Genomic DNA, 447,571 nt, shown 5'->3' on the forward strand with positions numbered 1-447,571 from the left:
TCCGTAGGCATACACGCGGTCGACCCATCCCTTGAGGATCGCCGGCAGGGTGAACCACCAGAGCGGGAACTGCAGGATGAGCGCATCCGCCCAGCGCAGCTTGTCCTGCTCGGCGGCGATGTCCGGGCTCTGCCGGCCGTTGGCGAAGGCATGCCGGGAATCCTGCGAGGCATCGAAGCGCGCACCGGGTTCGTGGTCCAGGTTGTCGGCGGCGTCGAGGGTCGGCTTCCAGCCCATGGCGTACAGGTCGGACACCTGCACCGCATGGCCGGCGGCCTGCAGGTGCCGGACGCTGAAGTCCTTCAGCGCGCCGTTGAGGGAGCGGGGTTCAGGGTGGGCATGGACGATCAGGATATTCATGGGGCACCTCACGGGACGGGAGGTACGCAGGATGGGAGCCCGGCAGATATATTGGAAATGAATAGCTGATATCCCAGGTATACGCATGAATAATCTCAGACGACTGGACCTCAACCTGCTGGTGACCCTCGACACGCTGTTGACCGAACACAACGTCACCCGCACCGCCGAGCGCCTGAACTTCTCCCAACCCTCGGTGAGCGTGCACCTGGCCAAGCTGCGGGAGATCTTCAACGACCCGCTGCTGCTGCCCGGCCCCCGCGGCATGCGCCCCACCGCTCGCGCCGAGGCCCTGCGCGAACCCTTGCGCCAGGCGCTGGAGGCCCTGGAGCGCGCCGTGGCCCCGGCCAGCCCGTTCGACCCTGCCCAGGCCCAAGGCACCTGGCGGGTGGCCGCCACCGACTACGGCGAGTCGGCCATCCTGCTGCCCGCCCTGCCCCGCTTGCGGGCCGCCCCAGGCATGCGCGTGGCGGTGGTGGAGATGGTGCCCTCGCGCATCGCCCGGCAGGCGGAGCATGGGGAAATCGAGCTGGCCTTCCACACCGTGGAGGGCTCGCCCACCAGCCTGCATCGCCGCACCCTGTTCGCCGAACGCTACGTGCTCGCTGGCCGCGCCGGGCATCCCGGCCTCAAGCGGCGGCCGACGCGGGAGCAGTTCTGCGCGCTGGACCAGGCGATCGTCTCGCCCGATGGCGGCGGCTTCAGCGGCCCCACCGACGAGGCCCTGGCGAGCCTGGGCCTGGAACGGAAGGTGGTGCTCTCGGTGCCGCACTTCCTGTTCCTCCGGGCCGTGCTGGAGAGCACCGACCTGGTGGCCATGCTTCCCGAGCGCCTGCTGAAGGGCAGCACGCTGCAGGTGGTCGACGCCCCCGTGGACGTGCCCGGCTACGAGATGGCCATGCTCTGGCACGAGCGCGTGCACCGCGACCCGGCCCACCAGTGGCTGCGGGAGCAGATCGTCAGCGCCCTGTGAGCCCGCCGCTCAGCCCGCGCAGCTCATCCACCCCCAGGCCATACCCAGGGCCGCCAGGTACAGGCCCAGGCCGAACACCAGGTGCGTGCGCAGGCTGCGCAGCCGCGCCTTGAGCGGTTCCGGGGTGCGGGAAGCGGCGATGCCGAGCCCGAAGGCCGGCTGCATCACCAGGAACGGCGCCGCCACGCTCAGCAGCCCGAACGCCAGCGCCGGCCACGGGCTTGGCCGGCACAGCCAGGCCGGCCCGGCAACCGCCACCAGCAACGCGGCGAAGCCGATGCCGATCAGGTAGTGGCAGGTCCAGCCCAGCACCCGTTCACCGCGCACCGGCGCGGCACGGCCGATGCCCGCATGGCGGAAGCGGCCACGGGGCATGTGCCCGACCCAGCGCCCCACCAGGGCGTAGTCCAGCCCGGCGCTGCCGGTCAGGCGGCGCAACAGCCAGCCCCACAGGTCCATCACCAGGGTCGCCCCCACGCCGATCCCCACCACCGCTACCACCGTCTCACCGTTCATGCTTAGCTCCTCCACTGTCACGGAACGCCCGTGGAATCAGGCTGCCAGTTCAAGTCGACTTGAGGTCAAGCATGAAAGAGATGGACATCGCCCAGGTGGCGAGAAATTCCGGCCTGCCGGCCTCGACGCTGCGCTACTACGAGGAAAAGGGGCTGATCCGCTCCATCGGCCGCGCCGGCATGAAGCGGGTGTTCAACGCCAACGTGCTGGAGCGCCTGGCGCTGATCGCCATGGGGCGGGCGGCGGGGTTCTCGCTGGACGACATCGGCGCCCTGCTCGGCAGCGCACGGCAACCGACCCTGGACCGCCAGCGCCTGGCGGAACAGGCCGACGCGCTGGACGCGACCATCCGCCAGCTGTCGGCGATCCGCGACAGCCTGCGCCACGCGGTGGACTGCCCGGCGGAGGATCACCTGGCCTGCCCCACCTTCCAGCGCCTGATGAAAGTGGCGGCCCGCGCCGCTACGCGGGAGCCGGCGCGGCGGGCGGGTACGAAACGCCGGCCCTGAGGCCGGCGCGGGGTCACTGGCTGCCGAACAGCGCGGTCCAGTAGATGCCGGCGTCGCTCTTCGGGTCCACCGAGTAGGCGGCGCCCAGGTCGCGGAACTGCGGGTTCATCAGGTTGGCGCAGTGGCCGGGGCTGGCGAGCCAGCCGTCGAGCACCTTGCGCGAGGTGTCCTGGCCGGCGGCGATGTTCTCGCCGATCTGCCGGCCGATGTAGCCGGACAGCTCGGCGCGGTCACCCGGGGTGCGGCCGTCGCGGTCCTTGTGGTCGAAGAAATTGTTGTTGGCCATGGCGCGGGAGTGCCCCTCGGCCGCCGTGGCCAGGGAGGCGTTCCAGCTCAGCGGCGCAGCGGCGGCGAAGAACTGGGTGCCGCACTGGCGGGACTGGGCACGGGCGGTGTTGATCTGCTCCAGCAGCTTCTGGCCCTCGGCCTGCCAGTCGCCCAGGCGCCCGGTGAGCAGCGGCCGGGCCAGGACGATGCGCCACTCGCGGTCATCGCGGCTGACACCGATGTCGACGAACTGCGGGTCCAGCACCACCTGGCAGAAGCTCTCACGGATGGCCTTCATCGCCGACTGCGCATCGCGGGGGCCGGAGAGGCTGATGGCCTGGACGTTGACCATGGGGTAGCGCGACTGGGTCATCGCCTCCTGCAGATCGCCCATGGTGGTGGCGGAAATAACCAGGCGCGGGTCGGCGGTGAGCGGCGGCAGCTCCAGAGAAGCCTGGCCGGCACAGCTCTGCACCTGGCCGCGGTAGGCGTTGAGGGCTTCGATCAGCTGCGCTTCATCGCCGGCACGGGCGCCTTGGGCGAGCAACAGGCCCAGCGACAGGGCCGCAAGCCGCAGGACGGTAGAAGTGACGCGCATTGATGCCTCCTTGGACGGGTTGCGCCCGGGTGCGCGAGCCCGCTCGGGGCTGGGGTCGCGGCTTATCGGAAGGGCGTATGACCGGCAGACGGGCGATTGGTTGCCTGGCCGGACGGATAGGGGTGGATTCAACCACGGGGGCCGGGCAAATCCCAGGCCATTCGCACCGGAATAGCCCCGTTCAGGGCCGCCAGCCCTGCACCTGGCCCTTGGCATCGGCGCCGAGCAGCAGCAGCCGCTGGGGCCAGTCCACCAGCAACAGGCCGTGCTCGCGGTTGAGGGCGAGGAACGCGCCCATCAAGGCCTGGGAGTCCGCCCCCTCTTCCAGCACGGCGCCCAGCGCCAGCAGCCCGCGCGGGCCGGTGTAGCCGTAGAGCCAGGCGCCGCGCCCTACGGGCAGGCTGAACCCCTGGGCGAGCCGCCCCAACACCTGCCCCTCGGCCACCACCACCGGCGCCGGCCCGGGCGTGACGCCGAGCCGCGCGGCCAGGCGCTCCAGTGCATCGGGCAACGGCACCAGCGGCACACCACCCAGCGCGCCAGGGCCCGGCGCCCCGCTGGTCTTGAGCGCACTCAACGCCGCCTCGGCCGCTCCACGCTGGCCCGGCGCCAGGAACTGCACCCGCAACCAGTCCGCCTGGTGCAGCAGCCGCGCACCGCGCAGGTCCCCCTGCACCGGCTCCAGCGGCGGTAGCCCGAGCGAGGCCAGGGCGGGGGCCGCCACAACCGTGTCGACGGCGCGGGCATCAGCCACGGCAGGCACCAGGCCGAGGGCAACCAGCAGGACGATGGGCAACGGATTCATGGGGCAACGCCGGCAAACAAAGGGGCGCGCAGATTACCCACGCCCAGGCACACCGTCAGCGGCCCCAGCACAGGAGCGGCCGGGGATGACAGGGGAATCAGCCGGCGTTTGGGCTTACAGACAGACCGAGGTGGTCATGCAGCCGAACACGAACCAGGTCGGCAGCATGCTTGCCAGCAACATGACCGCACCGATCACCACCATTCCAACGGTTCGCCGCCCCTCGATCCGATAGCGCCACGCCCCCAACAGCAGCAATACCGTGCACACCGCCAGTGAAAGACTGAGCGGCCATTCCAGCGACGCTTGCTGCAATCCCTTGGCGACCAGGTTGCCGACAAAAAGCACGTAACCGCTCCCCACACCGAGGGCCGACACCCATAGCGAAGCCAGACCCGGCGCTCGACGGACGGTCAAGCCCAGCCATCCCAAAAGCATCAGAACCAGTACGACTGGAATGGCTAGGACAACGAGCTCATAGGTGGTCAGCGGGTACTGGACAGGCATGGTTTTCCTCCGTGAAAAGCGCACATGTTGACGCAAGGCAACGCTCGGCACCACGCAGCGAGCATCATCGGCGACCGCCCGGACGACCGTCCCAGAACGTGGCACCCGACACCCCACCACCCCATGGAAGGAACCCCATGAGCCCTGCCCTGCGAACCCCCGACCACGTCCGTTTCCCCCTGCGACAGCGGAGGGGCTGACATGGACCGGCTGGAACTGCTCGACGAACTGGACCGCCTGCTGCCCCCGGTGGACAAGCCCGTAGGTCCGGACCTGTCTTTTCACCCCAGCGGCTGCGACGCCTGCGACATGCTGCGCACGGAGCTGGCCATCTGGCCCGGGCGCAAGCTGCCGATGGAGGCCCTCTTCTGGCTGCACGACGACATGAGCAGCCTCTCCGCCGCCGGCTGGCGCTGGGCGCTGCCCTCCTACCTGCGGCTGGTGCTGGAGTCGCCGCCCGATGAGATCAACCTGCTGCTGGGCTTCCTCATCCTCAACCTCAACCCCTCCCCCGCCTACCGCGAGGACACCCGCACCCGCCTCGGCGCGCTGGATGCGCAGCAGCTCGGGCTGCTGCTGCGCTTCATGCAGTGGTGCGGCGAGCAGCCGTGGCTGCTGGCCTGGGGCGAGGACATCGACCAGGCCTGCAGCTTCCTCGACGACCTGCGCCGCCGGCGCTGAACCTCAGCCCGGCAAGCCGTGCCGCGCCCGGGCGGCCTGCACCACCCGCGCGGCCGGCACCCGCAACTGCACCAACAGGTACTCGGCGAAGTCCGCCGCGTAGCCCTGCCGGGCGATCGCCCGCTCCATGCACAGCAGCCACGCCTCGCTGAGGCCCTCGTCGATGGGCCAGCGGGCATGGAACGCCGGGATGGCGATGGCGCCGTACTTCTCGCTGAACAGGCGCGGGCCGCCCAGCCAACCACTGAGAAAGCAGGCCAGCTTGTCCCGCGAGGGCGCCAGGTCCTCGGGGTGCAGCCGGCGCAGCGCCGCCGCCTCGGGCAGGCTGTCCATCTGCTGGTAGAAGTCGTCGACCAGACGGCGCAAACCGTCGATGCCGCCGGCGGCCTGGTAAGAGGCATCGCCGACGCCGTAGGGCGCATGACTCATGGAGGGCTCCGGGCAAAGCGCGGATTGTAGCGACGGCCGGTCGCCAGCGGTGACAAGCCCGGCCGGCGCATACCAGAATGTCCCGCCCAGCCCGAGGAGAGCGACACCATGCAGATCGGCCAGCTCATCGCCCGCAGCAGCGCCAGCGCCAAGGCCATCCGCCTCTACGAGAGCCGTGGCCTGCTGGGCCCGGTACCACGTCGGGGCACCTATCGCTGCTACGACGTGTCGCACCTCGAACGCCTGCTGTTGATCCGCCAGGCGCAATCGGTGGGCTTCAGCCTCGCCGAACTGGAGCCCCTGCTGCGGGGCGTGGACACGCCCGACTGGGCGTTGCTGCGCCAGCACCTGCAGGCCAAGCGCCAGGCAGTACGCGCCGAATTGGCCCGCCTGCGCCGGCTGGACGCCCGACTGGGAGAGGTCGACGAAGAGATCGCCCGGTGCCTGGCCGACACCGCACGGGCCGACGACGTGCTCTGCAACACCTCCGCCCCCTCTGTGGCTTGACTCTGCCCTTAGGGGTAGACCGCAGACTGCCGCCTTGCTCAAGGAGGCGGTACATGAACACGAGAAAGGTACTGGTGGTGCTCGGCCATCCGGACGGTGACAGCTACTGCGCGGCCCTGGCCGAGGCCTACGGCGAAACGGCCCGGCAGGCCGGCCACGACGTGCGCACCCTGGCGCTGCATCACCTGCAGTTCGACCCGGTGCTGCGCAGCGGCTACCGCCACCCACAGCCCCTGGAGGCGGACCTGGTCGAGGCCTGCAACCTGCTTACCTGGGCCGACCACCTGTGCTTCGTCTACCCCATCTGGTGGGGTGGCGTACCGGCGCTGCTCAAGGGCTTTCTGGACCGCGTGCTGCTGCCCGGCTTCGCCTTCGCCTATCGCGACGGCAACCCATGGCCGGAGCAACTGCTGAAGGGACGCTCGGCCCACCAGTTGGTCACCCTCGACACGCCACCCTGGTACTTCCGCTGGGTGCAGGGCGCGCCGGGCCTGCGGCAGATGGAGTGCACCACCCTGCGTTTCTGCGGCATACGCCCGGTGAAAACGCTGACCCTGGGTCCTATCCGCAAGGCCGGTGCCCCACGCCTGGAAAACGGCCTGCACCGTGCCCGACGCCTGGCGAGGGCGCTGTGAACCTCCGCGCACCACTCGGCGCCCCGCTGGCAGGCGCCCCTGCTGGCCCGGTAGAATCGCCGCCCTGCCGGACGGTCACGTCCGCCCCATCAACCTGCGGGAGATACGCCATGGGCGCCCAGTGGAAAGCCAAACCCAAAGAAGCCGCCGCCAACGCCCGAGGGAAGATCTTCGGCAAGCTGGTGAAGGAAATCATGATCGCCGCGCGCAACGGCGCCGACCCGGACATGAACCCCAAGCTGCGCCTGGCCGTTCACCAGGCCAAGAAGGCCTCCATGCCCAAGGACACCCTGGAGCGCGCCATCAAGAAAGGCGCCGGGCTGTCCGGTGAGGTGGTCAACTACGAGCGCACCCTGTACGAAGGCTTCGCCCCGCACCGCGTGCCGGTGATCGTCGAGTGCCTGACCGACAACCTGAACCGCACCGTGGCGGAAATCCGCGTGCTGTTCCGCAAGGGCCAGCTGGGCACCTCCGGCTCCGTGTCCTGGGACTTCGACCACCTGGGCATCATCGAGGCCGAGCCGGCCAGCGCCGATGCCGACGTGGAACTGGCCGCCATCGAAGCCGGCGCCCAGGATTTCGAGCCCGGTGACGACAACACCAGCGTGTTCTATACCGAGCCCACCGACCTGGACGCCGTGTGCAAGGCCCTGCCGGACTTCGGCTTCACCGTGCATTCGGCCAACCTCGGCTACAAGGCCAAGAACCCGGTCACCCTCTCCGGCGCCGAGCTGGAGGAAGTGGAGGCCTTCCTCGAAGCCCTCGACGGCCACGATGACGTGCAGAACGTCTACGTGGGCCTCTCCGTGGCCTGATGAGCCGCCGGGACTTCCACGAGGAACACGCCGAGCGCGCCCGCGCCGACGCGTTGCGCCTGCTGGCCCAGCGCGTCGCCCTTGGCCCGCGCTGGCTGGCCTGGGTGACCACCGAGCTCTACCAGTTCAAGCCGCCGGAATACGCCAACATGGTGCGCCGCGAGCTGGAGCGGCTGACCTCGGCCCAGCGCCTGCTGGACGCGCCGGGCACCACGGTCCACTGACCCGCGCGTCACTGCGCGGGCACTCCTCACGCAGGCTTCAGCCGTGCGCCCAGCCTGGGCGCCCCCAGCAGCAAGCCCACCACTTCGATGATTTCCTCCAGCGCCGCCTCCAGGGTGATGGGCGAGGGCTCCAGCAGCAGGTCCGCCGCGTAGCTGTTGGCCAGGGCGGTGATCTGCCGGGTGGCCCGTGGCAGGTCATCGCAACTGAACACCCCACTGGCGCATCCCTCGGCGATCAGCCCCAGCAACAGCCCTTGCCATTGGCCGAGCGCCAGCCGGTAGGCCTCGGCCAGTTCCGGGTCGTGCAGGGATTCGTCCCAGGCATCCAGCCAGAGCGTCCAGGCCGCATCGTCCTTGCGCGCCGGCAGGCAATCGCGCATCAGCGCGATGAGCGCAGGCTCGGGGTCGAGCCCCTGGAGCAACGCCTGGGTGCCGGCCAATTGTTCCTCGGAGAAGCGCTCGAACGCCGCCCGGCGCAGGGTCTTCCAGTCACTGAAGTAGTGGTACAGGTGGCTGCGGGACAACCCCGTGTGCTCCGCCAGGTCACGGGTGGAGACGCTGGCCAGGCCGTTGCGCAGGAACAGCTCCAGGGCGGCGGTGATGATCTGATCCTTGCGTTCGGCAACGGGGGGACGGGCCATGGGGTCTCCGGGGGATGAGTGGCTCTTGAATTTTGAGCGACTGCTCAAGGAAAATTGAGCGGCCGCTCAAATCATAGCGCGGCCCTTCTTCACTCACTACGGTCTACCGACGATGCACCCCCTCGATACCGAGCAACTGGCCTCCACCGGCGCCCGCCTCGGCCAGCAATCCGCCGCCACCACCCTCAAGGCCATCGCCTGCGCCTACCCCGGCAAGCTGCTGGGCACCTTCTCCCTGGTCGCCCTGGAGAACCTGCTGATGCTGGCCTACCCGCTGTTCGCCGGGTTCGCCATCGACGCCATCGTGCGTGGCGAGGCGCGCCTGGCGGTGCTCTATGCGCTGGTGGTGCTGGGCTTCTGGGTGGTGGGCGCGGCGCGCCGTGCGGTGGACACCCGCACCTTCACTCGCATCTATGCCGAACTGGCAGTGCCGGTGGTGCTTTACCAGCGCCGGCAGCAGCATGGCACCTCGAAGGTGGCGGCACGGGTGGTGCTGGCACGGGAGTTCGTCGACTTCTTCGAGAAACAGATCCCGGTGATCGCTACCGCCCTGGTCTCCATCGTCGGCGCCGCGGCGATGCTGCTGGCCATCGAGCCCTGGGTGGGCGCGGCCTGCCTGCTGGCCCTCTCGCTGTGCCTGGCCTGCCTGCCGCGCTTCGCCACCCGCAACCAGGCCCTGCACGAGCGCCTGAACGACCGCCTGGAGCAGGAGGTGGCGTTGGTGGGTCGGGTCGGCCGGGGCAGCCTGCTGCGCCACTACCGGCACCTGTCGAGCCTGCGGGTGCGGCTCTCCGACCGCGAGGCGGTGGCCTACCTGCTGCTGGGGGTGATGGCCGCGCTGCTGTTCGTGGTCGCCATCACCTGCCTGGCCTCTGCCGAGCAGGTCAAGGCCGGGCACATCTACGCGGTGATGACCTACCTGTGGACCTTCGTCGGCAGCCTGGACGAAGCGCCCTCGGTGGTGGACCAACTGGCCCGCCTGCGGGACATCGGCAAGCGCGTCGACATCGGCCGGGACGACACCCTGGCCTGATCAGTGGGCCGGGCGCTGGGCCTGCTGCCGCAGCTCGCGGGCCACGTCGAACTGCTGGCGGTAGGCCGGCGACTCCACCGCGTCGTAATCGCGGGTGTAGCGCCGGGCGAATTCCAGGCTGCCCCACTGGCGGTACTGCTGGACGTGGAACAGCTCGTGGGCCCAGAGCGCGGCGTCCTGGGCCAGGGCCTCGTTGCGGAAGACGATCACGTCCACCAGCGTCACCGCCTTGATGTCGGGGTTCTGCAACATGGTGCGGGCGGCGGCCATGTCGTCGGCATCGCCCACCCGGTAGCGCACGTTGTCGAGCACCTCGGTGGGGTAGTACGGCAGCAGCATCTGGCGGATCGCCGGCGGGATCGGCGCGGTGCCCTGGCTCAGTGCCGAGGCGCGGGAGCGCAGGATCCAGCCCTCCAGGGAGGTGGCCGCCACTTCGCCGACCCGCTGCTGGGCCGGGCCGATCACCCCGTCCGGGTCGGGCACGCAGATGCAGCCCCCCAGGCAGACCTGCGTCTGCCCCGCCGGGCAGGACGCGGCAAAGGCGGGCGAGGCGGACAACAACAGCAACCCGAGGCAGCGGGTGGACAGGGCAAGGCGCATGGACGACTCCGGAACGAAACGCGCGGCGATACTTGGGCAGCCGCGCGCCGTTGTCCAGCCCCCACGGGCGTTTGACTGGCCGGCGCATTGCGGTAGGCTCTGCGCTTTTCCAGAGGAGTCCTCCCATGCCCCGCGCAACCGCCCGCCACATCCTGGTTTCCAGCGAAGCCAAGTGCAACGAACTGAAAGCCGCCATCGAAGGCGGTGCCGACTTCGCCCAGGTCGCCAAGGACAACTCCACCTGCCCCTCCAGCCGTGACGGCGGCAACCTCGGTTCCTTCGGCCCCGGCCAGATGGTCCGCGAGTTCGACACCGTGGTCTTCAGCGCGCCGGTCGGCGTGGTCCAGGGCCCGGTGAAGACCCAGTTCGGCTACCACCTGGTGGAAGTCACCAGCCGCCAGGACTGATCCGCCCCGAGGCCCGGCAGCGCCGGGCCTTTCCACGTTCCCTTCTCCCCTCCCCCTCTTCCCCCTGCGACGCCGTGCCGGATGGCACGCCCCGCGCCGCCGCTGCTAGGCTTGCCCGATCCACCCAGCAAGGAGGCGGGATGAGCGACTCCCTCGACACGGTCCCCGGCGTATTCACCTACCTGGACCTGCTGCACCAGCACCAGGGCTCCGACATGTTCTTCAGCGTCGGCTCGCCGCCCCACATCAAGATCGAAGGCCACGCCCGGCCCGTGGGTGAACGCGCCCTGCAGCCCGGCGAAGTGCGCCAGCTCGCCTACCAGCTGATGTCCCCCGCCCAGATCACCGAGTTCGAGCGCGAATGGGAGATGAACCTGGCCGTCAGCCTGCCCGGCAGCGGCCGCTTCCGCGCCAACATGTACCTGCAGCGGGGCGAGGTCTCGATGGTGGTGCGCCTGATCAAGACCAGCATCCCCAGCCTGGAGAGCCTCGGCCTGCCACCGGTGCTGGAGAAGCTGGCCCTGCAGGACCGCGGCCTGATCCTGGTGGTGGGCGCCGCCGGCTCCGGCAAGTCCACCACCCTGGCGGCCATGCTCGACCACCGCAACGCCCAGCGCAGCGGCCACATCATCTGTATCGAAGACCCCATCGAGTTCCTCCACCCGCACCGTCGCTCCATCGTCGACCAGCGCGAGGTGGGCCTGGACACCCACAGCTTCTCCGCCGCACTGCGCAACGTCCTGCGCGAGGCGCCGGATGTGATCATGCTCGGCGAGGTGCGCGACGCCGACACCATGCAGCACGCCCTGCACTACGCCGAGACCGGCCACCTGTGCGTGGCCACGCTGCACGGCACCAGCGCCCGCCATGCCATCGAGCGCGTCACCCGCTTCTTCCCCGACGAGGCGCGCAAGCAGGTGCTCGCCGACCTCTCGCAGAACCTCCTGGCCATGGTCGGCCAGCGCCTGGTGCCGGGCATCGACCACAAGCGCGTGGCCGCCGTGGAACTGATGCTGGGCACGCCCCATGTGCGTGACCTGGTGCTGCGCGACGAGCTGCACGAGCTCAAGGACGCCATCGAGAACGCCCTGGAGGCCGGCATGTGCAGCTTCGACCAGAGCCTGTTCCGCCTGGTCGAGGCCAACCGCGTCAGCCTGGCCGATGCGCTGCGCTTCGCCGACTCGCGCACCGACCTGGCGCTGAAGGTGAAGCTGGAGCACGGCTTCGACGGCCAGGACGCCGAGCGCAAGGTGCTGCGCGACGCCTGACCGCCCAACAGCGGTCGATGACCACCATCGACCGGCACGATTCGCACCCGCGCCAGCGCTGGAGTAAGGTCGCCCCTTCTCGACGACACAAGGCAGGTGGGCGATGGCAGCCCAGAACGAACAGACCCAGACCCCGCCGGCGGACGCCGGCAGCCCCCATGACGGCGCCACCCCGGTGGCGCGCCAGGCGAACGCCCGTGGCGATGCCGCGGTGATCGCCACCCTCCTCCCCTACCTGCGCCCCTACACCGGGCGCATCGCCGTGGCCCTGGGGCTGATCCTCGCGGCCAAGCTGGTCAACCTCTACGTGCCCATGGCGCTCAAGCAGATCGTCGACCAGCTCAACGTCGCCCCCAGCCTCGTGGTGCTGCCGGCCGGCCTGCTGCTGGCCTACGGTGCCGCACGCATCGGCGTGACCCTGTTCACCGAGCTGCGCCAGGTGGTGTTCGCCCGGGTCATGGCGCGGGCCTCGCGGCAGATCACTCTGCAGGTGTTCCAGCACCTGCACGGCCTCAGCCTCAAGTTCCACCTGGGCCGCCGCACCGGCGGCGTGGCACGGGACGTGGAGCGCGGCGGCAGCGCCATCTCCGACCTGCTGGACTGGACCCTCTACACCATCGTCCCGACCCTGGTGGAGATCGTCATGGTCACCGCCGTGCTGGTCTGGGCCTATGACTGGGGCTTCGCCCTCATCACCCTCGCCACCCTGGTGGCCTACGGCCTGTGGACGGTGGCGGTGACCGAGTGGCGCACCGCCTACTACCGCGCCTCGGTGGAGGCGGACACCCGCGCCAACGAGCGTGCGGTGGACTCGCTGCTCAACTACGAGACGGTGAAGTACTTCAACAACGAAGCTCACGAAGCGGCGCGCTACGACGAGAACCTGCGCCACCTGGAGAACGCCAAGGTCAAGGCGACCAAGTCCCTGGCGCTGCTCAACCTGGGCCAGACCGCCATCGTCGCCCTGGGCGTGACCGCGATGATGTGGCGCGCCGCCGCCGGCGTGGTGGCCGGCGAGCTGACCATCGGCGACCTGGTGCTGGTGAACACCTACCTGCTGCAGCTCTCCGCGCCGCTGTTCCTGCTCGGCATGATGTACCGCGAGGTGAAGCAGTCGCTGACCAACATGGAGCGGCTGTTCGGCCTGCTGGACGAGCGCCAGGACGTGCGCGACGCCGAGGGCGCCGTACCGCTGCAGGCCACCCGGCCCCGGGTGCGCTTCGAGAACGTGCACTTCGGCTACGACCCGCGCCGGGAGATCCTCCACGGCGTGGACTTCGAGATCCCGCCCGGCGGCACGGTGGCGGTGGTGGGGCACTCCGGCTCGGGCAAATCCACCCTCGCCCGCCTGCTCTACCGCTTCTACGACATCGACAGCGGCCACATCCGCATCGACGGCCACGACCTGCGGGAGCTGACCCAGTCGTCCCTGCGCGGGGCCATCGCCATCGTTCCCCAGGACACGGTGCTGTTCAACGACAGCATCTACTACAACATCCGCTACGGCCGCCCCGACGCCACCCGCGAAGAGGTGGAGGCCGCCGCCCGCGCCGCCCACATCCACGACTTCATCCAGCGCCTGCCCGACGGCTACGAAACCCCGGTGGGCGAGCGCGGCCTGAAGCTCTCCGGCGGCGAGAAGCAGCGCGTCGCCATCGCCCGGGCCTTGCTGAAGAACCCGGCGATCCTGATCTTCGACGAGGCCACCTCGGCGCTGGACTCCAAGTCCGAGAAGGCCATCCAGACCGCCCTCGACCGCATCCAGGAAGGCCGCACCACCCTGGTCATCGCCCACCGCCTGTCGACGGTGATGGACGCCGACCAGATCCTGGTGCTCGACGCCGGCCGGGTGATCGAAAAGGGCACCCACCGCGAACTGCTGGAGGCCGGAGGCACCTACGCGCAGATGTGGACCCTGCAGCAGCAGGAGCCGGACGAGCCCGCCGAAGCCTGAGCCGAGGGCCGGTCGCCCCGCGAGCGGCCCCTTGCCAAGCGCCGCGCTTCCTGCGAAAACGCGCGCCTTCCCCACCGGAGCGACTCCCATGAGCGATGAACTGAAGATCGAAGACCTGCTCGAAGGCGACGGCAAGGCCGTGGTCAAGGGCGCGCTGATCACCACCCAGTACAACGGCTGGCTGGAGGACGGCACCCTGTTCGACTCCTCCTACCAGAAGGGCCGCCCCTTCCAGTGCGTGATCGGCACCGGCCGCATGATCAAGGGCTGGGACCAGGGCCTGATGGGCATGAAGGTCGGCGGCAAGCGCAAGCTCCACGTCCCCGCCCACCTGGCCTACGGCGACCGCCAGGTCGGCGCCCACATCACCCCCGGCTCCAACCTCGTGTTCGAGATCGAACTGCTGGAAGTGCTGACCCGGGACGACTGAACCGGGAGCCTTTGCCCTTTGCAACGACCTGTATGAAGCGCACGCTGACCCCACCGTCTGGCTGAAAAGGTGAGGCAGGGAAGCTGCCCCTTCAGGAGGCCGAGCGCAGTCGTTGCGCAGGGGGACGAGCGGCATGGATGCCGCGAGAAGCGCGTCAGGCCATGGATGGCCCATCGCGCTGCCCCCCGGAGCAACGACGGAGCGAGGGAAGTCCCGCGAAGCGGGACCCGGATGGTGGGGCGAGCCCTTTTGGCCCCTTTTGGGTGGTTCGGCACCCCGACGACTGCCAAAAGGGGCTCGCCCGGCAAGGCGAAACAGAAGACATCCGCGGAACTCGGTAATCAACTTCGTCCTCTAGCAGCTGCCTCCTCACCCCAAAAGCACCGGGCCCCTCGCAGGCCCCGGCACCCTTTCTCTACACCCGCTCAGGGCTTCGCCACCCACGGCTTCGGCCGCTCATACGCCCCCAGGTCACAGCGCGCCACGCCATCACCATCCCCATCACGCGGGCGCTTGGAACCGCGCTGGTCACGGGCGGTGCAGGTGCCGATGCCGGCGTCCACCGCCGGGCTGCGCGGGCGCAGGGCGTGGGTCTGGGTGCGGCCGTTGTTGTCCGCCAGCGGGTAGAGGACCTTGGTCATCACATCGGCTTGCTCGACGTAGAGCTCGCCCGTGCAGTTGCCCGGACCAGTGCCGAGCAGCAGGCCGATGGCCTTGTACTGCGCCTGGGCGCCACGGTTGTCGCAGTTCATCGGGGTCGCCAGGTCCTCGTCGAGGTTGCCGGCGATGATGCTGTTGCGCAGGGTCACCTTGCCGAGGTTGATCAGCCCGTAGCCACCGCTGTTGTTGGCGATGGTCACGTTCACCAGCAGCGCTTCGGGTGGCGTGCCGCCCACCTGGTACTGGCCGTTGTTGAAGGTCGCCTGGCCGTAGTAGGGCTGGCGGTTGCCGCTGAGGGTGGCATTGGCCAGGGTCAGCACGCCGTCGTTGCCGATGGCCGAGCCGAAGCTGGCTTCGTTGCCGGTGAAGGTGGTGCGCGCCACGTCGGCGCGCCCCTTGTTGTAGAGCCCGCCGCCGAAGCCGGCGTCATCGTCGTCGCTGGCGCGGTTGCCGAGCAGGGTGCTGTCGCGCAGCAACAGGTCGCCGTCGTTGTACAGGCCGCCGCCGAGGCCGTAGTGCCCTTCGCCGGCCCCCGCCCAGTTGTTGGCGAACAGCGAGCGGTGCACCTCCAGCCGCCCGTGGTTGGCCACGCCGCCGCCATTGCCGGGCTGGAAGGCCGCCGTGGAGCGGTTGCCGCTCACTTCCACCTGGCGCAGCACCACCTCGCCGTGGTTCTCCAGGGCGCCGCCGTAGGTGGAGCTGTGTCCACCGGTGAGGCGCAGGCGCTCCAGCACCACGCGGGCCCCGGCGAACACTTCGATCAGCCGGTCGTTGGCCTCGGGGCTGCCGCTGATGATGGTGCGGCTGGGGCCCTGGCCGACGATGGTGAGGGAATCGCGGATGTCGAGGTCGCCATTGAGGTTGTCGTCCTCGTCCAGCACATCGCCCTCCTCGTCGCGCCCGGCGGGCAGGCTGAGGCGGTAGGTTTCGGCCTGGAGGATGATGCGGTCCGGCCCCGGCAGCGCATTGGCGGCGGAGACCGCATCGCGCAGGGAGCAGTGGGCATCGCAGACCCCGTCGTAGCGGTCGTCGGTCTGGTTGACGATGAAGTCGGCAGCGCCGGCCGGCAGGCCGAGGAAGGCGAGGGACAGTGCGGCGCAAGGGGCGCCGAGGCGAGAGGGGATACGTGGCATGTGCATGACCCGTCCTGAGTGTCGTGGACAGGGCGCGGCCGCCGTTCGAGGTGAGCGTCCAGGCCCTGCCGGTTCCAATGGGTGCGGATACGACCGGGCCTCCGCACGTGCCGCCCGAATGCGGCAGGGTGATCGACCGGCAGAGCGCGTCTAGGGTTCAACGAACCGGACGGAAGGTCATCCGCAGCCTGGACACCCCGTCGCAGAGCGGTCGGCTCCGGCAGGCAGCACGGGCAGTCGCCCACGCTGCCAGGGGCAAAACGCGACCTTAGGCGGGTTGAACCCCTTGGACGACTTGGTCAGAATCGCCGCCTTTCGAAAAACCGAGCCGCACCGAACATGAAGAACACGCTCAGCCTGATCGCCCTCTGCATCGCCGCCTCCACCTCGGCCCTGGCCGACGACCAGTCCACCGCCAAGGGCTTCGTGGAAGACAGCCACCTCGACGTGCTGCTGCGCAACGCGTACATGAACCGCGACTACAAGCACCACAACAAGGACAAGATGGAGTGGGGCCAGGGCGTCATCGGCACCTTCACCTCCGGCTTCACCCAGGGCACCGTGGGCGTGGGCGTCGACGCCTTCGGCCTCTACGGCCTGCGCCTGGACGGCGGCAAGGGCCGTGTCGGCGCGGCCGGCATCGACTTCTTCAAGCCCGGCGACAGCGGCCACGCCCAGGACGACATCGCCCGTGGCGGTGCGGCGGTCAAGGCGCGCTTCTCCAACACCGTGGTGAAGTTCGGCGACCAGATGCCCGCCCTGCCGGTGCTGAGCTACGACGATTCGCGCCTGCTGCCGGAGAGCTACACCGGCACCCTGATCACCTCCAAGGAGATCGAGGGCCTGGAGCTGAACGCCGGCCACTTCACCGCCGAGGCCCGCAAGAGCGCCGAAGGCCGTGACAGCGGCGGTCTCAAGCGCATCGACGTGCTGGGCGGCAGCTACCGCTTCAACGACCAGTTCAGCGCCTCGCTGTACGGCTCCGACGTGGAAGACGTGCTGAAGAAGCAGTACGTGAACCTGAACTACGTCTACCCGATCGCCAAGGACCGCTCCCTGACCCTGGACTTCAACGGTTACCGCACCCGCCTGGACAAGGACTTCGCCAAGGACGACAACCGCACCAACCGCATCTGGAGCCTGGCGGCCACCTACGCCATGGGCGCGCACTCCTTCACCCTCGCCCACCAGCGCAGCAGCGGTGACATCGGCTACCTCTACGGCGGCTACCAGAGTGCCGACTACATCGGCGACGGCGGCACCACCATCTGGCTGGCCAACTCCTACTGGTCGGACTTCAACGGCAAGGACGAGAACTCCTGGCAGGTGGCCTACGGCCTGGACTTCGCCGAGTACGGCATCCCCGGCCTGAGCTACCGCGTGGCCTACGTGCGCGGCGACAACATCGACGCCGGCCAGGCCGGCCGTGGCCAGGAGCGCGAGATCTTCAACCAGCTGCAGTACCTGGTGCAGGAAGGCCCGGCCAAGGACCTCAAGCTGAAGCTGCGCGGTTCGATGCTGCGGGCGTCCAACAACGTCAACAGCTATGTGGACGATGGCAACGAGGTGCGGGTGTTCGTGGAGTACCCGATCCGGGTGTTCTGATTCCCGTCCCGTTCCGAAAGGCCCCGTCGTGAAAGCGCCGGGGCTTTTGTTTGTCTCCACCTCAGCTCAGGTCGCGGCTGAGCAAGCTCGCGGTCAAGCCGGTAATCGAGCTTCGCGGATATTTTTTGTTTCGCCCCCTCGGGCGAATCCCTTTTCCAGTCGCTGGATCGCCAGCCCGGTGAAAAGGAATCAAAAAACTTGCCCCTGCATCCGAACTTGGCGTCCCCGCCCGGCTACGTCGGGTCCCCTCACTCCATCGTCGTTCCAGGGGCACGCGCTGACGGGCCATCCCTGGCCCGGCAGCGCTCTCGCGACATCCATGTCGCTCAGCCCCCTACACGACGATTCCGCTTGGCCTCCTGAAGGGGCTCTGTCCCCGCCTTACCCCACGATCCGGCCAATGCATTCCGAGTGCGCTTCATCTCTGGATGACCAAGCGAAGGATTTATCCCCCGAAAAGGCCCTTGAGCAAAAAGCCAGCAAGGCCTCAACTTTTCGAGCACGGCAAGTACACCGTCGAACGGTTCACATAAACACCCGGCGCTGCCCATCCGCTGACTAATGGCCTGGCGCCATCAAGCCGATCCGGGCACCATGCGCACCCGGCGGCGATACCGCCCTGGACAGTCGTACCGAAAAGGATTGGAAGTGAAGAAGTACACGCGCACGGCCGCCCTTCTGGCGGTGGCCCTGGTGGCGGGGGGTTGCTCCACCCGCACCTATTTCAAGCTCCCGGAGAACACCCGGGTTTCCGTCTACGAACGCGCCGAGCAGTACCCACAAGGCATGGTCACCACCCGGCCGTTCTTCTGGAGCGCCAGCGGTGGCATCCCCTACAAGCTCACCCGTATCGACGGGGCGCCGGTGCAGCAGGGCAAGCTGCGGGCGCGCTTCCGGGTGGCGTCGATCTTCTGGCCGCCGTTCGCGATCATCTACTGGCCCATGGGCTTCGGCCAGCGCTGCTATGACCTGACCTCCACCGAGCCGCAGCAGTGCACGCGGGGCGACATGGTCCAGCTGAAACGTGACGAGCGCCTGAAGGACTAAGGTAGAAACCCACACCCGTCGCCTGTGCGGCGGGTGTCTCAAGGAGGATTTCGTGATGAACCGACGCGGCATCCTGCCGCTGCTGGTGGGCCTGCTGTTCTGCGTCCTGACCCCGGCCCAGGCCGCTGGGGAGGCCCAGGCCATCGAGCAGGCCAAGGCCGCCGCCCGCGCCTGGCTGGCGGTGGCCGACCGTGAAGACTACATCCGCACCTGGCAGCAGGCGGCCAGTGTGCTGCGCCGCAGTACCAGCCAGTACGACTGGGTGACCCTGGCGGTGGACCTGCGTTCGCCCCTGGGGGCGCTCAAGCAACGTGAACTGCAGGGCGCCAGCTACGCCACGCAGTTGCCGGGGCTGCCGGATGGGGAATACGTGATCCTGCAGTACCACAGCGACTTCGAGCACCGGGACGGTGCGACCGAGACGGTGACGCCGATGCGCGACAGCGACGGCCGGTGGCGGGTGGTGAGCTACTTCGTGGATTGACCCCGCGCCCCACGGGCGCGAGGTCCTGGCGGGTCAGAGCACGAACGTGGCGACGGCGGCGCCGATGCCCAGCACGGCGATGACGATGCCGCCGATCAGCACCAGACGCCCCTTGGCGTCTTCATTGGCCGCCACCGAGGCTGCCGCTTCAGCGGGGGCCGGTGCCACGGCGCGCAGCGGGTTGGCCGCTGCCGGCTGGCTCGCCTCACGAGCGGCCGCCGGGGCCGGTTTGGGCAGGTCGACCACGCGCACGAACTGGGTGGCGTCCTCGTCGGCCGCCTGACGCACTTCAACCTTGGGCCCGATCACCAGCAGCGTCACCGAGGCCATGCGCACCTGGTCGCCCGGGGCGAGCACGGCGGTGCCGACCTTCTGCTGGTTGACGTAGACGCCATTGGCGGAGGCCAGGTCCTTGATCTCCAGCACGTCGTCCTTGAGGAAGAATTCGGCGTGCCGGCGGGACAGTTCCAGGTCGCTGAAGCACAGTTCGCACTTCACCGACCGGCCGAAGGTCATGGAGCCGGTGACGTGGTACTTGCGCCCTTCGTTCTCGCCCTTGATCACCTGCAGGAACCAGCGCGCGGTGGGTGCGGCCTTGGGTTTGACCTTGGCCGGATCGACCAGCACCAGTTCCACGGAGCCGACCTTCACACGGTCCTCGGAACGCAGCTGGTAGCGGGCGCCGATGCGCTCGCCGTTGACCAGGGTGCCGTTGCGGGTGCCGCAGTCGGAGAGGTAGTAGTGGCCGTGGTCCTGGCGGATCTCGGCGTGGAAGGGGCTGACGTCCGCTTCGTTCAGTACCAGGTGGTTGCGTTCGTCCTGGCCGATGGTGAAGCGCTCGTCCGCCAGCCAGATGGGTTCCTGGCGGTTGTCCGCGAAGTGAATCCTGAGCATGTCCGAAGTCCTTGATTTCCGTTGCGCCAAGCCGATTGCCCAGCTGACCTGTTACCGCGCATCAATCGAAGATGCGATTCCACAAACGCTTGACCGGGTTGCTGCTCTGCTGCTGCCGGGCCGCCTGGCTGCCGGAGGCACGGGCCTGTGCCCGGCGCACGCGCTGGGCATGGCCGGCCTGCAGGGCCAGCAGGGGTTCGTCCAGCGGGCGGACCTTGAGCCCGGCCTCGATGAACTGCTGGGCCAGGGCGAACTCGCGGTGACCGTAGGCCTCGTCGGCGAGCTGGGCGAAGCGCGCGGCGACGCGGTCGAGCCCCTGCTCGGCGCGGGCCTCGTCCGGCTTCAGGGCCAGGGCCTGGCGGTAGTGGTAGACCGCGCTGTCATCCTCGGGTTGCACCAGGCGGTCCTCGGCCAGGCGCGCATCTCCTTGGGCCAGGGCGGCCTCGATGCGGGCCTGGAGGACGCGGGCGAGGCCATCGCGGGCCTGGGCGTTGTCGGGTTCTCGGGCGAGCACGCGGTTGAAGAAGTCTTCGGCGCTGTCACCGGCCGGGCTGGCCAGTTGGCCGGCGGCCAGGCGCTGTTCGCCCTGGGCCAGGAGGTCGCGGATTTCCTTCTGCTTGACCAGGTGCAGGCCGACGGCGGAGCCGATCCCCAGCAGCAGTACGCCAAGCAGCGCCCAGCCCCATACGGGCAGGCGACGGGCCGGGGCAGCGGCCGGCACGGGCTGACGCGGGGACGTGCGCGCAGGGCCGGCTCCCTTGGTGAGGTCGGGGGTTCGGGTGACGCGGGTGTGGTCCTGCTCGTTCTCGTTCAGCTCGGCGAGGCTGGCCAGCAACACGCGGCAGTCGGCGAAGCGCTCTTCCGGGTCCTTGGCGAGCATGCGGTCCACCAGGAACTGGTAGGGCTCCAGGGCGCCGGCCAGGCGCGGCGGCTCCATCTGCACGTGGTTGAGCACGGTCTGGGTGTAGCTGGTGCCGCGGAACGGGTTGGTACCGATGAGCAGCTCGAGGAAGATCACGCCCAGGCTGTAGATGTCGCTGCGCGGGTCCAGGGGCAGGCACTGGGCCTGCTCCGGGCTGCTGTAGGCGGGGCTGCCGACGGCGACGTCATGCTGGGTGAGGTCGCTGTCCAGGGCCAGTTCCTTGGCGATGCCGAAGTCGCTGAGCACGGCGGTGCCGTCCTCTCGGAAGAGGATGTTGGCCGGCTTGATGTCGCGGTGGATCATGCCCTTGTCGTGCACCACCACCAGGGCGCTGGCGATCTGCCGGATGAGGGTCAGCGCCCGCTGGGGCTCGAAGCGCTCGCCCCGGTGCTGCGCCAGGTCGCCACCGGCGACGAACTCCATGGCGATGTAGGGGCGGCCATCGGCGAGCCGGCCGATGTCGTGGATGGTGATGATCGCGGGGTGGTGCAGCGAGGCCACCAGGTGCGCTTCCTTGATGAAGCGCTTGGCGAAGGCCTCATCATCCAGGCGTTGCAGGACCTTGATCGCCACTTGGCGGTGCAGGGATTCCTGGGTGGCGAGGTAGACCTCGGCCATGCCGCCACGGCCCAGCCGGCCTTGCACGCTGTAGCCGGGTATCTCCAACAAGCTGTCGTTCATAGGGAAGGAAGGTGCGCTTATCGCTGTTTTCGGGAGCCGAACCATCGGCTGAGGAAGCTGCGTGGCGGGGCCTCCGGTGGAACAGGCTCCGGCGCCGACAGGCCCAACACGATGCAGGAGATATTGTCCCTGCCGCCATGGCAATTGGCTAGCTCGACCAGCGTGCCAACCATCGCTTCGAGGGTGCTCGAGCGGCTGCAGACCTGGTGCAGGGTGGCGTCGTCCAGTTCGTTGCTGAGGCCGTCGCTGCACAGCAGCAGCAGCTCGCCCGGGGCGAGGCGACCGACCAGGCTGCCGACTTCCAGGGCCTGGTCGTCCCGGCCGAGGCACTGGGTGACGACGTTGCGACGCGGGTCCTGGCGGGCCTGCTCGGGGGTGAGCTGGCCGAGGTCCACCAGCATCTGCACCCAGCTGTGGTCGTGGCTGATCTGGCGGATGCCGCTGGCGTCGATGAGGTAGCAGCGGCTGTCACCGGCCCAGGCCAGCTGGTAGGCATCGCCCTGAAGGTGCAGGGCGACCAGGGTGGTGCCCATGCCGCGGCGCTCCTCGCCCCCTTCGGCTGCCACCGCGAGCACGGCTTCATTGGCGCCGTGTACGGCCGTGGGCAGGTCGGCGCCGGCCTCGATGTGCTGCTCCAGCGCGGCCAGGGCGGTGGCGCTGGCCACTTCGCCGCACTGGTGCCCGCCCATGCCATCGGCCACGGCCCAGAGCCCCAGGGTGCTGCTGCACAGCAGGGCGTCTTCGTTGTGTTCACGCACGCGGCCGGCCACGGACAGGGCGGCGTAGGCGGGAGCGGAGGGGGCGGGCGTGCTGGGCATGGGCGGCGGCGGGGGTCTCGGGTGGGTCGGGTCGACCCTGAATGATGGCGGCAGCCACGCTGGCTGTCGCGTTCCGTGCCCCACAAGTGTTAAACAGTCGAGGCTTTGTCGCACGCGTGGTGCGCAACCCGGGCGTCTATGCTTGCGCTTCGGGGCCGGCACGGGCCGAACCGGCCCCGCCACGTGCAGTCGAACGCTCAACCCTGGCACCCGGACCCGAGGACGCCCCATGCCCGTGACCCGCTTCAGCTTCCGCACCCTGTTGCTCGGCCTGCCCCTGCTGCTGGCCGGCTGCGCCGGCCAGTCCTGCGACGAGCCGCTTTCCGGCGAGACCTGCCGCGACGAGAAGCTGCTCTACCAGAACGACATGCTGCAGGCCAAGCTGCTGATCGCGGCGGGTGACCCGGAGAACTACGAGCTGGCCGGCGCGCTGCTCAAGCGGGCGGAGCCGGGGGATACGCGCGGCGAGGTACCCTTCTACCAGGCGGTGCTGCTGATCAACGAGGGCCCGCAGCTGGAGGAGGTGCTCGATCTGCTGGAGAAGGCAGCGGCGCGCAAGCACCCCCACGCCATCGCCCTGCTCTACAAGATCTGGTCCGAACCCTTCCTGGCCACCGAGGCCGACCCGTTGCGCGCGGAACTGTACCGGGCGCGCTATGCCGATCTGGACGTGGCCAAGAGCGGCTACCCCTCCTTCGAGAAGGCCCTGGCGGTGGTCAACACCCTGGTGGACCGCTCCAACCCGGCCGGGGCGCGGGTCAGCGGGCGCTGACGCCTGCGGCAATACGCCCAGCCCCACCTCGCCGACGCCTGCGGCACAATCCGCCCCCGGAGCCCGGCGCCAGACCGGCGCCCTTCGCCTGCGCGTGTAGACCCGATCCGGTCCTGCGGACCTTCCAGCGAGGTTTACCCATGAGCATCACTTCCAGCGGCATCTGCGCCGCCGCCGACCAGCTGCAGGGCTTCGTCGGCTTCAACCTGAAGACCGGGCACCACATCGTGCGCTTCAGCGAGGACTCCTTCGGCATGGACGTGGACAACGACAGCATCATGCCGGCCAGCGAATTCGTCTGGCAGCCCCACACCGACCACACCATGACCCTCAAGCGCGAGCTGATCCAGTTGCTGCTGGACCAGAACATCGACGAGCGCCTGAACATCAGCGAGCCGCTGCGGGTGTACATGCGCCGCCGCGACCTGCCCGAGATCACCGCCGAGCGCCGCCTGCGGGGCTGCCTGGAGGCCTGAGTCAGGCCTTCAGCACCGGCACCGGGCGCGGCTCGCCGGCCTCGTCCAGTTCGTAGCAGTAGGCTTCCTTGAGGTTGGCCTTGCCGCTGTCGGTGTAGACCAGCAGGCGCTGGCCGTCGGTGCGGGTCTTCACCAGGCCGTAGGCGGTCCGGCTGAAGGCATAGAAGTCGCCACGGCGCTCGGCCTTCTGGGCGTCGGTCAGGCGGGCCCAGCCTTCCATGCGGAAGAACGCCACCAGTTCGGTGACGAACACCAGCGGCTCCTCGACCCGGGAATGCCGCCCCAGGGCGCCCATGAGGGTGGCGCGGGGGTGGATGTATTCGTTCATCGGGTCGTCGCCGCTGGAGACGACGTTGACCACCGGGGACACCCGCTTGAACAGCGCCCCGGAGAAGTCCGCCGAACCGTGGTGCGGCACCTTGAACACTTCGGAACGCAGGTTGACCTGCCCGGCATCGTGCTGGCGGGCCAGGGTGCGTCCGGCTTCGTCGTTGAGGTCCCCGCAGAACAGGTAGCTGAAGCCGCCATAGGCCAGGCGGAACACCACGGAGTGGCCGTTGATGGTGTGGGAGGCGGAGTACCCGGAGAAGCCGGTGGGCGCCGTTTCCAGCGAGTCATGGCCGACACGGGGCCCGGCGGGTGGCGCACCGAGGAACGGCAGGCCGGCGTCGACGCCTTCGCCAACCGGCAACGGGCCGAGTACCTGGACGTCCACCCCCTCCTTGCGGAGGAAGTCGAAGGCATCGTGCTGGCCGAAGGACAGCCGGCGGAACTCGATGGGCTGGCGGGCCCGGTTCGACCAGGCCTCCAGCGCCTTGCGCCAGGCGCGGAAGTCGGTGTTCATCGCCTCGGCCGGTACGTCCAGGGGGTTGTCCAGCAGGGGCGAGACCAGCAGGGCGTCGCCGACCTGGCGGGTGGGGCCGAGCTGCTCGGTTTCCTTGAGGCCCTTGGCGGCACGCTTGACCAGGCCGTTGTGGTAGATCCGCCGGGGCTCGATGAACAACCGCTTGCGCGGTTCGGCGTTGGTTTCCGAGCGGTGGATCTGGGTCAGCCCGGAGAAGTGGTCGGCATCGCCGTGGGTGACGAGGATGCAGTCGATCACCTTGGGCGCCTCGGGCGAGGAGCCGCGGTAGCGAGCGGCCAGGTAGCGGGCGAACATCTGGTTGTCGCCACCGTCCACCAGCATCACCTGCCCGCCTGGGGTCTCGATCACCGCGCCATCGCCCTGCTGCACGTCGACGAAGTTGACCTTGAGCACCCGGCTTTCCGTGCGCGGCATGACCAGGTCGGCCGGTCGCAGGGGCTTGCCGTCGCGGCGCCTGGCCGAGCGCGGAGGCACCAGCCAGGCCTCGGTGGCGACGGGCAGGATGCTGCCGTCGGGGCGCTCCTCGTAGGTGTGGGTGGCGATGCGCACATGCCGCTCGGTCACCTCCAGTACCTCGACGAAATCCCCCCAGGCGAGGGTGTAGAGCAGCGTGTTGCGTTCCGGGCTGTCGTAGACGTTGGCGAGGTCGACGGCGATGGCGTGCTGGGCGGTCATGCTCGGGCTCCTTCCGGGCGTGTTGGGCGGGTCAGTCGTCGGCCGTGGGATCGAGGCCGGGGAACAGCACCTCGGTGAAGCCGAAGCGGGTGAAGTCTTCGATGCGCGAGGGGTAAAGCCGGCCGATCAGGTGGTCGCATTCATGCTGTACGACGCGGGCGTGGAAGCCGTCGACGGTGCGATCGATGGGCTGGCCGTCTGGATCGACGCCCTGGTAGCGGATGGCACGGTAGCGCGGCACCCAGCCACGCAGGCCGGGCACCGAGAGGCAACCTTCCCAGCCGCTTTCGCGGGCATCGTCCAGGGGAGTGATCACCGGGTTGAGGAGGATGGTGGGTGGCACGGCCGGCGCGTCGGGGTATCGCTCGCTGCGCTCGAACCCGAAGATCACCAGCTGCAGGTCGACGCCGATCTGCGGGGCGGCCAGGCCGACGCCGCCGACGTGGTGCATGGTTTCGAACATGTCGTCGATCAGCGTCTTGAGGGCGGCGCTGCCGATCATCTCGTCAGGCACGGGCGGGGCGATGCGCAGCAGGCGCGGGTCACCCATGCGGAGGATTTCGCGGATCATCTCGGGCATTCCGGAACGGTGGCTGGAGGGGCTCGATGAAGCCTGCAAACGCGCCCGCTGGCAAGGGTCGCAACGGCTTTGCAACGCACCTCGGCGGGGGGCGCAAACGGGTCTTTCAACGCAGCGCTAAAAAACGGTAGGCAATCCCCGAAATGACGGGTATGGTGTTGCCCACTGTGCTGCATGTGTGACGTAAATCGATCCATGTTCCAAGCTTCGATTTGTACTCTTTGCGCTCAGTCCGGCGTGGAAAGTCCTCGCCGTGTCAACTTTGTTCAAGGAGTTACTCCAAATGGCTGATCGTCAAACTGGCACCGTTAAGTGGTTCAACGATGAAAAAGGCTTCGGCTTCATCACCACTGACAACGGCCCGGACCTGTTCGTCCACTACCGCTCCATCCAGTCCAACGGCTTCAAAACTCTGAAGGAAGGCCAAAAGGTTTCCTTCGTAGCCGTTCAGGGCCAGAAGGGCATGCAGGCAGACGAAGTCCAAGTGATCTGATCACCGACCGTCTTCCGGAAAAACCGGCCCTCGGGCCGGTTTTTTCATGCCTGCGATTTGGCTTCGCTGATGTTCGTACTGGCGCGAGCCTCGGCCACCAGCCAGTCGATCAGCCGGCGTAGCCGCTCGCTGGGCTGCCCCTTCCGGCTCCAGGCCAGGCGGTATTCCCAGGGTGTCGGCAAGCGACACGCCTCACCGAACGGCAGCACCAGTCGCCCCTGCGCGATGTCGTCCCCCGCCAGCGCCGTCGACCCCAACGCAAAGCCCTGCCCATTCACCGCACCCTGGATCGCATGCCCGATCAGGCCGAAGCGGATGCCGGCCGAGGTATCGACGCGCGCGCCGACATAGCGCTCGAACCAGTCCCCCCAGTCGGGAATCCGCAGGTTGCTGGCGCTCTTCCAATGGGCGTGGACCAGCCGCGCGCCCACGAGATCACCCGGCTCGCGGACCGGATGGGCCTCCAGGTAGGCCGGGCTGCACACCGGGAAGAACACTTCGCGGAACAGCAGCTCGCTGGCGGGCAGTGCGGTGCCCTCGGTGACGAAGCGGATCGCCAGGCTGGCCTCGCCGCGCTCCAGGTCCACCAGCTCTTCGGTAGCCTCCAGGCTCAGGGCGATGTCCGGATGAGTGCCGGAGAACTGGTTGAGCCGGCGCATCAACCAGTGGGAGGCGATGGAGGGCGCACAGCTGACCTGCAGCGGCCCCTCGGGCATGCCCCGCAGCGCCGCCGCCCCCTCGGCCAGCAGGGCGAACGCCTGGGACACGGTAGCGGCCAGGCGCCGGCCGTTGTCGTTGAGGGTGACGGTGTTGCGGGTACGGTCGAACAGGCTGACCCCGAGCTCTTCCTCCAGCAGACGGATCTGCCGGCTGACGGCACCCGGAGTGACCGACAGCTCGTGGGCGGCATCGGTGAAGTTGCGGCTGCGGGCGGCGACCTCGAAGGCGCGCAGGGCGACAAGGGATGGTGTGCGCATGGGAATGCTTTGAGTTGAAGTCAAAGCATGATGACAAAACATCGTTTGAATGCAAGGCGCCCGCTCGCCATCCTGCCGCCCTTCCGGCCCACCTGTGCGGCCCCTGCCTTGCGAGTCATCGATGAGACCCACACGCCTGCCCCTGGACCCTTTCGCCTGCGGCCTGATGCTGCTGCTCTGCATCATCTGGGGCTTCCAGCAGGTCTCCATCAAGCTGGTGGAGCAGGACGTGGCGCCGGTCCTGCAACTGGCCATCCGCTCCGGCATCGCCGCGCTGGTGCTGGGCGCCATCACCCTGTGGCGGGAAGGCCGTGGTGCCTTCGGTGACGGCACCCTGCTGCCGGGGCTCGGGGTCGGCCTGCTGTTCACCCTGGAGTTCTTCTTCATCTCCGAAGGGCTGGTCCGCACCAGCGCATCCCACATCGCGGTGTTCCTCTACACCGCGCCGATCTTCGCCGCCCTGGGGCTGCACCTGATCCTCCCCGAGGAACGCCTGTCGCCGGTCCAGTGGCTGGGCGTGCTGGTGGCCTTCGGCGGCATCGCCCTGGCCTTTCTCGGCAAGCCGGGGAACGCCGCAGGCAGCCTGTTCGGTGATGCGCTGGGCATCTGCGCCGCCATCGCCTGGGGCGCCACCACCGTGCTCATCCGGGGCTCGAGCCTGTCGGAAGCCGCTCCGGTGAAGACGCTTTTCTACCAGCTCAGCGTTGCCGGCGTGGTCCTGCTGGCGGTGGCCGCCGCCACCGGCCGCCTGGGCCTGGTCCCCAGCGACCGCGCCCTGCTAAGCCTCGGCTTCCAGGTGGTGGTGGTGGCACTGATCAGCTACCTGGGATGGTTCTGGCTGCTGCGCCGCTACCTCGCCTCGCGCCTGTCGATGCTGTCGTTCATGACCCCGTTGTTCGGCGTCGGCTTCGGCGTGCTGGTGCTGGGCGAGCCGCTGGACCCCTCCTTCATCTTCGGCGGCCTGCTGGTACTGGGCGGCCTGCTGCTGGTTACCGGCGCCGAGCTGCTGCGCGACCACCTGGCGCGTCGGCGCGTGACACACAGCACCTGATTGCACCTATCGGTCAGGAAAAAGGGCTGATAGCCTGTCGGCCGTTTCAGACGAAGTGAGGGATGCACTTTGAGATCGGCCCTGCTCGGCCTCTGCCTGCTGCCCATGCTGGCGCAGGCGGCCGTTTACAAATGCGTCGGCAACGACGGCGCTGTCAGCTACTCCGCCGTGCCCTGCCCCGCCACCGAAGGGCAGGCGACGAAAATGCGCGAGGCACCGCCCCCCAGCGATGTGCCGCCGCCTCCGCCGCCCCTGGTGGTGTCCCCCCCTGTCAGCCATGAGGCCGCACCTGCCGCGCCCGCCGCCAGCACGCCCCCGCCCCAGCGCGGTGCTCGCGTCACCGTGGTCGGCGATAGCGCCGCCAGCGACCGCGATGTGCGGGTCAACGAGATGCGCGAAAGCGCCGAGCGCGAGAAGAAGGACAGCTACGACCGCGACTACGAACTGCGCCGCCAGCGCATGGAGCTGGAACTGCGCCAGCAACGCGAGCGCGAAGCCCGTCAGCGCCAGCAGAACCCTGCCCCCTCCCCCAACAGCAGTTCGTCGACCACCGGGGAACCATCGAGCACGGGCACGGGTCAGTGACAACGAGGCCGATGACCGGCGGCCTCAGGCCTCGGACCCCATAGAGTCGCCGCTGGGGGTCCGGGGTCGTTTCACCTGTCATCTCCGCTCACAGTTTCCCTGCGCCCGGGGCGTTCACGCCGGGGCCGGCGTGCCTGATCATGCCGGGCGACATCGGCCCGATCTGCGGCCAGCCCTACGGAGCCCAACCATGCCCACGCTTTCCCGCCTCCCCTCCCTGCTGTTCGGCAGCGGCTTGCTGCTGGCCCTTTCTGGCTGCGACATGGCCCAGGAGTCGGCCGGCCGCCTCGCCGAGAAGACCCGCGAAGCCGCCGAGGAACTGGCCCGTGAAGCCATCAACGACACCGTGGACCAGGTGAACAAGGAAGTGGACAAGGCGCAGCAGGCCACCCGCGAATGGCTCAAGGCACAACCCGGCGAACAGCCCGAACAACCACCCCGTGCCGAGGGCGAGCGCCCGAAGGAGGGCGACGCCATGATGCCGCCCGCTGGCGTGGAAACCTGATCCGCTTCGCCACCCAGCGCAGACGCGAGAACGCCGGCCCGGGTCGCCCCAGGCCGGCGTTCTGCCGTATGGAAATCAGGCGCCGAAGTAACGCGGCAGCGGCGTGCTGTGCAGGTTGCGCAACGACTCCACCGGCGGCACCTCGCCCAGCTCCAGGGCGATGTCGCGGCGCAGCGTGGCGATGATCAGCTCCAGCTGGGCCGGCTGCTTGAGCGCCGGCACCACGCGCTGGAAGCGGGTGTCGTCCTTCTCCAGCACCACCACGTAGCCACCGTCGGGGCGGCGCTGGGCGCTGAGCGCGTAGTCGGGAAAGGCCTTGGCCAACTGCTTGATGTCGAGACCCATAGCGTTTCACTCTCCAAGGGGCAAAATTTTTCCTGGCAGGGTGTCCTGCAGGCAGCGTGCCAGCCTTGAGACAAGCGAAAGCCCAATAAAATCAATGCGTTGATGAAATAAGCCCAACCCGCTTTCGTGCATTTCGCCCGATCAGCCGAAAATCACCGGGCAATATGCACGATGCGATTCAGCGGCGCGCCAGCTCGATGCCGTCCTCGTGGATGACGATCTCACCGCGCTTGTAGAGGCCGCCGATGGCCTTCTTGAAGTTGCCCTTGCTGACGTTGAACATCTGGGCGATCACCTCCGGCGGGCTCTTGTCGCTCAATGCCAGGCGGCCACCTTCGGCGCGCAGACGCTCGAGGATGCGCTCGGCGAGGTCGGACGATGCGGCTTGCCCCTGGGGCTGCAGGCTCAGGGCGATCTTGCCGTCGGGGCGGATCTCGCGGATGTAGCCCTTCTCGCGCATGCCGCTGCGCAGGAACTTGAACACCTCGTTGCGGTGGATCAGCCCCCAGTGGCGGTCCTCGATGATGGCCTTGAAGCCCATGTCGGTCTGCTCCACCACCAGCAGGTCCACTTCCTGGCCCACGCTGTAGCGGGCCGGAGTGGTGTCCAGGTAGCGGTCCAGCCGGGCCGTGGCGGTGATGCGGCGGGAGCGGTCGAGGTAGACGTGCACCACGCAGTAGTCGCCCACCTGCAGCGGGCGCTTCTCTTCCGAGTGCGGCAGCAGCAGGTCCTTCGGCAGGCCCCAGTCGAGGAACAGGCCGATGCGGTTGATCTCTACCACCTTCAGGCTGGCGAAACCGCCCACCTGGACCTTGGGTTTCTGAGTGGTAGCGATCAGGCGGTCCTCGCTGTCGAGGTAGACGAACACGTTGAGCCAGTCACCCACTTCGCAGGGCTGGTCCTTGGGCACATAACGCCGGGGCAGGAGGATCTCGCCTTCCGCACCACCGTCCAGATAGAGACCGAAATCGGTGTGCTTGGCCACCGGCAGGCTGTTGAATCGACCGATCAGGGCCATCTCGCGTACCTCGAATTGACAGGGCGCGCATTCTACAGCCCCCGCCGCAACGGGGCCACGCACACCGCTCGACGGCCTCACGACGCCGCCCGTCGCCGCTTCGCTGAAACACCTTGATGCGGAGAATTCCGCATTGCCGGCGTTGTCTACTGGCCGCTAGCACAATGATGTTTCAGAATCGTGTCCGCGTTGAAACACACGCCCGCTTTTCGGATTCTCGCTGCCCTATCTCAGGAGTTCCTGTGCGCACCATCGGCCGTTGGCTGTCTGCTCCCCTCCACCTGTTCCTGCTCATCGTCCTGTTCATTGGCATCCCGTTGGTCAGCCGTGCACTGCTCGGCTGGAGCGAAGGCTTCGGCTACGGTTCCGACCTGGCCTTCGGCAGCCTCCTGGTGGCCCTGCTGTATGGTCGCCCGCGCTGGGTAGCGCTGCCGGTGATGCTGTTCTGGGCGCTGATCATGCTGGGGACGGCCGAGCTGGTGGGCGCAGTCGGGCGCATGCCCGAGCCGAGCGACCTCAAGTACCTGCTGGACCCGCAGTTCGTCGGCCACTCCACCCAGGGCGGCGGGCTGACCTACCCCTGGCTGGCTGGCGCACTGGCCATCGGCATCCTCGCCGCCCTGCTGGCCTGGCATCGCCCGGCCAAACGCCCGGCCCGTGCCTGGCTGGCCGTGCCGCTGGCCCTGCTGGCCGGCCACGCCACCCTGCAGTACCTGCACCCCAGCGAAGCGGACCAGTGGCGCCAGTTCAACCTGCCCCACAAGCTGCTCGCCGGCGCCCTCAGCAGCGGCCAGATGGCCGTGGAAGACTGGCTCGCCGGGGACCAGCCGGAAAGCCCGCCGGACATCGCCGGCCTGGCCCGCCTGGACCTCGACGGCACCCCGCTGCTGGCCGGCCCCGGCCAGGCGCGCAACGTGCTGGTGATCACCCTGGAAGGCATCCCGGGGGCCTATATCGCCGCCAACCGCGCCGCCATCAACAGCCACTACGCCGAATCGCCCATGCCGCGCCTGAGCCAGTGGGCCGAACGCGCCATGACCACGCCGGACTACGTGCTCCACAGCCACCAGACCATCCGCGGCCTCTACGCCATGCTCTGCGGTGACTACAGCAAGCTCGACTCCGGCACCCCCAAGGGCCTGGAACTGCTGAACAACCCCACCCGCGCCCAGGACTGCCTGCCGGCCCAGCTGCACCAGCACGGCTTCAGCACCCACTTCCTGCAGGGTGCCGGGCTGCGCTTCATGGCCAAGGACAAGATCATGCCGCGCATGGGCTTCGACAAGACCCAGGGCCGTGACTGGTTCCGCAACACCCCCTACCTCGAATTCCCCTGGGGCATGGACGACAAGGCCTTCTTCGAGGGCGCGCAGACCTACGTGCAGCAACTGCGCAAGCAGAAGAAGCCGTGGATGCTCACCCTGCTCACCGTCGGCACCCACCAGCCCTACTCGGCGCCGGAGGACTACCTGGCCCGCTACCCGGACGCCAAGCGCGCCGCCATCGCCTACCTGGACGATGCCGTGGACGCCTTCCTCAGCGGCCTGGAGAAACAGGGCGTACTGAAGGACACCCTGGTCATCATCACCTCCGACGAATCCCACGGCATCGACCAGGTGCGCCTGGCCTCCGCCTGGGGCTTCAACCTGGTGCTGGCCCCCGAGCAGGCCGCCCTGCCGCCGATCAAGGGGGGCGTCTACGGCCACGTCGACCTGACCGCCTCGGTGCTCGACTACTTCGGCTACCGCGTCCCGCTGAGCCTGGCCGGCCGCTCGCTGTTCCGCGACTACGAGCAGGGCCGCGAGATGATCTCCTACACCAACGGCATGCTGCGCTACCACGACGGCAAGGAGCACTTCGTCGAGTGCGACTTCCAGCAGGTCTGCCGGCGCTACCGCAGTGAAGGCTTCATCGCCGACCAGGCCCGCTTCGAAGGCCGTTTCAGCGGCCGCGAAGCCCGTCAGGTGGCCACCCGTGGCACCCTGCTGGACCAGTCCCTGGTCGGCGGCCAGGTGGGCCAGGAATACCAGTTCGCCACTCGCGAGCGCATCCGCCTGAAGCAGCAGGTGAAGGACGACTGGGCCGACAACCTGATCGGCGCCCAGTACCTGGAGCTGCCGAAGAACACCCGCACCGAGGTGGAGCTGACCATCAAGGTCCACGCCATGGACGCCAAGGGCGCCCGCCTGCAGCTCAAGACCAAGGAGTTCGAGCGCGACGTGGCCCTGGCCCTTCCCGAGTTCCCGCTGCTCAAGCGCGGCAAGCCGGTAACCCTGCACTTCGCCTTCGACAACCCCGAGGCACGCAAGGCGTTCTCCTTCCACCTGCTGGCCGAAGGGCGCGGCACCATCGAGATCAGCAACTTCAAGGTGGTCACCCAGCCGCTGCCTAATCTCCCTGCCGCGCCGGAGGCTGCCAGCCAGGTGGCCGGGACCGCCCCCGAGCGCAAGGGCATCGCCCGGGTGCTCAACCTGTTCGCCCGCCATCCGGAGACGGTCGACAGCGACCTGGAGAGCACCGGGGAAGCCGAGTCCGAGGCCCTGCCCGAGCTGTTACCGGTCGACGCCGAGCCGGAAACCCTGGTGCGCTGACCGCGCACCGGGGACAATGCGGGCCCCGCCACAGGAGCCCGCACCATGACCGACCCCATCCGCCTCTCCAAGCGCCTCGCCGAGCTGCTGCCCTGCTCGCGCCGCGACGCCGAGCTGTACATCGAGAACGGCTGGGTCAGCGTCGCCGGCCAGGTGGTGGAAGAACCCCACGCGCGGGTGACCGACGAAGTCATCAACCTGCACCCCGACGCCAAGCCGACGCCGGTGCCGCCGGTCACCCTGCTGCTGCACAAACCCGCCGGCGTGGATGAGGACGGCGCCCGCGCCCTGCTGGTGCCGGCCAACCTGGCGGCGGAGCAGGCCGGCGAGCGCACCCTGCGCAAGCACTTCTCGCGGCTGACGCAGATGGCCCCGCTGGAACCCCGGGCCAGCGGCCTGGTGATCTTCACCCAGGCCCACGGCGTCACCCTGCGCTTCGAGCGCCCGCTGGAAGAGGAATACACCGTCGACGTGCGCGGCGAAGCCGATGCCGAACACCTGGCGCGGGTGGCACGCGGGGTCGAGCACAAGGGCCGCCCGCTGCCCCGGGCCAAGGTCAGCTGGCAGAGCGAGAACCGCCTGCGCATCGCCCTGAAGAGCCCGCGCCCCGGCCAGCTGCGGCAGATCTGCGAGCACCTCGGCCTGGAGCTGCTGGGCCTGCGGCGCCTGCGCCTGGGCGGCGTCTCGGCAGCACGGCTGCAGCCGGGGCAGTGGCGCTACCTGCTGCCCGGCGAGAAGTTCTGAAGCGGCGGGCCAATGGCCCGCCTTCCTATGGATTGTCCAGGGTGGTCTTCACCAGGTTGCGGGTGTGCCCGGCGAAATGCCGGATCAGCTTCACCAGCACCTCGTTCAGCGCCGGATCGGTCTCCGCCGGCTTGAGCTGGTTGCCCGCACTGAAGCCCTGACCCGGCTGGGCACCGGCCAGCCACAGGCCGATGCGCTCGTCGAACTCGTCCGCCGCCTCATAGGACTCCTGCGCCACCACGTCCTGCAGGTAGCCGGGGCCGAACGGCGGGTAGCGTTCGTCGTCCGACGTGTCCGCATAGGCCCTGAGCAGCGGGTCGTCATTGCGCCCCTCGCGCAGCAGCCGGCGCAACCAGTCGGCCTGGTACTTCTCCACTTCCGTATGGCGGGTCGCCACCCGCTCGATGGCCGCCTCCTTGCCCGAGGTATCGCCCAACGCCGCCTGGATGGCCGTCCACATCAGCGTGGCGGTGTTTTCACCGGGCAGCGCCTTGGCGTGGTAGGGCTGGGTCAGGTCCTGCACGTAGTGCAGCGCCCAGCCGAGGAAGCGATAGCCCCAGTACGAGTGGCCACTCTCGAACGCCAGCCGCGCCAGCGCCATGTACTGGCGCACGCGCAGCTCCGGGTAGGTGCGGGCGAGGAACGGCGCGGCCTGATAGATGACCGCCGACTCGTGGTAGTAGCCGATGTGGAACGGCGCCTGTGACGAGTATTCGAAACGCGCATCACCGAAGGGCTGGGGGCCGAAGCCGTAGAGCGCGCCAACCTCGCCGGGGTTGTCCGAGAAGAGGTTGATGTCGTGCCCGTAGTCCGGCTCGTCCGCCGCGCTGGCGAGCACCGCGCGGGGACTCACCCGCTCCCCCGGCTCCACGGCCAGGAAGCGCCATTCGTTCCACAGGCTCAGCTTGCGGAACACCAGCACGTCCTGGGCCGGCAGCACCTTGGCCGCCGGCAGCTCCAGCCCCGGCAGCGCCTGGACGAAATACGCCAGGCGGATTTCCGGGCTGACCCGCAGCGCCATGAGGAAGGCACGACGCCGGTCGCCGCTGCCATCGGCAGTCCAGCGCAGGCTGTCCGGCCGGGCCGGGTAGTCCGGCAGCTCCTCGCGGGCACGCGCCTCCTGCTCGTCCAGTACCTGCTGCAGGGCCACCGCCTCGGCTGCGAGAAAGTCCTCCAGGCGCTCCACCTGCACCGGCTCGGCCTGGCGCAGCTCGGGCAGGTCGGCCAGCGCCAGCCAGGTGCCGAGGGAATGGTTGGACCAGGCCAGCAGGGTGGCCGGCGAACAGGCGATCAGGCCGCAGAGGGCGAGCAGCAGGCGTTTCATTGCATCTCCGTGTCTGGGGCGCCCTCTTGCCGGGGCGCTCGTCACGCAAGGGTAACAATCGAAGGAACGCCGGGGCACTGTCCAGGCAGGACAGGCGACTCACCAAATCGGTCGCTGCCCCTCGTCGGGCCATGGGAACCCGTGCCACAGGGCCGGTGGTCCACCCTCTGCGACCCCATCCACGAGGAGCCCGCCATGACCACGCCGATCACCCGCGACACCGCCATGCGCCTGGCCACCCAGGCCTTCCTGCCCTATGGCTGCCAGGCCCGGGCCCATGACGAGGACGACAGCTTCAGCTTCACCGTGACCGACCTCCACGGCGGCAAGGTGCTGGAGATCAGCCACGTCCGCAGCACCCAGTACGCCGACCCGGTGCGCCTGGCCGGCGTGCTGGAACAGGTTCGGCTGGACCTGACCCACCAGGGGCGCAACCTCGACCCCTGGGCCATGCCCTACATCCCCGATCCCGAGGTGCTACCGGAGACCCCGCCGAACTACTGAGGCTCAGGCCCTGGCCGCCTGGTCGGCCAGGGTGTCGAACACCTCCGGCACCAGCGCCGCACTGCCGCGCTCGGTCAGTTGCTCGCGCACCTGCAGATGCGCCGGCAGGCTGCTGCCGAGGATCTCCAGCAGGCGCACGCCACGCGCGCCCAGCATGAAATTCTCGCCGTTGCCACCCTCCGCTTCCGGGCGGTGTTCCAGGTAGCCGCCCTCCAGCAGCAGAGCCTCGTAGTCCGCGGCGCGCATCTTCAGCGCATCCAGGTTGCCGCCAGGGTCGCGACCGCTGGCCAGGCGTTCCTCGGCCAGTTGCGCGGCGTACTCGCGCGGGGCGAAGGGTCGGTTGGCGCCGTTCTGCGCCTCGTGCAGCAGGCGTTCGATCAGTTCCCAGTCGTAGTGCTCGTTCATGGCGATGACTCCTGTGGTGGTCCTCTTCCTTGCGACCGGACGACGCCCGGGCGGTTCGACCGACGAGGCGGACGGTCACCTGAACGAAAGCCGCCCGGGGGCAGTCGGAACTGCACAAGGCCCGATCCAGGAGAACCGCCGATGCCCCTTCGTCCCGCCTGCCTCGCTCCCGTGCTGCTGGCCCTGTCCGGCCTGGCCGAAGCCGGCCCGGAGCCCTTGCGCATCGAGCGGCTGGCCCGCTGCGGGGACCTGCTGGAGCCGACCCGGCAGACCTGGTGCCTCGGCGTGCGCGGGCTGGGCAAGGCCGACCCCGTGCTGCACCTGGGCGGGCGCACCCTGGCCGTGGAGCGGGAGCCCGCCGAGGGCCGGCTGCGCCTGCAGGTGGACGCCCGCGAACACCGCAGCGGGCCGGTCTGGCTGGAGATCGATGGCCGGCGCAGCAACCCGGTATGGCTGTCGCTCAACCGCAGCCACGTGCTGGCCGCCGGGCCGGATGAGGTGGCGAAGAACATGGACGGGCTGACCACCTACGTCGACCTGGTGAGCCTGCTGATCGAAGAAGACCGCGACGGCGCCCAGGAGGCCCAGCGCCTGGCCGGCAAGTACGGTGCCCAGGTCGTCGGCGCGATCCCGCCGCTGAACGTCTACCAGCTGCGCCTGCCGGCCCGCGACCTGACCGAGCGCGATGCCCTGGTGCTGCGCCTGGGCAGCGAGACCAGCGTCGACGCCGTGGTGGTGGAGGAATCCGCCCCCGAGAAGGGCGAAGAATCCGAAGCCGGGCCGGCGCGCAGCAAACCGGCGCCCGACTCGGACGAATGGGCCGCCAACCGCTTCATGGACGCGGTGAACTACTACACCCGGCGCATTCCCGCACACCAGGCCCCGGTGCCGGCCACCCCGGTGCGCATCGGGGTGATTGAGCGCGAGGTGGACTTCGACGCCCCCGACTTCGCCGACTACCTCGGTCCCTGCGAAGGGCCGCGCACCTGCCTCTACGCTCGCGACGCACGGCGCCCGGACAACCACGGCTCCACCGTGGCCGGCATCCTCGCGGCGCATGCCGGGCGCGGTGGCAACAGCGGCTTCCTGCGGGCACTGGACGGCGCCAGCCAGGGCTTCGAGGTGATCGTCGAGCGCAATGCCGATGCCGGCATCACCGCCAACATCGCCGCCTCGGTGAACCTGGTGGAGGACGGCGTGCGGGTCCTCAACTGGAGCTGGGGCATCCACCGGGTCGGCGCACGCAACGTGGAAGGCGACGAGGTGGACTCGCTGGTGCGCTCCGGCATCGCCATGAGCGGCTACGAGGAACTGCTGGAAGAGTTCTTCCTCTGGCTGCGCAAGGCCCACCCGGATGTGGTGGTGATCAACTCGGCGGGCAACGGCGCCTCTTTCTCCGGCACCGACGAGTACCGCCTGCCCTCCTCCTTCGTCACCGACCAGTTGCTGGTGGTGGGCGGCCACCAGCGCAGCGAACGCGAAGGCCTGGCGGTGGACGACCCGGCCTATGCGGTCAAGCGCAGCACCTCGAACATCGACATGCGGGTGGACATCACCGCCGCCGCCTGCACCCACGCCTCCACCCTGCAGGACGGCCAGCGCGGCGACGTGCACTGCGGCACCTCCTACGCCACGCCCATGGTCACCGGGGTGGTGGCCGCCATGCTCTCGATCAACCCGCGCCTGCAGCCGGACCAGCTGCGCATGCTGCTGCGCCGCAGCGCCATGACCATCGGCGGCGACTATGACTTCGAGCCCATGGATGCCGAGGACCTGACGGCCCCCATCCTGCCCTCGGAACGTCGCTACCGGCTCGATGACCCGGATGTCGGCCGCTCGGCACGGCTGGACATGCAGAAGGCCCTGGACCTGGCGGTCCGGAGCCGCGACCGCGTGCGCTGACGCACGCCCCTCAGGTGCCGAAACAGGAGGTCACCATGAACCCTCGTACCCCGCTCTTCGCCCTGGCACTGGCGCTCGCCGCACCGCTGCCGGCCCTGGCCACCTGCGGCGTGGACGACGCCGTCGAGCAGCGTGGGCAACTGGCCCGCGAGGTGCACCAGGCCACCGACAGCGACCCGAAGCAGGCAGCCCAGGTGAACAAGGAACTGCGCCAGGACAAGCCCGAGACGTCCGCCCGGCCGGGCACCGATGAATGCGCCGCCGCCGAGCGACGGGCCCGCGAAGTGGAACGCGCCGGCAGCGAGGCCGAACGCAAGACACCGAATCAGTAGCGCCCGTACTTGCGCTCGATCACGCCGTACTCGCCGCTCTCGCGGATGCGCCGCAGGCCGATGTTGAAGCGGTCGCGCTGGTAGGCGTGGAGGAAGCCCACCTTGTAGTCGGTGGGCTCGAAGAGATCGAACCAGGCCAGCGGCTGGGCCACGTCCACCTGGTCCCTCACCTCCTGGTTGAGGTAGTTGATGATGCGCCGGTCACCGATGACCACATCGATGCGCCGCGCATACAGCAACCGGTTGCGGGCGATCTGGTGGGCCTCTTCGCGGTAGCGCGGGTTGTTCTCGGCCATGGCCTGGAAGCGCGGCCCGAGCAGGAAGCGCGCACGCTGGAAGGCGCTCACCGAGTACTGCCCCAAATCCTCGATGGAGGACAGGGTCAGGTTCGAGGCGGCCAGCGCGATGGCGTAGTTGTGGTACTGCAGGTAGACGTCGGAATAGAACGCCTGCACCTGGCTCAGCTCGCTGGTGGGGGCAATGCCGTCCAGCTCGCCGCGCGCCAGCATCAGGTGCAGGCGCTCCATGGGCAGGTAGTGGTACTCCAGCTCGAAGCCGGCTTCACGGGCGGCGGCAGCGATGATCTCCACCTCCAGGCCGCGTTGCTCCGCTTCGAATACATAAGGTGGCTTCTCGGTGCCGAAACCGAACCGCAGGGTTTCCCCCTGTGCCAGCAGGGTCACCCCTGCCAGCACGATGCTGATGAACCACTTTCCCATGCCACCCCCTGGTCACTGCCTCGCAGAATAGTCGCTGGCGCTGTGGCTGCGCAGGGGGCAAGACGGCCGGTTACTGGATCTCCTCCGGCGTCACCACCACCCAGTTGCGGTCGGCGGTGACCGGCAGGCCCAGCTTGGCCTGGGACTCGGCGTTCTTCTTCTGCATGGCGGTGATCTGGTCCATGTACTTGGCCTTGCGGTTCACCCACACCCGCAGCCCGCCCTTCTCCACGTCGGTGCCGTGGAACAGCATGTAGCCATCGCTCTCGGGGGTATCACCGCCCACCAGGATCGGCTTCTTCCACTGGTCGATGTAGGTGAGGATGGCCGCCTGCTTGCCCGCCATCCAGGTGGCCGGGGTCCACAGGTAGGGGGTGACTTCCAGGTCGAGGTTGGCCTTCTCGTCGTAGTGGCCGTCCTTGATCTGCTTGCGCGCGGTGGTCAGGGCGCCGGTCTTGCGGTCCTTGAGCAGGGTGGTGACGCCGATGACGTTCTCGGGCTTCACGTTGTAGCCGTACTTGGGATCGGCGGCGACCATGCGCACCAGCTCTTCCAGGGCGGCGGTCATGATGTACACCTCGATGCCGTTCTCCCGGAGCTTGTTCATCAGCTCCTTCTGCCCGGTGAAGGGCTTGGGCGGGTTGATCTCGATGGTCTTGACCTCATCCCCCTCGTAGTAGGTGCTGGGGATCGGCTTGCCGTAGGCCATCAGCTCATCCACGTAGCCCTTCAGCTCGCGCAGGGTGAAGCCGGAGAACACCTGGGCCACCCAGGGGTAGCAGACCAGGTCGTCCACTTCGCAGAGGCGGTAGTAGTAGCTGTTGAGGCTTTCCTTGTGGCCGTTGACGTCCTTGAACGGGATGAGCTTGAGCGACGGGTCGAGCTTCTCGCGGGTCAGCACGCCCTTCATTTCCAGGAAGGGCAGCAGGGACTCCTCCAGGTCGTAGCGGTAGCTGGTGTTGTCCATGTCGAACACCGCGTAGGCGCCCTTGTTGGCGTTGGCGGCGATCAGCGCGTCCAGCTGCTTGGCGGCGGGCGCCGGCCAGTGGGCGAGTTCGGTGGCGGCTGCGGCGGGGCCGGCCAGGCCAAGGCACAGGGCGGCGGCGAGAAGCGTCCGGGTCAATGTCATCGCGTAGGTTCCCTCGGGGTGGGCGAGGCGCATCAGGCGCCCCGGGCCCCTGGACCCTAGCAGAGGACCATGACACCGCCATGACCGTAACCGACACGCACCATCGCGCCTGCGTCCACTTCAGTGCCAGCGCCACGCGACCCAGGCGCCGAAAGCCCCGAGGTGCAGCAGGACGATGAACCAGAAGCGCAACTGGTAGGGCAGCTTGCGGTTCTTGTGGCGGATCAGCCGCTGGGCCAGCAGGCCGCCGGGCCAGCCGCCGAGAAGCTCGAAGAGGTGCAGGCGCGCCTCGGGGATGCGCCGCATGCCGGCCACGGCCTGGCGCTTGTCGTACCAGTAGGCGACGAAGCAGACCAGGCTCATGACCAGGTAGACGAGGGCCAGCAGCTGCCAGCCCGAAGGGAGGGTCACTCAGCCGCCGGCTTGCGGCGCTTGAGCGGTGCCAGGCCGTCGCTGCTCACCACCTGCGGCTGCTCGCGGCGCGGGCTGGACGGCTTGCGCTTGGCGGCGGGCTTGGCGGACGCCTTGCCGGTGCTCTTCTTGTCGGTCTTTTTCTTCTTGGTACCGACTGCCTTGCCCGAGGCCTTGACCTTCTTCGGCCCGTTGTAGGTGCCTTTCAGCTCCTTGATCACGCGGCGCTCGAAGCTCTGCTTGAGGTAGCGCTCGACGCTGGACATCAGGTTCCAGTCGTTGTGGCAGATCAGCGAGACGGCCAGGCCCTCGCCGCCGGCACGGCCGGTGCGGCCGACGCGGTGCACGTACTCGTCGCCGGAGCGCGGCATGTCGAAGTTGATCACCAGGTCCATGCCTTCGATGTCCAGACCACGGGCCGCCACGTCGGTGGCCACCAGCACCTTGGTACCGCCCTCGCGCACGCGGTCGATGGCCAGCTTGCGGTCCTTCTGGTCCTTGTCGCCGTGCAGCACGAAGGCCTTGTAGCCGGCCGCCACCAGGTGGCCGTAGAAACGGTCGGCCTGGGCACGGGTGTTGGTGAAGACGATGGCCTTCTGGTAGGTCTCGTTGGCCAGCAGCCAGCGCGCCAGGGCTTCCTTGTGGTCCACGTCGTCGGCGGTGATGACTTGCTGGCGGGTCGACTCGTTAAGCTGCTCGATGCCGTTCAGGCGCAGGTGCAGCGGGTCCTTCAGGACCTGGGCGGACACCTCGCGCAGGGCCGCGCCGCCGGTGGTGGCGGAGAACAGCAGGGTCTGCTGGCGGTTGGCGCATTCGGCGGTGATGCGCTGCATGTCCTCGGCGAAGCCCATGTCCAGCATGCGGTCGGCCTCGTCCAGCACCAGCACTTCCACCTCCTTGAGGCTCACGGTGCCGGAGTTGAGGTGCTCGATCAGGCGGCCGGGGGTGCTCACCAGCACGTCCGGCAGCTTGCGCAGCATGGCGGCCTGGACCTTGAAGTCCTCGCCGCCGGTCACCAGGCCGGACTTGATGAAGGTGAACTGCGAGAAGCGCTCCACTTCCTTCAGGGTCTGCTGGGCCAGCTCCCGGGTCGGCAGCAGGATCAGCGAACGGATGCGCTCGCGGGGCTTGGCTTCACCGATCAGGCGGTTCAGCAGGGGTAGCACGAAGGCCGCCGTCTTGCCGCTGCCGGTGCGCGCGGTGACGCGCAGGTCGCGCCCTTCCAGCGCCGGGGGAATCGCCGCCTGCTGCACGGGCGTCGGTTCGACGAATTTCAGTTCGGCGACAGCCTTGAGCAGACGTTCGTGCAGGGCGAATTGGGAGAACACGGGTACCACCTCGATCGGAAGCCTGGAAAACAGCTGCGTAGGTTACCTTGTGTCGCGCCCGAACGCCCGCGATCCCTTCGCCGGCCCCTGCGCACGACTGAACTCGCGCCCGACCGGCCCACTCCAAACCCTGACGCCCCCGATCCCCTCTGCGGAAAGCCCCCATGACTGCTTCGCTCATCTATTACGTCGCCACCAGCCTCGACGGCTACATCGCCCGCCCCGACGGCCGGGTGGACTGGCTCGAACCCATCGAGCGCTCCGGCGACGACCACGGCTACCACGCCTTCTACGAAAGCATCGACGGTCTGCTGATGGGCCGGGGGACCTACGAGACCGTGCTGGCGATGGGCGGCGACTGGCCCTACCCCGGCAAGCCCTGTACCGTGCTCACCCGCGCCGACCTGCAACCCGCCGGCCCCCAGGTGAAGATCCGCCACAGCACGCCCCAGGAGGCCCTGGCGGAGCTGGCCGAGGCCGGCTGCAAGCGGGTCTGGCTGGTAGGTGGCGGGTCCCTCGCGGGCACCTGCTACGCTGCCGGCCTGCTGGACGAGCTGATCGTCAGCGTGATCCCCCACCTGCTCGGTGCGGGTATCCCGATGTTCGCCACCGGCCTCGAACGGCGCCTGCAACTGCACGAACAACGCAGCTTCGCCACCGGCGTGGTGCAGCTGCATTACCGACTGCTACCGGAAGCCCCTGCCCCATGACCACCCTCGACATCGCCGCCGCCTGCCTGATCGACGCCGACAACCGCCTGCTGCTGGTGCGCAAGCGCAACACTCGGGCCTTCATGCTTCCCGGCGGCAAGCGCGAGCCCGGCGAGAGCGCGCACGAGGCGCTGCGCCGTGAACTGCAGGAAGAGCTGGAACTGAGCCTGCCGGCCGAGGCCCTGAGCCCGCTGGGGTCATTCCGCGCGGCAGCGGCCAACGAGCCGGACACCTGGGTCGAGGCCCAGGTCTTCGTCGCACGCCTGGAGCAGCCGGTGGCACCCGCCGCCGAGCTGGAGGAACTGGCCTGGCTGGCCCCCGGCCAACCGCTGCCGGACACCCTGGCCCCACTGCTGCGGGAACAGGTCCTGCCGGCCCTGGCCGCTCACCCCGCCTTCGCCTGAAGGCTGCGCCTCACACGCCCAGCTGGCGCGCCTGGCGCCGCAGCAGCTGGGCGCTGTCCCAGCCGATCAGCAGCACCGCCAGCCAGATGGGCAGGTAGGTCCACAGCTGCGCCGGGTCGAACGCCTCGCCGAGGAACACCACCGCCACCGCGAACAGCAGCACCGGCTCCACGTAGCTGAGGATGCCGAACAGCCCCAGCGGCAGCAGCCGGCTGGAAGCCATCATCGCCGCAAAGGCCAGGGTGCCCAGCACGCCCAGCCCGGGAATCAGCCACCACAGCGCCGGGGACTGGGCGAACGCGCCCTCGGGGCCGTGGGCGATGATCAGCCAGGCCGCCAGGGGGGCCAGCACCAGCATTTCGAGGATGAAACCGGACAGCGCATCCAGGCGCATCCAGCGGCGCAGCATGAAATACGGCGGGTAGCCCAACGCCGTGACCAGCGTCAGCCAGGAGAAGGCGCGGGTCATCCACAACTCGTGGAGCACCCCGGCCAGCGCGCAGATCACCGCCAGCAGTTGCAGCGGACGCAGGCGCTCGTTGTAGAACAGCCGGCCGCACACCACCATCGCCAGCGGCAGCAGGAAGTAGCCCAGCGACACCTCCAGCATCCGCCCCTGCAACGGCGCCCAGAGGAACAGCCCCCACTGCAGGCCGATCAGCAACGCCGCCAGCGGCAGCGCCGCCAGCAACAGCGGCTCGCGCCGCAACCGCACGAGCACCCCGCCAAGGGTGGCCCACTGGCGACTCAGCGCCACCAGCAGCAACACCGCCGGAATCGACCAGAGCACGCGCTGGGCGAACACCTGCACACCATCCAGCGGCGCCAGCTCGCGCACGTAGCCCGGCATCAGCGCAAACAGCACCGACGCCACCAGGGACAGGGCGACACCGCGCCCGGACAGCCTCACCGGCACACCGTGACGGCTGGGTAGAAGAACGAAGAAGACATGGCAGGCCTCTGATTGCAGCCGGCGAAAATACCCGCTCGTCACCAGCAGAGGAAGCTTACCCACGCACGTGCGGACCCGCTGGGACCAACCCGGCATCCACGGGCCTGAAAGCGGCACCTGCCTACCAAACTCCCGCTTCGGTAATCCAGTCGGCCGAAGCAGAGCGGTGGGCTGAAGCCCACCCTACGCCCACCGACTCTCACCTCACCGGCTTCGCGAGCAGAGCGCGCTCCAACGAGAAGCGAGCGCCCATAAAAAAGCCCGGCCATGGGCCGGGCGGAGTGTGTGCGTCGGGATCACGCACGGAGCAATCGGGTGAAGCCGGTCAGGCAACCTTGACCAGTTGCGCACGGGCCTGGGCGATGCCCTTCTCCTGGAACTCGGCGCCCATGTTCAGGCCCTCGGCATGGATGAAGGTGACGTCATGGATGCCGATGAACGCCAGCGCCTGACGCAGGTAGGGCTCCTGGTGGTCCAGCGGGCCACCGGCGTACACGCCGCCACGGGCGGTGAGGACGAAGGCGCGCTTGCCGCTGAGCAGGCCCTGGGGGCCGGTCTCGGTGTACTTGAAGGTCACCCCGGCGCGCAGCACGTGGTCCAGCCAGGCCTTGAGGGTGCTGGGGATGCCGAAGTTGTACATCGGCGCTGCCAGCACCAGCACATCGGCCGCCAGCAGTTCCTCGGTGAGTCGGTTGGAGCGGGCCAGGGCCGCGCGCTCGGCGTCGTTCTGCTGGTCAGCCGGCTTCATCCAGCCGCCCAGCAGGTCGCTGTCCAGGTGCGGCACGCTTTCCTGGGCCAGGTCGCGCACCACCACCTCGTCGGCCGGGTGGGCGGCCTTCCATTGGGCGATGAACTCGGCGGTCAGTTGGCGGGAGATGGAACCCTGTTGGCGGGCACTGCTTTCGACGATGAGGACACGGGACATGCTGGCTGCTCCATCAAGAACGGTTGCGATTCGATGGAGCGCAGCTTAGGAGGACACAATTCGATAAAAAAGCGAAAAAATCCGCTACTAAATATCGATGTTTTTAATTTATAAAGGCCTCCTGATCGACCAGGAGGCGGCGCAATCAAACCGGCTTGCAGGTCAGCCCGACGCGCAGGCGGATGATGCTGCGGTTGAACTTGGCGGTCAGCGAGACGCTCTCCCCCGGTGCGATCACCGAGCGGCGCACCCGAGGGGTTTCCGGGCCGTTGACGAAGCGCGCGGTGCATTCGGCGCGGGTCCCGCCCAGGTTGTAGACGGTGATGGCGCCCATGTTGTGGTCGATGTCATTGGTCTGGTAGGAAATCTCGGCACCGTTGTACTGCTTCTCCACCTCGATGGGGTAGGCCAGGGCGACGCCGGGCAGGCAGGCCAGCAGGGTACAGAGCATTGTTGTTTTCATCGGGGGTCTCCGCTGCGGTGGGCCGCCAGATTACAGGAGAGCGCCGATCCAGGTCATCGGCGCCGGTCAACGTGAGGAGCCAGCCATGAAAGCGCCCCGGGTCACCCTGGACCAATGGAGAACCCTGCAGGCCGTGGTGGACCACGGCGGCTTCGCCCAGGCGGCGGAGGCCACCCACCGCTCCCAGTCCTCGGTGAGCTACACCATCGCGCGCATGCAGGAACAGCTCGGCGTGCCGCTGCTGCGCATCGACGGGCGCAAGGCGGTGCTCACCGAAGCCGGCGAGGTGCTGCTGCGCCGCTCCCGCCACCTGGTCAAGGCCGCCAGCCAGCTGGAGGAACTGGCCCACCACATGGAACAGGGCTGGGAGGCCGAGGTGCGCCTGGTGGTCGACGCCGCCTACCCCACCGCCCGCCTGCTGCGCGCACTGGCCGCGTTCATGCCGCAGAGCCGAGGCTGCCGGGTGCGCCTGCGCGAGGAGGTGCTGTCCGGCGTGGAGGAGGTGCTGCTGGAGGGTACCGCCGACCTGGCCATCACCAGCCTCACCGTGGCCGGCTACCTGGGTACCGAACTGTGCAACGTGGAGTTCGTCGCCGTGGCCCACCCCGACCACCCGCTGCATCGGCTCAACCGCACCCTCAGCTTCCAGGACCTGGAAAGCCAGCTGCAGGTGGTGATCCGCGACTCCGGCCGCACCCAGCCCCGCGACGTCGGCTGGCTGGGCGCCGAACAGCGCTGGACGGTGGGCAGCCTGCCCACCGCCGCCAACTTCGTCAGCAACGGCCTGGGCTTCGCCTGGCTGCCGCGCCACATCATCGAACGGGAGCTGGCCGACGGCCTGCTCAAGCCGTTGCCGCTGGACCAGGGCGCCACCCGGCACCCGAACTTCTTCCTCTACGCGAGCAAGGAGAAGGCCCTGGGACCGGCCTCGCAGATCCTCGTCGAGCTGATCAAGACCTTCGACTCGACGCCCCTCAACGCCCCTTTCGCCGCGCCGATGCCCAGCGCCTGAGGAGCCCGCCATGCCCTGGTTCGACCATCACGGCTGTCGCCTGCACTACGAAATCCACGGCCAGGGCACCCCGGTGCTGCTGGTGCACGGCCTCGGCTCCAGCACCCTGGACTGGGAGTACCAGCTCCCCGCCCTCAGCGCCCGCCACCAGGTGGTGCTGATGGACGTGCGCGGCCACGGCCAGTCGGACAAGCCCCGCGAGCGCTACAGCATCGCCGGCTTCGCCGCCGACGCCGCCGCACTGATCGAGCACCTGGGCCTGGCCCCGGTGCACCTGGTAGGCATCAGCATGGGCGGGATGATCGGCTTCCAGCTCGGCGTCGACCGCCCCGAACTGCTGCGCAGCCTGACCATCGTCAACAGCGCACCGGAAGTGAAACCCCGCAGCCCGCGCGACTACCTGGAAGTGGCCAAGCGCTGGACCCTCTCGCGCCTGCTGGGGCTGGACACCATCGCCAAGGCCCTGGGCCGCCTGCTGTTCCCGCTGCCGGAGCAGGCCGAGCTGCGCGCCAAGGTGGAAGAACGCTGGCCGCGCAACGACAAGCGCGCCTACCTCGCCGCCCTCGACGCCATCATCGGCTGGGGCGTGCGGGAACGCCTGGCCCGCATCACCTGTCCTACGCTGGTGGTGACGGCCGACCGGGACTACACCCCGGTGGCGCAAAAGGAGGCCTACGTCCGCGAATTGCCCGATGCCCGCCTGGTGGTGATCGAGCAATCCCGCCATGCCACCCCGCTGGATCAACCGCAACGCTTCAACACCACCCTCCTCGGCTTCCTCCACGAGGTCGAGCACAACAAGGAACGCCCCACATGCTGAAGAAACTCGCCCTCGCGGCCTGCACCCTGCTGTTCGCCTCCCACCTGCTGGCCGCCGGCAACCCCCACGTCACCCTCAACACCTCCGCCGGGGAGATCGAGCTGGAGCTGGACGAAGCCAAGGCGCCGATCACCGTGAAGAACTTCCTCGCCTACGTGGACGCGGGCTTCTACAACGGCACCGTGTTCCACCGGGTCATCCCCGGCTTCATGATCCAGGGCGGCGGCATGACCGCCGACATGCAGGACAAGTCCACCAACCCGCCGATCAAGAACGAAGCCGACAACGGCCTGCACAACGTGCGCGGCACCATCGCCATGGCCCGCACCCAGGCCACCGACTCGGCCACCAGCCAGTTCTTCATCAACCACCGCGACAACGCCGCGCTGGACCACGGTGCCCGGGGCTTCGGCTACGCGGTGTTCGGCAAGGTGGTGCGCGGCATGGACGTGGTCGACCAGATCGCCAACGTCCCCACCGGTCGCCGTGGCATGCACCAGGACGTGCCTGTGCAGCCGGTGGTGATCCTCTCCGCCAAGCGCTCCTGACCCTCGCGGCCCGCCTCGGCGGGCCGCTGCACACGGGGCCGGCTCCCTGGAGCCGGCCCCGTTCCTCGTCGAGGTCCCGCCATGTTCCGCCGCTTCGAACGCCTGATCGACGTCTTCCGACCGGCCCCTGACGACACCCCGCCACGCAGCGTGCTGCGCTTCTACCTGCACTACCTGCGCCAGGTCTGGCCGGTGTTCGCCGCCCTGCTGGTGGTGGGGCTGATCGTGGCGCTGATCGAAGTGGCGATGTTCAGCTTCCTCGGACGCATCGTCGACCTGGCGCAGTCCACCCCGGCCGGCGAACTGTTCAGCGCCCACGGCCACGAGCTGCTGTGGATGGCGGTGGTGACGCTGCTGCTGCGCCCGCTGTTCAACGCCCTGCACGACCTGCTGGTGCACCAGAGCATCAACCCCAGCCTGACCAACCTGATCCGCTGGCAGAACCACCGCTACGTGCTCAAGCAGAGCCTCGGCTTCTTCCAGAACGACTTCGCCGGCCGCATCGCCCAGCGCATCATGCAGACTGGCAACTCCCTGCGGGACTCCGCCGTGCAGGCGGTGGATGCCCTCTGGCACGTGCTGATCTACGCCGTCAGCTCCCTGGTGCTGTTCGCCGAGGCCGACTGGCGGCTGATGCTGCCGCTGGTGGCCTGGATCATCGCCTACGTCATCGCCATCGCCTGGTTCGTGCCGCGGGTCAAGCAGCGCTCGGTGGAGTCCTCCGATGCCCGCTCGCGGCTGATGGGGCGCATCGTCGACGGCTACACCAACATCACCACCCTCAAGCTGTTCGCCCACACCCGTGACGAAGAGGGCTACGCCCGCGAAGCGCTGGACGAGCAGACCTGGCGCAGCCAGCTGGCCGCGCGGGTGGTCACCATCATGGACACCGTCGTCACCCTGCTCGGCGGCGCCCTGGTGGTCAGCACCTGCGGCCTCGCCCTGTGGCTGTGGAACCAGGGCCTGATCAGCGCCGGCGCCATCGCCCTGGCCACCGGGCTGGTGATCCGCATCATCAACATGTCCGGCTGGATCATGTGGGTGGTCAACGGCATCTTCGACAACATCGGCCAGGTGCAGGACGGCATCCAGACCATCGCCGTGCCGCGCCAGGTGGTGGACACCCCCGACGCCCAGCCCCTGCAGGTGCAACGTGGCGAGGTGCGCTTCGAGGCGGTGCGCTTCCACTACGGCAAGGGCAGCGGGGTGATCGAGCACCTGGACCTGCACGTGCGCCCCGGCGAGAAGATCGGCCTGGTGGGCCCTTCCGGCGCCGGCAAGTCGACCCTGGTGAACCTGCTGCTGCGCCTCTACGACCTGGAAGGCGGGCGCATCCTCATCGATGGCCAGGACATCGCCCAGGTGACCCAGGACAGCCTGCGCGCGCAGATCGGCATGGTCACCCAGGACACCTCGCTGCTGCACCGCTCCATCCGCGAGAACCTGCTCTACGGCCGCCCGGACGCGGACGATGCGGCGCTCTGGGACGCGGTGAGCAAGGCCCGCGCCGACGGCTTCATCCCCCAGCTCAGCGACGCCGAAGGCCGCCACGGCCTGGACGCCCACGTCGGCGAGCGCGGCGTGAAGCTCTCCGGCGGCCAGCGCCAGCGCATCGCCATCGCCCGCGTGCTGCTCAAGGACGCACCACTGCTGATCCTCGACGAGGCCACCTCGGCGCTGGATTCGGAAGTGGAAGCGGCTATCCAGGAAAGCCTGGAGAGCCTGATGCGCGGCAAGACGGTGATCGCCATCGCCCACCGCCTCTCCACCATCGCCCGCATGGACCGCCTGGTGGTCCTCGACCAGGGCCGCGTGGTGGAAAGCGGCAGCCACGCCGAGCTGCTCGCCCAGGGCGGCCTCTACGCTCGCCTGTGGCGCCACCAGACCGGTGGCTTCGTCGGCGTCGACTAGATCCTCAACCCTCCCAACACCATGGGCTTCGCACAGCTCAGCCCATCCTACGGCCACAGGTACGGCCCGTAGGATGCGCTGAGGCCACGAAGCGCATCAGGCCGCACCGCAACGGTCTGAGCCCACCGACACATCGGCCATGCTGCAACAGCCACAGGCTCAGCCCGTAGGATGTGCTGAGGCCACGAAGCGCATCGCGACGATCAATGCAACGGTTTTGAGGAACCCACCCGCCACATCGGCCACACCGCAACGGTGGATCGCGCTCTTTCCATCCACCATTACCGCGCACGGCGGTCACCCGGGAATCACGTCGGCTATCAATCCCGATGATCTCGACTAGAAGAACCATCAATTTCCGCGATGAAAGGGGCGGTGGTCATATAGACCCCGTTCCCGGCACCCACCGAAGCCGCGCCACAGGCCCCGGGCTCCGGTCGGAGCGCCACCCACTGATCGAGGAAAGACCGTCATGAAAATCGCAGCCGCCGTCACCGCCGTTCTCTCCAGCCTCGCCCCCACCGTGTTCGCCGCCGAAAGCCGCGACCCCGGCGCCGGCCTCCCCGTGGAGGAGTACCACTACGGGATGCAGGTCGACGTGAAGAAAGTGCTCTACCGCACCGACAACAGCAGCCGTGCCGGCGTGGTGCCGGTGGTGATGGTGTACGAGGACAGCCAGGGCGACGTGCACAAGATGCGCTACCTGGAATGGGGCGGCAGCACCCTCAGCAACGGCTGAGGCTCAGCCCCGGCGATAGGGCAACAGGCCCCGCGCCTCCTCGGCATAACGGAGGATCGCGGGGCGTTCCTGGGCCAGGAAGTCCGCCACTGCCGCGCGCAAGCCGGGGTGGCGCAGCAGGTGCCAGGAGCGAGTCACGACCGGCTCGAAGCCCCGGATCAGCTTGTGTTCGCCCTGGGCGCCGGCGTCGAAACGCGACAGCCCGGCGCGGATCGCCCACTCGATGCCCTGGTAGAAACAGGTCTCGAAATGCAGGCGGTCGAACTCCGCCAGGCAGCCCCAGTAACGCCCGTACAGGGCGCTGCCATCCACCAGCGAGAACGCCATGGCCACCGGCCGGCCTGCCTGCACCGCGAACACCACGCGAATGGCCTGGGGCATGCGCTCGGCCAGCAGGCTGAAGAAGGCGCGCGTCAGGTAGGGCGTCTGCCCGCGCACCGCATAGGTATTGGCGTAGCAGGCATAGACGAAGTCCCAGTCCGCCTCCAGCAGCTCGTGCCCCTCGCGCCACTGGAACTCGATCCCCTGCCCCGCCACCTGCTCACGCTCCTTGCGCACCTGCTTGCGCTTGCGCGAGGCGAAGGCATCGAGAAAGTCCTGGAAGTCCCGGTAGCCCCGGTTGTGCCAGTGGTACTGGCAGCCCAGGCGCTCCAGCCAGTGCTCGCGCCCGCGCAGCACCGCGTCGGCGAAGGCATCGGTGAAATTCACATGCAGGCTCGACAGGTCCTCCGCGTCGAGGGCTTCGGTCACCCCCTCCAGCAGCGCCGACGCCGCGCCGGCGTCCACCGCCAGCAACCGCGCGCCGCCCACCGGGGAGAACGGCACGGCCCCCAGCAGCTTGGGGTAGTAGCCGATCCCGGCACGCTGGCAGGCATCGGCCCAGGACCAGTCGAACACGTACTCACCGTAGGAGTGCACCTTCACATAGGCCGGCATCGCCGCGCGCAGGAGGCCCTGGTCGTCCAGCAGCAGCCGGTGCGCCGGGTACCAGCCGGACTGTCCCCCCACACTGCCGCTGTCCTCCAGGGTCGAGAGGAAGGCATGGCGCAGGAAGGGCTGGTCATCGGGCAGCAGGGCGTCCCAGTGCTCGGGCGCCAGGTCGGAGAGTCGGGTGAGGGTCTGGATAGGCATGGCGAGCAGTCTGGCGCGGGGCGCAGTCGAAAAAAAGTCCGCCGTGGAGAAATTGCCGACGCCCCTGGTGCAGAGCGGGTGAAGCCTCGCGGCTGAAGCCGCTCCCACAAGGCATCGCGCACGCGGGTCCGACCGCGAAAATCCGCGCCATAAAAAAGCCCCGCCGAAGCGGGGCCCAAGAAGGAGCGGATGAACGGAGTTGCTTAGAACACGTATTGCGCGCGGATGACGAAGCCGTCGCCGCTGTCGTCGCCATTGCGGTTGGTGAAGTGGTCAGTCTTGGCCTTGGTGTACATGCCGCTGATCTTCACCGCTTCGTTGGCGTACCAGTTCACACCGAGGTTGTGCACCTTGGCCTTGGTGTCCTGGGCATCACGCAGGTAGGTCTGGTTGGCGGCGGCAGCGACGGCGACATCGTTGTCAGCCGAGATGCTGTCGTAGCGGTAATAGACTTCCCAGGCGCCGGTCTGCTTGTTGGTCGGTTTGATGGAGTCGAACTTGCCCATCTTGTAGCCGCGAGCCTCGCCAGTGAGGGTGTAGGCAGCCTGGACGTAGAAGCCGGAGGCTTCGAGGTCGGACTGGGTGCCGGCGGATTTGGTCTCACGCTTCATCCATTCGCCCTGCAGGGAGAACGGGCCGGTTGCGTAGGCGGCTTCCAGGCCGTAGGCGGAGTCGTCATCCCAGAAGGAAGTGGCGGAGTTGGTACCGGCCAGCACAGCACGGTTGCCCAGGTTGCCGGAGGCGTTGCCGCCGTTGGTGTCTACACCGCGCATGCCCAGGCGGGAGCGGTAGCGAACGTCGGCACCGGCCACGTCGTCCAGGTTGCGGCGGGCGAAGTTGGCACCGAAGTGCAGCACGTTGCCGGCTTCGGCCATCGGCGCGAATACGGCGCGGGCGTTGAACTGCTTGACGCTGTCGCCTTCGTCGTCGTTGGCGTCCTTGCTGCTCAGGCTGGTGGACACGTAGGCGTAGTTGCTGATCAGCGCCTGCAACTGGATGCCCATGCCGTCCTGGTGGGTGTTGGCCCAGTCGATCACTTCGTTCATGGCGCTGCGCTCAAGCGCGGTCACCCACTTGGAGCTGGTGGCTTTCTCCAGGCCGAAGTCCGGGTCGAAGCGACCGAAGCGGATGGTGATCGGGTTGAAGCCGGTGTAGCTGATCGAGGCTTCGTCGAAGTTGCCGCTGCTGGGCGCGCCGCTGCTGTTGCCGGAGTTCTCGGAGAAGTCGTAGGCCACGGCATAGGCCCAGTCGGTGTAGGCCACGCCGGACAGTTCCAGGTAAGCACGACGGAAGTAGGCCGCGTCACCGGTGTCGCCGTTGCGGGTGTACAGGCCATCGAAGCGGCCGTAGTCGGCTTGCAGACGGCCGCCGAGCTTGAAGCTGAACGCCTTGTCGGTGGTGCCGACTTCCAGGCCGCCCTTGGTCTTGATAACGATGTCGGTGCCGTCGGTGGTCACGGTACCTGCGAAGGCCTGGGCGGAAATGGCCAGGGCGATGGCGCTGGCGGCAATACCGGCGAGGTGCTTACGGATCATCGAAGATTCCCCTAATTGGTCTTAGTGCTGGAAAAACACCCGAGCCCTCGGGGCTCGTTCGTGCTGGTGGGGAATGTTGGCGGGGGGTTATTTCAGCTCAGTTGCTTTTAGATAAATGTTTTATGACATCGGAACTTTTTAAGTCCGATGGGAAATAAGGCTCAAAGCCAGCACCCACGCGGGTTCCAGCCGGCCATCAAGCAGGGCGCACAGGTTCGTGGCGGCGGGAAAGATGACAGAACGGTGGCGAGGGTGCGTCAGCCCCGGGAGCGGCGCTCGTCGGCCAGGCGCTGGGCCAGTACGTCCACCTCCCCCGGGGAAGCATCAGGCAGATGCCGCACCACCTCACGGGTCACCGCCAGCTGGCGGATGAAGCACCGGCAGTCGGCGCAGAACATCAGGTGACGACGCGCATCGAGGCGCGCCAGCAGCCCGAGGCGGCCGTCGAGGTAGTCGCTGGAGCAGGCCACCAGCGCTCGGCAATTCAGCATTGGCCCGTCTCCTCGTAGTGCTCCAGGGTGGCGAAGACCTTCAGGCGCGCGCGGTGCAGCAGCACGCGCATATTGGAGAGCGAAACGTCCAGAAGATTACAGATGGCCTCCGGCGCCAGCCCTTCGCGCTCGTGCAGCAGCAACACGCTGCGCTGCAGGTCGGACAGGCTCAGCAGGGTCTGCTCCAGGCACTCGCGCAACTCGTCGGCCTGCAGCAGGGCTTCCGGCGAGTCCTCGTGCCAGGCGCTGGGCGGGCGCAGCCAATGCCCGTCAGGGGCGAAACGGGCGTCATCAATGCTGCCATGGGGCGCTGGCAGGTCATCCAGCAGCACCTCCCGCCGGGCCTGGCTGGCGCGGGTACGGGCGGTGTTGGCGGCGATGGTGAGCAGCCAGGTCTTGAGGCTGGAACGGCCTTCGAAACCGTCGAGCGCGCGCACGGCGGCCAGCCAGGCATCCTGGACCACTTCTTCCACATGGCGGGGGCCGGCGATGGCGTAGGCCACCGCGCGCATCGCGCCCTGGTGGGCGGCGATGAGCTGGCGGAACGCCGAAGGCTCCCCCGCACGCAGGCGGGGCAGCAGTTCAGCGTCCGCAGGGAGGGGCATCAGCGCTTGCGCAGGATCACGCTGCCGATGGAGTAACCGGCGCCGAAGGAGCTGAGCACGCCGAGGCTGCCGCTGGGCAGGTCGTCCTGGTGCTTGTGGAAGGCGATGACCGAACCGGCGGAGCTGGTGTTGGCGTAGGTGTCGAGGATCACCGGCGCTTCCTGGGGCTCGGCGTCACGGCCCAGCAGCTTGCGGGCGATCAGCAGGTTCATGTTCAGGTTGGCCTGGTGCAGCCAGAAGCGCTTCACCTGGGTGACGTCGATGTCGTTCTCCTGCAGGTGCGCGGCGATCAGCTCGGCCACCATCGGGCAGACGTCCTTGAACACCTTGCGGCCTTCCTGCACGAACAGCTTGTCGCGGGCACCGATGCCCTCTTCCGCCGCGCGGTTGAGGAAGCCGAAGTTGTTGCGGATGTTGTTGGAGAACTGGGTCAGCAGCTTGGTGCCGACGACTTCGAACTGGTGCTTGGAGGTGGCCTTGTCGGCGCGCTCCAGGATCACTGCGGTGGCGGCGTCGCCGAAGATGAAGTGGCTGTCGCGGTCGCGGAAGTTCAGGTGGCCGGTGCAGATCTCCGGGTTGACCATGAGGATGGCGCGGGCCTGGCCGGTCTGGATCGCGGTCACGGCCGCCTGGATGCCGAAGGTGGCGGAGGAGCAGGCGACGTTCATGTCGTAGCCGTAGCCCTGGATACCCAGTGCAGCCTGGACCTCGATGGCCACTGCCGGGTAGGCGCGCTGCAGGTTGGAGCAGGCGACGATCACGCCGTCGATGTCGGCAGCAGTACGGCCGGCACGCTCCAGGGCCTCGCGGGCCGCGCCCACGGCCATCTCGCAGAGGATGCCCCACTCGTCGTTGGAGCGTTCGGGGATGCGCGGCACCATGCGCTGCGGATCGAGGATGCCGGCCTTGTCCACCACGAAGCGGCTCTTGATGCCCGAGGCCTTCTCGATGAACGCCACGCTGGACTCGGCCAGCGCTTCCACCTCGCCGCGCTCGATGGCAGCGGCGTTCTCGGCGTTGAAGGCCTGCACGTAGGCGTTGAAGGACGCCACGAGTTCTTCGTTGGAGATGCTGTTGGACGGGGTGTAAAGGCCGGTGCCACTGATCACGACGTTGTGCACGGTCGATCCTCTCGTTGCGGGGCTGTGACGGGCACAGCCGGTTAGGCAGTTGGTTCGCCGGCCGACAGGGCGCGCCCGGCGTCTGAAATTGGGCCATCTCCGGGCAGCGGGATGGTGGGTGGAACGGGTTGGCAAGTCATCCGTGCCCCGGACTGGGCACGGCCCACGCAGGATAACGGGCGAGGCGCTTGCTGGCGGCGAAGTTTGCCACAGCACGGCCCCTTCTGGCGCCTGCCGGAGCGCAACGGCAGACCACCGGCGCAATCCTGCGGGAGGGCCAGCGGCCGTAGGAAAACAGGCAAGCGTCAATCAGAAGAGACTGACAAGCCACCTCTTTTGCGTAGAAGCTCGAGAGCACCTGGAAGACACAGCGATACGCTTCAACGTCGGCGTTCATGTGGCCAAAATGCATGGAATTTCGGCCAGGATGCCCTCGCAACGCGAGGGCGGCAGGCCTTACAGATGGCGGCTGATGCGCGCCTGGAGTGCTTCCAGCACGGCGGGGTCGGCCTTCTGGCTGGCGTGGATGCCCAGGCCTTCACCCTCGTAGCGGGGAATGATGTGGAAGTGCAGGTGGAACACGGTCTGCCCGGCCGGGGCGCCGTTGAACTGGGCCACCTGGACACCGGCCGGCTTCAGCTCCTCGGTGATCACGCGGGACAGCCGCTGCACCACGGCCATGACCTTGGCCAGCGCCTCCGGGTCCACGTCCAGCAGGTTGCGCGCCGCCGAGCGCTTGGGGATCACCAGGGCATGGCCGTAGGACTGTGGGAACAGGTCGAGGAAGGCGAGCACGTCGTCGTCTTCGTAGAGCCTGTAGCACGGGGCATCGCCCCGGATGATCTGGGCAAAGATGTTCTGCGGATCGTAGGTACCGTGAAGGCTCATCGTGGCGCTCCATATGCCGACTGGTCAGCCGCGCACCTTACCCGCTGCGGCGCCGGAGTTGAACCCCCGGCACCGTGCTGGCGTCACCCCGTGCGCTCCAGCACCACCACCCGGTTGCGCCCTTGGGACTTGGCCCGGTAGAGCGCCTGGTCCGCTGCGCGGATCCAGTCCTCCACCGACGCCATGCGCCCGTCGAAGGCGGCCAGGCCGATGCTCAGCCCCACATCGCCTTCCTCTCGGGCGATCTTCTCGCGCAGGCGCTCCAGCAGCACCCGGGCCCCCTCCTCCTGGGTCATCGGCAGCAGCACGCAGAACTCGTCGCCGCCATAGCGCCCGCACAGGTCGGTGTCCCGCAGGGTCTCGCGCAAGCCCCGCCCCAGGCGCTCCAGCAACTCGTCGCCGGCCAGGTGGCCACGGGTGTCGTTGACGGCCTTGAAGTGATCCAGGTCCACCAGCGCCAGGCAGGCGGGCTGGCCGCCCCGTTGGCAGCGGAGGAATTCCTGCTGGGCCTGCTCGGTCCAGTGGCGGCGGTTGTAGAGGCCAGTGAGGCTGTCGGTCTGGCTCAGGGTGCGCAGCGCCTTGCGGCTGCGCGCCACGCTCTGGGCCAGGTCATAGAGGGTGGCGCCGATCACCAGGGGGTGCAGCAGCATCATCGGCAGGCACAGCAACAGGTGCTGCAGGGTGATGGGGCTGTGGAAGGTGAAGCCGAACACCAGGATGCCCGCCCCCACGCCGGCCAGCTGTGCCAGCAGGCCTTGTGCCACGAAGCGGATGCCGCCGGCGGCGACGTTGTTCGCCTGCAGCATGGCGAAAGCCACGCAGGTGGCAAGCGGGCTGAAGCCGGCGGTGGCGATCCAGAAAGTGCCGGCGAAGGAGTCGAACAGGATGTGCCGACGCTCGTTGCGCACCGGGTCCTGGTAGCTCCGGCTCAACGCCAGGGCCACCCAGGGCCAGGCGAAGGAGAACAACGCAAGCAGCACCCAGACCCACGCCGGTCGGTGCAACTCCCACAGCGGCAGGGCAAGGCACAAGGCGCCAACGGGCAGCCCCAGGGCACGAGGCAACAGGGCCCGCCAGACGAAGCGGCTGTGCCCGTGCTTGCCGGAAGGCACTGCCGGGACGGTACTGCTGCCGTTCTGCCTGGCCATGGTCGTTCACTCTCGGGAGTCCTGCCGGGCTGTATAGCACGGCGCCACCACCCTCACCACGTAGCTCGCCGCCCCGTTGCCCGGGCTTCAGCCCGGGGAGCCACCGTGCAGGGCGTCCAGCACCTGCTCCACCCGCGCCTCCAGCGGACCGGTGAGTACCTGGAAGGGCCAGCCGCGGCGCTGCAGTTCGGCGCGGTACCAGGCCTGCTGGCGACGGCGGAAGGTTTCGTCCTGGCGGGTGCCATCCTGCACGAAGGGGAAGTCGTCGGCGCAGAGGAAGGTATGCGCGTAGGGACGTTCGGCCAGGGTGGCCAGCTCGGCTTCGGCGCGGCCGAACATCGCCTGGCTGTAGAACAGCGTGGTCAGCGCCGAGGTGTCGCAGACCAGGTAGCGCCCGGCCGTGAGTGCCGCCTGGTCTTCCCGCGCCACCTGGGTACGGCCGATGTGCAGCAGGTCGTCGTACTCCAGCTGGCCGTCCTTCGCCACCCAGTGCTCGCGGCCGAATTCGGCCACGCAAGGCGCGTCGAGCGCGGCGGCCAGGGCGATGGCGAGGCTGCTCTTGCCGGTGGATTCGCCGCCGAGCAGGACGATCCGTTCGACGAAGTCGGCGTGCACCTCGGGGGCGAGGAAGTCCCGCAACCCGTGGGGGTCGGCCCGCAGGCGGGTGCCGGAGACGGGCACGGCGAGGCGCTGCGGGTCGACGCAGACGTGCCGCACCGGGTGCCCGAAGACACCCGCCAGGTGCGCGGCGAACCCCTCGCCATAGCCCTCGCTGGTGAACACCGCATCCACCGTGGTGCCGAACACCGCCTGGCAGAACTCGGCGACGAACTGGCGCGGCTCGAACTCGGGGGCGTCGTTGTGGGGCAGGTCGGGTAGGCGCTTGCCCTGCTCCCGCCAGGCCCGGATGCGGGCCGGGGTGACCACCTCGGCCTGCAACTCCGGGAAGCGCAGGCGCAGCCAGCGCTCACGGCGCCCGGCATCGCACCCCGGCAGCTCGGGGAGGGACCAGCAGAGCAGCAACAGCCGCTCGCATTGCCCCTGGGCCGCGCGGATCAGCCGCTCATGGCCCAGGTGCAGCGGCGAGAACTTGCCTACCACCAGGCCGGTGCGGAAGGTCGTGTTCATCTCAGGCCGGTTCCTGCCCGGCCAGGGGTGCAGCGGCCTCGCGCAGCTCGCGGCGCCAGCGGTACAGGCCGTACCAGGCGTTGCACCAGAACAGCGTGTAGAGCCCGGCGGTGAGGTATAGCTCGCGGGAGGCGTAGAGCGGCACCGCCAGGGTGTTCACCAGCAGCCAGGCGTACCAGTTCTCCAGGCGCCGGCGCATCAGCAGCAGTTGCGCCAGCACGCTGAAGGTCAGCACCAGGGAATCCACCAGCGGTGCATAGGCGTCGGTGAAGTGGTGCAGCAGCGCCCCGTAGGCCAGCGCCACCACCACCGCCAGGGCCGCCATCCACGCCAGCGTGCCTGGCGCGGTGCGGCTCACCGGCAGCTGGGTGCCGGCGTTGCCACGCAACCAGGCCCACCAGCCCAGGACGCTGGTGACGATGAAGAAGCCCTGCAGGGTGACGTCGGCATACAGCTGGGATTCGAAGAACAACCAGCCGAACAGCACGCAGCCGAGGATGCCGCTGGACCAGGTGTGCACGCTATTGCGCGCCGCCAGCAGCACGGCGATCAGGTTCACCAGGTCGGCGACGAGTTCGAGGGTGGAAGGCATGGGGTCGTCCTTGTCCGATGCGGCCGGGTTCAGCCGAAGCGCTTGACCGCGTCCAGCCAGTCGCGCTCCAGGCGCCCCTGCTCCGGGTCGAGCCCCAGGGCCAGCATCGCCTCGCGGTGCGCATCGATCTCGCGGACCATCTGGCTGAGGTCGGAGGTGTTGCCGTCCAGCTGGTGCATCTGGGTCACGCCCAGGTGGTAGAAGCGCAGCAGCTTCATCGCCGCCGGGTCGTTCACGGCAACGCCGGCCTTGACCCGGTGCATCAGGTTGGTGACGCGCATCAGGCTGCGCTTGAGCCCCCAGCCATAGACCGCCGGCGCCATGAACGGGCGCGGCCAGAACTGCAGGCGCACCAGGGCCACGGTCACCGCCAGCCCGGCCAGCACGCCGGCCAGGTTCCAGCGGAAGTTGTCGCCACCGGGGGTGCCGAACAGCTGCACGCTGGCGGTGGCGAACAGCATGGCCAGGGCGATGAACAGCACGGCGATGCCGATGGCGATGCGCCGGGTCTTCTCGCGGTACAGCTCGGGGCTCATGGGGCGGATTTCGAACAGCACATCACTCACGGATCAACCCTCCACCTGGGTCCACTGCTTGTTGAGACGCTTGTCGGAGACCGGCATCTTCGTCCCCAGCTGCTGGGCGAAGAGGGACACGCGGTACTCCTCCAGCATCCAGCGGTACAGCACCAGCTCGGGGTCGCGCTTGCCTTCCTGGGCATGCTTGGCCAGGCGCGCCTGGTACTGCTCCCAGTAGCCGGCCAGCTCGCCGGACCAGACGCGGTCGCGCTGCAGCTGGGCGCCGATCTTGTCGAAGCGCTGCTCGATGGCCTTGAGGTAGCGCGGCACTTCCTTCAGCCACTCGGCCGGGGTCTCGCGGACGAAGCCCGGGTACACGAGATTGCCCAGCTGCGCCTTGATGTCGTTGAGCGCCACCGCCTGGGCCAGGTCGATGCGGCCCTTGAAGCGCTTCTGCAGGCCATGCCAGAGCTTGAGGATGTCCAGGGTCAGGCGGGCCAGGCGTTCGGCGTGCTCGGCCCAGGCGCCGCGCTTCTTCTCCGCCAGCGAGGCCAGGGCCGCGCCATCGCGGGGCAGGCTGGCTTCGCCGTCGAGGATGCAGCTGTCGAGGCTGGCCAGGAGGATGTCCTCCACCAGCGCGTCGACCCGGCCCATATCGCGGTACAGCAGGCCCAGCTCGGTCAGGCCCGGCAGCTTGCCGCGCAGGTACTTGGCCGGCTCGGCCAGTTGTTGCAGCAGCAGGCGCTGCAGGGCGCGGCGGTGCTGCCAGTCGGCCTCGGCCTGGGTAGGGAAACGGCTTTCCTTGACGCTACCGCCCTCCTCCACCAGCGCCGGGTAGACGGTCATGGACAGGCCGGCGACCTTCTGCTGGGTCTTCTCCGCCACCTGGGCGAAGCCCTTGGCTTCCACCGGGCGCTGCTCGCCCTGCTTCTGCGGGATGGCCAGGGCGGCCTGGCTGGCCTCGGCGAAGCGCGCGGTCAGCTCGGCCAGGTCGCGGCCTTCGCCGAGGAACTTGCCGCGCGCGTCCACCACCTCGATGTTCATCTTCAGGTGGTGCTCCAGCAGGCCGGCGGCTTCCGCCCAGGCCTCCTCGGGCACGCGAGCGCCGGTCATGCGCTGCAGTTCGCGGCCCAGCGCCTCGGGCAGCGAGCCCTGGGCGAAGGCCAGCTTGGCCAGCGCGGCCTTCACGAAATCCGGCACCGGCACGAAGTTCTTGCGGATGGCCTTGGGCAGGTTGCGCACCAGGGCCACGCACTTGGCTTCCAGCAGGCCGGGCACCAGCCAGTCGAGGCGCTCGGCGGGCAGCTGCGGCAGCAGGGGCGCGGGCACCCGCAGGGTCACGCCGTCACGCGGGTGGCCGGGTTCGAAGTGGTAGTCCAGCGGCAGCTGCAGCTCGCCGATGCGCAGGGTGTCCGGGTACTGCGCGGCGGTGACTTCGCTGGCTTCGCGGGCCAGCACGTCCTCCTCGCGCATGATCAGCAGCTCGGGGTTCTTCGCCCGCTCACGCTCGTACCACTTCTCGAAGCTGGCGGTCTGGTAGATGTCCTCGGGCAGGCGCGCGGCGTAGTAGCCGAAGAGGGTTTCCTCGTCGGCGAGGATGTCGCGGCGGCGGGCCTTGGCCTCCAGCTCGTCGAGCCGTTCCAGCAACTGGCGGTTGGCGGCCAGGCACTTGGCACGGCTGTGGATCTCGCCCCGCACCAGGCCCTCGCGGATGAACAGCTCGCGCGCCACCGGCGGGTCGATGGGGCCGTAGTGCACCGGGCGGCGGCCGACCACGATCAGCCCGTAGAGGGTGACCTGCTCGTAGGCCACGACCTGGCCACGGCGCTTCTCCCAGTGCGGCTCCAGGTGGTTCTTCTTCACCAGGTGGCCGGCCAGGGGTTCCAGCCAGTCGGGGTCGATCTTGGCGACCATGCGTGCGAACAGCTTGGTGGTCTCCACCAGCTCGGCGGCCATGATCCACTGCGGGCGCTTCTTGGCGATCACGGTGGAGGGGTGGATCCAGAAACGCCGCTGGCGGGCGCCGAGGTAGTCGCCGTCCTCGCTCTTCTGGCCGATCTGGCTGAGCAGGCCGGAGAGCAGCGCCTTGTGCACGCGCGGGTAGTCCGCCGGCTCCTTGTTGAGGGTCAGCTTGAGTTCGCGGCAGATCAGCGTCAGCTGGCGGTGGGCATCGCGCCACTCGCGCAGGCGCATGTAGTTGAGGAAGTTCTTCCGGCACCAGGTGCGCAGGGCGTTGGAGCCCAGTGCCTGGCGCTGCTCCTCGAAGCCGCGCCAGAGGTTGACCAGCGCGGCGAAGTCTGAATCGGCGTCCTTCCACTGCGCGTGGGCCTGGTCGGCGGCCTGCTGGCGATCCATCGGCCGTTCGCGCGGGTCCTGCACCGAGAGCGCGCTGGTGATCAGCAGCACCTCGTCGAGGCTGCCCTGGTGGGCGGCCTCCAGCAGCATGCGGCCCAGGCGCGGGTCCACCGGCAGGCGCGCCAGCTGGCGGCCCAGGGGCGTGAGCTGGCCCTCGCGGTTCACTGCCGAGAGTTCCTGCAACAGGGTGAAGCCGTCGCTCACCGCCTTGCCGTCCGGCGGTTCGATGAAGGGGAAGTCGGCGATGTCGCCGAGGCGCAGGTGGAGCATCTGCAGGATCACCGCCGCCAGGTTGGTGCGCAGGATCTCCGGGTCGGTGAACTCGGGGCGGCCGAGGAAGTCCTCCTCGCTGTAGAGGCGCACGCAGATGCCCGGTTCGACCCGCCCGCAGCGGCCCTTGCGCTGGTTGGCGCTGGCCTGGGACACGGCCTCGATGGGCAGGCGCTGGACCTTGGCGCGGTAGCTGTAGCGGCTGATGCGCGCGGTGCCGCTGTCGATCACGTAGCGGATGCCGGGCACCGTCAGCGAGGTTTCGGCGACGTTGGTGGCGAGCACGATCTTGCGGCCCGGCATGGGCGCGAAGATCTTCTGCTGCTCGGCCGGGGTCAGCCGTGCATACAGCGGCAGCACCTCGGTGTGGCGCAGGTTGGCCTTGCGCAGCACCTCGGCGGCATCGCGGATCTCGCGCTCGCCGGGGAGGAACACCAGCACGTCGCCCGGGCGCTTGCCTTCGGCGCGCTCGTGGTCGGCGATCTCGTCCAGGGCGCGGAGGATGCCCTGGTCCACCGACAGGTCGTCGAACAGCGGCTCGCCGTTCTCGTCCACCTCGGCGGCCAGGGGCCGGTACCAGGTCTCCACCGGGTAGGTGCGGCCGGAGACTTCGACGATGGGTGCGTCGCCGAAGTGCTTGGAAAAGCGCTCCAGGTCGATGGTCGCCGAGGTGATGATCAGCTTCAGGTCCGGGCGGCGCGGCAGCAGGGTCTTCAGGTAGCCCAGGAGGAAGTCGATGTTCAGGCTGCGCTCGTGGGCCTCGTCGACGATGATGGTGTCGTAGCGCTCGAGCAGGCGGTCGTGCTGGGTCTCGGCCAGCAGGATGCCGTCGGTCATCAGCTTGATCAGGCTGCGCTCGTTGGACTGGTCCTCGAAGCGCACCTGGTAGCCCACCAGTTCGCCCAGGGGCGTGCCGATCTCCTCGGCCACGCGGGTCGCCACACTACGCGCGGCCAGCCGGCGCGGCTGGGTGTGGCCGATCAGGCCGTGGGTGCCGCGGCCGATCTCCAGGCAGATCTTCGGCAGCTGGGTGGTCTTGCCCGAGCCGGTCTCGCCGGCGATCACCAGCACCTGGTGCTTCTCCAGGGCGGCCTTGATCTCGTCACGCTTGGCGGCGATGGGCAGGGCGTCGTCGTAGCGCATGCGCGGCACGCTGGCGCGACGGGCCTCGACCTTGGCGCAGGAAGCCTGGAAGCGTTCCAGCCACTGGGCGAGCTTCGCCTCGTCCGGCTTCTTGTGCAGCTCGTGGAGCTGGCGGCGCAGGCGATGGCGGTCGGCGATCAGGGCGTGGTCGAGGTTCTTGTGCAGGGAGGCGATGTCGGTCATCAGGCGCTGGGCAATCGTGGCAAAGGCGCGATTGTCGCAGATTCCGCCCCCGCACCGCATCGGGAAGCGCCCGCGCGCCGATGGCTCGGCCGCGCGGGGTGGAACGGGTCAGCGGGTGGCGGTGATCGGCAGGGTGCGCAGCTCGGCCGGTACGGTGCGCAGGGCCAGGTCCTGGGCCTGCAGGGAATTCCAGGCGAAGCCCTGCAGGGCGCTGCTGCTGTCGTGGTCCAGGCGCGCGGCCTGCTCGGACGACGGTGCCGGCGGCTGCACGCCGTAGATCAGCGAATAGAACACCGAGGCGGTCAGGTAGCTGCCGCTGTAGCTCGGGTGGCTGCCGTCCTCGATGAACAGGTGCGGTTGCGGGGTGGCCGCCAGGGCCTGCTTCCAGGCCTGCCCGACCGGGGCCAGCAGCGCGTGGGTCTCGTTGGCCAGACCGGTGTAGACGGCATCGAGCTGCGCCTGCATGGCCGGGTTCGCCTGGCGCGCCCAGGTCAGGTAGAGGATCGGCTGGGCGCCGGCCTTGCGAGCCTCGGCGGCCATCAGGCGCACGTACTTGCGGGTCTTCTCGGGGTTGTCCACCGGCATGGTGCTGAAGTCCTGGATCACCACGTAGTCCCAGTGCTGGCTGGCCAGCACCTGCTGCACCACGCCGCGGTTCCAGTGGGCTTCGAGGCTGGCGCCGCCGAAGGTGACGTCGCGCACGTACAGCGGGCGCGGCTGGGCGGCGTCGAGCGACATCTGCCGGACCATGGTCGGCAGGTCGTTGAAGAAGGTGTAGCTGTTGCCCACGAACAGCACGCTGAGCGGGCGGCCCATCACGGCCTGCGGCGAGGCGGAGCCGATCAGCGGTTTCGCGGACGGGCTTTCAGCGGCCACGGTCGGGCCGACGGCGACAACTCCCAGCATCCAGGCCAGGAGGATTCGACGCACGTTCATACGCATGGAGGTCCCCCAGGAAGCATAACGGTGCGGGCCACGGGCCCGCGGACCGGCGCAGGTTATGCGAATCCACCGCTGTCGCAATGCTGGCAACGGGCGGGGGGGACGGGAGGTCATACCGTTCGGTAGAGCTGGCGAAGCGGCTGGAGGCACGGGGCGCTCCCGGGCTGAAGCCCGGGCTACGCCTGCCGGGGGTGACTGCATCGGGCGAGGAAAAGAAAAAGCCCCGCAGGTGCGGGGCTCGTTCATGCCGGGACGGGTCAGCCCTTGAGCTTCTTCAGTTCCTGGTCACGCAGTTCACGGCGCAGGATCTTGCCGACGTTGGTGGTCGGCAGGCTGTCGCGGAACTCGACGGAGCGCGGGACCTTGTAGCCGGTGACGTTGGCGCGCATGTGCTGCATCACCTCGTCCTTGGTCAGGCTGGCACCCGGCTTGACCACCACGAAGACCTTGATCGCCTCGCCGGACTTCTCGTCCGGGATGCCGATGGCGGCGCATTGCAGGACGCCCGGCAGGGTGGCGAGCACGTCTTCCAGCTCGTTCGGGTACACGTTGAAGCCGGAGACCAGGATCATGTCCTTCTTGCGGTCGACGATGCGCATGTAGCCGTCTTCCTGGATCAGGCCAATGTCGCCGGTCTTCAGCCAGCCGTCCGCCGAGAGGATCTCGTCGGTGGCGTCCTGGCGCTGCCAGTAGCCCTTCATCACCTGCGGGCCCTTGACGCACAGCTCGCCGATGGCGCCGATGGCGAGGTCGTTGCCCTCGTCGTCCACCACCTTGCACTGGGTCGAGGGGACCGGGATGCCGATGGTTCCTATCTGGATGCTCTGGAACGGGTTCACCGACACCACGGGGCTGGTCTCGGTCATGCCGAAGCCTTCGCAGATGGCGCAGCCGGTGACCTCTTTCCAGCGCTCGGCCGCAGCGAGTTGCAGGGCCATGCCGCCGGACAGGGTGAGCTTGAGGGCGGAGAAGTCGAGCTTGCGGAAGTCCTCGTTGTTGCACAGGGCAACGAACAGGGTGTTGAGGCCGACGAAGCCGGTGAACTTCCAGTTGCCCAGTTCCTTGACCATCGCCGGCAGGTCGCGCGGGTTGCTAATCAGGATGTTGTGGTTGCCGGTCAGCATCATCGCCATGCAATGGAAGGTGAAGGCGTAGATGTGATAGAGCGGCAGCGGGGTGATGAGTACCTCGCAGCCTTCATTGAGGTTGGCGCCCATCAGCGCCTTGCACTGCAGCATGTTGGCGATGAGGTTGCGATGGGTGAGCATCGCGCCCTTGGCCACGCCGGTGGTGCCGCCGGTGTACTGCAGCACGGCAACGTCGTTGGCGGCCGGCGAGGCTTCGCGCACGGCCTTGCCCTGGCCCTTGGCCAGTGCGTGGTTGAGCTTGACGGCCTGGGGCAGGTGGAAGGCCGGCACCATCTTCTTCACATACTTGATGACGCTGTTCACCAGCAGGCGCTTGAGCGGCGGCAGCAGGTCGCCCACTTCGGTCACCACCACGTGGCGGATGCCGGTCTTGGGCAGCACGCTCTCGGCCAGGTGGGCCATGTTGGCCAGGCACACCAGGGCCTTGGCACCGGAGTCGTTGAACTGGTGCTCCATCTCCCGCGCGGTGTACAGCGGGTTGGTGTTCACCACCACCAGGCCGGCGCGCAGGGCGCCGAAGACCACGACGGGGTACTGCAGGACGTTGGGCAGTTGCACGGCGATGCGGTCGCCGGGCTGCAGGTCGGTGTGGTTCTGCAGGTAGGCGGCGAAGGCACCGGAGAGTGCGTAGAGCTCACCGTAGGTGAGGGTCTTGCCCAGGTTGCTGAATGCGGGCTTGTCGGCAAAGCGTTGGCAGGACTCTTTCAATACCGCCTGAATGTTGGGGTAAGCGTCGGCATTGATTTCCGCAGGAACGCCTGCTGGATACTTGTCCGTCCAGAAGTTATCGGTCATGGAAAGCCCACTCCTGAGCAACAGCTGATCTTCACTGCACGAGGCAGTTGTTTTTTGTGGTCTGTGCGGTTTCAGGCCCTTCCCAGGGCGAAAAGCGCGCCGAGATTATCAGCTTTGAAAAAAGGCGACCAGAGCCAAATAGACCCTTTCCAGTCAACAAAATGACCAGATAAAACCAATCAGTCACCTTTAGAGCAAACCACCTAACTGGCGTAGAAAGCGCGTCCCAGGGCGGTTTGTGAACCCTCGCACACTGCCGGGCGGCAGGTGCGAGGGTCGGAGGGGATGGATCAGGCGATGTCGCGCAGCTCGCGACGGAGGATCTTGCCGACCGGCGTCATGGGCAGGGCGTCCTTGAGGACGATGTGCTTGGGCACCTTGTAGCCGGTGAAGTTTTCCTTGCAGTAGGCCTTCAGCTCCTCGACGGAAACGCCGCCCTCGCGGGGGACGACAAACAGCTTCACCGCCTCGCCGGACTTCTCGTCGGGCACGCCGATGGCGGCGCAGCTGGCCACCTTCGGGTGGGCCATGACCACGTCCTCGATCTCGTTGGGGTAGACGTTGAAGCCGGAGACGATGATCAGGTCCTTCTTGCGGTCGACGATGCGCACGTAGCCGTCCGGGTCGATCACGGCGATGTCGCCGGTCTTCAGCCAGCCCTCGGCGTCCAGCACCTCGGCGGTGGCTTCGGGGCGGTTCCAGTAGCCCTTCATCACCTGCGGGCCCTGGATGCACAGCTCGCCGCGCTCGCCCAGGGGCAGCTCGTTACCGTCGTCGTCGATCACCTTGAAGGCGGTGCCGGGCACCGGGATGCCGACGGTGCCCAGGCGGGCTTGGGCGCCGTAGGGGTTGGCGCTGGCCACCGGGGAGGTTTCGGTGAGGCCGTAGCCCTCCACGACGGTGCAGCCGGTGACGGCCTGCCAGCGCTCGGCGGTGGCCTTGACCAGGGCGGTGCCGCCGGAGTTGGTGACCTTGAGGTTGGAGAAGTCCAGGTCCTTGAAGTCGGGGTTGTCCATCAACGCGACGAACAAGGTGTTGAGGCCCAGCAGCGCGGAGAAGCGCCACTTCTTCAGCTCCTTGACGAAGCCGGGGATATCGCGCGGGTTGGTGATCAGCACGTTGAGGTTGCCGTTGACCATCATGCACATGCAGTTCGCGGTGAAGGCGTAGATGTGGTAGAGCGGCAGCGGCGCGATCATGATCTCCTGGCCCTGCTTCATCAGCGGCTGGCCATCCGGGCCCAGCTGAGACAGGCAGGCGTTGACCTGCTGCATGTTGGCCACGAGGTTGCCGTGGGTGAGCATCGCGCCCTTGGCCACACCCGTGGTGCCGCCGGTGTACTGCAGCACGGCGAGGTCTTCCAGGCCGACGCTGACCGGCTTGAGGCCATGGCCCCGGCCCTGGCGCAGGGCGTCCTTGAAGGAGACGGCCTGGGGCAGGTGGTAGTCCGGCACCATCTTCTTGACCTTCTTCACCACGGTGTTGACCAGCCAGCCCTTGAGGCTGGGCAGCATGTCACCCATTCGCGCCTCGATCAGGTGCTCGATCTCGGTGTCGGGCAGCACTTCCTGCACCAGCTTGCCGAACAGGTTGATGTACACCAGGGCCCGCACGCCGGCGTCCTTGAACTGGTGGCGCATCTCGCGGGCGGTGTAGAGGGGGTTGGTGTTGACCACCACCAGGCCGGCGCGCAGGGCGCCGAACACGGCGATGGGGTACTGCAGGACGTTGGGCATCTGCACGGCGATGCGGTCGCCGGGCTTGAGGTCCGTGTGCTTCTGCAGGTAGGCGGCGAAGGCGGCGGAAAGGCGGTCCAGCTCGGCGTAGGTCAGGGTCACGCCCAGGTTGTGGAAGGCCGGGCGGTCGGCGAATTTCTTGCAGGAACGCTCGAACACCTCGACCACGGAACGGTAGGCCGCCAGGTCGATCTGGTCCGGTACGCCGGCAGGGCGTTTGTCGCTCCAGAAATCAGGTTGCATTGTTGTTGTCCTCATTTGCCCTGAATGTGTCTGGCCCGCGCTGCGGGACTGCCCGGAAAGTAGCAGGTCCACCCGCGTGCGCAAATACGCGAAGCGCCCTCATTGATCCCGTGAATCTCGCCGCAACAGCCCGTGCCTGAGCGGCTGAACAAAGGCTGTCGAAACGGTCCGCGCAGGACCGACTGGTCACGCAGCGCAGCCCCTTTGCGCCGCCCCGGCCCCCGTGCACAATGCGCCGATCACTCCACTCCCGCCAAAAGGATTGGCCATGCGCCACGACGCTTTCTGGCTCACCGCCAGCGATGCCGCCCCGCTCTACGTGAACCGCTGGAGCGGCGAGGAGCCACCCCGGGCGGTGGTGATGATCGCCCACGGCATGGCCGAGCACAGCGGCCGCTACGCGCGGCTGGCAGCGGCGCTGGTGGCGGCGGGCGTCGAGGTCTACGCCCACGACCAGCGCGGCCACGGGCGCACCGCCCAGCACGGCATCCTCGGCCTGTACGCCGAGCACGACGGCTGGAACAAGGTGATCGCCGACCTCGCGGCCCTCAACCACCACATCCGCCAGCAGCATCCGCAGACGCCGATCATCCTGCTCGGCCACAGCATGGGCAGCTACATCGCCCAGGGCTACCTGATGCGCCACAGCTGCAGCCTGCAGGGGGCCATCCTTTCCGGCTCCAACTACCAGCCGGTGGGGCTGTACCGCGCGGCTGCCGTGGTGGCACGGCTGGAACGCTGGCGCCAGGGCCCGAACGGCCGCAGCGCGCTGATCGAGTTCCTCTCCTTCGGCTCGTTCAACAAGGCCTTCAAGCCCAACCGCACGCCCTTCGACTGGCTCAGCCGCGACCCGGACGAGGTGGACAAGTACGTCAACGACAGCCTCTGCGGCTTCCGCTGCACCAACCAGTTGTGGCTCGACCTGCTCGGCGGGCTTCAGAACATCACGCCCATCGGCCACCTGGCGCAGATCGACCCGGACCTGCCCCTGCTGGTGATCGGCGGCGCGTGCGACCCGGTCAGCGACGGCAAGCGCCTGGAGGACCTGGCCAATGCCCTGCGCTCGGCCGGTGTGCGCGACGTGCAACTGAGGATCTACCCCGACGCCCGCCACGAGTTGTTCAACGAGACCAACCGCGACGAGGTGACGAATCATCTGCTCGACTGGCTGGGGCACGCCCTCGCCCAGGGTCGAGCCTGCCAACCGAACAAGGAGACGCCATGAGCCAGGTAACCAACTTCACCTACGACGCCCTCGAGGTCGGCCAGAAGGCCAGCTACGCGAAGCAGGTGGAGGAGCGTGACATCCAGTTGTTCGCCGCCCTGTCCGGCGACCGCAACCCGGTGCACCTGGATGCCGAGTACGCGGCCGGCACGCTCTTCAAGGAACGCATCGCCCACGGCATGTTCAGCGGCGCCCTGATCAGCGCGGCCATCGCCTGCGAGCTGCCCGGGCCGGGCACCATCTACCTGGGCCAGCAACTGAAGTTCACCCGCCCGGTGAAGCTGGGCGACAGCCTGACCGTGGAACTGGAGATCCTCGAGAAGCTGCCGAAGAACCGCGTGCGCATCGCCACCCGCGTGTTCAACCAGAACGCCGAGCAGGTGGTGGACGGCGAGGCCGAGGTACTGGCGCCCAAGCAATCGCTCGCCATCGAGCTGCCGGAGCTGCCGCCGATCACCATCGGCTGACCCCCGCAGCCCTGATGAAGGAAGCCCGGCAATCGCCGGGCTTTTTCGTTCTGGGGGAGCTTCCGGCTAGTCCTGCGCCTGCGGCTGATCCCCGACCGTGACGCTGGCCGTCATCCCCGCACTGAGCTGTATGTCATCCGGTATTTGGTCGAGCTTGATCCGCACCGGGATGCGCTGGGCCAGGCGTACCCAGTTGAACGTGGGCTCGACGTTGGCGAGCAGTTGCCCGTCCGGGCTGGCGTTGCGGTCGGTGATGCCGCGGCTGACGCTTTCCACCGTGCCCTTGAGCGGCTGGCCGGCGCTCATCAGCCAGATGTCCACCGGTGCGCCGACACGGATGCCGGGCAGCTTGGTCTCCTCGAAGTACGCCTGCACGTAGAAGGACTGGTCGTCCACCAGTGCCATCACCGGCTGCCCGGCGCTGGCGTAGTTGCCCTGGGCCAGGCGCAGGTTGGTGACCTGGCCGCTGCGCGGGGCACGGACTTCGCTGCGGGCCAGGTTCAACTCGGCGACCTTCACGTCGGCCTGGGCCTGGCGGTATTCGCCCCGGGCGATGTCGGCGGTGATCTGGGCGTTCTCCCGCAGCTCCGCACTGATGGCCTGGGGTCCGAGGTTGGCGCGGCGCGAGGCCTCGTGCTCACGCAGGCGCAGTTGCTGCTGGCGGGTTTCGGCGACGGCGCGGGCCTTTTCCAGGGCGGCCTCGTAGCGGTCGCGGTCGATGGTCATCAGCAGGTCCCCGGCCTTCACCTGCTGGTTGTCGCGGACCTTCAGGTCCACCACCCAGCCGGACACGTCCGGTGCTATCACCACCACGTCGGCGCGGATGCGCGCGTCCCGCGTCCAGGGCGCGAGCATGTAGTGCTGCCAGAGGCTGTAGCCCCCCACAACGGCTGCGGCGACCAGCGCCAGGGTGACAACGACACGCAAGGTGGAGCCCATGGTTTTCTCCTTCACCAGTGCCCGAAGACGGCGACCAGCACCGACAGTACACAGACATAGAGGGCGGTATCGAACAGCGCCTCGTGCCAGATCCAGCGCGCCAGGACCAGCCGCTGAAGCGCCAGGCGCAGCACGCCGGTCACCAGCAGCGCCGCCAGGGCGTAGATCAGCAGCGGGCTGAGCAATACGCCGCCCAGTGACCATTCACGCAAGCCCATGGCTCGCCTCCTGTTGTTCACACCATTGCCGCCAGCTCTGCCGCAACTGCAGCAAGGCCGCCAGGGCCAGCCGCCGGTCGATGCTGTTGCCGGCCTCACGCAGGGCCTGGATCAGTTGTTCGGACGGCGCGTCCATCGCATCCGCCCGCTCCGGCGCCGGCCCCTGCTCCAGCAGTGGCTCGATCCGTTCGAGAAAGCGCGCCTCGGAGGCGCCGAGGGAGCGTTCCCCCACCGCCAGACAACGGCGCAGGTGCAGCAGTTCGTCACCGATGTCGAGGCTGGTGATGCCGTCGTCCCAGCGGTTGCGGGACTGGCTGGGCAGCGCCGGGTAGTGGCGGGCCAGCTGCAGCAGGCGGTCGGCCATGCGCCCGCCGAACCAGTTCTCCGCCCCCGCCAGGGTGCGGTGGGTGAGCCGGCCCAGGTCGCTGAAGGTGGCCCGCAGCAGCCGCCGGCCATGCCAGCCGGGGTGGGTCAGCACGATGAGGCGGAACACCAGCACGGCGAAACCGACCCCCAGCAGGATGGACAGGGCTTCGTTGAGGAACACCGCAACGTCGAAGTGCATGGTGTTCTGCGGTGCGCACAGCACGATGAAGTGCAGGCAGAACGAGGTGGCCGTGCCGCTCAGGGCCGGTCGCGCCATGCCCAGGGTGCCGAAGAACAGCGGCACGCCGAGGGCCATGCAGAGCAGCGGGAAGCCACTGAACTGGGGCAGTACCACCTGGCCGATGAAGAAGGCCACCGGCAGCGCATAGAGGATGCCGCGCAGGAACATCAGGCCGATCTGCGCAGCGTTCTCGCGGCTGGCAAAGAGGCTGCAGACCACGCAGGTGAGGGTCAGCGCGCCGATGGAGGAGGTCCAGGCGGTGGCCATCCAGAAGGTCGCCAGCCCGAGGAAGGCCAGCCCGCTGCGAGAGCCGTAGAGCAAGGCCGTGGGCAGGTCGTGGTGCCAGGACAGGGGCGCCGAACTGTCCTCGGTGGGAGCGCCACGCTCCACGGCCTCCAGCGCTGCGGCGGCGGCCCGTACCTGGCGGAGGGTGACCGCCAGGCGCCCCAGGCAGTATTGCTGCACCACGCTCAGCTCGGGGGATTCGGCCGCCTCCAGCAGGCGCTGCCCCAGGGCTTCGAGGCGTGCCGGATCGGGTGACTCCAGCGCCTGTCGCACGGCCTCCAGCCAGGGGGCCAGGCGCTCGGCCTCGTCACCCGACAGCTGCCGCCACTGGCGTGCCACCCCACGCGCCAGCCGCAGCACGCTGAGCAGGTCGCGGCTGAGCACCCGCAAGGCAGCGGCACGACGCCGACCGCGCGCGCCTTCGAACCAGGCGTGCTCGCGCTGGGCATCCACGGCCACCAGGCGCCCCAGGACGCCCAGCAGCCCCTGGCGCTCGTAGGGCGCACCGTCCAGGGCCGAGCGGGCCGCACGGATGCCGCTCTCCCAGGCCTCGGTGGCCTGGCGCACCAGCTGGCGCTCCACACGCTGCGGCCAGATCAGCGCGCTGGTGGCGGTGGCACAGAGGATGCCGAGGCAGATCTCGGTGCAGCGGGCCACGGCCTGGTCGAAGACATTGAGCGGGTGGGCGATGGCCGGCAGGCCGATGATGGCCACCGTGTAGCCGGCCAGGACGAAGGCGTACGACCAGGCACTGCGCAGCATGGTGGAGGCCGCCGTGCACAGCGCCAGCCAGGTGGCCAGGACGAAGAGGAACAGCCAGGGCGTCTGGGCGAACAGCGCCATGATCACCACGGCCATGGTGGTCCCTACCAGGGTGCCGAGCAGCCGCGCCAGGCCCTTCTGCACCACCATCCCGGACAGCGGCTGGGCCACGATGAAGGCGGTCATCAGCGCCCATTGCGGCTGCTCCAGGCCGAAGCGCAGCGCGCACCAGAGCGCCAGGCCGCCCCCGAGCAATGTCTTGATGGCGAACTGCAGGGCCGGGAGGTCGGGGGCGAGGAAGGCCTTCAGGGTTTCACGCACGTCGGGAACCTTGGAAGAAGTGCGGCAAGCATAGGCGGCCGCCCGCCTGTACGGCACAGCCCTGGATTCGTCTGATCATCTCCCCCCTCTCCTTCCCTGTCGAAAGGCTCTGAAATGCCCCATCCGGCGCAGGGGACCCCCTGGAAAATTGACCTGGATCAGTTACCCGCAGACCTTGCGGGAAGGGCCCTGCGGCCATTGATCCAGATCAATTTCGGCCCCCTGGCCCGGGTCTACCTTTGACCCATCGAAACAAGACGCCAGACGCAGGAGGCCCTTATGTTCGTCGATGTTGTGGTTCTAGCCGGTATCGGCACTGTTGGCCTGATGCTCGCCTTCTTCGGTGGCGTCGGATACTTCATCTGGAAGGACTCTCACAAGCGCGACAAGAAAGCGTAAGTCGAGTTCTCCAGGTACACAGGCACGCAAGGCACCTCGGGCGACTTCGGTCGCCCTTTTTTTCGTCCGTCGAAAATACCCCAGCCGGCACCGGGCGACACTCTGACCGCAGCCCATGACGGGCCGTTCAGGTTGGCGTTCAGCGCTTCTTCGGTTTGCTGCGGTTCTTCTTCGCCTTGCCCAGCGGCAGTGCCTTTTCGAAGGCCTGGCGCATGTCCACCAGCCGTTTCTCGTGCAGGTCATGGATGCGCTTGTCGCGCTCGGCGCCGAAATCGATCAGCTTGTCGTCATTGCTCATGGGCGGATCCAGCGGAAGGTGAGGTTGAGGCGTGGCTGGCAGGCGGCCCGGGTCTTGGCCACCTGGTGTTGCCAATGATGCTGCGTCGGCCCGCTCATGACCAGCAGCGCACCGTGTGCCAGTTCCAGCGAATGCTCGATGCGCCCGCTGCCCTTGCGGCGCAGGTCGAAGCGGCGGGTGCCACCGAGGTTCACCGACGCCACGGTGGGATCGGGCCCCAGTTCCGGCTCGTCGTCGCTGTGCCAGCCCATGGAGTCCTGGCCGTCCCGGTAGAGGTTCAGCAGCACGCCGTTGAAGGGCTGCCCCACTTCTTCCTGCACGCGTTGGCGGATTTTCGCCAGCAGGGGCGTCCAGGGCAGCGGGCGGTGCACCAGGCCGGAATAGCGGTAGCTCGCTTCGGGGTCGCCGTACCAGGCCACCTGCCGGGGCACCCGGTAGTCCTGGCCGTGCAGGTGCACGACCGGCTGCTCCCAGGGCGTCTCCGCCAGCAGCCCGGCCAGCCATTCGTCGGCTTCCTCCACCGCCAGCCAGTGGCGCTCATGGCGCAGGCAGGCGTCCGGCAGCTCAAGGGGCAGGTCGTCGAACAGGCTCATGGGATGACCGATTGCGCAAACAGCGGGACGCATTCTCCCACGACGTCAGACCTCGACGTCCACCCAGAGGCCCTGGCGCGGAAGGGTGTCGATCACCTCCTCGTCCGCCGGCTTCACCTCGCCCTCGGCCAGTTGCTCGGGGGTGTAGCCCCGGCGCTGGCGGCGGCGCTGCTCCTCGCGGAGCATCTCCTCGGCCTCCTGCGGGTGACGGCGGTCCAGCCCGACTTCGCTTTCGTGCTGGCTTTCCTGGGCTGGCGCCACGGGGGGAATGTCGGGGCGTGGCTTGGCCACGTCCTGCTGGGCGGTCACGGGAACCAGGCTGTGGGGGATCGGCGGCAACATGGTCAGACCCTCTGTCATTCAACCTGTCGGCAACACAGGCCACACCTTTAGCGGCCTCGCTACACTTCTACCGCAAACGGGAACGCAAGTTCCGTCGCTCTTGGCCACGCGTTCCGCTAAACTAGCCGGCTTTTTTGCATGGCGGGAGACACGCATGGCGCAGCAGTATGAACCGGGGCAACGCTGGATCAGTGACAGCGAGGCTGAACTGGGCCTCGGAACCATCCTGACATCCGACGGGCGGCTGCTCACCGTGCTCTACCCGGCGACCGGCGAGACGCGCCAGTATGCCCTGCGCAACGCCCCGCTGACCCGCGTGCGCTTCGCTCCGGGTGACGAGATCACTCACTTCGAGGGCTGGAAGCTCACCGTGCAGGAAGTCGACGACGTCGACGGTCTGCTGGTCTACCACGGCATCACGGCCCAGAACGAAGCCCGCACCCTGCCGGAAACCCAGCTGTCCAACTTCATCCAGTTCCGCCTGGCCAGCGACCGCCTGTTCGCCGGGCAGATCGACCCGCTGAACTGGTTCGGCCTGCGCTACCACACCCTGCAACACCAGAGCCGCCTGCTGCAATCCTCGCTGTGGGGCCTGTCCGGCGCCCGCGCCCAGCCCATCGCCCACCAGCTGCACATCGCCCGTGAAGTGGCCGACCGCATCGCGCCTCGCGTCCTGCTGGCCGACGAAGTGGGCCTGGGCAAGACCATCGAGGCCGGCCTGGTGATCCACCGCCAGCTGCTCTCCGGGCGCGCCAGCCGGGTGCTGATCCTGGTCCCGGAGAACCTCCAGCACCAGTGGCTGGTGGAGATGCGCCGCCGCTTCAACCTGCAGGTCGCGCTGTTCGACGCCGAACGCTTCGCCGAGAGCGATGCCAGCAACCCCTTCGAGGATGCCCAGCTCGCCCTGGTGTCCCTGGAATGGCTGAAGGACAGCGAGCGCGCCCAGGATGCCGCCTTCGCCGCCGGCTGGGACCTGCTGGTGGTGGACGAAGCCCACCACCTGGTCTGGCACCCCGAGCACGCCAGCGACGAGTACCGCCTGGTGGAGCAACTGGCCGAGGTCATCCCCGGCGTCCTGCTGCTGACCGCAACCCCGGAGCAACTGGGCCAGGAAAGCCACTTCGCGCGCCTGCGCCTGCTGGACCGCAACCGCTTCCATGACCTGGAAGCCTTCCGTGCCGAGAGCGCCCACTATCGCCCCATCGCCGAAGCGGTGCAGGAGCTGCTGGACGAGGGCCGCCTGTCCGCCGAAGCGCAGGCCACCATCGCCAACTTCCTCGGCAGCGAAGGCGAAACCCTGCTGGCCGCCGTCGCCGAGGGCGACAGCGACGCCTCCGCGCGCCTGGTGCGCGAGCTGCTGGACCGCCACGGCACCGGCCGCCTGCTGTTCCGCAACACCCGCGCCGCCGTCCAGGGCTTCCCCGAGCGCCAGCTGCACCCCTACCCGCTGCCCAACCCCAGCGAATACATGGAGCTGCCGGTGGGCGACCACCCGGACCTGTACCCCGAGGTCAGCTTCCAGGCCCAGCAGGGCGAGGTCGACGACAGCGAGCGCTGGTGGCGCTTCGACCCCCGTGTCGAGTGGCTGATCGACACCCTGAAGATGCTGAAGAAGTTCAAGGTGCTGGTGATCTGCGCCCATGCCGAGACCGCACTCGACCTGGAAGACGCCCTGCGCGTGCGCTCCGGCATCCCCGCCACCGTGTTCCACGAAGGCATGAGCATCCTCGAGCGCGACCGCGCCGCAGCCTACTTCGCCGACGAGGAATTCGGCGCCCAGGTGCTGATCTGCTCCGAGATCGGCTCCGAAGGCCGCAACTTCCAGTTCGCCCACCACCTGGTGCTGTTCGACCTGCCGGCCCACCCGGACCTGCTGGAACAGCGCATCGGCCGCCTCGACCGGATCGGCCAGAAGCACACCATCCAGCTGCACGTGCCCTACCTGGAGAACAGCCCCCAGGAGCGCCTGTTCCAGTGGTACGACCGCGCGCTGAACGCCTTCCTCGCCACCTGCCCCACCGGCAACGCCCTGCAGCACCAGTTCGGCCCGCGCTTGCTGCCGCTGCTGGAAGACGCCGACGAAGACACCTGGGGTGCGCTGCTGAGCGAAGCCGAAGCCGAGCGCAAGCGCCTGGAAAGCGAAATGCACTCCGGCCGCGACCGCCTGCTGGAGCTGAACTCCAACGGCGGCGGTGAAGGCCGTGCGCTGGTCGAGGCCATCCTCGAGCAAGACGACGAGTTCGCCCTGCCGATCTACATGGAGTCCCTGCTCGACGCCTTCGGCATCGACAGTGAGGACCACTCCGAGAACGCCCTGGTGCTCAAGCCCGGCGAGAAGATGCTCGACGCCGGCTTCCCCCTGGGCGACGACGAAGGCGTGACCATCACCTACGACCGCAACCAGGCCCTCTCCCGCGAGGACATGCAGTTCCTCACCTGGGAGCACCCCATGGTCCAGGGCGGCATGGACCTGGTGCTGTCCGGTTCCATGGGCAACACCGCCGTCGCACTGATCAAGAACAAGGCCCTCAAACCCGGCACCGTGCTGCTGGAGCTGCTCTACGTGAGCGAGGTGGTGGCGCCGCGCAGCCTGCAGCTGAGTCGCTTCCTGCCCCCAGCCGCGCTGCGCTGCCTGCTGGACGCCAACGGCAACGACCTGGCCTCCAAGGTGGCCTTCGACACCCTCAATGACCAGCTGGAAAGCGTGCCGCGCGGCAGTGCCAACAAGTTCGTCCAGGCCCAGCGCGACGTGCTCGCGGCACAGATCCAGGTCGCCGAGACCAAGATCCGTCCGCGCCACGACGCCCGCGTGGCCGAGGCCACCAAGCGCCTCGCGGCCGAGCTGGAGGAAGAACTGGCGCGCCTGGAAGCGCTCAAGGCGGTCAACCCCAGCGTCCGCGACAGCGAGATCGAGGCCCTGCGCCGTCAGCGCGAAGAGGGCCTGGCGCTGATGGAGAAGGCCGCGCTGCGGCTGGAGTCCATCCGGGTACTGGTCGCCGGCTAAGCAAACCCCGCCCACGAAAAAGCGCGCCTCGGCGCGCTTTTTCGTTTCTGCGGCATCAGGCCAGCGCGGCCTGCGCCGCCGGCTGCTGCCCTGCGCGCATGCGCCGGGCGTCCTGCCCGAAGCAGCGCGCTGCCTGGAACAGGGCCAGGGTGGTCAGCCCCAGGGCCACCGGGATCAGGTACATGGCATCGTGCAGGCCCACGGCCTTGAAGGCCTCGGTCATCTCGCTGGCACCGGCGGCATACATCGCCGCATGGGCGAAGTGGTCCGACAGCAGCCCCACCACCACCGGCCCCAGGCCACCACCCAGCAGGTAGAGGCCGGCGAAGAACAGCGCCATGGCCGTGGCCCGCAGGCGCGGCTCCACCACGTCCTGGATGGCGGTGTAGACGCAGGTATAGAAGGTATAGGCGAACAGCCAGCCAATGCTGAACACGCCCACGAACACCCCCACCTCGATGCGCCCGGAGAACAGCGCGAAGCCGGTGGCCAGGGTCGCCACCAGCAGGCTGCCGGTGGCCAGCAGCAGGCGGCCGCGTTCGGACTTCTCGTGGGCCTTGTCGGCCAGCCAGCCGCCCAGGGTCAGGCCGACCAGCCCGGTGAGGCCGGCGATGATGCCAGTGGCGACGGCAGCCCCCTGCAGGGACATCAGGAAGTAGCGCTGCAGCATCGGCACCATGAACGAGTTGCAGGCGTAGGTGGCAAAGTTGAAGGTCAGCCCCGCCAGGGTCAGCCACCAGAAGGTGCGGATCGACAGCACCCGGCGCAGCGGGCGGTCCAGCGGCGTCTGGTCCTGGGTGCGGTTGTCGGCGGCGCCGCGCTGCGGCTCCTTGATGAAGAACATGAACACCGCGAGGATCAGCCCCGGAATCGCCGCGATGACGAAGGGCGCCCGCCAGCTGCCGAAGGCCTGCACCATCGCACCGATGGTGAAGAAGGCCAGCAGCAGCCCCAGCGGCAGGCCGAGCATGAACAGCCCCATGGCGCGGGCGCGCTTGTTCGGCGGGAACAGGTCGCCGATCAGCGAGTTGGCCGCCGGGGCGTAGCTGGCTTCGCCGATGCCGATCCCCATGCGGATCAGCAGGAAGCTCCAGAAATTCCACGCCAGGGCGTTCACCGCCGTCAGCCCGCTCCACACCGCCAGGCCCCAGCCCATGATCTTCTTCCGCGAGCCGGTGTCGGCCATGCGCCCGAGGGGCAGGCCGGCCACGGCGTAGACCAGGGTGAAGGCGGTGCCGATCAGCCCCAGCTGGAAATCACTCAGGCTCCACTCGTGGCGCACCGGCTCGATGATGATCGCGGGGATGGTGCGATCGAAGAAGTTGAACAGGTTGGCCAGGAACAACAGAAACAGCACGCGCCAGGCATTGGCCGCTTGCGGGGAAGGCTGCATGGGTCGGTCTCTTTGTTGTTGGTGACCCGGCAGACCGCCTGCCGGGCTTGTAAGGCCGAATCTAGAGACTCGCCTTGCGGCTGTCTGCGAACATTCGCGCTGGTTATGGCGAACGATGGCGCCCTCCCCGACCACTCGTCGTACGGCGCCGGGCAGCCGTGGCGGGTGGATGGGGCTGGCCGATACTCAAACGGATCGGCACGCCCCGTCGTGGAGGCAACAGGCAATGGAATGGCTCGGGTTGCGCATCAGCAACGAACTCCCCGAGGGGCAGGTGCGCCTGCTGGACTGCACACACAACGGCTGGCTGGTGCTGCTGGCCTTCCTGGTGGCCAGCGCCGCCGCCTACACCGCGCTGAGCATGGGCGAGCGCGTGGCCAACGTGGCCGACCCGGCAGCCCGACGACGCTGGTACTGGATCGGCGCGCTGTGCCTGGGCGGGGGCATCTGGTCCATGCACTTCATCGCCATGCTGGCCTTCGAAGCGCCGGTGGTGCTGCATTACGACGCCCTGGTGACCGCCCTCTCCCTGCTGGTGGTGATCGGCGTCTCCCTGGCGACGATGCGCACCCTGGGCCATCCGCAACTGGGGCCCCGGCACTACCTGGCCGGCTCGCTGACCCTGGGCCTGGGCATCGCCTGCATGCATTACACCGGCATGGCGGCGATCCGCTCGGAAGCCACCCAGACCTACCGCCCCGAGCTGTTCATGCTTTCCATCGACGTGGCCGTGGTCACCAGCCTGGTGGCGCTGATGCTGGCGGTGTTCTTCCGCGGCCGCGATGACAGCCTCAACCACCGCCTGCGCATCCCGGCCAGCCTGGTGATGGGCGGGGCCATCGTTTCCATGCATTTCACCGGCATGTGGGCGCTGGAGCTGACCGTGTCCCCCGGCACCGAACTGCACCTGCAGCCCCCCGCGCAGAACCTGGCGATGGCCGTGAGCGTCGGACTGATCGCCTTCCTCAGCCTGTTCTTCGGCCTCGGCGCCGCCTGGGCCGATCGCCAGTTGCAGCGCCGCGACCAGGACCTGGAGCGCGTCGGCAGCCTGCTCAAGCAACTGGACCAGGCCAAGGCGGTGTTGCAGAAAGTCGCCCATGTCGACCCGCTGACCAACCTGCCCAACCGCCGGGCCTTCAACGAGGTGTTCGCCGAGCGGCTGGCGATCCACGGCCGCACCCGGCAGTCGCTGGCGGTGATGTTCCTCGACATCGACCACTTCAAGCGGATCAACGACAGCCTCGGCCACGATGCCGGCGATGCCCTGCTCAAGGCCGTGGCCGAGCGCATCGCAGCGATGCTGCGGGACGAGGACCTGATCGCCCGGCTGGGCGGCGACGAGTTCTGCATCCTCGCCGGCCTGCACCGCCCGGAAGAGGCACGGGTGCTGGCCCAGCGGGTGATGCAGGCGCTCAAGGAGCCCATCGAGCTGGCCGGACGGAAGATGGTGATGACCACCAGCATCGGCATCAGCCTGTTCCCCGAGGACGGCGAGAGCTGCGAGGAACTGCTCAAGCACGCGGACCTGGCGCTGTACCAATCCAAGGGCAGCGGCCGCAACAACCTGCACTTCTTCAGCCGCCACCTGAAGCACAAGGCCACCGTCGAGTTGCAGCTGGAGGAAGAGCTGCGCCGCGCCCTGGCCGAAGACCGTGAGCTGGAGCTGCATTACCAGCCCATCCTCGCCCTGGCCGGCAACCGCCTGGGCAAGCTGGAGGCCCTGGTGCGCTGGCGTCATCCGCAGCATGGCCTGCTGACGCCGGACCGGTTCGTCGGCATTGCCGAGGCCAACGGTTTCATCACCGAGCTGGACGCCTGGGTGCTGCGCCGTGCCTGCCGCGAGCTGGCAGAGCTGGGGCACGACGGCCTGCGGGTGGCGGTCAACTGCTCGGCCCTGAACCTGTGCCAGGACGAACTCGCAGACCGCGTGGCCGAGGCCCTGGCCTTGTCGGGGCTGGCCGCCAACCGGCTGGAACTGGAGGTGACCGAGAACGCGCTGATGAGCAACATCAACCAGGCCCTGACCCTACTGCAGCGCATCCGCGACCAAGGCGTGGCCATCTCCATCGACGACTTCGGCACCGGCTACTCGTCCCTGGCCTACCTCAAGCGCCTGCCACTGGACACGCTGAAGATCGACCGCTGCTTCATCCAGGACCTGCCCCACGCCCACGCGGACATGGAGATCGTCCAGGCCATCATCGGCATGGCCCATACCCTGCGCCTGCAGGTGGTGGCCGAAGGGGTGGAAAGCGAGGCGCAGCTGGAGTTGCTGCGCGGGCTGGGCTGCGACTTCATCCAGGGCTACCTGCTGAGTCGCCCCCGATTGCTGGCGGACCTGCGTCCGCTGCTGGAGGAGTGGGGCGAGGGGCCGGCCCTCAACTTCGCCTGAGGCCGGCCCATTCGGTCACGCGGCCTTGAAGCGCGGCAACCAGTCGAGCCCGTCGCGGGTCGGCCCGCCGGGGCGATACTCGGCGCCAAGCCAGCCGGCGTATCCCACCTCGGCCAGGGCGGCGAGCGCCGGGGCGAAATCCAGCTCACCGCTGCCGGGGGTGCCGCGTCCGGGGTGGTCGGCGAACTGCACATGGCCGATGGCGTCGCCCAGCAGGCGGATTGCCGCGACCGGGTCCAGTTGTTGGCGGGCCAGGTGATAGAGATCCAGCTGGGCGGCGAAGTTGGGGCTTTCCACCGAGCGCACCAGCTCCAGCAACTGCTCGGGGGTGTTGATGAGGAAGCCCGGCATGTCGAAGGGGTTGATCGCCTCGGCCAGCACCTGGATGCCCAGCGGGTGGAAGGTGTCGGCGGCCTTGCGCAGGTTGGCCACCAGCGTGGCCAGCGCCTCGGGTCGCGACACGCCATTGGCCAGGCGCCCGGGCAGTACGTTGACGCACTGCGGCTGCACCAGCGCGGCGTAGGTGTAGGCATGGCGCAGGGCGGCGTCGAAGGCGTCCTGCTGGACCGGCACGGCGGCCAGCCCGGCGCCGCCCTGCATCAGGTCGCCGGCGGGCAGGTTGATGAGCACCAGCGGCAGGCCGGCCTGGTCCAGGGCGGCCTTCAGCTCGCCGGCAGGCAGCTCGTAGGGGAACTGGATCTCCACGCCGTCGAAACCCGCCTCGGCGGCAGCGCCGATGCGTTCGATCAGGGGCAGCTCGGTGAACAGCAGCGACAGGTTGGCGGAAACCTTCATGGGTGCTCCTCTCGGTAGAGTTCGATCAGGGTCGCGGGGTCGCGCTCCAGGTTGCCCTGGCTGCCATGCAGGCGCATGAGCTGCGCGGCGAGCCCGCTCATGGGGGTGGCACTGCCCTCCTCGCGGGACAGGCGGGTGGCGGTGTCCAGGTCCTTGAGCAAAGTGCGGACATGCCATTTGACCGGCTCGAAGCAGCTTTCGGCCATCTGCGGCGCCAGGATCTGCAAGGGCCGCGAGTCGGCGAAGCCGCCGGCCAGTGCCGGCGCCAGCAGACTGGCATCGACCCCGGCCTTCTCCGCCAGGGCCACCACCTCGGCAATCACCAGGGCATTGCAGGCGACGATCATCTGGTTGCAGACCTTGGTCACCTGGCCGGCACCGACCTCGCCCATACGCGTCAGACGCTGCCCCAGGTGCGCGAGCACGGGGCGCACCCGCTCCACATCCTCCTCGCGGCCACCGGCCATGATCGCCAGGGTGCCGGCCTCGGCACCCGGGGTGCCACCGGAAACCGGTGCATCGATCCAGTGCACGCCGGTGCGTCGCTCCAGTTCGGCGGCCATCTCGCGGGTCGCCGCCGGTTCGAGGCTGGAGAAGTCCACCAGCACCTGCCCGGCCCGCGCCCCTTCCACCACGCCCCCCAGCCCGAACACCACCTCACGCACCACGGCCGTGTCGGCCAGGCAGAGCATGAGGATGTCGGCATCGGCACACAGCTCGGCCGGGGTTTCGGCACAGCGTGCACCGAGTTCCAGCAGGGGTGTGCATTTGTCGGGAGTCCGGTTCCAGACCGTGAGGGGGAAGCCGGCGGCCAGCAGGCGGCGGGTCATCGGCAGGCCCATGAGGCCGATGCCGGCGAAGGCGATGCGGGGTAACGACATGCTGAGCTCCAGTCGGGCGGAAGCGCCTATCTTAACCGGCTGCCCAGGCCGTGCACCGCCCCGGAAATCGGTGTGTCACCCAGCAGGAAAAATGCACCTCAACGGTGCGAAAGGTAACGGTGCGCACCAGGAGTGCGCACCGATATGGGTCAGAGGCCGTCCTTCTGCAGGTGATCCAGGTTCACCGGCTCGCCGGGTTCCGCCCCCAGCTTCTGACGGATGTCCTCGAACATCGCATCGAACTCCTGGTGGTTGTGCACGATCGGCCCGACGCTGGTGTGCAGCCCGTGCTTGTTGGCAATGCGGGTGGCGACGCTGGCGAAGTTGAAGGCGGTATCCCGGTGCAACTCGAAGGTTTCCTCGAAGCTCACGCCATTGATCACGCCCACCATGCGGAAGTGCAGCATGGTGCCTTCCTCCGCATCACGCCGGACCTCGTAATAGAGGTCGATGGAGAACTCCGGCTGGTTGGGCAGCCCGGGAATGCTGGCACGGTGCAGGTGGCCGGGTTCGAACATGGTGAAGCTCCTTGAGAGACGATCGGGGTGGAAGGAGTCTAGACGGCCTTTGCCGGCAGGCCGCAGCCCTCAGTGACGGGCCGGTGCCTCCAGGCGCTCCTGCACCAGCACCCAGGGCGCCACCACCACGGCCCAGAGGGTGGGGTCACGCTCCAGCAGGTCGCGTGCCCGGGACTCTTCCACGCGCTCCAGCTTGCCGGCCTGCAGCAGCACCGCGACCTGGGGCTTGTCGTCCTCGGCCACGGCCAGGGCGACGCCGACCAGATCCTCCTGACCCTCGACCCAGAGCAGTTGCCCACGGGCGAAGAAGGGCTGCAGCTCCTCCCAGGTGATGGCGGCGGTTTCGCCGAGCAGCTTGGCATAGAGGGTGCTTGAGGATTCGTTCATGGCTTGCTCTGAGTGGGAAAGTAACGGTTGCAGGGCGGGCAATGATAACCAACGCCCGTCATCTTGTTCACAAGTGCAGCCAGACGCTTCCTGCGTCCTTCAGGGCACGCCGTATTTCTATACGTTTGTTGCGATTAGGCGACATAGGAACATTCCGCACCCTCCTGTCGGCTTTTCAAGCCGCAAATCGGCACTCTACACTGTACCGGTACAGTTGCCGCAGGACTCGGCGGGGTGACAAAAAGGACCCTGTCCTCTGCTTTCAGGCAACCAGGACAACAACAACGATAAACATACGAGTGGAGCACTATGAACAAGGCTACCAAGCAGCTTTCCAATCTGTTCGCCGCCATGGCCCTCGCCGGTGCCGCCAGCTACTCCGTAGCGGCCGACACCATCAAGATCGCCCTGGCCGGCCCGGTGACCGGTGCGGTCGCCCAGTACGGTGAAATGCAGTTCATCGGCGCCAAGATGGCGATCGAGCAGATCAACAAGGCCGGCGGGGTGAACGGCGCTCAACTCGAAGGCGTGGTCTACGACGACGCGTGCGATCCGAAGCAAGCGGTCGCCGTGGCCAACAAGATCGTCAACGATGGCGTGAAGTACGTCGTTGGCCACCTGTGCTCCAGCTCCACCCAGCCTGCGTCCGACATCTACGAAGACGAAGGCATCCTGATGATCACCGCGGCCTCCACCAGCCCCGAGATCACCGCCCGTGGCTACCAGCTGGTGTTCCGCACCATCGGCCTGGACAGCCTGCAAGGCCCGACCGCCGGCAACTTCATCGCTGACCACATCAAGCCGAAAAACGTCGCCGTCATCCACGACAAGCAGCAGTACGGCGAAGGCATCGCCACGGCCGTGAAGCAGACCCTGGAAGCCAAGGGCGGCAAGGTGGCCCTGTTCGAAGGCATCAACGCCGGCGACAAGGACTTCTCCGCCCTGATCGCCAAGCTGAAGCAGGCCAATGTCGACTTCGTCTACTACGGCGGCTACCACCCCGAGCTGGGCCTGCTGCTGCGCCAGGCTTCCGAAAAAGGCCTGAGCGCTCGCTTCATGGGCCCGGAAGGCGTCGGCAACAAGGAAATCTCCGCCATCGCCGGCCCGGCTTCCGAAGGCCTGCTGGTGACCCTGCCGAAGTCCTTCGACCAGGATCCGAAGAACCAGGCCCTGGTAGAGGCCTTCAAGGCCAAGAACGAAGACCCCACCGGTCCGTTCGTGTTCCCGGCCTACGCCGCCGTGCAAGTCATTGCCGAAGGCATCAAGAAGGCTGGCGACGACACCGCCAAGGTGGCTGAAGCCCTGCGCTCCAACACTTTCGAAACCCCGACCGGCACCCTCTCCTTCGACAAGAAGGGCGATCTGAAGGACTTCAGCTTCGTGGTGTACGAGTGGCACAAGGACGGCACCAAGACCGAAGCCAAATAAGCTTCCCGCCTTAAGCCCAGAGCCCACTGCATCCGCAGTGGGCTTTGTTTATCCGAGTTTTACGGGCTCCGCTGCGCCACAAGCGCCGCTTTACGTGATGCCCGAGGAGTTGGGGAATGCCTGATCTCTATCACTACCTGCAACAGCTGGTTAACGGCCTGACCGTTGGCAGCACCTATGCCCTGATCGCCATCGGCTACACCATGGTCTACGGCATCATCGGCATGATCAACTTCGCCCACGGCGAGGTTTACATGATCGGCTCGTACGTAGCCTTCATCGCCATCGCCGGGCTCACCATGCTCGGTCTCGACAGCCTGCCTCTCCTGATGGTGGCGGCCTTCAGCGCCAGCATCATCGTCGCCAGTGCCTACGGCTACAGCATCGAACGGGTGGCCTATCGGCCGCTGCGCGGCAGCAACCGCCTGATCCCGCTGATCTCCGCCATCGGCATGTCGATCTTCCTGCAGAACGAAGTCCTGCTCGCCCAGGATTCCAAGGACAAGGCGATCCCGAACCTGCTGCCGGGCAACTTCGTGTTCGGCGAAAGCACCATGAACGGGGTCACCATCTCGTACATGCAGGTGCTGATCTTCGTCGTCACCTTCCTGGTCATGTTCGGCCTCACCCAGTTCATCTCCCGTTCCCGCCTGGGCCGCGCCTGCCGCGCCTGCGCCGAGGACATCAAGATGGCCAACCTGCTGGGGATCAACACCAACAACATCATCGCCCTCACCTTCGTCATCGGCGCCACCCTGGCCGCCATCGCCGCGGTGCTGCTGGGCATGCAATACGGCGTGATCAACCCGCACCTGGGCTTCCTCGCCGGCATCAAGGCCTTCACCGCCGCGGTACTCGGCGGCATCGGCAGCATCCCCGGCGCCATGCTCGGCGGCCTGGTGCTCGGCGTGGCCGAAGCCTTCGGCGCCGATGTGTTCGGTGACCAGTACAAGGACGTGGTGTCCTTCAGCCTGCTGGTCCTGGTCCTGCTGTTCCGCCCCACCGGCATCCTCGGTCGTCCGGAGGTGGAGAAGGTATGAACACCGCCAAGAACCTCAAGACCGCTCTCTTCAGCGCCCTGCTGGTCATCGCGGTCGCCTACCCGGTGCTGGGCCTGAAGCTCACCACCGTGGGCATCAACCTGCAGGTGCAGGGCGCAAGCCCCGCCGTGCTCTGGACCATCGCCGGCTGTGCCATCGCCATGTTCTTCTGGCAGCTGTTCCGCAACCAGCTGACCGAAGCCTGGAGCAAGGCCCCGAGCCGGCCGAAGCTGTCGGACAAGGCCACCAACTTCCTCACCCTGCCCTCCACCCAGCGCTGGATCATCCTCGGCCTGATCGTGGTCGCCCTCGCCTGGCCGTTCTTCGGCTCGCGCGGTGCGGTGGACATCGCCACGCTGATCCTGATCTACGTGATGCTCGGCCTCGGCCTGAACATCGTGGTCGGCCTCGCCGGCCTGCTGGACCTGGGCTACGTCGGCTTCTACGCCGTGGGCGCCTACAGCTACGCGCTGCTGTCGCACTACTACGGCCTGGGCTTCTGGGTGTGCCTGCCGATCGCCGGCATGATGGCCGCGCTGTTCGGCTTCCTGCTGGGCTTCCCGGTGCTGCGCCTGCGCGGTGACTACCTGGCCATCGTGACCCTCGGCTTCGGCGAGATCATCCGCATCCTGCTGCGCAACCTCACCGAGATCACCGGCGGCCCCAACGGCATCAGCAACATCGAGAAGCCCAGCCTGTTCGGCCTCACCTTCGAGCGTCGCGCGGCCGAGGGCATGCAGACCTTCCACGAGTACTTCGGGATTGCCTACAACTCCCAGTACAAGGTGGTGTTCCTCTACCTGGTGGCGCTGCTGCTGGTGCTGCTGACCCTGTTCGTGATCAACCGCCTCCTGCGCATGCCCATCGGCCGTGCCTGGGAAGCGCTGCGCGAAGACGAGATCGCCTGCCGCGCGCTGGGGATGAACCCCACCGTGATCAAGCTCTCGGCCTTTACCCTGGGCGCCTGCTTCGCCGGTTTCGCCGGCAGCTTCTTCGCCGCGCGCCAGGGCCTGGTGACCCCTGAGTCCTTCACCTTCATCGAGTCGGCGATCATCCTCGCCATCGTGGTGCTGGGCGGCATGGGCTCGCAGCTGGGGGTGATCCTCGCTGCGGTGGTGATGATCCTGCTGCCGGAACTCGCCCGTGAATTCAACGAGTACCGCATGCTGATGTTCGGCGCCCTGATGGTGCTGATGATGATCTGGCGTCCGCAGGGCCTCCTGCCCATGCAGCGTCCCCACCTGGAGCTGAAGCAATGAGCCGCACCATCCTCGAAGTAAGCGGCCTCTCCATGCGCTTCGGCGGCCTGCTGGCCGTCAATGGTGTGGCCCTGAACGTCAAAGAAAAGCAGGTGGTCTCGATGATCGGCCCCAACGGCGCCGGCAAGACCACCGTGTTCAACTGCCTCACCGGCTTCTACCAGCCGACCGGGGGCAGCATCCTGCTGGACGGCGAGCAGATCGCCGGCCTGCCGGGCCACAAGATCGCCCGCAAGGGTGTGGTCCGCACCTTCCAGAACGTCCGCCTGTTCAAGGAAATGACGGCGGTGGAGAACCTGCTGGTCGCCCAGCACCGCCACCTCAACACCAATTTCCTGGCCGGCCTGTTCAAGACCCCGGGCTTCCGCAGGAGCGAACGCGAGGCCATGGACCTGGCGGCGCACTGGCTGGAGCAGGTCAACCTCACCGACGTGGCCAACCGCCCCGCCGGCACCCTCGCCTACGGCCAGCAGCGCCGGCTGGAGATCGCCCGCTGCATGATGACGCGCCCGCGCATCCTCATGCTCGACGAGCCCGCCGCCGGCCTGAACCCGCGCGAGACCGAGGACCTGAAGGCGCTGATCGCCCTGCTGCGCAACGAGCACAACGTCACCGTGCTACTGATCGAGCACGACATGCACCTGGTGATGAGCATTTCCGACCACATCTACGTGATCAACCAGGGCACGCCCCTGGCCGACGGTACGCCGGAGCAGATCCGCAGCAACCCGGATGTGATCAAAGCCTATCTGGGGGAGGCCTGAGTCATGCTGAGTTTCGACAAGGTTTCCACCTTCTACGGCAAGGTCCAGGCGCTGCACGACGTCAGCATGGAAGTCAGCCGTGGCGAGATCGTCACCCTGATCGGTGCCAACGGCGCCGGCAAGTCCACCCTGCTGATGACCCTCTGCGGCTCGCCGCGTGCGGCCAGCGGCAGCATCCGCTACCTCGGCGAGGAGCTGGTGGGCCAGGAGTCCAGCGACATCATGCGCAAGAGCATCGCGGTGGTGCCGGAAGGCCGCCGTGTGTTCGCCCGCCTGACCGTCGAGGAGAACCTGGCCATGGGCGGTTTCTTCACGCCCAAGGGTGACTACCAGGAGCAGCTGGACAAGATCCTGCACCTGTTCCCGCGCCTCAAGGAACGCTATGCCCAGCGCGCCGGCACCATGTCCGGCGGCGAACAGCAGATGCTCGCCATCGGCCGCGCGCTGATGAGCAAGCCCCAGCTGCTGCTGCTGGACGAGCCGTCCCTGGGCCTGGCGCCGATCATCATCCAGCAGATCTTCGACATCATCGAACAGCTGCGCCGTGATGGCGTGACCGTGTTCCTCGTCGAGCAGAACGCCAACCAGGCGCTCAAGCTGGCGGATCGCGGCTACGTACTGGAGAACGGACGGATCGTCATGCAGGGCACCGGTGAAGCCCTGCTGACCGACCCCAAGGTGCGCGACGCGTACCTGGGCGGCTGATCCCGCAGCGACACGACAACGGCCCCGGAAGGGGCCGTTTTCGTTTGTGTCGCCAGAGCCCCGGAGCCTGGCTGGGCGCACGATGGTGGACCGACGAAGCGCGGTCCACCCTGCGGCGTTTAGCCGGCAATCGCCTGGGAACGATGGGCTTCGCACAGCTCAGCCCATCCTACGGGTGACGTCGGCTCGTAGGATGCGCTGAGGCACGAGACGCATCACACCAGGGCACGGGGTTGCAGCTCTTCCCATCCACCATCGGTGCCTTGGCTGGACGCACGACGGTGGACCGATCACGCGCGGTCCGCCCTGCGGCATTTAGCCGGCAACCGCCTGGACACCATGGGCTTCGCACAGCTCAGCCCATCCTACGGGTGACGTCGGCTCGTAGGATGTGCTGAGGCACGAAGCGCATCACGGGGTTGTAGCGGGATGGCGCTCTTCCCATCCACCATCGATGCCTGGCTGGGCGCACAACGGTGGACCGATGAAGCGCGGCCCAGCCTGCGGCGTTTAGCCGGCAACCGCCTGGACACCATGGGCTTCGCACAGCTCAGCCCATCCTACGGGTGACGTCGGTTCGTAGGATGTGCTGAGGCACGAAGCGCATCACACCGGGGCAGCTCCCACCGAGCCTGCGCCCATGGCATTGCAGATGACTCCGCCCTATGCCCCGAGCTCCAGCCGGTCGAGGGCCTGGCGGCTGCGCTCGAACCAGTCCAGCAGGTAGTCCACCAGCACCTGGGTACGGCGGGGCAGGCCGCTCTGGTAGGGATGCACGAGGAACACCGGCGACTGCCGGGTGCGGTACCCACGCAGCAGCCACACCAGGCGGCCATCCGCCAGTTCGTCGTGCAGCATGTAGGACGGCAGCCGGGCGATGCCGGCGCCGGCCAGGGCGGCCTTCTTCAGCAGGCTGTAGTGGTTGCTGGCGAGGTTGCCCGCCACCTGCACCCGCTCCAGCTGGTGCTGGCGGTGGTAGAGCCACTCCTCGTAGCCGGCGTAGTGAGTGTTCAGCAGGCACTGATGACCGGCCAGCTCCGCCGGGGCGTGGGGCTCGCCGTGGCGGGCCAGGTAGGCCGGTGCGGCGCAGGTAATTTCCTCCAGGGAGAACAGCGGCCGGGCCACCAGCCGCTCGTCCTGGTGCGGGCCGCTGCGCACGCCCAGGTCGAAGCCCTCGGCAATCAGGTCGCGGTAGGCATTGCTCAGGTCCAGTTCCACCCGCACCGCCGGGTACTGGCGGGTGAAGTCCAGCAGTAGCGCATCGAAGAAGGTCTCCCCCAGGGAGACCGGCACGCTGATCCGCACCCGACCGGCCACCTCCTCCTGCAGGCGCTTCACCGCCTGCCGTGCCGCCTCCGCCTGGGCCACCAGAGCGCGGGCCTGGGGCAACAGCGCGGCGCCAGCCGCCGTCAGGTCCAGGCGCCGGGTGGTGCGGTGCAACAGCGTCGTGCCCAGCCCCTCCTCCAGATGACGGATGCGCTTGGACAACTGCCCCTTGCTGCACCCCAGCCGTTCGGCCGCGCGGGTAAAGCTGCCCGCTTCCAGCAAGACGGCGAACGCCGCCAGGTCGTCGAGCTCGCTCACGCGCCCCTCACTGTTTCCAAATGAAAACCCAAGGTTTCCGATTACCCTGCTTATCGGAAACAAAAGCGACTCTACACTGGATTCCGTCATCCCTCAGCCACAGGAATCCCTTCATGAAGATCCTTCTCATCGGCGCCAGCGGCACCATCGGCCAAGCCATCGACAACGAGCTCAAGGAGCGCCACGAGATCGTCCGCGTCGGCCACAGCAGCGGCGACTTCCTGGTGGACATCCGCGATGCCGCCTCGATCCGCCGCCTGTTCGAACAGACCGGGCGCTTCGACGCGCTGATCAGCGCCACCGGCAAGGTGCACTTCGGCGCCCTGGCGGAAATGGGCGAAGCGGAATTCGCCAAGGGCCTGGCGGACAAGCTGATGGGCCAGGTGAACCTGGTGCTGATCGGCCGCGAGTTCATCAACGACGGCGGCTCCTTCACCCTCACCTCCGGGGTGCTGAGCGACGACCCGATCCGCGCCGGCGCCTCGGCCAGCATGGTCAACGGCGCCATCGACAGCTTCGTGAAAAGCGCCGCCATCGAGCTACCCCGCGGCCTGCGCATCAACAGCGTCAGCCCCACGGTGATCGAAGAGGCCCTGCCGTCCTACGGCCCGTTCTTCCGCGGCTTCAAGGCCGTGCCGGCAGCCGTCGCAGCCCTGGCCTATGCCAAGAGCGCCGAAGGCGGCCAGACCGGCCAGGTGTACCGCGTCTGGTAAGCCGCTACACCTCGCCGCCGTAGCACACCGGGGAGCTGGACGGCCCTTCGCGGTCCAGCTCCTCCTCGAGGAACTCGGCCAGCACCCGGGCGTTGTTGGCCTGCTCGTCGCGGGCGGCGTAGAGCAGGGTCAGCGTCCCTTCCCGCGCCATCTGCAGCAGCCCCTGCCAGTGCTCCGGGTGCGCCGCCAGCTCGCCCCGGTAGCGCAGGCGGAATTCATCGAAGCGCTCGGGGTCGTGGCAGAAGTCGCGGCGCAACGCATCCGAAGGCGCCACCGCCTTCTGCCAGAGCGCCAGCCCCAGCGCCTCCTTGCGGCAACCGCGCGGCCACAGCCGGTCCACCAGCACCCGCTGGCCATCGCCTTCATCCCAGGGCTCATAAACCCGCTTGCACTGGATCATCCGTCCTCCTCGCCCTTGAGCTCGCCGAGGCACCCCGGTAACGTGGCCGCTTCCCAAGGAGGCCCCCATGCGCATCGTTCGTCCCCTGCTGTTCAGTCTGATCCCCCTGTTCGCCGGCTGCCAGGTGTTCACCGGCCCGGAGAAGGCGCCGCAACTCCCGCAGCAGCGGATGCAGGGCGAACTGGAGGCCAGCGATGGACGCCTGGTGTTCCGCCCCTGCCAGGAGCAGCGCCGCTTCGTGATTACCGACGTGGGGGCCACCGGCATCCTGCAGGAAGCCGCCACCCTCCTGGACGACGGGCCGGGCCCCCTGTTCGCCGACCTCGGCGGCCAGCTGGGTGCGAGCAAGGCCGGTGCCGATGGTCAGTTGGACGTGCGCCGCCTGTACCGCCTGCAGCGCGAAGGCCATGGCTGCGACGACCCGAACTTCCGCCGCCTGCTGCTGCGTGCCAGCGGCAACGAGCCGTCCTGGAACGTCAACGTCAGCAACGCCGGCCTGGTGCTGGAACAGCCGGAGCAGCCGCCGCTGGCCATTCCCTACATGGAAGAACAACTGCCCGACGGCCGCTTCAACCTCACCAGCGAAGCCAACGGCCGCCGGGTGGAGCTGTGGATCGCCCCGAAACGCTGCGTCGACAGCATGAGCGGCGCCGTCGAGCACCTCTCCGCCGAACTGCGCCTGGACGGCAAGACCCTGCGCGGCTGTGCCGCTTTCGGCGGCGCCCGCAACGACTGAACCGTTGTTTCCCTCCCCCGCCTCGGCCCGTTCCCAGGGCCGGAGCGGCCCCCGTTCGCCGATGACCTCCTAAGCTTGCAGGCAGGACACGCAAGAAGGAGAACGTCATGCTGCGCATCGCATTGAACGGGTATGGACGCATCGGCCGGGCCATTGTCCGCGCCGTGTTCGAACGGGGCCTCGACCAGCAGGTGCGGATCGAAGCCATCAACGACCTCGGCGATTTCGCCACCCTCGCCCACCTCACCCGCTTCGACTCCACCTTCGGCCGCTTCGCCGGCCCCCTCGAACTGCGCCAGGACCACCTGCACGTCGGCACCCAGGCGATCCGCCTGCTGGCCGAGCCGGAACCCGGCAACCTGCCCTGGGCGGACCTGGGGGTGGACCTGGTGCTGGAATGCTCGGGGCGGATGAAGAAGCGCGAACAGGTGGAACGGCACCTGGCCGCCGGGGCCTCCCATGTGCTGCTCTCCCACCCGCTGGACAGCGCCGACCTGACGGTGGTGTACGGGGTCAACCACGACCAGCTGGGCGACCAGCGCATCGTCTCCAACGCCTCCTGCACCACCAACTGCCTGGCGCCCCTGGCCAAGGTGCTGCATGCCGCCGTGGGCATCCGCAGCGGCCTGGTGACCACGGTGCACGCCTACACCAACGACCAGAACCTGCTGGACAAGACCCACGACGACCTCTACCGCGCGCGTGCCGCCGCCCTCTCGATGATTCCCACCAGCACCGGCGCGGCACGGGCCATCGGCCTGGTGCTGCCGGAGCTGGCCGGGCGCCTCGACGGCCTGGCGGTGAGGGTGCCGACCCCCAACGTCTCGCTGGTGGACCTGAGCTTCATCGCCGAGCGCCCCACCACCCGCGAGGCGGTCAACGCCGCGCTGCGCGAAGGCGCCTTCCGCCTGCCGGAGGGGGTGATGAGCTGCAACGAGCTGCCGCTGGTGTCGGTGGACTTCAACGGCTACCCGGTGTCCTGTGTCGCCGACCTGACCCAGACGCGGGTGCAGGACGAGCTGGTGAAGGTGCTCGCCTGGTACGACAACGAGTGGGCCTTCGCCCACCGCATGCTGGATGTGGCACTCGCCTGGCGAGGGGGGCGAGGCCCGGCACGCCGTTGAATGACGCACACGGCGCTGCGGCAGCGCCGTGAGCGTTTCAACAGCCTGTCAGAGCCCGGCCACCGCCAGCGAATCCGGCAGGGGTGCGCCCTGCTCGGCGCAGGCGGCGATCTGCGCGACCAGGGGTTCGAGGTCGAACCCCTGGCTCGCCAGCCAGGCCGGATCGTAGTAGGTGGTCGCGTAGCGCTCGCCGCCATCGCAGAGGATCGCCACCACCGAGCCCTGCTCGCCCTTGGCCGCCATGTCTGCGGCCACCCGCAAGGCGCCCACCAGGTTGGTCCCGCTGGAGCCACCGACCCGCCGCCCCAGGCGCTGCGCCAGATAGTGCATGGCCGCCAGGGACAACGCATCCGGCACCTTGGCCATCGCATCGATCACCTGGGGCAGGAAGGACGCCTCGACCCGAGGCCGGCCAATGCCCTCGATGCGCGAGCCGCAGCCCAGGGTCAGGTTGCGGTCGCCGCTCACGTAGGCATCGAAGAACACCGAGCGCTCGGCGTCGGCACACAGCACCCGGGTCGGGTGCTGGCGGTAGCGCACGTAGCGCCCGAGGGTGGCCAGGGTGCCGCCCGTGCCGGGGCTGGACACCAGCCAGCTCGGCTCCGGGTGCGGCTCGTGGCGCATCTGCTGGAAGATCGACTCGGCGATGTTGTTGTTCGCCCGCCAGTCGGTGGCGCGCTCGGCGTAGGTGAACTGGTCCATGAAGTGGCCGCCGCTCTCCCGCGCCAGTCGTTCGGACTCGGCATAGATCTGCGTCGGGTCGCTCACCAGGTGGCTGCGGCCGCCATAGAAGGCGATCTGGGCGATCTTCTCCGGGGAAGTGCTGGCCGGCATCACGGCGATGAACGGCAGCCCCAGCAGGCGCGCGAAGTAGGCCTCGGACACCGCCGTAGAGCCGCTGGAGGCCTCGATCACCGGCGCCCCCGGTTTCAGCCAGCCGTTGCACAGCGCATAGAGGAACAGCGAACGGGCCAGGCGGTGCTTGAGGCTGCCGGTGGGGTGGCTGGACTCGTCCTTGAAATACAGGTCGACACCCGGGAAGCCCGGCAGCGCGAGGGGGATCAGGTGGGTATCGGCGCTGCGCTGGAAGTCGGCCTCGATGAGGCGGATGGCGTCGCGGGTCCAACGGCGGAAATCAGCGGGCATGGTGTGTACTCAATCGAGGATGCCGGCCGGGGCCGGCGGGGCGCTGCGCCACTGGCTGAGGGCCACCCCGGCGAACACCAGGGCAGCGGCGCAGAACTGGGCAGGGCTGAGGCGTTCGTCCAGCAGCAGCATGGCGAAGATCAGGGTGAACACCGGGATCAGGTTGATGAAGCCGGTGGCCTGGCTGGCCGGCAGGCGCCCCACGCCGAAATTGTAGAGGCCATAGGCGCCGACGGTGACCACGATGCCGAGGTAGACCATCGACCCCAGCGCCAGCGGGCTGATGACGGCGGGCAAGGGCTCGCCCAGCAGCGCCACCGGCAGGAAGAACCCGGCCCCGATGAACGCCTGCAAGGCGGTCAGGTGGAAGGCCGAGTAGCGCGACGAAAGGTGCTTGAGCAACAGCGTGTAGCCGGTGGCGCAGAGCATCGCGAGGAATTCATAGAAATTGCCCAGCAGGGGCGCGCGGGCATGGGCATCCGACTCGCTGGCCAGGCTCAGCCACACTGCACCGAGCACCGCCAGCAGGAAGCCGGCCAGGGTGGTGCGGGTGATGCGCTCCTGGAGGAACAGGTAGGCCCCCACCGCCACCAGCAGCGGCAACAGCGCCGTGATCATCCCCGCCTGGGAGGCACTGGTGTGCTCCAGCGCCAGGGCTTCGAAGATGAAATACAGGCAGGGCTCGCAGGCGCCCAGGGCCAGGAAGTACTTCCAGTCGCCGGGCCGGGGTTCAGCCCTCCCCCGCCAGCGCCAGGCCAGCAGGAACACCAGGCTGCCGAGGGCCATGCGGGCGAAGATCACCCACATCGACGGCACCTCGCGGAAAGCGAACTTGAGGGCGATGAACGAGCTGCCCCACAGCGCCATAGCCAGCACCAGGCAGACCACTGCCACCCACCGAGCCTGCTGCGCCATGCCCCATCTCCGGAAAAATCGACAGTCTAGGGGGCGGCAGGCGCCCCCGACAGGCACAGCCGCCCGGCAAAACTGTTACTGCTGCCAGGGTTTGCCGCGGGTCCGCGACGTGAGCGGCAGCTGCTGCAGCACAGCGGCCTTGGCCAGCATGTAGGCACTGACCGGGGCGCTGATGAAGAGGAACAGGCTGATCAGCAGCTCGTGGAAGCTGAGCGTGCCGGACACCCAGGAGAAGTACACCAGCGACCCCATCACCAGGCTGCCCACACCCAGGGTGGTGGCCTTGGTCGGCCCGTGCAGGCGCATGAAGAAATCCGGCAGGCGATAGAGGCCGATGGCACCGATCAGCACGAACAGCGCCCCCAGCAGCAACAGCAGGGAAACCAGGATCTCGGCCCACAGGGGCAGGTCGGCGATGTTCATTCGATGATGTCTCCGCGCAGCATGTACTTGGCCACCGCTACCGTGCCGACGAACCCCAGCACGGCGATCAGCAGCGCCACCTCGAAATACAGGTTGGTGCCTTGCCAGATGCCCAGCAGGATCAGCATGGCGATGGCGTTGACGTAGAGGGTATCCAGCGCCAGCACCCGGTCGGGCAGGCAGGGTCCGCGCACCAGGCGGGCCAGGGTGAGCAGCATGGCCACTACCAGCAGCCCCAGGCAGACGGGAATCACGTACGCGAGCATGGGAACACCTCCTTGAGGGGCGCTTCGTAGCGCTGCTTGATCTCCGCCACCAGCGCGTCGGCATCGGGCACGTCCAGGGCGTGGACCAGCAGGATGCGGCGGTCGCCGCTGAGGTCGGCGGACACCGAGCCCGGGGTCAGGGACACCACGCACACCAGCAGGCTGATGGCCATTTCGTTGTCCAGGTCGATCGGCACCTCGACGAACCCCGGCTGCAGGCGCCGGATCGGGCCGAGGGTCTGGCGGGCCACCAGGAAGTTGGCCACCAGGATGTCCCACAGCACCAGCAGGATGAACCGGGCCAGGCGGGCCGGGCGCCAGGCGCGCGGATGCTCCAGCATCAGCGGGTTGCACAGCAGCGGGATGAGCACGGCCAGCGCGCCCCCCAGCAGCCATTGGCCGAAGGACAGGGAATCCACCAGCAGCAGCCAGGTGACCAGCAGCAGCAGGCTGGTGGCCGGATGGGGCAAGAGACGACGGATCATGCGCCCGCTCCTGGCAGGACGGCCTGCCGGTAGAGATCAACATCGTGCAGCTGGGTGGCCGTGGTCTCCAGGTAGCCCATCAGCGGGCCGGCCAGCACCACCAGCAGCACCGCCAGGCCCAGCAGCGCAAGGGTGACGGCCAGGCGCACGCCGTCGAGCCCCTCGCCGCCGGGCGCATCAGCCCCGGTGGTGCGCCAGAACAGGGTGCTGCCGGCCCGGCTCAGGGCCACCAGGCACAGCAGGCTGCCGCCCAGCAGCACGCCCCACAGCAAGGCCGTCGGCAGGCCCGGCGTCGCAGCCTTGAGCAGCAGCAGCTTGCCGATGAAGCCGGACAACGGCGGCAGGCCGGCCACCGAGATGGCCGCGAAGAAGAAGGCGCCGCCCAGCAGGGCCGGGTGCTCCAGCAGCGGCCCCTGCACCAGCGCGCCCCGGCGTTCGCCACGCTCGCGGCTGATGAGGTCGGCCAGCAGGAACAACCCGGCCGCCGCCCAGGTGCTGTGCACCAGGTAGTACAGCGCCGCGCCCAGGGAGGCCGGCGTGCCCAGGGCCACGGCCGCCAGCAGGGTGCCGGCGGAGAGCAGCACCAGGTAGGCCACCAGCGCCTGAAGGCTGGCAGCAGCCAGGGCGCCGAGTGCGGCCACCGCCATGGTCAGCAGCGCCAGCGGCCACAGCCAGTCGTTGCCCAGGTGGGCCAGCTCACCCGCCCCGGCACCGAACACCAGCAGGTAGACCCGCACGATGGAGTAGACGCCCACCTTGGTCATGATCGCGAACAGCGCCGCCACCGGCGCACTGGCCACGGTATAGGCACGCGGCAGCCAGAAGTGCAGCGGCAGCAACGCCGCCTTGAGGGCGAACACCACCAGCAGGAGCAGCCCGGCAGCCGCCAGCAACGGCGCATCGGCGGGTGCCACGGCGGCCACCTTCACCGACAGGTCGGCCATGTTGAGGGTGCCGGTGATGCCGTAGAACACGCCCAGGGCGATCAGGAAGAACGCCGAGCCCACCAGGTTCAGCACCACGTAGTGCAAACCGGCGCGGGTCCGTTCGGCACCGCCACCATGGAACAGCAGCGCATAGGAGGCGATCAGCATCACCTCGAAGAACACGAAGAGGTTGAACAGGTCGCCGGTGGTGAAGGCACCGTTCAGGCCCAGCAGCTGGAACTGCAGCAGCGCGTGGAAGCGCATGCCCCGGCGGTCGTCACCCCGGGCCGCATAGATCGCCACGGCGGTGCCGAGCACGGCGGTGACCAGCAGCATCAGCGCGCTGAGGCGGTCCAGCATCAGCACGATGCCGAACGGTGCCTGCCAGCCGCCCAGTGCGTACACCTGCAGGTCGCCTTCCGCCGCCTGCCGCATCAGCAACAGGGCCACGGGAATCAGCGCCAGGCAGGCAAGGATCGACAGGGTGCGCTTGATGCGCTCCAGCGAGGGCAGCATCAGCAGCGCCGCCCCGGCGAACAGGGGCAGGAGGATCGGCAGGATAAGCAGGTGGTTCATCGGCCCTCCCCGTCACGGCGGCCATCGACATGGTCGTTGCCCAGCTCGCCGACGCCCCGCAGGGCCAGGGCCACCACGAAGGCGGTCATGGCGAAGCCGATGACGATGGCGGTGAGCACAAGCGCCTGGGGCAGCGGGTCGGCCGGGGTGCCGCCCTGGCCGAGCACGGCGGCGTCGCCTGCCAGGCGCCCCATGGCGAAGAGGAACAGGTTGACCGCGTAGGACAACAGCGTCAGCCCGAGCACGACCGGGAAGGTGCGCGCCCGGAGCAGCAGGTACAGGCCGCTGGCGGTGAGCAGCCCTAGGGTGACGGCGAACAGGGCTTCCATCAGTGGACCTCCTCGGTCATGGGCGGGTGCAGGCTCAGCTTGCCGAGCCCGGAGAGGATCAGCATCACGGCGCCGACCACGGCGAGGTAGACGCCCAGGTCGAAGGCCAGTGCCGTGGCCAGTTCGAACTCACCCACCAGCGGCAGGTGGAAGTGGTCGAAGGCCGAGGTCAGGAACGGGGCGCCGAAGGCCCAGCTGCCCAGCCCGGTAAGGCCGGCCAGCAGTACGCCGCAGCCGGCCATGCGCTGGTAGCGCAGCGGCAGCCGCGACTCGACGTAGGTCGAACCGCTGGCGATGTACTGCAACACCAGGGCCACGGCAGTGATCAGGCCGGCGATGAAGCCGCCGCCCGGCAGGTTGTGCCCGCGCAGGAAGATGAAGGCCGACACCATCAGCGCCAAGGGCAGCAGCAGCCGCGACAGGGTTTCGAGGATCAGCGGGTGCTTGGCCCGTGCCCAGTTCCGGCCCTGGGGATCGCAGGTGGGGTTGCGCAGCAACAGCCCGGACAGCAGCGCATGCACGCCCACCGCAGCAATCGCCAGCACGGTGATCTCGCCCAGGGTGTCGAACCCGCGGAAGTCCACGAGGATGACGTTGACCACGTTGTGCCCGCCGCCGCCGGGGATGGCGTTGGCAATGAAGTAGTCGGCGATGGTGGTGTACGGGCGGGTCATCACCGCGTAGGTCAGCAGGCCCACCAGGGTGCCGCCGGCGCCGGCCAGGCCGAGGTCGCGGAGGATGCGCAGGCTGGAGCTTTCCGCCGGGGTACGCGAGGGCAGGTAGTACATGGCGAGGATCAGCAGCACCAGGGTCACCACCTCCACCGTCAGCTGGGTCAGTGCCAGGTCGGGCGCGGAGAAGCGGGCGAAGGCCAGGGCCACCAGCAGGCCGCCGACGCCCAGCACCAGCAGCGCCACCATGCGCTGGCGGTGCAGCAACGCCGTCAGCACACCGCTGGCGGCCAGCACCAGCATTCCCACCGCCGTCACGCCATCCAGCCCGGTGAGCGGCCGCGAGCCCGTCAGCGAGGTCAGCGGCGCCAGGGCCACGACCACCACGACGATGGCCGCCAGCAGCAGCACCGCCATGTAGCGCTGCAGGGAGCCGTTCTCCAGCGCGGCGATGAAGCGCGCAGCCACGCCGATCAGCCGCTGGACGGCTGCCTCGAAGATTTCCTTCGCGTCCGCGTCCGGCAGCCCTTCGTACCAGCGGAACAGCGGCTTGCGGCCGATGTAGATCAGCACGCCGCCGACCAGTGCCAGGGTGCTCATCAGCAGCGGCAGGTTGAGCCCGTGCCAGATCGCCAGGCTGTACTCCGGCAGCGTGCCACCCATGCTCACCGAGGATGCGGCCGCCAGCAGGGGCGCGACACTGAAGTTCGGCGCCATGCCCACCAGCAGGCACAGGGCGACGAGCACCTCCACCGGCACCTTCATGTAGCGCGGCGGCTCGTGGGGCGGGAACTTGGGCAACTGGCGCGGCTCGCCGTTGAAGAACACGTCGTGGACGAAACGCAGCGAGTAGGCCACCGAGAACACGCCCGCCAGGGTCGCCCCGGCCGGGATCAACCAGCTGAAGCTGCCCAGCAGGTCCTGGCCGAGGGTCTCGCTGAAGAACATCTCCTTGCTGAGGAAGCCGTTGAGCAACGGCACCCCGGCCATGGCCAGGGAGGCGACCATCGCCAGCACGGCGGTGTGCGGCAGGTAGCGCCACATGCCGTTGATCTGCCGCATGTCGCGGCTGCCGGTCTCGTGGTCGATGATGCCGGCCGCCATGAACAGCGACGCCTTGAAGGTGGCGTGGTTGATGATGTGGAACACCGCCGCGACGTTGGACAGCGGGGTATCCAGGCCGAACAGCAGGGTGATCAGGCCCAGGTGGCTGATGGTGGAATAGGCCAGCAGGCCCTTGAGGTCATGCTGGAACAGCGCCATCCCGGCGCCCAGCAGCAGGGTCGCCAGGCCGCTCAGCCCCACCAGGTAGAACCACAGGTCGGTGCCGGCCAGGGCCGGGTAGAGCCGCGCCAGGAGGAACACACCGGCCTTCACCATGGTCGCCGAGTGCAGGTAGGCGGACACCGGGGTCGGCGCGGCCATGGCGTGGGGCAGCCAGAAGTGGAAGGGGAACTGCGCCGACTTGGTCAGCGCCCCCAGCAGCACCAGGCACAGCATCACCGGATAGAGGCTGTGCTGGCGGATCAGCTCGCCCCGGGCCAGCACCTCGGTCAGCTCGAAGCTGCCGGCGATCTGCCCGAGCAGGAGGATGCCCGCCAGCAACGCCAGGCCGCCGCCACCGGTGACCGCCAGCGCCATGCGCGCGCCCTTGCGGGCGTCGGAGCGGTGCCCCCAGAAACCGATCAGCAGGAACGACGACAGGCTGGTGGCCTCCCAGAACACCAGCATCAGCAGCAGGTTCTCGGACAGCACCACGCCGAGCATGGCACCCATGAACAGCAGCAGGTAGGCGAAGAAGCGGCCACAGGGCTCGCGCTCGGAGAGGTAGTAGCGGGCGTAGAGGATCACCAGCAGGCCGATACCGAGGATCATCAGCGCGAAGAGGAAGCCCAGCCCATCCAGGCGCAGGCTGAAGTTCAGCCCCAGCTGCGGCAACCAGGGGATGGACAGTTTCAGGACCTCCCCACCCAGCACGGTGCCGGCCTGGGCGAGCAGCAGGCCAAGGCCGATGGCCGGCGCCACGGCGGCTGCCAGCGCGGCACGGGTGCGGCAATGGCGGCCGAACAGCAGCGGCAACAGGGTTCCCAGGAACGGCAGGGCGACGATCAGCGCCAGTAGCATCGAAATCCTCCTCTTTCGGCCTGCCAGCGCTGAGCACGGCAATGGCGATGCGGTGATCGATTATCCAGAACTATCGATCACCGCGCATGCATGAATTATTTCAAAACCTAGCAAGCCGGAACAGGCGACCCGCTCTACAGAGCCATGAATCGCCTGCCGGTTGGCTGGTGAGATGAAGCGTAGGGGACGAACCGGCGGAAAGCCCGCCGGTTGCGGGGGGATGGATCAGTGGGTCACGCGGCTGGTGCCATTGACGGTCATGATGCGAACACGTTCGCCGACACGGAAGATCTCGTTTTCCTGCACTTCCTGCACGTAGGCGCGCATGGAACCGTCATCCTCGCGCACGGTGATCTCCACGCCCTGGGTGCGGGTCAGGCCTTCTTCGGTCGCGGCGCCCAGCAGGCCACCGGCCACGGCGCCGATCACGGCGGCCACCACACTGCCACGGCCACCGCCGATGGCGCTGCCGCCGACACCGCCCACCACCGCACCGGCACCGGCGCCGATGGGGGTCTTGGTGCCCTCGATCTTCACCGGGCGCAGCGATTCGATGGTCCCCATGCGCACGGTCTGCACCTGGCGGGCCTCGGCGCGGGAGTAGGTGTCTCCGGTCAGGCTCGATTGACAGCCGCTCAGAACCATCGCCATCGAGGCGAACGAAGCGGCCAGCAGAACGGATTTACGCATGATTTTTCCTCCAGAGTGGATGCGCCTCCATTAGACTGCGCGGCACCTTCAACTGTCACTCGACGCTCGGCCAAAGTGCAGACTCGTTCAGTTTCCGTACAGCCACGGCCATCGGACAACGAAACGACGCCAGGGTGCCGAGCAGCAAGGTTAGTCCATGGATTACTTCATCATCGTCGTCACAACCGTCGCGGGCCTGTACTTCCACTGGTGGATCTACGTGCGCATCAAGCGCTGGGTGGACCGCGACCTGGCCCTGTCGATGGCGGGGGATGACCCGCAGCGCCGCGCCTACATGCTGGAGCAACTGGAGGCGGCGAAGGCTGCGGGGATCAAGCGCAAGGCGCTGCAGGCCTGGCTGGAGCAGGCGGCCAGCCGTTACCCGCAGCCGCCCCAGGCATCCTAGGCGTCCTAGGGCGCGAGGCGCTCGCGCTGCCAACGACCGTCTACCAGGCGGTAGTTGAGGCGGTCGTGCAGCCGGCTGGGGCGCCCCTGCCAGAACTCGACGCGCTCCGGCAGCAGCCGGTAGCCGCCCCAGTGCGGCGGGCAGGTGGGGGACTGGTTGAGGAAACGCCGCTCGGTGTCGGCCAGCAAGGCCTCCAGTTCGGCGCGATCGGCGATCACCCGGCTCTGCGGTGAGGCCCAGGCGCCGATGCGGCTGCCCAGCGGGCGGACCTGGAAGTAGGCGTCCGACTCCGCCGGAGTCACTCGCTCCACGCGCCCCTCTATGCGCACCTGGCGCTCCAGGCTGGGCCAGAAGAAGGTCATGGCCGCGAACGGCCGCGCCGCCAGTTGCTCGCCCTTGGCGCTGTCGTAGTTGCTGAAAAAGGTGAAGCCACGCTCATCCAGCCCCTTGAGCAGCAGCACCCGGCAATGGGGGCGCCCATCGGCGTCCACCGTGGCCAGGGTCATGGCGTTGGGTTCGACGGGCAATTGCTCGGTCTTCACCGCCTCGTCGAACCAGCGATGGAACAGCGCGAGCGGCTCCTGGGGGGCCTGCTCCTCGCTGAGTCCGTCGCGGGTGTAGTCGCGGCGCATATCGGCCAGGGTCTGGGTCATGGGGGCTCTCCGGAAAGGGAAAACGCTAGCCTATCCGAGGATTGCTCACTTGCCTTGATCTGCCGCAACCGCCTGCTGGGCGACCTTGGGCGGCTGGTTGTATCGCGCCAGCAGGGCCACCAGGGTGTCCTGCGGGGTGAGGACGATTTCCACACGGCGGTTCAGGGCACGGCCGTCCTTGCTGTCGTTGGCGGCACGCGGCATGTCGGAGCCCACACCCTTCAGCGACAGGCGGTCACGCTGCAGCCCGCTGAGGCGGAAGATGGCAGCCACGGCCTGGGCCCGCTCCTGGCTGAGCTGGCGGTTCTTGGCGTCGTCGCCGGACGGATCGGCATGACCGAGCACCAGCACGCCGGTCTTGGCATCGCCCTCCACCAGCTTGGCAACGCGGGACACTGGCCCGAGGGAAATCGGCAGCAGCATGCTCGGGCGGTCCGGGTTGAAGGAACCGTCCACCGGCGCGGTGACCACCAGCACGTTGTCGCGGCGCTCCACTTCCATGCGCGAGCCCTTCACCGCTTCACGCAGGCGCGGCTCGTACTGGTCCAGCCAGGCCTGGGTGGCCTGGGTGTCGATCTTGGCGACCTTGGCCGGCTCGGCCTTCTGCTCGCCCCCACCGAACGGCCACCACCAGTGGTGGGTGCCGCTGTTCTGCGCCTGGGCCTCCGCCGGCTGCTTGTCATGGCTGAAGGTGCTGCAACCAGCAACGGTCATGCAGAGGATCAAGGTGGAGTACTTGAACAGCTTCATGGAAAGGGCCCGTGACAGGAGAGGTGAAGAAAGCCGATGCGCCATCGCGTGATGGCGCATCAATCTCAGATTCAGGCTGAAATTCTGGACGCAACCCATTAATCCGAAAAGGGATATTCGTTCCAGCTGACGAGTGGCGCTACAGGCAGCTCGCCAGGGTGCGTGCCAGGTGCTGGGCGCGGGGGTCCATCAGCACATAGGGACCGAGGGTGTTGGTGACGAAGCCGAAGGCAACGTCGCGCTCCGGATCGGCAAAACCGATGGAACCGCCCGCGCCCGGATGGCCGAACGCCAGGCGCCCCATGCCGTAGGTGGCATTGGGCACATCGGGCTGCTCCAGCATGCAGCCCAGGCCGAAACGGGTCTGGGTCAGCAGGGTGCGGTCGTCACCCAGGCTGTGTTCGCGGGTCAGCTCGGCCAGCAGTGCCGAGTCCAGCAGGCTGCCATCCAGCAGGCCGGCATAGAAGCCGGACAGGCTGCGGGCATTGCCGTGGCCGTTGGCCGCCGGCTGTTGCATGCGCCGCCATTCGGGCTTGTTGGTGCTGGTCATGATCGACGGCGGATTGGTGAAGGCGCGGGTGCTGAGGGCGGTGGGCTCGCTCATCATGCACTTGAGCAGGCGCTGGGCCGCCGCATCCCCTAGGTTGCCCTTGCCCCGCGCGATGTGGGCGACACGGTGGAATTCGGCATCGTCCAGGCCGACGTGAAAGTCCAGCCCCAGGGGCCGGGCCACGCGGGCCACGATGGATTCACCCGGGCCACGGCCATCGGCACGGCGGATCAGTTCGCCCACCAGCCAGCCGTAGGTGATGGGCGCGTAGCCATGGCCCTCGCCCGGCGTCCACCAGGGCTGCTCGGCGGCCAGGGCGGTCGTCATGGCGTCCCAGTCGTAGAGCGCCTCGGCCGGCAACGGCTCGCGGATCGCCGGCAAGCCGGCACGATGGCTGAGCAGGTGGCGCAGGGTGATGCGCTCCTTGCCGGCGGCAGCGAACTCCGGCCACAGGCGGGCGACCGGTGCATCGAGGTCGAGCTTGCCCTCCCCCACCAATTGCAGGGCGGTGACGGCGGCATAGGTCTTGGTGCAGGAGAAGAGGTTCAGCAGGGTGTCGCTGTGCCAGGCCTGCTGGCCGTCCTTGTCGGCGGTGCCGGCCCACAGGTCGAGCACGGTCTCCCCGCCCACCTGCACGCACAGCGCGGCCCCGCGCTCCTGGGAGCCCTCGAACAGGGCGGCGAACTGGTCGCGCACCGCTTCGAAACGCAAGTCGAAGTAACCCTGGATCTGCACCATCACTCTCCTTCAAAAAAGACGACGGCGGCATTGTTGCGATGCCGCCGTCTGCTGTGAACCCCGCTGAAGTTCGGCGCGATTGGCCTCAGTTCGCGGCGGGTTGTGCCGGCGCTGCATCCTTGGCCTCGGGTGCAGGCTGGGCCGGCGCGGGGCTGGATGCCTCGGGCTTCGGCGCTTCGCTGGCCTCAGGCTCGGCCTTGGGTGCCTCGGTTTTCGGCGCCTCGGGCTTCGCCGGCTCGGTCTTCGGGGCTTCCGGTTTGGCGGCTTCAGGCTTGGGTGCCTGGGCCTTCGGCGTCTCGGGCTTGGCGGGCGCTGCCTTCGGTGCGCTGGACGGCTGCTTGGCCGACTCGTTCGCCGCCGGAGCGGGAGCGGCCAGTTGCGCGGCGATGTCGAGGTTGGTCTTGCGCACCGACTTGACGAAGCCCTCGTAGGGGCGGTCAGTGATGGCCACCAGGCCGAGGTGGCCGTTCTCGCCATCCAGCAGGCGACCGCTGGCGGGCTGGTCGAGGTACTGGAACCAGTGGGCACCGACGATCAGCGGCTCCTCCAGGGCCTTCTTCAGGAAGTTGGCGTAGGCCGGGCCACGCTCCTCTTCCTTGTAGACCTCGGAGACACCGCCCCAGAACGGGCCCCGGTCGCGGGAACCGAAGTGGAACTCGGTCACCAGCAGCGGCTTGTCCAGCTTGCGCAGGAACTCGAAGTCATGCCCCTGCTGCGGCTCGCGGGTGTAGAAGTTGAAGCTGAGCACGTCGCAATACTGGGCGCATGACTCCACGGCCTCCGGCACGGTGGCGGCGAAGCGTCCGCCCAGCAGCAGGTGGTTCGGTGCGTGCCACTTCATCGACTCGGCGATGGTCTTGAAGTAGGTGTCGGCGAAGAAGCGCTGGAAGCGCTTGAGGTCTTCCTCGATGGCCGGGTGCTCGGGATTGGGCAGCGGTGCCTCGAAGCCCGGGTCCTCCATCAGTTCCCAGGCCGGCAGCTCGATGCCCCAGGCCTGGGACAGACCCTGCTGGTTGCGGTACTTGTCGCGCAGCTGCTTGAGGAAGGCTCGCTTGGCCGGCACGTCGGTGGTCAGGCGCAGGGTGCCGTAGGCCAGGGCGTAGCGGGACTTGGGATCGCTGCCGGGGCCGGCCCAGGCCAGCTCGTTGTCGGCGAAGTAGCCGATCAGCCAGGGGTCGTCGCGGTGGTCACGGGCGGCAATGGCAATCGCCCGCTCGGCCGCCATGGCGAAGCGCGGGTCGAACGGGTCGGGCATGCCGCCCCACCAGTCGAGGCCGGTGCTGATGGTGGCGAAATCGCCATGGATCGACAGCGGCAGGGTGTAGGGCATGCGCTGGGCGGTGCCGAATTCGCCGGCGCTCCAGTTGCCCACGGTGTTGAAGCCCCAGGCTTTCAGGCGATCCAGGCTGTGTTCGACCCAGCGCGCAGGCTCCTGCGGGCCGTAGGTGCGCTCCAGGTTGGCCCGGTAGAAGTCGTACCAGCGGCCATGGTCGAAGGCCCGCCCCTTGTTGGAGCCGGTCTCGCGGCGGCTGTCGCCGTTGCCGTACCAGTTGGCGAGGGGTTCGCCGTCCTTGGGCAGCGCGGTGAACATGCCCTCGCGGCCTTCGACGTAGGTCTGGCTGTTGTCCGGGGTGACGGTGTTGACGCCCAGGGAGAAGAACGGGTGGCCTTCGGGAGAGACCAGGTACCAGCGACCGTCACGCTTCTCGGTGCGGAAGAACCCGCTGGCCTCGAAGCTCGGGCCACCGAGCCAACCGCCGTAGGCGTCCTGTTCGGGCAGCTTGGCCTTCCATTCCTCCAGCTGCTTGCGCTCCTTCTCGGCGGCCGCCTTGAGCTGCTCGTCGCTCTTGACCTTCTCCGGCCAGTCGGCGCGGGTGTACTGGCCGTAGGCATCGATCAGGCCGGCGTAGAAATCAGCCTGGGGGTTCTTGTCCTCGGTGCCGAAGCGGCCCAGCAGGATGTTCTGCGCCGCGTCCGGGTGCTCCAGGGAAAGGGTCACGGCGGTGACCTTGGACAGGTCCAGCTCGCCTTCCACCTCGGTGGCCAGCAGGTAGCGCTTGCCGTCCTTCACCCAGGGCTGGGGCGGCGCGGCGCGCATGCCCTGGGCACGGGGCGAGGTGGCGGCCAGGGGCAGCAGCAGGGTCTGGGCAGGGCCGGCCGGCAGGGCGATGCGACTGCGCAAGGTCTTGCCGTCGGCGCTTTCGACGGTGACGTCGAGGGTGATGGCCCAGTCCTGGGCGCTTTGCAGGCGCAGGCTCATGACGCCGGCCTGGCTCCAGTCCCAGGTGCCGTTCTGCGGCGCCAGGCGCAGGCTGGGCTTCTCGGCGGGGTTGAAGGTCAGGCGACGCAGCACCTCGCCCTCGGGCGTGGTTTCCGCGGTGACGCTGGGCAGGGCAGCGTCCTGAGTGGTGACGGTGACGGCGTCCAGCGGACGCACGAAATTGAACAGCGTGTCGGCCTGGACGGAGGCGCTCATGCCGGCCAGGGCCAGCACGATGGGCAGCAGGCGTGCCGATTTAGGTGTCGAGAACATCAAGCCGATCCCCAAGAAAAGTCAGTGCATAGACAACGGATCCGGCGAATGTTGCCGCTGGTCGAGCGATCCGTGTCCGCGCGAGCGGGCAATGATCGCAGAGGCAAGCACGGCGTCAAGCGCCGGGGACCGTCCGGTCATTCGATCTCGCGTCGGAAGGGGGGCAGCGCGTTGAGGATGGCCTTGCCATAGCGCTGGGTGACCACCCGGCGATCCAGCAGGGTGATGGTGCCGCGGTCGCTTTCGGTACGCAGCAGACGACCACAGGCCTGCACCAGGCGCAGGGAGGCATCGGGCACGGCGATCTCCATGAAGGGGTTGCCGCCACGGGCCTCGATCCACTCGGCCAGGGCCGCTTCCACCGGGTCATCCGGCACCGCGAAGGGGATCTTGGCGATCACCACGTGCTCGCAGTAGGCCCCCGGCAGGTCCACGCCCTCGGCGAAGGACGCCAGGCCGAACAGCACGCTGGGCTCGCCGTCGTCCACCCGGGCCTTGTGCTTGTTGAGGGTCTCCTGCTTGGACAGGTTGCCCTGGATCAGCACCCGCTTGCGCCAGTCGCGCTCCAGCCCGTCGAACACGTCCTGCATCTGCCGGCGCGAGGCGAACAGCACCAGGGTGCCCCGGGCGCCTTCCACCAGGCGTGGCAGCTCGCGGGTGATGGCGGCGGTGTGGGCGGCGGCGTCACGGGGGTCGGCCTTGAGGTCCGGCACTCGCAGCAGGCCGGCATCGGCATGGTGGAAGGGGCTGGGCACCACGGCCGTGACCGACTGCCGCGGCAGGCCGGCGCGCATGCGGTAGCGGTCGAAGGTGCCGAGCGCAGTGAGGGTCGCCGAGGTCACCAAGGCGCCGTGGGCGACGTTCCACAGGTTCCGCCGCAGGGTCTCGGCGGCGAGGATCGGGCTGGCGTTGACCTCGATGTCGTAGGCCGCGCCGAACTCGGCGAGGGTCAGCCAGCGCGCCATGGGCGGGCTTTCCTCCGGGTCCTCGGTGGTGAAGGCGGTCCACAGCTCCCAGTTGTTCTGGGCGCGGGTCTGCAGGCTGCCGAACAGCGGGTACCACTCCTCGGCCTGCTGGCTGGAGAGGCCGTTGGCGCCCTCCCCGTCCATGGCTTCCTTGAGCAGTTCGGCCAGGCGGGTGAACAGGTCGTTGAGCTTGGCGAAGCCTTTCTTCAGCTCGATGCCCATCTCCATCAGGTGCTCCGGCACCACGCCGCCCTCGAAGCGGTGGCGCGGGCGCTCGCGGCCTTCCATGTCTTCGCCGGCCCGGAAGTCGGCCAGCTCTTCGCAAGCGGTGAACATGAATTGCTGCTGGGCCCGGATCTCCCGCGCCAGCTCGGGCACGTTCTCGATCAGGCGGCCCATGTCCCCCGGCAGCGGGTGCTGGGCCAGCAGCTTGGTGAGGTTCTTGGCCACCGTCTCCAGCCAGTCGGCGGTGGAGCGCAGGCGGGTGTAGTGGGCGAAGTGGCCGATGGCCTTGTCCGGCAGGTGGTGGCCCTCGTCGAACACGTAGAGGGTTTCGCGCGGGTCGGGCAGCACAGCGCCACCGCCCAGGGCGAGGTCGGCCAGGACCATGTCGTGGTTGGTGACGATCACGTCCACCTTGGTCATACCCTCGCGCGCCTTGTAGAAGGCACATTGCTGGAAGTTGGGGCAATGGCGCTTGGTGCACTGGCTGTGGTCGGTGGTGACGCGGGCCCAGTCCTGGTCCTCGATGGCCTCGGGCCAGGAGTCACGGTCGCCGTCCCAGCGGTTGCCGGCCAGGCGCTCGATCATCTGGTTGAGCAGCTTCTGGCTGCTCTCGTCGACGTCGATGCGGAAGCCTTCCTCGGCGAACAGCTGCGCGGTGGCGCTCTGCGCCTGGCCGTCCTGCAGCAGCATGTCGAGCTTGGACAGGCACAGGTAGCGACCGCGCCCCTTGGCCAGGGCGAAGCTGAAATTCAGCCCGCTGTTGCGGATCAGGTCGGGCAGGTCCTTGTGGACGATCTGCTCCTGCAGGGCCACGGTGGCCGTGGCGATCACCAGCCGCTTGCCCGCTGCCTTGGCCGAAGGAATCGCCGCCAGGCTGTAGGCCACGGTCTTGCCGGTACCGGTGCCGGCCTCCACCGCCACCACCGCCGGCTCGCCCTGGCGGTGCCCTTCGTCATCCTGGGGGATGGCGCCGAGCACCTTGGCCACCTCGGCGATCATCAGGCGCTGCCCATAGCGGGCCTTGAGCCCCTTGGCTTCGAGGAAACGGGAGTAGGCCCCCTGGATCTGGGACTTGAGTTCGGTGCTGAGCATGGGGAGGTTGCGGACGCCGGAGAGCTGGATAAATTTTCAGTACTTTAACAGGGCGGCTATCATACCGCGCCCTGTTTCCGACTGGAGAAACCCGATGACGCCCTTCGCCGCGCTCTACGCTGCCCACGTCCTCGCCGCCCTGGTGTGGGTCGGCGGCATGTTCTTCGCCTGGATGGTGCTGCGCCCGGCAGCCGTGACCACGCTGCAACCGCCAGAGCGCCTGAAGCTGTGGATCGAGGTGTTCCGCCGGTTCTTCGTCTGGGTCTGGGTCGCCGTGCTGGCGCTGCCGCTGAGCGGCGTGGGGATGATGCACCTGCGCTTCGCCGGCTTCGACGGCTCGCCGCGCTACGTGCACATCATGGTGGGCCTGTACCTGGCGATGCTGGCACTGTTCCTGCGGGTCAGCCTGCTGCAGCTACCGGAACTGAAGCGCGCCGTGGCGGCGGAAGACTGGCCAGCCGGCGGCGCAGCCCTGGGGCGCATCCGTCGGCTGGTGGGGATCAACCTGCTGCTGGGGCTGCTGCTGGTGGCCATCGCCGCCGCCCGCCCCAGCTTCTGAGGTCAGTAGCGCACCACGTCCATGCGACCGTTCGTGCCGGCCGGGCCTGCCTGCCCCGGCTGGCCGGCGCGGCCTTTCTGACCACGGTCGGTGCTGTAGACCAGGCAGCCCTTGGCGGCACCACCCACACCGGGGGCACCGGCCTCACCGGCCGGCCCACCGGCACCGCCCTCGATCCGGGCCCGTACCTGCTCCAGCGGGAAGTCCTGGGCCACTTCCAGGCGAATGTGCCCGCCCTTGCCCCCTTCCCCGCCGTTGCCGCCGTTCTGGCCATCGTGGCCCCGGCTGGCCTGGCCCCAGAGGCAGCCACCGGGCTTGCCATCGGCACCGGCCAGGCCGCTGTAGCCCGGCGCACCGATGCCACCGCGTACATCCACGGTGAGTTCGTCGACGGCGACGGTGCCGAGGCGCAGGGTCAGGTCGCGGCCGTCGCTGGCCGGTTTCTTCATGCTGCCGGCTGCGCCGGAGGCGGTGATGTGGCCGCCGGTGGCGATCTCACCCTGGGTGACGTCCAGGCGGAAGGGCTGATCAGCCGAGGCAATGCCGATGCGCGCATCACGCCCCATGCGCAACTCGCCCACCTTGAGTTCGGTGATGCTGGCGGGCACCACGAGGGTGCCGTGGTCGGCAATCACCACGCGATCGAGGCTGAGTGTGCCGGTCAGTGCCGGCAGCTTGATGAAGCTGTTGGTGTCGACGGTCACGCTGGTTTCAGCGAGGGCCAGCGGGCTGATCAGCAGGGCGAGGAGGCAGAGTCTACGCATGACTGGCCTCCTGCTTCGGCAGTCCGGCCAGGTGGAACACGCCGAAGAGCATCAGTTGCAGGCGGTCCCGCCAGGGGTGCGGCCGTGCCCGGAGCTGGGCGTTGTAGAGCAGCGCTTCCAGCACGTGCAGCCCGAGCACCAGCAGGGCGAGGCCATTGAGCAGTGTGGAGAAGGGTCGAGCGAAGGGTTCGAACAGATTGGCCAGCACCGCCAGCCAGAACAGCAGGGCAACGGACTTGCCCACCCCCAGGAATAATTTCATGTCACCCCCTTTGTTTTTCTAGTGGGGCGACCTTACCCCTAACGTCGTCGCAGCCAAATACCCCCGCCGAAATAAAGTTGCAGCGACGGACCTCCTGTCCTGGCGACCTTTGCGCCTCCCTTCATAAGCCAGATGCCAGCGGTTGATAACAGGCAAAAAGAAGGGGCCTGCCGGCCCCTTCGATGGTCTGACATGTTTCAACGGTCGACGTGGATCTCCACCCGCCGGTTCTGCGCACGACCTGCGTCGGTGCCGTTGTCCGCCACCGGCTGGCTTTCGCCGAACCCTTCGGTGGTGACCTTGCCCGAGGGCACGCCCTGGCTGATCAGGTAGTCCGCCGCGCTGCGGGCCCGGCGCTCGGAAAGCCGCTGGTTGTAGCCGTCGGCCCCCACGCTGTCGGTATGCCCGACCACCTTCACCGACACCATCGGGGCGCCGTTCAGGCGGGTCGCGATGGTGGCCAGCTCCTGCTTGGCGGCCGCCGTGAGCTCGGCCGAGTCGAAGGCGAAAAGCACCTTGCCCTGGTCGCTCAGCACGATGACTTCGTCCTCGGCGGGCGGCGGGGGTGGTGGCGGCTCGTTGCGCACCGTGTCGGGGTAGCTCGGCTGCGGGCAACCGTTGTGGTTGACCTTCATGCCGGCCGGGGTGTTGGGGCAGGTATCGCGACGGTCGAAGACACCGTCACCGTCCGCGTCACCGTCCTGGGCATAGCAGATGAGGCCGCCGACCACCGCACCCGCGACGGCCCCGCCCCCAGCCCAGGCTGAACTCTCGATCGCCCCCAGCCCACCGCCGGCCAGGGCACCGATCGCACTGCAGATTGGCCAGTTCCCCTGGTTGAGCGGCGCGTCGCCCTTACTGGACGTCGAGGCACAACCGGAAAGAACACTGCCGACCAGAAGAAAGAGAGCCACCCGTGGAAAGGTACTCATGATGAAGTTCTCCTGTGTCACCGACCGAATGCCGGCAACACAGGAGTAAAGACCCCGGCGCTGCGCTTGCCAAGCCGCAGGCCACGCGGGCCGCGGCCTAGCGGTGGATGACGATCTCCACGCGGCGGTTCAGCGCGCGGCCTTCAGCGGTCTTGTTGTCGGCCACCGGCTGGCTCTCGCCCGCCCCGCCGACCGACTGCACGCTGTCCGCCGGAATCCCCGAGGCCACCAGGTAGTCCGCCACCGACTTGGCGCGTTTCTCCGACAGCTTGAGGTTGTACGCATCGCTGCCGACGCTGTCGGTGTGCCCGGTCACGCTCAGCCGAGCGCTGGGGGCCTCGTTGCGCAGCCGCGCGACGATGGTGTCCAGCTTGGCCTTGTCGGCCGGGTCGAGCTTGGCCGAATCGAAGGCGAACAGCAGGTCACGGACCACGATGGTTTCCTCCTTGACCACCACCACCTCTTCCACCTGCTCCACCACCGGGGCCGCCGGCGGGCAGCCGTTGGCGTCCACCACGGTACCGCGCGGCGTGCCGGGGCATTTGTCGCGGCTGTCCGGTACGCCGTCGCCATCCTCGTCGCCGTCGCCGTGCGACCAGCAGTAGCCGGCCGCCAGGCCGCCACCGAGCAACGCCCCCCAACCCGCCCAGGAACTGCTCTCGATCGCACCCAACGCCGCACCGCCTACACCGCCTACTGCTGCGCACTTGGGCCAGTCGGTCTTCTGCAGGCCGGCGCAGCCGGTCAGCAGAGTCGACACAAGTAGCAAGGGTATTGCTGTCCTTGTGATGCTCATATGCCTGTCTCCTCGTGGTTGTCGGCCCGGAAAGCCGATCCCTGGGGAGTAAAGACGCGGCCCCTGCAAACTGCCAGCCAGGCACCTGGCAGAACTAGGCCTGGCCCCACGGGCAAGCTAGTCTTCGCAAACCTGTCCGAGGAAACACGATGACCCAGAGCTTTTCCACCCGCACTCCGCAGCAGGCCGTCGCCGCCCTGCTCGACCGCTATGCCCCGGCCCGCCTGCTGCTGGTGGGCAATACCCCGCTGCCGGCGGCCGAAGCCTTTGCCGCCGCCCACCCCGACAGCCAGGTGGAACATGCCCCCGCCGCCCCGCTGCCCAGCGCCCAGGCAGCCCAGCGCTATGACCTGGCCCTGCTGGCCGACTGCCTGGAGCACCTGCCCAAGCGCACCGGCCTGGAACTGCTGGGCGGCATCCGCAACCTGAACGCCAGCCGCATCGCCGTGCTGGTGGACCTCGCGGCCTGCGGCTGGCAGGACACCGACTTCTTCGCCCTGGCCCTCCAGGCCACCGAAACCTTCCAGCGCGAAGGCCAGGTGCTGCACCTGTTCACCTACGACCTGCACGAATACAAGCAGGTGCCCGACTGGCTGAATGCCAAGTTCTGGGCCAACCCGGAAAATTTCGGGAAGTACTGGTGGTAAACCCATGAAAATCAAGGGCTTACCTAACAATGACCACCATCACAGCTATGCCCGAGCAGGGCCAAGTGTCACCAGCCAGTCACCAACACTGTCACCAGAAACGGCCTCAGCGGCTGTCTGTGTGGCACTATCGTCGTAACGGCATCTACTACCTCCGGGTTCGCCCGAGGGGCTGTTCGACCCGCAGCGTCACCGTTTCCCTTCGCACTACCGATAGGCCCACCGCAATGACACTCTCCCAGGACATTCTCAAAGCCCTGGCGCTTTTCCATCTTGACCGCTCAGATGCTGACTGGCCGATCCTCAAGGAACGTCTGCTGGAGATCGCACACGACAACCTGAGTGGAGCCAATGACGACGGCAGCCTGTCAGCCTACGACTTGATCTACGACGACTTTTCCAAGGCACTGGCAGAGGCTGCCGCCAAAGCACCACTAAGCGTCGATCAGCACAAAGCCTTGGGCATCGGTCGGGAAATCGTCAAAGCTGCGCAGGAACGACTGAGAGGCAACACCAAGCCACTCATTGAGATCATTGAGCGCCTTGAAAGCACGGACGTTATCGCGCCACCGCAGCGCCTGGACAACCAGCTCCTGCCTCTATCTGTAGGCGCGCGCGCTGAACCGGTTTCCTTCGAGTCTCTTGCGGAGCTGTTCATCAACGAACGCCGAGGGAACGTCGAAGAATCGACCTTGCGGGCCATTCAATCCAACTGTCGGACCCTGTCCAGCCTGCTGGGCGACCTCAACATCAGAGCGCATACGCGAGCTGACATGGTGGCTCTGAAGGACAAGCTTATTGACGGCCGGAAGCCGTTGACCGTTAACAAGTTGCTGACCCAGCTCTCGACCGTTTTGGATTGGGCCAAGAACAATGGGCACATTGAACGGGCCTTCGATAAAGGCCTGAAGATCGAGCGAGGTGCCGAGAGCGACCGCAAGCCCTTCTCGCAAGATCAGGTGGCGACCATCATGGCCTACGCTAACGGCCTACCAGCAGACGACTGGAAGCGCTGGGCACTATCTCTTGGTGTCCTGACAGGTGCGCGCATCGGCGAGATTTACCAACTCACTCAGTCGGACGTGAAGCAATTCGGCGAAATTACCGTCATCGACATCAACAAGGATGAGCAGGGTAAGACCCTGAAGAATGACTTCTCCGTACGGCAGGTTCCGCTTGTCGATGGCGTATACGGATTCTCCCTGTCTGGATTCCTCGAATGGGTCGCAGGGGAGCCGGGGAAACTGTTCAAGGCCAAGGCCCATTACTTCAACAAGCCTCTCAATGACGCGCTGCGGGAACCGCTGGGTCTTGCGGCGGGTAGCGACCAGTCGTTTCACTCGCTCAGACATTCGCTATCGGGCTTGCTGAAGGCAGCCGCTACACCTGAAGTCATAGCGCAGAGCATCACCGGCCATAGCTCGGGCAGCATTACCTACGATCTTTATGCGGGTTCTCAGCGGGTTCCAATCGAGACGCTTCACGCTGCGTTGCGTCGTGCTTTCGAGAATGCCATCGAATGAGTATCTGGGAGTTCGTCGGAATTCTTGCGCTTACAGTCGTGATCATGGCGTGCATGCTGGACACCGACTGGAAGCGAAGGTTGATGCGACCACGTGGGGGCAAGAGGCGATAGCCGCACTTGGGGCGGCAGCGTAAACGAGCTGTTGACACTGCTGTCCCGCATCACTACGATGCGCCGCCAAATGCCTCCGGGCAAAATGTAAGCAACACCCCTCCGCTTCACCCAACGTAACGCAACGCAATGTAAAGACCCCGGACCCTCGGACCTCAGCAAGAGGAGCTTTACTGTGTCTGCCCCATCGTTGGAACCCCATCTGCAGCCTCGCCCAAAACACCTGCCACTGCGCCTGATCCGTGGTGAGATTCGCCCTGGCCTTCGAGCGCTACACGCACGCGCCGTGACGCCACAGCAGTACCACAGCACCCCCGAAAAAAACCGTGCAGCCAAAACCAGGGAGCCAGGGTGCGCCTTCACCACCTACGACGAAGTACTTTCCCAAGCAACCGGCCTGCTCACTGAACTCCGCCAAAAGCTTGATCTGATTCGAGCGGTGGAGGAGCGCGAAGAACTGCTGTCTGCGGTGCAGAAATCGAAAGGGCACCTAACGGTTCTTCGCGAGGAACTGGAGGAAACCATGGCGTGTCGTGGTGGAAGGAAGCTGACGCAAATGGCCGAAGAGCTTGAGCGCGAACTCGGTTATGTAGACGAGGAAGAAGTCTTCTCGATTGGTGAGCTTCGCGAGTTGGCACAGGCTTCTCCCCGCGCTCTTGATAGCTCCTATCGCTCGCTCCAGCGGGCATGGGAGGCATCTGTCTACCCTGAGCAATTTGAACGTCACATGGAGTCGGCGGGCTGCAGGACCTCGCTTGAATTTCAAGTGAAAAACACACTGCTGGCCTATTTCTACGAAGCAAAGTCACGCTGATCCGCGCAAATCCCCTCACTGGGAGACGACACAACGTTTCCCAGGAGGTGGAGCATGCAATCTATTCCCGACGACCTTTCAACCAACAAGTCCCAGTACAAGCGGTGGGCAGCCCGGCGGCGCGCTTGCCCTCACCTACTCACCGATGCGGCTACGGCGGCGAGCTCGATGAGTCGAATGCCAAACGATGCTCCGAGTCTTCCAGAGCCAACCGGCCCCAGGAGAGGGCGCCCAGCACTGCGGACAGAAAACCCGCTGGTGAATCTCATACCGCTCCTATCTCTTGACCGGCCTCGATGGTTCGACGACATCGTTTACGGCTCGATAGCCACTTCAGCCAGCACAAGTCAGGGGAGATTGAACGTGCGACAAGGGCAAGTCATCGCTGCCCTTCACCTCAAGACAATTTCAGTGGCCGCACTTGGGCAGCAAGAAAATTCGAGCAGAGGACTACAGGCGGTTGCCCAGGCTGCGAGGCATTGCTTGAGGGGCATTGAGCACTATCTGCACCGGCACCCACAAGTACGAGCACGACTGGAAGCTGAAATCGCCCCTGCCAGCGCGACCGGGAATTAACGCAGGGTATAGAAGGTGAACCCTTAAGACACCACTGCGGCTGCCTGGACGGCCCCCGAGGATCAGCAGGGAACCGCCAGTTGCAGTGCAGCTAACACCATCGAGTCGGACGACGACACCAGAGATACGGCGCCACTGCCAAAAACCCTCACTTTTAGGGAAGGGGGACCCGAAGCTATCTACTTGAGATTCCCCGCCCCGCCTCTCTTCGTTGCACTTGGTGATCAGCAGTTCTTAGGAGCTGATCATCCTCACCGAATCAACATCCTCGCCCGTCGCTGGGCATCCATCAACACAGTTCTTCCGATTGCTCCTCGTGCCTACTGTCAGTCCCTCATGTCGTGGGTCTGTGTGCTGGCCGTGGGGAGCGAACGCGGGGAGCAATCGAAAGGGAAAACGACATCCATGGATATCAACTGCATGGACGCTGAGCAGTCCGAGCACCTGCCCATCGTGATCGAAGGAAAAACCTTCAAACCTAACTCGGAGGGCCTATGGTCTCTCACCGAGATCAACAAGGCGCTACCGGAGTTGACCAAGGCTCCTGCCCAATGGCGTGGCCGTGAACGCGACTACTTCGAGCGGTGTGCAAATCTGCATAGCGTTAATGGTGATCAGGGCGGCACCTGGGCAACTGAGCGCGCCACCATTGCTTATGCGATGGCCTGCTCTTTGGACTTCTATGTCATGGTCGTGGATGCTTTTGTCATCATGCGCAATGACGCCATCTTGTCCGCTCGAATGTCTTCTCTGGCTTTGGCCAAGAAAGACAAGCTCCTGGCCGACAACATGCCCAAGGCAAGCGCACTGATGCGAAAGGCTGCGGGTCATGGCATCTCTTGGACAGACGCCTGCCGGGCCGCAAAGATCAAACAGCCAGGGCTTGCCAAGCAGTACCTGCTGGCTATCAAGAAGTTCTGTAAGACGTTCGACCATGACCTGGGAGTCGACGTTATCCGCCCCAGTCCACGGGCGTTCAAGCTTGGTTACTTCAAACGCCATGTAGGACCTTACGGCAGCATCGAAGGTTGGAAAGTTTCTGATAGAGGCGTTAACTGGCTTGAAAAACGGGCCGACAAGATCAACGCAGCAATCCAAGAGCGAAACAGGCAGGTAGCCGGGTCTGGGCGTGAAAAGCTGAAGGTCTTAGCCAAGCTGACTGGTTAGTCCAGTACGGTAGATCATAACTGGGAGGCTCAGGCCTTTGAGACCCCCTTATGAAAACCGATAGAAACTTTCGAGCCCCCATACAATAAAACTCAGTACAGACACTTCCCCCGTGCCCGCCCAAGCCCCTACTGCCGCAAGAAGGTCGTGGATGACCAGGCGATAAACGAGGGCTGAGCGTCCGTAAGGTCGCTGGGCAGCTCGGGGTAGGTCTTAGTACTGTCCAGCGAGCGATGCAGAATAAGGTGCAGGCAGCAAGTTCATCGGAGTTACCACTACCGGACAGCGAAAAATCAAGGCGGTGTTGAGAGCACCTGAGCTTCTATAGGCTCGCTGGACGGCTTGGCATTGACAACTTAATCCAACGAGCCTCATTAGAGCACTTCAGAGGGTAATTAGGATTCAGGCGGAACAGTGTTTGAAGGCTTGTCTTGTAGCCTGCTCTTTCCTAAGAAAAGCTTGTCCGATTCAAGATAAGGTTTCAGCTTTTTTAGCCTACGATAGTAAGCCAGCAGTGCTCTAAGTTGATGCAGTGAGTCAAGTTGAAGCTCACCAAACTGGGCTCTGTAATCCTCCCACCGCATCAGCCTGAAGAAGAACGTGACAAGCTCATCGAGCCGCTGCAAGACTTGAGAGGGCAAATTTTGGCTAACGCTATCTCTCTCGTCATCAAATCCATTTATGTTGTTCTCTTTGAAGTACCTATAGGTGGAAGAATAGAAATCCTCCAGAGCCATATAGGCATCCTTATCAATTAGTTGCCGAGCAGATATCTCAATTTGTTTTGCAAGGGCTGGCAATAGGTCGAGCTTGATATGACCGGGCGAGTTATAACGCATTTCAACAACTTGCGCCCGGTGAATCGAAGGAGTCACTTGATTTAGCCCGGAAAAAAGGTGCACTGCACTAAAACCGCCAGTCCAATTACCTGCAAGCCTCCCAAGTGTGCTCTGGATTGCGGTACGGTGCAGATGTTCAAGACCATAATGGAACGAGTATAGTTGCTGATAAATACGAGGTATCGCGGCTATGTCGTCAATGTACATATCACCGTCTAAACCAAGAAAATACTCTTCGCTAACTTCCTCTGCGAGTTTGGATGCCGCCTCAGTAGCGATCTCCGACGTCAAAAAGGAATCTTCGTCAGGCAGATAGTCCTCGGGGAGGTCTTCACAGGTGGTCTTCTTGGCGGAGTTGCGACGCTTAGCTGAAACGCCTGTACTAAAAACAGCAATCCAGGGAGAGTCTATGAATATCTTTCGAAGAGTAACCCGGAGTTCAAGATAACCCCTTAGATTGCTTCTTGATACGGGAATTACACCCCATCGATTCGTGCTTTCTGTACAATCCAGCCACATATAAAGCAAGTCTTGACCTTGCTCATCTCGATAGAGACTAAGCAAAGGACCTTCGCAATCTATAAGGTCTGCGTTCCAAGTATGCTTTGAAAAAAACTTTGGCTCAAGTTTCTCTCCGGTGATGGATGGCAGCTTCATGGAATAGGTCTCACACTTGCAACGCTGGCTTGGAGATTTGCTGTAGCGTATGGGTGAAGATCGAAGTGACCGAACCTATCAGCAGGGGAGCAGACTCCATGTGCAGGGGTAACCAAGATACAAGCTACGTGATCTCCGAACCTCTTTCGCGCCTTCTTGAAATTTTTCTCTATCTGCGTAAACCGTTCAATACTCTGCTCATAAGTCAGGTACATCGAAAGCCCCCAACAGGAGCACACCTTGTACGGAGTGTCCTCCTTCAATAGCCGAGGAGGGTTCCTTACCGCAACTGGGTGAAAGCACTGAGTGGTTATGGGGTTTGCAACCCACCTCCACGCGGTCAAGGTGACCGCTGATGCATCGTGGGGTGGGCATTGAGTGCCACTCTCAGTTAGCTCGGCAAGCTCTGCGGTATATGCGTAAGACGTGGCGTGCATGAGGTACCTATACAATTCCCTGTGGCAGGTGTCATTCAGCCATCATTTCACAGTATTGCTCCTTTCGAAAGGGTGGGGCCCCTATGTTGGAAGGGTTCTTGATGGCGAGTATGCGGACACAGCGGTGTGTTTTCACGGGAGAGCATAGACACCCAATGGCAAGATGGTTGCTTCATAATCCTTCATCTCGATACCCCTCTTCAGAAACACGATAACCCGATGAAGCGCCCAACCGCCCCCAAACCCCGACAGCGGTTTTCTTCGCATCTAACTTGCCCTCAGCTCAATGCAATCAGGTACATCTGACCCATCGCGATTATTTACAGGTACCGGGAGCAGCTTCGGCACCAGGGTACCTATGCTGGTTTTACGTGACCATTGCTGTCACCAACCCTGCAACCATCGTGTCACCAGAACCACTTGAGGTCCCCTATGAAGCCCACTACGCTTGGCCTGCCGCCAGTCCCACCCCAGTTCTGGGCCAACCCGGAAAACTTCGGCAAGTACTGGTGGTGACCATGAGCGCAACCCCTTGTGCCTGCGGCAGCGGCAACCTGCTCGACCAATGCTGCGGCCGCTACCACGCCGGCCAGCCGGCCCCCAGCGCCGAGGCGCTGATGCGCTCGCGCTACTGCGCCTACGTACTGGGCCGGGTGGACTACCTGGTCGCCACCACCCTGCCGAGCCAGCAGGCGGGCCTGGACCAGGAGTCGATCAAGGCCTGGAGCCTGGGCAGTACCTGGCTGGGCCTGGAGGTGGAGGCCAGCGAAGTCCTCGGCGGCGCCCCCGAACACGCCCGCGTCACCTTCACCGCCCGCTGGCACGACAGCCAGGGCGAGCACGCCCATCGCGAGCGCTCGTCCTTCGTCCAACGTGACGGGCGCTGGTACTTCATCGACCCCACCGTGCCGGTGAAGGCGGGCCGCAACGACCCCTGCATCTGTGGCAGCGGGCAGAAATTCAAGAAATGCTGCGCGGGGTATCTCTAGACACGGCTGCGCAGCGAAAGGAATCCACGCCAACCCAAGAAGGAGACACCCATGGCCAAGCGCCATTTGCTCATCCCCCTGCTCGCCGCCATGGCCTGCGCCAGCCAGGCCGCCGAAGTCCACCTCGGACTCGGCAGCGCCGAGCGGGTCACCCGCCTGTTCGCCTACCCCAACAACTGCAACGTCATCTGCTACCGCGACTGGAGCCTGGAGCAGACGGTCGAGCACTACCTCAAGCAGAGCCTGGCCCGCGACGGCCTGGCCAAGGCCTCGGTGAAGGTCCACCGCGACAAGGACGGCGTCTACGCCAACTTCTCCGGCGTGCCGGCCGACTACGGCAAGCCGCTGATGAAGCTGCTGGATGCCGGCGACAGCGCCTACGAAGGCGCCAAGCGCCTGAACCATGACAAGCAGTGGCAGTACAACTGGTACTTCTTCCTGCCGCTGGGCATGGCCCTGGAAAACCGCCGCAGCGTCGAGCTGCTGCACTTCCCGCCGGACTACTCCCTGACCAAGGCGCAGGACTACCTCGAGTCCTCCACCACCAACCGCTGGGCCAGCCTGCTGGTGGTCAACGGCGTGGCCGCCGACGCGACCCCGGGCTACCAGACCATCATCGACATCGCCCCCATCGCCGCCCCGGCCGACGCGGGCAGCACCCTGGAAACCGTCTACGACTACTTCACCCCCTACCAGACGCGGATGGTCCAGGAGCTCACCGCCGGCAAGCCGGCCCTGCCCATGGTGGCGTTCGGCAAGCCGGTCCGGGACTGGGTGAAGAAGCAGTACAACGTCAGCATCGGCGTGCTCGGCCTCGGGCAGATCGATCTCGGCAAGGACCAGAAGGTCCCGGTGCTGGGCAGCAACCACCCGAGCTACATCTGGTACGCCGCCAACCCGGACAACTACGACGGCGACGAAGCCAAGGCGAACGCCGCCGGCCTCAAGGTGATGGGCCAGGACCTCAGCGCTGCCTGCTGGCAGGCCAAGCTGGGCAGCAACCCAAGTGCCGATCCGTCCACCACCCTTTCCAGCTGCAAGCAGGCCTGGCAGGTGACCAACAAGGTGCAGACCTGCGAGCTGTTCTACACCTCCATCCGCAAGTACGACGCCGACAAGGCCAAGCAGACCTGCACCGCCCCGCAAGGCTGAGGCAGGGCGCAACGGCCGGAACGAAAGAGCCCGCCAGGTCGGCGGGCTCTTTCGTTCATTCCTGCAGCTTCAGGTGCGAGATGTCCGGCGGCGGGCCTGCCGGCACCGCCTTGGCCTGGCCCATGTCACTGCCCACCGGCGCCAGGCTGAACTGGCTGAGGTCCACCTTCGGTGCCACCGGCTCGGCCTTGGCGTCCTGCAGGTCCGCCCCCACCGGCGCGATGCCGAAGTCCGGCGCGTCGACGTCCATGAAGGCCGCCATGTACTCGTCCCGCGGGGCCACCTTGAGGCGTCCGGCCGGTGCGGCTGCGGGGGCCGCAGCAGCGGGCACCGGTGCCACGGCAGGCGCCGCCGGTTCGGCGGGTGGCGGGGGCGCCAGCTCCACCTCCTCGATCTCCACGTCCATGTCGCGCACATCCACCCGCGCCCCGGCCCGCTCCAGCGTCACCCGGTATTTTTCCGCCCCGGCCGCATCAAGATTGTTCTTGATCACGATGCGCCGGCCGGAAAACAGCAAGGCTATGCGCTGTGCGTCGGCCTGGAACAGCCTGGCGAGGTTGGCCTTCACCTGGTCGGCATCCGCACCGGGAACCAGTTGGCCGGAGAAGGCGATCTCGTAGCGGCTCATCGGTCACACTCCTGTCCAAAACAGCCCGCAGTATGGCGCAGGTTTTTTTCTGCCAACAACAAGTTGCAGCCGAGCAGTTGCTTGTTACACTTGAGCGTCTTCGGAGTATCGCGATGTTTTATCAGGCGCAAACGATAAGAATTCTCAGCCTACTGGTTTTGCTGACCCTCTCTGCCTCAGGCCTTTCCGGTTGTTCCACCTGGCTGACCGGGGGCTTTCGCGATCCCGACGTGCAACTGGTCAAGGTCGACGTGATCAAGGCCCGCCTCCTCGAACAACAGTTCCTGCTGCGCTTTCGCGTGGACAACCCCAACGACGTCAGCCTGCCCATCCGTGGCCTGGCCTACACCGTCTACCTCAACGACGTGAAGCTCGCCACCGGCGAGTCCGACACCTGGTTCACCGTCCCCGCCCTGGGCCGCGAGACCTTCGAAGTGCCGGTGCGCACCAACCTGTGGCGCCACATGAAGTACATCGTCAAGCTGCTGGAGAAGCCCAACGAGGTCATCCGCTACCGCCTCGAAGGCGAAGTGAAGACCGGCCTCATGTTCGGCAAGAGCGTGCACCTCGCCCGCAATGGCGAGATAATCCCGGGCAACTACATCCCGGAGTGATCCACCCCATGAGCCAGCACGAACACGTCCATGGTCCCGACTGCAACCACGACCATGACCACGATCACCACCACGTCCACGGCCCGCACTGCAACCACGGCCACCAGGAGCCCGTGCGCAACCCGCTGAAGGAAGTGGGCCGCAACGACCCCTGCCCCTGCGGCAGCCAGAAGAAGTTCAAGAAGTGCCACGGTGCCTGATCCGCATCCGCACAACGAGGCCCGTCTAGTACGGGCCTTTTCGTATCTGCCGGGAATCCTTTAGGCTGACCGACCGCTTCAGAGGAGCCCTGCCATGATCGATTTGTATTACTGGACCACCCCCAACGGCCACAAGATCACCCTGTTCCTCGAGGAGACCGGCCTCCCCTACCGGATCCACCCCATCAACATCGGCAAGGACGAACAGTTCCAGCCGCATTTCCTCAAGATCGCCCCCAACAACCGCATCCCCGCCATCGTCGACAACGAGCCGGCGGACGGCGGCGAACCGCTCTCGCTGTTCGAGTCCGGGGCCATCCTGCTCTACCTCGCCGAGAAGACCGGGCGCTTCATCCCCCAGGACCTGCGCGGCCGCCAGGAAGCCCTGCAGTGGCTGTTCTGGCAGATGGGCGGCCTCGGCCCGATGGCCGGGCAGAACCACCACTTCAACCGCTTCGCCCCGGAGAAGGTGCCCTACGCCATCCAGCGCTACGTCAAGGAAACCGCCCGCCTCTACGGCGTGCTCGACCGCCGCCTGGCCGACCGCGCCTTCGTCGCCGGCGACGACTACAGCATCGCCGACATGGCCATCTACCCCTGGATCGTGCCCCACGCCTACCAGGAGCAGGACCTGGACGACTTCCCCCACGTCAAGCGCTGGTTCCAGGCCATCCAGGCCCGCCCGGCCACCGTCCGCGCCTACGACCTGGTGGAACGCATCAACCCCGCCGCTGCCGTCCGGAAGTAACCCCTGCACAGCGCCCGGCACCCGTGATGCAACGGGCGTAGGGCACTGCCCGGGCGCCCCCGTCGGAAGGCCGGTCATCCGGCCCTTGCGCAGTCCGAAGACGCTCTCTAACGTAGCGCGTTTCGAACCGCCGCCTTCCCCGGGAGACACCGCCCCATGGCTTCGCCTGCGCCCAAGCGCCTCATCTCCACCTTCTGCCTGGGCGCCGCCCTCAGCGCCATGGTCGGCCTCACCGGCTGCCAGTCCTGGCTGGACAGCCGCTACGCCGACAGCCTGCCGCCCACCTCCGGCTTCCAGCCGGTCAAGGGCCTGGCGCAGAGCGTCTCGATCCGCCGCAACCCGCTGGGCATGCCGCTGATCGAAACCACCACCTTCCACGACGCCCTCTTCGCCATGGGCTACGTGCATGCCTCCGACCGCCTCAGCCAGATGGTCGGCCTGCGCCTCATGGCCGAAGGCCGCCTGGCGGAGATGGCTGGCCCGGGCGTACTGGAGATCGACCGCTTCATGCGCGCGGCCAACCTGCGCAAGAGCGCCGACCTCCTTTACAAGAACGCCTCCCCGCGCCTGAAGTCCTTCTTCGAGGTCTACGCCCGCGGCGTCAACGCCTACCTCTACCGCTACCGCGACAAGCTGCCGATGGACCTGGCCGAATCCGGCTACCGGCCCGCCTACTGGAAGCCCGAGGACTCGGTGCTGGTCTTCACCCTGCTCAACTTCGGCCTGGCGGTGAACCTGCAGGAAGAGATCGCCTCCCTGGTCATGGCGCAGAAGGTCGGCGCCGACAAGGTGGCCTGGCTGCTGCCGGTCTACCCCGACGAGAACCTGCCCTTCGACGAAGCCGAAAAGCTCAAGGGCCTCAACCTCGGCGGGCAAATCCCCGGCCTGGCCAGCATCGACCAGGCCGCCGGCCAGGTGGCCGGCCTCGGCATGCTCGGCGTCGCCGCCTCCAACAACTGGGCCATCGCCCCGCAGCGCACGCGCAATGGCAAGAGCATCCTCGCCAACGACACCCACCTGCCGCTGTCCATGCCCTCCATCTGGAACTTCGTGCAGATCCGCTCGCCGAAATTCCAGGCCGCCGGCGTCTCGGTGGCGGGTGTCCCGGCCATCGTCGCCGGCTTCAACGGCAAGCTCGCCTGGGGCATGACCATGGTCATGGCCGACAACCAGGACCTCTACCTGGAGAAGGTCAAGCGCGAAGGCAACCGCCTCTACTACCTGGCCGACGGCAAATGGCAGCCGGCCATCGAGCGCAACGAGACCTTCTTCATCAAGGGCGAGCGCCCGATCCGCGAGACCCTCTACGAAACCCGCCACGGCCCGCTGCTCAACTCCGTGCTCGGCCAGCGCAAGCACCCGCTGCAACCGGTGGAGCTGAAGAGCGGCCTGGGCATCGCCCTGAAGACCGCCCAGTTCGAGCAGGACACCACCCTCGACGCTTTCTTCGACCTGTCCCGCGCCCAGTCCGTGGAGCAGGCCGCCGAAGCCACCCGCGCCATCCGCGCCATCGGCCTCAACCTGCTCACCGCCGACGCCCAGCACATCGCCTGGCAGGTCACCGGCCGCTACCCGAACCGCCGTGAAGGCCGGGGCCTGATGCCCTCTCCCGGCTGGGACAGCCGCTACGACTGGGACGGCTACGCCGACCCGATGCTCCACCCCTACGACCAGGACCCGCCCCAGGGCTGGCTCGGCACCGCCAACCAGCGCACCGTTCAGGGCGGCTATGGCGTGCAGCTGTCCAACTCCTGGTTCTACCCCGAGCGGGCCGAGCGCATCGCCCAGCTGGCCGGCAGCGGCAAGCACGACACCCGCAGCATGATCGCCATGCAGTACGACCAGACCACCCCCTTCGCTGCCAAGCTCAAGGCCATGTTCGAAGACCCGGCCATGGCCCAGCCGCTCAAGCAGGCCATCGACGCCCTGCCCGGCGCCGAGCGTGACCGTGCCCGCGAAGCCCTGAGCCGCCTGCTGGCCTTCGACGGCAACCTCGCCCCCACCTCGGCCGACGCCGTCTACTACGAAGCCTTCCTCCACGAGAGTGCGCGGCAGATCTTCCTCGACGAACTGGGCCCGGACACCAGCCCCGCCTGGCAGGCCCTGGTGGAGACCGCCAACCTCTCCTACTCCGCCCAGGCCGACCACCTCCTGGGCCGCGCCGACAGCCCCTTCTGGGACGACGTGCGCACCCCGCAGAAGGAAGACAAGCCCGCCATCCTCGCCCGCAGCCTCGCCGCCGCCGTCAGCTTCGCCGAAGGCAAGCTCGGCGCCGACCGCCGCAGCTGGCAGTGGGGCAAGCTGCACACCTACACCTGGGCCACCGACACCACCCGTCTCGCGCCCTACATGAGCGCCAGCCAGCGCACCAGCATCAACGCCATCAAGGGTTACCTGGACCGCGGCCCCTACCCCGCCGGCGGCGACATGAACACCCTCAACGTCTCCGGCTACAACTGGGGCAACGACTTCGACACCTGGCTGATCCCGGCCATGCGCATCATCGTCGACTTCGGCCAGCCGGAACCCATGATCGGCCTCAACAGCTCCGGCCAGTCCGGCAACCCCGCCAGCCCGCACTACGCCGACGGCATCGACGCCTGGCTCAAGGCCCGCTACCTGAGCTTCCCGTTCCAGTCGCAGAACCTCGACGGCGTCTACGGCACCAAGCGGCTGATGCTCACCCCGCAAAAATGATCACCACCACGCGGAACTCCCCGCGTGGTGGCTGTCTATGTAAACGGACTTACTCCATAGATCACATCTTCAGGGCGCCCTTACCGGCGCCCTTTCTTTTGCCCGTGAAAAGCCTCACGGCCGATCCAGACGCCCAACGTCGGGCATCGCGAGCTCGGCGCCAACCTGCGGAAAAATGCACGGACGTGGCCCGGGCTTCAGCCCGGGAAATCGGCAAGAAGGGAAAAGCCAGGGAAAGCGGCCCCTGCATTGCACAGGGGCCGCCCGGGTTCAGGACGCCTTGGGCTTCACCGGCGCCTTGGGCTCCGGCTTCAGGAAGGGATACAGGTGCTGGCGCAGGATGCCGTCCGGCAGCGGCTTGCCGAACACCCCGTAGCGGGTCGGCCACTCCTTCGGCGGCAACTTGAAGGTGCCGAACACCATGTCGACGATCGGCAGGTGGATCGCATAGTTCTTGTAGATGTAGTCCGGGTGCCGGGCGTGGTGCCAGTGGTGGTAGCGCGGCAGCACCAGCAGGTAGTTCAGCCAGCCGCCATCGATGCGCACGTTGGCGTGGGCCAGCACCGCCTGCACGCCCACCAGGATCACGTAGGCGTTCATCGCCTGGGGCGAGAAGCCCATCAGCATCAGCGGCACCAGCACCCCGGTACGGGTCAGCAGGATCTCCACGAAGTGGATGCGCGAGCCCGCCAGCCAGTCCATCGACGTGCTGGAGTGGTGCACCGCATGGAAGCGCCACAGCCAGGGCACCACGTGGTACAGGCGGTGCAGCCAGTACTGGCCGAGGTCGGCCACCAGCACCGCGAGGATGAACTGCAGCCAGATCGGCATGGATTGCACGCCGGCCTGGAAGGTCGCCGAGACCGCCCAGCCCCCCAGCAGGGTGGAGGACGCGGTGACGAAGATCAGGATGAACTGCACCAGCATGTGGCTGACGAAGAAGTACGCCAGGTCCGTGCGCCAGTGCGGCCGCAGGATGTTCTGCTCCGGGTCCTTCGCGTACAGCTTCTCCAGCGGGATGAAGACGATGGCCGACACCAGCAGCGCCAGCACGAACCAGTCCAGCCCCAGGGAATAGGGCGTCTCGCCGATGGTCTCGAACTGGATGTTGGTCCCCCCCAGGAACACCGCCAGCCCCGAGGCCGCGATGCCGGTGAAGCCCAGGCGCTTGCGCCGGTTAAGCAGGATGTTCAGCGTGCCCAGGCTGAACGACAGCACCAGGCCCACCAGCAGCACCGTACGGGCGAACTGCTCGCTGTAGACCTTGCGGAACTCCGCGAAGGTCAGCCACTCGGGAAACAGGAAACACAGCACCGCGCAGAGGCTCAACAGGCCCAGTGCCGCAGACAGGTAACCACTGATGCGCCCTTCCCCGACCCGGAACGGGGCGTGGCCATGGCGCTGGAAATAGGCTTTGAGAGCCTCCATCGGACATCCTCCTTGAAACCGGCCTTCTGGCCGTTCACGATCTTGACGCACCTGCCGCGCTCCAGGCCACCTCCGGCGACGAATGCCGCGTCCAACTGCGACGTCCATCGCGTTGAGGGCGAACCAACCGGCGCACTGCAGGGTCAGCAGACACGAACCCACAGCAAGGCATCCCATGGACCTGGTCGTCGCCCGGCCGGAGGGCCTCTACTGCCCGCCCGGCGATTTCTACATCGATCCCTGGAAACCCGTCGCCCGCGCCGTCATCACCCACGGCCACGGCGACCATGCCCGCAGCGGCAACGGCCACTACCTCACCGCCACCCCCGGTGCCGGCGTGTTGCGCGCCCGCCTCGGCGACGTGCCCCTGCAGACCCTGGACTACGGCGAAGCCCTGCTGCACAACGGCGTGCGCATCAGCCTGCACCCCGCCGGCCACGTGCTCGGCTCCGCCCAGGTGCGCCTGGAACACCAGGGCCAGATCTGGGTCGCCTCCGGTGACTACAAGACCGAAGCCGACGGCACCTGTGCCCCCTTCGAACCGGTGCGCTGCCACTGCTTCATCACCGAATCCACCTTCGGCCTGCCCATCTACCGCTGGCAGCCCCAGGCCCAGGTCATGGACCAGGTGCGCCAGTGGTGGCAGGCCAACCGGGCCGCCGGGCGCGCCAGCGTGTTGTTCAGCTATGCCTTCGGCAAGGCCCAGCGACTGCTCCACGGCCTGGCGGACGAACCCGGCCCGATCCTCGTCCACGGCGCCGTGGAGCCCCTCAACCGCGTCTACCGCGAAGCCGGCGTGCGCCTGGCCGCCACCCGCTACGCCGGCGAACTCAAGCGCAACGACCCGCTGCTGCGCGAAGCCCTGGTCATCGCCCCGCCCTCCGCCGCCGGCAGCACCTGGATGCGCCGCTTCGGCGACTACAGCGACGCCTTCGCCAGCGGCTGGATGCTCCTGCGCGGCGCCCGTCGCCGCCGGGGCGTGGACCGCGGCTTCGTGCTCTCCGACCACGCCGACTGGCCCGGCCTGCTCTGGGCCGTGCAGCAGAGCGGCGCGGAGCGGGTCTTCGTCACCCACGGCTCGGTCCCCGTGCTGGTGCGCTACCTGCGCGAACAGGGCCTCGACGCCCAGGGCTTCAGCACCGAATACGGCGACGAGGACGACACCCCCGACAGCGCCGACGCCACCCCGGAGGCCCCCGCATGAAAGCCTTCGCCGACCTCTACGTGCGCCTCGACGCCAGCACCTCCAGCAACGCCAAGCTCGCCGCCCTGGAGGACTACTTCCGCCAGGCCAGCGCCGAAGACGCCGCCTGGGCCGTGTACTTCCTCAGCGGCGGCAAACCGCGCCAACTGGTGCCGGTGCGCCAGCTCAAGGCCAGCACCCTGGCCGTCACCGGCCTGCCCGAATGGCTCTTCGAAGAGAGCTACCAGAGCGTCGGCGACCTCGCCGAAACCATCGCCCTGCTGTTGCCCCCCGCCGCCAGCGACAGCCAGGAGGGCCTCGCCCAGTGGCTGGAAGAGCACCTGCTGCCCCTGCGCGGCCTGCCGCCGGCCGAACTCACCGAGCGCCTGTCGCGGCTCTGGGCGCGGCTCGATCGCGACGGCCTGCTGGTGTTCAACAAACTCATCACCGGCGCCTTCCGCGTCGGCGTCTCGCGCCTGCTGGTGACCCGCGCCCTGGCCAGCCTCAGTGGCCTGGACCCCAAGCGCATCGCCCAGCGCATGGTCGGCTACACCGACATCAGCCGCGTCCCCAGCGCCGACGGCTACCGCCGGCTCATCGCCGCCGAAAGCCCCGACGAGCACCGCGAACGCGGCGGCCAGCCCTACCCCTTCTTCCTCGCCCACCCGCTGCAGCTGGAGCCCGAGGCCTTCGACGAACGCCTCGGCCCGCCCAGCGACTGGCTGGCGGAATGGAAGTGGGACGGCATCCGCGCGCAACTGGTACGCCGCGACGGCCAGCTGTGGATCTGGTCCCGGGGCGAAGAGCTGGTCACCGAGCGCTTCCCCGAGCTGCACGCCCTCTGCCGGCAGTTGCCCGACGGCTGCGTGATCGACGGCGAACTGCTGGTCTGGAAGGACGGCCGCGCCCAGCCCTTCGCCCTGCTGCAACAGCGCATCGGCCGCAAACGCCTGACCCGCCAGGTGCTGGAAGACGCCCCCGTGCGGGTGCTGGCCTACGACCTGCTGGAATGGCAGGGCGAGGACTGGCGCAGCCGCCCGCAACAGGCCCGCCGCACCCAGCTCGAACAGCTGCTGGCGGGGCTCGACACCCCGCTGCTGGGGCTGTCCCCGGAAGTCACCGGCGCCACCTGGGAGGCCCTGGCCGCCGAACGCCAGCTCGCCCGCGAACAGGGCGTGGAAGGCCTGATGCTCAAGGCCCGCGACGCCCGCTACGGCGTCGGCCGCACCCGCGAGGACGGCACCTGGTGGAAATGGAAGCTCGACCCCTACAGCGTCGACGCCGTGCTCATCTACGCCCAGCGCGGCCACGGCCGCCGCGCCAGCCTCTACACCGACTTCACCTTCGCCGTCTGGGCCGAGGGCGAAGGCGACGCCCCGCGCAGCCTGGTGCCCTTCGCCAAGGCCTACTCCGGGCTCACCGACGAGGAGATGCGCCAGGTGGACGCCATCATCCGCCGCACCACCGTGGAGAAGTTCGGCCCGGTGCGCAGCGTCACCCCCAGCCTGGTGTTCGAACTGGGCTTCGAAGGCATTGCCCGCTCGCGCCGGCACAAAAGCGGCGTCGCCGTGCGCTTCCCGCGCATGCTGCGCTGGCGCCGCGACAAACCCGTGGAGGACGCCGACACCCTGGCCAGCCTGCACGCCCTGCTGGGCGATGCCCCGGCAGAGGACGATGCATGAGCGGCCCCTCAGACGCCTGGTTCGACGCCCAGGGCTGGACGCCCTTCCCCTTCCAGCGCCAGCTCTGGGACGCGGCCCGCCAGCGCCGCTCCGGCCTGCTCCACGCCACCACCGGCTCCGGCAAGACCTACGCCGCCTGGTTCGCCGCCCTCGACGCCATCGCCCCCGGCACCGCCAGCCCGGCCAAGCCGCTGCCCCTCTCGGTGCTGTGGATCACCCCCATGCGCGCCCTGGCCGCCGACACCGCCCGTGCCCTGCAGGCGCCCCTGGACGCCCTCGGCCTGCCCTGGAGCCTCGGCCTGCGCACCGGCGACACCGGCAGCAGCGAGCGCGCCCGCCAGGCCCGGCGCCTGCCCAGCGCCCTGGTCACCACCCCGGAAAGCCTCACCCTGCTGCTGACCCGCGCCGACGCCGCCGAGGCATTCGCCCACCTGCAGATGGTGGTGGTGGACGAATGGCACGAACTGCTCGGCAGCAAGCGCGGCGTGCAACTGCAGCTGGCCCTCGCACGCCTGCGCCGCTGGCACCCGCAACTGGTGACCTGGGGCCTCTCCGCCACCCTCGGCAACCTCGACCACGCCCTGGAGGTGCTGATACCCGACGGCCAGGGCCTGCTGCTGGAAGGCCGCCAGGACAAAACCCTGGCGGTGGACACCCTGCTCCCCGACAGCGTCGAGCGCTTCCCCTGGGCCGGCCACATGGGCCTGCGCATGCTGCCCAAGGTGGTCGCCGAACTGGAGGCCAGCCCCAGCAGCCTGGTGTTCACCAACACCCGCTCCCAGGCCGAACTCTGGTACCAGGCCCTGCTGGAGGCGCGGCCCGACTGGGCCGGGCTGATCGCCCTGCACCACGCCTCGCTGTCCCGCGAGGTGCGCGAATGGGTCGAGGACGCCCTCAAGCACGGCCGGCTCAAGGCCGTGGTCTGCACCTCCAGCCTCGACCTGGGGGTGGACTTCCTGCCCGTCGAACGGGTCCTGCAGATCGGCACCGCCAAGGGCATCGCCCGTCTCATGCAGCGCGCCGGCCGCTCCGGGCACGCCCCCGGCCGCACCTCGCGGGTCACCCTGGTGCCCACCCACAGCCTCGAACTGGTAGAGGCCGTCGCCGCCCGCCAGGCCGTGGCCGAACGCCGCATCGAAGCCCGGCAGAGCCCGGAAAAGCCCCTCGACGTCCTGGTGCAGCACCTGGTCAGCATGGCCCTGGGGGGCGGCTTCCAACCTGACGCACTGCTGGCGGAAGTGCGCGGCGCCTGGGCCTATCGCCACCTCGACGCCGCCGACTGGGCCTGGTGCCTGGCCTTCGTCCGCGACGGCGGCAGCTCCCTCAGCGCCTACCCCGACTACCAGCGGGTGGAGCCCGACGAGCAGGGCCTCTGGCGCGTACCCAACCGCGCCCTGGCCCGGCGCCACCGGCAGAGCGTCGGCACCATCGTCGGCGACGCCAGCCTGCAGGTGCGCTTCTGGGGCAAGGGCGGAGCCGCCGGCCACCTCGGCAGCATCGAAGAGAGCTTCATCGCCCGCCTGCGCCCCGGCGAGGTGTTCCTCTTTTCCGGCCGCCACCTGGAACTGGTGCGGGTGGAAGGCATGACCGCCTACGTACGCCGCTCCAGCGCCCGCAAGGCCGCCATCCCGCGCTGGAACGGCGGGCGCATGCCGCTCTCCAGCGAACTGGCTGCCGCCCTGGTGCACCAGCTCGGCGAGGCCGCCCAGGGCCGCTACGACAGCCCGGAGCTGCAGCTCGTGCGCCCGTTGCTGAGCCTGCAGGCCGCCTGGTCCGCCCTGCCCGAGGACGACAACCTGCTGGTGGAGCGCCTGCACTCGCGGGAGGGCTGGCACCTGTTCCTCTACCCCTTCGCCGGCCGCCACGTGCACCTGGGCCTCGCCAGCCTCCTGGCCTGGCGACTGGCCCGCCAGCGCCCCGGCACCTTCTCCATCGCCGTCAACGACTACGGCCTGGAGCTGCTGGCCGCCGAAGCCCCCGACTGGGACGACGCCCGCCTACCCGCCCTGCTGGAGGACGGCGACCTGCTCAGCGAACTGCTGGACAGCCTCAACGCCAGCGAGCTGACCCGCCGCCGCTTCCGCGAGATCGCCCAGATCGCCGGCCTGCTCTACAGCGGCCCGCCCGGGGCGCACAAAAGCACCCGCCAGCTGCAGGCCTCCAGCAGCCTGTTCTTCGACGTGTTCCGCCAGTACGACCCGGACAACCGCCTGCTGCACCAGGCCCGCGACGAAGCCCTGCGCCAGGAGCTGGACCTGCCACGCCTGGCCGACGCCCTCGCCCGCCTGCGCCAGCGGCGCCTGGTGGTGAAGGACGTCGAACGCGCCACCCCGCTGGCCTTCCCCCTGCTGGTGGAGCGCCTGCGCGAGGGCCTGAGCACCGAGAAGCTCGCCGACCGCATCGCCCGCATGGTGGCGCAACTGGAAAAAGCCGCCGACGCCCCGCCCAGGCGGAGGCGCCGCCCGTGAACACACACCTCGACGTGGACCTGGCCGGCACCCGCCTGCGCCTGCTGGGGGACCGCGCCCTCTACTGGCCGGAACAGCACTGCCTGCTGATCGCCGACATCCACTTCGGCAAGGCCGCCAGCTTCCGCCGCCTCGGCCAACCGGTCCCCGCCGGCACCACCGCCGCCAACCTCGCGCGGCTGGACCGCCTGCTGCACAGCCACGACACCCGGCGCCTGGTCTTCCTCGGCGACTTCCTGCACGCCCGCCACGGGCGCCACGACGGCCTCTGGCAGGCCCTGGCCGACTGGCGCGAACGGCATCCCGCGCTGCACATCGACCTGGTGCGCGGCAACCACGACCGCCACGCCGGCGACCCGCCCGCCAGCCTCGGCTTCGACCTGCACGAGGCCGAACTGCTGCTCGGCCCCTTCGCCCTGCGCCACGAGCCCGAACCCCACCCCGAGCGCCACGTCCTGGCCGGCCACCTGCACCCCTGCCACCGCCTGCGCGGCCCCGGCCGGCAGAGCCTGCGCCTGCCCTGCTTCGCCCTCGGCCGCAGCGTCAGCCTGCTGCCGGCCTTCGGCGAATTCACCGGCGGGCTGGAACAACCGGCCACCCCGGGCACCCGCCTCTACCTCTGCGGCGACGGGGGCGTCTGGCCCGTGCCGACGGCCTGAAACCACCGATCCGGGCCAACGACTGAACGTGTCGGCCCCAAGGGGGTCAGAACAAGGGCATTGTTCATTGCTCCCTGTGGCGCCCTCGTGGCGCCTGCTTTTTTTGGGGTGCCTTGCTGGGGCGCTACAGCTTGGCTTCACCCTTCTTCCGTACATGCAGGCAACAAGCCCCACCCGACGACTGAGACATTCCCCCACATCCGTGACCCAGCGGTTTTTGATAGACTCCGCCCCCAGCGCCGGCCCAGCCGGCGCTGTCGTTTCTGTCACCCGGTCCGCCCTTTGCGTGGGCGACCACTGGAGGTTTTCATGTCCCGCATCGTTGTCGCGGCGCTCTACAAGTTCGTATCCCTGAAAGACTACGTCGCCCTGCGCGAGCCCCTGCTCAAGACCATGACCGAGCACGGCATCAAGGGCACCCTGCTGCTCGCCGAGGAAGGCATCAACGGCACCGTGTCCGGCACCCGCGAGGGCATCGACGCCCTGCTGGCCTGGCTCAAGGTCGACCCGCGCTTCGTCGACCTGGACCACAAGGAGTCCTACTGCGACGAGCAGCCCTTCTACCGCACCAAGGTCAAGCTGAAGAAAGAGATCGTCACCCTCGGCGTGCCGGGCGTGGACCCGAACCAGCAGGTGGGCACCTACGTCGAGCCGCAGGACTGGAACGCCCTGATCAGCGACCCCGAGGTGCTGCTGATCGACACCCGCAACGACTACGAAGTGGCCATCGGCACCTTCGAAGGCGCGGTGGACCCTAAGACCAAGTCCTTCCGCGAGTTCCCCGAGTACATCAAGGCCCACTACGACCCGGCGGTGCACAAGAAGGTGGCGATGTTCTGCACCGGCGGCATCCGTTGCGAGAAGGCCTCCAGCTACATGCTCAACCAGGGCTTCGAAGAGGTCTTCCACCTCAAGGGCGGCATCCTCAAGTACCTGGAGGACGTGCCCCAGGAGCAGAGCCTGTGGCGCGGCGACTGCTTCGTCTTCGACAACCGCGTGACCGTGCGCCACGACCTCAGCGAAGGCGACTACGACCAGTGCCACGCCTGCCGCAACCCGATCTCGGTGGAAGACCGCCAGTCCCCGCACTACGCCCCCGGCATCAGCTGCCCCCACTGCTGGGACAGCCTCTCGGAGAAGACCCGCGCCAGCGCCCGCGAACGGCAGAAGCAGATCGAGCTGGCCAAGCAGCGCAACCAGCCCCACCCCATCGGCCGCGACCCGCGGCAGAATCCGGAACACTGACCGACGACGAGGGATCGCCATGGCCAACGCACGCCTGCTCTACGTGATGGACCCCATGTGCTCCTGGTGCTGGGGGTTCGCCCCGGTGGCCGGAGCACTGATCGAGCAGGCGCGTGACGCCGGCGTGCCGCTGCGCCTGGTGGTCGGCGGCCTGCGCACCGGCCAGGGCGCGGCGCTGGAGCCGACCACGCGGCGCTACATCCTCGAACACTGGCACGCCGTCGAGCAGGCCACCGGCCAGCCGTTCCGCTTCGACGGCGCGCTGCCCGACGGCTTCGTCTACGACACCGAGCCGGCGTGCCGGGCCCTGGTGGCCGCGCGCGGGCTCGACGAGGACGCCACCTGGGCGCTGGCCCGCAGCATCCAGCACGCCTTCTATGCACAAGGCCAGGACGTGACCCAGGCCCAGCAACTGGTGGCCCTGGCCGAGACCGCCGGCATCCCGCGCATCGAGTTCGCCGAGGCCTTCGATGACCCGGCCACCCGCCAGGCCACCGCCGAGGACTTCACCTGGGTGCAGGACCTGGGCATCGCCGGCTTCCCCACCCTGCTGGCCGAACGCGATGGCCAGCTGGCCCTGCTGACCAACGGCTACCAGCCGCTGAGTGACCTGCAACCACTGCTGGGCCGCTGGCTGGAGCGCATCGCCCATGGTTGACCAGCTGAGCTGGGCGGAGATCCGCCGCCTCGCCCTGCGCCACCGCAAGGCCCTCTGGCTGGCCAACGGCGTGGCCATCCTCGCCGCGCTCTGCGCCGTGCCGATCCCGCTGCTGCTGCCGCTGCTGGTGGACGAAGTGCTGCTGGGCAAGGGCGACGCCGCCCTGCGCTTCATGGACGGCTTCCTGCCGGATGCCTGGCAGGGGCCGGTGGGCTACATCGGCCTGATGCTGGCCGTCACCCTGGTGCTGCGCAGCTGCGCCCTGGTGTTCAACGTGCTGCAGGCGCGCCTGTTCGCCCGCCTCTCCAAGGACGTGGTGTACCGCCTGCGGGTGCGCCTGATCGAACGCCTCAAGCGCATCTCCCTCGGCGAGTACGAAAGCCTCGGCGGCGGCACCGTCTCGGCCCACCTGGTGACCGACCTGGACACCCTGGACAAGTTCATCGGCGAGACCCTCAGCCGCTTCCTGGTGGCCATGCTCAGCCTGGTGGGCACCGCCGGCATCCTGATGTGGATGCACTGGAAGCTGGCGCTGCTGATCCTGCTGTTCAACCCGCTGGTGATCTACGCCACGGTGCAGCTGGGCAAGCGCGTGAAGCACCTGAAGAAGCTGGAGAACGACAGCACCGCCCGCTTCACCCAGGCCCTGACCGAGACCCTGGAGGCCATCCAGGAGATCCGCGCCGGCAACCGCCAGGGCTTCTTCCTCGGCCGCCTCGGCGAACGGGCGCGGGAGGTGCGCGACTACGCCGTGGCCTCGCAATGGAAGAGCGACGCCGCCGGGCGCACCAGCGGCCTGCTGTTCCAGTTCGGCATCGACGTGTTCCGTGGCGCGGCGATGCTCACCGTGCTGTTCTCCGACCTGTCCATCGGCCAGATGCTGGCGGTGTTCAGCTACCTCTGGTTCATGATCGGCCCGGTGGAGCAGTTGCTCGGCCTGCAGTACGCCTTCTACGCCGCCGGCGGCGCACTGAGCCGCCTCAACGAGCTGCTGGCACGGGCCGACGAGCCGCAGTACCCGCCGCGCATCGACCCCTTCGCCGAGCACCGCACCGTGGGCGTCGAGGTGCGCGGCCTGCGCTTCGCCTACGGCGAGGAGCCGGTGCTGGACGGCCTCGACCTGACCATCGCCCCCGGCGAGAAGGTCGCCATCGTCGGCGCCAGCGGTGGTGGCAAGAGCACCCTGGTGCAGCTGTTGCTGGGCCTCTACACGCCCCAGGCCGGCAGCATCCGCTTCGGCGGCGCCAGCCTGGAGGAGATCGGCCTGGAGCGGGTACGCGAACACGTCGCGGTGGTGCTGCAGCACCCGGCGCTGTTCAACGACAGCGTGCGCGCCAACCTGACCATGGGCCGCGAGCGCAGCGACGAGGCCTGCTGGCAGGCCCTGGAGATCGCCCAGCTGGCCGAGACCATCCGCGCCCTGCCCAAAGGCCTGGACAGCATCGTCGGGCGCTCCGGCGTGCGCCTGTCCGGCGGCCAGCGCCAGCGCCTGGCCATCGCCCGGATGGTGCTGGCCGAGCCGAAGGTGGTGATCCTCGACGAGGCCACCTCGGCCCTGGACGCGGCCACCGAGTACGCCCTGCACCAGGCCCTGGCGCGCTTCCTCGCCGGCCGTACCACCCTGGTCATCGCCCATCGCCTGTCGGCGGTGAAGCAGGCCGACCGGGTATTGGTGTTCGACGGCGGGCGCATCGCCGAGGACGGCGACCACCAGCGCCTGATCGACCACGGCGGCCTCTACGCCCGCCTCTACGGCCACCTGCAGCACTGAGCCGCCCCCTGCGTCACGTCGGCGCACCAGCCTGTCAAGCAAACGTTACGCCCGCACCCGGCATTGCCTGGGCGCAGGGCGGTGCTGTCAGGAAAAGCTGCCGCGCCCAGCGCCGGCCAGCACAGTTCCGGTGCGCGACTGTGCCTTGTTTCGCGCCGGTGCGGCGGGGTCAGATGGCCGCGCTCGACCGACAAGAACAACAACCGGAGGTCACCGTGACCCCAGCCTTGCTGCCCGGCGCCCGCGTGCGCCTCCCCGCCCTCGCCCTGCCCGCCTGTGACCCGGTGGTGCCGGCGCGCATCCTCCCACCTGCGCCTGTACAATCGCGGCCCCCACTCGGGGACGTGCCCATGCACGGCCACTAAAGGTCAACCGCCTTGCCCACGCCGCCGCGCCACAAGCGCAGCGGGTTCGATTTCCGTCACGACAACAAGAAAAGGTGACGCCATGCACGACGCGCAACACACCGGTACGCTCAAGCGCGGCCTGAAGAACCGCCACATCCAGCTCATCGCCCTCGGTGGCGCCATCGGCACCGGCCTGTTCCTCGGTTCCGCCGGGGTGCTCAAGTCCGCCGGGCCGTCGATGATCCTCGGCTACGCCATCTGCGGTTTCATCGCCTTCCTGATCATGCGCCAGCTCGGCGAGATGATCGTCGACGAGCCGGTCGCCGGCTCCTTCAGCCACTTCGCGCACCAGTACTGGGGCGGCTTCGCCGGCTTCCTCTCGGGCTGGAACTGCTGGGTGCTGTACATCCTGGTGGGCATGTCCGAACTCACGGCGGTGGGCAAGTACATCCACTTCTGGTGGCCCGACGTGCCCACCTGGGCCACGGCCGCAGCCTTCTTCGTGCTGGTCAACGCCATCAACCTGGCCAACGTGAAGCTGTTCGGCGAGGCCGAGTTCTGGTTCGCCATGATCAAGGTGGTGGCCATCGTCGGCATGATCATCCTCGGCTGCTGGCTGCTGTTCAGCGGCAATGGCGGCGAGCAGGCCAGCGTCACCAACCTCTGGGCCCACGGCGGCTTCTTCCCCAACGGCATCAGCGGGCTGGTGATGGCCATGGCCTTCATCATGTTCTCGTTCGGCGGGCTGGAGATGCTCGGCTTCACCGCCGCCGAGGCGGAGAAACCCAGCCAGGTGATCCCCAAGGCGATCAACCAGGTGATCTGGCGCATCCTGATCTTCTACGTCGGCGCCCTGGTGGTGCTGCTCGCCCTCAGCCCCTGGGATGCCCTGCTGGCCAGCATCAGCAGCGCCGGCGATCCGTACAGCGGCAGCCCCTTCGTGAAGATCTTCGCGCTGATCGGCAGCGACACCGCCGCCCACCTGCTGAACTTCGTGGTGCTGACCGCCGCACTGTCGGTCTACAACAGCGGCACCTACTGCAACGGCCGCATGCTGGTGGGCCTGGCCGAACAGGGCGACGCCCCCCGCGCTCTGGCCCGTGTGGACAAGCGCGGCGTGCCGGTGCCGGCACTGGTGGTGTCGGCCCTGGTAACCGGGCTGGCGGTGCTGGTGAACTACGTGCTGCCGCACAACGCCCTGGAACTGCTGATGTCCCTGGTGGTGGCCACCCTGGTGATCAACTGGGCGATGATCAGCTACGCCCACCTCAAGTTCCGCCAGCACAAGGACCGCGAGGGCGTACGCACCGCCTTCCGTGCCTTCTGGTCGCCCTTCGGCAACTGGCTGTGCCTGGCCTTCGTGGCGTTCATCCTCGGGGTGATGCTGCTGACCCCCGGCATCAACGTCTCGGTCTATGCCATCCCCGTGTGGCTGCTGGTGATGGGCGGCTGCTACCGCCTCAAGCTCAGCCGCGCCGCCCAGGCCCGCAACGCGCTGGCCGCCGGCTGACGCCACGCCCCCTGCCCGGCCGGGCAGGGGGCACATTCCTCAGGACAGAACGCTGCGGTCGAAGGTGAACAGCCCACCCGCGCCGGGTCGGTGCTCCAGCACCTTCTGCGGGCGGCCCATCCTCGGGTGATTCTGCTCGCCGGTGTCGACGATCCAGCCCTGCCCCTTCATCTTCTCCAGCCGCCCGCGCAGGGTGGTGTGCTGCACCGGCTGGCCGAGGCAGGCCTGGAAGGCGCCGAGGGCTTCGGTGACGGTGAAGCGCGGCGCCAGCAGGTGCAGCGGCAGCGAGGTGTAGACCGACTTGCTCGACAACCGCTCGCGGGCCTGGGTCACCAGCTGGTCGTGGTCGAAGGGCAGGCCCGCCAGCCCCGCCAGGGGGGCGAAGCGCAGGTCGTCGGCGGTCACTTCGGTGTCCGGCGCCAGGAGCGCCAGGTAGAAGGTGGACAGAGACCAGCCCCGGGGGTCGCGCCGGGAGTTGCCCACCGTGGCCACCTGTTCCAGGTGCTGCGGCTCGACCCGCGCCTTGCCGCCCAGGGCTCGCTTGGCGGCGGCGTCGAGGTCGTCGTCGGCGCAACGGCCGTTGACCAGCACACCGGGCAGCGCCCATTCCCCTTCGAAGGGCCCCTGGGCCCGGCGGATCAGCAGCACGTCAAGGCCTTGGGCCGGATCGAGGCGCAGTGCGACGATGTCGACGCTGGCCAGTACCTGTGCGGAACTCATTGCATCTCCCTATAGACAGCTAGATCACCGGCCACTTCCGGCAGGCACCAGGTGGCCGGCAGTGGTCGTCCTTCCCGCAGGTGCAGGCGAATGGCGGAACTGTGCAGCACCCGCGTCTCCTTCGCCACCAGCAGGCCGAAATCCCGGCGCAACTCGGCGCCGCGGTGGAAGCCCGGCAGGTGTTCGAGGTTGTCCTCGCCGATCACCAGCGCCATGGCCTCCGGCGCCACGCCATGGGCCTCGGCCAAGGCGTGCATGAGGTCGTAGCTGTACACCGCCCCCTGCCCCGGCGACAGGCAGGCCTCGATGGGCTCGCACAGCACCCGCTGCGGGTCGATGCGCTGGGCCAGGCGCTCCAGCCAGGCGCAGCGCAGGGCGAAGTCCACCATGCGCTTGCCGTGGGCGTGGCGGTGGCTGGGCACCAGCAGCACCCGGTCGGCCACCGCCAAGGCACGGCGGACCACCGTCTCGTGCCCCGGGTGCGGCGGGTCGAAGGCGCCGCCGTAGACCGCCAGGCGAAAACGCAGGGTGCCGGCCCGTTGGCTGCCGGCAGCGTAGGCGGCCAGGCTTGCCGAGGGATTCGAATGCGGATGGCTGCTCACTTTTCCACTCCTTCCTGAAAAACGCTTGACGACATATTACATGAGATGGAATATGTAGCCAGCCGTCACCGAGAAAGGAACGCAGCCATGAAGATCGCCAGCTTCGATGTCGACGCCCAGAAGGGCTTCACCCCGCTCTGCCCGGACGAACTGCCGGTGCCCGGCGGCGACGAGATCGCGGCGCACCTGAACCTGCTGGCCCGCCGCGCCACCCTGCGCATCGGCAGCAAGGACGCCCACAGCCCCAGCGCCCCCTGGGTGGTGGGCAGCCACGCGGAGATGCTCGCACCGCTGCCCCTGGCCAATGCCGACATCACCTGGGTCAGCCACTGCGTGCCCGGCACCGCCGGCTTCGAGCTGCTGGACGAACTGCCCCGCCCGCTGGAGTACGACTACTTCGTGTGGAAGGGCGTGGAGCCCGACCTGCACCCCTACGGCGCCTGCTACCACGACCTGGCGGAACGCCGCAGCACCGGGGTGATCGAATTCCTCCGGCAGAACGCGGTCAGCCATGTGCTGGTCGGCGGCCTGGCGCTGGACTACTGCGTGAAAACCACCGCCCTGCAACTGCGCCGCGCCGGCTTTGAGGTTATCGTCTACCTCCCCGCCTGCCGTGCCATTGCCGAGGCCACCGCCGAGACTGCTCGGCTCGAGATGAACGCAGCGGGCATCGTCCTGTGCGCCGGCGAAGCCGAGCTGGATGCCCTGCTCAACCGCACCACCTGGGAGTGCTGAAGATGGCCGAGAGCGTGTTTTCCGACCGCATCGTGCAGAACCTGCTGGACACCGATTTCTACAAGCTGACGATGATGCAGGCGGTCCTGCACAACTACCCCAACGCCGAGGTGGAATGGGAGTTCCGCTGCCGCAACGCCGAGGACCTGACGCCCTACCTGGCGGAGATCCGCTACCAGATCGAGCGCCTGGCCGAGATCAGCGTCACCGCTGACCAACTGGCCTTCCTCGAACGCATCCCCTTCATCAAGCCGGACTTCATCCGCTTCCTCAGCCTGTTCCGCTTCAACATGCGCTACGTCCAGGCCGGGGTCGAAGACGGCCAGCTGTGCATCCGCCTGCGCGGCCCCTGGCTGCACGTGATCCTCTTCGAGATCCCGCTGCTGGCCATCGTCAGCGAGGTGCGCAACCGCTACCGCTACCGCGAGGTGGTGATCGAGCAGGCCAGCGAGCGCCTCTACGAGAAGCTCGACTGGCTCAAGCGCGAGGCCAGCCCGAGCGAGCTGGAGGGCTTCCAGGTGGCCGACTTCGGCACCCGCCGGCGCTTCTCCTACCGGGTGCAGGAGGAGATGGTGCACATCCTCAAGCGCGACTTCCCCGGGCGCTTCGTCGGCACCAGCAACGTGCACCTGGCCCGCGAGTTCGGCATCAAGCCCATCGGCACCATGGCCCACGAGTGGCTGATGGCCCACCAGCAGCTCGGCCCGCGCCTGATCGACAGCCAGATCGCCGCGCTGGACTGCTGGGTCCGCGAGTACCGGGGCCTGCTCGGCATTGCGCTGACCGACTGCATCACCACCGATGCCTTCCTGCGGGACTTCGACCTGTACTTCGCCAAGCTCTTCGACGGCCTGCGGCACGACTCCGGGGACCCACTGGAGTGGGCCGAAAAATGCATCCGCCACTACGAGAAGCTCGGTATAGACCCGCTCTCCAAGACCCTCGTATTCTCCGACGGTCTCGACCTGCCCAAGGCGCTGGAGCTGTACCGCGCCCTGCATGAGCGCATCCATGTCAGCTTCGGCATCGGCACGCGGCTGACCTGCGACATCCCCGGGGTCGAACCGATGAACATCGTCATCAAGATGACCGCCTGCAACGGCCAGCCGGTGGCGAAGCTCTCCGACACGCCGGGCAAGACCCAGTGCCGCGACGAGAACTTCGTGACCTACCTGAAACATGTATTCCGCGTGGACGCACGCTGAGGAGACACCCCATGAGCAACCGCCAGCAAGAAATCGCCCAAGCCCTCGCCGTGGTCCCGCCCTTCGCCGACCAGGCCGCCCTGGTGGCGGAAGTCGAGCGGCGCAAGGCCTTCATCAAGGACTGCCTGCGCACCTCCGGTCTCAAGGTGCTGGTGCTGGGCATCAGCGGCGGCGTCGACTCCACCACCGCCGGCCGCCTGGCGCAGCTCTCGGTGGAAGAGCTGCGCGCCGAGACCGGCGATGACGGTTACCGCTTCATCGCGGTGCGCCTGCCCTACAACGTGCAGCACGACGAAGCCGACGCCCAGGTGGCGATGAACTTCATCCGCGCCGACGAGGAAGAAACCGTCAACATCGCCGACAGCGTGGTCGGCCTGGCCGAGCAGGTCACCCACCTCAACCACCTGACCGACGCCCGCCGCGACTTCGTCACCGGCAACATCAAGGCGCGCATCCGCATGGTGGCGCAGTTCGCCATCGCCAACGCCAACAACGGCCTGGTGATCGGCACCGACCACGCCGCCGAAGCGGTGATGGGCTTCTTCACCAAGTTCGGCGACGGCGCCTGCGACCTCGCCCCGCTCTCCGGCCTGGTGAAAGGCCAGGTGCGTGCCATCGCCGCCTACCTGGGGGCGCCGAACAGCGCCGTGAACAAGGTGCCGACCGCCGACCTGGAAGAGCTGCGTCCCGGCAAGCCGGACGAGGAAGCCCACGGCGTGAGCTACACCGAGATCGACGCCTTCCTGCACGGCCAGCCGGTCAGCCAGGCGGCCTATGACGCCATCGTCCGCACCTACGACAACACCCGTCACAAGCGCGAGTTGCCGCTGGCGCCCTGAAGCCCTGAAGCCCTGAAGCATCAGCGCTTAATGCAAAACGCCCGGCAATGCCGGGCGTTCTGCTGTCTGGGTTCAGCCGACTGAGTTCAGGCGACTGGGTCGGGCGGCGGTTCGTCCGGCAGGGTCGGCTCGCCCGGCTCGCGGGACGGGGTGGGTTCACCCGGCTCGCCGGGGTCGCCAGGCACGTGCTGGGCGAAGAAGGGCCAGGGCCGGGTGGCCGGGAGTTCGTGTACGGCGATGGGCATGGCGAGGTTCTCCACGGAGGGGCTGTCCTTGTGGGACGCCACGCAGCCCGTGGGATTCCGGGTCATTCGTCGCCGGGGGCGTCGTAGGTCACGGTGAGGGACGTGACCACCTGGCGATCCGGCCCTTCCAAGCCGTAGTTCCCGGACTGCCCATAGCCCAGCCAGAGGGTGCTGCCGCCACGCTGGCGCACGTCCGAATACTCGTCGCCATCACCTTCCAGCCCCTGCATCAGGGTGAGGGCCCGCTCCCGGTCCATGCCGAGGGCCAGTTGCTTGTCCACCACGAAGTCCCAGGTCGCCGCGCCGGGCGCCACCCGCTGCAGCCAGCCCAGGCCGAGCTCGTCGGTGAAGCGGTCGAGGCGCCAGCAGCGCACCTCGGCCAGGCGCCCGTCCTGGAACACCAGCAGCAGGCTGTTGCCGTAGAGCAGACCCTGGCTGTTGCCGCTCATGGGCAGCCGGACAGTGGGCTCGCCCAGGGCCTCGACGAAGCGCTCCGGCGAGGCATCCGCGGGCAGGCCGAACACCTCGCGATCACCGATTACCGAGAGGGTCCGGGCGTGGGCCAGGGGCAGGGACAGGCACAAGGCAAGGCCAAGGGCGAAGAGGCGTTTCATCGGTGAAGCTCCCGGGTCCGTGGGTTCAGGGGGTGGCCAGGCTGGCCTCGTCCTCGGCGGCCAGGCGGTAGCCCTTGCCGTAGACGGTCTGGATCAGTTGCGGGCGGTTGGCGTTGACCTCCAGCTTGCGGCGCAGGCGCACGATCAGGGCGTCCACGGTACGGGCGTCGACTTCCTCGTCGTCGTCCTGGCCCCGGCGCAGGCACTGCATGAGGTCGTGGCGGTTGACCGCGCTGCCCCGGCGCTCGATGAGGCCGATCAGCAGGGCGAACTCGCCAGGGGTGAGCACCACGTCCTGGCCGGCGGCGTCGCTGATACGGCGGCGCAGCAGGTCGACGCGGAAGCGCCCGAGGCGTACGGAGAAGTCGGCCTCGCGCTCACCCTGGCCACAGCGGCGCAGCAGGCTGCGCACCTGGGCGAGGAGGATGCGCAGGTTCAGCGGCTTGGTCAGGTAGCCGTCGGCACCGGCCTCCAGGCCCACCACGCGGTCGTAGTCTTCGTCCCGCACGGTGACCAGGATGATGCCGAGCTGCGGCTGGCTGCGGCGCAGCTGGGCGGTGATGGTCAGGCCGTCCAGGTCGGGCAGGCCGATGTCCAGCAGCACCAGGGCCGGGCGCAGTTGCTGGACCAGCTCCAGGCAGGCCCGCCCGGAGTCGGTGGCGTGCACCTCGAACCCGGCTTCGCGCAGGTACAGCACCAGCATCTCGCGGATTTCCGGCGCGTCTTCGACCACCAGCAGCTTGTCGACCATCCACAGCCCCTCTTCGTCAGGCGGCGGATTCTGGCGCAAACCCAAGGCGCGTTGCCACCACCTGGGTCAAGGGATTGCGCGACCCGCTTCACGCTGCAGGCGTTCCCTGAGCAGCAGCAGGTGGCGCTCCAGGATCGCCAGCAGCTCGGGCACCTGCTCCGGCCGTTCGGTGCGCTCGGCGGCCTGGGCCAGGCTGTCCAGCCCGAAGTTCAGGGTGCTGCCGCGCAGGCGGTGGCACAGGGCGCTCAGCTCCAGGCGGGCCGCCTCGGGGGCCTCGGGCAGGTGCGCCAGGGCGTCGCGCACCTCCTCCAGGGAGGCCACCAGGGTGGGCAGCAGGCGGTCGAACAGGGCGTGGCCGAGCCAACCGCGCAGTGCCTCCAGGCGCGCCTCGGAGAACTCCTCGGCCTGGGTGGTCGGGGCTTCGCCGGGGATGTCCCAGTCCTCCAGCACGGCCAGCAGGGCCTCGCGCCGCAGGGGCTTGCCGAGCACCGCGCGCAAGCCGGCCTCGCGCCACTGGCGCGGGTCCAGGTCCCGCGCGTTGGCGGTCAGGGCCGCCAGCAGGGGCGGTGTCGAGCGGGCCTGCTGGAGGATCAGCCGGCTGGCGGTGAGGCCGTCGATGTCCGGCAGGCGCAGGTCCATCAGCACCAGGTCGAAGGTGCCCGTGGCGCAGGCCTCGACGCCCTCGCGGCCATCCCGGGCGGTGCTCACCTGGCAGCCCCAGCGCTCCAGCAGTTCGGCGGTCACCAGGCGGTTCACCTCCACGTCTTCCACCAGCAGCACCCGCAGGCCCTGCAGCAGCGCGGCGGCTTCGTCTTCCTCCTCGGCTGCCGGGGCTTCGGCCGGCTGCCAGGGCAGCCAGAGGTCGATGCGCGTACCCTGGCCGGGGGCGCTGTCCAGCGCCAGGCGGGCGCCCATCAGCGCGGCCAGGCGGGCGCTGATGTAGAGCCCCAGGCCGATGCCGGGCTGGCCCGCTTCGGGGTCGCGGACGAAGGCCTCGAACAGGGTCGGCTGCAGTTCGTGGCGGATGCCGGGGCCGGTGTCGGCCACCCGCAGGGCCAGGCCCTGGCTGCTGCGTTCGAGGATCACCAGCACCTGGCCCTGGTCGGTGAACTTGAGGGCGTTGCCCAGCAGGTTGTAGAGCACCTGGCGCAACGGCTGGGGGTGCCCCAGCACGTAGGCGGGCAGGTCGTCGGCACAGCGGGTGAGCAGGCGCAGGCCGCGAGCCTCGGCCTGGGGTCGGAAGATGGCGGCGCACTCCTCCACCAGGCGCTCCGGGGAGAACACCTGGGCCGGCGGCAGTTCGAGCTTCTCGGCGCGGGATAGCAGCATCAGCCCATCGAGCACGTCGGTGAGGCTCTGGGCGGCGACGCGGACGGTGTCCAGGCGATGGCGCTGCTGCTCGTCCAGGCCGTCGCCCTGCAGCAGGTGCAGGTGCCCCTGGATGGCCACCAGCGGGGTGCGCAGCTCGTGGCTGAGCATGGCCTGGCGCTCCAGGGACTGCTGGGCCTCGTGCAGGGCCTGGTCGCGGGCCACCGCCAAGGCCTGGGTGCGTTCCTCCACGCGGGCTTCCAGGGAGGCGTTGAGGCGCTGCAGGTCCCGGCTCAGCTGCTTGCTGCGCTGCAGGGCGTCGATCACCCGGCTGCCCACCACCACGCCGTGGGAGAGCATGAAGAAGAGGATGCCCAGCGGGATCAGGTTCAGGGTCGGCACGCTGAGGGAATAGAGCAGCAGGTCGTTGACGATGGTGACGTCCATCACCAGCATCCCGCCCAGCGCCACCAGGGCCCCGGGCCGCCGACGCCGCACGGCCAGCACCAGGGCGCCGAGGAAGTACAGCTCGCAGAGCAGCAGCCAGATGGCGCAGGGGTCCCGCGTCAGGGTGAAGAAGGCCGGCGGTGTCCCCAGGGTGACCAGCGCACCCAGCACGCCCACCGCGACCAGCACGCGCTGCACCCGCCGCGACAGTTCGTCGGGGAACAGACGCAGCAGCAACACGCCGTAGACCGGGGAGAACAGGTGCCCGGAGAGGTATTCGATGCGGTAGATCCACACCGACGGCCATTGCAGGTAGTGGTCCAGCAGCTCGCCGCTGGACGCCGCGCGCAACCCGGCCAGCACCAGCAACACGGCGAACGGCAGGCCACCGAGCGCCCGCGCCGCGCTGCGGTCCATCAGGGCCATGAACAGCGCCATCATCAGCGCACCGCCCAGGGTCAGCAGGTACAGGGCGCGCTGGCGGCTGGCATCCAGCGCCAGGCCGGCCAGGGTGCCGGCGCGCACCTCCATGTCGATGCCGCCTTCATGGTGGAAGTGGTTGGACAGCTCGATCCGCACCGTCACCCGCCGGGCATCGTCGGGCAGCGGCACGATGGCCGACTGCAGGCGCTGCACCTCGTGCTCGGCATCCCCCGGCTGGCCGCGCTCGAAGGCCAGCTCGCCGTCGATCCAGACCCGCGCTGCGGACTTGAAGTCGTCGAAGTACAGCGCCAGGGGTTCCGGATAATCGGGCAGCAGCAGCTCGCTGGTCAGCTCGATGCGCCCGAAGCCCACCTCGCCCCAGGGCTTGCGGGTGCCGTCCTTCCAGGTGAAGGGCAGCGGCACCTCCTGCTCTGCCCGTGCCGGCTCCAGCCAGGTCAGCCGCCAGGTGCCGTCGAGCACGTGCAGGGCGCCCTGTGCCGGGTCCCAGGCCCGCAGGTCGTTCAGCGGTTCGGCCTGGGCGGCCCAGGCCGGCAGCCACAGCGACAGGCAGAGGAACAGGTACAGGCGCAATCGGGACACGGGAAACCCTCGGCGGGCGGCTGGCTTCAAGGAAAGGCGCTGGCGGGGCGCCACTCACGAAAAAGCCGGGCAATGCCCGGCTTTTCCGACAGAAGGTGTGGGTCAGGCTTTCGGCAATGTCACGCCGACCTGGCCCTGGTACTTGCCGCCCCGGTCCTTGTAGGACACCTCGCAGGCCTCGTCCGATTGCAGGAAGAGCATCTGCGCCACGCCTTCGTTGGCGTAGATCTTCGCCGGCAGGTTGGTGGTGTTGGAGAACTCCAGGGTCACGTGGCCCTCCCACTCCGGCTCCAGCGGGGTGACGTTGACGATGATGCCGCAGCGGGCATAGGTGCTCTTGCCCAGGCAGATGGTCAGCACGTCGCGGGGGATGCGGAAGTACTCGACGGTACGGGCCAGGGCGAAGGAGTTCGGCGGGATGATGCAGACGTCGCTGTTGATGTCGACGAAGCTCTTCTCGTCGAAGTTCTTCGGGTCCACCACGGCCGAGTGGATGTTGGTGAAGACCTTGAACTCGGCAGCGCAACGCACGTCGTAGCCGTAGCTGGACACCCCGTAGGAGATCACCCGGCTGTCGTCCGCGCCGCGCACCTGGCGCTCGACGAAGGGCTCGATCATGCCGTGTTCCAGTGCCATGCGGCGAATCCACTTGTCCGATTTGATGCTCATGGCGGGTGTTCCTGTGAGGCGAAATTTGACCGCGAATCTTACCGGTCGCGCACGTTCCGGGCAAAGGGCAGCGCCAGGTTCCGTGGCCTGCCGCCCAGCGGCAGCGCGAGGGGCTTGAAGCGTCCGGGCCGCCTGGGACACTGTGGACCGCCCTCGTGGAGAAAGGACCCACCATGACCATCTGGATCATCATCCCCGGCCTGTGCGCGGCCGCCTTCGGCTTCACCCTGTGGAAGCGTCGCCGTATCGCCGCCCGGGAACGCCTGATCCGAGCGTTCCGCCCGCCGCCGCGTCTGCTCGACGAGCTGCGCAAACGCCACCCGCAGCTGAGCCTGGAGGACTGCATGCTGGTCTGCGCCGGGCTGCGGCAGTTCTTCCTCTGCTACCTGAAGAGCGGCTTCGGCTACGTGTCCATGCCCTCCCAGGTGGTGGACGACCTGTGGCATGCGCTGATCCTCGACACCCGCGAATACCGGCGCTTCTGCCAGCGCGCCTTCGGCCGCTTCCTCCACCACCGCCCGGCCTGGGCGCTGTCCGGCAAGGCCCGGCAGGCCGACGCCGGCCTGCGGCGCTGCTGGTGGTACGCCTGCGAGCAGGAGCGCATCGATCCGCACACGCCAGGCCGCGTGCCGCTGCTGTTCGACCTGGACCGGCGCCTGGGCATCGCCGGCGGCTTCCTCTATGTGGCTGATTGCCGGGGCGTGCGCCGCGACGACCGGGGCGACTCGGGCAGCACCGTCATCTACTGCGGTGGCGACTTCGTCGGCAGCGACAGCAGCTACGACTCCAGCGACTTCGGCGATGGCCGTGGCGTGAGCGACATCTCATCGGGCAGCGGCGACAGCTGGGGCGGGGACTCCGGCGGTGGAGACAGCGGCGGCGACTCCGGCGGATGCGGTGGCGGGTGCGGCGGTGGCGGGGACTGAGCGCCGTGTGAGGCGGTCGACTGACCGCCGTTCACGCCCCCGCTGGAGCACCTGGACGGTAGGCCGGGAACTCACCCGCGAGGAACTGCTGGCCCGGCAGTTCCCCACGGAGGGCGGCACGCTGCTGGCGATCTAGCGGACCCGGAGGCCCTCAAGCGCGCAGCGGCGCCCTCGGTCAATCGTCGCTGATGGTGATGCTCGGCATCGCCGTGGCACCCAGGCCGGCCTGGGCGATGCGCGCGCCGACGGTGCGGGCCATCTGCTGGTAGATCATGGCGATCTGGCTTTCGGGGTCGGCCACGGTGGTGGGCTTTCCGCCGTCGGACTGCATGCGGATGGCCATGGACAGCGGCAGCGAGGCCAGCAGGTCGACGCCGTACTGGGCCGCCAGCTTCTCGCCACCGCCTTCGCCGAACAGGTGCTCGGCATGGCCACAGTTGGAGCAGATGTGCACGGCCATGTTCTCCACCACGCCCAGCACCGGGATGTTGACCTTGCGGAACATCTCCACGCCCTTCTTGGCGTCCAGCAGGGCCAGGTCCTGCGGGGTGGTGACGATCACGCTGCCGGCCACCGGCACCTTCTGCGCCAGGGTCAGCTGGATGTCGCCGGTGCCCGGGGGCATGTCCACCACCAGGTAGTCGAGGTCGTCCCAGGCGGTCTGGGTGATCAGCTGGATCAGCGCGCCGGAGACCATCGGCCCGCGCCACACCACCGGGGTGTTGTCGTCGGTGAGGAAGGCCATGGACATGACCTGCACGCCGTGGGCCTCCAGCGGCACGAAGAACTTCTGGTCGCGCACCTGCGGGCGGGTGCCCTCGGGGATGCCGAACATGATGCCCTGGCTGGGGCCGTAGATGTCCGCATCGAGGATGCCGACGCGGGCGCCTTCGCGGGCCAGGGCCAGGGCCAGGTTGGCGGCGGTGGTGGACTTGCCGACGCCGCCCTTGCCGGAGGCGACGGCGATGATGTTCTTCACGTTGGCCAGGGCCGGGACCTGCTCCTGGGCCTTGTGCGGCTGGATCACGCAGTCCACGCGGACCTCGGCGCGGTCGACGCCGTCGAGGTTCTCCAGGGCCATCTGCAGGGTCTGCGCCCAGCCACTCCTGAACAGCCCGGCCGCGTAGCCCAGCTCCAGGCGCACGCTGACCTTGCCGCCCTGGATGTCGACATCACGCAGGCAACCCGCGCTGACCGGGTCCTGGTTGAGGTGGGGATCGGTGAACTGGCGCAGGGTCGCTTCGACCTGGGCGCGGGAAACGGTGCTCATGGCGGGACTCCAGATAAAGACCGAGCAAAACTGGCGGGTATCCTACCCGAGCCCTCCCGCCACCGGGCCCTCCGGGCGTGAAAAAAAGCCGGCGACTCTTTATAGTTGCCGACTTCCCTTCGTTCCGTATCCGGTAGCCCAGCACCATGACCGAGCCCCGCAAGATCCTTGTGACAAGCGCCCTCCCCTATGCCAACGGTTCCATCCACCTGGGGCATATGGTCGAGTACATCCAGACCGACATCTGGGTGCGCTTCCAGAAGATGCGCGGCAACCAGGCCATCTACGTCTGCGCCGACGACGCCCACGGCTCGGCCATCATGCTGCGCGCCGAGAAGGAGGGCATCACCTCCGAGCAGCTGATCGACAACGTGCGCGCCGAGCACACCACCGACTTCGCCGACTTCCTGGTGGACTTCGACAACTACCACTCCACCCACTCGCCGGAGAACCAGGCGCTGTCGAGCCTGATCTACACCCGCCTGCGCGACGCCGGCCACATCGCCACCCGCCCGGTGACCCAGTACTTCGACCCGGACAAGCAGATGTTCCTGGCCGACCGCTTCATCAAGGGCACCTGCCCGAAATGCGCGGCCGAGGACCAGTACGGCGACAACTGCGAAGTGTGCGGCGCCACCTACGCCCCCACCGAGCTGAAGAACCCCAAGTCGGCCATCTCCGGCGCCACCCCGGTGCTCAAGGAGTCGCTGCACTACTTCTTCAAGCTGCCGGACTTCGACGCCATGCTGAAGCAGTGGACCCGCAGCGGCGCCCTGCAGGAGTCGGTGGCCAACAAGATCGCCGAATGGCTGGACGCCGGCCTGCAGCAGTGGGACATCAGCCGTGATGCGCCCTACTTCGGCTTCGAGATCCCCGACGCGCCGGGCAAGTACTTCTACGTCTGGCTGGATGCCCCCATCGGCTACATGGCCAGCTTCCAGAACCTCTGCGCGCGCCGTCCGGAGCTGGACTTCGACGCCTACTGGGCCAAGGACTCCAGCGCCGAGCTGTACCACTTCATCGGCAAGGACATCGTCAACTTCCACGCCCTGTTCTGGCCCGCCATGCTCGAAGGCGCCGGCTTCCGCAAGCCCACCGCGCTGAACGTGCACGGCTACCTGACCGTCAACGGCCAGAAGATGTCCAAGTCCCGCGGCACCTTCATCAAGGCCCGCACCTACCTGGACCACCTGGACCCGGAATACCTGCGCTACTACTACGCCTCCAAGCTCAGCCGCAGCGTCGACGACCTCGACCTGAACCTGGAGGACTTCGTGCAGAAGGTGAACTCCGACCTGGTGGGCAAGGTGGTCAACATCGCCAGCCGCTGCGCCGGTTTCATCCACAAGGGCAACGGCGGCCGCCTGGTGGCCGAGAATGCCGCGCCGGAGCTGTTCGCCGAGTTCGCCAGCGCCGCACCGAGCATCGCCGAGGCCTATGAGAACCGCGACTTCGCCCGTGCCATGCGCGAGATCATGGCGCTGGCCGACCGCGCCAACGCCTGGATCGCCGACAAGGCGCCCTGGGCCCTGAACAAGCAGGACGGCAAGCAGGCCGAGGTGCAGGCCATCTGCGCCGCCGGCGTGAACCTGTTCCGCCAGCTGGTGATCTTCCTCAAGCCGGTGCTGCCGAACCTGGCCGCCGCCGCCGAGCAGTTCCTCAACGTCGCCCCGCTGAGCTGGAACGACCACCAGGTGCTGCTGGCCGACCACGACCTGAACCCCTTCAACCCGCTGATGACCCGGATCGACCCCGTGAAGATCGACGCCATGATCGCTGCCTCCAAGGAAGACCTCGCTGCCCAGAACGCCGCCCCGGCCCCCGCCGGCAACGGCGAGCTGACCAAGGAGCCGCTGGCTCCGGAAATCGCCTTCGACGCCTTCGCCGCCGTGGACCTGCGCATCGCCCTGATCGAGAAGGCCGAGTTCGTCGAGGGTGCCGACAAGCTGCTGCGCCTGACCCTGGACATCGGCGACGCCAAGCGCAACGTGTTCTCCGGCATCAAGAGCGCCTACCCGGACCCGAGCAAGCTGGAAGGCCGCCTGACCCTGTACGTGGCCAACCTGGCTGCGCGCAAGATGAAGTTCGGCGTCTCCGAAGGCATGGTCCTGGCGGCCGGCCCCGGCGGCGAGGAGATCTACCTGCTCAGCCCCGACAGCGGCGCCAAGCCGGGCCAGCGCGTCAAGTAAGCCGCACCGCCCTCGCGAAGCGCCTGCCCGGACACCGGCCAGGCGCTTCGTCGTTTCAGCCCCACGAACACCCTGCAAGGAACGCCCATGATCAAGCACTGGACCCTCCCCTTCCTGCTGGCCCTCACCGCCCTGGCCGGTTGCTCCCCGTCGGACCGCGAGGCGAGCGGCGGTGCCGCCCTCCAGGGCGAAGCCTCCAAGCCCGGCGCCTTCCTCGCCTACGAGCACCAGGTCTCCATCCACCTCGCCGCCGAGGCCGTTGCCCCGCGCCTGGCCGCCACCCGCGAAGCCTGCAACGACGGCCGCTTCGGCACCTGCGAGCTGCTGGCCATCGAGCAGAACCAGGGCGGCTACCGCGCCGGCCAGCTGGTGCTGCGCATCGTGCCCGAGGGCGTAGAGAAGATCGTGGCCCTGGCCGCCGAGGGTGGCGAGCTGCAAAGCCGCACCACCCGCGCCGAAGACCTGGCCCAGGCGGTGGGCGACAACGCCCGCACCCACGAGCGCCTGGAGCGCCAGTACAAGACCCTGCAAGCCTTCCAGGAGCGCAAGGACCTGGCCGTCGCCGACCTGCTGGCCCTGGCCCGGGAAATGGCCGAGCTGGAGGTGCAACTGGCCGCCAATGCCCAGGAGTCCGCCCAGCAACAACGGCGCATCGCCACCAACCTGCTGACCCTGGACTTCACCACCGACCAGCAGCGCCCGAGCCGCCTGTCGCGCATCGGCGAGGCTGCCGCCGGCCTGCTGGACAACGCCACCGAAGGCACCGCCCAGGCCCTGGAGATGCTCGGCTACGGCATTCCCTTCGTGGTCATCCTCTTCCCCCTGGCGCTGCTGGTGCGCGGGCTGTGGCGCCGCGCCACAGGCCGCAACAAGGCCACCGCCCAAGCCTGAACAGGGCTGGGACCAGGGTCGCCCCGGGGCGGCCCTGTACCCGCCCGGCGCCATCCCGGATAATACGCGGCCCTTTGTGAACGATCCGGCCCGTCCCGAATCCATGACCGATCTCCTCATCGCGCTGTTGGGCGCCGCCCTGGTCAACAACCTGCTGCTGGCACAGGCAGCGGGTGGCGACGCCCAGCCCCGTCTGCAGGCCCTGGCCCGTGCCGGCGGCCTGATGCTGGCCCTGGGGCTTCCCCTGGCCTGGCTGCTCGACCGTCTTCTGCTGGCGCCCCTGGCCCTCGACCACCTGCGCCCGCTGGTGCTGCTGCCCCTGCTGGCGCCCCTGGCCTGGGCCGCGCTGGCGCTGCTCAAGCACCTGCCCGGCACCGCCGACGTACCGAACGGCCTGCTCCCGCTGCTGCTGGGCAATGGTGCGGTACTCGGTGGCCTGTACCTGGCCGCCAGCAGTGGTTTCGTCCACGCGCTGGGCCTCGGCCTGGCAGGTGGCCTCGGCTTCTGGCTGGCACTGGGGCTGTTCGCCGACCTGATGCAACGGGTCGACGGCGCCGATGTACCCGCGCCCCTGCGCGGCACGCCGATCACCCTGCTCTGCGCCGGCCTCATGGGCGTCGCGCTGATGGGCTTCAACGGCCTGGTGGCGCCATGAGCCAGGCCCTTGTCCAGCGCATCGACGCCCTGCTGCCGCAGACCCAGTGCGGCAAGTGCGGCCACCCCGGCTGCCGCCCCTACGCCGAAGGCATCGCCCGGGGCGAAGCCATCAACAAATGCCCGCCCGGCGGCCAGGTGACCATCATCGCCCTGGCCGACCTGCTGCAGGTGCCGGTCCTGCCGCTGGACGCGCCCAATGGCCCGGTCCCGCCGCAGGTTGCCTTCATCCGCGAGGCCGAGTGCATCGGCTGCACCAAGTGCATCCAGGCTTGCCCGACCGACGCCATCGTCGGGGCCGCGCGGCAGATGCACACGGTCATCCGCGACGAGTGCACCGGCTGCGAACTCTGCGTCGCGCCCTGCCCGGTGGACTGCATCGACATCCTGCCCCTGGCCGAGCCGGACGCCAGCGCCCAGCGCGAGCGGGCCGACCAGTTCCGCCAGCGCTTCGAGCAGCGCAATGCCCGCCTGGCCCGTGACGAAGCCCGCCGCCAGGCCGAGCGCGAGGCTCGCGCACAGCGCCAGGCCCACACCCAGGAAAAGGCCCGCAGCGAAGCCGCCGCCAGCACCGATCCGGTGCAGGCCGCCATCGAACGGGTCAAGGCCCAGAAGGCCGCCGCCGGCACCCTCAGCGACGAACAGAAGCGCCTCAAGGTTGAGGCGGCCATGGCCCGGGTGGCGCTGTCCCGCGCGGAGAAGCAGTACGCCACCTACGGCACCTCCGACCTCGCCGCCCAGGTGGCCGAGCTCAAGGCCGCCAGCGAGCGGGCGGAAGCCGCCCTGGCCCAAGCCAGCGCCGCCCCCGCGCCGGTCACGGACGAAGCGGCGCTGAAGAAGGCCAAGATCGAAGCCGCCATGAGCCGCGCCCAGTTGGCCAAGGCGCAGAAGGCCTATGGCGCCGAACCGGATGCCGGGCAGCAGGCCCAGCTGGCCGCCCTGCAACAGGCGGTGGATGCCGCCGAGGCCACCCTGGCGCGCCTGCAGGCAGCGCAGCCGGCCACGCCGCCCAGCCCGGGCGAGGCCGCGCTCAAGCAGGCCAAGGTCGCCCTGGTGACCCGTCGGGGCGCGTTACGCAGCGCCGAGACCCGCGGCGCGGACGAAGCCGAGCTGGCGCCGCTGCGCCAGGCCCTGGCCGACGCCGAGGCCGCCCTGCATGCCGCCGAGGATGCCTGCGGCAAGGCGCCGCCCGAGCTGCAGCGCATCGACAAGCGCCCGGTGGACCCGGCCCTACGCGCGCTGAAGACCGAGCAGGCCATGGCCCGTGCCGAGGTCAGCCGCCTGGAGCGCCGCCAACCCCGCGACGAGGCTGCCATCGGCCGCGCCCAGGCCCGCCTGGCCGAAGCCGAACGCCGCCTCGGCGAACACCCCGAGGCCTGAGCCGGCCATGGCCAGCGCTCCCGGTTTCGACCCGCGCCCGGCCATGAGCCTGGTGCTGCTGGCGTGCCTGCCGGGCCTGCTGGTCCAGCTCTGGCACTACGGGTTCGGCACCTTGCTGCAACTGGCCCTGGCGATCCCCTGCGCCCTGGCCTGCGAGGCGCTGGTGCGGCGCCTGCGCGGGCAGCACGTCGCCCCGGACGAGGCCCTGTTCGGCCGCCCATGGCTGGCCGAGGGCAGCGCCCTGGTGACGGCCACCCTGCTGGCCCTGGCCCTGCCGCCCTATAGCCCCGCCTGGCTGACCCTGCTGGCCTGTGCGGCGGCCATCCTGCTGGGCAAGTCGGTCTTCGGCGGGTTCGGCCGCAACCCCTTCAACCCCGCCATGCTCGGCTTCGCCCTGGCCCTGCTGGCCTTCCCGGCGCAGATGGCCCAATGGCCCGTTGCCGGCCAACCCCACGGCCTGCTGGCCGCGCTGCAGCAGGTGCTGGGCCTGGGCAGCGGCCTGGTGGACGGCTGGAGCCAGGCCACGGTGCTGGACAGCCTGCGCCACAACGACCGCCTGACCATCGACGAACTGTTCGCCCGCAATGCCGCCTTCGGCCACCTGGGCGGGCGCGGTGCGGAATGGGTCAACCTGGCCTTCCTCGCCGGCGGCCTGTGGCTGCTGCAGCGCCGGGTGATCCGCTGGCACGCCCCGGTGGGGCTGATCGCCGGGCTGTTCGCCGCCAGCCTGCTGGGCTGGAACGGCAGCGGCTCGGACTCCAACGGCTCGCCGCTGCTGCACCTGTTCTCCGGCGCCACCATGCTCGGCGCCTTCTTCATCGTCACCGAGCCGGTCTCCGGCCCCAGTGCCGACCGGGCGCGGCTGGCATTCGGCCTGGGCGTTGGCGTGCTGGTCTACGTGATCCGCACCTGGGGCGGCTATGCCGACGGCATGGCCTTCGCCGTGCTGCTGATGAACCTGGCGGTGCCGGCGCTGGAGCGCTGGGCCCAGCGCGCGAGGCCCTCTCCGTGAACGGGCGCAGCCTCGCGTGCCTGCTGGTGGCCGCCGCCCTGGCGATGGGCCTGCTCACGGCGCTGCACGGCGTACTCGCCCCTCGCCAGCAGGCGGCCGCCAAGGCCTCCGCCGAGCGTGCCCTGCTCGACCTGCTGCCCGCCGGCAGCTATGACAACCACCCCCTGCAGGACGCCGTGCCCCTGACCGGGGCTGACGACCTGGGCAGCCCCTCACCGGCCACCGCCTGGCGCGCGCGCCAGGGCGAGCGCCTGGTGGCCGTGCTGCTGCCGGTACGGGCGCGGGGCTATGAAGGGCCCATCGACCTGTTGCTGGCCATCGCGCCGGATGGCCGGCTGCTGCACAGCAAGGTCCTGGCGCACCGGGAAACACCGGGAATCGGCGATCGCATCGAAGCCTCCCGCAGCCCCTGGCTGGGCAGCCTGGCAGGCCGGAACCTGGCGGAGCAGCCGGGGGAATGGCGGGTCCGCGCGGATGGTGGCGATGTCGACCAGATCGCCGGCGCCACCATCACCTCCCGCGCGGTGGTGGCGGGCGTCCAGGCGGGCCTGCGCTACTTCGACGCCCACCGCGACGCCTTGCTGGGAGCCACGCCATGAGCACGCCTGCACGCACCGCTGCATTGCTCGGCCTGGCACCGCTGCTGGGGGCCAGCGACCTGCTGGTGAAAGCCCTGGGCCTGGCCCTGGTTGCCCTGCCCTTGCTGGCCGGAGTCGGGGCCCTGCTGCCTTGGCTGCATCGCCACCTGGCGGGCCGGGCCTTCTGGCTCGGGACGCTGGTGCTGGCTGGCTGCGGCGTGGCGCTGGCCGACCAGCTCCTGCGGGCCTTCGCCTACGACCTGCACCAGGCCCTGGGCCCCTGGCCGTGGCTGCTGGCCCTGCCGTGCCTGCACCTGGCGCTGGAAGCACCGGGCCGGGCCAGCGACGGCCTCAGGGCAGGCCTGGCGTTCAGCCTGCTGGCCCTGCTGCTCGGCGCGCTGCGCGAGGGCATCGGCCATGCCAGCCTGCTGGCCCACGGTGACTGGCTGGGCCTGGCCGCACTGAGCCTCACGTTCGCCGCCCATGGCGTCCCGCTCTTCGCCTCGACGCCGGGAGGGCTTATCCTGCTCGCCCTGCTGTGGGTGCCGCTGCGTCGCGCCTTGCCCTGAGCGCGGTTCGCGCCCCACCCCGAATCCACCGTGAAAAGCCGAATGCCATGAACGCTGCCAAACGCCTGGAAATCTTCCGTCGCCTGCACGAAGACAACCCCGATCCCAAGACCGAGCTGGCCTACACCACGCCCTTCGAACTGCTGATCGCGGTGATCCTCTCCGCCCAGGCCACCGACGTCAGCGTCAACAAGGCCACCGCCCGGCTGTACCCGGTGGCCAATACCCCCGAAGCCATCCACGCGCTGGGGGTGGAGGGCCTGTCGGAGTACATCAAGACCATCGGCCTGTACAACAGCAAGGCGAAGAACGTCATCGAGACCTGCCGCATCCTCATGGAGAAGCACGGCAGCCAGGTGCCAGACAACCGCGAGGACCTGGAGGCCCTGCCCGGCGTGGGCCGCAAGACGGCGAACGTGGTGCTCAACACCGCCTTCCGCCAGCCGGTGATGGCGGTGGACACCCACATCTTCCGCGTCAGCAACCGCACCGGCATCGCCCCGGGCAAGACCGTGCTGGAGGTGGAGAAGAAGCTGGTGAAGTTCGTGCCGAAGGACTACCTGCTCGACGCCCACCATTGGCTGATCCTCCATGGGCGCTATGTGTGCGTCGCCCGGAAGCCGCGCTGCGGAGCCTGCCGGATCGAGGACTTGTGCGAGTACAAGGCGAAGACTTCGGACGATTGATCGGACCCTGCAAAGTCCTGGTTTTCAATTGAAAAAATCTTTTTTACCGGCCGATTCTTTGTCGCTATAAGGTGCGCCATCACCGCCCCGCATCGTGGAGTGACCTGAATGAGCACTGTCAAAGAAGAGATCGAGATCGAGGAAGACTTCATCGCCGAGGAAGCGGAAGAAGCCGAGGCGCCTGCCGAAGTGGCCAAGACCAACCTGACCAAGCGGCGCATCATCGACAACTACCTCGAAGAGCGTCGCCTGCAGAAGCAGCTGAACGACTACGACTTCGACCTGTGATCGACAGCGCCTGAAAGAGCCCCGCACCTGCGGGGCTTTTTGTTGGCCGTGCACCGCCAGCGGCGCGTTGCAGAGCAGGACGGCTGCAAGGCGCTGAAGAGCAGCAAAAAGGTGCGCAGAGCATTCATGCCGTGCAGCCGGGCGCTGGAGCGGCAGCCCGCAAACGCCTTCGCCAGCGGTCAGCGAGCGGGCGAGAACGGCAGGTCACGAAGGGGCGCCGCAGGACAGCGGCAAGAAGGGGACAAACAAAAGGCCCGTCGCTTGGACGGGCCTTTCGCTTGGAGACTCAGACGCGGGCGACGTCTTCCGCCTGCAGGCCTTTCTGGCCCTGGATCACCGAGAACTCGACCTTCTGGCCTTCGACCAGGGAACGGTGACCTTCGCCGCGGATAGCGCGGTAGTGAACGAATACATCCGGACCGCTTTCACGCTGGATGAATCCATAGCCTTTAGCGTCATTGAACCACTTGACGGTTCCGACCTCACGATCAGCCATTACTACTCTCTCCAAACTCGCAATTTTGTTGTTGGCCCCAATCCTGGGACTTAGACGGGTTGGTAAAGACGTATTTTTCTCGATATCCGACCGCGGTCTGACAAGGCGTGGGCGGGTACTCCGAAAGGCGTTCTTTTAACCACCGCGCCCGGAGTATACGACAGGAAATGCTACAGAAAAGCACTTTTTTCCGGCATGCGGAAAACGCCGTGAGACTAGGTGTTCACGCCCTTTTCCGGGGCTTTCGCGTCACAAAATGGGGCATTTCGGCGAAGGCGCTCCGGGCCCCTGGGCAGGGCCCGGAAACGCCCTGAGGCTCACTTCGCCGAGAGCAGGTCCTCCAGCTTTCGGGCCAGTGCCTGGTACTGGAAGGGCTCGATCAGGTAGGCCCAATCGGTACGCCCCGGTACCTGGTCGTCGAGCTTCTCCTGGCCGGTCAGGCGCAGCCAGTACTGCTCACCCTGCCCCAGCAGTTCGCCGGTGAGGCGGCCGCCGGCGAAGGTCTGCAGTTCGAAGCTGAGCAGCGGCTTGTCCTTGAACTGGATCTGGTCCAGCGGCGCGGCGTCAGCGAACTGCAGGCCGGCGAACACCGCCGCCATGCCGTTGGCCGCCGCCTCGTAGGCCAGCTTGCGACCGGCCGGCAGCTGGCGGACCTTCATGTTCGGCTCGTTCTCGGCGTCACGGTACACCGTCAGTTCCTTGCCCTGGGGGTAGCGGACTTCGACCTGGCGCACGCTGGAGAAGGGAATGGCGGCGATGCGCCGGTCGAGCCAGGCCAGCTCGGTCTCGGGCAGCTCGATGCGCCGGTCGATCAGCCAGCTCTGGTTGTCGCCGGGCAGGCGCACCAGTTGCCCCTTGCCCTGCTGGCCGGGCTTGCCGATCAGCAGGTCCTGCTGCGGCAGGCCGTTCTGCCCGCGCACCACCAGGCGCAGGGCCTGGCCTTCCCCGGGTTTCTCGGCCAGGCCCAGCTGGGCGTGCAGCTCAGGCTTGGCAGTACGCGCCTCGACCCGGCGCGCCTCGCCCAGGGCCCGCAGCAGGTCGGCCACGGCGCGGGCATCGGCCGGGTAGCCGGCCTTGTCCGCCACCACCCAGGTGGAGTCGCGACGCGCCAGGTGCACCGGCGGTTGACCGGGCCGCTGCACCTCGATGGCGTCGATGTCGGCCAGCCGGCCCTGCAGGGCCGGCAGCCAGGCCTGGGCCTGCGCCCCCGGCGTCGGCCCCGCCTGGCGCTGCAGCGCCAGGTAGGTGCCGCCCAGTGCGACGGCCAGGATGAACAGGAAGATGAAAGCCTTGCGTCCCATGTCCTCTCCTCAGGCGCGGCGACGGCGCCAGGCCCACAGCAGCAGCACGCCCAGGGTCAGCACCAGCGGCACCAGGGCGATGTTGATGAACTTGAGCGTGCGGCCGAGCTTCTCGATGTCGGCGTTGAGCTGGTAGTTGACCTCGCGCAGTTCCTTGCGGATGCGCAGCTTCTCCTGCATGAACTGCTGCAGGGTGGCCTGCTGCTCGGGGGTCAGCTCCAGGGCCTTGGCCGGGTCCTGGTTCTGCAGGCTGGCCAGCTTCTCCTCGGTCTCCGACAGGCGCTGCTTGAGGGCCTGCTCCTGCTCGCGGAAACGCACTTCGGCCTGGCGCTGGAGGTCTTCCACCACGGTGAAGGGGCGGGTGAAGCGACCGCGGGAGCGCACGCTGATCAGTGCCTCGGAGCCGGAGAGGTTATCCAGGGCGTTGATGGCGAAGGCGGAGTTGTCCGCCCAGGGCTGCGGCACGCGCTGGCCGAAGAAGTCCTGCACCTGCACCCACATGCGGTCGCTGAGCATGTCGGTGTCGGCGACCACGATGACGTTGATGTTGTCGGCCGACTTCAGTCCGTCCTTGCGCCCTTCGATGCCGTCGGGGAAGGCGCTCTGCGCCGGCCCGCTGATACGGGCCGCGACGGTGTAGCGGTCACCGCTGGGGTTCAGCTCGCCCATCAGCTCCTGCGGGTTACGCAGCATGGCGAAGCGCTGGGCGTCGAACGGCATGGCGTACTCGGAGCTGTGGATCAGCGGCACGAAGTGGGTCTTGGCGCCCTCCAGCGGGCGCAGGATGCCGGCGGTGGCGACCGTCAGGGTCTCCAGGTTGGCGGTGGCCACGTCGCTCGGGTCCAGCGCCTGGCGCGGCAGGGTCAGCCAGGCCGGATGACGGGCCGGGCGCTCGCCCTGGCCCATGCTCACCGACATGGCGTAGGCACCGTCGCCCAGTACCTTGCCGGGCAGCATCTCGAAGCCCCAGGCCTTGAACAGCGCCGGCAGGTCGGAGCTCTTGCCCTCGCCGCCCATCTCACCGGGCATCGGCATGGCATGGTCGGCCTCGCTCCAGGGGTCGACGAAGGCCAGCAGCTTGCCGCCCCGCAGGACGAACTGGTCAATGGCGTACTGGGTCTGCTCGGACAGGTTCTTCGGGTGCACCAGCAGCAGCACCGAGACCTTGTCGGGGATCTGGTCGACGTCGGGCTTGAGGCTCTCGATCTGGAACAGCTGGCGGATTTCCTCCATCACCATCCACGGCGAGCTGGGCTGCTGGGTCTGCATGTCGAAGCCGCCGTTGAGCGGCAGCCCGGAGAGCACGCCGACCACCGGGCGCTGGGGATGCGCCAGGCTCTGCACCAGGCGGCTGACCTCGTATTCGAGGAACTCTTCCTGGTCCAGCGGGAAGAACGGGATCACCTGGTGGTCGTCGACGCTGTTGGTGCCGGCCAGGCCGAAGTAGATGGCGTCGCCGCCCTGCTGGGCGGGCACCGCCTGGAGGCCGAACTCGGCGGCCTTGTCCTCGTCCTCGGAGAAGGGCTCGGGGTCGACGATGTGCAGCTTGATCTTGCCGTCCGCCGCCTGGGCGTAGGCCTTGAGCATCTCCTCCACGCGGCGGGCGTAGTTGCGCAGCACCACCAGGTCCTTGGCGGACTTGTCGGAGTAGAAGAAGTACAGGTTGATGGGCTCGTCCAGCTCCCCGAGGATCTGCCGGGTGCCGTCGGAGATGGTGTAGAGCTTCTGCTCGGTGAGGTCGAGGCGGGCGTTGGTCAGCGCCAGGCCCGAGACCATGTTGAACGCCAGGAAGGCCAGGGCGATGAGCAGCAGGCCGGCGCTGGAATACATCAGTTTCTTCATGTCAGTCGGCCTTCTTCAGATCGACCACCACGGCGGTGGCGGCCAGCCACGCGGCGATCAGGGAGAGGAAGTAGAGCAGGTCGCGGAGGTCGATCACGCCCTTGCTGATGGCATCGAAGCGGGTCAGGAAGCTCAGCGAGGCGACCGCGTCCAGCAACCATTGCGGGGCCCAGGCGCTGAAGGCGTCGAGCACCAGCGGGAAGCCGCTGACGATGAACAGGAAGCACACCACCACGGCGAGGATGAAGGCGATCACCTGGTTCTTGGCCAGCGCCGACATGCACGAGCCCACCGCCAGGTAGGAGCCGGCCAGCAGCCAGCTGCCGATGTAGCCGGTGACGATGGCGCCGTTGTCCGGCTCGCCCAGGTAGTTGACGGTGATGACCATGGGGAAGGTCAGCAGCAGCGCCAGGCCGGCGAAGGCCCAGGCGGCGAGGAACTTGCCGGTGACCGCCTCGAAGCGGGTGACCGGCAGGGTCATCAGCAGTTCGATGGAGCCGGACTTGCGCTCCTCCGCCCACAGGCGCATGGCGATGGCCGGCACCAGGAACAGGTAGAGCCAGGGGTGGAAGTTGAAGAAGGGCGCCAGGCTCGCCTGGCCGCTCTCGAAGAAACCGCCCAGGTAGAAGGTGAAGACCCCGGACAGCACCAGGAAGATCACGATGAACACATAGGCCAGCGGGGTGGCGAAATAGCTCGCCAGCTCACGCTTGAAGATGACCGGCAACTGCTTCATGCCGCTTCCCCCCGGGTCAGGCTGCGGAAGACTTCATCGAGGCGGCCGCGCTCCACGTCCAGCTCCTTGACCCGCCAGCCACGCTGGTGGATGAGCTGGTTGACCTGCGGGAAGATCACCTCGCCCGGCTTGGCCAGCACCGTCAGGCCACCGCCAGCGGCGTTTTCCTCGACACCGGCAACGCCCGGCAACACGGCCAGCGCCAGCGGATCGAGGGGCTCGTCGGCCACCAGGGTCACCGCCTGGTGGTAGCGGGAGCGGCGCTCCAGCTCGTAGGGGGTGTCGTCGGCCACCAGCTTGCCGGCGGCGATCACCACCGCGCGGGTGCACACCGCCGTCACCTCTTCGAGGATGTGGGTGGAGATGATCACGATCTTGTCCCGGGCCAGGCTCTGGATGAGCTGGCGTACCTGGTGCTTCTGGTTCGGGTCGAGGCCGTCGGTGGGCTCGTCGAGGATCAGCACGCGGGGGTCATGGAGGATGGCCTGGGCCAGCCCGACGCGGCGCTTGAAGCCCTTGGACAGGGTCTCGATGCTCTGCCCGAGCACCTTGTCCAGCTCCACCTGGCCAGCGGCCTGGGCGACGCGGGCCTTCTTCTCGGCGCCACGGAAGCCACGGATCTCGGCGATGAATTCGAGGAAGCCGCGCACCGTCATGTCGCCGTAGCAGGGCGCGCCCTCGGGCAGGTAGCCGAGGCTGCGCTGGGCCTGCAGGGTCTGGGTCTGGATGTCGTGGCCGAAGATGCTGGCGGTGCCGGAGGTCGGCGCCAGGAAACCGGTGAGCATCTTCATGGTGGTGGACTTGCCGGCGCCATTCGGGCCGAGAAAGCCGAGCACTTCCCCCGGCTCGACCGCGAAGGACAGGTCGTCCACGGCGGTGTGCTGCGCGAATCGTCTGGTCAGTTTTCTTATGTCGATCATGGCCTCTACCCCAACGGGAAAAGCCCCCGGCCATGCTGGCCTCAGGGGCCCTGCAAAACGCCGGCGGACTATAAGGAGTCTCCCGGCGGCATAGCAAGACAGCGAAGCGTGCCGAAAGTTTCCTGCTGTAACGTGGGATTCAGCCCTGCAAAAGCGGGATTCGGCTTTTTGCGGCGGGTCAGCGAATACGGCACACTAGCCGCCCCGAGCACACGCTCGTTCCACACCACGACGCCCGTATGACCCGTTCCCCGTTCCGCCGCCTGGCCTTCGGCACCCTGCGCCGCCTCCTCTACCTGTGGGTGCGCTCGGAAACCATCAACCAGTCCGCCTTCACCCTCAAGCTCGACCGCAGCAAGCCCGTGCTCTACGTGCTGCAGCAACCCTCGGCCAGCGACCTGGCGGTGGTGGACCGGGAATGCACCAAGGCCGGCCTGCCGCGCCCGGTGCTGCCCGTGGCAGTGGGCGACAGCCTGGAGCCGGCCGCCTTCTTCTACCTGACCCCGGAGCCGGGCTGGTTCGGCGGGCAGGACAAGCGCGGCACCTCGCCGACCCTGGTGCGGGTGCTGGACGCCATCCAGCAGCACGCGGTGGATGACGCGCAGATCATCCCGGTGACGGTGTTCTGGGGCCAGTCCCCGGACCGCGAGACCAGCCCCTGGAAGCTGCTGTTCGCCGACAGCTGGGCCGTGACCGGGCGCCTGCGCAAGCTGGTCAGCATCCTCATCCTCGGGCGCAAGACCCGTGTGCAGTTCTCCGCCCCCATCCACCTGCGCGAGCTGATCGCCCAGGGCAAGGGGCCGGAGCGCACCCAGCGCATGGTGCAGCGCATCCTGCGGGTGCACTTCCGCAACCAGAAGACCGCCGTGATCGGCCCCGACCTCTCCCACCGCCGCAACCTGGTGAAAGGGCTGGTGCATGCGCCGCTGGTGCGCCAGGCCATCGCCGAGGAAGCCGAGCGCGAGAAGATCAGCCCGGCCAAGGCCGAGGCCCAGGCGCTGAAGTACGGCAACGAGATCGCCTCCGACTTCGCCTACACGGCGATCCGCTTCCTCGAAGTGGTGCTGAGCTGGTTCTGGAACAAGCTCTACGAGGGCATCAAGGTCAACCACATCGAGGGCGTGCAGGACATCGCCCAGGGTCACGAAGTGATCTACGTGCCCTGCCACCGCAGCCACATCGACTACCTGCTGCTGTCCTACCTGCTGTTCCGCAACGGCCTGACGCCGCCGCACATCGCCGCCGGCATCAACCTCAACATGCCGGTGATCGGCGGCCTGCTGCGCCGTGGCGGCGCCTTTTTCATGCGCCGTACCTTCAAGGGCAACCCGCTCTACACCTCGGTGTTCAACGAGTACCTGCACACCCTGTTCAGCCGTGGCTTCCCGGTGGAGTACTTCGTCGAGGGCGGGCGCTCGCGCACCGGGCGCATGCTGCACCCGAAGACCGGCATGCTCGCCATCACCCTGCGCAGCTTCCTGCGCTCCTCGCGCCTGCCCATCGTCTTCGTCCCGGTGTACATCGGCTACGAGCGCGTGCTGGAAGGCCGCACCTACCTGGGCGAGCTGCGCGGCGCGAGCAAGAAGAAGGAGTCGATCTTCGACATCTTCAAGGTCATCGGCGCCCTGAAGCTGCGTTTCGGCAGCGTCGCGGTGAACTTCGGCGAGCCGATCAAGCTGGCGGAGTTCCTCGACCAGCAGCAACCGGACTGGCGCGCCCAGGAACTGGGACCGCAGTTCCGCCCGGCCTGGCTCAACGACACCACCAACCGCCTGGCCGTGCGCATCGCCCGCCACCTCAACGACGCGGCGGCGATCAACCCGGTCAACCTGGTGGCCCTGGCGCTGCTGTCCACCAGCCGCCTGGCGCTGGACGAACGTGCGCTGACCCGCGTCCTGGACCTGTACCTGGCCCTGCTGCGCGCGGTGCCCTACTCGCCCCACGCCACCCTGCCGGAAGGCGACGGCCAGGCGCTGATCCAGTACGTGCAGAGCATGGACCTGCTGGCCGAGCAGAAGGACGCCCTGGGCAAGATCCTCTACCTGGACGAGCAGAACGCCGTCCTGATGACCTACTACCGCAACAACGTGCTGCACATCTTCGCCCTGCCGGGGCTGCTGGCCAGCTTCTTCCAGAGCAGCGGACGCAGCAGCCGCGAGCAGATCCTGCGCTACACCCGCGCCCTATACCCGTACCTGCAGGCCGAGCTGTTCATCCGCTGGAACCTGGACGAGCTGGACGCGGTGGTGGACCAGTGGCTGGCCGCCTTCGTCGAGCAGGGGCTGCTGAAGGTGGAGAACGACGTGTACGTGCGCCCGGCGCCCAGCTCGCGGCAGTTCGTGCTGCTGACGCTGATGTCCCGCGCCATCGCCCAGACGCTGCAGCGCTTCTACATGGCCATCGCCCTGCTGCTCAATGCCGGGCAGAACCAGCTCACCGCCGAGGAGCTGGAGAACCTGTGCACCGTCATGGCCCAGCGCCTGTCGATCCTCCATGGCCTCAACGCCCCGGAGTTCTTCGACAAGACGCTGTTCCGCCACTTCATCCAGACCCTGCTGGACCAGCGCGTGCTGCGCCAGGGCGAAGCCGGCAAGCTCAGCTACCACCCCGAGCTGGGCGACCTGGCCGAGGGCGCGGCCAAGCGCGTGCTCACCGCCGAGATCCGTCTCTCCATCCGCCAGGTGGCACTGGAGCGCCAGACGGACGAAGCCCCCCAGGACGAGCCGCAAGCCGAAGCCTCCTGATCCAGGCGGGCGGCTTCGGCCGCCCGCTTTCTGCTTCGCCCACTAGAAGAAATGCCCTACAAGCCGGACAGAATCCCCCGAGGGGCTGCCTGTCCGGCCCTCAGTACCATGGCGGCTGCGCATTCGCGCGTCCTTCTGCCCTCTTCACCCAGGGAACCCCCATGCTGCTGAGAACCATCACCGTCGAGAACGGCCAGCGGGAGGCGTTCAACGCCGCCGTGCTGTGCAGCCTCGCCATCCCCGAGATCGAAGCCAACGTCCTCGTCTACACCCTCAATGAAGCCGGGCCCCAGGGCACGTCCTGGGTCTACCTCGCCGCCCTGGCGCCCCTGGCCGAGGGGGGATACCAGTTGAGCAGCCTGGACGAGCGCGCCTGCCAGGTCGCCCGCCGGGCGTTGCGCCAGATCATCGAAGGCGCGCGCGGGAATCGCGATGCGGCCACCGCCTACCACTTCATCCGCATCGAACGCCTGGGCCCGCCCCTCACCCCGCACCCCACCTGCATGGAACAGCACCACCCGCTGACCCTCGGCCCCGGCGCCATCCAGACACTGCTGGCCTGCCGCAGCAGCGACAACATCGGCGCGCCCTTCTACTCGGCCCATCCGCTGCCCTACCAGCCCTACGAATCCCCCCTGCACGACTCGCCAGTGGCGACGGTGGAGCCCCGGCAGGCAGCAGACGCGCCCGAGCACCCAGCCCCGGTGCCCCACAACGCCAGCCGCAGCGAACAGATGCTCAGGGAGGTGCAGGCCACCCTCAACACCCTGGTGGAGATGGCCGGCGTGTTCACCCGCCGCCAGCCGGACAGCAGCCCCCTTCAGCCAGACCCGGGACTGGCCGAGCGCGAGCGCGAGCTGCAGGCACAGGAAGCCCGTCTGCAGGCACTGGAGGCCCAGCTCCAGGCGCGCCAGGACGAACAGGAGCAGCGCCGCACGCGTCTGGCCGAGCACGAAGCCGCCCTCGATCGTCGCGCTGCGGAGCTGGATGTGCAGATCGAGAAGCTGGTGGCCGCCAAGGAGCGCCTTCGCCGGCTGATGCGCACCGTCAACGAGAACGTCCACGTGAACAACACGCTGGGCGCCATCGGCAAGGCCCTGCCGGTGGTCGATGACTGAACCGGCGATGCCGCCAGCCCGGTCTGCCCCGACGCTCTATAGTGTGTGGGGTCCAATCACGGAATGTACTCATGAAAAGAACCTTGCCCCTGCTCTTCGCCAGCCTGCTGCTCGGCGCCTGCACCACCCCGCAAACGGCCTCGATGGCCCAGCTCGAAGGCGAGGTGTACTACCTGCAGCGCATGGCCCTGCCGCCGGATGCAACCCTGCGGGTCACCCTGGTGGACGTCTCTCTGGCGGATGCCCCCGCCCGCGAACTGGCTCACCAGCAGGGCCGCATCGAGGGCCAGGTGCCCCTGGCCTTCCAGCTCAGCTACGACCCGGCCAACCTGCAGAGCGGCCACCAGTACGCCGTGGCGGCGCGCATTGAGCTCGACGGCAAGCTGATGTTCATCAGCAGCGAACGCCACTCGGTTAAACTCGACGGCACCGACCCGCAGCCCCTGCGCATCCGGGTCGACCCGGTTCGCTGATCCGAACTCCACCAGCCCAAGGAAGCCCTCATGTTCCGACTCACTGCCCTGGTCGCCGGCCTGGCCCTCTCCGTCAACGCCTTCGCCCTCTCCCTCAGCGACCTCAGCCAGCAGGACGCCGCCGGCGGCCTGAAGGATGCCCTCACCCAAGGCGCCAAGGTCGCCGTGCAGCAGCTCGGCAAGCCGGGCGGCTTCAGCAACAACCCCGAGGTGCGCATCGAACTGCCCGGCAAGCTGGGCAAGGCCGCCAAGACCATGAAGATGATGGGCATGGGCGACCAGGTGGAGCAGCTGGAAACCAGCATGAACAAGGCCGCCGAGGCCGCGGTACCGCAGGCCCAGGCCCTGCTGGTGGACGCGGTGAAGAAGATGACCGTGCAGGACGCCAAGGGCATCCTCACCGGCCCGCAGGACTCCGCCACCCAGTACCTGAACAAGACCAGCCGCGAGCAACTGCGTGCCAAGTTCCTGCCCATCGTGAAGAAGGCCACCGACCAGGTCGGCCTGGCGCAGCAGTACAACAGCTTCGCCGGCCAGGCCGCGAGCTTCGGCGTGGTGGACGCCAAGAGCGCCAACATCGAGAGCTACGTGACCGAAGAGGCGCTGGATGGCCTGTTCAAGATGATCGCCGAGCAGGAAGCGAGCATCCGCCAGAACCCGGCCGGTGCCGCCACCAGCCTGGCGAAGAAGGTGTTCGGCGTGCTCTGAGCCCGTCCGCGCCAAAAAAAGCCCGGCATCTGCCGGGCTTTTTTGTCAGTCGTTGCGCGAAGGCGACAGCAACTCGATCTTGTAGCCGTCCGGGTCCTCGACGAAGGCCAGGATGCTGGTGCCGTGCTTCATCGGCCCCGGCTCGCGGGTGACCTTGCCGCCACGGGCGCGGATGTCCTCGCAGGCCTTGTAGACGTCCGCCACTTCCAGGGCGATGTGGCCGTAGCCGGTGCCCAGCTCGTACTTGTCCACGCCCCAGTTGTGGGTCAGCTCGATCACGCTGTTGTGGGCCTCGTCGCCGTAGCCGACGAACGCCAGGGTGAACTGGCCGTCCGGGTAGTCCTTGCGACGCAGCAGGGTCATGCCCAGGACTTCGGTGTAGAAGGCGATGGATTTGTCCAGATCGCCGACGCGCAGCATGGTATGCAGCAGTCTCATCAGGGATTCCTCTTGGTTGCCCGATCAGGGCTCATAAAAGCAGAACCCCGGCTCGTGGCCGGGGTTCCTTTTGGCACGGGGCGCTCAGCTTATCAGAACAGCTTGCGGCCCTTGCCGGCGGCGATGCGCATGCGCAGGGCGTTGAGCTTGATGAAGCCCGCCGCGTCCGCCTGGTTGTACGCGCCGCCATCTTCTTCGAAGGTGGCGATGTTGGCGTCGAACAGCGAGTCGTCGGACTTGCGGCCCACGACGATGACGTTGCCCTTGTACAGCTTCAGGCGTACCACGCCATTCACGTTGGCCTGGGAGGCGTCGATCATCTGCTGCAGCATCAGGCGCTCGGGGCTCCACCAGTAGCCGGTGTAGATGAGGCTGGCGTACTTGGGCATCAGCTCGTCTTTCAGGTGGGCCACTTCGCGGTCCAGGGTGATGGACTCGATGGCGCGGTGGGCCTTGAGCATGATGGTGCCGCCGGGGGTCTCGTAGCAGCCGCGGGACTTCATGCCGACGTAGCGGTTCTCGACGATGTCGAGGCGGCCGATGCCGTTCTCGCCACCGATGCGGTTCAGCTCGGTCAGCACCTGGGCCGGGGTCATGTCCTTGCCGTCGATGGCGACGATGTCACCGGCGCGGTAGGTCAGCTCGATGTAGGTCGGGGTGTTCGGTGCAGCTTCCGGGGACTTGGTCCAGCGCCACATGTCCTCTTCGTGCTCGGTCCAGGTGTCTTCCAGCACGCCGCCCTCATAGGAGATGTGCAGCAGGTTGGCGTCCATGGAGTACGGGGACTTCTTCTTGCCGTGGCGCTCGATCGGGATGCCATGCTTCTCGGCGTAGTCCATCAGCTTCTCGCGGGACAGCAGGTCCCACTCGCGCCAGGGGGCGATGACCTTGACGCCCGGCTTCAGCGCGTAGGCGCCCAGCTCGAAGCGGACCTGATCGTTGCCCTTGCCGGTGGCACCGTGGGAGATGGCGTCGGCGCCGGTCTCGTTGGCGATCTCGATCAGGCGCTTGGCGATCAGCGGGCGGGCGATGGAGGTGCCCAGCAGGTACTCGCCTTCGTAGATGGTGTTGGCGCGGAACATCGGGAACACGAAGTCGCGGACGAACTCTTCGCGCAGGTCATCGATGTAGATTTCCTTGACGCCCATGGCCTGGGCCTTGGCACGGGCCGGCTCGACCTCCTCGCCCTGGCCGAGGTCGGCGGTGAAGGTCACCACTTCGCAGTTATAGGTATCTTGCAGCCACTTCAGGATCACCGAGGTGTCCAGGCCACCGGAATAAGCCAGGACAACCTTCTTCACGTCCGCCATGCCATCAACTCCACGGGGTTGTACGAAAACCGGGGATTCTACTGACCCTGGCGGCCAAATTACAGTGGCGCGACAGGCAATGACGACCAGGCGACAGATTCTTTCGATCCGGCGCCGCTCAGGAGGCGGACGCCGGCTTGGCAGGCGCCGGGCTGGCGGTCGGGGGCACGGCAGGCGCCGTGGAGGGTGCGGCAGGGGCCGCCGCCGGTGCCGGCTCGGTGGCCGGTGCGGCGGCTGGGTTTTCCGCCGGGGGGGCCTCCGGCTCCTTGGACAGGGCCACGGCGACCCGGCGGTTCTTCGCCCGGTTGGCCTCGTTGGTGTTGGGCACCAGCGGATAGCGCTCGCCGTGGAAGCGCATCACCATCTGCGACTCCGGCACGCCATTGGCCTTGAAGTAGTCGAACACCGCCAGCGCCCGGCGCCGCGACAGGTCGCGGTTGGTCAGGCGGTTGCCGGCGTTGTCGGAGTGGCCGTCGATCTCGATATGGTTCACCGCCGGGTCGGCCTTCATGTAGTCGAGGACGATCTCCAGCTTGGCGCGGGCCATCGGGTCCAGCGCCACGCCGCCGCCGGGAAAGCCCAGCTCCAGCTTCTTCACCTGATCGAAGTTCACCGGCAGCAGCTTGGCGGTGCAGGCCAGGTAGTCGTTGTAGGCCTTGTTGAAATGCACCGGCAGCAAGCGCACCTCCAGGGCGTCCCCGCCCTGCTGGGTGCGGTGGCGCACCAGCGGGCTGCGCCCCTCCAGCAGGCCGGTGAGCAGGCGCCCGCCCTGCAACTGGTTGCTGTTGAACGGCACTTCGCCGTTGCCCACCGCCACGGCACCGAGGTTGATGTCGCCGCGCCCGGGCTGCCAGGGCGCCGCCGCCGCCAGCAAAGTCGCCTGGCCGCCGCCCATCCAGCGTTCGTTGGGCTTGAGGCGGAAGGTGACCTGCTCGCCGGCACGGCGGACGAACTCGCCGCTGCCGAAGTCGGTGATCGGCTGCGACAGGCGGCACTCGAACTTGTCCCCTTCCACCTTCCACTCCACCTTCTCCAGGCGGGTCTGGAAGGTGATGGCCATGGCCGGCAGGGCAATGAGGCTGAGCAGGGCGATGGGAAAAGCGCGCACGGCTGGCTCCGGGGAAAGACGTCAGGTTCACAAGGGCTATCGGTGCGAAGGCGGAAAACTTAAGCGCCGTTCGGCGCCCTCGGGCCTGAAGCGCCGCCCGTGCCCCGGCCGGGCTTTTCCGGTAGCATGCACGCCGAGTTTCACCCGCCTGGAATCCCCCCATGTCCGACCGCCTGACCCTGCTGCGTCCCGACGACTGGCACATCCACCTGCGTGATGGCGCCGTGCTGGCCCACACCGTGGCCGATGCCGCGCGCACCTTCGGCCGCGCCATCATCATGCCCAACCTGGTGCCCCCGGTGCGCAACGCCGTGGAAGCCGACGCTTACCGCCAGCGCATCCTCGCCGCCCGTCCGGCCGGCAGCGGGTTCGAACCGCTGATGGTGCTGTACCTCACCGACCGCACCCGCCCCGAGGACATCCGCGCCGCCAAGGCCAGCGGTTTCGTCCACGCCGCCAAGCTCTACCCGGCAGGCGCCACCACCAACTCCGATTCCGGGGTGACGCGCATCGACGCCATCTTCCCGGTGCTGGAAGCCATGGCCGAAGTCGGCATGCTGCTGCTGGTGCACGGCGAAGTGACCCGCAGCGAGATCGACGTGTTCGACCGCGAGAAGGCCTTCATCGACGAGCACCTGGTGCGCGTCGTCGAGCGCTTCCCCACCCTGAAGGTGGTGTTCGAGCACATCACCACCGGTGACGCCGTGCAGTTCGTGCGCTCGGCCTCCAGCAACGTGGGCGCCACCATCACCGCCCACCACCTGCTGTACAACCGCAACCACATGCTGGTGGGCGGCATCCGCCCGCACTTCTATTGCCTGCCGATCCTCAAGCGCAACGTGCACCAGGAAGCCCTGCTGGACGCCGCCACCAGCGGCAGCCCGCAATTCTTCCTCGGCACCGACTCCGCGCCCCACGCCCAGCACGCCAAGGAAGCCGCCTGCGGCTGCGCCGGCTGCTACACCGCGTACGCGGCCATCGAGCTGTACGCCGAGGCCTTCGAGCAGCGCAACGCCCTGGACAAGCTGGAAGCCTTTGCCAGCCACCACGGCCCCGATTTCTACGGCCTGCCGCGCAACACCGACACCATCACCCTGGTACGCGAGGACTGGACCGCTCCGGCCACCCTGCCCCTGGGCGACAACAGCGTGGTGCCCCTGCGCGCGGGTGAAACCCTGCGTTGGCGACTGCTGGAGGGCCAGGCGTGAGCGAGGAATTCTTCGACGACGAACTCGACGGCAGCCTGCCGTCCGGCCCGCGCCACCCGATGGCGGCACGCTTCCGTGGCTACCTGCCGGTGGTGGTGGACGTGGAGACCGGTGGTTTCAACTGCGCCACCGACGCCCTGCTGGAGATCGCCGCCACCACCATCTCGATGGATGAAGGCGGCTTCCTCTACCCGGACCACACGCACTTCTTCCGGGTCGAGCCCTTCGAGGGCGCCAACATCGAACAGGCCGCCCTGGAGTTCACCGGGATCAAGCTGGACCACCCGCTGCGCATGGCCGTGACCGAGGAACATGCCCTGGGCGAGATCTTCCGGGGCCTGCGCAAGTCCATCAAGGCACATGGCTGCAAGCGCGCCATCCTCGTGGGGCACAACAGCAGCTTCGACCTGGGCTTCCTGAATGCCGCCGTGAACCGCACCGGCATCAAGCGCAACCCCTTCCACCCCTTCTCCAGCTTCGACACCGCCACCCTGGCGGGCCTGGCCTACGGCCAGACGGTGCTGGCCAAGGCCTGCCAGGCCGCCGGCATCGAATTCGATGGCCGCGAGGCACACTCGGCACGCTACGACACCGAGAAGACGGCCGAGCTGTTCTGCGGCATCGTCAACCGCTGGAAGGAAATGGGCGGCTGGATCGACGACTGATCCCACCGCCACGAAAAAGGCCGCCCGTACCGGTACGCGCGGCCTTTTTCATGACGTTTCGACAACCAGGCGGGCGCCTGGCTGACCTGCCCAGGCTATTGCCCCGTGCCGGTATCACCAGGTGATTCGGCAGGTTCGCAATACAGGGTGTAAGCGTGGGGTCCAGTACGGACGTCTTCCTCTATCCAGCACCCCTGAACAGGGCGGTCGATTTTCTTCGTCAGGACCACATAGTCCCCTGAATAGCGGCAGACCAGCCACAACCCTAACTCGTTATCGATCAGGCCATTGAGTTCTCCCCAACCATCTCGCTCCTTGCCGCCCAGCAGGAAAGGCTCGAGCTTTAGATCCGCTAGCTCTTCCGGAGGCCCCAGAACGAGTCCCAGCCCCTCTACCCTGAGCTTGTTGCGCCTCGACTTCGCCACCCATCCTTCCGGCGCTGCTACGACGCCTGGTGACTCCACATCTACATAAGTCGGGCACTGCAGTTCATAAGCGGCGGCCCCCTGACTCCAGAACACGGCGGACAGCAGGCCTATCCAGAGAAAAAATCCCTTGTTCAAATCGAAAACCTCCTTCGACAGCAAGTGGAAAATCCACCCCGTCACTCGCAGCATTCAGCGGTTTGCAAAACGGGGGCCGAAGCCCCCGTTCTCATTTCCTGATCAGGCCCGCTCGGCCGACTTGACCCTGAACCAGGCCGCGTAGAGCGCCGGCAGGAACAGCAGCGTCAGCGCCGTGGCGACGATCAGGCCGCCCATGATAGCCACCGCCATGGGGCCGGTGCCTGCCCCAGGAGAACCAGCAATACGATGATCAGGGCCTCGGTGAGCCCCCGGGCGAACCCTCCCCGCCCAGCACATCGACGCGGGAATCCCCCAGCACCTCGTCCAGGCCTTGGTGAAACCAGCGCAATGCCTGCTCGTAGCGCCCATGCCAGAGGCGGTCGCTGGCGCCGGCGCGGATGCCTTCCTGTACCCGCGCGGCCAGGGCGAAGTCTTCCTCCAGGGCGGAATAGAGGATCTCGTTGTTCCTCTCGAAATAGCGCCGGGCCTTGTCCGTCGCCGGCTCCTCCAGCAGCAGGTTGTAGCCCAGCACACGGGTGGCCAGCGGGCCATCGGGGAATACGCTGGAGAAGTCGATGTGGTCCGGCTCAACCAGCATCAGGGTGTTGGGCCAGAGGAAGTACAGCAGGTTGCCGTGGCGGCGCAGGTCCCACTCGGACTCGGGCTGCGCCAGCACCTCGCGCAGGTTGCGCTTCACGTAGTAGTTGCGGATATGCCGGCCGAAGCGCTCGAACAGCCCGAGGTTGGGCCAGAACAGGTGGTCGATGGTGGCCTGGTGTGCCTTGGCGACGTGGTAGTTCTCCAGGAAGGTGTCGATGGTCAGCTTCCAGTTCACCGGCCGGCGGATGTCGCGCGGGTCGAAGATCACGTGGTCATCCAGGGCGAAGCTGTCGAAATCGGCGAGTATCTCCGGTCCGAAGAAGGCATCCATGTCCAGCGCAGGGCCCGGCGAGTGCCGCGCCCAGATGGCGCCGAAGCGTTCGGCCACCGGCACCTCGGTGAGGTTCAGGCAGCCCCGGTCGATCCCCTCGAAACCATAGCCGTGGGGAATGCCACGCAGTTGCCCATCGGGGTTGTAGGCCCAGGCGTGATAGGGGCAGACGAACACCCGGTTGGCCCCTTCCGGCTCGGCCACCAGTTGCGTGCCACGGTGCTTGCAGACGTTGAGGAAACCGCGCAACGCCCCCGCTTCGTCACGCACCAGCAGCAATGGCGCCAGCAGGTCGCGGGTGATGAAGCGACCCGCCGTCACCTCGCTGGAGCGCGCCACCAGCAGTGGCTCGCGGCGCAAGACCTCGTCCCGCTCACGCCGATGGCGCGCCTCGTCGAGGTAGCTGTCCACCGTGAGGGACGAGGGCATCTCCAGGCAATCGGAAACGCCCTGTTCGGCCAGCGCCAATGCCTTCCTCAGCAATTCAACCTGGGTCGCGTGCTGCATGCCTGCCTCTTCTTGTTGTTGGGGTCATGTCGGCTGGAGTGGCGCCAGGGCACCACGGATGAAATGCCAGAGCTGCCGCGACAGCTGGTCGGCCGGCGGACGCGGCGAGCGGCCAAGCGCCTCCAGCAGGGCCTGGTGCATGCCGCCGAGGATCATCGCCGAGACCAGCTCCGGGTCGAGGCTGGCGTTCAACTGCCCGGCGGCCTGGCCCCGGCGGATGTTGTCGGCGCCCTGGCGTACGTTCTCGGTGATGCGCCGGGCCTCCAGCGCCGCCACTTCGGGCTCACGCGCCAGGCTCACCAGCAGCAGCGGTGCCAGGGGCTCGGCGTAGACGAACTCCACCGCACGGCGCACCCGCTGCTCCTCACGGCTGCACCAGTCCTCGGCGCCGGGCAGCGGGTCGGCAGCCATCACCTCGGCCTGGTAGCGGTCATGGAAGTCCTCCGCCACCGCTGCCAGCAGCCCGGCGCGGGAGGCGAAATAGCGGTAGATCAGCCCCACCGAGACGCCGGCCCGCTCCGCCACCCGTCCCACTTCCAGGCCGCCGCCGAGCTCCAGCAATTCGTCGCGGGCGGCGTCCAGCAGGCTGGCACGGGTTCTCTGGGCCTTGGGGGAAAGATCGGTCATGGGGCTCTCGATAAAGCAGTGGACAGAAAAAGTGAATTCAGTTTACTTATTTATCCTGACACGCCAAGCCCCGATCCAACAAAAAACAACGGAGCGCTTCCATGACCGATTCCACCGTCCACTACGCGGTCGACGGCCGCATCGCCACCCTCACCCTGAACCGCCCCGAGCGGCTCAACGCCATCGACGACCGCCTGCCCGCCGACCTGGAAGCCGCCGTGCTGCGCGCCAATGCCGACGACGCGGTGCACGTCATCGTCCTCACCGGTGCCGGGCGCGGCTTCTGCAGCGGCTACGACCTGAAGTTCTTCGCCGAGAACCCGCGCGGCATCTACGGCAGCCAGGAAATGCCCTGGGACCCGATGGTCGACTACGCGCTGATGAAGAAGAACACCGAGCACTTCATGAGCCTGTTCCGCAGCTACAAGCCAGTGATCGCCAAGGTGCACGGCCCGGCGGTGGCCGGCGGCAGCGACATCGCCCTGTGCTGCGACCTGATCCTGATGGCCGACGAAGCGGTGATCGGCTACCCGCCGGCGCGGGTCTGGGGCTGCCCGACCACCGCCATGTGGGTCTACCGCCTGGGCCCGGAGAAGGCCAAGCGCATGCTCCTCACCGGTGACCTCATCGACGGCCGCGAGGCTCAGCGCCTGGGACTGGTCTACCAGAGCGTGCCCCTGACCGAGCTGGACGCGGCGGTGGAAGCGCTGACCGCACGCATGCAGGGCATCCCCAGGAACCAGCTGATGATGCAGAAGCTGATGATCAACCAGGCCTTTCACAACATGGGCCTGGAGACCACGCAGATGTTCGCCACACTCTTCGATGGCATCACCCGCCACAGCCCGGAAGGTGTGCGTTTCAAGGCGCGCTGCGAGGAGGTGGGCTTCGCCCAGGCGGTGAAGGAGCGCGACTCGGGCCAACCGATTCCCTGAGCCGTCCCCGCCCGTCCAGCCCGAGTACAGGAGGTGTTCGATGACGACGCAGCAACCGCCGACCGATCTCCCCAGCATCCCCGCCCTCCTCGCCTGGCGCGCCGAGCGCACGCCCGACTGGCCAGCCGCCCAGGTGCGTGCGGGCGGCACCTGGCGCAGCCTCGACTGGGGCGAAGTGGCCCGCCGCAGCGAGACCCTGGCCAGAGCCCTGGTCGCCGCAGGTGTCGAACCCGGCGACCGCGTGGCGATCTGGTGCCGCACCCGCCTGGAATGGAGCCTGCTGGACTTCGCCGTGCTGATGGTCGGCGCCGTCAGCGCCGGCCTCTACCCGAGCCTCACCCCGGCGCAGGCGGCCCAGCAGCTGCAGCGTGCGGATTGCCGGCTGCTGTTCGTCGAGCGCCTGGAGCAGGCCCATGGCGTCTCGCTGCCAGGCTTGCGCGTGGTGGCCATCGACACCGAGGAGGACGGCGCCGCGACGGGCCTGGACGCCTTCGCCGCCGAAGGTGACGGGGTGAGCGCCGAGCAGGTCAGCCCGCGCTGGCAGGCCCTCGACCGCCAGGCCCTGGCCAATCTGGTGTTCACCTCCGGCACCACCGGCGAGCCCAAGGCGGCCATGCTCAGCCACGGCAACCTGCTGGCCGCCATCGCCGCCTACCAGCTGCCGCCCCCTTGCTACACCGGTCTCGCCTTCCTGCCCATGGCCCATGTCGGCGAGCGGGTGATCGGTCACTACCAGCGCCTCTGGTGTGGCGCCCAGGCCGCCTACGTGCCGGACATCAACGACGTGCCCCGGGCCATCGCCGAGGTGCAACCGGACTTCTTCGGCAGCGTGCCTAGACTCTTCGAGAAGCTGCATGCCGCCGTCATGGCCCAACGTGAAGCCCTGCCAGCCAACAAGCGCCGCGTGCTCGACTGGGCCCTGCGCACCGGCATACGCCAGCGCGGCGGGCTGCGCCTGCAACTGGCCCGGCGCCTGGTGCTCGACGGCCTGCGTCAGCGCCTGTTCGGCTCGCGCGTCCGCGCGCTGGTCAGCGGTGGCGCACCGCTGGACGCCGAGCTGGTGAACTTCTTCGCCGCCCTCGGCCTGCCTCTGTACGAGGGCTGGGGGATGTCCGAATCCACCGCCTTTCTCACCAGCAACGAAGGCGGCCCGAGCAAAGCCGGCTCGGTGGGCCGGCCACTGCCCGGCGTGGAGGTGCGCATCGCCGACGACGGCGAGGTGCTGGTGCGCGGCCCCCAGGTGTTCCAGGGCTACTTCCAGCAACCGGAGAAGACCGCCGAAACCTTCACCCTCGATGGCTGGCTGCGCAGCGGCGACCTGGGGCGGATGGACGCCACCGGCTACCTCTGGCTGACCGGTCGCAAGAAGGAACTGATCATCACCGCCGGCGGCAAGAACATCGCCCCAGCGCCCATCGAGACGCGCCTCAAGCAACACCCGCTGGTGGAGCAGGCGCTGGTGCATGGCGACCGCCGCAAGCACCTCAGTGCCCTGCTCGCCCTGGAGCCGCAAAGCCTGGCCATCTGGGCGAAACGCCAGGGGCTGGCGGGCGATGCCGAAGCCTGGCGGCAGGCACCGGCGCTGCTGGCGGAGCTGCAAGGCCATATCGACACGATCAACGCCGAGCTGTCGCAAGTAGAGCGGATCAAGACCTGGGCCCTGCTGCCGCGCCTGCTCAGCCAGGAGCAGGGCGAACTGACGCCGACGCAGAAGCTCAAGCGCCCGGTGGTGGAGCGCAATTTCGCGTCGCTGCTGGATGGGATGTATCAGTAAGCAGGCTGGCGCCGAGCACCACGAGGCCCAACGCGCAGTGCCGAGGCGGGCATCGCAACGTTGGGCTTCATACCTCAGCCCAACCTACGGCCCGTCAGAACCGTAGGTTGGGTAGCCCATGCGGATGGCGTTGCCGTCAGGCCCGGGGCACTTCCTTGACCCTGAACCAGGCCGCGTAGAGCGCCGGCAGGAACAGCAGGGTCAGCGCCGTGGCGACGATCAGGCCGCCCATGATGGCCACCGCCATGGGGCCGAAGAACACGCTGCGCGACAGCGGGATCATTGCCAGCACCGCCGCCAGGGCGGTGAGCACGATGGGCCGGAAGCGCCGCACCGTGGCCTCGATGATGGCGTGCCAGCGGTCCAGGCCGGCGCTGATGTCCTGCTCGATCTGGTCCACGAGGATCACCGAGTTGCGCATGATCATCCCCGACAGGGCGATGGTGCCGAGCATCGCCACGAAGCCGAACGGCTGGCGGAACACCAGGAGGAACAGGGTCACGCCGATCAGCCCCAGGGGCGCGGTGAGGAACACCATGGCCGAGCGCGAGAAGCTCTTGAGCTGCAACATCAGCAGCGTCAACACCACCACGATGAACAGCGGCACACCGGCGTTGACCGACTTCTGCCCGCGCGCGGAGTCCTCCACCGTGCCGCCCACCTCCAGCAGGTAGCCGCTGGGCAGCTCGGCGCGGATCGGGTCGAGGGTCGGCTGGATCTGCGTCACCAGGCTGGCCGGCAGCGACTTGTCGTAGATGTCGGCGCGCACGGTGACCGTCGGCAGGCGGTTGCGGTGCCAGATGATGCCTTCCTCGAAGCCGTATTCCAGGGTCGCCACCTGGGACAGCGGCACGCTGCGGCCGCTGTCGGTGGGCACCGCCAGGCTCGGCAGCAGGGCCAGTTCCTCGCGCTCGCGCGGGGTGCCGCGCAGGAGGATGTCGATCAGCTCGTTGTCCTCGCGGTACTGGCTGACGGTGCTGCCGCTGAGGGAACTCTGCAGGAAGCGCGACAGGTCGGCGGTGCTCACGCCCAGGGCACGGGCGCGGTCCTGGTCGATGTTCAGCCGCACCACCTTGCTCGGCTCCTCCCAGTCCAGGTGCACGTTCACCACGTGGGGGTTCTCGCGCACCTTGTCGGCCACCTTACGGGCCAGGGCGCGGACCTCGTCGATGTGCTCGCCGGACACGCGGAACTGCACCGGGTACCCCACCGGCGGGCCGTTCTCCAGGCGGGACACGCGGGTGCGCACCGCCGGGAACTCGTCGTTGAGCACCTGGATCAGCCAGCTGCGTACCGCCTCGCGGTCCTCGATGGTCTTGGCCAGCACCACGAACTGGGCAAAGCTCGCCGCCGGCAACTGCTGGTCGAGGGGCAGGTAGAAGCGCGGCGATCCGGTGCCCACGTAGGCCACGTAGTTGTCGATGCCGGGGTGGTCCTTGAGCAGCGCCTCCAGGCGCGCGGCCTCGGCTTCGGTGTTGAGCAGGGACGCGCCCTCACCCAGCTTGAGGTCCACCATCAGCTCCAGGCGCCCGGAGGCGGGGAAGAACTGCTGGGGCACGAAACGGAACAAGGCGATGGAGGCGACGAACGCCACCAGGGTCAGCACGATGACCGTCTTGCGCCGGCGTACGCACCACTCCACCACCCGCCGCACGCGCTGGTAGAAGGGCGTGGCGTAGGGGTCGTGGGCGCCGTCGCCGCCGTGCTTCTCGGCGTGGCGCTTGGCCAGGTCGGGCAGCAGCCGATCCCCCAGGTAGGGCACGAACATCACGGCGGCGATCCAGGACACCAGCAGGGCGATGGTCACCACCTGGAAGATCGAGCGGGTGTACTCGCCGGTGCCGGACTGGGCGGTGGCGATGGGCAGGAAGCCGGCGGCGGTGATCAGGGTGCCGGTGAGCATGGGGAAGGCGGTGCTGGTCCAGGCGAAGCTGGCCGCCTTGAGGCGGTCGTAGCCCTGCTCCATCTTGATGGCCATCATCTCCACCGCGATGATCGCGTCGTCCACCAGCAGGCCCAGGGCCAGCACCAGCGCGCCGAGGGAAATCTTGTGCAGGCCGATGCCGAAGTAGTGCATCGCGGCGAAGGTCATCGCCAGCACCAGCGGGATGGACAGCGCCACCACCAGGCCGGTGCGCAGGCCGAGGGAGAAGAAGCTCACCAGCAGCACGATGATCAGCGCCTCGGTGAGCACGCGGACGAACTCGCCCACGCCGGTCTTCACCGCCGCCGGCTGGTCGGACACCTTGCGCAGCTGCATGCCGGCCGGGAGGGTTTCCTGCAGGCGGGCGAACTCGCCCTCCAGGGCCTGGCCGAGGACCAGGATGTCGCCCCCGGCTTTCATCGAGACCGCGAGGCCAATGGCGTTCTCGCCCATGAAGCGCATGCGCGGCGCCGGCGGGTCGTTGAAGCCCCGGCGCACTTCGGCCACGTCACCGATGCGGAAGGTGCGGTCCCCCACGCGGATGGGGAAGTCGCGGATCTCCTTCACCGAATCGAAGCGTCCGCTCACCCGCAGTTGCACGCGGTCGGTGGGTGTCTCGAAGAAGCCGGCGGCCGCCACGGCGTTCTGCTCTTCCAGCGCCTGCTGCACGGCGGCCAGCGGCAGGCCGAGGGTCGCGGCCTTGGTATTGGAGAGCTCGATCCAGATCTTCTCGTCCTGCAGGCCGATCAGCTCGACCTTGCCCACGTCCTTCACCCGCTGCAGTTGCAGCTGGATGCGGTCGGCGTAGTCCTTGAGCACGGCGTAGTCGAAACCCTCGCCAGTGAGGGCGTAGATGTTGCCGAAGGTGGTGCCGAACTCATCGTTGAAGAACGGACCCTGGATGCCCTGGGGCAGGGTGTAGCGGATGTCGTTGATCTTCTTGCGAACCTGGTACCAGAGCTCGGGAATCTCGTTGGAGTGCATCGAGTCCCGTGCCAGGAAGGTGACCTGGGATTCACCCGGCCGAGAGAACGACACGATGCGGTCGTACTCGCCGGTTTCCATGAGCTTCTTCTCGATGCGCTCGGTGACCTGGCGGGAGACCTCTTCGGCGCTGGCGCCGGGCCAATTGGTGCGGATCACCATGGCCTTGAAGGTGAAGGGCGGGTCTTCGCTCTGCCCCAGCTTGGAGTACGACAGGGCACCGACGATACCCAGGAGCAACATGACGTAGAGGACGATCTGGCGGTTCTTCAGCGCCCAGGCGGAAAGGTTGAAGTTCACCGTGCCTTACTCCTTGGCCACCAGCTTCACCGCGCGGTTGGCGCGGTCCACGGGGCGGACTTCCTGCCCCTCGCGCAGCACCTGGACGCCGGCTGCGACGACCCAGTCCTGGGCCTTCAGCCCGTCCAGCACCGGCACCCGGTCCTCGCCATAGGGACCGACCTGAACGGCGCGCCGCACCAGGGTGGAGGTGGCAGGATCGACCACCCAGACGAACGGGGTGCCGGCCTCGGCCGTCAGCGCCGACAGCGGCACCGAGAGGGTCTCCGCTCCCACGCCCTTGACGTAGACGCGCGCGCTCTGGCCCAGCTCCGCCGGCACCTGGCCGGCGGTGAAGGCGACCCGCGCGGCGAAGGTCCGCGACTGCTGGTCCGCAGCCGGCGCCAGTTCACGGATGCGCGCCGGCAGCTGCCGGCCCGGCTGGGACCACAGCTCCACGGCCACCGGCTGGTCCACCTTGAAGCGGTCGATGGCGTGCTCGGGCAGGCTGATCAGCACTTCGCGCTCGCCGTCGGCGGCCAGGCTGAAGACCGTCTGCCCGGCGGCCACCACCTGGCCCACCTCGGCACGGCGGGAGGCGATCACTCCATCCTGGGAGGCGCGCAGCACGGCGTAGTCCGCCTGGTTGCTGGCGACGTTGTACTCGGCCTTGATCTGCTTGAGGCGCGCCTCGCCGGCGCGGTACTGGTTCTCGACGTTGTCGAACTGCGACTGGCTGATGAGCTTGCGCTCCAGCAGGGTGCGGTAGCGGTCACGCTCGGCACGCACCAGTTGCAGGTTGGCTTCGGCGGCCGCGACCTGGGCACGGGTCGCCTCCAGTTGCAGGCGTACGTCCTGGGGGTCCAGCTCGGCCAGGGGCTGGTCCTTCTTCACCCGGTCCCCCACCTCCACCAGACGGCGGGTGATCTTGCCGCCGATGCGGAAGGCCAGGTCCGGCTCGTAGCGGGCGCGCACCTCGCCGGCGTAGGTGTCCACGGCGTCCGCCGCGGGTTGAGGTTGCACCACCATGGCCGGGCGGATGGTAGGCTGCGCGCTTTCACCATTGCCACAGGCACCAAGGAGAAGGGACAGCGACACGGGCAGAGCGAGGGACAGAGCATGGCGGTGCATGGTGAATGACCTTTCGCGACGTACGGTTTTTTGAATATTTATACTGCCCGGTATAGTAAAAATAGCGAACTCACCAGTCCAGTATTAACGAGAAAATGTCAGACAATTCTTTGCAGAGCAGCGGCCCGGGGCGCCCGAAGGATCCGGCGAAACGCGCAGCGATCCTTGAGGCGGCGAAATCGCTGTTCCTCAGCAAGGGCTACGACGGCAGCAGTATGGACGCTATCGCCGCGGAAGCCGGGGTCTCCAAGCTCACGGTCTACAGCCACTTCACCGACAAGGAGACGCTGTTCTCCGCCGCCGTGAAGGCCAAGTGCGAGGAGCAATTGCCGGAGCTGCTGTTCCAGCTGCCCCACGACGGCACCATCGAGAGCGTGCTGCTGAACATCGGCCGGGGCTTCCATGCGCTGATCAACAGCCGCGAATCCATCGAGCTGCACCGCCTGATGGTGGCGCTGGGCGCGCAGGACCCGAAGCTCTCGCGGCTGTTCTTCGACGCCGGCCCACAACGCATCCTCAACGAGATGGAGCGCCTGCTGGCCCGCGCCAACGACGCCGGCAAGCTGCGCATCGACAAGCCGTTGAACGCCGCCGAGCACTTCTTCTGCCTGATCAAGGGCGGGCACAACTTCCGTCTGCTGATTGGCTGCTGCACCGCGCTGGAAGGGCCAGGCGCCGAGCAGCACGTGCAGGAAGTGGTGGAGCTGTTCCTCAAGGCCTACCGGGCCGAGGCCTGAGGAGCGCGCCCGGCGCTCAGCGCCGGTGCAGGCGCACCCGTGCGCGGCGGGGCCTCAGGGAGAACCAGCCCTGGGGCTCGATCGCCCCGAGCGGCTCCACGTCCCAGTGGGTGACCCACCAGGCCAGGGATACCGCCACATCGAGCATCGCCATGGCCGTGCCGGGGCAGGCCCGGTCGCCCAGGCCGAAGGGGAAGTACGCGCCTTTCGGCCAGGTGGCCGGCTCCAGGAAACGTTGCGGCCGGAAGGCCAGCGGCTCGTCGAACCAGCGCGGATCGCGGTGGGTGATCCAGCTGGACAGCATGAGGATGTCGCCCTTCCGCAGCGTCTGCCCGAACACCTCGGTGTCGGCCGTCAATTGCCGCGGCACCAGGCCGTAGGCCGGCGGGTACAGGCGCAGGCTCTCCTGGATCACCGCCCGCAGCAGCGGGCAACCCCGCAGGTCCGCCACGCCCTCGATGCGTGACCAGTCGACGCCAGCCAGCTCCTGCCGCAATGCCGCCAGCACCTCGGGGTGCCGGGCCAGCATCAGCAGCGTCCAGGTCAGGGTCACCCCGGTGGACTGGTGACCGGCCATGAGCAGGGTCGCCAGTTCGTCGCGCTGTGCCGCCAGCGGGCGCGGCGACTGCTCGGCGATACCGGCGACCACCGCCTGCAGACGCCCCAGGGCCCAGCGCTTGCGCGGGCAGAGCTTGCTGGGGAACCAGTGCCCGAGGGGAATGCCCGTGCTGGTCTCCAGCAACGCCACCCGCGAGAGCAGGCGCACCGCCCGGGCGATGTCGAAGGCCTGGTCGCGCAGGTCCGTGCCGAACAGTGCGTGGCCGGTGAGCGTGGCGCTGTAGGCCGCCATCTGCAGGTCGAGATCGACTTCGCCACCGTCTTCCAGCCCCTGCCCCCAGCGCTCGGCCAGTTGCAGGATCTCCAGCGGCTGCGGCGCGGCAATGTGCGGGCGAACGGCCTTGCGCTGGGCCTGGGCGGGTGGCCCCTCGCGCATCATGAAGCTGCGCCCGTTCCACTGGCGCATCATGCACAGGCTCGGCTCCCAGCGCCGCAACAGGGCACGGTGCTCGACCAGCGCCTGGTGCACGGCCTCGGGGTGGAACAGGCACCACACCCGGTTCAGGCCCATGCGCGAGACGGCCATGTCGGGCTGCTCGGCGTGCACCTGCGCCAACCAGGCCAGCGGGTCACGCTGCAGCGCCAGCCAGTGCCGCGCACCGGCACGCTGGTCATCGACCCAGGGCAGGCGCGCCAGGGTGCGGCGGATGGGGCAACGCAGCGTGTCGTCCATGAGCACCTCGCACTCAGCCCTTGGCGAGGGCTTTCTTCGGGTAGATGTCGTAGCGGCTGGATTTGCCTTCCAGGGCGTAGCTCGGCTTCGGCCCGTCGATGATCGGCGCCTTGCGGGGGCGCTTCACCACCACCCGGTGGCTAGCCAGCTCCAGGGCGGCAGCCAGCAGGGCCGGGGCGTCCAGGTCATCCCCCACCAGGGGACGGAACAGGCGCATCTCCTTCTTCACCAGGGCGCTCTTGTCCCGGTGCGGGAACATCGGGTCGAGGTAGATCACCTGGGGCGGCTCGTCCGTCCACTCGGCCATGCGGGTGATCGCATTGCCGGTCAGCAGGTGCAGGCGGGCGGCGATGGGGGCCACGTCAAGATCGCGTGCAGCGCGAGCCAGGCCATCTTCCAGCAGGGCCGCCACCAGCGGCTGGCGCTCGATCAGGTGCACTTCGCAGCCCAGGCTGGCGAGCACGAAGCCATCGCGCCCGAGCCCCGCCGTGGCGTCCAGTACCCGAGGCCGAATACCGGGCTGGATGCCCACCGCCTTGGCGATCATCTGCCCTGCCCCGCCGCCGAACTGGCGCCGATGCGCCGCAGCCCCTTCGACGAAATCCACCCGTACCGGGCCGGGCGCGCCCGACCCCAGCTCCACCAGTTGCAGGCCGTCGTCGCCCAGCTGCAGGGCGAAGCCCGCTTCGCCGTCCAGGGGCAGGCCCAGGCGCTCGGCCCAAGCCCGAGCCTCGGCCTCCAGGTGAGGCACCAGGGCCTCGACCCTTACCCGGGCCGTTTGCTGCTCGTCGTTCATCAGGGGTTCCACCGAATCGAATGGGCGGCATTTTGCCAGAGCCGGCTGCCCGGGGTCAGCGGCACTGGCGGAACAGCCCCATGTCGAGGTGGAAGTGATCGCGGTGGGCCGCGTTGTAATCCGGCCCCAGGGTGACGTGGAAGGTGTCGCAGGCGGCCTGGTGCGCCCGGTGCAGGAAGCGTGCGGCATCGCCCTGGCCGCTCCAGTCGCGGGCTACGCTGATGCGCCGACCATCGGCCAGCTGGAAGCCGGCGATGTCCAGGGCATTGGCGTAGGCGTGCTGGCTGCGGCGCTGGCTGGTGCCGATGTTGCGGCAGGCGAAGCTGCCCAGGTGCTCCACCCGCGCCACCGGCTGGCCGAACACCTCGCGGGCCGCCGGCTGCAGGCCATGCCGCTCGAACAGCGCCCAGCCCACCGCCACTTCGCAGGTGGCCAGGAAGCTGCTGCTGAAGCGCACGCCGGATGCGCTCACACGCACCGCGTTGTCCACCGGGCAGCCCGGCGCCGGCACGCTGTCGGGCACCGCCTGGTAGCGTATCCCCGCGCTGTCCAGGGCCTGCTTGCAGAGCTGGGGGTCGGCCTGCAGGCGCATCAGCTTGAAGGAGGTCAGCAGGTTCGGCGGCTCACGCACGTCCAGCGGGGCCCAGGGGTTCCAGCGCGGGGGCACCTCGATCCAGCCCTGCCTCACCGCCAGCGGCAGCAGCACCAGCGCCAGGACGAGGCCCCCGCCCAGCACCCGCCCGCGTCGACTCATCGGGCAGGAAACAGCGCGTTGATCCGGTCGAACGGCATCGCTTGCTGGGCCGCGGACAGGTCATGCCCATGGAGCTGGCGCGCCGCCTCGAAGAACGCGCCGTAGGCCACCCGCGCCAGGTTGGACCCCAGGCTGACCCGACGCACGCCCAGTGCGGCCAGTTCGTCGAGGGTCAACGCCAGCGCCGGCGAGCCCACCAGGATATTGACCGGCTTGGGGGCGACGGCGGCCACCACCTCGGCGATCTGTTCGCGGGTGGTCAGGCCGGGGGCGTAGAGCACATCGGCGCCGGCCTCGGCATAGGCCACCAGGCGGCGCAGGGTGTCGTCCAGGTCCGGCCGGCCATGCAGGAAGTTCTCCGCCCGTGCAGCGAGGGTGAAGGGGAACGGCAGCGCCCGCGCGGCCTCGACGGCCGCCTGGATGCGCTCCAGGGCCAGCCCGGCATCGTAGATGGGCGCGTCCGGCCGGCCGCTGGCGTCTTCGATGGAGCCACCGACCAGGCCGGCTTCCGCTGCCAGTCGCAGGGTCTCGGCGCAGGCTTCGGGGCTGTCGCCGTAGCCGTTCTCCAGGTCGGCCGCCACCGGCAACGGCGTGGCCTCGACGATGGCGCGGGCATTGGCCAGGGCCTCTTCGCGGCTCACCGCCCCTTCCGCATCCCGCCGCCCAAGGGAAAACGCCAGGCCGGCGCTGGTGGTGGCCAGGGCCTTGAAGCCCAGGTGCGCCAGCATGCGGGCGGAACCGGCATCCCAGGGGTTGGGCAGGACCAGCAGGTCCGGCCCCTGGTGCAGGGCGGCGAAGTCTCGGGCGCGTTGGCTCTGGTCAGTCATGGGGGGTCGCTCCATCGAAGGCGGGGAGGCCCGACCTTACCCCAGGGGAACGGGAGCGGACAGATACAGTGCCCGGGGATCAGAGCAGCTCGAACTGTTCCGCTGCCGGGGCCACCTCGGGCTCGACCAGGGCGGGCAGGCCCGGCAGGCGTCCCATCAGGCCGTCGTGGAAGCGCCTGGCCTGGGCGGCGGCCAGGTGGTTGTCGGGGGTGTGCAGGAACACGTAGGGCGTGAAGCCCTCCTCGATCCAGCCGGCCACCTTGTCCAGCCAGGGCTCCAGCCACACCTGGTTGGCGTCGAGGTCAGGGCCGCCGATGAAGCGCACCTGCGGGGCGCGGCTGAACGCCGCCGGGCGCACCGGTACACGTGGCTTCTTCGATTGCGCGTGGCGAACGGCCGGGTCGTCGGACTCACAGGCGAACAAGGCCCGGGAATCCAGGCAGATGCGCTCCACACCACGCTCATGGAGCAGGCGGTTCAGGGCCTTCTCCTCCTCGCCCCGGGCGAAGAAAGCGTTGTTGCGCACCTCCACCGCCACGGCGCGGTGGGAGAAGGTATCGAGCCAGTCCGCCAGCTCGCCGAGTCGCTGTGGCCCGAAGCTGGCCGGCAGTTGCAGCCAGAGCGGCGCGACCCGCCCACCGAGCGGTTCGAGCAGGTGCAGGAAGGCCTGGGTGGCCTCGACCTTGTCCCGCAGGTCGCCTTCGTGGCTGATGTCCCGGGGCAGCTTGGCGCAGAAGCGGAAGCCCTCCGGCATCCGCTCGGCCCATTGCTGCAGGGTGGCGGGCGCGGGACGGGCATAGAAGGTGGTGTTGCCCTCGACGGCGTTGAACACCCGGGCGTAGTGCTCCAGGGTTTCCGCCGGGCGGACGTCGTCGGGGTAGAGGGAACCGCGCCAGGCTGGCTCGTTCCAGGACGGGCAGCCGAGGAAGTACGGCAGCATCAGGCGTAGAGGTCGAGTCCGAGGACTTCCGGCGCGTCGGCTTCGGAGGCGAAGCTGGCCGTGGAGCTGTAGCTGGCGATGGCCTGGTAGGCCCGGTTGCTGAGGTTGCGCGCGGCGGGTTGCTGCAGATCCTGGGGACGGGCCGGCAGGGAATTGCTGCTGGCATTGCCCGCCTCCACCTTGCGGGGCTGGGCGACCTGTTCGAAACCCTGGGTATTGCCGGGGCTGGACGGCGTATCACGGCGCGCTTCGACCTCGCGCTGCACCTCGCGGAAAGCATTGGTCGCGCTGCCCTGGCGAGGGCTGCGGTCCAGCGAGATGGAGGAGGTGAAACCGTCGATGCGCATTGCGAGCTTCTGCTGTCCCTAAAGGCGGGCGTGAACGGAGTGGAATCTAGCCGGGCGCCGGGTGATTTTCAATCGGCACGGACGTCCGGCCATACCGGCCGTCGCCTATGGCGACCGCCGATGTTTCCCCTCAGACCGGCGCCTTGGGGGTGGCCACGTTGTCACGCAGGTACACCGGCTGCGCCGCGTCGGCCGCGACGGCCTCGCCACGGGCCCAGGCAAAGCCGGCCAGGGCGAGCAGGTCCTGGGCGTGGGGCAGCAGGGCCGCGTCGCGCCCCTGGGTCGGCACCGCCAGGCGCTCGCCGTAGGTGCCCCAGCCGGTGCCGGCACCGAACCAGTCGCCCGCTGCATCGCGGGGCAGCGCCACCTGCTCCGGCGGCAGGACCGCCTCGACACCGGCCAGGCGCATCTCGCCGGCTTCCAGGCGGTAGCAGCCCCAGTAGACCTCGTCCATGCGCGCGTCGATGGCGGCGGCCACCTGGGTCACGCCCTGCTCCCGGTGGGCACGCTGGGCCAGCACCGCGAGGTTGGAAACCGGCAGTACCGGGCGCTCGAGGGCGAATGCCAGCCCCTGGACCACGCCGATGGCGATGCGCACCCCGGTGAAGGCACCCGGGCCACGGCCGAAGGCGATGGCGTCCACGGCGGACAGGGCGACCCCGGCCTCGCCCAGCAGGTCCTGGATCATGGGCAGCAGGCGCTGGGCGTGCTGCCGGGGAATCACCTCGTAATGGCTGAGCACGCGCCCTTCATGCAGGAGGGCGACGGAACAGGCTTCGGTGGCGGTATCCAGGGCCAGCAGGGTGGTCATCGGGGCATCCAGGTGAGCGAAAAAAGGCGCGCATTATAAACGCCAACGGCCCGCAAGCGGGCCGTTGGTCGGGATGATCGCGAGGGATCAGGACAGGGCGGCGAACACCTTGGCGGTGATCTCGTCGACGCTGCCCACGCCGGCGACGGCGCTGTACTTCGGCGTGCCTTCGGCGGCCGACAGCTTCTGGTAGAAGTCCACCAGCGGCTTGGTCTGGGAGTGGTACACGGAGAGGCGATGACGCACGGTCTCCTCGGTGTCGTCTTTGCGCTGCACCAGCTCTTCACCGGTGACGTCGTCCTTGCCCGCGACCTTAGGCGGGTTGTAGACGACGTGGTAGACGCGGCCACTGGCCTCGTGCACACGGCGACCGGCGATGCGCTGGACGATCTCCTCGTCATCGACGGCGATCTCGACCACGTGGTCGATGCTCACGCCTGCTTCCTTCATGGCCTCGGCCTGGGGAATGGTGCGCGGGAAGCCATCGAACAGGAAGCCGTTGGCGCAATCGGGCTGGGCAATGCGTTCCTTGACCAGGTTGATGATCAGGTCGTCGGACACCAGGCCACCTGCATCCATCACGCTCTTGGCCTTCAGGCCCAGCTCGGTACCGGCCTTCACGGCGGCACGCAGCATGTCGCCGGTGGAGATTTGCGGGATGGAGAATTTCTTGGTGATGAAACCAGCCTGGGTACCTTTGCCGGCACCGGGCGCCCCCAGCAGAATCACGCGCATCGATGTGCTCCTCAAGAATTGTTTTGAAGTCTTCGGATTCGCCTCGTGGGGCCAATCTCAGTATCGGTTTCGGCGTCTTCGAGCGGCCAAAAGGTTGCTCAAGATACACAGCACCCCTATAGCGCACAAGCCGTCGAAAGTCGGAGCAAAAGGCCCTCTAGCCGGTGTTCCGCAGGCCCGCCGCGATGCCCGCCACGCTCACCAGCAAGGCCAGCTGCAGGGGGTCTTCCACACGGCTCCCGGCCGCTCTGGAACGGGCCAGGAGCTCGGTCTGCAGCAGGTGAAGCGGGTCCAGGTAGATATTCCGCACGCCGATGGCCTCGCGGGTCTCCGGACTGAGGGCGAGCAGCTCGGAATGGCCGGTCACACGCAGTACCGATGTACAGGCCTGCGACAATAGGTCGCGTAAATGCGCACCCAGCGGACGCAGGCCATTTTCCACCAGACGTTCGTCGTAGAGCGCCGCGATCGGCGCGTCGGCTTTGGCCAGGACCATCTCCAGCATGTCGATGCGGGTGGCGAAGAACGGCCAGCCCTCGCGCATGTGCTGCAGCAACGGCCCCTCGCCCCGCGCCTCGGCGCCCTGCAATGCACGCTCCCAGCCCAGCCAGGCCGGCAGCATCAGCCGCGTCTGGGTCCAGGCGAAGATCCAGGGGATCGCCCGCAGGCTCTCGATACCGCCGGCCCGGCGCTTGGCCGGCCGACTGCCCAGGGGCAGCCGCCCCAGCTCCTGCTCGGGCGTGGCCTGGCGGAAGTACTCGACGAACAGCGGGTGCCCGCGCACCACGTCGCGATAGCCGGCCAGGCCATCAGCGGCCAGCCGGTCCATGGCCTCGCGCCAGGCTGGCTCGGGCTCCGGCGGCGGCAGCAGGGTCGCCTCCAGCACGGCGGCCAGGTAGAGGTTGAGGTTCTGCTCGGCGATGTCGGGCAGGCCGAACTTGAAGCGGATCATCTCGCCCTGCTCGGTGGTGCGGAAACGCCCCGCCACCGAACCCGGTGGCTGCGACAGGATGGCCGCGTGGGCCGGGCCGCCGCCGCGCCCCACCGTACCGCCCCGGCCATGGAACAGCAGCAGTTCGACGCCATGCCGGGCGCACACCTGCACCAGTGCTTCCTGGGCACGGTACTGGGCCCAGGCGGCGGCGGTGGTGCCGGCGTCCTTGGCCGAGTCGGAGTAGCCGATCATCACTTCCTGCGGGCCGCACAGGCGCGCGCGGTAGTCCGCCAGGCCCAGCAGCCGGTCGATGGTCGGCGCGGCGTTGTCCAGGTCCGCCAGGGTCTCGAACAGCGGGACCACGCGGATCGGTCGTTGCAGCCCGGCCTCCTTCAGCAGCAGTTGCACGGCGAGCACGTCCGAGGCCGCCCCCGCCATGGAGATCACGTAGGAGCCAAGGGACGCCGCCGGCGCCTGGGCCACCACGCGGCAGGTGGCGAGCACCTCGGCGGTGTCCTCGCCGGGCTGGTGATGGGGCGGCAGCAGCGGGCGCGGGTTGGCCAGCTCGCGCTGGAGGAAGGCCAGGCGCGTGTCCTCGTCCCATTGGCTGTAGTCGCCCAGCCCGAGGTAGTCGGTGATCTCCGCCAGGGCGGCGCGGTGGCGGGCCGAGTCCTGGCGCACGTCCAGGCGCACCAGGAACAGGCCGAAGGTGGCCGCGCGGCGCAGGCAATCCAGCAGCGCGCCATCGGCGATCACGCCCATGCCGCAGGCATGCAGCGAGCGGTGGCAGAGTTCCAGCGGTTGCAGCAGGTCTTCGTTGTCCTGCAGCACATCGGTGCCGGGCAGCCGCTCGCCGTCCAGCGCGGCCTGGGCCCAAGCACGGGTGGCGCGCAGGCGCTCGCGCAGTTGCTTGAGCAAGGCACGGTAGGGCTCGGCCTGTTCGCCGCCGACGCACGCCAGCAATTCATCGCTGGCGCGTTGCATGGACAGCTCGGCCGCCAGGTGATCGACGTCCCGCAGGTACAGGTCGGCCGCCATCCAGCGGGCCAGCAGCAGCACCTGGCGGGTCACCGCTGCGGTGACGTTGGGGTTGCCGTCGCGGTCGCCGCCCATCCACGAGGCGAAGCGCACGGGCGCGGCGCGCAGGGGCAGGTGTTCGCCAGTGGCGGCGAACAGCGCCTGGTCGGCCTTGCGCAGCACGTTGGGCAGCGCTTGCCAGAGGGAATGCTCGATCACCGCGAAGCCCCACTTGGCCTCGTCCACGGGGGTCGGCCGCTGGCGGCGGATCTCGTCGGTGTGCCAGGCCTCGGCGATCAGCCGGCGCAACGCCAGGTGCACGGACTCGCGTTCCGCGTCGGTGAGGTCGTCATGGTCCAGGCGGGCCAGCTGCGCCGCCATGGCGTCGTACTTCTGGATCAGCGTCCGCCGGGCCACCTCGGTGGGGTGGGCGGTGAGCACCAGTTCGATGTCCAGCGTCGCCACCTGGCGGGCCAGCGCATCGGGGGCGTGGCCGGCCTGGCGCAGGCGCTGCAGCAGTTCCGGCAGCACGCGCTGCTCGAACGCCAGCGGCTCACCCGGCGCCTGGCGGCGTACCCGGTGGTACTGCTCGGCGATGTTGGCCAGGTTGAGGAACTGGTTGAAGGCACGGGCCACCGGCAGCAGCTCGTCGGTGGTGAGGTCGGCGAAGGACGCCTCCAGCCGCTGGCGCCCTTCTGCCACCCCCTGGCGCGCGGCCTTGGCGCCCTTGCGGATGCGCTCGATCTTCTCCAGGAAGGCATCGCCCCACTGGTCACGGATGGTGTCACCCAGCAGTTCGCCGAGCAGGTGGACGTCTTCACGCAGGCGCGGGTCGATCTCCGCCATGGCAGGCCTCTCCGGTAAAGGGCAAGGGAGTTCCAGAGTGCCCACGGCAAGCAGCACTGGCAAGACCGCCGCTCTACCACGCGCCACCTGCGCTCCGGCTCGCTGCGGTCAAGGGCTGTGACCCTGCCTCGTAAATTTTCTTGAACATTTTCGACAGGCGGCCGGTCACACCCCATAAGCCAGGTCATTCGGCAAACGCCGCCTAAAAGCGGCTATCCGGCGCCAATAGGTATTCATTGGCGCGCATCTGGCAGGAAAGTAGCCATGAGGCCCCACCGGGCCGAGGTCACCAATGGAGCTGAACATGATGAAAAAGCGCGCTGCTGTAGCGAATCCGAGAACAGTGATGGCCGTGCTGGCCCTGGGCACTACCGCCCTGCTCGCCGGCTGCGCCGGCAACCCGCCGACCGAACAGTTCGCCGTCACCAACACCGTGGTCAAGAGCGCAGTCGATGCCGGCGCTCCGCAGTACGCCCCGGTTGAAATGAAGACCGCCCAGGACAAGCTCGACCAGGCCGAGCGCCTGATGCGCGACGAGCGCTACGACGAGGCCCGCCGCGTTGCCGAGCAGGCCGAGTGGGACGCCCGCGTGGCCGAGCGCAAGGCGCTGGCGGTGAAGGCCGAGAAGGTGCTGGACGATGCCCACCAGGGTGTCCAGCAGATCCGTGAAGAGGGCTCGCGCACCCCGATCCTGGTGCAGTGAACCCCGGCCTCCGAACCCAGTTAAGGATGATCCCCATGAACAAGCTGATCAGCGTTTCCGCCCTTTCCGTGCTGAGCCTGGCCCTGGTGGCCTGCGCCTCCAAGCCGAACCCGAACCTGGACCAGGCCCGTAGCAACTATTCCCAGCTGCAGGCCGAGCCCCAGGCCAACAGCCTGGCCGCCCTCGAGACCAAGGAAGCCGGCGACATGCTCAGCCGTGCCGAGCAGGCCTACGCCGACAAGCAGGAGCCGGTGCAGGTCGACCATCTGGCCTACCTGACCAACCAGCGCGTCGAACTGGCCCGCCAGACCATCAAGCAGAAGGCGGCCGAAGAGGCCCTGGCCAAGGCGCCGGCCCAGCGTACCCAGGCCCAGCTGGACGCCCGCAACCAGCAGGTGGACGTGCTGCTCAACCAGCTCAAGGCCAAGCAGACCGACCGTGGCCAGGTGGTGACCCTGGGTGACGTGTTGTTCGAGGTGGACCGCGCCGAGCTGACCCCCAACGGCATGCAGAGCGTGCACCAGCTGGGCACCTACCTGACCCAGAACCCGGACCGCCAAGTGGTGATCGAAGGCTTCACCGACAACACCGGCACCGTCGACCACAACCTGCGCCTGTCCCAGGCCCGCGCCGACTCCGTGCGCCGTGCCCTGGTGGCCATGGGTGTGAACCCGAGCCGCGTCACCACCCACGGCTTCGGCAAGGACTACCCGGTGGCCAGCAATGACTCGCCCTCCTCCCGCGCGCTGAATCGCCGGGTCGAGGTGACCATCGCCAACGGCCCCGGCCCGGTCGCCCCTCGCGCCCTCTGAAGCCGTCGCCCCCATGAAGAAGCCCGCCTGATGGCGGGCTTTTTCATGCAGCGATCTTCACTCAGTGCCGCCCGTGCACACCCGGCACATGCAGGTGCCCCGCCTCGGCGCAGGTTTCTGACACCACGCTGGGCGGTGCCGGCTGCTCCAGCTCCCGCAGGATGCCGCACGACTCGCTGCTGCCGGCGCCCTGGCACTGGGCGCGCAGGTCCCGCAGCTGGCCCTGCAGGGCACGCAGCTCGGCGATGCGCACCTCGACGTGGTGGATGTGCTCGTCGATCAGCCGGTTTGCCGCTGCGCAATCGGCCTCAGGGTTGTCCCGCAGGCGCAGCAGCTCGCGGATCTCCTGCTGGGTCATGTCCAGCGAGCGGCAATGGCGGATGAACGCCAGGCGCTCCACGTGGGCCTGGGTATAGAGGCGGTAGTTGCCCTCGCTGCGCGCGGGCTCGGGCAGCAGCCCCTCGCGCTCGTAATAGCGGATGGTTTCCACCGGGCATTCGGTCAGCCGGGCCAGTTCACCGATCTTCATGAGCAGCACTCCTTGACTCTGTAGTTGCTACAGGGTGTGCAATGACGCCCGTACCGTCAATGGAGTCCGCCATGAGCCAGGACAATTGCTGCAACCACAACCACGGACGTGCGGCCGCAACCGAGCCGAAGACACGCCACGAGCATCACGATCACGATCACGATCACGATCATCAGCCTGCGAGCCCCGCGCCGGAGTTGCACGCGCCGGACGCCACCCTTGGCGAGGCGCGCTGGAGCAGCCTGCGCATCGAGGCGATGGACTGCCCCACCGAGGAGCGCCTGCTGCGTGACGCCCTGGGCAAGGTCCCGGCCATCGAGGCCCTGGAATTCAACCTGATGCAGCGGGTGCTCAAGGTCCGCCACCGCTTCGTCGACCTGGCGCCGCTGCAGCAACTGGTGGCCCAGCTCGGCATGCAGGCCGAGCCCCTGGAAGCCGGCGCGCCGGCACCGACCGAGCGCCGCAAGCCCTGGTGGCCGCTGGCCCTGGCTGGCGTCGCCGCCCTGGCGGCCGAGGCCTGCGAGTGGTTCTCCATAGGCCCGGGCTGGCTGGAAGCCGGGCTGGCAGTGCTAGCCATCCTCACCGCCGGCCTGCCCACCTACCGCAAGGGCTGGATCGCGCTGAAGAACCTCAACCTCAACATCAACGCGCTGATGAGCATCGCCGTCACCGGCGCCATGCTGATCGGCCAGTGGCCGGAAGCGGCCATGGTCAGCGTGCTCTTCGCCATCGCCGAGCTGATCGAGGCGCGCTCCCTGGAACGGGCGCGCAACGCCATCCGCGGCCTGCTGGACCTGGCGCCGGAGCAGGCCACGGTGTGGCAGGACGGCAGCTGGCAGGCGCTGTCTTCGCGCGAGGTGCAGGTCGGCGCACGGGTGCGGGTACGCCCCGGTGAACGCATCGCCCTGGACGGCGAAGTGCTGCGCGGCCGCTCCAGCGTCAACCAGGCCCCCATCACCGGCGAGAGCCTGCCGGTGGAGAAGGAGCCGGGCGAGACCCTGTTCGCCGGCAGCATCAACGGCGAGGGCGAACTGGAATACAGCGTCACCCGCGCGGCGGACGACAGCACCCTGGCGCGCATCATCCACGCCGTGGAGGAAGCCCAGGGCGCGCGGGCGCCGACCCAGCGCTTCGTCGACGCCTTCTCCCGCGTCTACACCCCGGTGGTGTTCCTCATCGCCGTGGCCACTGCCGTGGTGCCGCCGCTGCTGCTGGGCGGGCTGTGGCTGGACTGGATCTACCGCGCCCTGGTGCTGCTGGTGATCGCCTGCCCCTGCGCCCTGGTGATCTCCACGCCGGTCACCCTGGTCAGCGGGCTCGCCGCAGCCGCGCGCAGCGGCGTGCTGGTCAAGGGGGGCGTATTCCTGGAGATGGGCCGCCAGCTCGCCTGGGTCGCCCTCGACAAGACCGGCACCCTGACCCACGGCCAGCCGACCCAGACCGACCACGTACGCCTGCGCGACCTGCCGGGCCTCGACCCACGCCAGCTGGCCGCCAGCCTGGCCGCTCGTTCGGACCACCCGGTGTCCCAGGCCATCGCCCGGGCGGCCGAGGCCGACGGCGTCGCCCTGCTGGAGGTGGACGAGCAGGCCGCCCTGCCCGGCCGTGGCGTACGGGGCACGGTGGCCGGGCGTGCCTGCCACCTGGGCAACCACCGCCTGGTGGAAGAGCTGGGGCTGTGCTCGCCCGAACTGGAGGCCCGTCTGGATGTGCTGGAGCGCCAGGGCAAGACGGTGATCGTGCTGCTCGACGAACAGGGCCCGCTGGCGCTCTTCGCTGTGGCCGACAGCGTCCGCGAAACCAGCCGTGAAGCAGTGGCCGAGCTGCACCAGCTGGGAGTGCGCACCCTGATGCTGACCGGCGACAACCCGCACACCGCTGCGGCCATCGCCGCCCAGGTGGGCATCGACGAAGCACGCGGCAACCTGCTGCCGGAAGACAAGCTGGCTGCGATCCGCGAGTGCCAGGCCGGCGGCAAGCGGGTCGGCATGGTCGGCGACGGCATCAACGACGCACCGGCATTGGCCCGCGCCGACATCGGCTTCGCCATGGGCGCGGCGGGCACCGACACCGCCATCGAGACCGCCGGCGTGGCGCTGATGGACGACGACCTGCGCAAGCTGCCGCAGTTCATCCGCCTGTCGCGCCGGACCTGGTCGGTGCTGGTGCAGAACATCGCCCTCGCCCTGGGCATCAAGGCGGTGTTCCTGGTGCTCACGCTGATGGGCGAAGGCACCCTGTGGATGGCGGTGTTCGCCGACATGGGCGCGAGCCTGCTGGTGGTGTTCAACGGCCTGCGGCTGTTGCGCGGCGTGAAGTAGAGGAGCGGCATCGCCCGGCTACGGAACAACCCACGTAGCCCGGGCTTCAGCCCGGGGCGGTTCCCCCCAAGGAAGCAGCGGGCCCGGAATATCGCCGGGTCATTCTGGTGCTTCAAGCCACTGAAAAGCGGTGGGCTGAAGCGGAACGCCGCCCGACCCACCCTACGTGGAGAGGGATCAGGCGAGGGCGTTGCGGTAGACGCGGGCCATGTCGTCGGCGAAGGCCACCAGCAGCACCTCTTCCAGGCTGCTGCCGGCGGGGCGCGCTTGGCGCAGTTCGTGGGCGGCCACGGCGGCAGCGGCCTCCAGCGGGTAGCCGTAGATGCCACAGCTGATGGCCGGGAAGGCGATGCGCGCCAGCCCTTGTGCCTCGGCCAGCGCCAGGCTGTTGCGGTAGCAGCGGGCGAGCAGCTCGGGCTCGCCCTGGTCACCGCCGCGCCAGACCGGCCCGACGGTATGGATCACGAAGCGCGCCGGCAGGCGGTAGCCCGGGGTGATGCGCGCCTCGCCCGTGGGGCAGCCGCCGATGATCCGGCAGCGGGCCACCAGCTCCGGCCCCGCCGCACGATGGATCGCGCCATCGACGCCGCCCCCGCCCAGCAGGGAGGAATTGGCGGCGTTGACGATGGCGTCCACATCGAGGGTGGTGATGTCGCCCTGCCAGACGGTGATCTTCATCAGCGATCTCAGCGGACTTCCTGCGGGGTTTCCTGGCCCATGCAGCGCACGGCCTGCTTCTTGTTGTCCACCAGCACGCCGGTCAGGCCCTTCTGCTGGGTGTCGAACAGCACCAGCACGCCATCGATGCACTGCGCGACCTGGTTGGCCGGCTGCAGCGAGACCTTGTAGTCCTCGCCGGGAATGGTCTTGAGCATGGTGAAGTCGGACAGCAGCAACGCGTCCTCGGGTTTGGCGAAGTGCAGGTAGCCGTAGTACCAGAGGACCATCACGGTGCCGATGATGGTGCCGACGCCGGTGAGGATCAGCGGAATGGGGTTGCGTTCGCTCATTGGGGACTCTCTGTATTCGGGACTTCAGCCAGCCGTCGCAACCCGACGAACCCCTTGGGATCATCGAGGTAACGCAGCATCACTTCGCGCCAGGTGGGGTCGGCAAAGGTCTGCACGTGCCCGCCCCGGGTCGGCTGGAACACCCGTGGCGGGGGCGCAGCTTGATACAAGCGCACGCCATTGGAAAGGGGCACCACCGGATCGTCGATGCTCTGGTAGATCAGCATCGGCAGCCCCTGCAGGCGGCCGATGGCGCCGATTGCACTGTCGCCATCCGGCACCAGCCAGGACAGCGGCACTTGCAGCGGCCAGGTTAACCAGGCGTTGCCGAGGGTGAATTGAGCCACGTCACGGTAGCTGGCCGGTACGCCGTCCAGCACCAGCGCCCGGACGCCGGCCCGGCGCTCGGGGTGCTCGGCCAGGTAGCGCACCGCCAGGGCGCCGCCCAGGCTCTGCCCGAGGATGATGCGCGGCTGGCCCTGGGCCTCGGGCGCACGGTCGAGCCAGTCGAAGGCGGCGTCCAGGTCGAGGAACACATCCGGCAGGGCCGGCCGGCCTTCGGAGTGGCCGTAGCCGCGATAGTCCAGCATCAGCACCTGGTAGCCCTGCTCGGGCAGCCACCAGCTGCCGCCGAGGTGGCTGGCGAGGTTGCCGCCGTTGCCGTGCAGGTGCAGCACGGTGCCCTTGACCGCCTTGCCCGGCGCCACCGGCAGCCACCAGCCGTGCAGGCGCAGGCCGTCGCGGGTCACCAGCTGCACGTCGCGGTAGGCCAGCCCGGCCCGCTCGGGGGTGAAGGGCAGCTCGCGCTCGGGGTAGAACAGCAGGCCGCTGCAGCCGCTCAGCAGCGCCGCCAGCAGCAGCGGGACGAGGCGCCTCACTGGCCGCCGGCGCGGGTTTCCTCGCGCGCCTTGTAGGTGGCTTCGTAGATGCGCTCGGCCAGGCGCGAGAAGGGCAGGCTCTGGATCCACACCGTCCCGGTGCCGCGCAGGGTGGCCAGGAGGATGCCCTCGCCGCCGAAGAGCATGCTCTTCAGCCCGCCGGCCAGGCCGATGTCGTAGTCGATGCCCTGGGTGAAGGCCACCAGGCAGCCGGTGTCCAGGCGCAGGGTCTCGTTATTCAGCTCCTTGCGGATCACCGTGCCGCCGGCATGCACGAAGGCCAGGCCATCGCCCTCCAGCTTCTGCAGGATGAAGCCTTCGCCGCCGAAGAACCCGGCGCCCAGGCGCTTGTTGAAGGCGATGCCGATGCGTGTGCCGTGGGCGGCGCAGAGGAAGGCATCCTTCTGGCAGACCAGTTGCCCGCCGACCTGGGCCAGGTCCACCGGCACCACGGTGCCCGGGTAGGGCGCGGCGAAACCGACGCGCTGCTTGCCCTGCCCTTCGTTGGTGAAGTGGGTCATGAACAGCGACTCGCCGGTAAGCATGCGCTTGCCGGCGCCCCACAGCTTGCCGAGCAGGCCATTGCTGCTGCCGTCGCCCATGCGGGCTTCGAAGCGGATGCCTTCGGTCATGTAGTTCATGGCCCCGGCCTCGGCGATCACCGTTTCACCGGGGTCGAGGATGATCTCCACGGTCTGCGCCGAGGCGCCGAGGATGTCGTATTCGAGCTGGTGGCTGGCCATGCAGGGCTCCCTTGGAGGTGGCTGGGGGATCAATCGCGGGCGCCGGCCAGGCCGCGGTTCGGCACTCCGGGGCCGAGCACCGCAGCGTCAGAGGATGTTGGCGTAGTCCGCCTCGATGCGGTCCAGGCTCAGGTGGTTGAGGAAGTTGGAGAAGCACATCCACGCGGACAGCGCGTTGAGGTCGCGGAACTGCGGCGGCAGGTACTTCGGCGGCACCACCAGGCCCTCGTCCACCAGCTGGCGCAGGGTGCGCATGTCTTCCAGGGTGGTCTTGCCGCAGAACAGCAGCGGGATCTGCTCCAGCTTGCCCTTGCGCACGGCGAGCTGGATGTAGTTGTAGATCATGATGAAACCCTTCAGGTAGGACAGGTCCTTGGTGAAGGGCAGCCCGTCCGGCGACGAGCCCCTGAACACGCGGCTGGCGCTGCCGTAGCTCTCGCCCATGCCGTAGCCCTGCTCGCGGTAGAACTGGTAGACCTCGAGGAAGTCCGCGCCCTCCTCTGCCATGTGGATGGCGCGGGTGCGGTTGGTGAGCTTGCGCAGGCGCGAGGGGTAGGAGGCGAAGGCGATCACTTCCATGAGGATCGCCAGGCCTTCCTGGGTCACGGTGGACGACGGCGGGCCCTTGGCGAGGAAGGTGCACACCGGCTGGTTCTGGCCATTGAGGGTGGTGCCGACGTGCACCAGCCCTTCGTGGACTTCCAGCGCACGCACGTCACGTTCGTTGAACAGCGCGTCGCTGCGGATCTTGATGTAGTCGGCGCCGGCCGCCGCGTCGGCGACGATGCCGTCGGACTCCAGCACGCGGATGGTCTCGTCGCCGAACACCGCCGAGAGGCGGCTCTGCAGCAGGCCGACGGCGTCCTTGGCGGTGAGGGTCTTGGGCTCGTCCTTCAGGTCGCCGCGGTCATCGATCTTGTTCAGGTAGTCCGAGAGCATCAGGCCCAGGTCGGACAGGGTCGGGTCACCGGCATGGAAGGCGTCGGAGGCCGCGCCGTAGAGCTCCTGGGAGATCAGCCCGAAGTCCGGCGTACCGCGTGCTTCGAGCATGCGGATGACCATCCGGTACTCCTTGCACATGCGCCGCATGATCTGCCCCACCGGGTTGAACTGGCCGAGCTGGCGGGTGATGTCGCGTTCGATGTTCTGGAATTCGAGCTTCTTGGCCACCGGGTCGAAGGCCAGCGGCCGGCTCTCGTAATAGGCACGGTCCACCTCGGGCATGGCCTTGCCCTTGTGCTTGAGGAAGCCCTGGCGAACGCTGTCGTCCCACTTGATGGCGTCCAGCACGCGGATCGGTGTCTGCGCCAGGACGATGCGGTCGGACAGGCTGCGGACGGTGTTCTGGTAGTCGTCGGGGACCTTGCGCCGGCTCATGCTCATTCCGCCCCGGCCCGCTGGTAGCGCGCCGCCTCAATGAACACGTCGGAGTTGGCCGGGTCGTCCAGCCAGGCCTGCAGGGTGCTCCAGGGCACGTCCAGCACCACGCCGTCGCCCTCGGGCATCTCCACCGCCTCGCCCTTGAAGGTACCGCGCTCCACTTCCTGGCGCAGGCGCTCCACGTCGAGGTTGTAGACCACCAGCTCGTTGTCGGCGGTCAGCTCGAAGCCGGCGATGGCGAAGTTGGCGCCCCACTGCTTCGGCAGCCCGGCGGAGAGGTACCAGCGGCGGCCGTGGTGGGCGACGGTGAAGCCGTACTCGCGCAGGCTCTCGAGGTTGTCCTTGCCGCCCTCGAAGGTGCGGGCGCGGTAGAGGTTGGAGCCGGAGCGGCTGATCTCCAGGTAGGCGCGCTCGCCCCACTCGTCCTTGCGCGACCAGTCCCCCAGCAGCGGCATGGGCGCCGGCTCGTTGGCGGGGATCGGCTCCCGCAGGGTGACCAGGCAGCCGCCCAGCAGCAGGAAGGACAGGGCAAGCAGCACGCGCCAGGGGTTCATCGTGTTCTCCTTGTTCATTAAAAACCCCGCGAGGCGGATGCCTGGAGCGGGGTTCGGCGCCACTGCGCTAGAGGTCCATCACCAGATGGAAGTAACGCCTCAGCACGGCTCGCATTTCGTTGATGTCGAGGTTATCCACACCGCCGACAAGGCCCTGATATTCCATCTGCAGAATGATGGCCGTCAACACCTTGGCGTCCTCGGCGGGCTCCTCGGTGCCCAGGACCTGGAAAAAGTGCTCCGCCCCCTGGGAGAGGATGCCCCGGTGGGCCTCGGCGAGCCCCCGCAACCCCTCGTTGATCAGCGCCTCCTGGCGGAACGCCTGTTCGGCGAGCAGCTGGGCGCGGTTCTCCAGCACCTGGCGGCGCACGTACTCGATGGCCAGCTCGACGATGCGGTCGGTCATCTCCCGGCGGGGCTCGCCGCCCTGCTCCATGGCCGCAGCCATGTCCTGCAGGTCCCCTTCGACGCTGCTCCAGAACGCGGCCATGGCCTCGGCACTGCGCTCGACGAACTGGGCGAAGGTGTCGGTGATGAGGTCGTTGATGTCCTTGAAGTAATAGGTGGTGGCCGACAGCGGCACATCCGCCTCGGCGGCCACGGCCCGGTGGCGCACGGCCCGCACGCCATCGCGGACGATGATGCGCATGGCGGCATCGAGGATGGCCTGGCGGCGCTGCTCGCTGCCGTGGCGGCTGGCCTTGCGGCCCTGGTACTGGACACTTTCGGCGAGGGCGCTGGCCGCCTGGGCGGCACTTTCACGACGGGACGGCTGGGGCAAGATGCGGGAACCTTCGGCTACGGGACGTGGATGTCAGACAGTTTCGACCAATCAGCGGTCGATTCAACTGCCACAAGGTAAGAACTTGCGTACTCGACGTGATGAGACCCGGCCGGGGCACACCGCCCGTCGTGCCGTGTGGAGCAGCGCGCAATCCAGAGCCATACACGGGAAAGTGGGCAGGCTGTGAAACGTTCCAGAAGGCATAGCGCTTCCATCCTCAGTTATGGACGGGGCCGCGCGACGCTGTAGCGGTGCTTGGAAAAGCGAATCGGGTGCGCACCTTGAAGCTGTTCCTGAGACGGATGCTGGCGCGGGGACAAAGGCCCCTTCAGGAGGCCGAGCGCAGTCGTCGTCAGCAGACGCTCGTCAATCAGCTTGCTTCCCGTTGATCCCATTCAGAACGCAGCCACAAAAAAGCCGCCCGAAGGCGGCTTTCTCATCCCACTCAGGCCTGGGGCCGCATGTGGGGGAACAGGATCACGTCGCGGATCGACGGGGAGTTGGTCAGCAGCATCACCAGGCGGTCGATGCCGATCCCTTCGCCGGCGGTGGGCGGCATGCCGTATTCCAGCGCGTTGACGAAGTCGGCGTCGTAGTGCATCGCCTCGTCGTCACCGGCGTCCTTCTCCTTCACCTGCAGCATGAAGCGCTCGGCCTGGTCTTCGGCGTCGTTCAGCTCGGAGTAGGCGTTGGCGATCTCGCGGCCACCGATGAACAGCTCGAAGCGGTCGGTGACGCTCGGGTCCTGGTCGTTGCGGCGGGCCAGCGGGGAGACCTCGAAGGGGTACTGGGTGATGAAGTGCGGCTGCTCCAGCTTGCTCTCCACCAGCTCCTCGAAAATCATCACCTGCAGCTTGCCCAGGCCTTCGTGGCCGAGGACCTTGGCGCCGGCCTTCTTGGCGATGGCGCGGGCCTTCTCGACGTCGTTGAGGTCGGCGGCGGTGATGTCCGGGTTGTACTTGAGGATGGCGTCGAACACCGACAGGCGGGCGAAGGGCTCGCCGAAGTGGAAGACCTTGTCGCCGTAGGGCACGTCGGTGCTGCCGAGCACGGCCTGGGCCAGCTCGCGGAACAGCTCCTCGGTCAGGTCCATGTTGTCTTCGTAGTCGGCGTAGGCCTGGTAGAACTCGAGCATGGTGAACTCGGGGTTGTGCCGGGTCGAGACGCCTTCGTTACGGAAGTTGCGGTTGATCTCGAAGACCTTCTCGAAGCCACCGACCACCAGGCGCTTGAGGTACAGCTCAGGCGCGATACGCAGGAACATCGGCATGTCCAGGGCGTTGTGGTGGGTCGCGAAGGGCTTGGCCGCCGCGCCGCCGGGGATGGTCTGCAGCATCGGGGTTTCCACTTCGAGGAAACCGCGCTCGCTGAGGAAGCGGCGGATGTGGGCGATGACCTGGGAGCGCACGCGGAAGGTGTGGCGGGTTTCCTCGTTGACGATCAGGTCGACGTAGCGCTGGCGGTAGCGCTGCTCGGTGTCGGTCAGGCCGTGGTGCTTGTCCGGCAGCGGGCGCAGGGACTTGGTCAGCAGGCGCACGCTGGTCATGTCGACGTACAGGTCGCCCTTGCCGGAACGGGCCAGGGTGCCTTCGGCGCCGATGATGTCGCCCAGGTCCCAGGTCTTGATCTCGGCCAGGGTCTCTTCCGGCAGGGTCTTGCGGTTCACGTAGACCTGCAGGCGAGCGCTGCTGTCCTGCAGGACGATGAAGGAGCCGCGGTTGAGCATGATGCGACCGGCGACCTTGACCGGGATGGCTGCAGCTTCCAGCTCTTCCTTGGTCTTGTCCGCGTACTGTTTCTGCAGGTCCGCGAAGTAGGCGTCGCGGCGGAAGTCGTTCGGGAAGGCGATGGCCTTGGCTTCACGCACGGCAGCAAGCTTTTCCTTGCGCTGGGCGATCAGCTTGTTCTCTTCCTGTTGCAGTTCGTGCTGGTCGGGTTGTTGGTCGCTCATGGTCTTCGGTGGTTCCTGATTAGGCGCTCTTGCCTGTGGAAACGGATTGCATAACAGCGGCAGCAAAGCCTGGCGGGCGCAGGCCAGCCGCTGCTTGAGGCGGGCTGGCCGGGCGCGGCGGCGTTACAGCCCTTGCTTGAGGCTGGCCTCGAGGTACTCGTTCAGATCCCCATCCAGCACCTTGTCGCAGTCGCTGCGCTCGACGCCGGTGCGCAGGTCCTTGATCCGCGACTGGTCGAGGACGTAGGAGCGGATCTGGTGCCCCCAGCCGATGTCGGACTTGGTGTCCTCCAGGGCCTGGGAGGCGGCGTTGCGCTTCTGCATCTCCAGCTCGTACAACTTGGCCCGCAGCATCTTCATGGCGGTGTCCTTGTTGGCGTGCTGGGAGCGTTCGTTCTGGCACGCCACCACGGTGTTGGTGGGCACGTGGGTGATCCGCACCGCGGAGTCGGTGGTGTTCACGTGCTGGCCACCGGCACCGGAGGAGCGGTAGGTGTCGATGCGCAGGTCGGACGGGTTGATCTCGATCTCGATGTTGTCGTCGATCTCCGGGGAGACGAACACCGCGGTGAACGAGGTGTGACGACGGTTGCCGGAGTCGAACGGGCTCTTGCGCACCAGGCGGTGCACGCCGATCTCGGTGCGCAGCCAACCGAAGGCGTATTCGCCCTTGATGTGCACGGTGGCGCCCTTGATGCCGGCGACTTCGCCTTCGGACAGTTCGACGATCTCGGCGGCGAAGCCGTTCTTGTCGGCCCAGCGCAGGTACATGCGCAGCAGCATGTTGGCCCAGTCCTGGGCCTCGGTGCCGCCGGAACCGGCCTGGATGTCGAGGTAGGCGTTGTTGGGGTCCATCTCGCCGCTGAACATGCGGCGGAACTCCAGCTTCTCGAGGATCTCGCGCAGGCGCTCGACTTCGGTGGCGACGTCATTCACGGCGCCTTCGTCGTTCTCCTCGACCGCCATGTCCAGCAGGTCGCTGGAGTCGGCCAGGCCGCTGGTGAGTTCGTCGAGGGTCTCGACCACCTGCGCCAGCATGGAGCGTTCGCGGCCCAGGTTCTGAGCGTATTCGGGGTTGTTCCAGACGTTGGGGTCTTCGAGTTCGCGGTTTACTTCGACGAGACGATCATGCTTCTGATCGTAGTCAAAGATACCCCCGAATGGCCTGGGTACGTTCGGAGAGGTCCTTGATGCTGTTCAGGATCGGGTTGATTTCCATGGCGGGAAGCTCTCACTGGCAAAACTTTCGGAAAAGCCGGCGAGTATACCCGAGTCGATTCGCCTCGGGCAGCCTGCGCCGATGACCGTTTACAGGCCCGCCGCCTCGGCCACGGTGACCGCCCGCCAGGGCCCCGGGGAGGTGCCGGCCAGGGCCGACCAGTACCAGGCGGAGGTGTCGCTGAAGCTCCGTCCGGCCGCGTCCTCGATGTATTCGCACACCCGCAGCCGACCGGAGGCGGCGCTGGCCAGGAAGCAGCGCTGCAGGCCCTCGCCGCTGGCCCGACGGTGCAAGGCGATGGCACTGATGCGAAAGCCCAGGGCGCGGTAGCAGTCCGCCGCCGGGTGCAGCTTGCGGGTCGGCACCTGCACCTGGCGCAGCACCAGGGTGCGCGGGCCGGCGGCGAAGCGCGCCAGGCGGCCGGGGAAGTCCTCGGCAAAGCGCCGCTCCACCGCCGTCAGCGCCAGCGGGCGCAATGCCTGCCCCTCGAAGGTGCTCGGCCACTCGACGAAACCGGCCGGGCGCGCACCCTCCCCGCCCGCGCCCGGCACCAGGCTGTACGCCGCCAGGCCGACGAAGAGCACGCCCCAGGGCCACGGGCGCCCTGCGCCGGGCAGGCCATCCGACCGGTTCGCCGGCTGGGCCGGCAACCCCACCACCAGGCGCAGCACCAGCCCGCAGAGCGCGGCGAACACCGCCAGCCCGATGCCCTCATGGAGCCAGGCCGGCCCCTGCCAATGCCCGGCCTCCTGCAGCACCAGCAGCGTATTGCGCAGCGCATTGGCCCCGAGGATCAGCAGGCTGAGCCAGGGCAGCCGGCGCAGCAGCCGGGCATCCGCCACCCGCAGCCAGGCGGCGGCGGTGAAGGCCACGAAGTAGGCGGCCCAGGCCATCTGCACGCCGGAACAGGGCGCGTCGACCATCACCAGCTGGCCGCCCACCTCCAGCGCACTGCCCTGGCGCGTGACGGCGAAGCCCAACCCGCGCAAGGCCCAGAGGCTGGCCTCGGCGGTGATCACCCGCAGCGGGTAGCCGATGAAGAACTGCAGCGACGCCAGGATCGGCAGCGCCAGCACCCCCAGCCCCAGCCAGGCCAGCAGCGGCTGGCCGGGCCGACGCAGGGCGAAGACCATCACCAGCACTGCCAGCACCGCCAGCAACCCGCGCCCCAGGGCCGGCACGCCCGGCACCAGCAGCGCGGCTGCCGTCAGCCCCAGGGAGGCGAGCAGCCCGGGCAGGCGCGGCGCCGCCAGCAGCACGTGGCGGTCACGCCACAGGCAGGCCAGCAGCACCACCAGCGCCACCGCGCCCCAGGGGTCGTCCGAGCCATCACCCATGCGGGCAACGGCCCAGCGCCACACCGGCCACAGCGCCAGGGCCGGCAGGGCCAGCCAGGCCCAGGTGGGCAGCGCGCGGGTCACGCCTGGCCCCGCTGACGGCGCAATGCCCATCCCAGGCCCAGCAGGCCCACCAGCAGCAGCGCCCAGGTCGCCGGCTCCGGCGTGCCCGGCACCATCGGCCCGCTGACGTTGCCGCCCACGGCCTGGGCGCTGACGCCCTGGGGCAGGGGCAGCGGCTGGTCGACTTCCGCCGCGTCCTGCGGCGCCGGGTTGCGCACCTGCTCATCCACCGCGACGAAGGAGGTGTAGGGCGTCAGCAGGCTGTACTTGAGGCCGAGGTCGAGGATCTGCTGGCTGTAGTTGTAGGCGTAGCCACCTTCGATGGCCTCCTGGTCCATCAGCGAGGCGATGCGCTGGCGGGCCCAGAGGTGCGCCAGGGCGCTGCCCTCCACGGCCTGCCCGGCCAGCAGCGGCGCCTCGGCATGCCAGGTGCCCCGGCTGGTCAGGCCCTGGGCGCGGAGGAAGCCCCGGCGCTCGCCGCGCCACTTGCCGAACACCACCAGCGGCCGCTCGGCGAACAGGTCCGGCAGCTCCAGGGGCTCCACGTCATAGGTGTCCAGCCCGTCGAAGGTCAGCTTGGGGCGCACCAGCACCGGCGACTCGATCATCCGCTGCAGGCGCTCGGCCTGGGCGTCGGCCTGCGCAGCGTCCAGCACCACGAAGGGTTCGCCCTGGCCGGCACGGGCCAGCCCCTCGATCAGCTCGCGGTTCACCGAGCTGCCGATGCCGAAGGCGAACAGGTTGGCCTTGCCCAGGTTGCCGCGCACCAGCGCGTAGGCCTCGCTTTCCACGTCCACGAAACCGTCGGTGACCACGATGAAGGAGCGCGAGCGCCCCGCCTCCGCCGGCATCGCCAGGGCCTGACGCAGGGCCGGCAGCAACTCGGTGCCGCCACTGCCCATCTCGGTGTCCAGCAGCCCCAGGGCCTGCTGGATGTGCTCGGCATCCGCAGGGATCGACTGCGGCGCCAGCAGGCTGGCACTGCCGGAGAACAGCAGCACGTTGAAGCGGTCCTGCGGGCGCAGGCCACCGATCAGCCGGCGCAGCAGGTGCTTGGCGGTGTCCAGGGGGAAGCCGTGCATGGAGCCGGAAATGTCCACCACGAACACGTATTCACGGGGCACCACCGCCTCGCTGGGCACGCGCCGGGGCGGCGCCACCATGGCCAGGAAGAAGTTTTCCTCGGCCCCTTCGCTGAGCAGCACCCCGCTCTGGAAGCCCTCGCCACCCAGGCGGTAGTCCAGCACGAAGTCACGGTTGGCCGCCGCGCCGCCGGCCGGGTCCAGGCTCACCCGCACATGCCGGGCATCCTGCCCCTGGCGCAGGATGCGGTGGCTGGGCGAGGCCAGCTCGGCGATGTCCGCCGGGGCCTGCAGGTCCACGTCCAGGCTGAACCCGGCGGTTCCCGGCTCGCCTTCCGGCAGGTGCGCGGTGGCCGTCCAGGGCTCGACGGCGCCCCCCGGCCGGCCGGTGTAGCGCGGGCCGACCACGGTAGGGAAGACGAAGGAATAGAGCCCATCGCGGGGGACCAGCAGCTCGGTGTAGCGCAGCTCCACATCCACCGCATCGCCGGGGAGGATGTTGGCGACATTCATCTCGAACACGTTGCTGCGCTGCTGCTCCAGCAAGGCCGCGGTCTGCCCAGCCACCTTGGCCGCCTCGTAGTCCTCGCGGGCCTTGCCCTTCTCCTCGATACGCGCCTCGATCACCCGCTGGCCGATGCGCACGGTCATGCCGTGCACCGCCGCCCGGGTCGAGCCGGGGAACACGTAGCGCGCCTCCAGCGCCCGGCTGCCTTCGTTGCGGTAATGCTGGGTGACGCTGACGTCGGCGATCACCCCCAGCACCCGCGCCTTCACCTCGGTGGCCTTGAGCGGCAGGCCGTCGACACCGGGCTCGGCGTTCTCCACCACGAAATAGGGCCCTTCCGGGGCGGGCTGCGGCGCGTCGGCCAGGACGGTCATCGGCACCAGCAACAACAACAGGCTCCACCAGCGGCGGCGCGGGAGGGGGACAGGGCGGGACATGGGACGTGGCTCCTTGCGTGTATCGGAAGCCCAGCCTCGCCCGCGCCCGTGGAGGCTTCGTGCAGGGTGTGTGGTGTTTCTGTGGTTTTATGCGGCCGAGCCAAAACGGAGCGGACTATGCTTTACCGGCCGGCTCGCCCGCAGTCATCGCCCGGAGATCCTCCCCATGCGTCGCCCCCACAGCCTGCGTAGCCGCATCGCCCTGTCCGTCGCCCTGCTGGTGTGTGCCCTGAGCTGGCTGCTCGGCACGCTGATCGGCCAGCGCTCCGGCGAGCGCATGGGCGAGGAATTCGGCCAGGGACTGGCGGAGCTGTCGTTCCAGATGGTCGACCGGCTGGACCGCGACATGGACAACCGCGCCCGCCTGCTGCAGGTCATCAGCGAGTTGCAGGCCCTCCGCCAGCCGGACGACATCCGCCAGGTCCGCGCCCTGCTGGACAGCCTGCAGCACGAGCTGCCGGACATCGCCTGGATCGGCTTCACCGACCCCGGCGGCCTGGTCCTGGCCTCCAGCAACGGCGTGCTGGAAGGGGTGAACATCGCCCAGCGGCCGGTCTACCAGCGCGGCATCCAGGGCCGCTTCATCGGTGACGTGCACGAGGCCGTGCTGCTGGCCAAGCTGCTGCCCAACCCCACCGGGGAGGCGATGAAGTTCGTCGACATCGCCCTGCCGGTGAAGGGGCAGGACGGACGCACCGTTGGCGTGCTCGCCTCGCACCTGTCCTGGTCCTGGGCCGACGAGGTGCGCCGCGCGCTGATCGAGCCCATGCAGGTCCACCGCCGGGTGGAGTTCTTCATCCTCAGCAGCGACCACAGCGTGCTGCTGGGCCCGGCGAGCAGCATCGGTCAGAAGCTGGAGCTGCCGGCCCTGGCCAGCATCAACGCGCGCAAGAGCTTCTGGAGCGTGCAGCGCTGGCCGGACGGCCGCCGCTACCTCACCGGCTTCGCCCCCAGCCACGGCTACCGCGACTACCCCGGCCTCGGCTGGATCGTGGTCACCCGCCAGGCGGAAGAAGAAGCCTTCGCCCCCGCCCATGCCCTGCAGCGGGAGATCTACCTCTGGGGCGGCGCGCTGGCGATCTTCTTCGCCGTTCTCGGCTGGGTGCTGGCGGCCCGGGTGACGCGCTCGCTGCAGCACATCGCCGACGCGGCGGACCGCCTCAGCGCCGGGGAAATCGCCGTCATCCCCTCCGGCACCGGCACCCGGGAGATCCGCACGCTGAGCAAATCCATCGCCCACCTGGTGGAAAGCCTCACCCAGCAGCAGCTCACCCTCGGCCTGCTGGAGAACAAGGCCCATCACGACCCGCTCACCGGCCTGCCGAACCGCGCCGCACTGGAGAAGCACCTGCCCCGGCTGCAGCAACGCTGCCACGTGGCCGGCGGCGCGCTGGGGCTGCTCTACCTGGACCTGGATGGGTTCAAACCGATCAACGACACCCACGGCCACGCCGTCGGCGACCTGGTGCTGCGCGAGGCCGCCCAGCGGATGCGCGGCTGCCTGCGGGACGGGGACCTGGTGGCGCGCCTGGGCGGGGATGAGTTCCTGATGGTGCTGCAGCTGCAGCAGGACGACGGCCTGAGCCACATCAGCCGGGTCGCCCAGCGGGCGCTGCAGGTGCTGGGTGAGCCGATGCTGCTGGAGGGGCGCACCCTGGGCATCGGCTGCAGCATCGGCGGGGCCCTGTGGCCCCGGGACGGGGATCGCCTGGAAGAGGTGATGGAACGCGCCGACCAGGCGCTCTACCGGGCCAAGCGGGAAGGCCGCAACCGGGCCTTCCTGCATGACGAAGACGAAGCGGTGCACATCGCCGCAGGCCCCGCCGTCAACTGACCTGGGCGTCCCGCACCTGGGCTTCCAGCTCCGCCTTGAGCCCCGGTTCCAGGCGCATCTGCCGCGCCAGTTCGTCCAGGTAGGCGCGCTCCATGAAGTGCTCCTCGTCCACCATCAGCACGCTGGCCAGGTACATCTCGGCCGCCATCTCCGGGGTGGTGGCCGCGCGGGCCACTTCGGACGGGTCCAGCGGCTTGTTCAGCTCCGTTTCCAGCCAGCCGCGCAGGCTGGGGTCGTCGGTCAGGCGGGCCAGTTCGCTCTCGATCAGTTGCCGCTCGCGGGCGTCCACATGGCCGTCGGCCTTGGCCGCCGCCACCAGGGCCTTGAGGATGGCCTGGCTGTGCTGCTCGGCCTGGGGCGCCGGCAGGCGATCGAGGGTGCGGGGCTCGCCCTGGGGCGCAGTGGGCTGGTTGGCCTGCCAGTTGCTGTAGGCCTTGTAGGCCAGCACACCCAGGGCGGCGAGCCCGCCGTAGGTCAGCGCCTTGCCGCCGAGCTTGCGCGCACTCTTGTTGCCCAGCAGCAGGCCCAGCGCACCGGCAGCCAGGGCACCACCGCCCGCGCCACCGAGCAGGCTGCCGAGCTGGCCGCCGCCGATGCCGGACGGTTTGCCGCCGGCCTTCTTCTGCAGCAGGTCCTGGCCGGACTTGAGCAATTGGTCGAGCAATCCACGGGTGTTCATGGTGGGCCTCCAAGGTCGCAATGGACGATGGGGCGCACTCTAACGCCAGTCCTCCGCGTGCCGCGCAGGCGGAGTGCTTCGAGATATTGCGTCCCGAAACCGCTATCACCGGTCCCCTGCCGCGTAGCCCTGCCGACGCCTACCGGCTAGGCTGTAGGCCGTTTCGTCAGGAGGCCGTCATGGAAGGGTTGTCGCTGGGCGGGTGGGGATGGGTGCTGCTGGCCGTGGGCCTGCACCTGGGTGTACGGCTGTACATTCGCTACGGCCTGAAGGAAGACCGTAGCGAAGAGGACTGGCGCGCCTGATTCAGTTGGGCGAGGCGACCATCTGCTGGCGACGGGCCGCGTCCTTCTGCTGGCGATAGGCCTTGGCCGCCTCGGGGATCGGGCCGCCCTTGCCGGTCTCGACCCAGCGACGCATGCGCGTGGCGTCGGCGAAGTGGGTGTACTTGCCGAAGGCGTCCAGCAGCACCATGGCGACCCGCTGGTTGCCCATGCGGGTGCGCATCACCAGGCAGTGGCCGGCCTCGTCGGTGAAGCCGGTCTTGGTCAGCTCGATGTCCCAGTCGCTCTTGCGGGTCAGGTGGTTGGTATTGCTGAAGCCCAGGCTGTAGCGCGGCTTGACGAAGGTGATGGTCTTTTCCTTGGTGGTGCTCATCTGGCTCAGCAGCGGGTACTTGCGGCTTTCCAGCAGCAGCTGGACCAGGTCGCGGGCGGTGGAGACGTTGTTCAGCGACAGCCCGGTGGGCTCCACATAACGGGTGTGCTTCATGCCCAGGGCGCGGGCCTTGGCGTTCATCGCCGCGATGAAGGCGCCGTAGCCGCCCGGGTAGTGGTGGGCGAGGCTCGCCGCCGCGCGGTTCTCGGAAGACATCAGCGCCATCAGCAGCATGTCGCGACGGCTCACCAGGCTGCCCACGCGCACCCGCGAATAGACGCCCTTCATTTCCTTGGTCTGGCTGATGTCGACGCTGATGATCTCGTCCAGCGGCTGCTTGGCTTCGAGCACCACCAGGGCGGTCATCAGCTTGGTCACCGAGGCGATGGGCACCACCAGGTCGGGGTTGTTGGCGTAGATCAGCTTGCCGGTGGCGAGGTCCACCAGCATGGCGCTGCCGGAGGCGAGCTGCAGCTGGGCGGGGTCGCGGAGCGGGGTGGCCGCCTGGGCTTCGAGGGGGGCGGCGATGGCCAGGCTGGTGCAGAAGAACAGGGCCTTGAGCAGAGCGGTTCGGATTTTCACGGGAGGCTACCGGATGAAGAGTGGGATGAAGATCGCCTGTGCGAACTGGCGCACATTATAGATCCCCGAAGGCCAATTCCTTCAGTCACTTTCATCGCTTTCTGAAAGAAAACTCTCAGCTCGCAAACGCCCCCGTCAGCGCTGCTGGTACTGGTAACTCCCCTGCCCCGGCGTCCGCTCGATGATCACCCCGTTGGGGTACTCCGTGCTCTGGCGAATCCCGCCCTGCTGCTGGATCACCTGGCTGCCGCTCCCGGTGCTGTAGCGCGTGGTGCCCTGGGGCACGGGCTGCCCGCCATAGACGTTGTAGCGCTCGCTGCGTTCGTAGGTGTCCACACTGCCGCTGGCGCCGGGGCTGACGTAGGTCTTGGGGATGACGCGGATGGTCTGCTGCCCGCTCGGTTCGGCGGCCAGCGCGGGGATCGCACCGCTCGCCACCAGGGCCAGCAGCGCACAACGAAAGAGCTTCATGGCCGTACCTCGCTGAGGGATGGATGCCGATGATACGTCCGTTGGGCAACCGCTCCAGGGCTTGGGTTCGGGCCAGGGGCGGTTTTCGGATCAGTGGTGGGGAATCGGGGGGTGGCTGGGGCGCTGTTGCTCATTAACGCGCTAGCCATGGCATCCGCCATACCCGCCTACGAAGTCGCTGGACGACATTGGCAATGATCCTTGGATGCTGGCTCAGACAAAAACGAACAGCGTGGTTGTTGGGGACTGAACAGAGAGAACGACCTAAGTGCCCTTGAGGCACCCTCGCTTACGCGATGACATTGGTTCGTCTGCTCGGTTACTTTTTGCAGCCTCGGTTCTAGAACCTATCAAGGGGAAGAACTCAGAAATGCAGCCTGCAATCCTTGCAACAAAGCTCTGGTCACGCCCTTTAACGTCAATCCCAGGCAGCCAATATGATCACTCGTATTCCCGCCCTTGAATTCATGCAGCGCTTGGTGGGGGCATACCAATCGCACGACGGTAAAGCATCACTGCAGGTTAGGCGCTTGGGTTATGGGCAAGTTATTGAGTTGCACATCGGAGACAAACTGCAGCTTTCAGGGGTTGTAGGGGCTTCGGGCGAATCTGTTGAGCTATATGCCCTATTGGGTCTTCCCAACGTAATACGTCTAGGCGGGAGCCTTCAGACTCCTACGGATATCTCATTCGAGGATCCGGAACTGCAACTAGGCCTGCAGCTTTCTCTATCTAAAGACACGCTCACACTGACGACCGCAAATGGAGGCTCAAAGAGCAGCAAGCATGTGCTTCAGCGCATTTAGGGGATGAAGGCACCGGGGCACCTTACGGCTCGATTCAAATAGCTGCTAGATCGGCAGGGACACACCAGAAGCCCCTCCCTCATCAATCAGCTGACTTTATGAAACAGCTCTCAGCGAAAGGTGAGGATAAGGGCGGTGTTCGAACCGCCCTTCCCGGGCTGAAGCCCGGGCTACGTCAGGTGGGGAGTACGCCGCGTTGGCGGGAGAGGGTCAGGGCCAGGTCCTCGATCATGTCTTCCTGCCCGCCCACGGTGCCGCGCCGGCCCAGCTCCACCAGCAGCTCGCGGGCCTGGATGCCGTACTTCTGCTCGGCGCGCTTGGCGAACAGCAGGAACGAGCTGTACACGCCGGCATAGCCCAGGGTCAGCGCATCGCGGTCGACACGGATGGGCTGGTCCATCATCGGCACCACCAGGTCCTCGGCCACGTCCATGATCCGGTAGAGGTCGATGCCGGTGTTCACACTCATGCGCTCCAGCACCGCGACGAACACCTCCAGCGGCGTGTTGCCCGCCCCCGCACCCAGCCCGGCCACCGAGCCGTCGATGCGCGCGGCACCGGCCTCGATGGCGGCCAGGGAGTTGGCGATGGCCATGCCCATGTTGTGGTGGCCGTGGAAGCCCACCTCCGTGCCCTTGTCCAACCCGTCGCGCAGCACGCCGATCTTCTCGCTCACCTCATCGGGCAGCATGTAGCCGGCCGAATCGGTGCAGTAGATGCAGTTGGCGCCGTAACCCTGCATCAGCCGCGCCTGCTCCAGCAGTTTTTCGGCGCTGACCATGTGCGCCATCATCAGGAAGCCCACGGTGTCCAGGCCCATCTTCGCCGCCATGCCGATGTGCTGGCCGGAGACATCCGCCTCGGTGCAATGGGTCGCCACGCGGATGGTGGAGACGCCGCAGCCGTGGGCCATCTTCAGGTGCTCCACCGTGCCGATGCCCGGCAGCAGCAGCGCGGAGACCTTGGCCTGCTTGAGTTTTGGGATCACCGCGTCGAAGTACGCCTCGTCCGAATGGGCCGGGAAGCCATAGTTCAGCGAGCTGCCGCCCAGGCCGTCGCCGTGGGTGATCTCGATCAGCGGCACGCCGGCGGCGTCGAGCCCGGTGGCCACCGCCACCATCTCGTCCAGGCTGATCTGGTGGCGCTTGGCGTGCATGCCGTCGCGCAGGCTCATGTCGTGCAGGCGCACGTGCTTACCTTGCAGGTTCATGGGGTTCTCCAATCAGCGAGCGGGTAGTTTCAGGGCGCCCTTGTGGGCCTCTTCGGCGAACATCTCGGCGGTGCGCAGGCCGGCGGCGGTCATGATGTCCAGGTTGCCGGCGGACTTTGGCAGGAAGTCGCCCAGCCCCTCCACCTCGATGAACACCGAGACCTGGCGACCATCGAACACCGGGCCGTTGACCAGCTTGTAGCCCGGCACGTAGCGCTGCACCTCGCGCACCATCTCCAGCACCGAGGCGCGGATCGCCGCCTGGTCAGGCTCGCCCTCGGTGAGGCAGTGGATGGTGTCGCGCATCATCAGCGGCGGCTCGGCCGGGTTGATGACGATGATCGCCTTGCCGCGCTTCGCCCCGCCGATCTTCTCCACCGCGCCGGCGGTGGTGCGGGTGAATTCGTCGATGTTCTGCCGGGTGCCCGGCCCCACCGAGCCGGACGACACGGTGGCGACGATCTCGCCGTACTCCACCGGCTGCACCCGCGACACCGCCGCCACCATGGGGATGGTGGCCTGGCCGCCGCAGGTGACCATGTTGACGTTCATCGCCAGCCTGGCCGCGTGCTCGCGCAGGTTCACCGGCGGCACGCAGTAGGGCCCGATGGCCGCCGGGGTGAGGTCGATCATGATCACCCCCAGCTCGTTGAGCTTGCGGCTGTTCTCCGCGTGCACATAGGCCGAGGTGGCATCGAAGGCGATGCGGATGTCGTCGTCCAGCACATGCGGCAGCAGGCCGTCGACGCCGTCGGCGGTGGTCTTCAGGCCGAATTCGGCGGCGCGCTTCAGGCCTTCGGAGGTCGGGTCGACGCCCACCATCCACACCGGCTCGATCCAGTCGGAGCGACGCATCTTGATCAGCAGGTCGGTGCCGATATTGCCCGGCCCGATGATGGCCGCCTTGAGTTTCCTGTTCATGTTCGTGCCCCGGTCAGTCGCAGAAGGACACCCGGGCGCTGCCCAGGCCGTCGATGGTCAGTGAGAAATCGTCACCGGCGTGGGCCGGTTCCAGCGGCACCAGCGAGCCGGAGAGGATGATCTCGCCCGCCTTGAAGGGAATGCCCAGCGCGCCGAGGGTGTTGGCCAGCCAGGCCACCGCCGTCAGCGGGTTGCCCTGCACCGCCGAGCCCAGGCCCTCGCTGATCTGCACACCGTTCTTGAACACCCGCATGTGCAGGTTGGGCAGGTCCAGCTCACGCGGGTCCACCTGCTCGCGGCCGAGCACGAACACGCCGCAGGAGGCGTTGTCGGCCACCGTGTCCTGGATGCGGATCTTCCAGTCGTGGATGCGCGAGTCGACGATCTCGAAGCACGGCATCACGTACTCGGTGGCGGCCAGCACGTCCTGCTCGGTAACGCCCGGGCCCTGCAGGTCATGCCGGAGGCGGAAGGCGATCTCGCCCTCGGCGCGCGGCTGGATCAGGCGGTTGGCGGAGAGGGAGATCTGCGCGCCGTCCTCGAAGGCCATGTCGCGGGTGATGAAGCCGAAGTCCGGCTGGTGCACGTCGAGCATGCGCTGCACCGCCTCGGAGGTGACGCCGATCTTCTTGCCCACCACCACATCACCGGCTGCCACGCGCCGCTCCATGCCGTAGAGGGACACGCGGTAGGCGTCGTCGAGGGTGATCTCCGGCCAGCGCTGGGTCAGCGGCTCCAGGGTGCGGCCGCCGACCAGCGCCTGGTACAGCGCCTCGCCGTGCAGCCGCTGCAGCACCTCGCTCATGGCCGGCCCTCCGCGAGGAAGTCCAGGCAGGTGCGGTTGAACAGCGCGCGGTGCTCCACCATCACCCAGTGCCCGCACTCGCTGAGCAGCACGAAGCGGATGGCGCGGCAGCGCTCCATCATCGTCTGCGCGCCGGATACCGGGCAGAACCTGTCGTTCATGCCCCAGAAGCCGAGGATCGGGCAGGCCAGCTCAGCCAGCCGCTCGGTGAGGTTCGGCACCTGCATCGTGCTGAGCACGCAGCGCGGTTGCTGCTGCACCACGGCCACGCGCTCCTCGACCGTCTCGTCGCTGATCAGCGCCGGGTCGAACAACTGCAGGCCGAGCAGGCGGCGCATGCCGGCGGCATCGTTCAGCTCGCCGTTGGCGAAGGCCGCGCCCATCTTCTGGATGCCTTCCATCTGCAGGTAGTACTGCTCCTTCTCCATCAGCCCGCCGGGTGCCATCAGCACCAGGCGGCTGACGCGCCGGGGCTCGTCCAGCGCCAGCTGGATGGCGATGGCACCGCCCAGGGAGTTGCCCACCAGCACGCAGCGCTGGATATCCAGGGCGTCCAGCAGGCCGCGCAGGGCAGCGACGAAGAAGTCCAGGCTGTAGACGGTCTCAGGCTTGTCCGAGGCGCCGTAGCCGGGCAGGTCCGGGACGATCACCCGGTAGCCGGCCTCGGCGAACACCGGGTAGTTCTGCTTGAAGTTGCTGTGGCCACTGGCCCCGGGGCCGCTGCCATGGATGAACACCACCGGCTCACCCTTGCCCACGTCCAGGTAGTGCAGTCGCAGGCCATCCGGCAGCGTGGCGAATCGCCCTTGCGGTAGCGCGCCCATGGGACTCTCCTCGGTTGGTTGTCGTCCCGGGATTATTCGGCGCACCCCGGCGGACAACATCGTCCGAGAGGACTAGCAGGACGGCGGCGCCACTGGGGTGGCTCCGCCCCCCTTGGGCGAATGAATTCGCCCCTACAGGCCCACATCGCGCTACCCCGCCCCCACTGTGGGAGAAGCGAATTCAGTCCCTCCGCCCCCGACAGGTCTCACCCTAGGACATACAAGCGAATTCATTCGCGATGCAGACCGCAGGTCTGCCCTTCGGGCTTCCCTGGGCCGCTTCGCGCCCCTCCCCCGATGATCAGTCGGGGACTATGCCCCTGGGGTGGGGCAGTAGTCGAGATACAAGGGTGGATGGCGCTTTTTCCATCCACCAATGGCGTTCGGCATGGCCACGAATGGTGGATCGGTGAAGCGTGATCCACCCTACGGCGCTCGCCGGCAATTGCGTGCCAGGGCGCGATGGGCTTCGCACAGCTCAGCCCATCCTACGGGTGCCACCGGTTCTACCGGCTCGGTCGTAGGATGCGCTGAGGCACGAAGCGCATCACACCGGGGTCAAGCACTTGCACGGCGTCATCCACAACGCATCGAAGGTGGTCACCGCGTAGGGGGGATGACGCTCTTCTCATCCACCATCGGATTACCGCACCGCGACTATCCACAGGCTCTGGCACATCCATGTAGGGGCGAATTCATTCGCCAAGCAGACCGCAGGTCTGCCCAACGGGCCTAGCCGGGGCGGCTCCGCCGCCCTTGGGCGAATGAATTCGCCCCTACAGGTTCATCACGCACCTAGTCCCCTCGGACGTGGGCGGCGGGGCGGGCAAGGCCTAGCCTGCGCGCACCTATAAATGAAGAGGACGCGGCAATGGGCGATGCACTGGACCTCACCGGCAAGGTGGTACTGGTCACGGGGGGTGGCAAGGGCGTGGGGCGGGGGATCAGCCTGCGCTTCCTGCAACAGGGGGCGGAGGTGGTGATCTGCGGGCGGCAGCAGCCGGAAAACCTGCCGACACACCAGGGGCGCAGCGCGCAGTTCATCCCCTGCGACGTACGTGACATCGAGCAGTTGCAGGCCCTGGTGACGGGCACGGTGGAGCGCTTCGGCCGGCTGGATGTGCTGGTGAACAACGCCGGCGGCGCGCCCCATGCGGAGGCGGCCACGGCCTCGCCGCGCTTCTCCGAATCCATCCTGCGCTTGAACCTGCTGGCCCCGCTGAACCTCTGCCAACTGGCCAACCAGGTGATGCAGGGCCAGGCCGAAGGCGGCGCCATCATCAACATCTGCAGCGTCAGCGCCACCCGCCCCTCCCCCGGCACCGCCGCCTATGGCGCGGCCAAGGCCGGGCTGCTCAACCTCACCCGCTCGCTGGCGGTGGAATGGGCGCCCAAGGTGCGGGTCAACGCGGTGACCGCCGGGTTGATCCTCACCGAACAGGCGGAGCTGCACTACGGCGATGCCGCAGGCGTGGCGCGGGTCGCGGCGGGCATTCCCCTGCAGCGCATGGCCACCCCGGAGGACATCGGCGACACCTGCCTGTACCTCGCATCGAGGCTGGCCAGCTACGTGAGCGGCGCGGATCTCTGCGTGCATGGCGGCGGGGAGCGGCCGGCGTTTCTCGATGCGGCGGGGGTGAATTGAGCCCCATCAACCCGGAGCCACGGACTCCACCATCGAATGCGCCCGGAACACCGTCTCGACGATCTTCCACGCCCCATCGATGCACCGGTAGCGGTCCTCATAAAGCCCACCCAGCTGCCGGGTGGCGCCGGTCTCGCCATCGAGGTTGAAGTAGTAGAGCGCCCAGCGCCCCACCGCTTCATCCTCGCCGAGCAGTTCGATCTCCGGGTTGGCGCCGTGGTGCAGGTCGATCACCCGCTCGTGGCAGGCCATCTCGCGGTACAGCGCGACGAAGCGGTCACGGTCGGTGAAGGTGCCCACCGGGCCGTAGTCGATGCTGATGGCGCCCTCGGCGAAGCAGTCGCGGATCACCTCCACCTGCTTCAGGTCGCAGGCGTTGAGGTAGCGGTGCTTGAGCAGGCGGATGGCCTCCAGCGCCTCCAGCCGGGCGAGGCGTGCCTCCAGGCTCATGACACATCCCTCGGCACGAAGTTGGCCTCGCCCCAGTAGGCCTTCATGGAGCGGATCAGCCCGTCGGCGTCGAACTCCATCACGTCGATCACCTGGATCGAGCAGGGCCCGCCGTTCCACTCCAGGTCCACGCAGAAGGGAATCGCCCCGCTGCCGACGTGGGTGGCGGCCACCGGCCCGGTCTGCCGCGCGCGGGCGTTGGCGCGGCCCAGGCCCTCGCGGTAGAAGCGCCCGATGGCCTCGCGCCCCTGGTGCAGCGGGCTGCCCACCGGGTCCTCCACCGTGGCATCGGCGGCGTAGAGCGCGACGATGCCGTCGATGTCGCAGGCGTCCACCAGTTCGATGTAACGCGCCAGGGTCTGTTGAATCTGCTGCGGGCTGATCATGGGTCGTTCCTCACAGGGTTTCGAAAAGGGCGGCGGCCCCCATGCCACCACCGATGCACATGCTCACCACCACGTAGCGCACGCCACGGCGCCGGCCCTCGATCAGCGCATGGCCCACCATGCGCGCGCCGGACATGCCGAACGGGTGGCCGATGGCGATGGCGCCGCCGTTGACGTTCAGGCGCTCGTCCGGGATGCCCAGGGCATCACGGCAATGCAGCACCTGGCAGGCGAAGGCCTCGTTCAGCTCCCACAGACCGATGTGGTCCACGCTCAGCCCGTGGCGCTTGAGCAGCTTGGGAATGGCGAACACCGGGCCGATGCCCATCTCGTCGGCGTCGCAGCCGGCCACCGCCAGGCCGCGATACAGGCCCAGAGGCTCCAGGCCACGGCGTGCCGCTTCCCGGGCGCTCATCAGCACCGAGGCCGAGGCGCCGTCGGAGAGCTGCGAGGCGTTGCCGGCGGTGATGCAGCGCCCAGGCCCCGTCCACTGCCCACCCATCCACACCGGCTCCAGTGCGGCGAGGCTCTCGCGGCGGGTGTCGGGGCGGTTGCATTCGTCGCGGGTCAGGGTCACCGGCTCGTGGCGGCTCTCGCCGCTGGCCTTGTCCAGCACCAGGCGCTGCGTGGCCAGGGGGGCCAGCTCGGCGTCGAACAGCCCGGCCGCTTGCGCCTGGGCAGTGCGCATCTGGCTCTGGTAGGCGTAGTCGTCCTGGGCCTCGCGGCTGATGCGGTAGCGCTCGGCGACGATCTCGGCGGTCTCGATCATCGGGATATAGGCACGCGGGTCGTGCGCCAGCACCGCCTCGGACTGGTTGCGGTAGCTGTTCTTGTGCTTGTTCTGCACCAGGGAGATGGACTCCAGGCCACCGGCGACGGCGATGTCCTGTTCGTCGCAGATGATGCTCTTGGCGGCCATGGCGATGCTCATCAACCCCGAGGAGCACTGCCGCTCCACCGCCATCCCCGCCACGCTCGACGGCAGCCCGGCGGCCATGGCACAGAGGCGCCCGAGGTTGTACGCCTGGGTGCCTTGCTGGGCGGCGGCGCCGATGATCACATCGTCCACCTCGCCCGGATCGACACCCGCACGGCGCAGCGCCTCGCGCACCACATGCCCGCCCAGCGCCGGCGCCTCGGTGTCGTTGAACGCCCCCCGGAAGGCCTTGCCGATGGGCGTGCGGGCGGTGGAGACGATGACGGCTTCTTTCATCCTGGTGTCCTCGAATTCATGGGGCTCATGGGGCTCTTTGTGGGAGCGAATTCATTCGCGAAAAGGGGCGCGAAGCGGCCCCAGCTCTTCAGGGCAGCCCTGCGGGCTGCATCGCGAATGAATTCGCTCCCACAGAAAACAGACGCGGCGTGTCAGGCCGCGTAATACCGGCTGATGGTGTCCACCACGCAGCCCGGGCGCTCTTCGCCTTCGATCTCGACGCTCACGCGCACGGTGGCCTGCACGCCGCCCTTCACTTCCTCGGCGGCCACCAGCTCGGCGCGGCCGCGCACGCGGCTGCCGACACGCACCACGTTGGGGAAGCGCACCCGGTCGCAGCCGTAGTTCACACCCATGGAAATGCCACGCACCTCCAGCAACTGGGGCAGGAACAGGTTCACCAGCGCCAGGGTCAGGTAGCCGTGGGCGATGCAGGCGCCGAAGGGGCCTTTGGCTGCACTCTGCGGGTCGACGTGGATCCACTGGTGGTCGCCCGTGGCCTCGGCGAACAGGTCGATGCGCGCCTGGTCGAGGGTGAGCCACGCGCTGTGGCCCAGGGGTTCGCCCACCCGCTGCAACAGCTCGGCGGGGGTAGTAAAAACGGTGGTCATGCTCAGGCCCTCTGGCTGGAGACCGACAGCACTTCGCCGGTCAGGTAGGAGCTGTAGTCGCTGGCCAGGAACATCATCACGTTGGCCACTTCCCACACCTCGGCAGCACGGCCGAAGGCCTCGCGGGCGGCGAGCTGGTCGAGCAGCTCCTTGGGCGCCGAGCGCTTGAGGAAGTCGTGCAGGGCGATGCTCGGGCTCACCGCGTTGATGCGGATGCCATGCTCGGCCGCCTCCACCGCCGCGCAGCGGGTCAGGGCCATCACCCCGGCCTTGGCGGCGGCGTAGTGGCTCTGCTCCTTCTGCGCGCGCCAGCCGAGCACCGAGGCGTTGTTGACGATCACCCCGCGCTGGCGCTCCATCATCTTCGGCAGCAGGGCGCGGGTCATGCGCATGGTGCCGGTGAGGGTCACATCCAGCACCCGCTGCCATTCCTCGTCGCTCATCTCCACCAGCAGGCGCGAACCGCCCAGGCCGGCGTTGTTGATCAGCACATCGACGCCTTCCAGCTCGCGCTCAGCGGCTTCCACCAGGGCGCGCACCTGGGCCTCGTCGGTCACGTTGCACACCTGCGCGTGCACCCGCTCCAGGCCCGTCGCCGCACGGATCTTCTCCCGCGCCTCGTGCAACCGGCCCTCGTGGATGTCGCTGATCATCAGCGCGCGGCAGCCTTCCTCGGCGGCGCGCAGGGCGGCGGAATAACCGATGCCGGCACCGGCGGCGGCGGTGATCAGCACCGAGCGGCCGCGCAGCAGGCCGTGGCCGGGGACGTAGTTCGGGACGTTCATGCAGGCACCTCTCAGGCACGCACGCGCGGCTCGCGGGGCATGCCCAGCGCGCGTTCGGCAATGATGTTGCGTTGGATTTCGTTGCTGCCGCCGTAGATGGAATCCGCGCGGCTGAACAGGAACATCGATTGCAGGCGGCCCAGTTGGTAGGGCGCGCCGTCGAGCAGTTCGGCGTCGGGGCCGAGCACGTCCATCGCCAGCTTGCCCAGCGCCACGTGCCACTCGGCCCAGCACAGCTTGTAGATCATCGCCTCGCGGCGCAGCGAGCCGTCCTGGGCGCCGGAGAGCATGCGCAGCGAGTTGTAGCGCAGGATGCGCAGCCCGCCCCAGGCCTCGGCGATGCGCTGGCGCAGCAGCGGGTCGCGCGCTGCCCCATTGGCGCGGGCGATGCGGATGATCTCCTCCAGCTCGTTGTGGAACAGCATCTGCTGGCCGAGGGTGGAGACACCGCGCTCAAAGCCCAGCAACGCCATGGCGATCTTCCAGCCATCGCCCGGCGCACCGAGGAGGTTGGCGGCGTCGGTCGCCGCCTCGTCGAAGAACACCTCGTTGAACTCCGAGGTGCCGGTGAGCTGCTCGATGGGCCGCACCGTCACACCCGCCTGGCGCATCGGCACCAGCAGGAACGACAGCCCGTGGTGGCCGACGCTGCCCGGCGTGGTGCGGGCGATCACGAAACACCAGTCGGATTCGTGGGCCAGCGAAGTCCAGACCTTCTGCCCGCTGATGCGCCACTGGCCGTCCTGCAGCACCGCGCGGGTCTTCACATTGGCCAGGTCCGAGCCCGCGCTAGGCTCCGAGTAACCCTGGCACCAGAACTCGGTGCCGCTGACGATGCCCGGCAGCAGGCGGCGCTTCTGCTCCTCGGTGCCGAACGCGGCGATGGTCGGCCCGGCCAGCCCTTCGCCGATGTGGCCCATGCGCCCCGGCCCGCCAGCGCGGGCGTATTCCTCGTGGAAGATCACCTGCTGGCTGATGGAAAGCCCCCGGCCGCCGTGCTCCGGCGCCCAGCCGACGCAGGTCCAGCGCCCTTCGGCGAGCTTGCGTTCCCAGGCTTTGCGTTCCTCGGGGAAGCTGTGCTCGTCCCCCGGCCCGCCGCGAAAACGCAGGGGCTCGAACGCGCCGCGCAGGTTGTCGGCCAACCAGTTGGCTACCTCCAGGCGGAAGGCTTCGTCCGCCTCGCTGAAACGGATCTTCATGCGATGTCTCCCAGGAGGGCGGCGGCGATGCGCTCGCGGTGCCAGGCCGGCGTGCCGAACAGCGCCTCGCTGGCGCGGGCGCGTTTGAAGTAGAGGTGCGGGTCGTATTCCCAGGTGAAGCCGACGCCACCGTGCAGCTGGATCGACTCCGCCGCGCAATGGAAGAAGGCTTCCGAGCAGCGCGACTTGGCCAAGGCAGAAGCCAGCGGCAACTCGGCGGCCACCGTCGCATCACCATTGGCCGCCAGCACCTCCTCGGCTACGCAGGCGGCGTAATAGGCGGCGGAACGCGCGCACTCCACCTCCAGCATCATGTCGGCGGCGCGGTGCTTGATGGCCTGGAAGCTGGCGATGGCGCGGCCGAACTGCTGGCGCTCGGCGGTGTAGGCCAGGGTCAGGTCCAGCGCCTGCTGGGCGCCACCGGTCTGCTCCGCCGCCAACGCCACGCAGGCCAGTTGCAGCACCTGCTCCAGCAGCGCCCCGCCCTGCCCCGCCGCGCCCAGGCGCGCGTCGGCCGGTAGATAGACGTGCTCGAAATCCACCTGGGCCAGCTTGCGGGTCTGGTCCAGGGTCGGCAGCAACCGTCGGCGGATGCCGGGCGTATCGCCGGGCACGGCGAACAGCTCGATGCCCTCGGCGCCCCGCGCGGCCACCACCAGCAGCCCGGCCTCGTGGCCATCCAGCACCTGGCGCAGGCGCCCCTCGATCACGAAGCCCCGCCCCTCGGCCCGCACGCTCGCCTGCACCGCCTCCAGCCCCTCGCGGTTATTGCCCGCGTAGGCCAGGGTCGCGGTCAGGCTGCCGTCCGCCAGTTGCGGCAACCAGCGCGCCTTCTGCGCCTCACTGCCGCCCAGCAACAACGCCGGCGTGGCCAGGCAGGCCGTGGCGAAAAAGGGCGAACAGAACAAGCGCCGGCCCATCTGCTCCAGCAGGATCGCCAGCTCCACGAACCCCAGCCCCAACCCGCCGTATTGCTCGGGAATATGAATGGCCGGCCATACCATCTCCGTGCACAGCCGCTGCCACAGCGCGGGGTCATAGCCCCGCTCGGACGCCATCGCCGCACGCACGGCGGCGGAGTCGGATACATCCGCGAGAAAGCTCTCGGCGGACGCGCGGATCATCTCCTGCTCATCGCTGAACGCGAATTCCATGGGACTGCCTTGTGGTGATTACTGGGCTGGGCGGCAGTCTGGCGGGTTGTGGGGAGGGGGGAATCGTCCGAGTGGACGACGGGGTGGTGGGTGAGGGATGGGCTATCACGAAGCTGGCAGATAGTCGTGAGATTCAAGGACCCTAAACCTAACTCGACTGAGAATCGAACTACCGAGAAAAGGTAGGTACATTGGAATTAGCGCCTACCAGATTTCAGTTACGAAAACCGAGGTATGCTGCTACTCCGTTGAATACCGAATATTCCAGAATATTCAGATAGATGACGTAGCCATGTCATTAGACTGAAGGACCTGCGGGCTATTGAAAGCAATTCTACCGATTATGAAGGAGTCTAAATTGCGAGCCTACATCCACACTACAAAACTGCATCCAATTTTCAAAAAACACGGCTGGGATGGAGTAACCCCAATTGGAGACTACTGGTTTACCAATTTTCAGGAGCTTGCACCAATAATAGAAAAAAAATACCCCAATCACTCGCAGATGGTATCTACCCAACTCAGATGGATGACTACCAAGGGACTTGAGTGCCACAAACAACTACTACAATTCATAGAAGAATTCAAGACTCAGACTCAAGCGCACATGAATCAGCAGTATTTATTACTACAACAAGTAAGAAACAACCCAACAATACTTAACTGGCCATCCTTGGACTTCGCAAATTTTAGATTCGAAATCGACGGAGAGCATTATTCACTGAGTGACTTTCAAGAAATGTACAATAACTCCAAAATATACCCCACACAGAATCTCAGCGGGATAGATCTGAAAGGCCTTTCTCTTCAACATGTCTCAATTAGAAATGTGAGCTTCTTCTATGCAAATTTAGAAGGAGCGAGTTTCCATCAAGTTATTTTTGAGGACGTGACATTTAACCAAGCCTACCTAGCATCCAGCAACATCCAGGCGGGTGAGTGGACAAGAACAAGTTTGTCATCAGCAGACCTTTCAGCAGCAAAATTGAACGCAGTAAGTCTAAAAGACGAAACAATAAATCTCGGCTTCAAATACTCAGAGGTCTCTCAATTTTATCTTTTAAAGACACTAGCCAGAGCCTTATTTAAGGAAGGAGCTACACATGATGATTATTTTGCGCCTCAAAAGCACACTGTATTTTTAGCGAACAACACAAATGAGATAACTAGCAACTCCGCAACAAACTGCAAGAATTATATTGACTGGTATCAATATGTTCTAGGAAATATTAGAAACATTAGAAATCTCACACCGAGCGAAAAAACCAGATTCATCCTATCAATGATTTTTACCAAGTGCTGGCACTCATATGCTGTCCTAGGACTAATGAGCGCCTTAGTTATGCTTATATACTCCCTAGCATATGCAGCACTACCAAGCACGGATTTTGGAGGAACTGGAATTAATGGATTATTTGATGCTTTGTATTTCAGCGTAGTGACTTTCACCACACTGGGGTATGGGGAAATTCACCCACTTGGATTATTGGCCAGACTGATTGTCATTCTAGAGGTTATCTCAGGATATGTGCTTTTGGGATCTTTTGTCTTTCTAATAGGCCATAAAGTCTCGTCTAGATACTGACTACCCATTAACCCTACAACTAGCAGATAGGGGGGAAGAAAATATCCCCCCACTTTCTAATATCAATCAAGCACCTCACTCGTGGGCAGTAACAATGTAGATGAAGGCTGGTTTGCATCACCTCACACTCAGTCCAGAGATCGTTGTACTCCACTTGCCCTCCCACGCCCTCCTCCCTATCCTCCCCCAGCCACGGTAAATCCCGTGGCCGGGTTTGACAGCTCGTAGTCCAGGCGCGATTGCGCCTCAAGGTGCATGCGAAAAACAGCGAATGTTTTTTGCAGGCCTTTGCTCGCATGCGGTTTTCAACCGCATCGCTCCATGGCAGATCGCGCGGGGAGATCCTCGCGATCTGCCGGTCTCTGGACCCGGTCTGTCAACCCCGCGCGGTCTGCCGCCCTTCGACTGACAGCGGATGGCGGTAGCTCCTTAACTCGTCCAGGAGTACCACCATGAAAAACGCCTTCACCCCCCTCGTTTTCTATCACCACCACCAACGCCTGCGCGCGGTGATGGTCGACAACCAGCCCTGGTTCGTCGCCCATGATTTCGCGCAGTTGATCGGCCTGGCCGATGCCCTCCCCTTGCTCCCTTCCTTACAACCTCACGAGCAGCAAACCCTCTCCCTCAGCTACACCGACGACTTCCATGAAGAAGTAGTGGTGATCAGCGATATCGGCGCCTACCGGGCGCTGTTCCAGTTCGGCAACCCCAAGCACGGCGATGTGGGCCGCTGGGTGAACGAAGTGCTGGTGCCGACGATACATGACTATCACCGCACACCCGATGCAGCCCCCAGCCGTGAAACGCTGACCTACGAGGGCCGCCGGCTGGGCGTGGTGCGTTGGCAGGGTGAGCTGTGGGTGGCCTGGCGAGACTTGCCGCTGTTCATGGCCAACGACAAGGAGGTGTCGGCATGAGCAGGGATGTGGAGCAGCAGCGCCTGCACGACCTGCTGGAGCGCCTGGATTCACGGCTGAACGCGGTGCATATGATCGCGGCGATCATCCAGGACAATGCGGGCCGGCGCGAAGGCATCCCCGGGCCCTTTCTGAACGAGGTTCGCGAGGGCGCGCTGATGGATGTGATGGTGGACCTGTGCCAGAGCAACCAGCAGGACTTCTGGCAGTTGATGAAGCTGGAGAAGCTGCCGCTCTTTAGAGACTGACCCGGGGCTGGCCCCTCTCGGAGCTGGGAGGGGCCTTTGGGGCAACTGCGCTGCCCTTGGGCGATTGAAATCGCTCCGCAGGGTATTCCGAAGCCAACACCTTGTCCGGCGCAAGGCTAGGGAGATAGCATCGAGTTACCACTTGCAAGGATGCTCAAAGTGCACACACTCATCTACGTCCCTCTCCTCAACTGGATGCCGACTACAGCGGCCCCCTTTCTCTGCAATAGCGGCTCAATCAGCGACTCGAAACGACGTTGTCTGTCTAAATTCAATACTCAAGTATTTCTCAGGCTCTCCCTCTCTTCCGTGACTCTCCAGTTCACTTAACGAGCACGCAAGCAGTAAAAATGCATCACGACTTAATCACACATAAGGGCCTCATAATTAGTCATGAGATAGCTTAAGCCCCATGCGAAGAACTTAAAATGTAACAATAATATTTCAACAAAGCTAAGAGCTCCTATAACAGCCTTGTCATGTACCTATAGAAAGACAATCACAGAAGCGCATGAATGAGCGAACAGCAAATCACACCAGAACCAGCACAAACATTTACAATGCGACACTCACTCAGAAGTGTACTTATTGCGCTTGCTGGGAATAATTGTAGATTCAGCTTTATCAACCCAAGGAAGCTTCATCTCACCTTTTATTGAAGGCTGTTCGTTAAAAATGCTCACAAGGATAATCGGCACAAAATTAAAGCTCTCACAATCGCAAGCAGCGAAGAGGACTAGATCTACATAAAGAGCCGGCGGCGGTGAAAGTGATAACATGTCAACTACATACTTCAGACAAAACTCCTTTCCCACCATATAGCCCCACACTTACGACGCATCAAAATATCTATTAGCAGAACCAAATCACAACACGGACGCACAGAAATGAGTGACAAAAAAATCATTAAAAAGATATCAGACCAACAAATCGAAGAAGGACTCAAGCAGGGATTATTTAGGGAGGACGGAGTCCAAATTCGAGAAATCTCTACCGGGCAAATCGTAAAAATACTTAAAACAAAAGGAGAAAGCACAAACAATATCCCCTCAACACTCATTCAAGTACATCATAGCTATGTGTATCAAGCAGATGTACCCGCAATAATTGATGCTATTTCCCACTCACGAGAGGCAAGCATATACGACGAACTAGAGGAGCAATACAACTTAGTTTTAGACTACTGGGACTCATATAACACCTACGAAAAAGGAATTGAAAAAGTTCATCAGATCTGTCTTGAAATCTCGGTATCTTTTGACAATAAAATCAGAAGAGAAATTGAAAAACTAGACATTGAAAAACTAGAAGAGATAGACATAGATAGATTTATCGGCTCATTGAAATCATATATAAAAATATTACTATCATACATTTTGAGCACATACATACTTCATGAAGAGAAATTTTCAAAAGACAAAGTAATCATATCCAAAATACTTAATTTCGAGAAAATGGCAAAATCACTATACGAACAAATTCTCGCCAAGTCGACGTCCCAAAAAGACAGAGACGGAAAACTAACAAACTACGTCACAATGGAAAACTCCCTATACAGCATGTACCTATTCAACGATAGCTATGACATCAAAATGCTTGATCGAATAGTTTCTCAAGACTCAAGATTCTCAACATCACTTGAAGTAATAGGCTTCTTCAAAACACACCACAAGAACAAACACTACAGAAATCATTACGACACCAATGAAACGCTAGAAATATCGATTAACGCCAAAATAATACCGCTCGACAGCAACAGAAACAGAGTGGCAAACACACTCCTTCAAATACTAGAGGACATTGACAAATTAAAATCAATTAGAGAAGAAATCTTAAACCTGAACAATATTTCAAACGTAGAAATAACGAACTACTCCAGCGCACTATCAGAAGGCAGCGCCAGCTACCCAAAGACATAGTGCACAATAAATATTTATATCAAACACCCCTAAGCAACCATTACTCATGGCGACTGAGAGACCTTATCGTACTTCACAATCAAATATCTAATGTAAGACACTCACACATATTTTTAATACCGATCATTTACCACAAGCTATTTGCGAATAGTAATAAACACATGTACCACATCAATAACTCGATATATAGATAACGCGCGATAGCAACTGCTGTGCATAATGTGACTACCCCTATAGAGATGCCTAACCCTTCAATAGCTGCCGTAGACCTTTTGTGGCGGCGTTGCTTCGGCCAGCAGGCGGTCGATGACGCCGCCCAGTTCTTCGGGGTTGAAGCGGGCGCCCTTGTCGAACTCGGGGCCTTTGCGCCAGCCGTCGGCGATGGAGACTTTGCCACCTTCCACTTCGAACATCCGCCCGGTGACGCCCTGGGAGGCTTCGGAGCCTAGCCACACCACCAGGGGCGCGACGTTCTCGGGGGCGAAGTGGTCGAAGCCGTCTTCCGGTTTCTTCATCACCTCGGCGAACACGGCTTCGGTCATGCCGGTGCGCGCGGCCGGGGCCAAGGCGTTGGCGGTGATGCCGTAGCGCGCCAGTTCGGCGGCCTGCACCAGGGTGAGGGAGGCGATGCCGCCCTTGGCGGCTGAGTAGTTGGCTTGGCCGATGGAGCCCTGCAGCCCGGCGCCGGAGCTGGTGTTGATGATGCGCGCCTGCAACCTTGCGCCGCCCTTGGCCTGTTCGCGCCAGTGCCTGACGGCGTGGCTGGCCAGGCAGAAGTGGCCCTTGAGGTGCACGGCCATCACCGCGTCCCAGTCGGCTTCGCTGAGGCTGGCGAACATGCGGTCGCGGCAGATGCCGGCGTTGTTCACCAGCACGTGGAGGTCGCCGTAGGTGTCCAGCACCTGGCGGACGATGGCCCCGGCGGCTGTGTAGTCGGTGATGTCGCCGGCGTTGGCGAAGGCCTCGCCACCCTCGGCGCGTATCTGCGCCACCACGGCTTCGGCGGCGGGCAGGTTGATGTCGTTGACCACCACCTTGGCGCCTTCGGCGGCGAAGGCCAGGGCATAGGCCCGGCCCAGCCCGCCACCGGCGCCGGTGATGAGGACGATGCGGTCTTGGCAGATTGGCATTGGAGTACTCCGTCGCTTGGTTCATGGGGTACAGCAGGTTTTCCGGGGCGCGTTCAACACGTCGCGAGCGAAGGTCAGGCAAGGCGGCGGGGTGGTCGAAAAGCAGAGTTTACGAAGGTAAATGAGCATGTTCGGCCGCCCCGCCAACGCTGCATCACCGAGCGCAGCAGCGTTGAAGCGGCCCGTCAGAGCCTTTCAAGAATGGTCACGTTGGCCTGGCCGCCGCCCTCGCACATGGTCTGCAGGCCGTAGCGCCCGCCGCTGCGTTCCAGCTCGTGCAGCAGGCTGCACATCAGCCGCGTGCCGGTGGCGCCCAGGGGGTGGCCGAGGGCGATGGCGCCGCCGTTGACGTTGGTGCGCTCGTGGGGATAGCCGGTTTCCTGCAGCCAGGCCATGGCGACGGAGGCGAAGGCTTCGTTGATTTCCACCCGGTCGATGTCCTCCAGCCGCATGCCGGCGCGCTTGAGCGCGTGCGCGGTGGCGGGGATGGGCGCGGTGAGCATCCAGATCGGGTCGTCGGCGCGCACGCTGATGTGGTGGATGCGTGCGCGGGGCGTGAGGCCGTAGCGCTTGAGCGCGGCCTCGGACACCACCAGCAGCGCGCTGGCGCCGTCGCAGGTCTGGCTAGCGACGCCGGCGGTGACGCGGTCGCAGCCGAACAGCGGGTCCAGCCCGGCCATCTGGTCGAGGCTGGTGTGGCGCGGGGTTTCGTCGTGCTCGACGCCGGCCAGGGGGACGATTTCGCGGGCGAAGCGGCCCTGCTCGATGGCGCGCAGGGCGCGGCGGTGGGACTCCAGGGCGTAAGCCTCCAGGGCCTGGCGCGAGAGGTTCCAGCGCTCGGCGATCATCTGCGCGGAGCGGAACTGGGTCGGCGGCTGCGGGCCGTAGCGCTTCACCCAGCCCTCGGAGCCGGAGAAGGGGTCGCTGAAGCCCAGGGGCTCGGCGGCGGTCATGGCCGAGGAGATGGGGATCTGCGTCATGGTCTGCACGCCACCGGCGATGACCACGTCCTGGGTGCCGCTCATCACCGCCTGGGCGGCGAAGTGCACGGCCTGCTGGGAGGAGCCGCACTGGCGGTCGACGGTGGTGCCGGGCACGGCCTGGTCGAGGCCGGCGGCCAGCCAGCAGGTGCGGGCGATGTCGCCGGCCAGCGGTCCGATGGTGTCGACGCAACCGAAGATCACATCGTCGTAGTCGGCGTCGGGGATGGGGTTGCGCGCCACCAGCTCGCGCAGCACATGGGCGCCGAGGTCGGCGGCGTGGATGTGGCTCAGGCCACCCTTGCGCCGCCCGGTGGGCGTGCGCAGGGCGTCGACTATGTAGGCGTCGGGCATGTCGGGTCTCGCTTGGGCTGTTGTAGGAGCGAGCTCTGCTCGCGATGGACCGAACAGAAGAGCTTCGCGAGCAGAGCTCGCTCCTACGGACGTAATCAGAAGGTGTGGCCGGCGCCGGGGGTGATGGCACCGGAGAACAGCGCCTCGCGCACCCGTGCCTTGTGCCAGCCACGGTCGCCCCAGACCTTGTCCAGGGCCCAGGCGCGCTTCATGAACAGTTGCAGGTCGACTTCCCAGGTGTACCCCATGGCGCCGTGGGTCTGGATGGCGTTCTTGGCCGCCAGCAGCGCGGCCTCGGCGCAGGCCAGGCGGGCGTGGGAAACCTGCGCGCCCTGCCCCGGCAGGTGGTGGGCAACGGCGTAGGCGGCGCGGTAGAGGGGTGCCTTGGCGAACTCGATCTGCACCGCAGCGTTGGCCATCAGGTGCTTCACCGCCTGGAAGGCGCCCACCGGCTTGCCGAACTGCTTGCGCTCGAAGCTGTAGTCCACGGCCAGGTCGACCATGCGCCGGGCCAGGCCCAGCAGCTGCGCGGCGGTGCCCAGGGCGCCCCGGTCGTGGGCGGCGGCCCAGAGTGCGCGGCCCTGCTCGCCCTCGGCCACGCGGGTGGCGACGCCAGGCTGCCAGTGCACACGGAACAGCTGGCGGCTGGGGTCGACGGATTTGTTGCGGGTGAGGTCCACCTGCTCGCGGCGCACGGCGTGCACCTCGTCGCCGTGGGGCAACAGCAGCAGGCCGGCGACATGGGCGTCGGCCACCAGCGGGTTGCCCGGCTGGCCCACGGCGAGGCGGGCCTGGCCTTCAGCGATGCGGGTGAGCCATTCGCCCTGCAGGTCACGCTGCTCGCTGCCCAGGCCGCAGAGCAGCGGCACGCCCACCAGCATGGTGTCCACCAGCGGTTCGGGCAGGGCGGCGTAGCCGCATTCCTGGGCCAGGAGGGTGAAGTCCAGTTCGTTCATGCCCAGGCCGCCGAAGCCTTCCGGCACGGTGACGGCGGTGAGGCCGAGCGCGGTGAGCTGGGCCCAGAGTTCGTCGCTGCGGCCGCCCTGCATTTGCCAGAGTTCGCGGATGCGCTCCGGCGTCACTTCGTTGGTGAGGAACGCGCGGACGTTTTCCTCGAACAGCTGCTGGTCGTCGCTGAATGTGAAGTCCATGGCGCCCCCGTTATGCGCGCGGCATGCCGAGCATGCGCTCGGCGATGATGTTGCGTTGGATCTCGTTGGTGCCGGCGTAGATGGGTCCGGCCTGGGCGAAGAGGAAGCCGTCCAGCCAGTGGCCGACCTCCCCCGCGTCCGGCGCCTCGGGCAGCAGCTCGCCGCGCAGGCCGAGGATCGACAGCGCCGTCTCGTGCATGCGCTGGTCGAGCTCGGACCAGAAGATCTTGTTGGTCGAGGACTCGGGGCCGATCCTGCCGCCCTTCACCAGCCGCGAGGCGGTCATGTAGGTGTTGAGGGTGTAGGCCTCGGTGTCGAGCCAGGCGCGCATCACCGCCTCGCCGATGGCCGGGTCCCGGTCGGCGGCCTCGCGGTTGGCCAGGTACAGCTGCACCAGGCGCCGTGCGGTTTCCTGGAAGCGCGCCGGCGAACGCAGCATCAGCCCGCGCTCGAACCCGGCGGTGGACATCGCCACGTGCCAGCCCATGCCCTCCCCGCCCAGGACGTTGTCCGCCGGCACCTTCACGTCGTCGAAGAAGATCTCGGCGAAGCCCGGCAGGCCGTTGAGCTGGCGGATCGGGCGGATGGTGATGCCCGGGCTGTCCAGCGGCAGGAGGATGAAGGTCAGCCCATGGTGGCGGCTGGACTGCGGGTCGCTGCGGAACAGGCCGAACAGCCAGTCGGCCCACACGGCACGGGTGGACCAGGTCTTCTGGCCGTTGATCACGTAGTGGTCGCCCCGGCGATCGGCGCGGCAGCGGATGGCGGCCATGTCGGAGCCGGCGTTGGGCTCGGACCAGCCCTGGGACCAGATTTCCTCGCCGGTGGCCATCTTCGGCAGGAAGCGCGCCTGCTGGGCGGCGGTGCCGAACTCCATCAGGGTCGGGCCGAGGAGGAAGATGCCGTTCTGGTTGACCCGCGCCGGGGCGCCGGCGCGGTAGTACTCCTCCTCGAAGATCAGCCACTCGATCAGGTCGCAGCCGCGCCCGCCCAGGGCCTTGGGCCAGGTGACCATGCCCCAGCGGCCCTCGTTGAGCCTGGCCTCCCAGGCGCGGTGCTGGCGGAAGCCCTCTTCGCAGTCGAAGGAGGGCAGCGGCCGGGCCGGCACGTTGGCCGCCAGCCAGGCGCGGGCCTCCTCGCGGAAGGCCTGTTGTGCCGGTGTGTAGGTCAGTTGCATAGGTCAGCCCTTGAAGTTGGCGGCGCGCTTGTCGACGAAGGCATCGCGGGACTCCTGCGAATCCAGCGAACGGTAGGCCTGCAGGGTGAAGCCCTGCTCCCAGCGGTACTTGTCTTCGAGGTTGCCGTCCTCGATGCCGGTGAGAGCCTCCTTGGCCAGGGCGATCATGGCCGGGCTCTTGGCGGCGATCTTGGCGGCGATGGCCAGGGCCGCGTCGCGCAGCCGCTCGCGCGGCACCACGCGCTCGACGGCGCCCAGGCGGTGGGCCTCGGCGGCGTCGATCATCTCGCCGGTGAAGTACATGTGGCGCACCTTCTGCACCGGGAACAGGCGCTGCAGGTGGGCACCGCCGCCCATGGCGCCCCGGTCCACCTCGGGCACGCCGAAGCGCGCGCACTCGGAGGCGACGAGGATGTCCGCCGCGCCGCAGAGGCCGATGCCGCCGCCGAGAACGAAGCCGTGCACGGCGATGACCACCGGCTTGGGGTTGCGGTGCACGGCGCGGAAGCTGTCGTAATTGCCCTTGTTCACGGCGACGATGCGGTCCGGGTCGGCGGCCAGTTCCTTGATGTCGACCCCGGCGCAGAAGCCCCGGCCCTCGGCGCGGATGACGATGACGCGCACCTCGGGCGCCTGGCCCAGGCGCTCCAGCTCGGCGGCGATGGCGGCCCAGCCGCGGCTGTCGAAGGCGTTCACCGGTGGATGGTCGAAAACCAGCTCGGCGATGCCGTTGTCCTGCGTGACGTGAAACGGTGTGGTCATGGCCCTCTCCCCCTCAGGATGCGCGGCGGCACAGCTCGGCGAGCCGCTGCTCGGCCTGCTGCACGATGGATTGGATGAGTTCGGCGCAGCCCGGCAGGCTGTCGATGGCGGCGGCGACCTGGCCGGCGGGCAGCACGCCCTCGGCGGGGCGGCCCTCGACCATGGCCTTCTGGATCACCATCGGTGCGTTGGCGGCCATCAGCGTCTGCGCGGCGCTGAGGCCGTCGCTGCCACGCAGCTTCAGGGCGCTGGCCAGCAGCCCGGCGAGGCTGGCGCCGCTGTGGCGGCGGTAGGCCAGGGCGCTGCGCAGGGCCAGCAGCAGGCGGCCGAGCCCGCCGGAGCGCTCCAAGGCGTCGAGCAGTTCGTTGCGGATCATCCGTTGCGGCATGCCGTCGATGGCGTGGCTGACGATGATCGCCGCCGGGTCGCGCACCTTCAGGTAGCGCTCCAGGGTGGCCGCCGGCACCGGGCTGTCGGCGCTCATGAGGAAGCGCGTGCCCATGGCGATGCCCTCGGCGCCCAGGGCCAGGGCCGAGACCAGGCCGTGCCCGTCCTTGAAGCCACCGGCGGCGACCACCGGCACCTGCACGGCATCGACCACCTGGCCGAGGAGGATGGCGGTGGGCACCGAACCGGTGTGGCCGCCGCCCTCCCCGCCCTGCACGGTCACCGCGTCGGCGCCCATCTCCACGGCCTTCACCGCGTGCTTGAGCGCGCCCACCGTGGGGATGCAGACCACGCCGGCATCCTTGAGCCGGCCGATCATCGCCCTGCCCGGCGAGCGGCTGTAGCTGACCGCGCGCACGCCGTGCCGGAGCACCAGCTCGACGATCTGGCCGGCGTTGGCCTGGTACATGTGGAAGTTGACGCCGAAGGGCCGGTCGCTGAGGCGCCGGGTTTCCAGGATGGCCGCTTCCATGCGCCCCGGCTCGATGGTCGCCCCGGCGAGGAAGCCGAAGCCGCCGGCGTTGCCGGTGGCGGCCACCAGCTTCGGATCGGCGACCCAGCCCATGGCGGTCTGGATGATCGGGTAGCGGCAGCCGAGCAGGCGGGTCAGGCGCGTTTCGAGGGAGATCGCCATCAGGCCTCCGACGGGTTGCGCTGGGACTGGGCCATGGCGCGGGCGTCGTAGCCGCCCAGTTTGTCGCCGCTGACCAGCTCGTTGTGGGCGTGGGCGAAGTGGTGCAGGCCGAACACCATGTCCATGGTGGCGCGCTTGCCCATCAGGTCTTCGGCGTTGTTCACCGCCTGCTTGGTCAGCTGCAGGCCCAGGCGCGGCATCTGCGCGATGCGCCGCGCCACGTCCAGGGTCACGTCCAGCAGCACGTCGCGCGGCACCACCTTGTTGACCATGCCCATCTGCCAGGCGCGCTCGGCGCCCATGCGCTCGCCGAGGAAGAGGAATTCCTTGGCGATGCGCGGGTTCAGCTCGTGGACGTGGGCGAAGTACTCGACGCCGGGGATGCCCATACGCACTACCGGGTCGGAGAAGAAGGCGTCCTCCGAGGCGATGATCAGGTCGCAGACCCAGGCCAGCATCAGGCCGCCGGCCACGCAGGCGCCCTGGACCATGGCGATGGTCGGCTTGGGCATGTCGCGCCAGCGCCGGCACATGCCCAGGTACACCTCCTGCTCGCGGGCATAGAGGAACTCGCCGCCCGGCTTGCCGACATGGTCGTACCAGAGGCTGGTGCGTTCGAAGCTCTGGTCGATGTCGCGCCCCGGGGTGCCAATGTCGTGCCCGGCGGAGAAGTGCTTGCCGGCGCCACGCAGCACGATGACCTTCACCGCGTCGTCGTCGCAGGCGCGGCGGAAGGCGGCGTCCAGCGCGTAGGTCATGCGCGAGTTCTGCGCGTTGTGGTACTCGGGGCGCTGCATGGTGACCAGGGCCACGGGCCCCTGCACTTCGTAGTGCACCACCGCTTCTTCGGTCTGCTCGTGCTTCATGGGGGGGCTCCGCCTCAGTGGACCGTGGCCCGGGCGCGCACGCCCGGCGGGTTGTCCTTGAGCTGGCTGGCGCGCAGGTTGTGCGGGTCCAGTTGCTGGATGAGGATCAGTTGTTCGAGGGTCGGCGCCGCCGTGGTGGGGATCTTCTTCGGCACGTGCAGCGGGAAGGCGGTGGCGTCCTGCACCTCGTCGACGCTGACGCCGGGGTGCAGCGAGCGGATGCGCATCTGCCGCTCGGGGCCGTGGAAATCCAGCACGCAGAGGTCGGTGACGATGCGGCGGATGTCGATCTCCTCCATCGACCAGCCGCGCGCCAGGCGCGCCGGGTTGTAGCCGACCGAGGCCACCACATCCACCTCGCCGTCGACGAACACGCGGCGGTTGTGGCTGGCCACCAGGAAGGAGTTGGCGTGGCTGATGGAGTTGCCGGGGAAGCCGCGCACGCCGAGCATCTGCGACTTCGGCCGGGCGTGGTCGCCGATGCAGGAGATGTTGGCCTGGCCGAAGCGGTCGATTTGCACCGGGCCCACCAGGGCGTGGCGCTTGCCGCTCCAGACGTTGTCGAAGATGCGCGAGAAGCCCATCCAGCTGTCGTAGCGCGGCTGGTAGCCGTCACGCGGGCCCAAGGGCACGGGCTCGGCGACCATGAAGGCTTCGGAGTCGGTCATCATCAGCCGCGTGTTGGTGCTGAGCATGGCCAGGGACGCGGCCAGGCGCTGCAGAACGCCGATGCCGGTGGCGAGCACCTCGCCGTCGTCGGCGAAGGCCTCTGCGGCGGCGCAGATCATCAGCTCGGCAAGGCTGTAGGGTTGTTTGGTGGCAGTCATCTCGGCCTCCTCGATGTGCGATTCAAAAAACCGGGAGTGGCAGTTGGCGGATGGCGTTGAGCCCGCCGACCCGGGCGAGGTATTCGTCCTCGCCGCAGTTCACGTAGCGCTCCACGTAGTCGAGCCAGCCGTCCGGCTCGGCGGCCGAGGCGTTGTAGGCCTTGAAGTGCGCGGTATCGAAGCCGTACAGCGGCGCGCAGGACGACGGGTGCGCCCCGCCGGGCAGGTGCACCACGGCCGTGGTGCAGTTGCGCTCCCAGAACACCTGGCGGGCGCGCATCGGGTCCTGGTGGAACCAGTCGCTGGCCACCAACTCGTCGCAGCTGACGTAGGCCCGCTCGGCGGCACGCACGAAGAGGTCGTCCATGTAGTGGTCCGGCCCGGCGATCTGGCACACACCACGGGCGTCGGCGCGGTCGACGTGGACCAGCGCGGCGTCCAGCTTCAGCGCCGGCATGGCGACCCAGTCGCGGCTGTCGTCGTAGGGCGAGGTCACCAGCTTGAGCTGCGGGTTGAGGCGCAGCACGTCGGTGCCCAGGCCCAGGGCGGTGGGGATGAAGGGCACGCCCATGGCGGCGGCCTTGAGGCCGAGCAGGAGCATGCCTTCGTCGATCTCCGTCACCTCCACGGCGCCCGCCTGGCGGGCCTTGCGGAAGTAGGGTTCGAGGGGGATGAAGTCCAGCGAGACAAAGGCGTACACCAGCCGGCGTACCTTGCCGGCGGCGCAGAGCATGCCCACGTCGGCGCCACCGTAGGCGACCACGGTGAGGTCCTTGAGGCTGGAGCGGAGGATCTCGCGCACCAGGGCCATGGGCTTGCGTCGCGGGCCCCAGCCACCGATGCCGATGGTCATGCCGTCGCGCAGCTGGGCGACCGCCTCGGCTGCCGTCATGCGTTTGTCCATGGGGGGCTCCTTAGCGCCGACCGATGCTGAAGTCGTGGCCCCAGTGGCTGACCACGGTGCTCTCGAAGGGGGTGTGGGCTGTCCAGTCCATGACCTTGCCGCCGCAGCCGTACTCCAGGTCGAAGCCGGCGGGGGTCTGCATGTAGAAGCTGGTCATCTCGTCGTTGACGTGGCGGCCGAGGGTGGCGGAGAGCTTCACCTCGTGGGCGAGCATGCGGTCCTGGGCGCGGCCGACGTCGTCCAGGGTGTTGACCTCCACCATCAGGTGCACGCAGCCGGAGGGGACCGGGCACTCGAACAGCGCCAGCGAGTGGTGCCGCGCGTTGTTGCAGTGGAGGAAGTGGATGCGCTTCTCCGGCTCGGCCGGGTCGGGGGTGAAGCGCACCTTCATCAGGTCCGACAGGCCGAAGCCCATGACCCGCTCGTAGAAGTCCAGGCAGCGGTCGAAGGACGGCGCCGGCAGCACCGCATGGCCCATGCCCAGCTCACTGGTGACGAAGCCGGAGACGCCGGCCGGGGAGACGAAGGGCGCGAAATCCTGCAGCGGCCCCCAGAAGAGTTCGTGGCGGTTGCCATCCGGATCGGCGAAACGTGCCAGCGCCTGCACCTGGCGGGCGGCGGCCTCGGCGCCGTTACCGCGCTGTACCTGCACATCGGCGGCCTGCAGCTCGGCGATGGCCTGCTCGAACTGCGCCTTGCCGGCCACTTCCCAGCCGCAGGCACCGAAGCCGTCGCGGTCCGCGCGCTCCACCAGGATGCGGTAGGCGCGCTCGTCCATCTTCAGGAGCAGCCGCTCGGCGCCGGCCTCCACCATCATGCCCAGCACGTCGGTGGCGTAGCGCTGCCAGCGTTGCAGGTCTGTCGAGGCTACGGTGACGTACCCCAGGCCACGGATGTCCATGCGCATCTCCTCATCGTCGTTGTCGCCGCACACGGGGCGCGGGCGCTATGAGGAAGGATTTAACCGGCTGCCCGAGAGGGGGGCATCGTCCGATGGGACTAGCGCGAAAGGCGCATCTAGCGGGGGTTGCAGAAGGGCTTGCATGACACTGCGTAGGGTGGGCTTCAGCCCACCAGATGCCGGGCACAAGACAAACAGGGGAAACCGGCCCAAGCACCAAGAAACGGTGGGCTGAAGCGGAGCGCCGCCCGGCCCTCCCGGACTGAAGTCCGGGCTACGCGCGTGCCTTGGCCATCACCCGCAGGGCGTCCTTGGTGACCTTGCCGGCGGCGTTGAGGGGCATGGCGGAGAGCACCTGGGCGCGCCGCGGGACCTTGTAGTTGGCCATGTGCTCGCGGCACCAGGCGAGGAAGGCGTCGGTGTCGAGGGCCTGCCCACCGGCGGGCAGGAGGAAGGCCATGGCCACCTCGCCCAGGCGCTCGTCGGGGATGCCGATCACCGCGGCCTGGGCCACGCCGGGATAGCGCAGGATCACCTGCTCGATCTCCGCCGGGTACACGTTGAAGCCGCCGGTGATGAACATGTCCTTGATGCGGTCGGTGATGCGCAGGTAGCCATGCTCGTCGAGCACGCCGATGTCCCCGGTGTGAAGCCAGCCCTCGGCGTCGATGGCTTCGCGCGTGGCCTCGGGGTTGTTGAAGTAGCCCTTCATCAGGTTGTAGCCGCGCACCGTCACCTCCCCCGGCTGGCCGGGTGGCACCGGCTCGCCGGCGGCGTCGACGCAGCGCACTTCCACGTCGGGGAAGGCGCGACCGCAGGTGGTGGCGACCACGTCCGGCGCATCGCCGGGGCGGCAGATGGTGACGAAGCCGCAGGCTTCGGTGAGCCCGTAGGCGGTGACGATGGTTTCGAACCCCAGATCGCGGGCCATGCGCCGGACCATCTCCACCGGCACCGAGGCGGCGCCGGTGACCGCCACCCGCAGGCTGGAAAGGTCGTAGCGGGCGCGGTCGGGGAAGCCGAGGATCGACTGGTACAGGGTCGGCGGCCCGGGCAGCACGCTGATGCGCTCGCGGGCGATGCGTTCGAGCATCGCCGGCACGTCGAACACCTGCTGCGGGAAGATACAGCAGCCGTGCATCAACGCCGCCAGCCAGCCGGCCTTGTAGCCGAAGCTGTGGAAGAACGGGTTGACGATCAGGTAGCGGTCGCCCGGGCGCAGGCCGACCATGGCGCTCCAGTCGCGGACGATGCGCAGGTTCTGCCCGTGGGCGCTCATCACCCCCTTGGGCTTGCCGGTGGTGCCGGAGGTGAACAGCAGGTCGGAGAGGCTGTCCGCCTCCACCTGCGCCTCGCGCGCCGCCAGCTGGGCGGGGGGCACCGCCTGCCCCAGGGCCAGGAAGGCCTCCCAACCCAGGCAGCCTTCGGCCGTACCGCGCAGGCAGATGCGCTGGCGCAGCGCCGGCAGCGCTTCGTCGACCAGCAAGGCCGGGTAGTCGGTGCCGAGGAATTCGCCGATGACGAACAGCAGGCTGGCGCCGCTCTCGCGCAGGATGTAGCCCGCCTCCGCCCCCTTCATCCGCGTGTTCAGCGGCACCAGCACCGCGCCCACGCTTTGCAGGCCAAGGGCGGCGACTATCCATTCGTGGACGTTGGGCGCCCAGATCGCCACCCGCTCGCCATGGCCCACTTCCAGCGCCAGCAAGGCCCGGGCGGCCTGCTGGCGCTGGCGGTCGAGTTCGCGGTAGCTGATGCGCAGGCCGTCATCGTCGACGGCGATGGACCCGCCGTGGCGGTTGGCGGCGGCGGCCATCATCTGCGGAATGGTCAGGGCAGGTTCCAGGTTGGGCATGGGCGTTTCTCGGGCGCGACGGGACAACGGCCGGGCGTTGGCCCGGCCGCGCGAACGGCCTGGAATCAGGCCTGCGGTGGTGCGAAGCGGCGACCGGCGGAGAAGCCGCCGTCGACGGCGATCATCTGCCCGCTGACGAAGGAGGCATCGTCGGAGGCGAGGAACAGCGCCACGGCAGCCACCTCTTCCGGCTGCCCGGCGCGACACAGCATGTGCTGCGAGGCGAAGTAGGCGTGGAAGGCTTCCTGCTCCTTGACCATCTGCGTCATGGGCGTGTCGATCAGCCCCGGGCAGAGGCCATTGACCCGCACGTTGGCGTGGCCGTAGTCGATGGCCATGGAGCGGGTGAGCTGGGTGATGCCGCCCTTGGCGGTGTTGTAGGCGGCGTTGCCGTCGCAACCCTGGAGCCCGAAGATCGAGCCGAAGTTGATGATCGAACCGCTGCGCTGGGCCAGCATCGCGGGCAACGCGTGCTTGCTGGTGAGCATGCTGCCGGTGAGGTGGATATCCAGCACCCGGCGCCATTCCTCGGTGCTGGTCTCGGTGATGCTGCCGCGGCTGGCGATGCCGGCGGCGTTGACCAGGGCGTCGATGCGGCCGAAGCGGCGGACCACCTCCTGCATCACCTCTTCGACCCGCGCCTCGTCGCGCACGTCCAGGCTCATGAACAGCGGCGCCGGGTGCGCGCCTTCGAGGCTCGCGGCGATATCCGCACGCGGCTCGCCGATATCCAGCCCGACCACCTGCGCGCCCTCGGCGGCGAAGCGGCGTACGCAGGCCAGGCCGATGCCCGATGCGGCACCAGTGATGACCGCGACCTTGTTCGACAGACGTGCCATGGGGAAACCTCCTTGCTTGTTCTTGGAATGGGGTTTGCGGCGCAGTCTACCCAAGGCGCGAGCCGGGATGATCGTCCGTTGGGACTAGCCGGCGTTCGTGGCAAGGAGTCGCAGGGTGGGCTTTAGCCCACCGCTTTTGCTGTGTCTGGTTGGTCGGTCGGTGCCGGGCCATTGGTGGGCTGAAGCCCACCCTACACAACCGGCAAACCAAGCCCGCTGTAGCCCGGACTTCAGTCCGGGAATGCCTGGCTCCGCTCCCCGGGCTGAAGCCCGGGCTACCTGATTCCCTGGCCCGATTACGGTCGTAGGGTGGGCTTTAGCCCACCGCTTTTGCTGTGCCTGGTTGGTCGGTCGGCGCCGGGCCTTTGGTGGGCTGAAGCCCACCCTACACAACCGGCAAACCAAGCACGCCGTAGCCCGGACTTCAGTCCGGGAATGCCTGGCTCCGCTCCCCGGGCTGAAGCCCGGGCTACGTGACTCCCTGGCCCGATTACGGTCGTAGGGTGGGCTTTAGCCCACCGCTTTTGCTGTGCCTGGTTGGTCGGTCGGCGCCGGGTCATTGGTGGGCTGAAGCCCACCCTACGCAACCGGCAAACCAAGCACGCCGTAGCCCGGACTTCGGTCCGGGAATGCCTGGCTCCGCTCCCCGGGCTAAAGCCCGGGCTACTTGATTCCCTGGCCCGATTACGGTCGTAGGGTGGGCTTTAGCCCACCGCTTTTGCTGTGCCTGGTTGGTCGGTCGGCTCCGGCCATTGGTGGGCTGAAGCCCACCCTACGCAACCGGGAAACCAAGCACGCCGTAGCCCGGACTTCAGTCCGGGAATGCCTGGCTCCGCTCCCGGGCTGAAGCCCGGGCTACGTGACTTCCGAGCCGGGTGCCGTAGGTAAACCCAGAAAAAATCCCGGCCGAAGCCGGGCGAGAAGTGGCACAGCACGACAGTCTCGACACCGCCCCGCAGGGCGGTGGTCCCCGGCTGTCAGTCCGGGAACTTCAGTTTCAGCCGCGCGCTGCCTGGGCGGCCCTGACATGCCAGGGTCCAGCCTTCGGCGAGTTCGGCGGGGCTGAGGATGTCGTTGCGGGCGAGCAGCACCTCGCCCTCCTCTACCTGGCACATGCAGGCGCCGCAGAAGCCTTCCTCGCAGGAGGAAGGCACGTCCAGGCCGGCGGCCCGACAGCTCTGCAGCAGGGTTTCACCGGGCTGCACCGGCACCTCGGCGAGCTGACCGTCCAGCTCGACCAGCAGGCACTCGACGGCGGCAGCGGCCGGCAATGCCACGGGCTCGTTCGCGTCCGGGTCGGGCGGCGAGACGAAGCGCTCCACATGGATGCGCGCGGCGTCCTCCCCCAGCCCCAGCAGCGCCCGCTCCACGGTGTCCATGAACGGCCCCGGCCCGCAGATGTAGAACTCCGCACCGGCATGGCCGCGCACCAGCTGGCGCACCTGGCTCTGGTCGAGGAAGCCCTGCACCGAGTCCAGCACGTGCACCACCTCCAGGCGCTCGATGTGCTCACGGGCGATGGCGCACAGCTCGTCCCGGAAGATCACCGAGGCCTCGTCGCGGTTGGCGTACACCAGCTTGATGCGCCGCACGCTGGTACGCAGGGCCGACTTGAGGATGGAGAACACCGGGGTGATGCCCGAGCCGCCGCCGAACAGCACCAGGTCGTGCTCGCCCGGACGCAGGTGGAAGTGCCCGGCCGGCGGCAGAACCTCCAGGCGGTCGCCGGGGCGCACCTGGTCGTTGAACCAGTTGGACACCCGCCCGCCGTCCACACGTTTGATGGTGACGGTGGGCTGCGCGTCGCAATGCGGCGAACTGGACAGGGAATAGCAGCGCGTCAGCCGCTTGCCGCCGAGCGCCACGCGAAAGCCGAGGTACTGCCCCGGCTTGTAGCGGAAGCGTTCCTGCAGCTCCGCCGGCACCCGCAGCACCAGGGAACAGCTGTCGTGGGTCTCGGCGATCACCTCGGCCACCTCCAGCTGGAAGGCGCCGGACGGCCGGGTTTCGATTTCGAGTGGCTGCGCACTGCCCATGGCCATCTCCGCTCAGAGCAGGCCGCTGATGGTCTGCGCGTTGTCGATGCGCAGTTCGCTGCCGTTGATGAAGCGCGACTCGTCCGAGGCGAGGAACAGCACCAGCTTGGCGATATCCCGCGGTGCGCACATACGGTTGAGCGGGTCCTGGTCCAGGGTTTCCTGGGGGATCGCCTGGCCACCGGTCAGCGCCTGGGTCATCGGGGTGTTGATGCCGTCCGGGTGCACGCTGTTGCAGCGGATGCGGTAGCCCTGGTGCTTGCAGTGCAGCGCCACGGAGCGGGTCAGCGCCGTCACCGCGCCCTTGGAGGCGGAGTAGGCGCAGAAGGCCGGCATGCCGCCCAGGGCCGCCACCGAGGACATGTTGACGATGGAGCCACAGCCGCTGTCCTTCATGGCACCGATGGCGTACTTGCAGCCGAGGAAGTAGCCGTCGCTGTTGATGCGCTGGACCTTCTGCCACTGCTCCAGGCTGGTGTCCTCGACGCTGCCGACGGCGAGGATGGCGGCGTTGTTCACCAGCACGTCGAGGCGGCCGAACCTTTCCAGGGTGAGTTTGATGACGTGCTGCCAGTCCGCCTCGCTGGCGATGTCCTGGCGGATGAACAGCGCATCGCCGCCGATCTCGGCGGCCACCTGGCGGCCGGCCTCCTCATTGAGGTCGGTGAGCACCACCCTGGCGCCTTCGCTGGCCAGCAGCAGCGCGTCCTCGCGACCGACGCCACTGGCGGCGCCGGTGACGATGCAGACCTTGCCTTCGACTCGTTTCATCGTTGTTCTCCTTGGGGGTTCAGCGGCACGAACCAGGCCCCGCCATGGGCGTCGACCGGGGTGTGGATAAAGGGGAAACCCCGGGCGACACGGGCAGCAGCGAGTCGCCCGGAAGGGTGTCGGGCGGCGTCAGCCCACCGCCGCCAGGGACGACGCCGTGGTGGTGTAGGCACCGTCGAGGTAGACCAGCGGGCTGATCTCGGCGCTGTTGCGGATCTGCACGATGCGGCCGATGAACACCGTGTGGGTGCCGTAGCTGAAGCGGCCGTCCTGCTGGCAGAGGATTGCCGACTGGGCATCGCCCAGGTACGGGATGCCGCCGGCGCTGGTGCGCCAGTCACCGCGCTGGAAGCGCGCCTCGCCCTTCACCGGGCCGCTGCACAGGTGCGACAGCTCCTCCTGCTCCAGGCCGAGGATGTTCACGCAGAAATCCGCCCCGGCCTCCAGCACCGCGTGCAGGGAGGCGGTCTTGTTCACGCAGATGAGCAGCGACGGCGGCTCGGTGGACAGCGAATCCACCGCCGTGGCCGACATGGCGAAGCGCTCGCGGCCGTTGCTGGTGGTGATGATGGTCACGGACTTGGCCAGGCGACGCATCGCCTGGAGCATCTCGCCCTTCAGTTCGGCCTGGCTCATGGCATTGCCCTCTCGTTGTTCTCAGGTGCCGCCGATTTTTCGCCAGCACCGGAGGCCGGGCATCGTCCGAGGGGACTAGTCAGTGCGACGGTCTGCCAGGCGACCTCCCTGCAGGGGCGAATTCATTCGCCAAGCAGGCCGAAGGTCTGCCCCGAGAGGCCTCATGGGGCAGCTGCGCCGCCCTTGGCGAATGAATTGGCTCTGTCTGCGTTAAGTGTTGCTAGAAGATTTGAACCCAGCTGATTGCCGAGCTCCGATGATGTTTCTGGTTTCGCCCCCCCCGGGCGAGTCCCTTTTTTCAATCGCCAAAAAAGGAACCAAAAACGCTTGCCCCATCATCCGGCCCGACTGCGTCGGGTTCCCTCACTCCATCGCCGCTCTGGGGGCCGGCGCGATGGGCCATCCATGGCCTGGCGCGCCTCTCGCGGCATCCATGCCGCTCGTCCCCCTGCGCAACGACTGCGCTCGGCCTCCTGGAGGGGCGTTGGCGGCTGCTCCAACTTCTTCGTCCAGCGCATCGCCATGTGGTGCGCACAGGCTTTCGTAGGATGGGTCGGGCGGCGTTCCGCGAGCGAAGCGAAACCCATGCGGTGTCGGTGGCACGAACCCTTGGGCGCCCGGAAAGGGCCATGCTTGAGCGCTTGCATTAAAGCCACAACAGCTAACGCAGACAGAGCCAATGAATTCGCCCCTACAAAGAGCAGCTTCAGCCCGGAACCGGAGTGCCCGGCAACCCCGGACTGAAGTCCGGGCTACGGGCCCCGACCGGGGCCGGCATATGGTCCGTTTGAGGGATGCCTGCCGTTCTGGCGGTTGTTTGAATGCCCGCGAGAGGCGGCAAGCCCACAACCGGAGAACAACAAGATGCTCGACCACGACCTGATCCGCCAACGCCTGAAGCAACGCGCCCGCGAGCTGGTGCCGGTACTGCGCGAGCGCGCGCCGCTGGCCGCGAAGAACGGCCTGTTGCCCGAGGAAACCCTGCGCGACTTCCAGGAGGCGGGCTTCTTCCGCATGCTGCAGCCCGCGCGCTGGGAGGGATACGAGCTGGAGCCGGGGGATTTCTTCGAGGTGCAGATGACCCTCGCCGAAGGCTGCATGTCCTCGGCCTGGGTGCTGGGGGTGGTCGCCATCCACAACTGGCAGCTGGCGCTGTTCGACGACCGCGCGGCACAGGATGTCTGGGGCACGGATTCCAGCGTGCTGATCTCCTCGTCCTATATGCCGGTGGGCAAGGTCACCCGGGTCGAGGGCGGCTTCCGCCTCAGCGGGCGCTGGGGCTTCTCCTCCGGCAGCAAGCATTGCCAGTGGGCCTTCCTCGGCGCCATGGTGCCGCCGGAGAAGGAAGGCGACGGGCCGGACTACCGCACCTTCCTGGTGCCGCGCAGCGACTACCAGGTGCTCGACAACTGGGACGTGATGGGCCTGGAGGCCACGGGCTCCCACGACGTGCAGGTGCAGGACGCCTTCGTACCGGAGTACCGCACCCACCGCTCCATCGACGGCTTCCTGCAGAACAGCCCGGGCAACGCGGTGAACACCGCGCCGCTGTTCCGCCTGCCGTTCGGACAGATCTTCGTGCGCGCGGTGTCGTCCTCCACCATCGGCGCGCTGCAGGGCGCCATCGACCTGTTCATCGAGGCCAACCGCAACCGCGTCGGTGTCAACGACGGCCGCAAGATCGTCCAGGACCCAGGCGCCCAGGGCGCCCTGGCCGCCGCCATGGTCACGGTGGACGAGTGCCGCAGCGTGCTGCTGCGCAACTTCGAGACGATGATGCAGCGCGCCCGCGCCGGCGAGCCGCTGACCATGGCCGAGCGGGTGAAGATGCGCTACGACTCGGCCATCGTCCCCGACAAGTGCGCCCAGGCGGTGGAGGCGCTGATGTACAACAGCGGCGCCTCCAGCATCTTCCGCCAGCACGGCCTCAACCGTGCCTTCCGCGATATCCACACCGGCCGTGCCCACGTCGCCAACTGCCCCGGCAAGTACGCCCTCAACCTCGGCGCGGTGAGCATGGGGCTGGAGAGCAGCGACTTCTTCCTCTGACGCGCTGCGTGCCCTGGTTCGGCCCGCACGGTGGGCCGGTGAAGCGTGGTCTCCCCCTACGCGACGGTCAGGCTCCGCGTTGGCTGGAAGGCGCTCGTGTAGGGGGGATGACGCTTTTTTCATCCACCGTCGGCGTCCGCTCCCGCAGCGCTGGTGGATGTGAATTACGGCGTTCTTTGGCTCGGCTCCGCACGGTGGACCGATGAAGCGCGGTCCCCCCTACGCAACGGTCGGGGAAGGCGCGGTTTGCGGGGCTTGCGGGTAGTCTGTTTGGGGGATTCAGCCCCGTTCTGCTTGCCACACCATGCGCCCAAGGCCCGGCGATCCGGGTCGATCCGACCCAGAACAACAAGGGCCAACGCGCATGAAATTTTCCCTGATCTACGAGGCACAGACGATCGACGCCAGCCGTGAGGGCGACCGTCGCATCTTCGACGAAACCGTCGAACAGGCCGTGCTCGCCGACAAGCTCGGCTTCGACACCTTCTGGTGCGTGGAGCACACCGCACTGACCAACTACTCCCACATGTCGGCACCGGAGACCATGCTCGCCTTCATCGCCGGCAAGACCGAGCGCATCGGCATCGGCCACGGCGTGGTCTGCCTGCCGCCGGCGATGAACCACCCGGTGAAGGTGGCCGAGCGCATCGCCACCCTCGACCTGCTGTCCAAGGGCCGCGTGCACTTCGGCGTCGGCAAGGGCGGCACCCAGCAGGAGGCCGGCACCTTCGGCTACGACCTGGCGACCCTGCAGCCGCAGATCGACGAAGCCATGTACCTGATCCCGAAGATGTTCGTGCAGGACGAGATCGAGCATCACGGCGACTTCGTGAAGATCCCCCGCCGCCCCATCCACCCCAAGCCCTACCAGGACCCGCACCCGCCGATGTACCTGGCCTGCACCAACACCGAGTCGCTGAAGAACGCCGGCGGCCGCGGCATGGGCGCCCTGGTGCTGGGCTTCGGCGGCCCCGAGGAGATCGCCAAGAAGGTGGCCGTGTACCACGAGGCCTGGGACACGCGCGATGCGAAGAACCAGGTGGGCTACCGCCCCAACCGCCATATCGCCGCGCTGTGCCCGGCCATCGTCCTGGATGACAACGAGAAGGCCCGCGCCATCGGCATCCGTGGCCAGCGCTACTTCATGGAGTCCCTGGCCTACTGGTACGCCGGCGGCGAGCGCCCCGACCCGGAGAAATGGAAGGACGACACCTACGTCGACGGCAGCGGCCAGGCGGTGATCAAGTCGCGCTTCGCCTCCGAGGAAGTCACCGTGGACTTCTCCGACCCGGCCCTGGCGATGATGAACCCCAACCACGCCTACGGCACCGTGGAGGACTGCATCGGCTACGTGCAGCGCCTGATCGACGCCGGGGCCGACGAGATCCTCTTCATCTGCCAGATGGGCACCGTGCCGCAATGGGCACAGCTCGAGACGCTGAAGAACATCGGCGAGAAGGTCATCCCCTACTTCCGCAACCGCCACTGAGCGCGGCCGGACACACCCGACGGGCCTCCATGAGGCCCGTTTTCGCAAGCGCGCCCGGTCACCCCTGGGGCACGGGGGCGCCCTGCCAACGAGGACCGCTCTCATGCAGAAAGTCATCTACCTGCTCTGGCGCGACGCGGGCACCCGCGCCGAAGAGTTCGCCGACCACCTCCGCCATGAGGCCGCCGGGCAACTGCGTGCCCTCGGTGCGCGCGAGTTGCAGGTGAACCTGGTGGACGCCGACGTGGCGCCCGCCGCCGGCCTGCGCCAGGAGAACCACCGCCCCCTGCCGGATGCCACCTTCGCCCTGTGGCTGGACAGCGCCAACCGCGAGTTCCGCGCGCCTTTCGATACCGTGCTGAACGCGTGCAGTGCGCGCCTGGCGGCCTACCTGGTGTGCGAGTCGGTGCCGATCCGCAACACCCGCTTCCCCGCCGAAGCCGGGCAACGCACCCACGGCTTCTCGCAGCTGGCCCTGCTCACACGCCCGCCGCGTCTCACCCACGAGGCCTGGCTGGATATCTGGCAGAACCACCACACGCGCATCGCCATCGAGACCCAGGACAACTTCCTCTACGTGCAGAACCGGGTGGTGCAGGTGCTCAGCCACGGCGCGGCGCCGCTGTCGGCCATCGTCGAGGAATGCTTCCCGCCGGCGGCCATGACCGACCCGCTAGCGTTCTTCGACGCGCCCGGGGACGAGGCGAAGTTCCAGCGCAACCTGGCCGCGATGATGGACAGCTGCAAGCGCTTCATCGACTTCGACCGCCTCGATGTCCTGCCCACCAGCCAATACCGGCTCTGAACCGGAGAACACCATGATGGACATGCTGAAAGACAGGACGGCCCTGGTCACCGGAGGCGGCCAGGGTGTCGGCCAGGGCATCGCCTGCGCCCTCGCGGCGCACGGGGCCAGGGTCGCCGTGGCCGGGCGCACCCGCGCCACGCTGGAGGCCACCTGTGCACGCATCCGCGAACGCGGCGGCCAGGCCCTGGCGGTGGAGTGCGACGTGATGGACCTGGCGCAGATCGAGCGCGCCGTCGCCGAGGTGGTGGAGACCTTCGGCGGCCTCGACATCCTCGTCAACAACGCCCACATCGTGCCGCTGGGGAGCATCCTCGAGGTCACCGACGAGGCCTTCATGCTGGGCATCGACTCGGGGCCGATGGCGACCCTGCGGCTGATGCGCACCTGCTACCCGCACCTCAAGGGCGGCGGCGCGGTGGTCAACCTCGCCTCCTCCGCCGCCGTGCGCTGGGACGCCTCGGGCTACGGCCACTACGCCGCGACCAAGGAAGCGATCCGCGCCCTCAGCCGGGCCGCGGCCTGCGAGTGGGGCGTGGACGGCATCCGCGTCAACGTCATCGCCCCCCATGCGCTGTCGCCCGGCCTGCAGGGCTGGATCGATGCCAACCCGCAGGAAGCGGCAGCCTTCTTCGCCAGCATTCCGCTGCGCCGCGTGGGCGACTGCGAGGACGACATCGGCCACGCCGTGGCCTTCCTCGTCAGCGACCACGCCCGTTACCTCACCGGCGCCACCATCCCCCTGGATGGCGGCCAGGCACGTTGGACCTGAAAGGAGAAACACCCATGCAACGCTTGCAGAACAAGATCGCCATCATCACCGGCGGCGCCCGTGGCATGGGCGCTCGCACCTCGCGCCTGTTCATCGAGGAGGGCGCCACCCTGGTCATCGCCGACGTGCTGGAGGAAGAAGGCCAGGCCCTGGCCGATGAGCTGGGCCCCCGGGCCAGCTTCCAGCGCCTGGACGTGAGTGACGAGGCGAACTGGCAGCGCCTGGTGGACGACACCCTGGCGCGCCACGGGCGCATCGACGTGCTGGTGAACAACGCCGCCGTGCTGACCTTCGGCGCCATCGGCGCGCTGCCCAGGGAGACCTTCGAGCGCGTCCTGGCGGTCAACCTCACGGGGACCTTCCTCGGCATCAGCGCGGTGACGCCGATCATGTGCCGGCAAGGCGCCGGTTCGATCGTCAACATCTCCTCGGTGGACGGGCTGCGCGGCGTGAATGCCCTGGCCGCATACGCCGCGAGCAAGTGGGGCATCCGCGGCCTGACCAAGGTCGCGGCGCTGGAACTGGGCCTGCATGGGGTGCGGGTCAACTCGGTCCACCCGGGCGGCGTCGACACCCTGATGTCCAACCCCGGCGGGGCACCCCGCGAATCGCTGGCCGAGCAGTACCGCATGGTGCCGCTGCAACGCATCGGTGCGCCGGAGGAGATCGCCCGCGCGACGCTGTTCCTCGCCAGCGACGAGGCCAGCTACTGCAACGGCAGCGAGCTGGCGGTGGATGGCGGCATGAGCGCCGGCTTCTACTACGAAGGGCTGCCCGGTTCGCCGACGGCACCGGTGTCCTGGGACGCCCACCATGAGCAGGGAGATCAGCGGCAAAGGTGACCTCCGCTGGCAACGCTCCCGGCGCGAGCTACTGCTGGACGATGCCCAGGAGCTGCCGCTGCAAGCCACGGCCCATCCAAGGCTGTGATGTGCGATGGGCACTGTTCGCAGTGCCCCTGCCACCCGCCATACCGCAATGCAGCACAGTCGGTCCCTCCCCGGCCTCGCCGACTGATCGCGGGTTGCACCGCACGGAAAAGCCCGATGACGGATGCATCGGGCTTTCCTCGTAGCGCTGTCCTTTGCATCAGCTGCGGTACTGCGCCACCACCTCCCCGACTGCCCGCCGGATGTCATTGCGTACATAGCCAAGCAGGGCCGTTTCGTCTGCCGCCGGCTCGTAGCGGACGGTGTTGCCGCGTCCGGTATAGAGCGCCAGGTCCGGCAGCAGGGGGTGCTCCTGGTCCAGGGCCGGCACCTCGGCATCGTTGCCCGCCGCGCGGAGGAAGGTCTCGAAGTACTCGGCGTAGCTGAGGTTCTGGTCCCCCACCAGGTACGCCTTGCCGGGCTCGCCGTGCATCAGGGCGCCGCAGATGGCCTGGGACAGCGAGCGGGTGGAAATGAAGTTGCTGCCGCCGGCAGGGCCGTAGAAGGGCAACGGCGCGAGCGCGCCTTCCGCGTAGCGGGTGTAGGCCTCGAACATCGGCACCACCAGCCCGGGCACGGTGCCGACGACGAAGGGGGCGTTGACGCTGCAGACCTTGAAGTCCGGGCCGGACAGGGCGCGCACCCGCTGGTCCGCCAGGTGCCGCGAACGGATGTAGGGCACCTGCTCGATCAGTTCGGGCGCCACCTGGGGATAGAAGCTGCCCACCAGCACCGCCCGGCCGATCCCGGCATCCCGCGCGCGCTCGAAGAAGCGCGGGATGGCCTCGGTGTTGGCGCGCTGCCAGTGCGCATCCTGATCCGGGCCTTGCGGCGCATGGCGGATGTCGTTGCCTGCGGCGAAGACCAGGGCGTCATGGCCGGCCAGTTGCTCCCGGGTGAAGCCGCCGGCGACGTAGTCCCCCTGGATCTGCTTCAGGGCTGCCAGGGCACTGCCGGGCGCCGCCGGCTTGCGGCCGGCGATGGTCACCTCATGGCCCTGCTCGCGGAGGTACAGGGCCGCGTGGCCACCCACCAGTCCGGTGCCGCCAATCACTAGAATCCTCATGCTCAATCACTCCTTGCGAGGCCCTTTGCGGGCCTGTCCTGGGATGCACCCGGCTCAGATCACCCGGGCCGGATGCTGCTTGCGCGGTTCGCCGAGCATCTCGCGGTAGGACGGCGGCTGCCGCCCTTCCGCCTCGCTGATGCCATAGCCCTGGGCCAGCTCGGCGGTGACCAGGGTCTGCCCGGAGAGGGCCGGCAACTGCGGGTCCTGCAGCAGCGCGTGGATCACCCGGCCGTTGAACTCCGGCGTTTCCGCCACGGCCAGGAAGGCTTCGTACTGGTCGGCCCGGGCGGCGCCGGCGATGGCGGTGCGCTCGGTGCGCTGGGGACCCAGCCAGAGCGACACCACGCTGACGCCCCGGCCTTCGAAGTCCACCGCCATGTCGGCGGCGAACTTGTCCACGCCGGCCTTCTGCGCGCCGTAGGCCGGGCCGTGCATGTAGCAGCCGGCGCCGTAGGAGGAGACGAAGGCGATCAGCCCGCGACCGCTCTTCAGCAGCAGCGGCGCCGCGTAGTGGCTGGCGACGTAGGCCGAGCGCAGCCCGACGTCGAGGATGTCCACCAGCTCCAGGGGCTTTTCCCAGAAGGGGCCGGGGTCGATCAGGTTCTCGTGGAGCAACGCCGCGTTGTTCACCAGCAGGTCGAGCCGCTCCTGCTCACGCTCGATGCGGGCGAAGAGTGCGCGCACCTGCTCGTCGTCGCGGTGGTCGCAGGGCACGGCGATGCCCCGGCCGCCGGCGCGGGTGACGGCTTCGGCGGTCTCCGCCAGGCTGCCGGGCAGCAGCTGGCCACGCAGCCGGCTGCTGCTTTCGGTGGCCGAGCGGCCGCTGAGGTAGACGGTCATGCCCGCTGCACCGAGGGCGATGGCGATGCCCTTGCCGACGCCACGGCTGGCGCCGGTGACCAGGGCGATGGGGTTGTCGTTGGCGTTCATCCGGGACTCCTGTGCGCGGTTCAGAAGTTGAAGCCGTTGCCGGCGATCACCGGGACGTTGGTCCAGGTGCCCTTCGGGTCGCGGTACCAGCCGGCAGCGGCGAGGGCGCCACCATCCACGTGCAGGGTGGTGCCGGTGACCCAGGCCGACAGGGGGCTGGCGAGGAACAGGGCGGCGCCGGCCATGTCCTGCGGCTGGCCGAAGCGGCCCAGCGGAATCCACTTGGGCAGGTGCTGGCGATGCTCGTCGGCGATCAGGCCGGAGAGGGGCAGCTGCGGGGTTTCGGTGGATTCCGGGGCGATCTGGTTGACCCGGATGCCCACCGGCCCCAGCTCCAGCGCCAGGCTCTTGGTGAACCCGCCGATGGCGGCCTTGAACGCGGCGTAGACGCTGCAGTTGGGGATGCCGCGAAAGCCCTCGATGGACGCCACGCTGATGATGCTGCCGCCGGCGCCATTGCGACGCAGCAGCGGCAGGACGGCGCGGGTGACGCGGAAGATGTGCTGCAGGTTGACCGCGTAGAGGCGCTCGATGTCTTCGTCGCTGTAGGCGTCGAACGGCTTGGCGATCATCAGCGAGTCGCCCACGTTGTTGATCAGCACGTCGAGCCCGCCGAAGCGCCCCTCGATCCCCTCGGCCAGGGCGGCGACCTGCGCGGCGTCGGTGACATCGGTCTCGCTCACCAGTGCCTCACGCTCCTGCCCGGCCAGCCACTGGCGCACCTGTGCGGCACGCTCGCGGTCCGCCTCGGCCACCACCAGGCGCGCGCCTGCCTGCGCAAACGCCTCGACCATGGCGCGGCCGATGCCCGCCCCGCCCCCGGTGACCAGCACCGTCTTGCCTGTGAAATCGATCATTGCTGCTTTCTCCCTGTTGGGCGCATGGCCCTTGAAACGCCGTGTCTCCGTGCTTCAGGAGCACAGGTCGGCAACCGTCTGGGTGAGTGCTGCGCCGCCCCGGCTGCCATGAGCAGGGCTGTGGATGTGGTTGGCCGCCAGGAACCCGAACACCATCGCCGGGCCGATGGTGGAGCCGGCCCCGGGGTAGGTGCGGCCCATCATCGAGGCGGCGCTGTTGCCGATGGCGTAGAGGCCGTCGATGGGCGTGCGGTCCTCGCGCAGTACGCGGGCGTGCACGTCGGTGAGCAGGCCGCCCTTGGTGCCGATGTCGCCGGCGTCCACCCGCACGGCGTAGAACGGCGGCGTGAGCAGGGGTGCCAGGCAGGGGTTGGGCTGCACGGTGGGGTCGCCGTAGTAACGGTCGAACAGCGATTCGCCCTTGTGGAAGTCCTCGTCCTTGCCGGCCTGCGCCATGGGGTTGAAGCGCTCGATGGTGCGCAGCAGGCCACCGGCATCGACGCCGATCTGCCGGGCCAGCTCACCGAAGCTGTCGGCCTTGTGGAAGTAGCTGCGCAGGTGACTGGGCAGGCGCTGGTCGGGCATGGCGTAGCCCGGCAGCAGCGCGCCACAGGGGTATTTGCGGCGGAACTCGGCGTCGAACACCAGCCAGCAGGGGACGCTGATGGCCCCTTCGCGGTCGTGGGCGTACATGGCGTAGACGATGTCGGTGTAGGGCGCGGCCTCGTTGACGAAACGCTGGCCCGCCGAGTCCACCAGGATGCAGCCCGGCAGGGTGCGTTCGACGAACAGCGCGCGCTGTTTCTCCTCGCCTTCGACGCGGGTGGTCGGTGCCCACCAGCTGTGTTCCATCAGCGCCGTGGCGGCCCCCAGGGCCTGGCCGGCACGGATGGCGTCGCCGGTGTTGAACGGCGGCGTGGCACTCCACTCCGCCCGCGACGGATGAGGGTGGTGCTGGCTGCGCATGGCCTGGTTGCGCTCGAAGCCGCCAGCGCCCAGTACCACGCCCCGCCGGGCTTCGATCAACAGGCGCTTGCCGTCGCGCACCACCTCGGCGCCGATTATGCGGCCGCCCTCCTCGATCAGCCGCTCCAGACGGCACTGCAGCCAGAGCGGCACGTTACGGTCCAGCAGCGAGCAGCGCAGCGCAGCGACCAGGGCGTTGCCCAGGGTGAGGAAACGGTCGCGCCTGGAACGCAGGCGCCCGGGCAGGTCGCACCAGTAACGCGCGAGGATCTTCAGGGTCAGGCCCAGCCAGCCGGGGCCACGGCAGAGCAGGACCTGGGCCTCCTTCATGGTCATGGCCACGCGCCCCATCATCAGGGTGCCGGGGGACGGCTCGCGCATGCGGGCGAATTCGTCGCCCAGCAGCCGCGCATCGAAGGGCATGGGGTCCATGGAGCGGTAGCCCGGCTTGCCGCCGGGTACTTCCGGGTAATAGTCGGCGTAGTGCGGCTGGGCCTCGAAGCGCACGTGGGAATGCGCTTCGAGGTAGCTGACCACCTGGTGGCCGTGCTCCACATAGGCCTCGATGCGCCCGTCATCGATCTCGCCGTTGGTGACGGCGCGGATGTAGGCGATGGCCTCGGCTGCCGAGTCCTCGCCACCGAGGGCAGCGATGCGGTGGTTGCAGGGTATCCAGATGCCGCCGCCGGAGACCGCCGAGGTGCCGCCGTAGCGGTCGCTCTTCTCGATCACCAGCACCCTGGAGCCCAGGTCCCGGGCACGCAGGGCTGCGGTCATCGCGCCGGCCCCCGAGCCCACCACCAGTACGTCGTAGCTGTCGTCCCATTGCTGGCCGTTCGCGCTCATCGGGTCGCTCCCTTTGTTGTTCTGTGTGGACCGTGCCGATGGATTCTCGGCAGCCGCCCACGGGGCAACATCGTCCGATGGGACTAGGCACGCACCGATGCTCCGGCGAGCGCGGATAGTCCCATCGGACGATGTTCCGTGCATTCGGTGACCACATAGTCGGCCCGCCACACCCACTCACCCTTGGGCCTGGCAGTCCGAGCCGTGCCCAGACACGCCGAGAGCGAAAACAATGACAAGAACAAGAAAACGCCTGCTGCTTGCACCGCTGCATCACGCCGTCCGGCTCGCCGGCCTGGGCCTCGCCCTGGGGTATGCCGGGCAGGGCCATGCGCTGGCCTTCCAGCCCAGCGATGAGCTGAAGATCTCCTGGGACACCACCCTCACCTACGCCCTGGCCTGGCGTACCGAGTCCCGCGATCGCGCGCTGTCCCGGGGCTACCCCAATGCCGCCATCGCCAACATCGACGATGGCAACAACGCCTTCGACAAGGGCAGCCTGATCACCAACCGCGCCAGCTTCCTCACCGAGGCCAACTTCAACTGGCGCAACGACTTCGGCCTGTTCATCCGCGCCAGCGGCTTCTACGACGACGTCTACAACCGCAGCAACGACAACGGCACCGGCACCTCCAACTGCTACGCCGGCGGCCAGTGCGCGAAGCCCAACCGCTTCTCCAGCGACACCCGCGACCAGCACGGCAAGGACGTGCGCCTGCTGGACAACTACGTCTATGGCGCCTGGGACCTGGGTGGCCACAACCTCAACCTGCGCGTGGGCGACCAGGTGGTGAGCTGGGGCGAGAGCCTGTTCATCAGCAACGGCATCTCCTCGGCCATGGCCCCGGCCGATGGCACCAAGGCCAATACCCCCGGCGTTGAGGTGAAGGAGATCTTCCTGCCGGTAGGCCAGGTGTTCGGCCAGATCAGCCTCACCGACAACCTCGGCCTGCAGGCGTACTACCAGTACGAATGGGCGAAGACCGAGATCGACGGCGTCGGCAGCTTCTTCTCGGTCACCGACCAGATGGACGAGGGCGGCTTCACCGACGCCTTCGGCATGACCCGGCGGATCAAGGACGACAAGCCCGGCGACAGCGGCCAGTACGGCGTGGCCATGACCTATGTGGCCGAGTCACTGAACAACACCGAGTTCGGCCTGTACTACATCCGCTTCCACGACAAGGCGCCGACCCTGGACCTCCTCAGCTACTGGAACAGCGGCGAGTACCAGGTGCGCTACTTCGACGACATCGACCTCTACGGCGCCAGCTTCTCCACGGTGCTCGGCGAGACCAACGTCAGCGGCGAGGTGAGCTACCGCGACGGCCAGCCGGTGCTGGTGGACACCGGCCTGGCCCCGCATGCCGTGCGGGCCAGGACGATGCAGGCGCAGGTGTCCTTCATCCACGCCTTCGGCAACCTGCCCATCGCCGACAACACCACCCTGACCGGCGAGCTCGGCTACAACGAGGTGCTCGACAACGACCGCGCGCCTGGCTTCAACGTCTTCGTCCCGGATGGCCAGGGCGGCGCCGTCCCGCTCACCACCGCCAATACCGACAAGCTCTACAACGACAAGCGCGCCTGGGGCTACACCCTGAGCCTGTCGCTGGAATATCTGAACCTCTTCGAAGGCTGGGACCTGACCATCCCGCTGGTCTTCAGCCAGTCCCTGGGCGGCGACTCGTCGCTGGCCGGCAGCTTCGGCATGGGCGAGGGCGACGACCGCCTGGGCATCGGCACCAGCTGGCGCTACCTCAACAACTTGACCCTCGAAGCCCGCTACAACGCCTTCCTCGGTGATGCGGGCGACACACCGCTGGCCGACCGCGACAACTTCGGCATCAGCGCCAAGTACAGCTTCTGAACCCCGACAGGAGAGTCGAGATGCACGCGTACACCTACAAACCGCTCCTGGCTGCCCTCGTCCTCGCCTGCCTGGCCAGCCCGCAGGCCATGGCGCAGGTCAGCCCCGAAGAAGCCGCCCGCCTGGATAAGGACCTGACGCCCATGGGCGCCGAGAGGGCCGGTAACGCCGACGGCAGCATCCCCGCCTGGAGCGGCAAATGGCTTGGCACGCCGCCCCACGTGAAGTTCGACGGCACCGGCCACAAGCGCCCCGATCCCTATGCCGGCGAGCAGCCGCTGTTCACCATCACCGCCGCCAACCTGGAGCAGTACAAGGACAAGCTCTCGGAAGGCCAGGTGGCACTGCTCAAGCGCTACCCGGACACCTACCGCATCCGCGTGTACCCCAGCCATCGCGACTTCCGCTACTCCCCGGTGGTGGAGGCCAACATCCGCCAGAACGCTCTTGGGGCCGAGCTGATCAACGATGGCTATGGGGTCGCCAACGCCTTCGGCGGCGCGCCTTTCCCCATTCCGAAGAACGGCTTCGAGCTGATGTGGAACCAGAACCTGTCAGCACGAGCCTGGAAGGAAGAGGCCACCTACAAGATGGCCCTGGTGCTGGCCAACAACAACCGCGTGGGGGAAACGGTCGGCTACCAGATCCTCTCGCTGTGGGACGACCCCAACGGCTCGCTGGCAACCTACGACGGGACCCAGGCCTGTGCCATGGTCAGCACCCAGGAACCGGCACGAAAAAAAGGCGAGATCATCCTCAGTTGCGACTTCAGCGACCCGATCGCCAAACCGCGCCAGGCCTGGCAGTACCTGCCCGGCAACCGCCGCGTGCGCCGCGCGCCCACCATCGGCTACGACACCCCCTACGGTGCCGGCGGCTTCCGCGTGATGGACGAGGACCGCCTGTTCAACGGCGCACCCGACCGCTACGACTGGAAACTGGTGGGCAAGCAGGAGATGTTCATCCCCTACAACAACTACGCCCTGGATGATCCGGACCTGCCCGCCAGCGAGCTGACCGCCGGCACCGGCCACATCAACCCCGACCATGTGCGCTTCGAGCTGCACCGGGTCTGGGTGCTGGAGGCCAACCTCAAGGAGGGCAAGCGCCACATCTACGGCAAGCGACGCTTCTATATCGACGAGGACAGCTGGGCAGCGGTCCTCGGCGACAACTACGACGGCAAGGGCCAGCTCTGGCGCACCAACATCCAGACCTCGGTCTACGCCTACGAGGTGGAAGCCTTTCACGCCCGGGTCGCCGTCTACCACGACCTGCTCGCCGGCTCCTACCTGGCCGACCGCCTGGTCAACGGCCTGGCCCCGGCGCGCCTGAACGACGCCGACTACGACGCCAGCTACTTCACCGCCGCGAACCTGCGCAAGCTCGGCAAGTAACCCACCCTGCCCCGCCCGTGCCGGCCTAATCGGCCGGGTCGGGGCGCGCCGCACTGGCAACTGTCCGCCACCTGAAGCGGTCACTCGATGCCCTGTAACAAATGGACCTTAAGGTCAGCTTCCACCGTGCCTACGCCACAAGGAAAACAACAATGACGACCCTGCTCCGCACTGCTGTCGGTATCACCGCACTCGGCCTGTCCCTGCAGGCCAATGCCCTGAACATCCTCCTGACCAACGACGACGGCTGCCGCGCCCCCGGCATCGAGGCCGTCTACCAGGCGCTGGTCGCTGCTGGCCACCAGGTGACCCTGGTGGGCCCGCAGAACGACAGCAGCGGCATCGGCGCCGCCAGCGTGGTGGTGCCCGGCCAGGCCATCGCCATCACCCAGCTGGCGCCGGGCAAGTACTGCGTCGGCGCGCCCGCCGGCTACCTGCCGCCGGCCGGCAAGACCTCGGCCATCGGCACCCCGGTGGACGCGGTGAACGTCGGCCTCGACCTGCTGCTGAAGGACAACCGCCCGGACCTGGTGGTCTCCGGCACCAACTTCGGCGACAACGTGGGCCCGCTCACGCAGATGTCCGGCACCGTCAACGCTGCCGTGCGCGCGATGTACAAGGGCGTGCCGGCGGTGGCCGTCTCCACGGCCATCGACCTCAAGCTGATCACCCAGGACCCGCAGGCCGGCTACAGGAAGACCCTCGACGCCATGGATGACACCGCGCGCTTCGCCACCCGCGTGATCGGCCGCGCAGCCGCCTTCGGCGCCGAAGCCCGCCGCCTGTGCGAGAAGAGCCGCGGCAAGTCCAGAACCTACTGCAACACCAACGTCCTCGGCCTGCCGGGCAATACCGGCCTGAACATCAACTACCCGGCCCTGGAAGCCGGCCAGGTGACCGGCGTCGCCTTCGCCCCGATCAGCGACTGGGGCAACGTGGTGTTCGCCCCGCAGCAGGGGCCGGACGGTGTGGTGCGGGTGAACCTCGTCGCCCCGCCCGCCCCCACCGCCGAACAGAAGCAGGGCGACGCCTGGCAGCTGTCGCTCGGCAAGGCGGTGATCACCCCCATCGACGGCAACATTACCGCCGGCAGCCTGGTGCAGGTGCAGACCCAGCTGATGCTGCGGGGCGTCAAGCCCTGACCGATGCCGTGAACGCGTGACAGGAAGCCCCCGTATGGGGGCTTTTTGTCGAGTCCGGACTGACGACGGGCCGTGCAGACCGGATGAAGACGGGTGCGGCCTGGTACATCGCTGGTGGATCGATGAAGCGCGGCCCCCCTACCTCCACAAGGCAGCCCACACCGGCACACCACACCCGTAGCCCGGACTTCAGTCCGGGGAATGGCACACGCGTCCAGGCCTGCCAACGGCTCCCGGGCTGAAGCCCGGGCTACATCGCAGTAAGCGGTGACGCCGTGGGGCGGGGGATGGCGTATTTTCCATCCACCCATGGCGTTCGCCGTGGCCCCGCATGGTGGACCGATGAAGCGCGGCCCCCTACCTCCACAAGGCAGCCCCCACCGGCACACCACGCCCGTAGCCCGGACTTCAGTCCGGGGAATGGCACACGCGTACAGGCCTGCCAACGGCTCCCGGGCTGAAGCCCGGGCTACATCGCAGTAAGCGGTGACGCCGTGGGGCGGGGGATGGCGTATTTTCCATCCACCCATGGCGTTCGCCGTGGCCCCGCATGGTGGACCGATGAAGCGCGGCCCCCTACCTCCACAAGGCAGCCCCCACCGGCACACCACACCCGTAGCCCGGACTTCAGTCCGGGAAATGGCACACGCACTCAGGCCTACCAACGGCTCCCGGGCTGAAGCCCGGGCTACATCGCTCGGCTCGCGCCTACGGCGTGGAGCCCAGGCGCAATGGTTACCTTGTGCATCCAGGGTCGATCGCGAAAGCAGGCCGGAGGGCTGCCGGTGAGGGTCAAGCGGGGCTTGGCCCTGGACTACGAATGGCTCAGTCCGACTCCGGCGGGCTGAAGGGGATGAACTCGGCGACTTCCAGTTCGAAGCCGGAGACCGCCTTGTAGCGGACCGGGAAGCTCAGCAGGCGCATGCGGCGCACGCCGACGTCCCGCAGGATCTGCGCGCCGATGCCCAGGGTGCGCTGTGGAAAACTCGGCGGGCGGGGCTTCTGCAGGCCCTGTTGCAACTGCTCGATCACCGCGTCGGGGCTTTCCTGCTGGGCCAGCAGGACCACCACGCCCGCGCCCTCTTCCGCCACCCGTGCCAGGGAGCGGTCGAGGTTCCAATGGTCGGGGTGGCTGTCCAGCAGGTCGCGCAGGGTTTCCACGGCCTGTACCCGCACCAGCGCCGGCTCGTCCCGGCGCACTTCACCGCGCACCAGGGCCAGGTGCAGCTGGCCCTGGTAGTCGTCGAGGTAGGTGAGCACACGGAATTCGCCGTGGCGGGTCTGCAGGGGGTATTCGCCGGAGCGGCGGATGGTGCCTTCGTGGAGGATGCGGTAGTGGATCAGGTCCGCCACGCTGCCGAGCGGCAGGCCATGGCGCTGGGCGAAGTCGCTCAGGGCCTGGCCACGGGCCGGTTCGCCCTGCTCGTCGAGGATGCCCACCAGCACGGCAGCCGGCATCAGCCCGGCCAGGCGTGCCAGGTCGCAGGCCGCTTCGGCATGCCCGGCGCGCTGCATCACGCCGCCCGGCTGGGCGCGCAGGGGGAACACGTGCCCGGGCTGCACCAGGTCGGCGGCGACGCTGGCCGGGTCCACCGCCACGGCGATGGTGCGCGCGCGGTCGGCGGCGGAGATGCCGGTGGAGACGCCGCTGCGCGCCTCGATCGACAGGGTGAAGCCCATGCCGTGGCGCGCCCGCGAGTGGGGCACCATCAGCTCCAGGCCGAGGGCCCGGCAGCGCTCCTCGGTGAGCGCCAGGCAGATCAGCCCGCGCGCGTCCCGGGCCATGAAGTTGATGGCCTCGGCGTTGGCGTGGCCGGCGGCGATCACCAGCGAGCCTTCGCCTTCGTCCTCGTCGTCGGTGATCACCAGCATGCTGCCGCTGGCCATGGCGTCGATGAGGCGCTGCGGGCTGTCCATCAGCTCAGCGCCTGGCGCAGGTCGGCGGCGGCGGACTCCAGCGCCGCCTGGGCGGCGGTGACGAAGGCGGCCATGCTGATGAAGCCGTGGATCATGCCGGCGCAGCGCTGCAGGCGGGTCGTCACCCCGGCGTCCTGCAGGCGCCGGGCAAAGGCTTCGCCCTCGTCACGCAGCGGGTCGTACTCGGCGCTGATCAGGGTGGTCGGCGGCAGCCCGGCGAGGCGCTCGGCGCGCAGGGGCGAGGCCAGGGGGTCGTCACCTTGCTGGGGTTGCGCCAGGTACTGGCTCCAGAACCAGTGCATCTGTTCGCGGGTGAGGAAGTAGCCGTCGGCGAATTCGCTATAGGAGGCGCTGTCGCAGCGGGCGTCGGTGACCGGGTAGAACAGGCACTGGTAGGCGATGCGCGGCCCCTGGCGCTGCTGTGCCAGGCGGGCGACGGCGATAGCCAGGTTGGCACCGGCACTGTCCCCGGCCACGGCCAGGCGGCGGGCGTCGAAGCCCAGCTCCGAGGCGCGGGCGGCCAGGTCGCAGGTGGCGGCGTAGCCATCCTCGGGGGCTGCCGGGAAGCGTGCCTCCGGCGCCAGGCGGTAGGCCACCGAGACCACCACGGCGCCACAAAGGCGAGCGAGGCTGCGACAGAGGTTGTCGTGGGTGTCGAGGTTGCCGATGACGAAGCCGCCGCCGTGGAAGAACACCACCAGCGGCAGGCTGTCGCTGTCCTCGGGCCGGTACAGGCGGGCATCCAGCGAACCGGCGGCCCCGGCGACCTCGAAGTTGCGTACCTCGAACAGGCGCTCGCCGGGCATCGGCGGCATGAGGTTGTCGCAGAACTGGCGGTACTGCCGGGGGTCGAGCTGGCTGTAGTCGGGCTGGGGCATGCCGGCGAACTGCTGGAGCACGGCGGCGATCTGGGGATCGAGGGACATGGGCGCTCCTTACAGCTCGGCCATCTGGAAGACCGGGTTGGTCTCGTCGAGGATGCTGGCCATGCGCCGTTCCAGCGCCGGCTTGAAGGTCTTGTGCGGCAGCAGCCAGAAGCGCCCGGCCTCGATGCCGGCGAACACCTCGCGGGCCAGCTCGCGCGGGGCCATGCCCTGGCGGATGCTGCTGTCGAGCAGCGTGTCGAGCTGTTGGGTGGCCGTGCCGAGGGGGGTGTTGGAGCGCATGATGTCGCTGCTCACCGAGCCCGGGCAGAGCACGGCGACGGCGACCTGCGCCTGCTGCTGGGCCAGTTCGTAGTGGAGGGTTTCCGACAGCGCGACCACGGCCTGCTTGCTGACGGTGTAGGGCCCGAGCAAGGGGCTACAGACCAGCCCGGCAAGGGAGGCGGTGTTGACCACCTGTGCCGGCCGGCCCTGGGCCAGCAGCAAGGGCACGAAGCTGCGGATGCCATTGATGACGCCGCCGAGGTTGATGTCCAGCAGGCGTCGCCATTGCGCGGCGTCGATCTCCCAGCAGAAGCCGGTCTGCATCACTCCGGCGTTGTTGAACAGCAGGTCGACGCCACCGAAGCGCTGCACCGCGAGGTCACGCAGCGCCTCCACCTGCATTGGGTCGCCAACGTCACCCACCTGCGTGGCGACCTCCACGCCCTGCCCTTGCAGCGCCTCGGCCAGGGCGGCCAGGCGCTTTCCATCCACATCGCTCAGCACCAGGCGCAGCCCGCGCGCGGCGGCTTCTTCCGCCAGCCCACGGCCGATGCCGCTGGCGGCTCCTGTGATCACGGCCACCTGGCCTCGTTCAATCCGCATGGCTGACCCCCTCTGCTGGTAATGCCGCGCAGTAAAGCCGGGAGCGACCACGCGGCCATCGTCCGATCAGACGATGCCGGGAATTGCAGGCACCGCAGAATCCGATCCAGCACGTCCGCTGCGGGGTTTGCCTGAGCCTGCGCAGCCCTCGAGAACCCCGACGGGAGAACAAGAAGATGAGTACGTTGCACCGCATCGAAACCAAGCCGCTGGCAGCGCGCTATGCACGCGGCTGGCACTGCCTGGGCCTGGCCTCCGCCTACCGCGACGGCAAGGCCCACCGCCTGGATGTGTTCGGCACCCGCCTGGTGGCCTTCGCCGGGGAGGACGGGCAGATCCGCATCCTCGATGGCTACTGCCCGCACATGGGCGCTGACCTCAGTGAAGGGTGCGTGGAGGGCGATGCCGTGCGCTGCCCGTTCCATGAATGGCGCTGGCGCGCCGATGGGGTATGTGACGACATTCCCTACGCCAAGCGCATCCCGCCCCGGGCGAAGATCAAGGCCTGGCCGGTCTGCGAGCAGAACAGGCTGCTGTTCGTGTGGAACGACCCGGAGGGCAATCCGCCCATCGCCGAGCAGGCCATCCCGCGCATCGATGCCTGCTTCGACGAGGCCTGGGCGGAGTGGGAAGTGGCGGAGCTGAAGATCGACACGAACTGCCGCGAGCTGATCGACAACGTCTCGGACATGGCCCACTTCGATTCGGTGCATGGCACCGACCTCACCCACTTCAGCAACACCTTCGAGCGGCACATGGCGGTGCAGGTGATGCGCGGCAGCAGCGCGCGGCTGTCGGGCGACAGCGAGCTGCGCACCATCGCCACCTACTACGGCCCGGCCTACCAGATCACCGAGATGACCGGGGCGATGGATGGGGTGCCGATCCATTCGATCCTGCTCAACTGCCACGTGCCCATCGACCTGAACAGCTTCACCCTGCGCTACGGGGTGCTGGTGAAGAAGGTGCCGGGCCTCACCGAGGAGCAGAACCGCGAAATGGCCAGGGCCTATGTGAAGCAGGCCCAGGACGCCTTCTACGAGGACGTGGCCATCTGGCACAGCAAGACCCGCGTGGACAACCCGCTGCTGTGCGACGGCGATGGTCCGGTCTACCAGCTGCGCAAGTGGTACGAGCAGTTCTACACCGACGTCGCCGAGCTACCCGAGTGCCTCGCCGAGGCCCGCTCCTTCATCGTTCTCGACGTCACCGAGACCGCCTGAGGTCTCCGCCGGCTGCTGCGTCGCCCTCTCTTTGGAGGGTGACGATATTGCCTTGCCGATGCTTCTCACCAGCCGGCAAATTGAATCCTACAAAAACAAAAAAATGGTTCAGACATGGCACAGACTCTTACGCTCGATGCATTCAGCGGGATGCTGGGCGACCTCTATCAGGGGCCGCTCGAAGACATTCCATGGGCCACCTTCCTCAACCAGTTGAACCGATACCTGCGCAGCAAACATGTCACCTTCATCCTGCGGCCTCCGAGCGAGCACACCGAGGGGTTGATCGTGAACACCACGGGCAGTTCCTCGGAGGTGACCGCCTCCTACAACAAGCACTTCTTCGCCCTCGACCCGTTCGTGGACCTGCCCAATCGCCAGGTGGTGACGACGAGCGAGTTCCTGTCACGCCAGGAATGGGAGGAGTCGGAGTTCTTCAAGCGCTTCCTGGAGCCGGTGGGGGTGCTCCACATCCTCGGTGCGGACATCCGCACCTGCGACGGGGCGCAATGCCGCATCCGCGTGAGCCGGGGGCGGGAAGACCCGGAGTTCAGCGAGGACGACAAGGCGCTGCTGACGCACTTCGTCCCGCACCTTGAGCGCTCGATCAAGCTGCACATGCAGCTCAACCGCATCGAGACGGAGCGCAACCTCTATGCCGGCGCGGTGGACCAGCTGGCGGTGGGCACCATCATCCTCGACGAGGACGGCAAGGTGCTGCAGACCAACCGGGTGGCCGAGCGCCTGCTACAGGAAAAAGACGGCCTGAAGCTGGTGAATGACGGCCTGCAGGTGGGCAACCCGCGTGATACCCAGGAGTTCCGCCGGCTGGTGAAGCAGGCCCTGCATTCGCAGCGCAGCAACATGCCCTCGGTGGTGGAGGCGTTACGGGTGCAGCGCGCCTCCGGCAAGGCGGACCTGGGCATCATCGTGCGCTCGGTGCCGCTCTCGGCCTGGAACGAGGGTACGCAGTGCCCGTCGGTGGTGATCTTCATCAGCGACCCGGAGCAGGAGTCCAGTGCGCCCCAGGAAATCGTCAAGGCGCTGTTCGACCTGACGCCAGCCGAGGCGCAGCTGGCCATGCTGCTGGCCAACGGCCTGACCCTCGATGAGGCGTCCGATGCACTGGGCATCAGCCGCAATACCGCGCGGGCGCACCTGCGCTCGACCTTCTCCAAGACGGGGGTGACACGGCAGACCATGCTGGTGCGCTTGATCCTGCGGAGCGTGGCGACGCTGGGGTGAGGCCACCTCAAGGGACGTTGCCCTGCGGGTGACGCCCCTGGAGGCGGGGGCGCCTTCACGAGCAGCCACAGGTTGCGCCGTGGCCGCTAGTCCATGCGGACGATGCCCTCGGCCCGGCGGGGGGCGACGCTGTGCCGGGTCCTCCCCAGGGGTTCCGCCATGCACCGTCCCCCCACCATCCTCAAGACCGAGTTGCTGGCCCGCAGCGAGTGGTTCCAGATCGAGGCCCTGCACCTGGAGTTCAGCAATGGCCAGCGCCGTGTCTACGAGCGGCTGCGCGGTTCCGGTTACCAGTCGGTGCTGGTGGTCGCCCTGCCCGACCCGCAGCACGTGCTGCTGGTGCGCGAGTACGCGGTGGGGCTGGAGCAGCGGGTGCTGGGATTGCCCAAGGGAGGCGTGGACCCGGGCGAGAGCAGCCTGGAGGCGGCCAACCGTGAATTGAAGGAGGAAGTCGGGCTGCATGCCGGGCGCCTGCGGGAGCTGGGCACCTTGAGCCTGGCCCCCGGGCACCTGTGCCACAGCTGCACGGTGGTGCTGGCCGAGGACCTGCAGCCGGGAACCGCCAAGGGTGACGAACCGGAGCCGCTGGAGGTGATCCAGGTGCCACTGACGCGAATCGCCGGGCTGGTGGCCGAAGGCGAACTGCACGAAGCCCGCGCCATCGCCGCGCTGTTCATGGCGCTCGGCAACCTCTAGTCCATCCGGACGAGGCGCGTTGCCACACGTGCCCCTAGGGTGGGACGACACAGGAATCCAGCGTCCATCCTTTGCGGGAAACGACCATGACAAGAACAAAGAAGCTGTGCCTCGCCCTGCTCGCCTGCGCCTTCGCTGCGGCCTACATCACCTTGCTGCAGAGCCCCTTCCTGAATCACCTGGCGGAAATGACCACGTGCCAGGGACCGCTCCACGCCTGCTATCGCCCGGCGGTACGGCTTTAGCACCGCGACCTGTTGCCAGGATCACCGGGCACCTGAGCCATTTGCAGGCTGCACTGGTCGCGCTTCTGGAATGCCGAAAAAGCCCCGGCTGAACAGCTGACTGAGGGATCACCCTGGGCTGGAGCGCTGTAACGCCGGTCAGCGCTTCAACTCCGGTCGCCGGTAGGCCATGCCCACCGAACGCGGCGCGGTCTGCACGAAACCGAACTGCGCGTAGAGGTCCTGCGCCTGGCCATCGGCGATGAGGCTGACGTAGCCGCTCTCCGGCACATGGGTTTCGATGTACTTCAGGATCTCGCCCATGATGCGCTTGCCCAGCCCCTTGCCCTGGTGCGCCTTGAGCACGGCAATGTCGACGACCTGGAAAAAGCACCCGCCATCGCCGATCACCCGCCCCATTCCCACGGGTTGCGATTGATGAAGAATCTGCACCGCGAAGAGCGTATTGGGCAGCCCGCGCACCGCTGCTTCATCGGTCTTGCCGCTGAGGCCGGAGCCCGTGCGCAGCGCTTGGTAGACCGGGACGGAAGGGGTTTCGAGCAGGCAGGAATAGGCAGTCAATGGCGTCACCGTGGTTGGGTGGGAAGGGGCAGAGGCAAGGGGGCTAGTAAGCCAGATGTTCGCTGGCGGCCGTGTAAATCGCCCCGGCTTTATCAAAATTGCAACCGAAACCCTTCTCACAAGAGCTGACGAAGCACTTGTATGAACGGCTCAAGTCGCAATGTTTCTTTATTTGCTCCTGCAAGCTACCGGTAGGAGTTACTCGGCAGGCCCAGCATTATTGCTCGCCATCTGATGCCAACTTCTACCATCGTCTGTTGACATCCAGAACTCGCCCTCTGCCGACCCGGCGTACGCCGTTTTGCCGTCTCGGCTGTAGAACAATTGGTTAAAGAATATCGGCGCCTCGGTGGTTTCGATCCAGTTTTTGCCGCCGTCGGCGGTGTAGGCCATGCGGTTGGGGGAGAAGAAACCGACTTCGAAAGCGATACCGTTTTTTTCGTCGCGAAAGGTGGGCATCAGCATAAAGCGCGAGTTAGTAGAGTCCTGCCAGGTTTTGCCCATGTCATGACTTTCGTATGGGTTAACCGCAATGCTCGCGGCGCAGCGACAGCGTAATACGCTTTCTTGCGATACAGAGAACATCTGGATGGCGCCGGGAAGTTCGCGGATATCAGACTTGCCACTGGGCAAATCCAACACGGCAATCTTGCGACCAGGCAGGGTGGTAACGAGCGTGTCGCGCACAAGGTGGGACTGCGCGCGTACGCCGGGAATGTCCCAAAATGAGATGTCCATCGTGTAATGAGCCAGCGGGGTCCACGTATCGCTGCCATCAGGTGCTGAGGACACTTGCACGTCATTGCCGTGCAGCGTGGTGGCAATCACCCGCTTGTTCCAATAACTGAGGTCCACTACAACACCGAATGGCAGATTGCCGCGGATAGAACGCCATGTGGCGCCCAGATCGTCGGATTGCCGAAGGATCCCCAGTTCACCACCTGCCAACCAGCTTCCTCCCGGCGTAACCAGGACCGACTCCACCGATACCTGACTGTTGATGTCATGAGCAACCGGCCTCAAGCCAGGGCGCCAACTGAATATCACGCCGTTTGCACTGCCATACACGAAGTCTCCTTGATCGGTATCCTTCACAGATACAAATCCGTAGCTCATTTCTTTGGCAAGTTTGAAGGCTGCGTCCATATGAGCTGGTACGCTGTCACTACTCCATGACAAGGCAGGCTCCGCGAGTAGCGGTTTAAGACTGGGCAATGCTTGGTCGATGAGTTCGGTAGAAATGCCTGCGTCCGGTTCACGCTTATGGGCAAAAAGAACCTTGTTGCCCAAGCCCAACTGAATAATTTCACCGAGGTCCGTTAGGCGCCTGCTCTTCACTTCAAAGCGACTGAAGTTCGGATTCACGGTCACCAGCGAACTGACGCACATGTACCCACATCGTTGCGCGGAGAACTCAACGAATCGATACATGCCTGGCGGTAGGGAGGCAGCGTAGATGGCTGTTCTGGAGGTTGAATCCAGTGTTGGCAAGAGGGCGAATTGTCTGCTCGACTCAGTTCCTCTAGGCAGGCGCTCAACAACTATGTTGTCCCAGTTCTTGAAGAACTGGCTGGCGCTGGCCATGTTGGGCAGCACCCGTACCAGTACGGCTCCGTCGGTTGGCGATTCGATTTCGGCGGTGCGCATTTCGACACTGGCGCAACCAGACAAGAACATCAGCAGAACAGTAGAAAGCAGCACCCCGACACGCATGGTATCCCTTCCATAAACGAACCTCTTGAGCGCGTGATGGTATCTGGGGAAGTTTGAAATGTCTGCGGATGAACTCGATGAGTTCACAGGACCGGGCAAGGCTCCGAGAACCGCACCAACGACCTCGATTTGCGGTTCGGTGTATGGCCAGACCTCAACGACACCGGCCCAGAGACGTTCCGAATGCTTCTGCAAGACGAGCCAGCTTCTCAGCGGCCTCTGCAGAAATAGCGAGAGGCGGCTCTTTGATCATGTAATACAGGTGATCAAGGGCGACTCCGGCCTCACCGTGAGCCAGGTAGTCCAAAACAATTTCTCTCCCATTCTCAAGACCTGCTTGAGCCAGAGAATGGTCATCAGGTATGGGGCCGAGCTGCGCATAAGCGTCTGACATCAATGCAGAGACCTCATCTAGAACTTCACACAGGTCTGCATGCAGTGTCGGGCTCAGTTGACTCATTTCGCTTTACTCACTACCCGCTCTCGGCCAACCGCAGCCGCTTTGAGGAGTTGTTATAGAACTGATGAGGGTATATCAGCATCAATTCCCCGATCGCCCTACCGAAGAACGAATAAGGCTGATGATCCGCTCATCTTGCACATCGTAGTTTCTGATTATTCCACCCTGACCCCGACTCAATGCCGACTGACCAATCGCGCGACCAATCCCTGCGCCCAGCGCCCCGCCCACCGCCGCTTCTGGCGAGGGCACTCCTGTTGTATTGCCAAGTTCTATGACCACAACATTCACAGGACCGCCGATGCGAGCGCCAGCCGGTGACTCATCGACGGGTGGGTTGATTTTCGAGAAGGGCCTGGGCGGTAGCTTCGAATCGGTTTCTCCAGTGATATTGCGAAAGTCTGCGTAATAGTAATACCAGGGCGTAGCGTCAGAGTCGTAAGGAACAAAAATGCCGCCTTCATCGTTAAATTTCACGGGGGTATTCCCCACTATGAAGTGCGTAGCACGCTGACCAGTACGCAAGTATTCCTGACCTTCCTTTTCCGGAAGGATCAGCACGCCGCCCTTGGGCCCTCGGTAATAAACTCCGTCGCTGTTATGCCCTACGGCAATGTACTCGCCCGGTGTCAATCCGATCAGTCGAGGCGGCCCTAGCAGGCCCTCCTCAAAGCGCACTAGATCTTGTGTCACTACAAAACTGCCACCGTCGGTGCTGGGGATGATTTCACTAGTGGGCACACAGCCGCCAACCAGAAGCAACAGGCCCAACAAGGCAAATACGCGAATTGAGGGATACATCATGACGTCCTTGTGTGCAGCGTTTTCGGTAGGTTTTCCCCTATGGAGGTGACGTCTACCACGCCTTGATGGTGCGCCGACGAACGCGACGCTATAAGCCAACCGGCCTGATCATACGGGTAACTGAGTAGTGGAAAAAGGAACGTAACAGCACTTCAAGACAGGCAGCTATTGGCCGATTTCTGCCAGTCACATGCAGCAGACTCATTAGTTAGACGTTGATGTGCTTTCCCCAGAATTCCTCAGGCGAACCACTGCCACACCCTTGCCCTCACAGTCCTGCCTCCCTATTCTCCCCGAGCCACGGTAAATCCCGTGGCCGGGTTTGACAGCCCGATGACAAGGCGCGGTGCGCCACACGGTGCATGCGAAAAACGGCGAATGTTTTTTGCAGGCACGAGCACGCATGCAGTTTTCAACTGCACAGCTTCATGGCGGATCGCGCGGGGAGACCCTCGTGGTCTGCCGGTCTCTTGTCCCGGTCTGTCAACCCCGCGCGATTCGCCACCCTTCGAATGACAGCGAGGGATGGCGAAGTGGTCCATCGACAAGGAACCCATGCCATGAACAAGGTTTTCACCCCCTTCGTTTTCTATCACCACCATCAACGCCTGCGCGCGGTGATGGTCGACAACCAGCCCTGGTTCGTCGCCCATGATTTCGCGCAGCTGATCGGCCTGGCCGATGCCGCGCCCCTGCTCCCGGCCCTGGAGCCTCACGAGCAGCGAACGCTAGCCCTGGGCTACAGCGACGACTTCCACGAAGAGGTGGTGGTGATCAGCGATATCGGCGCCTACCGGGCGCTGTTCCAGTTTGGTCAGCCGAAGCATGGCGAGGTGGGCCGCTGGCTGAACGAGGTGCTGGTACCAACGCTGCACGACCATCACCGCACGCCGGATGCGGCGCCCAGCCGTGAGGTGTTGAACTACGGCGGGCGTCGGCTGGGGGTGGTGCGCTGGCAAGGGGAGCTGTGGGTGGCCTGGCGGGATTTGCCGTCCTTCATGGCCGGCGAGCCGGAGGTGACGGCGTGACCGGTACCCCGGCTGGCGGTCGCTGACCTGGGCTTGGCCCCTCTCGGTGTCGGGAGGGGTCTTTTGGGGCAACGGGGTTGCCCTTGGGCGATTGAAATCGCCCCTACAGGTGTATGCCGGGTTGGTCGAGCGGGAGGTTTTTCGCGAATGAATTCGCTCCCACGGGGTGCCTGCGGTCAGGCGTAGGGGGGGATGGCGCTCTTTCCATCCACCAATGGCGCTTGCCGTGGCCCCGCAGGGTGGACCGATCAAGCGTGGTCCGTCCCATGCTTGGCACCTCTCGGTGTCGGGAGGGGCCTTTTTGGGGCAACGAGGTTGCCCTTGGGCGATTGAAATCGCCCCTACGGGTGTATGCCGGGTGGGGCGTGCGGGGGATTTCGCGAATGAATTCGCTCCCACGAGGTGCCAGCGGTCAGGCGTAGGGGGGATGGCGCTCTTTCCATCCACCAATGGCGTTTGCCGTGGCCCCGCACCTACGCCCCTCTCGGTGTCAGGAAGGGCCTTTGGGGCAACTGCGTTGCCCTAGGGCGATTGAAATCGCCCCTATAGGTGCATGCCGGGTGGGACGTGCGGGGGGCTTTCGCGAGTGAATTCGCTCCCATGGGGTGCCTGCGGTGGAGCGTCTGCCTGTGAGGCGCGTCGTCCGATCATCTGCACTGCGACCTATTGCCGCGATCCCGACAGGGCCTTCGCTCGCGCGGCCAGGAACCACGGGTTTCAAGGTCCAGGGGGTGCTGCGGGGTCATCTGATATGGTTTTTGACTGATTACCTGAATCTGTTTCCGGTATCAGCGCCTCCCTATAGTCCGCCTCGCCGTCATAGCCCAAAAGGCCTGAATCATGAGCGAGACCATCCCCGTCCGGCAGGTAGAGGTCGACCCAACGAGTCGCCCCGCTGCCACGTCCCTGTATGCCTCCAGTGCACCGATCCACACCCGCAGCTTCACCGGGCGTTTCCGCAACCTGCGCCGGTTGGGCGCGGGGCTGTTGTGCCTGTTGTTCTTCGGCACCCTCTGGCTCGACTGGGACGGCCGCCAGGCCGTGCTCTGGAGTCTGGAGGACAGCAAGTTCTACATCTTCGGTGCGACCTTCTGGCCGCAGGACTTCATCCTGCTGTCGGGGTTGCTGATCATCTGTGCCTTCGGGCTGTTCTTCATCACGGTGTTCGCCGGCCGGGTGTGGTGCGGCTACACCTGTCCGCAGAGCGTCTGGACCTGGATGTTCATGTGGGTGGAGCAACGCACCCAGGGTGACCGCAACCAGCGCATCAAGCTGGCCGCCGCGCCCTGGGGTGCAGAGAAGGTGGCGCGCAACGTGGCCAAGCACGGTCTGTGGCTGGCCATCAGCCTGGCCACGGCGGTGACCTTCGTCGGCTACTTCACGCCGGTGCGCGAACTGGCGATGAACCTGCTGACGCTGGAAGCCGGCGGGGTGGCGCTGTTCTGGGTGGTGTTCTTCACTGCGGCCACCTACATCAATGCCGGCTGGATGCGTGAGCAGGTGTGCATCCACATGTGCCCGTATTCGCGCTTCCAGAGTGTGATGTTCGACAAGGACACCCTGGTGATCTCCTACGACACCGCCCGGGGCGAGTCGCGCGGGGCGCGCAAGAAGGGGGTGGACCCGAAGAGCCAGGGCCTGGGCGATTGCATCGACTGCACGGTGTGCGTGCAGGTGTGCCCGACCGGCATCGACATCCGCGATGGCCTGCAGATCGCCTGCATCGGCTGTGCGGCCTGCGTGGACGCCTGCGATTCGGTGATGGAGAAGATGGGCTACGCCAAGGGCCTGGTGCGCTACAGCTCGGAACGCGAGCTGGAAGGCGGTACCACGCACCTGCTGCGTCCGCGCCTGGTGGGTTACGCCGCTGCGCTGGTGATCATGATCGGGGCCTTCGCCTGGTTGCTGGCGACGCGCTCGGAGGTGTCGCTGGATGTGATCAAGGACCGTGGCATGTTCCGCGAGAACGCCGCTGGGCAGATCGAGAACATCTACAACCTGAAGCTGATCAACAAGACCCAGCAGGACCTGCGCTACCGCCTGGAGCTGGCCGAGGGCGATGGCCTGGAGCTGGAAGCGCCGGCGCTGATCAAGGTGGAAGCCGGGGAGATCCTCGACCTGCCGGTGTCGGTGGCCCTGGTGGACGACGATGGCCGCAGCGGCCCCCGCGAGCTGGTGTTCCGCATCCGCGCGGTGGAGGGCGATGCCCAGGCCAGCGCCAGCAGCACCTTCGTCAGCCCGAGGCGCTGAGCCATGGAGCACGGCCGTGGCGGTAGCCGCACGCAGCGCTTAGAGTGGGCCTCCCCGGCCCACCTTCCCCAGGACAAGATGAAGCGCTACGAGAAATTCGCGGACGAGATCGCCGAACTGATCCGCACCGGCGTCCTGGCGCCGGGCCAGAAGGTGCCCTCGGTGCGGCATGCCAGCCGCACCTACGGGGTCAGTGCCTCCACGGTGTTCCAGGCGTACTACCTGCTGGAGAGCCGTGGGCTGATCATGGCCCGCGCGCGCTCCGGCTACTTCGTCTGCCAGCACGTCAAGCGTCCGCTGCAGGAGCCCCAGGTGAGCAGCCGCGAGGCGGCCACCACCGAGGTGGACGTGAGCGAGCTGGTGTTCTCGGTGCTCAGTTCGATCCGTGATCCGGATACGGTGCCCTTCGGCTCGGCCTTCCCCAGCCCGGACCTGTTCCCCCTGCAACGCCTGGCGCGCTCCATGGCCCATGCGGTGCGCGACATGGACCCGCGCTCCACCGTGGCCGACATGACGCCGGGCAACCACGGCCTGCGCCGGCAGATCGCGCTGCGCTACATGGTCGGCGGGCTGCCGCTGCCCATCGAGGAGTTGGTGATCACCAACGGCGCGCTGGAGGCGCTGAACCTCTGCCTGCAGGTGGTGACCCGGCCGGGCGACCTGGTGGCCATCGAGTCGCCGGCGTTCTACGCGAGCCTGCAGGTGCTGGAGCGGCTCAAGCTGAAGGCGGTGGAAATCCCCGTGCACCCGCGCGAGGGCATCGACCTGGAGGTGCTGGAGCGCAGCCTGGCCAGCCTGCCGATCAAGGCCTGCTGGTTCATGAGCAACTTCCACAACCCGCTCGGGGCGAGCCTGACCGAGGAACGCAAGAAGCACCTGGCGGGGCTGCTGGCCCGCTACCAGGTGCCGATGATCGAGGACGACGTGTACGCCGAGTTGTACTTCGGCCAGCACGCGCCCAAGCCGGTGAAGGCCTTCGACAGCGAAGGCCTGGTGATGCACTGCAGTTCGTTCTCCAAGAGCCTGGCGCCGGGCTACCGGGTCGGCTGGGTGGCGGGGGGGCGCTATGCCGGGGAGATCGAGCGGCTGAAGCTGATGACCAGCATCTCCGCCTCGGTGCCGGCCCAGGCGGCCATTGCCGACTACCTGCAGCACGGTGGCTACGACCGCCACCTGCGGCGCCTGCGCTATGCGCTGGAGAGCCAGCAGAACGCGATGCTGGCGGCGGTGGCCCGGCACCTGCCGGAGCAGACCGGGGTCAGCCGGCCCGACGGCGGTTACTTCCTCTGGCTGGAATTCCCCCGCCAGGTGGATGCGTTGCGGCTGTTCCAGCTGGCCCTGGCCCAGGGCATCAGCATCGCGCCGGGGCCGATCTTCTCCGCGACCCGCAGCTACGGGCATTGCGCCCGCCTCAACTACGGCCACCCCTGGACGCCCCGCAGCGAGCAGGCGGTGGAGACCCTCGGGCGCATCATCAAGTCCCTCTGAGCGCCCTTCCCCACGCCAATGGCCGGCTCATTCATTGACCTGAACTTTGCCGGCTTTTGTGTGTTCTATGCTTCAGGTTCGATACACAGTCGCTACGAAGTTGCCATGGCAGCGAAGTGCGGCGGTGTTTGAATCACGCGGGCGGCCCCATGTTCCGCCTGTGACGGTGTATGAACTTTTCACGCGAGCCTAGAGCTGGCGGCAAGTTTGCCTATATACTTCGCCCACCTCCCGATACGCATTGCGACCTCGCTGTAACACAGGCGCCATGCGGCCTGGGCGGATCACGAAGACAACCTCGAGGTTGCAACAGGATTGTGCAAGGCACGCACACTCCTCTTCCGGCGAAAGTTGCAAAGGGCATTCGACCCTTCATCACCGGAACTTGGATCAAGACCATTTCAACAGCACACAAGCGGATCATTACGTGACGAAAGACGAACTGCGCGCCGAACTCGAGCGCCAGGAGAAACGTTACAAGGATGTATATGGCGGGGAAGTCACCACCTACGCCGCCCAGCCGGACCCCGAACGCAAGCCCTGGCGCAAACGCCCCAACTACCTGGACCAGGCCTTCGAGCGCGAGCTCCAGAAGATGGAAAAAGAGCTCAAGCAATCGGACTGAAACGATTTTTAAACAAAGCCTGCGCAGCCCTCGCTTCTAGGGCTGCGCTGCCATGACGCACGGAACGATACGACCAATCGGCGGTCCGGAGCTGGGCGGGAAGCGGTTTTCTGGCATAATCCGCGCCCCCTAACCAGCCGTCATACAACCTTCATGTTCGATCTCTTCAGCGGGCTTGATGCCTGGCTGGTGCTGAGCCTGGTGCTCGCCCTGGCATTCGTCCTGACCTTCGAGTTCATCAACGGTTTCCATGACACCGCCAACGCGGTCGCCACGGTCATCTACACCAAGGCCATGTCGCCCTACCGGGCGGTGGTGCTCTCCGGCATCTTCAACTTCCTCGGCGTGCTGCTGGGTGGAGTCGGCGTGGCCTATGCCATCGTCCACCTGCTGCCGGTGGAGCTGCTCATCAACGTCAACACCGGCCACGGGCTGGCCATGGTGTTTTCGCTGCTGGCGGCGGCCATCACCTGGAACCTGGGCACCTGGTACTTCGGTATCCCGGCCTCCAGTTCCCACACCCTGATCGGTTCGATCCTCGGCGTCGGCCTGGCCAACGCGCTGATCTCCGACCTGCCCCTGGGCGAGGGCGTGAACTGGGGCAAGGCCATCGACATCGGCCTGTCGCTGATCTTCTCCCCGGCGGCCGGCTTCATGGTCGCAGCCCTGGTGCTGCTGAGCCTGAAGTGGCTGTATCCGCTGTCGAAGATGCACAAGACGCCGGAAACCCGCAAGGAACTGGACGACAAGAAGCACCCGCCGTTCTGGAACCGCCTGGTGCTGGTGCTCTCGGCCATGGCCGTGAGCTTCGTGCACGGCTCCAACGACGGCCAGAAGGGCATCGGCCTGATCATGCTGGTGCTGATCGGCATCGTTCCGGCCAAGTTCGTGCTGGACCTGAACAGCACCACTTACCAGATCGAGCGCACCCGCGACGCTGCCACTCACCTGAGCCAGTTCTACCAGCGCCACACCGACACCCTCGGTGAGATGCTGGCCCTCGGTAAAGCCAACGTGAGCGAGATGCCGCAGGCGTTCCGCTGCGAGCCGAAGCAGACCGAGGCGACCATCGCCGGCCTGCTGGGCAACCTGCAGGGCGTGCAGAGCTACGCCGACATGAGCGAGGAGAAGCGCGTCGAGACCCGCCGCTACCTGCTCTGCCTGGACGACACGGCTAAAAAGGTGGGCAAGCTGTCCGACCTGCCGGCCCGTGAGAAGGCCGACCTGGAGAAGCTGCGCAAGGACCTGACCGCCACCACCGAGTACGCCCCCTTCTGGGTGATCATCGCGGTGGCCCTGGCCCTGGGCATCGGCACCATGGTCGGCTGGAAGCGCGTGGTGCTCACCGTCGGCGAGAAGATCGGCAAGCAGGGCATGAGCTACGCCCAGGGCATGAGCGCGCAGATCACCGCCGCCATCGCCATCGGCATGGCCAACATCTACAGCCTGCCGGTCTCCACCACCCACGTGCTCTCCTCCGGCGTGGCCGGCACCATGGTCGCCAACAAGAGCGGCCTGCAGGGCGGCACCGTGCGCAACATCCTGATGGCCTGGGTGCTGACCCTGCCCACCTCGATGGCGCTCTCCGCCGGCCTATTCTGGCTGGCGACCACGCTGTTCGTCTGAGTCATCGGCTTCATCGAGAAAGGCGCCTGCGGGCGCCTTTTTCATGCCTGCTCGCCGGCCGGGGCGTCGCTGAATACCTGTGGAAAGTTCCGACATACAGGCATTTCGCCAGCCTCAAGCTTTAATGGGTAATGACCGACACAGTGGGGGACGCGACCACCAGAAGCCGCGCACTTGCCGCACTCGGCCCCCCGCCCCAACCGGACGCACGAAGCCATGACCAAGAATATGAAGTTCAGCCACAAGATCCTGCTCGCCGCCTCGCTGGTGGTGATCGCGGCCTTCTCGCTGTTCACCCTGTACAACGACTACCTGCAACGGAATGCGATCCGGGAAGACCTGGAGAGTTACCTGAAGGAAATGGGTAACGTCACCGCCGGCAACATCCAGAACTGGCTCTCCGGCCGGATCCTGATGGTGGAGAACCTGGCCCAGAACATTGCCCAGCACCCCGAGCCGGATGCAGTGGCCAAGCTGCTGGAGCAGAAGGCGCTGACCTCCACCTTCGCCTTCACCTACCTGGGCACCCAGGACGGTGCCTTCACCATGCGCCCGGACGAGGCGATGCCGGCCGGCTACGACCCCCGTCAGCGCCCCTGGTACAAGGACGCCATCGCCGCCGGTTCGACCACCCTGACCGAGCCCTACATCGATGCGGCGACCAAGGTGCTGATCATGACCATCGCCACGCCGGCGCCCGGCCAGGGCGTGGTGGGCGGCGACCTGAGCCTGGAAACCATGCAGCAGATCGTCAACTCGCTGGACTTCCAGGGCATGGGCTACGCCTTCCTGGTGAGCGAGGACGGCACCATCCTGGTCCACCCCAACAAGGACCTGGTGATGAAGAAGCTGGCGGAGGTCTACCCGACCAACACCCCGCGCATCAGCACCGACTTCACCGAGACGGAGCTGGACGGCAAGCCCAGCATCCTCACCTTCGCGCCCATCAAGGGGCTGCCGACGGTGAAGTGGTACATCGGCCTGTCCATCGACAAGGCCCAGGCCTTCTCGATGCTCAACGAGTTCCGCACCTCGGCCATCATCGTCATGGTGATCTCGGTGGTGATCATCATCCTCCTGCTGGGCATGCTGATCCGCTTCCTGATGCAGCCGCTGCTGCTGATGGGCCGCGCCATGAGCGACATCGCCCAGGGCGAAGGCGACCTGACCCGTCGGCTGGAGGTGCATTCCCAGGATGAGTTCGGCGAGCTGGCCCAGGCCTTCAACCGTTTCGTCGAGCGGATCCACGCCTCCATCCGCGAGGTCTCGGCCACCACGCGCCAGGTGAACGAGGTCGCCCAGCTGGTGCTGAACGCCTCGAACTCCTCCATGAGCAACTCCGACGAGCAGGCGCAGCGCACCAACAGCGTGGCAGCGGCGATCAACGAGCTGGGCGCAGCCGCCCAGGAGATCGCCCGCAACGCGGCGGATGCTTCCCACCAGGCCTCCGATGCCAAGGACCAGTCGGAAGACGGCCGCCAGGTGGTGGAGCAGACCATCAAGGCCATGAGCGACCTGTCGGCGAAGATCAGCACCTCCTGCGCCAACATCGAGGCCCTCAACGCCAAGACGGTGAACATCGGGCAGATCCTGGAGGTGATCAAGGGCATCTCCGAGCAGACCAACCTGCTGGCGCTGAACGCGGCCATCGAGGCCGCCCGCGCGGGCGAAGCCGGGCGCGGCTTCGCGGTGGTGGCGGACGAAGTGCGCAACCTGGCCCACCGTACCCAGGAGTCGGCGCAGGAGATCCAGAAAATGATCGAGGAGCTGCAGGTGGGCGCTCGCGAGGCGGTCAACACCATGACCGAGAGCCAGCGCTACAGCGAGGAGAGCGTGACCATCGCCAACCAGGCCGGCGAGCGCCTCTCCAGCGTGACCCTGCGCATCGGCGAGATCGACGGCATGAACCAGTCGGTGGCGACCGCAACGGAGGAGCAGACCTCGGTGGTGGAGTCCCTCAACGTGGACATCAACGAGATCAACATGCTCAACCAGGAAGGCGTGGAGAACCTGCAGGCGACCCTGCGTGCCTGTGCGGACCTGGAGCAGCAGGCCGCCCGCCTGAAGCACCTGGTGGACAGCTTCCGCATCTGAACCGTCCGGGCATGAAAAAGGCGCCTCAAGGCGCCTTTTTCGTGTCTTCCGCTTCGTCCTGGATCTGCTTCCAGAGGGCTTCGGCATCCGGGAAGTCGGTGCCGTCCTCCTCGTCCAGTGCCTCGGGGTCATAGCGCCGCACGCAGCCCTCGCCGAGGGTGGGCGGGGCTTTCGAGGTGGCGCGATCGAGCGGATCGGACATGGGGAGTCCCCTAGGCCAGGCGGCTGGCGTCGTGCTGGGCGAAGGCCTTGATCGCCCGCAGGGCATCACGGCGGCTGAGTACGCCCACCAGCACGCCCCGCTCCACCACCGGCAAGGCCTCACGCTGCTCACGCAGCAGGCGCTGGCAGACGTCGACCACGTCCTCGTCGGGGGAAACACTGTCCAGCTGCGCCTGCATGCACGCTCCCACCACACCGCCTACAGCATCGTAGTAGGCACCGGAGAGAATGCCGCGCAGGCAATCGGATTCGGACAGCATGCCCAGCAGGTGGCCCTGGGCGTCCACCACCGGGGCACCGCTCAGGCGGTGCTCCAGCAGGCGCTCGATGGCCAGGAACAGGTCGGTCTCCGGCCGGAAGGTCACCTGGTGGTGGGTCATGTAGTCACGAACCTGGACGGACTTGAGCATGGGATCGTTCCTTGTTCCGGCAGTGTGCGATCAGTCGAAGACGACGGTCTTGTTGTCGTGCACCAGCACGCGGTCTTCCAGGTGGTAGCGCAGGCCACGGGCCAGCACCAGCTTCTCCACGTCCTTGCCGAGACGGACCAGGTCTTCGATGTCGTCGCGGTGGCTGATGCGCACCACGTCCTGTTCGATGATCGGGCCGGCGTCCAGCTCTTCGGTGACGTAGTGGCAGGTGGCGCCGATCAGCTTCACGCCGCGCAGCGAAGCCTGGTGGTAAGGCTTGGCACCCACGAAGGAGGGCAGGAAGCTGTGGTGGATGTTGATCACCTGGTGGGCGTAGCGCTGGCACAGGTCCGGCGGGAGGATCTGCATGTAGCGCGCCAGCACCACGGTGTCGGCATCGTGTGCGTCGACCAGCCGGGACACCTCGGCGAAGGCCGGGGCCTTGTCCTTCGGGTCCACCGGTACGTGGAAGTAGGGGATGCCGTGCCATTCGACCATGCTGCGCAGGTCGTCATGGTTGGCGATGACGCAGGGAATCTCACAATCCAGCTCGCCGCTGTGCCAGCGGTGCAGCAGGTCGGCCAGGCAGTGGGACTCGCGGCTGGCCATCAGCACCACGCGCTTCTTCACCGCCGAATCGGTGATGCGCCAGGACATGGAGAACTCCCGGGCAATCGGCGCGAAGGCCTGGCGGAAACCGTCCAGGTCGAACGGCAGCGAGTCGGCGCGGATTTCATGCCGCATGAAGAACCAACCGCTCTGGTTGTCGGAGTGATGGCTTGCCTCGGTAATCCAACCGTTATAGGTGGCCAGGAAATTACTCACCTTGGCGACAATGCCGACGCCGTCCGGGCAGGCAATCACCAGACGAAATGTGCGCATGGGAAACTCCAGATACTTCGCAAAGGCGGCCATTCTAGCGGCACGCGGTGAAAACTTCAGCAGGCCCGAACACTTCATCCGACGTCCCGCGTGCCCCTGCCAGGGGCATGGGTATTAGCACGCGGGTCTTCAATTGGCGGGGAGTTGTTCATGCCAGTTACGTGCGAACAACTAACAGGCCCGCCTGCATTCATTGGTAAAAAATATTCGATTGATACTTTCCTGACATGTTTACTTGGTTTAGTGTCCTGACTATTATCCCTCCACATCATTCACACCTAATTCACCAAGGGACGCCGACATGTCGCTGATCAATGAATACCGCGCCACTGAAGAAGCCATCAAAGAACTCCAGGAGCGCCTGAAGAACCTGTCCCAGGACGACAAGCTGCAGAAAGAACTGGAATTCGAAGGCAAACTCCGCACCCTGATGGGCGAATACCAGAAGTCCCTGCGCGATATCATTGCCCTGCTCGACCCCGAGGCCAAAGCCGCCAAGCAACCGCGCGCTGCCAAGCCGGCCACTGGCACCAAGCGTGCCCGCAAGGTCAAGCAGTACAAGAACCCGAACACCGGCGAAGTCATCGAAACCAAAGGTGGCAACCACAAGACCCTGAAAGAGTGGAAAGCCAAGTGGGGCGCCGAAACCGTTGAAAGCTGGGCCACCCTGCTGGGCTGATTCAGTCGGTTTCAACAAAAACGCCAGCGGATGCTGGCGTTTTTTATTGCCTGTTCGAACAGGACTACAGCGAATAACGCTGACGCATTACTTCGGCATGGGCTTGCCAGGCATCAAGAATCGCCAACTGATCGGTTGACGCAGTTGCACGCAACTCCAGCACCGCTTCGGTGAATGCCGCCAAGGTATTGGGTGCTCCGTAATTGGGATGCATAAGCCGATTCCGACAGAACTCCTGCCAACGCGACTGCTCCTCCGCACTCAAAGTTTCCGGGAAGTTTCGCGCCCGGTAACGGAACAACAACTCCGGCAAGCGCGAATCATCGAATGGCCATACTTCCCGTGCCAGTCGCTGCGGATCGGCATTGCGCACCTGCTCGCACAGTCGACGATCACGATCCCCGAGGAAGCCGTCATAAAGTTGCTGCTCGGGATCTTCGCTGCCGGCAAAGGACTCTTCCGCATAAACCATTGCCAACTTGTCCTGCCAGTTCGCCTGTTGCCGTGCCAGTTCATCCGCCTTGGCCTGACAGGCGGCCAGATCGACGCCAATCCGCTCCCGATCCGCCGGCCTTAGTACGGAAAGCGGTGCCACCACAGGGCACTTGTTGATGTGCAGCAGTTTCAGCGGGACCGGTAGCTCGCCTTCGGCCAGGGCATCCCGTCGGGTATAGAGGCGCGCGCGCAAGGTCTCGGCGTCCAGATCCAGCAAGGGCGAAACCTCCACTTGCAGATCACAGACGATCAGGGCGTTGCGGTTGCGCGGGTGCCAGGCCAGCGGCAGCACCACGGCGAGGAAATGCCGCTCTGCCGAATAGCGGCCCGATACGTGGACCAGCGGCTGCATCAGGCGGATCTGCTCCATCACCTTGTGCTTGCTGCGCAACTGGAACAGGTAGTCGTACAGCTTGGGCTGGGCTTCGCGCACCCGGCGGGCCATGCCGATGGTGGCGCGCACGTCGGACAGCGCGTCGTGAGCCTGGCCATGGTCGATGCCGTTGGCAGCGGTCAGCCGCTCCAGGCGCAGGGTCACCCGCCCCTCCTCGGTGGGCCACTGCAGGCCTTCCGGCCGCAGGGCATAGGCCGTGCGCAGGGTATCGATCAGGTCCCAGCGGCTGTTGCCGCCCTGCCATTCCCGGGCATAGGGGTCGATGAAGTTGCGGTAGAAGCTGTAGCGGGTCACCTCGTCATCGAAGCGCAGGGTGTTGTAGCCCGCGCCGCAGGTGCCCGGGCGCGACAGCTCGGCATGCACCCGGTGGATGAAGGCCGCCTCGTCCAGCCCCTTGCCTTGCAGGGTCGACGGCAGGATGCCGGTCACCAGGCAGGCCGCCGGGTGGGGCAGGATGTCGTCGCTGACGCGGCAATACAGGTTCACCGGCTCGCCGACTTCGTTCAGGGCCTCGTCGGTGCGGATGCCGGCCACCTGGATGGCCCGGTCGCTACGCGGGTTGATGCCGGTGGTCTCGTAGTCGTACCAGAAGATGCTGGGGGTCACGCCGCCTCCTTGAATCCGGGCGCAGGGTCGCAGTGGGCCGGAAGTCTAACAGCCCCCTCCCAAGGCAAATCGCCAAATCGTGATGCAGCCGATTGCAATTGCCCGGACAACTCCAGAAACTCGCCCACCATTCATATCCAGGCCCAAGGCACAGGGAAGCGTCATGAGCGAACTCCAGCAGAACCCCTACTCCGCACCGCGCAGCGAGCTGGTAGAACGTCCGCCGGCCGACAACGTGCCCAGCATCGAAGACGCACTCGCCCGCGGCTATGACTTCCGCATCGGCGAACTCATCAGCGAAAGCTGGCAACGCATCCAGGGCCTGAAGGGCATGATGATCGGCGGCCTGCTGGTCTACTCGGTGGTCAGCCAGTTCGTCAGTTTCATCCTCGGCCTGGTGCTGGGGCTGTTCGTCGGCAGCGAGGGCATGCTGCTGGTGATCGGCCAGATGATCATCGGCATCATCGCCGGTGCCTGCGCCGCGCCGGTGATGGCCGGCCTGTACATGCTGGCCATGCGTCACGTGACCGGCCAACCGCTGAACTTCAACGAAGTCTTCGCCCACACCGGCAAGTTCGTCCCCCTGGCCATCCTCAGCCTGCTGATCCCGCTGATGGTCTATGCCGGCTTCCTGCTGCTGGTCATTCCCGGCATCTACCTTGGCATCGCCTATGCCCTGGCCATGCCGCTGGTGGTGGAGCGCGGCCTCTCGCCCTGGCAGGCGATGGAAGCTTCGCGGCGTGCCATCAGCCAGCGCTGGTTCAAGTGCTTCGGCCTGTTCACCCTGCTCGGCCTGATCGTCATGCTCAGCGCCCTGCCGCTGTTCATCGGCCTGGTCTGGACCCTGCCCATGTGCTTCGTGGTGGTGGCCCTGCTGTACCAGCGCATCTTCGGCATCCAGCAGTTCCCCCAGTAATTCGCGGAGCCTGGACCGATCCGCCGGCGCGGATCGGTTGCCTCGCCACCCCGTTGCTCGCTAGCATCGGCCACCCCCTCCACGCAGTCGGACCATGTCTTCTACGACCGGCAACAACAGCCCATACGGAAATGAGCAGGGTCTGACCGCTCCGCTGGACACCCGCTACCGCGTCGAGACGCCCGAAGGCATCGACCTGTTGCTGCGCCCCGCCAGCCTCCTGCCACGCGCCCTGGCGTTCTTCATCGACCTGCTGATCCGTGGCGGCATCCTGCTGGTGATGTTCGTGGTCCTCGCCCTGCTCGGCCAGTTCGGTATCGGCCTGGGGATGATCCTGCTGTTTCTGGTCAACTGGTGGTACATGGTGCTGTTCGAGGTGCTCAACCAGGGCCGTTCCCCCGGCAAGCAGGTCATGGGCCTGCGCGTGGTGCATGACGACGGCACCCCGGTGGGTTGGGCCTCCTCCCTGGTGCGCAACCTGCTGCGCTTCATCGACCTGCTGCCCTTCGGCTACACCCTCGGGCTGATCAGCAGCCTGCTCAACCCGGCCTTCAAGCGCCTGGGCGACATCGCCGCCGGGACCCTGGTGGTCTACCGCGAAGAGAAGGCCAGCCGCCCGAACCTGCCCGAGGCCACGCCCCTGCGCTCGCCGGTGCCCCTGAGCCTGGAGGAGCAGCGCGCCATCCTCGGCTTCGCCGAGCGCCAGGCCGGCCTCTCCAGCGGCCGCCGTGCCGAGCTGGCCGGCATCCTCGCCGCCCCCCTGGAAACACCGCCCGAACAGGCCGAAGCCACGCTCAACGGCATTGCCCGCGGCCTACTGGGAAGCCCATGAAACAGAGCCTCTTCGAACACCGCCACCAGGCCGGCTGGAACCGCTTCGCCGCCCAGCTCGACGCCCTGGAACGCGGCAAGGCCGACCCCGCCAGCTGCGAGACCTTCGCCGCGGAGTACCGCCACCTCTGCCAGCAGCTCTCCCTCGCCCAGGAGCGCGGCTACAGCAGCCACCTGATCGACCAGCTGCAGCACCTGGCCATGCGTGGCCACCAGCAGTTCTACCGCCACCGCAGCCACCTGGGTGCGCAGATCCTCGGCTTCATCCTCGGCGGCTTCCCGCGCCTGGTGCGCGAACAGTGGCGCAGCATCGCCGTGTCCAGCCTGCTGTTCTACGGCACCCTCATCCTCATGGGCGTGCTGGTGTATTGCTTCCCCGATCTGGTCTACAGCGTCGTCTCGCCGGAACAGGTCAGCGAGATGGATTCGATGTACGAGCCGGACGCCCACCGCATCGGCGCCAGCAAGCGCGACGCCAGCGACGACTGGATGATGTTCGGCCACTACATCATGAACAACATCGGCATCGGCTTTCAGACCTACGCCGGCGGCCTGCTGTTCGGGGTCGGCAGCCTGTTCTTCATCCTCTTCAACGGCCTGATGATCGGCGCCATCGCCGGCCACCTGACCCAGGCCGGCTACGGCGAGACCTTCTGGTCCTTCGTCATCGGCCACGGCGCCTTCGAACTCACCGCCATCACCTTCGCCGGCGCCGCCGGGCTGCAGCTCGGCTGGGCGCTGCTGGCACCCGGTCGCTACACCCGTGCCGAATCCCTTCGCCTGGCCGGTGCCCGCAGCGTGCGCCTGGTGGCCGGGGTGATCCTGATGCTGCTGATCGCCGCCTTCATCGAGGCCTACTGGTCCTCCATGACCTTCGCCACGCCCATGGTGAAGTACGTGGTCGGCAGCGGCCTGTGGATGCTGGTGGGCAGCTATTTCACCTTTGCCGGACGGGGTGGCCATGCGCCTGACTGACGCCTCCGTCGCCATCCGCCCACGCAGCGCCTGGGAGGCCATGGACCTGGGCGTCCTGCTGGCCCGCCGCCACGCCGGCCTGCTGATGGCCAGCTGGGCGCTGACCACCCTGCCGGTGTTCATCGTCATCAGCCTGCTGCTGTGGAAGTACTCCACCTGGGCCTTCATCGCCTTCTGGTGGCTCAAGCCGCTGTTCGAACGCCTGCCGCTGTACATCCTCTCCCGCGCCCTGTTCGGCGACACCCCGACCCTGCGCGAAGCGCTCAAGGCCTGGCCGACCCTGGCCAGGCGGCAGATCATCGCCAGCCTGACCTGGCGCCGCTTCAGCCCCACCCGCAGTTTCGACATGCCGGTCATGCAGCTCGAAGGCCTGTCCGGCATCCCACGCAGCCAGCGCCTGGCCGTGCTGGGCCAGCGCGACGCCGGCGGGGCCACCTGGCTGACCATCATCGGCATGCACCTGGAGTGGGCACTGTTCACCGGCTTCATCACCCTCCTCTACCTGATGCTGCCCCAGCAGCTGATCATCGACATGGACTGGCAGAAGCTGCTGCAAGCCCAGGAAGGTGACTGGGTCTGGATCGAGCACCTGTCCAACCTGTTCTACGCCTTCGTGCTGATCATCTGGGAGCCGGTCTACGTCGCCTGCGGCTTCACCCTCTACCTGAACCGCCGCACCCAGCTGGAAGCCTGGGACATCGAGCTGGTGTTCCGCCGCCTGCGCCAGCGCCTCACCGGTGTCGCCTACGCCCTGCTGCTGGGCCTGAGCGTCGGCCTGGCCTTCACCCTGCCTTCCGCCCCCGCTGTCGCAGAGGAGGCCACGGCCGAGTCGGTGCCCGACACGGCCACTGCCGGCGACAAGGCCGCCGCCAAGCCGGAAGAGAAGGTCGACCCGATGGGCCCCGATGCCGACCGCCTGCTCAACCAGCCCCTCACCAGCACCGCCTCCCGGGACAACATCAAGGCCATTCTCGACGCCCCGCCCTTCACCAACCGCGAGACGGTGACCCGCTGGCGCCTGCACGAGGACGAGAAGCCGGAGAAGAAGAAGGAAGAGCTGAGCCAGGAGGACAAGGACGCCTTCGAACGCTTCATCCGTGGCCTCATGGCCCTGGGGGACTTCTGGAAGTCCCTCGGTTTCCTCGCCAAGGTCATCGAGGTCCTGCTCTGGACCCTGGTCATCAGCCTGGTGTTGCTGCTGGTCTGGCGCTACCGCGAATGGCTCTCCACCTTCGTCGACCGGATCGGCCTGCCCGCCCGCATCCGCCGCGACACACCCACCCAGCTGTTCGGCCTGGAAGTGGCGCCCGAAAGCCTGCCCGACGATGTCGCCGCCGAAGCCGAACGCCTCTGGAGCGACCACCCCCGCGAAGCCCTCGGCCTGCTCTACCGCGCCCTGCTCAGCCGGCTGTTGCACGACTTCCGCCTACCCCTCAAGGGCTCCCACACCGAAGGCGAAGTACTGCAGCTGGTCCAGGCCCTGGAACGTGACGACCTCGGGCGCTTCGCCCAGGTGCTGACCCGCCACTGGCAGAACCTCGCCTACGGCCACCAGATGCCCCCGGAAACCCTCAAGCGCGGCCTCTGTGAAGGCTGGCGCCGACTGTTCGCCCAGGGGGCCAGCGCATGAGCCGTCGCGGCCAGTTCATCCTTGGCGCCCTTGCGTTCCTGATCATCGGGCTCATTGCCATCTACCTGCTCGGCCGCCTGGAGCCCTACGAGGAAACCCTCGAACTGGGCGCAGCCCCCGAGGCCCGCCAGGACGACTACCTGGCCGCCCAGTACTACCTCAAGCGCCAGGGCATCGAGGTCAGCCGGGCCGACAACCTCAGCGTGCTGGACACCCTGCCCGCCCCCGGCAACACCCTGCTGCTGATCGCCAGCCGCGAGAACATGACGCCTTCCCAGGCCGACCGCGTACTGGAATGGGCCAGCAAAGGCGGCCACCTGCTGTTCGTGGCCGAAGCCCTCTACGACGAGGAAACCGGCACCAGCGACGACCTGCTGCTCAACCGCCTCGGCATCCAGCAGTTCGACGCCGAGGAACTCGACGACGTCGACGAGGATGCGCCCGAGAGCGCAGCGGACGAGGAGCAGGCAACGGACAGCGAAGACGCTGACAGCGAGGCCGACAGCAACGAAGACGCCGACGCAGGCATCGACGAAGAGACCCAGCAGGCCGAAGCCCCCGCCGATGAACAGAACGCGGACGAGCAGCCGGAAGCGGATGGCGAGAACAGCAAGGAGCCCTACCCCGAGCTGACCAAGCTGTATCTGGAGAACGAAGACGCACCGGCCTACATCGACTTCGACACCCGCTTCCACCTGTACGACAGCGAAGACCGCGCCCACGCCTGGGCCAACAGCGACAAGGCCACCCACATGCTGCAGATGAACTACGGCAACGGCCTGGTCACCGTGCTCACCGACAGCTGGATCTGGCAGAACGACAACATTGCCGACCACGACAACGCCTGGCTGCTCTGGTACCTGACCCAGGACACCCACGCCACGCTGCTCTACAACGCCGACCGCGACGACCTGGCCAGCCTGCTCGGCCGCCACTTCCCCGAAGCCCTGGCCGCCCTCGCCCTGCTGGTGCTGCTCGGCCTGTGGCACGTCGGCCTGCGCCAGGGCCCGCAGATCGCCCCGGCGAACCGCGCGCGCCGGCAACTGGAAGAGCACCTGCGCGCCAGCGCCGACTTCCTCCTGCGCCGCAGCGGCAACCAGGTGCTGCTGCGCCACCTGCAGGGCGACATCCTGCGCCGCGCCCGTCGTCGTCACCCCGGTTTCGAACGCCTCGGCGTGGCCGAGCAGTGGCAGGTGCTCAGCCGCCTCAGCCGCCTGCCCCCCAGCGCCATCAGCCAGGCCATGCGGCCGCTGCCCAAGCAGCGCCTCAGCGCCTCCGAATTCACCCGCCAGGTCGCCCACCTGCAAAGCCTCAGGAATGCCCTATGAGCGAACAGAAGCCCGATCAGCCGATCACCGACGAAGCCGAAGGCCTCAACCTGGACCTCGCCGACGTGACCTCGGACGCCACCGCCACGCCCCAGCCCGCCCAACCGGCACCGGCTGCTGCCGCACCAGCGCCGACACCGGCCCCGCAGCCAGCGCCCGCACACACCACTGCCGCCAGCTCCCAGCGCCAGCGCGCCAGCCAGCTCGCCCAGGCCCTCCGCCAGGAACTGCAGAAAGCCGTGGTCGGCCAGCTGCAGGTCATCGACGACGTGCTCACCGCCCTGCTAGCCGGCGGCCACGTACTGGTGGAAGGCGTGCCCGGCCTCGGCAAGACCCTCCTGGTACGCGCCCTGGCGCGCTGCTTCGGCGGTGAGTTCTCGCGCATCCAGTTCACCCCCGACCTGATGCCCAGCGACGTCACCGGCCACGCCGTCTACGACATGCAGAGCGAGCAGTTCAAGCTGCGCAAGGGCCCGGTGTTCACCAACCTGCTGCTGGCGGACGAGATCAACCGCGCCCCCGCCAAGACCCAGGCCGCCCTGCTGGAAGTGATGCAGGAACGCCAGGTCACCCTGGAAGGCCGCGCCCTGGCCGTGCCCCAGCCGTTCCTGGTGATGGCCACCCAGAACCCCATCGAGCAGGAAGGCACCTACCCCCTGCCCGAGGCCGAGCTGGACCGCTTCATGCTCAAGCTGCGCATGGACTACCCCGAGGCCGGCGAAGAGCTTGCCCTGGTGCGCCAGGTCACCCGCTCCGCCCGTGCCGACATGCTGGAGGTGGCGCCCCTGCGCACCCTGCTGCAGGCCAAGGACGTCCAGGCCCTGCAACGCATCGCCAGCGAACTGCCGATCGACGACCAGGTGCTCGACTACGCCGTGCGCCTGGCCCGTGCCACCCGCAGTTGGCCGGGCCTGGCCATGGGTGCCGGCCCGCGCGCCTCCATCGCCCTGGTGCGTGGTGGCCGCGCCCGCGCCCTGCTGCGCGGCGGCGACTTCGTGCTCCCCGACGACATCAAGGCCTGCGCCCTGGCCGTGCTGCGCCACCGCGTGCGCCTGTCGCCCGAGCTGGACATCGAAGGCCGCTCCGTCGACGACGTCCTCCAGCAACTGCTCGACCAGGTGCCGGCACCCCGCCTATGAAGCCATCGCGCCTCCTGCTGGCCCTGCTGGGCGTCCTGCTGGCGCTCGGCATCGTGCTCGGCACCCTGGATGCCCTCAAGGTCGGTGCGCCGGCGCAGCTCCACCTCATCTGGTGGGGCCTGCTCGGCGCCCTGGGCTTCATCGCCGCGCTCGATGCCACCTGGCTCCGGCAACTGCCCTCGCCGCGCCTGGAGCGCCAGTTGCACGGCAACCTGTCCCTCGGCCGCTGGGGCGAAGTGCGCATGACCGTGCACCACCCCTACGCCCGCGAACTGGCACTGAAGGTGTTCGACCACGTGCCCGAAGGCATGGAGTTCGAGCACCTGCCCCAGGTGGTCGGCCTGCAGCCCGGCAACACCACCGAATTCGGCTACCGCGTCCGCCCGCTGGCCCGCGGCCGCTTCGTCTTCCCCCGCTGCGAGGTGGAGCTGCCCAGCCCGCTGGGGCTCTGGGGCCATCGCCGGCGCCTGGAGATGAGCGACGAAACCCGCGTCTACCCCGATTTCGCCCGCCTCTACGGCGCCCAGCTGATGGCGGTGGACGACTGGATCAGCCAGCTCGGCGTGCGCCAGCGCCCACGCCGTGGCCTGGGGCTGGAGTTCCACCAGCTGCGGGAATTCCGCGACGGCGACACCCTGCGGCAGATCGACTGGAAGGCCACCGCCCGCAAGCGCACGCCGATCGCCCGTGAGTACCAGGACGAGCGCGACCAGCAGATCGTCTTCATGCTCGACTGTGGCCGCCGCATGCGCAGCCAGGACGGCGACCTCTCGCACTTCGACCATGCCCTCAACGCCAGCCTGCTGCTCAGCTACGTGGCCCTGCGCCAGGGCGACGCGGTGGGTCTGTCGACCTTCGCCGGCACCGGCGCGGATCGCTACCTGGCACCGGTCAAGGGCCAGGCCCAGCTCTCGGTGCTGCTCAACGCGGTGTACGACCTGGAAAGCAGCCAGCGCCCCGCCGACTTCGCCACCGCCATCGACGCGCTGCTGGCCAAGCAACGCCGCCGCGCCCTGGTGGTGCTGGTGACCAACCTGCGTGACGAGGACGACGAGGAACTGCTGACGGCGGTGAAGCGCCTGGGCCGGCAACACCGTGTACTGGTGGCCAGCCTGCGCGAGGAAGTGCTCGACACCCTGCGTCACACGCCTGTGCAGCGCTACGAGGAAGCCCTCGGCTACTGCGGCACGGTGAGTTACCTCAACGCCCGCAACGGCCTGCACGAGCGGCTGGCCGCCCACGGTGTCCCGGTTCTGGATTGCCGCCCTTCCGAGCTCGGTCCCGAGCTGGTCAGCCGCTACCTGGCCTGGAAGAAGGCCGGCGTCTTCTGAGTCGCTCCGCCCCGATCAGGCGGAGGCGGCCAACGGGCGGAAGCTGAAGTAGTAGCGCAACGCCTCGACCAGCTCCGCGTACTCCGGCGGCGGCGCCACCAGCGAGAAGCCCGAGTCGTAGTTGCCGGGGTTCACATCCTCCCGGCTCCAGTGGCACGTGGCGTAGAAATCGATGAAGCGGATCTGCCCGTCATGCGCCGGGATCTTCAGGCGCATGTCGAAACGGGCCCCCACCAGCATGGGCAGCTGGCTGACGAGCATCAGGCCATCCAGGGACACATTGCCCAGATAACCCATGGGTTTGTCGGTGATGCGGTTGAACACCTTCAGGTAGTACGGCAGTTGATGGCGTTCGATATGGCGCTGGCTACGCATGATGGCGAATCGCTATTGATGGCCGTTCAGTATGGCCTCACTACTGCACCCAAACCAACTACCGCCCGCAACGCTCCTTGATTGCGTCGGTCAGTTTGCGACGAGCGGCGTCCACCTGCTCGGCGCTGTAGTACTGCCGTTCTCCCTTGGCATCGACGCTGAAATACTTGCCCTCGCGCTTGATCTGCGACAGCTGGGAACGCAGTTGCACGCACTGGCTCGCCCACTCGTTGCGGGCCTGGGCCTCCTTGCGGCGGGCCTCCTCCTTCTCCTGGCGACGCGCATCGAAGAATTGTTCAGTGCGCTGCAGACGCTCCCGGGTCGGCGCATCGTCATCCAGGGCCGGCGGGCGGACCTCGACTGGCTGCGCGCCCTCCTGCGGCTGCTCGCTAAAGTGCACCTGGCCGTTGGCATCCGTCCAGCGGTAGATCTCGGCCGACGCCAGGCTGGAGCAGGCCAGCAGGCAGAAAAGCAGGTGACGCATGGATTCTCCCTGTCCCGCCACGCCCGCCGTCAGAGGGGCGCCGCGCTCGGTTTGGCCGCGCTGCCCAGCTGGCCGATGCGCTCCAGGGTCTCGAGACGAGCCTTGGCGCGGAAGGCGTATTCACTGCTGGGGTAGCGGTTGATGATGAAATGGTAGGTCTGCGCCGCATCCACGAACAGGCTCTGGCGCTCCAGGCACTGGCCACGCAGCAGGGAAATCTCCGGCTGCATGTAGCTGCGCGAGCGGCTGCTGCGCTCGGCCATGGACAGCTCGAGCATCGCCTCCTCGCAATTGCCTTCGTCATAGGCCTGGTAGGCGTTGTTCAGGTGGCGGTCGAGGGACCAGCGGGTGCAGCCGGCAAGGCCGACCAGCAGGGCCAGGATGATGAACGTGCGCATTGGGGTGTCTCCTCCGTTGGCGAGTATATCGGCGCTCCCGGGGATTTCTGCAACGCCTTCCGGCGGCCGGGCACAACCTCCGATGGGACTTGCACGGCCCCGCAACGACGCCCCTGGCGGCGCTGCTAGACTCCCGCCGTCCGGCCCGAGAGCCCACCTGGAGCCCCCATGCGCCACCTCCGCCCTGCCCTGCTCGCCAGTTGCCTGCTCGCCTTATCCGCCTGCGCCCCCACCACCCCGTTGTTCATCGCCCAGATCACCACCAACGAAGTGGTGGAGCAGAAGGCCCTGAAGAACGCCCGCATGGCAGCGGCCGTGGAGGAAGAAGGCGACCTGCTCACCTACAGCGCCATGGCCATCCGCGACGGCACCAGCGCCAAGGCCGAAGCGCTGTACATGACTGGCTACCGCGACCGGCAGTTCACCCCCGAAGTCCGCGCCATCGCCCTCTACCAGATCGGCCTCATCTACATGAGCCGCTACAACGACCAGCGCGACGACACCCGGGCCCTCAACCTGTTCTACCAGGTCACCAACGAGTTCCCCGGCACCCACGCCGCCGAGCATGCCCAGGCGCGCATCCTGATGATCCAGAAACGCGCCGAAGCGCCCGTGCAGAAAACCGCCCGCGAGCTGCTGGCGGACTGGAAGCCCAGCCAGAACCTCGACCTCTACCAGCGCGACCTGGACCCCGACATGACGCTGCTGTCCCGCCGCGCCGTGCTCAAGGACCGGGTCGGCGAAGCCGAGCAGCTTTACGCCCTGGCCCTGATCGACGACCACGTGCAGCCGGACATCAAGGCCCGCGCCCTGTACCAGATGGCCCTGATGAACCTGGCGCCGGCCAATCCCCATGCCGACCGCCAGAAGGCCGTGGGCTACCTGCGCCGCCTGCTGGCCGAGTTCCCCGACGCCGAACAGGCTGAGCCTGCCGCCCGCCACCTGGACATGGCGCTGAACCCCGGCGTGAAGTGAAGCCGGGCACCCGCCGCGCGGGTAGTAGAAATGGAACGAGACTACAGCCGAAGGGCGGTGTAGCCTCGGGCTCTGCTTTGAAACTGGAGCCTTCGCATGTCCTTCCGCCGTACCAAGATAGTCGCCACCCTCGGCCCGGCCAGCAACTCACCCGAGGTGCTGGAGCAACTGATCATCGCCGGGATCGACGTCGCCCGCCTGAACTTCTCCCACGGCACCCCCGAAGAACACAAGGCACGCGCCCGCCTGGTGCGCGAGCTGGCGGCCAAGCACGGCCGCTTCGTCGCCCTGCTCGGCGACCTGCAAGGCCCGAAGATCCGCATCGCCAAGTTCGCCAACAAGCGCATCGAACTGGCCGAAGGCGACAAGTTCCGCTTCTCCGTCACCCACCCGCGTGACGCCGGCAGCCAGGACGTGGTCGGCATCGACTACCCGGACCTGATCAAGGACTGCGGCGTCGGTGACGAACTGCTGCTGGACGACGGCCGCGTGGTCATGCGCGTCGACGCCACCACCGCCGACGAACTGCACTGCACCGTACTGATCGGCGGCCCGCTGTCCGACCACAAGGGCATCAACCGTCGTGGCGGCGGCCTCACCGCCCCGGCCCTGACCGCCAAGGACAAGGCCGACATCAAGCTCGCCGCCGAAATGGAGCTGGACTACCTGGCCGTCTCCTTCCCCCGTGACGCCGCCGACATGGAACTGGCCCGCCGCCTGCGCGACGAAGCCGGTGGCAGCGCCTGGCTGGTGGCCAAGATCGAACGCGCCGAAGCCGTGGCCGACGACGAGGCACTCGACGGCCTGATCCGCGCCAGCGACGCCGTGATGGTGGCCCGTGGCGACCTCGGTGTGGAAATCGGCGACGCCGAGCTGGTGGGCATCCAGAAGAAGATCATCCTGCACGCCCGCCGCTACAACAAAGCCGTGATCACCGCGACCCAGATGATGGAGTCGATGATCCACAGCCCCATGCCGACCCGCGCGGAAGTCTCCGACGTAGCCAACGCCGTGCTCGACTACACGGACGCTGTGATGCTCTCCGCCGAGAGCGCCGCCGGCGAATACCCGGTGGAAGCGGTCAAGGCCATGGCCCGCGTCTGCGTCGGTGCCGAGAAGCACCCCACCAGCCAGAAATCCAGCCACCGCCTGGGCCACACCTTCAGCCGCTGCGACGAGAGCGTGGCCCTGGCGACCATGTACACCGCCAACCACTTCCCGGGCGTGAAGGCCATCATCTGCCTGACCGAAAGCGGCTACAGCCCGCTGATCATGTCGCGCATCCGCTCCTCGGTGCCGATCTTCGCCTTCTCCCCCCACCGCGCCACCCAGGCGCGCGTGGCGCTGTTCCGTGGCGTCTCCACCATCCCCTTCGACCCGGCCGCACTGCCGGCGGACAAGGTCAGCCAGGCTGCCGTGGACGAACTGCTCAAGCGCGGCGTCGTGCAGCAGGGCGACTGGGTCATCCTGACCAAGGGCGACAGCTACCACACCGTCGGCGGCACCAACACCATGAAGATCCTCCACGTCGGCGACCCGCTGGTGTAAGGCATCTGCAGCACGTGAAAAGGCCGCTCATCGAGCGGCCTTTTTTCATGCGCCGAAACGGGAGGGGTGGGCTGAAGCCCACCCTGCGGGACCACTCAGGCGAACTTGGAAAAATCGGGTTTGCGCCGCTGCATGAACGCCGACAGCGCCTCGATGGCCTCGGGCGTACGCAGGCGCTGACCGAACAGCTCGCCCTCTTCCATGATCACCCGGCGCAGTTCCTCACGGCCGGGTTCGCGCATCAGGCGCTTGCTCACCGCCACCGCCGAGGGCGCCAGTTGCTCGAAGCGCTGGGCCATCTCGCGGGCACGGGCCAGGGTCGCGGCGCCGTCCGCCAGGGCCTCGTTGGCGATGCCCCAGGCAGCCGCCTGCTCACCGGTGAAGGACTCGCCGAGCAACAGCAGCTCCGCCGCACGGGCGTGGCCGAGCAGGCGCGGCAGGATCAGGCTGGAGCCGTACTCCGGGCACAGCCCCAGGTTGACGAAGGGCATCTTCAGCTTGGCGTCGCGCGCCACGTAGACCAGGTCGCAATGCAGCAGCAGCGTGGTGCCGATGCCCACGGCCGGGCCACTCACGGCGGCCACCACCGGCTTGCTGAAATCGAACAGTGCCTTCATGAAGCGGAACACTTCGCTGTCCAGCCCGGACGGCGGCGCCTGGATGAAGTCGGCCACGTCGTTGCCGCTGGTGAAGCAGGTCTCGCTGCCGGTGATCAGCACCGCACGCACGCTGCGGTCCTCGTCGGCCGCGTCCAGCGCATCGGCCAGGGCGCCATACATGGCGCGGGTCAGGGCGTTCTTCTTGTCCTCGCGGTCCATGCGCAGGGTCAGCAGGCCCTGCTCGCGTTCCAGGTGGATGTGTTCGCTCATGGTGGGTCCTCGGCGGTGGCCGCCTCAGACGGAGCGGCTCAGGAATTCGTCGGCCAGCAGTTGGTTGCGGGGCAGGCCCGCGAGATAGAGCCGGCGGGCGAAGGCCTCGACCCGCTCCGGCCGCCCGCAGAGTAGGGCGACGGTTTGCCGGCTCACAAGCCGGATTTCGGCCAAAACAGCCTGCAGCTGCGCCACCGTCACCAGCTCGACCGTGACGTTGGCATGCTCGGCCGCCAGCGCGTGCAAGGGCTCCGCCAGGTAGTGGCCGGCCTCGTCATGGGCCACGTGAATGAGCCGGATGGGGCCGGCATGATGCTGGCGCAGCGCCTCCCGCAACACACCCCAGATCGGTGCCAACCCCGTGCCGGCGGCCAGCATCAGCAGCGGCCGGTCGTCCCAGGCCGGGTCGTAGTGCAGCGCACCGCCGCGAAGCTCGCCCAGGCGCAGCGCATCCCCGGGTACCAGGGCCCGGGCGGCATCGCAGAAGGCGCCCGGCGCACGGCAATCGATGTGGAACTCCAGCCAGGGCGTCTCCCCCGGCAGGCTGGCCAGCGAGTAGGGCCGGGCCACGCCCTCCCCCGTCCACAGCAGCAGGTGCTGGCCGGCGCTGTAGCGCAGCGGTCGTTGTGGTTCCAGGCGCAGGCGCAGCACCTCGCCCCCCAGCCAGTCACAGGCCGCGACCCGGGCCGGGATTCCATCGCGCTGGGGGTCGAACAGCTCCACCGCCAGGTCCTGCACCACCAGGCACTGGCAGGCCAGGCGCCATCCCAGTTCACGACGCTCGGCATCCAGCGCCTCCGGGCGCGCATCAGCCGGTTCGCCGGCGGTCACCCGCACCAGGCAGGCATGGCAGCTGCCGGCACGGCAACTGAACGGCACGCGGCAGCCACCGGCATTCAGGGCATCCAGCAGGTTGCTGGCGGGCGCCACGCTCCAGCGGCGCCCGGCGGCTTCGAGTTCAGGCACCCTGGATCTCCCATGCCGCATCGCAGCGGTTGCGGCCATTGCGCTTGGCCCGGTAGAGCGCCTGGTCGGCCCGCTGCAGGGCGTCGTCCAGGTCATCGTTGCAACCGATCAGGGTCATGCCGGCAGACAGGCTCAACGCCCCCACCTGCACCCCCACCGGCTCGGCGCTGGCGAAGGCCTCCCGCAGCCGCTCGCAGCAGCTGGTCAGGCGGTCGGCATCGCAGTCGGGCAACAGCAGCACGAACTCCTCGCCACCGTAGCGGGCCAGGAGATCGCCATCGCGCAGGCAGGCCCGCGCCACGGCCGCGAAAGTCTGCAGCACCCGGTCGCCGGCCGCGTGGCCATGCTGGTCATTGATGCGCTTGAAGTGGTCGAGGTCGATCAGCGCCAGGCCATGGAAGCGACCCGACAGCACGCCCTTCATCTCCCGCGCCGCCATGCGCAGGAAGTGCCGGCGGTTGAACAGCCCGGTGAGTTCGTCGGTGGCCACCAGGTCTTCCAGCTGGCGCATCATCCCGCGCAGCGTGTCCTGGTGGGCCTGCAGGGCGAAGCGCCGCTGACGCATGCGCTGGCGCATCGCCTGGACGTAGCTGGCGAACAGCCCCAGCCACACCAGCAGCACGAACAGCGCACACACCTGCAGCAGCGCCAAGGCCGGCGACTGCAGGCGCATCTGGTACGCCTCCAGCAGGTTCAGGCCGGCGAAGGCCGTCAGCCCGAAGCCCGCGCAGCGCAGGAATACCCGTGGCGGCAGCTGGAACACGCCGAACAGCAGGATCAGCACATACACCACCAGCAGTGCGCCCCGGGCCGGCCCCAGGTCGGCCATCAGCAGGGTGTGCCAGGTCATGGCCACGAGGATCTGCGCCTCGGTCAGGCTGGGGTCGGGGAAACGCAGGTTGCGGCCGCTGCGCAGGAGCGCGAAGAACACGAGTTGGGAAATGACGATGAGTCCGGTGAAGCCCAGCGCCACCCAGGGCGAGCGCTGGTAGAAACCGCCCAGCACCGCCAGCCAGAACAGCAGCAGCACGAGCGCATAGGTTGCCACTGCCATGCCGAAGCGCTTCAGCAGCAGGCTTTGCAGGCCCCGTTGGGTGGACCCTCGACTGGATGTGCTCATGGGCTCCGTCCCGTGCTGGCACGATGCCGCCACTCTACGCGCGTGAAAACGAAAAACCTAGGGGACGCAAGCGGTTCGCCGAGCGCCCGGGGTCGACTCTTGGCGGGTGTGCCCGGCCTTGAGCACGCGGTATACTTCCGCGCCATTTTCACCCCCAATCCAATGCGCGCCGGGTCGTGGTCCGGCGCTTCCTGATGTTCCCGAATTGAAGAGGAGCGCACCCATGACCGTGATCAAGCAGGACGACCTGATTCAGAGCGTCGCCGACGCCCTGCAGTTCATCTCCTATTACCACCCCGTCGATTTCATCCAGGCCATGCACGAGGCCTACCTGCGCGAAGAGTCGCCCGCCGCGCGCGACTCCATGGCGCAGATCCTGATCAACTCGCGCATGTGCGCCACCGGCCACCGCCCCATCTGCCAGGACACCGGCATCGTCACCGTGTTCGTCCGCGTGGGCATGGACGTGCGCTGGGACGGCGCCACCATGAGCGTCGACGACATGATCAACGAGGGCGTGCGCCGCGCCTACAACCTGCCGGAGAACGTCCTGCGCGCCTCCATCCTGGCCGACCCGGCGGGTGCCCGTAAGAACACCAAGGACAACACCCCGGCGGTGATCCACTACTCCATCGTCCCCGGCAACACCGTGGAAGTGGACGTGGCCGCCAAGGGCGGTGGCTCCGAGAACAAGTCGAAGATGGCCATGCTCAACCCGTCCGACTCCATCGTCGACTGGGTGCTCAAGACCGTCCCGACCATGGGTGCCGGCTGGTGCCCACCGGGCATGCTCGGCATCGGCATCGGCGGCACCGCCGAGAAGGCCGCGGTGATGGCGAAGGAAGTCCTGATGGACCCGATCGACATCCACGAACTGAAGGCCCGTGGCCCGCAGAACAAGATCGAGGAAATGCGCCTCGAACTGTTCGAGAAGGTCAACCAGCTGGGCATCGGCGCCCAGGGCCTGGGTGGCCTGACCACCGTCCTCGACGTGAAGATCATGGACTACCCGACCCACGCCGCCTCGCTGCCGGTGTGCATGATCCCCAACTGCGCCGCCACCCGCCACGCCCACTTCGTGCTCGACGGTTCCGGCCCGGCCGCCCTAGAAGCCCCGCCGCTGGACGCCTACCCGGAAATCGTCTGGGAAGCCGGCCCGAGCGCCCGCCGCGTCGACCTCGACAGCATCACCCCCGAGGACGTGCAGAGCTGGAAGCCGGGCGAGACCCTGCTGCTCAACGGCAAGATGCTCACCGGCCGCGACGCCGCCCACAAGCGCATGGTCGACATGCTCAACAAGGGCGAAGAACTGCCGGTGGACCTCAAGGGCCGCTTCATCTACTACGTCGGCCCGGTCGATCCGGTCGGTGACGAAGTGGTCGGCCCGGCAGGCCCCACCACCGCCACCCGCATGGACAAGTTCACCCGCCAGATCCTGGAAAGCACCGGCCTGCTGGGCATGATCGGCAAGTCCGAGCGTGGCCCCATCGCCATCGAAGCGATCAAGGACAACAAGGCCGTGTACCTGATGGCCGTCGGCGGCGCCGCCTACCTGGTGGCCCAGGCGATCAAGAAGTCCAAGGTCCTGGCCTTCGCCGAACTCGGGATGGAAGCCATCTACGAATTCGACGTGAAGGACATGCCGGTCACCGTCGCCGTCGACACCAACGGCGAGTCGGTGCACATCACCGGCCCGGCGATCTGGAACAAGAAGATCGCCGAAAGCCTCGCGGTGGAAGTGAAGTAAGCCACACCGCAATTGAAAAGCCCGGCCTCGCGCCGGGCTTTTTCTTGGCCATGCTCCAGTACCGTGTTGCGGTTACTGGCTGCTTATCGAGTGCTGTGGAGACTTTCCGCTCCCTGATCCAACTTTCAGAGTTTCATGGGCCCGGTTTAACGGGCTCCTTTCCGAGCGAGTCTTGAGCGCACACCAGACCGCTGCCTGGCCAGAAAGGTGGGGCAGGGACAATGCCCCTTCAGGAGGCTGAGCGCAGTCGTCGTGCAAGGGGTTGAGCGACATGGATGTCGCGAGAGCGCTGCCGGGCCAGGGATGGCCCGTCAGCGCGTACCCCTGGAACGACGATGGAGGGAGGGAACCCGGCGCAGCCGGGCCGGATGCAGGGGCGAGCCTTTTTGGTTTCTTTTTTGGCGACTGAAAAAAGAAACTCGCCTGGGAAGGCGAAACAGGTGACATCAACAGAACTCGATAATCAGCTTGGCTCTATAACCCAACAGCCCCACCAAATCCCCAAATCCCCAAAACGGGACCCATATCCTGATATGACCAACCGGTCAGTTTCAGGAGTGTGAGCCCATGCACAGTTGTACTCCGACCAGTCGAACGGACGTGCCGCTTTCCTTATTCTCTCGCCCGCTTGTCGGGTCTCCCCCAGGCAGGTCGCCATAGGAAACCAACACGTCGCATGGATGCGCAGCAGTCTGTCGAGCTTTCTCTATGCCCTGGACCCACCCCCTCTCCCTGCGCCTTCCGGCCGGCACGCGGCTGCCCGTAGCCGATTGCCCGAGCATCCGGGAGCCCCGCCGATGAGCCTGTGCCTGCCCCGTCGCCTGGCCCGCCTCGCCTGGGCCTGCCTGTTGCTGTGCCCGCTGCTGTGGGCGGAGCCGGCCAGCCAGGACGGCGAGGAGCGCTGGACCATCAACATGCGCGACGCCGACATCCGCGACTTCACCGAGCAGGTTGCCAGCATCAGTGGCCAGACCCTGGTGCTCGATCCCCGGGTCAAGGGCCAGGTCACCGTCATTTCCGAATCGCCACTGACCCTCAGCGAGGTCTACCAGCTGTTCCTCTCGGTGATGAGCACCCACGGCTACAGCGTGGTCACCCAGGGCAACCAGGCGCGCATCGTGCCCGATGTGGAGGGCCGCAGCGTGGCCAACAGCCCCGTCGGCAGCGGCCCGGAAACCCTCGAGACGCGCCTGCTGCAGGTGCAGCAGACACCGGTCAACGAACTGCTCCCGCTGATCCGCCCGCTGGTGCCGCAGAACGGTCACCTGGCGGCCATCCCCTCCAGCAACTCGCTGATCGTCAGTGACAAGCGCGCCAACATCGAACGGCTGATCGCCCTGATCGCCCAGGTGGACAGCGCCGGAGCCAACGACAGCGTGTTCTACGACCTCAAGCACGCCTGGGCCCGCGACGTCGCCGCGATGCTCCAGGAGAGCCTGCGGCGCGGGCAGCCGGCCGGCAACGGCAACGCCCAGGTGATCGCCGACCCGCGCACCAACCGCCTGCTGCTGCTCGGCCCGCCCGAGGCCCGCGAGCGCCTGCTGAAGATGGCCCGCCAGCTGGACACCCAGCCCGTGCGCTCGGCCAACACCCGGGTCGTGCGCCTGCGCCATGGCGACGCCAAGGACCTGGCCAAGACCCTCAGCGACCTCTCCGAGCAACTGCGCGGCACCGCCTCGCCCACCACCACCCAGGCCCCGGTGCTGATCCGCGCCGACGAGGGGATCAACGCCCTCATCCTGATGGCCGAGCCGGACATGGTGGCGCAGCTGGAAGACCTGGTGCACCAGCTCGACGTGCCCCGCGCCCAGGTACTTGTGGAGGCCGCCATCGTCGAGATGTCCGGCGACGTCAGCGAAGCCCTCGGCGTGCAGTGGGCCATCGACGGGCGCTCCGACAGCGGCCCCATCGGCGGCAGCAACTTCAGCAACACCGGGCTCTCGGTGGGCACCCTGCTCGGCGCCATCGACGCCAAGACCCCGGTCAGCCTGCCCGACGGCGCCATCGTCGGCATCGGCAACAAGAACTTCGGTGCGCTGATCACCGCCCTCTCCGCCAACGGCAACAGCAACCTGCTTTCCACCCCCAGCCTGCTGACCCTGGACAACCAGAAGGCCGAGATCCTCGTGGGGCAGAACGTGCCCTTCCAGACCGGCTCCTACACCACCGACGCCGCCGGGGCCAACAACCCCTTCACCACCATCGAGCGCAAGGATGTCGGCGTCACCCTCAAGGTCACCCCGCACATCAACGAAGGCGGCACCCTGCGCCTGGTGATCGAGCAGGAGATCTCCTCCATCGCCCCCAGCACCGGCGCCGCCTCCCGCGCGGTGGACCTGGTCACCAACAAACGCATGATCAAGAGCACCGTACTGGCCGACAACGGCCAGGTGATCGTGCTCGGCGGCCTGATCCAGGACGACGTCACCCGCAGCGAGAGCAAGGTACCGCTGCTGGGCGACATGCCCCTGGTGGGCGGCCTGTTCCGCTCCAGCAAGGACGTCAACGTCAAGCGCAACCTGATGGTCTTCCTGCGGCCCAGCGTGGTCCGCGACGGCAACCGCCTGGCCGACCTCAGCCAGGAGAAGTACCTCGACCTGCGGCAGCAGGCCGCCGGGCCAAACGCCCAGCGCAGCCTGCCCCAGGAGCCGGCGCAGCTGTTCAAATCCACCCGCGCGGCCGCCCCGGTCGCGACGGCACCCGCTCCGGCGCCCGCGCCCAAGCCAGCTCCGGCCCCGGCCCCGGCCCAACCCTACGCCGCCCCGGCTGAAACGCCCCTGCAGCGCAGCGCCCACCCCGTGGTGGCCGCTACCCCGCCAGCGACACAGCCCCCGGCGCCTGCGGCTCCGGCACAGCCTGCCGCCACTCAGGCACCAGCCCCGGCCGCCCCGCAGCGCTACAGCATCAACCTGATCGAAGGCAGCAGCGAGCAGTACATGCGCGCCCTGATGGCCCGCCACCCCGGCGCGCCCCTGCGCATCCAGCATTCGCAGCGCAACGGCCAGGACTGGTACCGCATGTTCTACGGCGAGTACTCCCAGGCCGACCTGGCCGAGCGCGCCCTGCGCGACCTGCCGGCCACGCTGCCCAGCCATCGGGGACGGGTCATGGCGCTCTAGCGCTCGCCCCGGCTCACAACAATCACAACAAAGCCGAACTGAAAGCGAGGGGACATGTTTCGCAAGCTCGTACTGATCTACGGACTGCTCAGCCTGGCCGGTTGCCTGGACCTGGGCGGCGGCGGGGGTGGCGGAGGCTCCAGCAACCCCGCCCCACCGGCCACCAGCACCCCGGAGACGCCATCCCAGCCGCCCGTCGGTGGTGGTGGCACCCGCCCCGATCCGGAAACGCCCGAGAACCCGCAGCCACCGGTCACGCCCCCGGTCACGCCGCCCACCGAGCCGCCGGTCACCCAACCAGAGAACCGCTTCCCCGAGCCCAGTGCCGCCGTGGTGGATGAGGTCGGAGCCCTCGGCTTCTACGACCAGACCGCCGACGGCCAGCCGCGCGCGGTGCGCAACGACCTCACCGGCACCCTCGCCGCCATGCTGCAGTTCGTGCAGAGCCACTCGGTGGACCCGCAAGGCAACGAAGCGAAGAACATGCCGCGCCTGACCAGCGAGCGCGAAGCCCTGCTGCTGGTCACCCCCGACCCGGACCAGCCCCTGCCCAGGTCCCTGCGCGTGCAGGTGCTGGTGGACGGCGCCCTCAAGGGCGACCTGACACTGCGCCACCCCGACGAGCTATTCCGCGCCGACCGCACCGGCAGCGACGCCCGCCCCGACGTGGTCTACTCGCGCCGCGCCTGGTCCGCCGTGCTGCCCTGGGACTGGGTGGTGCCGGGCATGAGCCTGCAGCTCAGCGACGACCAGGGCCGTAGCGGCCAGCGCGGCGCCGAGGCCTTCGACTTCGCCCCGCCCGCCGAACTGCTGGTCCAGGCCATCCGCATCGGCATGCTTACCCCCGAGGTTCCGGGCGGCCAGCACTGGTTCAACACCCAGCCGGCCCAGGCCGCCACCGACTACTTCCAGACCGTGCCCATCGCCCGCATGGTGGCCAGCCAGTACGAGGACGTGCTGCTGCGCAAGGTGATGGTGGCCAACGGCACGATCTACGACGCCGACCAGGGCCAGGCCAGCGCCACCACCGGCGACGTGTACAGCGGCGACATGCGCGAGAACACCGCCAAGTCCACCTTCAGCACCGGCATCAACCTGGCCAACTGGGGCATCACCAGCGCCGGCATGGCCAGCCAGGAGCAGCCGCAGCTGACCAACTCGGCGGTCATCCACCACGCCCGCGGCCTGTACAGCAACGGCACCGTCAACCACGGCCTCAGCGGCGGCAACGGCATCCTCACCCTGATCGACTCGGTAGGGAACGAATTCAGCCACGAGATCGGCCACCACTACGGCCTCGGCCACTACCCCGGGCAGAGCGGCGACAACTACTTCTGGTCCGGTCACCACCACGACAGCGGCTGGGGCTACATCGCCTACCGCAAGCGCATGCGCGCCAACCTGCACTGGACCCGCGCCAAGACCGGCGGCCTCAACGGCATGCCGATCTACGCCGATGCCTACAGCTTCGCCACCGACGCCATGGCCGGCGGCAACTTCGCCAGCGGCCTGTCGCGCTACACCCACTACACCGGCTACAGCACGCGGCAGAAGATCCAGCCGGCGCTGAACCGCGCCGTCTGGGCGCCCGACTCCCCCACCGGCTACCGCAAGTGGGACGTCACCAGCCGCAAGATGGAGGTGTTCCAACCGAAGACGCCGACCTCCCGCACCGTCTGGTACGACAGCGCCGACGGCAACTACCGCAAGCCGCGCCTGTTCGGTGTCCCGGTCATCACCCTGCTCGGCGGCTACGACCCGGAGACCGGCGCCGCCGTGCTCTACCCGGCCCTGCGTGGCAACTGGGGCCAGGTCTACGACCTGCCGCCGCCCGACGCCGCCGCCACCAGCCGGCAATGCTGGCTGGAGGTCAGCTTCGTCAACGACAGGACCCAGCGCATCGCCGTCGCCCCCACGCGCCTGGGCAGCAACGCCAACAAGCTGCACGTCAACCTGGCCCAGGTCGAACAGCCCGTCGCGGCGGCCCTGCAATGCCGCGACACGGCCGGCGCCGCCACCACCGAACTGGCCAGCGTGATCATTCCCCAGGGCCTGCCCGCCCTGCCGCCGCCGGTGATCGTCGGTCGCGAAGCCGGCTACCAGGCCCTGCGCCAGGAAGAACTGCCCCCGCTCGACGCCGCCCTCACGGCCCTCGCCGGCCAGCTCGTGCCCACCCTCAAGGGCAACGCACGGGTGCTCTTCGACAGCTACAGCGACCAGCCCGACGGTCTCTCGGCCACCGCCCAGCAGGTCCGCCAACGCCTGCTGGACCAACAGGCCCGCGCCCTGCGCCTGAACCGCTGGCTCGACGCCTACGGCGCCCAGCTGGCCGGCAGCGCCGACGCCGGCCAGGCCCTGGATGCCCTGCTGGCCACCCTGCAGTTCGACAGCCGCACCCTGCTGCCACCGCGCCAGGGCTTCGCCATGGGCAACGGCAACTGCGTGCGGGTGGAACAGGTGGACGGCGCCTGGCAGCCCTACGTGCTGGCCAAGGCCCAGTGCACCGGCTCGGCGGAGGAACAGTGGCGGGTGGACGCCAGCGGTCGCATCCGCAGCGTCGCCCAGCCCATCCAGTGCCTGACCGCCAGCAACGACGTGGGCCTGAGCGCCTGCGACAGCCAGCAGGACGCCCAGGCCTGGGACTTCTCCGCCCTGCCACAGCTGAAGGCCGGCAGCCGCTGCCTGGACCTCTCCGGCGGCTACCTCACCAACGGGCGCGGCAAGCTGATCCTCTATGGCTGCACCGGCGGCGCCAACCAGAAATGGTACGGCCCCACCCTCAGCGACAACGGCCTGCTGCCGCTGCTGCAAAGCCGCAACATCGCCGCCTTCACCGCCTATGCCGAGCAACGCGCCCAAGCCGTGGCCCCCTGAGGTCCACCGGCGCCGGGCCCCGTGGGGCCTGGCGCTGCTGCTGGCGCTGCTGCCCCTGCCGCTTGCCGCAGTGGAACTGCCCACCGCGCTGCTGACCCCACCCCGGCTGCACCTGCAGCCGCTGGGGGCACTGCCCGGCCTCAGCGCATGGCGCCTGCACGGGGTGTTCAGTCGGGGAGATGGCCAGGGCAGCGCCACCCTCAGCTTTGAAGACGGGCCGCCCTTCAGCGTCCGGACCGGCGACCGCCTGCCCGGCGGCGTCGAGGTGCTGGCGATCCAGCGCGACCGCCTGCTGCTGCGGCGCGGCCGAGAACTCGGCGAACTGGTGATCCTGGGCCGCGCGCCGGGCACGGGCGACAGCGCCGTCGCCTCCATGGCCAGCGAGGCCCCCGGCAACCTACCCAGCCTGCCGCCCGACTGCGAAGCCTTCGCCCTCGGAGGCGTCCCCCTGGACGAACTGCAGGCCCTGGGCGGATGCCCGTCGCTGGCGGACGAGAGCGGGGGTTAGCCCCTCACGCGCTCGAACTGCTCCGGCCAGTCCCGCCGGGTGAACACCTGCCCCTCCCGCCGTACCCGGCGCACCTCCTCCAGGTCCAGCTCGGCCAGCAGCCAGCGACTGCTGTCCGGACACAGCTCGGGGCTCTCGGCGATCACGCCGTTGCTCGGCATGCCGTAGTCCGGCGGCACATAGAGGCCGGCGCGGCCGATGTTCTCGTCCAGCGCCGGGGACCAGGGCGCCAGCCCCACGGTGGGCGACTGCAGCACGGCGATCTGGCTTTCCAGGGCACGGGCCTGGGCGCCGATGCGCACGCGGTGGTAGCCGGCCTCGGTGTCGGTGCAACTGGGAGCGAGGATCAGGTCGGCGCCGCCCTCGGCCAGGGTCCGCGCCAGCAGGGGGAACTCGTTGTCGTAGCAGATGAGGATGCCCAGGCGCCCGAACGCCGTGTCGAACACCCGCAGCCCCTGCCCCGCCGCGATGTGCCAGTGCTCGCGCTCGAAGCGGGTCATCATCAGCTTGTCCTGGTGCCCCAGCTCGCCGTCCGGGCCGTAGAACCAGGCGCGGTTGCGGTACTGGCCGTCGGCATCGCGCACCGCCACCGAACCGGGCTGCAGGTAGACGCCGAGGCGCCGCGCCAGGTCCGCGCACAGCGCCCGCCAGGCGGGCAGCAGCGGCTGGATGCCGTCGATGGAGGCCTGCAGGTCGCCGCGCTGGGCCGGCGGCAGTTGCCCGCTCAGCACCAGACCGGCGTACTCCGGCAGCAGCAACAGCTCCGCGCCCTCGCCGGCAGCGGCCTCGCACAGGGTGGTGAGGTGCTCGGCGTAGGCGTCCCAGGTGCCGAAGAGGTCGATGTGGTATTGGCAGGCGGCGATCTTCACGGGGTCAGCTCCTTCAGCCAGAACGACATGGGCTTGGCGCTTTCCTCGCGCTCGTCCAGGTCGCGCCAGTGGTACTCGGTGCGCAAGGCGGGGTGGTGGCGGTAACCGCGACGGGCCCAGAACCCGTGCAGCGGCTGGTAGTCGGGCGGGCGGCGCGGGTGGTCGTCCGGGCGCTCCACGGCGCAGAAGGCGCACCACTGGAAACGCCCCAGCGCGCGGGCATAGGCCTCGCGCTCGGCGAAGAAGCGCACGCCCAGGCCGCCGCCCCGGTACGCCGGCAACAGCACCGACTCCCCAAAGTAGAAGATCCGCGCCGGGTCCCAGCCCTGGTCAAGGAAGGGCCGCTGGAAGGCGTCGGTCTCGTCCGCCAGGGGCAACCCGGTGGAAGCCCCGACCACCCGGCCCTGGTCGAACACCAGCACGAACAGGCTCTCGGCCGACTCGGCGTAGGTGGCCAGGTAGCGCGCCTCGTAGTCCAGGGTGCCGTCGTAGAGATAGGGGTACTCGCGGAACACCGTCAGGCGCAGCCGTGCGAGGTCGTCGATGAAAGGCGCGATGGCCGCGCCCTGGTAGCGTCGGATGTCCATGGTCGTTTTGCCGGTCCCGATGACGCCCCTGGCTAAGAGCGGGGGCGGACAAGACCCTATCATGCAGCGCAACCCCGAACCGACCCATTTGCGACAGGACCTTGACCATGACCGCAGCCGAACTGGTGAAAGCCTATTACGACGCCTTCAACGCCGGGGACATGCCGGCCTTCCTCGCCCTGCTCAGCGAGGACGTGGTGCACGACATCAACCAGGGCGAGCGCCAGCAGGGCAAGGCGGTGTTCGCCGCCTTCATGGAGAAGATGAACCGCTGCTACAAGGAGCGCCTGACCGACATCGTCATCATGCCCAGCGCCGATGGCAGCCGCGTGGCCGCCGAGTTCGTGGTGCACGGGCAGTACCTGGTGGGTGACGAGGGCCTGCCGCCGGCACGCGGCCAGACCTACGTGCTGCCGGCCGGCGCCTTCTTCCACGTGCACGCCGGCAAGATCGCGCGGGTGACCAACTACTACAACCTGACCGACTGGATCGAGCAGGTCAGCTGAGGCCTCAGGCCAGCCAGAAGTACAGCAGCGTCAGGTTCGCCAGGGCGATCAGCCCGAACAGCGCCCAGGCCAGCAGCGCCACCGGCAGGCTGTTGGCGAACGGCCCCATCAACCGCCGGTCGCTGGTGAAGCGGATCAGCGGCCACAGCGCGAAGGGCAGTTGCAGGCTGAGCACCACCTGGCTCAACACCAGCAGCTTGCCCACCGCCCCTTCCCCCAGCCAGAGCACCCCGGCGATCGCCGGGGCCAGCGCCAGCGCACGGGTGATCAGGCGCCGCTGCCAGCAGGGGATCTTCGCCTGCAGGAAACCCTCCATCACCACCTGGCCGGCAATGGTGCCGGTGAAGGTGGAACTCTGCCCCGCCGCCAGCAGCGCGAAGCCGAACAGGAAGCTGGCCAGCGCACCGCCCACCAGCGGGTCCAGCAGGTGATAGGCGTCCTGGATCTCCACCACCTCGGTGTGGCCGTTGCCATGGAAGGCGGCGGCGGCCAGCACCAGGATGGCGCCATTGACCAGCAGCGCCAGGGACAGCGAGCCGATGGTGTCGAACCGGGCGAAGCGGATGGCGCTGCGCTTGCTGGCCTCGTCCTCGCCGCTGACCCGCGTCTGCACCACCGAGGAGTGCAGGTAGAGGTTGTGCGGCATCACCGTCGCCCCGAGGATGCCGATGGCCAGGTACAGCGGCTCCTGCCCGCTGAGCACCTCCCAGCTGGGCCGCAGCCCCGCCGCCACTTCCGGCCAGTGCGGCCGCACCAGCAGCAGCTCGATGAAGAAGCAGGCGCCGATGGTGGCGATCAGCCCCAGCACGATGGCCTCCAGCCGGCGGAAGTTTGCGCCCTGCAGCGCCAGCACGATCAGCGTGTCGAATGCCGTCAGCACCACCCCCACGGTCAGCGACACCCCCAGCAGCAGGTGGAAGGCCAGGGCCGCGCCGAGCACCTCGGCCAGGTCGGTGGCGATGATCGACAGTTCCGCCAGCAGCCATTGCCCCCGCGCCACGCCGGGGCGGTAGCGCTCGCGGCAGAGCTGCGCCAGGTCACGCCCGGTGGCGATGCCCAGCCGCGAGCAGAGGCTCTGCAGCACCATGCCCGACAGGCTTGCCAGCACCACCACGAACAGCAGCGCATAGCCGAAGCGCGCCCCGGCCTCGATGGCGGTGGCCCAGTTGCCGGGGTCCATGTAGCCGACCGAGACCAAGAGGCCCGGGCCGAGGAACAGCATCAGCCGGCGACCCAGGGAGGCGCCGGGGGGAATGGTCACGCTGTGGCTGACGGCGGAGGGGCAGAACGGCGCAGTGGCCGTGGTGGGCAGCTTGTACATCGCGGAACGCGCCAGGAAGGGAGATAGCGCAGCTTAGACCCCTCGCCGGCGCGGGCAAAGGCGTCGTGGCAACCGGCCGGGAGGCCGGTTGCCGGGTACGGATCAGAGCTTGGCTTCGAGGGCCTTGCGGATCGCGTCGGCGCGGGCGTCCACGTCGTCGACGTTGCTGAACGGGCGGAAGTTCAGGTTCAGCACGCCACCGTCGAAGGCCACGCCGTCCTGGTAGGCGCTGGAGGGTGCCGTGGCCTCGTCGTAGCGCACCACCACCTTGCTCAGCTTGGCTTTCAGGGCCTGCTTGCCCATGTCGTCCACGGCAATGGCGGACAGGGCCTTCTGCAGGGGCACGAAGTAGATCTGGGTCCAGAAACCGTCCTGGGCGTAGTTGGCGGACTGGTCGGGCAGCGCAATGGTGTTCCATTGCACGTCCAGCGGCAGCTCGTAGCCGGCAGCGGCCTGGATGGCCTTGACCTGGTCGACGTAGACGCCCTGCTCGTACGCGGTGATGGCGCGACGCTCGGCCAGGGACGGCTCGGCGAAGGCCGGTACACCGGCCAACAGGCAGGCAGCAAGGGCGGTGAGGGAGATGAAGCGTTTGGCAGCCATGAACAACTCCTGGGGCCATCGAACCCCGACAGCGAATGCAGCCGGTGGACGCGCGGCGGTGGCCTCCCTGCCACGCGCGGGGCAAGACTAACCGAGTCGGTCGGGGCGATCCGCCGACCGCCTCATGTTTCGGACCGATCGGTCACCCGGTGCGGCGCGGGACCAGGCTCAGCCCGGCCGCCGTGCTGCGCTGGGCCAGGTAGCGGGTGCAGCTCACCCGCAGGAAGGAGGCGAAGTTCACCACCTCGCCACGGTAGTCCATCACCTCGTCGTAGAGCTTGGTGATGAGCTGATTGGTGGTCATGCCGTCCACCTCGGCGATCTCCCGGAGAATGTCCCAGAACTGGTTCTCCAGGCGCAGGGTGGTGACCACGCCCCGGATGCGCAGGGAGCGCGAGCGGGATTCGTAGAGGATCGGGTCGGCCTTTACATAGAGCTCGCACATGGGGTGGGTCCTTTATCGGGGGTCCTGAATCGTGCAGGGGCGGCTTCGGTCGCCCAGCGGTGCGCCACGGCGCCAGCGTGATGGTCGCGCCCCTGGCGCCGCACCGCAGTATGCAGGACGGCGCAGGGATTCTGCGCCTCGTTACAGGCTGATCCGCGTCCCCAGCACCTCGAGGAACTTCGCCAGCCAGGCCGAATGGGCCGGCCAGGCGGGAGCGGTGACCAGGTGGCCGTCCACGTGGGCGTGGTCCACGGCGATGTCGACGAACTCGCCACCGGCCAGGGCGACTTCCGGAGCGCAGGCCGGGTAGGCGCTGCAGGAGCGGCCCTTGAGCACGCCGGCAGCGGCCAGCAGCTGCGGGCCGTGGCAGACGGCGGCGATGGGTTTCTTCGCGGCGTCGAAGGCCTTCACCAGCTCGATCACCCGGGCGTTCAGGCGCAGGTATTCGGGGGCACGGCCGCCGGGGATCAGCAGGGCGTCGTAGTCCTCGGCGCGGACGCGGTCGAAGTCGAAGTTGAGGGCGAAGTTGTGGCCGGGCTTCTCGCTGTAGGTCTGGTCGCCTTCGAAGTCATGGATGGCGGTGCGCACGGTCTGCCCGGCGACCTTGTCGGGGCACACGGCGTGTACGGTGTGGCCGACCATGCCGAGGGCCTGGAACGGCACCATGGTTTCGTAGTCTTCGGCGTAGTCGCCGACCAGCATCAGGATCTTCTTGGCTGCCATTGCGGGGTCCTCCCAGTCAGGGCTCAGGGTGACAAAGGTAGCCAATCATCCTCCCCCGCGTGGCCCCCTGGGTAACACCCGGCTACTACAGGGGCTGGCCGTTGGCGTCGATGCGCAGCAGCGGTTGCACCTGGCGCGTGGCGGCGATCTCCTGGCGGCCCAGCGCCTCGCCCACCAGCTGCAGCGGGCCGTCGCCCTGGGGCGGCAGCTCGGCGTTCTTCGGCGGCGGATTGAGCTCGTCGTAGCGCAGGTAGTAGGTGCCGCCGGCACCGGCCTCGAAGGCGAAGCTGGTGATCTGGGTGAAGTCGAAATAGCCGCCGGCCAGCAGCGTCCAGTAGGTGCCCATCAGCGGGCGGCGCATCTCCAGGCGGTAGTTGGCGACGTCGAACTCCAGGGCCAGGTAGCCGTTGCTCGGCAGGGTGCCGATCAGCCGGCCGTCGAGGAACAGCCCAGGCGCCTCCAGCTCCTGGTCGGCCCAGTCGCTGCGGGGGCGGTAGATGTAGACCAGGGCATGGTCGCCGTCCCGGGGCGCCAGCGCCTCGAAGGCCGGGCCGTCGGTGGCGCCGAAGAAGGCACCGGGGGTGGAACAGGCGGACAACAGCACGACCAGCAGGGGCAGCAGCAGCGGACGGCGCATGGGCACATCTCTCGTTATGGGGTGCAGGGAGCGTAGCCGGCGGCGGGCCACTGCCGACACCCGACAAAGGTTCGGCTCAGCGGCGGCGGTCCAGCAGGTTCACCGCCAGGCGGTCGAGCCAGCCCCACAGGCGCTGGTAGAAGCGCTTGAGCAGCGGCCGGGCGTGCCAGTCCTCCAGGGTGATCTCGCGGCTGTCGTCGAAGTCGCGACCGAGGGAGGCCGCCACCTGCTCGGTGAAGTGCCGGTCCAGGGCCTCGACGTTGGCTTCGAGGTTGAAGCGCAGGTTCCAGTGGTCGAAGTTGCACGAGCCGACGCTGACCCAGCCGTCCACCAGCACCATCTTCAGGTGCAGGAAGCGCGGCTGGTACTCGAAGATCCGCACGTTGGCCCGCAACAGGCGCGGGTAGTAGCGCTGCCCGGCGAAGCGCACCGGCGGGTGGTCGGTGTTGCGCCCGGTGAGCAGCAGGCGCACGTCCACGCCGCGCCGGGCGGCCTTGATCAGGGCGCGACGCACCTTCCAGCTGGGCAGGAAGTACGGCGTGGCCAGCCACACCCGCTCCTTGGCGTTGCGCAGGCTGCGCACCAGGGACTGGACGATGTCCAGGTGCTGGCGGGCGTCGGCGTAGGCCACCCGGCCCATGCCCACGCCGGCCGAGGGATAGGGTGGCAGGTGGCTGAGCCCCGGCGCCTCGTCCGGCAGCCAGGGACGGCGGCGCAGGTTGGCCAGCCACTGGAAGTCGAAGATCAGCTTCCAATGCACCACCAGCGGCCCGTGGATCGCCACCATGGCCTCGTGCCAATGGCTTTCGGCCTCGCCGGGCTGCCAGAAGTCATCGGTGGAGCCAGTGCCGCCCACGTAGGCGACGCGGTCGTCCACCACCAGGATCTTGCGGTGGTCGCGGTAGAAGTTGTTCGCCCCACGCCGCCAGCGGATGGGGTTGTAGAACTGCAGCAGCACACCAGCCTCGGCCAGCCGCCCGCGCAGGGCCTGGCCGAGCTTCTGGCTGCCGAAGCCGTCGAACAGGCAGCGCACCTTCACCCCCCGCCGCGCGGCCTGGCAGAGCACCTCCACCAGGGCCTCGCTGCAACGGCCGTCCTCCACCAGGTAGAGCTCCAGGCTGACGTGGTGCTCGGCCCGGTCGATGTCGGCCAGCATGGCGGGAAAGAAGCTCGGCCCGTCGATCAGCAGATCGAAGCGGTTGCCGGACTTCCAGGGGAAGATGTGGCCCATCAGCGCGCCGTGAAGATCAGCACGGCGCCCACTGGCACCGAGCTGCTGATGGAGGAAAGTCCCGCCAGCTGCTTGAGGGTGCCCAGGCCTTCCATCAGGCCGAAGTCCTCCGCCTGCAGCACCAGCGGGGCCAGGGTCACCACCTGGAAGCGGCGGTCATCCAGGCGGGTGGCCAGCAGCTCGGCCTGGTACTCGTGCTCGCGGCCGTGCAGCGTCACCTTCAGCGGCAGGCGCAGTTCCAGCTGGGCGCCGGGGGCCAGGTCGGTGATGGGGCGCAGGTCGATCTGGGCGTGCACCTCGGCCTCGGGGTTGCGTTCGATCTCGAAGAACAGGTCGCGCAGGCGCTGGTCCCGCAGGGGGATGCCGGTGCTCACCGACTCCAGCTCGACGCGCAGGTGAGCCTTGCCGGTTTCGCCGATGCTGCCGTGCAGGGTGAGGAAGCGGTGCACCTCGGAGAGGCTGCCGCCCTTGGTGGAGATGAAGGACAGCCGCGAGGACTCGTTGTCCAGGTACCAGCCCGCATGGGCCGGCAGCGCCAGGGCGCCCAGCAGGGCGAAGACGAGGGGAATGGACGTGCGCATGGGGACTCCTGTTGCAAATCGGCGCCACCTTAAACCGCCGGCCAGCGCACCTGCAAACCAGGGTCGCCGGCCCGTCGCCAGCAGGGCGAGGGCCGGCCTGTCCTTCGGATCAGAAGCTATAGACGTAGTTCAGGTACAAACGTTCGGCGTGGTGGGTGATGATGCCCGCCGGCCCGCGCGAGGCCTGCCGGCGGTCCACCCCGTCGGGCACGCCTTCGGTGTGAAAGCGGTTGTGCAGCCAGGCCAGGCTGAGCCCCTTGAGCGGCCCGTCGAAGCGGTACTGCAGCAGGCTCTGGAACTCCCGCCGGGAGAAGTCGCGGTAGCCGGCGGCGTGGTCGGAGAAGGCGTAGTGGCTGTCCAGCCGCAGCTGGGGCAGGCCGAAGGCGCTGAAGTCCATCCCGGCCATGAGCTTGACCATGGCCTCGTCCTCGGCGCCGAAGTAGTAGAACAGCTTGGCGCTGCTGTTCCAGGTGCCGTGGTCCTGGCGGAAGAACGGGCGGTCGAAGTCGCCACCCCGCACCCGGTTGTAGGCCGCACCCAGGGTATAGGTGGGCGTGCGGTACTTCAGCGACAGGTCGGTGTAGCGCGCCCGGTGCTGCCGCTCCGCCTCGAACAGGCCGCGCACGCCCTCGTGCTCGAACAGGCGCCCGGCGTCCTGCTGGGCGCCGAGGGTGCCCGCGAGGTCGATGAAGCGCTCATCCCCCAGGGCCAGGCTGTGCTCCAGCTTGATGGAGCCGACCTTGAGGTAGTTCTCGGCCAGGCTGTACTCGCCGGTCAGGCGGCTGGTGGTGGGCAGCGTCCACTCCACGGCCGCCAGGTGCAGCGCCTCGATGCGCTGGCCGCGGAAGTTGCGCAGGGTGTCGGACCAGCCCGACTCGTTGCGCGCACTGAAGCCGGTGAGCCGGCTGTAGCGCAGGGCGCGGCCCTCGGCGCGCCACTCCAGGTCCGCCCCCAGGGTGGAGGGCGGCAGGATGCGGCTGAAGGGGTCGTCGTAGTACTGCCCGTAGCGCCGGCTCTTCTTGCCGAGCCCCAGTTGCAGGTAGCCGTCGGCCACCGGGAGCCGCCCGCGCAGGTAGGCCTCCACCGGCTTGGCGATGCCGTGGGGCGACTGCACGCTGTGCCCGGCTTCCAGGTTGCTGATGCTGGTGGCCTCGTGGCCCACGTGCAGCGCATCGGCCAGGCCGTAGGCGTAGTCCACGCCGAACAGGTCGCGGTACCAGCCGGAGTTGAAGCTGAACAGGGCGGCCTGCACCCATTCGTCGCGGTTGGGGCCGACCTCGCCGCCGTCGTTCTCCTTCCAGTAGAACTGGCTGTAGCGCAGCGACGTGCGGCTGTCGTCGATGAAGGGTTCGGCATGGCACGCCCAGCCGGACGCCAGGCACAGCAGCCCGGCGAGGCCTTTCTCTCGCAGGTTCATCTCGTTGTCCTTCTTGTTGTTCTGGATGAAAGGTGAGGCTGTCCGGACAGGCAGGCCCATTGTGGGCGGCCGCCCCCGACGGGCAATCGAAATGGGTTCCACCGGGTGGAATGGCGGGCGGGCGATGGTGCAGGCGACAGGAAGCCGGGCAGGCCTGCCCGGCGGGAGGGTGGGCCGGCGGCCTAGGCCAGCCGGCCCTGCAACAGGTCGACGGTGCCGGCGAGGTCCTGCAGGTGCTGGCCGCTGACCCGCTCGACGCTGTCCTGGTCGCGGGGCCAGTGCAGGGCGACGCTGCCCACCACCCGCCCCTGGCGCCGCACCGGCAGGGCCACGGCGCGGATCAGGAAGGGCAGGCGCACGGCATATTCCCAGCTGCCCTCGGTGCGCTCGCCATAGCCCTGGCGGTGGGCCTGTTCGTGGACCCGCTGCAGCGCCTCGCCGGGCAGACCATGGCGTGCGGCCAGGCGCTCCAGGTCGGTGGGCTCCAGGGCAGCGACGCAGGCCTTGCCCATGGCCGACTGGTGCAGGCTGGCCTTGAGCCCCACCACCAGGCGGTTGTTCGGGTAGCGCCGACGCAGCACCTGGGGCACGGCGCTTTCCACCACCAGCAGGTCGTCGCCGTCGAAGAACGACAGGTCGGCCACCAGGCCGGTGCGCTCGGCCAGCTCGCAGAGCAGCGGCGAGGCCCGCTCCACCAGTTGCCGGAGGAAGCGCTGCTGCGGGTCGCCGAACAGCCGCTCGGCGGTGAGCCGGTAGCGCCGGTCGCACAACCCACGGTACAGCCAGCCCTGCTCCTGCAGGGTGTGCAACAGGCGCGACACCGTGGCCTTGGGCAGGCCGGTGAGGTAGTGCAGTTCCTCCAACCCCAGGGCGTCATGGGCGCCCAGCAGTTCGAGGATGCCCAGGGCGCGCTCCACCGAGCGCACCGTGCCGTTGTCTTCTCGTGTTTGCATACCCGCCTCCCCTCCCCCATGGCGATGACAGGCGCCAGCAAGATACGGGCCTTGGCCGGCCCGTGATCGCTCAGTTGGCGGATGGCCAGCCCAGCAAAGCGGGCGGGCGCCGCGCCACCCAGCGGGTCTGCTGCTCGTGGGCATGGGCCAGCTGCAGCACCGCCAGGTCGGCGCGCGCCGGGCCGATCAATTGCACACCCATGGGCAGCCCGGCCTCGCCGAAGCCCACCGGCACGCTCATGGCCGGCAGGCCCGCGAGGCTCACGCCGATGACCACCTCCATCCAGCGGTGGTAGCTGTCCATGGCGCGGCCGGCCACCTCGGTGGGCCAGGGCTGCGCCGAGTCGAAAGGGAACACCTGGGCGCTGGGCAGCAGCAGGAAGTCGTAACGCTCGAACAGCGCCGTCACCACGCGGTACCAATCGCTGCGGTCCACCGAGGCCTGGTGCACCGCCTCGGCGCTGAGGCCCAGGCCGCCCTCCACCTCCCAGCAGGCTTCCGGCTTGAGCCGCGCGCGCCGCGCCGGGTCGGCGTACAGCGGCCCCAGGCTGCCGGCCACCAGCCAGTGGCGGTGCACGCGCCAGCAGCGCCAGAGCCGCTCCGGGTCGTAGTCCGGCACCACCGGCTCCACCTCGCAGCCCAGGGCGCGGAAGTCCGCCAGCCCGGCCTCGCACAACGCCAGCAGGCCCGCCTCCATGGGCAGGTGGCCACCCAGGTCGCCAAGCCAGCCGATGCGGGTGCCGCTGAAGTCCCGCTCCAGCGGGCCCTCCAGGTCCTGGCTGGACAACTGCGCCAGGGGCACGCCCGCCGCCGGCCCGGCCTGGGTGCGCAGCAGCGCGGCGACGTCGGCCACGCTGCGGCCCATCGGCCCTTCAGTGGCCAGCTGCTGGACGAACAGCTCCGGCGTCGGGCCGAAGGGCACCCGCCCCAGGGACGGGCGCAGGCCGTAGACGTTGTTGAAGGCCGCCGGGTTGCGCAGCGAGCCCATCATGTCGCTGCCATCGGCCACCGGCAGCAGGCGCAGGGCCAGCGCCACCGCCGCCCCACCGCTGCTGCCGCCGGCGCTGCGGCTGGGGTCGTAGGCGTTGCCGGTGATGCCGTGTACCGGGTTGTAGGTGTGCGAGCCGAGGCCGAACTCGGGGGTGTTGCTGCGCCCGATGAACAGCGCGCCGGCCGCCCGGGCGCGGGCCACCACGTGGGCGTCGTGGCGGGTCACCTGGTCGGCGAACAGCGGCGAGCCAAGGCTGGTGCGCAGACCGGCGGTGGCGGCCAGGTCCTTCGGCGCCTGGGGCATCCCATGCATCCAGCCCAGCCATTGCCCATTGGCCAGTTGCCGGTCGCGCTGCTCCGCCTCGGCCAGCAGGCGCTCCTCGGGCTGCAGGTCCACCAGGGCGTTGACCACCGGGTTGAGGGCGTGGATGTGCTCCAGGTAGGCCTGCATCACCTCGCGGCAGGCCACCTGACGGGTGCGGATGGCCTCGGACAGCGGCAGGGCGTCCAGGGCGACGATCTCCTCGCGCAGGGAACGGGCGGGTGCGGGGGTTCGGATCAGGCTCATTCGGCAAGGCTCCGGGTGGGCTGGGACAGGGAACGCCGGCGGGCACGGCGCGCCAGGGCGGCAGGGGCGCCTTCGCGCAGGTGCCAGTTGGCGACCAGGCCGAGGCTGGCGGCGAAGACCACATAGTAGGCGGGTGCCACCGGGTCGCCGGTGCTCTGGGTGAGCCAGGTGACGATGAAGGGGGCGAACCCGCCGAACAGCATCACCCCGAGGTTGTTCGACAGCGCCAGCCCGGTGGAGCGCACCGCCGCCGGGAACTGCTCGGCGCTGGCGGTTGGCCCGGGGCCGTAGATGCTGCCGATGGCGCTGCACAGCAGCAGCTGCATCACCAGCAGGCGGCCGAGGCCGGGCGCGGCCGCCACCCAGCTGAACAGCGGGTAGACCATCACCAGGAAGGCGAAGGTGCCCACCAGCAGCACCGGGCGCCGCCCGACCTGGTCGGACAGGTGCCCCGCCAGGGGGATCACCAGGGTCATCCAGGCCACGGCGGCCATCTGCACCATGAACACCTGGTCCAGCGGCAGCCCCAGCTGCTTGTGGGCGAAGGTGGGCATGTTCACCAGCACCACGTAGAAGGCCACGGTGCCGCTGATGGTGCAGCCGAGGGTGACCAGCACGGCCCGGCCGTTCTCCCGCAGCATGCGACCGAAGCCGATGTGCTCGCCGCGCTGGGTGTCACGGGCCTCCAGGAAGGCTTCGGTCTCGGCCATGTGCCGGCGCATCCACAGCCCCACCGGGCCGATCAGCAGCCCCACCAGGAAGGGCACCCGCCACCCCCAGGCATCCAGCGCTTCGGGCGAGAGCCCGTGGGTGACCAGGGCGCCCATGCCGGAGCCGGCGAACACCGCCAGGCACTGGCCGAACAGCTGCCAGGCGCCATACAGCCCGCGCCGATGGGCCGGGGCGCTCTCCACCAGGAAGGCCGTGGCGCTGCCGTATTCGCCGCCGGTGGCGAAGCCCTGGAGCATCCGCGCCACCACGATCAGCAGCGGCGCGCCGAGGCCGATGGCGGCGTAGTCGGGGGCCAGGGCGATCATGGCGATGGAGACAGTCATCAGCAGGATGATCAGCTGCATGGCCGCCTTGCGCCCCCGGCGGTCGGCGTAGAGGCCCAGGAGGATGCCGCCCACCGGGCGCATGAAGAAGCCGACGCCGAAGGTGGCCAGGGCCATCAGCAGCGAGGCGTACTCGTCGTCCGAGGGGAAGAACAGCCGGGCAATGATGCTGGAAAGGAAGCCGTAGACGATGAAGTCGTACCACTCCAGTGCGTTTCCGATGACGGCAGCCGTCACCTGGCGGCCGCGCGAGGCGCCGCTGGCGGATGGTTTCATGGCGGTCTCCGGGTCAGGCGTGGGCGGCGGGTTCGGCGAGGCGCACGGGCGTCACCTGCAGCCAGGATTCGGCCAGGGCAGCCCAGTAGGCGGCGCCCCTCGGGAGGATGGCGTCGTTGAAGTCGTAGGCGGGGTTGTGGACCATCGGCCCGTCGCCGTTGCCGATCATCAGGTAGCTGCCGGGGCAGCGCTGCAGCATCCAGCCGAAGTCCTCGCTGCCCATGAGGGTGGGCGCGTCCTGCACGGCGTCGGCACCGGCCAGGTCGAGGGCGACACGCCGGGCGAAGGCGGTCTCGGCCGGGTGGTTGACGGTGACCGGGTAGGCCGGCCGGTGCTCGATCTGCACCTGGCAGCCATGGCTGGCGGCGTGGCCGCGGATGATCGCCATCACCCGCTGCAGCTGGCGCTCGCGCACCGCCGGGTCCAGCGCACGCAGGCTCAGGCGCAGGCGGGCCGTCTGCGGGATGACGTTGGCCGCCTCGCCGGCCTGGAAGGCACCGATGCTGACCACCGCCGCCTGCTGCGCATCGATGTGGCGGGCCACCACCGTCTGCAGGGCCATGACGATGTCGGCACCGGCCACCAGCGGGTCGACGCACAGGTGCGGCATGGAGCCGTGCCCGCCGACACCTTCGAGGGTGACCTCCAGCAGGTCCTGGGAGGCCATCACCGGCCCGGCGCGGAAGGCCAGTTGCCCGGCCGGCAGGCCCGGCATGTTGTGCATGCCGAACAGCGCATCGCAGGGAAAGCGCTCCAGCAGGCCGTCCTCCAGCATGGCCAGGGCGCCGCCCTGCCCTTCCTCGGCGGGCTGGAAGATCAGGTTGAGGGTGCCGTCGAAGCGCCCGGCCTGGGCCAGGTAGCGGGCGGCGCCCAGCAGCATCACGGTGTGGCCGTCGTGCCCGCAGGCGTGCATGCAGCCGGCATGGCGGCTGATGTGGGCAGCCGCGCCGGCCTCGTGGATGGGCAGCGCGTCCATGTCGGCCCGCAGGCCGAGCCGCGCCGTACCCCGGCCACGGCGCAGCACGCCGACCACGCCGGTACGGCCGATGCCGGTGTGCACCTCGTAGCCCCAGTCGCCCAGCAGGCGCGCCACCAGCTCGGCGGTGCGGTGCTCCTCGAAGCCGAGCTCGGGGTGGGCGTGGATGTCGTGTCGCAAGGCACGCAGCTCGTCGGCGATGTCGTCGAGCCAGGCCTGGATGGGAGCGAAGCGGGTCATTGTTGTTGTTCTCCTCGTCCGGTGGAGACCGCCCGGAGCGGTCGGTCTCCAGCTAACCGCGCGGGGCGGAGGAGAACAATCGAAGGTGGTTCCACAGGGTGGAACCCGAGCGAGCGGCCTCAGAGCAGCGGGTCGGGCTCCGCCAGCAACTGGCAGCCCTGGCGCTCGCCGAGCCAGGCAGCGGTGTTGCTGCGCCCCAGGCCACGGGCGGTCACGCGCTTGCCGGCGGCATCGTCAAGGAAGCCGCTGATGGGCACGTACTGCTTCACGTAGCCCTGGCAGTAGTCCGCCGCGTTGTGCATCACGTAGCGGCAGGAGCAGTACTCCTTGGCGGTGTAGGCGCTGATGATGCCGGGGAAGGCCTGCAGGTGGACGCGGTTGTGCCAGGCCAGGCCGGCGAGCAGGAGCAGCAGCAGGACGAGGACGCTGAGCACGGGACGACGGCGGATCATGGCTTCACCTCCGGGGCGAAGGCGGCCAGGGCCAGTTCGAGGAAGCGGTCGTGCTGGTAGGTGCCGTCGCGGTCGTCGGCGTAGCGCACGATCACCAGCTTCTCGGTGGGCAGCACGTAGAGCGCCTGGCCCCAGTGGCCAAGGGCGGCAAAGGCGTCTTCCGGGGCATGCGGCCAGGGCTTCGGCGCGCCCTCCACCACGCGGTTGAGCCACCAGTGCCCGCCGGGGACGGCTTCGCCGGGCTGTTCCGGGTCCGGCCGGTAGTCGGCGAAGGGCGTGCGGTTGAAGGCCACCCACTCGGCGGGCAGCAGTTGCCGCTCGCCCCAGCGACCGTTGCGCTGCATGAGCAGGCCCACACGGGCCAGGTCACGGGCGCTGAGGTAGGCGTAGGAGGAGCCGACGAAGGTACCGGCGGCGTCCCGCTCCCATACGGCGGAGCGGATGCCGAGGGGCTCGAACAGCGCGGTCCAGGGGTAGTCCGGGTAGGCGGCCTCGCCCACCATGCCGCGCAGGGCGGCGGAGAGCACGTTGCTGTCGCCGCTGGAGTAGCGGAAGCGCTTGCCGGGCACGGCGTCCAGCGGGTGCTCGGCGGCGAAGGCAGCCATGTCGCCACGGCCTCGGGTGTAGAGCATGGCCACCACGGAGGACTTGAGCGGGGCGTATTCGTAGTCCTCCTGCCAGGCCAGGCCGGAGGCCCAGTGCAGCAGGTGCTGCACCTGCACGCCGGGGTGGCTGGCGAAGGCGGGGTAGTGGCGGGCGACCGGGTCGTCCAACTTGAAGCGCCCCTCGCCAAAGGCCACACCCAGGGTGGCGGCCAGCAGGCTCTTGCTCACCGACCAAGTGAGGTGCGGCGTCTGCGCCTGGGTGGGGCCGGCATAGCGTTCGTAGACCAGCTCGCCATCACGGATCACCACCACCGCGTCGCTGCGCACGCCCTGGCGCTGGGCATCGTCACGGGCGGGAAAGGCGTAGCGCTCGAAGGCGTCGAGGGCGGGGCTGCTGGCAGCGGGGGTGGTCGTCCAGTCGGGATCGGGCCAGCGTTCCGCCTGGGCGGGCAGCACGGCGGCAAGGCCAAGGGCCAGGCACAGGGCGCGGAGCAGGAGCATGGGCATCGGCAGGCCTCTTGTTGTAGGAAGAGGCCGACCCTAGCACGGGTTGATGACAGCCAAAAGCGCCGAACGCGCCGCGAAAGGTGGCCATTCCAGACAACTTCGGGGTGGCACCACGGCGTGGGCGATCCCGTAAAAAAACCGGCGGGAGGCGCAGGCTTCCGGCCGGTTTCTATGTGCGCGCCTGGCGAACGCGAGCCTGCTGCAGGTGCGTTCGCCTCGGACTGTCAGCGAGGCAGCTGGTAGTCCTCGGGGCCCATCAGGTCGAGGCCGCAGTCGAGATTCTCAATCCAGTAGAGAAAGGCGCTGATCATTTCCTTGCCGACGAAGGGACGGCCGTGCTGCGGCACGATCATCTCCAGGTCCATGCCACGGACCATCGCGGCCCACAGGCGGCAGGCCTTGTTGCCGGCCATGTAGCGCCGGTGGAAGCCCTCCATCTCCGGCACGTGGTTGGTGAAGTCGCGCACCGGGGAGGCGTCTTCGGTCATGGACGCGCCCATGTCGCCGGAGAAGAGGATCTTGCTCACCGGGTCGTACAGCTGGAAGTTGCCCACCGAGTGCAGGAAGTGCGCCGGCACCGCCTTGAGGTTGCAACGGCCGAGCGGGATCGACTGGCCACGGTCGGGCAGCGCGATGATGCGGTCGTAGGTGGAGATGCCATGGCTGATGGCCAGGTAGTTGGCGGTCAGGTGCGGCAGGAAGCGCGCCCAGAGCTTGGAGCAGACCACCTTGGCGCGGGTGTGCAGCAGCCACTTGTCCAGGGACGCGATGATGTCCGGGTCCTGGTGGGAGGCGAAGATGTAGGTCAGGTCCTGCACCGGGATGTGCTTGGACAGCTCCAGCGACAGCGGGGTGTAGGTCAGATCGCCGCCCGGATCGAGCAGCAGGTACTGGTCATGGTCGGTGATCAGGAACTGGTTGGACTGGATGCCGTCCCCACTGACCAGATCGTCGAACAGCATGCATTGGTGGGTGCCGTTGTCGAACAGCACGATGGGTTCACGGCGCATGGACACCTCGGATTCGGTTGCGGCGCACAGCATGCGGAGCCCCTTGTCCGGGCGTACTGATCTGCGTCAAGCGCCCCCTTCGTCAAGGGCGCAAAGGTCGCAGGGAGGCGCGCTGCGTCGCAATCCGCGACAGCCGAGGAGGCTTAGGGGTGCTGTTCCAGATCCACCAGCCGGCTGGTGGGGCCATCGGCCCGCAGGCGCTCGCGGACCAGGGCCGGCCATTGGCTGCGAGCACGGCGTTTGGCGATGGCGTAGGTGAAGTTTTGCAGCGCATTAACAGGGGAAAGCAAGGCACTTAGCAGGATCAGCATCACGTCGTCATAGCCCAGGAAGTTCCGCCCCTGCTTGGCCTTGTACTCGCGCTTCAGGATGCCCCAGTGCAGGCGGGTCCACTGCCCGCGCGTCTTGCGTACCTCCAACAGACTCTGGTTGAACTCGGGCGACTTGCTGTGTCTGCCGTGTTCATCGAACCAGGGGCCGTTATCCATATAGGCCCGCAGGTACTCCCAAAAGCCCAACTGCATCTCCAGGCTCTTGCCGATGGGCGAGCCCAGGTTGATCACCACCTGCTCCTCCGGGTGGCCGTAGCGGTGCAGCAGCACTTCCCGCGCGGCATGGCGCATGCCGCCGGTGTACAGCCCCACGGTGTCAAAGGGGTAAGCCGCAGCGGCGATCCCATCCCAGGGTGTGTGATACAGCTCGCCGTCCTGCTCGAAGTACAGCTCGCGGGTGCGACGGTTGAGCAGGATCGGCAGGGGCATCGGCTGGAGCACTTCGCAGATGAAGGGGATCAGAAAACAAGGCAGTGCAAACAGCAGAATTTTGAGGGCCGACTCAAAGTCACCATCTACGAAAACGGCTAGCGCAAGCCCTAGTAAAGCAACCCCTCCCACGCCCCCCAACGCTCCGGTCCACATCCCCCGATCTGCACTCTCGCCGTGCTCAAGGCTCAGGTAGTGCTCAGTCTGTTCTTCCACATCAGGCATGCACATAAGCGGTGCCTCTGTGGATTTGTCAGCCTGAAGCAGGCAACTGTCAGGCACCAGAGTGAAGCGCCGAGTAAACGCGCGGGCGGCCTCCGCCGTCATGCCTGCTGCTCCAGATCCACCAGCCGACTGGTGGGGCCATCGGCCCGCAGGCGCTCGCGGACCAGGGCCTGCCATTGGGTACGGGCCCGGCGTTTGGCGATGGCGTAGGTGAGGTTTTGTAGGGCGTTGATTGGGGCATGCAGTGCTCCCCCCAGCAACAGCGCAACATCCGAGGCACTGAGGTAATTGCGCCCACCATTGGCAGCGTACTGCTCCTTGATATCTCGCCATTGCAGGCGCGTCCACTGGCCTCGCCGTTTGCGTACATCCAACAGACTCTGGTTGAACGCGGGCGATTCGCTGTGCCTGCCGTGTTCATCGAACCAGGGGCCGTTATCCATGTAAGCCCGCAGGTACTCCCAGAAGCCCAGCTGCATCTCCAGGCTCTTGCTGATGGGCGAGCCCAGGTTGATCACCACCTGCTCCTCCGGGTGGCCATAGCGGTGCAGCAGCACTTCCAGCGCGGCATGGCGCATGCCGCCGGTGTACAGCCCCACGGTGTCGAAAGGGTAGGCCGCGGCGGCAATGCCGTCCCAAGGCGTGTGATACAGCTCGCCGTCCTGCTCGAAGTACAGCTCGCGGGTGCGGCGGTTAAGCAGGATCGGCAAGGGCATGGGCTGGAGGATTTCCCACAGAAACACCGCGAACACTGGCGGGTACGTAAACAACGCCAGTCGGCTGGCCCATTGCATGTCGCCGTCTAGCAGCAATGGCAGAATCGCGATCAGCCCAAAAAATACTGCTCCTCCACCCAGCGCCCCGGTCCACATCCCTCTGTCCGCACTCTCCCCGTGCTCAATGCTCAGGTAGTACTCGGTCTGCTCCTCCACTTCGGGCATACACATAAGCGGTGCTTGCGTGGACTGGTCGGACTGGAGCAGGCAACTGTCCGGTACTTGGGTAAAGCGCTGGGCGAAGGCGCGGGAAGCCTCCGTCGTCACGCCTGCTGCTCCAGATCCACCAGCCGGCTGGTGGGGCCATCGGCCCGCAGGCGCTCGCGGACCAGGGCCGGCCATTGGGTGCGGGCCCGGCGCTTGGCGATGGCATAGGTGAGGTTTTGCAAGGTGCGCATCGGCAGCAACAGGATGCTGCCCAGCAGTAGAACAGCGTCGGCGTAACTGAGGAAATTGCGTCCATTGTTGGCGTGGTACTCCGCCTTGATCAGGCCCCAGTACAAGCGAACCGATTGGCCTTTGCTGCTGCGCACCTCTCGCAGCTCGTCCACACGCTCTGGCGTATCACTGCGCTGCCCCTGCTCATCGAACCAGGGACCGTGCTCCATGTAAGCCCGCAGGTACTCCCAAAAGCCCAACTGCATCTCCAGGCTCTTGCTGATGGGCGAACCCAGGTTGATCACCACCTGCTCCTCCGGGTGGCCGTAGCGGTGCAGCAGCACCTCCAGCGCGGCATGGCGCATGCCGCCGGTGTACAGCCCGAAGGTGTCGAAGGGATAGGCCGCAGCGGCGATGCCGTCCCAGGGGGTGTGGTACAGCTCGCCGTCCTGCTCGAAGTACAGCTCGCGGGTGCGCCGGTTGAGCAGGATCGGCAGGGGCATTGGACGGAAGATTTCCAGTAGGAAGGGCACTAGCAGGGCCACACTAATCAAGGCTAAACACGCCCACCCTGGCCCAGTTCTGCCATCCAAGAAAAAAGCTATTGAGAAGCCTCCGAATATCAGTAGCACGCCTCCCCCCAAGGCCCCCGTCCACATTCCTCTGTCCGCACTCTCCCCGTGCTCGATGCTCAGGTAGAACTCGGTCTGCTCCTCCACTTCGGGCATGCACATAAGCGGTGCTTGCGTGGACTGGTCGGACTGGAGCAGGCAACTGTCAGGCACTTGGGCGAAGCGTCGGGCAGACGTGCGGGCAGCCTCCGCCGTCATGCCTGCTGCTCCAGATCCACCAGCCGACTGGTGGGGCCATCGGCCCGCAGGCGCTCGCGGACCAGGGCCGGCCATTGGCTGCGAGCACGGCGTTTGGCGATGGCGTAGGTGAAGTTCTGCAGGGCGTTGAATGGCGCAAACATCATGCCCCCCAGCAAAAGCGCCACGTCTGAGAGATTGAGATAGCTGAGCGCACCATGAGCAACATACTGCTCCTTGATGTCTCGCCACTGAAGGCGAGTCCAATGCCCTCGCCGCTTGCGCACCTCCAACAGGCTCTGGTTGAACGCGGGCGATTCGCTGGGCCTGCCGTGTTCATCGAACCAGGGGCCGTTATCCATATAGGCCCGCAGGTACTCCCAAAAGCCCAACTGCATCTCCAGGCTCTTGCCAATGGGCGACCCCAGGTTGATCACCACCTGCTCCTCCGGGTGGCCGTAGCGGTGTAGCAGCACTTCCAGTGCGGCATGGCGCATGCCACCGGTATAGAGCCCCACAGTTTCGAAGGGATAGGCTGCAGCAGCAATGCCGTCCCAGGGGGTGTGGTACAGCTCGCCGTCCTGCTCGAAGTACAGCTCTCGGGTGCGGCGGTTGAGCAGGATAGGCAGGGGCATGGGCTGGCGCACTTCAAAGATGAAAGGGACCAGAACACACGCAAGCGCAACCAAGAAGAGGTTGAGAGCGATTTCGGTGCGGCCATCTATCAAAATAGACAGCGCAAAGAAGAACAAAAAAGCGCCCCCCACCCCACCCAACGCCCCGGTCCAGCCCCCCCGATCCACACTTTCCCCGTGCTCAAGGCTCAGGTAGCGCTCGGTCTGTTCCTCCACTTCGGGCATGCACATAAGCTGTGCCTCGGTGGACTTATCAGCCTGGAGCAGTCGACTGTCCGGCACTTGGGTAAAGCGCCGGACGAAGGTGATCGGTGTCGTGTCAGGCATGGTCATTTCACTTCAATGTCGATGGCCGGCAGGCTCAGCCCTTCAGCGGGGTAGTAGGTGAGGCTGCCGCGGATGGCGACGATTCTGTCGAGGCGATTGTGGTAGGCACGGCGCAGCCAGACGCCGCCGGCATCCTGCCTGTCGTAGGGCGTGCAGATCTGTGTATCGAAGGGAATGGGATCGTCCCGCTCCCATACCAGCGGGACACACCAACGCCTGTTGATGCTCAGGTCCTCCCATTCTTCATAGCCATCGAAGGTGACCATGCCCGGTTGGTACTCGCTCTGGCCGGGCAGGTGCAGCACCAGGGCCATTTCATTCACCCATTGGCCCCGCGTGTTGAGGCCCTGCCTGCGTTCCAGAATCAGGCTGACAGGCAAGATGATGCGCCAGAAGGCCTCGAGGGTACCGGTGAGGCTGCCTGACCAGTCCGCAGGGCGGATACCGAAACGGGTCTGCTTGAGCCAGCTTTCCAGCGGGGTGTCTTTTGTGTAGAGCAGGGAGACCATGCCGATCAGGATGGTGCCAACCAGCCCCACCAGACTCAGGCGCAGGGGCAGGGACAACACGCGGATACCGGTAGACAGGGCCGCCGACTCACCGGCGAGTACTGCTGTGCGAGCCAGGCGCAAGGCGCGCATGGCTCGCAACGAGACGTGGGCGTAAGCAAGGTTGGCTCCAACCAGCCCCAGGCTGACTGCCGCAGTATCCAGGTCGCCAGCCTGGTAAGCATCCAGCGCTTGCCAGCCGTAGATGAACACATCCAAGCCTGCGGTGATGGCTTGCAGCCGCATAGCTCCGGCTCCCAGGCCCAATGCGCGTGCCAAGTACTCCTGAGCCTTGACGTCGAGCTTACTGGCACTACCTACATGCTGCTCCCAACGAACGTCAGCAAGTTGCTGCAGAACTGCCGCAGATGCAGTTGCCGTAGCCGTCACAGCACCAACAGCCGAAATAACGCTCTTCGTGGATGTCTCATTCCAGGCCTGCGTTGCCACCGCCGCCAAATTCCAAACCGACACAAACGCAATCAATGTCTTCAAGGGCGCCTCGTTCAGCAGTTCGCTGATATTTCGAGGCACCCCCAGTGAGAGGCGCGCGGCTTTTCCGCTCAGGGGCGGCAGCGTTGTGCCGGGCTTGCCGGGCGCGCGCGGGGCGTCGCTGCCATAGCCGGGTGAGGGATGGGGCGGGGCCGCTTCTGGGGCCGGTACGACACGGAGATGCGGAATGGCCTCCTCGACCTGGGTCGCTGTGGGGGTTTTGGCGGGGGTTGAAAGGCCGACGGCCTCGCGGGCGGCACGCGCCTGGTTGCGGATCTCCTTCTCCAGTTGCTTCTTGAGGCGGCGCAGTTGGCCCTTGTTGTGGGCCTGGTCGATCTGCTCGTTGAGCCAGCCGATCGCATCCACTCGGCTCAGACTGTCCACCTCCAGGCGCTGGGCGCTGCGTACCAGCATGGCGGTCATGAGGTTGTAGGCCAGGGGGTGGATCTGTTCACTCAGGCTGCGCAAGCGCCCGCCGAGGCTGGGTGAGAGCACGGCGAACAGGGGGTCACCACCGCGCGCCGGATTCAACACCTGCACCTGATCGGCGGCGAGGTTGACGGCCGTGGCGAAGGCGGTCGCCCTGGCGAGGCGGGCGGCGGCGCCAGGGGCGTCGGTCACGTCGGCGAGGGCTTCCGGCAGGTGCAAGGCTTGCTTCAGGGTGCCGGGGTCGATCTTGCGGGTGGCCCCCAGCAACGACCACAGCAACCAGGGCTGCTCCCTCGGTTGGGCAGCGTCCAGCTCCCGCTCCAGGGTCGTCACCCCCAGGGGGGTGGCGGAGGGCCCCAGGCAACTGCAGGCGAAGTGGATTTCCAGCAGGTCGCGCTGATCGGGCTGGGTCAGGTCGAACATGGCGCAGGCGGAGTCCAGGTGCGACGGCATGCCGCCTTCCAGGGTCTCGAACCAGCGGGCCCAGCACTCCGTCAGGCGCCGCAGGTCGGCATCGAGGGCGTCCAGCGCCATGGCCGGCTGCTTCAGAACCTTCTGCAGCTGGGGCACGTCGATCATGGAGGCGAGGTTGCTGCGGATGACTTCGTCGCTGTCGGCCACGGATTGGATCAGTTCGGCCGTGGCCCACTCGTCGTTGCGGTGCTTGTTGAGCTTGGTGAAGGCGATGCGGCGCTCGCGCACCAGGGCGGCCAGGTCACCCAGTACGCCCCAGGGGTCGTCGACGAGGGCGAAGTGCTGCTGCTCGCAGCGCTGCATGGGTTTGAGGGGCGGGTCTTGCAGCAGCCAGTAGCTGGCCTTTCTGGCGGCGATGCTCCAGGTGTAGTGCTCGGTCTTCAGGTCGCCGATCTGCCCGTGCACGGCCTGGACGCTGCCACTGAAGGGCGCCACGCCGGGGGTCAGGCTGCGCATCATGCGTTGGCGCTTGGCAGGCTGACTCTCCAGCTCCGCGAAGACGTCGGCACTCCAGCGGATGGGGGACCAGGCCATCAGCACCGGTGCACCCGCCTCCAGCATCAGGTAGGCGCGGGTGGTGGTGTCCGGTGCGGGGGCGCCGCGTGCGGTCGGTTTCAGCATGGCGGCGTCCACCCGGTATTCGCTGAGTGCCTTGAGGCTGTCTTCCCAGACGTACAACCAGCCATCGCGCAGCGCACGGGGGACATAGCCCAGGGGGCGATCCTTGAGCGAGGCATGCTCGGGGCCCATCTCCGGGAAGTTGCCGTTGAGGGCGGGCAGCCCCAGGGTGGCGGCGTCCAGGGTGGAGGGGTTGCGCGTCTCGATGGGGCCGATGGCATAACGCAGCGGCAATACGGCGGCCAGCAAGGGGCAGGTGGCGGGCTGGAGGCGGCGGGATTGGGTGGCGGGGGCGTTCATGCGGGTGCGTCCTGCGGGTGGGGTTCGGGTTGAGCCAGTGCGTCGAGCAGTGGCCAATCCAGCGTGATCTGGGCTTCGAGCGGTGGGCCGGGCTGGGTCGCATCCCGTTGGGGATGAGGGTTGTGCCAGGCCAGGACCGGGGCCTCCCCGTCGCGCAGCCAGACCTCGCTCACGCCATGCCAGAACCCCGTCGGCCACTGGACCTGGCTGCGCCATGCCTGGCGCAGCGGGCGTGCATCGGCCAGCCGCAGCCAGAACACGCGGCCATCCGGCGCCAGGATGCGCAAACGCCGACGCAGGCTCTCTCGCAAGGCGACCAGGGGCAGCTCGCTCCTGAGCCAGACGGCCTGTTCAAGCTCGGGCTGACCGGCCTGCCAGGCGTCATTCAGCGGAGTGCCGGCATCGGCCTGCAGCAGGATGGGGCCGATTGCCGCCAGCGGTTCGTAAGGGGTGCCTTGCAACAGGGGGCGCGGGCTGTGTTCGGGAAAGCGCTGGCACAGCCAGACCAGCGCCTGCCGGTGGGAGGCGCCGTCGAAGAGCAGGAATCCGCTGTCCATCATTTGGCCTCCTTGGCGCGCTTGGCCGCTTCGCAGACCTCACAGATGCCCGTGCTGGCCTGGAGGAACACCCGGCGTTGCTTGGCCAGGGCCTCCAGGGTGATGCCGGCCTTGTCCTTGTCCGCCGGCTTCACCGCGCCCGGCAGGATGGGCCGGGCCCCTGAGCCCTCCCCTGCCGCGCCCCCTGAGTTCAGGTTGATGGTGGCGCCGCTGAAGGTGACGCCGCCCGGGTCGAGCTTGAGGAAACTGCCGCCGCCGCTGGCGGTGAGCTCCATGCCGGCGTCGATGACGACCTTGTCGCCGGCGTAGTAGTGGATCTCCTGCCCTGCTTCGACGAACTGCCCAGCACCGAGCTTGATGTGCTGCTCGTTGCCCACGGTGAGGTGGTCATCCAGCTTCAGCTCGGTCTTGCGGTCCTTGTGCAGGGTGTGGTGCTGCTCGCCGAGGAATTCGCTGTAGACGCTGCCTTCCACCCGGTCGTGGCGCTGGTTACCGACGCGGATCTTCTGGTCGTGTTCGATGTTTTCGTCCCAGTCGCGCTGGGCGTGGATGTAGATCTGCTCCTGGCCCTTGCGGTCTTCGATGCGCAGTTCGTTGTAGCCCCCGCCGCCGGGGCTGCTGTCGGTCTTGAGCAGGGTGCGGGTCTTGTTCGCGGGCAGTTCGTAGGGCGGTTGGTGGACGCCGTGGTAGAGGCAGCCGGTGACCAAAGGTTGGTCGGGGTCGCCTTCGAGGAAGGTGACCAGTACTTCCATGCCGATGCGGGGGATGGCGATGGCGCCGTAGGCGTTGCCGGCCCAGCTGCTGGCGACGCGCAGCCAGCAGCTGGTGTGTTCGTCGGCCTGGCCTTCGCGGTCCCAGTGGAACTGGACCTTGATGCGGCCGTGGCGGTCGCAGTGGATTTCTTCGCCCTGGGGGCCGGTGGCGACGGCGGTCTGGCTGCCGAGGATGCGCGGTTTGGGGTGCTTGAGGTCTGGCCGGGCAGGGACATCCCAGGGGATGGCCTGGAAGCGGTTGCGGTAGCCCTGTTTGAAGTCGCTGTCGGGGGTTGCGGGTTCACTGGCGGTGGGCAGTGAGACGCCGAGGGCTTTGCTGGCCAGGTTGCTCAAGGCACTTTTGGCGCTTTTCGCCATGCCGTCGATGGAGGCGAACTCTTCCAGCACCTGGGGCTGCTTGCCTTCGTGGTGCAGGGCGGTGATCAGCCAGAGGTCGTTCCATTCCGGTTTGGGGTGGTCGGAGAGGTTGAGGAGGTGGCCGCTGACCAGGCGCGGTTCGTCGCTGTCGCCGTCGGCGAGGCGGTAGTCGCGGCGGTGGCGTTCCTGGGCCTGGCGGGCAAGGCGGCGACCACGGTCGCGCTCGGTGAAGCGGCCGGGGTAGTCGTAGTCTTCGAGGTCGGGTTGAGGGAGGTCGTCCTGGGGTGTGTGGGCGGCTTCCATCAGCAGCCTGGGCTTTTCGAAGAAGTAGTCGCGGCGGGTGACGCGCAGGGTGCGGGCTTCCATCCGCAGGCCGAAGCGTTTGATGACGGGTTCGTCGGCGACCTGGCCGGTGTTGGCGAGGTAGGCGACGGGGCGGCCGAGTTTGGGGAAGGCGCTGGCGTCTTCGCCGAAGACCAGCAGGTGGCTGTCGCTCTGGTGTTCGAAGTGGAAGTGCAGGCCCTCTTCTTCGCAGAGGCGGCTGATGAAGTGCAGGTCGCTTTCGTCGTACTGGGTGCAGTAGTCGCGCGGTGGCGGTGCCTTGGGGCCGAGGCGGAAGCGGTAGGCGTCGGCGAGGATGCCGTGGTCTTCGAGGACCTGGCCGATGATCTGCGGGACGCTGAGGTGCTGGAAGATGCGCTGGTTGTGGCGCAGGGCGAGGTAGGCGAGGCGCGGGACGAGGGTCAGGTGGTAGTGGGTGAGGCGGTTGCCGATCTCGCCGACGGCGATGCCGAAGACCTGCCCGTGGACACCGCGACCGTCGGGGGTGAAGGCGAGGAAGGCGGGTTTGTGCAGGAGGCTTTCGAGGTCGAGGCGGCTGCGCTCGCTGACCAGTTCGATGTCGAAACGGAAGGGCTGGTTGAGGGCTTCGTGGCCGGTGAAGGCGAGGACCTTGAAGTCAGGGTTGGCGCCTTCGATGTCGAGGCTGAAGTGCGCCTGGTTGGCGGGGTTGAACATGCGGGGCTCCGTCCATTGGAACTGGGAGGACGGAGCCTGCCGGGTTGGGCAAGGGCGATTCCATCAGGCGCTTCCGATAGCCGTGTACGGCCGCGCCACTGGACGGTGTCAACCGCCCGGGTTCAATCCACCCACCCCAGTGCCTCCCGCGCCTTGGCCAAGCGCGTGGCGCGTGCGGCGCCGGCGATGGCCAGCAGGCCCTGGTCGCGCGTCCAGAGTGTTGCCCACGGCGCGGGGCCGCTGGCGAAGGCGGCGTCCAGTTCGCTGCGCAGGCCGTCGAACTCGGCGAAGAGGCCGGCCAGCATGACGTGCATCACCGGGCTGGTGGCGCACAGCCGGGCCACTTCGGCGGCGCCGGCCAGCAGCCCCAGCAGGCGCATGCGCAGGGCCGGCGGCCAGCCGCTGTCCTGGCCGACACCCAGCAGCCAGGCGCTGAGGGCGGCGAGGACGTGGAGGTCTTCAAGGCTGCGGAAGGGTTTGACGTAGGCATCCCAGCCGTCCCCGGCGAGGCGCTCGCAATGGGCGCCGTCCAGGTGCAGGCGGGCGTGGGGGATGTCGGGCATCAGCGGCAGCGCCGGCAGGGGTTCGATGCGCACGCCGGGGGCGCCGTTGCGCACCACGGTGAGGGCCAGGCGCGGGGCTTCGCCGTCGGCTTCCTCGCGGGCGGCCACCAGCAGCCAGTCGGCGGCGTCGGCGGCGGTGACGAAGTCCTTGCGGCCATTGAGGCTGAGCCCGTCGAGGCGGACCTGCATGTCCGCCGGGCGCACGCTGCGCGCTTCGGTCACGCAGAGGGCGCCGAGGCTGCGCGGGGCGGAGGGCCAGAGCAGGCGCAGCGCGCCCTGGTAGCCCGCGAGGAAGGCCAGCCCCGGGGTGGCGGCGAGGCGCCCGCCGAGGATGGCGAGTTCGAAGGGCGTGGCCTCGCCCAGGCGCTCCAGCAGGCTGCCGTACCACTCTTCGAGAGGCTGCGCGGGCAGGCGGTCACGGGTCTCGAGCAGGCGTTGCCAGGTCATGGGCGGTCTCCTTGGGGGCTGTCATTCAAGCATCACGGAAACGTCACGGAGGTGACACCGGGTCTGCCTAGCCTGAGCTTGCACAACAAGATCGTCCGGCTGCAACCGGGATCTAGCCGGCCCAAATGGAGGCTTACTCATGACTCAGATCGCTATCACCCGCGACAACGCCGCACGCGGCGACAAGAGCCCACGCCGCCTGCAGGCCGAGCGCCTCAGCGGGGTGGCTGCCCTGCGTGAAGCCCAGGCCCTGCGCTACCGGGTGTTCAGCGCGGAGTTCGATGCCAAGCTCAAGGGCGCCGAATTCGGCCTCGACATGGATGACTTCGACCCGCACTGCCAGCACATCGGTGTGCGCGACCTGGACAGCGGTGAGCTGGTGGCCACCACCCGCCTGCTGGACCACCAGGCCGCCCACGACATCGGCCGCTTCTACAGCGAGGAGGAGTTCCGTCTCGAAGGCCTGGGCGAGCTGCAGGGCCCGGTGCTGGAGATCGGCCGCACCTGCGTCGATGCGGCCTACCGCAACGGCGGCACCATCGCGGTGCTCTGGAGCGAGCTGGCGGAGGTGCTCAACGAGGGCGGCTACCGCTACCTGATGGGCTGCGCGAGCATCCCCATGCAGGACGGCGGCATCCAGGCCCAGGCCATCATGCAGCGCCTGCGCGAACGCTACCTGTGCACCGAGCACCTGCGTGCCGAGCCGCGCACCCCGCTGCCGGCGCTGGAGCTGCCGGGCAACGTGATCGCAGAGATGCCGCCGCTGCTGAAGGCCTACATGCGCCTGGGAGCGAAGATCTGCGGCGAGCCGTGCTGGGACCCGGACTTCCAGGTCGCCGACGTGTTCATCCTGCTCAAGCGCGACGAGCTGTGCCCGCGCTACGCCCGCCACTTCAAGGCGGCGGTCTGACGCCGTGGCCGGGCTGCGCTTCTACCTGCGGGTGCTACGCCTGCTGGCGGTGATCGGCCTCGGCCTGCTGCTGGCGAGCGGGGTGGTGATGCTGGAACGGCTGGCCCGGGGACGGGACCTGATGCCGCGCCGGCAGCGCCTGACCCGCTGGTTCCTGGCGCGCCTGGCCGGCGCCCTGCCCTTCCGGGTGCGGGTGGAGGGCGAGGTGCCGACGGTGCCGATGCTGTGGGTCAGCAACCATGTGTCGTGGACCGACATCCCCCTGCTGGGCATGCTCGCGCCGCTGTCCTTCCTGTCCAAGGCGGAGGTGCGCGCCTGGCCGGTGGCCGGCTGGCTGGCGCACAAGGCCGGGACGCTGTTCATCCGCCGGGGTTCGGGGGAGAGCAACCTGGTGGGGCAGCAACTGGGCCGGCACCTGGGGCTGGGTCGCAACCTCCTGATCTTCCCGGAAGGCACCACCACCGACGGCAGCCTGGTGCGCACCTTCCATGGCCGCCTGCTGACCAGCGCCTGCGAGACCGGGGTGGCGGTGCAGCCGGTGGCGATCCGCTACCTGCGCGATGGCGAGCGGGACAGCGTGGCGCCGTTCATTGGCGAGGATGACCTGGTGTCCCACCTGGTGCGCCTGCTGCGCAGCCCGTGCAGCGAGGTGGAGATCCGCCTGCTGACGCCCATCCCCAGCAGCGGTCGCCACCGCAACGCCCTGGCCCGCGAGGCCCAGCAGGCGGTGCAGGTGGCGCTGTTCGGTGAAGCCCCGTCCGACGAGCTGGCGGCCTGAGCCGCTGCCTCAGCGGGCGGGCGGCACCACCAGCATGTCGCAATCGAACTCCCGCAGGGCGGCGTCCGCCACGCTGCCGATCAATGCCCGCTTGACCCCGCTCATGCCCCGCGTGCCCAGCACCAGCAGGTCCGGTTCGGCCTGCTGCAGTGCATGGCGCAGCACGGTGATGGGCAACCCCTCCTCCGCCGAATGCTGGCTGAACACGCCCAGCAGCCCCTGCTCGCCAAGGAACTGCGCCAGGGCCGAACGGGCCGCCACGGCTTCGCGTTGTTCATGGTCCTCCAGGGCGCTGTCGGACAGCCCGGCACCCAGCAGGGTGAGCCGGGCGAAGGGCTCGAAGGCGTAGAGCGCACGGCTGCGGGCCAGCTCCAGAATCCCCAGTTCACGAGCCGCCTGGGCCGCGCGGGCCGAACAGGGCGAGAGGTCGAGGCCGACGAGGATGTCGTGGTAGTGCCCGTCGGTCTCGCGGTTGACCACCAGCACCGGTGTGTCCCCGGTGCGCAGCACGCGCTCCAGGGTGGTGCCGACGAACACGTCGCGCAGGGCGTTGCGCCGGTGGCAGCCCATCACCAGCAGGTCGAAGCCCTGGCTACGGGCGAAGTCGACGATGCGCTCGGCCGGGTCGCCTACTTCGACGCGCAGCGCCGGGGCGGCGCCCGCCAGTTCGGCGATCTCGCCCAGGTGCGAGGCGAGGGCCTCGTGGACCTGGGCGCTCCAGGCGCTGGCCAGGGCCTGGGGCTGGTCGGCATCCACCACGTGCAGCACCGTCCAGGGGCAACGGAACTGCCGCACCAGTTGGGCGGCACGATGCAGGGCACGTTCGGAGCGGTTGGACAGGTCGGTCGCCAGGAGCAGCGCTTTCATCGGAGCACCTCCACTGTTCTCGTCAGGCCGGACCGGGGTGGTCCGGGGTCCACGCATTGCACGCCCCGATGCGCTACCGGGGCTTGATGCAGGTCAAGCCATGCCGGCCTGGGCGGCGAAGCGCTGCAGCTCGGGGTAGAAGCGCCGGAAGTGATCGCTCAGGGGCTGGTAGCGCTCGGCCAGTTCATCGAAGCCGCCGGCCAGCAGCTCGGGGCGGGACAGGCGGCGGCTCATGCCACCCACCACGGCTGCCAGGGTGTCGAACTCGCGGTAGCTGCCGAGCCAGTCCTGCTCGGCCATGCGCGGGGCGATGCGGGCCAGGGCACCGGGCAGCGCCGCTTGGTCGGCCAGCACCCGGTAGACCTGCCCGGTGAAGGCGGGCAGCGGCACCTCGGCGTAGTCGGCCCAGTCGCGGGCCAGGCAGTGGTCGAAGAACAGGTCCAGCAGGATGCCGGACACCCGCCGCCGAGCCGCCGGGAACAGGGCGCGGGCGGCCCGCACCAGCGGGTGGGTGTCGGTGAACAGGTCGATGCGCCGGTGCAGGCGAATGCCGGCCTCGATGGCGTGGGGCCAACGGCCGTCCAGCGGCCCTTTGACGAAGTCGCCGTAGAGGCTGCCGAGCAGTTGGTGGGGCGCGGGGCCGCCGAGGTGGAGGTGGGCGAGGTAATTCATCGCGCCAGCTTAGCAGGCGGCTGAAAAACTCCGTTGTGTCGGTGCATGCCCATCAGCCGGGCTGATGATGACTATCGCGGGAAACGATCCCGTATCGTTTTTGCCCGATATATAGTTCGCTCCATTCCGATATGACTGGTGGAGACGGCCATGACCGACACCCCCGACAGCCTCGACATCGACCTGGGCGAGATCCTCAAGGCTCTCGCCCACCCGGTACGGCGCGACATGCTGCTGTGGCTCAAGGAGCCGGAACGCTACTTCGTCGAGCAGGATCACCCGTTCGAGATCGGCGTGTGCGCCGGCAAGTTCGACCAGCGCACCGGGCTCTCCCAGTCCACCGTATCGGCCCACCTGACCACGTTGCAGAAGGCTGGCCTGGTGACCAGCCGACGCATCGGCCAGTGGAACTTCTTCAAGCGCAACGAGGCCGTAATCGAGGCGTTCCTGCAGCGGATGAGCACCGAACTCTGACCGCAGTGCCCGATCAAGAGTCCCGCCCGGCGGGCTCACCTCGGCCCCTTTGCCACCTGCCCCCATTCACTCAGGAGCTGGCCCATGCCAACCGCGCTTCTCGTCCTGGCTTTGTCCGCATTCGCCATCGGCACCACTGAATTCGTGATCATGGGCCTGCTGCCCGATGTCGCCACGGACCTGTCCGTGAGCATCCCCGTCGCCGGCTGGCTGGTGACCGGCTACGCCCTGGGCGTGGCGGTCGGCGCGCCGTTCATGGCCATGGCCACGGCGCGCTTTCCTCGCAAGGCGGCACTGCTGGCGCTGATGGCGATCTTCATCCTCGGCAACCTGCTGTGTGCCACGGCACTGAACTACGACCTGCTGATGCTGGCACGGGTGGTGACGGCGCTCTGCCACGGGGCCTTCTTCGGCATCGGCTCGGTGGTGGCCGCCAGCCTGGTGCCGCCGAACCGCAAGGCGTCGGCGGTGGCGCTGATGTTCACCGGGCTGACCCTGGCCAACGTGCTGGGCGTGCCCCTGGGCACCGCGCTGGGCCAGGTGGCGGGCTGGCGCTCGACCTTCTGGGCGGTGACGCTGATCGGCGTGGCGGCCTTCATAGGGCTGTGGCGCGTGCTGCCGCGCCAGGATGACGAAGAGGCCGCCGACATGCGCGCCGAGCTGGCCGCCCTGCGCGGGGCCGGGCTGTGGCTGGCGCTGTCGACCACGGTGCTGTTCTCGGCGGCGGTGTTCTGCATCTTCACCTACGTGGCGCCGCTGCTGGGCGAGATCACCGGGGTGTCGCCGCGCGGCGTGACCGGCACGCTGCTGCTGATCGGCCTGGGCCTGACCCTGGGCAACTTCATCGGCGGCCGCCTGGCCGACTGGAAGCTGGCGCAGACGCTGATGGGCGTGTTCATCGCCCTGGCCGTCACCTCCACCGTGGTGCACCTGGCCAGCCCGTACCTGATTCCCATGGAGATCACCCTGTTCCTCTGGGCCACCGCTGCCTTCGCGGCCGTACCGGCCCTGCAGGTGAACGTGGTGGCGTTCGGCGCCGGTGCGCCGAACCTGGTCTCCACCCTCAATATCGGCGCCTTCAACGTGGGCAATGCCCTCGGCGCCTGGGTCGGTGGCGTGGTGATCGAGCAGGGCCTGGGTCTGACCCGCGTGCCGCTCGCCGCTGCCGTACTCGCCATCCTGGCGCTGGTCGCCACCCTGCTGACCTTCAGCCAACGCAAACCCGAGCTGGAAACCGCTCTCGACTAAGACGAGGTGTTCAAAATGGCAACATTGTTCGATCCGATCAAAGTGGGCGACCTGGAACTGGCCAACCGCATCATCATGGCCCCCCTGACCCGCTGCCGCGCCGACGAAGGCCGCGTGCCCAACGCGCTGATGGCCGAGTACTACAGCCAGCGCGCGTCCGCCGGCCTGATCATCAGCGAGGCCACCGCCGTGACCCCGATGGGCGTCGGCTACCCCGACACCCCCGGCATCTGGAACGACGACCAGGTCAAGGGCTGGAGCAACGTGACCAAGGCCGTGCACGCCAACGGCGGCAAGATCGTCCTGCAGCTGTGGCACGTGGGCCGCATCTCCGACCCGAGCTACCTGGACGGCGAGGCTCCGGTGGCCCCCAGCGCCATCGCCGCCAAGGGACACGTCAGCCTGCTGCGCCCGCTGCGTGACTACCCGGTGCCCCGCGCGCTGGAGACCGAGGAGATCGCCGACGTCATCGAGGCCTACCGCCTCGGCGCGGAGAATGCCCTGGCTGCCGGCTTCGACGGTGTCGAGCTGCACGCCGCCAACGGCTACCTGGTGGACCAGTTCCTGCAGGACAGCACCAACACCCGCACCGACCGCTACGGCGGCTCCCTGGAGAACCGCGCGCGCCTGCTGCTGGAGATCACCGACGAGCTGATCAAGGTCTGGGGCGCCGGCCGTGTCGGCGTGCACCTGGCACCGCGTGCCGACGCCCACGACATGGGCGACTCCAACCGTGCCGAGACCTTCGGCTACGTGGCCCATGAACTGGGCAAGCGCGGCATCGCCTTCATCTGCGCCCGCGAGAAGGAAGCCGACGACAGCCTGGCCCCGCAACTGAAGGAAGCCTTCGGCGGCGTGTTCATCGCCAACGAGCGCTTCACCAAGGACCAGGCCAATGCCTGGATCGCCGAAGGCAAGGCCGACGCCGTGGCCTGGGGCATCCCCTTCATCGCCAACCCGGACCTGCCAGCCCGCCTGGAGAAGGATGCGCCCTGGAACGAGCCGCACCCGGAAACCTTCTACGGCAAGGGCCCGGTCGGCTATATCGACTACCCGCGCCTGTAAGCGGCAACGCTGCGATGAACGAAGCCCCGGCCTTGCAGGCCGGGGCTTCGTTCACTGCGGTGATGGATCAGCGCGCGTTGATCTGCTGCTGCAGGTTCTGCACCTGGCTCTGCAGGGTGCTGATGTTGCGGGTCATCTGCGCGCGGAAGGCATCGAACTCGGCCTGGTTGGCACCACCGCCCGCAGCTGCCGGGGCCTGGGCCGGGCGGCTGTCCAGCTGGCTGCGCAGGACCAGCAGGTCCTGTTCGAGGCTCTTGATGGCCTGGCTGGGGTTGCCCTGCTTCTTCAGGGCCTCCACTTCACCGGCCAGCGCCTTGATGCGCTCGTCCAGCTTGGCGGCGTCGCCTTGTGCGGCCTTCAGGCGGGCCTGTTCTTCGGCCAGGCTCTGCAGGCGGCTGTCCAGTTGGCCGGCGGAGCCGCTCTGGGTCTTGAAGTCGCCGGAAAGCTGCTCGACGCGCTTGTCCTGGCTGCCCAGCTGGGCGCTGAGGGCCTGCTGCTGCTTGGCCACCTCGGCCAGGCGGGATTGCAGCTGGCGGATGTCCAGCTTGATGGACTCGCTGCCGCTGGTGACGTTGGACTCGGTGGCGACCACCTTGCCGCTGATGTCCTTGATGCGCCCGGCGGCCTCTTCGCTGATGCGGGCGAAGCTTTCCTGGGTGGCCACCAGTTGCTGCTCCATCATCGAGATCTGCTGGAAGCTCCACCAGCCGAGGCCACAGAAGGCGATGACGGTGGCGCCCAGCAGGGCCCACAGCGGACCGGTGCTGGCGCCGCCTCGGGCTTCGGGCTCGTACCCCGTGCGACCGCCCCGGGCCGGCGTGGAGGCGACACGGCGTGGGTGGTGGCCGAACTCGTCGCGGTCCTGCGCGTCGGTTGACAGGCTGGGAACATCGTCCAGTTCATCGAGAGCATCGTTACGCATGATTGACCTTCGGCAGGAGGAGCAAGGAATCGGGGTCGGCACCCAGGGCCGAGGGGCGCCAGTATACCGGTTCGCTTGGCCGGCATCAGCGCCGCGCCATGCTGGTGCGGGCGCCCTTCGTCGGTGCGCATCCAGGCTGATGGACCGGCTGCAGGCCCCATGGTTCCTGGGATTGTGAACTGGTACGCGGCTTGCTTCGGTCGTTGCGGGGCGTCCGGGGGCGCTCCATGCGCGGCCCGTGCCGCGCCGGACGGACCCACCGCTGAACGGGTCCGACGCGCTCCGTCCGGGCAGGACGACAGGCCGGAGCTCTCTTCACACCTTGGGGGGAATACGCGTGGAACTGACCAAAGCCGTGCTGGATTGCATGCAGAGCCTTCGTCGCCAGATTCGCGAGGAACAGGCCCTGGACATCCGTCTCAGCCAACCCGATGCCATCCAGCAGATGCTCAAGGCCTGTGCCGAATCCCGGCGCGAAGCGGTGATCAGCCTGGGCGAGCGCCTCAGCGAACTGACCGGCGTGCGCGTGCCGAAGGTGCTGACCGAGGAAGAGCTGGTGCGCAAGTACACCCAGTACGCCGGCCCGCTGCGCGGCTGAATCAGGCGCCCTGCTGCGCCTTCCACCAGGTGCAGAACTCGTCGAGGGCCGTCCACAGGCTCACCTGGGGGTCGTACTCCAGGTAGTGCCGGGCGCGGCTGATGTCGAGGCTGAAGTCCCGCGCCATCACCGCCACGCCCAGCCGGAACAGCGAGGGCTCGGGGCGCCCCGGCAACAGCCGGCAGACCGTTTCGTTGAGGGTCGCCGCTGCGTAGGCCACACCGAAGGGCACGTGCCGGGTGACCGGCGGCAGGTCGAGGCGGCGCAGCACGTAGTTGACCACGTCCCACAGCGGCACCGGCTCGCCGTTGCTGATGTTGTAGACCTTGCCCAGCGCCGGCCCGGCGGCCAGCAGGCCGCTGAACAGCACGTCGTTGAGGTTGTGCACGCTGGTGAAGTCGACCTTGTTCAGGCCGTTGCCGATGATCGACAGGCGACCCTTGCGCTGCATGGCGATCAGCCGCGGGAAGATGCTGGTGTCGCCGGCCCCGGTGACGAAGCGTGGGCGGAAGGCGATGACCTCCAGGCCGAATTCCTCGGCGGCGAAGACCTTCTGCTCGGCCAGGTACTTGGTGGCGCCGTAGTGGTCGGAGAAGCGCTTGGGCACCTGATCCTCGGTGATGCCGACGTGGGAGCGCCCATCGAAGTAGATCGACGGCGAGGACAGGTGCACCAGGCGCTTGACCCGCTGCTTGAGGCAGGCTTCCACCAGGTTCTCGGTGACCTCGACGTTGGCCCGGTGGAAGTCTTCGTAGCGGCCCCAGACGCCCACGGCGCCGGCGCAATGCACCACGGCCTCCACGTCCCGGCACAGGGCCTGGGCCAGTTGCGGGTCCCCCAGGTCACCGGCGACGAACTCCGCGCCCCGCCGCACCAGGTGTTCCACGGCCTCGGGCCGACGGCCGGTGACCCGCACCGTCAGCCCCTGCTCCAGGGCAAAGCGGGCGAAGCGCCCACCGATGAAGCCACTCGCTCCGGTCACCAGAATCTTCATTGCCGTCCCCCACCTGTCGTGTGTTGCGCACTCTAGCAGCGCCCCGACATGCCGTCGTGGCGCGGCGAGCCAGCACGCGCCCATTGCCGGCCACCTGGGTCAGTCACGTACCAGCCAACGCCCGCCGGCCCGGGCCAGGTGGTCGGTGAGGCTGGCCAGCAACTCGCCGCCGTGGCGCCAGTGGTGCCAGTAGAGCGGCACGTCGATGGGCCGTTGGGGAATCAGCTCCACCAGTTCCCCTCGGGCCCGTTCACCCTCCACCTGGTGCTCGGGCACCAGCCCCCAGCCGAGGCCCGCCTGGGTCAGGCGGACGAAGCCTTCGGACGAGGGGCAGAGGTGATGGGGAAAGGCGCCCTGGATACCCAGCGCGGCCAGGTAGCGGTGCTGCAATTGGTCGTCGGGGCCATAGACGATGGAGGGCGCATTCAGCAGCGCCTCCGCCGTGACGCCCCGGGAGAAGTGCCGGGCCACGAACCCCGGGCTGGCCAGGGCGCGGTAGCGCATGGCGCCCAACGCCAGGCTGCGGGCGCCGGCCACCGGGCGCTCGGCAGCGCAGATGCAGCCGGCCACTTCACCGGCACGCATGCGCTTGAGGCCGACCTCCTGGTCTTCCACCACCAGGTCCATCAGCACCCGGTGGCTGGTGCAGTAGCCCGCCACCGCCGGGGCCCACCAGGTGGCCAGGCTGTCGGCATTGATGGCGATGCGCAGTCGCTCCGGCAGGCCGCCTTCGTCCAGCGCCGGCACCTGGGCCTGGAGGTCGCGCTCCAGCAGGCGCACCTGCTGCACATGGTTGAGCAGGCGGGTGCCGATCTCCGTCGGTGCCGGTGGCGCGGCGCGCACCAGCACGGGCTGCCCGACCCGCGCCTCCAGCAGCTTGACCCGCTGGGATACCGCCGACTGGGACAACCCCAGCACCTGGGCGGCCCGCTCGAAACCACCCTGCTCCACCACGGCGGCGAGGGCAGCCAGGAGCTTGTAGTCGAACATATCGATTTTCCTTATGCGAGATCAGCAGGATTCGTTTTCCTTATACAACCGCCCTCGGCAGACTCGCCAGCATTCCCTTCCGCCTTTCAAGGAACCGACCGTGGCCGGAGAAACCGCCCTGTCCGTGCTGCTGCGCAGCCTGGAACCCCGTCTCGACGACGGTGACTACGTCTTCTGCACCCTGGCGTCTGACGCCCCGACCGGTTGCACGCCCGTGGCCAGCATCCGCGAGGCCGAGGGGTTGAGCCTGATCCTCCCGCGTGAACAGGCCGATGCCCTGGACCTGCCCTACGACTACGTCGCCGCCTGGATCACCCTGCAGGTGCACTCCTCCCTGGCGGCGGTGGGGCTGACAGCCGCCGTGGCGGCAGCACTGGCCCAGGCCGACATCAGCTGCAACGTGGTGGCGGGCTACCATCACGACCACCTGTTCGTCCCCCGCGAACGCGCCGAGTGCGCGGTGTCGATCCTGCGGGCGCTGGCTGCCAGCGCGATGGAGGGCTGAGGCATGTGGCAGAGCTACTTCAACGGCATGCTGGTGGCGGCCGGGCTGATCATCGCCATCGGCGCGCAGAATGCCTTCGTCCTCGCCCAGAGCCTGCGCCGCGAGCACCACCTGCCGGTGGCGGCGCTCTGCGTGCTGTGCGACGCGCTGCTGGTGAGCGCCGGGGTGTTCGGCCTGGCCAGCGTGCTGGCACAGAACCCGATGCTGCTGGCCATCGCCCGCTGGGGTGGGGTGGCCTTCCTCGCCTGGTACGGCAGCCTGGCCCTGCGCCGTGCACTGAGCCCGGGCACCCTGGCGATGCAGGCCGACGCCGGGCCACGCTCGCGCAAGGCGGTGCTGCTGGCGGCGCTGGCAGTGACGCTGCTCAACCCCCATGTCTACCTGGATACGGTGCTGCTGATCGGCTCCCTCGGCGCCCAGCAGCCGGTGCCCGGTGCCTACGCCCTGGGCGCGGCCAGTGCCTCGCTGATCTGGTTCTTCGCCCTGGCCCTGGGCGCTGCCTGGCTCGCCCCCTGGCTGGCCCGTCCCGCTACCTGGCGGCTGCTGGACTTCACCGTGGCGCTGATGATGTTCGCCATGGCGGCACAATTGGTGAACGGGATCTGAACCCGGGCGGTCCAAGCAGCACGGGCCGCGGAGGGGCTATTCCACACGGATACTGCGTGGTTAAGCCTCTGGTCGGGTGCTATGATCCGGCCCTCGCGGCATATAAAGAGTACGAACTCAAAGCCGCTCACCGGCCGCCCGTGAACGGCCCCGCGCCTTGCGCACATATCCAGACCTGATGAAGGAGACAGACATGGCTTTCGAATTGCCGCCGCTGCCGTACGAGAAGAACGCTCTCGAGCCGCACATTTCCGCCGAGACCCTGGAATTCCACCACGACAAGCACCACAACACCTATGTCGTGAACCTGAACAACCTGGTTCCGGGCACCGAGTTCGAAGGCAAGAGCCTGGAAGAGATCGTCAAGACCTCCTCGGGCGGCATCTTCAACAACGCCGCTCAGGTGTGGAACCACACCTTCTACTGGAACTGCCTGAGCCCGAACGGCGGTGGCCAGCCCACCGGCGCCCTGGCTGACGCCATCAACGCCGCATTCGGTTCCTTCGACAAGTTCAAGGAAGAGTTCACCAAGACCTCCGTCGGCACCTTCGGCTCCGGCTGGGGCTGGCTGGTGAAGAAGGCTGACGGCTCCCTGGCCCTGGCCAGCACCATCGGCGCCGGCTGCCCGCTGACCAGCGGCGACACCCCGCTGCTGACCTGCGACGTCTGGGAACACGCCTACTACATCGACTACCGCAACCTGCGTCCGAAGTACGTCGAGGCGTTCTGGAACCTGGTGAACTGGGACTTCGTGGCCAAGAACTTCGCCGCCTGAGTCACCCGCAGCACCTGAAAGGACCCGGCCTTGCGCCGGGTCTTTTCGTTCATGCCGGCGCTCGCGTCGTCCTCACCCCCTGCCCTCCTAAACCGCAGAATCGATCGGGTCGCCCGTTGAACTCAGCGGCGCTGTCCATTCGTCGTCTGGCATTCAAGTCAGCCGATGCCGCACCGACACAGGGGCGTGTTCGCTTAATCCACCAGCCTGGCGAACGTCCCATTCGGGGACCGGGTTCCGCTTTTTGCGTACTGGCCCTTTGACGGCTACCCCGTGTTTGCCAATACTCAAGCGGTCTGGCACCTGGCACTTACCGGCATCGAACAAGGAATTCCTACTTGAAGCTGGATCTGAAAAACAGCTTGTCACTGAAGTTGCTCCGCGTGGTGCTGCTGTCCGCACTGGTGGTGGGCGTGGTGCTCAGCTGCGCGCAGATCGTGTTCGACGTCTACAAGACCCGCCAGGCGGTGGCCAACGACGCCCACCGCATCCTCGGCATGTTCCGCGATCCATCGACCCAGGCCGTCTACAGCCTGGACCGCGAAATGGGCATGCAGGTCATCGAAGGCCTGTTCCAGCACGAGTCGGTGCGCTTCGCCAGCATCGGACACCCCAACGAACCCATGCTGGCGGAGAAGACCCGCCCGCTCAGTGAGCTGCCCACCCGCTGGCTCACCGACCCGATCCTCGGCAAGGAACAGAACTTCACCACCCAGCTGGTGGGACGCGGACCGTACAGCGAGTACTACGGCGACCTGACCATCACCCTCGACACCGCGCCCTATGGCGAGGACTTCGTCATCAGCTCGGTGATCATCTTCGTCTCCGGCGTGCTGCGCGCCCTGGCCATGGGCCTGGTGCTCTACTCCGTCTACCACTGGCTGCTGACCAAGCCGCTGTCGAAGATCATCGAGCACCTGACCAACATCAACCCCGACCGCCCCAGCGAGCACAAGCTGCCCATGCTCAAGGGCAACGAGAAGAACGAGCTGGGGTTGTGGATCAACACCGCCAACGAGCTGCTGGCGTCCATCGAACGCAATACGCACCTGCGCCGGGAGGCCGAGAACAGCCTGCTGCGCATGGCTCAGTACGACTTCCTCACCGGCCTGCCCAACCGCCAGCAGCTGCAGCAGCAGCTGGATCAGATCCTCGAGGACGCCGGCCGCCTGCAGCGCCGGGTCGCCGTGCTGTGCGTGGGCCTGGACGACTTCAAGGGCGTCAACGAGCAGTACAGCTACCAGACCGGCGACCAGTTGCTGATCGCCCTGGCCGATCGCCTGCGTGGCCACAGCGGCCGCCTCGGCGCGCTGGCCCGCCTGGGTGGCGACCAGTTCGCCCTGGTCCAGGCGGATATCGAGCAGCCCTATGAAGCCGCCGAGCTGGCCCAGAGCGTGCTGGACGACCTGGAGGCCCCCTTCGCGCTGGAACAGCAGGAAGTCCGCCTGCGCGCCACCATCGGCATCACCCTCTTCCCGGAAGACGGCGACAGCACCGAGAAGCTGCTGCAGAAAGCCGAACAGACCATGACCCTGGCCAAGAGCCGCTCGCGCAACCGCTACCAGTTCTACATCGCCAGCGTGGACAGCGAGATGCGCCGCCGCCGCGAGCTGGAGAAGGACCTGCGCGAAGCCCTCAAGCGCAACGAGCTGCAACTGGTCTACCAACCCCAGGTGGACTACCGCGACCACCGCGTGGTGGGCGTGGAGGCGCTGCTGCGCTGGCAGCACCCGCAACACGGTTTCGTGCCGCCGGACCTGTTCATCCCCCTGGCCGAGCAGAACGGCAGCATCATCCCCATCGGCGAGTGGGTGCTGGACCAGGCCTGTCACCAGCTGCGGGACTGGCACGACCAGGGCTTCAACGAACTGCGCATGGCCGTGAACCTCTCCACCGTGCAGCTGCACCACACCGAGTTGCCGCGCGTGGTCAACAACCTGCTGCAGGTCTACCGCCTGCCGCCGCGTAGCCTGGAGCTGGAAGTCACCGAGACCGGCCTGATGGAGGACATCTCCACCGCCGCCCAGCACCTGCTCAGCCTGCGCCGCTCCGGCGCACTGATCGCCATCGACGACTTCGGGACCGGCTATTCCTCGCTGAGCTACCTGAAGAGCCTGCCGCTGGACAAGATCAAGATCGACAAGAGCTTCGTCCAGGACGTGCTGGAGGACGAGGACGACGCCACCATCGTCCGCGCCATCATCCAGCTGGCCCGCAGCCTCGGCATGCAGGTGATCGCCGAAGGGGTGGAGACCCCTGAGCAGGAGAGCTACATCATTGCCCAGGGCTGCAACGAGGGTCAGGGCTACCTCTACAGCAAGCCGCTACCGGCCCGCGAGCTGACCGGCTACCTCAAGCAATCCCGCCGCCTGAGCGCCGCTGCCTCCAACCCCGCTGCACTCTGATACGCCGCATGCACCGCCTGAGGATGGCCGCCAGACGCTAGAGCCACCCGGTGGTGCGCAGCAGATAGACCGTTGCCACCGCCCCTGCGATGCACACCAGCCCCGCGCCCAGCGCCTGCCAGAAGAAGGCCCGGGTCAGCACGTCCTCGCCATGGCTGGACAGCAGGAAAGGCCGCGCCTCCCCCGGGCGACGCATGCGGTTCACCGCCGGTGCCGCACTGGTGGCGCGATGGCGATCCTCCGCCTCCAGCTGCGCCGCCAGACGCACCCGCCCCCACTCCGCCTCGTCCAGCTGGCCGTCGCCGTTGCTGTCGAAGCGCTTCAGCAGGCCGGCGAAATCACTTTTCCATTCGCGGATCACCGCCCCCTCGGCGCGGCTGGCATCGAAACCCTGCTGGCTCGCGCCGGTGGTGACGAATTCGCCGATGGCGTAGAGCGGGCCGCCCAGTTCCAGGCGCTCCTCGGTGTAGCGGTAGTCGCCGCCACCGAACAGCGAGCCGAAGAAGCCGGTAGACTCCACCCGTAGCGGGTGCCGCTGGCTGCCATGCCAGACGTCGCGGGAGGCGGGTCGGACCTCGGCACCCCGCGGGTCGATCAGGCACTCGCCGGTACCGTCCCCCAGCGCCAGCCACTGGTCACTGGCGCCGCTTTCCACCACTTTCCAGCGCTTGTCCTTGCCGCTTCCGCTGCGCTCCTCGATCCGGAAGCGCCACCACACGCAGGGCTTGCCGGTGAGCGGCGCGCTCAACAGGCCATGCTGCGGCTCGTGCAGCACGCCGTAGAGTTCCACGTAACCCTGGGCTGCCGAGCGGATCTTTGAAGTGGGCGTATCCAGCAGCAGGCGCCCCTCGTAGAAGCGCTTCAGGCACCACCAGCCGCCACCGAGAAAGGCCCCCAGGCTGAAGGCCAGGCTCATCGCCAGGCCGCCGGCGTCACCACCATCCATCAGTTGAACAGGCTCTTGATGTCCACATCGACCTTCTCGGCCTCGCTGAACACCAGCAGCTCCGCCGGGCGGAAGCCGAACATGCGGGCGATCAGCACATCAGGGAACTGCTCGATGCGCACGTTGTTCAGGTTGACCGCCTCGTTGTACAGCTCGCGGCGGTCGGCGATGCCGTTCTCCAGCCCGCTGATGCGCTGCTGGAGGAACTGGAAGTTCTCGTTGGCCTTGAGCTGCGGGTAGTTCTCCGCCAGCGCGAACAGCTGCCCGAGGCCGGCCCGCAGCCCGCTCTCGGCCTGGCCCAGGGCGCCCAGGTCACCGCGCTCGCGGGCACCGGCCACGGCGTTGCGCGCGGCAATCACGCGCTCCAGGGTGCTGCGCTCGTGCTGCATGTACTGCTTGCAGGTTTCCACCAGCTTGGGCAGCTCGTCGTGGCGCTGCTTGAGCAGCACCTCGATGTTCGACCAGGCCTTGCCCACGCCGTGCTTCAGGCGCACCAGGGCGTTGTAGAGGATCACGCCATAGGCGCCCGCCAGCAGCAGGGCGACGAGGATGGCAACGGTGCTCAGGGACATGCGAACGACTCCTTGTCTTCGGTTCCGGCGGATTCTAGCGCCCACCGCCCTCCGGCACAGCGCCCCGGGGCACACCCAACGCGACAGCGAGACAAAGTGCCACTTTTCAAAAATGCAAATCTTTCGCATTATGTTCGCCGTTTTCGCGCAGCAGCGCTTCCCAACACCACCGAAGGAATCCGCCATGAGTCGTATGCCCCTGGCCACCGCCAGCCTGCTTGCCATCGCCATCACTCTCGCCGGTTGCGGCGACGACAAGGACAAGGCCGCCGCGCCCCAGGCCGCAGCCCCGGCAGCCGCCAGCAGCACTGCTGCACCGGCCGCCGCCAAGGTGGACGAGGCAGCGACCAAGGCAGTGGTCAAGCACTACGCCGACCTGGCCCTGGCCGTGTTCACCGACGCCCACACCACCGGCGTCGCCCTGCAGAAGGCCGTGGACGCCTTCCTCGCCAACCCGAATGACGACACCCTGAAAGCCGCCCGCGAAGCCTGGCTGGCCGCACGCGTGCCCTACATGCAGACCGAGGTGTTCCGCTTCGGCAACCCGGTGGTGGACGACTGGGAAGGCCAGTTGAACGCCTGGCCGCTGGACGAGGGCCTGATCGACTACGTCGCCAAGGACTACCAGCACGCGCTGGGCAACCCGGGCGCCACCGCCAACATCATCGCCAACAAGGAAATCCAGGTCGGCGAAGACAAGATCGACGTCACCGAGATCACCGGCGAGAAGCTCTCCAGCCTCAACGAGCTGGGCGGCTCCGAAGCCAACGTCGCCACCGGCTACCACGCCATCGAATTCCTCCTCTGGGGCCAGGACCTGAACGGCACCGGCCCGGGCGCCGGCAACCGCCCGGCCACCGACTACGCCCAGGGCAAGGACTGCACCGGCGGCAACTGCGACCGCCGTGCCACCTACCTGAAGGCCGTCACCGACCTGCTGGTGAGCGACCTGGAATACATGGTCGGCCAGTGGAAAGCCGGCGTGGCCGACAACTACCGCGCCAAGCTGGAAGCCGAACCGGCCGAGTCCGGCCTGCGCAAGATGCTGTTCGGCATGGGCAGCCTGTCCCTCGGCGAACTGGCCGGCGAGCGCATGAAGGTCGCCCTGGAAGCCAACTCCCCTGAAGACGAACACGACTGCTTCAGCGACAACACCCACAACTCGCACTTCTACAACGGCAAGGGCATCCGCAACGTCTACCTGGGCGAGTACAAGAAGGTCGACGGCACCACCCTGACCGGCCCGAGCCTGTCCTCCCTGGTCGCCAAGGCCGATGCCCAGGCCGACGCCACCCTGAAGGCCGACCTGGAGGCCACCGAGGCCAAGCTGCAGGTCCTGGTGGACCGCGCCAACAAGGGCGAGCACTTCGACCAGCTGATCGCCCCGGACAACGCCGAAGGCAACCAGGTGGTGCGTGACGCCATCGCCGCCCTGGTCAAGCAGACCGGCGCCATCGAGCAGGCCGCCAGCAAGCTGGGCATCAGCGACCTGAAGCCGGACAACGCCGACCACGAGTTCTGATCGACTCGTCCGCGCGTCCCGTAAAGCGGATGCGGCCCATCGCCGCATCCGCTTTTTTCATGCCCGGAAATCCGCCTCTCGTCTCGCTGGAAGGCACGTCACGCCTGGGTTCCACCCGCTCCGCAGCGGCCAGCCGGACCCGCTATCACGAACGCAAATCCCTCTTATTTAATAGCCGTTCGCCTGCTAACATTGCCCGCCTGTTTTCCCCAGCCGGACCCGCCAATGCCCGTATCGTCGGCCCTCCGCCACCTGTCGCCGCTGTTGCTGGCCGTTGCCCTGGCCGGTTGCGACAAGCCCCCCCGCTTCACCCAGGCCGAACCCGGCGAGCAGCTTTCAGGCGGTGCCGCGACCATCAACCTGCATGACCGCAACGCCTTCTCCCAGGCCTCCGGCAACCTCACGCCGAGCCGCCGGCTGGACTTCAACGTCGGCAACAGCTTCTTCCGCAACCCCTGGGTGATCGCCCCATCCTCCACCACTGCGAGGGATGGTCTGGGCCCGCTGTTCAACACCAACGCCTGCCAGAACTGCCACGTGAAGGACGGCCGCGGTCATCCGCCGGGCGTTCGCGGCGACAACGCCGTGTCGATGCTGGTGCGCCTGTCCATCCCCGCCGAAGCCAAGGCCGAGCACCGGCAGATGCTGGAGCGCCTGGGCGTGGTGCCCGAGCCGGTGTACGGCGGACAGCTGCAGGACGTCGCCATCCCCGGCGTCGCGCCGGAAGGCAAGGTGCGCATGCGCTACGAGCCGCTCAACGTCACCCTGGGCGACGGCACCGTGGTGGAACTGCAGAGGCCGACCCTGGAGATCACCCAGCTGGGCTACGGCCCCATGCACCCGCAGACGATGTTCTCCGCGCGGGTCGCTCCGCCGATGATCGGCCTGGGCCTGCTGGAGGCCATTCCCGAGGAGGCCATCCTGGCCAATGCCGGCCCGTCCGAGGCCAAGGGCCCTGGCATCGTCGGCCGCCCCAACCAGGTCTGGGACGACGCCGCCGGCAAGACCGTGCTCGGCCGCTTCGGCTGGAAGGCCGGCCAGCCCAGCCTGAACCAGCAGAACGCCCACGCCTTCTCCGGCGACATGGGCCTGACCACCAGCCTGCTGCCCCACGACGACTGCACGCCCACCCAGGTGGACTGCCTGAATGCCGTGAACGGCGGCGAGCCCGAGGTCAGCGACAACATCCTGCGCCTGGTGCTGTTCTACAGCCGCAACCTCGCCGTGCCCTCGCGGCGTGGGGTCAACGACCCGCAGGTGCTGGACGGCAAGGGCCTGTTCCACCAGGCCGGCTGCCAGGGCTGCCACACCCCGAGCTTCACCACCCGGGCCGATGCCGCCGAACCGGAGCTGGCCAACCAGTTGATCCGCCCCTATACCGACCTGCTGCTGCACGACATGGGCGAGGGCCTGGCCGACGGCCGCCCCGAGTTCCAGGCCAGCGGCCGCGACTGGCGCACACCGCCGCTGTGGGGCATCGGCCTCACCGAGGTGGTCAATGGCCACACCCGCTTCCTTCACGATGGGCGCGCCCGTAACCTGCTGGAGGCCATCCTCTGGCACGGTGGCGAGGCCGAGGCGGCGAAACAGACCGTCATGCGCTACGACGCCGGGCAGCGAGCCGCGCTGCTGGCATTCCTGAATTCCTTGTAAGGAGCCCTGCATGTTCCGCCCCAAACTGCTCTTCACCAGCCTCGCCGCCCTTGCCCTCGGCGCCTGCGCCCCCCAGGACCCGCAAGCCCAGGCTACGTCCGCGCTGGCCAAGCAGGTGATCCTGCCCACCTACAGCCGCTGGGTGGAAGCCGACCGTGCCCTGGCCGCCAGCGCCCTGGCGTTCTGCTCCGGCAAGGAGGACCTGGCCAAGGCCCGTGCCGACTTCCTCGTCGCCCAGAAGGCCTGGGCCGAGCTGCAGCCGCTGATGGTCGGCCCGCTGGCCGAAGGCAACCGTGCCTGGCAGGTGCAGTTCTGGCCGGACAAGAAGAACCTGGTGGGCCGCCAGGTGGAGCAACTGGTCAACGCCAAGCCGCAGATCGACGCCGAAGGGCTGGGCAAGTCCAGCGTGGTGGTGCAGGGCCTGTCCGCCTACGAATACATCCTCTTCGACAGCGGCCTGGACCTGGCCGATGCCGAGCAGAAAGCCCGCTACTGCCCGCTGCTGGAAGCCATCGGCGAACGCCAGAAGGCCCTGGCCGAGGAAATCCTTGCGAGCTGGAACAAGAAGGACGGCATGCTGGAACAGCTGACCAAGTTCCCCAACACCCGCTACGCCGACTCCCACGAGGCCATCTCGGAGCTGCTGCGCGTGCAGGTGACTGCCCTCGACACCCTGAAGAAGAAGCTTGGCACCCCCATGGGCCGCATGAGCAAGGGCGTGCCCCAGCCCTACCAGGCCGACGGTTGGCGCAGCGACACCTCCCTGGCCAGCCTTGGTGCCAGCCTGCTCAGCGCCGAGCAACTGTGGAAGGGCGTCGACGGCCAGGGCCTGCGCAGCCTGCTGGGCAGCGACCAGAAGGCACTGGCCGAGCAGATCGACGCCGCCTATGCCGACGCCCGCAGCAAGCTCGACGCACTGCAGCCGCCACTGAGCAAGCTGCTGGAGAGCGAAGAGGGCCTCAAGCAATTGGGCGTCTTCTACGCCAGCCTGGACGTGGTGCACCGCCTGCATTCCAACGAGCTGGCCCGCGTCCTCAACGTACAACTGGGCTTCAACGCCAACGATGGTGACTGACATGCTGCGCCGCCAGGTGGTCGCACTCGGCAGCCTGCTGCTCGGCGCGGTGACGCTGGGCGGCTGGTCGCTCAATCGCAAGGGGCGCGAGCCCCTGCTGCTCTCTGCCCGTGACGATGCCGACGGCGGCCATTACGCCGTGGGCTACCGCCTGGACGGCACCCAGGTGTTCGCCACCCGGGTCGCCCAGCGCTGCCACGACATCGTCCAGCACCCCAGCGAAGCGGTGGCCCTGTTCGTCGCCCGTCGCCCGGGCACCGAGAGCTACCTGATCGACCTGGAGGACGGCCGCCTGCTGCAGACCCTGCGCTCGCAGCCGGACCGGCACTTCTATGGCCACGGCGTGTTCCACAAGAGCGGCGAGTGGCTGTACGTCACCGACAACGACACCCGCGACCCTGGCCGCGGCGTGCTGGGCGTCTACGCCTACGCCGACCGCCAGCTGAGCTTCCAGGGCGAGCTGTCCACCCACGGCCTCGGCCCGCACCAGGTGTCCTGGATGCCGGATGGCGAGACCTTCGTGGTGGCCAACGGCGGTATCCGCACCGAAGCGGAAAGCCGCAAGGAAATGAACCTCGACGCCATGGAGCCGAGCCTGGTGCTGATGCGCCGCGACGGCAGCCTGATCAGCCGCGAGACCCTGCCGCAGCAGATGAACAGCATCCGCCACCTGGCCGTCGCCGCCGACGGCACCGTGGTGGCAGGCCAGCAGTACATGGGCGATGGCGGGGACCACGCCGACCTGCTGGCCATCAAGCGCCCTGGCCAGCCGTTCGTCGCATTCCCCGTGGCGGACGAACAGCGCCTGGCCATGGCCCAGTACACCGCCAGCGTGGCGGTGCACGACGAACTGCGCCTGGTGGCCCTGACCGCCCCACGCGGCAATCGCTTCTTCATCTGGGACCTGGACAGCGGCGCCCTGCGCCTGGACGCCCCGCTGCCCGACTGCGCCGGCGTGGGCGCGGTGAAGGACGGCTTCGTCGTCACCTCCGGCCAGGGGCGCTGCCGCCTCTACGACTGCCGCCAGGCCACCCCCACCGCCACACCGCTGCAATTGCCCGCCGGGCTCTGGGACAACCACCTGCACCTGGCGTGAAACCCGAGCATTTCGTCGCCATGATTCAACAGGCCGTTGAAAAACGTGGACGAGGCAGCCGATGCAAGGCGAAAACGCCCGAAAAAGCGCAGTTTACGTACGGTAAATGAGCATTTTGAGGGCGTTTTCAACGCCGCAGCGGCAACGCAGTTAGTTTTTCAACAGCCTGCTAACGCCTCGGTCATGGCGGCCGACCTATACTTTGTCTGCACTTCCCTTCCTCCTCCCTGAGGCGTTCTTCCATGTCCCTGCAAAACTCCCTGCGAGGCCAGCTCCTCGCGCTGTTGGGTGGCAGCCTGCTGCTGATCCTGGTGGTCGCGCTTGCCTGCTTCAATTCACTGTCTGGTGGTATCCAGTCCTATCGCAATCTCGTAGGTGGCACGCTGGAAGCGTCCGGCCTCGTCGACAGCGCCAACGTCGAATTCAAAGGCCAGGTCCAGGAATGGAAGAACGTGCTGCTGCGCGGCAAGGACCCGGCCGCCCTGGCCAAGTACTGGGGCCAGTTCGAGGACCAGGAACGCAAGGTCCAGGACATCCTCGGCAAGCTGGTCAATGAAGCCCGCGACATGGGCGACCGCGACCTGCAGACCCAGGTGGAGCGCCTGCGCACCGAGCACCAGAGCCTGGGCGCGGCCTACCGCAAGGGCCGCGAGGCCTTCCTTGCCGCCGGGGCCGACCCGACCGCCGGCGACAAGGCGGTGCAGGGCATCGACCGCGCCGCCAGCGACCAGATGACCGCCCTGGTCACCCAGCTGCATGAACGCGGCATTCAGCAATCGGCCGAGATCAGCGCCAGTGCCGGCGCTACCGTGACTGGCGGCCTGGTGACCATGCTGCTGTCCAGCCTGGTGATCGGCGTGCTGGCCCTGTGGCTGATCAACCGCCGCCTGATCGCGCCGATCCGAACCCTCATCGAGCACATCGCCCGCCTGAGCCAGGGCAACTTCGGCGAGCGCGTCGACAGCAGCCGCAAGGATGAGCTGGGTAGCCTGGCCAATTCGGCGAACGTGCTGCGGGACTTCCTCGCCGACACCTTCAACCGGCTGAAGCACAGCACCAGCGAGCTGGACAACGCCAGCGGCGAGCTCAACGCCATCGCCGTGCTGATGGCCCAGGGCGTGCGCGAGCAGTTCTCCCGCACCGACCAGGTGGCCACGGCGATGCACGAGATGTCCGCCACCGCCCAGGAGGTGGCGCGCCATGCCGCCGAGGCCGCCGGCGCTGCCGACCAGGCCGACACCTCCGCCCAGCAGGGCGAGCGGGTGATGCAGGCAACCATCCAGAGCATCACCGGCATGCGCGGCGAGATCGCCTCCACCGCCGAGGTGATCCGTCGCCTGGAAAGCGACAGCGGGCGCATCAGCAAGGTGCTGGAAGTGATCCGTGGCATCGCCGAGCAGACCAACCTGCTGGCCCTCAATGCCGCCATCGAGGCTGCCCGCGCCGGCGAGCAGGGCCGTGGCTTCGCGGTGGTGGCCGATGAGGTCCGCACCCTGGCCCAGCGCACCGCCGAATCCACCGCCGAGATCCACCAGATCATCGACACGGTGCAGACCGGCGCGGTGAACGCGGTGCGCGCCATCGAGAACGGCCAGAACCGCAGCGAGCAGAGCGTCACCCAGGTCACCGAGGCCGGTGCGATGCTGCAGCGCATCACCGAAGCCGTGGAGGCGATCCGCGACATGAACCGGCAGATCGCCACCGCAGCCGAGGAGCAGACCTCGGTGGCCGAGGACATCTCCCGCAACCTCACCGAGATCACCGCCATCGCCAACACCAACAACGAGAACGTGCAACGCACCGAAGGCGCCAGCCAGCGGCTGCATGGCCTCTCGGGCGAACTGAACGACGTCACCCGCCGCTTCAGCGCCTGATTCTCCCGGCACAGGGATGTGCCTTCCCCTCCCCCTCGCCTGTTCGGCGCCGGCCGACCGGCCAAAATAAAATCCGCGATATTCGGCGATCCTCGCCGATCATGAACAGCAGCCAGCAAACCGCCCGCCAAGCGCAATCTTTTGCAATTCCGGGGCTTTGACTTGCCCCCGCCGGTAGGAATAAGGTGCACGCCTCGCCTATTCCCAGGCCCGACTCTGCCTTGCCAAGGAACCGGAATATGTTGCTCCGCCGCATGCTCATCATGCTCGGCGCGGTCATCCTCGTGGTGCTCGCCCTTGCCGCCTACAAAGCCTTCTCCATCAAGCAACAGATCGCGATGTTCACCGCGCCCAAACCGGCCATCAGCGTGTCGGCCGCCCTGGCCGAACAGCGTCCGTGGCAGGAGCGCCTGCCGGCGATTGGCTCGCTCAAGGCCTTCCAGGGCGTCGACCTGACCGTCGAGGTCTCCGGCACCGTGCAGGACGTGCTGTTCCGCTCCGGCGAGAAGGTGCGCCAGGGCCAACCGCTGATCCAGATGGACAGCGACGTGGAGAAGGCCAGCCTGGCCACCGCCGAGGCGACCCTGTCCCTGGCCCGCGTCGAATTCGAGCGCGGCCGCAGCCTGGTCAACCGGCAGAACATCTCCAAGAGCGAGTTCGACCGCCTGTCCTCCGAACTGCAGAAGGCCAACGCCTCGGTGGCCCAGTTGAAGGCGACGCTGGACAAGAAGCGCATCCTCGCGCCGTTCGGCGGCACCATCGGCATCCGCAAGGTGGACGTGGGTGACTTCCTCTCCTCCGGCACCACCATCGCCACCCTGCAGGACCTGGACAACCTCTATGTGGACTTCTTCCTGCCCGAGCAGGCCGTGCCCAAGCTGGCCCTGGAACAGCGCGTGCGGGTGAGCGTGGCGGCGTACCCGGGCGAGGTGTTCGAAGGCACCATCTCGGCGATCAACCCGAAGGTCGAGGACACCACCCGCAACCTGCAGGTCCGCGCCGTGTTGAAGAACCCCGACAACAAGCTGCTGCCGGGCATGTTCGCCAACCTCGACGTGCTGCTGCCGGGTGAAGAGCAACGCGTGGTGGTCCCGGAGACCGCCATCACCTACACCCTGTACGGCAACTCCGTGTACGTCATTGCGCCGAAGAAGGGCGAGGATGGCCAGGAGCAGAAGGACGACAAGGGCGAACCCTACCTGGTGGTCGAGCGCCGCTTCGTCGAGACCGGCGAGCGCCGCGACAGCCAGGTGGTGGTGCTAAAGGGCCTCAAGACCGGTGAGCAGGTGGTCACCTCCGGCCAGCTGAAGCTGGACAACGGCTCCCACGTCGCGGTGGTGGACGACCCGGTCCTCGCCCCCAAAACGGAAGATCAAGCCAGCGCTGCCCAATAAGGCGGCGCCAAGGAATCGCATATGGCTTTCACAGATCCCTTCATCCGTCGACCGGTCCTGGCGACCGTGGTCAGCCTGCTCATCGTCCTGCTCGGTTTCCAGGCGTTCAGCAAGCTGGTCATCCGCCAGTACCCGCAGATGGAGAACGCCCTGATCACGGTGACCACCGCCTACCCGGGGGCCAACGCCGAGACCATCCAGGGCTACATCACCCAGCCGCTGCAGCAGAGCCTGGCGAGTGCCGAAGGCATCGACTACATGACGTCGTCGAGCCAGCAGAACATGTCGGTCATCTCGATCTACGCGCGCATCGGCGCCAACTCGGACCGGTTGTTCACCGAGCTGCTGGCCAAGGCCAACGAGGTGAAGAACCAGCTGCCTCAGGACGCCGAAGACCCCGTGCTGTCCAAGGAGTCGGCCGACGCCTCGGCGCTGATGTACATCAGCTTCTACAGCGACGAGCTGTCCAACCCGCAGATCACCGACTACCTGTCGCGGGTCATCCAGCCCAAGCTGGCGACCCTGCCGGGTATGGCGGAGGCGGAGATCCTCGGCAACCAGGTCTTCGCCATGCGCCTGTGGCTGGACCCGGTGAAGATGGCCGCCTACGGGGTCACCGCCACCGACGTGAGCGATGCGGTGCGCAAGTACAACTTCCTCTCGGCCGCCGGCCAGGTGAAGGGCGAGTACGTGGTGACCAGCATCAACGCCACCACCGACCTGAAGTCTCCCGAGGCCTTCGCCGCCATCCCGGTGAAGACCGTGGGTGACAGCCGCGTGCTGGTACGTGACATCGCCCGTGTCGAGATGGGTGCAGAGAACTACGATTCCATCAGTTCCTTCGACGGCATCCCCTCGGTGTACATCGGCATCAAGGGCACCCCCAGCGCCAACCCGCTGGACGTGATCAAGCACGTGCGCGCGATCATGCCCGAGCTGGAAGCGCAGCTGCCGCCGAACCTGAAGGTGTCCATCGCCTACGACGCCACCCGCTTCATCCAGGCCTCCATCGACGAGGTGGTGAAGACCCTCGGCGAGGCGGTGCTGATCGTCATCGTGGTCGTGTTCCTGTTCCTCGGCGCCTTCCGCTCGGTGCTGATCCCGGTGATCACCATCCCGCTGTCGATGATCGGCGTGCTGTTCTTCATGCAGCTGATGGGCTACTCCATCAACCTGCTGACCCTGCTGGCCATGGTGCTCGCCATCGGCCTGGTGGTGGACGACGCCATCGTGGTGGTGGAGAACATCCACCGGCACATCGAGGAGGGCAAGACGCCCTTCGATGCCGCCATCGAGGGTGCCCGCGAGATCGCCGTGCCGGTCATCTCCATGACCATCACCCTGGCGGCGGTGTACGCCCCCATCGGCTTCCTCGAAGGCCTGACCGGTGCGCTGTTCCGCGAGTTCGCCCTGACCCTGGCGGGCGCGGTGATCATCTCCGGCATCGTCGCCCTGACGCTGTCGCCGATGATGTGCTCCAAGCTGCTGCGCCACGAGGAGAACCCGAGCGGCCTGGCCCACCGGCTGGACCTGATCTTCGAGCGCCTCAAGCACCGCTACCAGCGCGCCCTGCACGGCACCCTCAACACCCGCCCAGTGGTGGTGGTGTTCGCCGTGCTGGTGTTCTGCCTGATCCCGGTGCTGATGATGTTCACCAAGAGCGAACTGGCCCCCGACGAGGACCAGGGCATCGTGTTCCTCATGGCCAAGGCACCGCAGCCGACCAACCTGGACTACCTGAACGCCTACTCGGCGCAGTTCGTGGACCTGTTCAAGTCCTTCCCCGAGTACTACTCGTCGTTCCAGATCAACGGTTTCGACGGCGTACAGGCGGGTATCGGCGGCTTCCTGCTCAAACCCTGGGACGAGCGCGAGCGTACCCAGATGGAGCTGCTGCCGCAGGTCCAGGCCAAGCTGGACAAGATCCCCGGCCTGCAGATCTTCGGCTTCAACCTGCCGTCCCTGCCGGGTACCGGCGAGGGCCTGCCGTTCCAGTTCGTGGTCAACACCCCCAACGACTACGAGTCGCTGCTGCAGGTGACCGAGCGCATCAAGAAGCGCGCCGAGGAGTCCGGGAAGTTCGCTTTCCTGAACATCGACCTGGCGTTCGACAAACCCGAGGTGGTGGTGGACATCGACCGGCAGAAGGCCGCGCAGATGGGCGTCTCCATGCAGGACCTGGGTTCGACCCTGGCCCTGCTGCTGGGCGAAGGCGAGATCAACCGCTTCACCATCGACGGCCGCAGCTACAAGGTGATCGCCCAGGTGGAGCGGGCCTACCGCGACAACCCGGGCTGGCTGAACAATTACTACGTGAAGAGCGAGAGCGGCACCATGGTGCCCCTGTCGACGCTGATCAGCGTGCATGACACCGCCCGCCCGACCAAGCTCAAGCAGTTCCAGCAGCTGAACTCGGCGATCATCGAGGGCTTCCCGGTGGTGAGCATGGGCGATGCGGTGGAGACAGTGACCCAGATCGCCCGCGAGGAGGCCCCGCGCGGCTTCGCCTTCGACTACGCCGGCGCCTCGCGCCAGTACGTCCAGGAAGGCAGCGCGCTGTACGTCACCTTCGGCCTGGCACTGGCGATCATCTTCCTGGTGCTGGCTGCGCAGTTCGAGAGCTTCCGCGACCCGCTGGTGATCCTGGTGACGGTGCCGCTGTCCATCTGCGGGGCGCTGATCCCGCTGTTCCTCGGCATCTCCAGCATGAACATCTACACCCAGGTGGGCCTGGTGACGCTGATCGGCCTGATCAGCAAGCACGGCATCCTGATCGTGGAGTTCGCCAACCAGCTGCGTCGCGAGAAGGGCCTGTCCCCGCGCGAAGCCGTGGAGGAAGCGGCGTCGATCCGCCTGCGTCCGGTGCTGATGACCACGGCGGCGATGGTGTTCGGCATGGTGCCGCTGATCCTCGCCACGGGTGCGGGCGCGGTGAGCCGCTTCGACATCGGCCTGGTGATCGCCACCGGCATGTCCATCGGCACGCTGTTCACCCTGTTCGTCCTGCCGTGCGTCTACACGCTGCTGACGCGCAAGGATCCGCAGCACCAGCCCCAGGCCGAGCCCGTCTCGAGCCACTGAGGCACGTAGAACGAGAAGGCCCCGCAGATGCGGGGCCTTTTTCGTTCGGGGCTGCTCAAAGCCGGTGCAGGGCCTCTACGCGGTGGCCGAAGGCGCGTTCGTAGGCAGTCAGCAGGTGGGCCCAGTCCGCCTCGCTGATGACGGAGTGGCGCTTGATCTTGCCGACGTCATTGAATGCCGCGCGCGCCTGGGCGAAGCGGCGACGGCTCTTCTCCAGGTCGAGCAGGGCAATTTCCGGCGTGGCGCCCTGCCCTTCCCCGAGACGGATGAAGATGTGCTTGGGGTACAGGCAGCCATGTTGCCAGCCACCCCGGTGCAACCGGGCCAGGACCGTGGCGATCTGGTCCAGCACCCGGGCACTTTCATCCTCGGTATCCGGCCGCCCCGCCAGGGAGGCGTACCAGCATTCGAAATCGATGAAGCCATCCAGTGCCTCGGTCACCAGCAGGGCCTGCCAACCAGCGTCCCCGCCACGCCGGGCACCGCAGTAGACGAGCCGTGGCACGCGCACGCCCAGGCGCTCGAAGGCACGGATGGCATCCCGCTCGCGCAGCACCGTCGGACGCCCGAAGGGGTGCAACAGGCTGCGGTAGAGGTGGCCGCACTGGCGCTTGCAGTAGAGCAGCACACCGTCGTCGCGGCGCACCCGCTCCACCCCGCTCTCGCCGCCGCGCCTCAGGTTCGGCGGCTCGACCCATTCGCCTCGCCAGTCCCAGAACTGTTCGAACCGGTCATCCATGGCCCTCGTCAACGTCATCACGCCTGCCGCCATCAGGTACCCCTCCGTTCGTCGCCTGGTGAATTCCAGGTCATCGTTCTGATCGAGACCGTCCGAGTGGGCGAATGATTCCTGCCCTTTTTGTGTCGCCTGCGGTAACAGGACCGTGCACGGGGTAACCCCTTTCACGACGACAAGCCCCGAATCGCATCGCCTGGATGGGCGGCAGCGTCTCTAGTCCGGGAGTTGCACAGAGGCATCCCTGCGCTCGTCGGCTCGTAGCGGACGATGCTGCAAAGGCCGTACCGCTAGCAGGGTATTGAAGCAGGGAATCGAGGAATGGCGATGGGAGCAGAAGGAGGGAGGGTGTTGACGGGCTCCTCCCCGTGGTGAGGGAGGAGCGGTGTGGCGACGATCAGGACTGGCCGCGCAGCCCTTGGGTCAGGCCGTACATCAGCAGCAGGAGGTTATCGTCGGGCCTGGCCAGGGGCTTGTGGCGGGCGTTGGGCGGTACCGGGCAGTAGCCGAGACCGTTGGAACTGACTACCGAGGGCGATGGCTCGTGCCAGGCCGCTGCCGCCGCAGAGGCGACTCCCAGGGCACCGGCGAGGAACAAAGCTCGCGTGATTTCTAATTTCATGATCGCAACCCCTTGATAGCGCTGCCAAACGCTGTGACTTAAACGTAGAACACCTGGCGGTGGCCGTGACCTGGAGTGACGAACGGTCCTTCGGGTCCGGGGTGCTCGGCACACCGCCGCAGAAAATCAACGGCAGAGGCTGGCAGACAATTGTTTCAGTTAGAGGTTCCCTGCCACCCCCATCCGCGCGTCAGTACGCTACGCGGATGGGGGTCAAGGGGAGATCAAGCGAAGGTGAAAAAAGCGTCAATTCAGGTCGGGCGCTTGCCGAGCACGACCTCGAAGCGGCAGCCATTGGGCTCCACGGCGGTGAGAGCGATGCTCCAGCCCTGGTTGTCGCAGATCCGCTGCACCAGCGAGAGGCCGAGCCCCAGGCCGTCGCCCCGCTTGGCGCCGCCGCGGACGAAGGGCTGGAACATCGCTTCGCGGTCTTCCTCGGGGATGCCGACGCCGGTGTCCTGCACCACGAAGGCGGCACCGGAGAGCTCGAGGCGGATGCTGCCGCTGTCGGTGTAGTGCAGCGCGTTGCGCAGCAGGTTGCCCATGACCGAGCGCAGGAAGGCGGCGTTATAGCGCACCTCGCTGGCCGCCTCGCCGGGCAGGTAGGTGAAGGCCAGGCCCTTGTCCTCGATGGCGGGCCGCCACAGGGCATCCAGCTCATCGGCCACTTCCCGCAGGCTGGCCTGGGGCCCGAGGCTGACCTCCTCCTGGCGCGCGCGGGCGAGCATCAGGAAGGTCTGCACCAGGTCGCGCATCTCCTCGCTGGCACGGGCGATACGCTCCACCTGGGCCTGGGCACGACCGTCGAGGCTGCGGTTCTCCTCCAGCAACTCGCAGGAGGAGGCCATCACCATCAGCGGGGTACGCAGTTCGTGGCTGACGTCGCTGGTGAATAGGCGCTCGCGGGTCAGCACCTGGTGCAGACGGCCCAGGGTGTCGTCGAACGCCTGGGCGAGTTGACCCACCTCGTCGGTGGCGTAGTCCGGCGCCAGTGGCGGCGCGAGCCCGAGCAACTGGTCGCGGTGGCGGACCTGGCGGGCCAGGCGCACCACGGGCTCGATGACCTTGCGCGCCAGCAGCCAGCCGAGCACGGCGGAGAGCAGCACGCTGAGCACGAAGCCCACCAGCACCACGCCGTAGAGCACGCGCTCGCGGTCTTCGAAGTCGCTCTGGTCCTGCAGCAGCATGTAGCGGCGCCCGTGCACATCCCGCACCAGGGCGTGGTAGGACAGCGCCCCCTCGAAGATCTCGTGGAAACCGTCCCTCAGCTCACGGTAGGACTCGGGCATGGAGTAGCGGTTGTGGCCGCCATCATCCATGTAGAAACGGGTGTCGCTGTCCAGGATCGGCGGGCGCCCCTGGTAGATGTTCTGCTCCAGCACGCGATCCAGTTCGTTGCTCAGGTCGCGGGAGATCAGCTGCTCCTCGATCACGTGCACCACTTCGATGATGCCCAGGGAGAAGGTGCCGCCCACCAACACGGTCATCAGGGTGAAGGCGATGACGATGCGGCGGGCGAGGCTCTGCCTAAACTCCATCGATCGACTCCGAGAGCCGGTAGCCGAGGCCGTGCAGGGTGTGCAGCAGGGGCTTGCCGAAGGGCTTGTCGATCACCTGGCGCAGTTGGTGGATGTGGCTGCGCAGGGCATCGCTGTCGGGGCAGTCGTCGCCCCACAGGGCCTCTTCCAGCACTTCGCGGCGCACCAGGTGCGGGCTCTTCTGCATCAGCACCGCCAGCAGCTTGAGGCCGATGGGGTTGAGCTTGAGCGGCTTGCCACCCCGGCTGACCTCCAGGGTGTCGAGGTCGTAGTGCAGGTCGCCCACCTGCAGGGCACGCTTGCCGCCGCCCCGGCTGCGCCGCAGGACGGCCTCGATGCGGGCCGCCAGCTCGGACAGGGCGAAGGGCTTGACCAGGTAGTCGTCGGCACCGGAGCGGAAGCCCTGCAGGCGGTCGTCCAGGGCATCACGGGCGGTGAGCATGATCACCGGGGTGTCCAGGCGGGCCTCTTCCCGCAGGCGCTGGCACAGGCTGTTGCCGTCGAGGCCGGGGAGCATCACGTCCAGCACGATCAGGTCGAAATGCCCGTTGGCCGCCAGGTGCAGGCCGGACAGGCCATCCTGGGCACAGTCCACCGTGTAGCCCTTGAGCTCCAGGTAATCGGCCATGTTGGCCAGGATGTCCTTGTTGTCTTCTACCAGCAGGATGCGCATTGCCCCCTCCTCGAACAGGTTGCCCGCACGTCGCGGCGCCGGCCTTTGACCACGGCCGGGACGCAGGTTCCGGGAATGGCGCTCATTCTGGCGAGAGCAGCCTGGGTTGGGAAGCGCAGAGCCACGTTGCGGGGCATCTCGGTCGGCGCAGGGGCCTGGTTGGGCGCCCCGAAAAGAAAAGCCCCGCACAAGGCGGGGCTTTTCGATCAGCGTGAGCTGGGGTGGCTTACATCATGCCGCCCATGCCGCCCATGCCGCCCATGTCGGGCATGGCCGGAGCCGGCTTGTCTTCCGGCAGGTCAGCCACGATGGCTTCGGTGGTGATCATCAGGCCGGCGATGGAGGCAGCAGCCTGCAGCGCGGTACGGGTGACCTTGGCCGGGTCGATGATGCCGAACTCGATCATGTCGCCGTACTGGCCGGTGGCAGCGTCGTAGCCGTAGTTGCCGGAACCCTGCTTGACCTTGTCCAGAACCACGGAAGCCTCGTCACCGGCGTTGGTGACGATCTGGCGCAGCGGAGCCTCGACAGCGCGACGCAGGATGTTGATACCCGCGGTCTGCTCTTCGTTGGCACCGGTCAGGTCCTTGATGGAGGACAGGGCACGAACCAGTGCCACGCCACCGCCAGGAACCACGCCTTCTTCCACTGCAGCACGGGTGGCGTGCAGGGCGTCTTCCACGCGGGCCTTCTTCTCTTTCATCTCGACTTCGGTAGCCGCACCGACCTTGATCACGGCAACACCGCCGGCCAGCTTGGCCAGACGCTCTTGCAGCTTCTCCTTGTCGTAGTCGGAGGAGGTTTCCTCGACTTGCTTGCGGATCTGGGCAACGCGGGCTTCGATGTCAGCCTGGGCGCCAGCGCCGTCGATGATGGTGGTGTTTTCCTTGCTCAGGACGACGCGCTTGGCGTTGCCCAGGTGCTCCAGGGTGGCGCTTTCCAGGGACAGGCCGACTTCTTCGGAGATGACGGTACCGCCGGTCAGGATGGCGATGTCCTGCAGCATGGCCTTGCGGCGGTCGCCGAAGCCCGGGGCCTTGACGGCAGCAACCTTGACGATGCCGCGCATGTTGTTGACGACCAGGGTAGCCAGGGCTTCGCCTTCGACGTCTTCAGCCACGATCAGCAGCGGACGGCCGGACTTGGCAACGGCTTCCAGAACCGGCAGCAGTTCGCGGATGTTGGAGATCTTCTTGTCGACCAGCAGCAGCAACGGGCCGTCGAGCTCGGCCACCATGGTGTCCGGCTTGTTGATGAAGTAGGGGGACAGGTAGCCACGGTCGAACTGCATGCCTTCCACGACGGACAGTTCGTTTTCCAGGCCCGAGCCTTCTTCAACGGTGATCACGCCTTCCTTGCCTACTTTCTCCATGGCTTCGGCAATGATGTTGCCGATGGAGTCGTCGGAGTTGGCGGAGATGGTGCCGACCTGGGCGATGGCCTTGGTGTCGGTGCACGGCTTGGACAGGTTCTTCAGCTCGGCAACGATGGCGGTGGTGGCCTTGTCGATACCGCGCTTCAGGTCCATCGGGTTCAGGCCGGCAGCGACGGCTTTCAGGCCTTCGGTGACGATGGCCTGGGCCAGAACGGTGGCGGTGGTGGTGCCGTCACCGGCAGCGTCGTTGGCCTTGGAGGCCACGTCTTTCACCAGCTGGGCGCCGATGTTCTCGATGCGGTCCTTCAGCTCGATTTCCTTGGCGACGGAAACGCCGTCCTTGGTGATCAGCGGAGCACCGAAGCTGCGCTCCAGGACCACGTTGCGGCCTTTCGGGCCGAGGGTGGCTTTAACGGCATCAGCCAGGGTGTTAACGCCTACGAGCAGTTTCTTGCGAGCGGCATCGCCGAATTTGACGTCTTTAGCAGCCATGTTGTCTTCCTCGAATCTCTAAGTGGGAAAGGGGTCGGGTTCAGGCTTCGATGACAGCGAGGATTTCGTTCTCGCCCATGACCAGCAGGTCTTCACCATCGACTTTCACGGTGTTGCTGCCGGAGTAAGGGCCGAACACAACCTGGTCACCGACCTTCACAGCCAGGGGACGGACTTCGCCGTTGTCCAGCACGCGACCGGTACCGACAGCAACCACTTCGCCGCGGTTCGGCTTCTCGGCAGCCGAGCCCGGCAGCACGATGCCGCCAGCGGTCTTGGTTTCTTCTTCGCTGCGACGGATCACGACGCGGTCATGCAGGGGACGAAGCTTCATGGTCTAACTCTCCCAATCAGTGTTTTCCGGCGCCGGTGAAAATCACCGGCGGGTTAGCAAAAGCCGGCGGTGCCGGCAGCAGCGTGCCAGGCACGCTGCGGAAGTCTGAACTGCCCCTGGGGGCAGTAACCTTGCGGTGTCGGATAGATAGGGTCGCCTGGCGGCATTTCAAGGGGCACCCGAAAAAAATTCCTCGGGCCGCCCGATAACGGGGCGGAATCAGTCGTCGCGACGCTCGTATTCGCCTTCGATGACGTTATGGCGCGGCTGATTGCGCGCCAGCGGGTCGTCGGAGAAGGCCCGCTGGCGTTCGGCTTGTCGAGCGGCACGCTGCAGGACACGACGGATGATCAGGCGACGTGTGAAGGGGATGATGCAGACCAGCCCGAAGAGGTCGCTGATGAAGCCGGGGAGCAGCAGCAGGCCGCCGCCGACCGCGATCATCAATCCCTCGAGCATCTCCTGCTCCGGCAGTTCGCCCCGGGCCAGCCGCTCACGGGCGCGCCAGGCGGTGGCGACGCCGGCGATGCGCAGCATGAAGCTGCCCAGCAAGGCGGTGGCCACCAGCAGCAGCAGGGTCGGGAAGACGCCGATGACGCTGCCGACCTTGATCAGGACGGCCAGCTCGATGAGCGGGAACAGCAGGAAGAGGAACGCAAAGACACGCATGAAAGTTTCCTTCGCGGAAGAACGGCTTCCGGTAAGACAGCTACATGAAGCCGGCCTCCGGCGAATTCAAGCGTCGGGGGCCTCGGCATCCGGCCAGCGGTCGGCCCGGGCCAGCGCCACCAGGGCCTGACGGACTGCACCCGGTGTGTTGCAGGATGTTGGGAAGGGCAGCCAGTGAATGCTCTGACCCAGCCGGACATGGAAGCCTTCGCTGTCGATGCCCACCAGTTCGGCCGCCGGATCGGCCGGCAGGCCGCGCAGGGCCAGGTAGTGGTCGATGGCGCTGCGATGGTCGGCGTTCATGTGCTCCACCATCCCGGTCTCGCTTTCCCCGGCGAAGGGGTTGGCCAGGGCCACCTCGTCGATCCAGTGGATGGCGCCGAAGCCGCCGATGAAACGGGCACGCACCGGTTCCAGTACCCAGAAATCGAAATCATGGGTCAGGTGGTAGTCACGGGATTGGGGGAAGTAGCGGTAGTAGCGCGCACCCGCGGCGGCGATGGCCTCGGGCTCCGTCAACTGGCGCGCCTCCGCCAGCAGGGTCAGGCGGCCGACGGCCTGGATGTCATCGGCGCCACGCTCACCCACCAGCAGCGAGCACTTCGGGTCCTTCTGCAGGTTGTGGGTGTGCTGGGCGATGCGGCTGATGAGAATGAGCGGCCGCCCCTCGGCGTCCAGGCAATAGGGGGCCACCGATCCGAAGGGGTAGCCGGGCATGGCCTTGGACTGGGTCGAGAGCACGCCCCGGTATTCCTTGAGCAGCAATTCTCGGGCATTCTTTGCGGCTTTCACGCTCACCTTCTGACTCCTCGCAGAGAATCCGTCGTAAACGGACGGGCGCTCAGGATAACGGTTCCGGGCTGCCAGCGGGGCACAGCGATCCATAATTCCCAGTTCGAGGGGCTACACCATGCAGCTGAAAGACAAGGTCATCATCATCACCGGCGGCGGCCAGGGCCTGGGCCGGGCCATGGGCGAATACCTGGCGGCCAAGGGCGCACGCCTGGCGCTGGTCGACCTCAACCAGGAGCGCCTGGACGAGGCCGTGGCGGCCTGCAAGGCAGCCGGTGGCGACGCCCGCGCCTACCTGTGCAACGTGGCCAACGAAGAGCAGGTGACCCACCTGGTCAGCCAGGTGGCGGATGACTTCGGCGCGATCAACGGCCTGGTGAACAACGCCGGTATCCTGCGCGACGGCCTGACCATCAAGGTCAAGGACGGCGAGCTGACCAAGATGAGCCTGGCCCAGTGGCAGGCGGTGATCGACGTGAACCTGACCGGCGTGTTCCTCTGCACCCGCGAAGTGGCCGCGAAGATGATCGAGCTGAAGAACGAAGGCGCCATCGTCAACATTTCCTCCATTTCCCGCGCCGGCAACATGGGCCAGGCCAACTACTCCGCGGCCAAGGCCGGGGTGGCGGCCGATACCGTGGTGTGGGCCAAGGAGCTGGCACGCTACGGCATCCGCGTCGGCGCCGTGGCCCCCGGCTTCATCGAGACCGAGATGGTCGCCAGCATGAAGCCCGAGGCCCTGGAGAAGATGACCGCCGGCATTCCGCTCAAGCGCCTGGGCAAGCCGATGGAGATCGCCCACTCGGTGGCCTACATCCTGGAGAACGACTACTTCACCGGCCGCGTGCTGGAACTGGACGGTGGCCTGCGCCTGTAAGGCACGCCCCGCTCCACGAAAAAGCCCCGCCGAAGCGGGGCTTTTTCATGCCGGTCGGCGTTACCAGCCGATACCGAAGCCAACGGTGTAGCGGGTTCGGTCGGTGTCCCCTTCGGCACCGCTGACCAGGTCGCGCTCGGCCTTCATGTTGAGCGACGCCCAGTCGGTGACCTTGTAGCGCAGGCCCACCTCGGCATCCAGGGAGTAATCGGCGGCGTTGCCCAGCGGGCGGCCCACTTCGCCGGTGGTGAAGAACTCGACGGTCTTGCCCACCAGGTAGCGGTTGTAGTCCCACTTCACGCCGAGGGCATAGAAGTTGTCCTTCTCGCCGGTGTCGTACTGGTAGTCGGTGCGGTTGATCAGGGAGGCCAGGGAGAAGGCGCCCAGCTCGTCGTCCCAGAACTGGTAGCCGGGGCCGGTACCCACGGTGCGCTGGCGACGCAGCTCCTCGATCTTGTCGCGCTTGTAGCCGGCGCGGCCTTGCCAGAAGAACTTGTCGGTGATGAAGCGGTCGAGGGCGTACTCCAGCTCCCAGTTCTCGGTGGTCTTCACCTCGTTCTGGAATTCGCGGTTGTACTCGCCGTTGGCGTTGTGCCGCCAGCGACCATGACGGGCCTTGGTCTTGAAGTCGACGTCGTAGTCGTCGGTGTCCTTCTCGGCGCGCTTGTAGTCGAGCGAGACGTCGACGTTGCCGGTCCAGGTCAGGTCCTCGACGAAGGGCTTGGGCTTCATGATCTGTTCGATGCTGGCCAGCTCGACGGTCTTGGGCGCCTCGCCGTTGGCCAGGATCACTTTGCCCGGCTCGGCCGGCATCAGGGTCTTGGCGCGCTCGCCGGTGAGGTCGTCCTGCTTGACCATCAGTTCCTGGTCGCTCTGCAGGGTGGCGACCTTGGACCAGTCCAGCGGGATGGAACCGCCGTAGTCCGTCTGCAACATCAGTTTGCCGCCGTCGAAGACGCGGATCTTGCCGGTCAGGCGGTCACCGTTCTTCATCCAGACGGTGTCGGCGAAGGTGGAGGTCGAAGCGGCAGCAAGGGCCAGGCAAAGGAGTTTTCTGGACAACATGGCGGATACGCAGGCTCAGGACTGTGCGGAAAAACCGGGCATTATCCGCAAGCCCGGCGGCTGAGCAAGGACTGACCGACGTATCGTCGCCAAGTTCCCGTCGCCGCCTCCCACATTGCTCCTCCCCTGGCGCCGCCCTATGCTGGCCGCCACCGCCCGCCGGAACCCGCCATGCCCCCGTCAACGCCCCCTGCCCAGGACGATTTGCGGCTCTCCAGCCCGGAAGCCCGTCGCGAAGCCCTCTACCTCACGCTGGCCCAGGTTCCGCCCGGCAAGGTGGTCAGCTATGGGCAACTGGGCGAAATGGCCGGACTGGGCCGCGCGGCGCGCTGGGTGGGCCGTACCCTCGGTCAGTTGCCGGAAGGCACCCGCCTGCCCTGGCACCGCGTGATCGCGGCGGGCGGACGGCTCAGCCTGCCCGCCGGAACCGTCTCCGGTGACGAACAACGGGCACGTTTGCGGGCCGAAGGGGTCTTCATCCACAACGAACGGGTGGACATGCGTCGGCACGGCTGGCTTCCCATGCCACCCAAGGGTTAGAGTGCGCGCTTTGTTGCGGTCCCCGGCGCGCACGCCGTCAAGGACCGCCCCGTGCCCTCTGGATCTCACGCCTGATGTCCCACCGAACCTGGCGCGCCGCCCTGGCCGCCTATGCCAGCCCGGCCACCCTGGCCCTGCTCCTGCTGGGCTTTGCGGCAGGGCTGCCGTACATGCTGGTGTTCTCCACCCTCTCCGTCTGGTTGCGCGAGGCCGGCGTCGCCCGCGAGACCATCGGCTTCGCCAGCCTCATTGGCCTGGCCTACGCCTTCAAATGGATCTGGTCGCCGCTGCTGGACCAGTTCCGCCTGCCGCTGCTGGGCCGCCTCGGCCGGCGCCGTTCCTGGCTGGTGCTATCCCAGGCGCTGGTTGCACTCGGCCTGATCGGCATGGCCCTCGCCGACCCCAAGGCACACCTGACCTGGCTGATCGGCCTCGCGGTGGTGGTGGCCTTCGCCTCGGCCACCCAGGACATCGCGGTGGATGCCTACCGCCTGGAAATCGCCGACGACAGCCGCCAGGCCGCCCTGGCCGCCAGCTACATGCTGGGCTACCGGGTCTCGGCCCTGCTCGCCACGGCGGGCGCCCTGTATTTCGCCGAGGGGTTCGGTTCCACCGCCGGTGCCTATGAATACGGCGCCTGGGCCAGCACCTACCTGGTGTTCGCGCTGCTGATGCTGCCGGGGCTGATCACCAGCCTGTGGATGCGAGAACCCCACATCGACGCCCAGGTGCAGACCAGCACCTCGCGCTTCCGCCTCAAGGACCAGCTCGCCTCGGTGCTGATCCTGCTGGTGATGCTGATTTCCCTGCCGGCGATGATCACCGGCATGCTCGACCGCGCCTGGCCACGGGCCCTGCTCTACTTCCTGTTCCTGGTGGCGTGCCTGTCGCCCTGGGGGCGCCGCCAGATCGCCCCGGTGCGCGACCTGCTCAGCCAGCAACGCCGGCAACTGCTGGCGGCAGCGCGGGGCAAGGTGATTCCCAACTTCGATTTCGTGCACCAGGCCGTATCGATGATCGTGCTGATCGTGATCCTGGTGACCACGGCGGCGGCCATCAAGGCCTACGCCTCGGGCGCCTGGCCCCGGGGCACGCTGTTCGTGCTGATCACCCTGGCCTGCTTCTCCGCACCGGGGCGCCTGCTGATGGCGCCGGTGGTGACCCCCATCAGCGAGTTCGTCCAGCGCTACCGCTGGCAGGCCCTGCTGCTGCTGGGGCTGATCGCCACCTACCGGATGTCGGACACGGTGATGGGGGTGATGGCCAACGTCTTCTACATCGACCAGGGCTTCACCAAGGACCAGATCGCCAGCGTCAGCAAGGTCTTCGGCCTGGTGATGACGCTGCTGGGCGCCGGCGCCGGCGGGGTGCTGATCGTGCGCTTCGGCATCCTGCCCATCCTGTTCATCGGCGGTGCCGCGTCGGCGGCCACCAACCTGATGTTCGTGGTGCTCAGCGACATGGGCGCGCATTTGCAGATGCTGATCCTCACCATCTCCTGCGACAACTTCAGCGCCGGGCTAGCCACCTCGGCCTTCGTGGCCTATCTGTCGAGCCTGACCAACCTGAAGTTCTCGGCGACCCAGTACGCGCTGCTCAGTTCGCTGATGATGCTGCTGCCGCGCCTGATCGGCGGCTATTCCGGGGTGATGGTGGAGAGCCTGGGCTATCACCAGTTCTTCCAGCTGACCGCCATCCTCGGCATCCCGACCCTGGTGCTGATCGCCATCCAGTGGAGCCGCGAGTCGCGTAAATCGGTGCAGCCCGCCGAACCCAAGGCCGAGGAGCCGGCACGGCCCCCCTCCTCCGAACGCCCATGAAAAAGGCCGGCATCACGCCGGCCTTTTTCATCATCCGGGCCTAGCCCGGCTGGACCTGCACCAGCCTGGGCGGCTGGGCCAGTTCCACGCCAGCCGCGCGCAAGCGGTCACGCACCTGCTCGTTGAGCATGAAGATCACCGCACCGTAGTCGCCTGCAGCCGTCCACAGACGCAGGGACAGGTTGATGGACGTATCCGTCAGCGCAGCCACCACCACCACGGGTGCCGGGTCAGGCAACACACGGGGATCGTTCGCCAGGGCCAGCAGGGCCTCGCGCGCCTTGGCCAGGTCGCTGGCGTAGTCGACCTTCACCTCGTACATCACCTGCCGGGTGGGCTGGCTGGAGGTGTTGGTGATGATGCCGTTGGACAGCGCGCCGTTGGGCACGATCACCGTGCGGTTGTCGCCGGTGCGCAGCACGGTGTGGAAGATCTGGATGCTGTCGACGGTCCCGGAGATGCCCTGGGCCTCGATGAAGTCGCCCACCTTGAACGGCCGGAAGAACAGGATCAGCACCCCGCCGGCGAAGTTCGCCAGGCTGCCCTGCAGCGCCAGGCCGATGGCCAGGCCGGCGGCGCCGATGGCGGCGATGAAGGAGGTGGTCTCGATGCCGATCATCGAGGCGACGCTGACCAGCAGCAGCACCTTGAGGGCGATGTTGGCCAGGTTGGAAATGAAGCGGTGCAGGGTCAGGTCGACCCGGCGCATCGACAGCAGGGCGCTGACCCGGTTGGTGAGCAGGTTGATCAGCCACCAGCCGACCAGCAGCGTCACCAGGGCGAGGGTGACCTTGCCGCTGTATTCGAGAATGACGGGGAGCCAGGCTTCGGACTGCCTGACCAGGTTGTCGAGGTTCATGTCCATGCGGACCTCCTTCTATCGACTCGAGAAAACCGCAGCCGCCCTGGCAAGCAGGGCGGCAAGCGGGCCTATGTGCGACGCGGGGAGACCGCGAAGGTTCAACCGGGTCAGTCGCGGAAGTTGGTGTACTGCAGCGGCATGCCGAGGGATTCGCCACGCAGCAGGGCGATGGCTTCCTGCAGGTCGTCGCGCTTCTTGCCGGTGACACGCACCTGCTCGCCCTGGATGGCGGCCTGGACCTTGAGCTTCTTGTCCTTGATCAGGGCGACGATCTTCTTCGCCAGCTCCTTGTCGATGCCCTCGCGGAAGTTCACTTCCTGCTTGACCACCTTGCCGGACGGGTACGGGTCCTTGAGCTCCATGCACTGGATGTCGAGTTTCCGCTTGATCAGGCAGCTACGCAGGATGTCCAGCACCTGCTCCAGCATGAAATCGGCCTCGGCAGTGATGGTGACGGACTTGTCCTTGCACTCCACGCTGCACTTGCCGCGCAGGTCGAAGCGGCGCTCCAGTTCCTTGGTGGCGTTGTCGAGGGCGTTGGTGAGTTCGTGCTTGTCCAGCTCGGACACCACGTCGAACGATGGCATGGGTTTCCTCCAGATAGACGGCGCGACCCACATCACGTAAGGAATGCGCCTGGCTTGACGGGTGAGAATGGGCGCCCATTATAACGATCAGGATTCCCTTTTTTGCGGGAATGCGTGGCAGCGACACATTCAGCGCTAACCGTCGGCATGAAAACCTGCTGAAATAGGCACTGATATCACCAAGCCATCAATCTCCCCTCTTCTGCCTTTCTTGCGAGCCTGCCATGCCCAACCCTCACCTCAGCATCCTGGTGGTGGATGACGCCAAGTTCTCCAGTGCGATGATCGGCCGGGCGCTGAGCCAGGCCGGCTATCAGGACGTCCGCTTCGCCAACAGTGCGGGCGAGGCCCTGCGCCTGCTGGAAGAGCGACCGGCGAACGTGTTGTTGGCGGACTGGCTGATGCCCGAGATCGACGGCCTGGAACTCACCGCGCGGGTACGCCAGCTCGACGAGATGATCGACCACTACACCTACGTCATCCTGCTGACCGGCAAGGAAGGCGAGAACGTGCTGGGCGAGGCCTTCGACCGCGGCGTGGACGACTTCATCAGCAAGTCCTCGATGAACGAGCAACTGGTGCCGCGCGTCTACGCCGCCGACCGCCTGTGCAACACCCTGCAGCGCCTGCTCCACGAGAACCGGCTGATGACCCAGAACATCGCCAGCCTGGAGCAGCGCAATCTGGTGGACTCCCTCACCGGCCTCGGCAACCCCCGCTACCTGCGCCAGAAGCTGGCCGACAGCCTGCGCCAGGTGGAGTCCCGTGGCGGCGCCCTGTGCTACCTGCTGATCGGCCTGCAGGATGCGCCGCAGCTGCGCAACCAATACGGCCCGGCGTTCTACAACGAACTGCTGCAGGGCGTTTCCCGCCGGCTGCAGCAGCTGGTCCGCCCGCTGGACGTGCTGACCCGGCTGGACGACAACCATTTCGGCCTGATCACCCTGCTGGGCGACCTGCACGAGTGCTCCCCCAGCAGCTTCAAGCGCCTGCATGAAAGCCTGAACCTCAAGGCCTTCAAGACCAGCGAAGGCTTCATCACCCTCAAGGCCGGCATCAGCCTGGTGGGCCTGGACGCCAAGGCCCTCCCGGTGGAGGTCGAGGCCCTGCTCGAACGGGCCGAGCGTCTCCTGCCGGACTCCTACGCCAGCGGCCGGGTCAGCGCGGTACGCCTGCCCAGCGCATGACCTGGCACATCCTCGGCAGCGGTAGCCTCGGCACACTGTGGGCCTGCCGCCTCGCCCAGGCGGGCCTGGACGTGCGCCTGCTGCTGCGTGACGAAGCTCGCCTGGCCGCCTACCACCAGGCGGGCGGGCTGACCCTGGTGACCCAGGGCCAAGCCCGGACCTGCGCCCTGCCAGCCGAACTCGCCAGCGCCCCCGACCCGATCCAGCGCCTGCTCGTCGCCTGCAAGGCCTATGACGCCGAAGCCGCCGTGGCCAGCGTCCGCGCACGGCTGGCCCCCGGTGCCGAGGTGGTGCTGCTGCAGAACGGCCTCGGTAGCCAGCAGGCCGTGGCGGACAGCCTGCCCCAGGCCCGCTGCATCCTCGCCTCCAGCACCGAAGGTGCCTTCCGCGAGGCGGACTTCCGCGTGGTGTTCGCCGGGCAGGGGTTCACCTGGCTGGGCGACCCACTCGCCTCCGCCCCGCCGGCCTGGCTGGGCGAACTGGAGGCAGCCGGCATCCCCCACGGGTGGACCGCCGACATCGAAACCCGGCTCTGGCGCAAGCTGGCGCTCAACTGCGCGATCAACCCGCTGACGGTGCTGCACCATTGCCGCAACGGCGAACTGGCCGCCCAGCCGGAGGCGGTCAACGGCCTGTGCGACGAGCTCGCCCGGCTGCTCCAGGCCTGGGGCCAGACCGACGCCGCGCGCGATCTGCACCAGGAGGTGTGGCGAGTGATCGACGCCACCGCCGCCAACTACTCCTCCATGTACCAGGACGTGGCGCGCGGCCAACGCACCGAGATCCGCTACCTGATCGGCCACGCCAGTGCCGAGGCACGGCGCCTGGGCGTGTCGCTGCCACGCCTGGAACAGCTGCTGGACGCCCTGCGCCAGCACCTGGCCGCCCACGGATTGCCCCAGGACTGAGCCCCGCGCTAACCTGCCGCCTTCCCCGCGCCCTGCCTGGACCCTGCCCGTGAACAGCCTGCGCCAACGCCTCGAGAACCTGTCCGTCGGCCGCAAACTGCTGGCCGCCCTGCTGGTCCTGCTGGCCACCGTGCTGCTGATCGCCAACCTGGCCTTCATCAGCGCCGCCTACTGGATCTCCCAGGAGAGCATGGCGCCCCAGGCCCTGCAGACCCTCGGCCGCCTGATCGCCACCCCACAACTGGCCGGCGAAGCCTTGTCCTCGGCGGAGGCCGCCGAGCATCTGCTCATCCAGCTGGAGGGCTACGGCCCCCTGCGCGCTGCGGCAATCTACGACAGCCAGGGCCAGCGCCTGGCCGAACGGATCAGCGGCAGCGGCCTGAAGCTCCCGCAGCACGCCGACGCCCTGAAGCGCTGGCGCCTGCATGAATTCCGCACCACCCAGGTGGTGGAGCTGCCGCAACCGGCAGGCCCACCGGGCCACCTGCTGCTGGTGGCCTCCAGCGAACTGCCCGGCGCCTTCTACACCGGCACCCTCAGCGCCAGCCTGGCGATCCTCGCCTGCAGCGTCCTGATGTGGATGCTGGTGGCCCGCCAGATCCGCCGCCTGATCACCCGGCCGATCCACGAACTGGAAGAACTCTCGCGCCAGGTGACCCGGGAAGAGAACTACTCCCTGCGTGCCGAGCGCGGCCACCGCGACGAGATCGGCAGCCTGGCCGACGCCTTCAACACCATGCTCAGCCGCATGGAAGCCCGCGAACAGCAGCTCAAGCGCGCGCGGGACGAGTCCCAGGCGGCCTTCAACCAGGCCCAGGCCCTGGCCGAGGAGACACGCCACTCCAACCGCAAGCTGGAGCTGGAAGTGCAGGTGCGCAGCAAGATCGAAAAGAAGCTGACGGGGTTCCAGAACTACCTCAACAGCATCATCGACTCGATGCCGTCGGCGCTGATCGCCCTCGACGAGCAGCTCTATGTCACCCAATGGAACCAGGAAGCCACTGCCCTCTCCGGCACACCGCTGGACGACGCGCTCAACCAGCCGGTGTTCCTCGCCTTCCCCTCGCTCAAGCCCTTCCTGCCGCAGATCAAGCGCACCGCCGAGTATCACCGGGTGGAGAAGGTCGAGCGGGTCAGCTGGCTGATGGGGGAAGAGGTGCACCACTACGCCCTGACCTTCTACCCGCTGATGGGCGGCACCGGGCGTGGCGTGGTGATCCGCATCGACGACATCACCCAGCGCCTGTCCATGGAGGAGCTGATGGTGCAGTCGGAGAAGATGCTCTCCGTCGGCGGCCTCGCGGCCGGCATGGCCCACGAGATCAACAACCCCCTCGGCGCCATCCTGCACAACGTGCAGAACATCCGCCGCCGCCTCTCCCCCGAGCTGGAGAAGAACCGCGAGCAGGCCGAGGCCACCGGCATACGCCTGGAGGCCGTCAACCAGTACCTGGAAGCACGCGAGGTGCCCAAGCTGCTGGACGGCATCCACCAGGCCGGCAGCCGCGCGGCCAAGATCGTCACCCACATGCTGGCGTTCAGCCGCCGCAGCAACCGTCAGATGGAGCCCTGCCAACTGCCCCAGTTGCTGGACCAGGCCGTGGAAATCGCCAGCAACGACTTCGACCTCACCGAGGGCTTCGACTTCAAGGGCATGCGCATCACCCGCGAGTTCGACCCGAAGCTGGGCCCGGTGCCCGGCACCGCCAACGAACTGGAGCAGGTGCTGCTCAACCTGCTGAAGAACGCCGCCCAGGCCATCCACCAGCGCGAGGACGAGCAGGAAGGCCATATCGCCCTGCGCACCCGCCTGGCGCCGCCCTGGGCTGAAGTCCAGGTGGAGGACAATGGCGTGGGCATCCCCGAGAACGTGCGCAAGCGCATCTTCGAGCCCTTCTTCACCACCAAGGAGGTGGGCCAGGGCACCGGACTCGGGCTCTCCGTCTCCTACTTCATCATCACCAACAACCACAAAGGCCAGATGGAAGTGCAGTCCAAGCCCGGACAGGGCACCTGCTTCACCCTGCGCCTGCCGTTGAATGCCAGCGCCCCAGGAGCCTGACATGGGAAACCGCCTTTCGAAGATCTACACCCGCACCGGCGACCAGGGGCAGACCGGCCTCTCCGGCAACCGTCGCGTCTCCAAGAACCACCCCCGCATCGAAGCCATCGGCGAGGTGGACAGCCTCAACAGCCAGATCGGGCTGCTGCTGGCCGAGATGACCGAGCGCCAGGCCGACTGGCCCGGACTGGCCGAGGTGATCGAGGTGCTCGCGCCCTGCCAGCACCGTCTGTTCGACCTCGGTGGCGAACTCTCGATGCCCGAGTACCAGTCGCTGCGCGCCAGCGAAGTGGAGCGGCTGGAAGTGGCCATCGACCGCTGGAACGAGGAGCTGGGCCCCTTGGAGAACTTCATCCTGCCCGGCGGCTCGCGCCTGGTGGCCCTAGCCCACGTCTGCCGCTCCGCCGCCCGCACCGCCGAACGCCGTGCCCAGGCCCTCAACGCCGAGGAGCCCCTGCGGGGGGAATTGCTCGCCTACCTCAACCGCCTCTCCGACCTGCTCTTCGTCGCCGCCCGCCTGATCGCCCGGCGACAGGGGATCGGCGAAGTGCTGTGGCAGGCAGCGGCAAAGGCCTGAAACCACGGTTCTGCAGCCAGGAGAGGGCGATACATCCTGTAGCCCGGGCTTCAGCCCGGGAGGCCAGCCGAACCGCATGGCACGAAGCGGATCACACCTCGCGGCCTCATCAACGCGGCACGTGCGCTCTGGTGGACGCAAAGAGCGGAATCCACCCTACCCACCTCGGCGTGTCCCGCCTGATTGCAGGATGGCAGCAGCAAACGAATGCCGGGGCAGGCGGTAACGCGCGACGCACTACAAGAGCCGGCAGCGTAGGGGGCACCACGCTTCACCGGTCCACCCATCGTGCTCATGCCCACTCCCGCCGGTGGGCGTGAACAATGACACCCACCCTGCCCCTCTTCAGCCTTGGCAGGGCCAGAAGGCACGGATGCCCGCCACGCCCTGGGCGCCGGTTTTCCATGCCTGCTCACGGTCATCGGGACCGACGCCGCCGAGCAGGTACACCGGCTTGTTGAAGCGGCGGATCATCGATTGCGCGGCCTCCCAGCCCAGGGGCTGCGCATCCGGGTGGGTCTGGGTGGGCTGTACGGGCGACAGGGTGACGAAGTCCACCCCCATCCGGGTCGCCAGTTCCAGTTCCTCTTCGCTGTGGCAGGACGCGGCCAGCCAGCGCGCTTCGGGGAACGGGCGCCCCTTGGCGGCGTACTTGCGCAGTTGCTCGGCGGTCAGGTGCCAACCCGCCGCCGGGAAGTCACCGAGCCACTCCAGCGGCCCCTTGAGCATCAACTGGGCCTTGCGCGCGCAGAGCCCCTGGATGTCCACCGCCAGGTCGCGGTACTGCGGGTCGAACATGTTCGGCGCACGCAGCTGGATGAGCTGAACGCCCTCGGCGACTGCGCGCCGCACGCCTGCCAGCAACTCTGCCGGCTCCAGACCATCCGGGGTGATCAGGTAGCGGTCCGGCAGCCGTGCGGCAGCGATGATCGGCTGGTTGGCGGCGGGAAAGGCGTAGTCGGGCAGGTCGCGGGACTCCACCCAGGCCAGGGGCTGGCCTTCGGCGCCATGGGGCTCGCCGGAGAAGGCGGTGACCTCCCAGACATCCAGCAGCACCTGCTTGTCCGGGTAGTCGTGGTGGATCTGGATCAGCGGGCGGGCGGCTTCGACACGGATGCCCAGCTCTTCCTCCAGCTCACGTGCCAGAGCGGCCTCCACGGCCTCCCCGTCTTCGACCTTGCCGCCGGGGAACTCCCACAGGCCGCCCTGGTGCTTCTCCTCCGGGCGCTTGGCAATCAGCACCCGGCCATCGGCGCCACGGATCACGGCTGCCGCTACGTGTACTCGCTTCATTCACTGCTCTCCGCTTCCTCCAGGGCCGCCTGATACCAACGCTGTAAGGCAGGCCACTGGTAGAGGGTTTCGACATAGGCGGCGGCCTCGTCCGGCAGCGCCACCACATAACTGCGCAACCGGCTCGCCACCGGTGCGAAAAAGGCGTCCGCCAGGCTCGGCTGGCCGAACAGGTAGGGCCCGCCCTGGCCGAAGCGGCGACGGCACTCTGCCCACAACGCCACGACCCGCTGGATGTCCGCCTCTACCTCCGCCGGCACCGTGTCCAGGGCCTGGCGACGCGCCATGTCCATCGGCATGTGGCTGCGCAGAGCCATGAAGCCGCTGTGCATCTCGGCGCATACCGAACGGGCAAGGGCTCGCGCGGCGACATCGCGGGGCCAGAGGCCCGCCTCGGGGAAGCGCTCGGCGAGGTATTCGCCGATGGACAGGGAGTCCCAGATGGCGCCATGGGTCTCGGTCAGCAGGACCGGCACCTTGCCCGTGGGGGAGTGGGTCAGCAGGCGCTGGCGGCTGTCGGGCTGGAAGAGGGGGATGAGGGTCTCGCCATAGGCGGCGCCGGTCAGCTCGATGGCGAGCCAGGCGCGAAGGGACCACGACGAATAGTTCTTGTTGCCGATCACCAGGTTCAGGGGCATGACGTTCTCCTCAGGGGCTGCTCCAGGGGCCGAACACGCACCCTAGAGGGGCCGCCGAGGCCTGGCAATTCCCATCGCTCATGGGGGCATGAGCGATGGGAATGCCGGGCTGTCAGGTACGGTATTCGGCGTTGATCTTCACGTACTCGTGGGACAGGTCGGTGGTCCAGATGGTCTCGTTGCAGTTACCACGGCCCAGCTCGATGCGGATACCGATTTCCTCGCGGGCCATCACCTCGGCGCCCTGGGCTTCGGTGTAGGTCGACGCGCGGCCGCCTTTGCTGGCGATGCAGACGTCACCGAGGAACACGTCGATCTTGCTCACGTCCAGGTTCGGCACGCCGGCACGGCCGACCGCAGCCAGGATGCGGCCCCAGTTGGGGTCGGAGGCGAACAGGGCGGTCTTGATCAGCGGGGAGTGGGCCACGGCGTAGGCCACGTCCAGGCACTCCTGGTGGGTGCCACCGCCATTGACCTGCACGGTGACGAACTTGGTGGCGCCTTCGCCGTCGCGGACGATGGCCTGGGCCACTTCCATGCACACGTCGAACACCGCCTGCTTCAGGGCGGCGAACAGCTCGCCGGAAGCCTGGGTGATCTCCGGCAGCACGGCGCGGCCGGTGGCGACCAGCATGCAGCAGTCGTTGGTGGAGGTGTCACCGTCGATGGTGATGCGGTTGAAGGACTTGTTGGCGGCATCGCGCAGCAGGTCCTGCAGGACGCCCTGGGCGACCTTCGCGTCGGTGGCGATGTAGCCGAGCATGGTGGCCATGTTGGGCTTGATCATCCCGGCGCCCTTGCTGATGCCGGTGACGGTGACGGTGACGCCGTCGTGCACGAACTGGCGGCTGGCGCCCTTGGGGAGGGTGTCGGTGGTCATGATGCCGGTGGCGGCCGCCGCCCAGTTGTTCTCGGAGAGGTCCGCCAGGGCATCGCCCAGCACGGCTTCGATCTTCTCGACCGGCAGCGGCTCGCCGATCACGCCGGTGGAGAACGGCAGCACGGCGCTTTCATCCACGCCGGCCAGCTCGGCGAGGCGGGCGCAGGTACGCGCTGCAGCAGCCAGGCCGGGCTCACCGGTGCCGGCGTTGGCGTTGCCGGTGTTGGTGAGCAGGTAGCGCACCGGGCCGAGAACGCGCTTGCGAGCCAGGATCACCGGCGCGGCGCAGAAAGCATTGAGGGTGAACACACCGGCGACAGTGGAGCCTTCCGCGCATCGCATCACCACCACATCCTTTCGCCCGGGTCGCTTGATGCCGGCAGAGGCGATGCCGAGTTCGAAACCGGGAACCGGATGGAGGGTGGGCAGAGGGCCGAGACCAACAGCCATGGAAGCGCTCCTTGTCGTGAGGTGGACAGGCGGCGGGGTGCCGCTGTTCAGGGGGTCAGTGTGAAAACGCCGCGAGCGGCTCAAGCCGGTCGCGGCGCTGTCGTCATGCCGGGCAGGTCAGCTGATCTGGCCGTGGCAGTGCTTGTACTTCTTGCCGGAACCGCAGGGGCAGGGCTCGTTGCGGCCGATCTTGGGCTCGGCGCGAACCGGCGCCACGGCGGCAGCGGTGGCGACATCACCCTCCTCCATCGCCTCTTCAGGCTCGTCGAGGCCCGGGGCTTCGGCGTGCTGGAACTGCATGCGCTTGGCCAGTTCCTCGGCCTCGCGGCGCAGGCGGGCTTCTTCCTCGGCCGGGTCTTCGCGGCGGACCTGGACGTGGGAGAGGACGCGGATGGTGTCGCGGCGGATGGAGTCCATCAGCTCCTGGAACAGGGCAAAGGACTCGCGTTTGTATTCCTGCTTCGGGTTCTTCTGGGCATAGCCGCGCAGGTGGATGCCGTGGCGCAAGTGATCCATGGTGGACAGGTGGTCCTTCCACAGGTCGTCCAGCACGCGCAGCAGCATCTGCTTCTCGAAGGAGCGCAGGGCCTCGGCGCCGGCCAGTTCTTCCTTCTCGTTGTAGGCAGCCACCAGTTGCTCGAGGATCTTCTCGCGCAGGGTGTCTTCGAACAGCTTGTCGTCTTCGTCGAGCCACTGCTGGACCGGCAGCTTGATGCCGAAGTCGCTGTAGAGCGCCGCTTCCAGACCGGCCACGTCCCACTGTTCCGGCAACGATTGCGGCGGGATGTGGGCGTCGATGGTGCGGCCCAGCACGTCCTGGCGGAACTCGGCGATGGTGTCGCCGATGTCCTCGGCCGCCAGCAGGCTGTTGCGCATGTGGTAGATCACCTTGCGCTGCTCGTTGGCCACGTCGTCGTATTCGAGCAGTTGCTTGCGGATGTCGAAGTTGCGGCCTTCGACCTTGCGCTGCGCCTTCTCGATGGCGTTGGTCACCATGCGGTGTTCGATGGCCTCGCCCTGTTGCATGCCCAGCGCCTTCATGAAGTTCTTCACCCGGTCGGAGGCGAAGATACGCATCAGGTTGTCTTCCAGGGACAGGTAGAAGCGGCTGGAACCCGGGTCACCCTGGCGACCGGCACGGCCACGCAGCTGGTTGTCGATACGGCGGGATTCGTGGCGCTCGGAGGCGATCACGTGGAGACCGCCGGCCTCGATCACTTGCTGGTGGCGCTTCTGCCACTCGGCCTTGATCTGGGCGACCTGCTCTTCGGTGGGGTTCTCCAGGGCGGCGACTTCGACCTCCCAGTTACCGCCCAGCAGGATGTCGGTACCACGACCGGCCATGTTGGTGGCGATGGTGACGGCGCCGGGGCGGCCGGCCTGGGCGATGATCTCGGCCTCACGCTCGTGGTACTTGGCGTTCAGCACCTTGTGCTCAATGCCAGCCTTGGTCAGCAGTTGCGAGACGTACTCGGAGCTGTCGATGGAGGCGGTACCCACCAGGATCGGCCGGCCGGTAGCCTGGCATTCCTTGATATCGGTGATGATGGCGGCGTACTTCTCTTCCTGGGTCAGGTAGACCAGGTCGTTGAAGTCCTTGCGGGCGATCGGGCGGTGGGTGGGGATGACCACCACTTCGAGGCCGTAGATGCTGTGGAACTCGAACGCCTCGGTGTCGGCCGTACCGGTCATGCCGGCCAGCTTGTTGTAGAGGCGGAAGTAGTTCTGGAAGGTGGTGGAGGCCAGGGTCTGGCTCTCGGCCTGGATCTGCAGGTTTTCCTTCGCCTCGATGGCCTGGTGCAGGCCCTCGGACAGGCGACGGCCGGGCATGGTACGGCCGGTGTGCTCGTCGATCAGCAGGATCTGGCCGTCCTGGACGATGTACTCGACGTTGCGGTGGAACAGGGTGTGGGCGCGCAGGCCGGCATAGACGTGGGTCAGCAGGCCCAGGTTGTGCGCGGAGTAGAGGCTCTCGCCCTCGGCCAGCAGGCCGGCCTGGGTGAGCAGTTCCTCGATGTACTGGTGGCCCTGTTCGTTGAGTTCGACCTGGCGGGTCTTCTCGTCGACGGTGTAGTGACCTTCCTGGACGACGTTGCCTTCTTCGGGCTCGACGTGCTTCTTCAGGCGCGGGATCAGGGTGTTGATCTGCTGGTACAGGCGGGAGCTGTCCTCGGCCTGGCCGGAGATGATCAGCGGGGTACGCGCCTCGTCGATGAGGATGGAGTCCACTTCGTCGATCACGGCGAAGTTCAGTTCGCGCTGGAACTTGTCTTCCAGGCTGAACGCCATATTGTCACGCAGGTAGTCGAAGCCGAATTCGTTGTTGGTGCCGTAGGTGATGTCGGCGGCGTAGGCGGCGCGCTTCTCTTCCGGCGGCTGGAAGGGCATCACGATGCCGACGGTGAGGCCGAGGAATTCATACAGCGGGCGCATCCAGTTGGCGTCGCGGCGGGCGAGGTAGTCGTTCACCGTCACCACGTGCACGCCCTTGCAGGACATGGCGTTGAGGTAGACCGGCAGGGTGCCCACCAGGGTTTTGCCCTCGCCGGTGCGCATCTCGGCGATCTTGCCTTCGTGGAGGGTCATGCCGCCGATGAGCTGGACGTCGAAGTGGCGCATGCCCATCACACGCTTGCCCGCTTCACGAACGACAGCAAATGCTTCGGGAAGGATCTGGTCCAGGGTTTCGCCCTTGGCCACCCGGGCCTTGAACTCTTCGGTCTTGGCTCTGAGCTGCTCGTCGCTCAGCGCGACCATCTGCTCTTCCAGGGCGTTGATTGCCTGAACAGCCTTGGTCATGCGCTTCACTTCGCGCTCGTTCTTGCTTCCAAAGAGTTTCTTCAACAAAGGCGCAAACATATCGAAAGGATCTTCCACATATATGGATGGGGGGCGCTCCCGAAGTCGCCCTTGCAGCCTTCATGGCTGCATGCGAAGGGGGCATTCTACTCGGATTCGTTCTGGAGAAAAGCGGCGTTATTCCGCGTCGGTGGAACGCGCTATATAGAGGGTCGGATTGACGACTTCGCCATCCCGGGTGACCTCGAAATGCACGTGTGCGCCGGTGGATCGGCCACTGCTGCCGACCTTGGCGATGGCCTGTCCACGCTGCACCAGATCCCCCACCTCGACGAGATTGCGCTGGTTGTGCGCGTAGAGGGTCCGGTACCCGTCGGCATGGCTGATCTCGACCAGGTTGCCGTAGCCGCTCTTGCGGCCTGACCAGGTCACCACACCGGCGCCGACTGCCAGCACATCGCTGCCGGCCTTGGCGGCGAAGTCGACACCCTTGTGGTGGCTGAGCCGACCCGTCAGCGGGTCGCTGCGTACACCGAATGGGGAGGACACGTAGCCCTGGCGGACCGGGCGCCCTGCCGGGCTGGTAGCGTCGTTGAGGCGGCGCTCACCCAGCAGCTGCTCAAGCACCTCCAGCTGCTGCTCGCGGCTGTGCAGCCGCTCACCGAGCCGGTCGAGCACCTCCATGAACGGCGGCGGCTGGTAGGCCGGTGCGTCGAGTGCATCCTCCGGCCCGCCCTGCCCTACCCCCAGGGAAAAATCGAATTCGCTGGCATCCAGTTCGGCCAGCTCGGCGACACGCTCGCCCAGGGCATCGAGCCGGGTGAGACGGGCCTGGAGTTCGGCGATGTGGGCGGCGAAGGCATCCAGCTGCCGCTGGGCATCCTCGCGAGCCTGGGTCATCTCGCTGCGCTGGGCATCGAGCGCATCGGCCAGGCGAGGATCAGCGGATACCGACTCGCTCGCGTTCATCCACGAGCCCAGGGCAACGCCGGTGCCGAGCACCAGCCCGAGGCTCAGCAGGCCGCCCAACAGCAGCCAGCGAACGTCCAGGCTGAGCGACCGCGCCGCACCGCGGTCGCGGCTCAAAAAAATGATGTGCATGACTTCCCCATGTGATCCGGCGGGTCGCTGGTGCAGCCTTCTGCTACCATGCCCGCTCTGTATTCTTCAGGCGTCCTGCCATGTCTTTTCGTCCCTTGACGGCCCGTTCCCCCGTCGCCTTGCTGAAGGAGGAGAAGCCCCTGAGGGCCCTGTTCGACCAGGCCCAGCGCATCGACCATCTGCAACGCGTTCTGGAAGGCCAGCTGCAACCGGCGGCCCGCGAGCACTGCCGGGTGGCATCGTGGCGGGACGGCTGCCTGCTGCTGATCATCAGCGACGGTCACTGGGCGACTCGCCTGCGTTATCAGCAGCGGCGCCTGCAACGTCAGCTGCAGGCACTCGAAGAGTTCGCGAACTTAACGAAAATCATCTTCAAGGTGCAACCTTCCAGAAGCGCTGGGCGCAACCCCTCTCAGGCCGCTGCGTTGTCCGCCTACGCGGCGGAAAGCCTGCAATCCACGGCCGAAGGCATCAGCGACCCGCGACTGCGTGCCGCACTCGAACGCCTGGCCTCCAGAGCTCGTCCGACGGACTGACCCTTTCCTACCCAGGCGACAATAATCCGGAAAAAAAGAGGCCACCCATCGGGTGGCCTCCAAAGAAAGGAAAGGTATTGTTGCTTACACGGCCGCTACCGGGCGCATGTAGGAGATCGGTGCGGTACTGGCATCCTCGAAGGTCACCACTTCCCAGGCATCCTTGTCGGCGATCAATGCGCGCAGCAGGCGATTGTTGAGCGCATGGCCCGACTTGTAGCCACGGAACTCGCCGATCAGGCTGTTGCCGAGCAGGTACAGGTCGCCGATGGCGTCGAGGATCTTGTGCTTGACGAACTCGTCCTCGTAACGGAGGCCGTCTTCGTTCAGCACGCTGTCCTCATCCACCACGATGGCGTTGTCGACGCTGCCGCCGAGTGCCAGGTTGTGGGACCGCAGGAACTCCAGGTCGCGCACGAAACCGAAGGTACGCGCACGGCTGACTTCCTTGACGAAGGTGGTGCTGGAGAAGTCCACCGACGCTTTCTGGGTGCGACCGTTGACCACCGGGTGGTCGAAGTCGATCTCGAAAGTGACCTTGAAGCCATCGAAGGGAACGAAGGTGGCGCGCTTGTCGCCATCCTGCACACTCACTTCACGCTTGATACGGATGAAACGCTTGGGTGCGTCCTGCTCTTCCAGGCCAGCGGACTGGATCAGGAAGACGAACGGACCGGCGCTGCCATCCATGATCGGCACTTCGGCGGCGGACAGTTCGACGTAGGCGTTGTCGATACCCAGGCCGGCCATGGCCGAGAGCAGGTGTTCAACCGTGCCGACCTTGACGTCGCCGTTGAAAAGATTGGTAGACATGGTCGTCTCGCCAACATTTTCGGCATAGGCGGCAATCTGGACCATCGGGTCCAGGTCGGTACGGCAGAACACGATGCCGGTGTCCACGGGAGCGGGCTTGAGGGTCAGGTAGACCTTTTCCCCGGAGTGCAGCCCGACACCTGTGGCACGGATGACGTTCTTGAGAGTGCGTTGTTTGATCATGGCTGTGGCCGCTTTCGCGCTAGTTGCGAACTGTTTTCAACAATGGCCGGGGATAATAGCAGAACCGGCCTTTGCTGAACACCAATCACAGACATAGCGCTGATTGACTCCATCAATCGGCCTGACGGCGCAGGAACGCGGGGATGTCCAGGTAATCCAGGTCATCCTGCGGGTTCAGCTTCGCCGCGGCTGCGGTGTTGCCATGGGACTGGTTGCGCATCACGGTCGGACGGTCCAGGTCGCGGTAGTTGACCGACGGTTGCTCGGCACGCTGGGGAGCAGCCGGGGCAGCCACGGCCGCAGCGGCCTGGACGGTGTTGTCCACAACCTTGACCGGCTTCTCCAGGCGCGCGCCCAGGCCAGTGGCAACCACAGTGACGTGCAGTTCGTCGCGCATGTCCGGATCGATCACGGTGCCCACCTTGACGGTGGCGTTCTCGGAAGCGAACTGCTCGATGATGCTGCCCACGTCGGAGTACTCACCCAGGGACAGGTCCGGACCGGCGGTGATGTTGACCAGGATGCCGCGGGCGCCCTGCAGGTTGACATCATCCAGCAGCGGGTTACGGATGGCCGCCTCGGTGGCCTCGCGAGCGCGATTCGGACCGCTGGCGCAGCCGGTGCCCATCATCGCCATGCCCATTTCGCTCATGACGGTCTTCACGTCGGCGAAGTCGACGTTGATCATGCCCGGACGCTTGATGATGTCGGAGATGCCACGTACGGCGCCGGCCAGCACGTCGTCCGCCTTGGAGAAGGCCGACAGCAGGCTCGCATCCTTGCCCAGGATGGTCAGCAGCTTCTCGTTGGGGATGGTGATCAGCGAGTCGACGTTCTCGGCCAGCGCGCGGATGCCTTCATCGGCGATCTGCATGCGCTTGCGACCTTCGAACGGGAACGGACGGGTGACCACGGCCACGGTCAGGATGCCCAAGTCCTTGGCCACCTCGGCGATGATCGGCGCTGCACCGGTACCGGTACCGCCACCCATGCCGGTGGTGATGAACACCATGTCGGTGCCCTGCAGGACTTCGGCGATGCGGTCGCGGTCTTCCAGCGCGGCCTGACGACCGACTTCCGGATTGGCACCCGCACCCAGGCCCTTGGTGACGCCCGGGCCGAGTTGCAGAACGGTGCGCGCACCGATGTTCTTCAGCGCCTGCGCATCGGTGTTGGCGCAGATGAATTCCACGCCTTCGATGTTGGTCTTGGCCATGTGGTTCACGGCGTTGCCACCGCCACCACCGACGCCGATAACCTTGATGACCGCTGTTTGCGGAACGTTATCTACGAGTTCAAACATTTTCCCCTCTCCTTCCTTTCTAGTTGTATCGCCTACTGCAAACTCAGAAATTGCCCTGGATCCAGCGCTTGAAACGTTCCAGGACAGGTGCCTTCGGTTCGTCGCTGAAGCTGTTCCCCACGGAGAGGGACAGGCCATCGGACTGCTTCTGCAGACCGTACATCAGCAAGCCCACGCCCGTGGAGTAGATCGGGTTGCGCACCACGTCGCTCAGCCCCTTGACGCTATGCGGCACGCCCAGGCGCACCGGCATGTGGAAAATCTCTTCGGCCAGTTCGACCGCCCCTTCCATCTTCGCCGTACCGCCGGTCAGCACGATGCCGGCGGGGATCAGGTCCTCGTAGCCGCTGCGGCGCAGCTCGGCCTGGATCAGGGTGAACAGCTCGTCGTAACGCGGCTCGACCACCTCGGCCAAGGCCTGGCGGGACAGCTCGCGCGGAGGACGATCACCCACGCTGGGAACCTTGATGGTCTCGCCGGCACCGGCCAGCTTGGCCAGCGCGCAGGCGTAACGGATCTTGATCTCTTCGGCGTACTGGGTCGGCGTGCGCAGGGCCATGGCGATGTCGTTGGTCACCTGGTCGCCGGCGATCGGGATCACCGCCGTATGGCGGATCGCGCCTTCGGTGAAGATCGCGATGTCAGTGGTGCCGCCGCCGATGTCCACCAGGCACACGCCCAGTTCCTTCTCGTCGTCGGTCAGCACCGAATAGGCCGACGCCAGTTGCTCGAGGATGATGTCGTCCACTTCGAGGCCGCAGCGACGGACGCACTTCTCGATGTTCTGCGCCGCATTCACCGCACAGGTCACCACGTGCACCTTGGCTTCCAGGCGCACACCGGACATGCCCAGGGGCTCGCGCACGCCTTCCTGGTTATCGATCACGTAGTCCTGCGCCAGGGTATGCAGCACCCGCTGGTCGGCAGGGATGGCCACGGCCTGGGCGGCGTCCAGCACGCGCTCGATGTCCGCCGGGCTGACTTCGCGATCACGGATCGCGACGATGCCGTGGGAGTTCAGGCTGCGGATATGGTTGCCCGCCACACCGACGAAGGCGGAGTGGATGCGGCAGCCCGCCATCATCTGGGCTTCCTCGACCGCGCGCTGGATCGATTGCACGGTGGACTCGATGTTCACCACCACGCCTTTCTTCAGCCCGCGGGACGGATGGGTCCCGATGCCCACGATTTCCAGCTGCCCGTCGGCCGCGATCTCGCCCACCAGCGCCACCACCTTGGAGGTGCCGATATCCAGGCCGACGATCATCTTGCCGCTCTGCACGCTTGCCATGTTCCTAACCTTCTCCTCAATTCGCGCGGCTGGCCACAGCCGCCGCGGGGGCCTCGACCGGGGTGCGCCACGCTACCGCCAGCCCGTTGGGGTAACGCAGGTCGACACGCTCGATGTTGGCGATCTGATCTTTCAGCGTCTTGTCGTAGATCGAGATGAACCGACGCATCTTTTCCACAAGGTGATCCCTACCCAGCAGTATCTCCACGCCCTGCCCCGTCGACAGGAACCAGCTCCCACGTTCGCGAAGCTCCAGCCGGGCGATGGAAAAACCCAGCGGGCGAAGCATCTGGCTGAGCATCTGGTATTGCTGCATCACCTGTTCCTGGGCCCGCTGCGGCCCCCACAGCTGAGGCAATTGTTCGTAATGGGCCAGCTCACGCGGGGTGAACGCCTGGCCCTTGTTGTTCAGCAGTGCCTCATCACCCCAGCGGGCGATGGGCAGTTGCTCGTCGAGCCGGATCATCACCTGGTCCGGCCACACCCGACGAACCTCCGCGTGGGCGATCCAGGGCATCTGCTCCAGCTCGTGACGCATGCCGGCGAGATCGATGCTGAAGAAGCTCGCCGCGATGTAAGGCGCGATCCGCTGCTGCACCGCCTGCTGGCTGATGTAGCTGAGGTCGCCCTGCACGCTGACCTTGGCAATCGGCCGGTCCGCGTAAGGCAACAGCCGTTGCGCACCCTCGTAGGCACCAAAACCCAGCACCACCAGCATCACCGGCCAGGTCAGCCGACGCAGGAAACCGAAGCTCGGCTTGGGCAGCCGGACGCTCAGCGGTTCCTTGGCCACCAACCGGCTGGCACCCCGCGGTACATCCTTGCGCTGAGGCGCACGGATGGGGCCGGGCTGCGGGTGACGGAGGGAGGCGCCACGCATGGTCTTAACCCCGCGCCTCGACGCTGTCGGCAAGGACGGCCAGCACCAGTTGCTGGTAATCCAGGCCCACGGCGCGCGCGGCCATCGGCACCAGGCTGTGGTCGGTCATGCCGGGCACGGTGTTGACCTCCAGCAGCCAGAAGCGCCCCTCGGCATCCTGCATCACATCGGCACGGGCCCAGCCCTGGGTACCCACGGCTTCGCAGGCACGGGCAGTCAGGGACTTCAGCTCGGCTTCCTTCTCGGCGTCCAGCCCACAGGGGATCTGGTAGCGGGTATCGCTGGCCAGGTACTTGGCCTCGTAGTCATAGAAAGTGTGCGGAGTCCCCAGCCGGATGGGCGGCAGCACCTCGCCACGCAGCACGGCGATGGTGAACTCGGGGCCGTGGATCCATTGCTCCACCAGCACCTGGGGGTCGTAGCGGCTGGCGTCACGCCAGGCATTCACCAGCGCGTCGACGTCTTCTACCTTGGCCATGCCGATACTCGAACCTTCATGGGCCGGTTTGACGATCAACGGGAAGCCCAGTTCCCTCGCAGCGCGCTCACAATCCTCGACGCTTGCCAGCACGGCGTGACGCGGCGTGGGCAGGCCAAGGCTGTGCCAGACCTGCTTGGTGCGCAGCTTGTCCATCGCCAGTGCCGACGCCAGTACGCCACTGCCGGTATACGGAATACCCAGGCACTCCAGCAGGCCCTGCATACTGCCATCCTCGCCGCCCCGCCCATGTAGGACGATGAACGCACGATCGATGCGCTCGCTCGACAGGCGGTGCAGGAAGTCGTCGCCGACGTCGATCCCGAAGGCATCGACACCTGCCGACAGCAAGGCCTCCAGCACCATGGAGCCGGACTTCAGGGACACCTCGCGCTCCGCGCTGCGGCCCCCGTAGAGCACCGCCACACGGCCGAACGCGCTCGGCGGAACGGTGGATTTCAGATGGTCGGTCATGCGTCCTTCCTCGCGGCGCCCGCATCGCCGGTGCCACTGAACAGCGGGTTCTGGATCAATTGGGGCGCCAGTGCGCCGATATCGCCCGCACCCTGGCAGAGCAGGATGTCGCCGGGTCGCAGCAGCGGCTTGACCAGCGGCGCCAGGTCGACACCGCGCTCGATATAGATCGGATCGAGCTGGCCGCGCTGGCGGATGCTGTGGCACAGCTGGCGGCTGTCGGCACCGGGGATCGGCTCTTCGCCTGCCGGGTAGACCTCCATCAGCAGCAGCACGTTGGACTCGCCCAGCACCTGCACGAAGTCGTCGTAGAGATCACGGGTACGGCTGTAGCGGTGCGGCTGGTAGACCATCACCAGGCGGCGCTCCGGCCAGCCACCACGTACAGCCTTGATCACAGCCGCGACCTCGCGGGGGTGGTGGCCGTAGTCATCCACCAGCATCACGCTGCCGCCCTCGACCTGCAGCTCGCCGTAGACCTGGAAGCGGCGGCCGACGCCCTGGAAGCCCGAGAGGCCCTGGACGATGGCGGCATCGTCGATGCCTTCGTCGGTGGCGATGGCGATGGTGGCCAGCGCATTGAGCACGTTGTGGTTGCCGGGCATGTTCACCGACACCTCCAGCGGCTCGCGGTCACGGCGCAGCACGGTGAACCAGGTGCGCATGCCCTCCTGACGCACATTGATGGCGCGCAGGTCGGCATCTTCGGAGAAGCCGTAGGTCACGGTCGGGCGCGCGACCTGGGGCAGGATTTCGCGAACTACCGGGTCGTCCACACACATCACCGCCAGCCCGTAGAACGGCAGGTTGTGCAGGAACTCGACGAAGGTCTTCTTCAGCTTGTTGAAGTCGCCGCCATAGGTGCTCATGTGGTCGGCGTCGATGTTGGTCACCACGGCCACCATCGGCTGCAGGTGCAGGAAGCTGGCATCGCTCTCGTCGGCCTCGGCCACCAGGTAGCGGCTGGTGCCCAGCTGCGCGTTGGTGCCGGCGGCATTCAGGCGCCCGCCGATGACGAAGGTCGGGTCCAGGCCGCCCGCGGCGAAAACCGAGGCGATCAGGCTGGTGGTGGTGGTCTTGCCATGGGTGCCGGCGACGGCGATGCCGTGGCGATAGCGCATCAGCTCGGCGAGCATCTCGGCGCGCGGTACCACGGGAATGCGGCGCTCCAGCGCGACGGCCACCTCGGGGTTGGCCTTGTTCACGGCGCTGGATACCACCAGCACATCGGCGTTCTCGGCATTCTCGGCACGGTGGCCGATGAAGACCTGGGCACCGAAGCTCTCCAGGCGAGCAGTGACAGCCGAGGCCTTCAGGTCGGAACCGGAGACCTGGTAGCCCAGGTTCAGCAGCACTTCAGCGATGCCGCACATGCCCACGCCACCGATGCCCACGAAGTGGATGCGGCGGATGCGGCGCATTTCCGGCTGGGGAGCGGCTTTCTGGCTCTCAACCATGAGCCACCTCCAGGCAGATATCGACCACGGTGCGGGTAGCGGCAGGCTTGGCCAGACGGCGGGCAATGGCGCCCATGGCCTTGAGTCGTTCGGGTTGCATCAGTACCTCGGTCAACCGCGCGGCCAGGGTCGCCGCGTCGGTGGCATGTTGCGGCAGAAGGAAGGCTGCGCCCTCCTTCGCCAGATAATCGGCATTGCGCGACTGGTGGTCGTCGATCGCATGGGGCAGCGGCACCAGGAACGAGGGCAGCCCGGCGGCGGCCAGCTCGCTCACTGTCAGCGCACCGGAGCGGCACACCACCATGTCCGCCCAGGCGTAGGCCCGGGCCATGTCCTTGATGAAGGGGCCGACCTCGGCCTCTACCCCTGCCGCGCGGTAACGCTCGGCAGTGACTTGATCGTGATTCTTCCCGGCCTGGTGGAACACCTGCGGGCGAATGTCCGCCGACACCAGCGCCAGGGCCTCGGGCAACAATTTGTTCAGCGGCTCGGCACCCAGGCTCCCACCCAGCACCAACAGGCGCGGCTGACGGCCTTCCAGCGCATCACGCGGGGTTTCCAGGAACAGCTCCTCACGTACCGGATTGCCGGTGGTGCGGCGCTTGTCACTGGCCGCGAAGGTGTCGGGGAATGCCTCGCAGATGCGCTTAGCCAGTGGCGCCAGGCTGCGGTTGGCCGTACCGGCCACCGCGTTCTGCTCGTGGATCACCAGCGGTACGCCGGCCAGGCGCGCGGCCAGGCCGCCGGGACCGGTGACATAGCCACCCATGCCCAGCACACAGACGGGCTTGAGCTCACGCACCACGCGACGGGCCTGGAACAGCGAACGCAGCAACTCGAACGGTGCCTTGAGCAGGGACTTAATACCTTTGCCGCGAAGGCCGCTTACCTGGATCAGGTGCAGCGGAAGGTCGGCCTGGGGCACCAGTTCGTTCTCGATGCCGCGGGGCGTACCCAGCCAGTGCACGCTGTAGCCGCGTGCCTGGAATTCGCGGGCACAGGCCAGCGCCGGGAAGACGTGTCCACCGGTGCCGCCGGCCATGATCAGCACATTGCCGGTCATGTGCGCACCTCCTCTTCCGCGAAGTCGCTCTCGTCGAACTCCACGTCTTCGTTACCCAGGTAGGTCCTGCGCTCCCACTCGATCCGGAGCAGCAGGCCCATGCAGACGCAGCAGATCACCAGGGAGCTGCCGCCGTAGCTGAGGAACGGCAGCGTCAGGCCCTTGGTGGGCAGCAGGCCGACGTTCACACCGATGTTGATGAGCACCTGGCCGATCCACTGGAACGCCAGGCCATAGGCCACGTAGGCCGAGAAATATTGCCGGGCCTTCTCCGCCCAGAGCCCGATGTACAGCGCGCGCACGCTGACGAACACGAACAGCGCGACGGTGGCCAGGGCGCCGACCATGCCCAGCTCCTCGGCCAGCACAGCGAACACGAAGTCGGTGTGGGCTTCCGGCAGGTAGAACTGCTTCTGGATGCTGTTGCCCAGACCGACACCGAACCACTCGCCACGACCAAAGGCGATCAGTGCCTGGCTCAACTGGTAGCCGGCACCGTACTGGTCGGCCCAGGGGTCGATGAAGTTGGTCAGGCGCTGCATCCGGTAGCTCTGGCTGGTCATCACCAGCACGCCGGCGCCCAGCACGCCAGCAGCCAGGGGAATGAAGCGCACCAGGTTGATGCCACCGAGGAACAGCATGGCGATGCAGGAGCCGACCAACACCACGGTGGCCCCGAAGTCCGGTTCCGCCAGCAGCAACACGGCCATGGGGCCGAGCACCAGCATGGGCTTGATGAAGCCGGTGAGCTTGGAGCGCACCTCGTCCTGCCGGCGCACCAGGTAGCCGGCGATGAACATCACGGTGAACAGCTTGGCCAGCTCCGAGGGCTGCAGGTTGAACAGGCCGAAGCCGATCCAGCGCTTGGCACCGTTCACCTCGCGACCAATGCCCGGCAGCAGCACCATGATCAGCAGCACGAACGCCACCAGCATCAGGCGCGCACCGTGGCGCTGCCAGAACGCCATCGGCACCTGAAGCGTGATGATGCACGCCATGCCGCCAATGGCCAGGTAAATGAGGTGACGAATGCTGTGATAGAGCGGGTTGCCGGACAGGGCCGAGGCCACTTCCGAAGAGGCGGAGGTGACCATCACCAGCCCGAGGCCGAGCAGCGCCAGACACCCCGCCAGGAGCGGAAAGTCCAGATCGATGCCGCGGCGGTTGCGCAGCGGCGACTGCTGGGCGAACAGGCGGGCGAGCATCAGGACAGCCCCTCCGCAGCCTGGGCAAAGAGACGCCCGCGTTCTTCGAAGTTCTTGAACATGTCGAGGCTGGCGCAGGCGGGCGACAGCAGCACCGCATCCCCTTCCCGGGCCAGCTCGGCGCAACGCTGCACGGCCTCATCGAGGGTCTTCACGCGGACCAGCGGCACTGCATCACCCAGGGCGGCCGCGATCAACTCGGCATCGCGCCCCAGCAGGACCACGGCGCGGCAGTAGCGTGCAACCGGAGCGGTCAGGCCGGAGAAATCGGCCCCCTTGCCATCCCCACCGGCAATCAGCACCAGCTTGCCGTCGATGTCGGCCCCCAGGCCTTCGATGGCAGCCAGGGCCGCACCGACATTGGTGGCCTTGGAGTCGTCGTAGTAGGCCACGCCACGCAGCTCGCGAACCCACTGGCAACGGTGAGCGAGGCCGGTGAACGCCCGCAGCGCAGCCAGCATCGGCTCGAACGGCAGGCCGACGGCATGGCCCAGCGCCAGGGCTGCCAGGGCGTTGGCCTGGTTATGGGCGCCACGGACCTTGAGCTCACGCACCGGCATGAGCTTCTCGAACTGGTAGGCCAGGTACTTCTCGCCGTCTTCCTCAATGAGGCCGAAGGCTTTGAAATCCGGCTTGTTCAGGCCGAAGCTCCAGCACGGCAGTTGGTCGGCCACCAGCGGGCGGGACAGCGCATCGCCACGGTTCACCACCACCTGGCGGGCGCCACGGAAGATGCGGTGCTTGGCGAGGTGATAGGCCTGCATGTCGGCGTAGCGGTCCATATGGTCTTCGCTGACGTTGAGCACCGTGGCCACCTCGGCATTCAGCCGCTCGGTGGTTTCCAGCTGGAAGCTGGACAGCTCCATCACGTACAGCTCGATGTCATCGGCCAACAGGTCCAGCGCCGGCGTACCGAGGTTTCCTCCCACCGCAACCCGCTTGCCGGCCGCGCGCGCCATGTCCCCAACCAGGGTGGTGACGGTGCTCTTGGCGTTGGAGCCGGTGATCGCGACGATGGGCGCCTTGGCGTGGCGGGCGAACAGTTCGATGTCGCCCGACAACTTCACACCGCGCTTGGCCGCTTCCTGCAGGGCCGGGGTGGCGAGGGCCAGTCCGGGGCTCACGTACAGCTCCTGCGCGCGGCAGAGGAACTCCACGTCCAGCTCGCCGCAACGCACTTCGACCTGCGGGAACTGGAGGCGCAGCGTCGCCAGCTCCGGCGGGTTCTCGCGGGTGTCGGCGACCGCGAACGGCACGCCCTGGCGCGCCAGGAAGCGCACCAGGGACATGCCGCTCTTGCCGAGGCCGACAACGATGCGGAAGTGGTCGGAAGCGATCAGGCTCATGCTGTCCTCAACGCAGCTTCAGGGTGGCCAGGCCGATCAGCACGAGGATCACGGTGATGATCCAGAAGCGCACGATCACGCGGGGCTCGGGCCAGCCCTTGAGTTCGAAATGGTGGTGAATGGGCGCCATGCGGAACACGCGGCGGCCGGTGAGCTTGAACGAGGCGACCTGGATCATCACGGACAGGGTTTCCATGACGAACACGCCCCCCATGATGAACAGCACCACTTCCTGACGCACGATCACGGCGATGGTGCCCAGAGCGGCACCCAGCGCCAGGGCGCCGACGTCGCCCATGAAGACCTGGGCCGGGTAGGTGTTGAACCAGAGGAAGCCGAGGCCAGCGCCCACCAGGGCGGCACAGAACACGATCAGCTCGCCCGCACCCGGTACGTAGGGGATCAGCAGGTATTCGGCGAATTTTATGTTGCCGGAGAGGTAGCAGAAGATCCCCAGCGCACCGCCGACCATCACGGTCGGCATGATCGCCAGGCCATCCAGGCCGTCGGTGAGGTTCACCGCGTTGCTGGAGCCGACGATCACGAAATAGGTCAGCACGATGAAGCCGACACCCAGCGGGATGCCCACATCCTTCACCAGCGGAAGGATCAGGGTGGTCTCGGCCGGCGTGGTGGCGGTCATATAAAGGAAGACGGCTGCAGCGATGCCGAACACCGACTGCCAGAAGTATTTCCAGCGGCTCGGCAGGCCACGGGAGTTCTTCTCGATCACCTTGCGGTAGTCATCCACCCAGCCAATGGCGCCGAACAGCAGGGTGACGGCGAGCACCACCCAGACGTAGCGGTTCGACAGGTCGGCCCACAGCAGCGTGCTGATGCCGATGGCCGTGAGGATCAGTGCACCGCCCATGGTGGGGGTACCGGACTTGGACAGGTGCGATTGCGGGCCGTCATTGCGCACGGATTGGCCGATCTGGCGGATCTGCAAGGTGCGGATCATCCAGGGACCGAGCCAGAGCGACAGCGACAGGGCCGTCAGGACGCCGAGAATCCCGCGCAGGGTCAGGTACTGGAATACACCGAACCCTTTGTAGAACTGTTGCAGGTACTCAGCGAGCAGCAGCAGCATGATTAGTGAGCCTCCCCCGTCCCGCAGAAGGCCGCGACGACCTTGTCCATCGCCGCGCTACGGGAACCTTTGATCAGAATGGTGGTGTTTGCGTCCTGCTCGCCGGACAGCGCCTCGATCAGGCTGGCCTGGTCGGCGAAATGACGGCCGCCTGCGCCGAACGCCTCGACGGCGTGGCGCATCAGGGGGCCAACGGCGTAGAGCGAGCTGACCTTGCCCCGCGCGTGGAGCCCCACGTCGCGGTGACCCTGTTCGGCCCATTCGCCCAGTTCACCCATGTCCCCCAGCACCAGGACGGTGCGGCCGGAAAAGCCGGCGAGTATATCAACGGCGGCCATCATCGACGCGGGGTTGGCGTTGTAGCTGTCGTCGATCACCCGCATGCCGCTCGTCGCCAACTGCGCTACGGTGCGGCCCTTGACCGGTTGCAGGTTCTGCAGCCCCTCGCGGATGCCGACCAGCGGCACACCCAGGGCATGGGCAGCGGCAGTGGCAGCCAGGGCGTTGGCCACGTTGTGCAGGCCCAGCAGGTTGAGCTGGATGTCCGCCTCGCCAGCCACGCCCACCAGGTGGAAGCCCATGCAGCCGCGGGCGTCGCGCACGATGGACTCGGCCCGCAGGTCGGCACGGGCGTCGTTCAGGGCAAAACTCAGTACCGGGCGGCCGGCAGCACGCTCGCGCCAGGTCTCGAAGGCCTTGTCGTCACGGTTGAGCACGGCGGTGCCGTCGCTCGCCAGGCCTTCGAGGATTTCCCCCTTGGCCAAGACGATCTTTTCGGGCCCGCCGAACTCGCCAACATGGGCGTTACCGGCGTTGTTGATGATCGCTACATGCGGACGGGTGAGGCCGACGGTGTAGGCGATCTCGCCCACGCGGGAAGCGCCCAGCTCGATGACGGCGCTGCGGTGCTCGGGAGCAAGCTCCAGCAGGGTCAGCGGTGCGCCGAGGTCATTGTTCAGGTTGCCCCGGGTGGCCAGTACCGGCCCCTGGGTACGCAGGATGCTGGCGAGCATCTCCTTGACGGTGGTCTTGCCGCTGGAACCGGTCACCGCAGCGACACGACCGGCAAAGGCGTCGCGATTGAGCGCACCCAGTCGCCCGAGGGCCTCGCGGGCATCGGCCACCACCAACTGCGGTAGGCCGACACCGTCGACCACACGCTCCACCAACGCAGCGACGGCACCCTTGGCGGCTACGTCAGCCAGGTAGTCATGGCCGTCGAACTTCGGCCCGGTCAGGGCGATGAACAGCTGGCCTGCCTCGACACGTCGGCTGTCGGTGGACACCGAGGTGAACGTGGCGTCTTCGCCAACGAGCCGCCCCGCCAAGGGGGACTGCAGGCTGCTGAGGCGGAAGGCTTCGATCATGGGCGCTCCCAGGTGGACAAGGCGTGTTCGGCTTCGACGAGATCGGAGAACGGCAGGCGCTCACCCTGGATCTCCTGGTAATCCTCATGCCCCTTGCCTGCCAGCAGGACGACATCGTCAACACCGGCCGATGCAATCAACTGCGCAATGGCAGCGCCACGGCCATGGACGAACTCGACATTGGCCGGCTCGGCAAAGCCAGGGCGGATGTCATCGAAGATGCGGGCCGGGTCTTCTGTGCGCGGGTTGTCGTCGGTAACCAGCACGGCATCGGCCAGACGCTCGGCCACCGCAGCCATCAGCGGGCGCTTGCCACGGTCCCGGTCACCGCCACAGCCGAACAGGCAGAGCAGGCTGCCGCGCGCGTGGGGGCGCAGGGCTTCGAGCACCTTCTCAAGGGCATCGGGGGTGTGGGCGTAGTCGACCACCACCAGTGGTTTTTCACCGCCGCCCAGGCGCTGCATCCGGCCTTCCGGCCCTTGCAGTTCGGGCAGCACGGCCAGTACATCACCCAGTGGGTAGCCCATGCCCAACAGGGCACCGACCACGGCCAGCAGGTTGCTCAGGTTGAAGCGCCCCAGCAGCGGGCTGCGCAGCAGGCCTTCTCCCTGGGGCGTGATGATGTGGGCGCGAACGCCATCGTCGTCGAATGTGGCTTCGCGGCAATAAAGGAAGGCTTCCGGATCGATCTGGCTGTAACCGATGAGGCGAGCATCGTGCTCGCGACCAGCCAGTTCACGGCCGAACGCGTCGTCCAGGTTGATCACCCGGCAACGCAGGTCCGGCCAGTCGAACAGGCGGGCCTTGGCGGCGCCGTAGGCTTCCATCGAGCCGTGATAGTCCAGGTGATCGCGGGACAGGTTGGTGAACACTGCCACGTCGAACGCGAGAGCTGCCACCCTCCCCTGCTCCAGGCCATGGGAAGACACTTCCATCGCCACTGCACGGGCACCGGCCTGCTTGAGGCGAGCCAGGGTGGCCTGGACGGCAAGGGGATCCGGCGTGGTGTGACGGCCGCTCTCCAGCTCACCGTGGAAGCCGGTACCAAGCGTGCCGACGATGCCACACCGCTCGCCCAGTCGATCCAGGGCCTGAGCCACGAGCTGGCTGACGCTGGTCTTGCCGTTGGTGCCGGTCACGCCGACCAGGTCCAGCGCACGGCTGGGCTCGCCGTAGAAGCGACCGGCAATGGCCGAAAGCTGGCCAGCCAACCCCTTGATGGGAATCAGTTCAGCCTGGGCAGACGCAGGCAGATCAGGAGCGGACTCGCTTTCATACGCGACCGCCGCCGCGCCCCGGGCGAGGGCATCGGCGATATGCAGGCGGCCATCGTGCTGGCCGCCGGGGACGGCCAGGAACAGGTCGCCGGGGAGCACCTTGCGGCTATCCAGGGTGAGTTCACGGATCAGCGCAGCACCCTGCGCCTGGGGAAGCAGTTGGTTCAATGGCATGGGCATCAGGTGCGCCCTCCTTTGCCGCTGGCCGCGTTGGCGGTCTGTTGTTCCTCGGTGGGCAGGTTGTCCGGGGCGATGTTCATCAGGCGCAGCGCGCCGGCCATGACCCTGCCGAATACGGGTGCCGATACCAGGCCACCGAAATAGCCGGCCTTGCTGGGCTCGTCGATCACCACCACCATCGCCAGGCGTGGGTTGGTGGACGGCCCGAAGCCTGCGAAGAGCGAGCGGTAGGCGTTCTGGGTGTAGCCCTTGGTGCCCACACTGGCCTTGCGCGCGGTACCGCTCTTGCCGGAGACGTGATAGCCGGGGACCTGGGCGCGGAACACGCCGCGCGGCGCCTCGACCACCTGCTGCAGCATGCCTTGCAGGGTCTTGGCGACCTCGGGCGGGATGGCCTGGGAGCCGCTCGGCAGGTTGTCGACACGGGTCATCGACAACGGGACCGCCAGGCCGTTGTTGGCCAGGGTGGCGTAGGCATGGACCATCTGCACGGCAGTGACCGACAGGCCGTAGCCATAGGACAGGGTTGCGGTCTCGGCCTTGCGCCACTCGCGGTGGTTGGGCAGGTTGCCGACGCGCTCGCCGGGGAAGCCGAGGCCGGTGTCCTGGCCGAGCCCGAGCCGGCGCATGGTGTCGTAGATGTTCTCGCCACCGATATCGAAGGCGATCTTGCTCATGCCGACGTTGCTGGAGTTGATCAGGATGCCGGTCAGGTCGAGGATCGGGCCCTCTGTCTTGGACACGTCCTTGATGGTGTAGCGCCCGATCTGCAGGGAGCCGGGGTAGACCTCCACTTTGTCTTCCGGCTTCCAGCGGCCACTCTGCAGGGCAGCGGCCATGGAGATCGGCTTGACCGTGGAGCCTGGCTCGAACACGTCGATCATGGCGCGGTTGCGCATGGCCGCTGGCAGCAGGTTGCGGCGGTTGTTCGGGTTGTAGGTGGGCTGGTTGGCCATGGCCAGCACTTCGCCGGTCTTCACGTCGACGATGACCAGGCTGCCCGCCTTGGCGCCGTTCTCCACCAGCGCGTTGCGCAGCTCGCGGTGGGCGAGGTACTGCAGGCGGAGGTCGATGGACAGCGCGAGGGTCTTGCCAGGCTTGGCGTTACGGGTGACCTGGACGTCCTTGATCAGGCGTCCGCGACGGTCCTTGAGGACCTGGCGCTTGCCGGGAACACCGGCCAGCCACTGATCGAAGGACAGCTCGACGCCCTCGCGACCACGGTCATCCACGTCGGTGAAGCCGACCACATGGGCAGTGACTTCGCCGGCGGGGTAGAAACGACGAAACTCCTCGATGGCGTATACGCCCGGGAGTTTGCGATCGAGGATCACCTGCCCCTGCTCGGGCGTGAGGCCACGTGCCAAGTAGAGGAACTCGCGGTTGGCATTCTGCTCGATGCGCTCGGCGAAGATGCGTGGATCCTGCCCCAGCGCCCCGGCGATCACCGGCCACTGGTCACGGAACGCCATGAGGTCCTTGGGGTTGGTCCACAAGGTCGTCACCGGGGTACTGACGGCCAGGGGCTCGCCATTGCGATCGGTGATCAGGCCGCGGTGGGCCGGGATCGGGATGTGGCGGACGCTGCGCGCATCGCCCTGTTCCTTGAGGAAATCGTGGTCGATGACATGCAGGTCGACGATGCGCCAGGAAATCGCAGCGACCATGAGGCCAAGCAGCCCGAGGACGATCCGGAAGCGCCACGGATAGAGCGCGCCTTCCAGGTTCATCATGGAGCCACCATGCGGATTTCCGCCGGCTCGGGGATGCGCATCTTGAGCTGTTCGGTGGCCAGGGACTCGATGCGGTTGTGGGCCGTCCAGGTGCTCTGTTCGAGGATCAAGCGCCCCCACTCCGCCTGGGCCTTGTCGCGGACGCTGAGCTCGGCGTACAGCTTGTTGAGCAGTTGCCGGTTCCAGTAGGCGCTGTAGGACACCGAAATGGCGGACAGCAGCACGCCGACGAACAGCAGCAACATGATGAAGCTGCCACGCGGCAGGGGCTTGGAGAAAAGGCGGCTCATCGCAATTTCTCCGCCACGCGCATCACTGCGCTGCGGGAGCGGGGGTTGGCCTTGAGTTCCGCCTCGGAGGCGTACTGGGGCTTGCCGAGCAGTCGCAGACGCGGCTCGAACACGGCCTGGCGCACGGGCAGGTCGCGGGGCAGGTTGTCCGCCTCGCCCTTGACCTGGCGGCGCATGAATTGTTTGACGATGCGGTCTTCCAGCGAGTGGAAGCTGATCACCACCAGGCGACCGCCGATGGCGAGGCTGTCCAGCGCAGCCTGCAGGCCGCGCTCAAGGTCGCCCAACTCATTGTTGATGTGGATTCGGATGCCCTGGAAGGCACGGGTCGCAGGGTTCTTGCCCTTCTCCCAGGCCGGGTTGGCAGCGGCGATCACGGCCGCCAGGTCGGCGGTACGTTCGAAGGGGCGCTCGGCACGTCGTTGCACGATGGCACGGGCCATGCGGCGGGCGAAGCGCTCCTCACCGTACTCCTTGAGCACGTGGCTGATATCGTCTTCGCTCGCCGTGGCGATCCACTGCGCTGCGCTCTGGCCACGCTCGGGATCCATGCGCATGTCCAACGGGCCATCGTTGAGGAAGCTGAAGCCGCGCTCGGCATCATCCAGCTGCGGAGACGAGACCCCGAGGTCCAGCAGCACACCGTCGACCTGGCCGACCAGCCCGCGCTCGGCGAGCTCCTCGCCAAGCTCGGCAAAGCTGCGCTGCACAATGACAAAGCGGCCGTCTTCGGCCGCTAGCGCTTGCCCCGTGGAGATGGCTTGGGGGTCTTTGTCGAATCCGAGAAGCCGCCCCTCGCTACCGAGATGCCGAAGGATGAGCCGGCTGTGCCCGCCACGCCCGAAGGTGCCATCGAGGTAGCAGCCGTCCGCACGCACGGCGAGGCTTTCAACGGCCTCGTCGAGCAGGACAGTGATGTGGCGGAAGCTGCTTTCAATGCTCACAGGATAAGGTCACGCAATTCGTCCGGCAGGCCGCCGGGTTGTTTTATGGCCAGGAGATCAGCGTCGGAAACGGCGTTCCAGGCGTCTTCATCCCAGATCTGGAATTTGTTCAGTTGCCCCACCAGCATCGCTTTCTTGTCCAGCCCGGCGTACTCACGCAGACGGGGCGGAACCAGGAAACGGCCGTTGCCATCCAGCTCGAGATCAACCGCGTTGCCGATCAGCAAACGCTGCAGACGGCGCGTTTCCTCACGCAGGGAAGGCAACTCGCGAAGCTTGGCTTCAATGATTTCCCACTCGGGGAGGGGGTAGAGGGTCAAGCAACGGTCAACCGCATCGATAGTCACGATGAGCTGCCCAGCACAACGCGAAAGAAGCTCGTCGCGATACCGACTCGGCATCGCGATGCGCCCCTTGGCATCGAGACTGATGGCATTTGCTCCGCGAAACACGGCTGCGCTTCCCCTGAATTAGGCTATCCGTACCAATTAATCCCACTTCTACCCACTTTCCACCACTCGCGCACACTATAGAAATGGCTCCGCCCCACCGTCAAGGCGCGCCAGAACGGAAAATTCCTTATGGGACGGTGATTTAGAGAACTTTTTGGCGAAGCGGAGGGAGTTTTTCAGTGTGTTTCGGAATGAAAAATCAGCGCCAACAATGACCCTGATATGCAAACTTAAAGTAATTTCTTAAGAGTTGGGGCTTCTGAAATTTCAGACAGGAGGCAAGGCGGGGTATTTCTGAGGGGAAAGTGGGGAAAAGTGGAGAGTCGATCTGTAAGCCGGGTTCTGTCGTGGACAGTCATTCATCTACGGCTGCCATCACTGACAGCCTTTAGCAACCTACCCGAATCCGACGCGGGCCACGCCAAGGATTCCTATTTGGTCTTGCTCCGAGTGGGGTTTACCTAGCCACGAACTGTTACCAGTCGTGCGGTGCGCTCTTACCGCACCTTTTCACCCTTACCGGCGCTTGCGCGCTTAGGCGGTTATTTTCTGCGGCACTTTCCGTAGGCTCTCGCCTCCCAGGCGTTACCTGGCACTCTGCCCTATGGAGCCCGGACTTTCCTCCCTCCCGAAATCGCGAACGAAACGGGACAGCGACTGTCCGATCGACTCTCCGGCGCGAAGGTTAGCGGCAGACCGCCTAGGACACAAGCTCAGGAATCAGCCTGACGCTCCAGTGCGGCCTGATAAAGGAGGTTCTTGCGCACGCCGGTGATCTCCGCGGCCAAGGCTGCCGCACGCTTCACCGGGAGTTCGCCCAGCAGAAGATCCAGTACGCGCAACGCCTCGCCACTGATCGCATCCTCCCCTTCAGGAGCCTGCCAACCGGTTACAAGCAGCACGCATTCACCTCGCTGCTGATTGCTGTCGGCAGCGATCCATTCGGCCAACTCACCGAGCGGCGCCCCCCTCAGCGTCTCGAACGTCTTGGTGAGTTCACGGGCAAGTACGGCATGGCGATCCTTGCCAAACAGCGACGCCATGTCCTGGACCGACTCCAGGACGCGATGAGGTGCCTCATAGAAGATGAGCGTGCGCGGCTCTTCCCTTAATAGTTCCAGCCGCCCCCTTCGCGCCGCCGCCTTCGCCGGCAGGAAACCCTCGAAGATGAAACGATCGGATGGCAGACCAGCAGCCGATAGCGCTGCGATCAGCGCACTGGGTCCGGGTACCGGCACCACCTCGATACCAGCCGCGCGAACCTGCCGCACCAGGTGGTAGCCCGGATCGGAGATCAAGGGCGTTCCCGCATCCGAAATCAGCGCGACGTCATCTCCCGCCAGCAGCCGAGCCACGAAGCGGCCACCCTGCTCACGTTCGTTATGGTCATGACAGGCCGCCAGGGCCGTGGTGATTCCGAAATGCTGCAGGAGGCGGATCGAGTGACGCGTATCCTCCGCTGCGATCAGGGCCACTTCCCGCAGGGTGCGCAAGGCTCTCGGGCTGATGTCATCGAGGTTACCGATGGGTGTGGCGACCACGTAGAGCTTGCCGGGCTGAGCGGCAGCAACGGAAGACGTGGAAAGAGTCACAGGTCACCTCGGAATAAACTGAAAGGCGCGCATTGTAGCCCGTTTCCAGCCACCGACATCGCACCCCGCCCGCCCCTCCGGTACAATCGCGGGCTTCGTTGATCTAGTACCGGGATCGTTAAATGATCGCTCGTCTGCGCCCGCTCTCCGCCCTCTGCCTCACCGGCCTCCTTGTCGCCTGTGGCAGCTCGCCCACGTCCAGCCTCGGCGAACTGCCCCGCACTCCCCAGGCCAGTATCGAGCAGCTCCTGCAAAAGGCCGGAGAGAGCAAACCCGAACAAGCCGCCCTGCTGCGACTTTCGGCTGCGGACCTGGCTTATCGCCAGCAGGACATCGGTCGTGCAGCCCGCATTCTCGAGCAAGTCCCGATGGGCGGCCTGAAGCCCGCGCAACAGGTATTCGCCAGCACGCTCGCAGCCGAATTGGCGATGGCTCGCAACCAGCCCAAGAGCGCCCTGAAAGCACTGAGTCATCCCAGCCTCGATCGCCTGTCGGAGCTCCCGGTTGATCAACAGGTACGCACCCAACTCGTACGCGCACGCGCTCTGGAAGCGGACGGGCAGAACCTTGCCGCCGCACGCGAGCGCGTCTTCATCGCTCCGCTGCTCAATGGCGAAGCTGAGAAGCAGAACCATGAGGCCATCTGGGCACTGATCTCCGGCCTGCCCATGGAGCAATTGCAATCGACCGGCGATGCCGACCTTGCAGGATGGATGGAGCTCGCCCGCGCGATTCGCAGTGCCGGCACCCTTTCCCAGCAGCAGGCGGCCATCGAAGCTTGGCGCAGCCAGCATCCGCAGCACCCGGCAGCCGAACAGTTGCCGGCACCGCTGGCCAAGTTGAAGGAGCTCGCCAACCAGCCCCTGACCAAGATCGCCCTGCTGCTGCCGCAGGAGGGGCCGCTAGCCTCTGTAGCCCGCGCGCTGCGCGATGGCTTCCTCGCCGCCCACTACCAGGCGCAGCAAGCGGGCCAGAACCCGCCCGCTATCCAGATCTACGACAGCGCCCACCTGACGTCGCTCGACGACTTTTATCGCCAGGCCCAGGCCGATGGCGTGCAACTGGTGGTCGGCCCGCTGGAGAAGCCGCTGGTCAAGCAGATGAACGAGCGTCAGCAGCTGCCCATCACCACCCTGGCCCTGAACTACAGCGATGCCGGACAGGAAGGCCCGGCGCAGCTCTTCCAGTTCGGCCTCGCGGCCGAGGATGAGGCACGCGAAGTGGCGCGCCGCGCCTGGGCGGACGGCATGCGCCGTGCCGTCGCCATGGTGCCGCGGGGCGAATGGGGTGACCGTGTCCTGGCCGCGTTCCGCCAGAGCTGGCAGGAGGCCGGCGGCAGCCTGATCGCGGCCGAACACGTGGACCAGCCGGTTCAGTTGGCACAGCAGATCGCTGACCTGTTCCAGCTTCGCCAGAGCGAAGCACGCGCCAAGCGCCTGCAAAGCACCCTCGGCACCTCCATCGCCACCCAGCCGACCCGCCGCCAGGACGTCGACTTCATCTTCCTCGCCGCTACACCGCAACAAGCCCAGCAGATCAAGCCCACTCTGGCCTTCCAATACGCCGGGGATGTGCCGGTCTACGCAACGTCCCACCTCTATTCCGGTGGCAACGATGTGGCCCAGTACCAGGATCTGAGCGGTATCCGCTTCTGCGAAACCCCCTGGCTGCTCAACCGCGACGACCCACTTCGCCAGCAGGTCGACCGCCAGTGGCCCCAGGCCGGCGGTAGTCTCGGCCGCCTGTATGCCATGGGCGTTGACGCCTACCGGCTGGCGCCCCGCCTCGCAGAGCTGAAGGCCCTGCCGGAAAGCCGCGTCGACGGCCTCTCCGGTCGACTCAGCTTGACGCCATCCCAGCGCGTCGAGCGCCAGCTGCCGTGGGCAGAATTCCGCGACGGCCAGGTCCAGCGCCTGCCCGACAGCGACTCTTGACCGCGAGCGGAGACAGCGGGCGAAAAGCGGAAGCCGCCGCCCGCCAACACCTTCAAAAGCACGGCCTGCGATTGCTCGCCAGCAACTGGCGCTGCCCTCGTGGTGAGCTCGATCTGGTCATGCTGGACGGCGATACAGTAGTATTCGCCGAAGTCCGCTACAGGCGGCACAGAGCCTGGGGCGGAGCACTGGAAAGCGTGGACGCGCGCAAGCGCGCAAAACTCATCAGTGCGGCGCAGTACTTCCTGCAGAAGGAATCCCGCTGGGCCAATCACCCTTGCCGATTTGACGTGATCGCCATCGACTCGATGGATGGCGACTCACCCGTGCGACTGACCTGGCTGAAAAATGCCTTCGAAACCTGAACAGTCGCTTTCCACTGAAGGTCATACCGATGGACATGCAACCCCGAATCCGCCAGTTGTTCCAGGCCAGCATCGACACCAAGCTGCTCGCCATGGAAGTCGTGGCCCCCCACATCGAGCATGCCAGCATGGTGATGGTCAATGCGCTGCTGAACGAGGGCAAGATCCTCGCTTGCGGCAACGGCGGTTCCGCTGGCGATGCCCAGCACTTTTCCTCCGAGCTGCTCAACCGCTTCGAGCGGGAGCGCCCCAGCCTGCCAGCCCTGGCACTGACTACGGACAGCTCCACCATCACCTCGATCGCCAACGACTACAGCTACAACGAAGTCTTCTCGAAGCAGATCCGCGCACTTGGTCAACCGGGCGACGTGCTGCTCGCCATCTCCACCAGCGGCAACTCGGCCAACGTTATCCAGGCCATCCAGGCTGCGCACGACCGCGAGATGACCATCGTGGCCCTGACCGGCCGCGACGGCGGCGGCATGGCGTCCCTGCTTCTGCCGGAAGATGTCGAGATTCGCGTGCCCTCCAAAGTCACCGCACGCATTCAGGAGGTGCACCTCCTGGCCATCCACTGCCTCTGCGACCTGATCGACCGTCAATTGTTTGGGAGTGAAGAATGACCCGTTCCCCCCTGATCCTGGCCCTTCTGGCTTTCACCCTCGTGCTGGGCGGCTGCGGTGGCCGAACCATCGGCAAGACCATCGATGACCAGTCCACCCCCTCGAAGGTGCGCGCCAAGATCGACGCCGCAAGCCCCGAGCTCAAGACCAACTCGCACATCGTGGTCACAAGCTTCAACGGCGTGGTGCTGCTGGCCGGACAGACCCCCAACCAGAACCTGAAGGCACTCGCCGAGCAGGCTGCTCGCACCGCGCAGGGCGTCAAGAAGGTTCATAACGAACTGCAGGTCGGAGCCAACTCGTCGGCCTTGGCGCGCATGAACGACAGCGCCATCACTACCAAGATCACCACCCAACTGCTCGCCAACAGCCAGATCCCCAGCTCCAACATCAAGGTGGTGACCGAGAATGGGATCGTCTACCTGCTAGGCCTGGTCAGCCGCCAGGAAGCAGGGTTGGCCACCAGCGTGGTACAGGGGGTTTCCGGCGTGCAGAAGATCATCAAGCTCTTCGAATACACCAACTGAACCCGCCAACCATTAAAAAAGGCGATCCAATCGGATCGCCTTTTTTTATTTCACCACTTTCAGGCTGGGCCGCCCGGCCGGTCGACCACCGCCTGACGAAGGCGGCGCGCCGTCATCTTCAGGTCCATCACCTTCATCCATTACCGGCGACTCCAGGTCGAAGACCATTCCCTGCCCGTTCTCACGTGCATAGATGGCCATGACCGCGGCGCTCGGAATATAGAGACTGTGGGCAACGCCTCCGAAGCGACCTTCGAAGCTGACCGCCTCGTTGTCCATGTGCAGATGACGGACAGCGCTGGGCGACACGTTCAACACGATCTGGCCGTCGCTCGCATAACCCGGCGGCACACGAACGCCTGCGTGCTCCGCATTGACGAGCAGGTGGGGCGTGCAATCGTTGTCGACGATCCACTCATACAGGGCCCGAACCAGATAGGGACGACTGGATTTCATCGATTCACCTCAACGCATATCGCGCTCAACGTCCGAAAGACTCGCCTGGAAAGCCGGCCGCGAGAAATGGCGATCCATATACTCGAGAAGCGGCTTGGCCGGACGAGGCAGTTCGATACCCAACTTCGGCAAACGCCAGAGGATGGGCAACAGGCAGCAGTCTACAAGACTCATCTCTTCACTGAGAAAGAAAGGCTTGTCGGCAAACAACGGGGACACACCGGTAAGGCTTTCCCGAAGCTCCTTTCGGGCCTGCGCCTTGGCAGCGTCCTTGGCCTTCGGATCCAGCACAAGGTCAACCAGCGAACACCAATCGCGCTGAACCCGGTGAATGAGCAGCCGGGTATTACCCCGCGCAACGGGATAGACCGGCATCAGCGGCGGGTGCGGATAGCGCTCTTCCAGGTACTCCATCACCACCGTCGGCTCATAGAGCGCCAGATCACGATCCAGAAGCGTAGGCACGGTGCCGTAGGGGTTCGACTCGATCAGCTTCGGTGGGCACTGGCCGTTGAGGACATCGATGATGTCCACGGCAACGCCTTTCTCGGCAAGGACGATACGTACACGATGGGAGTAGTGGTCCGCGGGGTCGGAGTAACAGGTCAGCTTGGTGATAGCCGCCATGGCGCCCTCCTCGCTTGAAGTTATGCGGGGTCAAAAAAAGCGCGCGCCCATCAGGGCGCGCGCATTACAACATCAGCGTTCGATCAGTGAACGTCTTTCCAGTACTCACGCTTGAGCAGATAGGCGAACACGAAGAAGAAGGCCAGGTACAGCAGAACGTAGGTACCGATGCGCTGCATGTGCAGCTTGTTCGGGTCAGCGGAGTAGGCCAGGAAGGTCACCAGGTTCTGGATCTTCTGGTCGAACTCGGCCTCGGTCAGCTTGCCGGTCTTCGGAACGACGGTCAGTTGGTCACACGCTTCATGGGTGATCGGCGCACCGGTCAGCGGGTCGAACTGCTTCTTGCCATGCTCGACGACCTGGACCTGCTTGCAGCCAACAACCTGACGCCCCTGCAGGCCAACCAGCACGTTGGGCATGCCCACGTTCGGGAAGACCTTGTTGTTGACACCCCACGGACGGGCCGGGTCTTCGTAGAAGGCACGCAGGTAGCTGTACAGCCAGTCAGTACCACGGACGCGAGCCACCAGGGTCAGGTCCGGCGGAGCTGCACCGAACCACACCTTGGCGTCGTTCGGCTTCATAGCGCTCTGCATGTGATCACCGATCTTCGCACCGGTGAACACCAGGTTTTGCATCATCAGCTCTTCGGAAATGCCCAGGTCCTTGGCTACACGCTCATAGCGCTGGAACTTGGCACCGTGGCAGCCCATGCAGTAGTTAGCGAAGGTACGTGCACCGTCCTGCATGGCGGCCTTGTCGGTCAGGTCGATTTCGACATGATCCAGTTCAACCTCTTCGCCGCCGGAAGCGAACACGGCAACCGGCAGGAGAGCGATAACAAATGCAGCAAATAGCTTTTTCATCAGCCTGTCACCCTTTCCGGAACCGGTTTGGTTTTTTCCATCCTGGTGTAGAACGGCATCAGGATGAAGTACGCGAAGTACAGGATGGTGCACACCTGCGATACCAGCGTACGGCCCGGGGTCGGCGCCAGAACACCCAGCACGCCGAGGATGATGAAGGAAACGCAGAACACCAGCAGCCAGATCTTGCTCAGCCAGCCCTTGTAGCGCATGGAGCGCACCGGGCTGCGGTCCAGCCATGGCAGGACGAAGAGAATCGCAATGGCTGCACCCATGGCGATGACACCCATGAGCTTGTCAGGTACCGCACGCAGAATCGCGTAGAACGGGGTGAAGTACCAGACCGGAGCAATGTGTGCCGGCGTCTTGAACGGGTTGGCCTGTTCGAAGTTCGGCTTCTCGAGGAAGTACCCGCCCATTTCCGGGAAGAAGAACACCACGAAGCAGAACACGAAGAGGAACACCACCACACCGACAATGTCCTTCACGGTGTAGTAGGGGTGGAAGGCGATACCGTCCAGCGGAATGCCGTTCTCGTCCTTCTTCTTCTTGATGTCCACGCCATCCGGGTTGTTGGAGCCCACTTCGTGGAGCGCCAGGATGTGCAGGACCACCAGACCCAGGATCACGATCGGCAGAGCGATCACGTGCAGGGCGAAGAAGCGGTTCAGGGTGATGCCGGAGATCAGGTAGTCACCACGGATCCACTGGGTGAGGTCGTCACCGATGACCGGGATCGCGCCGAACAGCGAGATGATCACCTGCGCCCCCCAGTAGGACATCTGGCCCCAAGGCAGCAGGTAGCCCATGAATGCCTCAGCCATCAGGGCGAGGTAGATCAGCATGCCGAAGATCCACACCAGCTCACGGGGCTTCTGATAGGAGCCGTAGAGCAGGCCGCGGAACATGTGCAGGTAGACCACGATGAAGAACGCGGACGCACCTGTGGAGTGGAGGTAACGGATGATCACCCCGTATTCCACGTCGCGCATGATGTATTCGACGGAGGCGAAGGCTTCTTCCGCGGACGGAGTGAAGCTCATGGTCAGCCAGACGCCGGTCAGGATCTGGTTGACCAGAACCAGCAGAGCCAGCGAGCCGAAGAAATAGAAGAAGTTGAAGTTCTTGGGAGCGTAGTACTTGCTCAGATGGTCTTCCCACATCTTGGTGGCGGGGAAGCGCGCATCAATCCATTCCATGAATTTGCTCATCATGCCTTCTCCTGGTCCACGCCGATGATGATGACATCATCCGACTCGTAGGAGTGGGGTGGCACCGGCAGGTTCAAGGGGGCAGGCTGCGCTTTGTAGACGCGGCCAGCGAGGTCGTAGCGGGAACCGTGGCACGGGCAGAAGTAACCACCGACCCACTCGGCCCCCAGGTCAGCCGGGGCGACCTCGGGACGGAAGGAGGGCGAGCAGCCCAGGTGGGTGCACAGACCGACCAGCACCAGAATTTCCGGCTTGATCGAACGCTTCTGCGGATCGACGTAGGTCGGTTGCACGGATGCCTTGGACTCCGGGTCAGCCATGCGGTCATGGATCTTGGCCAGATTGCCGAGGATTTCCTCCGTGCGGCGCACGATGAACACGGGCTGACCGCGCCATTCGGCGACAATCTGCTGGCCCGCGTCGATCTTGCCGATGTTCACCTTCACAGGTGCACCTGCGGCCTTGGCCTTGGCACTGGGTTGCCATGACCCCACAAACGGGATCGCAGCACCCACCGCTCCTGCAGCACCCACCACGGATGTGGCTGCCACAAGGAAGCGACGCCGGCCTGCATTCACGCCGTCATTGCTCATTCAGTCGTCTCCCATCAGCTTTGCGGCCTGTTGTTCAGGCCTCTACTAAGTAAAAATCGAGCCGCGCAAAAAATTCGCCAAATGGTAAAGAAAACCCCCTCTGATGACAAGGTAATAGCCGGATACAAAACAGCTGAAAGCCTTGAACCACTAGGGATTCGGGAGTGCGACAAGCTGTCGCAGCCAACTTTTCCACAGGCATAAAAAAACGCCCAGGCCAAAAGGAACCTGGGCGTTTCTTGCAGCGCCGTATTAGCGCTTGGAGTACTGCGGACGCTTACGCGCTTTACGCAGACCGACCTTCTTACGCTCGACTTCGCGGGCATCACGAGTCACGTAGCCAGCCTTGCGCAGCGGGCTGCGCAGGGACTCGTCGTAGCTGATCAGGGCGCGGGTGATGCCATGACGGATGGCACCGGCCTGACCGCTGACACCGCCACCGAGAACGGTGACATAGATGTCGAACTTCTCGACGGTCTCGGTCAGCTCCAGCGGCTGACGCACGACCATGCGAGCGGTTTCGCGGCCGAAGAACTGCTCCAGGCTGCGATTGTTGATGGAGATCTTGCCAGTACCCGGGCGCAGGAAGACGCGCGCGGTTGCAGTCTTGCGACGGCCAGTGCCGTAATTTTGAGTCGCCGACATAATGAATCTATCCCGTTAAATCTTCAGTTCTTGGGGCTGCTGAGCGGTGTGCGGGTGGACGGCACCCTTGTACACCTTCAGCTTGCGATACATGTCGCGACCCAGCGGGTTCTTCGGCAGCATGCCTTTGACCGCGGTCTCGATCACGCGCTCAGGCGCCTTGGCGATCAGCTTCTCGAAGTTGATCTCCTTGATGCCACCCGGGAAACCGGAGTGCGAGTAGTACTTCTTGTCGGTGGTCTTGGAACCAGTGACACGAATCTGCTCGGCGTTGATGACGACGATGTAGTCGCCGGTGTCAACGTGCGGAGTGTATTCCGGCTTGTGCTTGCCGCGCAGACGGCTTGCAATTTCGGTGGCCAGACGACCCAGGGTCTGACCGGCAGCGTCGACGACATACCAGTCGCGCTTAACAGTTTCCGGTTTTGCAGTAAAAGTCTTCATTCGCTATAGCCTCAGGGGCCGCCCTGAAAATAAGACGGCGGATCTTACTGAATAGTGCTCGCCCTGGCAACACAGGGCAGCCGGAAACAGACGCTATCGGGGGCTCGGGTCAGCGCGTCCGCTACGGCAAAAGGTTTTCGGCAGGCTAGGCATCCCCGCCTTCCTTCTCGGCAGGCTAGGCATCCCCGCAAAGAAAGCCGCAGAATTATGCCGATTGCAGGAAAAATTTCAACCTGATTTGATAACGATCTTTCGCCCGACGAGGAGCCACCATGCAATACCGTCAGCTCGGCCGCACGGATGTGAAGGTCAGCAGCCTCTGCCTCGGCACCATGACCTGGGGCGAGCAGAACTCCCAGGCCGAGGCATTCGCCCAGATCGAACGCGCCAAGGCCTACGGCATCAACTTCATGGACGTGGCGGAGATGTACCCCGTCCCTCCTCGCCCCGAGACCTACGGCGCCACCGAAACCATCATCGGCAACTGGTTCGCCGCCAGGCGGGACCGGGCTGACTGGGTCCTGGCGAGCAAGGTCGCGGGGCCGGGCAACGGCATCACCCACATCCGCGACGGCAACCTGAAGCACAACCAACACCACATCGCCGCTGCGCTCGACGCCAGCCTCAAGCGCCTGCAGACCGACTGGATCGACATCTACCAGTTGCACTGGCCCGAACGCAGCACCAACTACTTCGGCCAACTGGGCTATCGCCACCGGGACGAAGACTTCACGCCCCTGCAGGAGACCCTCGAAGCACTCGCCGAGCAGGTCAAGGCCGGCAAGATCCGCTACGTCGGCCTGTCCAACGAGACGCCCTGGGGAACCATGAGCTTCCTGCAACTGGCCGACCGTCTCGGGCTCCCCCGCGCCGTATCCATCCAGAACCCCTACAACCTGCTGAATCGCACCTTCGAGGTGGGCCTGGCGGAGGTCGCCATCCGCGAACACTGCGGCCTGCTGGCGTATTCACCGCTGGCGTTCGGCATGCTCTCCGGCAAGTACGAGAACGGCGCACAACCGCCCCAGGCGCGCATCACCCGGTTCAGCCGCTTCACCCGCTACACCAACCCGCAAGCGAAGGCGGCCTGCTCGCGCTATGTCGCACTGGCCCGTGAGCACGGGCTGGACCCGGCGCAGATGGCCCTTGCCTTCGTCACCGCCCAGCCGTTCGTCACCAGCAACATCATCGGCGCGACCGACCTCGAACAGCTGGAAAGCAACCTCGCCAGCAGCGAACTGAAGCTGCCTGATGCCGTACTGGAGGGGATAGCCGAGATTCATCGCGACCAGCCGAACCCCGCCCCATGACCTAGTCGAACAACCCCGGCAGCGTCTCCGCTCCAGCAGCGGGCATGTCGCCCCGCCGGGATGCCAGCCGATCCGCAAGCCGGGTCGGCTCTGGCAGCCGATAACCTCGGCAGCCACGCAAGACCAACTCCAGCGCGCTGCTCATCGACACCCGGTGCCCGGGCGACACCACCAGCGGCGCCACGCGGACCCGACTGCGCAGCATCCAGCCGATCTGTTCGCCTTCGTGCTCCAGTGGCACATGCTCGCCACGGGCAAGGCCTGGCTCAGCGTGATGCGCCACCAGCACCTTCTTCGCCACGCCGATGGTCGGCAACCCGGTCACCACGCCAAGGTGCGACGCAATGCCGAGCCGGCGCGGATGGGCGATCCCCTGCCCGTCGCAGAACACCAGGTCCGGCCGCTGCGGCAATCCAGCGAGCGCCTTCAACAGCGCCGGCAGTTCACGGAAGGACAACAGCCCGGGCACGTAGGGCATGGACGTCGGCACCCGCGCTACCACCTGGCCCAGCAGGCGGTAGTCGTCGGCATCCAGCAACACCGCGGCGGCCCGGGTGATCTGGCCACCCTCCTCGAAACCGACGTCGACACCTGCCACCACCTTCAGCGGCGCGAAGTCATCCACCAGCACCACCCGCGCAGCCAGTTCACCCTGCAGGCGCTTGGCATGGCGGACGCTGCCGTCCCAGTCATCGAAGGGGGAAGTACTCATGAACGGGCTCCGGAAAATCGACACAGGGTAGACCCGGAGCCTGTGGGAAGGGTCCGCCGCACTGCCCGGCGGCGGACCCGGGGCGTTACAGCGAACGGGCAATGATCTCCTTCATGATCTCGTTGGTGCCCGCATAGATGCGCTGCACGCGAGCATCCGCCCAGGCGCGTGCTACCGGGTACTCCCACATGAACCCATAGCCACCGTGCAGCTGCACGCACTCGTCCAGCACCTTGCACTGCAGGTCCGTACCCCAGTACTTGAGCATCGCGGCTGTCGGAACGTCGAGCTTGCGCTGCAGGTGCAGCTCCAGGCAGCGGTCGACGAAGACCCGGCCGATCTGGATCTCGGTGGCCATCTCCGCCAGCTTGAAGCGGGTGTTCTGGAACTCCGCGATGGCCTTGCCGAACGCCTTGCGATCGCGGGTGTAGTCGAGGGTCCACTTCAGCGCCGCCTCTGCCGAAGCCAGTGCCCCGATGCCCACCGTCAGGCGCTCCTGGGGCAGCTCCTGCATCAGGTAGGCGAAGCCCATGCCTGCCTGGCCCAGCAGGTTCTCCTTGGGCACCCGGACGTCCTGGAAGAACAGCTCGGAGGTGTCCTGGGCCTTCATCCCCACCTTCTCCAGGCGCTTGCCCTTGGAAAAGCCGGGCGTGTCCGCCTCCACCAGGAACAGGCTGGTGCCCTTGGCCCCCGCCTTGGGATCGGTCTTGGCAACCACGATGACCAGATCGGCCAGGAACCCGTTGGTGATGAAGGTCTTGGAGCCGTTGATCACGTAGTGGTCGCCATCCAGCACCGCCGTGGTCTTGACGCCCTGCAGGTCGGACCCCGCCCCGGGCTCGGTCATGGCGATGGCCGTCACCAGTTCGCCGCTGACCAGGCGCGGCAGGTACTTCTCCTTCTGCGCCTCGCTGCCGTAATGAAGGATGTAGGGCGCCACGATGTCCGAATGCAACGAGAAGCCGATGCCGGTGAGACCCAGGCGACCGATCTCCTCGATCACCACCGTGCTGTAGAGGAAGTCGGCCCCGACGCCGCCATAGGCCTCGGGAATGTGGGAGCAGAGCAGCCCCGCCTCCCCCGCCTTGTTCCACAAGGCCCGGTCCACGTGGCCATCCTTCTCCCACTGGTGATGGAAAGGCACGGCCTCCTCCTCGAGGAAACGGCGCACGCTGTCACGGAAGAGTTCATGTTCGGGGCTGAAGAGCGTTCTGGGGATCATCGCGTCACCTTCACGGGCAGTCGGTCGAAGAAGGCCCCGACTGTAGGACAGGCCTGCGCTGGCACACACTGGACACTTGCGACAAAAAATAAGACGATCCAGCCGCCTAATGACCGCTTTCCCCTAATAAGAACAAGACCATGACCATTCAGCAGTCCCCTACCCTAAGGCGGGTGAGCATCCTCGCCACCGACGGCGTCTTCGCCTCCACCCTCATGCAGGCCAAGGATTTCTTCCACATGGCCAGCCTGCGCTACAGCAAGCTGCAGGGCCAGGGGCTGAGGCCCGCGTTCCAGATCAACCTGGTCAGCCCGGACGGGCAGCCAGTGCGCAGCTTCAGCGAAGTGACCATGCCGGTGGACGGCCCCCTGGATGCCGCCGACGTCATCATCCTCCCCGCGTTCTGGGACGACTTCGACGCCCAGTGCGCGCGCTACCCCCAGATACTGCCCTGGCTGCGCGAGCGGCACGGCGCCGGCAGCATGATCTGCGGCGAAGCGACCGGCGTGTTCTGGATGGCCCAGGCCGGGCTGCTGGACGGCAAGGAGGCGACCACCTACTGGCGCTTCTTCCGTGAGTTCGCCGAGCGCTTCCCCAAGGTCCAGCTCAACCAGGACAAGCACCTCTCCGACGCCGACAACCTCTATTGCGCAGGCGGCGTCACCTCCGCCTGCGACCTGTACATCTACATGATCGAGCGCTTCTGCGGCGCCTCCATCGCCCAGGCGGTCTCCCGCGACATCCTCTACGAGGTCCAGCGCAGCTACTCGCCCGGGCGCATCGGCTTCGGCGGACAGAAGCTGCACCAGGACGTCACCATCCTGCAGATCCAGCATTGGCTCGAGGAGCACTACGCCGACAAGTTCCGCTTCGAAGACGTGGCCCGGGATCACGGCATGAGCATCCGCAACTTCATGCGGCGCTTCCAGGCCGCCACCGGTGACAAACCGCTGCACTACCTGCAACGGTTACGCATCGAAACAGCCAAGGGCCTGCTCTCCGCCACCCGCAAGAGCATCAAGACCATCAGCTACGAAGTGGGCTACGACGACGCCAGTTTCTTCGCCCGACTGTTCCGCCAGCACACGACCCTGTCGCCCAACCAGTACCGCCGGCAGTTCCAGCACAAAGGCGACTGACGCGGCCATCCCAAGGATGGGTTGGCCCCCGGGGTGAGCATCTTATGATCCGCGCCAGGCCCTAGCGGGCTCTCGACCCTTCGCCGCCCGAGGGCGGATGCGCAGAACAACAAGAAAGGTACTCTCCCATGCGCCGCTACCTGCTCGCCCTGCTGGCCGCCGCCAGCCTTCATGCCACTGCCGACGACAGCTGGAAACCCTTCCCCTACGACCAGTCCGCCTACGACTATTCCGGCGACAAGCTGCGCCAGGCCTGGCCCCAGCTGACGCGCGGCTTCGGCCCCGACTACCCGTTCCCCGATGCCGACTGGGTGGTGACCATGGCCACCCAGAACCCCAAGGCACTGGAGATGACCGTAGCCGGCAACACCGGCTTCACCGGCAAGCCCGAGGAAGCCGAGGCCTACGCCGCGCGCCTGCAGGACGTCTGGCGACTGATGTTCCGTGGCGATTTCGAACAGGCGAAGAAGAAGGGCCTGGAACTGGGCGTGGGCGGCCAGGTGCCAGCGATGTTCGCCCAGGTGATCTACGCGATGTTCCTCGCCCCCGACCAGGCCGAGAAACACCGCCTGCTGGAGGAAGTCATCACGTACACCGACGAGGCCGGCGATCTGGTCCAGGCCGACACCGTGGCCCAGTTCGGCCGCGTCTACGCCAAGGCACGCCTGGGCGAGGAGCTGTCGGTGCCGGTGGTGCTCAAGCGCGGCTACACCAGCCAGATCCCCGAGGAACTGGACGCCCTGCTGAAGAAGCAGCCTCGCCAGCCCTTCGCCCTCGCCCTCTATGGCGGCTATGAAGCTGGGGTGATCCGCAAGGTCGGCAAGCTGGTGGGCAAGATGACCTACGGGGTCAGCGCGGACAAGATGGAGCAGTACTTCACCCGCTCCTTCACCGCCAAGGACGACCTGCCCATCGGCCACTACGAATACGCCAACGCCCTGGTCTACGTGTACGGCGAAGACGAGCAGGAAAAGGTGCTGGAGCACCTGCGCAAGGCGGTGGCCATCAAGCCCATCAACGCCATGGAGGCGCTCGAAGTGGCCCACGCGCAGCAACTGCTCAAGCAATACGAGAAGGAAGTGGCCCAACGCTGAGCGCGAAAGGCGGAAATGAAAAAAGGGCAGGTCCGAAACCTGCCCTTTTTCATGCCTGCACGCCTCAGGGCTTGTGCGGGCGGGAGAGGAACTCATGGGACTGCATTTCCAGCAGGCGGCTCAGGGTACGCTGGAACTCGAAGTTCAGGCGGCCACCGCTGTAGAGGTCCTTCAGCTCCACCTCGGCGGAGATGATCAGCTTCACGTTGCGGTCGTAGAACTCGTCCACCAGGTTGATGAAGCGACGCGCCATGTCGTCCTTGGCCACCCCCATCTGCTCGACGTTGGCCAGGATGATCGCGTGGAAGATCTTGCCCAGTTCGATGTAGTCGTTCTGGCTGCGCGGGCCATCGCACAGCTCGCGGAACTCGAACCAGGCGACGTCTTCGCAGACGCGCACGGCACGGATCTCGCGGTTCTCCACCATCAGCACCTCGCCCTCCTGGGCATGGGTGCAGTCCGGCAGCAGGCTCTTGAAGCTGGCCTTCAGGCTGGCCTCGGAGGCCGGGCCCAGCGGCCAGTGGTAGAGCTCCGCCTGCTCCAGGGCGCGCAAGCGGTAGTCCACGCCGCTGTCGACGTTGACGATCTCGGTGTGCTCCTTGAGCAGCGCAATGGCCGGCAGGAAGCGCGCGCGCTGCAGGCCGTCCTTGTAGAGGCCGTCCGGGACGATGTTGGAAGTGGCCACCAGCGAAACGCCGTTCTTGAACAGCTCTTCCAGCAGCGTGGCAAGGATCATCGCGTCGGTGATGTCGGAGACGAAGAACTCATCGAAGCAGATGACCCGGGCCTCATCGGCAAAGCGTTTGCCGATGATGGTCAGCGGGTTCTTCTCGCCCTTGAGGGTCTTCATTTCCTCGTGGACGCGCTTCATGAAGCGGTGGAAGTGCGTGCGCATCTTCTGTTTGAAGGGCAGCGCATCGAAGAAGGTGTCCACCAGGTAGGTCTTGCCGCGGCCGACCCCACCCCAGAAATAGAGGCCTTTCACCGGTCCCTGGCGTTTCTTGCCGAACAGGCCGCCGAACAGCCCGGGCTTGGCTCGCTCATCGGCGATCAGGTCGTCGTAGAGCCGCTGCAGATGACGCACGGCATTTTCCTGCGCCGCGTCGTGGAAGAAGTCCGGCCGCTTGAGGTCGGCCTGATAGCGCTCGAGGGGGGTCATGATCGATAGCAAGGCAAGGAAAAACGGGGCCGTCACTTTAGCGACGGCCCCGTTGATTGGCAATCAGCCGGAATGCGGGCTTGCGCCGGGCACTCAGTCTTGCGGTGCAAGCGCCTCGCGCAGCCGCTCGATGGCCTGCTCGCAGGCCTGAACGTCGGCGAAGGCCGGGCTCTGTGCCACGGCCGCGTCGTCCAGCCACACCGCGAAGGCATTGCCGTCCACGCGAATATCCAGGGCCTCGCCGGCCTGCAGGCGCTTGGTCACCTGGCCGGCTGCCTTGCCGTCGGCAAAGGCGCTGGAGAGCAGCAGTTGCTCGCCCGCGGCATCCAGCAGGCGGAAGCGGAAGCTGCCATCGTCCTCGCGGAAGCTGACGAAGCGCGCGCTCTTGGTCGCCTTCTTCTTGCCGCCTTCATTGCCCTGCACCGCGCTGCGGAAGGAACGCAGGCCGACCGCTTCACGCAGTTCGTTGAGGAAGGGCGTCGCGGTCTTGCGGGCCTTGGCGGCACCGGCCAGGAGGATGTCCTCCAGATCCGCCGGGCGCTCGATCAGTGCGTGGTAACGCTCGCGGGCCTCGCCCAGCTCGTTGTCCAGCAACTGGAACAGGCGCTGCTTGGCCTCGCCCCAGGCCAGGCCGTCGAGCAGTTCGGCACGGAACGCGGCCAGTTGCTCCGGCGTGGCGAAGGCCTGGTAGAGGGTGAACAGGTGAGCGCCGTCCGGGTCCTTCGGCTCACCCGGCGCGCGGGAGTCGGTGACGATGCGGGCAATCGCGTCCTTGAGCTGCTTGGCGCTGCCGAACAACGGGATGGTGTTGTCGTAGCTCTTGGACATCTTGCGGCCATCGAGGCCGGGCAGCGTGGCCACCTCTTCCTCGATCACCGCCTCGGGCAGGGTGAACAGCTCGCGACCGGCGCCGAACAGGTGGTTGAAGCGCTGGCCGATGTCGCGCGCCATCTCCACGTGCTGGATCTGGTCGCGACCGACCGGCACCTTGTGGGCGTTGAACATGAGGATGTCCGCCGCCATCAGCACCGGGTAGCTGTACAGGCCCATGGTGACGCCGGCGTCCGGGTCTTCTCCGGCTTCGACGTTCTTGTCCACCGAGGCCTTGTAGGCATGGGCGCGGTTCAGCAGGCCCTTGGCGCTGACGCAGGTCAGCAGCCAGGTGAGTTCGGGGATCTCGGGAATGTCGGACTGGCGGTAGAAAGTCGCCTTGTCGGTATCCAGCCCGCAGGCCAGCCAGGTGGCGGCGATCTCCAGGCGAGAACGCTGGATGCGCGCGGGGTCGTCGCACTTGATCAGCGCATGGTAGTCGGCCAGGAAGTAGAACGAATCCACATCGCTGGCGCGGCTGGCGACGATGGCGGGACGGATGGCACCGGCGTAGTTGCCCAGGTGGGGCGTGCCGGTGGTGGTGATACCGGTGAGGATACGAGTGGTCATGGTTTTCGCTTGTCGGACTTCGTTCGGAATCAGAGACGCGGCAGGACCAGGTCCTTCAGATCGGTCAGCTTGCCGTGGAAGAAGTGGCCGCATTCTGCCACTTTCAGCAACTCATGGGGGCGTGTCAGGCTCGCGCACCAGTCATACACCGCCTGGGGCGGAACCACCTCGTCGGCCTCGGGCTGGATCACCGTCAGCGCCGCGCGCTCGGGCAGCTCGGTCGGATCGGCAAGGCGCATCACCGCCGGGGCCACCATCACCAATCGGGGTACTTCGATCCCCTCGCGTTCCAGCCGCCCTGCCAGGGTTGCCGCCACGAAACCGCCGAAGGAGAAGCCCAGCAGGGTCAAGGCCTGGCCGGGATGCTGCTCGATGAACCAGCGGGCAGCCGCCTCGGCATCGTCCACCTCGCCGGTGCTCATGTCGTGGCTGCCGGCGCTGGCGCCTACGCCCCGGTAGTTGAAGCGCAACGTGGCATAGCCTGCATCACGCGCGGTGCGCTGGAGGGTGGAGACCACCTTGTTGAGCATGGTCCCGCCCTGCACGGGGTTCGGGTGGCAGATCAGCGCCAGCCCGCGGGCGTCGGGCAGGTCGAGGTGAAGTGCCTCCAGCGACCCGCAAGGCCCCTGGAGCAGGATGGGATTTTCACGATTGGACAACGGGAACTCCGTGACCCCAGGCCGGGTCGACTCGTCTTGGTTAGGCACCACATAGGGCTTGCGTCGCGGTATACAGCGCAGATTCGAGCCGTTAACGTAAAGCAAAGCCGCTTATAGAGGAAGGACTCGTGGAACAGTCGCTCACGGCCTGGTTGTTACCGGCCCTCGCCCTGCTCGCCGGCATCGGCATCGGTTTCCTGGTGGCCCGCGTGCTGCCGGGCACCTCCCCCAATCGCACCCAGCGCCAGCTGGACGACCTGCAGGCCCGCTTCGACACCTACCAGAGCGAAGTGGTCACCCACTTCAACACCACCGCCAGCCTGGTCAAGAAACTCACCCAGAGCTATCAGGAGGTTCAGGAACACCTGTCCGAAGGCGCCAACCGCCTTGCCCTCGACGAGCTGACCCGCCAGCGCCTGCTGGCTGCCCTGCACGCCGACGACGCCCCCGGCACCCGCGAGCGCCTGACACCGCCGCGCAGCAACGAAGCGCCCAAGGACTACGCCCCGAAAGCCCCGGACTCACCCGGTACGCTGGACGAGAGCTTCGGTCTCAAAGGCAAGTACTGATCCAACGCGCAGCAAACAGAAGGCCCCGCACATGCGGGGCCTTCTTCATGGGGCAAAGCTCAACGCCCGCTCCAAAGAAAATGCCCCGCCTGAGCGGGGCATTTTCGTGGAGCGGCGCTTAGATCAGGCCGCGACCACGCAGCAGGTCGAGGACTGCCTTGGCTCCCTCCTCCACCGACAGGCTCTGGCTGTCGACCACCAGGTCGGCATTCAGCGGGATGTCGTAGGGGAAGGACTCGCCCGGGATGTTGTCCTGGCCGGCCGCGTAGAGCCCCTGGGGATCACGTTCACGGCATGCCTGCGGCGAAGCCTGCACGTAGACGGTGATCAGCCGCTCGGGACCGATGAGCGACTTGGCCTGCTCGCGGCCTTCGGCATCCGGCGCGACGAAGGCGGCCAGGGTGAGCAGGCCGGCTTCGTTGAACTGGCGCGCCACATGGGCGGCGCGACGCCAGTTCTCGGTGCGGCCCGCACGATCCTGCGGCAACCCCTTGTTCAGGTCGTGGCGCAGATTCTGGCCGTCCAGCACGTAGACGGCACGTCCCGCATCGAACAGCTTGCGCTCCACGGCATAGGCCAGGGTGCTCTTGCCCGCGCCGGAAAGGCCGGTGAACAGCACGGTGGCCGGCTGCTGGCCGAAGCGCGCGGCACGCTCCTCGCTGCTGACGTGACCAAGGGGATCACGATGGCCCGCGCCGGACTGAGGCTCGGCGATGATCATGCCGGCGCCGACGGTGCCGTTGGTCAGGCGGTCGATGACGATGAAGGCACCGGTGGTGCGGTTCTGCTCGTAGCCATCGAGGGCGATGGGGGCGTCGAGGCTGACCTTGACCCGGGCGATCTCGTTCAACTGCAGGCTGCTGGCAGCAGCCTGCTCCAGGGTGTTCACGTCCACCTTGTGGGTGATGCTGGGGATGGAGCCCGGCACGTAGCTGGTGGCGCGCTTGATGTCGTACTTCTTGCCCGGGAGCATCGGCTCCTCGGACATCCACACCAGCATCGCGTCGAACGCATCGCTGACCAGCGGGCGATTGTCGGCATGCACCAGCATGTCGCCACGGGACACGTCGATCTCGTCTTCCAGGGTCAGGGTGATCGCCTGGCCCGGGCCAGCCTGCTCCAGCTCGCCTTCGAAGGTGACGATGGACTTGACGCGGCTGCCCTTGCCCGACGGCAACGCCACCACTTCGTCGCCCTTGTGCACCACACCACTGGCGAGAGTGCCGGAGAAGCCACGGAAGTTCAGGTTGGGACGGTTTACGTACTGCACGGGGAAGCGCATGTCGTCGAGGTTGCGGTCACCGCTGATCTCGACGCTCTCGAGGATCTCCATCAGCGGCTGGCCGGTGTACCAGGGCGAACGCTCGCTGCGGTTGACCACGTTGTCGCCCTTCAGCGCCGACATCGGCACGAAGTGCAGGGAGCTGGGCTTGAGGCCGATGCGCTCGGCGAACTGCAGGTAGTCCGCCTTGATCGACTCGAACACACCCTGGTCGAAGTCCTTGAGGTCCATCTTGTTGATCGCCACGACGATGTGGCGGATGCCCAGCAGGGACGCGATGTAGCTGTGGCGGCGGGTCTGGGTCTGCACGCCGTAGCGGGCATCCACCAAGATGATCGCCAGGTCGCAGGTGGAGGCCCCGGTGGCCATGTTGCGGGTGTACTGCTCGTGGCCGGGGGTGTCGGCGATGATGAACTTGCGCTTGGCGGTGCTGAAGTAGCGGTAGGCCACGTCGATGGTGATGCCCTGCTCGCGCTCGGCCTGGAGGCCGTCCACCAGCAGGGCGAGGTCGACGTCATCACCGGTGGTGCCGACCTTCTTGGAGTCACGGGTGATGGCTTCGAGGTGGTCCTCGTAGATCATCTTGGAGTCATGCAGCAGACGCCCGATCAGGGTGCTCTTGCCGTCGTCGACGTTGCCGCAGGTGAGGAAGCGCAGCAGTTCCTTGCGCTCGTGCTGGGCCAGGTAGGCGAGGATGTCCTGGCTGATCAGATCGGATTGGTGGCTCATGGTTCGGAATCCTTAGAAGTAGCCCTGACGTTTCTTCTCTTCCATCGAACCGGCCTGGTCATGGTCGATGACACGGCCCTGGCGTTCGGAGGTACGGGTCAGGAGCATTTCCTGGATGATTTCCGGCAGCGACTGGGCGGTGGACTCCACCGCACCGGTGAGCGGGTAGCAGCCCAGGGTGCGGAAACGCACCATCTTCTTCTGGATGCTGGCCTTCTGCTCGGGCGTCAGGTGCTCGAGGATGCGCTCGTCGTCGATCATGATCAGCGCGCCGTTCATCTCGATCACTTCGCGCTCGGCGGCGAAGTACAGCGGGACGATCGGGATCTGCTCAAGGTAGATGTATTGCCAGATGTCCAGCTCGGTCCAGTTGGACAGCGGGAACACGCGGATCGACTCGCCCTTCTTCACCTTGCCGTTGTAGACGTTCCACAGCTCGGGGCGCTGGTTCTTCGGGTCCCAGCGGTGCTTGCTGTCGCGGAAGGAATACACGCGCTCCTTGGCGCGGGATTTCTCCTCGTCACGGCGGGCGCCACCGAAGGCGGCATCGAAGCCGTACTTGTCGAGCGCCTGCTTGAGGCCCTCGGTCTTCATGATGTCGGTGTGCTTGGCACTGCCGTGGGTGAAGGGGTTGATGCCCTGGGCCTTGCCCTCGGGGTTCACGTGGGTAATCAGCTCGAGTCCCAGTTCGCTGACCATCTTGTCGCGGAACCGGTACATCTCCTGGAACTTCCACTGGGTGTCCACATGCATCACCGGGAACGGCAGCTTGCCCGGGAAGAAGGCCTTGCGTGCCAGGTGGAGCATCACGGCAGAGTCCTTGCCGATGGAGTAGAGCATCACCGGGTTGTCGAATTCGGCGGCCACCTCACGAATGATGTGGATACTTTCCGCCTCCAGCTGTTTCAGGTGCGTCAGTTTATCGAGCATGGCTACTCACGGATTTCGGTCTTATACGACGGCCTTCGGGCCGTGGACGAGCGCGCACTCTAGCACAGCGCCTCCTTATATTGAGGCGCCCTGTTAGAACGAAACGATCTAGTTATATAGCCGCGGAAATGGGCGCCGAAAGCGCCTCAAACCGGGTTGGGACAGTCGATGAACAGGTGCTCGATGGCGAAGCGCCGAGCCAGGTATTCGCCCAGCGCCTGCACGCCGTAGCGCTCGGTGGCGTGGTGGCCGGCCGCGATGAAACCGACATCGTTTTCCCGCGCGCTGTGGAAGGTCTGCTCGGATGCCTCGCCGGTGAGGTAGAGATCGACGCCTGCCGCGATGGCCGTGTCGATGTAGCCCTGGCCGCCGCCGGTGCACCAGCCGATGCGCTGGATCGACCGCGATCCCTCCACCAGCAGCGGTTCGCGGCCGAGCACGTCGCGCACGCGCCGGGCGAAGTCCAGCGCCGCCATCGGCTCGGACAACGAGCCGACCAGGCCGACCACTTTGGCATCGTTCGGGTCGAGAGGGCCCTCCACGGTGATGTCGAGCTGCCGTGCCAGCTGCGCGTTGTTGCCCACCTCGGGGTGGACATCGAGGGGCAGGTGATAAGCCAGCAGGCTGATGTCGTGGGTGAGCAGTGTCTTCAACCGGCGTTGCTTGATGCCGGTGACACAGGGGCTCTCGCCCTTCCAGAAATAGCCGTGGTGGACCAGCACCACGTCCGCATCGGCCTCCACCGCCGCATCCAGCAGGGCCTGGCTGGCCGTGACGCCGCTGACGATGCGCCGTACCTGGGGGCGCCCCTCCACCTGCAGCCCGTTGGGGCAATAGTCGCTGATGCGCGACGCGCCCAGGTAACGATCCGCTTCTTCCACCAGGGTGGTCAGTGCGATGGCCATCCGCCTCTCCTCACAAGCTGTTTCGCGCGGCTATTTTCTTCGTCGCCGCCCCGTATAATGGCCGCCACCTTAAGGGGGCCTCTCCCCCCTCGCAACCCTCAGGATTCCCCTCGATGTCCAAGGCCCTGCGTTTCTTCGGCTGGCCCCTGCTTGTCGGCGTACTGGTCGCCCTGTTGATCATCCAGCAGTACCCCGAGCTGGTGGGCCTGCCCCGCCAGGAAGTCCACCTTCAGGAAGCACCCCGCTACAGCGTCTCGCGCCCCGGCCCCGAGTCCTACGCCGAGGCGGTGGACAGCGCGTCGCCCGCCGTGGTCAACCTCTACACCACCAAAGTGGTGAGCAAGCCGGCGCACCCGCTGTTCGACGACCCGCAGTTCCGCCGCTTCTTCGGTGACAACCTGCCCCGCCAGCGCCGCATGGAGTCCAGCCTGGGCTCGGCGGTGATCATGAGTCCCGAGGGCTACCTGCTGACCAACAACCACGTCACCGCCGGTGCCGAGCAGATCGTCGTCGCCCTCAAGGATGGCCGCGAAACCCTGGCCCGCCTGGTGGGCAGCGACCCGGAAACGGACCTGGCGGTTCTCAAGATCGACCTCGACAACCTGCCGGCCATCACCCTCGGGCGTTCCGACGCCATCCGCATCGGCGACGTCGCCCTGGCCATCGGCAACCCGTTCGGGGTCGGCCAGACGGTGACCATGGGCATCATCAGCGCCACGGGCCGCAACCAGCTGGGCCTGAACACCTACGAGGACTTCATCCAGACCGACGCCGCCATCAACCCGGGCAACTCGGGGGGCGCGCTGGTGGATGCCGCCGGCAACCTGGTGGGTATCAACACCGCGATCTTCTCCCGCACCGGCGGCTCCCAGGGCATCGGTTTCGCCATCCCCACCAAGCTGGCCCTAGAGGTGATGAGGGCCATCATCGAGCACGGCCAGGTGATCCGTGGCTGGCTGGGCATCGAGGTGCAGCCGCTGACACCGGAGCTGGCGGAGTCCTTCGGCCTCACCGGCCGCCCCGGCATCGTGGTTGCCGGCATCTACCGAGACAGCCCGGCCCAGCGCGCCAACCTGCTGCCGGGGGACATCATCCTCGCCATCGACGGTGAGCCGGCAGGCGATGGCCGCCGCTCGATGAACCAGGTGGCCCGCACCAAGCCCGGCGAGAAGGTCAGCATCCAGGTGATGCGCAACGGCAAGTTGCTGGAACTGGTGGCGGAGGTGGGCCTGCGCCCGCCCCAGCAGGTGGCACCGGCGGAGAACAACTGAGGCCGCCAGCGTCCGCCCATGAAAAAGCCGAGGTCATGCCTCGGCTTTTTCGTTACCGCTTCGCGATCAGCTCGCGTCCAGGGCATCCAGCAGCGCCTGGTTCTGCTCCGGCGTGCCGATGGTGATGCGCAGGAACTGAGCGATGCGCGCCTGCTTGAAATGGCGCACGATCACGCCCTTTTCTCGCAGCCCCGCCGCGATGCCCGCGGCATCCTTGCCCGGGTGACGGGCGAAGACGAAGTTCGCTGCTGACGGCAGCACCTCGAAGCCACGGGCTTCGAGCGCCGCCACCAGTTGCTCGCGGCTGTGGATGACGCGCTGGCGGGTTTCATCGAACCAGGCGCGGTCATCGAAGGCCGCCGCCGCACCGGCAATCGCCATGCGATCCAGCGGGTAGGAGTTGAAGCTGTTCTTGATCCGCTCCAGGGCCTCGATCAGGTCCGGGTGCCCCACCGCTAGGCCCACACGCAGGCCGGCCAGGGAGCGGGACTTGGACAGGGTCTGGGTCACCAGCAGGTTCGGGTAGCGGTCGACCAGGGCGATGGCGCTCTCTCCACCGAAGTCGATGTAGGCCTCGTCGACCACCACCACCGAGTCCGGGCTGCCGTTCAGCAGGGCCTCCACGGCGTCCAGGGTCAGCAGGCAGCCGGTGGGCGCGTTCGGGTTGGGGAAGATGATGCCGCCGTTGGGACGCGCGTAGTCCTCCACACGGATCTGGAACTGCTCGTCCAGCGGCACCGCCTCGAAGGGAATGCCATAGAGGCCGCAGTAGACCGGGTAGAAGCTGTAGGTCACGTCGGGGAACAGCAGCGGGCGACCGTGCTGGAACAAGCCGTGGAAGATGTGCGCGAGCACCTCGTCCGAGCCGTTGCCGACGAACACCTGGGCCATGGTCACACCGTAGTGGTCGGCAACGGACTGCTTGAGGCGGTCGCTGTTCGGGTCCGGGTAGAGGCGCAGGCTATCGCCCAGCTCCGCCTGCATCGCGGCGATGGCCTTCGGCGAAGGGCCGTAGGGGTTCTCGTTGGTGTTCAGTTTCACCAGGTTTGCGATCTTCGGCTGTTCACCCGGTACGTAGGGCACCAGTTCCTTGACGAAGGGACTCCAGAACTTGCTCATGCTCACTCCCCCTTGATCCGGTATTCGGCACTGCGGGCGTGGGCGGTCAGCGACTCGCCACGGGCCAGTACGGAAGCGGTCTTGCCCAGCTCGGACGCGCCATCAGCGGAACAGTAGATGATCGACGAACGCTTCTGGAAGTCATACACGCCCAGCGGCGAGGAGAAACGCGCGGTGCCGGACGTCGGCAGCACGTGGTTCGGGCCGGCGCAGTAGTCGCCCAGGGCCTCGGCGGTGTAGCGGCCCATGAAGATGGCGCCGGCGTGGCGGATGTGCGGCAGCCAGGCCTCGGGCTCGGCCACAGACAGCTCCAGGTGTTCCGGGGCGATGCGGTTGGCCACCACGCAGGCCTGGGCCTGGTCGGCGACCTGGATCAGCGCGCCGCGGTTGCTGAGGGAGGTGCGGATGATCTCGGCACGCTCCATGGTCGGCAGCAACTTGTCGATGCTGGCAGCCACCTTGTCGAGGAACGCGGCATCGGGGCTGACCAGGATGGCCTGGGCATCCTCGTCATGCTCGGCCTGGGAGAACAGGTCCATGGCGATCCAGTCCGGGTCGGTGTCACCGTCGCAGACCACCAGGATCTCCGAGGGGCCGGCGATCATGTCGATGCCCACCTGGCCGAAGACGTGGCGCTTGGCAGTGGCCACGTAGATGTTGCCGGGGCCGACGATCTTGTCGACACGCGGCACGCTCTCGGTGCCGTAGGCCAGCGCGGCCACGGCCTGGGCGCCACCAATGGTGAAGACGCGGTCGACGCCGGCCACGCAGGCGGCGGCGAGGACGATCTCGTTGATCTCGCCACGGGGGGTCGGCACCACCATCACCACTTCGGCCACGCCGGCGACCTTGGCCGGGATGGCATTCATCAGCACGGAAGACGGGTAGGACGCCTTGCCGCCCGGTACGTACAGGCCGGCGCGGTCCAGCGGGGTGACTTGCTGGCCCAGCACGGTGCCGTCGGCCTCGGTGTAGGTCCAGGAGTCCTGCTTCTGCTTCTCGTGGTACAGGCGCACCCGCTCGGCGGCCTTCTCCAGCGCCTGGCGCTGTTCAGCGGTGATACGGGTAAGGGCCAGCTCCAGGCGCTCGCGAGGGAGGATCAGCTCCGCCATGGTGGTGGCCTGCACACCATCGAAGCGCTGGGTGAACTCGACCACGGCGGCATCGCCACGCTCGCGCACGGCCTGGATGATGTCGAGGACGCGCTGGTTGACCGCCTCGTCGGAAACGCTTTCCCAGCTCAGCAGATGATCCAGGTGTCGACCGAAGTCCGGATCAGCGGCATTGAGACGACGGATAGCAATGGGAGCAGTCATAGCGAGCCTCTTGTAAGAATGGCGTTAACTCGGGCGCCGCTAGACTACCAAGCCCACCGTGCGGGCACCCGAGAAAATTCGCTATGACACGGATAGGGCCGGAGCTGCACGCCAGGCCGGCTCCCGAGCGGGAAACGGGCCTGGAGGGCAACGGGTATCAGTGACGGTGTCGCTTCTCGACCGCTTCGCGCAGCGTGTCGATGAGGGCCTGGATGCGTGCGTGCTGCATCTTCATCGAGGCCTTGTTGACCACCAGGCGGGAGCTGACGGTGGCGATGAGTTCCTGGGGTTCCAGGCCATTGGCGCGCAGGGTGTTGCCGGTGTCCACCACGTCGATGATCTTGTCGGCCAGACCGACCAGCGGGGCCAGCTCCATGGAGCCGTAGAGCTTGATCACGTCGACCTGGCGACCCTGTTCGGCGTAGTAGCGCTTGGCGACGTTGACGAACTTGGTGGCCACGCGCAGGCGCCCCTTGGGCTCCGGCGCGCCGACCGCACCGGCGGTCATCAGCTTGCAGTTGGCGATCTTCAGGTCGAGGGGCTCGTAGAGCCCCTGCCCGCCGTACTCCATCAGCACGTCCTTGCCCGCCACGCCGAGGTCGGCAGCGCCGTGTTCGACGTAGGTCGGCACGTCGGTGGCGCGGACGATCAGCAGGCGGACGTCATCCTGGGTGGTCGGGATGATGAGCTTGCGGCTCTTGTCCGGATTCTCGGTGGGCACGATGCCGGCCTCTGCCAGCAGCGGCAGGGTGTCATCGAGAATGCGGCCCTTGGACAGCGCGATGGTGAGCATGGGGTTCCCTTGTTAGCCCGGCACGCGGCGGATCTTGGCGCCGAGCAGCTGGAGTTTTTCCTCGATGCATTCGTAGCCACGGTCGATGTGGTAGATGCGGTCGATCAGCGTGTCGCCCTCGGCGACCAGGCCGGCGATCACCAGGCTGGCGGATGCACGCAGGTCGGTGGCCATCACCGGGGCGCCCTTGAGCTTCGGCACGCCGGTGACGATGGCGGTGTTGCCCTCGACCAGGATCTGGGCGCCCATGCGGTTCATCTCGTAGACGTGCATGAAGCGGTTCTCGAACACCGTCTCGATGACCGCACCGGTGCCTTCGGCCACGGCGTTCATGGAGATGAACTGGGCCTGCATGTCGGTGGGGAATGCCGGGTACGGCGCGGTGCGCACGTTGACGGCTTTCGGACGGTTGCCCTTCATGTCCAGCTCGATCCAGTTGTTGCCGGTGCTGATGTGGGCACCTGCTTCTTCCAGCTTGAGCAGCACGGACTCGAGGATGGTCGGATCGGTGTCCTTCAGCTTGACGCGACCGCCGGTAGAGGCAGCGGCGACCAGGTAGGTGCCGGTCTCGATACGGTCGGGCATCACGCTGTAGCGCGCACCGCCGAGGCGCTTCACGCCGTCGATGATGATGGTGTCGGTGCCGGCGCCCTGGATCTGCGCACCCATGGCGATGAGGCAGTTGGCCAGGTCGACCACTTCCGGTTCGCGGGCGGCGTTTTCCAGCACGGTACGGCCGTTGGCCAGGGTGGCGGCCATCATGATGTTCTCGGTACCGGTCACGCTGACGGTATCGAAGAAGAAGTGCGCACCACGCAGGCCACCGGCCGGGGCACGGGCCTTGATATAGCCGCCGTCGACGTCGATCAGCGCGCCCATGGCTTCGAGACCGCGGATGTGCAGGTCGACCGGGCGCGAGCCGATGGCGCAGCCACCGGGCAGTGCCACTTCGGCCTGGCCGAAGCGCGCGACCATGGGGCCGAGCACCAGGATCGAGGCGCGCATGGTCTTCACCAGCTCATAGGGGGCGACCAGGGTCTTGATGGTGCTGGCGTCCACTTCGACGCTGAGCTTCTCGTCGATGACCGGCTGCACGCCCATGCGGCCGAACAGCTCGATCATGGTGGTGATGTCGTGCAGGTGCGGCAGGTTGCAGACGGTGACCGGGGTATCGGCCAGCAGCGTGGCAGCCAGGATCGGCAGGGCCGAGTTCTTGGCGCCGGAAACGCGGATTTCGCCATCGAGGCGTTGGCCGCCGGTGATAATCAGTTTGTCCATTGGGAGTCTCGTCGCCGGGGGGTCAGGAACGCTCGGCCCAGCCGGCGCGGCTGAAGAATTTCATGGTGACAGCGTGGATGCTGCCGTCGGCGATCCAGGGATTCAGGTGCGAATAGACCTGCTGCTGGCGCTTGACCGGGCTGAGTGCGGCCAGTTCGTCGCTGATCAGGTTCAGCTGGAAGTTGCAACCTTCGCCTTCCACTTCGACCTGGGTACCGGGCAACTTCGCCTCCAGGAGGCTTTTCACTTCTACGGCCTGCATGCTCAACCTCTATCGGCGCCCTGTGCGCGCGGGTCGGCAATGATACAAAAAAGCCCCCCGCCTGCGAACCCCGCGCATGCGGGGCCTGACGGAGGGCTTTCGGGCATCAGTGCTCGAGGGGCAACAACGCGTCGAGCCCGGATACACCGGCAATCTGCCGCATGTCCTCGGGCAACGCGCGGATGCTGAGGGTCTTGCCAGCCTTGCGGGCATCACGCATGAAGGCCAACAACAGGGAAAGCCCGACGCTGCTGGATTTCTCCACGCCGGAACAGTCGACCACCAGGGCAGCGGCGGCCTGCTCGCGGATCAGCCTGGCACCGGTTTCCCGCAAGGCGGGGCCGCTGCTGTAGTCGAGGACGCCGAGGAGCTTGAGCTCCCCGCCGCTCCCCGCGACCAGAGACGCCTCACTCATGACCGGCAGCCTTCTGGCCTTCCTCGGACTGCTTGGCCTTCGCCACGATCTCGGCCCAGCCGTCAATGGTCTTGTTGAGGTCGTTACCGTTCTTCTGCATGGCGTCGGCGAACTGATCGCGGAACAGCTTGCCGATGTTGATGCCGTTGATGATCACGTTGCGCAGCATCCACTGACCGTCGATGTTCACCATGGTGTAGGAGACGGGGTAGACGGTGCCCTTGCTGTCCTTCACTTCCATGCCGACGCTGGTGCGCTCGGGATCTTCCTGCTTGGCGGGCAGGACGCGGATGTCCTGGTTGTCGTACTCCAGCAGTGCATTGCCGTAGAACTGGATCAGGCTGCGCTTGAAGTTCTCCTGGAAGCGGGTCATCTGCTCCGGGGTAGCCTGGCGCGAGTACTTGACGGTCATGATGCTGCGGGAAATGCCGTCAGCATCCACAACCGGACCCAGGATGCCGTTCAGCGCATCGTAGAAGGCACTTGGGTTGCTGCGGTACTGGGCCTTGTTGGCCTTGAGATCGCTAAGCAGCTTGTCGGTGGTCTGCTGCACCACATCGCGGGCACTCGGTGCCGCATTGGCCAGCAGGGGCAACGCCGCCAGCAGCAGCAACAGGCCGTTTCGCAGGGCTTTGATCATTTCGAAGGTCCTCACTTGGTGTCCTTGTTGACCGTATTGAGCAGGAACTTGCCGATCAGGTCCTCCAGCACCAGCGCGGACTGGGTATCACGGATGGTGCTGCCGTCCTTCAGCAACTGGTCGTCGCCGCCGACGCTGATCCCGATGTACTTCTCGCCCAGCAGGCCGGCGGTCAGGATGGACGCGGTGGAATCGGTCGGCAGGTTGTCCACCTTCTTCTCCAGCTCCATGGTGACGCGACCGGTGTAGCTGTCGCGATCGAGGTCGATGGCCGTGACCCGGCCGATGGTCACGCCGGCCATGGTCACCTTCGCTCTGACAGTGAGACCGGCGATATTGTCGAAATGTGCATAAACCTTGTACGTCTCGCCGGCGCTGCCGACGGACAGCCCACTGACACGCAGCGCCAGCAGTAGCAGGGCAAGCAACCCGGCCAGGAGGAACAGGCCGACACCAATTTCCAGGGTGCGGATTTGCATCAGAAATCTCCAAACATCAGGGCGGTCAGGATGAAGTCGAGCCCCAGCACGGCCAACGAGGCATAGACCACGGTTTTAGTCGTTGCGCGGCTGATCCCTTCGGAAGTGGGCTCGCAGTCGTAACCCTGGAACACGGCGATCCAGGTGGCGACGAAGGCGAAGGCCAGGCTTTTCAGCACGCCATTGAGTACATCTTCTGTGAATTCGACGCTGTTCTGCATGTTCGACCAGAACGAGCCGTCATAGACGCCGAGCCAGTCGATGGCCACCATCGCGCCGCCCCAGATGCCGACCACATTGAAGATCAGCGCGAGCACCGGCATCGAGATGAAACCAGCCCACAGGCGAGGCGCGATGATGTATTTGAGCGGGTCGACACCGATCATCTCCAGGCTGGAGAGCTGCTCGGTGGATTTCATGTTGCCGATCTCAGCGGTCAGCGCGGAGCCGGCACGCCCTGCGAACAGCAGCGCCGTGACAACCGGTCCGAGCTCGCGCAGCAGGGTCAGTGCGACCATCTGCCCGACCGCCTGCTCGGACCCGTAGCCGACGAGGATGTTGTAGCCCTGCAATGCCAGCACCATGCCGATGAAGATGCCGGAGACGACGATGATCGGCAGCGATAGCACGCCAACGAAATAAAGTTGCTTGACCAGCAACTGGAAGCCGGAACCGGTCCCGGTGCGGCCGAACAGGGCGCGCAGCAGGAACAGGGTGGAACGGCCGAGCGCCTCGACCACATCAAGGCCGGCGCGCCCGAGCAGGCGGATGCGCTCGAGCGGGGACTTCTTGCGCATCAATGCTCTCCCAGCAAGTCGTTGCGGTAATCGGGCGCCGGGAAGTGGAACGGCACCGGCCCGTCGGGGATGCCCTTCATGAATTGGCGGATCCGCGGATTGTCCGAGTCCATCAGCTCGGCCGGAGTACCCTGGCCAAGCACTTGCGCATCCCCCACTACATAGATGTAGTCGGCGATGCTTGCGGTCTCCGCCAGGTCATGGGAGACGACGATGCTGGTGATGCCGAGCGCATCATTCAACAGGCGGATCAGGCGTACCAGAACGCCCATGGCGATCGGGTCCTGGCCCACGAAGGGTTCGTCATACATCAGGATCTGCGGATCCAGGGCGATGGCACGTGCCAACGCCACGCGCCGTTTCATACCGCCGGAGAGTTCATCGGGCATAAGGTCGATGGCGCCACGCAACCCGACGGCCTGGAGCTTCATCAGCACGATGTCGCGGATCATCTCCTCGGGGAGCTGGGTATGGACGCGCAGCGGGAAGGCCACGTTCTCGAACACATCCAGATCGGTGAACAACGCGCCGCTCTGGAACAGCACGCCGAACTGCTTGCGCATGTCGAAGAGTTCGGAACGGGAAAGCGAGGGCAGGTTCTGACCATTGACCCAGACTTCTCCCGACGCCGGCTTCAGTTGAGCAGCGATCAGGCGAAGGAGCGTGGTTTTGCCACAGCCGGACGGCCCCATGATCCCGGTGACCTTGCCACGGGGTATGCGTATGTCAACGTCGCGAAAAATGCTGCGCTCGCCGCGCTTGAAGGTCAGGCCCTTCAGCTCCACGGCATAAGCGTTATCGGCGCTCATCTGTACTCCTTGCGATGCGGCCATCCCTGAATGGACGTCGTATCCCGCAGACGGGACACGGCCCGGCGAGGTGGCCGAACAGGCGGCGGATCATAGCATTGCGCCCTTTGCCGCCCAAGGCCGCAGACAGCTTCATTCAGGAGCGTGACAGGTTCGACGCTTCATTGACGACGATCGAACGTGAGCGATTCAAGCTTTACCGGTATAATCCGCGCCTTTTCCTCGGCCACTGCACTCAAGACATGAGCCAGTCCAGCGATCTGATCCAATCCGCGCAACGCACCATCCGACTGGAACGCGACGCCATTGACGCCCTTCTCCAGCGAATCGACGGCGATTTCATCAAAGCCTGCGAACTCGCCCTTGCCTGCAAGGGGCGTGTCGTGGTGGTCGGCATGGGCAAATCCGGCCACGTCGGCCGCAAGATCGCCGCAACCCTGGCCAGCACCGGCACGCCTTCCTTCTTCGTCCACCCGGCGGAAGCAAGCCACGGCGACATGGGCATGATCACGCGCGACGACGTGGTGCTGGCCCTCTCCAATTCCGGCTCAACGGCGGAGATCGTCACCCTGTTGCCACTGATCAAGCGCCTGGGCATCCCGCTCATCAGCATGACCGGCAACCCGGAATCGGCGCTGGCGAAAGCGGCCGAGGCACGCCTTGATGCCCGCGTGGACAAGGAAGCCTGCTCGCTCAACCTGGCACCCACCTCCTCCACCACGGCGGCACTGGTGCTGGGCGATGCCCTGGCCATCGCCCTGATGGAAGCACGCGGCTTCTCTGCGGAAGACTTCGCCTTCTCGCACCCGGGCGGTGCGCTGGGCCGTCGCCTGCTGCTGAAAGTGGAAAACGTCATGCACAGTGGCGACGCGCTGCCCCGGGTCGCCCGTGGCACCTCGCTGCGCGACGCCCTGCTGGAAATGACCCGCAAGGGGCTCGGCATGACCATCGTGCTGGAGAATGACGGCCGTCTTGCCGGCATCTTCACCGACGGCGACCTGCGCCGGACCCTCGACAAGGGCGTCGATGTGCACCAGGCGAGCATCGACGAGGTTATGACCGTGCACGGCAAGACCGCACGCGGCGAAATGCTGGCGGCCGAAGCCTTGAAGATCATGGAAGACCACAAGATCAACGTGCTGGTGGTGGTGGATGACAACGACACCCCCGTCGGCGCCCTGCACATCCACGACCTGACCCGCGCCGGAGTGATCTGATGAGCGAACACCTGCACCAGCGTGCCCAGGCGATCCGCCTGGCAGTCTTTGACGTGGATGGCGTGCTCACCGATGGCAAGCTCTACTTCCTGGCAGACGGCAGCGAATTCAAGACCTTCAATACCCTGGACGGCCACGGCATCAAGATGCTGATCAACTCCGGCGTACGCACAGCCATCATCTCCGGACGCAGCACCCCGGTGGTGGAGCGCCGTGCACGTAACCTCGGTATCCAGCACCTTTACCAGGGCCGCGAGGACAAACTGGTCGTTCTCGATGAACTGCTGGGCGAACTGGGGCTGAACTACAGCCAGGTCGCCTACCTGGGCGACGACCTGCCCGACCTGCCCGTGATCCGCCGCGTTGGCCTGGGCATGGCCGTTGCCAGCGCCGACGCCTTCGTGCGCCAGCATGCCCATGGCGTCACTGTGGCCAGGGGCGGAGAAGGTGCAGCACGCGAGTTCTGCGAACTGATCATGCGCGCCCAGGACACCCTGAACACCGCACAAGCCGCCTACCTTTAGGTCCAGCCATGCCCAAGAACGTTCGCCTCGCCCTGATCCTTGCGCCCCTTGCCGCCCTGCTGATCGCACTGGGCTACTGGAACATCCGCCCCGAGAGCTTCATGGACCGCCAGGCCCAGCCCGCCGGGGACGAAAACGCCATCGACTTCTACGTCATCAATGCCACCAGCGTGCAGTTCCAGGAAGATGGCAAGCGCCACTATGAAATGACGGCGGACAAGCTCGAGCACATCAAGGCCACCGATGTGACGATGCTGACCAAGCCGGACCTGCAGCTTTATCGCGGCACCGACTACCCTTGGCATGTTCAGAGCGAACGCGGAGAGGTGGGCCCGGAGGGCAAGCAGGTCGAACTGATCGAACAGGTCCGTGTGGCCCGCACCGACCCCAAGGGACGGCCGACCATTCTGACCACCAGCCGACTGACCGTATTCCCGGATCAGGAATATGCGCAGACCGAGCAAGCCGTTAAAATCGACGCCGCCAACGGGGTCACCACGGCACAAGGAATGAAAGCGTACTTGAATGACGGCAGGATGCTCCTGCTGTCCAACGTAAGAGGCCAGCATGAGGTTCGTTAAAACCCTCCCCCTACTGCTCAGCCTGGGTGCCGCACTCGGAAGTGCCAGCGCCTGGGCACTGCCCAGCGACCGCGACCAGCCCATCCGCGTCCAGGCGGACAGCGCCGAGCTCGATGACAAGCAGGGCGTAGCAGTCTATCGCGGTGACGTGGTCATTACCCAAGGCACCCTGAAGATTACCGGCGACACCGTAACCATTACCCAGAACGCCCAGGGCGAGCTGGATGTGTTCACCTCGGTGGGCAAGCCGGCGTACTACGAGCAGAAGCCGGCTCCGGACAAGCAGATCGTCAAGGCCTACGGACGCACCATCCAGTACTTCGCCTCCAACGAGCGCATCGTGCTGATCGATCAGGCGAAGGTGATCCAGGAAGGCAATACCTTCGAAGGCGAGAAGATCGTCTACGACACCCGCCGCCAGATCGTCAACGCAGGTCGTGCCACCGGCACCAACGTCGGCACGCCGCGTCCGCGCATAGACATGGTCATCCAGCCCAAGAAGCAAGCGGGACAAGCACAGTAATGGCGATCCTCAAAGCCCAGCACCTGGCCAAGAGCTACAAGAGCCGCCAGGTGGTCCGTGACGTCAGCCTGTCCATCGAGAGCGGCCAGATCGTCGGTCTGCTCGGCCCCAACGGCGCAGGCAAGACCACCTGCTTCTACATGATCGTGGGCCTGGTCAAGGCTGATCAGGGTCGTGTCCTGATCGACCAGCAGGATGTCACCCACCAGCCCATGCATGGCCGGGCGCGCGCCGGTATCGGCTACCTGCCGCAGGAAGCCTCGATCTTCCGCAAGCTGAGCGTGGCGGACAACATCATGGCGATCCTGGAAACCCGCAAGGACCTGGATCGCGCCGGGCGCCATCGTGAGCTGGAAAGCCTGTTGCAGGAATTCCACATCAGCCACATCCGCGACAGCCTCGGCATGAGCCTCTCCGGCGGTGAACGTCGCCGCGTCGAGATCGCCCGTGCACTGGCCACCGCGCCGAAGTTCATCCTGCTGGACGAACCCTTCGCCGGCGTCGACCCCATCTCCGTGGGCGATATCAAGCAGATCATCCACCACCTCAAGAACAAGGGCATCGGCGTACTCATCACCGATCACAATGTTCGCGAGACGCTGGATATCTGTGAGACGGCCTATATCGTCAACGACGGCCAACTGATCGCAGAAGGCACCGCCGAGGAAATCCTGGCCAACCAGCTGGTCAAGGAAGTCTACCTGGGGCACGAATTCCGCCTCTGAGCCACGCAGCGCCGCACAAGGGCGTTGCGCCTGCTGGAAAAATCATTCAAGGTCAGGCATATAATTTGCTTCCTGGTGGCGCCTCGGCGTCCTGTAGTGGATGGCGCACACGCGCCGGCGAATAAGGTGCAAAGCCCCCTGCCATGAAACCATCGCTTGTCCTGAAGATGGGCCAGCAGCTGACGATGACCCCGCAGCTGCAACAGGCCATCCGCCTACTCCAACTCTCCACCCTGGACCTGCAGCAGGAGATCCAGGAAGCGCTGGAGTCCAACCCCATGCTCGAACGCCAGGAGGAAGGGGAGGATTTCGACAACTCCGATCCCATGGCGGAAAGCGAGCAGCAGCCCAACTCCGGTAGCCAGGAAGCAAGCTTCCAGGAAACCACCGTGCCCACCAGCGACAGCGAGGGCATCGACGAGGGCGAGTGGCACGAACGCATACCCAGTGAACTTCCCGTCGATACCGCCTGGGAAGACGTGTACCAGACCAGCGCCAGCAGCCTGCCCAGCTCCGATGATGACGAATGGGACTTCACCTCCCGCACCTCCGCCGGGGAGAGCCTGCAAAGCCACCTGCTGTGGCAACTGAACCTCGCACCGATGTCGGACACCGACCGCCTGATCGGCGTCACCATCATCGATTGCATCAACAACGACGGCTACCTCGAAGAAACCCTCGAGGAGATTACCGAATCCTTCGACCCCGAACTGGGCATCGAGGTGGATGAGGTCAAGGTCGTGCTCAATCGGATCCAGCAGTTCGAACCCGCCGGCGTCGGTGCACGCGACCTGCGCGAATGCCTGCTGTTGCAACTTCGCCAACTGCCTACCAATACCCCCTGGCTGGGTGAAGCCCAGCGCCTCACGGGCGACTACCTCGACCTACTCGGCAGCCGCGACTACAGCCAGCTCATGCGCCGCATGAAGCTCAAGGAAGACGAGCTGCGCCAGGTCATCGAACTGATCCAGGCGCTCAATCCCCGCCCGGGCTCGCAGATCGAAGCCAGCGAACCGGAATACGTCGTGCCCGACGTCATCGTTCGCAAGCACAACGACCGCTGGCTGGTCGAGTTGAACCAGGAGGCCGTGCCCCGCCTGCGCGTCAACCCGCACTACGCAGGTTTCGTGCGCCGTGCCGACTCCAGCGCGGACAACACCTTCATGCGCAACCAGTTGCAAGAGGCACGCTGGTTCATCAAGAGCCTGCAAAGCCGCAACGAAACCCTCATGAAGGTGGCTACCCAGATCGTGGAGCATCAGCGAGGCTTCCTCGAGTACGGCGACGAAGCCATGAAGCCGCTGGTCCTGCACGACATCGCCGAGGCGGTCGGGATGCACGAGTCCACGATTTCCCGCGTCACCACCCAGAAATTCATGCACACGCCACGTGGCATTTACGAGCTGAAATACTTCTTCTCCAGCCACGTCAGCACCTCCGAAGGTGGCGAATGCTCGTCCACCGCGATCCGCGCGATCATCAAGAAACTGGTGGCCGCCGAAAATGCCAAAAAGCCGTTGAGCGACAGCAAGATCGCTGGTTTACTGGAAGCACAGGGTATCCAAGTGGCCCGCCGCACAGTCGCCAAGTACAGGGAATCGCTTGGCATCGCACCTTCCAGCGAACGCAAGCGACTGATGTGAGCGGATTGATCCACGCCAAAGTGTTCCGGTGGCAGGCCCGTTAGCCTGTCTCTTACACACGGGCAATAAGGAGAAAGCGGTATGCAAGTCAACATCAGTGGACATCAACTGGATGTGACCGACGCCCTGCGCGACTACGTGATCGAAAAGTTCGAACGTCTGGAGCGCCACTTCGACAAGATAACCAACGTGCAAGTGATCATGCAGGTCGAGAAGCTGAAGCAGAAGATCGAAGCCACCCTGCATATTGCAGGCGGCGAGGTCGTTGCCAACGCCGAGCATGAAGACATGTACGCCGCCATCGACCTGCTGACCGACAAACTCGACCGCCAACTGATCAAGCACAAGGAAAAGCAGCTCAACCGCCAGCAGGGCGCGACCGTCCGCTGACCTCTCCCCTTCCCTATGATCCGACTTGAGCAAATCCTGACCCCCGGCCGTTCACTCGTGAACGTGCCGGGCGGCAGCAAGAAACGCGTGCTGGAACAGATCGCCAACCTCGTCGCACGCGACCTGGTGGATCTCGACTCGCAAGACATCTTCGAAAGCCTCGTTGCCCGCGAAAAGCTCGGCTCGACCGGCTTCGGCAACGGCATCGCCATTCCCCACTGTCGCCTTCAGGGCTGCGCTGCGCCGGTGAGTGCCGTGCTGCGCCTGGATGCGGCCGTTGATTTCGACGCCATCGACGGCGCCCCCGTGGACCTACTGTTCGTGCTGCTGGTCCCCGAAGCGGCGACCGATGAGCACCTGGAGCTGCTGCGCCAGATCGCCAGCATGCTCGACCGCAGCGACGTACGGGATCGCCTGCGTCACGCGCAGGACAGCGAGAACCTGTACCAGGTGGTCGTCGACGTGCAGAACGCACAGTAGGCACCGGCATGCGCCTGGTCATCGTCAGTGGTCGTTCCGGATCCGGCAAGAGCACGGCACTCGACGTACTCGAAGACAACGGCTTCTACTGCATCGACAACCTCCCCGCCGGGCTCCTTCCCGAGCTTGCCGAGCGCGCCCTGCTGCACACCGAACTGCTTCACCCCCAGGTTGCGGTGTCCATCGACGCCCGCAACCTGCCGAGCCAGCTCCAGCGCTTCCCGGAGCTGCTCGCCGAGGCCCGCGCCAAGCACATCCTCTGCGACCTGCTGTACCTGGATGCGGATGAGGAGACGCTGCTCAAGCGCTTCTCCGAGACCCGCCGGCGCCACCCGCTGACCACCGAGAACCGATCCCTGGCCGAGGCCATCCACGACGAGAGCAAATTGCTCGCGCCGATCGCCGACCTCGCCGACCTCAAGATCGACACCACGCACCTGAACCTCTACCAGCTGCGTGACACCATCAAGCTGCGCCTGCTCAACAAGCCCGAACCCGGCACCGCCTTCCTGGTGGAGTCCTTCGGCTTCAAGCGCGGCATGCCAGTGGACGCTGATCTGGTATTCGACGTGCGCTGCCTGCCCAATCCCTACTGGAAGCCCGACCTGCGGGACTTTTCCGGGCTCGACAGCGTCGTGGCCGACTACCTGGCCGCCCAGCCAGATGTCGAGGAGATGTACCAGGACATCGTCGGCTATCTGAACAAATGGCTGCCCCGGTTCGCCGCCAGCAACCGCGCCTATGTCACCATCGCCATCGGCTGCACCGGCGGTCACCACCGCTCCGTGTACCTCGCCGAGCGCATCGGGCGCGCGCTCAAACCGCTTCTCAAGAACGTCCAGGTTCGCCACCGCGACCTCACCTGAAAGGACCCACGCGATGCCTGCCTGTGAAATCACCATCTGCAACAAGCTCGGCCTGCACGCCCGCGCTGCGGCGAAGTTCGTCGGCGTGGCAGGCCGCTTCCCGTGTCAGGTCCGCGTCGGACGCTCCCCGGAAAGCCTGGTGGACGGCAAGAGCATCATGGCCGTGATGATGTTGGCCGCCGGCAAAGGCACGCCCATCCACCTGCACACCGATGGGGACCAGGGCGACGAAGCCCTCAACGCCCTGATCGAGCTGATCAACAACAAGTTCGACGAAGGCGAATAACCACGCCCCCTTCGCTACACCAGCGCCGTATCCAGCACCATCATCAGGCAGAAGCCGAACGCCAGCCCCAGACTCCCGGCCACCGGGTGTCCACGCCTGTGGCACTCCGGGATGATCTCGTGAGTCACCGCGAAGAGCATCGCCCCCGCAGCCAGGGCCAGGCCCCAAGGCAGTAGCACAGTCGAGACCTGCACCAGCCACGCGCACAGCAGCGCGAACAGCGGCTCCACCAGCCCGGATGCCGCGCCGATCAGCAGCGCCCGTCCCCGCGACATCCCCGCCCCTGCCAGCACCAGGGAAATGATCAGCCCCTCCGGCAGGTCCTGCAGCGCAATGCCCAGCGCCAGACTGTCCGCACCGGCCAGGCCCGCGCCAGCCGCCACGCCCACCGCCATGCCTTCCGGGATGTTGTGCACCACGATGGCGATCACGAACAGCACCACCCGAGGCGCCAGACGCACGCCAGCCCCGGCATCGACAGGTAACGCCTGGTCCGGCAACAGGCGCCCCAGGCCGAACAGCGCACTGGCCCCCAACAGCAAGCCAATGCTGACCAGAAACCCCGCCGACCAGCGGGAGAACCCCAACTGCCCCGCCGCCTCCAACCCCGGCATCAA

At 67.1% G+C, this 447,571-nt stretch carries 429 protein-coding genes, 1 other RNA gene and 5 pseudogenes (2 of these 435 cut by a window edge); 176 read left to right on the forward strand and 259 right to left on the reverse strand.

Annotated features, from left to right (window positions below; genetic code table 11):
• On the reverse strand, nt 1-360 hold the start of the coding sequence (locus FBY21_RS12290) for an NAD(P)H-dependent oxidoreductase (RefSeq protein ID WP_142011304.1). It extends 420 nt beyond the left edge of the window; 360 of the gene's 780 nt are visible here — the first part of the coding sequence; its start codon is at nt 358-360; the stop codon falls past the left edge of the window.
• An 85-nt stretch (nt 361-445) separates the two neighbouring features.
• On the opposite strand from FBY21_RS12290, the gene FBY21_RS12295 reads away from it, so the two are divergent.
• On the forward strand, nt 446-1,333 hold the full coding sequence (locus FBY21_RS12295) for a LysR family transcriptional regulator (protein WP_142011307.1): 888 nt from the start codon (nt 446-448) through the stop codon (nt 1,331-1,333).
• A gap of 9 nt (nt 1,334-1,342) precedes the next feature.
• Here the strand turns inward: FBY21_RS12295 and FBY21_RS12300 are convergent, their stop codons facing one another.
• Nucleotides 1,343-1,849 (reverse strand): DUF2938 domain-containing protein, encoded by a 507-nt coding sequence (locus tag FBY21_RS12300; RefSeq protein ID WP_142011309.1) that lies wholly within the window; start codon nt 1,847-1,849, stop codon nt 1,343-1,345.
• Nucleotides 1,850-1,920: 71 nt separating this feature from the next.
• On the opposite strand from FBY21_RS12300, the gene FBY21_RS12305 reads away from it, so the two are divergent.
• Entirely contained in the window at nt 1,921-2,358 is a 438-nt protein-coding gene (locus FBY21_RS12305) for a helix-turn-helix domain-containing protein (RefSeq protein WP_044407319.1), read from the forward strand.
• A gap of 13 nt (nt 2,359-2,371) precedes the next feature.
• On the opposite strand, the gene FBY21_RS12310 is transcribed toward FBY21_RS12305, so the two are convergent.
• From FBY21_RS12310 to FBY21_RS12320, 3 genes are all read right to left on the reverse strand, one after another.
• A complete protein-coding gene (locus FBY21_RS12310) occupies nt 2,372-3,223 on the reverse strand; it encodes a CAP domain-containing protein (protein ID WP_044407322.1) in 852 nt (283 codons plus the stop codon).
• A gap of 181 nt (nt 3,224-3,404) precedes the next feature.
• Nucleotides 3,405-4,028, reverse strand: coding sequence for a hypothetical protein (locus FBY21_RS12315; RefSeq protein WP_142011311.1), 624 nt, complete (start codon nt 4,026-4,028; stop codon nt 3,405-3,407).
• A gap of 114 nt (nt 4,029-4,142) precedes the next feature.
• Complete coding sequence (locus tag FBY21_RS12320; RefSeq protein ID WP_142011314.1) at nt 4,143-4,535, reverse strand: hypothetical protein; 393 nt, start codon at nt 4,533-4,535, stop codon at nt 4,143-4,145.
• Nucleotides 4,536-4,736: 201 nt separating this feature from the next.
• On the opposite strand from FBY21_RS12320, the gene FBY21_RS12325 reads away from it, so the two are divergent.
• Nucleotides 4,737-5,216, forward strand: coding sequence for a hypothetical protein (locus FBY21_RS12325; RefSeq protein WP_142011316.1), 480 nt, complete (start codon nt 4,737-4,739; stop codon nt 5,214-5,216).
• A 3-nt stretch (nt 5,217-5,219) separates the two neighbouring features.
• Here the strand turns inward: FBY21_RS12325 and FBY21_RS12330 are convergent, their stop codons facing one another.
• A complete protein-coding gene (locus tag FBY21_RS12330) occupies nt 5,220-5,645 on the reverse strand; it encodes a group II truncated hemoglobin (protein WP_069563608.1) in 426 nt (141 codons plus the stop codon).
• 108 nt (nt 5,646-5,753) lie between these two features.
• On the opposite strand from FBY21_RS12330, the gene FBY21_RS12335 reads away from it, so the two are divergent.
• The 4 genes from FBY21_RS12335 to FBY21_RS12350 all read left to right on the forward strand — a co-directional run bounded on the left by FBY21_RS12335 (nt 5,754) and on the right by FBY21_RS12350 (nt 7,826).
• Nucleotides 5,754-6,152 carry a MerR family transcriptional regulator gene (locus tag FBY21_RS12335; RefSeq protein WP_142011319.1) on the forward strand — a complete coding sequence of 133 codons (399 nt, stop codon included), beginning with the start codon at nt 5,754-5,756 and terminating at the stop codon, nt 6,150-6,152.
• 53 nt (nt 6,153-6,205) lie between these two features.
• On the forward strand, nt 6,206-6,787 hold the full coding sequence (locus FBY21_RS12340) for an NAD(P)H-dependent oxidoreductase (protein ID WP_107330647.1): 582 nt from the start codon (nt 6,206-6,208) through the stop codon (nt 6,785-6,787).
• Between the two features lie 110 nt (nt 6,788-6,897).
• Nucleotides 6,898-7,602 (forward strand): YebC/PmpR family DNA-binding transcriptional regulator, encoded by a 705-nt coding sequence (locus FBY21_RS12345; RefSeq protein WP_044407338.1) that lies wholly within the window; start codon nt 6,898-6,900, stop codon nt 7,600-7,602.
• Entirely contained in the window at nt 7,602-7,826 is a 225-nt protein-coding gene (locus FBY21_RS12350; protein WP_142011321.1) for a hypothetical protein, read from the forward strand. The genes FBY21_RS12345 and FBY21_RS12350 overlap by 1 nt, the downstream gene beginning before the upstream one ends.
• A 26-nt stretch (nt 7,827-7,852) precedes the next feature.
• Here the strand turns inward: FBY21_RS12350 and FBY21_RS12355 are convergent, their stop codons facing one another.
• On the reverse strand, nt 7,853-8,467 hold the full coding sequence (locus tag FBY21_RS12355; protein WP_142011323.1) for a TetR/AcrR family transcriptional regulator: 615 nt from the start codon (nt 8,465-8,467) through the stop codon (nt 7,853-7,855).
• 112 nt (nt 8,468-8,579) lie between these two features.
• On the opposite strand from FBY21_RS12355, the gene FBY21_RS12360 reads away from it, so the two are divergent.
• Nucleotides 8,580-9,500 carry an ABC transporter six-transmembrane domain-containing protein gene (locus FBY21_RS12360; RefSeq protein ID WP_142011325.1) on the forward strand — a complete coding sequence of 307 codons (921 nt, stop codon included), beginning with the start codon at nt 8,580-8,582 and terminating at the stop codon, nt 9,498-9,500.
• On the opposite strand, the gene FBY21_RS12365 is transcribed toward FBY21_RS12360, so the two are convergent.
• Entirely contained in the window at nt 9,501-10,100 is a 600-nt protein-coding gene (locus FBY21_RS12365) for a DUF4157 domain-containing protein (protein WP_142011328.1), read from the reverse strand. It lies immediately after the preceding gene.
• A 125-nt stretch (nt 10,101-10,225) separates the two neighbouring features.
• Between FBY21_RS12365 and FBY21_RS12370 the strand changes: the two genes are divergently transcribed.
• The 4 genes from FBY21_RS12370 to FBY21_RS12385 all read left to right on the forward strand — a co-directional run bounded on the left by FBY21_RS12370 (nt 10,226) and on the right by FBY21_RS12385 (nt 14,159).
• Nucleotides 10,226-10,507 (forward strand): peptidylprolyl isomerase, encoded by a 282-nt coding sequence (locus FBY21_RS12370; protein ID WP_044407352.1) that lies wholly within the window; start codon nt 10,226-10,228, stop codon nt 10,505-10,507.
• Nucleotides 10,508-10,647: 140 nt separating this feature from the next.
• Nucleotides 10,648-11,775 (forward strand): PilT/PilU family type 4a pilus ATPase, encoded by a 1,128-nt coding sequence (locus FBY21_RS12375; RefSeq protein WP_142011330.1) that lies wholly within the window; start codon nt 10,648-10,650, stop codon nt 11,773-11,775.
• 103 nt (nt 11,776-11,878) lie between these two features.
• The gene (locus FBY21_RS12380) at nt 11,879-13,729 is read left to right on the forward strand and encodes an ABCB family ABC transporter ATP-binding protein/permease (RefSeq protein WP_107331412.1); all 1,851 of its coding nucleotides are present in this window, start codon (nt 11,879-11,881) and stop codon (nt 13,727-13,729) included.
• An 88-nt stretch (nt 13,730-13,817) separates the two neighbouring features.
• Nucleotides 13,818-14,159 (forward strand): FKBP-type peptidyl-prolyl cis-trans isomerase, encoded by a 342-nt coding sequence (locus FBY21_RS12385; RefSeq protein WP_142011333.1) that lies wholly within the window; start codon nt 13,818-13,820, stop codon nt 14,157-14,159.
• 425 nt (nt 14,160-14,584) lie between these two features.
• On the opposite strand, the gene FBY21_RS12390 is transcribed toward FBY21_RS12385, so the two are convergent.
• The gene (locus FBY21_RS12390; RefSeq protein ID WP_142011335.1) at nt 14,585-15,958 is read right to left on the reverse strand and encodes a CSLREA domain-containing protein; all 1,374 of its coding nucleotides are present in this window, start codon (nt 15,956-15,958) and stop codon (nt 14,585-14,587) included.
• Nucleotides 15,959-16,291: 333 nt separating this feature from the next.
• On the opposite strand from FBY21_RS12390, the gene FBY21_RS12395 reads away from it, so the two are divergent.
• The 3 genes from FBY21_RS12395 to FBY21_RS12405 all read left to right on the forward strand — a co-directional run bounded on the left by FBY21_RS12395 (nt 16,292) and on the right by FBY21_RS12405 (nt 19,088).
• Nucleotides 16,292-17,557: an OprD family porin gene (locus FBY21_RS12395; protein WP_107331410.1), complete on the forward strand. Its 1,266-nt coding sequence runs from the start codon at nt 16,292-16,294 to the stop codon at nt 17,555-17,557.
• Nucleotides 17,558-18,205: 648 nt separating this feature from the next.
• Nucleotides 18,206-18,604 (forward strand): hypothetical protein, encoded by a 399-nt coding sequence (locus FBY21_RS12400; protein ID WP_044407370.1) that lies wholly within the window; start codon nt 18,206-18,208, stop codon nt 18,602-18,604.
• A 55-nt stretch (nt 18,605-18,659) separates the two neighbouring features.
• Nucleotides 18,660-19,088: a DUF4019 domain-containing protein gene (locus tag FBY21_RS12405; protein WP_160158599.1), complete on the forward strand. Its 429-nt coding sequence runs from the start codon at nt 18,660-18,662 to the stop codon at nt 19,086-19,088.
• A gap of 33 nt (nt 19,089-19,121) precedes the next feature.
• On the opposite strand, the gene FBY21_RS12410 is transcribed toward FBY21_RS12405, so the two are convergent.
• From FBY21_RS12410 to FBY21_RS12420, 3 genes are all read right to left on the reverse strand, one after another.
• Nucleotides 19,122-19,982: an FHA domain-containing protein gene (locus tag FBY21_RS12410; protein WP_142011340.1), complete on the reverse strand. Its 861-nt coding sequence runs from the start codon at nt 19,980-19,982 to the stop codon at nt 19,122-19,124.
• Nucleotides 19,983-20,043: 61 nt separating this feature from the next.
• Complete coding sequence (locus tag FBY21_RS12415; protein ID WP_142011343.1) at nt 20,044-21,585, reverse strand: serine/threonine-protein kinase; 1,542 nt, start codon at nt 21,583-21,585, stop codon at nt 20,044-20,046.
• 17 nt (nt 21,586-21,602) lie between these two features.
• The gene (locus tag FBY21_RS12420; protein ID WP_142011345.1) at nt 21,603-22,403 is read right to left on the reverse strand and encodes a PP2C family protein-serine/threonine phosphatase; all 801 of its coding nucleotides are present in this window, start codon (nt 22,401-22,403) and stop codon (nt 21,603-21,605) included.
• A gap of 229 nt (nt 22,404-22,632) precedes the next feature.
• On the opposite strand from FBY21_RS12420, the gene FBY21_RS12425 reads away from it, so the two are divergent.
• Nucleotides 22,633-23,175 (forward strand): hypothetical protein, encoded by a 543-nt coding sequence (locus FBY21_RS12425; protein WP_044413559.1) that lies wholly within the window; start codon nt 22,633-22,635, stop codon nt 23,173-23,175.
• Between the two features lie 140 nt (nt 23,176-23,315).
• Entirely contained in the window at nt 23,316-23,651 is a 336-nt protein-coding gene (locus FBY21_RS12430) for a DUF2025 family protein (RefSeq protein ID WP_044413557.1), read from the forward strand.
• Nucleotide 23,652: 1 nt separating this feature from the next.
• On the opposite strand, the gene FBY21_RS12435 is transcribed toward FBY21_RS12430, so the two are convergent.
• Nucleotides 23,653-25,191, reverse strand: coding sequence for a ComEC/Rec2 family competence protein (locus FBY21_RS12435; protein WP_142011347.1), 1,539 nt, complete (start codon nt 25,189-25,191; stop codon nt 23,653-23,655).
• Between the two features lie 31 nt (nt 25,192-25,222).
• Nucleotides 25,223-25,762: a peptide deformylase gene (def, locus tag FBY21_RS12440; protein WP_142011350.1), complete on the reverse strand. Its 540-nt coding sequence runs from the start codon at nt 25,760-25,762 to the stop codon at nt 25,223-25,225.
• A gap of 292 nt (nt 25,763-26,054) precedes the next feature.
• Between def and FBY21_RS12445 the strand changes: the two genes are divergently transcribed.
• Nucleotides 26,055-26,264: a cold-shock protein gene (locus FBY21_RS12445; protein ID WP_044413549.1), complete on the forward strand. Its 210-nt coding sequence runs from the start codon at nt 26,055-26,057 to the stop codon at nt 26,262-26,264.
• 44 nt (nt 26,265-26,308) lie between these two features.
• Here FBY21_RS12445 and FBY21_RS12450 read toward each other — a convergent pair whose 3' ends face one another.
• Nucleotides 26,309-27,241: a LysR substrate-binding domain-containing protein gene (locus FBY21_RS12450; RefSeq protein WP_142011352.1), complete on the reverse strand. Its 933-nt coding sequence runs from the start codon at nt 27,239-27,241 to the stop codon at nt 26,309-26,311.
• Between the two features lie 121 nt (nt 27,242-27,362).
• Here FBY21_RS12450 and FBY21_RS12455 point away from each other — a divergent pair, with 121 nt between their 5' ends.
• From FBY21_RS12455 to FBY21_RS12465, 3 genes are all read left to right on the forward strand, one after another.
• On the forward strand, nt 27,363-28,292 hold the full coding sequence (locus FBY21_RS12455) for a DMT family transporter (RefSeq protein ID WP_142011354.1): 930 nt from the start codon (nt 27,363-27,365) through the stop codon (nt 28,290-28,292).
• A 69-nt stretch (nt 28,293-28,361) separates the two neighbouring features.
• Nucleotides 28,362-28,877, forward strand: coding sequence for a DUF4124 domain-containing protein (locus FBY21_RS12460; RefSeq protein ID WP_142011357.1), 516 nt, complete (start codon nt 28,362-28,364; stop codon nt 28,875-28,877).
• 190 nt (nt 28,878-29,067) lie between these two features.
• Nucleotides 29,068-29,382: a hypothetical protein gene (locus FBY21_RS12465; protein WP_142011359.1), complete on the forward strand. Its 315-nt coding sequence runs from the start codon at nt 29,068-29,070 to the stop codon at nt 29,380-29,382.
• A 75-nt stretch (nt 29,383-29,457) separates the two neighbouring features.
• On the opposite strand, the gene FBY21_RS12470 is transcribed toward FBY21_RS12465, so the two are convergent.
• Nucleotides 29,458-29,727, reverse strand: coding sequence for a DUF3509 domain-containing protein (locus FBY21_RS12470; protein ID WP_044413537.1), 270 nt, complete (start codon nt 29,725-29,727; stop codon nt 29,458-29,460).
• A gap of 178 nt (nt 29,728-29,905) precedes the next feature.
• Nucleotides 29,906-30,745, reverse strand: a complete 840-nt coding sequence (locus FBY21_RS12475) for a S1 RNA-binding domain-containing protein (protein ID WP_074969078.1) — start codon at nt 30,743-30,745, stop codon at nt 29,906-29,908.
• A 242-nt stretch (nt 30,746-30,987) separates the two neighbouring features.
• Between FBY21_RS12475 and FBY21_RS12480 the strand changes: the two genes are divergently transcribed.
• Complete coding sequence (locus FBY21_RS12480; protein WP_142011361.1) at nt 30,988-33,336, forward strand: LTA synthase family protein; 2,349 nt, start codon at nt 30,988-30,990, stop codon at nt 33,334-33,336.
• A gap of 45 nt (nt 33,337-33,381) precedes the next feature.
• Entirely contained in the window at nt 33,382-34,080 is a 699-nt protein-coding gene (locus FBY21_RS12485) for an RNA pseudouridine synthase (protein ID WP_074969082.1), read from the forward strand.
• Nucleotides 34,081-34,105: 25 nt separating this feature from the next.
• On the opposite strand, the gene FBY21_RS12490 is transcribed toward FBY21_RS12485, so the two are convergent.
• Complete coding sequence (locus FBY21_RS12490; RefSeq protein WP_142011364.1) at nt 34,106-35,404, reverse strand: phospholipase; 1,299 nt, start codon at nt 35,402-35,404, stop codon at nt 34,106-34,108.
• 195 nt (nt 35,405-35,599) lie between these two features.
• Between FBY21_RS12490 and FBY21_RS12495 the strand changes: the two genes are divergently transcribed.
• Nucleotides 35,600-35,908 carry a hypothetical protein gene (locus tag FBY21_RS12495; protein ID WP_044413524.1) on the forward strand — a complete coding sequence of 103 codons (309 nt, stop codon included), beginning with the start codon at nt 35,600-35,602 and terminating at the stop codon, nt 35,906-35,908.
• A 3-nt stretch (nt 35,909-35,911) separates the two neighbouring features.
• Here FBY21_RS12495 and FBY21_RS12500 read toward each other — a convergent pair whose 3' ends face one another.
• Nucleotides 35,912-36,313: a transcriptional regulator gene (locus tag FBY21_RS12500; RefSeq protein ID WP_142011366.1), complete on the reverse strand. Its 402-nt coding sequence runs from the start codon at nt 36,311-36,313 to the stop codon at nt 35,912-35,914.
• Between the two features lie 141 nt (nt 36,314-36,454).
• Here FBY21_RS12500 and FBY21_RS12505 point away from each other — a divergent pair, with 141 nt between their 5' ends.
• Complete coding sequence (locus tag FBY21_RS12505; protein ID WP_142011368.1) at nt 36,455-38,215, forward strand: S8/S53 family peptidase; 1,761 nt, start codon at nt 36,455-36,457, stop codon at nt 38,213-38,215.
• Between the two features lie 35 nt (nt 38,216-38,250).
• Nucleotides 38,251-38,547, forward strand: coding sequence for a hypothetical protein (locus FBY21_RS12510; RefSeq protein ID WP_142011370.1), 297 nt, complete (start codon nt 38,251-38,253; stop codon nt 38,545-38,547).
• Here the strand turns inward: FBY21_RS12510 and FBY21_RS12515 are convergent.
• From FBY21_RS12515 to FBY21_RS12530, 4 genes and pseudogenes are all read right to left on the reverse strand, one after another.
• Entirely contained in the window at nt 38,541-39,266 is a 726-nt protein-coding gene (locus tag FBY21_RS12515; protein ID WP_142011373.1) for a substrate-binding periplasmic protein, read from the reverse strand. The genes FBY21_RS12510 and FBY21_RS12515 overlap by 7 nt on opposite strands.
• A gap of 70 nt (nt 39,267-39,336) precedes the next feature.
• A complete protein-coding gene (locus FBY21_RS12520; protein ID WP_044413514.1) occupies nt 39,337-40,395 on the reverse strand; it encodes a haloacid dehalogenase-like hydrolase in 1,059 nt (352 codons plus the stop codon).
• A gap of 162 nt (nt 40,396-40,557) precedes the next feature.
• Nucleotides 40,558-40,788, reverse strand: a pseudogene (locus FBY21_RS12525) (DUF1294 domain-containing protein); the annotation flags it as partial.
• A 14-nt stretch (nt 40,789-40,802) separates the two neighbouring features.
• Nucleotides 40,803-42,134 carry a DEAD/DEAH box helicase gene (locus FBY21_RS12530; RefSeq protein WP_142011375.1) on the reverse strand — a complete coding sequence of 444 codons (1,332 nt, stop codon included), beginning with the start codon at nt 42,132-42,134 and terminating at the stop codon, nt 40,803-40,805.
• Between the two features lie 164 nt (nt 42,135-42,298).
• Here FBY21_RS12530 and FBY21_RS12535 point away from each other — a divergent pair, with 164 nt between their 5' ends.
• Both FBY21_RS12535 and FBY21_RS12540 read left to right on the forward strand, forming a co-directional pair.
• The gene (locus FBY21_RS12535) at nt 42,299-42,844 is read left to right on the forward strand and encodes a dihydrofolate reductase family protein (RefSeq protein ID WP_107328584.1); all 546 of its coding nucleotides are present in this window, start codon (nt 42,299-42,301) and stop codon (nt 42,842-42,844) included.
• Nucleotides 42,841-43,248, forward strand: a complete 408-nt coding sequence (locus FBY21_RS12540; RefSeq protein WP_074969097.1) for an NUDIX hydrolase — start codon at nt 42,841-42,843, stop codon at nt 43,246-43,248. Before FBY21_RS12535 ends, FBY21_RS12540 begins: the two co-directional genes overlap by 4 nt.
• Nucleotides 43,249-43,258: 10 nt before the next feature.
• On the opposite strand, the gene rarD is transcribed toward FBY21_RS12540, so the two are convergent.
• From rarD to FBY21_RS12555, 3 genes are all read right to left on the reverse strand, one after another.
• Nucleotides 43,259-44,158, reverse strand: coding sequence for an EamA family transporter RarD (gene rarD / locus FBY21_RS12545; protein WP_074969099.1), 900 nt, complete (start codon nt 44,156-44,158; stop codon nt 43,259-43,261).
• A 367-nt stretch (nt 44,159-44,525) separates the two neighbouring features.
• Nucleotides 44,526-45,125: an FMN-dependent NADH-azoreductase gene (locus tag FBY21_RS12550; protein WP_044413500.1), complete on the reverse strand. Its 600-nt coding sequence runs from the start codon at nt 45,123-45,125 to the stop codon at nt 44,526-44,528.
• 145 nt (nt 45,126-45,270) lie between these two features.
• Nucleotides 45,271-45,588, reverse strand: coding sequence for an S-Ena type endospore appendage (locus tag FBY21_RS12555; RefSeq protein ID WP_044413498.1), 318 nt, complete (start codon nt 45,586-45,588; stop codon nt 45,271-45,273).
• 85 nt (nt 45,589-45,673) lie between these two features.
• Between FBY21_RS12555 and FBY21_RS12560 the strand changes: the two genes are divergently transcribed.
• The 5 genes from FBY21_RS12560 (at nt 45,674) to FBY21_RS12580 (ending at nt 50,618) form a co-directional block, all read left to right on the forward strand.
• Nucleotides 45,674-46,600, forward strand: a complete 927-nt coding sequence (locus tag FBY21_RS12560; RefSeq protein ID WP_044413495.1) for a LysR family transcriptional regulator — start codon at nt 45,674-45,676, stop codon at nt 46,598-46,600.
• Between the two features lie 10 nt (nt 46,601-46,610).
• Nucleotides 46,611-47,420, forward strand: coding sequence for an alpha/beta fold hydrolase (locus FBY21_RS12565; protein WP_074969103.1), 810 nt, complete (start codon nt 46,611-46,613; stop codon nt 47,418-47,420).
• Complete coding sequence (locus FBY21_RS12570; protein ID WP_044413490.1) at nt 47,414-47,968, forward strand: peptidylprolyl isomerase; 555 nt, start codon at nt 47,414-47,416, stop codon at nt 47,966-47,968. The genes FBY21_RS12565 and FBY21_RS12570 overlap by 7 nt, the downstream gene beginning before the upstream one ends.
• Before the next feature lie 81 nt (nt 47,969-48,049).
• On the forward strand, nt 48,050-49,879 hold the full coding sequence (locus FBY21_RS12575) for an ABC transporter ATP-binding protein (protein WP_142011378.1): 1,830 nt from the start codon (nt 48,050-48,052) through the stop codon (nt 49,877-49,879).
• A 472-nt stretch (nt 49,880-50,351) separates the two neighbouring features.
• Nucleotides 50,352-50,618 (forward strand): DUF2790 domain-containing protein, encoded by a 267-nt coding sequence (locus tag FBY21_RS12580; RefSeq protein ID WP_044413486.1) that lies wholly within the window; start codon nt 50,352-50,354, stop codon nt 50,616-50,618.
• 3 nt (nt 50,619-50,621) lie between these two features.
• On the opposite strand, the gene FBY21_RS12585 is transcribed toward FBY21_RS12580, so the two are convergent.
• From FBY21_RS12585 to fadD2, 14 genes are all read right to left on the reverse strand, one after another.
• Entirely contained in the window at nt 50,622-51,749 is a 1,128-nt protein-coding gene (locus FBY21_RS12585) for a GNAT family N-acetyltransferase (protein WP_142011380.1), read from the reverse strand.
• 203 nt (nt 51,750-51,952) lie between these two features.
• The gene (locus tag FBY21_RS12590) at nt 51,953-53,284 is read right to left on the reverse strand and encodes an OprO/OprP family phosphate-selective porin (RefSeq protein WP_074969111.1); all 1,332 of its coding nucleotides are present in this window, start codon (nt 53,282-53,284) and stop codon (nt 51,953-51,955) included.
• 257 nt (nt 53,285-53,541) lie between these two features.
• Complete coding sequence (locus tag FBY21_RS12595) at nt 53,542-53,775, reverse strand: zf-HC2 domain-containing protein (RefSeq protein WP_142011383.1); 234 nt, start codon at nt 53,773-53,775, stop codon at nt 53,542-53,544.
• Complete coding sequence (locus tag FBY21_RS12600) at nt 53,769-54,380, reverse strand: RNA polymerase sigma factor (protein WP_142011386.1); 612 nt, start codon at nt 54,378-54,380, stop codon at nt 53,769-53,771. The genes FBY21_RS12595 and FBY21_RS12600 overlap by 7 nt, the downstream gene beginning before the upstream one ends.
• Nucleotides 54,380-55,501, reverse strand: coding sequence for a beta-ketoacyl-ACP synthase III (locus FBY21_RS12605; protein WP_074969117.1), 1,122 nt, complete (start codon nt 55,499-55,501; stop codon nt 54,380-54,382). The genes FBY21_RS12600 and FBY21_RS12605 overlap by 1 nt, the downstream gene beginning before the upstream one ends.
• Before the next feature lie 456 nt (nt 55,502-55,957).
• The gene (locus FBY21_RS12610; protein ID WP_044413468.1) at nt 55,958-56,389 is read right to left on the reverse strand and encodes an HIT family protein; all 432 of its coding nucleotides are present in this window, start codon (nt 56,387-56,389) and stop codon (nt 55,958-55,960) included.
• Between the two features lie 83 nt (nt 56,390-56,472).
• Entirely contained in the window at nt 56,473-57,537 is a 1,065-nt protein-coding gene (locus FBY21_RS12615; protein WP_142011388.1) for a sensor domain-containing diguanylate cyclase, read from the reverse strand.
• Between the two features lie 87 nt (nt 57,538-57,624).
• On the reverse strand, nt 57,625-58,665 hold the full coding sequence (locus tag FBY21_RS12620; RefSeq protein WP_142011391.1) for an AAA family ATPase: 1,041 nt from the start codon (nt 58,663-58,665) through the stop codon (nt 57,625-57,627).
• A gap of 1 nt (nt 58,666) precedes the next feature.
• Nucleotides 58,667-59,257: a nicotinamide riboside transporter PnuC gene (pnuC, locus tag FBY21_RS12625; RefSeq protein WP_142011394.1), complete on the reverse strand. Its 591-nt coding sequence runs from the start codon at nt 59,255-59,257 to the stop codon at nt 58,667-58,669.
• 29 nt (nt 59,258-59,286) lie between these two features.
• Nucleotides 59,287-59,811: a DUF3087 domain-containing protein gene (locus FBY21_RS12630; RefSeq protein ID WP_074969123.1), complete on the reverse strand. Its 525-nt coding sequence runs from the start codon at nt 59,809-59,811 to the stop codon at nt 59,287-59,289.
• Nucleotides 59,812-59,826: 15 nt separating this feature from the next.
• Complete coding sequence (hrpA, locus tag FBY21_RS12635) at nt 59,827-63,726, reverse strand: ATP-dependent RNA helicase HrpA (RefSeq protein WP_142011396.1); 3,900 nt, start codon at nt 63,724-63,726, stop codon at nt 59,827-59,829.
• A 108-nt stretch (nt 63,727-63,834) separates the two neighbouring features.
• A complete protein-coding gene (locus FBY21_RS12640) occupies nt 63,835-64,662 on the reverse strand; it encodes an SGNH/GDSL hydrolase family protein (protein WP_253543721.1) in 828 nt (275 codons plus the stop codon).
• 263 nt (nt 64,663-64,925) lie between these two features.
• A complete protein-coding gene (fadD1, locus tag FBY21_RS12645; protein ID WP_044413452.1) occupies nt 64,926-66,611 on the reverse strand; it encodes a long-chain-fatty-acid--CoA ligase FadD1 in 1,686 nt (561 codons plus the stop codon).
• 290 nt (nt 66,612-66,901) lie between these two features.
• Nucleotides 66,902-68,590, reverse strand: coding sequence for a long-chain-fatty-acid--CoA ligase FadD2 (gene fadD2, locus FBY21_RS12650; protein ID WP_044413450.1), 1,689 nt, complete (start codon nt 68,588-68,590; stop codon nt 66,902-66,904).
• Nucleotides 68,591-68,858: 268 nt separating this feature from the next.
• Here fadD2 and FBY21_RS12655 point away from each other — a divergent pair, with 268 nt between their 5' ends.
• Nucleotides 68,859-69,815, forward strand: a complete 957-nt coding sequence (locus FBY21_RS12655) for an alpha/beta hydrolase (RefSeq protein WP_074969129.1) — start codon at nt 68,859-68,861, stop codon at nt 69,813-69,815.
• Nucleotides 69,812-70,282, forward strand: a complete 471-nt coding sequence (locus FBY21_RS12660) for a MaoC family dehydratase (protein ID WP_044413444.1) — start codon at nt 69,812-69,814, stop codon at nt 70,280-70,282. The genes FBY21_RS12655 and FBY21_RS12660 overlap by 4 nt, the downstream gene beginning before the upstream one ends.
• A gap of 66 nt (nt 70,283-70,348) precedes the next feature.
• Here the strand turns inward: FBY21_RS12660 and FBY21_RS12665 are convergent, their stop codons facing one another.
• Genes FBY21_RS12665 through FBY21_RS12675 form a run of 3 tightly spaced genes read right to left on the reverse strand, consistent with a single transcriptional unit; the run spans nt 70,349 to nt 73,414 of the window.
• The gene (locus FBY21_RS12665) at nt 70,349-71,221 is read right to left on the reverse strand and encodes an HlyD family secretion protein (protein WP_142011402.1); all 873 of its coding nucleotides are present in this window, start codon (nt 71,219-71,221) and stop codon (nt 70,349-70,351) included.
• Between the two features lie 11 nt (nt 71,222-71,232).
• Complete coding sequence (locus tag FBY21_RS12670) at nt 71,233-71,439, reverse strand: DUF1656 domain-containing protein (RefSeq protein WP_142011404.1); 207 nt, start codon at nt 71,437-71,439, stop codon at nt 71,233-71,235.
• Nucleotides 71,426-73,414, reverse strand: coding sequence for an FUSC family protein (locus tag FBY21_RS12675; protein ID WP_142011406.1), 1,989 nt, complete (start codon nt 73,412-73,414; stop codon nt 71,426-71,428). Before FBY21_RS12675 ends, FBY21_RS12670 begins: the two co-directional genes overlap by 14 nt.
• 279 nt (nt 73,415-73,693) lie before the next feature.
• On the opposite strand from FBY21_RS12675, the gene ccoM reads away from it, so the two are divergent.
• The gene (gene ccoM / locus FBY21_RS30080; protein WP_044413434.1) at nt 73,694-73,813 is read left to right on the forward strand and encodes a cytochrome c oxidase subunit CcoM; all 120 of its coding nucleotides are present in this window, start codon (nt 73,694-73,696) and stop codon (nt 73,811-73,813) included.
• Between the two features lie 139 nt (nt 73,814-73,952).
• On the opposite strand, the gene FBY21_RS29575 is transcribed toward ccoM, so the two are convergent.
• Genes FBY21_RS29575 through FBY21_RS12685 form a run of 3 tightly spaced genes read right to left on the reverse strand, consistent with a single transcriptional unit; the run spans nt 73,953 to nt 75,046 of the window.
• Nucleotides 73,953-74,111: a hypothetical protein gene (locus tag FBY21_RS29575; RefSeq protein WP_164707288.1), complete on the reverse strand. Its 159-nt coding sequence runs from the start codon at nt 74,109-74,111 to the stop codon at nt 73,953-73,955.
• On the reverse strand, nt 74,108-74,704 hold the full coding sequence (locus FBY21_RS12680) for an alpha-ketoglutarate-dependent dioxygenase AlkB family protein (RefSeq protein WP_074969139.1): 597 nt from the start codon (nt 74,702-74,704) through the stop codon (nt 74,108-74,110). The genes FBY21_RS29575 and FBY21_RS12680 overlap by 4 nt, the downstream gene beginning before the upstream one ends.
• Before the next feature lie 45 nt (nt 74,705-74,749).
• A complete protein-coding gene (locus tag FBY21_RS12685; protein WP_074969141.1) occupies nt 74,750-75,046 on the reverse strand; it encodes an aspartate-semialdehyde dehydrogenase in 297 nt (98 codons plus the stop codon).
• A 154-nt stretch (nt 75,047-75,200) separates the two neighbouring features.
• Here FBY21_RS12685 and rapA point away from each other — a divergent pair, with 154 nt between their 5' ends.
• Nucleotides 75,201-78,050, forward strand: a complete 2,850-nt coding sequence (rapA, locus tag FBY21_RS12690; RefSeq protein WP_142011409.1) for an RNA polymerase-associated protein RapA — start codon at nt 75,201-75,203, stop codon at nt 78,048-78,050.
• 55 nt (nt 78,051-78,105) lie between these two features.
• Here rapA and FBY21_RS12695 read toward each other — a convergent pair whose 3' ends face one another.
• A complete protein-coding gene (locus FBY21_RS12695) occupies nt 78,106-79,443 on the reverse strand; it encodes a spinster family MFS transporter (protein ID WP_142011411.1) in 1,338 nt (445 codons plus the stop codon).
• 226 nt (nt 79,444-79,669) lie between these two features.
• Here FBY21_RS12695 and FBY21_RS12700 point away from each other — a divergent pair, with 226 nt between their 5' ends.
• Nucleotides 79,670-81,835, forward strand: a complete 2,166-nt coding sequence (locus FBY21_RS12700) for a putative bifunctional diguanylate cyclase/phosphodiesterase (RefSeq protein ID WP_142011413.1) — start codon at nt 79,670-79,672, stop codon at nt 81,833-81,835.
• Between the two features lie 15 nt (nt 81,836-81,850).
• On the opposite strand, the gene FBY21_RS12705 is transcribed toward FBY21_RS12700, so the two are convergent.
• The 4 genes from FBY21_RS12705 to FBY21_RS12720 form a co-directional block, all read right to left on the reverse strand.
• Nucleotides 81,851-82,630, reverse strand: a complete 780-nt coding sequence (locus tag FBY21_RS12705; protein WP_142011415.1) for a hydroxypyruvate isomerase family protein — start codon at nt 82,628-82,630, stop codon at nt 81,851-81,853.
• Nucleotides 82,627-83,511, reverse strand: coding sequence for an NAD(P)-dependent oxidoreductase (locus FBY21_RS12710; RefSeq protein ID WP_142011418.1), 885 nt, complete (start codon nt 83,509-83,511; stop codon nt 82,627-82,629). The genes FBY21_RS12705 and FBY21_RS12710 overlap by 4 nt, the downstream gene beginning before the upstream one ends.
• A 149-nt stretch (nt 83,512-83,660) precedes the next feature.
• On the reverse strand, nt 83,661-84,029 hold the full coding sequence (locus FBY21_RS12715; protein ID WP_044413417.1) for a DUF5064 family protein: 369 nt from the start codon (nt 84,027-84,029) through the stop codon (nt 83,661-83,663).
• A gap of 69 nt (nt 84,030-84,098) precedes the next feature.
• Complete coding sequence (locus FBY21_RS12720) at nt 84,099-84,416, reverse strand: DUF2288 domain-containing protein (RefSeq protein ID WP_142011421.1); 318 nt, start codon at nt 84,414-84,416, stop codon at nt 84,099-84,101.
• A 309-nt stretch (nt 84,417-84,725) separates the two neighbouring features.
• Here FBY21_RS12720 and FBY21_RS12725 point away from each other — a divergent pair, with 309 nt between their 5' ends.
• From FBY21_RS12725 to FBY21_RS12745, 5 genes are all read left to right on the forward strand, one after another.
• Nucleotides 84,726-85,844 (forward strand): branched-chain amino acid ABC transporter substrate-binding protein, encoded by a 1,119-nt coding sequence (locus tag FBY21_RS12725; protein ID WP_142011423.1) that lies wholly within the window; start codon nt 84,726-84,728, stop codon nt 85,842-85,844.
• Between the two features lie 116 nt (nt 85,845-85,960).
• A complete protein-coding gene (gene livH / locus FBY21_RS12730) occupies nt 85,961-86,884 on the forward strand; it encodes a high-affinity branched-chain amino acid ABC transporter permease LivH (protein WP_044413408.1) in 924 nt (307 codons plus the stop codon).
• The gene (locus FBY21_RS12735) at nt 86,881-88,143 is read left to right on the forward strand and encodes a high-affinity branched-chain amino acid ABC transporter permease LivM (protein ID WP_142011425.1); all 1,263 of its coding nucleotides are present in this window, start codon (nt 86,881-86,883) and stop codon (nt 88,141-88,143) included. Before livH ends, FBY21_RS12735 begins: the two co-directional genes overlap by 4 nt.
• Complete coding sequence (gene livG, locus FBY21_RS12740; protein ID WP_142011427.1) at nt 88,140-88,907, forward strand: high-affinity branched-chain amino acid ABC transporter ATP-binding protein LivG; 768 nt, start codon at nt 88,140-88,142, stop codon at nt 88,905-88,907. The genes FBY21_RS12735 and livG overlap by 4 nt, the downstream gene beginning before the upstream one ends.
• 3 nt (nt 88,908-88,910) lie before the next feature.
• A complete protein-coding gene (locus tag FBY21_RS12745) occupies nt 88,911-89,612 on the forward strand; it encodes an ABC transporter ATP-binding protein (RefSeq protein ID WP_044413400.1) in 702 nt (233 codons plus the stop codon).
• Nucleotides 89,613-90,275: 663 nt separating this feature from the next.
• On the opposite strand, the gene FBY21_RS12750 is transcribed toward FBY21_RS12745, so the two are convergent.
• Nucleotides 90,276-91,196, reverse strand: coding sequence for a LysR family transcriptional regulator (locus tag FBY21_RS12750; protein ID WP_142011429.1), 921 nt, complete (start codon nt 91,194-91,196; stop codon nt 90,276-90,278).
• A gap of 113 nt (nt 91,197-91,309) precedes the next feature.
• Here FBY21_RS12750 and FBY21_RS12755 point away from each other — a divergent pair, with 113 nt between their 5' ends.
• Nucleotides 91,310-91,909 carry a short chain dehydrogenase gene (locus FBY21_RS12755; protein ID WP_142011432.1) on the forward strand — a complete coding sequence of 200 codons (600 nt, stop codon included), beginning with the start codon at nt 91,310-91,312 and terminating at the stop codon, nt 91,907-91,909.
• Between the two features lie 4 nt (nt 91,910-91,913).
• Here the strand turns inward: FBY21_RS12755 and FBY21_RS12760 are convergent, their stop codons facing one another.
• Complete coding sequence (locus tag FBY21_RS12760) at nt 91,914-92,309, reverse strand: DUF488 domain-containing protein (protein ID WP_142011434.1); 396 nt, start codon at nt 92,307-92,309, stop codon at nt 91,914-91,916.
• Between the two features lie 67 nt (nt 92,310-92,376).
• Here FBY21_RS12760 and FBY21_RS12765 point away from each other — a divergent pair, with 67 nt between their 5' ends.
• Both FBY21_RS12765 and gap read left to right on the forward strand, forming a co-directional pair.
• Nucleotides 92,377-93,045 (forward strand): COG3650 family protein, encoded by a 669-nt coding sequence (locus tag FBY21_RS12765; protein ID WP_142011436.1) that lies wholly within the window; start codon nt 92,377-92,379, stop codon nt 93,043-93,045.
• 107 nt (nt 93,046-93,152) lie between these two features.
• Nucleotides 93,153-94,169 carry a type I glyceraldehyde-3-phosphate dehydrogenase gene (gap, locus tag FBY21_RS12770; RefSeq protein WP_142011439.1) on the forward strand — a complete coding sequence of 339 codons (1,017 nt, stop codon included), beginning with the start codon at nt 93,153-93,155 and terminating at the stop codon, nt 94,167-94,169.
• A gap of 48 nt (nt 94,170-94,217) precedes the next feature.
• Here gap and FBY21_RS12775 read toward each other — a convergent pair whose 3' ends face one another.
• The 9 genes from FBY21_RS12775 to FBY21_RS12815 all read right to left on the reverse strand — a co-directional run bounded on the left by FBY21_RS12775 (nt 94,218) and on the right by FBY21_RS12815 (nt 102,720).
• On the reverse strand, nt 94,218-95,315 hold the full coding sequence (locus tag FBY21_RS12775; RefSeq protein WP_142011442.1) for a PLP-dependent cysteine synthase family protein: 1,098 nt from the start codon (nt 95,313-95,315) through the stop codon (nt 94,218-94,220).
• 9 nt (nt 95,316-95,324) lie between these two features.
• The gene (locus FBY21_RS12780; protein ID WP_142011445.1) at nt 95,325-96,230 is read right to left on the reverse strand and encodes a DMT family transporter; all 906 of its coding nucleotides are present in this window, start codon (nt 96,228-96,230) and stop codon (nt 95,325-95,327) included.
• 75 nt (nt 96,231-96,305) lie between these two features.
• Nucleotides 96,306-96,653 carry a Na+/H+ antiporter subunit G gene (locus FBY21_RS12785; protein ID WP_082078339.1) on the reverse strand — a complete coding sequence of 116 codons (348 nt, stop codon included), beginning with the start codon at nt 96,651-96,653 and terminating at the stop codon, nt 96,306-96,308.
• Entirely contained in the window at nt 96,650-96,919 is a 270-nt protein-coding gene (locus FBY21_RS12790; RefSeq protein ID WP_044413378.1) for a K+/H+ antiporter subunit F, read from the reverse strand. The genes FBY21_RS12785 and FBY21_RS12790 overlap by 4 nt, the downstream gene beginning before the upstream one ends.
• A complete protein-coding gene (locus FBY21_RS12795) occupies nt 96,904-97,404 on the reverse strand; it encodes a Na+/H+ antiporter subunit E (protein ID WP_044413375.1) in 501 nt (166 codons plus the stop codon). Before FBY21_RS12795 ends, FBY21_RS12790 begins: the two co-directional genes overlap by 16 nt.
• Nucleotides 97,401-98,906 (reverse strand): monovalent cation/H+ antiporter subunit D, encoded by a 1,506-nt coding sequence (locus FBY21_RS12800; protein WP_142011447.1) that lies wholly within the window; start codon nt 98,904-98,906, stop codon nt 97,401-97,403. The genes FBY21_RS12795 and FBY21_RS12800 overlap by 4 nt, the downstream gene beginning before the upstream one ends.
• Nucleotides 98,903-99,235: a Na+/H+ antiporter subunit C gene (locus tag FBY21_RS12805; protein WP_044413370.1), complete on the reverse strand. Its 333-nt coding sequence runs from the start codon at nt 99,233-99,235 to the stop codon at nt 98,903-98,905. The genes FBY21_RS12800 and FBY21_RS12805 overlap by 4 nt, the downstream gene beginning before the upstream one ends.
• Nucleotides 99,235-102,030 (reverse strand): monovalent cation/H+ antiporter subunit A, encoded by a 2,796-nt coding sequence (locus tag FBY21_RS12810; RefSeq protein ID WP_142011449.1) that lies wholly within the window; start codon nt 102,028-102,030, stop codon nt 99,235-99,237. Before FBY21_RS12810 ends, FBY21_RS12805 begins: the two co-directional genes overlap by 1 nt.
• A gap of 225 nt (nt 102,031-102,255) precedes the next feature.
• Nucleotides 102,256-102,720 (reverse strand): glycine zipper 2TM domain-containing protein, encoded by a 465-nt coding sequence (locus FBY21_RS12815; RefSeq protein WP_074969173.1) that lies wholly within the window; start codon nt 102,718-102,720, stop codon nt 102,256-102,258.
• Nucleotides 102,721-102,877: 157 nt separating this feature from the next.
• Here FBY21_RS12815 and FBY21_RS12820 point away from each other — a divergent pair, with 157 nt between their 5' ends.
• Nucleotides 102,878-103,126 carry a hypothetical protein gene (locus tag FBY21_RS12820; RefSeq protein ID WP_044413363.1) on the forward strand — a complete coding sequence of 83 codons (249 nt, stop codon included), beginning with the start codon at nt 102,878-102,880 and terminating at the stop codon, nt 103,124-103,126.
• A 5-nt stretch (nt 103,127-103,131) separates the two neighbouring features.
• Here the strand turns inward: FBY21_RS12820 and pdxH are convergent, their stop codons facing one another.
• From pdxH to dinG, 5 genes and pseudogenes are all read right to left on the reverse strand, one after another.
• A complete protein-coding gene (gene pdxH / locus FBY21_RS12825; protein WP_044413361.1) occupies nt 103,132-103,779 on the reverse strand; it encodes a pyridoxamine 5'-phosphate oxidase in 648 nt (215 codons plus the stop codon).
• Nucleotides 103,780-103,827: 48 nt separating this feature from the next.
• Nucleotides 103,828-104,529 (reverse strand): annotated as a pseudogene (locus FBY21_RS12830) (OmpA family protein); the annotation flags it as partial.
• A 139-nt stretch (nt 104,530-104,668) separates the two neighbouring features.
• Nucleotides 104,669-105,814, reverse strand: a complete 1,146-nt coding sequence (locus FBY21_RS12835) for a serine hydrolase domain-containing protein (RefSeq protein ID WP_142016424.1) — start codon at nt 105,812-105,814, stop codon at nt 104,669-104,671.
• An 88-nt stretch (nt 105,815-105,902) separates the two neighbouring features.
• The gene (locus FBY21_RS12840) at nt 105,903-108,350 is read right to left on the reverse strand and encodes a beta-agarase (protein ID WP_409563795.1); all 2,448 of its coding nucleotides are present in this window, start codon (nt 108,348-108,350) and stop codon (nt 105,903-105,905) included.
• 137 nt (nt 108,351-108,487) lie between these two features.
• Nucleotides 108,488-110,632 (reverse strand): ATP-dependent DNA helicase DinG, encoded by a 2,145-nt coding sequence (gene dinG / locus FBY21_RS12845; protein WP_142011451.1) that lies wholly within the window; start codon nt 110,630-110,632, stop codon nt 108,488-108,490.
• 94 nt (nt 110,633-110,726) lie between these two features.
• On the opposite strand from dinG, the gene FBY21_RS12850 reads away from it, so the two are divergent.
• On the forward strand, nt 110,727-111,191 hold the full coding sequence (locus tag FBY21_RS12850; protein WP_044413353.1) for a CopD family protein: 465 nt from the start codon (nt 110,727-110,729) through the stop codon (nt 111,189-111,191).
• A 2-nt stretch (nt 111,192-111,193) separates the two neighbouring features.
• On the opposite strand, the gene FBY21_RS12855 is transcribed toward FBY21_RS12850, so the two are convergent.
• From FBY21_RS12855 to FBY21_RS12870, 4 genes are all read right to left on the reverse strand, one after another.
• Nucleotides 111,194-111,955 (reverse strand): collagen-like protein, encoded by a 762-nt coding sequence (locus tag FBY21_RS12855; RefSeq protein ID WP_142011454.1) that lies wholly within the window; start codon nt 111,953-111,955, stop codon nt 111,194-111,196.
• Entirely contained in the window at nt 111,948-112,217 is a 270-nt protein-coding gene (locus tag FBY21_RS12860) for a DUF1145 domain-containing protein (protein WP_074969177.1), read from the reverse strand. The genes FBY21_RS12855 and FBY21_RS12860 overlap by 8 nt, the downstream gene beginning before the upstream one ends.
• Nucleotides 112,218-112,414: 197 nt before the next feature.
• The gene (locus tag FBY21_RS12865) at nt 112,415-113,149 is read right to left on the reverse strand and encodes an OmpA family protein (RefSeq protein WP_142011457.1); all 735 of its coding nucleotides are present in this window, start codon (nt 113,147-113,149) and stop codon (nt 112,415-112,417) included.
• A 97-nt stretch (nt 113,150-113,246) separates the two neighbouring features.
• Nucleotides 113,247-113,945 carry an OmpA family protein gene (locus FBY21_RS12870; RefSeq protein WP_044413342.1) on the reverse strand — a complete coding sequence of 233 codons (699 nt, stop codon included), beginning with the start codon at nt 113,943-113,945 and terminating at the stop codon, nt 113,247-113,249.
• A gap of 149 nt (nt 113,946-114,094) precedes the next feature.
• Between FBY21_RS12870 and FBY21_RS12875 the strand changes: the two genes are divergently transcribed.
• The 4 genes from FBY21_RS12875 to FBY21_RS12890 all read left to right on the forward strand — a co-directional run bounded on the left by FBY21_RS12875 (nt 114,095) and on the right by FBY21_RS12890 (nt 118,785).
• Nucleotides 114,095-114,592, forward strand: coding sequence for a DUF6231 family protein (locus FBY21_RS12875; protein ID WP_044413338.1), 498 nt, complete (start codon nt 114,095-114,097; stop codon nt 114,590-114,592).
• Nucleotides 114,593-114,819: 227 nt separating this feature from the next.
• Complete coding sequence (locus tag FBY21_RS12880; RefSeq protein ID WP_142011459.1) at nt 114,820-116,115, forward strand: site-specific integrase; 1,296 nt, start codon at nt 114,820-114,822, stop codon at nt 116,113-116,115.
• 399 nt (nt 116,116-116,514) lie between these two features.
• Complete coding sequence (locus tag FBY21_RS12885; RefSeq protein ID WP_142011462.1) at nt 116,515-117,042, forward strand: hypothetical protein; 528 nt, start codon at nt 116,515-116,517, stop codon at nt 117,040-117,042.
• A gap of 981 nt (nt 117,043-118,023) precedes the next feature.
• Nucleotides 118,024-118,785: a hypothetical protein gene (locus FBY21_RS12890; protein ID WP_142011464.1), complete on the forward strand. Its 762-nt coding sequence runs from the start codon at nt 118,024-118,026 to the stop codon at nt 118,783-118,785.
• Nucleotides 118,786-119,180: 395 nt separating this feature from the next.
• Here the strand turns inward: FBY21_RS12890 and FBY21_RS12895 are convergent, their stop codons facing one another.
• Nucleotides 119,181-120,281 carry a DUF6575 domain-containing protein gene (locus FBY21_RS12895; RefSeq protein WP_142011466.1) on the reverse strand — a complete coding sequence of 367 codons (1,101 nt, stop codon included), beginning with the start codon at nt 120,279-120,281 and terminating at the stop codon, nt 119,181-119,183.
• Nucleotides 120,282-121,236: 955 nt separating this feature from the next.
• On the opposite strand from FBY21_RS12895, the gene FBY21_RS12900 reads away from it, so the two are divergent.
• On the forward strand, nt 121,237-121,707 hold the full coding sequence (locus FBY21_RS12900; RefSeq protein WP_044413335.1) for a YchJ family protein: 471 nt from the start codon (nt 121,237-121,239) through the stop codon (nt 121,705-121,707).
• Nucleotides 121,708-121,758: 51 nt separating this feature from the next.
• The gene (locus FBY21_RS12905) at nt 121,759-122,859 is read left to right on the forward strand and encodes a hypothetical protein (protein WP_044413332.1); all 1,101 of its coding nucleotides are present in this window, start codon (nt 121,759-121,761) and stop codon (nt 122,857-122,859) included.
• 55 nt (nt 122,860-122,914) lie between these two features.
• Here the strand turns inward: FBY21_RS12905 and FBY21_RS12910 are convergent, their stop codons facing one another.
• Nucleotides 122,915-123,487, reverse strand: a complete 573-nt coding sequence (locus tag FBY21_RS12910; protein ID WP_044413330.1) for a hypothetical protein — start codon at nt 123,485-123,487, stop codon at nt 122,915-122,917.
• A gap of 113 nt (nt 123,488-123,600) precedes the next feature.
• Between FBY21_RS12910 and FBY21_RS12915 the strand changes: the two genes are divergently transcribed.
• From FBY21_RS12915 to FBY21_RS12930, 4 genes are all read left to right on the forward strand, one after another.
• Nucleotides 123,601-124,101, forward strand: coding sequence for an LEA type 2 family protein (locus tag FBY21_RS12915; RefSeq protein ID WP_044413328.1), 501 nt, complete (start codon nt 123,601-123,603; stop codon nt 124,099-124,101).
• 8 nt (nt 124,102-124,109) lie between these two features.
• Nucleotides 124,110-124,301, forward strand: a complete 192-nt coding sequence (locus FBY21_RS12920) for an SEC-C metal-binding domain-containing protein (RefSeq protein ID WP_069562382.1) — start codon at nt 124,110-124,112, stop codon at nt 124,299-124,301.
• Between the two features lie 94 nt (nt 124,302-124,395).
• Nucleotides 124,396-125,049 carry a glutathione binding-like protein gene (locus tag FBY21_RS12925; protein ID WP_044413323.1) on the forward strand — a complete coding sequence of 218 codons (654 nt, stop codon included), beginning with the start codon at nt 124,396-124,398 and terminating at the stop codon, nt 125,047-125,049.
• 156 nt (nt 125,050-125,205) lie between these two features.
• The gene (locus FBY21_RS12930) at nt 125,206-127,746 is read left to right on the forward strand and encodes a penicillin acylase family protein (protein WP_142011468.1); all 2,541 of its coding nucleotides are present in this window, start codon (nt 125,206-125,208) and stop codon (nt 127,744-127,746) included.
• Between the two features lie 270 nt (nt 127,747-128,016).
• Here FBY21_RS12930 and FBY21_RS12935 read toward each other — a convergent pair whose 3' ends face one another.
• On the reverse strand, nt 128,017-129,174 hold the full coding sequence (locus tag FBY21_RS12935) for a sterol desaturase family protein (protein ID WP_044413317.1): 1,158 nt from the start codon (nt 129,172-129,174) through the stop codon (nt 128,017-128,019).
• A gap of 175 nt (nt 129,175-129,349) precedes the next feature.
• Here FBY21_RS12935 and FBY21_RS12940 point away from each other — a divergent pair, with 175 nt between their 5' ends.
• The 8 genes from FBY21_RS12940 to FBY21_RS12975 all read left to right on the forward strand — a co-directional run bounded on the left by FBY21_RS12940 (nt 129,350) and on the right by FBY21_RS12975 (nt 140,697).
• Entirely contained in the window at nt 129,350-130,378 is a 1,029-nt protein-coding gene (locus tag FBY21_RS12940; protein WP_142011471.1) for a ligase-associated DNA damage response exonuclease, read from the forward strand.
• Nucleotides 130,375-132,039 carry an ATP-dependent DNA ligase gene (locus FBY21_RS12945; RefSeq protein ID WP_142011473.1) on the forward strand — a complete coding sequence of 555 codons (1,665 nt, stop codon included), beginning with the start codon at nt 130,375-130,377 and terminating at the stop codon, nt 132,037-132,039. The genes FBY21_RS12940 and FBY21_RS12945 overlap by 4 nt, the downstream gene beginning before the upstream one ends.
• On the forward strand, nt 132,036-134,507 hold the full coding sequence (locus FBY21_RS12950) for a ligase-associated DNA damage response DEXH box helicase (RefSeq protein ID WP_142011475.1): 2,472 nt from the start codon (nt 132,036-132,038) through the stop codon (nt 134,505-134,507). Before FBY21_RS12945 ends, FBY21_RS12950 begins: the two co-directional genes overlap by 4 nt.
• On the forward strand, nt 134,504-135,166 hold the full coding sequence (gene pdeM / locus FBY21_RS12955) for a ligase-associated DNA damage response endonuclease PdeM (protein ID WP_142011477.1): 663 nt from the start codon (nt 134,504-134,506) through the stop codon (nt 135,164-135,166). Before FBY21_RS12950 ends, pdeM begins: the two co-directional genes overlap by 4 nt.
• Before the next feature lie 309 nt (nt 135,167-135,475).
• A complete protein-coding gene (locus tag FBY21_RS12960; RefSeq protein WP_044413306.1) occupies nt 135,476-136,411 on the forward strand; it encodes a rhodanese-related sulfurtransferase in 936 nt (311 codons plus the stop codon).
• Between the two features lie 19 nt (nt 136,412-136,430).
• Nucleotides 136,431-137,069 carry a DsbA family protein gene (locus FBY21_RS12965; protein WP_142011480.1) on the forward strand — a complete coding sequence of 213 codons (639 nt, stop codon included), beginning with the start codon at nt 136,431-136,433 and terminating at the stop codon, nt 137,067-137,069.
• Complete coding sequence (locus FBY21_RS12970; protein ID WP_074969200.1) at nt 137,062-138,840, forward strand: ABC transporter ATP-binding protein; 1,779 nt, start codon at nt 137,062-137,064, stop codon at nt 138,838-138,840. The genes FBY21_RS12965 and FBY21_RS12970 overlap by 8 nt, the downstream gene beginning before the upstream one ends.
• A gap of 447 nt (nt 138,841-139,287) precedes the next feature.
• Entirely contained in the window at nt 139,288-140,697 is a 1,410-nt protein-coding gene (locus FBY21_RS12975; protein WP_142011482.1) for an amino acid permease, read from the forward strand.
• A 39-nt stretch (nt 140,698-140,736) separates the two neighbouring features.
• Here the strand turns inward: FBY21_RS12975 and FBY21_RS12980 are convergent, their stop codons facing one another.
• Together FBY21_RS12980 and FBY21_RS12985 are read right to left on the reverse strand one after the other, a co-directional pair.
• Nucleotides 140,737-141,417, reverse strand: a complete 681-nt coding sequence (locus FBY21_RS12980; protein ID WP_142011484.1) for an NUDIX hydrolase — start codon at nt 141,415-141,417, stop codon at nt 140,737-140,739.
• Nucleotides 141,414-142,019, reverse strand: a complete 606-nt coding sequence (locus FBY21_RS12985) for an adenylyltransferase/cytidyltransferase family protein (RefSeq protein ID WP_394354023.1) — start codon at nt 142,017-142,019, stop codon at nt 141,414-141,416. Before FBY21_RS12985 ends, FBY21_RS12980 begins: the two co-directional genes overlap by 4 nt.
• 45 nt (nt 142,020-142,064) lie before the next feature.
• Here FBY21_RS12985 and FBY21_RS12990 point away from each other — a divergent pair, with 45 nt between their 5' ends.
• The 3 genes from FBY21_RS12990 to nadE are packed head-to-tail and all read left to right on the forward strand — an operon-like array spanning nt 142,065 to nt 144,798.
• Nucleotides 142,065-142,754, forward strand: coding sequence for a nicotinamidase (locus tag FBY21_RS12990; RefSeq protein ID WP_373466867.1), 690 nt, complete (start codon nt 142,065-142,067; stop codon nt 142,752-142,754).
• Nucleotides 142,755-142,756: 2 nt separating this feature from the next.
• Nucleotides 142,757-143,959, forward strand: coding sequence for a nicotinate phosphoribosyltransferase (gene pncB, locus FBY21_RS12995; RefSeq protein ID WP_074969206.1), 1,203 nt, complete (start codon nt 142,757-142,759; stop codon nt 143,957-143,959).
• A gap of 11 nt (nt 143,960-143,970) precedes the next feature.
• Nucleotides 143,971-144,798: an ammonia-dependent NAD(+) synthetase gene (nadE, locus tag FBY21_RS13000; protein ID WP_074969208.1), complete on the forward strand. Its 828-nt coding sequence runs from the start codon at nt 143,971-143,973 to the stop codon at nt 144,796-144,798.
• An 86-nt stretch (nt 144,799-144,884) separates the two neighbouring features.
• On the opposite strand, the gene FBY21_RS13005 is transcribed toward nadE, so the two are convergent.
• The 5 genes from FBY21_RS13005 to dcd form a co-directional block, all read right to left on the reverse strand.
• A complete protein-coding gene (locus FBY21_RS13005) occupies nt 144,885-145,109 on the reverse strand; it encodes a hypothetical protein (RefSeq protein ID WP_142011487.1) in 225 nt (74 codons plus the stop codon).
• Nucleotides 145,106-145,657: a hypothetical protein gene (locus FBY21_RS13010; protein WP_142011489.1), complete on the reverse strand. Its 552-nt coding sequence runs from the start codon at nt 145,655-145,657 to the stop codon at nt 145,106-145,108. The genes FBY21_RS13005 and FBY21_RS13010 overlap by 4 nt, the downstream gene beginning before the upstream one ends.
• Before the next feature lie 25 nt (nt 145,658-145,682).
• Nucleotides 145,683-146,408 (reverse strand): response regulator transcription factor, encoded by a 726-nt coding sequence (locus FBY21_RS13015; protein WP_142011491.1) that lies wholly within the window; start codon nt 146,406-146,408, stop codon nt 145,683-145,685.
• A 66-nt stretch (nt 146,409-146,474) separates the two neighbouring features.
• Nucleotides 146,475-149,186 carry an ATP-binding protein gene (locus tag FBY21_RS13020; protein ID WP_142011494.1) on the reverse strand — a complete coding sequence of 904 codons (2,712 nt, stop codon included), beginning with the start codon at nt 149,184-149,186 and terminating at the stop codon, nt 146,475-146,477.
• Nucleotides 149,187-149,288: 102 nt separating this feature from the next.
• Nucleotides 149,289-149,855, reverse strand: coding sequence for a dCTP deaminase (dcd, locus tag FBY21_RS13025; RefSeq protein ID WP_044413278.1), 567 nt, complete (start codon nt 149,853-149,855; stop codon nt 149,289-149,291).
• 173 nt (nt 149,856-150,028) lie between these two features.
• Here dcd and FBY21_RS13030 point away from each other — a divergent pair, with 173 nt between their 5' ends.
• Complete coding sequence (locus FBY21_RS13030; protein WP_142011496.1) at nt 150,029-150,781, forward strand: glycine-rich domain-containing protein; 753 nt, start codon at nt 150,029-150,031, stop codon at nt 150,779-150,781.
• 175 nt (nt 150,782-150,956) lie between these two features.
• Here FBY21_RS13030 and apbC read toward each other — a convergent pair whose 3' ends face one another.
• Nucleotides 150,957-152,051 (reverse strand): iron-sulfur cluster carrier protein ApbC, encoded by a 1,095-nt coding sequence (apbC, locus tag FBY21_RS13035; RefSeq protein ID WP_044413269.1) that lies wholly within the window; start codon nt 152,049-152,051, stop codon nt 150,957-150,959.
• Nucleotides 152,052-152,197: 146 nt separating this feature from the next.
• Between apbC and metG the strand changes: the two genes are divergently transcribed.
• From metG to FBY21_RS13080, 9 genes are all read left to right on the forward strand, one after another.
• Complete coding sequence (gene metG / locus FBY21_RS13040; protein ID WP_142011499.1) at nt 152,198-154,240, forward strand: methionine--tRNA ligase; 2,043 nt, start codon at nt 152,198-152,200, stop codon at nt 154,238-154,240.
• A 90-nt stretch (nt 154,241-154,330) separates the two neighbouring features.
• On the forward strand, nt 154,331-155,131 hold the full coding sequence (locus tag FBY21_RS13045; protein WP_409563817.1) for a DUF4349 domain-containing protein: 801 nt from the start codon (nt 154,331-154,333) through the stop codon (nt 155,129-155,131).
• 103 nt (nt 155,132-155,234) lie between these two features.
• A complete protein-coding gene (locus FBY21_RS13050) occupies nt 155,235-155,786 on the forward strand; it encodes an Rnf-Nqr domain containing protein (RefSeq protein WP_142011504.1) in 552 nt (183 codons plus the stop codon).
• Complete coding sequence (gene rsxB, locus FBY21_RS13055) at nt 155,783-157,165, forward strand: electron transport complex subunit RsxB (RefSeq protein WP_142011507.1); 1,383 nt, start codon at nt 155,783-155,785, stop codon at nt 157,163-157,165. Before FBY21_RS13050 ends, rsxB begins: the two co-directional genes overlap by 4 nt.
• Before the next feature lie 7 nt (nt 157,166-157,172).
• Nucleotides 157,173-158,177, forward strand: coding sequence for an RnfABCDGE type electron transport complex subunit D (locus FBY21_RS13060; protein WP_142011509.1), 1,005 nt, complete (start codon nt 157,173-157,175; stop codon nt 158,175-158,177).
• Nucleotides 158,174-158,776, forward strand: coding sequence for an RnfABCDGE type electron transport complex subunit G (locus FBY21_RS13065; protein WP_253543723.1), 603 nt, complete (start codon nt 158,174-158,176; stop codon nt 158,774-158,776). The genes FBY21_RS13060 and FBY21_RS13065 overlap by 4 nt, the downstream gene beginning before the upstream one ends.
• Nucleotides 158,773-159,324, forward strand: a complete 552-nt coding sequence (locus FBY21_RS13070; RefSeq protein ID WP_142011511.1) for an Rnf-Nqr domain containing protein — start codon at nt 158,773-158,775, stop codon at nt 159,322-159,324. Before FBY21_RS13065 ends, FBY21_RS13070 begins: the two co-directional genes overlap by 4 nt.
• 47 nt (nt 159,325-159,371) lie before the next feature.
• Nucleotides 159,372-160,010 carry an endonuclease III gene (nth, locus tag FBY21_RS13075; protein ID WP_044413251.1) on the forward strand — a complete coding sequence of 213 codons (639 nt, stop codon included), beginning with the start codon at nt 159,372-159,374 and terminating at the stop codon, nt 160,008-160,010.
• 108 nt (nt 160,011-160,118) lie between these two features.
• Entirely contained in the window at nt 160,119-160,298 is a 180-nt protein-coding gene (locus FBY21_RS13080; protein ID WP_044413248.1) for a PA3496 family putative envelope integrity protein, read from the forward strand.
• A 286-nt stretch (nt 160,299-160,584) separates the two neighbouring features.
• On the opposite strand, the gene FBY21_RS13085 is transcribed toward FBY21_RS13080, so the two are convergent.
• The 5 genes from FBY21_RS13085 to FBY21_RS13105 form a co-directional block, all read right to left on the reverse strand.
• Nucleotides 160,585-160,794, reverse strand: a complete 210-nt coding sequence (locus FBY21_RS13085; protein WP_044413245.1) for a cold-shock protein — start codon at nt 160,792-160,794, stop codon at nt 160,585-160,587.
• Between the two features lie 317 nt (nt 160,795-161,111).
• Nucleotides 161,112-162,095, reverse strand: coding sequence for a DUF4340 domain-containing protein (locus tag FBY21_RS13090; RefSeq protein ID WP_142011514.1), 984 nt, complete (start codon nt 162,093-162,095; stop codon nt 161,112-161,114).
• Nucleotides 162,096-162,104: 9 nt separating this feature from the next.
• Complete coding sequence (locus FBY21_RS13095; protein WP_142011517.1) at nt 162,105-163,937, reverse strand: GldG family protein; 1,833 nt, start codon at nt 163,935-163,937, stop codon at nt 162,105-162,107.
• 1 nt (nt 163,938) lies between these two features.
• Nucleotides 163,939-164,673: an ABC transporter permease subunit gene (locus FBY21_RS13100; protein WP_044413238.1), complete on the reverse strand. Its 735-nt coding sequence runs from the start codon at nt 164,671-164,673 to the stop codon at nt 163,939-163,941.
• On the reverse strand, nt 164,670-165,593 hold the full coding sequence (locus FBY21_RS13105) for an ABC transporter ATP-binding protein (RefSeq protein ID WP_074969236.1): 924 nt from the start codon (nt 165,591-165,593) through the stop codon (nt 164,670-164,672). Before FBY21_RS13105 ends, FBY21_RS13100 begins: the two co-directional genes overlap by 4 nt.
• 239 nt (nt 165,594-165,832) lie before the next feature.
• On the opposite strand from FBY21_RS13105, the gene plsB reads away from it, so the two are divergent.
• From plsB to FBY21_RS13125, 4 genes are all read left to right on the forward strand, one after another.
• Nucleotides 165,833-168,337, forward strand: coding sequence for a glycerol-3-phosphate 1-O-acyltransferase PlsB (plsB, locus tag FBY21_RS13110; RefSeq protein ID WP_142011519.1), 2,505 nt, complete (start codon nt 165,833-165,835; stop codon nt 168,335-168,337).
• A 161-nt stretch (nt 168,338-168,498) separates the two neighbouring features.
• The gene (locus tag FBY21_RS13115; protein WP_142011525.1) at nt 168,499-169,455 is read left to right on the forward strand and encodes a hypothetical protein; all 957 of its coding nucleotides are present in this window, start codon (nt 168,499-168,501) and stop codon (nt 169,453-169,455) included.
• Nucleotides 169,456-169,526: 71 nt separating this feature from the next.
• The gene (locus FBY21_RS13120) at nt 169,527-169,928 is read left to right on the forward strand and encodes a YbaY family lipoprotein (RefSeq protein WP_044413229.1); all 402 of its coding nucleotides are present in this window, start codon (nt 169,527-169,529) and stop codon (nt 169,926-169,928) included.
• Between the two features lie 30 nt (nt 169,929-169,958).
• Nucleotides 169,959-170,636, forward strand: a complete 678-nt coding sequence (locus FBY21_RS13125; RefSeq protein WP_044413226.1) for a DUF4197 domain-containing protein — start codon at nt 169,959-169,961, stop codon at nt 170,634-170,636.
• 45 nt (nt 170,637-170,681) lie between these two features.
• Here the strand turns inward: FBY21_RS13125 and gloA are convergent, their stop codons facing one another.
• The 3 genes from gloA to FBY21_RS13140 all read right to left on the reverse strand — a co-directional run bounded on the left by gloA (nt 170,682) and on the right by FBY21_RS13140 (nt 173,492).
• Nucleotides 170,682-171,074 (reverse strand): lactoylglutathione lyase, encoded by a 393-nt coding sequence (gloA, locus tag FBY21_RS13130; protein WP_044413224.1) that lies wholly within the window; start codon nt 171,072-171,074, stop codon nt 170,682-170,684.
• A 92-nt stretch (nt 171,075-171,166) separates the two neighbouring features.
• Nucleotides 171,167-172,384, reverse strand: coding sequence for an argininosuccinate synthase (locus FBY21_RS13135; RefSeq protein WP_044413221.1), 1,218 nt, complete (start codon nt 172,382-172,384; stop codon nt 171,167-171,169).
• Between the two features lie 118 nt (nt 172,385-172,502).
• A complete protein-coding gene (locus FBY21_RS13140) occupies nt 172,503-173,492 on the reverse strand; it encodes a flagellar protein MotY (protein ID WP_074969243.1) in 990 nt (329 codons plus the stop codon).
• Between the two features lie 161 nt (nt 173,493-173,653).
• Here FBY21_RS13140 and pyrC point away from each other — a divergent pair, with 161 nt between their 5' ends.
• Both pyrC and rnt read left to right on the forward strand, forming a co-directional pair.
• Nucleotides 173,654-174,700 carry a dihydroorotase gene (gene pyrC, locus FBY21_RS13145; protein WP_142011528.1) on the forward strand — a complete coding sequence of 349 codons (1,047 nt, stop codon included), beginning with the start codon at nt 173,654-173,656 and terminating at the stop codon, nt 174,698-174,700.
• Nucleotides 174,697-175,365, forward strand: coding sequence for a ribonuclease T (gene rnt / locus FBY21_RS13150; protein ID WP_069561313.1), 669 nt, complete (start codon nt 174,697-174,699; stop codon nt 175,363-175,365). The genes pyrC and rnt overlap by 4 nt, the downstream gene beginning before the upstream one ends.
• Nucleotides 175,366-175,460: 95 nt before the next feature.
• Here rnt and FBY21_RS13155 read toward each other — a convergent pair whose 3' ends face one another.
• The 4 genes and pseudogenes from FBY21_RS13155 to FBY21_RS13170 form a co-directional block, all read right to left on the reverse strand.
• Entirely contained in the window at nt 175,461-175,952 is a 492-nt protein-coding gene (locus FBY21_RS13155) for an STY0301 family protein (RefSeq protein WP_142011531.1), read from the reverse strand.
• Between the two features lie 78 nt (nt 175,953-176,030).
• Nucleotides 176,031-176,147, reverse strand: a pseudogene (locus tag FBY21_RS29580) (hypothetical protein); the annotation flags it as partial.
• 34 nt (nt 176,148-176,181) lie between these two features.
• Nucleotides 176,182-177,369, reverse strand: a complete 1,188-nt coding sequence (locus tag FBY21_RS13165; protein WP_142011536.1) for an aromatic ring-hydroxylating oxygenase subunit alpha — start codon at nt 177,367-177,369, stop codon at nt 176,182-176,184.
• A gap of 24 nt (nt 177,370-177,393) precedes the next feature.
• Nucleotides 177,394-177,996 (reverse strand): TetR/AcrR family transcriptional regulator, encoded by a 603-nt coding sequence (locus FBY21_RS13170; protein ID WP_044413205.1) that lies wholly within the window; start codon nt 177,994-177,996, stop codon nt 177,394-177,396.
• 101 nt (nt 177,997-178,097) lie between these two features.
• Between FBY21_RS13170 and FBY21_RS13175 the strand changes: the two genes are divergently transcribed.
• Together FBY21_RS13175 and FBY21_RS13180 are read left to right on the forward strand one after the other, a co-directional pair.
• On the forward strand, nt 178,098-178,931 hold the full coding sequence (locus FBY21_RS13175; RefSeq protein WP_142011538.1) for a crotonase/enoyl-CoA hydratase family protein: 834 nt from the start codon (nt 178,098-178,100) through the stop codon (nt 178,929-178,931).
• Nucleotides 178,932-178,971: 40 nt separating this feature from the next.
• The gene (locus FBY21_RS13180; protein ID WP_142011541.1) at nt 178,972-180,705 is read left to right on the forward strand and encodes an AMP-dependent synthetase/ligase; all 1,734 of its coding nucleotides are present in this window, start codon (nt 178,972-178,974) and stop codon (nt 180,703-180,705) included.
• Between the two features lie 136 nt (nt 180,706-180,841).
• Here the strand turns inward: FBY21_RS13180 and FBY21_RS13185 are convergent, their stop codons facing one another.
• Both FBY21_RS13185 and FBY21_RS13190 read right to left on the reverse strand, forming a co-directional pair.
• Complete coding sequence (locus FBY21_RS13185) at nt 180,842-183,913, reverse strand: efflux RND transporter permease subunit (protein ID WP_142011543.1); 3,072 nt, start codon at nt 183,911-183,913, stop codon at nt 180,842-180,844.
• Nucleotides 183,914-183,919: 6 nt separating this feature from the next.
• Nucleotides 183,920-185,023, reverse strand: coding sequence for an efflux RND transporter periplasmic adaptor subunit (locus FBY21_RS13190; RefSeq protein ID WP_142011546.1), 1,104 nt, complete (start codon nt 185,021-185,023; stop codon nt 183,920-183,922).
• A 95-nt stretch (nt 185,024-185,118) separates the two neighbouring features.
• On the opposite strand from FBY21_RS13190, the gene FBY21_RS13195 reads away from it, so the two are divergent.
• Nucleotides 185,119-185,760 (forward strand): TetR/AcrR family transcriptional regulator, encoded by a 642-nt coding sequence (locus tag FBY21_RS13195; protein WP_044413195.1) that lies wholly within the window; start codon nt 185,119-185,121, stop codon nt 185,758-185,760.
• 16 nt (nt 185,761-185,776) lie between these two features.
• Here FBY21_RS13195 and FBY21_RS13200 read toward each other — a convergent pair whose 3' ends face one another.
• The 9 genes from FBY21_RS13200 to ppc all read right to left on the reverse strand — a co-directional run bounded on the left by FBY21_RS13200 (nt 185,777) and on the right by ppc (nt 195,058).
• On the reverse strand, nt 185,777-187,051 hold the full coding sequence (locus tag FBY21_RS13200; protein WP_142011548.1) for a cytochrome P450: 1,275 nt from the start codon (nt 187,049-187,051) through the stop codon (nt 185,777-185,779).
• Nucleotides 187,052-187,064: 13 nt separating this feature from the next.
• On the reverse strand, nt 187,065-187,847 hold the full coding sequence (locus FBY21_RS13205) for a class I SAM-dependent methyltransferase (protein WP_142011550.1): 783 nt from the start codon (nt 187,845-187,847) through the stop codon (nt 187,065-187,067).
• A 55-nt stretch (nt 187,848-187,902) separates the two neighbouring features.
• Nucleotides 187,903-188,601: an extensin family protein gene (locus tag FBY21_RS13210; RefSeq protein WP_142011552.1), complete on the reverse strand. Its 699-nt coding sequence runs from the start codon at nt 188,599-188,601 to the stop codon at nt 187,903-187,905.
• The gene (locus FBY21_RS13215; protein WP_142011554.1) at nt 188,598-189,428 is read right to left on the reverse strand and encodes an isocitrate lyase/phosphoenolpyruvate mutase family protein; all 831 of its coding nucleotides are present in this window, start codon (nt 189,426-189,428) and stop codon (nt 188,598-188,600) included. The genes FBY21_RS13210 and FBY21_RS13215 overlap by 4 nt, the downstream gene beginning before the upstream one ends.
• 79 nt (nt 189,429-189,507) lie before the next feature.
• Entirely contained in the window at nt 189,508-190,368 is an 861-nt protein-coding gene (locus FBY21_RS13220) for a DUF72 domain-containing protein (protein WP_142011556.1), read from the reverse strand.
• The gene (locus tag FBY21_RS13225) at nt 190,368-190,715 is read right to left on the reverse strand and encodes a hypothetical protein (RefSeq protein WP_142011558.1); all 348 of its coding nucleotides are present in this window, start codon (nt 190,713-190,715) and stop codon (nt 190,368-190,370) included. The genes FBY21_RS13220 and FBY21_RS13225 overlap by 1 nt, the downstream gene beginning before the upstream one ends.
• A 130-nt stretch (nt 190,716-190,845) precedes the next feature.
• On the reverse strand, nt 190,846-191,526 hold the full coding sequence (gene tsaB, locus FBY21_RS13230) for a tRNA (adenosine(37)-N6)-threonylcarbamoyltransferase complex dimerization subunit type 1 TsaB (protein ID WP_044413175.1): 681 nt from the start codon (nt 191,524-191,526) through the stop codon (nt 190,846-190,848).
• 87 nt (nt 191,527-191,613) lie between these two features.
• Nucleotides 191,614-192,261 (reverse strand): adenylate kinase, encoded by a 648-nt coding sequence (gene adk / locus FBY21_RS13235; RefSeq protein ID WP_107330362.1) that lies wholly within the window; start codon nt 192,259-192,261, stop codon nt 191,614-191,616.
• A gap of 157 nt (nt 192,262-192,418) precedes the next feature.
• Entirely contained in the window at nt 192,419-195,058 is a 2,640-nt protein-coding gene (gene ppc / locus FBY21_RS13240; RefSeq protein WP_142011561.1) for a phosphoenolpyruvate carboxylase, read from the reverse strand.
• A 292-nt stretch (nt 195,059-195,350) separates the two neighbouring features.
• Here ppc and FBY21_RS13245 point away from each other — a divergent pair, with 292 nt between their 5' ends.
• Nucleotides 195,351-195,761 (forward strand): DUF4398 domain-containing protein, encoded by a 411-nt coding sequence (locus FBY21_RS13245; RefSeq protein ID WP_142011563.1) that lies wholly within the window; start codon nt 195,351-195,353, stop codon nt 195,759-195,761.
• 35 nt (nt 195,762-195,796) lie between these two features.
• On the forward strand, nt 195,797-196,573 hold the full coding sequence (locus tag FBY21_RS13250; protein WP_107330359.1) for an OmpA family protein: 777 nt from the start codon (nt 195,797-195,799) through the stop codon (nt 196,571-196,573).
• Between the two features lie 61 nt (nt 196,574-196,634).
• Here the strand turns inward: FBY21_RS13250 and cadR are convergent, their stop codons facing one another.
• Nucleotides 196,635-197,102, reverse strand: a complete 468-nt coding sequence (gene cadR / locus FBY21_RS13255) for a Cd(II)/Pb(II)-responsive transcriptional regulator (protein ID WP_142011566.1) — start codon at nt 197,100-197,102, stop codon at nt 196,635-196,637.
• Nucleotides 197,103-197,173: 71 nt separating this feature from the next.
• Here cadR and FBY21_RS13260 point away from each other — a divergent pair, with 71 nt between their 5' ends.
• Nucleotides 197,174-199,423: a heavy metal translocating P-type ATPase gene (locus FBY21_RS13260; protein WP_142011568.1), complete on the forward strand. Its 2,250-nt coding sequence runs from the start codon at nt 197,174-197,176 to the stop codon at nt 199,421-199,423.
• Nucleotides 199,424-199,600: 177 nt separating this feature from the next.
• On the opposite strand, the gene FBY21_RS13265 is transcribed toward FBY21_RS13260, so the two are convergent.
• The 11 genes from FBY21_RS13265 to FBY21_RS13315 all read right to left on the reverse strand — a co-directional run bounded on the left by FBY21_RS13265 (nt 199,601) and on the right by FBY21_RS13315 (nt 211,369).
• Nucleotides 199,601-200,101 carry an O-acetyl-ADP-ribose deacetylase gene (locus FBY21_RS13265; protein ID WP_409563796.1) on the reverse strand — a complete coding sequence of 167 codons (501 nt, stop codon included), beginning with the start codon at nt 200,099-200,101 and terminating at the stop codon, nt 199,601-199,603.
• An 8-nt stretch (nt 200,102-200,109) separates the two neighbouring features.
• Nucleotides 200,110-200,433 (reverse strand): hypothetical protein, encoded by a 324-nt coding sequence (locus FBY21_RS13270; RefSeq protein WP_044413157.1) that lies wholly within the window; start codon nt 200,431-200,433, stop codon nt 200,110-200,112.
• Nucleotides 200,430-201,311, reverse strand: coding sequence for an alpha/beta hydrolase (locus FBY21_RS13275; protein WP_142011570.1), 882 nt, complete (start codon nt 201,309-201,311; stop codon nt 200,430-200,432). Before FBY21_RS13275 ends, FBY21_RS13270 begins: the two co-directional genes overlap by 4 nt.
• The gene (locus FBY21_RS13280; RefSeq protein ID WP_044413151.1) at nt 201,308-202,054 is read right to left on the reverse strand and encodes a TIGR00266 family protein; all 747 of its coding nucleotides are present in this window, start codon (nt 202,052-202,054) and stop codon (nt 201,308-201,310) included. The genes FBY21_RS13275 and FBY21_RS13280 overlap by 4 nt, the downstream gene beginning before the upstream one ends.
• 87 nt (nt 202,055-202,141) lie before the next feature.
• Entirely contained in the window at nt 202,142-203,431 is a 1,290-nt protein-coding gene (locus FBY21_RS13285; protein ID WP_044413148.1) for a flavohemoglobin expression-modulating QEGLA motif protein, read from the reverse strand.
• A 2-nt stretch (nt 203,432-203,433) separates the two neighbouring features.
• Nucleotides 203,434-203,988, reverse strand: coding sequence for a hypothetical protein (locus FBY21_RS13290; protein WP_142011573.1), 555 nt, complete (start codon nt 203,986-203,988; stop codon nt 203,434-203,436).
• Nucleotides 203,989-204,055: 67 nt separating this feature from the next.
• Complete coding sequence (locus FBY21_RS13295; protein WP_142011575.1) at nt 204,056-204,769, reverse strand: TetR/AcrR family transcriptional regulator; 714 nt, start codon at nt 204,767-204,769, stop codon at nt 204,056-204,058.
• Between the two features lie 448 nt (nt 204,770-205,217).
• On the reverse strand, nt 205,218-206,723 hold the full coding sequence (gene lysS / locus FBY21_RS13300) for a lysine--tRNA ligase (RefSeq protein ID WP_107330353.1): 1,506 nt from the start codon (nt 206,721-206,723) through the stop codon (nt 205,218-205,220).
• 123 nt (nt 206,724-206,846) lie between these two features.
• Nucleotides 206,847-207,942, reverse strand: a protein-coding gene (gene prfB, locus FBY21_RS13305; protein WP_107330352.1) for a peptide chain release factor 2 whose coding sequence is annotated in 2 segments (ribosomal slippage) — nt 206,847-207,869 and nt 207,871-207,942 — 1,095 coding nt in all. Because the reading frame shifts where the segments join, the coding sequence is not laid out codon by codon here.
• A gap of 89 nt (nt 207,943-208,031) precedes the next feature.
• Nucleotides 208,032-209,363 carry an exosortase Q gene (gene xrtQ / locus FBY21_RS29755; RefSeq protein WP_222119524.1) on the reverse strand — a complete coding sequence of 444 codons (1,332 nt, stop codon included), beginning with the start codon at nt 209,361-209,363 and terminating at the stop codon, nt 208,032-208,034.
• Complete coding sequence (locus FBY21_RS13315) at nt 209,360-211,369, reverse strand: VIT domain-containing protein (RefSeq protein WP_142011577.1); 2,010 nt, start codon at nt 211,367-211,369, stop codon at nt 209,360-209,362. Before FBY21_RS13315 ends, xrtQ begins: the two co-directional genes overlap by 4 nt.
• Before the next feature lie 166 nt (nt 211,370-211,535).
• Between FBY21_RS13315 and FBY21_RS13320 the strand changes: the two genes are divergently transcribed.
• Nucleotides 211,536-213,203 (forward strand): diguanylate cyclase domain-containing protein, encoded by a 1,668-nt coding sequence (locus tag FBY21_RS13320; RefSeq protein WP_142011579.1) that lies wholly within the window; start codon nt 211,536-211,538, stop codon nt 213,201-213,203.
• Here the strand turns inward: FBY21_RS13320 and FBY21_RS13325 are convergent.
• Nucleotides 213,196-213,882, reverse strand: a complete 687-nt coding sequence (locus tag FBY21_RS13325) for a tellurite resistance TerB family protein (protein ID WP_044413129.1) — start codon at nt 213,880-213,882, stop codon at nt 213,196-213,198. The genes FBY21_RS13320 and FBY21_RS13325 overlap by 8 nt on opposite strands.
• A 179-nt stretch (nt 213,883-214,061) precedes the next feature.
• On the opposite strand from FBY21_RS13325, the gene FBY21_RS29945 reads away from it, so the two are divergent.
• A complete protein-coding gene (locus tag FBY21_RS29945; RefSeq protein ID WP_256548389.1) occupies nt 214,062-214,187 on the forward strand; it encodes a hypothetical protein in 126 nt (41 codons plus the stop codon).
• A 1-nt stretch (nt 214,188) separates the two neighbouring features.
• Here the strand turns inward: FBY21_RS29945 and pbpG are convergent, their stop codons facing one another.
• From pbpG to FBY21_RS13355, 6 genes are all read right to left on the reverse strand, one after another.
• Complete coding sequence (gene pbpG, locus FBY21_RS13330) at nt 214,189-215,121, reverse strand: D-alanyl-D-alanine endopeptidase (RefSeq protein ID WP_142011581.1); 933 nt, start codon at nt 215,119-215,121, stop codon at nt 214,189-214,191.
• A gap of 135 nt (nt 215,122-215,256) precedes the next feature.
• Nucleotides 215,257-215,592, reverse strand: a complete 336-nt coding sequence (locus tag FBY21_RS13335) for a hypothetical protein (protein WP_142011584.1) — start codon at nt 215,590-215,592, stop codon at nt 215,257-215,259.
• 981 nt (nt 215,593-216,573) lie between these two features.
• Nucleotides 216,574-217,608 carry a 4-hydroxy-2-oxovalerate aldolase gene (gene dmpG, locus FBY21_RS13340; RefSeq protein WP_142011586.1) on the reverse strand — a complete coding sequence of 345 codons (1,035 nt, stop codon included), beginning with the start codon at nt 217,606-217,608 and terminating at the stop codon, nt 216,574-216,576.
• 12 nt (nt 217,609-217,620) lie between these two features.
• Nucleotides 217,621-218,529 carry an acetaldehyde dehydrogenase (acetylating) gene (locus FBY21_RS13345; RefSeq protein ID WP_142011590.1) on the reverse strand — a complete coding sequence of 303 codons (909 nt, stop codon included), beginning with the start codon at nt 218,527-218,529 and terminating at the stop codon, nt 217,621-217,623.
• Between the two features lie 13 nt (nt 218,530-218,542).
• Nucleotides 218,543-219,334, reverse strand: coding sequence for a fumarylacetoacetate hydrolase family protein (locus FBY21_RS13350; protein WP_142011592.1), 792 nt, complete (start codon nt 219,332-219,334; stop codon nt 218,543-218,545).
• Nucleotides 219,331-220,158 carry an alpha/beta fold hydrolase gene (locus FBY21_RS13355; protein WP_142011594.1) on the reverse strand — a complete coding sequence of 276 codons (828 nt, stop codon included), beginning with the start codon at nt 220,156-220,158 and terminating at the stop codon, nt 219,331-219,333. Before FBY21_RS13355 ends, FBY21_RS13350 begins: the two co-directional genes overlap by 4 nt.
• An 871-nt stretch (nt 220,159-221,029) precedes the next feature.
• On the opposite strand from FBY21_RS13355, the gene FBY21_RS13360 reads away from it, so the two are divergent.
• Complete coding sequence (locus FBY21_RS13360) at nt 221,030-221,803, forward strand: SDR family oxidoreductase (protein ID WP_142011596.1); 774 nt, start codon at nt 221,030-221,032, stop codon at nt 221,801-221,803.
• A 6-nt stretch (nt 221,804-221,809) separates the two neighbouring features.
• Here FBY21_RS13360 and FBY21_RS13365 read toward each other — a convergent pair whose 3' ends face one another.
• The 7 genes from FBY21_RS13365 to FBY21_RS13395 form a co-directional block, all read right to left on the reverse strand.
• The gene (locus tag FBY21_RS13365; protein WP_142011598.1) at nt 221,810-222,253 is read right to left on the reverse strand and encodes a nuclear transport factor 2 family protein; all 444 of its coding nucleotides are present in this window, start codon (nt 222,251-222,253) and stop codon (nt 221,810-221,812) included.
• Nucleotides 222,250-222,639: a nuclear transport factor 2 family protein gene (locus FBY21_RS13370; RefSeq protein ID WP_142011600.1), complete on the reverse strand. Its 390-nt coding sequence runs from the start codon at nt 222,637-222,639 to the stop codon at nt 222,250-222,252. Before FBY21_RS13370 ends, FBY21_RS13365 begins: the two co-directional genes overlap by 4 nt.
• Nucleotides 222,640-222,649: 10 nt before the next feature.
• Nucleotides 222,650-223,852 carry an acetyl-CoA C-acyltransferase gene (locus FBY21_RS13375; RefSeq protein ID WP_142011602.1) on the reverse strand — a complete coding sequence of 401 codons (1,203 nt, stop codon included), beginning with the start codon at nt 223,850-223,852 and terminating at the stop codon, nt 222,650-222,652.
• 152 nt (nt 223,853-224,004) lie between these two features.
• Nucleotides 224,005-224,463: a MaoC family dehydratase gene (locus tag FBY21_RS13380; RefSeq protein WP_142011605.1), complete on the reverse strand. Its 459-nt coding sequence runs from the start codon at nt 224,461-224,463 to the stop codon at nt 224,005-224,007.
• Nucleotides 224,464-224,465: 2 nt separating this feature from the next.
• Nucleotides 224,466-225,248, reverse strand: coding sequence for an SDR family oxidoreductase (locus FBY21_RS13385; protein ID WP_142011608.1), 783 nt, complete (start codon nt 225,246-225,248; stop codon nt 224,466-224,468).
• 11 nt (nt 225,249-225,259) lie between these two features.
• Entirely contained in the window at nt 225,260-226,447 is a 1,188-nt protein-coding gene (locus FBY21_RS13390; RefSeq protein WP_142011610.1) for an acyl-CoA dehydrogenase family protein, read from the reverse strand.
• Entirely contained in the window at nt 226,444-227,601 is a 1,158-nt protein-coding gene (locus FBY21_RS13395) for an acyl-CoA dehydrogenase family protein (protein WP_142011613.1), read from the reverse strand. Before FBY21_RS13395 ends, FBY21_RS13390 begins: the two co-directional genes overlap by 4 nt.
• Before the next feature lie 358 nt (nt 227,602-227,959).
• Here FBY21_RS13395 and FBY21_RS13400 point away from each other — a divergent pair, with 358 nt between their 5' ends.
• The 4 genes from FBY21_RS13400 to FBY21_RS13415 all read left to right on the forward strand — a co-directional run bounded on the left by FBY21_RS13400 (nt 227,960) and on the right by FBY21_RS13415 (nt 232,273).
• On the forward strand, nt 227,960-229,186 hold the full coding sequence (locus FBY21_RS13400; RefSeq protein ID WP_160158600.1) for an ion channel: 1,227 nt from the start codon (nt 227,960-227,962) through the stop codon (nt 229,184-229,186).
• A 452-nt stretch (nt 229,187-229,638) separates the two neighbouring features.
• Nucleotides 229,639-230,106: a Bro-N domain-containing protein gene (locus FBY21_RS13405; RefSeq protein WP_142011618.1), complete on the forward strand. Its 468-nt coding sequence runs from the start codon at nt 229,639-229,641 to the stop codon at nt 230,104-230,106.
• Nucleotides 230,103-230,354 carry a hypothetical protein gene (locus FBY21_RS13410; protein WP_142011620.1) on the forward strand — a complete coding sequence of 84 codons (252 nt, stop codon included), beginning with the start codon at nt 230,103-230,105 and terminating at the stop codon, nt 230,352-230,354. The genes FBY21_RS13405 and FBY21_RS13410 overlap by 4 nt, the downstream gene beginning before the upstream one ends.
• Before the next feature lie 887 nt (nt 230,355-231,241).
• On the forward strand, nt 231,242-232,273 hold the full coding sequence (locus FBY21_RS13415) for a hypothetical protein (RefSeq protein WP_142011623.1): 1,032 nt from the start codon (nt 231,242-231,244) through the stop codon (nt 232,271-232,273).
• Nucleotides 232,274-232,524: 251 nt separating this feature from the next.
• On the opposite strand, the gene FBY21_RS13420 is transcribed toward FBY21_RS13415, so the two are convergent.
• From FBY21_RS13420 to FBY21_RS13495, 15 genes are all read right to left on the reverse strand, one after another.
• On the reverse strand, nt 232,525-233,403 hold the full coding sequence (locus tag FBY21_RS13420; RefSeq protein ID WP_142011625.1) for an SDR family oxidoreductase: 879 nt from the start codon (nt 233,401-233,403) through the stop codon (nt 232,525-232,527).
• 185 nt (nt 233,404-233,588) lie between these two features.
• Entirely contained in the window at nt 233,589-234,737 is a 1,149-nt protein-coding gene (locus tag FBY21_RS13425; protein ID WP_142011627.1) for an acetyl-CoA C-acetyltransferase, read from the reverse strand.
• A gap of 95 nt (nt 234,738-234,832) precedes the next feature.
• A complete protein-coding gene (locus tag FBY21_RS13430; RefSeq protein ID WP_142011629.1) occupies nt 234,833-235,888 on the reverse strand; it encodes an acyl-CoA dehydrogenase family protein in 1,056 nt (351 codons plus the stop codon).
• A gap of 10 nt (nt 235,889-235,898) precedes the next feature.
• On the reverse strand, nt 235,899-237,065 hold the full coding sequence (locus FBY21_RS13435) for an acyl-CoA dehydrogenase family protein (protein ID WP_142011631.1): 1,167 nt from the start codon (nt 237,063-237,065) through the stop codon (nt 235,899-235,901).
• A 3-nt stretch (nt 237,066-237,068) separates the two neighbouring features.
• Nucleotides 237,069-237,827: an enoyl-CoA hydratase family protein gene (locus tag FBY21_RS13440; protein ID WP_142011633.1), complete on the reverse strand. Its 759-nt coding sequence runs from the start codon at nt 237,825-237,827 to the stop codon at nt 237,069-237,071.
• Between the two features lie 13 nt (nt 237,828-237,840).
• On the reverse strand, nt 237,841-238,908 hold the full coding sequence (locus FBY21_RS13445; RefSeq protein WP_142011635.1) for an NAD(P)H-dependent flavin oxidoreductase: 1,068 nt from the start codon (nt 238,906-238,908) through the stop codon (nt 237,841-237,843).
• Entirely contained in the window at nt 238,908-239,774 is an 867-nt protein-coding gene (locus FBY21_RS13450; protein ID WP_142011638.1) for an enoyl-CoA hydratase, read from the reverse strand. The genes FBY21_RS13445 and FBY21_RS13450 overlap by 1 nt, the downstream gene beginning before the upstream one ends.
• Nucleotides 239,775-239,788: 14 nt before the next feature.
• Nucleotides 239,789-240,601, reverse strand: a complete 813-nt coding sequence (locus FBY21_RS13455) for a CoA-transferase subunit beta (RefSeq protein ID WP_142011641.1) — start codon at nt 240,599-240,601, stop codon at nt 239,789-239,791.
• A gap of 22 nt (nt 240,602-240,623) precedes the next feature.
• Nucleotides 240,624-241,505 carry a CoA transferase subunit A gene (locus FBY21_RS13460; RefSeq protein ID WP_142011643.1) on the reverse strand — a complete coding sequence of 294 codons (882 nt, stop codon included), beginning with the start codon at nt 241,503-241,505 and terminating at the stop codon, nt 240,624-240,626.
• Nucleotides 241,506-241,515: 10 nt separating this feature from the next.
• Complete coding sequence (locus FBY21_RS13465) at nt 241,516-242,406, reverse strand: VOC family protein (RefSeq protein WP_142011645.1); 891 nt, start codon at nt 242,404-242,406, stop codon at nt 241,516-241,518.
• Between the two features lie 274 nt (nt 242,407-242,680).
• Nucleotides 242,681-244,258 (reverse strand): FadD3 family acyl-CoA ligase, encoded by a 1,578-nt coding sequence (locus FBY21_RS13470; RefSeq protein WP_142011647.1) that lies wholly within the window; start codon nt 244,256-244,258, stop codon nt 242,681-242,683.
• A 65-nt stretch (nt 244,259-244,323) separates the two neighbouring features.
• On the reverse strand, nt 244,324-245,097 hold the full coding sequence (locus FBY21_RS13475; RefSeq protein WP_142011649.1) for an SDR family NAD(P)-dependent oxidoreductase: 774 nt from the start codon (nt 245,095-245,097) through the stop codon (nt 244,324-244,326).
• Nucleotides 245,098-246,074: 977 nt separating this feature from the next.
• Nucleotides 246,075-247,133: a ferredoxin--NADP reductase gene (locus FBY21_RS13485; protein WP_142011653.1), complete on the reverse strand. Its 1,059-nt coding sequence runs from the start codon at nt 247,131-247,133 to the stop codon at nt 246,075-246,077.
• A 12-nt stretch (nt 247,134-247,145) separates the two neighbouring features.
• Entirely contained in the window at nt 247,146-247,904 is a 759-nt protein-coding gene (locus tag FBY21_RS13490) for a glucose 1-dehydrogenase (RefSeq protein WP_142011655.1), read from the reverse strand.
• Nucleotides 247,905-248,033: 129 nt separating this feature from the next.
• Nucleotides 248,034-248,540, reverse strand: a complete 507-nt coding sequence (locus tag FBY21_RS13495) for a flavin reductase family protein (RefSeq protein WP_142011657.1) — start codon at nt 248,538-248,540, stop codon at nt 248,034-248,036.
• Between the two features lie 864 nt (nt 248,541-249,404).
• On the opposite strand from FBY21_RS13495, the gene FBY21_RS13505 reads away from it, so the two are divergent.
• The 5 genes from FBY21_RS13505 (at nt 249,405) to FBY21_RS13525 (ending at nt 254,497) form a co-directional block, all read left to right on the forward strand.
• A complete protein-coding gene (locus FBY21_RS13505; RefSeq protein WP_142011662.1) occupies nt 249,405-250,589 on the forward strand; it encodes a flavin-dependent monooxygenase in 1,185 nt (394 codons plus the stop codon).
• Nucleotides 250,590-250,953: 364 nt separating this feature from the next.
• On the forward strand, nt 250,954-252,078 hold the full coding sequence (locus FBY21_RS13510) for an LLM class flavin-dependent oxidoreductase (protein WP_142011665.1): 1,125 nt from the start codon (nt 250,954-250,956) through the stop codon (nt 252,076-252,078).
• A 103-nt stretch (nt 252,079-252,181) separates the two neighbouring features.
• Entirely contained in the window at nt 252,182-252,883 is a 702-nt protein-coding gene (locus FBY21_RS13515; protein ID WP_142011667.1) for an EthD domain-containing protein, read from the forward strand.
• A gap of 13 nt (nt 252,884-252,896) precedes the next feature.
• Nucleotides 252,897-253,655, forward strand: coding sequence for an SDR family NAD(P)-dependent oxidoreductase (locus FBY21_RS13520; protein ID WP_253543729.1), 759 nt, complete (start codon nt 252,897-252,899; stop codon nt 253,653-253,655).
• A gap of 14 nt (nt 253,656-253,669) precedes the next feature.
• Entirely contained in the window at nt 253,670-254,497 is an 828-nt protein-coding gene (locus FBY21_RS13525; protein WP_142011670.1) for an SDR family NAD(P)-dependent oxidoreductase, read from the forward strand.
• A 247-nt stretch (nt 254,498-254,744) separates the two neighbouring features.
• Here FBY21_RS13525 and FBY21_RS13530 read toward each other — a convergent pair whose 3' ends face one another.
• The 4 genes from FBY21_RS13530 to FBY21_RS13545 are packed head-to-tail and all read right to left on the reverse strand — an operon-like array spanning nt 254,745 to nt 259,252.
• Nucleotides 254,745-255,650 carry an NAD-dependent epimerase/dehydratase family protein gene (locus FBY21_RS13530; RefSeq protein ID WP_142011672.1) on the reverse strand — a complete coding sequence of 302 codons (906 nt, stop codon included), beginning with the start codon at nt 255,648-255,650 and terminating at the stop codon, nt 254,745-254,747.
• Nucleotides 255,651-255,704: 54 nt separating this feature from the next.
• Entirely contained in the window at nt 255,705-256,583 is an 879-nt protein-coding gene (locus tag FBY21_RS13535) for an SDR family NAD(P)-dependent oxidoreductase (RefSeq protein WP_142011675.1), read from the reverse strand.
• A gap of 20 nt (nt 256,584-256,603) precedes the next feature.
• Nucleotides 256,604-257,440: an SDR family NAD(P)-dependent oxidoreductase gene (locus tag FBY21_RS13540; protein WP_142011677.1), complete on the reverse strand. Its 837-nt coding sequence runs from the start codon at nt 257,438-257,440 to the stop codon at nt 256,604-256,606.
• A 54-nt stretch (nt 257,441-257,494) separates the two neighbouring features.
• Nucleotides 257,495-259,252, reverse strand: coding sequence for an FAD-binding protein (locus FBY21_RS13545; protein ID WP_142011679.1), 1,758 nt, complete (start codon nt 259,250-259,252; stop codon nt 257,495-257,497).
• A 232-nt stretch (nt 259,253-259,484) separates the two neighbouring features.
• Here FBY21_RS13545 and FBY21_RS13550 point away from each other — a divergent pair, with 232 nt between their 5' ends.
• From FBY21_RS13550 to surE, 3 genes are all read left to right on the forward strand, one after another.
• Nucleotides 259,485-261,122, forward strand: coding sequence for a DUF1302 domain-containing protein (locus FBY21_RS13550; protein ID WP_142011681.1), 1,638 nt, complete (start codon nt 259,485-259,487; stop codon nt 261,120-261,122).
• 20 nt (nt 261,123-261,142) lie between these two features.
• The gene (locus tag FBY21_RS13555; protein WP_142011684.1) at nt 261,143-262,519 is read left to right on the forward strand and encodes a DUF1329 domain-containing protein; all 1,377 of its coding nucleotides are present in this window, start codon (nt 261,143-261,145) and stop codon (nt 262,517-262,519) included.
• A 152-nt stretch (nt 262,520-262,671) separates the two neighbouring features.
• Nucleotides 262,672-263,661: a 5'/3'-nucleotidase SurE gene (surE, locus tag FBY21_RS13560; protein WP_142011686.1), complete on the forward strand. Its 990-nt coding sequence runs from the start codon at nt 262,672-262,674 to the stop codon at nt 263,659-263,661.
• Between the two features lie 825 nt (nt 263,662-264,486).
• On the opposite strand, the gene ribB is transcribed toward surE, so the two are convergent.
• The 3 genes from ribB to FBY21_RS13575 are packed head-to-tail and all read right to left on the reverse strand — an operon-like array spanning nt 264,487 to nt 267,329.
• Nucleotides 264,487-265,578: a 3,4-dihydroxy-2-butanone-4-phosphate synthase gene (ribB, locus tag FBY21_RS13565; protein WP_142011688.1), complete on the reverse strand. Its 1,092-nt coding sequence runs from the start codon at nt 265,576-265,578 to the stop codon at nt 264,487-264,489.
• Complete coding sequence (locus FBY21_RS13570; RefSeq protein ID WP_142011691.1) at nt 265,578-266,504, reverse strand: alpha/beta hydrolase; 927 nt, start codon at nt 266,502-266,504, stop codon at nt 265,578-265,580. The genes ribB and FBY21_RS13570 overlap by 1 nt, the downstream gene beginning before the upstream one ends.
• A 9-nt stretch (nt 266,505-266,513) precedes the next feature.
• Nucleotides 266,514-267,329 carry an SDR family NAD(P)-dependent oxidoreductase gene (locus FBY21_RS13575; protein WP_142011693.1) on the reverse strand — a complete coding sequence of 272 codons (816 nt, stop codon included), beginning with the start codon at nt 267,327-267,329 and terminating at the stop codon, nt 266,514-266,516.
• A 176-nt stretch (nt 267,330-267,505) separates the two neighbouring features.
• On the opposite strand from FBY21_RS13575, the gene FBY21_RS13580 reads away from it, so the two are divergent.
• The 4 genes from FBY21_RS13580 (at nt 267,506) to FBY21_RS29425 (ending at nt 270,738) form a co-directional block, all read left to right on the forward strand.
• A complete protein-coding gene (locus FBY21_RS13580; protein ID WP_142011695.1) occupies nt 267,506-268,552 on the forward strand; it encodes a Rieske 2Fe-2S domain-containing protein in 1,047 nt (348 codons plus the stop codon).
• Between the two features lie 114 nt (nt 268,553-268,666).
• Nucleotides 268,667-269,797, forward strand: a complete 1,131-nt coding sequence (locus FBY21_RS13585; RefSeq protein WP_142011698.1) for a helix-turn-helix transcriptional regulator — start codon at nt 268,667-268,669, stop codon at nt 269,795-269,797.
• A 159-nt stretch (nt 269,798-269,956) separates the two neighbouring features.
• The gene (gene nudE, locus FBY21_RS13590; protein ID WP_142011701.1) at nt 269,957-270,493 is read left to right on the forward strand and encodes an ADP compounds hydrolase NudE; all 537 of its coding nucleotides are present in this window, start codon (nt 269,957-269,959) and stop codon (nt 270,491-270,493) included.
• An 86-nt stretch (nt 270,494-270,579) separates the two neighbouring features.
• Nucleotides 270,580-270,738 carry a hypothetical protein gene (locus FBY21_RS29425; protein WP_160158601.1) on the forward strand — a complete coding sequence of 53 codons (159 nt, stop codon included), beginning with the start codon at nt 270,580-270,582 and terminating at the stop codon, nt 270,736-270,738.
• A gap of 138 nt (nt 270,739-270,876) precedes the next feature.
• Here FBY21_RS29425 and FBY21_RS13595 read toward each other — a convergent pair whose 3' ends face one another.
• The 4 genes from FBY21_RS13595 to FBY21_RS13610 all read right to left on the reverse strand — a co-directional run bounded on the left by FBY21_RS13595 (nt 270,877) and on the right by FBY21_RS13610 (nt 274,273).
• Nucleotides 270,877-271,299 carry a GNAT family N-acetyltransferase gene (locus FBY21_RS13595; protein ID WP_083272564.1) on the reverse strand — a complete coding sequence of 141 codons (423 nt, stop codon included), beginning with the start codon at nt 271,297-271,299 and terminating at the stop codon, nt 270,877-270,879.
• Between the two features lie 198 nt (nt 271,300-271,497).
• The gene (locus tag FBY21_RS13600; RefSeq protein ID WP_142011703.1) at nt 271,498-273,012 is read right to left on the reverse strand and encodes a sialidase family protein; all 1,515 of its coding nucleotides are present in this window, start codon (nt 273,010-273,012) and stop codon (nt 271,498-271,500) included.
• Between the two features lie 154 nt (nt 273,013-273,166).
• The gene (locus tag FBY21_RS13605; protein ID WP_142011706.1) at nt 273,167-273,472 is read right to left on the reverse strand and encodes a hypothetical protein; all 306 of its coding nucleotides are present in this window, start codon (nt 273,470-273,472) and stop codon (nt 273,167-273,169) included.
• A gap of 81 nt (nt 273,473-273,553) precedes the next feature.
• Nucleotides 273,554-274,273: a hypothetical protein gene (locus tag FBY21_RS13610; protein WP_142011708.1), complete on the reverse strand. Its 720-nt coding sequence runs from the start codon at nt 274,271-274,273 to the stop codon at nt 273,554-273,556.
• A 563-nt stretch (nt 274,274-274,836) separates the two neighbouring features.
• Between FBY21_RS13610 and FBY21_RS13615 the strand changes: the two genes are divergently transcribed.
• The 7 genes and pseudogenes from FBY21_RS13615 (at nt 274,837) to FBY21_RS30290 (ending at nt 283,387) form a co-directional block, all read left to right on the forward strand.
• On the forward strand, nt 274,837-275,304 hold the full coding sequence (locus FBY21_RS13615) for a Bro-N domain-containing protein (RefSeq protein WP_142011711.1): 468 nt from the start codon (nt 274,837-274,839) through the stop codon (nt 275,302-275,304).
• Nucleotides 275,305-276,144: 840 nt separating this feature from the next.
• A complete protein-coding gene (gene ccoG, locus FBY21_RS13620) occupies nt 276,145-277,554 on the forward strand; it encodes a cytochrome c oxidase accessory protein CcoG (protein WP_044413121.1) in 1,410 nt (469 codons plus the stop codon).
• A 78-nt stretch (nt 277,555-277,632) separates the two neighbouring features.
• Nucleotides 277,633-279,042 (forward strand): GntR family transcriptional regulator MpaR, encoded by a 1,410-nt coding sequence (gene mapR / locus FBY21_RS13625; RefSeq protein WP_044413117.1) that lies wholly within the window; start codon nt 277,633-277,635, stop codon nt 279,040-279,042.
• A 427-nt stretch (nt 279,043-279,469) separates the two neighbouring features.
• On the forward strand, nt 279,470-279,667 hold the full coding sequence (locus FBY21_RS13630; RefSeq protein WP_044413114.1) for a hypothetical protein: 198 nt from the start codon (nt 279,470-279,472) through the stop codon (nt 279,665-279,667).
• A 153-nt stretch (nt 279,668-279,820) separates the two neighbouring features.
• Nucleotides 279,821-281,293 (forward strand): inorganic phosphate transporter, encoded by a 1,473-nt coding sequence (locus FBY21_RS13635; RefSeq protein WP_044413111.1) that lies wholly within the window; start codon nt 279,821-279,823, stop codon nt 281,291-281,293.
• Between the two features lie 228 nt (nt 281,294-281,521).
• A pseudogene (locus tag FBY21_RS30285) lies at nt 281,522-282,532 on the forward strand (cache domain-containing protein); the annotation flags it as partial.
• A gap of 90 nt (nt 282,533-282,622) precedes the next feature.
• A complete protein-coding gene (locus FBY21_RS30290; protein ID WP_371321046.1) occupies nt 282,623-283,387 on the forward strand; it encodes a methyl-accepting chemotaxis protein in 765 nt (254 codons plus the stop codon).
• Between the two features lie 25 nt (nt 283,388-283,412).
• Here FBY21_RS30290 and FBY21_RS29585 read toward each other — a convergent pair whose 3' ends face one another.
• Genes FBY21_RS29585 through purU form a run of 3 tightly spaced genes read right to left on the reverse strand, consistent with a single transcriptional unit; the run spans nt 283,413 to nt 284,901 of the window.
• Nucleotides 283,413-283,589, reverse strand: coding sequence for a hypothetical protein (locus tag FBY21_RS29585; RefSeq protein WP_172432852.1), 177 nt, complete (start codon nt 283,587-283,589; stop codon nt 283,413-283,415).
• A gap of 10 nt (nt 283,590-283,599) precedes the next feature.
• Nucleotides 283,600-284,019 (reverse strand): CBS domain-containing protein, encoded by a 420-nt coding sequence (locus tag FBY21_RS13645; RefSeq protein WP_074971539.1) that lies wholly within the window; start codon nt 284,017-284,019, stop codon nt 283,600-283,602.
• 30 nt (nt 284,020-284,049) lie between these two features.
• Nucleotides 284,050-284,901 carry a formyltetrahydrofolate deformylase gene (gene purU / locus FBY21_RS13650; RefSeq protein WP_142011713.1) on the reverse strand — a complete coding sequence of 284 codons (852 nt, stop codon included), beginning with the start codon at nt 284,899-284,901 and terminating at the stop codon, nt 284,050-284,052.
• 301 nt (nt 284,902-285,202) lie between these two features.
• Between purU and mvaT the strand changes: the two genes are divergently transcribed.
• Nucleotides 285,203-285,580, forward strand: a complete 378-nt coding sequence (mvaT, locus tag FBY21_RS13655; protein ID WP_044413100.1) for a histone-like nucleoid-structuring protein MvaT — start codon at nt 285,203-285,205, stop codon at nt 285,578-285,580.
• Nucleotides 285,581-285,644: 64 nt separating this feature from the next.
• Here mvaT and sbcB read toward each other — a convergent pair whose 3' ends face one another.
• A complete protein-coding gene (gene sbcB / locus FBY21_RS13660; protein ID WP_142011715.1) occupies nt 285,645-287,075 on the reverse strand; it encodes an exodeoxyribonuclease I in 1,431 nt (476 codons plus the stop codon).
• Nucleotides 287,076-287,238: 163 nt separating this feature from the next.
• On the opposite strand from sbcB, the gene FBY21_RS13665 reads away from it, so the two are divergent.
• The 7 genes from FBY21_RS13665 (at nt 287,239) to FBY21_RS13695 (ending at nt 295,225) form a co-directional block, all read left to right on the forward strand.
• Nucleotides 287,239-287,991: a hypothetical protein gene (locus FBY21_RS13665; protein WP_142011717.1), complete on the forward strand. Its 753-nt coding sequence runs from the start codon at nt 287,239-287,241 to the stop codon at nt 287,989-287,991.
• Between the two features lie 94 nt (nt 287,992-288,085).
• Nucleotides 288,086-288,823 carry an RDD family protein gene (locus tag FBY21_RS13670; protein ID WP_044413092.1) on the forward strand — a complete coding sequence of 246 codons (738 nt, stop codon included), beginning with the start codon at nt 288,086-288,088 and terminating at the stop codon, nt 288,821-288,823.
• Complete coding sequence (locus tag FBY21_RS13675) at nt 288,820-289,797, forward strand: stage II sporulation protein M (protein WP_142011719.1); 978 nt, start codon at nt 288,820-288,822, stop codon at nt 289,795-289,797. The genes FBY21_RS13670 and FBY21_RS13675 overlap by 4 nt, the downstream gene beginning before the upstream one ends.
• Complete coding sequence (locus tag FBY21_RS13680) at nt 289,784-291,427, forward strand: DUF4129 domain-containing protein (protein ID WP_142011721.1); 1,644 nt, start codon at nt 289,784-289,786, stop codon at nt 291,425-291,427. Before FBY21_RS13675 ends, FBY21_RS13680 begins: the two co-directional genes overlap by 14 nt.
• A complete protein-coding gene (locus FBY21_RS13685) occupies nt 291,424-292,755 on the forward strand; it encodes a DUF4350 domain-containing protein (protein WP_142011723.1) in 1,332 nt (443 codons plus the stop codon). Before FBY21_RS13680 ends, FBY21_RS13685 begins: the two co-directional genes overlap by 4 nt.
• Nucleotides 292,752-293,894 carry an AAA family ATPase gene (locus FBY21_RS13690; protein ID WP_044413081.1) on the forward strand — a complete coding sequence of 381 codons (1,143 nt, stop codon included), beginning with the start codon at nt 292,752-292,754 and terminating at the stop codon, nt 293,892-293,894. Before FBY21_RS13685 ends, FBY21_RS13690 begins: the two co-directional genes overlap by 4 nt.
• A complete protein-coding gene (locus FBY21_RS13695; protein ID WP_074971544.1) occupies nt 293,891-295,225 on the forward strand; it encodes a DUF58 domain-containing protein in 1,335 nt (444 codons plus the stop codon). Before FBY21_RS13690 ends, FBY21_RS13695 begins: the two co-directional genes overlap by 4 nt.
• 15 nt (nt 295,226-295,240) lie before the next feature.
• Here FBY21_RS13695 and FBY21_RS13700 read toward each other — a convergent pair whose 3' ends face one another.
• Genes FBY21_RS13700 through FBY21_RS13710 form a run of 3 tightly spaced genes read right to left on the reverse strand, consistent with a single transcriptional unit; the run spans nt 295,241 to nt 296,482 of the window.
• Complete coding sequence (locus FBY21_RS13700) at nt 295,241-295,600, reverse strand: PilZ domain-containing protein (RefSeq protein ID WP_044413075.1); 360 nt, start codon at nt 295,598-295,600, stop codon at nt 295,241-295,243.
• A gap of 58 nt (nt 295,601-295,658) precedes the next feature.
• On the reverse strand, nt 295,659-296,084 hold the full coding sequence (locus FBY21_RS13705; protein WP_142011725.1) for a DUF4124 domain-containing protein: 426 nt from the start codon (nt 296,082-296,084) through the stop codon (nt 295,659-295,661).
• Nucleotides 296,085-296,113: 29 nt separating this feature from the next.
• Entirely contained in the window at nt 296,114-296,482 is a 369-nt protein-coding gene (locus FBY21_RS13710; RefSeq protein ID WP_142011727.1) for a tetratricopeptide repeat protein, read from the reverse strand.
• Between the two features lie 168 nt (nt 296,483-296,650).
• On the opposite strand from FBY21_RS13710, the gene FBY21_RS13715 reads away from it, so the two are divergent.
• Nucleotides 296,651-297,457 carry a tetratricopeptide repeat protein gene (locus FBY21_RS13715; protein ID WP_074971547.1) on the forward strand — a complete coding sequence of 269 codons (807 nt, stop codon included), beginning with the start codon at nt 296,651-296,653 and terminating at the stop codon, nt 297,455-297,457.
• A 96-nt stretch (nt 297,458-297,553) separates the two neighbouring features.
• Nucleotides 297,554-299,005, forward strand: a complete 1,452-nt coding sequence (pyk, locus tag FBY21_RS13720; protein ID WP_044413065.1) for a pyruvate kinase — start codon at nt 297,554-297,556, stop codon at nt 299,003-299,005.
• Between the two features lie 95 nt (nt 299,006-299,100).
• On the opposite strand, the gene FBY21_RS13725 is transcribed toward pyk, so the two are convergent.
• From FBY21_RS13725 to FBY21_RS13735, 3 genes are read right to left on the reverse strand one after another with little or no spacing between them, the layout of a single operon-like run.
• Complete coding sequence (locus FBY21_RS13725; protein WP_044413062.1) at nt 299,101-299,874, reverse strand: enoyl-CoA hydratase; 774 nt, start codon at nt 299,872-299,874, stop codon at nt 299,101-299,103.
• Nucleotides 299,875-299,898: 24 nt separating this feature from the next.
• Nucleotides 299,899-300,840: an iron-sulfur-binding ferredoxin reductase gene (locus FBY21_RS13730; protein WP_142011730.1), complete on the reverse strand. Its 942-nt coding sequence runs from the start codon at nt 300,838-300,840 to the stop codon at nt 299,899-299,901.
• Entirely contained in the window at nt 300,833-301,960 is a 1,128-nt protein-coding gene (locus tag FBY21_RS13735; protein WP_142011732.1) for a sensor domain-containing diguanylate cyclase, read from the reverse strand. The genes FBY21_RS13730 and FBY21_RS13735 overlap by 8 nt, the downstream gene beginning before the upstream one ends.
• Before the next feature lie 223 nt (nt 301,961-302,183).
• Between FBY21_RS13735 and FBY21_RS13740 the strand changes: the two genes are divergently transcribed.
• The 4 genes from FBY21_RS13740 to FBY21_RS13755 all read left to right on the forward strand — a co-directional run bounded on the left by FBY21_RS13740 (nt 302,184) and on the right by FBY21_RS13755 (nt 310,208).
• Nucleotides 302,184-303,707, forward strand: a complete 1,524-nt coding sequence (locus FBY21_RS13740; RefSeq protein WP_069561363.1) for a fumarate hydratase — start codon at nt 302,184-302,186, stop codon at nt 303,705-303,707.
• A 797-nt stretch (nt 303,708-304,504) separates the two neighbouring features.
• Complete coding sequence (gene gspD / locus FBY21_RS13745) at nt 304,505-306,826, forward strand: type II secretion system secretin GspD (protein ID WP_142011735.1); 2,322 nt, start codon at nt 304,505-304,507, stop codon at nt 306,824-306,826.
• A 54-nt stretch (nt 306,827-306,880) separates the two neighbouring features.
• Entirely contained in the window at nt 306,881-309,700 is a 2,820-nt protein-coding gene (locus FBY21_RS13750; protein ID WP_142011738.1) for a M66 family metalloprotease, read from the forward strand.
• The gene (locus FBY21_RS13755; protein ID WP_142011740.1) at nt 309,666-310,208 is read left to right on the forward strand and encodes a hypothetical protein; all 543 of its coding nucleotides are present in this window, start codon (nt 309,666-309,668) and stop codon (nt 310,206-310,208) included. Before FBY21_RS13750 ends, FBY21_RS13755 begins: the two co-directional genes overlap by 35 nt.
• On the opposite strand, the gene FBY21_RS13760 is transcribed toward FBY21_RS13755, so the two are convergent.
• Nucleotides 310,205-311,077 (reverse strand): carbon-nitrogen hydrolase family protein, encoded by an 873-nt coding sequence (locus tag FBY21_RS13760; RefSeq protein ID WP_142011743.1) that lies wholly within the window; start codon nt 311,075-311,077, stop codon nt 310,205-310,207. The genes FBY21_RS13755 and FBY21_RS13760 overlap by 4 nt on opposite strands.
• On the reverse strand, nt 311,074-311,664 hold the full coding sequence (locus tag FBY21_RS13765) for a GNAT family N-acetyltransferase (protein WP_142011746.1): 591 nt from the start codon (nt 311,662-311,664) through the stop codon (nt 311,074-311,076). Before FBY21_RS13765 ends, FBY21_RS13760 begins: the two co-directional genes overlap by 4 nt.
• Before the next feature lie 107 nt (nt 311,665-311,771).
• Here FBY21_RS13765 and FBY21_RS13770 point away from each other — a divergent pair, with 107 nt between their 5' ends.
• Entirely contained in the window at nt 311,772-312,170 is a 399-nt protein-coding gene (locus FBY21_RS13770) for a nuclear transport factor 2 family protein (RefSeq protein WP_044409344.1), read from the forward strand.
• Nucleotides 312,171-312,174: 4 nt separating this feature from the next.
• Here the strand turns inward: FBY21_RS13770 and FBY21_RS13775 are convergent, their stop codons facing one another.
• The 23 genes from FBY21_RS13775 to FBY21_RS13885 form a co-directional block, all read right to left on the reverse strand.
• Complete coding sequence (locus FBY21_RS13775) at nt 312,175-313,491, reverse strand: Nramp family divalent metal transporter (RefSeq protein WP_142011748.1); 1,317 nt, start codon at nt 313,489-313,491, stop codon at nt 312,175-312,177.
• 102 nt (nt 313,492-313,593) lie between these two features.
• Entirely contained in the window at nt 313,594-314,094 is a 501-nt protein-coding gene (locus FBY21_RS13780) for a hypothetical protein (RefSeq protein WP_222119525.1), read from the reverse strand.
• Nucleotides 314,095-314,236: 142 nt separating this feature from the next.
• The gene (locus tag FBY21_RS13785) at nt 314,237-314,539 is read right to left on the reverse strand and encodes a ribbon-helix-helix domain-containing protein (protein WP_044409347.1); all 303 of its coding nucleotides are present in this window, start codon (nt 314,537-314,539) and stop codon (nt 314,237-314,239) included.
• A 141-nt stretch (nt 314,540-314,680) separates the two neighbouring features.
• Nucleotides 314,681-315,262, reverse strand: a complete 582-nt coding sequence (locus FBY21_RS13790; RefSeq protein ID WP_044409348.1) for a DJ-1/PfpI family protein — start codon at nt 315,260-315,262, stop codon at nt 314,681-314,683.
• Nucleotides 315,263-315,347: 85 nt separating this feature from the next.
• On the reverse strand, nt 315,348-315,899 hold the full coding sequence (locus FBY21_RS13795) for a DUF2846 domain-containing protein (protein ID WP_044409350.1): 552 nt from the start codon (nt 315,897-315,899) through the stop codon (nt 315,348-315,350).
• Between the two features lie 76 nt (nt 315,900-315,975).
• Nucleotides 315,976-317,133 (reverse strand): phosphatidylserine/phosphatidylglycerophosphate/cardiolipin synthase family protein, encoded by a 1,158-nt coding sequence (locus FBY21_RS13800; RefSeq protein WP_160482633.1) that lies wholly within the window; start codon nt 317,131-317,133, stop codon nt 315,976-315,978.
• Nucleotides 317,130-317,711: a YceI family protein gene (locus tag FBY21_RS13805; protein WP_044409364.1), complete on the reverse strand. Its 582-nt coding sequence runs from the start codon at nt 317,709-317,711 to the stop codon at nt 317,130-317,132. The genes FBY21_RS13800 and FBY21_RS13805 overlap by 4 nt, the downstream gene beginning before the upstream one ends.
• Nucleotides 317,712-317,820: 109 nt before the next feature.
• On the reverse strand, nt 317,821-319,128 hold the full coding sequence (locus tag FBY21_RS13810; RefSeq protein ID WP_142011753.1) for an OprD family outer membrane porin: 1,308 nt from the start codon (nt 319,126-319,128) through the stop codon (nt 317,821-317,823).
• Between the two features lie 182 nt (nt 319,129-319,310).
• The gene (locus FBY21_RS13815; protein WP_074971562.1) at nt 319,311-320,081 is read right to left on the reverse strand and encodes an IclR family transcriptional regulator; all 771 of its coding nucleotides are present in this window, start codon (nt 320,079-320,081) and stop codon (nt 319,311-319,313) included.
• Between the two features lie 70 nt (nt 320,082-320,151).
• A complete protein-coding gene (locus FBY21_RS13820) occupies nt 320,152-321,639 on the reverse strand; it encodes an amidase (RefSeq protein ID WP_142011756.1) in 1,488 nt (495 codons plus the stop codon).
• Nucleotides 321,636-322,970 (reverse strand): citrate-proton symporter, encoded by a 1,335-nt coding sequence (locus tag FBY21_RS13825; protein WP_142011758.1) that lies wholly within the window; start codon nt 322,968-322,970, stop codon nt 321,636-321,638. The genes FBY21_RS13820 and FBY21_RS13825 overlap by 4 nt, the downstream gene beginning before the upstream one ends.
• A gap of 13 nt (nt 322,971-322,983) precedes the next feature.
• The gene (locus FBY21_RS13830) at nt 322,984-324,186 is read right to left on the reverse strand and encodes a M20 aminoacylase family protein (protein WP_142011761.1); all 1,203 of its coding nucleotides are present in this window, start codon (nt 324,184-324,186) and stop codon (nt 322,984-322,986) included.
• 119 nt (nt 324,187-324,305) lie between these two features.
• The gene (locus tag FBY21_RS13835; RefSeq protein ID WP_142011763.1) at nt 324,306-324,638 is read right to left on the reverse strand and encodes an amidase; all 333 of its coding nucleotides are present in this window, start codon (nt 324,636-324,638) and stop codon (nt 324,306-324,308) included.
• Nucleotides 324,635-325,750, reverse strand: a complete 1,116-nt coding sequence (locus FBY21_RS13840; protein ID WP_142011765.1) for a serine hydrolase domain-containing protein — start codon at nt 325,748-325,750, stop codon at nt 324,635-324,637. Before FBY21_RS13840 ends, FBY21_RS13835 begins: the two co-directional genes overlap by 4 nt.
• A gap of 224 nt (nt 325,751-325,974) precedes the next feature.
• The gene (locus FBY21_RS13845; protein WP_044409827.1) at nt 325,975-326,760 is read right to left on the reverse strand and encodes an MBL fold metallo-hydrolase; all 786 of its coding nucleotides are present in this window, start codon (nt 326,758-326,760) and stop codon (nt 325,975-325,977) included.
• A gap of 143 nt (nt 326,761-326,903) precedes the next feature.
• On the reverse strand, nt 326,904-327,521 hold the full coding sequence (locus FBY21_RS13850) for a hypothetical protein (RefSeq protein ID WP_142011767.1): 618 nt from the start codon (nt 327,519-327,521) through the stop codon (nt 326,904-326,906).
• 323 nt (nt 327,522-327,844) lie between these two features.
• Entirely contained in the window at nt 327,845-328,789 is a 945-nt protein-coding gene (locus FBY21_RS13855; protein WP_253543731.1) for a hypothetical protein, read from the reverse strand.
• A complete protein-coding gene (locus tag FBY21_RS13860) occupies nt 328,786-329,403 on the reverse strand; it encodes a hypothetical protein (RefSeq protein WP_142011769.1) in 618 nt (205 codons plus the stop codon). Before FBY21_RS13860 ends, FBY21_RS13855 begins: the two co-directional genes overlap by 4 nt.
• 323 nt (nt 329,404-329,726) lie before the next feature.
• Nucleotides 329,727-330,677 (reverse strand): hypothetical protein, encoded by a 951-nt coding sequence (locus FBY21_RS29950; protein WP_232060800.1) that lies wholly within the window; start codon nt 330,675-330,677, stop codon nt 329,727-329,729.
• Nucleotides 330,674-333,532 carry a toxin VasX gene (locus tag FBY21_RS13870; RefSeq protein ID WP_142011771.1) on the reverse strand — a complete coding sequence of 953 codons (2,859 nt, stop codon included), beginning with the start codon at nt 333,530-333,532 and terminating at the stop codon, nt 330,674-330,676. The genes FBY21_RS29950 and FBY21_RS13870 overlap by 4 nt, the downstream gene beginning before the upstream one ends.
• Nucleotides 333,529-334,089, reverse strand: coding sequence for a DUF4123 domain-containing protein (locus tag FBY21_RS13875; protein ID WP_160158602.1), 561 nt, complete (start codon nt 334,087-334,089; stop codon nt 333,529-333,531). The genes FBY21_RS13870 and FBY21_RS13875 overlap by 4 nt, the downstream gene beginning before the upstream one ends.
• Nucleotides 334,089-336,236: a type VI secretion system tip protein VgrG gene (locus tag FBY21_RS13880; RefSeq protein WP_142011775.1), complete on the reverse strand. Its 2,148-nt coding sequence runs from the start codon at nt 336,234-336,236 to the stop codon at nt 334,089-334,091. Before FBY21_RS13880 ends, FBY21_RS13875 begins: the two co-directional genes overlap by 1 nt.
• Nucleotides 336,237-336,358: 122 nt before the next feature.
• Nucleotides 336,359-337,246, reverse strand: a complete 888-nt coding sequence (locus FBY21_RS13885) for an acyl-CoA dehydrogenase family protein (RefSeq protein WP_074971568.1) — start codon at nt 337,244-337,246, stop codon at nt 336,359-336,361.
• Between the two features lie 139 nt (nt 337,247-337,385).
• Here FBY21_RS13885 and olsB point away from each other — a divergent pair, with 139 nt between their 5' ends.
• Nucleotides 337,386-338,156: an L-ornithine N(alpha)-acyltransferase gene (gene olsB, locus FBY21_RS13890; RefSeq protein WP_044409407.1), complete on the forward strand. Its 771-nt coding sequence runs from the start codon at nt 337,386-337,388 to the stop codon at nt 338,154-338,156.
• A 4-nt stretch (nt 338,157-338,160) separates the two neighbouring features.
• Nucleotides 338,161-338,934, forward strand: a complete 774-nt coding sequence (locus FBY21_RS13895) for a lysophospholipid acyltransferase family protein (protein ID WP_142011778.1) — start codon at nt 338,161-338,163, stop codon at nt 338,932-338,934.
• A 9-nt stretch (nt 338,935-338,943) separates the two neighbouring features.
• Here the strand turns inward: FBY21_RS13895 and FBY21_RS13900 are convergent, their stop codons facing one another.
• Nucleotides 338,944-339,801, reverse strand: coding sequence for a universal stress protein (locus tag FBY21_RS13900; RefSeq protein WP_142011781.1), 858 nt, complete (start codon nt 339,799-339,801; stop codon nt 338,944-338,946).
• 93 nt (nt 339,802-339,894) lie between these two features.
• Complete coding sequence (locus FBY21_RS13905) at nt 339,895-340,473, reverse strand: ACP phosphodiesterase (protein ID WP_142011784.1); 579 nt, start codon at nt 340,471-340,473, stop codon at nt 339,895-339,897.
• Nucleotides 340,474-340,623: 150 nt separating this feature from the next.
• On the opposite strand from FBY21_RS13905, the gene FBY21_RS13910 reads away from it, so the two are divergent.
• The 3 genes from FBY21_RS13910 (at nt 340,624) to FBY21_RS13920 (ending at nt 343,260) form a co-directional block, all read left to right on the forward strand.
• The gene (locus tag FBY21_RS13910; RefSeq protein ID WP_044409417.1) at nt 340,624-340,947 is read left to right on the forward strand and encodes an ArsR/SmtB family transcription factor; all 324 of its coding nucleotides are present in this window, start codon (nt 340,624-340,626) and stop codon (nt 340,945-340,947) included.
• Between the two features lie 84 nt (nt 340,948-341,031).
• The gene (locus FBY21_RS13915; protein ID WP_044409420.1) at nt 341,032-342,195 is read left to right on the forward strand and encodes an MFS transporter; all 1,164 of its coding nucleotides are present in this window, start codon (nt 341,032-341,034) and stop codon (nt 342,193-342,195) included.
• 15 nt (nt 342,196-342,210) lie between these two features.
• Complete coding sequence (locus FBY21_RS13920) at nt 342,211-343,260, forward strand: alkene reductase (protein WP_142011786.1); 1,050 nt, start codon at nt 342,211-342,213, stop codon at nt 343,258-343,260.
• Between the two features lie 67 nt (nt 343,261-343,327).
• Here FBY21_RS13920 and FBY21_RS13925 read toward each other — a convergent pair whose 3' ends face one another.
• On the reverse strand, nt 343,328-344,182 hold the full coding sequence (locus FBY21_RS13925; protein WP_074971570.1) for an ATPase: 855 nt from the start codon (nt 344,180-344,182) through the stop codon (nt 343,328-343,330).
• 337 nt (nt 344,183-344,519) lie between these two features.
• Between FBY21_RS13925 and FBY21_RS13930 the strand changes: the two genes are divergently transcribed.
• Entirely contained in the window at nt 344,520-344,780 is a 261-nt protein-coding gene (locus FBY21_RS13930; RefSeq protein ID WP_044409426.1) for a hypothetical protein, read from the forward strand.
• Nucleotide 344,781: 1 nt separating this feature from the next.
• On the opposite strand, the gene FBY21_RS13935 is transcribed toward FBY21_RS13930, so the two are convergent.
• Both FBY21_RS13935 and FBY21_RS13940 read right to left on the reverse strand, forming a co-directional pair.
• On the reverse strand, nt 344,782-345,774 hold the full coding sequence (locus tag FBY21_RS13935) for an NAD-dependent epimerase/dehydratase family protein (RefSeq protein ID WP_044409429.1): 993 nt from the start codon (nt 345,772-345,774) through the stop codon (nt 344,782-344,784).
• A 99-nt stretch (nt 345,775-345,873) separates the two neighbouring features.
• On the reverse strand, nt 345,874-346,770 hold the full coding sequence (locus tag FBY21_RS13940) for a LysR family transcriptional regulator ArgP (protein ID WP_174244758.1): 897 nt from the start codon (nt 346,768-346,770) through the stop codon (nt 345,874-345,876).
• 94 nt (nt 346,771-346,864) lie between these two features.
• On the opposite strand from FBY21_RS13940, the gene FBY21_RS13945 reads away from it, so the two are divergent.
• The 4 genes from FBY21_RS13945 (at nt 346,865) to FBY21_RS13960 (ending at nt 351,055) form a co-directional block, all read left to right on the forward strand.
• On the forward strand, nt 346,865-347,269 hold the full coding sequence (locus tag FBY21_RS13945; protein WP_142011792.1) for an ACT domain-containing protein: 405 nt from the start codon (nt 346,865-346,867) through the stop codon (nt 347,267-347,269).
• 3 nt (nt 347,270-347,272) lie between these two features.
• Nucleotides 347,273-347,875, forward strand: coding sequence for a LysE/ArgO family amino acid transporter (locus FBY21_RS13950; RefSeq protein WP_142011794.1), 603 nt, complete (start codon nt 347,273-347,275; stop codon nt 347,873-347,875).
• 193 nt (nt 347,876-348,068) lie between these two features.
• Nucleotides 348,069-348,650: a superoxide dismutase [Fe] gene (gene sodB / locus FBY21_RS13955; protein WP_044409441.1), complete on the forward strand. Its 582-nt coding sequence runs from the start codon at nt 348,069-348,071 to the stop codon at nt 348,648-348,650.
• A gap of 338 nt (nt 348,651-348,988) precedes the next feature.
• Nucleotides 348,989-351,055, forward strand: coding sequence for a putative bifunctional diguanylate cyclase/phosphodiesterase (locus tag FBY21_RS13960; RefSeq protein ID WP_044409444.1), 2,067 nt, complete (start codon nt 348,989-348,991; stop codon nt 351,053-351,055).
• Between the two features lie 37 nt (nt 351,056-351,092).
• Here the strand turns inward: FBY21_RS13960 and FBY21_RS13965 are convergent, their stop codons facing one another.
• Entirely contained in the window at nt 351,093-352,001 is a 909-nt protein-coding gene (locus FBY21_RS13965) for a GIDE domain-containing protein (protein WP_142011797.1), read from the reverse strand.
• Complete coding sequence (locus FBY21_RS13970) at nt 352,001-352,573, reverse strand: LemA family protein (protein WP_142011799.1); 573 nt, start codon at nt 352,571-352,573, stop codon at nt 352,001-352,003. The genes FBY21_RS13965 and FBY21_RS13970 overlap by 1 nt, the downstream gene beginning before the upstream one ends.
• 184 nt (nt 352,574-352,757) lie before the next feature.
• Between FBY21_RS13970 and FBY21_RS13975 the strand changes: the two genes are divergently transcribed.
• From FBY21_RS13975 to FBY21_RS14005, 7 genes are all read left to right on the forward strand, one after another.
• Nucleotides 352,758-354,095 carry an imelysin family protein gene (locus FBY21_RS13975; protein WP_142011802.1) on the forward strand — a complete coding sequence of 446 codons (1,338 nt, stop codon included), beginning with the start codon at nt 352,758-352,760 and terminating at the stop codon, nt 354,093-354,095.
• 225 nt (nt 354,096-354,320) lie between these two features.
• Nucleotides 354,321-355,748, forward strand: a complete 1,428-nt coding sequence (locus FBY21_RS13980; protein ID WP_142011804.1) for a di-heme oxidoredictase family protein — start codon at nt 354,321-354,323, stop codon at nt 355,746-355,748.
• A gap of 10 nt (nt 355,749-355,758) precedes the next feature.
• Nucleotides 355,759-356,823 carry an imelysin family protein gene (locus FBY21_RS13985; RefSeq protein ID WP_142011806.1) on the forward strand — a complete coding sequence of 355 codons (1,065 nt, stop codon included), beginning with the start codon at nt 355,759-355,761 and terminating at the stop codon, nt 356,821-356,823.
• Nucleotide 356,824: 1 nt separating this feature from the next.
• Nucleotides 356,825-357,919 carry a DUF1513 domain-containing protein gene (locus FBY21_RS13990; protein WP_142011808.1) on the forward strand — a complete coding sequence of 365 codons (1,095 nt, stop codon included), beginning with the start codon at nt 356,825-356,827 and terminating at the stop codon, nt 357,917-357,919.
• A gap of 242 nt (nt 357,920-358,161) precedes the next feature.
• On the forward strand, nt 358,162-359,793 hold the full coding sequence (locus FBY21_RS13995; protein WP_142011811.1) for a methyl-accepting chemotaxis protein: 1,632 nt from the start codon (nt 358,162-358,164) through the stop codon (nt 359,791-359,793).
• 239 nt (nt 359,794-360,032) lie between these two features.
• Complete coding sequence (locus tag FBY21_RS14000) at nt 360,033-361,187, forward strand: efflux RND transporter periplasmic adaptor subunit (RefSeq protein ID WP_044409467.1); 1,155 nt, start codon at nt 360,033-360,035, stop codon at nt 361,185-361,187.
• A 21-nt stretch (nt 361,188-361,208) separates the two neighbouring features.
• A complete protein-coding gene (locus tag FBY21_RS14005) occupies nt 361,209-364,268 on the forward strand; it encodes a multidrug efflux RND transporter permease subunit (RefSeq protein WP_142011813.1) in 3,060 nt (1,019 codons plus the stop codon).
• Between the two features lie 55 nt (nt 364,269-364,323).
• Here FBY21_RS14005 and FBY21_RS14010 read toward each other — a convergent pair whose 3' ends face one another.
• From FBY21_RS14010 to FBY21_RS14045, 8 genes are all read right to left on the reverse strand, one after another.
• Nucleotides 364,324-365,025, reverse strand: coding sequence for a lipopolysaccharide kinase InaA family protein (locus FBY21_RS14010; protein WP_142011815.1), 702 nt, complete (start codon nt 365,023-365,025; stop codon nt 364,324-364,326).
• Between the two features lie 376 nt (nt 365,026-365,401).
• Nucleotides 365,402-365,626, reverse strand: a complete 225-nt coding sequence (locus FBY21_RS14015) for a hypothetical protein (RefSeq protein ID WP_074971581.1) — start codon at nt 365,624-365,626, stop codon at nt 365,402-365,404.
• 251 nt (nt 365,627-365,877) lie between these two features.
• Complete coding sequence (locus FBY21_RS14020; RefSeq protein ID WP_142011818.1) at nt 365,878-367,164, reverse strand: sensor histidine kinase; 1,287 nt, start codon at nt 367,162-367,164, stop codon at nt 365,878-365,880.
• Nucleotides 367,154-367,837, reverse strand: coding sequence for a response regulator transcription factor (locus FBY21_RS14025; protein ID WP_044409476.1), 684 nt, complete (start codon nt 367,835-367,837; stop codon nt 367,154-367,156). Before FBY21_RS14025 ends, FBY21_RS14020 begins: the two co-directional genes overlap by 11 nt.
• A 226-nt stretch (nt 367,838-368,063) precedes the next feature.
• Entirely contained in the window at nt 368,064-369,704 is a 1,641-nt protein-coding gene (gene groL, locus FBY21_RS14030) for a chaperonin GroEL (protein ID WP_044409479.1), read from the reverse strand.
• Between the two features lie 40 nt (nt 369,705-369,744).
• Nucleotides 369,745-370,038, reverse strand: a complete 294-nt coding sequence (locus tag FBY21_RS14035) for a co-chaperone GroES (protein WP_044409482.1) — start codon at nt 370,036-370,038, stop codon at nt 369,745-369,747.
• A gap of 219 nt (nt 370,039-370,257) precedes the next feature.
• Nucleotides 370,258-370,707, reverse strand: coding sequence for an FxsA family protein (locus tag FBY21_RS14040; protein ID WP_044409485.1), 450 nt, complete (start codon nt 370,705-370,707; stop codon nt 370,258-370,260).
• Between the two features lie 66 nt (nt 370,708-370,773).
• A complete protein-coding gene (locus FBY21_RS14045; protein WP_044409488.1) occupies nt 370,774-371,505 on the reverse strand; it encodes a HugZ family protein in 732 nt (243 codons plus the stop codon).
• A 112-nt stretch (nt 371,506-371,617) separates the two neighbouring features.
• On the opposite strand from FBY21_RS14045, the gene FBY21_RS14050 reads away from it, so the two are divergent.
• Entirely contained in the window at nt 371,618-372,376 is a 759-nt protein-coding gene (locus tag FBY21_RS14050; RefSeq protein ID WP_044409491.1) for an SDR family oxidoreductase, read from the forward strand.
• A gap of 60 nt (nt 372,377-372,436) precedes the next feature.
• On the opposite strand, the gene FBY21_RS14055 is transcribed toward FBY21_RS14050, so the two are convergent.
• The gene (locus FBY21_RS14055) at nt 372,437-373,441 is read right to left on the reverse strand and encodes a DUF481 domain-containing protein (protein WP_044409495.1); all 1,005 of its coding nucleotides are present in this window, start codon (nt 373,439-373,441) and stop codon (nt 372,437-372,439) included.
• A gap of 171 nt (nt 373,442-373,612) precedes the next feature.
• Here FBY21_RS14055 and FBY21_RS14060 point away from each other — a divergent pair, with 171 nt between their 5' ends.
• Nucleotides 373,613-373,981, forward strand: coding sequence for an MGMT family protein (locus FBY21_RS14060; protein WP_044409498.1), 369 nt, complete (start codon nt 373,613-373,615; stop codon nt 373,979-373,981).
• A gap of 74 nt (nt 373,982-374,055) precedes the next feature.
• A complete protein-coding gene (locus FBY21_RS14065) occupies nt 374,056-375,801 on the forward strand; it encodes an AmpG family muropeptide MFS transporter (protein ID WP_142011821.1) in 1,746 nt (581 codons plus the stop codon).
• Nucleotides 375,802-375,841: 40 nt separating this feature from the next.
• Here the strand turns inward: FBY21_RS14065 and FBY21_RS14070 are convergent, their stop codons facing one another.
• A complete protein-coding gene (locus FBY21_RS14070; protein WP_142011823.1) occupies nt 375,842-376,666 on the reverse strand; it encodes a mechanosensitive ion channel family protein in 825 nt (274 codons plus the stop codon).
• A 104-nt stretch (nt 376,667-376,770) separates the two neighbouring features.
• Nucleotides 376,771-377,250 (reverse strand): YajQ family cyclic di-GMP-binding protein, encoded by a 480-nt coding sequence (locus FBY21_RS14075; RefSeq protein WP_044409504.1) that lies wholly within the window; start codon nt 377,248-377,250, stop codon nt 376,771-376,773.
• A 215-nt stretch (nt 377,251-377,465) separates the two neighbouring features.
• Between FBY21_RS14075 and FBY21_RS14080 the strand changes: the two are divergent.
• The 4 genes and pseudogenes from FBY21_RS14080 to FBY21_RS14095 form a co-directional block, all read left to right on the forward strand.
• A pseudogene (locus FBY21_RS14080) lies at nt 377,466-378,437 on the forward strand (response regulator); the annotation flags it as partial.
• A complete protein-coding gene (locus FBY21_RS14085; protein ID WP_142011826.1) occupies nt 378,434-379,345 on the forward strand; it encodes a putative 2-dehydropantoate 2-reductase in 912 nt (303 codons plus the stop codon). The pseudogene FBY21_RS14080 and the gene FBY21_RS14085, both read left to right, overlap by 4 nt.
• A gap of 49 nt (nt 379,346-379,394) precedes the next feature.
• On the forward strand, nt 379,395-381,407 hold the full coding sequence (locus FBY21_RS14090) for an ATP-binding protein (protein ID WP_142011828.1): 2,013 nt from the start codon (nt 379,395-379,397) through the stop codon (nt 381,405-381,407).
• A 1-nt stretch (nt 381,408) separates the two neighbouring features.
• The gene (locus FBY21_RS14095) at nt 381,409-381,984 is read left to right on the forward strand and encodes a cob(I)yrinic acid a,c-diamide adenosyltransferase (RefSeq protein WP_142011830.1); all 576 of its coding nucleotides are present in this window, start codon (nt 381,409-381,411) and stop codon (nt 381,982-381,984) included.
• Nucleotides 381,985-382,329: 345 nt separating this feature from the next.
• Here the strand turns inward: FBY21_RS14095 and FBY21_RS14100 are convergent, their stop codons facing one another.
• The 5 genes from FBY21_RS14100 to FBY21_RS14120 all read right to left on the reverse strand — a co-directional run bounded on the left by FBY21_RS14100 (nt 382,330) and on the right by FBY21_RS14120 (nt 389,145).
• Nucleotides 382,330-383,277: a Nudix family hydrolase gene (locus FBY21_RS14100; protein ID WP_142011833.1), complete on the reverse strand. Its 948-nt coding sequence runs from the start codon at nt 383,275-383,277 to the stop codon at nt 382,330-382,332.
• A complete protein-coding gene (locus FBY21_RS14105; RefSeq protein WP_142011835.1) occupies nt 383,274-383,915 on the reverse strand; it encodes a glutathione S-transferase family protein in 642 nt (213 codons plus the stop codon). The genes FBY21_RS14100 and FBY21_RS14105 overlap by 4 nt, the downstream gene beginning before the upstream one ends.
• Before the next feature lie 112 nt (nt 383,916-384,027).
• The gene (argJ, locus tag FBY21_RS14110; RefSeq protein ID WP_142011838.1) at nt 384,028-385,245 is read right to left on the reverse strand and encodes a bifunctional glutamate N-acetyltransferase/amino-acid acetyltransferase ArgJ; all 1,218 of its coding nucleotides are present in this window, start codon (nt 385,243-385,245) and stop codon (nt 384,028-384,030) included.
• A gap of 117 nt (nt 385,246-385,362) precedes the next feature.
• Complete coding sequence (gene secA / locus FBY21_RS14115) at nt 385,363-388,104, reverse strand: preprotein translocase subunit SecA (protein ID WP_142011840.1); 2,742 nt, start codon at nt 388,102-388,104, stop codon at nt 385,363-385,365.
• Nucleotides 388,105-388,221: 117 nt separating this feature from the next.
• Entirely contained in the window at nt 388,222-389,145 is a 924-nt protein-coding gene (locus FBY21_RS14120; protein WP_074971594.1) for a M23 family metallopeptidase, read from the reverse strand.
• Nucleotides 389,146-389,225: 80 nt separating this feature from the next.
• Between FBY21_RS14120 and FBY21_RS14125 the strand changes: the two genes are divergently transcribed.
• A complete protein-coding gene (locus FBY21_RS14125) occupies nt 389,226-389,681 on the forward strand; it encodes a DciA family protein (protein ID WP_142011842.1) in 456 nt (151 codons plus the stop codon).
• 84 nt (nt 389,682-389,765) lie between these two features.
• Here the strand turns inward: FBY21_RS14125 and lpxC are convergent, their stop codons facing one another.
• From lpxC to rsmI, 18 genes are all read right to left on the reverse strand, one after another.
• A complete protein-coding gene (lpxC, locus tag FBY21_RS14130; protein ID WP_044409538.1) occupies nt 389,766-390,677 on the reverse strand; it encodes a UDP-3-O-acyl-N-acetylglucosamine deacetylase in 912 nt (303 codons plus the stop codon).
• Nucleotides 390,678-390,789: 112 nt separating this feature from the next.
• Entirely contained in the window at nt 390,790-391,980 is a 1,191-nt protein-coding gene (ftsZ, locus tag FBY21_RS14135) for a cell division protein FtsZ (protein WP_044409541.1), read from the reverse strand.
• 43 nt (nt 391,981-392,023) lie between these two features.
• Nucleotides 392,024-393,271: a cell division protein FtsA gene (gene ftsA, locus FBY21_RS14140; RefSeq protein ID WP_044409544.1), complete on the reverse strand. Its 1,248-nt coding sequence runs from the start codon at nt 393,269-393,271 to the stop codon at nt 392,024-392,026.
• Nucleotides 393,272-393,287: 16 nt separating this feature from the next.
• A complete protein-coding gene (locus FBY21_RS14145; RefSeq protein ID WP_044409547.1) occupies nt 393,288-394,151 on the reverse strand; it encodes a cell division protein FtsQ/DivIB in 864 nt (287 codons plus the stop codon).
• 4 nt (nt 394,152-394,155) lie between these two features.
• A complete protein-coding gene (locus tag FBY21_RS14150) occupies nt 394,156-395,103 on the reverse strand; it encodes a D-alanine--D-alanine ligase (protein ID WP_142011844.1) in 948 nt (315 codons plus the stop codon).
• Nucleotides 395,100-396,560: a UDP-N-acetylmuramate--L-alanine ligase gene (gene murC, locus FBY21_RS14155; protein ID WP_044409553.1), complete on the reverse strand. Its 1,461-nt coding sequence runs from the start codon at nt 396,558-396,560 to the stop codon at nt 395,100-395,102. The genes FBY21_RS14150 and murC overlap by 4 nt, the downstream gene beginning before the upstream one ends.
• A complete protein-coding gene (murG, locus tag FBY21_RS14160) occupies nt 396,553-397,623 on the reverse strand; it encodes an undecaprenyldiphospho-muramoylpentapeptide beta-N-acetylglucosaminyltransferase (RefSeq protein WP_142011847.1) in 1,071 nt (356 codons plus the stop codon). Before murG ends, murC begins: the two co-directional genes overlap by 8 nt.
• A complete protein-coding gene (ftsW, locus tag FBY21_RS14165; protein WP_142011849.1) occupies nt 397,620-398,828 on the reverse strand; it encodes a putative lipid II flippase FtsW in 1,209 nt (402 codons plus the stop codon). The genes murG and ftsW overlap by 4 nt, the downstream gene beginning before the upstream one ends.
• Complete coding sequence (gene murD / locus FBY21_RS14170; RefSeq protein ID WP_074971598.1) at nt 398,828-400,174, reverse strand: UDP-N-acetylmuramoyl-L-alanine--D-glutamate ligase; 1,347 nt, start codon at nt 400,172-400,174, stop codon at nt 398,828-398,830. The genes ftsW and murD overlap by 1 nt, the downstream gene beginning before the upstream one ends.
• A 7-nt stretch (nt 400,175-400,181) precedes the next feature.
• A complete protein-coding gene (gene mraY / locus FBY21_RS14175; protein WP_044409566.1) occupies nt 400,182-401,264 on the reverse strand; it encodes a phospho-N-acetylmuramoyl-pentapeptide-transferase in 1,083 nt (360 codons plus the stop codon).
• 2 nt (nt 401,265-401,266) lie between these two features.
• Nucleotides 401,267-402,631, reverse strand: a complete 1,365-nt coding sequence (murF, locus tag FBY21_RS14180; protein WP_142011852.1) for a UDP-N-acetylmuramoyl-tripeptide--D-alanyl-D-alanine ligase — start codon at nt 402,629-402,631, stop codon at nt 401,267-401,269.
• Entirely contained in the window at nt 402,628-404,088 is a 1,461-nt protein-coding gene (locus FBY21_RS14185) for a UDP-N-acetylmuramoyl-L-alanyl-D-glutamate--2,6-diaminopimelate ligase (RefSeq protein WP_142011855.1), read from the reverse strand. Before FBY21_RS14185 ends, murF begins: the two co-directional genes overlap by 4 nt.
• Nucleotides 404,088-405,821: a peptidoglycan D,D-transpeptidase FtsI family protein gene (locus FBY21_RS14190; protein WP_044409573.1), complete on the reverse strand. Its 1,734-nt coding sequence runs from the start codon at nt 405,819-405,821 to the stop codon at nt 404,088-404,090. Before FBY21_RS14190 ends, FBY21_RS14185 begins: the two co-directional genes overlap by 1 nt.
• Entirely contained in the window at nt 405,818-406,111 is a 294-nt protein-coding gene (gene ftsL, locus FBY21_RS14195; protein WP_044409576.1) for a cell division protein FtsL, read from the reverse strand. The genes FBY21_RS14190 and ftsL overlap by 4 nt, the downstream gene beginning before the upstream one ends.
• Nucleotides 406,108-407,049, reverse strand: a complete 942-nt coding sequence (gene rsmH, locus FBY21_RS14200) for a 16S rRNA (cytosine(1402)-N(4))-methyltransferase RsmH (protein WP_142016464.1) — start codon at nt 407,047-407,049, stop codon at nt 406,108-406,110. Before rsmH ends, ftsL begins: the two co-directional genes overlap by 4 nt.
• A 2-nt stretch (nt 407,050-407,051) precedes the next feature.
• A complete protein-coding gene (mraZ, locus tag FBY21_RS14205) occupies nt 407,052-407,507 on the reverse strand; it encodes a division/cell wall cluster transcriptional repressor MraZ (protein ID WP_044409580.1) in 456 nt (151 codons plus the stop codon).
• Between the two features lie 315 nt (nt 407,508-407,822).
• An RNA gene (rnpB, locus tag FBY21_RS14210) (RNase P RNA component class A) lies at nt 407,823-408,180 on the reverse strand.
• A gap of 40 nt (nt 408,181-408,220) precedes the next feature.
• Nucleotides 408,221-409,099 (reverse strand): 16S rRNA (cytidine(1402)-2'-O)-methyltransferase, encoded by an 879-nt coding sequence (rsmI, locus tag FBY21_RS14215; RefSeq protein ID WP_142011857.1) that lies wholly within the window; start codon nt 409,097-409,099, stop codon nt 408,221-408,223.
• Nucleotides 409,100-409,221: 122 nt separating this feature from the next.
• On the opposite strand from rsmI, the gene FBY21_RS14220 reads away from it, so the two are divergent.
• Genes FBY21_RS14220 through FBY21_RS14235 form a run of 4 tightly spaced genes read left to right on the forward strand, consistent with a single transcriptional unit; the run spans nt 409,222 to nt 412,548 of the window.
• Nucleotides 409,222-411,033: a penicillin-binding protein activator gene (locus FBY21_RS14220; RefSeq protein WP_142011859.1), complete on the forward strand. Its 1,812-nt coding sequence runs from the start codon at nt 409,222-409,224 to the stop codon at nt 411,031-411,033.
• Nucleotides 411,030-411,398 (forward strand): YraN family protein, encoded by a 369-nt coding sequence (locus FBY21_RS14225; protein ID WP_044409589.1) that lies wholly within the window; start codon nt 411,030-411,032, stop codon nt 411,396-411,398. The genes FBY21_RS14220 and FBY21_RS14225 overlap by 4 nt, the downstream gene beginning before the upstream one ends.
• Before the next feature lie 29 nt (nt 411,399-411,427).
• Entirely contained in the window at nt 411,428-412,021 is a 594-nt protein-coding gene (locus FBY21_RS14230; protein WP_107328713.1) for a phosphoheptose isomerase, read from the forward strand.
• Entirely contained in the window at nt 412,018-412,548 is a 531-nt protein-coding gene (locus tag FBY21_RS14235; RefSeq protein ID WP_074971605.1) for a BON domain-containing protein, read from the forward strand. The genes FBY21_RS14230 and FBY21_RS14235 overlap by 4 nt, the downstream gene beginning before the upstream one ends.
• A gap of 45 nt (nt 412,549-412,593) precedes the next feature.
• On the opposite strand, the gene FBY21_RS14240 is transcribed toward FBY21_RS14235, so the two are convergent.
• The 7 genes from FBY21_RS14240 to rplM all read right to left on the reverse strand — a co-directional run bounded on the left by FBY21_RS14240 (nt 412,594) and on the right by rplM (nt 417,390).
• On the reverse strand, nt 412,594-413,004 hold the full coding sequence (locus FBY21_RS14240) for a ClpXP protease specificity-enhancing factor (protein WP_142011862.1): 411 nt from the start codon (nt 413,002-413,004) through the stop codon (nt 412,594-412,596).
• Between the two features lie 9 nt (nt 413,005-413,013).
• Complete coding sequence (locus tag FBY21_RS14245) at nt 413,014-413,631, reverse strand: glutathione S-transferase N-terminal domain-containing protein (RefSeq protein WP_142011864.1); 618 nt, start codon at nt 413,629-413,631, stop codon at nt 413,014-413,016.
• Nucleotides 413,632-413,714: 83 nt separating this feature from the next.
• Nucleotides 413,715-414,497, reverse strand: coding sequence for a cytochrome c1 (locus FBY21_RS14250; protein ID WP_142011866.1), 783 nt, complete (start codon nt 414,495-414,497; stop codon nt 413,715-413,717).
• Nucleotides 414,497-415,708 carry a cytochrome b gene (locus tag FBY21_RS14255; RefSeq protein ID WP_044409607.1) on the reverse strand — a complete coding sequence of 404 codons (1,212 nt, stop codon included), beginning with the start codon at nt 415,706-415,708 and terminating at the stop codon, nt 414,497-414,499. Before FBY21_RS14255 ends, FBY21_RS14250 begins: the two co-directional genes overlap by 1 nt.
• Complete coding sequence (gene petA, locus FBY21_RS14260; protein WP_044409610.1) at nt 415,708-416,301, reverse strand: ubiquinol-cytochrome c reductase iron-sulfur subunit; 594 nt, start codon at nt 416,299-416,301, stop codon at nt 415,708-415,710. Before petA ends, FBY21_RS14255 begins: the two co-directional genes overlap by 1 nt.
• 252 nt (nt 416,302-416,553) lie before the next feature.
• Nucleotides 416,554-416,946: a 30S ribosomal protein S9 gene (gene rpsI / locus FBY21_RS14265; protein ID WP_044409613.1), complete on the reverse strand. Its 393-nt coding sequence runs from the start codon at nt 416,944-416,946 to the stop codon at nt 416,554-416,556.
• 15 nt (nt 416,947-416,961) lie between these two features.
• Nucleotides 416,962-417,390 (reverse strand): 50S ribosomal protein L13, encoded by a 429-nt coding sequence (gene rplM, locus FBY21_RS14270; protein ID WP_074971608.1) that lies wholly within the window; start codon nt 417,388-417,390, stop codon nt 416,962-416,964.
• A 272-nt stretch (nt 417,391-417,662) separates the two neighbouring features.
• Here rplM and FBY21_RS14275 point away from each other — a divergent pair, with 272 nt between their 5' ends.
• Nucleotides 417,663-418,700 (forward strand): NADP(H)-dependent aldo-keto reductase, encoded by a 1,038-nt coding sequence (locus tag FBY21_RS14275; RefSeq protein WP_142011868.1) that lies wholly within the window; start codon nt 417,663-417,665, stop codon nt 418,698-418,700.
• A gap of 1 nt (nt 418,701) precedes the next feature.
• Here FBY21_RS14275 and nfi read toward each other — a convergent pair whose 3' ends face one another.
• Both nfi and FBY21_RS14285 read right to left on the reverse strand, forming a co-directional pair.
• Nucleotides 418,702-419,412, reverse strand: a complete 711-nt coding sequence (nfi, locus tag FBY21_RS14280; RefSeq protein ID WP_142011871.1) for a deoxyribonuclease V — start codon at nt 419,410-419,412, stop codon at nt 418,702-418,704.
• 85 nt (nt 419,413-419,497) lie between these two features.
• Nucleotides 419,498-420,634 carry an acyl-CoA dehydrogenase family protein gene (locus FBY21_RS14285; RefSeq protein ID WP_044409625.1) on the reverse strand — a complete coding sequence of 379 codons (1,137 nt, stop codon included), beginning with the start codon at nt 420,632-420,634 and terminating at the stop codon, nt 419,498-419,500.
• Between the two features lie 239 nt (nt 420,635-420,873).
• Here FBY21_RS14285 and FBY21_RS14290 point away from each other — a divergent pair, with 239 nt between their 5' ends.
• Both FBY21_RS14290 and FBY21_RS14295 read left to right on the forward strand, forming a co-directional pair.
• The gene (locus FBY21_RS14290) at nt 420,874-421,773 is read left to right on the forward strand and encodes a GlxA family transcriptional regulator (protein WP_172435049.1); all 900 of its coding nucleotides are present in this window, start codon (nt 420,874-420,876) and stop codon (nt 421,771-421,773) included.
• Nucleotides 421,774-421,901: 128 nt separating this feature from the next.
• The gene (locus tag FBY21_RS14295; protein ID WP_044409632.1) at nt 421,902-422,867 is read left to right on the forward strand and encodes a hypothetical protein; all 966 of its coding nucleotides are present in this window, start codon (nt 421,902-421,904) and stop codon (nt 422,865-422,867) included.
• A 64-nt stretch (nt 422,868-422,931) separates the two neighbouring features.
• Here FBY21_RS14295 and zapE read toward each other — a convergent pair whose 3' ends face one another.
• The 3 genes from zapE to FBY21_RS14310 all read right to left on the reverse strand — a co-directional run bounded on the left by zapE (nt 422,932) and on the right by FBY21_RS14310 (nt 426,125).
• Complete coding sequence (gene zapE / locus FBY21_RS14300) at nt 422,932-424,026, reverse strand: cell division protein ZapE (RefSeq protein WP_044409635.1); 1,095 nt, start codon at nt 424,024-424,026, stop codon at nt 422,932-422,934.
• A gap of 93 nt (nt 424,027-424,119) precedes the next feature.
• Entirely contained in the window at nt 424,120-425,466 is a 1,347-nt protein-coding gene (locus FBY21_RS14305) for a tryptophan--tRNA ligase (protein WP_142011872.1), read from the reverse strand.
• Nucleotides 425,467-425,495: 29 nt separating this feature from the next.
• Complete coding sequence (locus tag FBY21_RS14310) at nt 425,496-426,125, reverse strand: alpha/beta hydrolase (protein ID WP_142011875.1); 630 nt, start codon at nt 426,123-426,125, stop codon at nt 425,496-425,498.
• A 128-nt stretch (nt 426,126-426,253) separates the two neighbouring features.
• On the opposite strand from FBY21_RS14310, the gene FBY21_RS14315 reads away from it, so the two are divergent.
• Nucleotides 426,254-426,694 carry a YhcB family protein gene (locus FBY21_RS14315; protein WP_044409644.1) on the forward strand — a complete coding sequence of 147 codons (441 nt, stop codon included), beginning with the start codon at nt 426,254-426,256 and terminating at the stop codon, nt 426,692-426,694.
• Between the two features lie 118 nt (nt 426,695-426,812).
• Here the strand turns inward: FBY21_RS14315 and cysN are convergent, their stop codons facing one another.
• The 3 genes from cysN to FBY21_RS14330 form a co-directional block, all read right to left on the reverse strand.
• A complete protein-coding gene (gene cysN / locus FBY21_RS14320; protein WP_142011877.1) occupies nt 426,813-428,705 on the reverse strand; it encodes a sulfate adenylyltransferase subunit CysN in 1,893 nt (630 codons plus the stop codon).
• Between the two features lie 12 nt (nt 428,706-428,717).
• Nucleotides 428,718-429,635, reverse strand: a complete 918-nt coding sequence (cysD, locus tag FBY21_RS14325; RefSeq protein ID WP_044409649.1) for a sulfate adenylyltransferase subunit CysD — start codon at nt 429,633-429,635, stop codon at nt 428,718-428,720.
• Nucleotides 429,636-429,781: 146 nt separating this feature from the next.
• Nucleotides 429,782-430,540 carry a Nif3-like dinuclear metal center hexameric protein gene (locus FBY21_RS14330; protein ID WP_142011879.1) on the reverse strand — a complete coding sequence of 253 codons (759 nt, stop codon included), beginning with the start codon at nt 430,538-430,540 and terminating at the stop codon, nt 429,782-429,784.
• Nucleotides 430,541-430,653: 113 nt separating this feature from the next.
• On the opposite strand from FBY21_RS14330, the gene algW reads away from it, so the two are divergent.
• Complete coding sequence (algW, locus tag FBY21_RS14335; RefSeq protein ID WP_142011882.1) at nt 430,654-431,811, forward strand: Do family serine endopeptidase AlgW; 1,158 nt, start codon at nt 430,654-430,656, stop codon at nt 431,809-431,811.
• Nucleotides 431,812-431,877: 66 nt separating this feature from the next.
• Here algW and hisC read toward each other — a convergent pair whose 3' ends face one another.
• The 10 genes from hisC to FBY21_RS14385 all read right to left on the reverse strand — a co-directional run bounded on the left by hisC (nt 431,878) and on the right by FBY21_RS14385 (nt 439,719).
• A complete protein-coding gene (gene hisC / locus FBY21_RS14340) occupies nt 431,878-432,930 on the reverse strand; it encodes a histidinol-phosphate transaminase (protein WP_142011884.1) in 1,053 nt (350 codons plus the stop codon).
• A 2-nt stretch (nt 432,931-432,932) separates the two neighbouring features.
• The gene (hisD, locus tag FBY21_RS14345) at nt 432,933-434,246 is read right to left on the reverse strand and encodes a histidinol dehydrogenase (RefSeq protein WP_044409660.1); all 1,314 of its coding nucleotides are present in this window, start codon (nt 434,244-434,246) and stop codon (nt 432,933-432,935) included.
• Nucleotides 434,247-434,403: 157 nt separating this feature from the next.
• Nucleotides 434,404-435,039 (reverse strand): ATP phosphoribosyltransferase, encoded by a 636-nt coding sequence (gene hisG / locus FBY21_RS14350; RefSeq protein ID WP_044409663.1) that lies wholly within the window; start codon nt 435,037-435,039, stop codon nt 434,404-434,406.
• A gap of 12 nt (nt 435,040-435,051) precedes the next feature.
• Complete coding sequence (gene murA, locus FBY21_RS14355; protein ID WP_074971620.1) at nt 435,052-436,317, reverse strand: UDP-N-acetylglucosamine 1-carboxyvinyltransferase; 1,266 nt, start codon at nt 436,315-436,317, stop codon at nt 435,052-435,054.
• Between the two features lie 22 nt (nt 436,318-436,339).
• Complete coding sequence (locus tag FBY21_RS14360) at nt 436,340-436,579, reverse strand: BolA family protein (protein ID WP_044409669.1); 240 nt, start codon at nt 436,577-436,579, stop codon at nt 436,340-436,342.
• A 106-nt stretch (nt 436,580-436,685) separates the two neighbouring features.
• Nucleotides 436,686-436,994, reverse strand: coding sequence for a lipid asymmetry maintenance protein MlaB (locus FBY21_RS14365; protein ID WP_044409671.1), 309 nt, complete (start codon nt 436,992-436,994; stop codon nt 436,686-436,688).
• Complete coding sequence (locus tag FBY21_RS14370; RefSeq protein WP_044409674.1) at nt 436,987-437,634, reverse strand: phospholipid-binding protein MlaC; 648 nt, start codon at nt 437,632-437,634, stop codon at nt 436,987-436,989. Before FBY21_RS14370 ends, FBY21_RS14365 begins: the two co-directional genes overlap by 8 nt.
• Before the next feature lie 11 nt (nt 437,635-437,645).
• Nucleotides 437,646-438,113 (reverse strand): outer membrane lipid asymmetry maintenance protein MlaD, encoded by a 468-nt coding sequence (mlaD, locus tag FBY21_RS14375; protein ID WP_044409676.1) that lies wholly within the window; start codon nt 438,111-438,113, stop codon nt 437,646-437,648.
• Nucleotides 438,113-438,910, reverse strand: coding sequence for a lipid asymmetry maintenance ABC transporter permease subunit MlaE (gene mlaE / locus FBY21_RS14380; protein WP_044409679.1), 798 nt, complete (start codon nt 438,908-438,910; stop codon nt 438,113-438,115). Before mlaE ends, mlaD begins: the two co-directional genes overlap by 1 nt.
• Nucleotides 438,910-439,719: an ATP-binding cassette domain-containing protein gene (locus FBY21_RS14385; RefSeq protein ID WP_069563937.1), complete on the reverse strand. Its 810-nt coding sequence runs from the start codon at nt 439,717-439,719 to the stop codon at nt 438,910-438,912. Before FBY21_RS14385 ends, mlaE begins: the two co-directional genes overlap by 1 nt.
• Before the next feature lie 242 nt (nt 439,720-439,961).
• Here FBY21_RS14385 and FBY21_RS14390 point away from each other — a divergent pair, with 242 nt between their 5' ends.
• From FBY21_RS14390 to FBY21_RS14435, 10 genes are all read left to right on the forward strand, one after another.
• A complete protein-coding gene (locus tag FBY21_RS14390; protein ID WP_074971621.1) occupies nt 439,962-440,936 on the forward strand; it encodes a KpsF/GutQ family sugar-phosphate isomerase in 975 nt (324 codons plus the stop codon).
• The gene (locus tag FBY21_RS14395; RefSeq protein ID WP_142011887.1) at nt 440,936-441,460 is read left to right on the forward strand and encodes a KdsC family phosphatase; all 525 of its coding nucleotides are present in this window, start codon (nt 440,936-440,938) and stop codon (nt 441,458-441,460) included. The genes FBY21_RS14390 and FBY21_RS14395 overlap by 1 nt, the downstream gene beginning before the upstream one ends.
• Before the next feature lie 8 nt (nt 441,461-441,468).
• A complete protein-coding gene (gene lptC / locus FBY21_RS14400; RefSeq protein WP_044409691.1) occupies nt 441,469-442,041 on the forward strand; it encodes an LPS export ABC transporter periplasmic protein LptC in 573 nt (190 codons plus the stop codon).
• Complete coding sequence (lptA, locus tag FBY21_RS14405; protein WP_044409694.1) at nt 442,028-442,564, forward strand: lipopolysaccharide transport periplasmic protein LptA; 537 nt, start codon at nt 442,028-442,030, stop codon at nt 442,562-442,564. Before lptC ends, lptA begins: the two co-directional genes overlap by 14 nt.
• Entirely contained in the window at nt 442,564-443,289 is a 726-nt protein-coding gene (lptB, locus tag FBY21_RS14410) for an LPS export ABC transporter ATP-binding protein (RefSeq protein WP_044409697.1), read from the forward strand. The genes lptA and lptB overlap by 1 nt, the downstream gene beginning before the upstream one ends.
• A 143-nt stretch (nt 443,290-443,432) precedes the next feature.
• Complete coding sequence (locus tag FBY21_RS14415; protein ID WP_142011889.1) at nt 443,433-444,932, forward strand: RNA polymerase factor sigma-54; 1,500 nt, start codon at nt 443,433-443,435, stop codon at nt 444,930-444,932.
• Nucleotides 444,933-445,013: 81 nt separating this feature from the next.
• Nucleotides 445,014-445,322: a ribosome hibernation-promoting factor, HPF/YfiA family gene (hpf, locus tag FBY21_RS14420; protein ID WP_044409703.1), complete on the forward strand. Its 309-nt coding sequence runs from the start codon at nt 445,014-445,016 to the stop codon at nt 445,320-445,322.
• A gap of 15 nt (nt 445,323-445,337) precedes the next feature.
• Nucleotides 445,338-445,802, forward strand: a complete 465-nt coding sequence (gene ptsN, locus FBY21_RS14425) for a PTS IIA-like nitrogen regulatory protein PtsN (RefSeq protein WP_044409709.1) — start codon at nt 445,338-445,340, stop codon at nt 445,800-445,802.
• A gap of 8 nt (nt 445,803-445,810) precedes the next feature.
• Nucleotides 445,811-446,668: an RNase adapter RapZ gene (rapZ, locus tag FBY21_RS14430; protein ID WP_142011891.1), complete on the forward strand. Its 858-nt coding sequence runs from the start codon at nt 445,811-445,813 to the stop codon at nt 446,666-446,668.
• 13 nt (nt 446,669-446,681) lie between these two features.
• The gene (locus tag FBY21_RS14435; RefSeq protein ID WP_074971626.1) at nt 446,682-446,954 is read left to right on the forward strand and encodes an HPr family phosphocarrier protein; all 273 of its coding nucleotides are present in this window, start codon (nt 446,682-446,684) and stop codon (nt 446,952-446,954) included.
• 14 nt (nt 446,955-446,968) lie between these two features.
• Here FBY21_RS14435 and FBY21_RS14440 read toward each other — a convergent pair whose 3' ends face one another.
• On the reverse strand, nt 446,969-447,571 hold the 3' portion of the coding sequence (locus FBY21_RS14440) for a ZIP family metal transporter (protein ID WP_409563797.1). 330 nt of this gene lie beyond the right edge of the window; the window shows 603 of its 933 coding nt (coding positions 331-933); its start codon lies beyond the right edge, outside the window — the gene reads right to left on this strand; the stop codon is at nt 446,969-446,971.

The sequence above is a fragment of the Pseudomonas sp. SLBN-26 genome, assembly GCF_006715895.1.
Lineage (GTDB): Bacteria > Pseudomonadota > Gammaproteobacteria > Pseudomonadales > Pseudomonadaceae > Metapseudomonas > Metapseudomonas otitidis.

Coding starts and splice junctions, on each gene's coding strand:
- FBY21_RS13270 (WP_044413157.1), bottom strand. CDS start 200,433: ATGAGCGAACGCAACCCCATTCCGCTGATCCTCACCGGCGTCGGCACC.
- FBY21_RS12915 (WP_044413328.1), top strand. CDS start 123,601: ATGTTTTATCAGGCGCAAACGATAAGAATTCTCAGCCTACTGGTTTTG.
- FBY21_RS30290 (WP_371321046.1), top strand. CDS start 282,623: ATGAGCAACTCCGACGAGCAGGCGCAGCGCACCAACAGCGTGGCAGCG.
- FBY21_RS13990 (WP_142011808.1), top strand. CDS start 356,825: ATGCTGCGCCGCCAGGTGGTCGCACTCGGCAGCCTGCTGCTCGGCGCG.
- FBY21_RS14060 (WP_044409498.1), top strand. CDS start 373,613: ATGCCCCCGTCAACGCCCCCTGCCCAGGACGATTTGCGGCTCTCCAGC.
- FBY21_RS13550 (WP_142011681.1), top strand. CDS start 259,485: ATGACAAGAACAAGAAAACGCCTGCTGCTTGCACCGCTGCATCACGCC.
- adk (WP_107330362.1), bottom strand. CDS start 192,261: ATGCGCGTGATTCTGCTGGGGGCGCCCGGTGCCGGCAAAGGTACCCAG.
- FBY21_RS13345 (WP_142011590.1), bottom strand. CDS start 218,529: ATGAACAGGAAACTCAAGGCGGCCATCATCGGGCCGGGCAATATCGGC.
- FBY21_RS13505 (WP_142011662.1), top strand. CDS start 249,405: ATGCTCGACCACGACCTGATCCGCCAACGCCTGAAGCAACGCGCCCGC.
- tsaB (WP_044413175.1), bottom strand. CDS start 191,526: ATGACCACCCTGCTGGCCCTGGATACCGCCACCGAAGCCTGTTCCGTC.
- purU (WP_142011713.1), bottom strand. CDS start 284,901: ATGCGCACATTTCGTCTGGTGATTGCCTGCCCGGACGGCGTCGGCATT.
- FBY21_RS13180 (WP_142011541.1), top strand. CDS start 178,972: ATGACGACGCAGCAACCGCCGACCGATCTCCCCAGCATCCCCGCCCTC.
- FBY21_RS13120 (WP_044413229.1), top strand. CDS start 169,527: ATGAAAAGAACCTTGCCCCTGCTCTTCGCCAGCCTGCTGCTCGGCGCC.
- FBY21_RS13060 (WP_142011509.1), top strand. CDS start 157,173: ATGGCCAGCGCTCCCGGTTTCGACCCGCGCCCGGCCATGAGCCTGGTG.
- ppc (WP_142011561.1), bottom strand. CDS start 195,058: ATGGCGGAGATCGACCCGCGCCTGCGTGAAGACGTCCACCTGCTCGGC.
- FBY21_RS13950 (WP_142011794.1), top strand. CDS start 347,273: ATGTGGCAGAGCTACTTCAACGGCATGCTGGTGGCGGCCGGGCTGATC.
- FBY21_RS13410 (WP_142011620.1), top strand. CDS start 230,103: ATGAGCAGGGATGTGGAGCAGCAGCGCCTGCACGACCTGCTGGAGCGC.
- FBY21_RS14220 (WP_142011859.1), top strand. CDS start 409,222: ATGATCGCTCGTCTGCGCCCGCTCTCCGCCCTCTGCCTCACCGGCCTC.
- FBY21_RS14415 (WP_142011889.1), top strand. CDS start 443,433: ATGAAACCATCGCTTGTCCTGAAGATGGGCCAGCAGCTGACGATGACC.
- FBY21_RS13585 (WP_142011698.1), top strand. CDS start 268,667: ATGGCACAGACTCTTACGCTCGATGCATTCAGCGGGATGCTGGGCGAC.
- FBY21_RS29945 (WP_256548389.1), top strand. CDS start 214,062: ATGGAAGGGTTGTCGCTGGGCGGGTGGGGATGGGTGCTGCTGGCCGTG.
- mapR (WP_044413117.1), top strand. CDS start 277,633: ATGAAGCGCTACGAGAAATTCGCGGACGAGATCGCCGAACTGATCCGC.
- FBY21_RS13695 (WP_074971544.1), top strand. CDS start 293,891: ATGAAGCCATCGCGCCTCCTGCTGGCCCTGCTGGGCGTCCTGCTGGCG.
- FBY21_RS13600 (WP_142011703.1), bottom strand. CDS start 273,012: ATGCGTGTCGGGGTGCTGCTTTCTACTGTTCTGCTGATGTTCTTGTCT.
- FBY21_RS12895 (WP_142011466.1), bottom strand. CDS start 120,281: ATGAAGCTGCCATCCATCACCGGAGAGAAACTTGAGCCAAAGTTTTTT.
- FBY21_RS13015 (WP_142011491.1), bottom strand. CDS start 146,408: ATGGTCGACAAGCTGCTGGTGGTCGAAGACGCGCCGGAAATCCGCGAG.
- FBY21_RS14230 (WP_107328713.1), top strand. CDS start 411,428: ATGGACATGCAACCCCGAATCCGCCAGTTGTTCCAGGCCAGCATCGAC.
- FBY21_RS13005 (WP_142011487.1), bottom strand. CDS start 145,109: ATGACCCGGAATCCCACGGGCTGCGTGGCGTCCCACAAGGACAGCCCC.
- FBY21_RS13790 (WP_044409348.1), bottom strand. CDS start 315,262: ATGGCAGCCAAGAAGATCCTGATGCTGGTCGGCGACTACGCCGAAGAC.
- FBY21_RS13870 (WP_142011771.1), bottom strand. CDS start 333,532: ATGAACGCCCCCGCCACCCAATCCCGCCGCCTCCAGCCCGCCACCTGC.
- FBY21_RS12725 (WP_142011423.1), top strand. CDS start 84,726: ATGAACAAGGCTACCAAGCAGCTTTCCAATCTGTTCGCCGCCATGGCC.
- FBY21_RS12880 (WP_142011459.1), top strand. CDS start 114,820: ATGACACTCTCCCAGGACATTCTCAAAGCCCTGGCGCTTTTCCATCTT.
- cysD (WP_044409649.1), bottom strand. CDS start 429,635: ATGCTCGATAAACTGACGCACCTGAAACAGCTGGAGGCGGAAAGTATC.
- livH (WP_044413408.1), top strand. CDS start 85,961: ATGCCTGATCTCTATCACTACCTGCAACAGCTGGTTAACGGCCTGACC.
- FBY21_RS12330 (WP_069563608.1), bottom strand. CDS start 5,645: ATGAGTCATGCGCCCTACGGCGTCGGCGATGCCTCTTACCAGGCCGCC.
- FBY21_RS13350 (WP_142011592.1), bottom strand. CDS start 219,334: ATGAGCGAGGTGCTGCAGCGGCTGCACGGCGAGGCGCTGTACCAGGCG.
- FBY21_RS12670 (WP_142011404.1), bottom strand. CDS start 71,439: ATGGGCTTGCGTGAATGGTCACTGGGCGGCGTATTGCTCAGCCCGCTG.
- FBY21_RS12665 (WP_142011402.1), bottom strand. CDS start 71,221: ATGGGCTCCACCTTGCGTGTCGTTGTCACCCTGGCGCTGGTCGCCGCA.
- FBY21_RS13535 (WP_142011675.1), bottom strand. CDS start 256,583: ATGAACGCCAACGACAACCCCATCGCCCTGGTCACCGGCGCCAGCCGT.
- murC (WP_044409553.1), bottom strand. CDS start 396,560: ATGGTTGAGAGCCAGAAAGCCGCTCCCCAGCCGGAAATGCGCCGCATC.
- FBY21_RS13935 (WP_044409429.1), bottom strand. CDS start 345,774: ATGAAGATTCTGGTGACCGGAGCGAGTGGCTTCATCGGTGGGCGCTTC.
- nadE (WP_074969208.1), top strand. CDS start 143,971: ATGAGCAACCGCCAGCAAGAAATCGCCCAAGCCCTCGCCGTGGTCCCG.
- FBY21_RS13835 (WP_142011763.1), bottom strand. CDS start 324,638: ATGATCCGCCGTCGTCCCGTGCTCAGCGTCCTCGTCCTGCTGCTGCTC.
- FBY21_RS13520 (WP_253543729.1), top strand. CDS start 252,897: ATGATGGACATGCTGAAAGACAGGACGGCCCTGGTCACCGGAGGCGGC.
- FBY21_RS13740 (WP_069561363.1), top strand. CDS start 302,184: ATGACCGTGATCAAGCAGGACGACCTGATTCAGAGCGTCGCCGACGCC.
- FBY21_RS13415 (WP_142011623.1), top strand. CDS start 231,242: ATGAGTGACAAAAAAATCATTAAAAAGATATCAGACCAACAAATCGAA.
- FBY21_RS14190 (WP_044409573.1), bottom strand. CDS start 405,821: ATGATGAACCTGGAAGGCGCGCTCTATCCGTGGCGCTTCCGGATCGTC.
- FBY21_RS13755 (WP_142011740.1), top strand. CDS start 309,666: ATGCCGAGCAACGCGCCCAAGCCGTGGCCCCCTGAGGTCCACCGGCGC.
- FBY21_RS13680 (WP_142011721.1), top strand. CDS start 289,784: ATGCGCCTGACTGACGCCTCCGTCGCCATCCGCCCACGCAGCGCCTGG.
- FBY21_RS14185 (WP_142011855.1), bottom strand. CDS start 404,088: ATGCCCATGCCATTGAACCAACTGCTTCCCCAGGCGCAGGGTGCTGCG.
- nudE (WP_142011701.1), top strand. CDS start 269,957: ATGCACCGTCCCCCCACCATCCTCAAGACCGAGTTGCTGGCCCGCAGC.
- FBY21_RS13115 (WP_142011525.1), top strand. CDS start 168,499: ATGCTGCTGAGAACCATCACCGTCGAGAACGGCCAGCGGGAGGCGTTC.
- rapZ (WP_142011891.1), top strand. CDS start 445,811: ATGCGCCTGGTCATCGTCAGTGGTCGTTCCGGATCCGGCAAGAGCACG.
- groL (WP_044409479.1), bottom strand. CDS start 369,704: ATGGCTGCTAAAGACGTCAAATTCGGCGATGCCGCTCGCAAGAAACTG.
- lptB (WP_044409697.1), top strand. CDS start 442,564: ATGGCGATCCTCAAAGCCCAGCACCTGGCCAAGAGCTACAAGAGCCGC.
- FBY21_RS12865 (WP_142011457.1), bottom strand. CDS start 113,149: ATGAGTACCTTTCCACGGGTGGCTCTCTTTCTTCTGGTCGGCAGTGTT.
- plsB (WP_142011519.1), top strand. CDS start 165,833: ATGACCCGTTCCCCGTTCCGCCGCCTGGCCTTCGGCACCCTGCGCCGC.
- FBY21_RS13370 (WP_142011600.1), bottom strand. CDS start 222,639: ATGATCAGCCCGCAGCAGATTCAACAGACCCTGGCGCGTTACATCGAA.
- FBY21_RS14250 (WP_142011866.1), bottom strand. CDS start 414,497: ATGAAAAAGCTATTTGCTGCATTTGTTATCGCTCTCCTGCCGGTTGCC.
- FBY21_RS13735 (WP_142011732.1), bottom strand. CDS start 301,960: ATGAGCACATCCAGTCGAGGGTCCACCCAACGGGGCCTGCAAAGCCTG.
- FBY21_RS12505 (WP_142011368.1), top strand. CDS start 36,455: ATGCCCCTTCGTCCCGCCTGCCTCGCTCCCGTGCTGCTGGCCCTGTCC.
- FBY21_RS12315 (WP_142011311.1), bottom strand. CDS start 4,028: ATGAATCCGTTGCCCATCGTCCTGCTGGTTGCCCTCGGCCTGGTGCCT.
- FBY21_RS13250 (WP_107330359.1), top strand. CDS start 195,797: ATGAACAAGCTGATCAGCGTTTCCGCCCTTTCCGTGCTGAGCCTGGCC.
- mlaE (WP_044409679.1), bottom strand. CDS start 438,910: ATGCGCAAGAAGTCCCCGCTCGAGCGCATCCGCCTGCTCGGGCGCGCC.
- FBY21_RS13365 (WP_142011598.1), bottom strand. CDS start 222,253: ATGAGCCTGGAGGCACGCCTCGCCCGGCTGGAGGCGCTGGAGGCCATC.
- FBY21_RS13770 (WP_044409344.1), top strand. CDS start 311,772: ATGACCGCAGCCGAACTGGTGAAAGCCTATTACGACGCCTTCAACGCC.
- FBY21_RS12335 (WP_142011319.1), top strand. CDS start 5,754: ATGCAGATCGGCCAGCTCATCGCCCGCAGCAGCGCCAGCGCCAAGGCC.
- mlaD (WP_044409676.1), bottom strand. CDS start 438,113: ATGCAAATCCGCACCCTGGAAATTGGTGTCGGCCTGTTCCTCCTGGCC.
- FBY21_RS13095 (WP_142011517.1), bottom strand. CDS start 163,937: ATGAAGAAACTGATGTATTCCAGCGCCGGCCTGCTGCTCATCGCCCTG.
- cadR (WP_142011566.1), bottom strand. CDS start 197,102: ATGAAGATCGGTGAACTGGCCCGGCTGACCGAATGCCCGGTGGAAACC.
- FBY21_RS12430 (WP_044413557.1), top strand. CDS start 23,316: ATGAGCATCACTTCCAGCGGCATCTGCGCCGCCGCCGACCAGCTGCAG.
- FBY21_RS12810 (WP_142011449.1), bottom strand. CDS start 102,030: ATGCTACTGGCGCTGATCGTCGCCCTGCCGTTCCTGGGAACCCTGTTG.
- FBY21_RS14010 (WP_142011815.1), bottom strand. CDS start 365,025: ATGACGTTGACGAGGGCCATGGATGACCGGTTCGAACAGTTCTGGGAC.
- FBY21_RS14305 (WP_142011872.1), bottom strand. CDS start 425,466: ATGACCACTCGTATCCTCACCGGTATCACCACCACCGGCACGCCCCAC.
- murA (WP_074971620.1), bottom strand. CDS start 436,317: ATGGACAAACTGATTATCACCGGCGGCCAACGCCTCGATGGCGAAATC.
- FBY21_RS14070 (WP_142011823.1), bottom strand. CDS start 376,666: ATGGACATGAACCTCGACAACCTGGTCAGGCAGTCCGAAGCCTGGCTC.
- FBY21_RS13705 (WP_142011725.1), bottom strand. CDS start 296,084: ATGCGTCACCTGCTTTTCTGCCTGCTGGCCTGCTCCAGCCTGGCGTCG.
- FBY21_RS12305 (WP_044407319.1), top strand. CDS start 1,921: ATGAAAGAGATGGACATCGCCCAGGTGGCGAGAAATTCCGGCCTGCCG.
- FBY21_RS13425 (WP_142011627.1), bottom strand. CDS start 234,737: ATGCCCGACGCCTACATAGTCGACGCCCTGCGCACGCCCACCGGGCGG.
- FBY21_RS13580 (WP_142011695.1), top strand. CDS start 267,506: ATGAGTACGTTGCACCGCATCGAAACCAAGCCGCTGGCAGCGCGCTAT.
- FBY21_RS13925 (WP_074971570.1), bottom strand. CDS start 344,182: ATGCGTAACGATGCTCTCGATGAACTGGACGATGTTCCCAGCCTGTCA.
- FBY21_RS13860 (WP_142011769.1), bottom strand. CDS start 329,403: ATGCCCCTGCCGATCCTGCTCAACCGGCGCACCCGCGAGCTGTACTTC.
- FBY21_RS13125 (WP_044413226.1), top strand. CDS start 169,959: ATGTTCCGACTCACTGCCCTGGTCGCCGGCCTGGCCCTCTCCGTCAAC.
- FBY21_RS13460 (WP_142011643.1), bottom strand. CDS start 241,505: ATGGACAAACGCATGACGGCAGCCGAGGCGGTCGCCCAGCTGCGCGAC.
- FBY21_RS12800 (WP_142011447.1), bottom strand. CDS start 98,906: ATGAACCACCTGCTTATCCTGCCGATCCTCCTGCCCCTGTTCGCCGGG.
- FBY21_RS12860 (WP_074969177.1), bottom strand. CDS start 112,217: ATGAAATTATTCCTGGGGGTGGGCAAGTCCGTTGCCCTGCTGTTCTGG.
- hpf (WP_044409703.1), top strand. CDS start 445,014: ATGCAAGTCAACATCAGTGGACATCAACTGGATGTGACCGACGCCCTG.
- FBY21_RS12765 (WP_142011436.1), top strand. CDS start 92,377: ATGCGCATCGTTCGTCCCCTGCTGTTCAGTCTGATCCCCCTGTTCGCC.
- FBY21_RS12500 (WP_142011366.1), bottom strand. CDS start 36,313: ATGAACGAGCACTACGACTGGGAACTGATCGAACGCCTGCTGCACGAG.
- FBY21_RS13825 (WP_142011758.1), bottom strand. CDS start 322,970: ATGAAACCATCCGCCAGCGGCGCCTCGCGCGGCCGCCAGGTGACGGCT.
- FBY21_RS12695 (WP_142011411.1), bottom strand. CDS start 79,443: ATGCAGCCTTCCCCGCAAGCGGCCAATGCCTGGCGCGTGCTGTTTCTG.
- FBY21_RS13190 (WP_142011546.1), bottom strand. CDS start 185,023: ATGCACCGCCATGCTCTGTCCCTCGCTCTGCCCGTGTCGCTGTCCCTT.
- FBY21_RS13265 (WP_409563796.1), bottom strand. CDS start 200,101: ATGAAGATCACCGTCTGGCAGGGCGACATCACCACCCTCGATGTGGAC.
- FBY21_RS13280 (WP_044413151.1), bottom strand. CDS start 202,054: ATGGCCAGCCACCAGCTCGAATACGACATCCTCGGCGCCTCGGCGCAG.
- FBY21_RS12990 (WP_373466867.1), top strand. CDS start 142,065: ATGGAATATGTAGCCAGCCGTCACCGAGAAAGGAACGCAGCCATGAAG.
- FBY21_RS13605 (WP_142011706.1), bottom strand. CDS start 273,472: ATGAGTCAACTGAGCCCGACACTGCATGCAGACCTGTGTGAAGTTCTA.
- FBY21_RS12980 (WP_142011484.1), bottom strand. CDS start 141,417: ATGAGTTCCGCACAGGTACTGGCCAGCGTCGACATCGTCGCACTGCGC.
- FBY21_RS13920 (WP_142011786.1), top strand. CDS start 342,211: ATGGCAACATTGTTCGATCCGATCAAAGTGGGCGACCTGGAACTGGCC.
- FBY21_RS12850 (WP_044413353.1), top strand. CDS start 110,727: ATGACGCCCTTCGCCGCGCTCTACGCTGCCCACGTCCTCGCCGCCCTG.
- FBY21_RS13880 (WP_142011775.1), bottom strand. CDS start 336,236: ATGTTCAACCCCGCCAACCAGGCGCACTTCAGCCTCGACATCGAAGGC.
- olsB (WP_044409407.1), top strand. CDS start 337,386: ATGACTCAGATCGCTATCACCCGCGACAACGCCGCACGCGGCGACAAG.
- FBY21_RS13070 (WP_142011511.1), top strand. CDS start 158,773: ATGAGCACGCCTGCACGCACCGCTGCATTGCTCGGCCTGGCACCGCTG.
- FBY21_RS13100 (WP_044413238.1), bottom strand. CDS start 164,673: ATGAAGCAGTTGCCGGTCATCTTCAAGCGTGAGCTGGCGAGCTATTTC.
- FBY21_RS12840 (WP_409563795.1), bottom strand. CDS start 108,350: ATGTTCTCGACACCTAAATCGGCACGCCTGCTGCCCATCGTGCTGGCC.
- FBY21_RS14395 (WP_142011887.1), top strand. CDS start 440,936: ATGAGCGAACACCTGCACCAGCGTGCCCAGGCGATCCGCCTGGCAGTC.
- FBY21_RS13260 (WP_142011568.1), top strand. CDS start 197,174: ATGAGCCAGGACAATTGCTGCAACCACAACCACGGACGTGCGGCCGCA.
- FBY21_RS13510 (WP_142011665.1), top strand. CDS start 250,954: ATGAAATTTTCCCTGATCTACGAGGCACAGACGATCGACGCCAGCCGT.
- rplM (WP_074971608.1), bottom strand. CDS start 417,390: ATGAAGACTTTTACTGCAAAACCGGAAACTGTTAAGCGCGACTGGTAT.
- FBY21_RS12640 (WP_253543721.1), bottom strand. CDS start 64,662: ATGAACGTGCGTCGAATCCTCCTGGCCTGGATGCTGGGAGTTGTCGCC.
- FBY21_RS12935 (WP_044413317.1), bottom strand. CDS start 129,174: ATGGAGGCTCTCAAAGCCTATTTCCAGCGCCATGGCCACGCCCCGTTC.
- fadD1 (WP_044413452.1), bottom strand. CDS start 66,611: ATGACCGATAACTTCTGGACGGACAAGTATCCAGCAGGCGTTCCTGCG.
- FBY21_RS12685 (WP_074969141.1), bottom strand. CDS start 75,046: ATGTTGCCGCCGATCCCCCACAGCCTGGTTCCCGTGACCGCCCAGCAG.
- FBY21_RS13795 (WP_044409350.1), bottom strand. CDS start 315,899: ATGCGCCGTCCGCTGCTGCTGCCCCTGCTGGTCGTGCTGTTGTCCGCC.
- FBY21_RS13515 (WP_142011667.1), top strand. CDS start 252,182: ATGCAGAAAGTCATCTACCTGCTCTGGCGCGACGCGGGCACCCGCGCC.
- FBY21_RS12550 (WP_044413500.1), bottom strand. CDS start 45,125: ATGTCCCGTGTCCTCATCGTCGAAAGCAGTGCCCGCCAACAGGGTTCC.
- FBY21_RS13475 (WP_142011649.1), bottom strand. CDS start 245,097: ATGGCACGTCTGTCGAACAAGGTCGCGGTCATCACTGGTGCCGCATCG.
- FBY21_RS13785 (WP_044409347.1), bottom strand. CDS start 314,539: ATGTGCGAGCTCTATGTAAAGGCCGACCCGATCCTCTACGAATCCCGC.
- FBY21_RS12425 (WP_044413559.1), top strand. CDS start 22,633: ATGCCCGTGACCCGCTTCAGCTTCCGCACCCTGTTGCTCGGCCTGCCC.
- FBY21_RS14065 (WP_142011821.1), top strand. CDS start 374,056: ATGTCCCACCGAACCTGGCGCGCCGCCCTGGCCGCCTATGCCAGCCCG.
- lptA (WP_044409694.1), top strand. CDS start 442,028: ATGAGGTTCGTTAAAACCCTCCCCCTACTGCTCAGCCTGGGTGCCGCA.
- FBY21_RS13575 (WP_142011693.1), bottom strand. CDS start 267,329: ATGCGGATTGAACGAGGCCAGGTGGCCGTGATCACAGGAGCCGCCAGC.
- FBY21_RS13555 (WP_142011684.1), top strand. CDS start 261,143: ATGCACGCGTACACCTACAAACCGCTCCTGGCTGCCCTCGTCCTCGCC.
- FBY21_RS14390 (WP_074971621.1), top strand. CDS start 439,962: ATGAGCCAGTCCAGCGATCTGATCCAATCCGCGCAACGCACCATCCGA.
- FBY21_RS13995 (WP_142011811.1), top strand. CDS start 358,162: ATGTCCCTGCAAAACTCCCTGCGAGGCCAGCTCCTCGCGCTGTTGGGT.
- FBY21_RS13965 (WP_142011797.1), bottom strand. CDS start 352,001: ATGGATGGTGGTGACGCCGGCGGCCTGGCGATGAGCCTGGCCTTCAGC.
- argJ (WP_142011838.1), bottom strand. CDS start 385,245: ATGGCTGTTGGTCTCGGCCCTCTGCCCACCCTCCATCCGGTTCCCGGT.
- hisD (WP_044409660.1), bottom strand. CDS start 434,246: ATGACTGCTCCCATTGCTATCCGTCGTCTCAATGCCGCTGATCCGGAC.
- petA (WP_044409610.1), bottom strand. CDS start 416,301: ATGAGCAATGACGGCGTGAATGCAGGCCGGCGTCGCTTCCTTGTGGCA.
- FBY21_RS13470 (WP_142011647.1), bottom strand. CDS start 244,258: ATGCCCAACCTGGAACCTGCCCTGACCATTCCGCAGATGATGGCCGCC.
- FBY21_RS14255 (WP_044409607.1), bottom strand. CDS start 415,708: ATGAGCAAATTCATGGAATGGATTGATGCGCGCTTCCCCGCCACCAAG.
- FBY21_RS13220 (WP_142011556.1), bottom strand. CDS start 190,368: ATGCTGCCGTACTTCCTCGGCTGCCCGTCCTGGAACGAGCCAGCCTGG.
- mraY (WP_044409566.1), bottom strand. CDS start 401,264: ATGCTGCTGCTGCTCGCTGAGTACCTGCAACAGTTCTACAAAGGGTTC.
- FBY21_RS14295 (WP_044409632.1), top strand. CDS start 421,902: ATGCGCCGCTACCTGCTCGCCCTGCTGGCCGCCGCCAGCCTTCATGCC.
- hisC (WP_142011884.1), bottom strand. CDS start 432,930: ATGAGCAAGTTCTGGAGTCCCTTCGTCAAGGAACTGGTGCCCTACGTA.
- FBY21_RS12890 (WP_142011464.1), top strand. CDS start 118,024: ATGGATATCAACTGCATGGACGCTGAGCAGTCCGAGCACCTGCCCATC.
- def (WP_142011350.1), bottom strand. CDS start 25,762: ATGATCCGCGAAATCCTCCGCATGGGTGACCCGCGCCTGCTGCGCATC.
- FBY21_RS14095 (WP_142011830.1), top strand. CDS start 381,409: ATGGGAAACCGCCTTTCGAAGATCTACACCCGCACCGGCGACCAGGGG.
- FBY21_RS13105 (WP_074969236.1), bottom strand. CDS start 165,593: ATGATCGACATAAGAAAACTGACCAGACGATTCGCGCAGCACACCGCC.
- FBY21_RS13430 (WP_142011629.1), bottom strand. CDS start 235,888: ATGGACTTCACATTCAGCGACGACCAGCAGCTGTTCGAGGAAAACGTC.
- FBY21_RS12920 (WP_069562382.1), top strand. CDS start 124,110: ATGAGCCAGCACGAACACGTCCATGGTCCCGACTGCAACCACGACCAT.
- FBY21_RS13175 (WP_142011538.1), top strand. CDS start 178,098: ATGACCGATTCCACCGTCCACTACGCGGTCGACGGCCGCATCGCCACC.
- FBY21_RS13670 (WP_044413092.1), top strand. CDS start 288,086: ATGTCTTCTACGACCGGCAACAACAGCCCATACGGAAATGAGCAGGGT.
- FBY21_RS13765 (WP_142011746.1), bottom strand. CDS start 311,664: ATGGACATCCGACGCTACCAGGGCGCGGCCATCGCGCCTTTCATCGAC.
- FBY21_RS14100 (WP_142011833.1), bottom strand. CDS start 383,277: ATGAAGCGAGTACACGTAGCGGCAGCCGTGATCCGTGGCGCCGATGGC.
- FBY21_RS13635 (WP_044413111.1), top strand. CDS start 279,821: ATGTTCGATCTCTTCAGCGGGCTTGATGCCTGGCTGGTGCTGAGCCTG.
- murD (WP_074971598.1), bottom strand. CDS start 400,174: ATGAGCCTGATCGCTTCCGACCACTTCCGCATCGTTGTCGGCCTCGGC.
- FBY21_RS13610 (WP_142011708.1), bottom strand. CDS start 274,273: ATGTATCCCTCAATTCGCGTATTTGCCTTGTTGGGCCTGTTGCTTCTG.
- ftsZ (WP_044409541.1), bottom strand. CDS start 391,980: ATGTTTGAACTCGTAGATAACGTTCCGCAAACAGCGGTCATCAAGGTT.
- FBY21_RS29950 (WP_232060800.1), bottom strand. CDS start 330,677: ATGACCATGCCTGACACGACACCGATCACCTTCGTCCGGCGCTTTACC.
- FBY21_RS12820 (WP_044413363.1), top strand. CDS start 102,878: ATGGATTACTTCATCATCGTCGTCACAACCGTCGCGGGCCTGTACTTC.
- FBY21_RS12515 (WP_142011373.1), bottom strand. CDS start 39,266: ATGGGAAAGTGGTTCATCAGCATCGTGCTGGCAGGGGTGACCCTGCTG.
- FBY21_RS12965 (WP_142011480.1), top strand. CDS start 136,431: ATGGCCAACGCACGCCTGCTCTACGTGATGGACCCCATGTGCTCCTGG.
- FBY21_RS12390 (WP_142011335.1), bottom strand. CDS start 15,958: ATGCACATGCCACGTATCCCCTCTCGCCTCGGCGCCCCTTGCGCCGCA.
- FBY21_RS12495 (WP_044413524.1), top strand. CDS start 35,600: ATGACCACGCCGATCACCCGCGACACCGCCATGCGCCTGGCCACCCAG.
- FBY21_RS12445 (WP_044413549.1), top strand. CDS start 26,055: ATGGCTGATCGTCAAACTGGCACCGTTAAGTGGTTCAACGATGAAAAA.
- nth (WP_044413251.1), top strand. CDS start 159,372: ATGAACGCTGCCAAACGCCTGGAAATCTTCCGTCGCCTGCACGAAGAC.
- FBY21_RS13360 (WP_142011596.1), top strand. CDS start 221,030: ATGGGCGATGCACTGGACCTCACCGGCAAGGTGGTACTGGTCACGGGG.
- FBY21_RS12905 (WP_044413332.1), top strand. CDS start 121,759: ATGGCCAAGCGCCATTTGCTCATCCCCCTGCTCGCCGCCATGGCCTGC.
- FBY21_RS12620 (WP_142011391.1), bottom strand. CDS start 58,665: ATGAACACGACCTTCCGCACCGGCCTGGTGGTAGGCAAGTTCTCGCCG.
- FBY21_RS13690 (WP_044413081.1), top strand. CDS start 292,752: ATGAGCGAACAGAAGCCCGATCAGCCGATCACCGACGAAGCCGAAGGC.
- FBY21_RS13905 (WP_142011784.1), bottom strand. CDS start 340,473: ATGAATTACCTCGCCCACCTCCACCTCGGCGGCCCCGCGCCCCACCAA.
- FBY21_RS14015 (WP_074971581.1), bottom strand. CDS start 365,626: ATGAAATTAGAAATCACGCGAGCTTTGTTCCTCGCCGGTGCCCTGGGA.
- FBY21_RS12475 (WP_074969078.1), bottom strand. CDS start 30,745: ATGGCCCTGATCGGTCGATTCAACAGCCTGCCGGTGGCCAAGCACACC.
- ftsL (WP_044409576.1), bottom strand. CDS start 406,111: ATGAGCCGCCTTTTCTCCAAGCCCCTGCCGCGTGGCAGCTTCATCATG.
- mvaT (WP_044413100.1), top strand. CDS start 285,203: ATGTCGCTGATCAATGAATACCGCGCCACTGAAGAAGCCATCAAAGAA.
- FBY21_RS13380 (WP_142011605.1), bottom strand. CDS start 224,463: ATGACCACCGTTTTTACTACCCCCGCCGAGCTGTTGCAGCGGGTGGGC.
- FBY21_RS13975 (WP_142011802.1), top strand. CDS start 352,758: ATGAGTCGTATGCCCCTGGCCACCGCCAGCCTGCTTGCCATCGCCATC.
- FBY21_RS12940 (WP_142011471.1), top strand. CDS start 129,350: ATGGACCTGGTCGTCGCCCGGCCGGAGGGCCTCTACTGCCCGCCCGGC.
- FBY21_RS12595 (WP_142011383.1), bottom strand. CDS start 53,775: ATGCTGAATTGCCGAGCGCTGGTGGCCTGCTCCAGCGACTACCTCGAC.
- FBY21_RS12805 (WP_044413370.1), bottom strand. CDS start 99,235: ATGGAAGCCCTGTTCGCCGTCACCCTAGGGCTGCTCACCGCCAGCGGC.
- FBY21_RS12345 (WP_044407338.1), top strand. CDS start 6,898: ATGGGCGCCCAGTGGAAAGCCAAACCCAAAGAAGCCGCCGCCAACGCC.
- FBY21_RS12680 (WP_074969139.1), bottom strand. CDS start 74,704: ATGAGCCTGTTCGACGACCTGCCCCTTGAGCTGCCGGACGCCTGCCTG.
- FBY21_RS13840 (WP_142011765.1), bottom strand. CDS start 325,750: ATGCCCATGCTCCTGCTCCGCGCCCTGTGCCTGGCCCTTGGCCTTGCC.
- FBY21_RS13195 (WP_044413195.1), top strand. CDS start 185,119: ATGTCAGACAATTCTTTGCAGAGCAGCGGCCCGGGGCGCCCGAAGGAT.
- FBY21_RS12925 (WP_044413323.1), top strand. CDS start 124,396: ATGATCGATTTGTATTACTGGACCACCCCCAACGGCCACAAGATCACC.
- FBY21_RS14145 (WP_044409547.1), bottom strand. CDS start 394,151: ATGCGTGGCGCCTCCCTCCGTCACCCGCAGCCCGGCCCCATCCGTGCG.
- FBY21_RS12945 (WP_142011473.1), top strand. CDS start 130,375: ATGAAAGCCTTCGCCGACCTCTACGTGCGCCTCGACGCCAGCACCTCC.
- FBY21_RS12340 (WP_107330647.1), top strand. CDS start 6,206: ATGAACACGAGAAAGGTACTGGTGGTGCTCGGCCATCCGGACGGTGAC.
- FBY21_RS13325 (WP_044413129.1), bottom strand. CDS start 213,882: ATGAACACCCGTGGATTGCTCGACCAATTGCTCAAGTCCGGCCAGGAC.
- FBY21_RS13050 (WP_142011504.1), top strand. CDS start 155,235: ATGACCGATCTCCTCATCGCGCTGTTGGGCGCCGCCCTGGTCAACAAC.
- FBY21_RS12970 (WP_074969200.1), top strand. CDS start 137,062: ATGGTTGACCAGCTGAGCTGGGCGGAGATCCGCCGCCTCGCCCTGCGC.
- FBY21_RS14370 (WP_044409674.1), bottom strand. CDS start 437,634: ATGATCAAAGCCCTGCGAAACGGCCTGTTGCTGCTGCTGGCGGCGTTG.
- FBY21_RS13395 (WP_142011613.1), bottom strand. CDS start 227,601: ATGGAATTCGCGTTCAGCGATGAGCAGGAGATGATCCGCGCGTCCGCC.
- FBY21_RS13450 (WP_142011638.1), bottom strand. CDS start 239,774: ATGAAGCACGAGCAGACCGAAGAAGCGGTGGTGCACTACGAAGTGCAG.
- FBY21_RS12590 (WP_074969111.1), bottom strand. CDS start 53,284: ATGATCCGTAAGCACCTCGCCGGTATTGCCGCCAGCGCCATCGCCCTG.
- FBY21_RS13210 (WP_142011552.1), bottom strand. CDS start 188,601: ATGAGTCGACGCGGGCGGGTGCTGGGCGGGGGCCTCGTCCTGGCGCTG.
- FBY21_RS13435 (WP_142011631.1), bottom strand. CDS start 237,065: ATGCAACTGACCTACACACCGGCACAACAGGCCTTCCGCGAGGAGGCC.
- FBY21_RS13375 (WP_142011602.1), bottom strand. CDS start 223,852: ATGAAAGAAGCCGTCATCGTCTCCACCGCCCGCACGCCCATCGGCAAG.
- ccoM (WP_044413434.1), top strand. CDS start 73,694: ATGTTCGTCGATGTTGTGGTTCTAGCCGGTATCGGCACTGTTGGCCTG.
- FBY21_RS14285 (WP_044409625.1), bottom strand. CDS start 420,634: ATGATCCCCAGAACGCTCTTCAGCCCCGAACATGAACTCTTCCGTGAC.
- FBY21_RS12395 (WP_107331410.1), top strand. CDS start 16,292: ATGAAGAACACGCTCAGCCTGATCGCCCTCTGCATCGCCGCCTCCACC.
- FBY21_RS14050 (WP_044409491.1), top strand. CDS start 371,618: ATGCAGCTGAAAGACAAGGTCATCATCATCACCGGCGGCGGCCAGGGC.
- FBY21_RS12565 (WP_074969103.1), top strand. CDS start 46,611: ATGCCCTGGTTCGACCATCACGGCTGTCGCCTGCACTACGAAATCCAC.
- cysN (WP_142011877.1), bottom strand. CDS start 428,705: ATGAGCCACCAATCCGATCTGATCAGCCAGGACATCCTCGCCTACCTG.
- FBY21_RS13845 (WP_044409827.1), bottom strand. CDS start 326,760: ATGCGCCGTGAACCCATCGTGCTGTTCGACAACGGCACCCACCAATGC.
- nfi (WP_142011871.1), bottom strand. CDS start 419,412: ATGAGTACTTCCCCCTTCGATGACTGGGACGGCAGCGTCCGCCATGCC.
- FBY21_RS13320 (WP_142011579.1), top strand. CDS start 211,536: ATGCGTCGCCCCCACAGCCTGCGTAGCCGCATCGCCCTGTCCGTCGCC.
- FBY21_RS12570 (WP_044413490.1), top strand. CDS start 47,414: ATGCTGAAGAAACTCGCCCTCGCGGCCTGCACCCTGCTGTTCGCCTCC.
- FBY21_RS13810 (WP_142011753.1), bottom strand. CDS start 319,128: ATGAACCTGCGAGAGAAAGGCCTCGCCGGGCTGCTGTGCCTGGCGTCC.
- FBY21_RS12775 (WP_142011442.1), bottom strand. CDS start 95,315: ATGCCCGCTGATTTCCGCCGTTGGACCCGCGACGCCATCCGCCTCATC.
- FBY21_RS12310 (WP_044407322.1), bottom strand. CDS start 3,223: ATGCGCGTCACTTCTACCGTCCTGCGGCTTGCGGCCCTGTCGCTGGGC.
- pnuC (WP_142011394.1), bottom strand. CDS start 59,257: ATGCCTTCCACCCTCGAACTCGTCGCCGACCTGGTGAACCTGATCGCC.
- FBY21_RS13290 (WP_142011573.1), bottom strand. CDS start 203,988: ATGAACCCCTGGCGCGTGCTGCTTGCCCTGTCCTTCCTGCTGCTGGGC.
- FBY21_RS13405 (WP_142011618.1), top strand. CDS start 229,639: ATGAAAAACGCCTTCACCCCCCTCGTTTTCTATCACCACCACCAACGC.
- FBY21_RS12900 (WP_044413335.1), top strand. CDS start 121,237: ATGAGCGCAACCCCTTGTGCCTGCGGCAGCGGCAACCTGCTCGACCAA.
- FBY21_RS12465 (WP_142011359.1), top strand. CDS start 29,068: ATGCCCACGCTTTCCCGCCTCCCCTCCCTGCTGTTCGGCAGCGGCTTG.
- FBY21_RS14000 (WP_044409467.1), top strand. CDS start 360,033: ATGTTGCTCCGCCGCATGCTCATCATGCTCGGCGCGGTCATCCTCGTG.
- FBY21_RS13885 (WP_074971568.1), bottom strand. CDS start 337,246: ATGACCTGGCAACGCCTGCTCGAGACCCGTGACCGCCTGCCCGCGCAG.
- FBY21_RS12365 (WP_142011328.1), bottom strand. CDS start 10,100: ATGCGCCTTGCCCTGTCCACCCGCTGCCTCGGGTTGCTGTTGTTGTCC.
- FBY21_RS12575 (WP_142011378.1), top strand. CDS start 48,050: ATGTTCCGCCGCTTCGAACGCCTGATCGACGTCTTCCGACCGGCCCCT.
- dcd (WP_044413278.1), bottom strand. CDS start 149,855: ATGAGCATCAAATCGGACAAGTGGATTCGCCGCATGGCACTGGAACAC.
- FBY21_RS14085 (WP_142011826.1), top strand. CDS start 378,434: ATGACCTGGCACATCCTCGGCAGCGGTAGCCTCGGCACACTGTGGGCC.
- FBY21_RS13445 (WP_142011635.1), bottom strand. CDS start 238,908: ATGGCGATCTCCCTCGAAACGCGCCTGACCCGCCTGCTCGGCTGCCGC.
- FBY21_RS12855 (WP_142011454.1), bottom strand. CDS start 111,955: ATGCGTAGACTCTGCCTCCTCGCCCTGCTGATCAGCCCGCTGGCCCTC.
- FBY21_RS13685 (WP_142011723.1), top strand. CDS start 291,424: ATGAGCCGTCGCGGCCAGTTCATCCTTGGCGCCCTTGCGTTCCTGATC.
- FBY21_RS29575 (WP_164707288.1), bottom strand. CDS start 74,111: ATGAGCAATGACGACAAGCTGATCGATTTCGGCGCCGAGCGCGACAAG.
- FBY21_RS13645 (WP_074971539.1), bottom strand. CDS start 284,019: ATGCTCAAGTCCGTCCAGGTTCGTGACTACATGACCCACCACCAGGTG.
- FBY21_RS13490 (WP_142011655.1), bottom strand. CDS start 247,904: ATGAAACGAGTCGAAGGCAAGGTCTGCATCGTCACCGGCGCCGCCAGT.
- FBY21_RS13715 (WP_074971547.1), top strand. CDS start 296,651: ATGCGCCACCTCCGCCCTGCCCTGCTCGCCAGTTGCCTGCTCGCCTTA.
- FBY21_RS12735 (WP_142011425.1), top strand. CDS start 86,881: ATGAACACCGCCAAGAACCTCAAGACCGCTCTCTTCAGCGCCCTGCTG.
- FBY21_RS13335 (WP_142011584.1), bottom strand. CDS start 215,592: ATGAAGCTCTTTCGTTGTGCGCTGCTGGCCCTGGTGGCGAGCGGTGCG.
- FBY21_RS12485 (WP_074969082.1), top strand. CDS start 33,382: ATGACCGACCCCATCCGCCTCTCCAAGCGCCTCGCCGAGCTGCTGCCC.
- FBY21_RS12325 (WP_142011316.1), top strand. CDS start 4,737: ATGGACCGGCTGGAACTGCTCGACGAACTGGACCGCCTGCTGCCCCCG.
- FBY21_RS13010 (WP_142011489.1), bottom strand. CDS start 145,657: ATGAAACGCCTCTTCGCCCTTGGCCTTGCCTTGTGCCTGTCCCTGCCC.
- FBY21_RS12405 (WP_160158599.1), top strand. CDS start 18,660: ATGAACCGACGCGGCATCCTGCCGCTGCTGGTGGGCCTGCTGTTCTGC.
- FBY21_RS12710 (WP_142011418.1), bottom strand. CDS start 83,511: ATGTCGTTACCCCGCATCGCCTTCGCCGGCATCGGCCTCATGGGCCTG.
- FBY21_RS13170 (WP_044413205.1), bottom strand. CDS start 177,996: ATGACCGATCTTTCCCCCAAGGCCCAGAGAACCCGTGCCAGCCTGCTG.
- rpsI (WP_044409613.1), bottom strand. CDS start 416,946: ATGTCGGCGACTCAAAATTACGGCACTGGCCGTCGCAAGACTGCAACC.
- FBY21_RS13775 (WP_142011748.1), bottom strand. CDS start 313,491: ATGTACAAGCTGCCCACCACGGCCACTGCGCCGTTCTGCCCCTCCGCC.
- FBY21_RS12705 (WP_142011415.1), bottom strand. CDS start 82,630: ATGAAGGTTTCCGCCAACCTGTCGCTGCTGTTCACCGAGCTGCCCCTG.
- FBY21_RS13440 (WP_142011633.1), bottom strand. CDS start 237,827: ATGACCACACCGTTTCACGTCACGCAGGACAACGGCATCGCCGAGCTG.
- FBY21_RS14385 (WP_069563937.1), bottom strand. CDS start 439,719: ATGAGCGCCGATAACGCTTATGCCGTGGAGCTGAAGGGCCTGACCTTC.
- FBY21_RS13900 (WP_142011781.1), bottom strand. CDS start 339,801: ATGAAAGCGCTGCTCCTGGCGACCGACCTGTCCAACCGCTCCGAACGT.
- FBY21_RS13525 (WP_142011670.1), top strand. CDS start 253,670: ATGCAACGCTTGCAGAACAAGATCGCCATCATCACCGGCGGCGCCCGT.
- gloA (WP_044413224.1), bottom strand. CDS start 171,074: ATGAGACTGCTGCATACCATGCTGCGCGTCGGCGATCTGGACAAATCC.
- FBY21_RS13355 (WP_142011594.1), bottom strand. CDS start 220,158: ATGGGCGCGCTACCGCAAGGGCGATTCGCCACGCTGCCGGATGGCCTG.
- FBY21_RS12960 (WP_044413306.1), top strand. CDS start 135,476: ATGTCCCGCATCGTTGTCGCGGCGCTCTACAAGTTCGTATCCCTGAAA.
- FBY21_RS12720 (WP_142011421.1), bottom strand. CDS start 84,416: ATGAACGAATCCTCAAGCACCCTCTATGCCAAGCTGCTCGGCGAAACC.
- FBY21_RS12510 (WP_142011370.1), top strand. CDS start 38,251: ATGAACCCTCGTACCCCGCTCTTCGCCCTGGCACTGGCGCTCGCCGCA.
- dmpG (WP_142011586.1), bottom strand. CDS start 217,608: ATGAACCTGCAAGGTAAGCACGTGCGCCTGCACGACATGAGCCTGCGC.
- FBY21_RS14235 (WP_074971605.1), top strand. CDS start 412,018: ATGACCCGTTCCCCCCTGATCCTGGCCCTTCTGGCTTTCACCCTCGTG.
- FBY21_RS12375 (WP_142011330.1), top strand. CDS start 10,648: ATGAGCGACTCCCTCGACACGGTCCCCGGCGTATTCACCTACCTGGAC.
- FBY21_RS13725 (WP_044413062.1), bottom strand. CDS start 299,874: ATGAGCGAACACATCCACCTGGAACGCGAGCAGGGCCTGCTGACCCTG.
- FBY21_RS12580 (WP_044413486.1), top strand. CDS start 50,352: ATGAAAATCGCAGCCGCCGTCACCGCCGTTCTCTCCAGCCTCGCCCCC.
- FBY21_RS12490 (WP_142011364.1), bottom strand. CDS start 35,404: ATGAAACGCCTGCTGCTCGCCCTCTGCGGCCTGATCGCCTGTTCGCCG.
- zapE (WP_044409635.1), bottom strand. CDS start 424,026: ATGACCCCCCTCGAGCGCTATCAGGCCGACCTCAAGCGGCCGGACTTC.
- FBY21_RS14035 (WP_044409482.1), bottom strand. CDS start 370,038: ATGAAGCTTCGTCCCCTGCATGACCGCGTCGTGATCCGTCGCAGCGAA.
- FBY21_RS13090 (WP_142011514.1), bottom strand. CDS start 162,095: ATGGGACGCAAGGCTTTCATCTTCCTGTTCATCCTGGCCGTCGCACTG.
- FBY21_RS12320 (WP_142011314.1), bottom strand. CDS start 4,535: ATGCCTGTCCAGTACCCGCTGACCACCTATGAGCTCGTTGTCCTAGCC.
- FBY21_RS12355 (WP_142011323.1), bottom strand. CDS start 8,467: ATGGCCCGTCCCCCCGTTGCCGAACGCAAGGATCAGATCATCACCGCC.
- FBY21_RS14005 (WP_142011813.1), top strand. CDS start 361,209: ATGGCTTTCACAGATCCCTTCATCCGTCGACCGGTCCTGGCGACCGTG.
- FBY21_RS12975 (WP_142011482.1), top strand. CDS start 139,288: ATGCACGACGCGCAACACACCGGTACGCTCAAGCGCGGCCTGAAGAAC.
- murG (WP_142011847.1), bottom strand. CDS start 397,623: ATGACCGGCAATGTGCTGATCATGGCCGGCGGCACCGGTGGACACGTC.
- FBY21_RS12790 (WP_044413378.1), bottom strand. CDS start 96,919: ATGCTCGCGTACGTGATTCCCGTCTGCCTGGGGCTGCTGGTAGTGGCC.
- FBY21_RS13165 (WP_142011536.1), bottom strand. CDS start 177,369: ATGCAGCACGCGACCCAGGTTGAATTGCTGAGGAAGGCATTGGCGCTG.
- FBY21_RS13455 (WP_142011641.1), bottom strand. CDS start 240,601: ATGACTGCCACCAAACAACCCTACAGCCTTGCCGAGCTGATGATCTGC.
- FBY21_RS13675 (WP_142011719.1), top strand. CDS start 288,820: ATGAAACAGAGCCTCTTCGAACACCGCCACCAGGCCGGCTGGAACCGC.
- fadD2 (WP_044413450.1), bottom strand. CDS start 68,590: ATGCAACCTGATTTCTGGAGCGACAAACGCCCTGCCGGCGTACCGGAC.
- FBY21_RS13540 (WP_142011677.1), bottom strand. CDS start 257,440: ATGATCGATTTCACAGGCAAGACGGTGCTGGTCACCGGGGGCGGGGCG.
- FBY21_RS14330 (WP_142011879.1), bottom strand. CDS start 430,540: ATGGCCATCGCACTGACCACCCTGGTGGAAGAAGCGGATCGTTACCTG.
- FBY21_RS12520 (WP_044413514.1), bottom strand. CDS start 40,395: ATGACATTGACCCGGACGCTTCTCGCCGCCGCCCTGTGCCTTGGCCTG.
- FBY21_RS14105 (WP_142011835.1), bottom strand. CDS start 383,915: ATGCCCCTGAACCTGGTGATCGGCAACAAGAACTATTCGTCGTGGTCC.
- FBY21_RS12745 (WP_044413400.1), top strand. CDS start 88,911: ATGCTGAGTTTCGACAAGGTTTCCACCTTCTACGGCAAGGTCCAGGCG.
- FBY21_RS12585 (WP_142011380.1), bottom strand. CDS start 51,749: ATGCCTATCCAGACCCTCACCCGACTCTCCGACCTGGCGCCCGAGCAC.
- FBY21_RS13030 (WP_142011496.1), top strand. CDS start 150,029: ATGACCATCTGGATCATCATCCCCGGCCTGTGCGCGGCCGCCTTCGGC.
- FBY21_RS13830 (WP_142011761.1), bottom strand. CDS start 324,186: ATGACCCGCTTCGCTCCCATCCAGGCCTGGCTCGACGACATCGCCGAC.
- FBY21_RS13200 (WP_142011548.1), bottom strand. CDS start 187,051: ATGGACGACACGCTGCGTTGCCCCATCCGCCGCACCCTGGCGCGCCTG.
- FBY21_RS14290 (WP_172435049.1), top strand. CDS start 420,874: ATGGCCAGCCTGCGCTACAGCAAGCTGCAGGGCCAGGGGCTGAGGCCC.
- FBY21_RS13780 (WP_222119525.1), bottom strand. CDS start 314,094: ATGGCTGCCAAACGCTTCATCTCCCTCACCGCCCTTGCTGCCTGCCTG.
- metG (WP_142011499.1), top strand. CDS start 152,198: ATGACCGAGCCCCGCAAGATCCTTGTGACAAGCGCCCTCCCCTATGCC.
- FBY21_RS12870 (WP_044413342.1), bottom strand. CDS start 113,945: ATGAGCATCACAAGGACAGCAATACCCTTGCTACTTGTGTCGACTCTG.
- surE (WP_142011686.1), top strand. CDS start 262,672: ATGACGACCCTGCTCCGCACTGCTGTCGGTATCACCGCACTCGGCCTG.
- FBY21_RS14150 (WP_142011844.1), bottom strand. CDS start 395,103: ATGACCGACCATCTGAAATCCACCGTTCCGCCGAGCGCGTTCGGCCGT.
- FBY21_RS13135 (WP_044413221.1), bottom strand. CDS start 172,384: ATGGCGGACGTGAAGAAGGTTGTCCTGGCTTATTCCGGTGGCCTGGAC.
- FBY21_RS12780 (WP_142011445.1), bottom strand. CDS start 96,230: ATGGCGCAGCAGGCTCGGTGGGTGGCAGTGGTCTGCCTGGTGCTGGCT.
- FBY21_RS14435 (WP_074971626.1), top strand. CDS start 446,682: ATGCCTGCCTGTGAAATCACCATCTGCAACAAGCTCGGCCTGCACGCC.
- rsxB (WP_142011507.1), top strand. CDS start 155,783: ATGAGCCAGGCCCTTGTCCAGCGCATCGACGCCCTGCTGCCGCAGACC.
- FBY21_RS12700 (WP_142011413.1), top strand. CDS start 79,670: ATGGAATGGCTCGGGTTGCGCATCAGCAACGAACTCCCCGAGGGGCAG.
- FBY21_RS12450 (WP_142011352.1), bottom strand. CDS start 27,241: ATGCGCACACCATCCCTTGTCGCCCTGCGCGCCTTCGAGGTCGCCGCC.
- pyrC (WP_142011528.1), top strand. CDS start 173,654: ATGTCCGACCGCCTGACCCTGCTGCGTCCCGACGACTGGCACATCCAC.
- lpxC (WP_044409538.1), bottom strand. CDS start 390,677: ATGATCAAACAACGCACTCTCAAGAACGTCATCCGTGCCACAGGTGTC.
- hrpA (WP_142011396.1), bottom strand. CDS start 63,726: ATGACCGACATCGCCTCCCTGCACAAGAACCTCGACCACGCCCTGATC.
- FBY21_RS14245 (WP_142011864.1), bottom strand. CDS start 413,631: ATGGCGGCTATCACCAAGCTGACCTGTTACTCCGACCCCGCGGACCAC.
- FBY21_RS13385 (WP_142011608.1), bottom strand. CDS start 225,248: ATGAACGTCCCGAACTACGTCCCCGGCCACGGCCTGCTGCGCGGCCGC.
- lptC (WP_044409691.1), top strand. CDS start 441,469: ATGCCCAAGAACGTTCGCCTCGCCCTGATCCTTGCGCCCCTTGCCGCC.
- FBY21_RS14240 (WP_142011862.1), bottom strand. CDS start 413,004: ATGAAATCCAGTCGTCCCTATCTGGTTCGGGCCCTGTATGAGTGGATC.
- FBY21_RS12910 (WP_044413330.1), bottom strand. CDS start 123,487: ATGAGCCGCTACGAGATCGCCTTCTCCGGCCAACTGGTTCCCGGTGCG.
- rapA (WP_142011409.1), top strand. CDS start 75,201: ATGGCGCAGCAGTATGAACCGGGGCAACGCTGGATCAGTGACAGCGAG.
- FBY21_RS14040 (WP_044409485.1), bottom strand. CDS start 370,707: ATGCGTGTCTTTGCGTTCCTCTTCCTGCTGTTCCCGCTCATCGAGCTG.
- hisG (WP_044409663.1), bottom strand. CDS start 435,039: ATGCTCACCATCGCGCTGTCCAAGGGCCGCATTCTCGATGACACCCTG.
- FBY21_RS12350 (WP_142011321.1), top strand. CDS start 7,602: ATGAGCCGCCGGGACTTCCACGAGGAACACGCCGAGCGCGCCCGCGCC.
- FBY21_RS12950 (WP_142011475.1), top strand. CDS start 132,036: ATGAGCGGCCCCTCAGACGCCTGGTTCGACGCCCAGGGCTGGACGCCC.
- FBY21_RS13420 (WP_142011625.1), bottom strand. CDS start 233,403: ATGCCAATCTGCCAAGACCGCATCGTCCTCATCACCGGCGCCGGTGGC.
- pyk (WP_044413065.1), top strand. CDS start 297,554: ATGTCCTTCCGCCGTACCAAGATAGTCGCCACCCTCGGCCCGGCCAGC.
- pdxH (WP_044413361.1), bottom strand. CDS start 103,779: ATGACCCAGACCCTGGCCGATATGCGCCGCGACTACACCCGCGACGGA.
- sodB (WP_044409441.1), top strand. CDS start 348,069: ATGGCTTTCGAATTGCCGCCGCTGCCGTACGAGAAGAACGCTCTCGAG.
- FBY21_RS12415 (WP_142011343.1), bottom strand. CDS start 21,585: ATGAACGACAGCTTGTTGGAGATACCCGGCTACAGCGTGCAAGGCCGG.
- FBY21_RS13390 (WP_142011610.1), bottom strand. CDS start 226,447: ATGAAGATCCGTTTCAGCGAGGCGGACGAAGCCTTCCGCCTGGAGGTA.
- FBY21_RS13665 (WP_142011717.1), top strand. CDS start 287,239: ATGAGCGAACTCCAGCAGAACCCCTACTCCGCACCGCGCAGCGAGCTG.
- FBY21_RS12535 (WP_107328584.1), top strand. CDS start 42,299: ATGACTGCTTCGCTCATCTATTACGTCGCCACCAGCCTCGACGGCTAC.
- FBY21_RS13080 (WP_044413248.1), top strand. CDS start 160,119: ATGAGCACTGTCAAAGAAGAGATCGAGATCGAGGAAGACTTCATCGCC.
- FBY21_RS13315 (WP_142011577.1), bottom strand. CDS start 211,369: ATGTCCCGCCCTGTCCCCCTCCCGCGCCGCCGCTGGTGGAGCCTGTTG.
- gap (WP_142011439.1), top strand. CDS start 93,153: ATGCTGCGCATCGCATTGAACGGGTATGGACGCATCGGCCGGGCCATT.
- FBY21_RS12615 (WP_142011388.1), bottom strand. CDS start 57,537: ATGGCCAGGCAGAACGGCAGCAGTACCGTCCCGGCAGTGCCTTCCGGC.
- FBY21_RS29425 (WP_160158601.1), top strand. CDS start 270,580: ATGACAAGAACAAAGAAGCTGTGCCTCGCCCTGCTCGCCTGCGCCTTC.
- FBY21_RS12295 (WP_142011307.1), top strand. CDS start 446: ATGAATAATCTCAGACGACTGGACCTCAACCTGCTGGTGACCCTCGAC.
- FBY21_RS12540 (WP_074969097.1), top strand. CDS start 42,841: ATGACCACCCTCGACATCGCCGCCGCCTGCCTGATCGACGCCGACAAC.
- FBY21_RS12410 (WP_142011340.1), bottom strand. CDS start 19,982: ATGCTCAGGATTCACTTCGCGGACAACCGCCAGGAACCCATCTGGCTG.
- FBY21_RS13980 (WP_142011804.1), top strand. CDS start 354,321: ATGCCCGTATCGTCGGCCCTCCGCCACCTGTCGCCGCTGTTGCTGGCC.
- FBY21_RS12715 (WP_044413417.1), bottom strand. CDS start 84,029: ATGTTCGAACCCGGCCACCTGCACCGTGCCAGCATTCCCGGGCTGCCC.
- FBY21_RS13970 (WP_142011799.1), bottom strand. CDS start 352,573: ATGTCCCTGAGCACCGTTGCCATCCTCGTCGCCCTGCTGCTGGCGGGC.
- FBY21_RS12785 (WP_082078339.1), bottom strand. CDS start 96,653: ATGAACATCGCCGACCTGCCCCTGTGGGCCGAGATCCTGGTTTCCCTG.
- FBY21_RS13085 (WP_044413245.1), bottom strand. CDS start 160,794: ATGGCTGATCGTGAGGTCGGAACCGTCAAGTGGTTCAATGACGCTAAA.
- FBY21_RS14075 (WP_044409504.1), bottom strand. CDS start 377,250: ATGCCATCGTTCGACGTGGTGTCCGAGCTGGACAAGCACGAACTCACC.
- FBY21_RS14120 (WP_074971594.1), bottom strand. CDS start 389,145: ATGCACATCATTTTTTTGAGCCGCGACCGCGGTGCGGCGCGGTCGCTC.
- FBY21_RS13700 (WP_044413075.1), bottom strand. CDS start 295,600: ATGCGTAGCCAGCGCCATATCGAACGCCATCAACTGCCGTACTACCTG.
- FBY21_RS12795 (WP_044413375.1), bottom strand. CDS start 97,404: ATGATCCGTCGTCTCTTGCCCCATCCGGCCACCAGCCTGCTGCTGCTG.
- FBY21_RS13815 (WP_074971562.1), bottom strand. CDS start 320,081: ATGCAAACACGAGAAGACAACGGCACGGTGCGCTCGGTGGAGCGCGCC.
- FBY21_RS13710 (WP_142011727.1), bottom strand. CDS start 296,482: ATGCGCACGTTCATCATCCTGGCCCTGCTGGTCGGCCTTGCCGGCTGC.
- FBY21_RS13910 (WP_044409417.1), top strand. CDS start 340,624: ATGACCGACACCCCCGACAGCCTCGACATCGACCTGGGCGAGATCCTC.
- ptsN (WP_044409709.1), top strand. CDS start 445,338: ATGATCCGACTTGAGCAAATCCTGACCCCCGGCCGTTCACTCGTGAAC.
- FBY21_RS13850 (WP_142011767.1), bottom strand. CDS start 327,521: ATGCCCCTGCCGATCCTGCTCAACCGTCGCACCCGCGAGCTGTACTTC.
- FBY21_RS13465 (WP_142011645.1), bottom strand. CDS start 242,406: ATGGACATCCGTGGCCTGGGGTACGTCACCGTAGCCTCGACAGACCTG.
- secA (WP_142011840.1), bottom strand. CDS start 388,104: ATGTTTGCGCCTTTGTTGAAGAAACTCTTTGGAAGCAAGAACGAGCGC.
- FBY21_RS29585 (WP_172432852.1), bottom strand. CDS start 283,589: ATGTCCGATCCGCTCGATCGCGCCACCTCGAAAGCCCCGCCCACCCTC.
- FBY21_RS12455 (WP_142011354.1), top strand. CDS start 27,363: ATGAGACCCACACGCCTGCCCCTGGACCCTTTCGCCTGCGGCCTGATG.
- FBY21_RS12815 (WP_074969173.1), bottom strand. CDS start 102,720: ATGCGTAAATCCGTTCTGCTGGCCGCTTCGTTCGCCTCGATGGCGATG.
- FBY21_RS13570 (WP_142011691.1), bottom strand. CDS start 266,504: ATGTCCCTCGATCCCCAGATCGCCGCCGTGCTCCAGCAGTTCGCCGGC.
- FBY21_RS12875 (WP_044413338.1), top strand. CDS start 114,095: ATGACCCAGAGCTTTTCCACCCGCACTCCGCAGCAGGCCGTCGCCGCC.
- livG (WP_142011427.1), top strand. CDS start 88,140: ATGAGCCGCACCATCCTCGAAGTAAGCGGCCTCTCCATGCGCTTCGGC.
- pncB (WP_074969206.1), top strand. CDS start 142,757: ATGGCCGAGAGCGTGTTTTCCGACCGCATCGTGCAGAACCTGCTGGAC.
- FBY21_RS12470 (WP_044413537.1), bottom strand. CDS start 29,727: ATGGGTCTCGACATCAAGCAGTTGGCCAAGGCCTTTCCCGACTACGCG.
- FBY21_RS14365 (WP_044409671.1), bottom strand. CDS start 436,994: ATGAGTGAGGCGTCTCTGGTCGCGGGGAGCGGCGGGGAGCTCAAGCTC.
- FBY21_RS13225 (WP_142011558.1), bottom strand. CDS start 190,715: ATGCGCATCGACGGTTTCACCTCCTCCATCTCGCTGGACCGCAGCCCT.
- FBY21_RS14055 (WP_044409495.1), bottom strand. CDS start 373,441: ATGTTGTCCAGAAAACTCCTTTGCCTGGCCCTTGCTGCCGCTTCGACC.
- dinG (WP_142011451.1), bottom strand. CDS start 110,632: ATGCTCAGCACCGAACTCAAGTCCCAGATCCAGGGGGCCTACTCCCGT.
- FBY21_RS14360 (WP_044409669.1), bottom strand. CDS start 436,579: ATGCAGGCCGTAGAAGTGAAAAGCCTCCTGGAGGCGAAGTTGCCCGGT.
- FBY21_RS12300 (WP_142011309.1), bottom strand. CDS start 1,849: ATGAACGGTGAGACGGTGGTAGCGGTGGTGGGGATCGGCGTGGGGGCG.
- FBY21_RS13215 (WP_142011554.1), bottom strand. CDS start 189,428: ATGACTGACCAGAGCCAACGCGCCCGAGACTTCGCCGCCCTGCACCAG.
- ftsA (WP_044409544.1), bottom strand. CDS start 393,271: ATGGCAAGCGTGCAGAGCGGCAAGATGATCGTCGGCCTGGATATCGGC.
- FBY21_RS13530 (WP_142011672.1), bottom strand. CDS start 255,650: ATGAGGATTCTAGTGATTGGCGGCACCGGACTGGTGGGTGGCCACGCG.
- FBY21_RS12360 (WP_142011325.1), top strand. CDS start 8,580: ATGCACCCCCTCGATACCGAGCAACTGGCCTCCACCGGCGCCCGCCTC.
- FBY21_RS13615 (WP_142011711.1), top strand. CDS start 274,837: ATGAACAAGGTTTTCACCCCCTTCGTTTTCTATCACCACCATCAACGC.
- FBY21_RS13805 (WP_044409364.1), bottom strand. CDS start 317,711: ATGCGCACGTCCATTCCCCTCGTCTTCGCCCTGCTGGGCGCCCTGGCG.
- FBY21_RS13985 (WP_142011806.1), top strand. CDS start 355,759: ATGTTCCGCCCCAAACTGCTCTTCACCAGCCTCGCCGCCCTTGCCCTC.
- FBY21_RS12560 (WP_044413495.1), top strand. CDS start 45,674: ATGAAAGCGCCCCGGGTCACCCTGGACCAATGGAGAACCCTGCAGGCC.
- FBY21_RS14025 (WP_044409476.1), bottom strand. CDS start 367,837: ATGCGCATCCTGCTGGTAGAAGACAACAAGGACATCCTGGCCAACATG.
- FBY21_RS13820 (WP_142011756.1), bottom strand. CDS start 321,639: ATGAGCCTGATCCGAACCCCCGCACCCGCCCGTTCCCTGCGCGAGGAG.
- algW (WP_142011882.1), top strand. CDS start 430,654: ATGTCCAAGGCCCTGCGTTTCTTCGGCTGGCCCCTGCTTGTCGGCGTA.
- FBY21_RS12380 (WP_107331412.1), top strand. CDS start 11,879: ATGGCAGCCCAGAACGAACAGACCCAGACCCCGCCGGCGGACGCCGGC.
- FBY21_RS13750 (WP_142011738.1), top strand. CDS start 306,881: ATGTTTCGCAAGCTCGTACTGATCTACGGACTGCTCAGCCTGGCCGGT.
- FBY21_RS14275 (WP_142011868.1), top strand. CDS start 417,663: ATGCAATACCGTCAGCTCGGCCGCACGGATGTGAAGGTCAGCAGCCTC.
- FBY21_RS12755 (WP_142011432.1), top strand. CDS start 91,310: ATGAAGATCCTTCTCATCGGCGCCAGCGGCACCATCGGCCAAGCCATC.
- ftsW (WP_142011849.1), bottom strand. CDS start 398,828: ATGCTCGCCCGCCTGTTCGCCCAGCAGTCGCCGCTGCGCAACCGCCGC.
- ccoG (WP_044413121.1), top strand. CDS start 276,145: ATGAGCGAGACCATCCCCGTCCGGCAGGTAGAGGTCGACCCAACGAGT.
- FBY21_RS12760 (WP_142011434.1), bottom strand. CDS start 92,309: ATGATCCAGTGCAAGCGGGTTTATGAGCCCTGGGATGAAGGCGATGGC.
- FBY21_RS12930 (WP_142011468.1), top strand. CDS start 125,206: ATGGCTTCGCCTGCGCCCAAGCGCCTCATCTCCACCTTCTGCCTGGGC.
- FBY21_RS12435 (WP_142011347.1), bottom strand. CDS start 25,191: ATGACCGCCCAGCACGCCATCGCCGTCGACCTCGCCAACGTCTACGAC.
- lysS (WP_107330353.1), bottom strand. CDS start 206,723: ATGAGCGACCAACAACCCGACCAGCACGAACTGCAACAGGAAGAGAAC.
- FBY21_RS12385 (WP_142011333.1), top strand. CDS start 13,818: ATGAGCGATGAACTGAAGATCGAAGACCTGCTCGAAGGCGACGGCAAG.
- FBY21_RS12610 (WP_044413468.1), bottom strand. CDS start 56,389: ATGAGCCTTCACGGTACCTACGATCCGCAGAACATCTTTGCCCAGATC.
- FBY21_RS12370 (WP_044407352.1), top strand. CDS start 10,226: ATGCCCCGCGCAACCGCCCGCCACATCCTGGTTTCCAGCGAAGCCAAG.
- FBY21_RS13545 (WP_142011679.1), bottom strand. CDS start 259,252: ATGAGCGCGAACGGCCAGCAATGGGACGACAGCTACGACGTACTGGTG.
- FBY21_RS13245 (WP_142011563.1), top strand. CDS start 195,351: ATGGAGCTGAACATGATGAAAAAGCGCGCTGCTGTAGCGAATCCGAGA.
- FBY21_RS12555 (WP_044413498.1), bottom strand. CDS start 45,588: ATGAAAACAACAATGCTCTGTACCCTGCTGGCCTGCCTGCCCGGCGTC.
- FBY21_RS12660 (WP_044413444.1), top strand. CDS start 69,812: ATGAGCCAGGTAACCAACTTCACCTACGACGCCCTCGAGGTCGGCCAG.
- FBY21_RS14020 (WP_142011818.1), bottom strand. CDS start 367,164: ATGGAGTTTAGGCAGAGCCTCGCCCGCCGCATCGTCATCGCCTTCACC.
- gspD (WP_142011735.1), top strand. CDS start 304,505: ATGAGCCTGTGCCTGCCCCGTCGCCTGGCCCGCCTCGCCTGGGCCTGC.
- FBY21_RS13285 (WP_044413148.1), bottom strand. CDS start 203,431: ATGAGCCGGCGCAAGGTCCCCGACGACTACCAGAACACCGTCCGCAGC.
- FBY21_RS13485 (WP_142011653.1), bottom strand. CDS start 247,133: ATGGGCAGTGCGCAGCCACTCGAAATCGAAACCCGGCCGTCCGGCGCC.
- FBY21_RS14125 (WP_142011842.1), top strand. CDS start 389,226: ATGTCTTTTCGTCCCTTGACGGCCCGTTCCCCCGTCGCCTTGCTGAAG.
- ribB (WP_142011688.1), bottom strand. CDS start 265,578: ATGGACAGCCCGCAGCGCCTCATCGACGCCATGGCCAGCGGCAGCATG.
- FBY21_RS13915 (WP_044409420.1), top strand. CDS start 341,032: ATGCCAACCGCGCTTCTCGTCCTGGCTTTGTCCGCATTCGCCATCGGC.
- FBY21_RS12655 (WP_074969129.1), top strand. CDS start 68,859: ATGCGCCACGACGCTTTCTGGCTCACCGCCAGCGATGCCGCCCCGCTC.
- FBY21_RS12600 (WP_142011386.1), bottom strand. CDS start 54,380: ATGCCCCTCCCTGCGGACGCTGAACTGCTGCCCCGCCTGCGTGCGGGG.
- FBY21_RS13205 (WP_142011550.1), bottom strand. CDS start 187,847: ATGAACGACGAGCAGCAAACGGCCCGGGTAAGGGTCGAGGCCCTGGTG.
- FBY21_RS12420 (WP_142011345.1), bottom strand. CDS start 22,403: ATGCCCAGCACGCCCGCCCCCTCCGCTCCCGCCTACGCCGCCCTGTCC.
- murF (WP_142011852.1), bottom strand. CDS start 402,631: ATGATCGAAGCCTTCCGCCTCAGCAGCCTGCAGTCCCCCTTGGCGGGG.
- FBY21_RS13875 (WP_160158602.1), bottom strand. CDS start 334,089: ATGGACAGCGGATTCCTGCTCTTCGACGGCGCCTCCCACCGGCAGGCG.
- FBY21_RS13495 (WP_142011657.1), bottom strand. CDS start 248,540: ATGAGCCAGGCCGAACTGAAGGGCGAGATGCTCCAGGCGATGCGTCGC.
- apbC (WP_044413269.1), bottom strand. CDS start 152,051: ATGAGCACCGTTTCCCGCGCCCAGGTCGAAGCGACCCTGCGCCAGTTC.